At 38.7% G+C, this 461,373-nt stretch carries 462 protein-coding genes, 9 tRNA genes, 1 other RNA gene, 4 riboswitches and 9 other annotated features (1 of these 485 only partly in view); of the genes, 397 read left to right on the forward strand and 75 right to left on the reverse strand.

Features of this window, described 5'->3' with window-relative positions; genetic code table 11:
• Positions 1-71 precede the first annotated feature (71 nt).
• The 8 genes from AC1DEF_RS00005 (at position 72) to AC1DEF_RS00040 (ending at position 8,589) form a co-directional block, all read left to right on the forward strand.
• Positions 72-146: transfer RNA gene (locus tag AC1DEF_RS00005), tRNA-Asn, on the forward strand.
• 3 nt (positions 147-149) lie between these two features.
• A tRNA-Ser gene (locus AC1DEF_RS00010) sits at positions 150-240 on the forward strand.
• Positions 241-260: 20 nt separating this feature from the next.
• Positions 261-332, forward strand: a tRNA-Glu gene (locus tag AC1DEF_RS00015).
• Positions 333-625: 293 nt separating this feature from the next.
• Complete coding sequence (glgB, locus tag AC1DEF_RS00020) at positions 626-2,587, forward strand: 1,4-alpha-glucan branching protein GlgB (RefSeq protein WP_043975848.1); 1,962 nt, start codon at positions 626-628, stop codon at positions 2,585-2,587.
• Complete coding sequence (locus AC1DEF_RS00025) at positions 2,538-3,689, forward strand: glucose-1-phosphate adenylyltransferase (RefSeq protein WP_016765788.1); 1,152 nt, start codon at positions 2,538-2,540, stop codon at positions 3,687-3,689. Before glgB ends, AC1DEF_RS00025 begins: the two co-directional genes overlap by 50 nt.
• 22 nt (positions 3,690-3,711) lie before the next feature.
• Positions 3,712-4,737 carry a glucose-1-phosphate adenylyltransferase family protein gene (locus AC1DEF_RS00030; RefSeq protein ID WP_025750736.1) on the forward strand — a complete coding sequence of 342 codons (1,026 nt, stop codon included), beginning with the start codon at positions 3,712-3,714 and terminating at the stop codon, positions 4,735-4,737.
• The gene (glgA, locus tag AC1DEF_RS00035; RefSeq protein ID WP_097824723.1) at positions 4,734-6,164 is read left to right on the forward strand and encodes a glycogen synthase GlgA; all 1,431 of its coding nucleotides are present in this window, start codon (positions 4,734-4,736) and stop codon (positions 6,162-6,164) included. Before AC1DEF_RS00030 ends, glgA begins: the two co-directional genes overlap by 4 nt.
• Before the next feature lie 13 nt (positions 6,165-6,177).
• Positions 6,178-8,589 carry a glycogen/starch/alpha-glucan phosphorylase gene (locus tag AC1DEF_RS00040; RefSeq protein ID WP_016765785.1) on the forward strand — a complete coding sequence of 804 codons (2,412 nt, stop codon included), beginning with the start codon at positions 6,178-6,180 and terminating at the stop codon, positions 8,587-8,589.
• Between the two features lie 38 nt (positions 8,590-8,627).
• Here the strand turns inward: AC1DEF_RS00040 and AC1DEF_RS00045 are convergent, their stop codons facing one another.
• Positions 8,628-9,425, reverse strand: a complete 798-nt coding sequence (locus tag AC1DEF_RS00045) for a TIGR00266 family protein (protein WP_013059569.1) — start codon at positions 9,423-9,425, stop codon at positions 8,628-8,630.
• Positions 9,426-9,519: 94 nt separating this feature from the next.
• Positions 9,520-10,272: a TraR/DksA C4-type zinc finger protein gene (locus AC1DEF_RS00050; RefSeq protein WP_097824722.1), complete on the reverse strand. Its 753-nt coding sequence runs from the start codon at positions 10,270-10,272 to the stop codon at positions 9,520-9,522.
• Between the two features lie 352 nt (positions 10,273-10,624).
• Here AC1DEF_RS00050 and AC1DEF_RS00055 point away from each other — a divergent pair, with 352 nt between their 5' ends.
• From AC1DEF_RS00055 to AC1DEF_RS00090, 8 genes are all read left to right on the forward strand, one after another.
• Entirely contained in the window at positions 10,625-12,046 is a 1,422-nt protein-coding gene (locus AC1DEF_RS00055; RefSeq protein WP_097824721.1) for an isochorismate synthase, read from the forward strand.
• Positions 12,033-13,787 (forward strand): 2-succinyl-5-enolpyruvyl-6-hydroxy-3-cyclohexene-1-carboxylic-acid synthase, encoded by a 1,755-nt coding sequence (gene menD / locus AC1DEF_RS00060; protein ID WP_097824720.1) that lies wholly within the window; start codon positions 12,033-12,035, stop codon positions 13,785-13,787. Before AC1DEF_RS00055 ends, menD begins: the two co-directional genes overlap by 14 nt.
• A 3-nt stretch (positions 13,788-13,790) precedes the next feature.
• A complete protein-coding gene (gene menH / locus AC1DEF_RS00065) occupies positions 13,791-14,600 on the forward strand; it encodes a 2-succinyl-6-hydroxy-2,4-cyclohexadiene-1-carboxylate synthase (RefSeq protein WP_097824719.1) in 810 nt (269 codons plus the stop codon).
• 16 nt (positions 14,601-14,616) lie between these two features.
• On the forward strand, positions 14,617-15,435 hold the full coding sequence (gene menB / locus AC1DEF_RS00070) for a 1,4-dihydroxy-2-naphthoyl-CoA synthase (protein WP_013059564.1): 819 nt from the start codon (positions 14,617-14,619) through the stop codon (positions 15,433-15,435).
• Between the two features lie 82 nt (positions 15,436-15,517).
• Entirely contained in the window at positions 15,518-16,981 is a 1,464-nt protein-coding gene (locus AC1DEF_RS00075) for an o-succinylbenzoate--CoA ligase (RefSeq protein WP_097824718.1), read from the forward strand.
• A 3-nt stretch (positions 16,982-16,984) separates the two neighbouring features.
• The gene (gene menC / locus AC1DEF_RS00080) at positions 16,985-18,088 is read left to right on the forward strand and encodes an o-succinylbenzoate synthase (RefSeq protein ID WP_097824717.1); all 1,104 of its coding nucleotides are present in this window, start codon (positions 16,985-16,987) and stop codon (positions 18,086-18,088) included.
• Positions 18,089-18,368: 280 nt separating this feature from the next.
• Positions 18,369-18,554, forward strand: a riboswitch (cobalamin riboswitch).
• 133 nt (positions 18,555-18,687) lie between these two features.
• A complete protein-coding gene (locus AC1DEF_RS00085) occupies positions 18,688-20,931 on the forward strand; it encodes a ribonucleoside-diphosphate reductase subunit alpha (RefSeq protein WP_097824716.1) in 2,244 nt (747 codons plus the stop codon).
• A 16-nt stretch (positions 20,932-20,947) separates the two neighbouring features.
• Positions 20,948-21,991, forward strand: a complete 1,044-nt coding sequence (locus AC1DEF_RS00090; RefSeq protein ID WP_013059560.1) for a ribonucleotide-diphosphate reductase subunit beta — start codon at positions 20,948-20,950, stop codon at positions 21,989-21,991.
• Positions 21,992-22,020: 29 nt separating this feature from the next.
• On the opposite strand, the gene AC1DEF_RS00095 is transcribed toward AC1DEF_RS00090, so the two are convergent.
• A complete protein-coding gene (locus AC1DEF_RS00095; protein ID WP_013059559.1) occupies positions 22,021-22,224 on the reverse strand; it encodes a hypothetical protein in 204 nt (67 codons plus the stop codon).
• 66 nt (positions 22,225-22,290) lie between these two features.
• Positions 22,291-22,449 (reverse strand): DUF1540 domain-containing protein, encoded by a 159-nt coding sequence (locus AC1DEF_RS00100; RefSeq protein ID WP_013059558.1) that lies wholly within the window; start codon positions 22,447-22,449, stop codon positions 22,291-22,293.
• A gap of 207 nt (positions 22,450-22,656) precedes the next feature.
• On the opposite strand from AC1DEF_RS00100, the gene AC1DEF_RS00105 reads away from it, so the two are divergent.
• The 3 genes from AC1DEF_RS00105 to AC1DEF_RS00115 all read left to right on the forward strand — a co-directional run bounded on the left by AC1DEF_RS00105 (position 22,657) and on the right by AC1DEF_RS00115 (position 24,222).
• Positions 22,657-22,938 carry a DUF2325 domain-containing protein gene (locus AC1DEF_RS00105; RefSeq protein ID WP_043975879.1) on the forward strand — a complete coding sequence of 94 codons (282 nt, stop codon included), beginning with the start codon at positions 22,657-22,659 and terminating at the stop codon, positions 22,936-22,938.
• 69 nt (positions 22,939-23,007) lie between these two features.
• Positions 23,008-23,748: a hypothetical protein gene (locus tag AC1DEF_RS00110; protein WP_097824715.1), complete on the forward strand. Its 741-nt coding sequence runs from the start codon at positions 23,008-23,010 to the stop codon at positions 23,746-23,748.
• A gap of 15 nt (positions 23,749-23,763) precedes the next feature.
• On the forward strand, positions 23,764-24,222 hold the full coding sequence (locus AC1DEF_RS00115; protein ID WP_097824714.1) for a flavodoxin: 459 nt from the start codon (positions 23,764-23,766) through the stop codon (positions 24,220-24,222).
• A gap of 30 nt (positions 24,223-24,252) precedes the next feature.
• Here the strand turns inward: AC1DEF_RS00115 and AC1DEF_RS00120 are convergent, their stop codons facing one another.
• Positions 24,253-25,290: a cytochrome d ubiquinol oxidase subunit II gene (locus AC1DEF_RS00120; RefSeq protein ID WP_016765774.1), complete on the reverse strand. Its 1,038-nt coding sequence runs from the start codon at positions 25,288-25,290 to the stop codon at positions 24,253-24,255.
• Positions 25,291-25,305: 15 nt separating this feature from the next.
• The gene (locus tag AC1DEF_RS00125) at positions 25,306-26,640 is read right to left on the reverse strand and encodes a cytochrome ubiquinol oxidase subunit I (RefSeq protein WP_013059553.1); all 1,335 of its coding nucleotides are present in this window, start codon (positions 26,638-26,640) and stop codon (positions 25,306-25,308) included.
• A gap of 152 nt (positions 26,641-26,792) precedes the next feature.
• Here AC1DEF_RS00125 and AC1DEF_RS00130 point away from each other — a divergent pair, with 152 nt between their 5' ends.
• Complete coding sequence (locus AC1DEF_RS00130; protein WP_013059552.1) at positions 26,793-27,038, forward strand: type B 50S ribosomal protein L31; 246 nt, start codon at positions 26,793-26,795, stop codon at positions 27,036-27,038.
• 29 nt (positions 27,039-27,067) lie between these two features.
• On the opposite strand, the gene AC1DEF_RS00135 is transcribed toward AC1DEF_RS00130, so the two are convergent.
• Both AC1DEF_RS00135 and AC1DEF_RS00140 read right to left on the reverse strand, forming a co-directional pair.
• Positions 27,068-28,027, reverse strand: a complete 960-nt coding sequence (locus AC1DEF_RS00135) for a metal ABC transporter substrate-binding protein (RefSeq protein WP_097824713.1) — start codon at positions 28,025-28,027, stop codon at positions 27,068-27,070.
• Between the two features lie 83 nt (positions 28,028-28,110).
• Entirely contained in the window at positions 28,111-29,298 is a 1,188-nt protein-coding gene (locus AC1DEF_RS00140; RefSeq protein WP_097824712.1) for a GTP-binding protein, read from the reverse strand.
• A 119-nt stretch (positions 29,299-29,417) separates the two neighbouring features.
• On the opposite strand from AC1DEF_RS00140, the gene AC1DEF_RS00145 reads away from it, so the two are divergent.
• Complete coding sequence (locus AC1DEF_RS00145; RefSeq protein WP_013085269.1) at positions 29,418-29,990, forward strand: beta-class carbonic anhydrase; 573 nt, start codon at positions 29,418-29,420, stop codon at positions 29,988-29,990.
• 3 nt (positions 29,991-29,993) lie between these two features.
• Here AC1DEF_RS00145 and yidD read toward each other — a convergent pair whose 3' ends face one another.
• Positions 29,994-30,221 carry a membrane protein insertion efficiency factor YidD gene (gene yidD / locus AC1DEF_RS00150; protein ID WP_013059548.1) on the reverse strand — a complete coding sequence of 76 codons (228 nt, stop codon included), beginning with the start codon at positions 30,219-30,221 and terminating at the stop codon, positions 29,994-29,996.
• A gap of 150 nt (positions 30,222-30,371) precedes the next feature.
• On the opposite strand from yidD, the gene AC1DEF_RS00155 reads away from it, so the two are divergent.
• From AC1DEF_RS00155 to ytkD, 5 genes are all read left to right on the forward strand, one after another.
• A complete protein-coding gene (locus AC1DEF_RS00155; RefSeq protein ID WP_013059547.1) occupies positions 30,372-30,845 on the forward strand; it encodes an S-ribosylhomocysteine lyase in 474 nt (157 codons plus the stop codon).
• Positions 30,846-31,008: 163 nt separating this feature from the next.
• On the forward strand, positions 31,009-31,449 hold the full coding sequence (locus tag AC1DEF_RS00160; RefSeq protein WP_013085268.1) for a Dps family protein: 441 nt from the start codon (positions 31,009-31,011) through the stop codon (positions 31,447-31,449).
• 81 nt (positions 31,450-31,530) lie between these two features.
• On the forward strand, positions 31,531-31,956 hold the full coding sequence (locus AC1DEF_RS00165) for a phage holin family protein (protein WP_057233116.1): 426 nt from the start codon (positions 31,531-31,533) through the stop codon (positions 31,954-31,956).
• 74 nt (positions 31,957-32,030) lie between these two features.
• Positions 32,031-32,351: a hypothetical protein gene (locus AC1DEF_RS00170; RefSeq protein WP_043975886.1), complete on the forward strand. Its 321-nt coding sequence runs from the start codon at positions 32,031-32,033 to the stop codon at positions 32,349-32,351.
• A 104-nt stretch (positions 32,352-32,455) separates the two neighbouring features.
• On the forward strand, positions 32,456-32,926 hold the full coding sequence (gene ytkD / locus AC1DEF_RS00175; RefSeq protein ID WP_013059543.1) for an RNA deprotection pyrophosphohydrolase: 471 nt from the start codon (positions 32,456-32,458) through the stop codon (positions 32,924-32,926).
• A gap of 46 nt (positions 32,927-32,972) precedes the next feature.
• Here the strand turns inward: ytkD and AC1DEF_RS00180 are convergent, their stop codons facing one another.
• Genes AC1DEF_RS00180 through AC1DEF_RS00190 form a run of 3 tightly spaced genes read right to left on the reverse strand, consistent with a single transcriptional unit; the run spans position 32,973 to position 35,536 of the window.
• Positions 32,973-33,779: an ABC transporter permease gene (locus tag AC1DEF_RS00180; RefSeq protein ID WP_097824711.1), complete on the reverse strand. Its 807-nt coding sequence runs from the start codon at positions 33,777-33,779 to the stop codon at positions 32,973-32,975.
• Entirely contained in the window at positions 33,766-34,536 is a 771-nt protein-coding gene (locus AC1DEF_RS00185; RefSeq protein ID WP_075419758.1) for an ABC transporter ATP-binding protein, read from the reverse strand. Before AC1DEF_RS00185 ends, AC1DEF_RS00180 begins: the two co-directional genes overlap by 14 nt.
• Before the next feature lies 1 nt (position 34,537).
• Positions 34,538-35,536 (reverse strand): ABC transporter substrate-binding protein, encoded by a 999-nt coding sequence (locus tag AC1DEF_RS00190; protein ID WP_043975892.1) that lies wholly within the window; start codon positions 35,534-35,536, stop codon positions 34,538-34,540.
• Between the two features lie 172 nt (positions 35,537-35,708).
• On the opposite strand from AC1DEF_RS00190, the gene AC1DEF_RS00195 reads away from it, so the two are divergent.
• The gene (locus tag AC1DEF_RS00195) at positions 35,709-36,491 is read left to right on the forward strand and encodes an alpha/beta hydrolase family protein (RefSeq protein WP_097824710.1); all 783 of its coding nucleotides are present in this window, start codon (positions 35,709-35,711) and stop codon (positions 36,489-36,491) included.
• A gap of 54 nt (positions 36,492-36,545) precedes the next feature.
• The gene (locus AC1DEF_RS00200) at positions 36,546-36,788 is read left to right on the forward strand and encodes a DUF2584 domain-containing protein (protein WP_043975895.1); all 243 of its coding nucleotides are present in this window, start codon (positions 36,546-36,548) and stop codon (positions 36,786-36,788) included.
• 34 nt (positions 36,789-36,822) lie between these two features.
• Here the strand turns inward: AC1DEF_RS00200 and pckA are convergent, their stop codons facing one another.
• A complete protein-coding gene (gene pckA / locus AC1DEF_RS00205; protein ID WP_028411848.1) occupies positions 36,823-38,412 on the reverse strand; it encodes a phosphoenolpyruvate carboxykinase (ATP) in 1,590 nt (529 codons plus the stop codon).
• 374 nt (positions 38,413-38,786) lie between these two features.
• Positions 38,787-38,904, forward strand: a riboswitch (SAM riboswitch).
• 132 nt (positions 38,905-39,036) lie between these two features.
• Here pckA and metK point away from each other — a divergent pair.
• Positions 39,037-40,239, forward strand: coding sequence for a methionine adenosyltransferase (metK, locus tag AC1DEF_RS00210; protein ID WP_097824709.1), 1,203 nt, complete (start codon positions 39,037-39,039; stop codon positions 40,237-40,239).
• Positions 40,240-40,271: 32 nt separating this feature from the next.
• On the opposite strand, the gene AC1DEF_RS00215 is transcribed toward metK, so the two are convergent.
• The 3 genes from AC1DEF_RS00215 to AC1DEF_RS00225 all read right to left on the reverse strand — a co-directional run bounded on the left by AC1DEF_RS00215 (position 40,272) and on the right by AC1DEF_RS00225 (position 42,679).
• Complete coding sequence (locus tag AC1DEF_RS00215) at positions 40,272-41,417, reverse strand: glycosyltransferase family 4 protein (RefSeq protein ID WP_097824708.1); 1,146 nt, start codon at positions 41,415-41,417, stop codon at positions 40,272-40,274.
• A gap of 18 nt (positions 41,418-41,435) precedes the next feature.
• Positions 41,436-41,960, reverse strand: a complete 525-nt coding sequence (locus tag AC1DEF_RS00220) for a phosphatase PAP2 family protein (RefSeq protein WP_043975902.1) — start codon at positions 41,958-41,960, stop codon at positions 41,436-41,438.
• Positions 41,961-42,151: 191 nt separating this feature from the next.
• Positions 42,152-42,679, reverse strand: a complete 528-nt coding sequence (locus AC1DEF_RS00225) for a gamma carbonic anhydrase (protein WP_097824707.1) — start codon at positions 42,677-42,679, stop codon at positions 42,152-42,154.
• 107 nt (positions 42,680-42,786) lie between these two features.
• On the opposite strand from AC1DEF_RS00225, the gene AC1DEF_RS00230 reads away from it, so the two are divergent.
• Both AC1DEF_RS00230 and AC1DEF_RS00235 read left to right on the forward strand, forming a co-directional pair.
• Positions 42,787-43,563 (forward strand): alpha/beta fold hydrolase, encoded by a 777-nt coding sequence (locus tag AC1DEF_RS00230; RefSeq protein WP_013059532.1) that lies wholly within the window; start codon positions 42,787-42,789, stop codon positions 43,561-43,563.
• 31 nt (positions 43,564-43,594) lie between these two features.
• Positions 43,595-44,653, forward strand: coding sequence for a tetraprenyl-beta-curcumene synthase family protein (locus AC1DEF_RS00235; protein WP_013059531.1), 1,059 nt, complete (start codon positions 43,595-43,597; stop codon positions 44,651-44,653).
• Between the two features lie 12 nt (positions 44,654-44,665).
• Here the strand turns inward: AC1DEF_RS00235 and mnmM are convergent, their stop codons facing one another.
• Positions 44,666-45,235 carry a tRNA 5-(aminomethyl)-2-thiouridylate-methyltransferase MnmM gene (gene mnmM / locus AC1DEF_RS00240; protein ID WP_043975906.1) on the reverse strand — a complete coding sequence of 190 codons (570 nt, stop codon included), beginning with the start codon at positions 45,233-45,235 and terminating at the stop codon, positions 44,666-44,668.
• Entirely contained in the window at positions 45,232-46,194 is a 963-nt protein-coding gene (gene mnmL / locus AC1DEF_RS00245; protein ID WP_097824706.1) for a tRNA modification radical SAM protein MnmL/YtqA, read from the reverse strand. The genes mnmM and mnmL overlap by 4 nt, the downstream gene beginning before the upstream one ends.
• A 169-nt stretch (positions 46,195-46,363) precedes the next feature.
• On the opposite strand from mnmL, the gene AC1DEF_RS00250 reads away from it, so the two are divergent.
• From AC1DEF_RS00250 to AC1DEF_RS00290, 9 genes are all read left to right on the forward strand, one after another.
• The gene (locus AC1DEF_RS00250) at positions 46,364-46,627 is read left to right on the forward strand and encodes a YtzC family protein (RefSeq protein ID WP_013059528.1); all 264 of its coding nucleotides are present in this window, start codon (positions 46,364-46,366) and stop codon (positions 46,625-46,627) included.
• A gap of 12 nt (positions 46,628-46,639) precedes the next feature.
• Positions 46,640-46,795, forward strand: a complete 156-nt coding sequence (locus AC1DEF_RS00255; protein WP_013059527.1) for a hypothetical protein — start codon at positions 46,640-46,642, stop codon at positions 46,793-46,795.
• Positions 46,796-46,953: 158 nt separating this feature from the next.
• Entirely contained in the window at positions 46,954-48,141 is a 1,188-nt protein-coding gene (locus AC1DEF_RS00260; protein ID WP_029319939.1) for an MDR family MFS transporter, read from the forward strand.
• Between the two features lie 156 nt (positions 48,142-48,297).
• On the forward strand, positions 48,298-49,620 hold the full coding sequence (locus AC1DEF_RS00265) for a GntP family permease (RefSeq protein ID WP_097824705.1): 1,323 nt from the start codon (positions 48,298-48,300) through the stop codon (positions 49,618-49,620).
• Positions 49,621-49,684: 64 nt separating this feature from the next.
• Positions 49,685-49,876: a hypothetical protein gene (locus AC1DEF_RS00270; RefSeq protein WP_097824704.1), complete on the forward strand. Its 192-nt coding sequence runs from the start codon at positions 49,685-49,687 to the stop codon at positions 49,874-49,876.
• A gap of 243 nt (positions 49,877-50,119) precedes the next feature.
• Positions 50,120-50,338 (forward strand) — a binding site (T-box leader).
• A 64-nt stretch (positions 50,339-50,402) separates the two neighbouring features.
• Positions 50,403-52,817: a leucine--tRNA ligase gene (gene leuS / locus AC1DEF_RS00275; protein WP_097824703.1), complete on the forward strand. Its 2,415-nt coding sequence runs from the start codon at positions 50,403-50,405 to the stop codon at positions 52,815-52,817.
• Positions 52,818-53,001: 184 nt separating this feature from the next.
• Complete coding sequence (locus AC1DEF_RS00280; protein ID WP_013085250.1) at positions 53,002-53,313, forward strand: rhodanese-like domain-containing protein; 312 nt, start codon at positions 53,002-53,004, stop codon at positions 53,311-53,313.
• Between the two features lie 103 nt (positions 53,314-53,416).
• On the forward strand, positions 53,417-53,596 hold the full coding sequence (locus AC1DEF_RS00285) for a hypothetical protein (protein ID WP_318330902.1): 180 nt from the start codon (positions 53,417-53,419) through the stop codon (positions 53,594-53,596).
• Positions 53,597-53,806: 210 nt separating this feature from the next.
• Positions 53,807-53,986 (forward strand): sporulation protein Cse60, encoded by a 180-nt coding sequence (locus tag AC1DEF_RS00290; RefSeq protein ID WP_013059521.1) that lies wholly within the window; start codon positions 53,807-53,809, stop codon positions 53,984-53,986.
• 4 nt (positions 53,987-53,990) lie between these two features.
• On the opposite strand, the gene AC1DEF_RS00295 is transcribed toward AC1DEF_RS00290, so the two are convergent.
• Positions 53,991-55,262: a BaiN/RdsA family NAD(P)/FAD-dependent oxidoreductase gene (locus AC1DEF_RS00295; RefSeq protein ID WP_097824701.1), complete on the reverse strand. Its 1,272-nt coding sequence runs from the start codon at positions 55,260-55,262 to the stop codon at positions 53,991-53,993.
• A gap of 211 nt (positions 55,263-55,473) precedes the next feature.
• Here AC1DEF_RS00295 and AC1DEF_RS00300 point away from each other — a divergent pair, with 211 nt between their 5' ends.
• Both AC1DEF_RS00300 and AC1DEF_RS00305 read left to right on the forward strand, forming a co-directional pair.
• Positions 55,474-57,117, forward strand: a complete 1,644-nt coding sequence (locus AC1DEF_RS00300; protein ID WP_097824700.1) for a putative polysaccharide biosynthesis protein — start codon at positions 55,474-55,476, stop codon at positions 57,115-57,117.
• A gap of 51 nt (positions 57,118-57,168) precedes the next feature.
• Positions 57,169-57,885: a pseudouridine synthase gene (locus tag AC1DEF_RS00305; protein WP_097824699.1), complete on the forward strand. Its 717-nt coding sequence runs from the start codon at positions 57,169-57,171 to the stop codon at positions 57,883-57,885.
• Between the two features lie 223 nt (positions 57,886-58,108).
• Here AC1DEF_RS00305 and AC1DEF_RS00310 read toward each other — a convergent pair whose 3' ends face one another.
• Positions 58,109-58,330, reverse strand: coding sequence for a DeoR family transcriptional regulator (locus tag AC1DEF_RS00310; RefSeq protein ID WP_013059517.1), 222 nt, complete (start codon positions 58,328-58,330; stop codon positions 58,109-58,111).
• A gap of 408 nt (positions 58,331-58,738) precedes the next feature.
• Here AC1DEF_RS00310 and pepV point away from each other — a divergent pair, with 408 nt between their 5' ends.
• A complete protein-coding gene (gene pepV / locus AC1DEF_RS00315; protein WP_097824698.1) occupies positions 58,739-60,142 on the forward strand; it encodes a dipeptidase PepV in 1,404 nt (467 codons plus the stop codon).
• A 32-nt stretch (positions 60,143-60,174) separates the two neighbouring features.
• Here the strand turns inward: pepV and cysK are convergent, their stop codons facing one another.
• The gene (gene cysK / locus AC1DEF_RS00320; RefSeq protein WP_097824697.1) at positions 60,175-61,107 is read right to left on the reverse strand and encodes a cysteine synthase A; all 933 of its coding nucleotides are present in this window, start codon (positions 61,105-61,107) and stop codon (positions 60,175-60,177) included.
• A gap of 190 nt (positions 61,108-61,297) precedes the next feature.
• Here cysK and thpR point away from each other — a divergent pair, with 190 nt between their 5' ends.
• The 4 genes from thpR to AC1DEF_RS00340 all read left to right on the forward strand — a co-directional run bounded on the left by thpR (position 61,298) and on the right by AC1DEF_RS00340 (position 66,134).
• Positions 61,298-61,852: an RNA 2',3'-cyclic phosphodiesterase gene (gene thpR / locus AC1DEF_RS00325; RefSeq protein WP_097824696.1), complete on the forward strand. Its 555-nt coding sequence runs from the start codon at positions 61,298-61,300 to the stop codon at positions 61,850-61,852.
• A gap of 135 nt (positions 61,853-61,987) precedes the next feature.
• Complete coding sequence (locus tag AC1DEF_RS00330; protein ID WP_097824695.1) at positions 61,988-62,914, forward strand: hypothetical protein; 927 nt, start codon at positions 61,988-61,990, stop codon at positions 62,912-62,914.
• Between the two features lie 92 nt (positions 62,915-63,006).
• The gene (gene pulA / locus AC1DEF_RS00335) at positions 63,007-65,148 is read left to right on the forward strand and encodes a type I pullulanase (RefSeq protein WP_097824694.1); all 2,142 of its coding nucleotides are present in this window, start codon (positions 63,007-63,009) and stop codon (positions 65,146-65,148) included.
• 191 nt (positions 65,149-65,339) lie between these two features.
• Positions 65,340-66,134, forward strand: coding sequence for a phosphotransferase family protein (locus AC1DEF_RS00340; protein WP_028410490.1), 795 nt, complete (start codon positions 65,340-65,342; stop codon positions 66,132-66,134).
• 6 nt (positions 66,135-66,140) lie between these two features.
• Here AC1DEF_RS00340 and AC1DEF_RS00345 read toward each other — a convergent pair whose 3' ends face one another.
• A complete protein-coding gene (locus AC1DEF_RS00345) occupies positions 66,141-66,419 on the reverse strand; it encodes a YtzH-like family protein (RefSeq protein WP_013059510.1) in 279 nt (92 codons plus the stop codon).
• 127 nt (positions 66,420-66,546) lie between these two features.
• Between AC1DEF_RS00345 and trmB the strand changes: the two genes are divergently transcribed.
• Together trmB and AC1DEF_RS00355 are read left to right on the forward strand one after the other, a co-directional pair.
• The gene (trmB, locus tag AC1DEF_RS00350; RefSeq protein ID WP_013059509.1) at positions 66,547-67,197 is read left to right on the forward strand and encodes a tRNA (guanosine(46)-N7)-methyltransferase TrmB; all 651 of its coding nucleotides are present in this window, start codon (positions 66,547-66,549) and stop codon (positions 67,195-67,197) included.
• Between the two features lie 75 nt (positions 67,198-67,272).
• A complete protein-coding gene (locus AC1DEF_RS00355) occupies positions 67,273-68,130 on the forward strand; it encodes a YtnP family quorum-quenching lactonase (RefSeq protein ID WP_097824693.1) in 858 nt (285 codons plus the stop codon).
• Here AC1DEF_RS00355 and AC1DEF_RS00360 read toward each other — a convergent pair.
• Positions 68,099-68,410 (reverse strand): PepSY domain-containing protein, encoded by a 312-nt coding sequence (locus tag AC1DEF_RS00360; protein WP_025750689.1) that lies wholly within the window; start codon positions 68,408-68,410, stop codon positions 68,099-68,101. The genes AC1DEF_RS00355 and AC1DEF_RS00360 overlap by 32 nt on opposite strands.
• Before the next feature lie 152 nt (positions 68,411-68,562).
• On the opposite strand from AC1DEF_RS00360, the gene AC1DEF_RS00365 reads away from it, so the two are divergent.
• The 8 genes from AC1DEF_RS00365 (at position 68,563) to murC (ending at position 78,191) form a co-directional block, all read left to right on the forward strand.
• Positions 68,563-69,636, forward strand: coding sequence for a M42 family metallopeptidase (locus AC1DEF_RS00365; protein WP_097824692.1), 1,074 nt, complete (start codon positions 68,563-68,565; stop codon positions 69,634-69,636).
• A gap of 58 nt (positions 69,637-69,694) precedes the next feature.
• Complete coding sequence (locus AC1DEF_RS00370) at positions 69,695-70,219, forward strand: DUF84 family protein (protein ID WP_016765749.1); 525 nt, start codon at positions 69,695-69,697, stop codon at positions 70,217-70,219.
• A 153-nt stretch (positions 70,220-70,372) separates the two neighbouring features.
• Positions 70,373-70,690 carry a thioredoxin family protein gene (locus tag AC1DEF_RS00375; RefSeq protein WP_013059504.1) on the forward strand — a complete coding sequence of 106 codons (318 nt, stop codon included), beginning with the start codon at positions 70,373-70,375 and terminating at the stop codon, positions 70,688-70,690.
• A 72-nt stretch (positions 70,691-70,762) separates the two neighbouring features.
• The gene (locus AC1DEF_RS00380; protein ID WP_097824691.1) at positions 70,763-71,575 is read left to right on the forward strand and encodes a DUF1444 domain-containing protein; all 813 of its coding nucleotides are present in this window, start codon (positions 70,763-70,765) and stop codon (positions 71,573-71,575) included.
• A gap of 2 nt (positions 71,576-71,577) precedes the next feature.
• Positions 71,578-72,183, forward strand: a complete 606-nt coding sequence (ytpR, locus tag AC1DEF_RS00385; RefSeq protein WP_097824690.1) for a YtpR family tRNA-binding protein — start codon at positions 71,578-71,580, stop codon at positions 72,181-72,183.
• A gap of 429 nt (positions 72,184-72,612) precedes the next feature.
• Positions 72,613-75,711: a DNA translocase FtsK gene (locus AC1DEF_RS00390; protein ID WP_097824689.1), complete on the forward strand. Its 3,099-nt coding sequence runs from the start codon at positions 72,613-72,615 to the stop codon at positions 75,709-75,711.
• A gap of 339 nt (positions 75,712-76,050) precedes the next feature.
• Positions 76,051-76,704 carry a hypothetical protein gene (locus tag AC1DEF_RS00395; protein WP_043975948.1) on the forward strand — a complete coding sequence of 218 codons (654 nt, stop codon included), beginning with the start codon at positions 76,051-76,053 and terminating at the stop codon, positions 76,702-76,704.
• A 185-nt stretch (positions 76,705-76,889) separates the two neighbouring features.
• Positions 76,890-78,191 carry a UDP-N-acetylmuramate--L-alanine ligase gene (murC, locus tag AC1DEF_RS00400; RefSeq protein ID WP_013059499.1) on the forward strand — a complete coding sequence of 434 codons (1,302 nt, stop codon included), beginning with the start codon at positions 76,890-76,892 and terminating at the stop codon, positions 78,189-78,191.
• Positions 78,192-78,231: 40 nt separating this feature from the next.
• Here murC and AC1DEF_RS00405 read toward each other — a convergent pair whose 3' ends face one another.
• On the reverse strand, positions 78,232-79,347 hold the full coding sequence (locus AC1DEF_RS00405) for an aminopeptidase (protein ID WP_097824688.1): 1,116 nt from the start codon (positions 79,345-79,347) through the stop codon (positions 78,232-78,234).
• A gap of 281 nt (positions 79,348-79,628) precedes the next feature.
• Between AC1DEF_RS00405 and AC1DEF_RS00410 the strand changes: the two genes are divergently transcribed.
• The 7 genes from AC1DEF_RS00410 to motS all read left to right on the forward strand — a co-directional run bounded on the left by AC1DEF_RS00410 (position 79,629) and on the right by motS (position 85,599).
• Complete coding sequence (locus AC1DEF_RS00410) at positions 79,629-80,114, forward strand: DUF948 domain-containing protein (RefSeq protein ID WP_013085231.1); 486 nt, start codon at positions 79,629-79,631, stop codon at positions 80,112-80,114.
• Between the two features lie 27 nt (positions 80,115-80,141).
• Entirely contained in the window at positions 80,142-80,597 is a 456-nt protein-coding gene (locus AC1DEF_RS00415; RefSeq protein ID WP_097824687.1) for a YtxH domain-containing protein, read from the forward strand.
• Positions 80,598-80,810: 213 nt separating this feature from the next.
• Positions 80,811-81,134, forward strand: a complete 324-nt coding sequence (gene ytxJ, locus AC1DEF_RS00420) for a bacillithiol system redox-active protein YtxJ (RefSeq protein ID WP_013059495.1) — start codon at positions 80,811-80,813, stop codon at positions 81,132-81,134.
• Positions 81,135-81,462: 328 nt separating this feature from the next.
• The gene (locus AC1DEF_RS00425) at positions 81,463-82,539 is read left to right on the forward strand and encodes a bifunctional 3-deoxy-7-phosphoheptulonate synthase/chorismate mutase (protein WP_043975954.1); all 1,077 of its coding nucleotides are present in this window, start codon (positions 81,463-81,465) and stop codon (positions 82,537-82,539) included.
• Positions 82,540-83,097: 558 nt separating this feature from the next.
• Entirely contained in the window at positions 83,098-84,096 is a 999-nt protein-coding gene (gene ccpA, locus AC1DEF_RS00430) for a catabolite control protein A (protein WP_025750682.1), read from the forward strand.
• A 53-nt stretch (positions 84,097-84,149) separates the two neighbouring features.
• Positions 84,150-84,953: a flagellar motor protein MotP gene (gene motP, locus AC1DEF_RS00435; RefSeq protein WP_014458004.1), complete on the forward strand. Its 804-nt coding sequence runs from the start codon at positions 84,150-84,152 to the stop codon at positions 84,951-84,953.
• Positions 84,943-85,599 (forward strand): flagellar motor protein MotS, encoded by a 657-nt coding sequence (gene motS, locus AC1DEF_RS00440; protein WP_080781548.1) that lies wholly within the window; start codon positions 84,943-84,945, stop codon positions 85,597-85,599. The genes motP and motS overlap by 11 nt, the downstream gene beginning before the upstream one ends.
• A gap of 29 nt (positions 85,600-85,628) precedes the next feature.
• Here the strand turns inward: motS and AC1DEF_RS00445 are convergent, their stop codons facing one another.
• Genes AC1DEF_RS00445 through AC1DEF_RS00455 form a run of 3 tightly spaced genes read right to left on the reverse strand, consistent with a single transcriptional unit; the run spans position 85,629 to position 88,096 of the window.
• Entirely contained in the window at positions 85,629-86,792 is a 1,164-nt protein-coding gene (locus tag AC1DEF_RS00445; RefSeq protein ID WP_097824686.1) for an acetoin utilization protein AcuC, read from the reverse strand.
• Positions 86,792-87,433, reverse strand: a complete 642-nt coding sequence (locus tag AC1DEF_RS00450) for an acetoin utilization AcuB family protein (RefSeq protein ID WP_043975958.1) — start codon at positions 87,431-87,433, stop codon at positions 86,792-86,794. Before AC1DEF_RS00450 ends, AC1DEF_RS00445 begins: the two co-directional genes overlap by 1 nt.
• Positions 87,434-87,463: 30 nt before the next feature.
• Complete coding sequence (locus tag AC1DEF_RS00455) at positions 87,464-88,096, reverse strand: hypothetical protein (RefSeq protein ID WP_028411810.1); 633 nt, start codon at positions 88,094-88,096, stop codon at positions 87,464-87,466.
• A gap of 284 nt (positions 88,097-88,380) precedes the next feature.
• On the opposite strand from AC1DEF_RS00455, the gene acsA reads away from it, so the two are divergent.
• Both acsA and tyrS read left to right on the forward strand, forming a co-directional pair.
• On the forward strand, positions 88,381-90,096 hold the full coding sequence (gene acsA / locus AC1DEF_RS00460; protein WP_097824685.1) for an acetate--CoA ligase: 1,716 nt from the start codon (positions 88,381-88,383) through the stop codon (positions 90,094-90,096).
• Between the two features lie 139 nt (positions 90,097-90,235).
• Positions 90,236-90,446, forward strand: a binding site (T-box leader).
• Positions 90,447-90,521: 75 nt separating this feature from the next.
• Entirely contained in the window at positions 90,522-91,781 is a 1,260-nt protein-coding gene (tyrS, locus tag AC1DEF_RS00465) for a tyrosine--tRNA ligase (protein ID WP_097824684.1), read from the forward strand.
• 72 nt (positions 91,782-91,853) lie between these two features.
• On the opposite strand, the gene rpsD is transcribed toward tyrS, so the two are convergent.
• Together rpsD and AC1DEF_RS00475 are read right to left on the reverse strand one after the other, a co-directional pair.
• Positions 91,854-92,456 (reverse strand): 30S ribosomal protein S4, encoded by a 603-nt coding sequence (rpsD, locus tag AC1DEF_RS00470; RefSeq protein WP_013059485.1) that lies wholly within the window; start codon positions 92,454-92,456, stop codon positions 91,854-91,856.
• Between the two features lie 416 nt (positions 92,457-92,872).
• The gene (locus tag AC1DEF_RS00475) at positions 92,873-93,352 is read right to left on the reverse strand and encodes a GAF domain-containing protein (RefSeq protein ID WP_013085220.1); all 480 of its coding nucleotides are present in this window, start codon (positions 93,350-93,352) and stop codon (positions 92,873-92,875) included.
• Positions 93,353-93,569: 217 nt separating this feature from the next.
• On the opposite strand from AC1DEF_RS00475, the gene refZ reads away from it, so the two are divergent.
• The gene (refZ, locus tag AC1DEF_RS00480; RefSeq protein ID WP_097824683.1) at positions 93,570-94,217 is read left to right on the forward strand and encodes a forespore capture DNA-binding protein RefZ; all 648 of its coding nucleotides are present in this window, start codon (positions 93,570-93,572) and stop codon (positions 94,215-94,217) included.
• On the opposite strand, the gene hisJ is transcribed toward refZ, so the two are convergent.
• Entirely contained in the window at positions 94,209-95,003 is a 795-nt protein-coding gene (gene hisJ, locus AC1DEF_RS00485; protein ID WP_097824682.1) for a histidinol-phosphatase HisJ, read from the reverse strand. The two genes, refZ and hisJ, sit on opposite strands and share 9 nt — an antisense overlap.
• A gap of 213 nt (positions 95,004-95,216) precedes the next feature.
• On the opposite strand from hisJ, the gene ezrA reads away from it, so the two are divergent.
• The 5 genes from ezrA (at position 95,217) to AC1DEF_RS00510 (ending at position 101,533) form a co-directional block, all read left to right on the forward strand.
• Positions 95,217-96,908 carry a septation ring formation regulator EzrA gene (ezrA, locus tag AC1DEF_RS00490; RefSeq protein ID WP_097824681.1) on the forward strand — a complete coding sequence of 564 codons (1,692 nt, stop codon included), beginning with the start codon at positions 95,217-95,219 and terminating at the stop codon, positions 96,906-96,908.
• 271 nt (positions 96,909-97,179) lie between these two features.
• A complete protein-coding gene (locus AC1DEF_RS00495; protein ID WP_097824680.1) occupies positions 97,180-98,322 on the forward strand; it encodes a cysteine desulfurase family protein in 1,143 nt (380 codons plus the stop codon).
• Positions 98,323-98,328: 6 nt separating this feature from the next.
• A complete protein-coding gene (gene thiI, locus AC1DEF_RS00500; protein ID WP_097824729.1) occupies positions 98,329-99,540 on the forward strand; it encodes a tRNA uracil 4-sulfurtransferase ThiI in 1,212 nt (403 codons plus the stop codon).
• An 88-nt stretch (positions 99,541-99,628) separates the two neighbouring features.
• The gene (locus AC1DEF_RS00505) at positions 99,629-99,817 is read left to right on the forward strand and encodes an alpha/beta-type small acid-soluble spore protein (RefSeq protein WP_013059477.1); all 189 of its coding nucleotides are present in this window, start codon (positions 99,629-99,631) and stop codon (positions 99,815-99,817) included.
• A 123-nt stretch (positions 99,818-99,940) separates the two neighbouring features.
• A complete protein-coding gene (locus AC1DEF_RS00510) occupies positions 99,941-101,533 on the forward strand; it encodes an amidohydrolase (protein WP_097824679.1) in 1,593 nt (530 codons plus the stop codon).
• A gap of 23 nt (positions 101,534-101,556) precedes the next feature.
• Here AC1DEF_RS00510 and AC1DEF_RS00515 read toward each other — a convergent pair whose 3' ends face one another.
• Positions 101,557-102,357 carry an NAD kinase gene (locus AC1DEF_RS00515; protein ID WP_013059475.1) on the reverse strand — a complete coding sequence of 267 codons (801 nt, stop codon included), beginning with the start codon at positions 102,355-102,357 and terminating at the stop codon, positions 101,557-101,559.
• Between the two features lie 149 nt (positions 102,358-102,506).
• Between AC1DEF_RS00515 and sppA the strand changes: the two genes are divergently transcribed.
• From sppA to AC1DEF_RS00555, 8 genes are all read left to right on the forward strand, one after another.
• Positions 102,507-103,517, forward strand: a complete 1,011-nt coding sequence (gene sppA, locus AC1DEF_RS00520; RefSeq protein ID WP_097824678.1) for a signal peptide peptidase SppA — start codon at positions 102,507-102,509, stop codon at positions 103,515-103,517.
• Between the two features lie 10 nt (positions 103,518-103,527).
• Positions 103,528-104,031 carry an RDD family protein gene (locus tag AC1DEF_RS00525; protein WP_097824677.1) on the forward strand — a complete coding sequence of 168 codons (504 nt, stop codon included), beginning with the start codon at positions 103,528-103,530 and terminating at the stop codon, positions 104,029-104,031.
• A 341-nt stretch (positions 104,032-104,372) separates the two neighbouring features.
• On the forward strand, positions 104,373-105,071 hold the full coding sequence (locus tag AC1DEF_RS00530; protein WP_097824676.1) for a DUF2953 domain-containing protein: 699 nt from the start codon (positions 104,373-104,375) through the stop codon (positions 105,069-105,071).
• A 13-nt stretch (positions 105,072-105,084) separates the two neighbouring features.
• Complete coding sequence (ytfJ, locus tag AC1DEF_RS00535; protein WP_097824675.1) at positions 105,085-105,552, forward strand: GerW family sporulation protein; 468 nt, start codon at positions 105,085-105,087, stop codon at positions 105,550-105,552.
• Positions 105,553-105,689: 137 nt separating this feature from the next.
• Entirely contained in the window at positions 105,690-106,223 is a 534-nt protein-coding gene (gene tpx / locus AC1DEF_RS00540) for a thiol peroxidase (RefSeq protein WP_042452765.1), read from the forward strand.
• 147 nt (positions 106,224-106,370) lie between these two features.
• Complete coding sequence (locus tag AC1DEF_RS00545) at positions 106,371-107,363, forward strand: class I SAM-dependent methyltransferase (RefSeq protein WP_097824674.1); 993 nt, start codon at positions 106,371-106,373, stop codon at positions 107,361-107,363.
• 196 nt (positions 107,364-107,559) lie between these two features.
• Positions 107,560-108,750: an acetate kinase gene (locus AC1DEF_RS00550; protein ID WP_013059468.1), complete on the forward strand. Its 1,191-nt coding sequence runs from the start codon at positions 107,560-107,562 to the stop codon at positions 108,748-108,750.
• Between the two features lie 228 nt (positions 108,751-108,978).
• A complete protein-coding gene (locus AC1DEF_RS00555) occupies positions 108,979-109,824 on the forward strand; it encodes an EcsC family protein (protein ID WP_255255776.1) in 846 nt (281 codons plus the stop codon).
• Positions 109,825-109,849: 25 nt separating this feature from the next.
• Here the strand turns inward: AC1DEF_RS00555 and AC1DEF_RS00560 are convergent, their stop codons facing one another.
• Positions 109,850-110,164 (reverse strand): hypothetical protein, encoded by a 315-nt coding sequence (locus tag AC1DEF_RS00560; RefSeq protein ID WP_029319996.1) that lies wholly within the window; start codon positions 110,162-110,164, stop codon positions 109,850-109,852.
• A 314-nt stretch (positions 110,165-110,478) separates the two neighbouring features.
• On the opposite strand from AC1DEF_RS00560, the gene AC1DEF_RS00565 reads away from it, so the two are divergent.
• From AC1DEF_RS00565 to AC1DEF_RS00595, 7 genes are all read left to right on the forward strand, one after another.
• Complete coding sequence (locus AC1DEF_RS00565; protein ID WP_013059465.1) at positions 110,479-111,687, forward strand: argininosuccinate synthase; 1,209 nt, start codon at positions 110,479-110,481, stop codon at positions 111,685-111,687.
• Positions 111,684-113,072 (forward strand): argininosuccinate lyase, encoded by a 1,389-nt coding sequence (gene argH / locus AC1DEF_RS00570; protein WP_013059464.1) that lies wholly within the window; start codon positions 111,684-111,686, stop codon positions 113,070-113,072. Before AC1DEF_RS00565 ends, argH begins: the two co-directional genes overlap by 4 nt.
• 164 nt (positions 113,073-113,236) lie before the next feature.
• Positions 113,237-113,404, forward strand: coding sequence for a hypothetical protein (locus AC1DEF_RS00575; RefSeq protein WP_013059463.1), 168 nt, complete (start codon positions 113,237-113,239; stop codon positions 113,402-113,404).
• 150 nt (positions 113,405-113,554) lie between these two features.
• Complete coding sequence (ald, locus tag AC1DEF_RS00580; RefSeq protein WP_014458028.1) at positions 113,555-114,676, forward strand: alanine dehydrogenase; 1,122 nt, start codon at positions 113,555-113,557, stop codon at positions 114,674-114,676.
• A 113-nt stretch (positions 114,677-114,789) separates the two neighbouring features.
• The gene (locus tag AC1DEF_RS00585) at positions 114,790-115,467 is read left to right on the forward strand and encodes a metal-dependent hydrolase (RefSeq protein ID WP_176521328.1); all 678 of its coding nucleotides are present in this window, start codon (positions 114,790-114,792) and stop codon (positions 115,465-115,467) included.
• A gap of 232 nt (positions 115,468-115,699) precedes the next feature.
• Positions 115,700-115,936, forward strand: coding sequence for a hypothetical protein (locus AC1DEF_RS00590; RefSeq protein ID WP_013085204.1), 237 nt, complete (start codon positions 115,700-115,702; stop codon positions 115,934-115,936).
• A gap of 81 nt (positions 115,937-116,017) precedes the next feature.
• Positions 116,018-117,334: a CBS domain-containing protein gene (locus tag AC1DEF_RS00595; RefSeq protein WP_013059459.1), complete on the forward strand. Its 1,317-nt coding sequence runs from the start codon at positions 116,018-116,020 to the stop codon at positions 117,332-117,334.
• A gap of 26 nt (positions 117,335-117,360) precedes the next feature.
• Here the strand turns inward: AC1DEF_RS00595 and AC1DEF_RS00600 are convergent, their stop codons facing one another.
• Positions 117,361-117,657 (reverse strand): YtpI family protein, encoded by a 297-nt coding sequence (locus AC1DEF_RS00600; protein WP_013085203.1) that lies wholly within the window; start codon positions 117,655-117,657, stop codon positions 117,361-117,363.
• 251 nt (positions 117,658-117,908) lie between these two features.
• On the opposite strand from AC1DEF_RS00600, the gene AC1DEF_RS00605 reads away from it, so the two are divergent.
• Complete coding sequence (locus AC1DEF_RS00605) at positions 117,909-118,847, forward strand: DHH family phosphoesterase (RefSeq protein ID WP_097824671.1); 939 nt, start codon at positions 117,909-117,911, stop codon at positions 118,845-118,847.
• A gap of 38 nt (positions 118,848-118,885) precedes the next feature.
• Here the strand turns inward: AC1DEF_RS00605 and ytrI are convergent, their stop codons facing one another.
• Positions 118,886-119,404, reverse strand: a complete 519-nt coding sequence (gene ytrI / locus AC1DEF_RS00610) for a sporulation membrane protein YtrI (RefSeq protein WP_016765717.1) — start codon at positions 119,402-119,404, stop codon at positions 118,886-118,888.
• Positions 119,401-119,736, reverse strand: a complete 336-nt coding sequence (gene ytrH, locus AC1DEF_RS00615; RefSeq protein WP_013059455.1) for a sporulation membrane protein YtrH — start codon at positions 119,734-119,736, stop codon at positions 119,401-119,403. The genes ytrI and ytrH overlap by 4 nt, the downstream gene beginning before the upstream one ends.
• Positions 119,737-119,877: 141 nt before the next feature.
• Here ytrH and dnaE point away from each other — a divergent pair, with 141 nt between their 5' ends.
• The 7 genes from dnaE (at position 119,878) to AC1DEF_RS00650 (ending at position 130,138) form a co-directional block, all read left to right on the forward strand.
• Entirely contained in the window at positions 119,878-123,228 is a 3,351-nt protein-coding gene (gene dnaE / locus AC1DEF_RS00620; protein ID WP_318330909.1) for a DNA polymerase III subunit alpha, read from the forward strand.
• Positions 123,229-123,428: 200 nt separating this feature from the next.
• A complete protein-coding gene (gene ystJ, locus AC1DEF_RS00625) occupies positions 123,429-124,658 on the forward strand; it encodes an NADP-dependent malic enzyme (RefSeq protein ID WP_013059453.1) in 1,230 nt (409 codons plus the stop codon).
• 67 nt (positions 124,659-124,725) lie between these two features.
• The gene (locus AC1DEF_RS00630) at positions 124,726-125,340 is read left to right on the forward strand and encodes a FadR/GntR family transcriptional regulator (RefSeq protein WP_236691083.1); all 615 of its coding nucleotides are present in this window, start codon (positions 124,726-124,728) and stop codon (positions 125,338-125,340) included.
• A 227-nt stretch (positions 125,341-125,567) separates the two neighbouring features.
• Positions 125,568-126,449: an acetyl-CoA carboxylase, carboxyltransferase subunit beta gene (accD, locus tag AC1DEF_RS00635; RefSeq protein ID WP_043976000.1), complete on the forward strand. Its 882-nt coding sequence runs from the start codon at positions 125,568-125,570 to the stop codon at positions 126,447-126,449.
• Positions 126,443-127,420 carry an acetyl-CoA carboxylase carboxyl transferase subunit alpha gene (accA, locus tag AC1DEF_RS00640; protein ID WP_013059450.1) on the forward strand — a complete coding sequence of 326 codons (978 nt, stop codon included), beginning with the start codon at positions 126,443-126,445 and terminating at the stop codon, positions 127,418-127,420. Before accD ends, accA begins: the two co-directional genes overlap by 7 nt.
• Positions 127,421-127,905: 485 nt before the next feature.
• Positions 127,906-129,666, forward strand: a complete 1,761-nt coding sequence (gene pyk, locus AC1DEF_RS00645) for a pyruvate kinase (protein ID WP_013059449.1) — start codon at positions 127,906-127,908, stop codon at positions 129,664-129,666.
• A gap of 79 nt (positions 129,667-129,745) precedes the next feature.
• Positions 129,746-130,138: an FxsA family protein gene (locus AC1DEF_RS00650; protein ID WP_025750656.1), complete on the forward strand. Its 393-nt coding sequence runs from the start codon at positions 129,746-129,748 to the stop codon at positions 130,136-130,138.
• A gap of 39 nt (positions 130,139-130,177) precedes the next feature.
• Here AC1DEF_RS00650 and ytvI read toward each other — a convergent pair whose 3' ends face one another.
• Entirely contained in the window at positions 130,178-131,287 is a 1,110-nt protein-coding gene (gene ytvI, locus AC1DEF_RS00655; protein ID WP_097824669.1) for a sporulation integral membrane protein YtvI, read from the reverse strand.
• 113 nt (positions 131,288-131,400) lie between these two features.
• Here ytvI and AC1DEF_RS00660 point away from each other — a divergent pair, with 113 nt between their 5' ends.
• The 23 genes from AC1DEF_RS00660 (at position 131,401) to AC1DEF_RS00770 (ending at position 154,847) form a co-directional block, all read left to right on the forward strand.
• Positions 131,401-131,862 (forward strand): DUF441 domain-containing protein, encoded by a 462-nt coding sequence (locus AC1DEF_RS00660; RefSeq protein WP_013059446.1) that lies wholly within the window; start codon positions 131,401-131,403, stop codon positions 131,860-131,862.
• Positions 131,863-132,222: 360 nt separating this feature from the next.
• Positions 132,223-133,341, forward strand: coding sequence for a citrate synthase (citZ, locus tag AC1DEF_RS00665; protein WP_013059445.1), 1,119 nt, complete (start codon positions 132,223-132,225; stop codon positions 133,339-133,341).
• A 75-nt stretch (positions 133,342-133,416) separates the two neighbouring features.
• Positions 133,417-134,709: an NADP-dependent isocitrate dehydrogenase gene (gene icd / locus AC1DEF_RS00670; protein WP_255255780.1), complete on the forward strand. Its 1,293-nt coding sequence runs from the start codon at positions 133,417-133,419 to the stop codon at positions 134,707-134,709.
• 28 nt (positions 134,710-134,737) lie between these two features.
• Positions 134,738-135,676, forward strand: coding sequence for a malate dehydrogenase (gene mdh / locus AC1DEF_RS00675; protein ID WP_013085194.1), 939 nt, complete (start codon positions 134,738-134,740; stop codon positions 135,674-135,676).
• Between the two features lie 133 nt (positions 135,677-135,809).
• On the forward strand, positions 135,810-136,286 hold the full coding sequence (locus AC1DEF_RS00680) for a MaoC family dehydratase (protein WP_016765707.1): 477 nt from the start codon (positions 135,810-135,812) through the stop codon (positions 136,284-136,286).
• 178 nt (positions 136,287-136,464) lie between these two features.
• Entirely contained in the window at positions 136,465-137,181 is a 717-nt protein-coding gene (locus AC1DEF_RS00685) for a response regulator transcription factor (RefSeq protein WP_013085192.1), read from the forward strand.
• Entirely contained in the window at positions 137,174-138,946 is a 1,773-nt protein-coding gene (gene pnpS, locus AC1DEF_RS00690) for a two-component system histidine kinase PnpS (RefSeq protein WP_097824668.1), read from the forward strand. Before AC1DEF_RS00685 ends, pnpS begins: the two co-directional genes overlap by 8 nt.
• A gap of 328 nt (positions 138,947-139,274) precedes the next feature.
• Positions 139,275-141,902 (forward strand): DNA polymerase I, encoded by a 2,628-nt coding sequence (gene polA / locus AC1DEF_RS00695; protein ID WP_097824667.1) that lies wholly within the window; start codon positions 139,275-139,277, stop codon positions 141,900-141,902.
• A 21-nt stretch (positions 141,903-141,923) separates the two neighbouring features.
• Positions 141,924-142,757, forward strand: a complete 834-nt coding sequence (gene mutM, locus AC1DEF_RS00700; protein WP_013059438.1) for a DNA-formamidopyrimidine glycosylase — start codon at positions 141,924-141,926, stop codon at positions 142,755-142,757.
• A gap of 60 nt (positions 142,758-142,817) precedes the next feature.
• Positions 142,818-143,447 carry a sporulation membrane protein YtaF gene (gene ytaF / locus AC1DEF_RS00705; protein WP_016765704.1) on the forward strand — a complete coding sequence of 210 codons (630 nt, stop codon included), beginning with the start codon at positions 142,818-142,820 and terminating at the stop codon, positions 143,445-143,447.
• Between the two features lie 23 nt (positions 143,448-143,470).
• Positions 143,471-144,067, forward strand: coding sequence for a dephospho-CoA kinase (gene coaE / locus AC1DEF_RS00710; protein WP_016765703.1), 597 nt, complete (start codon positions 143,471-143,473; stop codon positions 144,065-144,067).
• A gap of 218 nt (positions 144,068-144,285) precedes the next feature.
• Positions 144,286-145,317 (forward strand): glyceraldehyde-3-phosphate dehydrogenase, encoded by a 1,032-nt coding sequence (locus AC1DEF_RS00715; RefSeq protein WP_016765702.1) that lies wholly within the window; start codon positions 144,286-144,288, stop codon positions 145,315-145,317.
• Between the two features lie 422 nt (positions 145,318-145,739).
• The gene (gene speD / locus AC1DEF_RS00720) at positions 145,740-146,120 is read left to right on the forward strand and encodes an adenosylmethionine decarboxylase (protein ID WP_013059434.1); all 381 of its coding nucleotides are present in this window, start codon (positions 145,740-145,742) and stop codon (positions 146,118-146,120) included.
• A 93-nt stretch (positions 146,121-146,213) separates the two neighbouring features.
• On the forward strand, positions 146,214-146,600 hold the full coding sequence (locus AC1DEF_RS00725) for a cytosolic protein (protein ID WP_078082192.1): 387 nt from the start codon (positions 146,214-146,216) through the stop codon (positions 146,598-146,600).
• Positions 146,601-146,843: 243 nt separating this feature from the next.
• On the forward strand, positions 146,844-147,305 hold the full coding sequence (nrdR, locus tag AC1DEF_RS00730; protein ID WP_013059432.1) for a transcriptional regulator NrdR: 462 nt from the start codon (positions 146,844-146,846) through the stop codon (positions 147,303-147,305).
• 71 nt (positions 147,306-147,376) lie between these two features.
• Positions 147,377-148,804 carry a replication initiation and membrane attachment family protein gene (locus tag AC1DEF_RS00735; RefSeq protein ID WP_097824666.1) on the forward strand — a complete coding sequence of 476 codons (1,428 nt, stop codon included), beginning with the start codon at positions 147,377-147,379 and terminating at the stop codon, positions 148,802-148,804.
• Between the two features lie 32 nt (positions 148,805-148,836).
• On the forward strand, positions 148,837-149,769 hold the full coding sequence (gene dnaI, locus AC1DEF_RS00740) for a primosomal protein DnaI (RefSeq protein ID WP_013059430.1): 933 nt from the start codon (positions 148,837-148,839) through the stop codon (positions 149,767-149,769).
• A gap of 96 nt (positions 149,770-149,865) precedes the next feature.
• Positions 149,866-150,726, forward strand: a complete 861-nt coding sequence (ytxC, locus tag AC1DEF_RS00745; RefSeq protein WP_016765699.1) for a sporulation protein YtxC — start codon at positions 149,866-149,868, stop codon at positions 150,724-150,726.
• Between the two features lie 60 nt (positions 150,727-150,786).
• Positions 150,787-151,035 (forward strand) — a binding site (T-box leader).
• Between the two features lie 44 nt (positions 151,036-151,079).
• The gene (gene thrS, locus AC1DEF_RS00750) at positions 151,080-153,038 is read left to right on the forward strand and encodes a threonine--tRNA ligase (RefSeq protein WP_211186090.1); all 1,959 of its coding nucleotides are present in this window, start codon (positions 151,080-151,082) and stop codon (positions 153,036-153,038) included.
• 171 nt (positions 153,039-153,209) lie between these two features.
• Positions 153,210-153,332: a sequence feature (ribosomal protein L20 leader region), on the forward strand.
• Between the two features lie 69 nt (positions 153,333-153,401).
• On the forward strand, positions 153,402-153,905 hold the full coding sequence (gene infC / locus AC1DEF_RS00755) for a translation initiation factor IF-3 (RefSeq protein ID WP_013059427.1): 504 nt from the start codon (positions 153,402-153,404) through the stop codon (positions 153,903-153,905).
• Positions 153,906-153,926: 21 nt separating this feature from the next.
• Entirely contained in the window at positions 153,927-154,127 is a 201-nt protein-coding gene (gene rpmI, locus AC1DEF_RS00760) for a 50S ribosomal protein L35 (RefSeq protein WP_013059426.1), read from the forward strand.
• 39 nt (positions 154,128-154,166) lie between these two features.
• Positions 154,167-154,526: a 50S ribosomal protein L20 gene (gene rplT / locus AC1DEF_RS00765; RefSeq protein ID WP_013059425.1), complete on the forward strand. Its 360-nt coding sequence runs from the start codon at positions 154,167-154,169 to the stop codon at positions 154,524-154,526.
• Positions 154,527-154,586: 60 nt separating this feature from the next.
• Positions 154,587-154,847: a DUF1294 domain-containing protein gene (locus AC1DEF_RS00770; protein WP_013059424.1), complete on the forward strand. Its 261-nt coding sequence runs from the start codon at positions 154,587-154,589 to the stop codon at positions 154,845-154,847.
• A gap of 18 nt (positions 154,848-154,865) precedes the next feature.
• Here AC1DEF_RS00770 and AC1DEF_RS00775 read toward each other — a convergent pair whose 3' ends face one another.
• A complete protein-coding gene (locus AC1DEF_RS00775; RefSeq protein ID WP_016765696.1) occupies positions 154,866-155,243 on the reverse strand; it encodes a hypothetical protein in 378 nt (125 codons plus the stop codon).
• A gap of 132 nt (positions 155,244-155,375) precedes the next feature.
• Between AC1DEF_RS00775 and AC1DEF_RS00780 the strand changes: the two genes are divergently transcribed.
• A complete protein-coding gene (locus AC1DEF_RS00780; RefSeq protein WP_097824665.1) occupies positions 155,376-155,864 on the forward strand; it encodes a dUTP diphosphatase in 489 nt (162 codons plus the stop codon).
• A gap of 77 nt (positions 155,865-155,941) precedes the next feature.
• Positions 155,942-157,027, forward strand: a complete 1,086-nt coding sequence (locus tag AC1DEF_RS00785) for a M42 family metallopeptidase (RefSeq protein ID WP_016765694.1) — start codon at positions 155,942-155,944, stop codon at positions 157,025-157,027.
• A 56-nt stretch (positions 157,028-157,083) separates the two neighbouring features.
• Here AC1DEF_RS00785 and sspI read toward each other — a convergent pair whose 3' ends face one another.
• The gene (gene sspI / locus AC1DEF_RS00790; protein WP_013059420.1) at positions 157,084-157,290 is read right to left on the reverse strand and encodes a small acid-soluble spore protein SspI; all 207 of its coding nucleotides are present in this window, start codon (positions 157,288-157,290) and stop codon (positions 157,084-157,086) included.
• Between the two features lie 140 nt (positions 157,291-157,430).
• Between sspI and AC1DEF_RS00795 the strand changes: the two genes are divergently transcribed.
• The 3 genes from AC1DEF_RS00795 to pheT all read left to right on the forward strand — a co-directional run bounded on the left by AC1DEF_RS00795 (position 157,431) and on the right by pheT (position 161,996).
• Positions 157,431-158,195, forward strand: coding sequence for a TrmH family RNA methyltransferase (locus AC1DEF_RS00795; RefSeq protein WP_176521319.1), 765 nt, complete (start codon positions 157,431-157,433; stop codon positions 158,193-158,195).
• A 48-nt stretch (positions 158,196-158,243) separates the two neighbouring features.
• Positions 158,244-158,479 (forward strand) — a binding site (T-box leader).
• A gap of 54 nt (positions 158,480-158,533) precedes the next feature.
• Positions 158,534-159,568 carry a phenylalanine--tRNA ligase subunit alpha gene (gene pheS, locus AC1DEF_RS00800; protein ID WP_014458064.1) on the forward strand — a complete coding sequence of 345 codons (1,035 nt, stop codon included), beginning with the start codon at positions 158,534-158,536 and terminating at the stop codon, positions 159,566-159,568.
• Positions 159,569-159,581: 13 nt separating this feature from the next.
• Entirely contained in the window at positions 159,582-161,996 is a 2,415-nt protein-coding gene (gene pheT / locus AC1DEF_RS00805) for a phenylalanine--tRNA ligase subunit beta (RefSeq protein WP_097824663.1), read from the forward strand.
• A 33-nt stretch (positions 161,997-162,029) separates the two neighbouring features.
• On the opposite strand, the gene rnhC is transcribed toward pheT, so the two are convergent.
• Positions 162,030-162,944: a ribonuclease HIII gene (rnhC, locus tag AC1DEF_RS00810; RefSeq protein ID WP_016765691.1), complete on the reverse strand. Its 915-nt coding sequence runs from the start codon at positions 162,942-162,944 to the stop codon at positions 162,030-162,032.
• Between the two features lie 143 nt (positions 162,945-163,087).
• Here rnhC and zapA point away from each other — a divergent pair, with 143 nt between their 5' ends.
• The 5 genes from zapA (at position 163,088) to AC1DEF_RS00835 (ending at position 168,785) form a co-directional block, all read left to right on the forward strand.
• Positions 163,088-163,348, forward strand: coding sequence for a cell division protein ZapA (gene zapA / locus AC1DEF_RS00815; protein ID WP_097824662.1), 261 nt, complete (start codon positions 163,088-163,090; stop codon positions 163,346-163,348).
• Positions 163,345-163,902, forward strand: a complete 558-nt coding sequence (locus AC1DEF_RS00820) for a CvpA family protein (RefSeq protein ID WP_014458067.1) — start codon at positions 163,345-163,347, stop codon at positions 163,900-163,902. Before zapA ends, AC1DEF_RS00820 begins: the two co-directional genes overlap by 4 nt.
• A gap of 198 nt (positions 163,903-164,100) precedes the next feature.
• On the forward strand, positions 164,101-165,813 hold the full coding sequence (gene polX / locus AC1DEF_RS00825; protein WP_097824661.1) for a DNA polymerase/3'-5' exonuclease PolX: 1,713 nt from the start codon (positions 164,101-164,103) through the stop codon (positions 165,811-165,813).
• A 19-nt stretch (positions 165,814-165,832) separates the two neighbouring features.
• On the forward strand, positions 165,833-168,196 hold the full coding sequence (locus AC1DEF_RS00830; RefSeq protein ID WP_013085170.1) for an endonuclease MutS2: 2,364 nt from the start codon (positions 165,833-165,835) through the stop codon (positions 168,194-168,196).
• Between the two features lie 181 nt (positions 168,197-168,377).
• Positions 168,378-168,785, forward strand: a complete 408-nt coding sequence (locus AC1DEF_RS00835; RefSeq protein WP_013059411.1) for a DUF350 domain-containing protein — start codon at positions 168,378-168,380, stop codon at positions 168,783-168,785.
• Positions 168,786-168,936: 151 nt separating this feature from the next.
• Here the strand turns inward: AC1DEF_RS00835 and AC1DEF_RS00840 are convergent, their stop codons facing one another.
• Positions 168,937-170,043: a 5-methyltetrahydropteroyltriglutamate--homocysteine S-methyltransferase gene (locus tag AC1DEF_RS00840; protein ID WP_097824660.1), complete on the reverse strand. Its 1,107-nt coding sequence runs from the start codon at positions 170,041-170,043 to the stop codon at positions 168,937-168,939.
• Between the two features lie 213 nt (positions 170,044-170,256).
• On the opposite strand from AC1DEF_RS00840, the gene AC1DEF_RS00845 reads away from it, so the two are divergent.
• From AC1DEF_RS00845 to AC1DEF_RS00880, 8 genes are all read left to right on the forward strand, one after another.
• On the forward strand, positions 170,257-171,954 hold the full coding sequence (locus AC1DEF_RS00845; RefSeq protein WP_176521316.1) for an AMP-binding protein: 1,698 nt from the start codon (positions 170,257-170,259) through the stop codon (positions 171,952-171,954).
• A gap of 112 nt (positions 171,955-172,066) precedes the next feature.
• The gene (locus AC1DEF_RS00850) at positions 172,067-172,651 is read left to right on the forward strand and encodes a TetR/AcrR family transcriptional regulator (RefSeq protein ID WP_013059408.1); all 585 of its coding nucleotides are present in this window, start codon (positions 172,067-172,069) and stop codon (positions 172,649-172,651) included.
• Positions 172,652-172,730: 79 nt separating this feature from the next.
• Positions 172,731-173,504 carry an enoyl-CoA hydratase gene (locus AC1DEF_RS00855; RefSeq protein WP_013059407.1) on the forward strand — a complete coding sequence of 258 codons (774 nt, stop codon included), beginning with the start codon at positions 172,731-172,733 and terminating at the stop codon, positions 173,502-173,504.
• 18 nt (positions 173,505-173,522) lie between these two features.
• On the forward strand, positions 173,523-174,296 hold the full coding sequence (locus AC1DEF_RS00860) for an electron transfer flavoprotein subunit beta/FixA family protein (RefSeq protein ID WP_097824658.1): 774 nt from the start codon (positions 173,523-173,525) through the stop codon (positions 174,294-174,296).
• 33 nt (positions 174,297-174,329) lie between these two features.
• Complete coding sequence (locus AC1DEF_RS00865; protein ID WP_013085165.1) at positions 174,330-175,310, forward strand: electron transfer flavoprotein subunit alpha/FixB family protein; 981 nt, start codon at positions 174,330-174,332, stop codon at positions 175,308-175,310.
• Between the two features lie 421 nt (positions 175,311-175,731).
• Complete coding sequence (gene trxA, locus AC1DEF_RS00870) at positions 175,732-176,046, forward strand: thioredoxin (RefSeq protein WP_013059404.1); 315 nt, start codon at positions 175,732-175,734, stop codon at positions 176,044-176,046.
• Positions 176,047-176,270: 224 nt separating this feature from the next.
• A complete protein-coding gene (gene uvrC / locus AC1DEF_RS00875) occupies positions 176,271-178,037 on the forward strand; it encodes an excinuclease ABC subunit UvrC (RefSeq protein ID WP_097824656.1) in 1,767 nt (588 codons plus the stop codon).
• Between the two features lie 65 nt (positions 178,038-178,102).
• A riboswitch (Lysine riboswitch) is annotated at positions 178,103-178,280 on the forward strand.
• A 141-nt stretch (positions 178,281-178,421) separates the two neighbouring features.
• A complete protein-coding gene (locus AC1DEF_RS00880) occupies positions 178,422-179,654 on the forward strand; it encodes an aspartate kinase (protein ID WP_477727316.1) in 1,233 nt (410 codons plus the stop codon).
• A gap of 51 nt (positions 179,655-179,705) precedes the next feature.
• Here the strand turns inward: AC1DEF_RS00880 and AC1DEF_RS00885 are convergent, their stop codons facing one another.
• Positions 179,706-180,233 carry a YslB family protein gene (locus AC1DEF_RS00885; protein ID WP_013059401.1) on the reverse strand — a complete coding sequence of 176 codons (528 nt, stop codon included), beginning with the start codon at positions 180,231-180,233 and terminating at the stop codon, positions 179,706-179,708.
• A gap of 489 nt (positions 180,234-180,722) precedes the next feature.
• Here AC1DEF_RS00885 and AC1DEF_RS00890 point away from each other — a divergent pair, with 489 nt between their 5' ends.
• The 13 genes from AC1DEF_RS00890 (at position 180,723) to ssuD (ending at position 191,792) form a co-directional block, all read left to right on the forward strand.
• Positions 180,723-181,331, forward strand: coding sequence for a succinate dehydrogenase cytochrome b558 subunit (locus AC1DEF_RS00890; protein ID WP_013059400.1), 609 nt, complete (start codon positions 180,723-180,725; stop codon positions 181,329-181,331).
• A 29-nt stretch (positions 181,332-181,360) separates the two neighbouring features.
• The gene (gene sdhA / locus AC1DEF_RS00895; protein WP_013059399.1) at positions 181,361-183,148 is read left to right on the forward strand and encodes a succinate dehydrogenase flavoprotein subunit; all 1,788 of its coding nucleotides are present in this window, start codon (positions 181,361-181,363) and stop codon (positions 183,146-183,148) included.
• 3 nt (positions 183,149-183,151) lie between these two features.
• The gene (sdhB, locus tag AC1DEF_RS00900) at positions 183,152-183,925 is read left to right on the forward strand and encodes a succinate dehydrogenase iron-sulfur subunit (protein WP_013059398.1); all 774 of its coding nucleotides are present in this window, start codon (positions 183,152-183,154) and stop codon (positions 183,923-183,925) included.
• A 63-nt stretch (positions 183,926-183,988) separates the two neighbouring features.
• Entirely contained in the window at positions 183,989-184,438 is a 450-nt protein-coding gene (locus tag AC1DEF_RS00905) for an acyl-CoA thioesterase (RefSeq protein ID WP_097824655.1), read from the forward strand.
• A 174-nt stretch (positions 184,439-184,612) separates the two neighbouring features.
• Positions 184,613-184,837, forward strand: coding sequence for a spore germination transcription factor GerE (gerE, locus tag AC1DEF_RS00910; protein WP_013059396.1), 225 nt, complete (start codon positions 184,613-184,615; stop codon positions 184,835-184,837).
• A gap of 263 nt (positions 184,838-185,100) precedes the next feature.
• A complete protein-coding gene (locus AC1DEF_RS00915) occupies positions 185,101-185,367 on the forward strand; it encodes a hypothetical protein (protein WP_477727286.1) in 267 nt (88 codons plus the stop codon).
• Positions 185,368-185,515: 148 nt separating this feature from the next.
• Entirely contained in the window at positions 185,516-186,016 is a 501-nt protein-coding gene (locus tag AC1DEF_RS00920) for a cation:proton antiporter regulatory subunit (RefSeq protein WP_013085158.1), read from the forward strand.
• Positions 186,017-187,228, forward strand: coding sequence for a cation:proton antiporter (locus AC1DEF_RS00925; protein ID WP_025750630.1), 1,212 nt, complete (start codon positions 186,017-186,019; stop codon positions 187,226-187,228).
• A 190-nt stretch (positions 187,229-187,418) separates the two neighbouring features.
• The gene (locus AC1DEF_RS00930) at positions 187,419-188,162 is read left to right on the forward strand and encodes an ABC transporter ATP-binding protein (protein ID WP_176521314.1); all 744 of its coding nucleotides are present in this window, start codon (positions 187,419-187,421) and stop codon (positions 188,160-188,162) included.
• 33 nt (positions 188,163-188,195) lie between these two features.
• Positions 188,196-189,182 carry an aliphatic sulfonate ABC transporter substrate-binding protein gene (locus tag AC1DEF_RS00935; protein ID WP_097824653.1) on the forward strand — a complete coding sequence of 329 codons (987 nt, stop codon included), beginning with the start codon at positions 188,196-188,198 and terminating at the stop codon, positions 189,180-189,182.
• Between the two features lie 10 nt (positions 189,183-189,192).
• The gene (locus AC1DEF_RS00940; protein WP_477727287.1) at positions 189,193-190,047 is read left to right on the forward strand and encodes an ABC transporter permease; all 855 of its coding nucleotides are present in this window, start codon (positions 189,193-189,195) and stop codon (positions 190,045-190,047) included.
• A gap of 69 nt (positions 190,048-190,116) precedes the next feature.
• On the forward strand, positions 190,117-190,671 hold the full coding sequence (ssuE, locus tag AC1DEF_RS00945) for an NADPH-dependent FMN reductase (protein ID WP_097824651.1): 555 nt from the start codon (positions 190,117-190,119) through the stop codon (positions 190,669-190,671).
• Complete coding sequence (gene ssuD / locus AC1DEF_RS00950; RefSeq protein WP_016765674.1) at positions 190,668-191,792, forward strand: FMNH2-dependent alkanesulfonate monooxygenase; 1,125 nt, start codon at positions 190,668-190,670, stop codon at positions 191,790-191,792. Before ssuE ends, ssuD begins: the two co-directional genes overlap by 4 nt.
• A gap of 66 nt (positions 191,793-191,858) precedes the next feature.
• On the opposite strand, the gene AC1DEF_RS00955 is transcribed toward ssuD, so the two are convergent.
• Positions 191,859-191,993 carry a hypothetical protein gene (locus AC1DEF_RS00955; RefSeq protein ID WP_013085151.1) on the reverse strand — a complete coding sequence of 45 codons (135 nt, stop codon included), beginning with the start codon at positions 191,991-191,993 and terminating at the stop codon, positions 191,859-191,861.
• Between the two features lie 312 nt (positions 191,994-192,305).
• Here AC1DEF_RS00955 and AC1DEF_RS00960 point away from each other — a divergent pair, with 312 nt between their 5' ends.
• The 24 genes from AC1DEF_RS00960 (at position 192,306) to yihA (ending at position 219,963) form a co-directional block, all read left to right on the forward strand.
• Positions 192,306-194,324 (forward strand): penicillin-binding transpeptidase domain-containing protein, encoded by a 2,019-nt coding sequence (locus AC1DEF_RS00960; RefSeq protein ID WP_097824650.1) that lies wholly within the window; start codon positions 192,306-192,308, stop codon positions 194,322-194,324.
• A 442-nt stretch (positions 194,325-194,766) separates the two neighbouring features.
• The gene (locus AC1DEF_RS00965; protein ID WP_218039679.1) at positions 194,767-195,399 is read left to right on the forward strand and encodes a DUF47 domain-containing protein; all 633 of its coding nucleotides are present in this window, start codon (positions 194,767-194,769) and stop codon (positions 195,397-195,399) included.
• 15 nt (positions 195,400-195,414) lie between these two features.
• On the forward strand, positions 195,415-196,413 hold the full coding sequence (locus AC1DEF_RS00970; protein WP_025750624.1) for an inorganic phosphate transporter: 999 nt from the start codon (positions 195,415-195,417) through the stop codon (positions 196,411-196,413).
• A 113-nt stretch (positions 196,414-196,526) separates the two neighbouring features.
• Positions 196,527-197,141: a PH domain-containing protein gene (locus tag AC1DEF_RS00975; protein WP_097824649.1), complete on the forward strand. Its 615-nt coding sequence runs from the start codon at positions 196,527-196,529 to the stop codon at positions 197,139-197,141.
• A gap of 211 nt (positions 197,142-197,352) precedes the next feature.
• Complete coding sequence (locus AC1DEF_RS00980) at positions 197,353-197,796, forward strand: MarR family winged helix-turn-helix transcriptional regulator (RefSeq protein WP_097824648.1); 444 nt, start codon at positions 197,353-197,355, stop codon at positions 197,794-197,796.
• Between the two features lie 10 nt (positions 197,797-197,806).
• Entirely contained in the window at positions 197,807-198,601 is a 795-nt protein-coding gene (gene racE, locus AC1DEF_RS00985) for a glutamate racemase (RefSeq protein WP_025601441.1), read from the forward strand.
• 113 nt (positions 198,602-198,714) lie between these two features.
• Positions 198,715-199,800 (forward strand): GerMN domain-containing protein, encoded by a 1,086-nt coding sequence (locus tag AC1DEF_RS00990; RefSeq protein ID WP_025601439.1) that lies wholly within the window; start codon positions 198,715-198,717, stop codon positions 199,798-199,800.
• Positions 199,801-199,934: 134 nt separating this feature from the next.
• Positions 199,935-200,681, forward strand: coding sequence for a ribonuclease PH (rph, locus tag AC1DEF_RS00995; protein ID WP_043976065.1), 747 nt, complete (start codon positions 199,935-199,937; stop codon positions 200,679-200,681).
• Positions 200,682-200,690: 9 nt separating this feature from the next.
• Positions 200,691-201,284 (forward strand): XTP/dITP diphosphatase, encoded by a 594-nt coding sequence (locus tag AC1DEF_RS01000; protein ID WP_013085142.1) that lies wholly within the window; start codon positions 200,691-200,693, stop codon positions 201,282-201,284.
• A gap of 15 nt (positions 201,285-201,299) precedes the next feature.
• The gene (locus tag AC1DEF_RS01005; protein ID WP_013059377.1) at positions 201,300-201,812 is read left to right on the forward strand and encodes a metallophosphoesterase; all 513 of its coding nucleotides are present in this window, start codon (positions 201,300-201,302) and stop codon (positions 201,810-201,812) included.
• A gap of 125 nt (positions 201,813-201,937) precedes the next feature.
• A tRNA-Arg gene (locus AC1DEF_RS01010) sits at positions 201,938-202,011 on the forward strand.
• Between the two features lie 324 nt (positions 202,012-202,335).
• Positions 202,336-202,589: a binding site (T-box leader), on the forward strand.
• Between the two features lie 68 nt (positions 202,590-202,657).
• Positions 202,658-204,385 carry an acetolactate synthase large subunit gene (ilvB, locus tag AC1DEF_RS01015; RefSeq protein ID WP_155660677.1) on the forward strand — a complete coding sequence of 576 codons (1,728 nt, stop codon included), beginning with the start codon at positions 202,658-202,660 and terminating at the stop codon, positions 204,383-204,385.
• Positions 204,382-204,894 carry an acetolactate synthase small subunit gene (ilvN, locus tag AC1DEF_RS01020; protein ID WP_013059375.1) on the forward strand — a complete coding sequence of 171 codons (513 nt, stop codon included), beginning with the start codon at positions 204,382-204,384 and terminating at the stop codon, positions 204,892-204,894. The genes ilvB and ilvN overlap by 4 nt, the downstream gene beginning before the upstream one ends.
• 64 nt (positions 204,895-204,958) lie before the next feature.
• Complete coding sequence (gene ilvC, locus AC1DEF_RS01025) at positions 204,959-205,984, forward strand: ketol-acid reductoisomerase (protein WP_013085141.1); 1,026 nt, start codon at positions 204,959-204,961, stop codon at positions 205,982-205,984.
• Complete coding sequence (locus AC1DEF_RS01030) at positions 205,971-207,506, forward strand: 2-isopropylmalate synthase (protein ID WP_013085140.1); 1,536 nt, start codon at positions 205,971-205,973, stop codon at positions 207,504-207,506. Before ilvC ends, AC1DEF_RS01030 begins: the two co-directional genes overlap by 14 nt.
• Positions 207,507-207,525: 19 nt before the next feature.
• A complete protein-coding gene (leuB, locus tag AC1DEF_RS01035) occupies positions 207,526-208,635 on the forward strand; it encodes a 3-isopropylmalate dehydrogenase (protein ID WP_013059372.1) in 1,110 nt (369 codons plus the stop codon).
• Between the two features lie 58 nt (positions 208,636-208,693).
• Entirely contained in the window at positions 208,694-210,109 is a 1,416-nt protein-coding gene (leuC, locus tag AC1DEF_RS01040) for a 3-isopropylmalate dehydratase large subunit (RefSeq protein ID WP_013059371.1), read from the forward strand.
• Between the two features lie 14 nt (positions 210,110-210,123).
• On the forward strand, positions 210,124-210,714 hold the full coding sequence (gene leuD, locus AC1DEF_RS01045) for a 3-isopropylmalate dehydratase small subunit (protein WP_013059370.1): 591 nt from the start codon (positions 210,124-210,126) through the stop codon (positions 210,712-210,714).
• A gap of 101 nt (positions 210,715-210,815) precedes the next feature.
• Positions 210,816-211,817: a tetratricopeptide repeat protein gene (locus tag AC1DEF_RS01050; RefSeq protein ID WP_097824646.1), complete on the forward strand. Its 1,002-nt coding sequence runs from the start codon at positions 210,816-210,818 to the stop codon at positions 211,815-211,817.
• 221 nt (positions 211,818-212,038) lie between these two features.
• Positions 212,039-213,325 (forward strand): trigger factor, encoded by a 1,287-nt coding sequence (gene tig, locus AC1DEF_RS01055; RefSeq protein WP_016765666.1) that lies wholly within the window; start codon positions 212,039-212,041, stop codon positions 213,323-213,325.
• Positions 213,326-213,709: 384 nt separating this feature from the next.
• Positions 213,710-214,975: an ATP-dependent protease ATP-binding subunit ClpX gene (gene clpX / locus AC1DEF_RS01060; RefSeq protein ID WP_013059367.1), complete on the forward strand. Its 1,266-nt coding sequence runs from the start codon at positions 213,710-213,712 to the stop codon at positions 214,973-214,975.
• A 152-nt stretch (positions 214,976-215,127) separates the two neighbouring features.
• Entirely contained in the window at positions 215,128-216,795 is a 1,668-nt protein-coding gene (gene lonB / locus AC1DEF_RS01065) for an ATP-dependent protease LonB (protein WP_029320070.1), read from the forward strand.
• Positions 216,796-217,054: 259 nt separating this feature from the next.
• Complete coding sequence (gene lon / locus AC1DEF_RS01070) at positions 217,055-219,379, forward strand: endopeptidase La (RefSeq protein WP_016765665.1); 2,325 nt, start codon at positions 217,055-217,057, stop codon at positions 219,377-219,379.
• Entirely contained in the window at positions 219,376-219,963 is a 588-nt protein-coding gene (gene yihA, locus AC1DEF_RS01075; protein ID WP_013059364.1) for a ribosome biogenesis GTP-binding protein YihA/YsxC, read from the forward strand. The genes lon and yihA overlap by 4 nt, the downstream gene beginning before the upstream one ends.
• 93 nt (positions 219,964-220,056) lie before the next feature.
• Here the strand turns inward: yihA and AC1DEF_RS01080 are convergent, their stop codons facing one another.
• Positions 220,057-220,542, reverse strand: coding sequence for a LiaF transmembrane domain-containing protein (locus AC1DEF_RS01080; RefSeq protein WP_013059363.1), 486 nt, complete (start codon positions 220,540-220,542; stop codon positions 220,057-220,059).
• A gap of 329 nt (positions 220,543-220,871) precedes the next feature.
• Between AC1DEF_RS01080 and hemA the strand changes: the two genes are divergently transcribed.
• The 8 genes from hemA to ysxE all read left to right on the forward strand — a co-directional run bounded on the left by hemA (position 220,872) and on the right by ysxE (position 229,509).
• The gene (hemA, locus tag AC1DEF_RS01085; RefSeq protein ID WP_013085134.1) at positions 220,872-222,212 is read left to right on the forward strand and encodes a glutamyl-tRNA reductase; all 1,341 of its coding nucleotides are present in this window, start codon (positions 220,872-220,874) and stop codon (positions 222,210-222,212) included.
• A gap of 14 nt (positions 222,213-222,226) precedes the next feature.
• Complete coding sequence (locus AC1DEF_RS01090) at positions 222,227-223,060, forward strand: cytochrome C assembly family protein (RefSeq protein WP_013059361.1); 834 nt, start codon at positions 222,227-222,229, stop codon at positions 223,058-223,060.
• A gap of 13 nt (positions 223,061-223,073) precedes the next feature.
• A complete protein-coding gene (gene hemC, locus AC1DEF_RS01095) occupies positions 223,074-224,006 on the forward strand; it encodes a hydroxymethylbilane synthase (RefSeq protein ID WP_053487758.1) in 933 nt (310 codons plus the stop codon).
• Positions 224,006-224,779, forward strand: coding sequence for a uroporphyrinogen-III synthase (locus tag AC1DEF_RS01100; RefSeq protein ID WP_477727288.1), 774 nt, complete (start codon positions 224,006-224,008; stop codon positions 224,777-224,779). Before hemC ends, AC1DEF_RS01100 begins: the two co-directional genes overlap by 1 nt.
• A gap of 17 nt (positions 224,780-224,796) precedes the next feature.
• Complete coding sequence (gene hemB, locus AC1DEF_RS01105; RefSeq protein ID WP_097824642.1) at positions 224,797-225,777, forward strand: porphobilinogen synthase; 981 nt, start codon at positions 224,797-224,799, stop codon at positions 225,775-225,777.
• 16 nt (positions 225,778-225,793) lie between these two features.
• Positions 225,794-227,083, forward strand: a complete 1,290-nt coding sequence (hemL, locus tag AC1DEF_RS01110; RefSeq protein ID WP_097824641.1) for a glutamate-1-semialdehyde 2,1-aminomutase — start codon at positions 225,794-225,796, stop codon at positions 227,081-227,083.
• Positions 227,084-227,230: 147 nt separating this feature from the next.
• Complete coding sequence (spoVID, locus tag AC1DEF_RS01115) at positions 227,231-228,382, forward strand: stage VI sporulation protein D (protein WP_097824640.1); 1,152 nt, start codon at positions 227,231-227,233, stop codon at positions 228,380-228,382.
• 77 nt (positions 228,383-228,459) lie between these two features.
• Positions 228,460-229,509 carry a spore coat protein YsxE gene (gene ysxE / locus AC1DEF_RS01120; RefSeq protein ID WP_477727289.1) on the forward strand — a complete coding sequence of 350 codons (1,050 nt, stop codon included), beginning with the start codon at positions 228,460-228,462 and terminating at the stop codon, positions 229,507-229,509.
• A gap of 11 nt (positions 229,510-229,520) precedes the next feature.
• On the opposite strand, the gene AC1DEF_RS01125 is transcribed toward ysxE, so the two are convergent.
• A complete protein-coding gene (locus AC1DEF_RS01125) occupies positions 229,521-229,718 on the reverse strand; it encodes a hypothetical protein (RefSeq protein ID WP_013059354.1) in 198 nt (65 codons plus the stop codon).
• 230 nt (positions 229,719-229,948) lie between these two features.
• Positions 229,949-230,193, forward strand: a binding site (T-box leader).
• An 82-nt stretch (positions 230,194-230,275) separates the two neighbouring features.
• Between AC1DEF_RS01125 and AC1DEF_RS01130 the strand changes: the two genes are divergently transcribed.
• The 23 genes from AC1DEF_RS01130 to pheA all read left to right on the forward strand — a co-directional run bounded on the left by AC1DEF_RS01130 (position 230,276) and on the right by pheA (position 250,875).
• Positions 230,276-232,918, forward strand: coding sequence for a valine--tRNA ligase (locus AC1DEF_RS01130; RefSeq protein WP_097824638.1), 2,643 nt, complete (start codon positions 230,276-230,278; stop codon positions 232,916-232,918).
• A 96-nt stretch (positions 232,919-233,014) separates the two neighbouring features.
• Positions 233,015-234,313: a bifunctional folylpolyglutamate synthase/dihydrofolate synthase gene (locus AC1DEF_RS01135; protein WP_477727290.1), complete on the forward strand. Its 1,299-nt coding sequence runs from the start codon at positions 233,015-233,017 to the stop codon at positions 234,311-234,313.
• 156 nt (positions 234,314-234,469) lie between these two features.
• Positions 234,470-235,027: a DUF420 domain-containing protein gene (locus tag AC1DEF_RS01140; protein ID WP_013059351.1), complete on the forward strand. Its 558-nt coding sequence runs from the start codon at positions 234,470-234,472 to the stop codon at positions 235,025-235,027.
• Positions 235,028-235,212: 185 nt separating this feature from the next.
• On the forward strand, positions 235,213-235,404 hold the full coding sequence (locus tag AC1DEF_RS01145) for a hypothetical protein (protein WP_097824636.1): 192 nt from the start codon (positions 235,213-235,215) through the stop codon (positions 235,402-235,404).
• Positions 235,401-236,156 carry a prepilin peptidase gene (locus tag AC1DEF_RS01150; RefSeq protein WP_097824635.1) on the forward strand — a complete coding sequence of 252 codons (756 nt, stop codon included), beginning with the start codon at positions 235,401-235,403 and terminating at the stop codon, positions 236,154-236,156. Before AC1DEF_RS01145 ends, AC1DEF_RS01150 begins: the two co-directional genes overlap by 4 nt.
• A gap of 118 nt (positions 236,157-236,274) precedes the next feature.
• Positions 236,275-237,348 carry an SPOR domain-containing protein gene (locus tag AC1DEF_RS01155; protein WP_097824634.1) on the forward strand — a complete coding sequence of 358 codons (1,074 nt, stop codon included), beginning with the start codon at positions 236,275-236,277 and terminating at the stop codon, positions 237,346-237,348.
• A gap of 110 nt (positions 237,349-237,458) precedes the next feature.
• Positions 237,459-238,028 carry a Maf family protein gene (locus tag AC1DEF_RS01160; protein ID WP_097824633.1) on the forward strand — a complete coding sequence of 190 codons (570 nt, stop codon included), beginning with the start codon at positions 237,459-237,461 and terminating at the stop codon, positions 238,026-238,028.
• Between the two features lie 15 nt (positions 238,029-238,043).
• Positions 238,044-238,730: a RadC family protein gene (gene radC, locus AC1DEF_RS01165; protein WP_013059346.1), complete on the forward strand. Its 687-nt coding sequence runs from the start codon at positions 238,044-238,046 to the stop codon at positions 238,728-238,730.
• Positions 238,731-238,959: 229 nt separating this feature from the next.
• Positions 238,960-239,985, forward strand: coding sequence for a rod shape-determining protein (locus tag AC1DEF_RS01170; RefSeq protein WP_013059345.1), 1,026 nt, complete (start codon positions 238,960-238,962; stop codon positions 239,983-239,985).
• A 19-nt stretch (positions 239,986-240,004) separates the two neighbouring features.
• Positions 240,005-240,886: a rod shape-determining protein MreC gene (gene mreC / locus AC1DEF_RS01175; RefSeq protein ID WP_013059344.1), complete on the forward strand. Its 882-nt coding sequence runs from the start codon at positions 240,005-240,007 to the stop codon at positions 240,884-240,886.
• Entirely contained in the window at positions 240,886-241,404 is a 519-nt protein-coding gene (gene mreD / locus AC1DEF_RS01180) for a rod shape-determining protein MreD (protein ID WP_013059343.1), read from the forward strand. The genes mreC and mreD overlap by 1 nt, the downstream gene beginning before the upstream one ends.
• A 116-nt stretch (positions 241,405-241,520) precedes the next feature.
• The gene (gene minC, locus AC1DEF_RS01185) at positions 241,521-242,204 is read left to right on the forward strand and encodes a septum site-determining protein MinC (protein ID WP_013059342.1); all 684 of its coding nucleotides are present in this window, start codon (positions 241,521-241,523) and stop codon (positions 242,202-242,204) included.
• 2 nt (positions 242,205-242,206) lie between these two features.
• Positions 242,207-243,007, forward strand: coding sequence for a septum site-determining protein MinD (gene minD, locus AC1DEF_RS01190; protein WP_013059341.1), 801 nt, complete (start codon positions 242,207-242,209; stop codon positions 243,005-243,007).
• 120 nt (positions 243,008-243,127) lie between these two features.
• Positions 243,128-243,910 carry a M23 family metallopeptidase gene (locus AC1DEF_RS01195; RefSeq protein WP_043976110.1) on the forward strand — a complete coding sequence of 261 codons (783 nt, stop codon included), beginning with the start codon at positions 243,128-243,130 and terminating at the stop codon, positions 243,908-243,910.
• Positions 243,903-244,769 carry a M50 family metallopeptidase gene (locus AC1DEF_RS01200; protein WP_052500270.1) on the forward strand — a complete coding sequence of 289 codons (867 nt, stop codon included), beginning with the start codon at positions 243,903-243,905 and terminating at the stop codon, positions 244,767-244,769. The genes AC1DEF_RS01195 and AC1DEF_RS01200 overlap by 8 nt, the downstream gene beginning before the upstream one ends.
• 81 nt (positions 244,770-244,850) lie before the next feature.
• Positions 244,851-246,320, forward strand: coding sequence for an Rne/Rng family ribonuclease (locus tag AC1DEF_RS01205; RefSeq protein ID WP_097824632.1), 1,470 nt, complete (start codon positions 244,851-244,853; stop codon positions 246,318-246,320).
• 78 nt (positions 246,321-246,398) lie between these two features.
• Positions 246,399-246,470: a sequence feature (ribosomal protein L21 leader region), on the forward strand.
• A gap of 14 nt (positions 246,471-246,484) precedes the next feature.
• Positions 246,485-246,793, forward strand: a complete 309-nt coding sequence (gene rplU / locus AC1DEF_RS01210; protein WP_013059337.1) for a 50S ribosomal protein L21 — start codon at positions 246,485-246,487, stop codon at positions 246,791-246,793.
• 9 nt (positions 246,794-246,802) lie between these two features.
• Positions 246,803-247,135, forward strand: coding sequence for a ribosomal-processing cysteine protease Prp (locus AC1DEF_RS01215; RefSeq protein WP_013059336.1), 333 nt, complete (start codon positions 246,803-246,805; stop codon positions 247,133-247,135).
• A gap of 16 nt (positions 247,136-247,151) precedes the next feature.
• The gene (gene rpmA, locus AC1DEF_RS01220) at positions 247,152-247,445 is read left to right on the forward strand and encodes a 50S ribosomal protein L27 (protein ID WP_013059335.1); all 294 of its coding nucleotides are present in this window, start codon (positions 247,152-247,154) and stop codon (positions 247,443-247,445) included.
• 171 nt (positions 247,446-247,616) lie between these two features.
• Entirely contained in the window at positions 247,617-248,153 is a 537-nt protein-coding gene (locus tag AC1DEF_RS01225) for a Spo0B C-terminal domain-containing protein (RefSeq protein ID WP_013085118.1), read from the forward strand.
• Positions 248,154-248,204: 51 nt separating this feature from the next.
• Positions 248,205-249,491 carry a GTPase ObgE gene (gene obgE, locus AC1DEF_RS01230; protein WP_013085117.1) on the forward strand — a complete coding sequence of 429 codons (1,287 nt, stop codon included), beginning with the start codon at positions 248,205-248,207 and terminating at the stop codon, positions 249,489-249,491.
• Between the two features lie 33 nt (positions 249,492-249,524).
• Entirely contained in the window at positions 249,525-249,974 is a 450-nt protein-coding gene (locus tag AC1DEF_RS01235; protein WP_013059332.1) for an ACT domain-containing protein, read from the forward strand.
• A gap of 28 nt (positions 249,975-250,002) precedes the next feature.
• The gene (gene pheA, locus AC1DEF_RS01240) at positions 250,003-250,875 is read left to right on the forward strand and encodes a prephenate dehydratase (RefSeq protein WP_028410569.1); all 873 of its coding nucleotides are present in this window, start codon (positions 250,003-250,005) and stop codon (positions 250,873-250,875) included.
• 28 nt (positions 250,876-250,903) lie between these two features.
• Here pheA and AC1DEF_RS01245 read toward each other — a convergent pair whose 3' ends face one another.
• Together AC1DEF_RS01245 and AC1DEF_RS01250 are read right to left on the reverse strand one after the other, a co-directional pair.
• Positions 250,904-251,449: a transcription repressor NadR gene (locus AC1DEF_RS01245; RefSeq protein ID WP_047932161.1), complete on the reverse strand. Its 546-nt coding sequence runs from the start codon at positions 251,447-251,449 to the stop codon at positions 250,904-250,906.
• 15 nt (positions 251,450-251,464) lie between these two features.
• Entirely contained in the window at positions 251,465-252,601 is a 1,137-nt protein-coding gene (locus AC1DEF_RS01250) for an IscS subfamily cysteine desulfurase (RefSeq protein WP_097824631.1), read from the reverse strand.
• 89 nt (positions 252,602-252,690) lie between these two features.
• Between AC1DEF_RS01250 and nadB the strand changes: the two genes are divergently transcribed.
• From nadB to AC1DEF_RS01280, 6 genes are all read left to right on the forward strand, one after another.
• Positions 252,691-254,235 (forward strand): L-aspartate oxidase, encoded by a 1,545-nt coding sequence (gene nadB / locus AC1DEF_RS01255; protein ID WP_097824630.1) that lies wholly within the window; start codon positions 252,691-252,693, stop codon positions 254,233-254,235.
• 36 nt (positions 254,236-254,271) lie between these two features.
• On the forward strand, positions 254,272-255,165 hold the full coding sequence (gene nadC / locus AC1DEF_RS01260; RefSeq protein ID WP_025750594.1) for a carboxylating nicotinate-nucleotide diphosphorylase: 894 nt from the start codon (positions 254,272-254,274) through the stop codon (positions 255,163-255,165).
• The gene (nadA, locus tag AC1DEF_RS01265; protein ID WP_026106706.1) at positions 255,122-256,222 is read left to right on the forward strand and encodes a quinolinate synthase NadA; all 1,101 of its coding nucleotides are present in this window, start codon (positions 255,122-255,124) and stop codon (positions 256,220-256,222) included. The genes nadC and nadA overlap by 44 nt, the downstream gene beginning before the upstream one ends.
• Positions 256,223-256,436: 214 nt before the next feature.
• The gene (safA, locus tag AC1DEF_RS01270; RefSeq protein WP_043976124.1) at positions 256,437-257,717 is read left to right on the forward strand and encodes a SafA/ExsA family spore coat assembly protein; all 1,281 of its coding nucleotides are present in this window, start codon (positions 256,437-256,439) and stop codon (positions 257,715-257,717) included.
• On the forward strand, positions 257,692-258,672 hold the full coding sequence (locus AC1DEF_RS01275; protein ID WP_477727291.1) for a phosphotransferase: 981 nt from the start codon (positions 257,692-257,694) through the stop codon (positions 258,670-258,672). The genes safA and AC1DEF_RS01275 overlap by 26 nt, the downstream gene beginning before the upstream one ends.
• Positions 258,673-258,766: 94 nt before the next feature.
• Positions 258,767-259,426 carry a YhcN/YlaJ family sporulation lipoprotein gene (locus AC1DEF_RS01280; protein WP_028410577.1) on the forward strand — a complete coding sequence of 220 codons (660 nt, stop codon included), beginning with the start codon at positions 258,767-258,769 and terminating at the stop codon, positions 259,424-259,426.
• Positions 259,427-259,529: 103 nt separating this feature from the next.
• Here the strand turns inward: AC1DEF_RS01280 and AC1DEF_RS01285 are convergent, their stop codons facing one another.
• Complete coding sequence (locus AC1DEF_RS01285) at positions 259,530-260,609, reverse strand: YsnF/AvaK domain-containing protein (protein WP_097824629.1); 1,080 nt, start codon at positions 260,607-260,609, stop codon at positions 259,530-259,532.
• Between the two features lie 291 nt (positions 260,610-260,900).
• On the opposite strand from AC1DEF_RS01285, the gene AC1DEF_RS01290 reads away from it, so the two are divergent.
• From AC1DEF_RS01290 to yajC, 7 genes are all read left to right on the forward strand, one after another.
• Positions 260,901-261,413, forward strand: a complete 513-nt coding sequence (locus tag AC1DEF_RS01290; protein WP_051390548.1) for a BofC C-terminal domain-containing protein — start codon at positions 260,901-260,903, stop codon at positions 261,411-261,413.
• Positions 261,414-261,734: 321 nt separating this feature from the next.
• Entirely contained in the window at positions 261,735-262,346 is a 612-nt protein-coding gene (gene ruvA / locus AC1DEF_RS01295) for a Holliday junction branch migration protein RuvA (RefSeq protein ID WP_013059321.1), read from the forward strand.
• Between the two features lie 16 nt (positions 262,347-262,362).
• A complete protein-coding gene (gene ruvB, locus AC1DEF_RS01300; protein ID WP_013059320.1) occupies positions 262,363-263,364 on the forward strand; it encodes a Holliday junction branch migration DNA helicase RuvB in 1,002 nt (333 codons plus the stop codon).
• Positions 263,361-263,561: a DUF2905 domain-containing protein gene (locus AC1DEF_RS01305; RefSeq protein WP_013059319.1), complete on the forward strand. Its 201-nt coding sequence runs from the start codon at positions 263,361-263,363 to the stop codon at positions 263,559-263,561. The genes ruvB and AC1DEF_RS01305 overlap by 4 nt, the downstream gene beginning before the upstream one ends.
• Before the next feature lie 23 nt (positions 263,562-263,584).
• The gene (queA, locus tag AC1DEF_RS01310; protein WP_013059318.1) at positions 263,585-264,613 is read left to right on the forward strand and encodes a tRNA preQ1(34) S-adenosylmethionine ribosyltransferase-isomerase QueA; all 1,029 of its coding nucleotides are present in this window, start codon (positions 263,585-263,587) and stop codon (positions 264,611-264,613) included.
• Positions 264,614-264,636: 23 nt separating this feature from the next.
• Positions 264,637-265,776: a tRNA guanosine(34) transglycosylase Tgt gene (gene tgt, locus AC1DEF_RS01315; protein WP_013059317.1), complete on the forward strand. Its 1,140-nt coding sequence runs from the start codon at positions 264,637-264,639 to the stop codon at positions 265,774-265,776.
• A 72-nt stretch (positions 265,777-265,848) separates the two neighbouring features.
• Positions 265,849-266,112, forward strand: coding sequence for a preprotein translocase subunit YajC (gene yajC / locus AC1DEF_RS01320; RefSeq protein WP_013059316.1), 264 nt, complete (start codon positions 265,849-265,851; stop codon positions 266,110-266,112).
• A gap of 36 nt (positions 266,113-266,148) precedes the next feature.
• On the opposite strand, the gene AC1DEF_RS01325 is transcribed toward yajC, so the two are convergent.
• The gene (locus AC1DEF_RS01325) at positions 266,149-266,532 is read right to left on the reverse strand and encodes a TIGR04086 family membrane protein (RefSeq protein WP_340447106.1); all 384 of its coding nucleotides are present in this window, start codon (positions 266,530-266,532) and stop codon (positions 266,149-266,151) included.
• A 146-nt stretch (positions 266,533-266,678) separates the two neighbouring features.
• Here AC1DEF_RS01325 and AC1DEF_RS01330 point away from each other — a divergent pair, with 146 nt between their 5' ends.
• Positions 266,679-267,332 (forward strand): DUF421 domain-containing protein, encoded by a 654-nt coding sequence (locus tag AC1DEF_RS01330; RefSeq protein ID WP_411970477.1) that lies wholly within the window; start codon positions 266,679-266,681, stop codon positions 267,330-267,332.
• Positions 267,333-267,352: 20 nt separating this feature from the next.
• Here AC1DEF_RS01330 and spoVB read toward each other — a convergent pair whose 3' ends face one another.
• Entirely contained in the window at positions 267,353-268,963 is a 1,611-nt protein-coding gene (gene spoVB / locus AC1DEF_RS01335) for a stage V sporulation protein B (protein WP_097824628.1), read from the reverse strand.
• A gap of 64 nt (positions 268,964-269,027) precedes the next feature.
• Between spoVB and AC1DEF_RS01340 the strand changes: the two genes are divergently transcribed.
• The 6 genes from AC1DEF_RS01340 to dtd all read left to right on the forward strand — a co-directional run bounded on the left by AC1DEF_RS01340 (position 269,028) and on the right by dtd (position 277,569).
• Positions 269,028-269,321 carry a post-transcriptional regulator gene (locus tag AC1DEF_RS01340; protein ID WP_025750585.1) on the forward strand — a complete coding sequence of 98 codons (294 nt, stop codon included), beginning with the start codon at positions 269,028-269,030 and terminating at the stop codon, positions 269,319-269,321.
• 137 nt (positions 269,322-269,458) lie between these two features.
• The gene (gene secDF, locus AC1DEF_RS01345) at positions 269,459-271,696 is read left to right on the forward strand and encodes a protein translocase subunit SecDF (RefSeq protein ID WP_097824627.1); all 2,238 of its coding nucleotides are present in this window, start codon (positions 269,459-269,461) and stop codon (positions 271,694-271,696) included.
• Between the two features lie 141 nt (positions 271,697-271,837).
• Entirely contained in the window at positions 271,838-274,180 is a 2,343-nt protein-coding gene (gene recJ, locus AC1DEF_RS01350; protein WP_097824626.1) for a single-stranded-DNA-specific exonuclease RecJ, read from the forward strand.
• A gap of 15 nt (positions 274,181-274,195) precedes the next feature.
• Entirely contained in the window at positions 274,196-274,708 is a 513-nt protein-coding gene (locus tag AC1DEF_RS01355; RefSeq protein WP_013059309.1) for an adenine phosphoribosyltransferase, read from the forward strand.
• A 185-nt stretch (positions 274,709-274,893) separates the two neighbouring features.
• On the forward strand, positions 274,894-277,092 hold the full coding sequence (locus AC1DEF_RS01360) for a RelA/SpoT family protein (protein ID WP_013059308.1): 2,199 nt from the start codon (positions 274,894-274,896) through the stop codon (positions 277,090-277,092).
• A gap of 15 nt (positions 277,093-277,107) precedes the next feature.
• Positions 277,108-277,569, forward strand: coding sequence for a D-aminoacyl-tRNA deacylase (dtd, locus tag AC1DEF_RS01365; protein ID WP_043976137.1), 462 nt, complete (start codon positions 277,108-277,110; stop codon positions 277,567-277,569).
• Here the strand turns inward: dtd and AC1DEF_RS01370 are convergent.
• On the reverse strand, positions 277,560-278,462 hold the full coding sequence (locus tag AC1DEF_RS01370; RefSeq protein ID WP_477727292.1) for an N-acetylmuramoyl-L-alanine amidase: 903 nt from the start codon (positions 278,460-278,462) through the stop codon (positions 277,560-277,562). The two genes, dtd and AC1DEF_RS01370, sit on opposite strands and share 10 nt — an antisense overlap.
• A gap of 148 nt (positions 278,463-278,610) precedes the next feature.
• On the opposite strand from AC1DEF_RS01370, the gene AC1DEF_RS01375 reads away from it, so the two are divergent.
• From AC1DEF_RS01375 to pstA, 8 genes are all read left to right on the forward strand, one after another.
• Positions 278,611-278,787: a hypothetical protein gene (locus tag AC1DEF_RS01375; RefSeq protein ID WP_013059305.1), complete on the forward strand. Its 177-nt coding sequence runs from the start codon at positions 278,611-278,613 to the stop codon at positions 278,785-278,787.
• 87 nt (positions 278,788-278,874) lie between these two features.
• Positions 278,875-279,107, forward strand: a binding site (T-box leader).
• 68 nt (positions 279,108-279,175) lie between these two features.
• Positions 279,176-280,444 carry a histidine--tRNA ligase gene (hisS, locus tag AC1DEF_RS01380; RefSeq protein ID WP_016765628.1) on the forward strand — a complete coding sequence of 423 codons (1,269 nt, stop codon included), beginning with the start codon at positions 279,176-279,178 and terminating at the stop codon, positions 280,442-280,444.
• A 12-nt stretch (positions 280,445-280,456) separates the two neighbouring features.
• Positions 280,457-282,235: an aspartate--tRNA ligase gene (aspS, locus tag AC1DEF_RS01385; protein ID WP_043976143.1), complete on the forward strand. Its 1,779-nt coding sequence runs from the start codon at positions 280,457-280,459 to the stop codon at positions 282,233-282,235.
• A gap of 118 nt (positions 282,236-282,353) precedes the next feature.
• A non-coding RNA gene (gene ssrS / locus AC1DEF_RS01390) (6S RNA) lies at positions 282,354-282,535 on the forward strand.
• 162 nt (positions 282,536-282,697) lie between these two features.
• Positions 282,698-283,462 carry a tRNA threonylcarbamoyladenosine dehydratase gene (locus tag AC1DEF_RS01395; protein ID WP_025750578.1) on the forward strand — a complete coding sequence of 255 codons (765 nt, stop codon included), beginning with the start codon at positions 282,698-282,700 and terminating at the stop codon, positions 283,460-283,462.
• A gap of 422 nt (positions 283,463-283,884) precedes the next feature.
• Positions 283,885-284,769: a phosphate ABC transporter substrate-binding protein PstS family protein gene (locus AC1DEF_RS01400; protein ID WP_043976147.1), complete on the forward strand. Its 885-nt coding sequence runs from the start codon at positions 283,885-283,887 to the stop codon at positions 284,767-284,769.
• 124 nt (positions 284,770-284,893) lie between these two features.
• A complete protein-coding gene (pstC, locus tag AC1DEF_RS01405) occupies positions 284,894-285,781 on the forward strand; it encodes a phosphate ABC transporter permease subunit PstC (RefSeq protein ID WP_013059300.1) in 888 nt (295 codons plus the stop codon).
• The gene (gene pstA, locus AC1DEF_RS01410) at positions 285,778-286,707 is read left to right on the forward strand and encodes a phosphate ABC transporter permease PstA (protein WP_043976149.1); all 930 of its coding nucleotides are present in this window, start codon (positions 285,778-285,780) and stop codon (positions 286,705-286,707) included. Before pstC ends, pstA begins: the two co-directional genes overlap by 4 nt.
• A 46-nt stretch (positions 286,708-286,753) precedes the next feature.
• On the opposite strand, the gene AC1DEF_RS01415 is transcribed toward pstA, so the two are convergent.
• Positions 286,754-288,031 carry a replication-associated recombination protein A gene (locus tag AC1DEF_RS01415; protein WP_097824624.1) on the reverse strand — a complete coding sequence of 426 codons (1,278 nt, stop codon included), beginning with the start codon at positions 288,029-288,031 and terminating at the stop codon, positions 286,754-286,756.
• A 226-nt stretch (positions 288,032-288,257) separates the two neighbouring features.
• Between AC1DEF_RS01415 and cymR the strand changes: the two genes are divergently transcribed.
• The 22 genes from cymR (at position 288,258) to AC1DEF_RS01525 (ending at position 309,410) form a co-directional block, all read left to right on the forward strand.
• Positions 288,258-288,674, forward strand: a complete 417-nt coding sequence (gene cymR, locus AC1DEF_RS01420; protein WP_013059297.1) for a cysteine metabolism transcriptional regulator CymR — start codon at positions 288,258-288,260, stop codon at positions 288,672-288,674.
• Positions 288,675-288,697: 23 nt separating this feature from the next.
• Complete coding sequence (locus tag AC1DEF_RS01425; RefSeq protein WP_025750574.1) at positions 288,698-289,840, forward strand: cysteine desulfurase family protein; 1,143 nt, start codon at positions 288,698-288,700, stop codon at positions 289,838-289,840.
• 106 nt (positions 289,841-289,946) lie between these two features.
• Complete coding sequence (gene mnmA, locus AC1DEF_RS01430) at positions 289,947-291,059, forward strand: tRNA 2-thiouridine(34) synthase MnmA (RefSeq protein ID WP_097824623.1); 1,113 nt, start codon at positions 289,947-289,949, stop codon at positions 291,057-291,059.
• A 157-nt stretch (positions 291,060-291,216) separates the two neighbouring features.
• Positions 291,217-291,876 carry a tetratricopeptide repeat protein gene (locus AC1DEF_RS01435; RefSeq protein ID WP_013085089.1) on the forward strand — a complete coding sequence of 220 codons (660 nt, stop codon included), beginning with the start codon at positions 291,217-291,219 and terminating at the stop codon, positions 291,874-291,876.
• Positions 291,877-291,900: 24 nt separating this feature from the next.
• Positions 291,901-294,258, forward strand: coding sequence for an SF1B family DNA helicase RecD2 (recD2, locus tag AC1DEF_RS01440; protein WP_013059293.1), 2,358 nt, complete (start codon positions 291,901-291,903; stop codon positions 294,256-294,258).
• Positions 294,259-294,399: 141 nt separating this feature from the next.
• Positions 294,400-294,591 carry a hypothetical protein gene (locus tag AC1DEF_RS01445; protein WP_013059292.1) on the forward strand — a complete coding sequence of 64 codons (192 nt, stop codon included), beginning with the start codon at positions 294,400-294,402 and terminating at the stop codon, positions 294,589-294,591.
• Between the two features lie 25 nt (positions 294,592-294,616).
• Positions 294,617-294,751, forward strand: a complete 135-nt coding sequence (locus AC1DEF_RS01450) for a YrzQ family protein (protein ID WP_013059291.1) — start codon at positions 294,617-294,619, stop codon at positions 294,749-294,751.
• A gap of 114 nt (positions 294,752-294,865) precedes the next feature.
• Complete coding sequence (locus tag AC1DEF_RS01455; RefSeq protein WP_013059290.1) at positions 294,866-295,927, forward strand: AI-2E family transporter; 1,062 nt, start codon at positions 294,866-294,868, stop codon at positions 295,925-295,927.
• A gap of 60 nt (positions 295,928-295,987) precedes the next feature.
• The gene (locus AC1DEF_RS01460; protein WP_013059289.1) at positions 295,988-296,125 is read left to right on the forward strand and encodes a hypothetical protein; all 138 of its coding nucleotides are present in this window, start codon (positions 295,988-295,990) and stop codon (positions 296,123-296,125) included.
• Positions 296,126-296,315: 190 nt separating this feature from the next.
• Positions 296,316-298,949 (forward strand): alanine--tRNA ligase, encoded by a 2,634-nt coding sequence (alaS, locus tag AC1DEF_RS01465; protein ID WP_097824621.1) that lies wholly within the window; start codon positions 296,316-296,318, stop codon positions 298,947-298,949.
• A gap of 84 nt (positions 298,950-299,033) precedes the next feature.
• Positions 299,034-299,303, forward strand: coding sequence for an IreB family regulatory phosphoprotein (locus AC1DEF_RS01470; RefSeq protein WP_013059287.1), 270 nt, complete (start codon positions 299,034-299,036; stop codon positions 299,301-299,303).
• The gene (gene ruvX, locus AC1DEF_RS01475; RefSeq protein WP_013059286.1) at positions 299,304-299,720 is read left to right on the forward strand and encodes a Holliday junction resolvase RuvX; all 417 of its coding nucleotides are present in this window, start codon (positions 299,304-299,306) and stop codon (positions 299,718-299,720) included.
• Between the two features lie 154 nt (positions 299,721-299,874).
• Positions 299,875-300,159 carry a DUF1292 domain-containing protein gene (locus AC1DEF_RS01480; protein WP_013059285.1) on the forward strand — a complete coding sequence of 95 codons (285 nt, stop codon included), beginning with the start codon at positions 299,875-299,877 and terminating at the stop codon, positions 300,157-300,159.
• A gap of 412 nt (positions 300,160-300,571) precedes the next feature.
• Positions 300,572-301,675, forward strand: coding sequence for an endolytic transglycosylase MltG (gene mltG, locus AC1DEF_RS01485; RefSeq protein ID WP_097824620.1), 1,104 nt, complete (start codon positions 300,572-300,574; stop codon positions 301,673-301,675).
• Positions 301,676-301,856: 181 nt separating this feature from the next.
• A complete protein-coding gene (locus AC1DEF_RS01490) occupies positions 301,857-302,513 on the forward strand; it encodes an O-methyltransferase (RefSeq protein WP_013059283.1) in 657 nt (218 codons plus the stop codon).
• Entirely contained in the window at positions 302,510-303,439 is a 930-nt protein-coding gene (locus AC1DEF_RS01495) for a peptidase U32 family protein (protein ID WP_477727293.1), read from the forward strand. Before AC1DEF_RS01490 ends, AC1DEF_RS01495 begins: the two co-directional genes overlap by 4 nt.
• A 39-nt stretch (positions 303,440-303,478) precedes the next feature.
• On the forward strand, positions 303,479-304,741 hold the full coding sequence (locus AC1DEF_RS01500) for a peptidase U32 family protein (RefSeq protein ID WP_013059281.1): 1,263 nt from the start codon (positions 303,479-303,481) through the stop codon (positions 304,739-304,741).
• Positions 304,742-304,748: 7 nt separating this feature from the next.
• Entirely contained in the window at positions 304,749-305,384 is a 636-nt protein-coding gene (udk, locus tag AC1DEF_RS01505; protein ID WP_013059280.1) for a uridine kinase, read from the forward strand.
• A 218-nt stretch (positions 305,385-305,602) separates the two neighbouring features.
• Complete coding sequence (gene greA, locus AC1DEF_RS01510; RefSeq protein WP_013059279.1) at positions 305,603-306,079, forward strand: transcription elongation factor GreA; 477 nt, start codon at positions 305,603-305,605, stop codon at positions 306,077-306,079.
• A gap of 119 nt (positions 306,080-306,198) precedes the next feature.
• Positions 306,199-306,756: an isochorismatase family protein gene (locus AC1DEF_RS01515; protein ID WP_026106703.1), complete on the forward strand. Its 558-nt coding sequence runs from the start codon at positions 306,199-306,201 to the stop codon at positions 306,754-306,756.
• 122 nt (positions 306,757-306,878) lie between these two features.
• Positions 306,879-308,645: a peptidoglycan D,D-transpeptidase FtsI family protein gene (locus tag AC1DEF_RS01520; protein ID WP_097824619.1), complete on the forward strand. Its 1,767-nt coding sequence runs from the start codon at positions 306,879-306,881 to the stop codon at positions 308,643-308,645.
• 117 nt (positions 308,646-308,762) lie between these two features.
• Positions 308,763-309,410: a YrrS family protein gene (locus AC1DEF_RS01525; protein WP_328257671.1), complete on the forward strand. Its 648-nt coding sequence runs from the start codon at positions 308,763-308,765 to the stop codon at positions 309,408-309,410.
• Between the two features lie 13 nt (positions 309,411-309,423).
• Here AC1DEF_RS01525 and AC1DEF_RS01530 read toward each other — a convergent pair whose 3' ends face one another.
• Positions 309,424-309,639 (reverse strand): DUF2536 family protein, encoded by a 216-nt coding sequence (locus AC1DEF_RS01530; RefSeq protein WP_013085082.1) that lies wholly within the window; start codon positions 309,637-309,639, stop codon positions 309,424-309,426.
• Positions 309,640-309,777: 138 nt separating this feature from the next.
• Here AC1DEF_RS01530 and AC1DEF_RS01535 point away from each other — a divergent pair, with 138 nt between their 5' ends.
• From AC1DEF_RS01535 to AC1DEF_RS01560, 6 genes are all read left to right on the forward strand, one after another.
• Positions 309,778-310,419, forward strand: coding sequence for a class I SAM-dependent methyltransferase (locus AC1DEF_RS01535; RefSeq protein WP_097824618.1), 642 nt, complete (start codon positions 309,778-309,780; stop codon positions 310,417-310,419).
• A gap of 17 nt (positions 310,420-310,436) precedes the next feature.
• On the forward strand, positions 310,437-311,132 hold the full coding sequence (mtnN, locus tag AC1DEF_RS01540) for a 5'-methylthioadenosine/S-adenosylhomocysteine nucleosidase (RefSeq protein ID WP_028411671.1): 696 nt from the start codon (positions 310,437-310,439) through the stop codon (positions 311,130-311,132).
• A gap of 142 nt (positions 311,133-311,274) precedes the next feature.
• Positions 311,275-312,198 (forward strand): PLP-dependent cysteine synthase family protein, encoded by a 924-nt coding sequence (locus AC1DEF_RS01545; RefSeq protein ID WP_043976161.1) that lies wholly within the window; start codon positions 311,275-311,277, stop codon positions 312,196-312,198.
• Position 312,199: 1 nt separating this feature from the next.
• Positions 312,200-313,333, forward strand: a complete 1,134-nt coding sequence (locus AC1DEF_RS01550; protein ID WP_097824617.1) for a bifunctional cystathionine gamma-lyase/homocysteine desulfhydrase — start codon at positions 312,200-312,202, stop codon at positions 313,331-313,333.
• A gap of 81 nt (positions 313,334-313,414) precedes the next feature.
• Positions 313,415-313,645, forward strand: a complete 231-nt coding sequence (locus tag AC1DEF_RS01555) for a YrhC family protein (protein ID WP_013085078.1) — start codon at positions 313,415-313,417, stop codon at positions 313,643-313,645.
• Between the two features lie 390 nt (positions 313,646-314,035).
• Positions 314,036-314,176 (forward strand): YrzI family small protein, encoded by a 141-nt coding sequence (locus AC1DEF_RS01560; protein ID WP_013059269.1) that lies wholly within the window; start codon positions 314,036-314,038, stop codon positions 314,174-314,176.
• 170 nt (positions 314,177-314,346) lie between these two features.
• On the opposite strand, the gene sigK is transcribed toward AC1DEF_RS01560, so the two are convergent.
• Positions 314,347-315,075 carry an RNA polymerase sporulation sigma factor SigK gene (sigK, locus tag AC1DEF_RS01565; RefSeq protein ID WP_013059268.1) on the reverse strand — a complete coding sequence of 243 codons (729 nt, stop codon included), beginning with the start codon at positions 315,073-315,075 and terminating at the stop codon, positions 314,347-314,349.
• Positions 315,076-315,292: 217 nt separating this feature from the next.
• Here sigK and AC1DEF_RS01570 point away from each other — a divergent pair, with 217 nt between their 5' ends.
• Positions 315,293-315,442, forward strand: coding sequence for a hypothetical protein (locus tag AC1DEF_RS01570; protein WP_014458166.1), 150 nt, complete (start codon positions 315,293-315,295; stop codon positions 315,440-315,442).
• A 175-nt stretch (positions 315,443-315,617) separates the two neighbouring features.
• On the opposite strand, the gene pssA is transcribed toward AC1DEF_RS01570, so the two are convergent.
• A complete protein-coding gene (gene pssA, locus AC1DEF_RS01575) occupies positions 315,618-316,157 on the reverse strand; it encodes a CDP-diacylglycerol--serine O-phosphatidyltransferase (RefSeq protein ID WP_013059266.1) in 540 nt (179 codons plus the stop codon).
• A 114-nt stretch (positions 316,158-316,271) separates the two neighbouring features.
• Here pssA and AC1DEF_RS01580 point away from each other — a divergent pair, with 114 nt between their 5' ends.
• Entirely contained in the window at positions 316,272-317,054 is a 783-nt protein-coding gene (locus AC1DEF_RS01580) for a phosphatidylserine decarboxylase (protein ID WP_013085076.1), read from the forward strand.
• A 73-nt stretch (positions 317,055-317,127) separates the two neighbouring features.
• Here AC1DEF_RS01580 and AC1DEF_RS01585 read toward each other — a convergent pair whose 3' ends face one another.
• Positions 317,128-317,268, reverse strand: a complete 141-nt coding sequence (locus AC1DEF_RS01585; RefSeq protein ID WP_013059264.1) for a sporulation histidine kinase inhibitor Sda — start codon at positions 317,266-317,268, stop codon at positions 317,128-317,130.
• A 549-nt stretch (positions 317,269-317,817) separates the two neighbouring features.
• On the opposite strand from AC1DEF_RS01585, the gene AC1DEF_RS01590 reads away from it, so the two are divergent.
• The 8 genes from AC1DEF_RS01590 to AC1DEF_RS01625 are packed head-to-tail and all read left to right on the forward strand — an operon-like array spanning position 317,818 to position 322,910.
• Positions 317,818-318,330, forward strand: coding sequence for a YqeG family HAD IIIA-type phosphatase (locus AC1DEF_RS01590; RefSeq protein WP_013059263.1), 513 nt, complete (start codon positions 317,818-317,820; stop codon positions 318,328-318,330).
• Between the two features lie 3 nt (positions 318,331-318,333).
• The gene (gene yqeH / locus AC1DEF_RS01595) at positions 318,334-319,440 is read left to right on the forward strand and encodes a ribosome biogenesis GTPase YqeH (RefSeq protein WP_043976164.1); all 1,107 of its coding nucleotides are present in this window, start codon (positions 318,334-318,336) and stop codon (positions 319,438-319,440) included.
• A gap of 19 nt (positions 319,441-319,459) precedes the next feature.
• Positions 319,460-320,299, forward strand: coding sequence for a shikimate dehydrogenase (gene aroE, locus AC1DEF_RS01600; RefSeq protein WP_080781554.1), 840 nt, complete (start codon positions 319,460-319,462; stop codon positions 320,297-320,299).
• An 18-nt stretch (positions 320,300-320,317) separates the two neighbouring features.
• Entirely contained in the window at positions 320,318-320,617 is a 300-nt protein-coding gene (gene yhbY / locus AC1DEF_RS01605) for a ribosome assembly RNA-binding protein YhbY (protein ID WP_043976166.1), read from the forward strand.
• 60 nt (positions 320,618-320,677) lie between these two features.
• Positions 320,678-321,250, forward strand: coding sequence for a nicotinate-nucleotide adenylyltransferase (locus AC1DEF_RS01610; protein WP_013085073.1), 573 nt, complete (start codon positions 320,678-320,680; stop codon positions 321,248-321,250).
• The gene (yqeK, locus tag AC1DEF_RS01615; RefSeq protein ID WP_034648849.1) at positions 321,237-321,809 is read left to right on the forward strand and encodes a bis(5'-nucleosyl)-tetraphosphatase (symmetrical) YqeK; all 573 of its coding nucleotides are present in this window, start codon (positions 321,237-321,239) and stop codon (positions 321,807-321,809) included. The genes AC1DEF_RS01610 and yqeK overlap by 14 nt, the downstream gene beginning before the upstream one ends.
• Positions 321,802-322,155 (forward strand): ribosome silencing factor, encoded by a 354-nt coding sequence (rsfS, locus tag AC1DEF_RS01620; RefSeq protein WP_013085071.1) that lies wholly within the window; start codon positions 321,802-321,804, stop codon positions 322,153-322,155. The genes yqeK and rsfS overlap by 8 nt, the downstream gene beginning before the upstream one ends.
• Positions 322,152-322,910, forward strand: a complete 759-nt coding sequence (locus tag AC1DEF_RS01625) for a class I SAM-dependent DNA methyltransferase (RefSeq protein ID WP_043976170.1) — start codon at positions 322,152-322,154, stop codon at positions 322,908-322,910. The genes rsfS and AC1DEF_RS01625 overlap by 4 nt, the downstream gene beginning before the upstream one ends.
• A gap of 40 nt (positions 322,911-322,950) precedes the next feature.
• On the opposite strand, the gene comER is transcribed toward AC1DEF_RS01625, so the two are convergent.
• Positions 322,951-323,781, reverse strand: a complete 831-nt coding sequence (gene comER, locus AC1DEF_RS01630; RefSeq protein WP_097824616.1) for a late competence protein ComER — start codon at positions 323,779-323,781, stop codon at positions 322,951-322,953.
• A 96-nt stretch (positions 323,782-323,877) separates the two neighbouring features.
• Here comER and AC1DEF_RS01635 point away from each other — a divergent pair, with 96 nt between their 5' ends.
• The 3 genes from AC1DEF_RS01635 (at position 323,878) to AC1DEF_RS01645 (ending at position 327,536) form a co-directional block, all read left to right on the forward strand.
• On the forward strand, positions 323,878-324,513 hold the full coding sequence (locus AC1DEF_RS01635; RefSeq protein ID WP_043976171.1) for a helix-hairpin-helix domain-containing protein: 636 nt from the start codon (positions 323,878-323,880) through the stop codon (positions 324,511-324,513).
• Between the two features lie 96 nt (positions 324,514-324,609).
• Positions 324,610-325,176, forward strand: coding sequence for a ComE operon protein 2 (locus AC1DEF_RS01640; RefSeq protein WP_025750557.1), 567 nt, complete (start codon positions 324,610-324,612; stop codon positions 325,174-325,176).
• Between the two features lie 101 nt (positions 325,177-325,277).
• Complete coding sequence (locus tag AC1DEF_RS01645; RefSeq protein WP_477727294.1) at positions 325,278-327,536, forward strand: DNA internalization-related competence protein ComEC/Rec2; 2,259 nt, start codon at positions 325,278-325,280, stop codon at positions 327,534-327,536.
• A 57-nt stretch (positions 327,537-327,593) separates the two neighbouring features.
• Here AC1DEF_RS01645 and AC1DEF_RS01650 read toward each other — a convergent pair whose 3' ends face one another.
• Positions 327,594-327,728 (reverse strand): YqzM family protein, encoded by a 135-nt coding sequence (locus AC1DEF_RS01650; protein ID WP_013059251.1) that lies wholly within the window; start codon positions 327,726-327,728, stop codon positions 327,594-327,596.
• A 326-nt stretch (positions 327,729-328,054) separates the two neighbouring features.
• Here AC1DEF_RS01650 and holA point away from each other — a divergent pair, with 326 nt between their 5' ends.
• The gene (gene holA / locus AC1DEF_RS01655; protein ID WP_013059250.1) at positions 328,055-329,071 is read left to right on the forward strand and encodes a DNA polymerase III subunit delta; all 1,017 of its coding nucleotides are present in this window, start codon (positions 328,055-328,057) and stop codon (positions 329,069-329,071) included.
• Positions 329,072-329,105: 34 nt separating this feature from the next.
• Here the strand turns inward: holA and rpsT are convergent, their stop codons facing one another.
• The gene (gene rpsT, locus AC1DEF_RS01660; RefSeq protein ID WP_013059249.1) at positions 329,106-329,372 is read right to left on the reverse strand and encodes a 30S ribosomal protein S20; all 267 of its coding nucleotides are present in this window, start codon (positions 329,370-329,372) and stop codon (positions 329,106-329,108) included.
• A 256-nt stretch (positions 329,373-329,628) separates the two neighbouring features.
• On the opposite strand from rpsT, the gene gpr reads away from it, so the two are divergent.
• From gpr to AC1DEF_RS01835, 35 genes are all read left to right on the forward strand, one after another.
• Positions 329,629-330,741, forward strand: coding sequence for a GPR endopeptidase (gpr, locus tag AC1DEF_RS01665; RefSeq protein ID WP_043976177.1), 1,113 nt, complete (start codon positions 329,629-329,631; stop codon positions 330,739-330,741).
• Positions 330,742-330,825: 84 nt separating this feature from the next.
• The gene (locus AC1DEF_RS01670) at positions 330,826-331,161 is read left to right on the forward strand and encodes a DUF3679 domain-containing protein (RefSeq protein WP_097824614.1); all 336 of its coding nucleotides are present in this window, start codon (positions 330,826-330,828) and stop codon (positions 331,159-331,161) included.
• 128 nt (positions 331,162-331,289) lie between these two features.
• Positions 331,290-333,113, forward strand: a complete 1,824-nt coding sequence (gene lepA / locus AC1DEF_RS01675) for a translation elongation factor 4 (RefSeq protein WP_013059246.1) — start codon at positions 331,290-331,292, stop codon at positions 333,111-333,113.
• A 175-nt stretch (positions 333,114-333,288) separates the two neighbouring features.
• Entirely contained in the window at positions 333,289-334,428 is a 1,140-nt protein-coding gene (gene hemW / locus AC1DEF_RS01680; RefSeq protein WP_097824613.1) for a radical SAM family heme chaperone HemW, read from the forward strand.
• Between the two features lie 91 nt (positions 334,429-334,519).
• Entirely contained in the window at positions 334,520-335,548 is a 1,029-nt protein-coding gene (gene hrcA / locus AC1DEF_RS01685) for a heat-inducible transcriptional repressor HrcA (protein ID WP_013059244.1), read from the forward strand.
• Between the two features lie 105 nt (positions 335,549-335,653).
• Positions 335,654-336,214 (forward strand): nucleotide exchange factor GrpE, encoded by a 561-nt coding sequence (gene grpE, locus AC1DEF_RS01690; protein WP_013059243.1) that lies wholly within the window; start codon positions 335,654-335,656, stop codon positions 336,212-336,214.
• Between the two features lie 30 nt (positions 336,215-336,244).
• Positions 336,245-338,062 (forward strand): molecular chaperone DnaK, encoded by a 1,818-nt coding sequence (gene dnaK / locus AC1DEF_RS01695; RefSeq protein WP_013059242.1) that lies wholly within the window; start codon positions 336,245-336,247, stop codon positions 338,060-338,062.
• Between the two features lie 235 nt (positions 338,063-338,297).
• The gene (dnaJ, locus tag AC1DEF_RS01700; protein ID WP_013059241.1) at positions 338,298-339,428 is read left to right on the forward strand and encodes a molecular chaperone DnaJ; all 1,131 of its coding nucleotides are present in this window, start codon (positions 338,298-338,300) and stop codon (positions 339,426-339,428) included.
• Positions 339,429-339,545: 117 nt separating this feature from the next.
• Positions 339,546-340,487: a 50S ribosomal protein L11 methyltransferase gene (gene prmA, locus AC1DEF_RS01705; RefSeq protein ID WP_043976702.1), complete on the forward strand. Its 942-nt coding sequence runs from the start codon at positions 339,546-339,548 to the stop codon at positions 340,485-340,487.
• A gap of 19 nt (positions 340,488-340,506) precedes the next feature.
• Entirely contained in the window at positions 340,507-341,259 is a 753-nt protein-coding gene (locus AC1DEF_RS01710; protein ID WP_043976188.1) for a 16S rRNA (uracil(1498)-N(3))-methyltransferase, read from the forward strand.
• Positions 341,260-341,264: 5 nt separating this feature from the next.
• Positions 341,265-342,623 carry a tRNA (N(6)-L-threonylcarbamoyladenosine(37)-C(2))-methylthiotransferase MtaB gene (gene mtaB, locus AC1DEF_RS01715; RefSeq protein ID WP_097824612.1) on the forward strand — a complete coding sequence of 453 codons (1,359 nt, stop codon included), beginning with the start codon at positions 341,265-341,267 and terminating at the stop codon, positions 342,621-342,623.
• Positions 342,624-342,849: 226 nt separating this feature from the next.
• Positions 342,850-343,023, forward strand: a complete 174-nt coding sequence (gene rpsU / locus AC1DEF_RS01720; protein WP_013059237.1) for a 30S ribosomal protein S21 — start codon at positions 342,850-342,852, stop codon at positions 343,021-343,023.
• A 15-nt stretch (positions 343,024-343,038) separates the two neighbouring features.
• Positions 343,039-343,482 (forward strand): GatB/YqeY domain-containing protein, encoded by a 444-nt coding sequence (locus tag AC1DEF_RS01725; RefSeq protein ID WP_013059236.1) that lies wholly within the window; start codon positions 343,039-343,041, stop codon positions 343,480-343,482.
• Between the two features lie 178 nt (positions 343,483-343,660).
• Positions 343,661-344,992, forward strand: a complete 1,332-nt coding sequence (locus AC1DEF_RS01730; protein ID WP_097824611.1) for an NfeD family protein — start codon at positions 343,661-343,663, stop codon at positions 344,990-344,992.
• Complete coding sequence (gene floA / locus AC1DEF_RS01735; protein WP_013059234.1) at positions 344,992-345,975, forward strand: flotillin-like protein FloA; 984 nt, start codon at positions 344,992-344,994, stop codon at positions 345,973-345,975. Before AC1DEF_RS01730 ends, floA begins: the two co-directional genes overlap by 1 nt.
• A 31-nt stretch (positions 345,976-346,006) precedes the next feature.
• On the forward strand, positions 346,007-346,468 hold the full coding sequence (locus AC1DEF_RS01740; protein WP_043976190.1) for a hypothetical protein: 462 nt from the start codon (positions 346,007-346,009) through the stop codon (positions 346,466-346,468).
• A gap of 59 nt (positions 346,469-346,527) precedes the next feature.
• A complete protein-coding gene (yqfC, locus tag AC1DEF_RS01745) occupies positions 346,528-346,812 on the forward strand; it encodes a sporulation protein YqfC (RefSeq protein WP_013059232.1) in 285 nt (94 codons plus the stop codon).
• A gap of 16 nt (positions 346,813-346,828) precedes the next feature.
• Entirely contained in the window at positions 346,829-348,016 is a 1,188-nt protein-coding gene (yqfD, locus tag AC1DEF_RS01750) for a sporulation protein YqfD (RefSeq protein ID WP_016765592.1), read from the forward strand.
• A gap of 3 nt (positions 348,017-348,019) precedes the next feature.
• Positions 348,020-348,994, forward strand: a complete 975-nt coding sequence (locus AC1DEF_RS01755; RefSeq protein ID WP_043976192.1) for a PhoH family protein — start codon at positions 348,020-348,022, stop codon at positions 348,992-348,994.
• 63 nt (positions 348,995-349,057) lie between these two features.
• The gene (locus tag AC1DEF_RS01760; RefSeq protein WP_043976703.1) at positions 349,058-351,166 is read left to right on the forward strand and encodes an HD family phosphohydrolase; all 2,109 of its coding nucleotides are present in this window, start codon (positions 349,058-349,060) and stop codon (positions 351,164-351,166) included.
• Positions 351,163-351,633, forward strand: a complete 471-nt coding sequence (ybeY, locus tag AC1DEF_RS01765) for an rRNA maturation RNase YbeY (RefSeq protein ID WP_025750544.1) — start codon at positions 351,163-351,165, stop codon at positions 351,631-351,633. Before AC1DEF_RS01760 ends, ybeY begins: the two co-directional genes overlap by 4 nt.
• Entirely contained in the window at positions 351,617-351,988 is a 372-nt protein-coding gene (locus AC1DEF_RS01770) for a diacylglycerol kinase family protein (protein ID WP_097824610.1), read from the forward strand. The genes ybeY and AC1DEF_RS01770 overlap by 17 nt, the downstream gene beginning before the upstream one ends.
• Before the next feature lie 91 nt (positions 351,989-352,079).
• Positions 352,080-352,478, forward strand: coding sequence for a cytidine deaminase (locus tag AC1DEF_RS01775; RefSeq protein WP_013059226.1), 399 nt, complete (start codon positions 352,080-352,082; stop codon positions 352,476-352,478).
• Positions 352,471-353,376, forward strand: a complete 906-nt coding sequence (gene era / locus AC1DEF_RS01780) for a GTPase Era (RefSeq protein WP_013059225.1) — start codon at positions 352,471-352,473, stop codon at positions 353,374-353,376. Before AC1DEF_RS01775 ends, era begins: the two co-directional genes overlap by 8 nt.
• Before the next feature lie 155 nt (positions 353,377-353,531).
• Positions 353,532-353,675, forward strand: a complete 144-nt coding sequence (locus AC1DEF_RS01785) for a YqzL family protein (protein WP_014458193.1) — start codon at positions 353,532-353,534, stop codon at positions 353,673-353,675.
• A 27-nt stretch (positions 353,676-353,702) separates the two neighbouring features.
• A complete protein-coding gene (gene recO / locus AC1DEF_RS01790) occupies positions 353,703-354,467 on the forward strand; it encodes a DNA repair protein RecO (RefSeq protein ID WP_013059224.1) in 765 nt (254 codons plus the stop codon).
• Between the two features lie 258 nt (positions 354,468-354,725).
• Positions 354,726-355,364: a transcriptional regulator CcpN gene (gene ccpN / locus AC1DEF_RS01795; RefSeq protein WP_025750542.1), complete on the forward strand. Its 639-nt coding sequence runs from the start codon at positions 354,726-354,728 to the stop codon at positions 355,362-355,364.
• 33 nt (positions 355,365-355,397) lie between these two features.
• Positions 355,398-356,201 carry a pyruvate, water dikinase regulatory protein gene (locus tag AC1DEF_RS01800; protein WP_013059222.1) on the forward strand — a complete coding sequence of 268 codons (804 nt, stop codon included), beginning with the start codon at positions 355,398-355,400 and terminating at the stop codon, positions 356,199-356,201.
• A gap of 311 nt (positions 356,202-356,512) precedes the next feature.
• The gene (locus tag AC1DEF_RS01805; protein WP_026106699.1) at positions 356,513-356,983 is read left to right on the forward strand and encodes a YaiI/YqxD family protein; all 471 of its coding nucleotides are present in this window, start codon (positions 356,513-356,515) and stop codon (positions 356,981-356,983) included.
• A gap of 41 nt (positions 356,984-357,024) precedes the next feature.
• Positions 357,025-358,833 (forward strand): DNA primase, encoded by a 1,809-nt coding sequence (gene dnaG, locus AC1DEF_RS01810; RefSeq protein ID WP_013085046.1) that lies wholly within the window; start codon positions 357,025-357,027, stop codon positions 358,831-358,833.
• A gap of 65 nt (positions 358,834-358,898) precedes the next feature.
• Positions 358,899-360,032, forward strand: a complete 1,134-nt coding sequence (gene rpoD, locus AC1DEF_RS01815) for an RNA polymerase sigma factor RpoD (protein ID WP_013059219.1) — start codon at positions 358,899-358,901, stop codon at positions 360,030-360,032.
• 382 nt (positions 360,033-360,414) lie between these two features.
• Positions 360,415-361,554 carry an acyl-CoA dehydrogenase family protein gene (locus AC1DEF_RS01820; RefSeq protein WP_043976200.1) on the forward strand — a complete coding sequence of 380 codons (1,140 nt, stop codon included), beginning with the start codon at positions 360,415-360,417 and terminating at the stop codon, positions 361,552-361,554.
• Positions 361,555-361,685: 131 nt separating this feature from the next.
• Positions 361,686-362,045, forward strand: coding sequence for a cytochrome c550 (gene cccA, locus AC1DEF_RS01825; protein ID WP_013059217.1), 360 nt, complete (start codon positions 361,686-361,688; stop codon positions 362,043-362,045).
• 168 nt (positions 362,046-362,213) lie between these two features.
• On the forward strand, positions 362,214-362,918 hold the full coding sequence (locus tag AC1DEF_RS01830; protein ID WP_097824609.1) for a tRNA (adenine(22)-N(1))-methyltransferase: 705 nt from the start codon (positions 362,214-362,216) through the stop codon (positions 362,916-362,918).
• Entirely contained in the window at positions 362,915-364,036 is a 1,122-nt protein-coding gene (locus AC1DEF_RS01835) for a Nif3-like dinuclear metal center hexameric protein (protein WP_318330925.1), read from the forward strand. Before AC1DEF_RS01830 ends, AC1DEF_RS01835 begins: the two co-directional genes overlap by 4 nt.
• Positions 364,037-364,083: 47 nt before the next feature.
• On the opposite strand, the gene AC1DEF_RS01840 is transcribed toward AC1DEF_RS01835, so the two are convergent.
• Together AC1DEF_RS01840 and AC1DEF_RS01845 are read right to left on the reverse strand one after the other, a co-directional pair.
• Positions 364,084-365,034 carry a 4-hydroxy-3-methylbut-2-enyl diphosphate reductase gene (locus AC1DEF_RS01840; RefSeq protein ID WP_013059214.1) on the reverse strand — a complete coding sequence of 317 codons (951 nt, stop codon included), beginning with the start codon at positions 365,032-365,034 and terminating at the stop codon, positions 364,084-364,086.
• Between the two features lie 128 nt (positions 365,035-365,162).
• Entirely contained in the window at positions 365,163-365,867 is a 705-nt protein-coding gene (locus tag AC1DEF_RS01845; RefSeq protein WP_064472138.1) for a YqfQ family protein, read from the reverse strand.
• A gap of 185 nt (positions 365,868-366,052) precedes the next feature.
• Here AC1DEF_RS01845 and AC1DEF_RS01850 point away from each other — a divergent pair, with 185 nt between their 5' ends.
• On the forward strand, positions 366,053-367,372 hold the full coding sequence (locus AC1DEF_RS01850) for a DEAD/DEAH box helicase (protein WP_013059212.1): 1,320 nt from the start codon (positions 366,053-366,055) through the stop codon (positions 367,370-367,372).
• Between the two features lie 28 nt (positions 367,373-367,400).
• Positions 367,401-368,288, forward strand: a complete 888-nt coding sequence (locus AC1DEF_RS01855; RefSeq protein ID WP_097824606.1) for a deoxyribonuclease IV — start codon at positions 367,401-367,403, stop codon at positions 368,286-368,288.
• A gap of 49 nt (positions 368,289-368,337) precedes the next feature.
• Here the strand turns inward: AC1DEF_RS01855 and AC1DEF_RS01860 are convergent, their stop codons facing one another.
• The gene (locus AC1DEF_RS01860; protein WP_013059210.1) at positions 368,338-368,589 is read right to left on the reverse strand and encodes a DUF2624 domain-containing protein; all 252 of its coding nucleotides are present in this window, start codon (positions 368,587-368,589) and stop codon (positions 368,338-368,340) included.
• A gap of 273 nt (positions 368,590-368,862) precedes the next feature.
• Between AC1DEF_RS01860 and AC1DEF_RS01865 the strand changes: the two genes are divergently transcribed.
• Genes AC1DEF_RS01865 through AC1DEF_RS01875 form a run of 3 tightly spaced genes read left to right on the forward strand, consistent with a single transcriptional unit; the run spans position 368,863 to position 370,891 of the window.
• Positions 368,863-369,642 (forward strand): metal ABC transporter ATP-binding protein, encoded by a 780-nt coding sequence (locus AC1DEF_RS01865; RefSeq protein ID WP_013059209.1) that lies wholly within the window; start codon positions 368,863-368,865, stop codon positions 369,640-369,642.
• Positions 369,639-370,481, forward strand: coding sequence for a metal ABC transporter permease (locus AC1DEF_RS01870; RefSeq protein WP_013059208.1), 843 nt, complete (start codon positions 369,639-369,641; stop codon positions 370,479-370,481). Before AC1DEF_RS01865 ends, AC1DEF_RS01870 begins: the two co-directional genes overlap by 4 nt.
• Positions 370,478-370,891 carry a Fur family transcriptional regulator gene (locus AC1DEF_RS01875; RefSeq protein WP_013059207.1) on the forward strand — a complete coding sequence of 138 codons (414 nt, stop codon included), beginning with the start codon at positions 370,478-370,480 and terminating at the stop codon, positions 370,889-370,891. The genes AC1DEF_RS01870 and AC1DEF_RS01875 overlap by 4 nt, the downstream gene beginning before the upstream one ends.
• A 30-nt stretch (positions 370,892-370,921) precedes the next feature.
• On the opposite strand, the gene AC1DEF_RS01880 is transcribed toward AC1DEF_RS01875, so the two are convergent.
• Entirely contained in the window at positions 370,922-371,497 is a 576-nt protein-coding gene (locus AC1DEF_RS01880; protein ID WP_013085038.1) for a 5' nucleotidase, NT5C type, read from the reverse strand.
• Positions 371,498-371,756: 259 nt separating this feature from the next.
• Between AC1DEF_RS01880 and AC1DEF_RS01885 the strand changes: the two genes are divergently transcribed.
• Positions 371,757-372,122, forward strand: a complete 366-nt coding sequence (locus tag AC1DEF_RS01885; protein WP_013059205.1) for a G protein-coupled receptor family protein — start codon at positions 371,757-371,759, stop codon at positions 372,120-372,122.
• 37 nt (positions 372,123-372,159) lie between these two features.
• On the opposite strand, the gene ispG is transcribed toward AC1DEF_RS01885, so the two are convergent.
• Positions 372,160-373,263: a flavodoxin-dependent (E)-4-hydroxy-3-methylbut-2-enyl-diphosphate synthase gene (ispG, locus tag AC1DEF_RS01890; protein ID WP_201763664.1), complete on the reverse strand. Its 1,104-nt coding sequence runs from the start codon at positions 373,261-373,263 to the stop codon at positions 372,160-372,162.
• Positions 373,264-373,414: 151 nt separating this feature from the next.
• Positions 373,415-373,747, reverse strand: a complete 333-nt coding sequence (locus AC1DEF_RS01895) for a hypothetical protein (RefSeq protein ID WP_013059203.1) — start codon at positions 373,745-373,747, stop codon at positions 373,415-373,417.
• Between the two features lie 76 nt (positions 373,748-373,823).
• Between AC1DEF_RS01895 and AC1DEF_RS01900 the strand changes: the two genes are divergently transcribed.
• Complete coding sequence (locus AC1DEF_RS01900) at positions 373,824-375,035, forward strand: MFS transporter (RefSeq protein ID WP_477727295.1); 1,212 nt, start codon at positions 373,824-373,826, stop codon at positions 375,033-375,035.
• 147 nt (positions 375,036-375,182) lie between these two features.
• On the opposite strand, the gene AC1DEF_RS01905 is transcribed toward AC1DEF_RS01900, so the two are convergent.
• A complete protein-coding gene (locus AC1DEF_RS01905) occupies positions 375,183-375,974 on the reverse strand; it encodes a DUF1189 domain-containing protein (protein ID WP_097824604.1) in 792 nt (263 codons plus the stop codon).
• Positions 375,975-376,194: 220 nt separating this feature from the next.
• Here AC1DEF_RS01905 and AC1DEF_RS01910 point away from each other — a divergent pair, with 220 nt between their 5' ends.
• The 23 genes from AC1DEF_RS01910 to AC1DEF_RS02020 all read left to right on the forward strand — a co-directional run bounded on the left by AC1DEF_RS01910 (position 376,195) and on the right by AC1DEF_RS02020 (position 396,903).
• On the forward strand, positions 376,195-377,850 hold the full coding sequence (locus AC1DEF_RS01910) for a Na/Pi cotransporter family protein (RefSeq protein WP_097824603.1): 1,656 nt from the start codon (positions 376,195-376,197) through the stop codon (positions 377,848-377,850).
• A gap of 86 nt (positions 377,851-377,936) precedes the next feature.
• Positions 377,937-378,422 carry a DUF456 domain-containing protein gene (locus AC1DEF_RS01915; RefSeq protein ID WP_097824602.1) on the forward strand — a complete coding sequence of 162 codons (486 nt, stop codon included), beginning with the start codon at positions 377,937-377,939 and terminating at the stop codon, positions 378,420-378,422.
• Between the two features lie 62 nt (positions 378,423-378,484).
• Positions 378,485-378,559, forward strand: a tRNA-Asn gene (locus tag AC1DEF_RS01920).
• A gap of 1 nt (position 378,560) precedes the next feature.
• Positions 378,561-378,634: transfer RNA gene (locus AC1DEF_RS01925), tRNA-Met, on the forward strand.
• 40 nt (positions 378,635-378,674) lie between these two features.
• Positions 378,675-378,749, forward strand: a tRNA-Asn gene (locus AC1DEF_RS01930).
• A gap of 3 nt (positions 378,750-378,752) precedes the next feature.
• Positions 378,753-378,829 (forward strand) — tRNA-Ile (locus AC1DEF_RS01935).
• Between the two features lie 11 nt (positions 378,830-378,840).
• A tRNA-Ser gene (locus AC1DEF_RS01940) sits at positions 378,841-378,933 on the forward strand.
• Positions 378,934-379,130: 197 nt separating this feature from the next.
• Positions 379,131-379,739, forward strand: coding sequence for a superoxide dismutase SodA (gene sodA, locus AC1DEF_RS01945; RefSeq protein ID WP_013059198.1), 609 nt, complete (start codon positions 379,131-379,133; stop codon positions 379,737-379,739).
• A 129-nt stretch (positions 379,740-379,868) separates the two neighbouring features.
• Positions 379,869-381,146 carry an MFS transporter gene (locus AC1DEF_RS01950; RefSeq protein ID WP_097824601.1) on the forward strand — a complete coding sequence of 426 codons (1,278 nt, stop codon included), beginning with the start codon at positions 379,869-379,871 and terminating at the stop codon, positions 381,144-381,146.
• A gap of 161 nt (positions 381,147-381,307) precedes the next feature.
• Positions 381,308-383,485 (forward strand): peptidoglycan D,D-transpeptidase FtsI family protein, encoded by a 2,178-nt coding sequence (locus tag AC1DEF_RS01955; protein WP_057245395.1) that lies wholly within the window; start codon positions 381,308-381,310, stop codon positions 383,483-383,485.
• 617 nt (positions 383,486-384,102) lie between these two features.
• On the forward strand, positions 384,103-384,900 hold the full coding sequence (gene pstB / locus AC1DEF_RS01960) for a phosphate ABC transporter ATP-binding protein PstB (protein ID WP_371264484.1): 798 nt from the start codon (positions 384,103-384,105) through the stop codon (positions 384,898-384,900).
• Between the two features lie 22 nt (positions 384,901-384,922).
• Positions 384,923-385,582, forward strand: coding sequence for a phosphate signaling complex protein PhoU (gene phoU / locus AC1DEF_RS01965; protein ID WP_013059193.1), 660 nt, complete (start codon positions 384,923-384,925; stop codon positions 385,580-385,582).
• A gap of 193 nt (positions 385,583-385,775) precedes the next feature.
• Positions 385,776-386,270, forward strand: a complete 495-nt coding sequence (locus AC1DEF_RS01970) for a DUF4912 domain-containing protein (protein WP_013085028.1) — start codon at positions 385,776-385,778, stop codon at positions 386,268-386,270.
• Entirely contained in the window at positions 386,263-388,581 is a 2,319-nt protein-coding gene (locus AC1DEF_RS01975) for a glycosyltransferase (RefSeq protein WP_097824600.1), read from the forward strand. Before AC1DEF_RS01970 ends, AC1DEF_RS01975 begins: the two co-directional genes overlap by 8 nt.
• On the forward strand, positions 388,578-390,857 hold the full coding sequence (locus tag AC1DEF_RS01980) for a sugar phosphate nucleotidyltransferase (RefSeq protein ID WP_097824599.1): 2,280 nt from the start codon (positions 388,578-388,580) through the stop codon (positions 390,855-390,857). The genes AC1DEF_RS01975 and AC1DEF_RS01980 overlap by 4 nt, the downstream gene beginning before the upstream one ends.
• Before the next feature lie 242 nt (positions 390,858-391,099).
• The gene (rpmG, locus tag AC1DEF_RS01985; RefSeq protein ID WP_013059189.1) at positions 391,100-391,249 is read left to right on the forward strand and encodes a 50S ribosomal protein L33; all 150 of its coding nucleotides are present in this window, start codon (positions 391,100-391,102) and stop codon (positions 391,247-391,249) included.
• Between the two features lie 46 nt (positions 391,250-391,295).
• Positions 391,296-391,862 carry a 5-formyltetrahydrofolate cyclo-ligase gene (locus tag AC1DEF_RS01990; protein ID WP_025750520.1) on the forward strand — a complete coding sequence of 189 codons (567 nt, stop codon included), beginning with the start codon at positions 391,296-391,298 and terminating at the stop codon, positions 391,860-391,862.
• Between the two features lie 7 nt (positions 391,863-391,869).
• Positions 391,870-392,646 (forward strand): DUF92 domain-containing protein, encoded by a 777-nt coding sequence (locus AC1DEF_RS01995; RefSeq protein WP_285843242.1) that lies wholly within the window; start codon positions 391,870-391,872, stop codon positions 392,644-392,646.
• A gap of 51 nt (positions 392,647-392,697) precedes the next feature.
• A complete protein-coding gene (locus AC1DEF_RS02000) occupies positions 392,698-392,874 on the forward strand; it encodes a hypothetical protein (RefSeq protein ID WP_176521310.1) in 177 nt (58 codons plus the stop codon).
• A gap of 135 nt (positions 392,875-393,009) precedes the next feature.
• The gene (locus tag AC1DEF_RS02005; RefSeq protein WP_097824597.1) at positions 393,010-394,530 is read left to right on the forward strand and encodes a rhomboid family protein; all 1,521 of its coding nucleotides are present in this window, start codon (positions 393,010-393,012) and stop codon (positions 394,528-394,530) included.
• Positions 394,531-394,711: 181 nt separating this feature from the next.
• Positions 394,712-394,918, forward strand: coding sequence for a YqgQ family protein (locus AC1DEF_RS02010; RefSeq protein WP_013059184.1), 207 nt, complete (start codon positions 394,712-394,714; stop codon positions 394,916-394,918).
• A gap of 2 nt (positions 394,919-394,920) precedes the next feature.
• Positions 394,921-395,889: an ROK family glucokinase gene (locus AC1DEF_RS02015; RefSeq protein ID WP_013059183.1), complete on the forward strand. Its 969-nt coding sequence runs from the start codon at positions 394,921-394,923 to the stop codon at positions 395,887-395,889.
• Positions 395,890-396,000: 111 nt separating this feature from the next.
• Positions 396,001-396,903 (forward strand): M14 family metallopeptidase, encoded by a 903-nt coding sequence (locus AC1DEF_RS02020; RefSeq protein WP_043976229.1) that lies wholly within the window; start codon positions 396,001-396,003, stop codon positions 396,901-396,903.
• Between the two features lie 35 nt (positions 396,904-396,938).
• Here AC1DEF_RS02020 and AC1DEF_RS02025 read toward each other — a convergent pair whose 3' ends face one another.
• The gene (locus AC1DEF_RS02025) at positions 396,939-397,115 is read right to left on the reverse strand and encodes a DUF2759 domain-containing protein (RefSeq protein ID WP_013059181.1); all 177 of its coding nucleotides are present in this window, start codon (positions 397,113-397,115) and stop codon (positions 396,939-396,941) included.
• A gap of 208 nt (positions 397,116-397,323) precedes the next feature.
• On the opposite strand from AC1DEF_RS02025, the gene AC1DEF_RS02030 reads away from it, so the two are divergent.
• Positions 397,324-397,956 carry an MBL fold metallo-hydrolase gene (locus AC1DEF_RS02030; RefSeq protein WP_097824596.1) on the forward strand — a complete coding sequence of 211 codons (633 nt, stop codon included), beginning with the start codon at positions 397,324-397,326 and terminating at the stop codon, positions 397,954-397,956.
• 37 nt (positions 397,957-397,993) lie between these two features.
• Here AC1DEF_RS02030 and AC1DEF_RS02035 read toward each other — a convergent pair whose 3' ends face one another.
• Complete coding sequence (locus AC1DEF_RS02035; protein WP_013059179.1) at positions 397,994-398,230, reverse strand: DUF2626 domain-containing protein; 237 nt, start codon at positions 398,228-398,230, stop codon at positions 397,994-397,996.
• 262 nt (positions 398,231-398,492) lie between these two features.
• Here AC1DEF_RS02035 and AC1DEF_RS02040 point away from each other — a divergent pair, with 262 nt between their 5' ends.
• The 9 genes from AC1DEF_RS02040 (at position 398,493) to AC1DEF_RS02080 (ending at position 403,334) form a co-directional block, all read left to right on the forward strand.
• Positions 398,493-398,876 carry a Spx/MgsR family RNA polymerase-binding regulatory protein gene (locus AC1DEF_RS02040; protein WP_013059178.1) on the forward strand — a complete coding sequence of 128 codons (384 nt, stop codon included), beginning with the start codon at positions 398,493-398,495 and terminating at the stop codon, positions 398,874-398,876.
• A gap of 269 nt (positions 398,877-399,145) precedes the next feature.
• On the forward strand, positions 399,146-400,198 hold the full coding sequence (gene comGA, locus AC1DEF_RS02045; protein WP_097824595.1) for a competence type IV pilus ATPase ComGA: 1,053 nt from the start codon (positions 399,146-399,148) through the stop codon (positions 400,196-400,198).
• On the forward strand, positions 400,189-401,235 hold the full coding sequence (gene comGB, locus AC1DEF_RS02050; protein WP_097824594.1) for a competence type IV pilus assembly protein ComGB: 1,047 nt from the start codon (positions 400,189-400,191) through the stop codon (positions 401,233-401,235). The genes comGA and comGB overlap by 10 nt, the downstream gene beginning before the upstream one ends.
• A gap of 14 nt (positions 401,236-401,249) precedes the next feature.
• Entirely contained in the window at positions 401,250-401,561 is a 312-nt protein-coding gene (gene comGC / locus AC1DEF_RS02055) for a competence type IV pilus major pilin ComGC (protein ID WP_013059175.1), read from the forward strand.
• Positions 401,548-401,985 carry a competence type IV pilus minor pilin ComGD gene (gene comGD / locus AC1DEF_RS02060; RefSeq protein WP_097824593.1) on the forward strand — a complete coding sequence of 146 codons (438 nt, stop codon included), beginning with the start codon at positions 401,548-401,550 and terminating at the stop codon, positions 401,983-401,985. The genes comGC and comGD overlap by 14 nt, the downstream gene beginning before the upstream one ends.
• On the forward strand, positions 401,969-402,307 hold the full coding sequence (locus AC1DEF_RS02065; RefSeq protein ID WP_028410645.1) for a type II secretion system protein: 339 nt from the start codon (positions 401,969-401,971) through the stop codon (positions 402,305-402,307). The genes comGD and AC1DEF_RS02065 overlap by 17 nt, the downstream gene beginning before the upstream one ends.
• The gene (comGF, locus tag AC1DEF_RS02070) at positions 402,304-402,741 is read left to right on the forward strand and encodes a competence type IV pilus minor pilin ComGF (protein WP_013059172.1); all 438 of its coding nucleotides are present in this window, start codon (positions 402,304-402,306) and stop codon (positions 402,739-402,741) included. The genes AC1DEF_RS02065 and comGF overlap by 4 nt, the downstream gene beginning before the upstream one ends.
• On the forward strand, positions 402,731-403,105 hold the full coding sequence (gene comGG / locus AC1DEF_RS02075; RefSeq protein WP_043976241.1) for a competence type IV pilus minor pilin ComGG: 375 nt from the start codon (positions 402,731-402,733) through the stop codon (positions 403,103-403,105). The genes comGF and comGG overlap by 11 nt, the downstream gene beginning before the upstream one ends.
• A 43-nt stretch (positions 403,106-403,148) precedes the next feature.
• Complete coding sequence (locus tag AC1DEF_RS02080) at positions 403,149-403,334, forward strand: YqzE family protein (RefSeq protein WP_013059170.1); 186 nt, start codon at positions 403,149-403,151, stop codon at positions 403,332-403,334.
• Positions 403,335-403,358: 24 nt separating this feature from the next.
• On the opposite strand, the gene AC1DEF_RS02085 is transcribed toward AC1DEF_RS02080, so the two are convergent.
• Together AC1DEF_RS02085 and AC1DEF_RS02090 are read right to left on the reverse strand one after the other, a co-directional pair.
• A complete protein-coding gene (locus tag AC1DEF_RS02085; RefSeq protein ID WP_013059169.1) occupies positions 403,359-404,183 on the reverse strand; it encodes a YqhG family protein in 825 nt (274 codons plus the stop codon).
• Positions 404,170-405,843 (reverse strand): DEAD/DEAH box helicase, encoded by a 1,674-nt coding sequence (locus tag AC1DEF_RS02090; RefSeq protein ID WP_013085010.1) that lies wholly within the window; start codon positions 405,841-405,843, stop codon positions 404,170-404,172. Before AC1DEF_RS02090 ends, AC1DEF_RS02085 begins: the two co-directional genes overlap by 14 nt.
• A 180-nt stretch (positions 405,844-406,023) precedes the next feature.
• Positions 406,024-406,116: riboswitch (glycine riboswitch) on the forward strand.
• A 211-nt stretch (positions 406,117-406,327) separates the two neighbouring features.
• Between AC1DEF_RS02090 and gcvT the strand changes: the two genes are divergently transcribed.
• The 3 genes from gcvT to gcvPB are packed head-to-tail and all read left to right on the forward strand — an operon-like array spanning position 406,328 to position 410,266.
• Complete coding sequence (gene gcvT, locus AC1DEF_RS02095; protein WP_097824592.1) at positions 406,328-407,428, forward strand: glycine cleavage system aminomethyltransferase GcvT; 1,101 nt, start codon at positions 406,328-406,330, stop codon at positions 407,426-407,428.
• A gap of 20 nt (positions 407,429-407,448) precedes the next feature.
• Positions 407,449-408,795: an aminomethyl-transferring glycine dehydrogenase subunit GcvPA gene (gene gcvPA / locus AC1DEF_RS02100; protein ID WP_043976247.1), complete on the forward strand. Its 1,347-nt coding sequence runs from the start codon at positions 407,449-407,451 to the stop codon at positions 408,793-408,795.
• Complete coding sequence (gene gcvPB / locus AC1DEF_RS02105; protein WP_097824591.1) at positions 408,788-410,266, forward strand: aminomethyl-transferring glycine dehydrogenase subunit GcvPB; 1,479 nt, start codon at positions 408,788-408,790, stop codon at positions 410,264-410,266. The genes gcvPA and gcvPB overlap by 8 nt, the downstream gene beginning before the upstream one ends.
• 44 nt (positions 410,267-410,310) lie before the next feature.
• Here the strand turns inward: gcvPB and AC1DEF_RS02110 are convergent, their stop codons facing one another.
• A complete protein-coding gene (locus AC1DEF_RS02110) occupies positions 410,311-410,694 on the reverse strand; it encodes a rhodanese-like domain-containing protein (protein ID WP_013085006.1) in 384 nt (127 codons plus the stop codon).
• Positions 410,695-410,924: 230 nt separating this feature from the next.
• Here AC1DEF_RS02110 and AC1DEF_RS02115 point away from each other — a divergent pair, with 230 nt between their 5' ends.
• The 4 genes from AC1DEF_RS02115 to AC1DEF_RS02130 all read left to right on the forward strand — a co-directional run bounded on the left by AC1DEF_RS02115 (position 410,925) and on the right by AC1DEF_RS02130 (position 416,329).
• Positions 410,925-411,758 (forward strand): lipoate--protein ligase family protein, encoded by an 834-nt coding sequence (locus AC1DEF_RS02115; protein WP_013085005.1) that lies wholly within the window; start codon positions 410,925-410,927, stop codon positions 411,756-411,758.
• A 312-nt stretch (positions 411,759-412,070) separates the two neighbouring features.
• Complete coding sequence (locus tag AC1DEF_RS02120; RefSeq protein WP_057243225.1) at positions 412,071-414,629, forward strand: vitamin B12-dependent ribonucleotide reductase; 2,559 nt, start codon at positions 412,071-412,073, stop codon at positions 414,627-414,629.
• Positions 414,630-414,913: 284 nt separating this feature from the next.
• Positions 414,914-415,345 carry a transcriptional regulator MntR gene (gene mntR / locus AC1DEF_RS02125; RefSeq protein ID WP_013085004.1) on the forward strand — a complete coding sequence of 144 codons (432 nt, stop codon included), beginning with the start codon at positions 414,914-414,916 and terminating at the stop codon, positions 415,343-415,345.
• Between the two features lie 102 nt (positions 415,346-415,447).
• A complete protein-coding gene (locus AC1DEF_RS02130) occupies positions 415,448-416,329 on the forward strand; it encodes a patatin-like phospholipase family protein (protein WP_016765549.1) in 882 nt (293 codons plus the stop codon).
• 30 nt (positions 416,330-416,359) lie between these two features.
• On the opposite strand, the gene AC1DEF_RS02135 is transcribed toward AC1DEF_RS02130, so the two are convergent.
• Together AC1DEF_RS02135 and AC1DEF_RS02140 are read right to left on the reverse strand one after the other, a co-directional pair.
• Positions 416,360-416,758, reverse strand: a complete 399-nt coding sequence (locus tag AC1DEF_RS02135; protein ID WP_013059160.1) for an SA1362 family protein — start codon at positions 416,756-416,758, stop codon at positions 416,360-416,362.
• A gap of 48 nt (positions 416,759-416,806) precedes the next feature.
• Positions 416,807-417,763 (reverse strand): DUF1385 domain-containing protein, encoded by a 957-nt coding sequence (locus AC1DEF_RS02140; RefSeq protein ID WP_013085002.1) that lies wholly within the window; start codon positions 417,761-417,763, stop codon positions 416,807-416,809.
• A gap of 313 nt (positions 417,764-418,076) precedes the next feature.
• On the opposite strand from AC1DEF_RS02140, the gene AC1DEF_RS02145 reads away from it, so the two are divergent.
• The 26 genes from AC1DEF_RS02145 (at position 418,077) to spo0A (ending at position 440,250) form a co-directional block, all read left to right on the forward strand.
• A complete protein-coding gene (locus tag AC1DEF_RS02145; RefSeq protein ID WP_016765547.1) occupies positions 418,077-418,613 on the forward strand; it encodes a YqhR family membrane protein in 537 nt (178 codons plus the stop codon).
• Between the two features lie 121 nt (positions 418,614-418,734).
• Entirely contained in the window at positions 418,735-419,172 is a 438-nt protein-coding gene (aroQ, locus tag AC1DEF_RS02150) for a type II 3-dehydroquinate dehydratase (protein ID WP_097824590.1), read from the forward strand.
• Position 419,173: 1 nt separating this feature from the next.
• Positions 419,174-420,232 carry a M24 family metallopeptidase gene (locus AC1DEF_RS02155; RefSeq protein ID WP_097824589.1) on the forward strand — a complete coding sequence of 353 codons (1,059 nt, stop codon included), beginning with the start codon at positions 419,174-419,176 and terminating at the stop codon, positions 420,230-420,232.
• Between the two features lie 19 nt (positions 420,233-420,251).
• On the forward strand, positions 420,252-420,809 hold the full coding sequence (efp, locus tag AC1DEF_RS02160; RefSeq protein WP_013059155.1) for an elongation factor P: 558 nt from the start codon (positions 420,252-420,254) through the stop codon (positions 420,807-420,809).
• 138 nt (positions 420,810-420,947) lie between these two features.
• Positions 420,948-421,229, forward strand: coding sequence for a YqhV family protein (locus tag AC1DEF_RS02165; protein WP_013059154.1), 282 nt, complete (start codon positions 420,948-420,950; stop codon positions 421,227-421,229).
• 65 nt (positions 421,230-421,294) lie between these two features.
• The gene (gene spoIIIAA, locus AC1DEF_RS02170; protein ID WP_097824588.1) at positions 421,295-422,242 is read left to right on the forward strand and encodes a stage III sporulation protein AA; all 948 of its coding nucleotides are present in this window, start codon (positions 421,295-421,297) and stop codon (positions 422,240-422,242) included.
• Positions 422,243-422,248: 6 nt separating this feature from the next.
• Entirely contained in the window at positions 422,249-422,761 is a 513-nt protein-coding gene (spoIIIAB, locus tag AC1DEF_RS02175) for a stage III sporulation protein SpoIIIAB (RefSeq protein WP_013059152.1), read from the forward strand.
• A 19-nt stretch (positions 422,762-422,780) separates the two neighbouring features.
• Positions 422,781-422,987, forward strand: a complete 207-nt coding sequence (gene spoIIIAC / locus AC1DEF_RS02180; RefSeq protein WP_013059151.1) for a stage III sporulation protein AC — start codon at positions 422,781-422,783, stop codon at positions 422,985-422,987.
• 20 nt (positions 422,988-423,007) lie between these two features.
• Positions 423,008-423,391 carry a stage III sporulation protein AD gene (gene spoIIIAD / locus AC1DEF_RS02185; protein ID WP_013059150.1) on the forward strand — a complete coding sequence of 128 codons (384 nt, stop codon included), beginning with the start codon at positions 423,008-423,010 and terminating at the stop codon, positions 423,389-423,391.
• Between the two features lie 24 nt (positions 423,392-423,415).
• Positions 423,416-424,600, forward strand: a complete 1,185-nt coding sequence (gene spoIIIAE, locus AC1DEF_RS02190; RefSeq protein WP_013059149.1) for a stage III sporulation protein AE — start codon at positions 423,416-423,418, stop codon at positions 424,598-424,600.
• 5 nt (positions 424,601-424,605) lie between these two features.
• Positions 424,606-425,226, forward strand: coding sequence for a stage III sporulation protein AF (spoIIIAF, locus tag AC1DEF_RS02195; RefSeq protein WP_013059148.1), 621 nt, complete (start codon positions 424,606-424,608; stop codon positions 425,224-425,226).
• The gene (spoIIIAG, locus tag AC1DEF_RS02200; protein WP_013084996.1) at positions 425,223-425,885 is read left to right on the forward strand and encodes a stage III sporulation protein AG; all 663 of its coding nucleotides are present in this window, start codon (positions 425,223-425,225) and stop codon (positions 425,883-425,885) included. Before spoIIIAF ends, spoIIIAG begins: the two co-directional genes overlap by 4 nt.
• Before the next feature lie 7 nt (positions 425,886-425,892).
• Positions 425,893-426,543, forward strand: a complete 651-nt coding sequence (locus tag AC1DEF_RS02205) for a SpoIIIAH-like family protein (protein WP_272801048.1) — start codon at positions 425,893-425,895, stop codon at positions 426,541-426,543.
• A gap of 352 nt (positions 426,544-426,895) precedes the next feature.
• The gene (accB, locus tag AC1DEF_RS02210) at positions 426,896-427,402 is read left to right on the forward strand and encodes an acetyl-CoA carboxylase biotin carboxyl carrier protein (protein WP_043976256.1); all 507 of its coding nucleotides are present in this window, start codon (positions 426,896-426,898) and stop codon (positions 427,400-427,402) included.
• A gap of 12 nt (positions 427,403-427,414) precedes the next feature.
• Complete coding sequence (accC, locus tag AC1DEF_RS02215) at positions 427,415-428,767, forward strand: acetyl-CoA carboxylase biotin carboxylase subunit (RefSeq protein ID WP_013084993.1); 1,353 nt, start codon at positions 427,415-427,417, stop codon at positions 428,765-428,767.
• 29 nt (positions 428,768-428,796) lie between these two features.
• Positions 428,797-429,198 carry an Asp23/Gls24 family envelope stress response protein gene (locus AC1DEF_RS02220; protein WP_013059143.1) on the forward strand — a complete coding sequence of 134 codons (402 nt, stop codon included), beginning with the start codon at positions 428,797-428,799 and terminating at the stop codon, positions 429,196-429,198.
• A gap of 221 nt (positions 429,199-429,419) precedes the next feature.
• A complete protein-coding gene (gene nusB, locus AC1DEF_RS02225) occupies positions 429,420-429,812 on the forward strand; it encodes a transcription antitermination factor NusB (RefSeq protein WP_013059142.1) in 393 nt (130 codons plus the stop codon).
• Between the two features lie 84 nt (positions 429,813-429,896).
• Positions 429,897-431,237, forward strand: a complete 1,341-nt coding sequence (gene xseA / locus AC1DEF_RS02230) for an exodeoxyribonuclease VII large subunit (RefSeq protein WP_318330931.1) — start codon at positions 429,897-429,899, stop codon at positions 431,235-431,237.
• 3 nt (positions 431,238-431,240) lie between these two features.
• Positions 431,241-431,474 (forward strand): exodeoxyribonuclease VII small subunit, encoded by a 234-nt coding sequence (locus AC1DEF_RS02235; RefSeq protein ID WP_013059140.1) that lies wholly within the window; start codon positions 431,241-431,243, stop codon positions 431,472-431,474.
• On the forward strand, positions 431,474-432,370 hold the full coding sequence (locus AC1DEF_RS02240) for a polyprenyl synthetase family protein (protein WP_013059139.1): 897 nt from the start codon (positions 431,474-431,476) through the stop codon (positions 432,368-432,370). Before AC1DEF_RS02235 ends, AC1DEF_RS02240 begins: the two co-directional genes overlap by 1 nt.
• Before the next feature lie 320 nt (positions 432,371-432,690).
• Complete coding sequence (gene dxs / locus AC1DEF_RS02245; protein ID WP_013059138.1) at positions 432,691-434,592, forward strand: 1-deoxy-D-xylulose-5-phosphate synthase; 1,902 nt, start codon at positions 432,691-432,693, stop codon at positions 434,590-434,592.
• Positions 434,589-435,416 carry a TlyA family RNA methyltransferase gene (locus tag AC1DEF_RS02250; RefSeq protein WP_013084988.1) on the forward strand — a complete coding sequence of 276 codons (828 nt, stop codon included), beginning with the start codon at positions 434,589-434,591 and terminating at the stop codon, positions 435,414-435,416. The genes dxs and AC1DEF_RS02250 overlap by 4 nt, the downstream gene beginning before the upstream one ends.
• 161 nt (positions 435,417-435,577) lie before the next feature.
• Positions 435,578-436,027: a transcriptional regulator AhrC/ArgR gene (gene ahrC, locus AC1DEF_RS02255; RefSeq protein WP_013059136.1), complete on the forward strand. Its 450-nt coding sequence runs from the start codon at positions 435,578-435,580 to the stop codon at positions 436,025-436,027.
• A 16-nt stretch (positions 436,028-436,043) separates the two neighbouring features.
• Positions 436,044-437,771, forward strand: coding sequence for a DNA repair protein RecN (gene recN / locus AC1DEF_RS02260; RefSeq protein ID WP_028410663.1), 1,728 nt, complete (start codon positions 436,044-436,046; stop codon positions 437,769-437,771).
• Between the two features lie 182 nt (positions 437,772-437,953).
• The gene (gene spoIVB / locus AC1DEF_RS02265) at positions 437,954-439,234 is read left to right on the forward strand and encodes a SpoIVB peptidase (protein ID WP_097824585.1); all 1,281 of its coding nucleotides are present in this window, start codon (positions 437,954-437,956) and stop codon (positions 439,232-439,234) included.
• 227 nt (positions 439,235-439,461) lie between these two features.
• Positions 439,462-440,250, forward strand: a complete 789-nt coding sequence (gene spo0A, locus AC1DEF_RS02270) for a sporulation transcription factor Spo0A (protein WP_013084985.1) — start codon at positions 439,462-439,464, stop codon at positions 440,248-440,250.
• 390 nt (positions 440,251-440,640) lie between these two features.
• Here spo0A and AC1DEF_RS02275 read toward each other — a convergent pair whose 3' ends face one another.
• Entirely contained in the window at positions 440,641-441,972 is a 1,332-nt protein-coding gene (locus AC1DEF_RS02275; protein ID WP_013084983.1) for a peptide MFS transporter, read from the reverse strand.
• 312 nt (positions 441,973-442,284) lie between these two features.
• Complete coding sequence (locus tag AC1DEF_RS02280; protein WP_013059130.1) at positions 442,285-442,437, reverse strand: YycC family protein; 153 nt, start codon at positions 442,435-442,437, stop codon at positions 442,285-442,287.
• A gap of 125 nt (positions 442,438-442,562) precedes the next feature.
• Here AC1DEF_RS02280 and AC1DEF_RS02285 point away from each other — a divergent pair, with 125 nt between their 5' ends.
• Positions 442,563-443,291: a glycerophosphodiester phosphodiesterase gene (locus AC1DEF_RS02285; protein ID WP_477727296.1), complete on the forward strand. Its 729-nt coding sequence runs from the start codon at positions 442,563-442,565 to the stop codon at positions 443,289-443,291.
• A 12-nt stretch (positions 443,292-443,303) separates the two neighbouring features.
• On the opposite strand, the gene AC1DEF_RS02290 is transcribed toward AC1DEF_RS02285, so the two are convergent.
• A complete protein-coding gene (locus AC1DEF_RS02290) occupies positions 443,304-443,555 on the reverse strand; it encodes a DUF2627 domain-containing protein (protein ID WP_013059128.1) in 252 nt (83 codons plus the stop codon).
• A 175-nt stretch (positions 443,556-443,730) separates the two neighbouring features.
• On the opposite strand from AC1DEF_RS02290, the gene AC1DEF_RS02295 reads away from it, so the two are divergent.
• The 14 genes from AC1DEF_RS02295 to AC1DEF_RS02360 all read left to right on the forward strand — a co-directional run.
• Positions 443,731-445,800 carry a sigma-54 interaction domain-containing protein gene (locus tag AC1DEF_RS02295; protein WP_043976261.1) on the forward strand — a complete coding sequence of 690 codons (2,070 nt, stop codon included), beginning with the start codon at positions 443,731-443,733 and terminating at the stop codon, positions 445,798-445,800.
• 238 nt (positions 445,801-446,038) lie between these two features.
• On the forward strand, positions 446,039-446,950 hold the full coding sequence (gene yqiS / locus AC1DEF_RS02300; protein ID WP_097824584.1) for a phosphate butyryltransferase: 912 nt from the start codon (positions 446,039-446,041) through the stop codon (positions 446,948-446,950).
• 12 nt (positions 446,951-446,962) lie between these two features.
• Positions 446,963-448,066 (forward strand): branched-chain amino acid dehydrogenase, encoded by a 1,104-nt coding sequence (gene bcd, locus AC1DEF_RS02305; protein WP_097824583.1) that lies wholly within the window; start codon positions 446,963-446,965, stop codon positions 448,064-448,066.
• Positions 448,067-448,162: 96 nt separating this feature from the next.
• Positions 448,163-449,242, forward strand: coding sequence for a butyrate kinase (gene buk, locus AC1DEF_RS02310; RefSeq protein ID WP_370511583.1), 1,080 nt, complete (start codon positions 448,163-448,165; stop codon positions 449,240-449,242).
• A 28-nt stretch (positions 449,243-449,270) separates the two neighbouring features.
• The gene (gene lpdA / locus AC1DEF_RS02315) at positions 449,271-450,692 is read left to right on the forward strand and encodes a dihydrolipoyl dehydrogenase (RefSeq protein ID WP_034648963.1); all 1,422 of its coding nucleotides are present in this window, start codon (positions 449,271-449,273) and stop codon (positions 450,690-450,692) included.
• A 20-nt stretch (positions 450,693-450,712) separates the two neighbouring features.
• The gene (locus AC1DEF_RS02320) at positions 450,713-451,705 is read left to right on the forward strand and encodes a thiamine pyrophosphate-dependent dehydrogenase E1 component subunit alpha (protein WP_013084976.1); all 993 of its coding nucleotides are present in this window, start codon (positions 450,713-450,715) and stop codon (positions 451,703-451,705) included.
• Positions 451,706-451,717: 12 nt separating this feature from the next.
• Positions 451,718-452,701, forward strand: a complete 984-nt coding sequence (locus AC1DEF_RS02325; protein ID WP_097824582.1) for an alpha-ketoacid dehydrogenase subunit beta — start codon at positions 451,718-451,720, stop codon at positions 452,699-452,701.
• Positions 452,702-452,716: 15 nt separating this feature from the next.
• Positions 452,717-453,976, forward strand: a complete 1,260-nt coding sequence (locus AC1DEF_RS02330) for a dihydrolipoamide acetyltransferase family protein (protein WP_097824581.1) — start codon at positions 452,717-452,719, stop codon at positions 453,974-453,976.
• 260 nt (positions 453,977-454,236) lie between these two features.
• A complete protein-coding gene (locus tag AC1DEF_RS02335) occupies positions 454,237-456,273 on the forward strand; it encodes an acyl-CoA mutase large subunit family protein (protein ID WP_097824580.1) in 2,037 nt (678 codons plus the stop codon).
• The gene (gene scpA, locus AC1DEF_RS02340; protein ID WP_097824579.1) at positions 456,266-458,416 is read left to right on the forward strand and encodes a methylmalonyl-CoA mutase; all 2,151 of its coding nucleotides are present in this window, start codon (positions 456,266-456,268) and stop codon (positions 458,414-458,416) included. Before AC1DEF_RS02335 ends, scpA begins: the two co-directional genes overlap by 8 nt.
• Before the next feature lie 16 nt (positions 458,417-458,432).
• The gene (meaB, locus tag AC1DEF_RS02345; RefSeq protein WP_097824578.1) at positions 458,433-459,428 is read left to right on the forward strand and encodes a methylmalonyl Co-A mutase-associated GTPase MeaB; all 996 of its coding nucleotides are present in this window, start codon (positions 458,433-458,435) and stop codon (positions 459,426-459,428) included.
• A 193-nt stretch (positions 459,429-459,621) separates the two neighbouring features.
• The gene (locus AC1DEF_RS02350) at positions 459,622-460,059 is read left to right on the forward strand and encodes a BrxA/BrxB family bacilliredoxin (RefSeq protein WP_013059116.1); all 438 of its coding nucleotides are present in this window, start codon (positions 459,622-459,624) and stop codon (positions 460,057-460,059) included.
• Positions 460,060-460,340: 281 nt separating this feature from the next.
• Positions 460,341-461,144 carry a transporter substrate-binding domain-containing protein gene (locus AC1DEF_RS02355; protein ID WP_370506066.1) on the forward strand — a complete coding sequence of 268 codons (804 nt, stop codon included), beginning with the start codon at positions 460,341-460,343 and terminating at the stop codon, positions 461,142-461,144.
• A gap of 31 nt (positions 461,145-461,175) precedes the next feature.
• Positions 461,176-461,373, forward strand: partial view of an amino acid ABC transporter permease gene (locus AC1DEF_RS02360; protein ID WP_013059114.1) — the 5' end (the start) only. It continues 462 nt past the right edge of the window; 198 of the gene's 660 nt are visible here — the first part of the coding sequence; its start codon is at positions 461,176-461,178; its stop codon lies beyond the right edge, outside the window.

Here is a 461,373-nt window from a genome sequence, read left to right on the forward strand (position 1 = left end):
GCTCAGCTGGTTAGAGCGCACGCCTGATAAGCGTGAGGTCGGTGGTTCGAGTCCACTTAGGCCCACCATATTCCACAGTAGCTCAGTGGTAGAGCTATCGGCTGTTAACCGATCGGTCGTAGGTTCGAGTCCTACCTGTGGAGCCATACGGAGAAGTACTCAAGTGGCTGAAGAGGCGCCCCTGCTAAGGGTGTAGGTCGTGTAAGCGGCGCGAGGGTTCAAATCCCTCCTTCTCCGCCAGTCGTTTTAAATTCAAATATGGCCCGTTGGTCAAGCGGTTAAGACACCGCCCTTTCACGGCGGTAACACGGGTTCGAATCCCGTACGGGTCATCTCAAAAAGGTTTGCATATATGCAAACCTTTTTTATTTGCGCTTTTTTAAAGATTAAGTAAACAGAAATAATAGTTAGGAATAATTACCATGAATTTTCAGAATAAAAAGTAAGTTTTAAGCAGGATTTTCCCTATGTCATATAGAATTATTCATAAAGTAATAAAGTATGAAGAGTATGGGATAAAGAGCAATTTAAAAGAACATTTATTCTATTATATTTGTAGAAAAGGTTTATGTTTTTACTGTAAAAGGGAATGAGTGGTAAGAAGCGTATATTATGTGCGTATATTATGTTTGAAGTTAAAGGGGTGGCAAAAGTGAATCTAGCGGTTCAGCCTACTGAATTTGATGTTCATTTGTATCACGAAGGAAACTTATTTCGCAGTTACTCTATTTTCGGTGCGCATCAGGTAACGGTAGAAGGAATTGAAGGCGTACGATTTTGCGTGTGGGCACCTCATGCAAAGAGTGTAAGCGTTGTAGGTGATTTTAATAAATGGAACGGTTTTCAACATTCAATGGTTAAAGTTAATGAACAAGGTATTTGGATGACATTTATCCCTGAGTTAGAACAAGGGACTATTTATAAATATGAAATCATCACACAAAGCAATCAAAAAAAATTAAAAGCAGATCCATACGCTTTCTTCAGTGAAGTGCGTCCGAACACTGCGTCTATTGTTTACTCATTAGATGGGTACAAATGGAACGATCAATATTGGCGTAGAAAGAAAAAACAGCAAAATATATATGAAAGACCACTGTGTATTTACGAGCTGCATGCAGGGTCTTGGAGGACTCATGAAGATGGCAGCCTTTATACATATAGTGAATTAGCACAGGAGCTTATTCCTTATATTGCTGAACAAGGTTTTACACATATTGAGTTATTACCAGTCATTGAGCATCCGCTCGACCGATCCTGGGGATATCAAGGCATTGGATACTATTCTGCTACCAGTCGATACGGTACACCTAAAGAGTTGATGAACTTTATAGATGAGTGTCATCAAAACAATATAGGGGTTCTTTTAGACTGGGTACCCGGGCATTTTTGTAAGGATGAACATGGTCTGTATATGTTCGATGGAGAACCTACTTATGAATACAAACAAGAGCCCGATCGTGAAAATTACGTTTGGGGAACAGCTAATTTCGATTTAGGAAAGCCTGAAGTCCAAAGTTTTCTGATTTCGAACGCTTTGTTTTGGTTGGAGTACTTCCATATAGATGGATTTAGAGTAGATGCTGTAGCCAATATGCTTTATTGGCAAAATTCTTCTGGAAAAGCAGTGAATGATGGAGCTGTCAGCTTTTTGAAAAAGTTGAATGAAGCTGTTTTTGAATCTGATGAAACGATATTAATGATGGCAGAAGATTCAACGGACTGGCCGCTTGTTACAGCACCTACGTATGAGGGTGGTTTAGGCTTTAATTATAAGTGGAACATGGGATGGATGAATGACGTTTTAACATACATGGAAGCTGGCGTGGAAAGACGTCCCTATCTTCACGATAAAATGACCTTTTCACTAATGTATGCGTTTAACGAAAACTTTATTTTGCCGCTTTCTCATGATGAAGTCGTACATGGGAAAAAATCATTACTTAATAAAATGCCAGGTGATTACTGGCGCAAGTTTGCACAGCTTCGACTGCTATATGGATATTTCTTTGCACACCCTGGGAAAAAGCTTTTATTTATGGGCGGAGAGTTTGGCCAATTTGATGAGTGGAAAGATTTAGAGGAGTTGGATTGGATGCTTTATGATTTTGATATGCATCGCAATCTTAACGGATATATGAAGGATCTCATCAAGATTTATAAGAGAAGCAAGCCTTTATATGAATTAGACCATAATCCAGATGGATTTGAATGGATTGATGTTAACAACCATCATCAACAAATTTTCTCTTTTATTCGTAAGTCGAAAGAAAATCAGGAGATTTTTATAGTTGTTAGCAATTTTTCTGAGCATCCATATCATTCTTACAAAGTTGGAGTTCCAGTTGAGACAGAGTACATTGAAGTTATTAACAGTGATGACGAAGTGTACGGCGGTTCAGGTATTGTAAATAAAAAGGCATTAAAATCAGTGGATGAATCGTTTCACGGCCAACCTTTTTGCATTGAAATGAATATTCCGCCGTTTGGCATTAGTATACTACGAGCAAAGAGAAAACGAGGGGAGAGAAAACAACATGTTAAAAAAGAAATGCGTAGCGATGTTATTGGCAGGAGGAAAAGGTAGTCGGCTAAGTTCACTTACAAAAAATCTAGCAAAGCCAGCTGTACCATTTGGTGGTAAGTATCGAATTATTGATTTTGCTTTAAGTAATTGTACAAATTCAGGTATTGAAACAGTAGGTGTGTTAACACAATACCAACCGCTAGTTCTCAATTCATACATTGGAATTGGAAGCGCTTGGGACTTGGATCGACGGAATGGTGGCGTTACGGTATTGCCTCCATACGCGGAGTCAGATGGAGTAAAGTGGTATAAAGGGACGGCTAGTGCTATTTATGAAAATTTAAACTATTTAACACAGTATGATCCTGAGTACGTACTGATTCTATCAGGTGATCACATTTATAAAATGAACTATGAAAATATGCTTGATTATCATATAAACAAAGAAGCAGACGTAACGATTTCTGTTATTGAAGTACCTTGGGAGGAAGCGAGCCGTTTTGGTATTTTAAATACAAATAGTGACCTAGACGTAATGGAGTTCGATGAAAAGCCTCAGCGTCCTAAAAACAATCTAGCTTCCATGGGGATTTATATTTTTAAATGGAGTATTTTAAAAGAATATTTAGAAATGGATGCACGCAATCCATATTCAAGCCATGATTTTGGTAAAGATGTTATTCCGCTTTTACTAGACGAAAAGAAAAAGCTAATTGCATACCCATTCCAAGGTTATTGGAAAGATGTAGGAACTGTAAAAAGCTTGTGGGAAGCGAATATGGATTTGTTATGTGATAAAGACGAGCTTAATTTATTTGACTCTTCATGGAAAGTATACTCTGTTAACCCTAATCAGCCTCCTCAATATATCGCGCCAAACGCCTGCGTGGTGGAGTCATTAGTAAATGAAGGGTGCGTTGTTGAAGGAAACGTAGAGCAGTCCGTGTTATTTCCAGGTGTACAAATCGGCTCAGGTTCTGAAGTCAAGAAAACGGTTGTCATGCCTACTGCAAAGATAGGTTCTAACGTATATATTGAAAACGCTATTGTCCCATCGGATATTGAAGTTCCAGACGGTACTATTATTCGACCGACCAAAGGAAGCGAAGAAGTAATTCTTGTTACTCAAGAATTGATTGAATCAGTTGCTAAATGCATTTAACGAACAGAGAGGATGAACGACATTGAATAATCAAATGCTTGGTATTATTGATGCTTGTACAAACACAACAGCGCTACAGCCTTTAACCTTTTATAGATCGATTGCTGCCATTCCTTTTGCAGGACGCTATCGATTAATCGATTTTACGCTTTCTAATATGGTGAACTCTGGAATTTCGAGCGTTGCCATTTTTCCTCGTGATCGCTATCGCGCATTGATGGATCATATAGGTTCAGGAAAAGAGTGGGATTTGGATCGGAAGCGAGATGGATTGTTTATCTTCCCTCCTATGACAAGTGATTTACACTTAGAAAGTCCATCACTATTCACGCAGTTCCGTTATCATATTGATTATTTCTTAAGAAGTAAGCAGGAATACGTATTAATTGCGAATAGTTATACGATATGTACAGTTGACTTTGAGCACGTGTTGCAACGTCATATTGCTTCAAATGCAGATATTACTGAAATGAAGCAGGGTGATAAATCGCTTAATATGTATATTATTAATAAATCTATTCTAGTTAATATTTTGCAAAATGAATCCCATGATTTTTATACGATTAAAGAAATGGTTCGATATATGGCACAATCTCATCGTGTAGAAAAGTATGAGCACCATGGATATACGGCTGAGATTTCTAGCTTAGATGCCTACTATAAAACAAGTATGGAAATTTTATCTCCAGATGTTTGGAAGCAGCTATTTATTAACGAACGTCCTGTTTTCACTAAAGTAAAAGATGAACCGCCTACTCGTTACGCAAAAAAAGCGGTTGTGAAAAATTCAATGATCGCAAACGGGTGCGTGATTGAAGGGCATGTGGAAAATAGTATTATCTTCCGAGGCGTTAAAATTGGAAAAGGTACGGTCGTTAAGAATAGCATTGTGATGCAAAAAGGCGTTATTTTAGAAAATAGTGTATTAGAAAATGTTGTTTTAGACAAAGATGTGAAAATAGGAAGTAATGAAACGTTGCTAGGTGAGTCAGGATTACCTAGAGTCATTGCTAAAGGAACAACTCAAGGAGCGTTGATGAAGTCGTGAATGTATTATTTGCTGTATCAGAATGTGTACCTTTTATTAAAACAGGAGGATTAGCAGACGTAGCTGGTGCCCTGCCTAAAGAATTAAAAAAGTTAGGAACGAACGTATGTGTAGTCATGCCAAAGTACGGAACGATTCCTCAACATTATCAAGATGAAATGGTGCTTGAAAAAGTTATTCATGTGCAGGTTGGGTGGAGAAGACAGTACTGCGGAATTGAATCGTTAACGATGGATGGCGTTAAATATATTTTCATTGATAATGAATATTATTTTAAAAGAGATAGCTTATATGGACACTATGATGACGCTGAACGATTTGCTTTTTTCAGCAGAGCTGTGCTTGAAGCTATCCCATTTTTAGAGAATGAGCCTGATATTATTCATTGTCACGACTGGCATACGGCTATGATTCCATTTTTACTTCGTGCTAATTATGATATGTATGATCATATTCAGACGGTCTTTACGATTCATAACTTACAATTCCAAGGAATCTTCCCTAAGAGCAATTTATATGAGTTATTAAATTTAAATGAATATTATTTTACTACAAGCCAGCTCGAGTTTTATGGGAATATTAATTTTATGAAAGCTGCGCTTGTATCAGCTGATAAAATTACCACGGTAAGTCCTACATATCGAGATGAAATTCAAATGCCATATTACGGAGAAAGTTTAGATGGATTATTGCGTCAGCGAAATCAAGATTTAATTGGGATTGTAAATGGAATCGATGAAGAAGCTTATAGCCCAGACGCAGATCAGCTTATATCTTATCCTTATTCGGTAGAAAAGATTGAAGGAAAATATAAAAATAAAAAAGAGCTCCAGCGCTATCTTGAATTAGAAGAAAATAAGGATGTTCCAATTATTTCGATGGTTACAAGGTTAACTCAGCAGAAGGGATTGGATTTAGTTAAGCACGTTTTCCATGAGACGGTTAACTTAGGAGCCCAAATTGTTATTTTAGGAACTGGAGAATACGAGTTTGAGCAGTTTTTCCGTGAGATGGAAGATACGTACCCGCAACAAGTAAAAGCTATTATTGGTTTTAATGAGGAACTTGCTCATAAAGTCTATGCTGGTACGGATTTATTTTTAATGCCTTCCCGTTTTGAGCCTTGCGGACTCGGACAATTAATAGCCTTAAAATATGGAACCATTCCAGTCGTGCGTGAAACGGGCGGCCTGAATGACACGGTCAAAGCTTATAATGAATATAGCGGAGAGGGAAATGGCTTCTCTTTTAAGAATTATAATGCTCATGACATGCTTCATACGTTAGAAAGAGCTGTTTCATTTTATCACCAGAAAGATGTATGGAAAAAATTAATGATGGATGCTATGAGTCAGGATTATAGCTGGGGGCAATCGGCATTTAAATATAATCAATTGTATTCAAATTTGACATCTACTCCATCGTGAAAGGGTGAGCAGATTGTTCTCTGATAAAAAAAGCTTTCAAGAGGCTTTTTTGAAAAAGCTGGAAATGACATATGGAAAGAGCTTTAAAGAATCTACTGTTCAAGATCACTATCATACATTAGGAAATATGGTGCGAGAGTATATTAGCAGCGATTGGATTTCAACCAATGAAATTCATAGGTCTTCACATACAAAGCAAGTGTATTATCTTTCTATCGAATTTTTACTAGGCAGACTATTGGGTCAAAATCTGTTGAACTTAGGAATTCGGGAAGTTGTAAAAGAAGGATTAAGTGATCTGAATATTTCACTTGAAAATATTGAAGAGATAGAAGTAGACGCAGGATTAGGAAACGGCGGATTAGGCAGGCTTGCTGCTTGTTTTTTAGATTCTCTTGCTTCACTTAATCTTCCTGGCCACGGTTATGGGATTCGCTATAAACACGGTTTGTTTGATCAAAAGATTGTAAACGGCTTTCAAATTGAGCTCCCAGAACAGTGGTTAAGGCATGGGAATTCATGGGAAGTACGTAAATTAGATCAAGCCATAGAAGTGAACTTTTGGGGCGAAGTTGAAATGGTACAGGAAGACGAAAAATTCTCTTTTCGTCATGTAAAAGGAGAACCCGTCTCTGCTGTTCCTTATGACATCCCGGTTATCGGGTATAAAACAGATACAGTGAATACACTTCGCCTGTGGAATGCGGAGCCTTCATCATTTCCAGTACATAAAGATGTGATGGAGTATAAGCGTCAAACAGAGGCTGTATCAGAATTTTTATATCCAGATGATACACATGAAGATGGTAAAATATTAAGATTGAAACAGCAATATTTTCTTGTATCAGCTAGCTTACAAAGTATTATCAGAGCACATCGAAATACCTATCAAACACTTACAAACTTTCACGAAAAAGTAGCCATTCATATTAACGATACTCATCCTGTACTTGCGATTCCTGAGCTAATGAGAATTTTACTGGATGAAGAAAAAATGGAATGGGAAGATGCATGGCATATTACGTCCAATACCATATCATACACAAATCATACGACTCTTTCTGAAGCCCTTGAGAAATGGCCGATTGATTTATTTCAACCCTTGCTTCCACGCGTGTATATGATTATTGAAGAAATTAATGAGCGCTTTTGTAAAGAATTATGGGAATCATATCCAGGGGACTGGCAGCGGATTGAAAATATGGCTATTTTAGCGCACGGGTTAGTAAAGATGGCTCATTTAGCAATTGTGGGAAGTTATAAAGTAAACGGTGTGGCAAAGATTCATACTGATATTTTAAAAGAACGAGAAATGAAAGATTTTTATCAGTTTTATCCTGCTAAATTTAACAATAAAACGAACGGAATTACCCACCGGCGCTGGTTGTTAAAAGCTAACCCACAGCTTTCCTCCCTTATTACCGAGGTGATAGGAGATAAATGGATTAAACAGCCGCATTCTCTTATAAAGCTCCAAGAATACGTGGAAGATCCAAGTTTTTTACAAGGACTAAAAACAGTAAAACAACAGCGTAAAAAGCTGCTTGCGGATATTATTCAAGAGCAAACGGGAATTAAAATAGATTCTAATTCTATTTTTGATGTACAGGTTAAAAGGCTTCATGCTTACAAAAGGCAGCTTTTAAATGTGCTGCACATTATGTATTTGTACAATCGATTAAAAGAAGACCCTAATTTTCAAATCGTTCCTCGTACATTTATTTTTGGTGCGAAAGCTTCTCCCGGCTATTATTATGCAAAAAAAGTCATCAAGCTAATTAACTCTGTAGCTGATGTTGTCAATAATGATCCACAAACATCACCGTTTTTAAAAGTCGTTTTTTTAGAAAACTATCGTGTGTCACTTGCTGAGTATATCTTTCCTGCAGCGGATGTCAGTGAACAGATTTCAACCGCCAGCAAAGAAGCTTCGGGAACGGGAAATATGAAATTCATGATGAACGGAGCGTTAACTCTTGGCACGATGGACGGAGCGAACGTCGAAATTAGCGAGGCAGTAGGAAAAGATAATGTCTTTATTTTTGGATTAAAAGCCGAAGAAGTGTTGAGCTATCAGCAAAATGGAGGATACCGTGCCTATGATTACTACCATCATGATAAGCGGATTCGACAAGTGCTCGAGCAGCTTACCAACGGCTTCCTGCCTGACACATATGACTTATTCGAGCCTATATATGATTCATTATTAATGCAAAATGATGAATACTATGTACTCCGTGACTTTGACTCATACGTTACGGCACAGCAAAAAGTAAACGAAGCTTATAGAAATGAAAATAAATGGCTTCAAATGAGTGCGACGAACATTGCACACTCCGGCTTTTTTTCTAGTGATCGAACGATTGAGGAATATGCATCTGATATTTGGGGAATTCATTCCACTAAAAATTTATTAAATCAATAAATAGAAAAGGTGTAGTCAAAGACTACACCTTTTCTATTTTATCTGTTGTCACCGTTTAAGAAATCACCTAAAGAACCAAGGATACTGCCTTCACCTTTACCTCCCGTTGGGGAAACTGCACTTGATAAAACGCGATCGGCTAGTCTGCTAAAAGGAAGAGATTGAATCCAAACTGTTCCCGGTCCTGACAGAGTAGCAAAAAACATGCCTTCCCCTCCAAACAGAGCTGTTTTAATTTTCCCTACATATTCGATGTTGTAGTTTACATCACGGGTCATGGCTACTAAACATCCAGTATCCACACGAAGGCGTTCACCCGGCTGCAGCTGTCTTTTATGAATGGTTCCGCCTGCATGCAAAAATGCCAAGCCATTACCTTCTAATTTTTGCATAATAAAACCTTCACCGCCAAAGAAGCCCGTTCCTAGTTTTTTTTGAAAATCAATGCCAACGGATACGCCTTTGGCAGCGCATAAAAAGGAGCTCTTTTGACAAATGATTTTATGATCGAGCTGCTCTAAATCGACAGGAATAATCTTGCCTGGAAAAGGTGAAGCGAAAGATACTTTTCGTTTGTGATATCCGTTATTTGTATATACCGTCATAAATAAACTTTCACCAGTTAATACGCGTTTCCCAGCTCCTTTGAGTTTATTAAACAGCCCGCTGCTGTTGGAAGAAGAACCGTCACCAAAAATGGTTTCCATCTCAATATCATCTTCCATCATCATCATTCCTCCAGCTTCTGCTATAACACTTTCTGAAGGATCTAATTCAATTTCAACAAACTGCATGTCATCTCCATACAATTTGTAATCAATTTCATGTGCATTCATCATTTTCACCTCATTATTAATTCTAATCTCCTATTCATTCGATGTCATCTCCTATAGCTCCTACTAAAAATAGAAAAAAGAGTAGTATGAAGAACTACTCCTTTTCAGTGTATGGATCTTTCTCATAGGCTGGTAAATCTCCAAATATGGTCATCGTACCTTCTTCATCCAGTGCATTTTCATATCGCTCATGCTCTTTTGAAGGGTAAATAGGAAGAGGCTGTCCATATAAATCGGTAGCGGCAAAGTTTTCATAATCTTCAACGTACCCAATAGCTTCATCTGCCTCAATATAGGTTTCACTATAGTTAGACGTATCTTCTATAAAATCAGAAGGAGATTCAGACGTCCCGTAACGCGCAACGTCTTGCCAAGAATCTTCTGCGTCATATCCTGTTGTTTCGGTATCGTCATAGTCGTATTGACCAAATGGGTGATGGAGAACATTTTCTTCTACAGGTCTGTGCTTTGGAATATCCTGTGATGGGCTATGTTCTCTACAGTATAAAGTAGTTGGTACAGCCTGAAGTCTTTCAAACGAGATATCTTCTCCACATACTTTGCACGTTCCATACGTGCTGTGAGCGATTGCCTGAAGTGCTTCTTCTATTTCATGTAGCTCTTGTTTTGCATGTTCATTTAGTGCAAGGTCTTTTTCACGCTCGTATGTTTCCGTGGCTGTGTCACCAGGGTGGTTATCGTAGCTTGAAAGTTCTCCTACAGCATCGTGAGCGTCGCTTCGAGTTAGACCAAAATGATCATTTTGATCAAAGTGCGATTGAATATCAGCCTGCTGCTGCTGTAAATTTTGTTTTAACTGACTGATTTCTTGTTTTGAAAGTGTCATGAAGCTCCCCCTTAAAAATTTATTGTGCTTTTGTAGTATGTGTTAAAAATTCAAAAAAACACGATTCATGTTAGGAGTATTTGGGATATTCATGAAGCTAAGAGAGAAAAGGAGTGGAAAATTAAAGAAAGTTAAAGGTTATAGAAAAGGGTATGATAAAAATAACGTTCTCGAGGTCTAAAGAGTACTGAATAGATCATAAAGATTTTTGATTCATTTAATGAAAAGGCATAATTTAGACAAGCGAAATTAATTTTTTCTCGTGAATCGCGATGCTAGATTTTTTTGAACTGAAAGTTTATAATAAGTTAGTTACAGACTTAAGAAAAAAAGATGAACGGGGGGACGTAGTGTGATTGCAACGACCGAACAGTTAGTACAAGAATACATTAAAGATGCGATTGAGTGTGCAAAAAATGAAAATCAGCCAAAATTGGTCAGTTTAGTGAAAAAAGTAAGACCTATTGACCCCCTTATTTTTTATGCGAACGGACATGACCAGTTTTATAAAGAACGCTTTTTTTGGAAAGATCCCAACAGTTATTATACATTTGTTGGATTAGGATATGCGCATACTATTTGCACCAATGCGGCAAAAGAACGTTATTTCCACATTGAAAATGAATGGAAGCGCTTTATAAAAGAAGACTTTTATAAAAATAACCAAATTTCCCCTGATGGGACAGGTCCTCTTTTATTTGGAGGATTTTCATTTGACCCAAATCAGTATCGAGAAAACTATTGGAGTGATTTCCCGAGTTCAAAATTTATGATTCCAACTGTGTTATATACTCAGGCAGACAAAGAAGGATACCTTACCGTTAATATGATGGTTAAAGGACAAGATTCTGTTAAAAAGCACATCAATTATTTCGAAGAGGTCCAAAAACTTGTTCTTTGTGAAGAGTACGACGGGGAATCCCATATTTCCCCTTTGCTGTTGGAAAAAGAGGAAATTGGGGTAGAGAAATTTAAAGGAAATATTGAAAGAGCTACTACTTTAATTAAGCAACAGGCTATAGAGAAAGTAGTTCTTGCTCGTCAATTAAAAGTAAAATTTAATGAAGATATTTCTACTGAATACGTGCTTCAGCGTCTGTTAAAGGAACAGCCAACTAGCTACACATATATTTTAGAGGGAGAGCATCAGCATTTTATCGGCGCTTCCCCAGAAAGGCTAGTGCAAAAACAAGGAGATTATGTGTTTTCCACATGTTTAGCGGGTTCGATTCCAAGAGGAAAGACAAGGCAGGAAGATCACGAACTAGGTGAGGAATTGCTTCAAGATCCCAAGAACTTAATTGAACACGATGTTGTTGTTCATATGATTAAAGAAGCGATGAATTCTTATTGTTATGAAGTAGAAATTCCAAGTACGCCAAGTTTATATAAAACAAAGCATATTCAACATTTGTATACACCTGTTAAAGGGCGTATAAAGGAAGATGTAACGCTATTTTCATTTATTCAAAAGCTCCATCCAACACCAGCGCTAGGAGGATATCCTCAACAGGAGGCCTTGCCTATTATTCGACAGCTAGAATCCTTTGACCGAGGGTGGTATGCAGCTCCTTTAGGATGGATGGATATCAACGGAAACGGTGAATTTATAGTAGGAATCCGCTCCGCTGTTATTCAGCAGCAAGAAGCCGTTTTATTTGCGGGCTGTGGAATTGTAGCAGATTCTAAGCCTGAAAGTGAATATGAAGAAACAAGAATTAAATTCAACCCGATGCTTTCAGCTTTAGGAGGGATTATGCGTGGAACACATTAAATCATTAACAACGTATATTGCGTCATTCGTGGATGAATTAGTAGAAGCAAATGTTGAAGAAGTAGTGGTCAGTCCAGGGTCACGTTCAACGCCTATTGCGATGCTTATGGCTGAGCACCCTGATATTCATGTGCACTTAAATATTGATGAGCGTTCCGCCGGCTTTTTTGCTCTAGGAATAGCAAAAGCAAAGAAAAAACCAGTGGCGCTTGTATGTACATCTGGAACAGCTGCAGCGAATTATTATCCTGCAGTAATTGAAGCTCACTATTCACGCATTCCTTTAGTAGTTATCACAGCCGATCGGCCGCATGAGTTAAGGGATATAGGTGCCCCGCAGGCCATTAATCAGAATCATCTTTTCGGTCAATATGCGAAGTGGTTTGTAGATACAGCTTTACCAGAAGAAAGTGCAGATATGAATCGTTATATTCGAACAGTAGCTTCAAGGGCTGTTCATACAGCTCAAGCTATACCGAGCGGTCCTGTACACATTAACGTACCTTTACGTGAACCGATTGTACCAGATTTATCTATTGAAGATTTATGGAGTCAAGGGAAACGCGGTAAATCATATGTGTCTGCTATTCATGGAGAAGCATCTCTATCTGAAAAAGGTTTCGAAGAAATTGCGAAGCGCTTAGAGGGAACAACAAAAGGACTTATTATATGCGGAGATCAAATGTCTTTAAAAGCAGCAGACAGCGTATGCCGTTTAGCTGAATCTTTAAGCTTTCCAGTGATCGCAGATCCGTTATCACAATTAAGAAGCGGCAAGCATTCAAAAGAAAATGTAATAGAGACATATGATACATTTTTAAAAAGTGATAAGGTTGATGAGCGTTTTTATCCGGAAGTTGTCATTCGTTTTGGCGCGATGCCGGTATCGAAACCGCTATTGCAATTTTTGAAAGCCCACGAGCCGACAGAAATGTTTGTAGTTGACCAAGGTAAAGGCTGGAGAGACCCTACTTTACGTTCGACAGTGATGATTGAAGCTGATGAGACATTATTTTGTGAAGAACTGATCAAGCGTCTTTCAGCGAATCAAGAGGAGTCTACTTCATGGCTGAGTCTGTGGAAAAAGATTAATGCTCAAACTGCACAGGCTCTGAGAACATTAACTTCCGGCCAGGAATGGTTCGAAGGACAAGTAGTTCAAGAAATTGTTGATGTAGTACCTGAAGGCACGGCTTTGTTTGCTGGAAATTCAATGCCTGTTCGAGATATTGATTCTTTCTTCTTAAATACGGAAAAAGATATTCCACTCTTTGTAAATCGGGGCGCAAATGGAATTGATGGTGTAGTTTCGTCTGCTCTAGGCGTAAGCACGGCTTACGATCACACCGTTTTATTTATTGGTGACTTATCGTTTTATCACGATTTAAATGGTCTGCTGGCAGCTAAAATGCATAATTTAAATTTAACCGTTGTGCTAGTTAACAATGACGGCGGAGGAATTTTTTCATTTTTACCGCAGTCAAAACAAGAAAAGCACTTTGAATTTCTATTCGGTACGCCAACTGGATTAAACTTTGAGCATGCCACTCGTCTGTATGATGGCACATTTTCTTCAGCAAGCAGCTGGGAAGAATTTCGACATGCAATGAACCATGCTTTCACAAAAGGCGGATTGCATGTTGTAGAGATTCGTACAACTCGTACAGAAAATGTAGAGACTCATCGCAGTTTGTGGAAACTTGTTTCCGAGGAAATAAATTTGTCAAACGGTGAGGAATAGGCAATGATGTATCAATTAAGTGGTGTATCTTACTATGTGCACACCGAGGGAAAAGGAGAGCCGCTGCTTCTGCTTCACGGCTTTACCGGCTCTTCTCAAACTTGGCGTACCTTTATGAAGAAATTCGCTAAAGACTATCAGGTAATTGCTGTTGATATTATTGGTCATGGCCAATCAGCAGCTCCGAAAGAAATCAAACCATATTCAATGGAAGCAGTTGTTGAAGCACTGCATGAGCTTCTTCAACAGCTATCTTTATCACAGGTGAATGTAGTTGGATATTCGATGGGAGGAAGGCTTGCTCTTTCATTTGCTCAGCGATATCCACAGCATGTGAAAAAGTTGGTATTAGAAAGCGCATCGCCTGGTTTAAAAACGCGAGAAGAACAAAAGCTAAGAAAAGAAAAAGATGAACAGCTGGCGAGCCGCATTATGAAAAATGGAATTGAAGAGTTTGTGAACTTTTGGGAGGGAATTCCTCTTTTTAGTTCTCAAAAGCAATTGCCTAGCCATGTTCAAGAAGCGGTGCGTAAAGAAAGACTTTCGCATACAGCAATCGGCCTTTCCAACAGTTTGAAAGGAATGGGAACAGGAGTCCAGCCGTCTCTTTGGGAGAAGCTGGACGATCTGTTGATGCCGGTTTTGCTTATTACAGGAGAAGTAGATCAAAAGTTTTGTTTAATTTCCAAAGAAATGCAAACATTAATACCAAATGCTACTTCTAGAATTATTTTAGGGACAGGCCATGCAATTCACGTGGAACAACCCGAGATTTTTGGTAGAATAGTAAGTGAGTTCTTAGCTACTACATAATTAGGAGGAAATAAAGATGACAGTTGAATGGACATCAGCACGTCAATATGAAGACATTTTATACGAAACATATAACGGAATCGCTAAAATTACGATTAACCGTCCGGAAGTGCACAATGCATTCCGTCCAAAAACGGTAATGGAATTGATCGATGCATTTGCTTATGCTCGTGACGATGCAAGTATTGGAGTAATTGTATTAGCAGGTGCTGGAGATAAAGCATTTTGCTCAGGCGGAGACCAAAAAGTTCGCGGCCACGGCGGCTATGTAGGAGAAGATGAAATTCCACGTCTAAACGTTCTGGATTTACAGCGTTTAATTCGCGTAATTCCAAAGCCGGTTGTTGCGATGGTATCAGGCTATGCAATTGGCGGAGGCCACGTTCTTCATGTTGTATGTGACTTAACAATTGCAGCGGATAACGCAGTCTTTGGACAAACAGGTCCTAAAGTGGGAAGCTTCGATGCAGGATATGGCTCTGGTTACTTAGCTCGCATCGTAGGTCATAAGAAAGCGCGTGAGATCTGGTTCTTATGCCGTCAGTACAACGCTCAAGAAGCACTAGACATGGGATTAGTAAACACGGTCGTTCCATTAGAACAGCTTGAAGCTGAAACAATTCAATGGTGTGAAGAGATGTTAGAAAAAAGTCCAACCGCTCTTCGTTTCTTAAAAGCAGCATTTAATGCTGATACGGATGGCTTAGCTGGTATCCAGCAATTTGCGGGTGACGCAACGCTTCTTTATTACACAACCGATGAGGCAAAAGAAGGTCGCGATGCATTTAAGGAAAAACGCAATCCAGACTTCCAACAGTTCCCACGTTTCCCTTAAACAGCTGAAACAGCTTGGTGATTATCATCAGGCTGTTTTTTCAATTTAATTTAGTTAATCAGTATAAAAAGGAGAGAAATTCATGAGTAGCCAAACGATTCCTAATGGGCTTATGCAAAGAGCATATTTGACGCCAAATCGAGTGGCGGTAGAAACACCGCAAACGTCTCTTACGTTTCAAGAGCTTCATAAACGTGTTCAAAAAGTAGCACAGCAGCTTTCGTTTAACGGTGTAAAGCAAGGCGATACCATTGCTTTATACATGAAAAATAGAGTGGAGTTTATTGAGATTTTACATGCGGTTTCTTATATTGGCGCCCGGTTGCTGCTCGTCAACACGCGTTTGACAAACGAAGAAATTAATTATCAGCTAACAGATGCAAACGTATCGTTGCTTATTGCGGATGAAACATTTTTAATGAGAGAATTCCAAAGTTCCATTACTCAGCTTACTTTACCTGCTTTAAAAAGTTCTCCAGAAGCAGAAACGGGTTTTCAAAAAACGTGGAATCTCGAGGACACATTCACCATTATGTATACGTCTGGAACAACAGGTCATCCAAAAGGAGTGCTGCAGACATATGGAAATCACTGGTGGAGTTCCGTTGGCTCAGCGCTTAATTTAGGATTAAATGAAAAAGACTGCTGGCTTATAGCGGTTCCTTTGTTTCATATTAGCGGCTTATCTATTTTAATGCGGAGCGTCTTTTACGGAATGAAAATCATTTTAGAAGAACGGTTTGAAGCAAGAGCAGTAAATGAAGCGATTGAAAACAAAGAGGTAACGATTATTTCGGTTGTCACGTCCATGCTGTCCAACATGCTCGATGAGTTAGGGGAACGGAAATATCCGCATACGTTTCGATGCATGCTTTTAGGAGGAGGACCTGCACCGCTTACTATTTTAGAGGCTTGTGTGAATAAAGAAATTCCTGTTTATCAAACGTATGGAATGACAGAAACATCTTCACAGTTCGTTACGCTTTCACCTGAAGATAGTTTGCGAAAACTGGGATCAGCAGGTAAACCATTATTTCCATGTGCAATGAAAATTGTAGATGAAAAAGGAAATGAGACCAGCGAAGCAGGAGAAATCATTGTTAAAGGTCCAAATGTTACAAAAGGATATTTAAATAAACCAGAAGCTACTGAAAAAGCAATTCAACAAGGCTGGTTCTATACAGGAGATATCGGGAAAGTGGATGAAGAAGGCTTTCTATATGTGTTAGACAGACGTTCAGACCTTATTATTTCAGGTGGAGAAAATGTATATCCAGCTGAAATTGAAAATGTTTTGTTGAAGCATCCCGCTGTTAAAGAGGCCGGTGTAACGGGAGTAGCTGATGAAAAATGGGGACAAGTGCCAGCTGCATGTGTTGTTGTAAACGAAGACGTTTCAGATGAAGAATTATCTTTACACATTCAACAATTTTTAGCAAAGTACAAACTTCCAAAGTATTTCGTTCGAGTAGAGGAGTTGCCGCGAACGGCTTCTAATAAAATCATACGCCGGAAGCTATCATCGTTCATACAGAAAGGGAGCTAATTGATGATTATAAAAAAAGTACATCTTTATAAAATTGACATGAAGCTTCTTTCTCCTTTTTCAACAAGCTATGGTACAGTGCAGGATCGAGAATTTATTTTGCTTGAAGTAGAAGATGAAAAAGGATTTACGGGGTGGGGAGAAGTCGTTGCTTTTTCATCTCCTTGGTATACGGAAGAAACGATTCAGACGTGTTTTCATATGTTAGACGATTTTTTAATTCCCTCGCTTCTTCATCAGCAGCTTCAAAAACCAGAGGATGTTCAAAAGCTATTCAAACCTCTAAAGCGAAATAACATGGCTAAAGCAGCTTTGGACTGTGCTGTATGGGATTTGTATGCAAAGCGGCAAAATAAGCCGTTATCTGAAGTAATTGGCGGAGTAAGGCCTGCTGTAGAAGCTGGAGTGGTAGTTGGCTTAAATGACATTTCTGTAATGAAAGAACAAATAAAGACTTACATGAAAGATGGCTATAAGCGCTTTAAAGTGAAAATTAAGCCGGGTGCTGACTATGAGCTACTGAAACAAATTCGAGATGAATTTCCAAGCATTCCTCTTATGGCTGATGCCAATTCGGCCTATACGTTAAGCGATAGTGATTCATTGAAGAAACTAGATGAATTGAATTTAATGATGATCGAACAGCCGTTAAGTTCTGATGATATCCTTGATCATCGATTGTTACAAAAGCAAATAAAGACGCCAATTTGCTTAGATGAAAGTATTGTGAGCTATGAAGATGCACGTCATGCAATCGAACAAGAAAGCTGTAAGATTATCAATGTGAAAATCGGGCGAGTTGGCGGAATGTCCGTAGCAAAGCAAATTCATAATTTATGCGCCCAGCATGGTGTAAAACTTTGGGTTGGAGGAATGTTAGAAGCAGGGATTTCACGAGCTCATAACCTTGCCCTTGCCACACTGCCTTCTTTCACGATACCAGGTGATATTTCTGCGTCGTCTCGCTATTGGGAAAAAGATATTATTAAGCCCGAAGTAGAGGTAGAAGCCGGAGTAATAAAGGTGAAGGGAAAACCGGGGATAGGATACGATATTGATAAAAAGTTTATCAAAACAATCACAGCATTTGAAAAAGAATACAAATAATTAACAACCGTTTTTTGATGAAAAACGGTTTTTTTTATTGAGGTTGTCAATGTTTAGTAGAAAAATAGGACAAATTTTTTAAAAAGAGCACATTGTTCCATCAAGCGTGTCAAAACATGTTATGATGGAATAGTTTGATGAAAAAAGTCGAAGAGTTTTATCGTAAAAAACAAAATTATTTTTGAAAATAGGTTGATAGTTTTCTAAGTTGTCCTATATAATGTGTTTATAACATAACACAATATGTTGTTTTGAAATCCATAATAAAATACTATATTTTGTGTTTTCCAGTGAAAAAGGTGTCTGATAAAAAGACTTAAAAGGGAATTTGGTGAAAATCCAAAGCTGTCCCCGCAACTGTGAATGCTGATGAAATAAGGAAATCCACTGTGAGTAAACATCATGGGAAGGCCTTAAAGTAAAAAGAAGCATAAGTCAGGAGACCTGCCTTTTTTATGTCGTTTTATCTTCTTCGGGAGGTGAGAGGGTAGAGCGAGGATTGAGAAAAGACTTAGTGTCTTCTTCTATCTTCGTTCTATTCGCTCACCGAGGTACGGTGAGCGATTTTTTATTTTGAAGTGAAGAGAGGAGCCATATTTATGGTGAATACATTAAAGCCTACAATTCTACATGAATTAACTGCATATATTGAACGTTTAAAAAAAGAATTTACGCAGCTTGATTTTTCTTTTTATGAGGAAAAGGTTATTCAAACTGTTACAGTAAAGGAAAATATGACGGACGAAAAGGTTGCAAACGTCCTAATTTTGGCAGCCTTAGAGCGTATTTCAATGGAAGAACCCGATTGGACGTACGTAGCGGCAGACGTCTACTTAAACGAACTATATCGAAAAGCAGCGGACAACCGAGGTTACGATAAAAAAGAGAAGTACGGTTCGTTTTATCAGCTTATTCAAGAACTAACAAAAATCGGCATTTATAATAAGCAGCTATTAAAAACATATACAGAAGAAGAAATTAATGAAATTGCTTCAGTCATTATTCCTGAACGCGATCGTTTATTTACATACATTGGATTGTTGACATTAGCAGATCGCTACTTAGCGACATCACATGATAAGCGCGTATACGAATTACCGCAAGAACGTTTTCTTATCATTGCTATGACGCTGATGTCTCAAGAAAAGAAAGAAAATCGAACAGCATTAGTAAAAGAAGCGTATTGGGCGCTTTCTAGTCTATATATGACGGTTGCCACACCAACACTTTCAAACGCAGGAAAGAGCTACGGACAGCTATCTAGCTGCTTTATTGATACGATTGATGACAGCTTACGCGGTATTTATGATAGCAATACAGATTTGGCCACGCTTAGTAAAAATGGAGGCGGAATTGGTGTCTACCTTGGTCATATTAGAAGCCGAGGAAGTGATATAAAAGGCTTTAAAGGCGTATCATCAGGAACAATTCCATGGATGAAACAGCTAAATAATACGGCTGTAAGTGTCGATCAGCTAGGTCAACGACAAGGAGCTATTGCCGTATATTTAGACGTATGGCACAAAGACATCTTTTCATTCTTAGACGCGCGTTTGAACAATGGTGACGAACGTCAGCGCACGCATGATTTATTCACTGGCGTATGTTTGCCAGATTTGTTTATGGAAAAAGTAGAGGCACGTGAAGACTGGCACTTATTCGATCCTCACGAAGTTCGTACGCTGATGGGCTACTCGTTAGAAGATTTTTATGATGAAGAAGAAGGCAGCGGTTCGTTCCGCACTCGTTACGCTGAGTGTGTAAATAATGAACAGCTTTCAAGAGAAACAGTACCTGCTATTGAAATCTTCAAGCGCATTATGCTTTCCCAGCTTGAAACCGGAACGCCTTATATGTTTTATCGTGATACGGTTAACCGAGCTAATCAAAACCGCCACGAGGGCATGATCTACTGCAGCAACTTATGTACAGAAATTACGCAAAACCAAAGCACAACGGTCGTAACAGAGGAAATTACGGAAGACGGAAAAATTATTATTACAAAGAATCCGGGCGATTTTGTTGTATGTAATCTTTCTTCTATCAACTTAGCGAGAGCCGTAACTGAAGATGTGCTTGAACGTTTAATTCCAATTCAAGTACGCATGCTTGATAACGTTATTGAGTTAAATGATTTGCCAGTACTTCAAGCAAAACTAACAAACCAAAAGTACCGCGCAGTAGGACTTGGCACATTTGGTTGGAACCATCTGCTTGCCTTAAAGAAAATAGCATGGGAAACAGATGAAGCGGTAGCATATTGCGATGAATTGTACGAGCAAATTGCTTACTTAACCGTACAGGCAAGCATGAACTTAGCTAAAGAAAAAGGTGCATATCCATTATTTAAAGGCTCAGATTTTGAGTCAGGCGCTTATTTTGAAACACGTAAATACACAAGCGAAGCGTGGAGTGAACTGCGTAACGATGTTCAAAGCAATGGGATAAGAAATGGCTACTTAATGGCTGTAGCACCTAATTCATCAACATCTATTATCGCGGGTTCTACTGCAAGTATTGATCCGATTTTCCGTAAGTTTTATTCAGAGGAAAAGAAAAACTATAAAATCCCGGTGACGGCACCAGATTTATCACCAGCAACAAACTGGTATTATAAGTCCGTTTATTTAATTGATCAGCACTGGAGCATTAAGCAAAACGCCAAGCGCCAGCGTCATATTGATCAATCCATTTCATTCAACTTATATGTGCAAAATGATATCCGAGCAAAAGAGCTGCTGGATCTTCATATGACGGCATGGAAAGAAAAGTTAAAAACGACCTACTACGTACGTTCAACATCAAGTGAAGTCATTGAAGAATGTGAAAGCTGTCATAGTTAAAAGGAGTGAATAATTGATGACAAGCATGTTAAAACGAGAATTAATGAACGAAACAGCTCCGAACCGTTCGACAGGAATCATTAACGGCAAGAGCTCAAATATTCTAAACTGGGATGACGTCCGATTTTCATGGGCGTTCCCTAAATACAAACGTATGCTAGCTAACTTCTGGACGCCGTTTGAAATTAATATGGGTCAAGATATTAAGCAGTTCCCTCAGTTAACGGCTGACGAACAAGAGAGCTTTTTGAAAATTATTGGCTTGCTGGCGCTACTGGACAGTATTCAATCAGATTATGCTAGCAAAGTAGCTGACTATGTAACCGATTCTTCGATTAATGCTCTAATGATTATTTTAGCGCAGCAAGAAGTGGTTCATAATCATTCGTATTCATATGTTTTATCAAGTCTTGTACCAAAAGGAAAACAAGATGAAGTATTTGAATACTGGCGCACAGACGAAAAGCTTCGCGCTCGAAATGACTTTATTACAAACGGATATAAAGCATTTAGCGAAGAAGCAACGGTTGAAAACTTTTTGAAGTCTATGGTATATGATGTTATTTTAGAAGGCCTTTTCTTCTATAGCGGATTTGCTTTCTTCTATAATCTTGCGAGAAATCAAAAGATGGTGGCGACATCTACGATGATTAACTATATCAATCGTGATGAACAGCTTCACGTTGGGTTATTTGAAAAGATTTTCAAGGAAGTACTAAATGAAAATCCAGCTTATCGTACGGAGGAGCTAGAAACGTTTGTAGTTGAAACGTTCCAAGAGGCAGCTCGTCTTGAAATTGAATGGGCGGAATCTGTTATTGGAGAAAAATTCGACGGCATCACGATGAAAGAACTGCAGCAGTATATTGAATACATGGCTAATAAACGCTGTAATCAATTAGGCTTCGGCCGAGCTGCTTTCCCAGAAGCACCGATTGAAAATCCTCTTCGTTGGATTATTGCTTATCAAGAGGTAGATTTAGGGAAAACGGATTTCTTTGAACAGAAATCAAGACAATATACAAAAGCATCAGATGCGAATGGATTTGATGATCTATAAATACAAAAGCTGACTAATTTCCTTATTGATTAGTCAGCTTTTTTTAAGTGAATAAGTCCAAGTTCTAACGCACGTGTGGTAATTAAGTCATCAATTTCTTCTGGAATGTTTTCAAGTGTTCCCCATTTATATGTCCATAAATGAGTAAACGATTGTACATAGATTGGAAAGGTTTGTTCATTTGCTTTTATTGCTTCTTCTTTAAAAAAATGAATCAGTTGTTCAGTTTTCATAGTAGTCTCCTTTTTTATGATCTTGAAGAGAGAAAAAAGACAACCCAGAGGCTGTCCTTTTGCGGGTTACGCTTCAGTTGGCTTGAACGTTTTACAGTCTGTTTCATAACTGCTTGCTGCATGTTTTCCACTATGACTTACCACGTAAATTTCTTCTGCGCTGCAGTGATTTCCATTTTTCCAAAAGTGACAGTTATTTACTTCACAAAGAATGTTTTGTTCCAACGTTAACCCTCCTTTGTATGTGATAGCTATAGTATGGTCAAAATTCAACTAAATTATAAGAAAGGTGGTAGACTTTCATTTTAATTGAGAATTTTTATCAATTAAACATTGACAAAGAGAATCATTCTCAATTAAACTGTGTATATAGTAAAGAATACAAGTTGTTGGCAAATCATTAAATGAATAATTAATTGGGAGGGAACAAATATGTCATCAGTTATGGTTGTAGGAGGAGACAGGTTAAAGCATATTACAGATCGTTTAGCGGGAGAAGGATTTAATGAAGTAATTCATTTAGATGGCCGTAAAAGCAACATGGTGAAGCGAGAAATACCTGAACATATTGGGTTTGTATTAGTTATTACGGATTTTATTAATCACAATATGGCAAAAGTCATTAAAGAGAAAGCAAAAAAACAAAAAAAACCGATTTATTTCGTCAAACATTCATGGAGTGCTATTCGTCAAGTGATTGAGCAAATTTCATGATTTAATTTTTACTTATTATTGAGAATGAATTTCAATTAGGGTGATGAGACATAGGTGGAACCGATAAAAGTGAATATAAAGACACTCTCTAACGACCACATCGAACAATTTATTCGATGTCCATACAAATTTTATCAGCAGCAGCTTCTTTTGAAAAAAACATCTATAGATTGGAAACAGCTCGTTCAAGTAACTGTCCATCAAATCATTAAAACATACTATAGCAAGCCAGTTGAGTATCGCTCAAACCTCTATGTTTTACAGCTCATTGAAAAATATTGGCGCCTAAAGCCAAATATGTTTTCATCACCCGTTCACTATTACGATGTGTTAGCTAAAGTAAGCGATTATTTACTAAGGTTTTTAGGAAAGAAAGCACATGTAGAATTACCGCTTTTTGTGTTTGAGAAATACAGCGTTTATGTAGAAGAAATTCAAAGCAACCTTTCTCTAACCATTGATTTTGCTGCATGGACAGAGAAGTCTTATACGGTAACAAAATTCATTCTAGATGACCATGAAGAAGTGAAAAACGCCATGAAAGACTTTATTATCGTTTTTTCGAAACAAGCTTTTAAAAAGGTTCCTGAACAAATTCGTTTTTATTCATTATTAACTGGAGAAACAACAACTTATCATATTGCACCAGACGATTATCAAAAAGCCATACTTCAACTACATATTGTCAAAAGTGTGTTAATGGAACCAAAACATTTTCAAAAGAATTATGCATCCAGTGAGTGTGAAAATTGTCCTCTTCAACAAGAATGCGCTGGAGAAGGGGATGTGCGGCCAACACTGCTGGTGTAAAGGAGCGTCATTTACATGAAGGAAATCTTACTAGCTTATGCGAGTATGTCAGGTAACACAGAAGCGATAGCCGATTTAATCGAAGAAGAATTAGTCAAGCATGGATTGCATGTGAAACGAGCAGAAGTATATGACATTGATGCTTCTGACCTTGTATCTGCAGAATCTATTATCTTTGGAGCTTATACGTGGGGAGATGGAGAGCTACCAGATGATTTTTTAGATCTTTATGATGAAATGGATGATATAGATCTCAGTCAAAAGCAGATGGCTGTATTTGGCTCAGGTGATTCATCATATGATGTTTTTTGCGGAGCAGTTGATTTAATTGAAGAAAAAATAAAGAAACGTAACGGAAATATAGCCGTTCCCGGTTTGAAAATCCAGCTCTCCCCCTTTGGAGAAGATGTAGAAAAATGTAAGGTATTTGCTAAAGGTTTTGCTGAAATAGTAGCAAAATCTGCTGCTTCATAAGAAAACCCGGTCAAGTGCTGACCGGGTTTTTTAATATGGTTTCTTTTTGCTGTATTCTTTATTGTCTTTCATAAATAGACGCCAGAAATAAAAGAATCCAGGAAATAAAATAGCAAAACCAACAATATACACAATAAATAAAGAATGAAATGCATCGGGATGTGTAAATCCATTCTCAATCGTTACGTTTGGATAGACAACATAAGGTAAATGACTTCGTCCGTATACGTAACTTGCTAAGAAATATTGAAGGATAATGGATACCACGGCTAAACGAGGCATGCCTTTTCCTTTTTGAGAAGGTAGCAGCAGAGCAATACCAGCTACTACAAATAGACCTACAGATCCGTAAAGAAGGGGCTTAAACTGCATCATTTTATCATATAACCAGCTTGCTTCTGATTGCATTGTAATCATAATAAAGATAGCCATTAGCAGGGAAAGAGGTCCTGTAATGAGCGCATCACGCCGATAGACCGCATAAGCTTCCATTTCGTCAGATGACTTCGAGTAATCTGCTAATAACAGAGACGATAGAAACAGCGAAGAGCTTATGGCAAATCCGATAAATGAATAGACGTGCGGACTTGAAAATACTTTTGCTAAGTTTAATTGCTGCGTGCCATCAATTATATCAATAAACCCACCTTGACTTACTGGCAGTACAGCGATTAAAAAAGCAGGAATTAACACGCCGGATATACCGGATATATAAACCAACGCTCTCCGATATTTGAAGCTGCTAGCATAGTGTGAAAACACTAAAAATCCGCTTCGAATAGATAAGAGAAGTAAAATGATACTTCCGGGTATTAGTAACACTGTGCCAAGCGTAAATGTAGCTCGAGGAAAAAAACTAAACAGCGCAACAACAATCGCAACGATAAATACATTGGTTACTTCCCAAGTAGGTGATAGATATCTGTTTGCTACATCTGTAGCATTTGTTTTCGTACGATTAATATATACCATCGACCAAAAGCCAGCTCCAAAGTCCATCGTTCCCATTACGGCATAGATAAAAATGAAGCCCCATATTACAGTAATTGCTAGTAATGAATCACCCATATTCTCACATCCTTTTTAATCTGCTTGCGCAGCAAGCTCTTTAGAAAGTGGATTTCTTCTGAAATAAAACACCAGTACAAGGGCGACTGCGGCCACGAGTACGATATAAACAAGCAAAAATAAAAAAAATAAAATATGCAAATTAGCAGAAGTGGTAACTGCTTCTGATGTACGCATGATGCGGTAAATGACCCAGGGCTGTCTTCCGGTACATGCGAAAATCCATCCGAATTCAATGCCCATGATCGCGAGAGGGCCCGTTGCGACAAATGCCCACATGAAAATTTTAGGGAAGCTTTTCTTCTTTAAAAACTTGTACCAAACAACGCCCACTAGCGCCACTAAAATTAAAATCGATCCGATAATGACCATACCGTTAAACAAGGTATGCACAAAAAGCGGCGGCCAATAATCCCTAGGGAAGTCATTAAGTCCAGTAATCACTGTATTAAAGCTATTACCCGACAAGAAGCTGAGCATCCATGGAAACTCAATTCCATACTTGACTCGCTGTTCTTTTTCATCTGTGAATCCACCTAAAGCTAATGGCGCATGATCTTGCGTTTCAAATAGACCTTCAGCTGCTGCAAGTTTTTCGGGTTGATATTCGTATACTTTTTGCATAGATTCATGTCCATTCAAAGCTGTTACAAAAGAAAAAATCCCGCCGATTACTAATCCCATCATCAGCGCTTTATGATGAAATTTATATTCTCTTGGATTATGTTTTCGCGCACGAAGCATTTTAAAGGCAGCGACTGAAGCAATGACAAAGCCTCCGGTTGTATAAGCAGAAACGGCTACGTGACCGGACGTTACAAAGAAACTCGGATTAAAGAAAGCTGCCCAAGGATCTACGCTTACAATTTCGCCATTTAAAATTCGAAAGCCAGCAGGTGTTCCTTCAAATGCGTGCACGTTTGTAATTAAAACGGCAGAGGCAAGAGCGCCTATTGCTACTAAAATTAGACTGATAATCCTCATTTTTCGAGAAATACGGTCCGCTGCGTATACGTAAATAGAGAGAAACAGAGCCTCAATAAAGAAAGCATAAATTTCAATTTGAAAGGGAAGAGCCATCACTTTTCCTACGATTTCCATAAAACCCGGCCAAAGCAACGCTAATTGTACACCAGCAATCGTTCCCGTAGGAATGGCGACTCCAAGCAGGACAGCAGCTCCTTTTGTCCAACGCTGTGCCATAAGTTCATAATCTTTATCTTTTGTTTTGTAGTAAAGAATTTCAGCCAATAAAATCATGAGAGGAATGCCGACGCCAAGAGTGGCAAAAATGATATGTACTCCCATGTTCAGACCAAACATTGAACGTGCAGTAACTAAATGATCCATTCATTTTTCAACCTTTCCAGTAAAGTATTGATAAACCTTATTGTCCACTTTTTACCACGCTTTATGCATCAGAATTGGTAAAACATATAACTTGAAAATAGTAATCATTACGATTATAATGAGTATATATTGTTTTAAAGGAGAGATATTTAATGAAAACAAATATTCATCCAGACTATCGTAAAGTTGTATTTATGGATACAAATAGCGGAACATCATTTTTATCAGGATCTACAAAACAATCAAATGAGACCGTTCAATGGGAAGATGGCAACACATATCCGCTTTTAAAAGTTGAAATCAGTTCGGATACACATCCATTTTATACAGGAAAACAAAAATTTGCTGATAAAGGCGGCCGTGTAGAACGCTTTAAGCAAAAATATAAATTACAATAAAAAAACTAGCCGGGAGGCTAGTTTTTTTATTAATATAATGCTTTTTTCAACGTATCAATATTGTGTTGCATAATGGAGAAATAATCTTCTTTATTTTTAACATCGTTTTTTGTTAATGACTCTAAGTTATGAAGTGTTAAAGCTTGAGCTCCTACTTCATTTTTTACAAGCGTAGACACTTTAGGCTTTAAATTTTGGTCAAAGATAAAGTATTTGATATGGTCTTTTTTTGCTTGTTTTACGATGTTTTCTAATTGTTTCTGAGACGGCTCATTTGTAGGAGATAAACCCGCTACGCTAATTTGCTTTAAGCCGTATCGTTTTTCCCAGTAGCCATAGGCTGCATGTGATACTAAAATTTCTTTATGAGGTGCGTCGCCAATCGTTGTTTTTAACTCTTGGTCCACATCTTCAAGCTGAGTTTTTAACGATTGGAAGTTCTTTTCAAACTCTGCTTTTTTATCTGGTTTTAATTCAATAAGTTCGTCTTTAATATTTTCTGCTAATTGAATAGCTAAAACAGGATCAAGCCAAACGTGAGGGTCTGTATCTCCGTGGTTATGCTCTTCTTCATGGGCATGTTCGTTTTCGTGGGCATGCTCATCTTCAGAACTCTTTGCTAATTTAATTCCTTTTGCAGCTTCTACTAAAGCTACATCTTCATTTTTAAGTGTAGACTGTGCTTTATCTGCAAAACCTTCAAGCCCAATTCCTGAGTAAACAAATGCGTCCGCGTTGGCGATTTTGACCATTGTTTTTGTTGTAGGCTCAAATGAGTGCGCATCTACACCGGTTGGTAAAATGCTTTTAGCTTCTACATATTTTCCACCGATTTTTTCAGTAAAGTCCTGTAAAGGGTAGATTGTTGTATAAACTTCTAATTTTTTGTTTTTATTATCAGATGCGTTATTTGCACTGCTTGAACTGCACCCCGCAAGAGCTGTTCCAATTCCTAATGCAAGCACCATTAAAAGTGGTTTGAATTTCATTATGTTGCTCCTTCCGTTCGTATCGTAACCATTTATGACCTATGTTATTATATCGTAATTATTACGATTTGAAAACTAAAAATTTACGCACCTACTGTAAATTTAGGAAGGGGATCTTTGAGAGCAGCCCAATCTTGATTCATTTCCTCATTTGTCAGCAAACAGCGGTCTAAAGTTTCAATTATTTCAGCTTTGTTCATATCAATACCAATGAACACAAGCTCGTTAATACGATCTCCAAATTGTTCATCCCATTTTGCTCGTAATTCAGGCTCTTCTTTTAAGGTTTGTTCTCTTTCTTCCGGGGCGTAAGCTGCTATCCATTCACCCGCTGCTTGAATCATAATGGACGTACCGGCTTGAGAAAGAAGTCCTGCCATATTATTACGTGAAGCAAGCCAGAAAAATCCCTTTGCACGTACAATATCAACCGGCCAGTTCTCTAACCATTTCATAAAGCGTTCAGGATGAAGGGGACGGTTCCTTCTGTATACAAAAGAAGAAATACCGAACTCTTCCGTTTCAGGCGTATGGTGCTCCTCATTTAATTCTTTAATCCATCCGGCTCCTTGACTAGCTTTTTCAAAGTCGAATAAGTCGGTATGAAGTATGGCTTCAAGGCTTACTTCACTATTAATTGTTTGGATAACAGTGGCTTCTGAGTTTAATTTGTGAAGAACAGCCTCCAGCTCATCTGCATCATCTTTTGTTAACAAATCAACTTTGTTTAACAAAATGACGTTTGCAAATTCAATTTGATCGATTAACAAATCAATCACTTCTCTTGTATCGTTTTCATCTGTTCCTTCTTTGCGGTCTAATAAGCTTTCGCCGGATGAAAAGTCTTCCCAAAAGCGATTGGCATCTACTACAGTGACCATCGTATCTAACGAACATTTCTGAGTTAAATCAATGCCCAGCTCTTCATCAATATAAGTAAATGTTTGAGCAACAGGGATAGGTTCGCTGATTCCGGAAGATTCAATGACAATATAATCAATATCACCATTGTCTGCTAGGCGTTCTACCTCTTTCATTAGATCGTCTCGAAGCGTACAGCAAATACAGCCATTTTGCATTTCAACAAGTTTTTCTTCTGTTCGAGAGAATCCGCCTTGTTTAACTAAGTCTGCATCAATATTTACTTCGCTCATGTCATTGACAATGACCGCGACTTTTAAACCTTCTTTATTTTTTAAAATATGGTTCAAAAGAGTTGTTTTACCTGAACCAAGGTATCCGCTTAAAACGGTAACGGGAATTTTTTTCACTGTTATAACCTACTTTCTTGTTTGTAAATAATAACGATTACGATTTAACACTTTTCATCTTATAGGAAAAAGTATTATAATACAAGAAAGAATTTTTTTTATGAAGGAGAAGACAGCAGATGAGCTTATTACAAGATGTTTTAGAATTCAACCAAAAATTTGTAGAAGAAAAGAAGTATGAACTTTACGAAACAAGCAAATTCCCTGATAAAAAAATGGTTATTTTATCGTGTATGGACACAAGATTGGTAGAATTACTTCCACACGCTTTGAATTTGCGCAACGGAGACGTGAAAATTGTTAAAAACGCAGGAGCGCTTGTTTCACATCCATTTGGAAGTATTATGCGAAGCATTTTAGTAGCTGTGTACGAGCTTCAAGCAGATGAGGTATGTGTAATTGGTCACCACGACTGTGGAGCAGGTAAACTTCAGGCGGAACCTTTTTTAGAGAAAGTAAGAGCAAAAGGCATCTCAGATGAAGTGATTAATACCATTGAATATTCTATGGACTTGAAACAATGGTTAACGGGTTTTGATTCAGTAGAAGAGACTGTTCAGCATAGTGTAGAGACAATCCGTAATCATCCTCTATTTTCAAAAGATACTCCTGTACATGGACTAGTTATTGATCCAAATACAGGAAAGCTAGATGTTGTTGTAAATGGGTATGAAGCAATCGAAAACAACTAAAGCTTAGTGTGATTTTTTCTCAGGTACTTCATCGATGCCACCCGGATGGAACGGGTGGCATTTTAAAATTCGTTTTACAGTCAAATAAGATCCCTTTACGGCACCAAAGCGTTTAATGGATTCAACTCCGTACTGGGAGCAAGTAGGGTAAAACCGGCACCTTGCCGGAAGAAAAGGTGAAATTCCTTTTTGATATCCTTTTATAAGTAAAAGCAAAAGCTTTGCAATCATTTATTATCACGTTCTTTCTTTCGTGTTTGCTCATACTATAAGGGATAGAAGGAATAAAAAGCAACTAAAAGAAATAAAGGTTATTAAATGGATGAAATATATCGGAATTGCATGTTATGATAGGTGAAAGAAGAAAAAAGGAGTGGTATTATGCCATCAGTAGAAAGTTTTGAGCTAGATCATAATGCGGTTAAAGCACCTTACGTAAGACACTGCGGTGTTCACAAAGTGGGAAGCGACGGCGTTGTAAATAAATTTGATATTCGTTTTTGCCAGCCAAACAAACAAGCAATGAAGCCGGACGTTATTCATACGCTAGAGCATTTATTAGCTTTTAATATTCGTACTCATGTAGAAAAATACGATCACTTTGATATTATTGATATTTCGCCTATGGGATGTCAAACAGGGTACTACTTAGTAGTGAGCGGTGAGCCGACTGTACGTGAAATTATTGATTTGTTAGACGATACGTTAAAAGATGCAATTAACATTACTGAAATTCCAGCAGCAAACGAAAAGCAGTGCGGTCAAGCGAAACTTCACGATTTAGAAGGAGCAAAACGCTTGATGAAGTTCTGGCTAGAACAGGACAAAGAAGATTTAGAAAAAGTATTTGGCTAAAAATAAGCAGTCCGCTGGGCTGCTTATTTTATTTGAAAAAAGATGAAGAAGTTTCTCTAAGTCTAAAGAAAGGGAAATGTCTCTTTTTATGAAAAAAATGTTTTAATCAACTAAAAAAGGGTACAACTATATTATACAAAGAGTTCACAAAGGAGCGAAAAACATGGCAGTAAATGTAAATGAAATCGTTAATAAACAAGTAGCGAATTTTAGTGTAATGTACATAAAACTTCATAACTTTCACTGGTACGTAAAAGGTGAACAATTCTTCACTCTTCATGAAAAGTTTGAAGAGCTGTATACGGAAACAGCTACAATTATTGATGACCTTGCAGAACGCCTTTTAGCATTAGAAGGAAAACCTGTAGCGACAATGAAAGAATCGTTAGAACTTTCTTCTATTAAAGAAGCGGATGGAAGCGAAACGGCTAAAGATATGGTTGCTTCTTTAGTAAGCGATTTTGATACGCTAACTGCTGAATTAAAAGAAGGAATGGACGCAGCCGGTGAAGCGGGCGACGAAACAACAGGAGACATGCTGTTAGCCATTCATCAAAGCTTAGAAAAGCATACGTGGATGTTAAAATCATTCCTAGGCAAGTAATTAAAACCTGCGAGTAATCGCAGGTTTTTTTATGATAAGATGGACGAACACTTTTTTTTCACCGGCATATACTGTAGGGATATGACTGCTGAAAGGGTGAAAAAAGTGGATATGCAGAAGCTTTCTGTCTTGATAATTTCAAGTTTAGGTTCACTGGCTTTTTTTTTATTTGGAGAGTGGGACTATTTACTAATGGCTTTAGTAGCATTAGTGACAATGGATTATTTGACAGGCACGATTGCAGCTTTTATAAATAAACGTTTATCTAGCAAAGTAGGTTTTAAAGGAATTGCGAAAAAGATTTTTATTTTTGCCATGATTGCTGTAGCAAACTTTATCGATTCCGTATTCTGGGAAAACGGTCATATTATTCGAGATGGAGCTATTTTGTTCTATATTTTAAATGAAATGATTTCAATTACAGAAAATGCAGGAATTGTAGGAATTCCAATTCCAGAGCCGCTAAAAAAAGCAATAGCGATTTTAAAAGACCGCTTTAAATCGTAGAGTGTATAAAAAAAGAATAAGATACAAATAAGAAAGATAAGTTGGCACTAGAAAGAAGGAGCTGAATATCTTTCATGACAAAAAAATATTATGTATCTCTGAGTTCAGGAGAAATCAATCAGTCAAATACTGCTTCAGATTGGAATTATGCGATTGAAGCAACAGATGAAGAAGTGGAGAAGCTGAGAACGTATTTAGATCAGCGTGCTTCAAGCGATTGGTCAAGCTTTTGGCGATCACATATTCCGTATCTGGAATATCATCATGATTCTCAAAATGATATGTACGATAAAACGACAGTTGAAATATATGCCATGCTTTATCAGCTAGGAGACGATGAAACAAAATCACATATCAAACAGATGAATATTTTATCTTCAGATAGAATGGAATAAGGGGTAAAAAGCAAAGAAAAAAAGTACGAGCATACTTTTCTTATCAGGTATGGCCGTAATGTATGATAAAATAAGGGAAAAATCAAATGGAGTTTGAGTCGACCATGTACACATTTAAGGATGCATATCATAATCAAGTATTTTTATCATTTGAAAAAAATCCATTCTCGAAAACTCCACGTCATGTTTGGGTCGTATGCAGGTATGAAAATCAATGGTTGCTAACGAATCACTCAAAACGAGGTTTAGAATTTCCCGGAGGAAAACTAGAAGGGAATGAAGTACCAGAAGAAGCAGCGGTTCGAGAAGTATTTGAAGAAACAGGCGGAGAAGTCTCTTCTTTAACTTATATTGGGCAATATAAAGTAGTAAGTAAAGGAAAGACCATTATTAAAAACATTTATTTTGCTACTATTGGAAATGTAATTAAAAAAGAAGACTACATGGAAACGGATGGTCCCGTAATGATTGATGAACTACCTTCGGGCATTCAACAAGATGATGCATACAGCTTCATCATGAAAGATAATGTTTTACAATATGTAATGAAATATGTAAAGCGAACATTTTTGTAAAAGTATCCTATCAATGAAAATCCCCCCGTTTGTACGGGGGGATTTTTTATGAGCGTCGGATCAATTTCTTTTCTAAATAAGCAACGCCTTGATACATAATCGTAGCGAAAATGGCAATTAATAATAAGCTGAGAAGAACAAGAGTAAAGTTGAAGACTTGGAAACCATAAATAATCATATATCCAAGCCCTTTCGAAGAAACTAAAAATTCTCCTACGATGACTCCTACCCAAGATAAGCCGACATTTACTTTAAATGTGGAAATAATAGCAGGCATGGAAGCTGGCAAAATGGCTTCTTTAAAACAACGGGTTTTCGTTGCCCCAAAGCTTTTTAGTAATTTAATATAGTTCGGATCAACTTCTTTAAATGCTGTGTAAACGACGATGGATGTAATAATAACGGATATAATCGCCCCCATCGTTAAGATTGAGAAAAAACCTGGACCGATCGCTACAATTAAAATAGGGCCCAGCGCTACTTTTGGCATGGCGTTTAAAATAACGAGGTAAGGGTCTAATATATGTGCAAGCCTAGTTGAATACCAAAGAGCCGTTGCAAGTAAAATACCTAGCACTGTGCCTAAAATGAAGCCAAGAACTGTTTCAAATAACGTAAAACCAATATGTTCTGCCAGCGAGCCGTCGGCAAGTTTAATTAAAAATAAATGCCATACTTTAGTAGGAGAACTGAAGATTAAAGGGTCAATCCACTTTAAACGAGAAGCCAGTTCCCATAAGCTAAAAAAGGCTAAGAAAATTATCAGCTGCACGCTCAGTACTAATCGTTTTTCGACCAAAACCTTGCGAAGGTAGCTTTCATGAAGAGTATCTAGGGAGCTAGTAGGTTTCAAGTTGATCAAGCTCCTTCCATATATCCATAAATAAGTCGTTATAGACAGGGTGCTGTCGCGCTTCAAACGGAGAGAGGGTTCGTAAAATAGAAGGAACCGTAAATGTTTTTGCGATTTTTCCCGGCTTTGCTGAGAATAAAAAGATTCGGCTGCTCATGGCAATAGCTTCGCCGATATCGTGAGTGACCAAAACGGCTGTTTTTTGATAGGTCATCAGCGTTTTGGAGACAAGTTCTTCAAGCTTGAGTTTTGTTTGAAAATCAAGTGCTGAAAAAGGTTCATCTAAGAGTAAAATAGCGGGGTCAATGGCAAGTGTTCGGACTAAAGCGACACGTTGTCTCATGCCTCCGGATAACTGATGCGGATATAGGTCATCTACGCCCTGTAAACCAATTTCTTTTAGGAGTAACAGTGCGTTACTCTCTGTTTTATCTGTTAGCTGTCCGCGAATTTCAAGCCCAAGTAAAATATTTTCTTTAATAGTTTTCCACGGAAACAAATAATCTTGTTGAAGCATATAACCGATGTTTGGGACTGATGTTCCGATATTTTCACCGTCTATTGTGACAGAGCCGGACGTTGGTTCAATCAAGCCTGCAATAATCGATAGAAGCGTCGTTTTTCCACATCCGCTTGGGCCGAGAAAGGAAACAAATTCTCCTTCTTCAATAGACAAATTAATATGTTCAAGTGCAGTGGTAGCAGACTTTGTCGTAAGATACATATGCTGAACATCTTGAATGTGAAGTTTTGTCATATTACTCACTCATTGCATCTTTTGCGAATTTTGTGTTGACTAGCTTGTTGTGATCGATGTGTCTTGGGAGTTCTCCAGATTCATCCATTATTTTTTGCAAATGATCCCACTCTTTTTGATCTAATAAAGGGTTAGTTGCAAAAGATTTTTGGGATTTATAGCGGTCAATAACAGTTTTCAGCGTTTCTTTAGGAGTATCTTCGAAATACGGTGCAACCACTTCAGCAATTTCATCTGTGCTATGTGTATTCACCCATTTTTGTGCTTTGTAAATAGCTCGAGTAAATTTAGCTGCTGCTTCAGGGTTATCTTTTAAATAGCTTTCTTTGGCCATAAATGTTGTATAAGGAACTGTTCCTGATTCTTTTCCGAAGGAAGCAACGATATGTCCTTTTCCTTGTTTCTCTAAAATACTAGCCGTTGGCTCAAATAATTGAACGTAATCTCCAGTACCAGAAGCAAAAGCATTCGCAACGTTAGCAAAATCAATGTTTTGAACAAGTTTTACATCTTTTTTAGGATCAATATTATGCTGTTTCAACACATATTCCCCTACCATTTGCGGCATGCCGCCTTTACGTTGACCAAGAAACGTTTTGCCTTTAAGCTGATCCCATGAGAAGTGATCGACTTTTTTACGTGCTACTAGAAATGTTCCGTCGGTTTGGGTTAGTTGTGCAAAGTTGATGACGGGATCACTAGACCCCTGTGCATATACGTAGATTGAAGTTTCCGAGCCGACTAAGGCGACGTCGATGCCGTCAGATAAAAGTGACGTCATTGTCTTATCTCCGCCCCACGTTGTTTTTAAATCTACCTTTAGTCCTTCTTCTTCAAAAAAGCCTTTTGAAATAGCGACGTACTGGGGAGCATAAAAGATAGAACGAGTTACTTCGCCAACACGAACCGTTTGTACAGATGTTGTTTTGCCGCAGCTAATTAGTGGAATGAGTAAAATCATAATAGCAAGCAAAGAAAAAAGCCATTTGATTGGTTTCATAAAGCAAACCCCCTTAAAATAATAAAATATTTTATGATAATGTATGTAAAGAAGTGGAAGAAGGTGAGTGCCTATATAACTATGTGGAAAATCAAAGAACTATTAGTCAACAATTGAAAGTACACCTTAGCGGGAGAAAGCAGGCTAGTTATATAAAGAATGGAGGAAAAAAATGAAAGATGGAACAATTCTTCATAAACAGCGTTTCCCATCATCAAACCCTCGCGTGGCGCTGTGGGTGATTACATATGCATGTCAAGGACTTAAGATTAAAGGAATGCTCGCAGAGCCAAAAGAAAAAGGAATGTATGACGGCTTTTTATACTTAAGGGGAGGTATCAAGAACGTAGGAACGGTTCGTCCTGCTCGACTCATTCAATTTGCTTCTCAAGGTTTTATTGTGATGGCTCCGTTCTACAGGGGAAATCAAGGAGGAGAAGGAAACGAAGATTTTGCAGGAGATGATCGTTACGATGCTTTTGCTGCTTACGATTTACTGAAACAGCTCCCTAACGTCCACCATGACCGCATTCATATTTTTGGGTTTTCAAGAGGGGGAGTGATGGCTTTACTCACAGCTATTGAAAAAAACGACAGCCGCTCTCTTGTGTTATGGGGAGGCGTCACGGATATGGTGCTGACATATGAAGAAAGAGAAGATTTAAGAAGAATGATGAAGCGGGTGATTGGAGGAACTCCTTCTAAATATCCTGAAAGATACGAATGGAGGACCCCTTTGCATCGTGCTCATCTCGTCGAGCCGCCGGTCTTGCTTATTCATGGTTTAGAAGATAAAAACGTGTCGATTGATCATTCCTATCAGCTAGAATCTAAACTAAAGAAGGCCAATAAAAAAGTTACCAGCTGGTACTTCGAAAACTTTCCACATGCTTTTCCCCCAAAAGAAAACCGAGAAACGGTGAAGAAGTTAACGAAGTGGATGAAAGCGCAATAAAAGATATGCTACGATAGAGAAAACAAGTAGAATAACAGTGAGGAGTGAGAAAAAATGGGGATGCCGCTAGAATTAAATACAATGATTGTGACAAAAGGCAACGAAAAGCGTGTAACGGATAACATTTTTCAAATTGAGAAAAAAGGATATCGCTTGTATCCGTTAGATATTCCATTAAACGTTCACAAAACGAAAAATGGAGAATGTATTGGAACTGCTGTTGTGCGTAAGGTAGAAATGGAGCAGGAAAAAACCATTATCACATATGAACTGACAAAATTACATTCGACTAACTAAAAAAACGATCGTCTATAAGACGATCGTTTTTTTATTAGACTCTAGGTCCGCCTAATGTTGAAATGTCAGATGCTACATCGTTAAAACGCTTGAAATTAGCTTTGAATTTAGCAGCAAGCTCAGTTGCCTTTTGGTTATAAGCTGTTGCATCGTTCCATGCTTTAGAAGGCTGAAGCACTTCATCAGGAACGCCCGGAACATGAGTTGGAATCGATAAACCAAAAATAGCATCTGTTACTGTTTCGGTATTAGCGAGTTCTCCTTCAAGGGCTGCTTGAACCATAGCTCGAGTGTAACTTAACTTCATTCGTTCGCCCACCCCGTATTCACCGCCGGTCCATCCAGTATTTACAAGGTAGACATTTACATTATGTTCATCGATTTTCTTTCCTAGCATTTCTGCATAAGTTGTTGGAGCAAGAGGTAAGAAAGGCTCACCAAAGCATGTAGAGAAAGTAGCCTGTGGCGATGTTACGCCGCGCTCTGTTCCAGCTAACTTACTAGTGTATCCGCTCAGAAAATGGTACATTGCTTGTTCTTTTGTAAGCTTGCTGATTGGAGGTAAGACACCGAAAGCATCAGCAGTTAAAAAGACAATAGCTGTAGGGTGCCCGGCAACGCTTGGCAATACCGTATTATCAATAGAGTCAATTGAATAAGCGGCACGAGTATTCTCTGTTAAACTATTATCATTGTAATCTGCTACTTTCGTATTTTGATTTAACACTACATTTTCCAGTACGGCGCCGAAGCGAATTGCATTGAAGATTTGCGGTTCTTTTTCTTCGGAAAGCTGAATGCACTTCGCGTAGCATCCTCCTTCAATATTAAATACACCAGAGCTTGACCAACCGTGCTCGTCATCTCCGATTAAACGACGGTTTGCATCAGCAGAAAGCGTTGTTTTACCCGTTCCAGATAAACCAAAGAATAATGCAACGTCACCTTCTTCTCCTACGTTAGCAGAACAGTGCATGGATAGAATATTGTTTTGAGGAAGTAAGAAGTTCATCACTGAGAAAATAGATTTTTTCATTTCACCAGCGTATTCAGTTCCTCCAATTAGCACAATGCGTCGCTCTAACGAAAGAATAATGAAGGTTTCAGAATTCGTCCCGTCTGTTTCAGGATCAGCTTTGAACGTTGGAGCTGCTACAATTGTAAACGGCTTCACATCATCATTTGTTTTTTGTTCGGCTGAAGGGCGAATGAATAACTGCTGAGCGAATAGGTTGTGCCATGCAAATTCATTAACTACTTGAATTGGTAACTGATACTTTTTATCAGCTCCAGCATATCCATTAAAAACAAAAAGTTCATCCTGCTTCTTTAAGTGGGTTAAGACTTTTTTGTATAGCGCATCGAATCGCTGAGCAGAAATTGGCTGATTGACAGGTCCCCATTCAACCGTTTTTGAAGACACAGCATCGCTTACAATAAATTTATCTAAAGGAGAGCGACCTGTATATTTTCCGGTTTCGACTGACACAGCACCTGTAGAAGTCAGCGTTCCTTCGCGTCGAGCTAGAATTTTTTCAACAAGTTGTGGAACAGATAATTGGTGTTTTGTTGTTTTTAATTGAAGCAAACCATTTAATTCGATAGACATATCAACAGTACTCATGTGCACTACCTTCCTTTTTTAGCTATTATTTATTCATTAATGTTTGAAATTTATAATTAGTATAACACATTTATTTAATTATTCTATACTATTTAACTAAAAATGTTTGTGTATTATAAAAAAATGTACGTTATACCTATTTTAGACACATGTATATGTGCTAGGAGCGAAAAAAGTGAAGCTATTTTAAGTGAAAGCCTCATTTTGATCTGTCTTATTAACTAAACTTAGTGATGATTCTTAATAAGGTGTACTATTTCGGAATTTGAGTATGTTACATTAAAACAGATTCAAACATAAAGAGATGATTTCCATTTGAATGTTGTTGACAGTGGAGCGCTTTTTCATGTATTATATGTCCTTGAACGGATACTCTCTTATCCCGAGCTGGTGGAGGGACAGGCCCTATGAAACCCAGCAACCATCGTCATTTTTTTGTGTAGACGATAAGGTGCTAACCTGATGCAAGGGCACAACCTTGATCGATAAGAGTGAAAGGCTTATGTAGAATTTGATACCTTTCCTCGATACAAGGAAAGGTTTTTTTATATTTTTTAACGTGTAATGAAAATAAGGGAATGAGTACCGTATCACAATGTATCGTATTTATAAGGAGGAAAACTGATGTCAACACAACGTCGTCTGTTCACGTCAGAATCTGTTACAGAGGGACATCCCGATAAAATTTGTGACCAAATTTCTGACTCAATTCTTGATGCTATCCTAGCAAAGGATCCAAATGCTCGTGTTGCTTGTGAAACAAGCGTAACAACTGGTTTAGTTTTAGTAAGTGGTGAAATTACAACTTCTACTTACGTGGATATTCCTAAAACAGTTCGTGAAACAATTAAAGGAATTGGCTATACTCGTGCAAAATACGGATTTGATGCTGAAACTTGTGCAGTATTAACATCTATCGACGAGCAGTCAGCTGATATCGCTGCTGGTGTAGACCAAGCGTTAGAAGCACGTGAAGGTCAAATGTCAGATGAAGAAATCGAAGCAATCGGAGCTGGAGACCAAGGCTTAATGTTTGGTTATGCATGTAACGAAACAAAAGAATTAATGCCTCTTCCAATTTCATTAGCTCATAAACTTGCTCGCCGTCTAACAGAAGTACGTAAAGAAGAAATTCTTCCTTACCTTCGCCCGGATGGTAAAACACAAGTAACAGTTGAATATGATGAAAACAACAAACCTGTTCGCATCGATACAATTGTTATTTCAACTCAGCATCATCCAGAAGTAACGTTAGATCAAATTCAACGTAACTTAAAAGAATATGTTATTAATCCAGTTGTTCCAAACGAGTTAATTGATGAAAATACAAAGTATTTCATTAACCCAACAGGACGTTTCGTAATCGGCGGTCCTCAAGGAGATGCTGGTTTAACTGGTCGTAAAATTATCGTTGATACTTACGGCGGATATGCTCGTCACGGCGGCGGTGCATTCTCTGGTAAGGACGCAACAAAAGTAGACCGTTCAGCAGCTTATGCAGCTCGTTATGTTGCGAAAAACATTGTAGCAGCTGATCTTGCTGATAAATGTGAAGTACAACTAGCATATGCAATTGGTGTTGCACAACCAGTATCTATTTCAATTGATACATTCGGTACAGGAAAAGTTTCTGAAGAAGTACTAGTAGACGTAGTACGCAAAAACTTTGACCTACGTCCAGCGGGCATCATTAAAATGCTTGATTTACGTCGCCCAATTTATAAGCAAACAGCAGCTTACGGCCACTTTGGTCGTACGGACGTGGAGCTTCCTTGGGAGTTCACAGACAAAGCGGAAGCATTAAAAACTCAAGCTTTAGCTAAATAATAAAAAAATCTCCGTGAAAACGGAGATTTTTTTTATGCCCATTGAATATCTGCAGCAGATTTTTCTACGACACCTTCATATTCTGAAAGCAAATGCTGAAAAATGGCGTCCCATGATTGAGTAAGAGCATAGTGTCTCGCTGCATGGCCAAAGTGAAGCCGCTGGTGCAAATCATCGAGTAAACCTGTAATAGCCGAACTGAATTCTTCTAAGGAGTGAGGTTTGCAAAGGTAGCCGTTTCGCCCGTGCTGAATCATCTGTTTAACTCCTCCTGCATTTGCTGCCACTACAGGAGTTCCAGAAGCAAGAGACTCCAGTACAACATTTCCGAAGGTTTCTGTTTCTGAAGGAAAAACAAACAAATCAGATGATGAATAGATATGAGCAAGTTGCTTACCTTCAAGGAAGCCTGTAAATGTCATATGCTCAGATGCTTGCTGCTGCATTTGTTCTTTTAAAGAGCCGTCTCCCACAATAACCCAGTGAATTTGATGGCGGATATGATCCGGTAGAGATCGTGCGATTTTCATTAAAAAATCAGCGTTCTTTTCTTTAGCTAATCTTCCTACATACGTTAAAATGTAGGGCTTTTTAATATTATATTTAATACGAATATCAAAGCGGTCATAGTGGGGGTGAAATAATTTATGATTTACTCCTCGCGACCAAATAGATACGTTGTGAAACCCTTGTTCTTCTAGCTGCTGTTTGGTCACTTCAGAGGGAGCGAATATTTTTTGTACAGGTTTATAAAACCATTTCATATATTTTTGCAGTGGTACACGCATTTTTTCAAGTTCATAGTGAGATAAATAATCAGCAAAATTGGTATGATAAGAGCCGACAAGAGGAACACCTAATCTTTTCCCGTAATAGGAGCCGCAAAGCCCCATTGTAAAAGGAGTGGCCAAATGAATAATAGAAGGATTGAATTCCTGCAGCTGCTTTTTAATTTTTAGAACGTTTGGCAATGAAAAGCGGCTGTTTGGATAAAGGAAAAACGGCATGCTGGGCGAACGGTGAACATACGTTGAAAATGACTGATCATGAGCAAATTCAGGAGCAAATACCTGGATGGGAATTTGCTTTGATTTGACATACTGGGTAAACTGATAAAGTGTTTTAGCAGCTCCGTTAACTTCTGGAGCAAATGTATCCGTAAATAAAGCAATTCTCATTAGTACTCCTCCTATCAATTAAGTTAAAAATATGTTCAGTGACACAGCACCTGAAAAGATGCCCAGTATCAGGCCTACCATGACATCCGTCGGATAGTGCAGACCGAGATAAATTCTTGAAATTCCTACCGTTACTGCAAGAGGCAAAAGAACGGCAGTGAAGGCTGGATAAACAATCATAAGAGGGGTAACCAACGAAAAAATAGCTGTTGTATGCCCAGACGGAAATGAATGATCTTTTAAGGGATTTTCTAATACTTTTGTATATTTTAATTGAATATAAGGTCGTTTTCTCGGATATAGTTTTTTAGCAATGGCGACAGGAATATGACTAACGGCTAGAGAAAACGCACAAGCGTAAGCGACGGATGAAGGATGCAGAAATAGCAGCAAGCACGCTATCACAATGGTAAACGTGGCTCCGCCAGTGTGAGTTAGTAAACGTAAAAATCTATTTAAGTGCTTTCGATCAAAATGTTGGTTTACGCTTTTGAATAATCGGCATTCGGCATCATATACATACTGAATTAACTTGGCTTTCATAGAGTCGCTCCCTTTTCAATAAATACGTCTTTATTATTCAGTTTAATCTTTAATTGTGTAGGCAGTACTAAAACGATGTAAATTAATATGGGAATTTCTTTACAATTGTGGAGAGAATAGAACATGATTGGAGAGTTTGTGGAGATACTAAAAAAATTCCCTCAGTATGACTTTCTGAGGGAACGTTTCCTTTATAATGAAGAATCAGATTTCTTAATAGATTTATAATACTGCCCTTTTTCTACATATTCTGTACGAATGCGCTGCATATCTTTTAAATCCTCTTCTGTCAGAGTGCGGATCACTTTAGCAGGTCGGCCGAGTGCGAGAGTATTGGGGGGTATTTTTTTACCGGGAGGCACTAAGCTTCCAGCACCGATAAAAGCACCTTCACCAATTTCCGCACCGTCTAAAATAATAGAACCCATGCCAATGAGCGCGCGTTTGCGGATGATGGAGCTATGTAAAATAACTTGATGTCCTACTGTTGCATCATCCTCAATAAGCAAAGGAGCATTTGGGCTTTGATGGAGTGTTGATTGATCTTGTATGTTTACTCGTTTACCAATAATCGTAGGTGAAACATCTCCTCTAATAACAGTGTTAAACCAAATGCTGCTTTCTTCACCAATGGTGACATCTCCAGTAATCGTGACATAGTCTGCGATGAAGCAGCTGGGTGCAATGGTAGGCATTTTTTCTTTATACGGATAAATCATCAAATCATCTCCCTTTATTAGTTGAAAAAAAGTAGTAAATCTTCTAATGTAAGTGTACAAAGGTTTTTTAAGCAGGTAAACAAAAAAAGGAAGAAGGAGTAACTCAAATGCATAAATGGGAAGCAGTAAATCCAAAAGGCGTTATTGTCATGGTCCATGGAGCAGCGGAGCATCACGGACGCTATCGCTGGCTGATTGAGATGTGGCGTTCGGTTGGAATGCACGTAATTATGGGAGACCTTCCTGGCCAAGGCTTAACAACAAGAAGAAGAGGACATATCCTATCCTTTGATGAATATGTGTATGAAGTGGAAGAATGGGTACGTGAAGCGCAAAAATATGATTTGCCTATTTTCCTGTTAGGTCACAGTATGGGAGGACTGGCGGTTATTCGTACGCTCCAGACAAAAAACCTCCCTATATGGGGTGCGATTCTTTCCTCTCCTTGTCTAGGATTAAAAGAGCAAGTACCGGCTTATTTAGATATGCTATCTAAAGGGTTAAATAAAGTCATGCCGAACAAACTTTTCGATTTAGGTCTCACTGTTGAAAAAGCAACAAGAAACCAAGAAGTTCGAGATGAAGATGAAAATGACTCACTGTATGTTACAAAAGTTTCTGTAAGATGGTACCGGGAATTGATCCAAGCTGTCAACTTAGCTTTTAAAGATATCGATCGTTTGCCTGATGTCCCGCTTCTTGTGATGCAGGCAGGAGAAGATAAAATTATTGAAAAGCTGATTGTTAGGCAGTGGTTTGATGAAATAGAGCTAAGTGAAAAAATCTACAAAGAATGGTCTCAGCTGTATCACGAAATCTTTAATGAGCCTGAAAGAGAATACGTTTTTACATATGCGAAAAGTTTTGTGGATCTTCACATTTAATAAGTGCGGTAAGAAATTGAGGTGAAAATAAATGAAGATTCCGTCTCATCCTATTTCATTAATGAGAAAAATTTATCGAGAAGTGTTTCCTGTCGTTCATCATGAGCTTAATCATTGGCGCGAACGAGCAAAAGAGATTCCTAATAAAGAATTGCGTACTCAAGCATTGGCAAGTATCGATACAAAAACTTTTCATTGTGAAGGAGGCGGTATCCTATCGATTTTAGCGAAAGAAAACATGATTGAATGCGTGAAATTTATTGTTGCCTACCAAACAATCAGCGATTACTTAGATAACTTATGTGACCGCAGCAATTCGCTAGACCCTAAAGATTTTGCCGCCTTACATGAATCGATGCCAGATGCGTTGACTCCTCATGCACCTCTTGGGGATTACTATCGTTTTCGAGCGGATAAAGACGACGGAGGATACTTAGCTGGACTTGTCCAGACTTGTCAGCAGTCCTTGCGAAAAGCTTGTAATTACCATATAGTCTCTTCACATTTATTAGAACTAGCTAATTATTATTGTGATTTGCAAATACATAAGCATGTTGAAATCAAGGAAAGAGTTCCACGATTAGAGAATTGGTTCGATGCTCACCGGCACAGTGTTCCTGAAATGGAGTGGTATGAATTTTCAGCGTGCTCTGGTTCAACGTTAGGAATTTTTTGTTTAGTTGCTTATAGCTTTCAAGAAGAGATGACCGAAGAAATGACGCAGAAAATAAAAGCAGGATATTTTCCTTATATTCAAGGCTTACATATTTTACTCGATTATTTAATTGACCAAGAAGAAGATAAAGCAGGAGGAGATTTGAACTTTTGTTTTTATTATCCTCATTATCAGCAAATGATGGATCGCTTTTTGCATTTTGTCGTAAAAGCGGACGAATATGCTAAAAAACTGCCAGATTATCACTTTCACTGCTTTATCTATAAAGGACTCTTGGGCGTTTATTTGTCGGATCAAAAAGTGCGGGCACAAAAACATGTTCATGTGAATGCACGTAGGTTAATAAAAGCGGGGGGAGCCCTCAGCTACTTTTTCTATATCAACGGACGCTTGTACCGAATGTTAAAAAGATAAGCCATATGCGGCTTATCTTTTTTCAATAGCAATGATGAAGGGAGGGTTGTTTTGCTGATTCATGAAACGATATTGTAAAACGTGAACGTCTTTTTGATCAAGATTTTGGACATGCGTTAGTAAATCGTCTCTTTCTTGTTTCCCTTGTTCGTGTCCATGATAAATAACGAGCACAATCACTCCTTCAGGTGCTAGCAAATCAAGTAACTGCTCAATTGCAGAGATTGTTGTTTCAGAAGTGGTGACAATGTCTTTATCTCCACCTGGTAAATAACCTAAATTAAAGACAGCGCCCGTGACTCGTCCTTTAATAGAACGAGGAAGCATGTTTATATTGCTGTGGCTTTCTTGGATAAGTGTTACTCTGTTTTCTACATGGTATTCTGTCAATCGCTGTTGAGTTGCTTGAATGGCTTGAGGTTGAATATCAAATCCATATACATGACCTGTATCTCCGACTAAGTTAGCTAAGAACAATGTATCATGTCCATTTCCTGCTGTGGCATCAATCGCGACATCTCCTTGGGCCACAGCATTAGTGAGCAATGTGCGGGCAAAAGGCAGGATACGTTCTATTTTCATCTTTCCATCAACTCTTTTTCGTAATATTTTCCTTGATAGCTTTGACGATGTTGGAGCTCTTGATCAATGGCATTTAATACGCTCCACTTATTTACGCTCCACATCGGTCCAACCATGAGGTCTATCGGTCCATCGCCTGTAATACGATGAACAATCATCTCAGGAGGGAGTACTTCGAGCTGATCGCATACAAGCTTTACGTATTCTTCAAATGAAAGAAATTCAACAAGGCCCTTTTCATACTGTTTGACCATAGGAGTTCCTTTTAGTAAATGAAGCAGATGAATCTTGATTCCTTGAACGTCTAATTTTGCTACTTCACGTACGGTTTCCATCATCATATCAGGTGTTTCTAAAGGCAAACCATTAATGATGTGAGAACAAACGCGAATACCGTGTTTTCGAAGCTTTGCTACCCCATCTACATAGCATTGATGATCGTGTGCCCGATTAATAAGCAGTGAAGTTCGTTCATGAACAGTTTGCAGTCCAAGTTCTACCCATAGATAAGTTCGTTCATTTAATTCAGCCAAGTATTCCACCACATCGTCGGGGAGACAGTCAGGGCGCGTGGCGATAGAAAGCCCAACAACTCCGGGAAGCTTTAAGACGGCTTCATATTTTTCACGAAGCTCCTCGACAGGAGCATGAGTATTAGTAAATGCTTGAAAGTAAGCAACGTATTTTCCGTCTTTCCACTTATGATGCATTTTTTCACGGATTTCATTAAATTGTGTCACGAGGTCATCCGCTCTGTTTCCGGCAAAATCCCCTGAGCCGGCAGCACTGCAAAACGTACAGCCGCCGTGAGCTACCGTGCCGTCTCTGTTTGGACAATCAAATCCTCCATCTAAGGCTACTTTAAATACCTTATGGCCAAAGTGGTTACGTAAGTGGTAATTCCAGGTGTGATAACGTTTGTTTTCAGATTTATACGGAAATGGGTTTGTCTGACTCAAATCAGCAACCTCCTTTTTACATGCAATATACATCAACAAATTGTATCAAAAACGTGAAAAAGTGCCAAACAAATTTAAGGATGCTTATATTTAACAGGTTCTTCTTGTCGTAAAGGGAAGTAAAGTTGCGCAAAATAAGACAGAAATGAACGAATAGGAGGAATAGAGAATGACAACTCGTCAAGCAGTGGATCAACTTATGCAACAGTGTGAAGATGCTATTCGCTTTGGACAAGGCCAGTTGCAGGAAGGCATGAAGCAAGAACATTATAACGACACTGAGTATACAAAAGCACAGGAAAAATTAGAAAATGCTTATAAAGAAATTGAAGAGTTTTCTCACAGTGCAAATGCACAGCAAAGAGAGCAGCTATATCGCATGCGCCTTCAAGTTCAGCAGCTGCAAAATAAATTGATCACAACTCAGCATTAAGGAGAGGATTTTATGGCAACGCGTTCAAATCAAAATAATCCGGAACAAAAAACAAAAAACGGGATCAACAGCAATGACATTGAGCTAGGAAAAGATTTTGATCCGGTAAAAGAATTAAAAGCACGAAACAGCAAGCGTGCACAGCCGGTTCGTTCGAAGCAAAAGTAAGCGATAAAAAGGTGGTTTTGCATGATATTGTCATGTGAAATCACCTTTTTAAATAGTCAGCGAATTTTAAATAAATTGTCTATATGTAAAAGCATTGCGAACCCTTTAAGAAAAGACTAGAATGTACGTTGGCATTCGAATAGATAGGGGGGAGATCAATGCCTAAATCACTTTGGTTTTTGATTATTGGTATGCTTGTAAACGTAACGGGAGCTTCATTTTTATGGCCTCTCAATACAATTTATATAAATGAACATTTAGGAAAGTCGTTGTCCGTCGCAGGAGTGGTTCTTATGCTGAATTCTGCTGCAAGCGTAGTAGGAAATTTGCTTGGAGGAACGCTTTTTGACAAAATCGGAGGATATAAATCCATTTTATCAGGAATTATTATTACTCTTATTGCATTAGTGGGACTCGTGTTTTTCCATGGTTGGCCTACATACGTTGTTCTCTTGGTTGTTGTAGGGTTTGGATCTGGTATTGTGTTTCCATCTATGTATGCAATGGCAGGGTCCGTTTGGCCACAGGGCGGAAGAAAAGCATTTAATGCGATGTACGTTGCTCAAAATGCAGGAGTAGCTATTGGCGCCGCGGTAGGAGGCATTGTAGCGTCTTATTCATTTACGTATATTTTCTTAGCTAATACAATTTTATACGTTATTTTTCTGCTTATTGCTATTTTTTCATATCGCCATATTTCGGTTACAGTTGGGCAAACGAATGTCCTTAATGAAGCTGGGAGCATTGGGCATAAAACGAAGCTGACTGCTCTTCTTATTTTATGTACGGGGTATGTCTTATGCTGGGTGGCGTATGTTCAGTGGCAAACAACGATTGCTACGCATACGCGTGAGCTGAATATACCTCTTTCTAGCTACAGTTTGCTTTGGACGATTAACGGGATTTTAATTGTAGTCGGTCAGCCTTTGATTGTACCCATCATTCAAAAAGTAGCAAAAACATTAAAAGTACAAGTCCTAATTGGAACGGTTATTTTTGTGGCTTCTTTTGTTATCGTGGTGAATGCTACAACATTTCCGCAGTTCTTAACAGCCATGGTTGTGTTGACAATTGGAGAAATGTTCGTTTGGCCAGCCATTCCAGCTGTTGCAAGTCAGTTGGCACCATCTGGAAAAGAAGGATTTTATCAAGGTGTAGTTAACAGCATGGCTACTGCAGGTAAAATGATTGGTCCTCTCTTTGGAGGCGTTATTTTCGATGCGTTTAATATGTCTACGCTGTGCTATTTATTAATTGGGCTATTGCTATTCAGCATGTGTACAACATGGATATACGATTATAAATTAAAAGAAAAACGTCAGCGTTCGTTAACCATCTCTAAATAAATAGAGATGGTTTTATTTTTGACTGCTTAATAAACGTAGGAATGTCTTCAGTATTCCTTTAATAATATAGTAAGGGTCGTGACAAGCAAAGGAAGGAGTATATACCTGTAAATATGTAAGCGTTTTCTAATTGTATGACTTCATGGGGGGCTAAATATGCTTAGTATGATTGGATTAATTGGAGGATTATTGCTGCTCATTGTATTAACGATGAGAGGCATGAATTTATTTATAGCAGGTCCGCTCAGTGCTTTAGTTGTTGCGTTAACAAGCGGAATGCCTTTATTTCCACAGCTGGTGAAAGAAGGGGAAGCAAATTTTATTGGAAATTACATGTCTGGTTTCACAGGATTTATTGCTTCTTGGTATTTAATGTTTCTATTGGGAGCCGTCTTTGGAAAAGTGATGGAAGACAGCGGGGCTGCTGATAGTGTTTCTCGCTGGATTGTCAGTAAACTAGGAATGAAAAGAGCAGTGTTGGCGATTGTACTTGCCTGTGCGGTCTTGACATACGGAGGAGTCAGTTTGTTTGTAGTAGCATTCTCTGTCTATCCAATGGCTTTGAGCTTATTCAAACAAGCCGATTTGCCGAGGCGGTTTATTCCTGCTGCTTTAGCATTTGGTTCCGTTACGTTTACGATGACCTCGGCTGGGTCGCCTGAAATCCAAAACTGGATTCCAATTGAATATTTGAAGACTAGTCCGTATGCAGGATGGGAAGTTAGTTTAGTTGTAGCAGTAGTGATGGCTGTATTCGGCTACTGGTGGTTAAAGCGCTTGATTTCAAAAGCAGTTAAAAATGGAGAGCGTTTTATATCACGCGAGAAAGATCCAGTAGTAATGGAAAATCAGTCTCTTCCTAATCCTTTATTAAGTTTGCTTCCGCTTGTGGTCGTGCTCACTATTTCTTTTGCACTTCATAAGCCACTTCAGCAATCTGCGCTGATTGTCGCACTTTTAAGCGGGATCATTGTCACTTATATTGTGAACCGAAAGCATTTTAAAGGATTTTGGAATGCAGCTTCAGAAGGAACGCTGGGTGCGTTAATTGCTATTGGGAATACAGCCGCTGTCGTAGGTTTTGGAGGAGTTGCTAAGGCTGTTCCCGCGTTTGGAGTGGCTGTAGATGCCATGACGCATATTCCAGGAAGTCCGTTGATCGGAGGAGCTATTGCCGTGAGTGTTATCGCGGGGATGACAGGTTCGGCTTCAGGAGGTCAGGCGATTGCTTTGCCAATTTTAGCACCTCACTATCTAGATGCTGGTGTAAATCCAGAAGCTCTCCATCGCGTAGTAGCTATTTCCTCTGGAGTACTAGATTCCTTGCCTCATAATGGTTATGTCGTAACAACCATTAATTCTATTTGCGGAGAAACTCATAAAGATGCGTATGGATCAGTTGCAGCAATGACGGTGATTGTGCCGCTTGTTGGTCTTGTACTTGCGATCATCCTGTTTTCTTTTGGATTTGGCATTTAATAATAGCAGCTAAAGAAAGCAGGGGCTGGGATAAAAGTATTTTAGTTGAAGGAAGATCCGAACGATGAATCGTTCGGATCTTTTCATGCTTATGGTGAACGTAGATTTCATTTGTTTAGGTGCTTCTAGCTGCGGAGTGGAGGGCAAGACAAAGACTCCTGAAATAGGTGAGACCCCGCATGAGTGTAAGCAACGAGGAGGCTCATCGGCTGCCAGCGGAAAGAGAAGTCTTGCACGGAAATCAACAGCGTTGTAACCAAGAGATTCATACTAGCGCATTTATCCTATTTGTTCGTCTTTAAATTGGATTGATTTAATTATGTCTCAATCCCTTTTTTGTTTGGCCGTCGATGTATGTTTTTGGGAGAAGTTGTTCATATATAAGAATGAAAGAGAGGATTTAGCAACAAAGCAGTGCTGCATTGCAGAAACTTTTACAAAATCCCTTGAACAACTTGCAGTTTACGAACATATTATTTACAATACAAGGTAGTATGATGTAAAAACTATGATAAGGAATAGTAGTGAACGAAGCGAGCTAAGAGAGCTGACGGGTGGTGCGAGTCAGCAAACGAGCGTTCATGAACTCACCTTGGAGTTGTAAATGTGAAGTAAAGTAACATTTGCCGTCTATCCGCGTTAAGGAAAATGAGTGAGTACATAATTGTGCTAATTTGGGTGGTACCGCGGGAAGTTTATTCAACCTCTCGTCCCTTTGTTTGAGGGATGAGGGGTTTTTTAGTTTAATTAAATACAGCTGGAGCGTACAAGGAGGATTATGTATGGCTTTTAATCATGAAAAGATCGAACAAAAATGGCAAAAAGTTTGGGAAGAAAATAAAACATTTAGAACAACAGAAGATGAAGGAAAGCGTAAATTTTACGCATTAGATATGTTCCCTTATCCATCTGGCGCTGGTTTACACGTTGGGCATCCAGAAGGTTATACAGCAACGGATATTTTATCTCGTATGAAGCGTATGCAAGGATACAATGTACTTCATCCGATGGGATGGGATGCATTCGGACTACCTGCTGAACAGTATGCATTAGATACAGGAAACGACCCGGCTGAATTCACCGAACTTAACATTAATAATTTCCGTCGTCAAATCAAATCGTTAGGTTTCTCTTACGATTGGGAGCGAGAAATTAATACAACTGATCCAAACTACTACAAATGGACGCAGTGGATTTTCTTACAGCTATATAAAAACGGCTTAGCTTATGTGGATGAAGTAGCTGTTAACTGGTGTCCTGCTCTAGGAACAGTACTTGCGAACGAAGAAGTTATTGACGGCAAAAGTGAGCGTGGGGGACATCCAGTTGAGCGTCGTCCAATGAAGCAGTGGATGCTTAAAATCACAGCTTATGCAGATCGTTTACTAGAAGATTTAGATGAGCTTGATTGGCCAGAAAGTATTAAAGAAATGCAGCGCAACTGGATTGGCCGCTCTGAAGGAGCTCACGTGCACTTCACAATCGATGGATACGAGGACACATTTACTGTGTTCACAACGCGTCCTGACACGCTATTTGGGGCAACGTATGCCGTTTTAGCACCTGAACATCCGTTTGTAGAAAAAATTACAACAGCCGAACAAAAAGAAGCGGTAGAAGCGTATTTAGATCAAATTAAAAGCAAAAGCGATTTAGAACGTACAGACTTAGCTAAAGACAAAACTGGCGTATTCACTGGTGCTTATGCAATTAACCCTGTAAACGGCGAGAGAATGCCAATTTGGATTGCTGACTATGTTCTAATGAGCTATGGCACAGGTGCAATTATGGCTGTTCCGGCTCATGATGAGCGTGATTATGAATTTGCTGTTAAATTTGAACTGCCGATTAAAGAAGTAGTAGCGGGCGGAGACGTTTCAAAAGAAGCTTATACAGGCGACGGCGAGCACGTTAATTCAGACTTCTTAAATGGTTTAGATAAAGAAGAAGCAATTTCAAATATGATTCAGTGGCTTCAAACAAATGAAAAAGGTGAAAAACAAGTAACATACCGTCTGCGTGACTGGTTATTCAGCCGTCAGCGCTACTGGGGTGAACCAATTCCTGTTATTCACTGGGAAGACGGCACAACGACTGCAGTTCCTGAAGATCAACTTCCGCTTGTGTTACCAAAAACGACTGAAATCAAACCGTCAGGCACAGGTGAATCTCCGTTAGCAAACATTGATGACTGGGTGAACGTTGTAGATCCGGAAACAGGCAAAAAAGGGCGCCGTGAAACAAATACAATGCCTCAATGGGCAGGCAGCTGCTGGTATTACTTACGCTACATTGATCCAACAAACAGTGAAGCGTTAGCAGATGCAGATAAATTAAAAGAATGGTTGCCGGTAGATATTTATATCGGTGGAGCTGAACACGCTGTTCTTCACTTATTATATGCTCGTTTCTGGCATAAGTTTTTATATGATATCGGCGTAGTTCCAACAAAAGAGCCGTTCCAAAAACTGTTTAACCAAGGTATGATTCTTGGAGAAAATAACGAAAAAATGAGTAAGTCAAAAGGTAACGTTGTAAACCCAGACGAGATCGTAGAAAGCCACGGTGCAGATACGCTTCGCCTTTATGAAATGTTCATGGGGCCTTTAGATGCGTCAATCGCCTGGTCAACAAAAGGGCTTGATGGTGCACGCCGTTTCTTAGATCGTGTATGGCGCTTACTTGTTGACGATAACGGTGAATTAAGCAGCAAGGTTCAAGAAAGCAATGACACTATGCTTGAACGCGTGTATCACCAAACGGTGAAAAAAGTAACGGAAGATTACGAAGGCCTCCGTTTTAATACAGGTATCTCTCAGCTTATGGTATTCATCAATGATGCATACAAAGTTGACGTGCTGCCAAAGCAATACGTAGAAGGATTTGTGAAGCTATTAGCACCAATTTGTCCTCATACGACTGAGGAATTATGGAGCAAACTAGGTCACGAAGATACAATTTCGTATGAGGCTTGGCCTGCGTTTGACGAAGCAAAACTTGTAGATGATGAAGTGGAAATTGTCGTTCAAATTAACGGTAAAGTACGTGCGAAAGTAAACGTACCTGCTGAGGCATCTCGTGAAGAGCTTCAAGATATTGCAATGGCTAATCAAGATGTTCAAGAGTTCATTGAAGGTAAGACAGTGCGCAAAGTGATTGCTGTGCCTGGTAAATTAGTAAACATCGTAGCTAATTAAGTATTGATGTAGAACAGAACCCCTGACAGTTCTTTAGTCAGGCGCTTAGTCAACCTTTAACTACGATTGGAAAAGCTTAGGCAGGCTGCTGCTTAAGCTTTTCTTATTTAGTGGCATAAAGGTATTTGAATTTGCTACAATAGCGATAGCAAGCTGAATGAAAGAATAGAGAGGAATGACGAAGATGGAAGAAGTAAAAGTAATTACGCCTGAAGAACTTCAAAAACGAGTTGAAAATGGAGAAGAACTTCATTTAGTTGATGTGCGCGAAGATGAAGAAGTAGCAGAAGGAATGATTCCAACTGCTAAACACATTCGTATGAATGATATTCCAGGTAATGTGGATTATTTCGATAAAGACAAAGAATATATTTTCATTTGCCGTTCGGGCCGCCGCAGTGAAAACGTATGTTACTACCTTCAAGAACAAGGATATAAAGTAACAAATATGGTTGGCGGTATGTTAGAGTGGGAAGGAAAAACGGTTAATAAATAAAAAGAGGCTGGGACAAAAGTATCTTAGCTGAAGTGAAAAATGAACCATTGATCAACATGTTTGATTAGTGGTTCATTTTTTTTTGTTTCGTTTCTTCTAGCAGTTGATTGGAAGGCAAGGCGAAGACTCCTGCGAGAAAAGCGGAACAGGTGAGACCCCCCAGGAGCGCAAGGGAGGAGGAGGATCACTGGCCGCCCGCGGAAAGCGAAGTCTTGCAAGGAAATCAACTGCCGTGTTACAAGCGGTTCAGCTCATGTATCCCATTTGTTCGTCTTTAGATTGAATTCATTTCGTTATGTCTTAACCTCTTTTTTGAATGAAACTTCTGCCAACCGACTAAAATGATAGCAGGAAAACAAATGATGACTAAATCTATAAAAGCCCTCATAAAAATAGAGGTAGTAAGAGATTGAAAATCCGTACAAAAACCATCATCAAGAGAAACAGTCCATTCTGATTGAAACAAATTTGATAGGACAAGGTGGTAGAAGCTGTGATACAAGTAAAAATGTTTGATAAAGAGCATGAAAAAGATTTAGAATTTGCGGTGAACCGATTTTTACGGAAATTAGAGGATGAAGACGTCGTTGATATTAAATACCAAGTGACAGTGGATGTTGATCGTGATGAGCAGGTGTACTGTTTTTCAGCCATGGTTATGTATAAAGCCTAGCATATTATGCTAGGCTTGTTGCAAATTCTCCTGCATTACTTCCAGCCAAACGGCCTGTTACAAGAGCAGAAGTGATATTGTATCCTCCAGTGTATCCATGGATATCAAGAATTTCCCCGCAGAAGTAAAGGCCTTGCATAAATTTCGAAGACATTTCTTTTGGGTGAATTTCTTTAACAGATACGCCGCCTCCTGTGACGAATGCTTTTTCTAAAGAAAGCGTGCCGTTTACAGCAAATTCAAATCGTTTGCACAGTCTTGCAAATTCTCTCAGTTTCTCATGCTGAAGCTGTCCTGCTAGCGCTTGGCTATCAATGCCTGCCTGCTCGAGTAAAAACAATAGATAACGTTCAGATACAAAACCTTTTAAGACATTTTTAATTGCTTTTTTCGGTTCTTCTTTTGTTGTTTTGACTAATTGTTGAAAAATATCTTCTTCGTTTTGGCTAGGAAATAAATCAAGAGACATTTGAACAGTGTTGCTTTTTTGTTTCTTTAACTCTTTAACAACATATTGGCTGCAGCGAAGAGCGGCAGGGCCAGAGATGCCAAAGTGAGTGAAAATCATATCCATTTGATGAGTAATGACAGGCTTGCCTTTTTTATTAAGCACGCTTAGTCCTACATTGCGAAGCGATAGACCTTGAAGCGTTTTGGTTTTAATAAAGTGTTCGCTAGATGTAATAGGAACTTCTGTTGGGTAAAGCTCAGTAATTTTATGCCCCGCATCTTTTGCCCATTGATAACCGTCTCCTGTCGAACCTGTATGAGGTACTGATTTTCCACCTACTGCAATCACAACGCTTTTCGTTTGGATTGCTTCCCCGTTTTGAAGCACAACTTCTTTCACGGTGTTGTTCTCATAGTTTACGCGTTTAACGGCTGTGTTTGTGCGAATTGTCACGCGAAGACGGTGAAGTTCGCTAATTAATGCGTCAACAACAGATTGCGCTTTATTGCTGACCGGAAACATACGGCCGTGATCTTCTTCTTTTAATTTAATTCCAAGGCCTTCAAAATAAGAGATGATATCTTCGTTATTAAAAACAGAAAACGCACTGTATAAAAAGCGTCCGTTTCCTGGAATGTGTTTAATAAGTTCATCAATGGGAAGACGGTTTGTCACATTACAGCGTCCGCCTCCAGAAATGGCAAGCTTTCGTCCAAGTTTATTGCCTTTATCAATTAATAATACGTTTGCACCTGACTCACCAGCTGCAATCGATGCCATCAAACCAGAAGGTCCTCCTCCGATTACGACTACATCATATATCATACTTTCACCAACCTGTCTATTCTTAAAAAATTTTAGTTTGTTCACTGACAAATCTCTCAACATTGGATAAAATGGGCTATAGTCTTTGTTTTTTTAGTTTGTTGACGAGTGCGAGTGAGTATAAGACCTTTCTTAGTGTATACTGTCACTTGCTTCTTTTCAATTCTATCATTATTATCAGTATGTAACATTAAGTATCGGAGGCAAACGTATGTCTGATTCAAAATTGTTAAGAGGGACCTTTGTGCTGACGCTTGGCACCTATGTATCCCGAATCTTGGGAATGATTTATTTATTTCCATTTGCGATCCTTGTTGGAACCGTAGGGGGAGCACTGTTTGGTTACGGATATAACCAATATGCTATTTATTTAAGTATTGCTACAGCCGGTATGCCAATGGCCGTATCGAAATTTGTATCAAAATATAATGCACTCGGTGATTACTATACGAGTAGAAGAATGTACCGGGCCGGCATGAAATTAATGCTTGTCACAGGAATACTTGCATTTTTACTTTTATATTCGTTAGCTCCTGTTATGTCTAGAATTACACTGGGAGGTTCTGATTTAAATAACTCCTTAGAAGATGTAGTAATGGTTATGCGAATGGTTAGTGTTGCGTTAATTGTAGTACCGATGATGAGTTTAATGCGAGGATTTTTCCAAGGTCACCAGTCTATGGGACCAACAGCTGTTTCACAAGTAGTTGAACAGCTTGTGCGGGTTGTCTTTTTATTGGCATCTACCTATATCGTCATCAAAGTTGTCCACGGGAGTCTTGCATTAGCCGTTGGATTTGCTACGATGGGGGCTTTTGTAGGAGCTCTTGCTGGACTGGCTGTATTGATTTGGTACTGGAAAAAACGAAAGCCTTATCTTGATAAAATGGTGAACGAGCAGACGGTAACGCCTACGCGTATTTCTACCGTATCCATTTTTAAAGAGCTGCTTACGTATTCATTGCCATATGTCTTTGTCAGCTTGGCTATTCCGCTTTATCAGTATGTGGACCAATTCACATTTAACCGTGCAATGGTAGCGGCTGGACAAAAAGAAATAGCAGAGTCAATGAACGGAATTGTTCAGTCTTATGTTCCAAAGCTTGTGATGATTCCCGTTTCATTAGCTACTGCGTTCGGTTTGACTCTTGTACCAACGATTACACGTTCCTTTGTGAATAAAGATTATAACGTGCTGCAAAAGCAAATTGACCAAACATATCAAACGATTATGTTTCTTGTGCTGCCAGCATCTGTAGGATTAATGGCTTTAGCTGGCCCAGCCTATACGTTTTTCTTTGGAACAGATGCATCGGATGCGGGTGGGAATGTCTTGCTTTACTATGCACCGGTAGCTTTATTGTTCTCATTTTTTACGGTGAATGGAGCTATTTTACAAGGAATCAACAAACAAAAATATGCTGTTTTAAGTCTATTATTTGGATTGATTGTGAAAATTGTCTTGAACGTTCCATTTATTCTTATGTTCCACGAGATTGGTTCAGTTTTAGCGACTGCACTAGGCTATATCGTATCTCTTGTTTATATGTTTGCGCTTATTCAAAAACACGCAAAATATAACTACAGTGAGTTTATAAAACGCTCTGTGCTTATTCTCATTTTTGTTGCGATTATGGGAATCAGCGTAAAAATTGTCGCAGCAGTGATTGGCCTGTTTACAACGCCAGGACGATTCTCTGCCACTGTTATTACGATTATAGGAGCAGCAGTAGGCGGCCTTATTTACTTTATTATTACCTATCGTACAAGCCTGCTTGAAAAAGTAATGGGAGCGAGGGTAACAGGTGCAATTGAACGAAAGATACTGCGCCGAAATAAACAGCGCAGTGCCTAAGAAGATGACTCGTTAGAGTCATCTTCTTTTCAAAAAAGAGGAGGATATTACATGCGTTTGGATAAATTGCTTTCTACCATTGGGTACGGAAGCCGAAAAGAAGTTAAAGGTCTTTTAAAGACTGGGGCTGTTAAGGTAGACGGTACAGCAGTTAAAGATGCTAAGGTCCACGTTAATCCAGATGAACAAGAAATAACTGTGCATGGCGAAGCCGTTTCTTACCGAGAATTTGTTTACTTTATGCTTCATAAGCCGCAAGGCGTCATATCAGCGACAGAAGATTCTCTTCATGAAACAGTTTTGGACTTGCTTGAACTTGATGATGCTGTGTATAACCCATTTCCGGTAGGGCGTTTAGATAAAGATACAGAAGGGCTCTTGCTGCTGACGAATGACGGTCAGCTTGCACATCAGCTGCTATCTCCTAAAAAGCACGTTCCTAAAACGTATTTTGCAAAAATTAATGCACCGGTGACTGAAGAAGATGCTGAAGCATTTAGGCAAGGTGTCACTCTTGATGATGGATATGTAACAAAATCAGCAGAGTTAAAGATACTAACAAGCGGTGTGGAATCAGAAATTGAATTAACGATCGTTGAAGGAAAATTTCATCAAGTGAAGCGTATGTTTGAAGCAAGAGGAAAAAAAGTAACGTATTTAAAACGTTTATCTATGGGAGCTTTGCTATTAGACGAGTCGTTAGATTTAGGAGAGTATAGGGAGTTAACGGAAGAAGAACTAGCTTTATTGCAAAACTCAAATGCCTAAGAAGAGGCGAAAGAAAAAGGAACCTAAGTCTAAAATGGTTCCTTTTTTTTGTCCACTTTGTTAGACAAGTGAAACATTTCACGTTAAAGCACTTAAACGAGTACCAACTCTGCTTGACGTGCAAATGGAGCGGGGGACTATGCACTCGTCCAAGTCTTGACTTTCTACTGCGTAGAATTTTATCTCTATATATAAATCACTTACTACCCTTGAAATAAACTTACTAGGATGACATCTTGACCTTCTTTTGCGTAGTCGTCCATGTACCGCGACTTGGGCTGCGAACTAAATCATTATATGCTAACACATTCAAGTCACGCTGAATGGTTCTTGGTGTAATACCAAATTCGTCTACGAGCTCTTGCGTTGTAACTGTTCCATTTTTACAAATGAACATATAGACCGATTTGATACGAGTTAGCATTCGATTAGTTGAAGGTTTCAAAAAACCACTTCCTTATTCGTTTTTCGTAAGGCACAACTTCTTTATAACTCTGAGATGTCAAGCACTATTTCAGTCCTTATCCTTATTGTACACAAAATCGACAGAAAAATAAAAGAGAAAACGCAAATTAACACAATATTTACAAAAAATGATATAAATATGTAATCCTTTCGTAACATCTCCTTCCTCTATTTGCACATTTTTTATAGTATATGTAAACAATAAACAAATAGAATCCGTTTTTATCGATTGTGCCTACAATTTATTTCCCGGAATTTTGCCTCTGTAAACCTTTGATATGAAAGGAAAGAGACAATTATTTCTTTCTATATAAAGGTATGATAAAGTTAAATTTACCAATAGTAATGATAGATACAATCTGTAAAAGCAGGAAAAGGAGACAAACAGATGACGGCAATTAATTGGAAAGAGGAAGTTCAAAAAAGAGAAGCTGAAATTCTAGCTGAGACGCAGCGTTTTCTACAAATTAAAAGTGTTTTGACAAGCACAGAAAAACAAGAAGAGCCATTTGGACCTGGAATTGCTCAAGCGCTTGACTTTCTTTTAAATAAAGGAAAAAATGACGGGTTTTCCGTCAAGAACGTAGACGGATATGCTGGTCATATTGAAGCAGGAGAAGGGAAAGAACTTCTTGGCATTCTTTGTCACGTAGACGTTGTTCCTGAAGGAGACGGGTGGTCGGTTGATCCATACGGCGGTGAAATAAAAGACGGGAAAATTTTTGCTAGAGGAGCAATCGATGACAAAGGCCCGACGATGGCTGCTTATTATGCGATGAAAATTGTGAAAGATTTAGGGCTTCCTCTATCTAAACGGGTTCGAATGATCATTGGAACGGATGAAGAAAGTGACTGGAGATGTGTGGACCACTACTTCAATCATGAAGAGATGCCAACTATGGGGTTTGCGCCCGATGCGGATTTTCCTATCATTTTTGCTGAAAAAGGCATTACAGACGTAGAAATTCGCCAGCAGCCAATTGAAGGAACAAAGGGAAGCGTTCAGCTTACATCATTTGTCTCTGGGCGACGCTACAATATGGTTCCTGATCTTGCAACAGCTGTTCTTGAATTCCATAGTGAAACGGATATTAAAAATAAATATGATCAATTTTTAAAGGATCAGTCTTTAAAAGGTTCAATAACAGAAAAGAGCGGTGTATACACACTTACTTTAGAAGGCGTTTCAGCACATGGCAGTGTGCCTGATAAAGGGAGAAATGCTGGACTTACGCTTCTTCGCTTTTTACACACATTAGAACTTGATGAACAAGCTAATCAGTTTGTAGGTTATGCAAATGCGTATTTAGTTCAAGATGCACTAGGAGAAAAAATGGGCTTAAATCGCAAAGATGAGGTCACGGGTGATTTAACGATAAATGTTGGAATCATGTCTTACAATCAAGAAGAAGCGGGGCACTTTGGTTTAAACATTCGCTATCCTGTATCAGCTCATATTGACGACATTATTGATACGATTACAGAAAAAAGTGAATCTTATCAAATGACCATCAAACATTTTACAGATTCTAAACCACATCATGTCGATCAAAAACATGAGCTTATTCAAACGCTTCAAAAGGTTTACCAAGAACAAACAAATGAAGAACCTACACTTATTTCAATTGGAGGAGGAACGTATGCCAGAGCATTGGAAGCGGGGGTGGCATTTGGACCTCTTTTCCCAGGCCGTGAAGAAGTAGCGCACGAAAAAGACGAGTACATGGTAATTGAAGATTTACTTCGTGCAACAGCTATTTATGCACAGGCTATTTACGAATTAGCTAAATAAAAAAAGCGAACGCCTTTGCGTTCGCTTTTTTATTATTCAAATGAGAATAGGTCGCTTGATAAATAACGTTCACCTGTATCGCAAGCAATACATACGACCACTTGATCAGGAGATAATTTTTTGGCTACCTCGATAGCAGCATAGCACGCAGCGCCAGATGAAGGACCGACTAAAATTCCTTCTTCAGAAGCCAAGCGTCGCGTAATATCGTAGGCTTGTTCATCTTTAATTTTTAAAATTTCGTCGTAAACATCTACATTAAGCGTATCAGGAATAAATCCAGGGCTTGTTCCTACAAGCTTGTGCTTCCCAGGTCTTCCTCCAGATAATACAGGAGACCCAGCTGGTTCCACAACATGAACGGTCATATTTGGGTAGTTTTCTCTTAGTACTTCACCAGTTCCTGTAATCGTTCCGCCTGTTCCAGCAGTAGCAACAAAAGCAGATAAGTCTTTGCCTAACTCGTTCATTGCCTCGATAATTTCTTTAGCAGTCGTTTTTCGATGAGCGTCAGGGTTTGCATTATTTTCAAACTGCATGGGCATAAATGCATTTGGAATTTCTTTTGTAAGCTCTTCTGCCTTGCGAATTGCTCCAGGCATTTTCTCATCGCCCGGTGTTAGAACAACTTCAGCACCATATGCTTTTAACAAGTTAATTCGTTCTTGAGTCATGGTATCTGGCATAACTAAAATAGAACGATAACCTCTTGCCGCTGCATTCATTGCTAAGCCAATACCTGTATTTCCGCTCGTTGGTTCAATAATAGTAGAATTTTCATTGAGGAAGCCTGCTTTTTCAGCTTCCACGATCATATTAAAAGCAGCACGGTCTTTTACACTACGGCTTGGATTAAAAAATTCTAGTTTTAAGTAAACGGATGCTCCATCTGCAGGTTGAAGACGATTCAACTTAACAAGAGGTGTTTCGCCAATCAAATCAGCCATATTGTTAACAACTTTCATTATTCTCATCCTTTTCTTATAAAAATTCTCTGTATTGTTTCTATGATAACACAAATTCTTATTTTTTAAGCACATGACAAATTTTCAGAAAAACCTCTCTATTTCATCCGAAAAAACCTTTAAAATAGATCTAGCTCTTTTTGAACATAACCAATTGGGGAAAGATAATAAAAAGAAAAGGAGCGATTTGATGAAAGGCGATAAACATTATTTTATTGGAATCAACGTGCCTGTATCCATTGCACATCAGGCAGAAAATTGGGCAAAGGAATTAATACCTTTTCCTTTCAAACAATGGACATACCCTGACGATTATCATATAACGCTACAATTTTTAGGGTTTTTAGATGACAAAAAGGAAAAGCTGATTACGCGCTTAAAAGAAGTAGCCTCCCGTCATTCAAGTTTTTCGCTGCAGACAGGTCAGTACGATGTGTTCGGTGCGTATAACAAGCCTAGAGTGCTTTATGTAAGCCTTAGGCCAAATGATAAGCTTATGAATCTGCAAAGGGATATACAGGCCGTATGGGAAGATCTAAGCGGCTTATACGAAAAACGTCCTTATCGTCCTCATATTACGATTGCAAAGAAGTGGGGAGGGGAAGCCGGACTTTTGGAAGAACAGTTAAAGCAAACGTCGATTGAAGAACAGTTTCAAGTAAGTTCATTTGCCCTTTTTGAAGTTCATCCTGCTAGCAAACCTAAATATAAAAAAATACTATCTTTTTCCTTGCAGTCACAGTAGCATATGAACATACAAGCATGGAGAGAGGTTATTTAAAAATCGCTCTTATCAAAGGAAAGAAAACGCCGATGATAATAGAGAAATCATCGGCGAACAAAGTTTTAGAGGAATTTTAATTAGGGGATTGATGTAAACGTGGCGCAGCTACTTAAGGTGCAAGATTATATTTCCCGTTATGAAAAAGACGTTTATCACTATACGTCTCAGTTTAATCACTTAAAAAAGCATAATTGGAAGAAAGCAAAGCAATTATTTGAAGAAGGGCTATTACATGAGCCGCCTGTACAAGAAGAAACAAAAGCTCAACGTTCATTTTTGCAAAAAGCAAAAGAGCGGTTTACAAGAAAAAAAGAAACGTGTGAAGTGGAAGAAGCGTTCTCTAGCGATAGCGTGGAAAATCAAGAGCTATTGAGGTTTACAACTCTTCCACAAACAGCGGAAGACTTGAAAATATTGTTTTTAGAAAATGTATTTGATCTTCAAATGAAATGGGCTACATCCACTTTATTTGAGTTCTCACAAGCAGATCGTAAATATTACCATGATGAAGCTCTCCGTTATTTTATTCAGCGCCTTCCTGATACATGTCTCGTGATGTACAAGCCTGTTTTCCTGATTAATAAAGCTCCGGTAGAAGGAGATATTATTATTGTTACTCCAACGGAAACCCTCTGTATTTGTTTAATAGAAACATATAAAAGTGCTGTTTTTCAGTATTCAAAAGAAAATTTTTGGACAGAGTTAAGAGGAAGAGATCAAAAAAAGATATTAAATCCTTTAATTGGGTTAAATCGAACGGAGCAAATTGTCCGAAGCATCTATCGTATTCACGATATTGAACATAACGTAAAGAAAATATTACTGAGCAGAAATGGATACATTGATTACGCTGCGGAGCCTTATCAGGTTGAATTTGTAGATGCTAGAAAGTATGAAGAATGGTTTTATGAACTTAGGAAATCTAAAGCACCTTTAAAGTTTAAGCAGATGAAAGCAGCTCAAGTATTGCTCGAACACAGCCAGAGTATTTATTTTGACCGGGAATTCGAAGCAGGTGAATAATACGAACATTAACGCTATGAAAGTGCTTTCGTTTTTGCGTTTACTACATATAATGCTACTAAAGAGGTAATTGGCATAAGGAGGAGAAAAGGATGACTGGTGATAATAAGTTTCAAGCTTATTTAGATCAAATAGATCGTATTACTCTTTTAGTTCCAACTTCTTATCATGAAGGTCAAATTGATTTTTTTGTGATTAAAAGTACACAAATGCATGAGACCATCTCTATTGAAAACGTACATGAATTAGAAGGTTTTATCAAATATGAAGGCAAGGTTGAAGGTAGCATAGAAATTGGACAGTCGTACGTTATCTGTGATAATTACGGAGAGAAAGTTCCGCTGCAGGTAGGGGCCGTTATACGAACCAAAGAGTTTGATGAGAGATTTTATTATAATCAAAATGATTTGGGTGCAGCCTTTTATTCAGATCATATTATGATAAAAATTTGGGCCCCGACTGCATCAGCAGTGATTTTAAAATTAATACATGCAAACAGCGGCAAAGAAGAACTGTACGTCATGGCTCGTCAAAGAAAAGGCGTATGGGAAAAGAAACTTCCCTTAGATAAAGAAGGGTATTATTATCGATTTTTAATAGATGTAAACGGCCGGACAAATGAAGCGGTGGATCCTTATACCGTTGCAGCTACAGCAAATAGTGAATACGGAGTTCTGATAAATCTTCATACAGCCTATGTTTATCCCCATGAAAAGCCACCTTTCCTTCAGTCAACGGATGCCGTTATTTACGAAATGCACGTTCGCGACTTTTCTATTCATCCTTCAAGCGGGATAGAAAAAAAGGGCACGTACCTAGCTGTTACTGAATCAAGCGGGCAGCCAGGCAAAACAACAGGTCTTCATTATTTAAAAGAGCTAGGAGTGACCCACCTTGAATTTCTTCCTATTAACGATTTTGGCGGAGTAGATGAATTAAACCCTCATGCTTCTTATAATTGGGGGTATAATCCATTGTTGTTTAATGTACCAGAAGGAAGCTACTCCACTGACCCTTCAAATCCTGCCACTCGTATTGCTGAAGTGAAACAATTAATATCAACACTTCATCAACAGGGATTCCGTGTTATTATAGATGTAGTTTATAATCACGTATTTGTACGAGAGGAATCACCTTTTGAAAAAATTGTTCCGGGCTATTATTTTCGACATGATGAGTTTGGGATGCCTTCGAACGGGACGGGAGTAGGAAATGATTTTGCTTCTGAACGGAAAATGGCGCAAAAGTTTATTATCGATTCAGTATTGTTTTGGATAAAAGAGTACGACGTTGATGGGCTTCGCTTTGACCTCATGGGGATTTTAGATATAGAAACGATGAACATCATTCGGGACAAAATAAATGAAATTGATTCTACTATTTTGGTGTTTGGCGAAGGCTGGGATTTAAATACTCCTCTCCCCTATAATCAAAAAGCAATTATGGCGAATGCCCGCCAAACGCCTCAAATCGGCTATTTTAATGATCGCTTTCGAGATTCTGTAAAAGGAAGCACGTTTGATGTATATGAAAAAGGTTTTATCAGCGGAAATATTTATCAAAAAGAGACCGTGCAATCTGTGATAGCGGGGAGCATTCTGGATAAAGAAGACAGCCGGGCTTTATTTATAAATCCAGCACAATCAGTTAATTACGTTGAATCACATGATAATCATACGCTGTGGGATAAGTTAACGAATTCAAATGGAGAAGAAGACGAAGACATTCGTAGAAGTCGTCACCGCCTTGCTACTGCTATTGTACTTCTTTCGCAAGGCATACCGTTTCTTCATAGTGGTCAAGAGTTTTACCGCACTAAACAAGGCGTAGAGAACAGCTATAATTCACCCGATGATATTAATGCACTTGATTGGAATCGACGGATCAAATTTTCTCCTGATGTGAATTGGGTTCAAGAGCTGATTCGTATTCGCAAACAGCACGGTGCATTTCGCTTGGGAGATGCTTCAGCGATTAGGCAGCATGTTTCTTTCCTAAATACGCCGCAATCCGTTATTGGCTATTGCTTATCAAACGTATTGGCTTACGGTCCGTGGAAGAATATTATTGTGTTTTTTAATCAAGGCCTAATGGAAGAAAAAGTAGTTTTGCCAGAAGGACCATGGAAAATAGCACTTGATCATTGTAAAGTATATAAAAATGGGTATCCTACTATAGAGGATAATGCTATAAACGTTTCAAAGCTTAGCGTTCTTATTTTATTTCAAACGTAATTATTGTCTTCAACCACTTGACGAAAAAAGTATGATGGAGATAATATTTATAAAGGATGGCTATTGATACATATCCTCAATAGCCGTCTTTTTTATTTACTAAGAAAATAACGTCATGATGTCTTAATAGATTGCTTTATTGAGTGAAATTTTTAAACGAAATGTGTGTGTTGAAATTGAAGGTGAATTGGTTGGAAGATATATTAGGAAGCGAATGGGAAATTACTCCTGCTGGCGGAGCGACAGGAGAAGCTTATTTTGCAAAATTTCAAGACCGAAAGCTTTTTTTAAAGCGTAATTCATCACCTTTTTTAGCAGTATTGTCAGCTGAAGGAATCGTACCGAAGCTCGTGTGGACAAGACGAATGGAAAATGGAGATGTGATCACAGCTCAGCACTGGCTAGATGGTCGAGAATTAAAACCAAAAGATATGAATTCGAGTCGAGTGACAGAATTGCTTAGTAAAATTCATCATTCAAACGAGTTATTAGATATGTTGAAAAGGTTGGGGAAAACACCGCTTCTTCCCGAAGACGTGCTAGCCGATATTGTAGAGAATGTGGACGAGCGACTTCAAAAAGAAAGTATTGTAGAGCAGGGAATCAGTTATTTACAAGCAGAGCTTCCGTCCGTTCAGACAGATAAATATGTTGTGTGTCACTGTGATGTGAACCACAATAACTGGATGCTTGGAGAGAATACGCAGCTATATTTAATCGACTGGGACGGAGCGATGATTGCAGATCCTGCTATTGATTTAGGTTTATTGCTTTATTGGTACATCAATCCATCTCAGTGGGAAGAATGGCTTGAGCATTATGGAGTTGAACTAACCGAGAACTTGAAAAAGAGAATGAAGTGGTATGTGATAAGTCAAACCATTTTATTCATTGAATGGCATCGTTCGAAAAATGAACATTCTGAAATGAACTACTGGCTTGAATATCTTCGGATGTTGCTCGTCAACGACATTCAAGCACAGTAGCAAAGATTATGACAAGGTAGATAGTTCTTGGACCCATTGTGATAAATTTTGTTGATTGGTTTGAATATGTTCGTCTAAATGAGCAGCACTTTTTGCATCTTGCGTGTATTTATACACGTTTTGTAGTGTTGCTTGTACGTCTGTGCTAGCGTATCCTTTTGCTAACATTGATTGAATTAAACGTTCAACCTGTTCACATTCCGCAACCGTTCCGCAGCAATCACTTTGATGATTAGATAAAATATCTTTTAATATATTCATTTGGTGTTCGGCATTTAAAGGCATTAAGCATCATCCTTTCCTGTATGATGCTCTTATTTTTTTCTATCTAAACACAATTATGCATGAGAATGTCGGTTGTTTCGAATAACCGACATTTTCAATGCGTCAAAATACATTAAAGAGGTGCAACATGAGATTACGAAACAAACCTTGGGCAAAAGATAAAATTGCTGAAAATCCCCAATACGTGGTTCCAAACCCAGCAGAGTATAAAGGGAACTGGAAAGAGGTTTTTGGAAACGAAAATCCTCTTCATATTGAAGTAGGAACAGGAAAAGGCCAATTTTTAGTAGGGATGGCTAAACAAAATCCGCATATCAACTATATTGGAATTGAAATGTATGAAAGTGTCATCTTAAGTGCTCTAGAACGATTGATTGAAGAAGAGCTTCCAAATTTAAAGCTGTTGAATGTAGATGCTAACCACCTTAGTGAGTTTTTTGCAAAAAATGACGTGGATCGCGTTTATCTCAATTTCTCTGATCCATGGCCAAAAAAGAGACATGCCAAACGCCGTTTAACATACAAAACGTTCTTAAGCATGTACGAAAACCTGCTGGTTGATGGTGGAGAAATTCACTTTAAAACAGATAATCAAGGTCTATTTGAATATTCATTGACAAGCTTTTCAGAATATGGGCTTCTTCTCAAATACATTAGCTTAGATTTGCATAAAAGCGATTTTGAAGGCAATGTTATGACGGAATATGAAGAGAAATTTTCACAAAAAGGCAGCCGTATTTACCGCTGTGAAGTAAAATACCTGAACGAAAAAGACTGAGTTCCTCAGTCTTTTTTTGTTCAAAAAGAGAAGGAGATAGTGATAAAATAAAAAGGAATATAATGGAGGTGTAAAATGGAAACGTTAACAATAGGCGAATTAAAAGTGACATGGCTTCGTGGAGGGAATAATCATTTAGACGGAGGAGCAATGTTTGGTGTTGTTCCAAAAGAGCTTTGGACAAAAAAATATCCTATCTCAGAAGGAAATCGAATTCCAATGAGGACTGATCCTTTGCTCGTTCAAACTGAAAAACACCTCATGTTAATTGATGGGGGTATAGGGAATGGTATGTTGGATGAGAAAAAAAAGCGTCATTTTGGTGTAACAGAAGAATCATTTATTGCTGAAGATTTACAAAAGTTAGGGTTTACGTGCGAAGATATTACTCATGTCATTATGACGCATCTTCACTTTGATCATGTGTCAGGCTTAACAAAATGCAGCAACGGACATTTTTCCTCTGCTTTTCCAAATGCAGAAGTCTTTGTTAGTGAGATCGAGTGGAATGAAATGAGAAATCCTAATATACGTTCTAAAAATACGTATTGGAAACAAAATTGGGAATTTATTCAGCATCAAGTAACAACATTTAGCGATAAAGATGAAATTGTGCCTGGAGTAACGGTTCATCATACCGGCGGTCACAGCGATGGTCATGCTGTAGTTGTATTAAAAGGAAACAATGACATCTTAGTGCACATGGGCGATCTTTTGCCAACACATGCACATCAAAATGTCTTATGGGTAATGGCATATGATGATTATCCAATGACTTCGATTGAACAAAAGCAGCAGTGGCTAGCTTATGCCTATGAGAATCAAGCTTGGCTAAGTTTTTATCATGATGCTTTTTATCGAGCTGTAAAATGGGATAACAAAGGAGAAATAGTTGACGAAATTAAACGGGTGCATTCAGCGTCAATTCAATAATAGAACCGCTTTTTTTATCAATGAAAAACTCGTAATGTTCCTGTTTTGCATCACGTGTTCTGATAATTCCACCTGTATAACCATAAAAAGAGAGACCATGTTTTTGAATGACTTTAGTCGTTGTTTCAATCCATGAGCCATCGATTGCCCCATTTTGTTTAAAAGCGCTTTTAACAATCGTAAGGGCTTCCGATGAGGAAATCGACGACTTTCTTTTTTGAAGAATATAAGCGCTTGCAAATCCGACTGCAGCTCCTGCTATTAGTTGAGTCCATTTCACATTATTCACCTGCTTTTTAAGGATATGTTTTCATCATTATATCAAATTGTCGAATGCTTTGTTAAGTTGAGTTATAGAAGAGAAGGACGGAACTAGCAACTATTTCCGGTTTTCGATACAATAAAGAAAATGATACATAAAGGAGAGTATATATGAACAATGAAACGCTATCTCTATTTAAAACATTAACGGAGTTACCAGGTGCCGCTGGAAACGAACATCAAGTACGTTCATTTATGCGCTCGCAAATTGAACCCCTTGTAGATGAAGTCATTCAAGATGGGTTAGGAAGTTTATTCGGCGTTCGCTATAATGAAGAAAAAGGTCCTAAAGTAATGGTAGCGGGACATATGGACGAAGTAGGATTTATGGTTACGTCTGTAACAGATAAAGGAATGCTTCGTTTTCAAACTCTAGGAGGATGGTGGAGTCAAGTACTGCTAGCTCAACGCGTCCATGTTGTTACACAAAAAGGTCCTATCACCGGCGTAATTGCTTCTATCCCTCCTCATTTATTAGACGAATCACAGCGCAACAAGCCAATGGCCATTAAAAATATGATGATTGATGTGGGCGCAGATAGTAAGCAGGAAGTAGCAGAAATGGGCATTCGTCCTGGCGACCAAATTGTACCGATTTGTCCGTTTACGCCAATGGCAAATGAAAAGAAAATACTGGCGAAAGCATGGGATAACCGCTATGGGTGCGGACTTGCGATTGAATTATTAAAAGAAGTAAAAAATGAAAAATTGCCAAATATCTTATATTCTGGAGCTACTGTGCAAGAAGAAGTAGGACTTCGCGGTGCTCAATCAGCTGCGAATATGATTAAACCGGATTTGTTTTATGCACTAGATGCTAGTCCAGCTAACGATACATCAGGCGATAAAAATGCATTTGGACAATTAGGAAAAGGCGTATTACTTCGTATCTTTGACCGTACGATGGTCACACATAGAGGAATGAGAGAATTTATTTTAGATACAGCTGAGACAAACAGCATCCCTTATCAATACTTTGTTTCTCCAGGAGGTACGGATGCAGGGCGCGTTCATACTTCTAATAATGGAGTTCCTTCTGCGGTCATCGGCGTATGTTCACGTTATATTCATACTCATGCTTCTATGATTCATGTAGATGACTATGCAGCTGCAAAAGAATTACTAGTCAAACTTGTACGTTCTACAGACCAAACCACGCTCGATACGATTAAGCAAAACGGATAAAAAAGAACAAAGCAGCTGCTTTTGCGGTTGCTTTGTTTCATAATGACAGGAGAAAAAAATGAAAATTGCAATCGGAACGAAAAATCCAACAAAAGTAAATGCAGTAAAAAAAGTATTTGGAGATACTTTTACATATGTAGAGGTAGCCGTGCAGTCCGGGGTGTCGCCACAGCCTTTTTCTGACGAAGAAACCATCCAAGGAGCGGTTAATCGCGCGCGTGCTGCTGTGAAAGAGACAGGTGCTGATATTGGTATTGGGCTTGAAGGAGGGGTGCAGGAAACGCCTCATGGCTTATTCCTTTGCAATTGGGGAAGCCTTGTTACCTCTAAGGACCTTGAACCGATTTTAGGTGGAGGGGCTCGTATTCGGCTTCCTGAAGCGGTAGCCGGTATGCTTCGTCATGATAAAAAAGAATTAGCCGAAGCTATGGAAGTGTATACAAACCAAAAGAATATCCGAAAAAAAGAAGGAGCAATCGGTATTTTCACCAATGGAAATTTAGATCGGACCGCTATGTTTTATCAGGTTGTTTTAATGCTAAAAGGACAGCTTGATTTTAGGACAAATCAAGCTGTTCAATAGGAAATTTCTTTGTAACCCTTTATAATAGAAAAGCATCAGTGTATGATAGTTGCAACAACTCATATACTATGTTTTGATGTAGAAGGATTAAATAATGTATAGGGCTTTAGCCGTTTAAATACGAAAGTAAAAGAAAAAGTGGAGGAAAGAAAAATGGAAAAAATGCAAACAATTGAACAATACAAAGAAATCATTAAAGAAGGAAAGCATATCATGATGTTTTCAGCAGACTGGTGCCCAGATTGCCGAGTAATCGAGCCTGTGCTTCCAGAAATTGAGGCGAATCATAGTGAGTATACATTTCACTATGTCGACCGCGATGACTTTATCGATCTTTGTGCAGAATTAAGCATCTTTGGAATTCCAAGCTTTGTTGGTTACAGCAACGGAGAAGAAACAGGGCGTTTTGTCAGCAAAGACCGTAAAACAAAAGAAGAAATTGAAGAGTTTATTAACGGCTTAAATGCATAAATCAAGTGAAGACTGATAGCGATTTACAGCTATCAGTCTTCATACATAAAAATGAGAAAAGGAGGCGTAAATATGGCGAAAATGAATAGTCAAAAGATGAGAAAACTACTAGAAGAGCGATTAACGGGTGCAGATTGGTCATTTTTATTTGATCGTGAAAAAGATACGCTGCGCGTTGAACATCAGGAAACGAAAAAAGGTGTAACCATTTCTTTACCTGGGCTAATTGCAAAATGGGAAGAAAAAAAGGAAGCGGCTCTAGATGAAATGGTATATTATATAAAAGAAGCTCTTCGTGTTATGAACGATGAACAGCAGGTAACGGGAAAAGAAAAGCGCATTTATCCAGTTATTCGCTCAACGTCTTTTCCAGATAAATCGAATGAAGACGTGCCGTTGATTTATGATGAACATACAGCTGAAACACGCATTTATTATGCGCTTGATTTAGGCAATACATATCGTCTATTAGATGAGAAACTAATTCGTAAGGAAAATTTAGATCTATCCGCAGTGCGGGAAATGGCTAAATTTAATCTTCGCTCTTTGCCCATTTCACATAAAAAAGATACGGTAGCAGGCAATGACTTTTATTTTGTAAATCAGAACGATGGATACGATGCAAGTCGAATTCTTAACGAGGTATTTTTGCAAGATTTTGCTTCTAGTGTTTCGGGCACAATGGCTGTAGCAGTACCTCATCAAGATGTGCTGATTCTAGCTGATATTCAAAACGAAACGGGTTATGATATTCTTGCGCAAATGACCATGAGCTTTTTTGCAAGTGGACGTGTACCCATCACAGCTCTTTCATTTTTATACGAAAACGGTGAGCTAGAACCTATTTTTATTCTAGGAAAAAATCGCAGTAAAGGACGGGACTAATTATGAATCTTTTTTATAATAAAGAAGGTATCGGCGATACATTAATCGTCAAGCTAGAAGATATCGCAATTGAAAATCGCACGTTTGAAACAAAAGGCGACGTTGTGCGTATCTTTGATCAAAAATCAAATACAACAGCTGGCTATAACATCTTTCATGCTTCTTCTAAGTTAAAAGTAGAGGGAAATGGTTCTCTTGAATTAACAGAAGAAATGGTCGAAGAAGTAAATCGTGTACTTAGCGAAAGCGGTTTTGAAGGTAAACTTGAAGTGGATTTATCTCCTAAATTTGTAGTGGGATACGTTCAAGAAAAAGAAAAGCATCCAAATGCAGATAAGCTGAACATCTGTAAAGTAGATGTTGGCACAGAAACACTTCAAATTGTGTGTGGAGCACCAAATGTAGACGCAGGTCAAAAAGTCGTGGTAGCAAAAGTAGGAGCGGTTATGCCAAGTGGCATGATCATTAAAGATGCAGAGCTGCGCGGTGTGCCTTCTTCAGGTATGATTTGCTCTGCTAAAGAGCTGGCGCTTCCGGACGCTCCTCAAGAAAAAGGAATTCTAGTACTTGAAGACAAATATGAAGTAGGTCAACCTTTTCAAGCATAAAAGCAGAGTGCGATACTGATTTATAGGGCAAAAGCATGATGTTTTTTTACACGTATATTTCAAAGCGTTACAGTTGCTGAAAAGCAATTGTCAATTCTTAAAAAGGTTTGATAAAATTAAAAGCCACTAGTATATACTAGTGGCTTTTTTCGCGTTTAATTATGAGTGCTAACTAGACGCAAAAAAATATTTTTGCAAAGAGGAATTTTACTGTATAAATAAGGGAAGCAAAATAGTAGATTTTATAGTAAGAGTTCAAGCATACGTGATAGAATGATAAATGAAAAGATAGTATATATATCCATCTCAGAGAATACTTTGAGGCCAAAGGTAAATAAAGGATGCATGGATAGCTTTTTGTAGATATCGCAGCACTGCGGTATAAGAGGCTAAACGAAGTAAGATAGTCTGATAGAAAGAGTGATAAAAATGGGTTTTGTACGAAAAGTAATGGATTATTTACTAGGATACGAAGTGAAAGAAATTGTTGTAGACGAACATGGAAATACAACGGAAGAATACCCTTTAAATAGAGAAAAAACAATTCCTAAAAAGAAGGCTCCTAACCCTAAACAAATGCAGTCAGTTCATCAAAAGCCAGTGATGAAAGCAGCGCCAAAACCTTCTGTTCCACACTCGGCCAGAACGCAAAAGCGGAGTTACACTGAAGAACAGCAAGATGTTCATACAAAAGTAGCTTATCAATATCCAAAAGGAACGTTTCGTTTTCCTTTAATTGATGATACGGGAGAAGCAAAAAAGGCAGCAGCGCCTAAAAATGAACCAAGGCCTGTAACAAAAAAGGCACCGGCTCCGTTTTATCAAGAGCCTGTTCGCAAGTCGGCGCTAACGCAGCCTAAGTCAGTATCTCAGCCGTTAAAAACGGTATCTGAAAAGAAAGAAGCGGTTCCGCAAGTAAGAAAACGTCCGTTTCGTCCGACTGAAATTCCTTCACCTGTCTATGGGTTTAATAAGCGGCCTTCTAATGTTGTACAAAACGGAAATGAGGAAGTAGTAGAATATGAGCTTCCGAGTACACAGTTATCAAAAGCGGCGTTTGAAGATGAAATTTACCGACGAGCGATGAATACAGCTGTTGTAGAGCCGTTAAGAAAACCAGTTTCTAAGCCTATAGCCGAAGAAGCACCGATTCAAGAAACAGAAGAAATGATGCAACTGTCTTCTCAGCGTTTTGCTCAGTGGAAGCAATATGAGGGAAATCAAAAAGAGAAGCTATCATTTCCTGAAGAAAAGCCAAGTTCTTCAGTAGCCGTAAAAGAACAGGAAGAGGTGCCAACTTTTGAAGAATCACACGCGGTCGAACCGTTAGTGGGACAAGAGAGCACTCTTGACTGGGATTTAGCGAAAGGTATGACAGCGCCCGAAGAAGTTCCAACTTCAGAGGAAAGGAGCCCGTCTGAACCATCAGTTTCTCTCCAACAAGAGATAGGAAATGAGACTGAAGAAGTAGAAACGTTGATGGACGGAAGCGAAGTGTTTTTACAAGCAGCAGAAGAAGTAGAAGCACTAAAGCCTAGAAAGAAAGAAGAAGCTCCAGCTGCTGAGAAAGAAAGTGACGTCATTCTAGAAGAGCCTGCAAACAGTGTTCATATGGAAGCAGAACATGAGCTGAATTCTGAAAGTTTAAATTCATCGCAACCCGCAGCTGATGAATGGCAACCAGAAGCGGCATCGGCTGTTGTTCACCAAGAGCTTGAAAATTCGGTGATAAAAGAGGAAGAAAGCAGTATGCAGGAAAGTCAAGAGTTACAAGAACAAGTACAGCAAGAGTCAGCTGTAGAACCTCTTGTACCTGCAGAACAGCCAGGAAATGCTGAACGAGGTCGCGGTAAGCGATTAGTACCTTTTAACGTGATGATGCTGAAAAAAGACCGCACAAAGATGAATAACAGCGATCGAGAAAAAAGTCAGCCGTCTCAAGGTTCATACCAAAGGCAGGAGACAGAAGCTCTGCAAAAAAAAACGGAAGTAAGTAGGCAAGAAGAAGTTCACGGTGAAAAAACCAAAGAAGCAATTCCGCAGGCTTCGTTAAAAGCTGAAGAACCTGTAAATGTAAAGGCTTCTTCTCCTTATGCATTTCCTGGAATGAACTTGCTTAACATTCCTCCAGCTGCTATTGAAGAAGATAATCAATGGGCGGATGAGCAGCGTGAGCTTTTGGATATGACATTAAAAAACTTTAACGTTCGAGCTAAGGTCGTAAACGTCACACAAGGTCCTACCGTGACCAGATTTGAAGTACATCCTGAACCCGGTGTGAAAGTGAACAAAATTACGAATTTAACAGATGATATTAAACTGAGCCTAGCCGCGCGTGATATCCGAATTGAAGCGCCAATTCCAGGGAAAAATACGATTGGAATTGAAGTGCCAAATCGTCAAAGTAAGCCGGTGTTAATTCGTGAAATTTTGAGGCATCCTTCTTTTAGAAAAGATAACTCTCCTTTAACGGTGGCTTTAGGGTTAGATATTTCAGGAACGCCGGTTGTGACTGACTTGAATAAAATGCCTCATGGTTTGATTGCCGGAGCGACAGGGTCTGGTAAAAGCGTGTGTATTAATACTATTATCGTCAGCTTGCTTTATAAAGCTGCGCCGCACGAAGTCAAGCTTATGTTAATTGACCCTAAAATGGTTGAGCTAGCTCCTTACAACGGTATTCCGCATTTAGTCAGCCCGGTTATCACGGATGCTAAAGCAGCTACTACAGCTTTAAAATGGGCAGTAGAGGAAATGGAGCGCCGTTATGAATTGTTTGCACATGCGGGCGTACGTGATATTACAAAATACAACGAACGTGTAAAAGAACATAATGAAAAAAGCGGGGAGCTCCCATATCTAGTTATTATTATTGATGAACTTGCCGACTTAATGATGGTATCTCCTGGGGAAGTAGAGGAAGCTATTTGCCGTATTGCACAAAAGGCAAGAGCATGTGGCATTCACTTATTGCTTGCAACTCAGCGTCCTTCCGTAGATGTGATTACAGGCTTAATTAAAGCGAATGTGCCAACGCGTATTGCATTTTCTGTTTCTTCGCAAGTTGATTCACGTACAATTATCGACACAGGGGGAGCAGAGAAGCTACTAGGTAAAGGTGATATGCTGCTTCTTGAAAACGGCTCTTCTAAAAGCGTTCGAATTCAAGGGAACTTTGTTTCAGATGAAGAAATTGACCGCGTTGTAGATCATGTCAAAAAGCAAATGAAGCCAACATACCTATTTGATCAAGAAGATTTGTTGAAAAAGCAGCAAAGCTTTGCTTCAAATGAAGAAGATGAGCTTTTCTATGAAGCATGCGAGTTTGTGCTAGACCAAGGCGGTGCATCTACTTCCAGTCTGCAAAGACGCTTCAGAATGGGGTACAATCGCGCTGCGCGCCTCATTGATATGATGGAACAGCAAGGCATTATTTCAGAAGCAAGAGGAAGCAAGCCGAGAGATGTGCTCATTACCGAAAACGAGCTTCAGGAAATGGAAAGTCAAACAGCCACTTCTACATTTTAAGCTGTTTTTCTACATGTAGGTTAAAAAAGAGGCTATGCAAGATCAGCAGGATACAGCATTGTGTGAGCTAACGCTCTGTCTCTGTATCCGTCGCCTCTTTTTTTCCTGCTTTAAGTTCGTTTATACAGAATTTGAGTAGAGATTTTGGAAGAAATCCATGAAGAAAAAAAGGAAAAGGTTTGTCAGAACTAGTAAAATGATTTACTATATGTAAGGATAATGTGTGTGTTGCTTTTTTAGCATGTGGTAGTTTGCTATCATTTCTCACCAGCAGAAACATATGAGCTGAAGGCGTATAAAGAGGACAAACTAAAATAATTAGAGTACGAGTGAAGAGTAATGAGAGAAGAAAATCATGAACTGATTAACTTTAATGAAATTCGTGAACAAAAGCAGCTTCAGTCTGATAATGCTATTTGCGACTTTTACAATCAATATTTCTTTTTTGTGAACCGCTATACGAATATACGAGAAAAAGTGCGGGCTTCACATTTATTTAAAGAGTTAGTAAACTTGCCTCATGAGGCGCCTCTGTCTGATTCCCATGAACAATTATTTTTTCAGTGGTTTGCATTTGAATATGTAACCATTCAGGGGAAAACCCTGCTGCAGCTTTTTTTAGCTGATCAGGCAAAGCAGAAAACAGAGTCGTTTTTGATTCAAGGAGCCTTTTTTTTGACGAGTGTACTAGAGCCAATTATTGTGTCTAAAGTACCTAATTCGTTTTTCTTAAAAGGATATACCCCATTGACAAATGAGCAGGTTATCATCAAAGATGTAAGAGGAAGATTTGCAAATTTAGAGGAACAACAAGTAATTTGGATTCGAAAAATAAAATCAATCGGATATGACGTGTTAATTGACTCTTTCTTTTTAGGACATAAACAACGCATTGAACAGTTAGTAACGCAATATAATGACAAAAAAAATGCAATGACATGGCGCTCGTTTTTAAAACAGCAGGCTATATACTATGTGATGAAGCCAAAATAAAAGGCCGTTTCGCAAGGGAAGAGAGTAGAAATGGAGTCATGGAGTTATGTTATAAGAAGTGATATAATGTACGGATGTTATCGTGAAATCAGCAATCAAACGACATTTATATACGTTTGTAAGAGCAATTCTAGATAACCGTCATATACTGTCTTACAGATAGACGAATGTTGGAGGTTCTTTATATGACAGTTTACCATTTTGTAGGTATTAAAGGAACAGGAATGAGTGCGCTTGCGCAAATCCTAAACGATATGGGCTTTCAAGTTCAAGGATCGGATATTGAAAAAGAAATTTTTACGCAAAAAGCACTAGAACAGCAGGGAATTCCTGTTTTACCATTTGATAAAAATAATATTAAAGACGGCATGACTGTAATCGCAGGAAATGCTTTTCCTGATACGCATGAAGAAATTGCAGAAGCAGCTTCAAAAGAAGGAGTCAAGCTTGTACGCTATCACCGTTTCTTAGGTGACTTTATGAAACAGTATACGAGTGTAGCCGTAACAGGAGCACACGGAAAAACATCCACAACGGGTATGTTAGCGCATGTGATTCAAGGAGCTGAACCTACTTCATATTTAATTGGAGACGGTACGGGTAAAGGTGTAAAAGACAGCAAGTATTTTGCGTTTGAGGCATGTGAGTATCGCCGCCACTTCTTATCTTATACGCCAGACTATGCAATTATGACGAATATTGATTTTGATCACCCTGATTATTTTGCCAATATCGACGATGTATTCAGCGCGTTCCAAGAGATGGCACTTCAAGTCAAAAAAGGAATTATTGCCTGTGGTGACGATGAACATCTGCAGCAAATTCAAGCGAAGGTACCTGTTCTTTATTACGGCTTAGGCGAAGAAAATGATTTCCAAGCACGTAATATCGTAAAAAGCACAACAGGCACAACATTTGATGTGTTCGTTCGTAATACATTCCACGCATCATTTGAAATTCCAGGGTATGGCGACCATAACATCTTAAATGCACTTTCTGTTATTGCACTTTGTCATTATGAAGAAATTGACGTTGCTGTGCTGCAAGAGCGTTTTAAAACATATCAAGGTGTAAAACGTCGTTTCAGTGAAAAGAACGTTGGCAAACAAGTGCTAATCGATGATTATGCACACCATCCAACGGAAATTAATGCAACGATTTCAGCTGCTCGTCAAAAGTATCCAAACCGTGAAGTTGTGGCTGTTTTCCAACCGCATACTTTTACGCGTACACAAACGTTCTTAGAGGACTTTGCAGCAAGCTTACAGCACGCTGATAAAGTATATCTATGTGATATTTTTGGATCAGCTCGTGAGCATCAAGGTAAATTATCAATTGAAGATTTACGAAGCAAAATCAGCGGAGCTGAATTAATTAATGAAGAAACAATTGAATCGTTAAAAGACCATAATGAAGCTGTATTAGTATTTATGGGTGCTGGAGACATTCAAAAGTTTGAAAAACTATATCAGCAAACCGTATCATAAAAAAAAGGCACTCAGGAGAGTGCCTTTTTTCTTTCAAAACTCATTTTAAATTTTCAGGATTTAACGCTTTTAATTCCTCAATGACAAATAACCCGTCTTTACGAATTAACACGTCATCGAAATAAATCTCACCGCCGCCGTATTCTGGGCGCTGAATCATCACCATATCCCAGTGAATATTTGACTTGTTTCCATTATACGCATCTTCGTAGCACTCGCCAGGAGTGAAGTGGAAACTTCCGTCAATTTTTTCATCAAATAAGATGTCTTGCATTGGATGTTGAATATATGGATTTACGCCAATCGCAAATTCGCCAACAAAACGTGCGCCTTCATCCGTATCAAAAATGCCGTTGATGCGTTCTGTATCATTAGCGGTTGCTTCAACAATCTTACCGTTTTTAAATGTTAAGGATACATTCTCAAACGTAAAGCCTTGATAGTTAGAAGGAGTGTTGTAAGAAATTGTTCCGTTTACAGAATCACGTACAGGAGCCGTGTATACTTCACCGTCCGGAATATTCATTTCCCCGGCACACTTCACTGCAGGAATATCTTTAATAGAGAACGTTAAGTCTGTATTCTCACCTGTTAAACGCACTTTGTCCGTACGGTTCATAAGCTCAACCAAAGCATCCATCGATTTGCTCATTTTGCCATAGTCTAAGTTACATACATCAAAATAAAAATCTTCAAATGCTTCTGTACTCATTTTAGCAAGCTGCGCCATTGAATCGTTTGGATAGCGAAGAACAACCCATTTTGTTTTTGGAACGCGAATTTCTCTATGTACTTTTTTACCGATCGTATTCCCTTGGATTTTCATTTTATCTGCCGGAACATCTGATTGTTCAAAAATGTTTGAGCCAGAACGCAAGCCAATATAAGCATTCATTTCCTTCATCACATTTGCTTCGAAGTCTGCCATCATATTGAACTGCTCTTCTCGTGCACCGTTTAAAAGAGCGCGGTCTACCGAATGATCTTTTAGCAGTACAAATGGATAACCACCCGCCTTGTACGCTTCATCTACAAGTGCTGTCACAAGTTCACGCTGAAGTCCAAAGTTTTCGATTAATACTTTTTCTCCTTTTTGAAGGCGAACAGAATAATTAATTAAATTTTTAGCTAATGTCGCAATTCTAGGGTCTTTCATAAATAGTGCCTCCTTAAAATAGCAATGATTGGTGATTCACTTTCTATTGTACCCCACTGAGCTTATTTTGTTTGTTTTTATGCTTTAAAATCCTTTTTTTCTTTAGGAAGGGAAATAACTCATATATCGCGAAATAATGTACAATCTTCCCTTTTTCTGAATAAAAGCAGAGAGAATATGGTAAAGTTAAAGAGTCTGTAGGGAATAGAAGGTTTAATTGTTTATAAAATTGGGAAAGTAGTTATAACAAGAGAGAAGAAAATAGGAGGTGCCTTGCACAGATGGTTATTATTCTTTATTTAAGCGCTGCTATTGTTGCCATTGCGATTTTTTACCTGGTGGTTTCCGTGTCCAAAACATTGAAATCCGTTCAGCACACATTAAATTCAGTGGCAGGTACTTTAGACGGTGTAGAAAAGCAAATGACAGGAATCACAGCTGAAACAACTGCACTTTTACATAAGACTAATCTGTTAGCTGAAGATATTCAGCGTAAATCCGAAGCGCTGAACACAGTGGTGGATTCTGTTAAAGGCGTAGGTGACTCAATCCAAGACCTAAATAAGTCTATTAAAAGCGTATCATCAAGCGTTTCAGAGAAAGTAGAAGAAAATAAAGAAACTGTTGCTCAAGTTGTTCAATGGAGCAATGTTGCATTAGACGTATGGGAACGTATAAAATTAAGAAAACAGAAAAAAGTTGAAGCAGAGCCTGTACCTGTTGAAGTAAAAGAAAAAGCGGTTCAACGCTCACGCTCATTTTCATAAGGATGAACTTTAAAGGAGGAGACGCATATGTCAAACAAACCAAATAAACCAAACAACACTTCAAATAAAGGCTTTTTAGTAGGAACAGTGATTGGAGGAGTTGTAGGAGCTGCAACGGCATTACTACTTGCTCCAAAATCAGGTAAAGAGTTCCGTTCTGATTTAAATGAGCAGGCAGCTTACGTTCGTTTAAAAACAGAGCAAGCGAAAAACAGCGCTGTTGAAAAAGGACAAGGGTTTGCTCAAACGGCTAAAGAAAAATCGGCTGGTTTATCACAAACACTGTCTGAGCAATCTTCACAAGTAGTGGACAAGGTGAAAAACTTCCGTAAAGTAGATCCTGAACACGAAGCATTACCGCCAACAAGCTTAGAAGTGCTTGCTGATGAAGTTGAGTCTCAAAGCAACGAAGACGTTCAGCAAAAGCTAACAGAAGCTCAAAAAGCACTAGATGAAGTGGAAAGCACAGTGCCACGACCATAATAAAGAATCAAAAGCGTTTACCCTATAGGGTGAACGCTTTTTTTGTATGTAATTTAGGTTGGATAACAACAAGTAAATAATCGTTTCATTGCAGAAAAAAACTCCACCTTATAAATGAATTTATGAGCATCATACATAAAGCTGAGCACTCTTTTTGTATGGAAACGCTCAAACCATGTAAACTTAAGAGTAAGTACAGAAAGGGTGAAAAAAATGAAAAAAATTTCAACAGTTGAAGAGTTCGAACAAGTTGTAAAGGAAAACAATCGCTTTTTATTTTTAAAACACAGTACAACGTGTCCAATTAGTGCAGCTGGTCATGAGGCATTTTCAGCATTTGCTTCTAGTCATGAAGACATTCCTTCTTATTATCTTCATGTTCAAGATTCACGTGATGTATCTAACTATATCGCTGAGACGTATGAAGTGAAGCATGAATCACCTCAAGCGCTTCTGTTTGAAGATGGAAAAGTGAAGTGGCATGCTTCTCACTGGAACATTAACGAAGACGAATTAGCGAAAAACGTAGCTCACTAATCGAAAAAGTATTTTAGTAAAAGAAAAATCCGAACATTAATCGTTCGGATTTTTTCATTGGAAGGGTGAACGTAGGTTTACTGTATGATAAGCAATCCATAATAGAGTGTTTATCCCATTTTTTCGCCTTTAGGTTGGAGCGATTTAGCTATGCCTCAACCTCTTTTTTTTATAAGCTGATTGCGGTTTCATCCGCTTTTTCGTACAATAGATGTAGTTTAGCACATAAAAGCAGAGAAGCCCCTTACATATATCCTCCATCATCTATCATCTTATGTAGTAACCCTGCTAAACGGATTTTTTAAAATCAGTGAAAGGGTGGACGTACATGACGAATTCAAATCTTCAGCATTTGCGATCTCAAATTGACGAAGTAAATATGAAACTGTTAAAGCTTATTAATGAGCGAGGCGAGCTCGTTCAAGAAATAGGAAAGTTAAAAGGCATGCAGTCAACCAAACGGTTTGATCCCGTTCGTGAACGAGCAATGCTTGATGCGATTTTAAGCAAGAATGAAGGACCGTTTCAAACTTCTACGCTTCAACATATTTTCAAAGAGATTTTCAAAGCTCATTTAGAGCTTCAAGAAGACGATCATCGTAAAGCACTTCTTGTATCCCGTAAAAAGAAGCCGGAAAATACAATTGTTACGGTAAAAGGAGAAACAATTGGTGACGGACTTCAGCGTTTTGTAGCAGGACCTTGTTCCGTTGAAAGCTATGAGCAAGTAGCAGCCGTAGCAAAAGCCGTGAAGCAGCAGGGCGTGCGGATGCTTAGAGGCGGAGCCTACAAGCCAAGAACATCTCCTTATGATTTTCAAGGCCTTGGCTTAGAAGGATTGCAAATTTTAAAAAGAGTAGCTGACGAATACGATTTAGCCGTTATTAGTGAAATTGTCGATCCCGCTGATATTGAAACAGCTGTAGAATACGTAGATGTGATTCAAATTGGCGCTCGTAATATGCAAAATTTTGAGCTGTTAAAAGAAGCGGGTGCGGTGAAGAAGCCTGTCTTATTAAAGCGAGGCTTAGCCGCTACGATTGATGAGTTTATTAATGCTGCTGAATACATTGTTTCAAAAGGAAATGATCAGCTGATTTTGTGTGAACGAGGAATTCGTACGTATGAGCGAGCAACGCGAAATACGCTGGATATTTCAGCTGTTCCCATTTTAAAACAAGAAACTCATTTACCTGTTTTAGTCGACGTCACCCATTCAACGGGAAGACGAGATTTACTTGTTCCAACGGCTAAAGCAGCTCTTGCCATCGGTGCAGATGGAATTATGGCAGAAGTTCATCCAGATCCTGCGGTAGCACTTTCTGATTCAGCTCAGCAAATGGATATCCCGCAATTTACAGAATTTATGAAGCAGCTAAAACCTATATGTAACTTAAATTTATAAAAAAACATAAAAATGAAAAATTCGTATACTTTTATGACAAGTTTGAGGCACTTAATGGTTTCAAGCTTGTTTGCCTTTCGTTATAATAAAGATAAGCGAAATTGTCACGTATTTTGAAAACAGTCGATAACTTTTGTCAAAATAGGAAAGAATAAGTGCAAATCCAAAAAACAAGAATTTATGAAATTCTCGTGAAACTTGTCGGAAAAAGGCGGTAAATACGTTGCGATGAAGCACATAGTATCGTATAGTAGTTACAGATATTCGCTATCATTCTGTGATTGCATATGATATAAATTCGCGATTCACTTTTTTTATTTACTTAATATACACCGTCTTTTACATTGTTACATATAAACTGGTAAAATTGTCTTTGCCACGTAATAATAAGGGCATAACAGGAATGATTTAGATGCATACAGGGTATCTAAGCTGTATGTAAGAGTGAAGGAGCTAGAAATAGCCATTCTATAAAGGAAGATGGATTTATATACGTAAATACAAGAAATGAAATAAGGATAAAATAAACGAAATGTTTTTCGATAAGGAGTGTTTGTTGTGAACGTAACAATTTATGATGTAGCAAGGGAAGCAAGCGTGTCGATGGCAACGGTTTCTCGTGTGGTAAACGGAAATCCAAATGTAAAACCATCAACTAGAAAAAAAGTATTAGAAACAATTGAAAGACTAGGCTATCGTCCGAACGCAGTAGCGCGTGGATTAGCAAGTAAAAAAACAACGACAGTAGGAGTTATCATTCCTGATATTTCAAATATTTTCTATGCAGAATTAGCGCGTGGAATCGAAGATATTGCAACAATGTACAAATATAATATCATCTTAAGTAACTCCGATCAAAATCAAGATAAAGAACTTCACCTTTTAAATAACATGCTTGGTAAACAAGTAGACGGAATCATCTTCATGAGTGGGAATGTAACGGAAGAACACGTAGAAGAGCTAAAAAAATCACCGGTTCCAGTTGTACTTGCAGCATCAATCGAATCAACTAACCAAATCCCATCTGTAACTATTGATTATGAACAAGCAGCTTTTGATGCAGTGCAATCACTAATTGACAGCGGTCATAAAAATATTGCATTCGTTTCAGGTACGTTAGAAGAACCAATCAATCATGCGAAAAAAGTAAAAGGGTACAAGCGTGCTCTTACTGAAAGCGGATTGCCTGTACGTGATTCTTATATTGTAGAAGGAGACTACACGTACGATTCAGGTATTGAAGCGGTTGAAAAACTATTAGAAGAAGCTGAAAAGCCAACTGCTATTTTCGTTGGAACGGATGAAATGGCATTAGGCGTTATTCACGGGGCACAAGATCGCGGGTTGAATGTACCAAACGATCTAGAAGTTATCGGTTTTGATAACACAAGACTTTCAACAATGGTTCGTCCTCAGTTAACATCTGTTGTACAGCCAATGTATGATATTGGTGCAGTAGCGATGCGTCTCTTAACAAAATACATGAACAAAGAAACGGTAGACAGCAGCATTGTACAGCTTCCTCACCGCATCGAGTTCAGACAGTCAACAAAATAATACCTGTGAATGAATAAGAACGAATCCAAAGTTCAGACACGGGGAGATAGAATATGAAAAAAATTGATATGCTCACACCTATAGGGATACTAATTGGTATCTCTATGGTTGTGTTTGGGGTTATTTCAAGTGGGGGAATGAGCGGTTTTTTAGCTTTTATTGATGTACCATCGATTTTAATTGTACTGGGAGGCGTTTTTGGTACGCTGTGCGTGAGCTTTCCTTTAAAACAATTAAAAAATATGGGAAGAGTAGGGAAACAAGCGTTTCAATCTAAAGAAATAAACGTAGAAGAAATTGTAGGAACATTTGTACATTTATCGGAGAAAGCGCGTCGAGAAGGACTTCTATCGTTAGAAGCAGAGCTTGAACAAATCGATGATTCATTTGTGAAAAAAGGTATTTTGCTAGCCATTGATGGAGTAGAACCGGAAATGATTCGAGAGTTGCTTGAAGCTGAAATAGCTGCAGTGGAAGAAAGACATGCGAGAGGTCGAAGTATGTTTGAAAAAGCAGGCGATTATGCCCCCGCTTGGGGAATGATTGGGACGCTCGTTGGGCTAGTGCTAATGCTTAAAAGCCTTAATACCCCTTCATCGCTTGGGCCTAACATGGCAATTGCTCTTTTAACGACTTTCTACGGGGCGCTGCTTTCAAACTTGTTTTTTCAGCCAATCGCAGCTAAATTAGCTGGTAAAACGGAGCATGAGCTTTTTGTTAAAGAAGTGATTATTGAAGGTGTCATCGGCTTGCAGGCGGGTCAAAATTCTCGCTTTGTGCAAGCAAAGCTAAAAGTATTTGCCCCTGTTGAAAAACGAAAGCTGGAAGAAAAGAGAGAACACGTTCGTGAAGCGTAGAAGAAAAAGGTATTCGGCACAGTCGCCAAAATGGATGGTAACATTTGCTGATTTGGTGACGTTAATATTAGTTTTTTTTATTTTACTATTTTCAATGTCTAGCGTGGATAATCAAAAGTTTCAGACCGTTGTCAATTCGCTTACAAGCGGTGGCTCATTAGCTTCTGTAGAAAAGAGCCAGCAGTCTCAAAAGCTGGATAACATTTTAGCGAAAGTGCAGGATTACCTGAAGGGAAATAAGCTTCAGAATGTCATTACTGCTAAGCGAGATGAACGCGGAGTTGTGCTTATTTTACAAGAACAGGTGTTGTTTGAAACAGGACAAGCGGACATTTTGAAAAAAGGCACCCCTTTTCTGGATGAATTAGGAAGGTTATTCAGTACTATTCCAAATGATATTAAAGTAGAAGGTCATACCGACAATCGACCCATTCACACCTATCGTTATCCATCTAATTGGGAACTATCGGCAGCGCGTGCTAGCGGCGTCATACGTTATTTAACGAACCATTTTTCTCTTTCTGCTAACCGCTTTGAAGCACTTGGATACGGAGATACAAAGCCGCTTGTTCCGAACACGTCTAATGACAATCTACAAAAAAATAGACGCGTCGAAATTATTATTTCAGATCCCGAAGCACAGTGAAAAAGGCCATACGCTTGTATAGCCTTTTTTTAAGAATGAGATGTATGAGAACGAATAGGATAAAGAGCGCGCTTAAGAGTTTGAGCGTTTTTTTCTGTTATTTCTGGTTTTCTTGGAATTGGCTGATAGATATTAGGTTCATCATCCCACTGCGTGCAAACGGGGTTAGGCGATACTTTTGTCCATTTTTCAAGCCATGACAGAGGAAGCATGCCTTCTGCCTTTCGTTCAATCATTTCAAGCCAAATGAATGACCAAGCCCGAGGAACAACCCGCCAAATATCATAACCTCCTCCGCCAACCGCAATCCATCTTCCCTGACAGTATTCATGAGCAATTTCATGAGCAATTTTAGGAATCTCACGGTATATTTTCGTGGTGCCGCATAAATGAGTGAGCGGATCGTAATAATGAGAATCGGCTCCATTTTGTGTCAAGATAACATCTGGTTTAAAAAAAGCAGCTACTTCTTTTAAAGAGGTCTTATAAACGTCGAGCCAAGACTCATCTTCCGTATAAGCATCAACAGGCACATTAAATGAATAACCATAGCCTTCACTGTGCCCGCGTTCGTTAACGTTTCCCGTGCCTGGAAACAAGTAGCGTCCCGTTTCATGAATGGAAAGAGTACAAACGGAAGGGTCGTCATAAAATGTCCATTGCACGCCGTCACCGTGGTGAGCATCTGTATCGACATAGAGAACACGCGCGTTGTACTTTTGCTGCATATATTTGATGGCTACCGCGCTATCGTTATAAATACAGAAGCCGGAAGCTTTTCCTCGAAAGCCGTGGTGCAATCCTCCTCCTAAATTTAGAGCATGCTGAGCTTTTCCAGTCATCACATAATCTACAGCAGTAAGTGTACCACCAACTAAAAATGCACTGGCTTCATGCATGTTGGGAAACATAGGTGTATCTTCTGTTCCAAGACCAAAATCTGCTGCTTTTTCAACAGAAAGCTCGCCGCTTCCTGCTAATTTTACCGCTTGAATATAGCTAGTATCATGGACAAGCTGAAGTTCTTCATCAGATGCCATCCGCGGTAATACAATATCTTGATTGCCTAAAGCGCCAAATTCCCGTAACAGTTCATATGTTAGTTGAACACGAAGCTGGTTAAACGGATGATTATTGCTGAATTTGTACGAAAGAATATCATCTGAATAAATAAATACAGCGTTACTAGTCATTACGTCATCTCCGGTAATTTAGGCCACAACACCTCATAGCCGTTTTCTTTTAATGTATTTATACTAATCAATGGATTAATAGCTTGAATGCGAAGCACAAGTATTTTATATCGTTCATCTACGTCAGGGTAGACAAGTACGCTTAAGATGTTTGTTCTCGTTGAACCAAAGAGGGATGTAACTTCAGCGAGCACGCCAGCCTTATTTTCTACTTTTATTTCAATTTGTGAACCTGGCTTATTGGTGCCGGTAAGCTGAATAAACGTATGTAATAGATCTCTTTCGGTAACAACGCCTACTAACCGCTTGTTTTTTGTGACGGGAATACAACCGATTTGATGTTCATAAAAAATACTTGCAATTTCTTCAACAAAATCAAGAGGGTGAGCTGTAATGACTTCTGTTTGCATAATCATCCGCACGGGTTCGGATAGAAGAGCAGATGTATAAGTATTATCTAAAATAGATGGACTTGCATCTCTTACGTCACGATCAGAAATGATGCCAACTACGTGATGAAGGTCATTAATGATAGGAATATGTCTAATCTTATGTGTATCTAAAAGTTTCATAGCTTCAGCAATCGTATGGTCGGGGGTTAAGGTAACGAGATCAGTTTTCATCATCTCTTCAACAATCATCAGACACAGCTCCTTTTCTTAAAGGTCAGCTTAATACATAAAGCGATTTCGAAAGCGCAGGCTATCAAATTCTTGTATGCTTTCTTGAGGTACTCTGCTCCCGATTCTTACCATCAAACAATTAGCAGGGTGGGAGCTAATCTCCGGATCATCTGTGGCAAACCACGTCAGTCCGCCTTTATTCATCATTTTCTCCATAATTTTGCGGTAATCCCACACATTTAGCCCTGTTCCTTTTAAATCCCAATGCCAGTAGTATTCTGTCGTAATGACAATATAATCTTCCATTGCATCATCCATCATAGATACGATAAGCAAGTTTTTACCAACAGCGTAGCTGCGAAATGGAGCGGCTACCTCTATAGCTCCTAATTCGATTAAATTCTCCATATTTCCTTCCGACCATCGTTCTAGAGGATCCGGATATAAAAAGGTTACATAACCAATGATTGTATGATGATGGCGAGCAATAATGATTCTACCTTCAGGCAAGTTGGCAATCTCGATCAATGCTTCTTTTTGCTGTTCAGGTGGACGAAAGGCTGTTAGTTGCTCATGAAAATCAAGTTGTTGCAAGGTCTGGGAGGAAACAGGTCCTTCAATAACAATTGCTCCAACAGCGGTTTTTAGTTCTTTCATATTGTATGTTTGGGAATGTTTCACATGAATCACCACCTTCAAGCAGTCTTATCTGTATTATAATACAAAAAAAACTTTATATTAAAGCGTTTTCAAAAAATTAAATAAAAGAAAAGGAGTTTTTTAGAATACATAGAATAAAAAATTAAAAGAGATTCTTGTTCATTCGACACTTCTATAACAGAGGTTGTCATATAACAAGGGAGACTATTATCCCAATTCCGACAAATAATTTTTATAAAATTGTGAAAAGTCTATTTTTGTTATATAATAGGTTTGTAAATTTTATACATAAGGGGGAGTTTGTGATGAAGGTGGAAGCGCTTCCTGTAATTGAAGGGGTATACAACTTACAGGACTATGATAAAACGTATCAAACCTTTGACTGGTCACAAGTGGAGAAGGAATTTTCATGGCATGAAACAGGTAAACTAAATGCAGCTTATGAAGCAATTGATAAGCACGCAAACTCTACGCGTAAAAATAAAGTTGCGCTTTATTATCGAGACGCGCAGCGCAATGAAAAATACACATTCAAAGAAATGAAAGAATGGTCAAACAAAGCCGCAAACGTGCTAAAACAAGCAGACGTAGAAAAAGGAGATCGCGTGTTTATCTTTATGCCTCGCTCTCCGGAACTTTATTTTGCATTGTTAGGAGCGGTGAAGCTTGGTGCTATTGTTGGGCCTTTATTTGAAGCGTTCATGGAAGGTGCAGTAAAAGATCGTTTGCAAGACAGTGATGCAAAAGTGTTAATTACGACGCCTGAACTGCTGAGCCGCGTTCCGGTGAAAGATTTGCCAGCTTTAAAACACATTCTCCTGGTAGGGGAAAATGTAGAAGAAGAAGGCATTCAACTAGATTTTCTGAAGCGATTAGAAGCGGCGAATAAAGAGGTGGAAATTGAGTGGGTAGATAGAACAGATGGTATGCTGCTTCATTATACATCAGGTTCAACTGGCAAACCAAAAGGGGTGCTTCATGTTCACAACGCAATGCTTCAGCACTATCAAACTGCAAAGTGGGTACTCGACTTAAAAGATGACGATGTGTATTGGTGTACAGCAGATCCCGGTTGGGTAACGGGGACTTCCTATGGGATTTTTGGTCCTTGGCTTGCTGGAGCAACCAATGTGATTGTAGGAGGACGATTTAGTCCAGATGCATGGTATCAAGCACTTGAAGATTTTGGCGTAACGGTTTGGTACAGTGCACCTACAGCTTTTCGTATGCTAATGGGTGCTGGTGATGACTTAGTTAAACGTTATGATTTAAGCAATCTCAGACATGTATTAAGTGTGGGAGAACCGTTAAATCCTGAAGTGGTACGCTGGGGAATGAAGGTGTTCCAAAAACGTATTCATGATACGTGGTGGATGACTGAAACTGGCGGTCAGACGATTTGTAATTATCCGTCTATGAAAATTAAGCCAGGATCTATGGGGAAACCAATTCCAGGTGTACAAGCAGCAATCGTTGACGATCAAGGACAAGAGCTTCCACCTTATCGAATGGGTAACTTAGCAATTAAAAAAGGCTGGCCATCTATGATGCATACGATTTGGAACAACAAAGAAAAGTATGAGTCATATTTTATTCCAGGTGATTGGTACGTATCAGGTGATTCGGCGTATATGGATGAAGACGGTTATTTTTGGTTCCAAGGCCGAATCGATGATGTTATTATGACGGCAGGAGAACGCGTGGGTCCATTTGAAGTAGAAAGTAAGCTTGTTGAACACCCTGCTGTAGCAGAAGCGGGTGTTATTGGTAAGCCTGACCCTGTGCGCGGGGAAATTATTAAAGCATTTATCGCACTTAGAGATGGGTATGAATCTTCAGATGAACTGATTGAAGATATTCGTCAATTTGTGAAAAAAGGGTTAGCTGCTCATGCAGCCCCGCGTGAAATCGAGTTTAAAGATAAGCTACCTAAAACACGAAGTGGTAAAATTATGCGTCGCGTTTTAAAAGCGTGGGAATTAGATTTGCCAACGGGCGATTTGTCAACGATGGAAGACTAAGGAGTAAATGTTTCAATCTTTGTAGGGAAAATAAGTGATTTTTATAAAGTTCAAACAGCCAGCTGTTTGAACTTTTTTTTGGACTTGAATTTTAAAATGAAATCATTCATAATTGTGGGGTGTAAACTTTTAAATAAAATAAACTGCAGTGATAGGAAGAAGTAATACTTGTCTCCCTGTTTAAGAGAGCTGATGGTTGCTGAAAATCAGTACATAGACAAATATGAAATACGTCCTTGAGCATCTTTTGTGAACTTACAGTAGCAAAAGACGGGTAGACCGTTACATCATTTAAGTGGGAAATAATTTATTTCCAAATAGGGTGGTACCGCGATATTTTCGTCCCTTCTTTTTTAAGAAGGGGCGTTTTTTATGTTGTTCAACAACTTGTAACGAGCAATTAGATAAAGGAGAGAATATATAACATGGATATTTTACAAGATCTTGAGTTTCGAGGGCTCATTAACCAACAAACGGATGAAAAAGGTTTAAGTGAACTTTTGAGTAAAGAGTCTGTTCGTTTGTACTGTGGATTCGATCCGACAGCCGACAGCCTTCACATCGGCCACATGCTTCCTGTTTTAATTTTACGTCGCTTTCAACAAGCTGGACACCAACCAATTGCATTAGTTGGTGGAGGTACGGGTCTTATTGGAGATCCAAGCGGTAAAAAAGCAGAGCGTACATTAAATGAAAAAGAAACGGTTGCCATGTTTAGTGAGCGTATTAAAGGTCAGCTTTCACGCTTCTTAGATTTCGAAGAAGGTGAAAATGCAGCAGTTATTGCAAATAACTATGACTGGATTGGCTCATTAGATGTTATTACATTCCTACGAGATATCGGTAAAAACTTTGGTATTAACTATATGATGGCAAAGGATTCTGTTCAATCTCGTATCGAATCAGGCATTTCATTTACGGAATTTAGCTACATGATTTTACAATCATACGATTTCTTGAATTTATACCAAACATATAACTGTAAGCTTCAAATTGGCGGCAGCGACCAATGGGGAAATATTACAGCTGGCTTAGAATTAATTCGTAAATCAGAAGAAGATGCAAAAGCATTTGGATTAACAGTTCCGCTTGTAACAAAAGCGGACGGGACGAAGTTCGGTAAAACAGAAGGCGGAGCAATTTGGTTAGACCCTGAAAAAACAAGTCCGTATGAATTCTACCAATTCTGGATTAATACAGATGATCGTGATGTTATAAAATATTTAAAATACTTTACATTCTTATCACACGAGGAAATTAATGAATTAGCAGCTTCTGCAAAAGAAGCTCCTGAAAAACGCGAAGCACAAAAAGCACTAGCGGCAGCGATGACTACGCTTGTACACGGTGAAGAAGCTCTTGAGCAAGCAATTCGTATTTCGCAAGCTTTATTTAGCGGAAGTATTTCAGAGTTAACAGCAGAAGAAATTAAGCAGGGATTCAAGGATGTTCCTTCTTACACGCATACAGGTCAAGATATTGGTTTAATTGATTTACTTGTAGAAAGTAAAATTTCTCCTTCTAAACGTCAAGCACGTGAAGATATTTCAAACGGTGCGATTTACTTAAACGGTGAGCGTGAACAAGATTTACAAAAAACAGTAGGTGCAGAAGACCGTATTGAAGGTCAATTCACAGTGATTCGTCGAGGCAAGAAAAAATATACGCTTATTCAATACGCATAAAAAAAGGCCGAAAGGCCTTTTTTTATATATAGACAGTAAAAAAGCCGCTCCATAAGGAACGGCTTTTTACTATTAACGAGAGTAGAACTCTACGATTAGTGCTTCGTTGATTTCAGCAGATAATTCAGAACGCTCTGGTAAGCGAGTGAATGTACCTTCTAATTTCTCAGCGTCTACTGTTAAGTAGTCTGGTACGAAGTTGTTAACTTCAAGCGCTTCTTTCACGATTGAAAGGTTGCGAGATTTTTCGCGAACACCGATCACTTGACCAGGTTGTACACGGTAAGATGGGATGTCAACGCGTTTACCGTCAACTAAAACGTGACCGTGGTTAACTAATTGACGAGCTTGACGACGAGTGCGTGCAAGACCCATACGGTATACTAAGTTATCAAGACGAGCTTCTAAAAGAATCATGAAGTTCTCACCGTGCTTACCAGTTAATTTACCAGCAGCAACGAATAAGTTACGGAATTGACGCTCAGTTACACCATACATGTGGCGTAATTTTTGCTTTTCTTGTAATTGTAAACCGTACTCAGAAATTTTCTTACGTTGACCTGGGCCGTGTGGACCTGGAGCGTAAGGGCGTTTTTCTAATTCTTTACCTGTACCACTTAGAGAAAGACCTAAGCGACGAGAGATTTTCCAACTTGGACCTGTATAACGAGCCATGATGACTCCTCCTTGTTTGTGTTTTTATTTTATGCAAAACAAAAACAGACACATTCTAGCGATATGCTCATTTTGTTTTCATGTACCATCGCTCTAGCAGCAGAGAGTTACACGATACACCATCTTGTTAAAAGGATTGCTACTTCTGTAAAACAATCTTTTAATGAGGAACAAAATGAAAAAACATAAAGAAGATTGTATAAGCTGCAATATTTCACACAACGAGTATTATAGGTGTTTCCTCGTATAAAGTCAAGGAAGATTGAAGATTAAAAGAATGTAAAAGAAAGGATATATTCATTTGAAGTATGAAAGGAGAAGAAAGAACGTAAGAAAACGGTGGTGATGGGCTAATCAAACGTTTGTTTAATAAGCAAAAACCGCTGATTTGCAGCGGTTTTTTTGCTTATTCATATTCAAAGAAAAGAAGTGAGTTCTTTCACGAATTCTTCAAGATACTGTTGATCGATTTCATCAAAGCGATTCTTGATTGGACTGTCAATATCAAGAACACCTAAAAGTTTACCGTCTTTTACCATTGGCACAACGATTTCAGATTGAGAAGCAGCATCACATGCAATGTGGCCAGGGAATGCATGAACATCTTCAATTCGCTCTGTTCTTTGATTTTGAGCTGCTGTACCGCATACGCCTTTTCCAAGTGGAATTCGAACACAAGCCGGCAGCCCCTGGAAAGGACCGAGTACTAACTCGCCGTCTTCCATTAAATAAAAACCTACCCAGTTTACTTCATTTAAAAATTGATTTAGTAAAGCTGAAGCATTTGCTAGATTAGCAATGGTATTGCTTTCTCCTTCTAATAGGGCGCGTAATTGCTTAATTACTAATTCATAATCCTTTTGTTTTGAGCCGCTGTAGTTTTCGACATTAAACAATGTATTCTCCTCCATTCAACATAAGATTTAATGAATTTTTATCAGGAAACGTCAGTTTTAACGCTACTTTGTCGATAAAAGATTACAGGAACTAAAAAGCCTATCACGAATTATGTAGAGAGGCTACTAAAATCCTTTTTAAATACTGTAACGATTTCTACACAATTTTGCAATCATATGTGTTTTGTAAAAATAAATCGAAATGAGGTGTAGATAGATGGCTGTACAGTCAAAAACGAAAGAGAAAATTATTGATGCGGCTGTTTCTCTTTTTAACGTAAAAGGTTTTGATGGTACGTCGGTGCGCGAGATTGCAGGAAAAGCGAAAGTGAACGTAGCGAATATTTCATATTATTTTCATAGCAAAGAAGGATTGCTTGAAAGTTTAGTGATTTCTTATTTTGAAGGTTATATTGGGGTGCTGGAGCAAGCATTCGAAGAAATGAAAAAGCTGTCTTCAACAGAAAGTATGATCGTGATGATTCGAGCTATCTTACATTACCAGCACGAAAATAGGCATATTGCCCGGCTTGTATATAGAGAAATCTCTCTTGACACGATTTTAATTCGAGAAGTTATGACTACGTATTTAACCAAGGAAAAATACTACTTAAAAACAATCCTTGAAAGAGGGATGAAAGAAAAGGAATTTCGAAAGCTGCACGTTTCCTTTACAATCATTGAGCTTAAGGGCATGCTGTCTATGCCTTATCTTCATCCTCAGTACCTAAGTGAAGTTCTTCATATATTGCCTCACGAACCGTATTTTGTTCAGCAATATGCGATTGAGCTTGAGCAATGGGTGCACACAACGGTATGTTTACCATATGAACGGACAAACAAACTGCGCGTTCAATTATCCTGAATGGAGCTCTCCATAGCCTTGGCCTAAATCCTTCGCACAGTGGGCGTCTGACCCATATACGAGAGGGATTTTTTTCTGTTGGGCTGCTTTTACGACAAAGGGAGCTGGATACGCTTCCTTGCACAAAGGCTTAAACAACCCTGCACCATTATAATCCAAAGCCAGATCTTTCATTTTTATTTCATCGAGTATTGCTAAAATAATAGGGGAAAGTGTGTCTTCATATGGAAAGCGAGTTTGAAATTTATGTACGAGTGTCATATGACCAATGCGCTTAGGCTTATAAACGCCTAAACTGGCCTGTACAGAGCGTAATACCGTGTTGTAATACTTATCATATACTTTGCTTACGCTGCCAAACTTCTGTACAATATGTGCAAATACGTCAGCGCTAAAATCTAGGCAGTCATATCCTTCTTCATGTTTTAAGAAGTGGACAGAAAGTATGCTGTCATCGAGATAAGGACCATACTCGTTTAAGAAATCTGTTGTTTCGTGTTCAAATCCTTCAATAAAGTCAACTTCCAATCCGATATTGATACGAATATCGCGCTCAAATTCTTTTTTAACTTGCTGTACGTTTTGAATGTAGCGATCAAGTTTGTCAGGATCCATTCCGCTGTCGCGATCAGGCGTCGGATCACTGAAGCTTTTTGGTAATGGAGCATGCTCTGTAAACGAAATCTCGCCAAAGTTCAGGGAAATCGCCTGTTCAACATATTGTTGCAATGAATCAGGTGAACCGTGTGGGCAAAATGGAGTATGAATATGTTTGTCAACTTTCATAAAAAATGCCTCCTTTTTTCTTCTTTTTCCATTGTAACGACACAAAGTGACTCCATGCCAATATTTTGTATAAAAAAATTTAATTTTTTGCTCAAAAGTTGGACTTTACATGGTATCATAAAAACATTGACGCAAAAAAATTTAAAGGATTAAATTCACCCTTTTTATAAATAAGAAACTTGTCATGTAGAACACACTGTAAGGGGGCTTAGTATGGAATTCATTATAGCACTAATCATACTTATTATCGGATTAGTTGTGTACGGAATGTTTTCACGTAAAAAGATTTATCAAGAAATTGATCGCCTGGAAACGATCAAAGTCGAATTAGCAAATACGCCAGTTGCAGAGGAAATTTCAAAAGTAAAAGAATTGAACATGACAGGTCAAACTGAAGAGCTATTTGAACGTTGGCGTGAGCAGTGGGATGAAATTATATCAACTAATCTCCCGAAAATTGATAAAGAACTGTTTGAAACGGAAGAAGCAGCGGATAAATACCGATTTAAAAAAGCGAAGCAGTTATCTATACATATTGATCAAGCCTTAGAACAAACCAAGATAGATATTGAAAACATACTTACTGAACTTCAAAATTTAATTGGTAGCGAACAAGATAATCGATATGATATTGAGGAATTAAATCAGCTTCACCGCCATGTGAAGAAAAAATTGCTCGCACATCGGTATTCCTATGGAAATGCTGAAAAAACGTTAGAATACGCAATTAATACCTCTAAAGAGCAGTTTAAAAAATACGAGGAAGAGACGATTAACGGAAACTATCTTCAAGCACGTGAGATTGTTCTTCAATTAAAAACTGATTTAACAGCTATTGATTCGTATTTAGAACAAATTCCAAAAGTGTTAGTTGAGTGTCAGACCACTCTTCCTGTTCAGTTCAATGAACTGCTTGAAGGGTTCCGCGAAATGAGTGAGCAGGGATATGTGTTAGATCATCTGCAAGTAGAAGAAACGGTAGAGCTTTTAAAACAAGAAACTGCTGAAATTATTGCAGATATTGAAGAATTATATGTGGAAGAAGCGATTACAAAACTAGATGATGTGAACGAACGCTTAGAGCAGTTGTATGACTCACTTGAGCATGAGGTTTTCTCCTATCATAAAATGAACCGTGAATCTCATACGGTATCTAACTTCCTTCGTATGCTTCAAGAACGAAACCGTGAGCTTCGTGAAGAAACGCTATTTGTACAGCAAAGCTATCATTTTAAAGAGCGCGATTTAGACGTATATTATAAAATGGACCGCGAACTAAAACGATTGACTAACTTGTACTATAATATTTCGGACAAGGTGGCGGAGCACAATTTAGCCTACAGTGTGATCCAAGAAGAACTCGAAGACGTTTCCAAACAGCTTAACCAATTAAAAGAATCTCAGGAATCCTATAGCGATATGCTACAAGCTCTTCGCAAAGATGAGCTCTCAGCTAAGGACAAAATAGAAGAACTGAAATCTCAGTTGATTGAAGCACGACGCCTTATTCAAAAAAGCAACCTTCCTGGTGTTCCTGAAGAATATAAAGTGCAGCTTGAAAAAACGGTTCATATCTTAAATGAAGTAACCGCTAAGCTGAAAGAAAAACCGCTTAATATTCAAGCTGTTCAATCTTTACTTGAAGATGCTGTTGGTTTTGTTCAGGATACATTTGATGAAACAGAGGCAATGTTAGAAGAAGCGCGACTCGTTGAAAGAGTGATTCAATACGGTAACCGTTATAGAAGTACTCATCACTCAATTGCACAGTCTTTAGAAGAAGCAGAAGAAGCATTTCGTCATTATGAATACAAAGAAGCATTAAAACAGGCATCTGCAGCTATTGAGCAAGTAGATCCTGGTGCGTTGGATCGTATACAGCGTATTGTATCTTCACAGAGTTAAAAAGCTCGTGTCCAAAGGACGCGAGCTTTTTTATGACGCTTTTCTTTGCATACTATCTCGTATCTCTTTCAATGCTAATGGTATAGTCTATACATACGGTAGCAACTGTTAGGATAAGCAAGGGGAGGCCTTGCTTATAAAGTGGCAAATAGCTTTGAAAAGATCGTCTATCCTTGTTATGATTACTAAGGCAAAACCTAATTTAAAAAAGCATCAAGGTATGTTATGATAATACGTTGTTCCGAAAAAATGAAGAAGGGGGCGCGCATCCTTGATTTATTTAGATAATAGCGCTACAACAAAACCCTATAATGAAGTCATACAATCTTTTACTAAAGTAGCTACAACTTATTATGGCAATCCATCCTCCCTCCATCAGTTTGGCGTACAGGCGGAGAATTTGTTGAGCCGTTCGCGTGAGCAAGTAGCAGAATTGCTGCACGTATCGTCAAATGAAATTATCTTTACATCTGGAGGAACGGAAGGGAATAATTTGGCTATTAAAGGCGTAGCGATGCAATATAAAAGCCGAGGTCAGCATATCATTACGACAAATATTGAACATGATTCTGTTCATGAACCATTCAAGCAGTTAGAAGCCCTAGGATTTAACGTTACGTATGTTCCGGTAAATTCCAGTGGATTTGTATCACCTGCGGCTATTGAATCAGCTATTACGGATGAAACCATTTTAGTATCTGTTATGCATGTAAATAATGAGATTGGCACCATTCAGCCAATTGAAGAAATTGGACAGATGCTGACGAACTATTCAAAGGTGCTTTTTCACGTCGATCATGTGCAGGGGATTGGAAAAGTTCCGCTTTCTTTAGCGGATCATAAAATTGATTTATGCACATTATCAGGACACAAAATTCACGGCTTAAAAGGGACGGGAATTTTATATAAACGAAATGGAGTTCAGCTTCATCCGCTGCTTAGCGGAGGCTCTCAGGAAATGCAGCATCGATCAGGCACGGAAAATGTGCCAGGAATCGTAGCATTTGCTAAAGCACTTCGTTTAACACTTGAACATGCTGCTCAAAATCAGCAAAAAATGCGGAAAATAAAAGCAGAACTGATGGACAACCTTTCTGCTCACGAAAGAATCACAATTAATACGCCGAATGAGCATTCGGCACCTCATATTATAAATTTTACAGCACAAGGTATTAAAGGTGAGGTTTTTGTTCACGCTCTTGAAGAAAAAGGAGTGTTTGTCTCCACTACATCTGCTTGCTCATCAAAGCGAAAAAAGCCAAGCAAAACGCTTTTAGCTATCGGTAAAAATTACGAAGAAGCCGATCAGTCCATTCGATTAAGCTTGTCAGGCTTAAATGATTATAATGAAGTAACGCCCATTGTAAATGCTATTTTCACAGTAATTGAAGATCTAAAGAAAGTAATGAGGTAAATGATTATGATATATAACCATATTTTAATTCGGTACGGAGAAATCTCAACCAAAGGACAAAATAGAAAAAAATTTGTTGCCCAGCTAAGAAAAAATATCGTAACGGCTCTTAGTGCATTCCAAAATATTCACGTGAAATACACAAGAGACCGCATGTATATTCACTTAAACGGTGAAAATCATGAGCCTATCATCGAACGTCTTCAGCAAATCTTTGGTATTCAAAGCTTTAGTTTAGCATTAAAAGTTGAAAATGAGCTTGAAGCGATTCAAGAAGCAGCGTTAGAAGCAATGAAAGAATTTGATATAGAAGGAAAAACATTCAAAGTATCTACTCGGAGAGCGTATAAACAATTTCCTCTTGATACAAACGAATTAAATTATTCAGTAGGAAGTCATATTCTACGAAATACAGAGCATCTACAGGTAAACGTAAAAGAACCAAGCGTAAATGTACGAGTAGAAGTGAGAAGTGAAGCAACGTATATTACATGTTTTGATTATCGCGGAGCAGGAGGTCTTCCAGTTGGTACGAGTGGAAAAGCGATGCTGATGCTTTCTGGAGGAATCGACAGCCCGGTTGCAGGATACTTAGCCATGAAGCGCGGTTTAGAAATAGAGGCGGTTCATTTTTACAGTCCGCCTTTTACAAGTGAACGTTCTAAGCAAAAAGTCATCGATTTAACGCAAAAATTAACGGCTTATCACGAAAAAGTAAAGCTTCACATTGTACCGTTTACAGCTGTACAGCAAGCGATTCAAAAGCAAATTCCAGAGAATTATACCATGACCTCTACACGCCGTATGATGCTTCGAATTACGGACCTTATTCGTGAAAAAAATGAATCGTTAGCTATCGTAACTGGCGACAGCTTAGGGCAGGTAGCTAGTCAAACGGTTGAGAGCATGTATGCGATTAATGAAGTGACTAATACGCCAATTTTGCGTCCGCTTGTAACAATGGATAAAACGGAGATTGTTGAAATTGCCCGCAAAATTGATACACATGAAATTTCGAATCGACCGTATGAAGACTGCTGTACAATTTTTACGCCAAGCTCACCAAAAACGAAGCCAAAGCGTGAAAAAATAAATCGATACGAACAATTTTATGACTTTGAAACATTAATTCAAGAAGCGGTAAATAATGTAGAAACGCTTGAGATGACAGCTTCTTCGGCTACAAATACCGCAGACAGCGTAGAAGATTTGTTTTAAAAGTTAAATTTCATAAAATTACCAAAAAAATAATGTATGATGCCATGTGTTTTGACACAATCTATATTCAACAAGGAGGTGAAAACACATGGCAAACACAAACAAATTAGTAGCTCCTGGTTCAGCAGCTGCTATCGACCAAATGAAGTACGAAATCGCTTCTGAATTCGGTGTAAATCTTGGACCAGAAGCAACAGCTCGCGCTAACGGATCTGTTGGTGGAGAAATCACTAAACGCTTAGTTCAAATGGCTGAGCAACAACTTGGTGGTAAATAAGTCATATTAACTAAATAATGATGGCTAAAAAGAGTGGGGGAAACCTCACTCTTTTGTCTTGTTTGTTTTGTCACGTATAATAGAGACAAGATCAAGCTTTATAAAGTAAAGGAGATGTTGGCGATGGGGACTTTATTTTACGGCGGCAAAATATATACGATGCTAAAAGAAGATGAGCATGTAGAAAGCGTATATGTTGAAAAAGGATTCATTGAAGATATAGGCGCAGAAGAAGATCTAAGAATCAAATGGGGTCCTGAGATTAACAAAGAAGTACACCTCAAAGGATATCCAATGTATCCGGGCTTTGTAGATAGCCATCTTCACTTAATTGGTCACGGTGAAAAGCTCCTTAGGCTTGATTTGTCTCAAGCTACTTCTAGGGAAGACGTGCTGATGCGCGTTCGGCAAAAAGTAGAGAGTACACCAAAAGGAGAATGGGTAATTGGAGAAGGTTGGGATGAAAATCAGTGGGAAGATTCCTCTTTGATTCAGTATCAAGATCTTGATCAACTTTCAATTGAACATCCTATTATGTTGAAGCGAGTCTGTCGTCACGGATTAGTAGTAAACGGGACTGCTCTTAAAATAGCCGGGATTACAGCTGAAACACGCGACCCGGAGGGAGGTATTATCCAGAGGGATGAAGCGGGAAATCCTACCGGTTTTTTGGCTGATCAAGCGCAAGAATTAGTAACGGCTCATATTCCTCAAGTATCAGAAGCATACATTCGACAAGCTCTTTCAGTAGCCATTAAAGATTGTGTTCAGCACGGATTGACGGGTGGACATACGGAAGATTTAAATTATTATGGAGGCTTTTTGCGTGCATATCAAGCATTTCAAGACGTTATTCATAAAGAAAAGCAGCTGTTTCGTGCTCATTTACTTGTTCATCATGAAGCTGTAGATGATATGTATACATACGTTGAAGAAAAGAAAGACACATCCGCTTTTATTGAAATAGGGCCAATGAAGATTTTTGCTGATGGTTCGCTCGGCAGTCAATCTGCTCTTTTAAGCTTTCCATACAAAAGCGACCCATCTACAAGAGGTGTAGCTATTCAATCACTCGATGAATTAAAACAGCTAGTGAGAAAAGCCAGAGAATTGGGCATGACGGTTGCAATTCATGCGATTGGTGATTTAGCGTTTCAATATGTAGTAGAAAGCATCGAACAATATCCTCCTCAAACAGGGCAAAGAGATCGTATTATTCATGCGCAAATTCTACGAAAAGATTTAGTTGAGCGTGTAAAAAAGCTCCCGGTTGTATTGGATATCCAGCCTCGGTTTTTAGCCAGTGATTTTCCATGGGTCATTGAAAAAATTGGAGAAGAGCATTTGGACTATTGCTATGCGTGGAAAACGTTATTGGACGAGGGCGTTATGTGTGCAGGCGGATCGGATGCGCCTATTGAACCTATCAATCCCATGTTAACAATTCATGCAGCAGTTTCTAGAAAAACTTCTCCGAACAGCTCGGTCGTTTACATACCGTCTGAGCGACTTACAGTATTTGAAGCTGTTCAGCTGTTTACTTTAGGAAGCGCGCAGGCCATTCATCAAGAGCATAAAAAAGGATATATTCAAAAGGACTATGTAGCTGATTTTACCGTATTAGAAAGAGATCTGTTTGAGATACCTGCAGATGATATTCCAGGGGTACAGGTGCAGATGACTGCTATTAATGGAGAAATTGTATATCAAAAATAAAAAGCGCCTTTGGGCGCTTTTTATTATAGAAATGTACGCTTAACTCGTTGCCAGAAAGAGTTATCTTTCAGCTTGACCGTTTTAATTTGACGGTCGCTTAAACGAATTTGAACTTGATCAACTTGACGTGCATTTAATGCTTCGTTATCTATTCCAATAATTGGACTGTGGTTGTTGTCATTGGATAGTTTTAAAGTGAGCGTATGCTCAGCGCTTAGGATGAATGAAGATCCTAATGTACGATAGTTATTATTATTTAGCGATGCCAATTCGCTGACTTGCATACAAGGAATTAACGGATCAACTACGGCTCCACTTACCGATTTATTATAAGCCGTACTGCCTGTTGGTGTTGAAATAATCATCCCATCCCCACGGAATGTTTCAAAGTGATTTTCATTAATAAAAACATCTAGACTGAGTGTTTTTATAACACCTGATCGAATCGAACATTCATTTAAGCAATAAAAAGAAGTTCCTTGATCAATTTGAGTTTGTAAAACGGGAAATCGACGTACTTCTATATTTTCTGTCGTAATAGCTTCAATCATTTTATCCGTTTCATCGATATGAAAATCGCAGTAAAAGCTTAGTTGATCTGAAGTTGTGACACCAGCATATAAGCAGTCATCTCGAAAGCCAGATTGACGGACAGCCTGTAAGAAAGCTCCGTCACCGCCAATACTTACAATGATGTTAGCGCTGTCGAAATGATCTACTACTTGAAAGTCATATTGTTTTGCAAGTTCAATAAGTGGACTTACAAGCGCCTTTGTTTCCTGGTTTTTTGGATGAAAGAAATAAACGTTGCGACGATTTGGCATAGATAGTTCCCCCTTGTTTGTCTGATATGTAAAATATTAGCGATAAAGTAAACTTTTTAAAAAAAGTTTGTTACAATAATTATAGCATTATTGCTTTAGAAATTAAAAGAATAATCTTTTAATTCTGACACCTAAAAAGGAGGATTTTCATGAACAAAAAAAGGTGGATTGCTCTTTTAATTGCGGCCTGCTTATTCATTTTTTCTGCGATTGTTAATATTGGTTTTTCAGTCAAAGAAGAAAAAGATGACGGTCTGGCAGGCATCTTTGGAGGAGACGACAGCGAACTATCAGAAACAGTTATTGAAAAAGGGAATACAGCTAAGAAAATTGCAGTGCTAGAGGTCAATGGAACGATTCAAGATACAGGAAGCGGTTCCTCTCCGCTTATGTCCCAAAATGGTTATAACCACCAAGCATTTTTAAAGCAGCTAGAGGCTGCAAAAAATGATAAGGCAGTTAAAGGAGTCATTATTAAGGTGAATTCACCGGGCGGCGGCGTCGTTGAAAGTGCTGAAATACATAAAAAAATTGAAGAGCTGAAGAAAGAAACGAAAAAGCCAGTGTATATTTCAATGGGATCAATGGCTGCTTCAGGAGGCTATTACATTTCAACAGCGGCTAACAAAATCTATGCAATCCCGGACACTTTAACAGGTTCACTAGGTGTAATTATGCAAAGCGTTAACTACGGCAAGCTGGCTGATAAACTAGGAGTAGAATCTGTCGTGATTAAAAGCGGGGCTCATAAAGATATTATGTCTCCAACAAGAGAAATGACCGGAGAAGAAAAAGAAATTATGCAAACACTTGTAGACAACTCGTACGATGGTTTCGTCAATGTTATCTCTGAGGGACGTCACTTGTCTAAAGAAAAAGTGCGTTCTATAGCAGATGGACGAGTGTACGATGGACGTCAGGCTAAAGAGCTGAAGCTGGTCGATCAACTAGGCTATTTTGAAGATGCGGTAACAGGAATGGAGAAAGATTATAAGTTAAAAGGGGCTCAAGTAATTCAATACAATCAAGGATTCGGACTGCCTTCTTGGCTTTCAATGAGCATGCAAAAAGTAATAGGTGGAGATGAACAAGTCACTGCAATGTTAAAAACATTTGCGCAGCCAAGCTCTCCGCGTCTGATGTATTTATATGCAGAATAGAGGTGGGAACATGGAAAATCAGTCTCATTCAACCGAATCAAACGACAATATAAAACATGAGCCAGCGGTAAGTACGCCAATAGGTAGTGAATTCCATTATGCAGGCTTTTGGATGCGCTTTTGGGCATATCTTTTAGATCTAGCTGTGGTAGCTAGCTTGAACTCTCTGCTGATCAAGCCCATTTTCCATTTAGCAGGTATTTCTCGAGAAGATGGATTTTTTTCTCCTTATACGATTGTAACGGTTATTATCTTCTATGGTTATTTTGTTTTAATGACCAAGTATTTTGGACAAACGCTTGGAAAAATGGTGTTTGGGCTTAAAGTAGTATCGCTGAAAGACTCCACGTTAACTTGGCCTGTTGTGCTGTTTCGTGAAGGAGTTGGACGCTATATTTCTAAAACGGTTTTTTTACTAGGCTATTTATTAGTTGCGTTTTTACCTAAGAAGCAAGGAGCACACGATTACTACGCAGATACAACCGTCATACACGAAGGTACAATCAGCAGATAATAAAAACGGGCTGGAATAAAAGGATTTTAGACGAAGTAAAAAACGAACCACTGATCAAGACTTTTGATTAGTGGTTCGTTTTTTTTGTTATGGTAAACGCAGGTTTCATTTGTTTAGATTCTTCTAGCAGTTGATTTCCGTGCAAGACTTCGCTTTCCGCGGGAGTCTTCGCCTTGTCCTCCAATCAACTGCGGTGTCACAAGCGGTTCAGCCCATGTATCCCATTTGTTCATCTTGAGATTGGATTCATTTCGTTATATCTCAACCTCTTTTTATTGTTTCCATAAGGTTTAATATTCTGTGTTTTGGAGATAATGTGAAGCTAAGAAGGAGTGAAGGATGTGCTATGGCTTTTATGGATATTGCTAGCACTTTTAATTGTTATTGTACTTATTGTATGGACAAAAATTACGCTGTTTGTAGATCTTCACCATGTCCGAGATAACGATTATTACAGAGTGAGACTCAGGGCTTGGTTTGGTCTTATTCGCTATACATATGAAATTCCGGTAGTGAAAGTAAGAAAAGATTCACCGCGTTTGCTTGTTGAAAAGAAGAAAGGAACGGGTGATCAAGGAAAAGAAGATGAGAATTCATGGAGTGATTATTCTGTAGAAGACGGGCTAAGCATGTTAGAAAATGCGAAGCAATTTCTTGAACAGGTAGTCGGTTTTCATAAAATTTTCCGTCGTTTCTTACAGAAAGTAACGGTAAGTGATATTAGATGGCACAGCCGTTTCGGCTTAGGTGACGCTGCGTTAACAGGCGTACTTACCGGGGCTGTATGGTCTGCAAAGGGGAGCATAGTTGGTATAATCAGCCGTTATATGAAATTAAAAGATATGCCTGTCATGAGCGTTACTCCTGTATTTCAACATCTTTGGTCAGAAACGGTATTTGAGTGCATAATTTCTTTTCGAGTTGGTCAAGCTATTCTAGTAGGTTTACGGACCTTGAGATACTGGCGGCATACGTCCAAAAAGCGTCGTAAAAGATGGAAGTCGTCAAATAAGAACAAGACACACTCTGTGAAAACATAAGGAGGTTATCTTAATGGCAGAACATCCAATTAAAAGTTTAATGTCGACAGCTATGGAAAATTTAAAGGAAATGATTGATGTTAATACAATCATTGGTGATCCTGTAGAAACACCTGATGGCAGTGTTATTTTAACTGTCTCAAAAGTAGGGTTTGGTTTTGCAGCGGGCGGAAGTGAATTTGGAGTAGAAGGGCATGCACCATCTTCTCCGGGACAGCATCAGCAAGAATCAGGTCATCCATTTGGCGGAGGTAGCGGTGGCGGTGTATCAATTACGCCAATTGCCTTTTTAATTGTGAGTGGAAGCGGAATTAAAATGCTTCACCTTAACGAAAGTACACATTTATATGAAAAGATTTTAGATACAGCACCTCAAGCAATTGAACGCTTGCAACAAATGTTTAAACGAAACAATCATCAGCAGGATCAGCATAATCAACAAAATCAGCATCATGATAGTGCAAACGATTTTAATTTGTAAGTATAAAATAAAGCTTTGCTTGCTTCTTTGAATAGTAAAAGAAGCAAGCAAAGCTTATTTTGTTTGGTTTGTTTTCTAGCTTGGAGTGCCATGTTTTGTATGTCATTTAATTGCAATATAGAGACAGACAAGCTAATATGAACAGTGTACATACTTATTTAAAGGAGGAATTATTCGTGACTAAATTTAAAGGTAACGATGTAACATTATTAGGAAATCAAGTGAAGGTTGGAGACAAGGCTCCAAACTTTACTGTTTTAGCAAATGATTTATCAGAAGTAACGCTTGACAGTACAAAGGGTTCTGTTCGCCTAATCAGTGTAGTTCCTTCTATTGATACTGGAGTTTGTGATGCGCAAACTCGCCGCTTCAACGAAGAAGCAGCTAAATTAGATAACGTAAAAGTATTAACAGTAAGCGTAGATTTACCGTTTGCTCAAAAGCGCTGGTGTGGTGCTAATGGCATTGATAATGTTCAAACTTTATCTGACCACCGCGACTTATCTTTCGGAGAAGCATATGGTGTAGCTATTCAAGAATTACGCTTATTAGCTCGTTCAATCTTTGTGGTAGACTCAAATGACAACGTAACGTATGTTGAGTACTTACCAGAAGTAACTGAGCATCCGAACTACGAAGCAGCAATCGAAGCAGCTAAAACAGCTAAGTAAGATTGTCAGTGGCGTTCGGCAGAAGGCGGAAAACAATGTTTTTCGCCTTCTTTGTGTTTTAAGAAGTTTTTATGATAAAATATGATGTTCCAAATAGGACGTTTACTCATTTATATAGATATTATTTCATTACACAGGAGGCAGAATATGAGTCAGTTAGCTAGTATGGAAAAGCTATTTGGTGTAATTGATCAAACAGCTATTATTTTAAGAAAAGAACTAAACTGCGTATATTTAGAAGCAGTAGCTGAAACGGGAGAAAATTTGTTTCAAGGAACTATTTTACAAAAAGAGCTAGATGAGGTAACTAAAAAACGTTTAAAAAAAGAATACGATTCAATCACGCTTGATCATTTTGAAAAAGAAACGATTCGAAAAGCGTATCAGCTGGCTATTTTAAAAGGCATGAAAGAAGCAGTTCAGCCTAACCACCAAATGACGCCTGATGCTGTAGGACTATTTGTCAGCTATCTAGTTGGAAAGTTCATGGCAGGAAAAGATAAATATACGCTTTTAGATCCCGCAGTAGGAGCAGGGAATTTATTAACAACCATTTTAAACACACACGCTGCGTCAATTGAACACGTATACGGTGTAGACGTGGATGATTTATTACTTCAATTAACATATGTAAATGCAAATTTACAGAAGCACGGCGTTCAATTATTCAATCAAGACAGCTTACAGCCGCTTTTTATTGATCCTGTGGATTTAGTTGTCTGTGACCTGCCGGTTGGTTATTATCCAAACGACGAAGGGGCAAAAGAGTATAAGGTAAGAGCTGAAGAAGGTCACACTTATGCTCATCACTTATTTATTGAACAAAGCTTGCGTCATGTAAAAGACGGAGGATACGTAGTGGCTCTTATTCCAAATAACTTGTTTGAATCGGAACAGTCTTATTTATTACAGCCGCTCTTAAAAGAGGAAGCAATCGTGCAAGGGATTATTCAGCTGCCACTTTCAATGTTCAAACAAGAGCAGGCTGCTAAAAGTATTATGGTTCTTCAAAAGCAGGGAGAAGGAGTAACAGCACCTGAAAACGCGCTGCTTGTGAATTTGCCGAAGTTCAGCAATCGGGAAGCAATGAGTGATATTATGGCTCAAATGGACCAATGGTTCCGAGTGAATAAAAAGTAAGTCTTTTTCGAAAATAATGAATATTTTTCGGTAGCGTTTTCATGATGTATAGCTCTTGAAATCTATTGTCGTGAATGATTAAATGAATAAGGATAGAAATCGTGTCGAAATGCATAGAATATTGTAGAGATTACACTTTTATGTTCTGTTCGTTATGTTTATGATGCACGTATAATAAAGAAGGAGCTGTTTTTTTATGTCAAAAATCATGGCAATCAACGCCGGCAGTTCTTCACTTAAGTTTCAATTATTTGAAATGCCAAGTGAGACGGTATTAACAAAAGGTTTAGTAGAACGAATTGGTTTAGATAACGCTGTTTTCACGATCTCGGTAAATGGTGAAAAACAAACGGATATTACAGAAATCCCTGACCATGCTGTTGCAGTTAAAATTTTAGTTGAAAAGTTACTTTCTCAAAACATCATTCAATCATACGATGAAATCACTGGTGTAGGTCACCGTGTAGTACACGGCGGAGAGAAATTTGCTGATTCTGTTTTAATCACAGATGAAACACTAGCGGAAATTGAAGCTTTATCTGATTTAGCACCGCTTCACAACCCAGCAAACATTGTGGGAATTAAAGCGTTCCAAGATATTCTTCCAAATGTTCCAGCTGTAGCAGTTTTCGATACAGCATTCCATCAAACAATGCCAGAAAAATCATTCTTGTACAGCTTACCGTACGAGTACTATGAAAAGTATGGCGTTCGTAAATACGGTTTCCACGGCACATCTCATAAATATGTTTCTGAGCGTGCAGCTGAGCTTCTTGGCCGTCCGATCGAACAATTGCGCTTAATTTCTTGTCACTTAGGTAACGGTGCAAGTATCGCTGCAATTGAAGGCGGCAAGTCAATTGATACATCAATGGGCTTCACACCATTAGCTGGTGTAGCAATGGGAACTCGTTCAGGTAACATTGACCCTGCATTAATTCCATTTATTATGGAGAAAACAGGAAAAACTGCTGACGAAGTATTAAATGTATTAAATAAAGAAAGTGGTCTTTTAGGTGTATCTGGTATTTCTAGTGACCTACGCGATCTAATCAAAGCAAGCGCTGAAGGCAATGAACGCGCTGAAACAGCACTTGAAGTATTTGCTAGCCGTATTCATAAATATATCGGTTCTTATGCTGCTCGTATGTCTGGTGTAGATGCAATCATCTTCACAGCAGGTATTGGAGAAAACAGTGATGTTGTACGTGCTCGCGTTCTGCGCGGTTTAGAGTTCATGGGCGTTTATTGGGATCCAGCTTTAAATAGTGTACAAGGAGAAGAAGCATTTATTAGCTACCCTCATTCTCCAGTTAAAGTTATGGTTATTCCTACAGACGAAGAAGTTATGATTGCACGTGACGTTACTCGTTTAGCGAATATTTAAGTTCATAAAGTGCCTCTTCAATGCATGAATTCTCATAAATTGTCAGGCAAACTAACGAAAAGCTGATTTCCTTGTTTGGAAATCAGCTTTTTTATATAGCGTAAGTAGCTGACGGTTGAAAGAAGGTTTACAACGTATAGAAGAAAGAAATAATATAGGAAGCAAAATGTAACGGATGCATTATTTGTTATAATAAAAATAAAACTACTTATTTCTTGAAAGGGTGACATGATGATACTAACGAATCGCGAAGAACAGCTTTTAGAAGAAATCTATAAATGGGAAGAGAGCTTACAGAGTGTAGAAGCAACTGAGATGGAGTTATTGTACGAAGAGTGGTTAGAAAAAGGGCTTAACTTAATTCCAGCTTCTGTTCGTGAGACCTATTTACATAAAATTGATGAGGGACTCTTTCAGTTAACTGCATTAATTCAAGGTACGGAAATGCAAACTCAAGCGACAAAACGAATTATTGAAACCTCTCGTGTATTCAAAGAGGATATCACAGATCTGTCAGAAATGAATTCCCTTCAAGTAGATCAGCTTTCTTATATATGCGAACAGCAAATGGCCAAGCTTCGGTTGTATGCGCTGAGTCAAGGAGCACTTTCAGGAACCGGACAATCGCTGCTAGTCGGTATTGATATACCTGCTGTTTTATGCATGAATATTCAAGCGGTGCAACAGGCAGCAATGAGCTACGGTTATCATATCCAGACTCCTTCAGAGCTTATGCTAACGCTAAAAGTGTTCCATGCAGCAACCTTACCTAGACACCTTCAGGCTGAGGGGTGGCATCAATTAAAGGGTGAGTTAAGCCAAGAATTTGACCCGTATTTTTATGAAGGTGTTGATCAAATTGTAGATAAAACGTGGCTGCAAAAAATCGTTGTGCAAATTGGGAAAACGCTAGCTATATTCGCTGCGAAGCGAAAAGTTTATAATCGTTTGCCGATTGTAAGCATGATGGTTGGCGGAGGGATGAATTATCGAATGGCCAAACAAGTGACAGATTATGCGAAGCGCTTTTACCAATACCGCTATTTGCTGGATAAGAAAAACGAGTCTCATTAATTTTTCATGAGACTCGTTTTTTTGTCTATCCGTGAACTTTTTTTGATATTTCCTCATTTGTTCGATACCAAATCCACAAATCATTAATAATAGAAGCAAGTTCTCCTATCTCGCTATTTAATTCACAGGAGCGGATAAAATTAGTCTCATCTTCTAACGCCGCTTGTTTTTGATTAATACTCTTTTCTAAAGATTGAATTTTGTCTGGAATCTGCCCCCGAATGGATTCCCATGTTAGGAGGATATCCTGCTGAACTTTTTCAGAATAGAATGTCCATTCTCTTTCGAGAGCAGGAATTTTTATACCGAGTCTGTTGTCATAAGTAAAAAAGCGCTCCATTTTTTCACCTCTTCCCTTCCATTTTATACAATGACAAAAGCCAGAGCTACTGTAAGTGAAAAATAAATCATGTATACTTGATTTATGCATATAAATATACAAAGTATGTAAGGGAGGAATATTCATCCATATCTATTTTTACAGTATTTTAAGAGATTTCACCCTATTAAATTAAAATAAATGTGAATTTATATACTTTTTTTTGAATAACTATTGAAAATAGATTAAAAAGTTGTTAAAGTAATAGTAGATTAAATGAATAAAAATTAAAACGGTTGTATTAATATATATATAATTTGTAGGAGGAATAGATAATGAGTAATCCAAAAGTTGTTTTAGCATATTCCGGAGGTTTAGATACATCAGTTGCAATTAAATGGTTACAGGAAAAAGGGTACGATGTGGTAGCTTGCTGTTTAGATGTAGGCGAAGGAAAAGATTTGAAATTCGTTAAAGAAAAAGCCTTAACAGTTGGAGCGGTATCATCATATGTGATTGATGCAAAAGAAGAATATGCCAATACATTTGCGTTAGCAGCACTTCAAGCACACACATTATATGAAGGAAAATATCCATTAGTATCTGCACTATCTAGACCGCTAATCGCTAAAAAGCTTGTAGAAGTAGCAGAACAAGAAAATGCAGTAGCTGTCGCACATGGATGTACGGGAAAAGGAAATGACCAAGTGCGTTTCGAAGTATCAATTAAAGCATTAAATCCACACTTAGAAGTTTTAGCTCCTGTTCGTGACTGGAAATGGTCTCGTGAAGAAGAAATCGAGTATGCAAAAGAAAAGAATATTCCAATTCCAATTAATTTAGACAGCCCATTTTCAATTGACCAAAACTTGTGGGGAAGAAGTAACGAGTGTGGCGTTCTTGAAGATCCTTGGGCAGCTCCACCTGAAGAAGCATATGACCTAACGGCTTCTCTTGAAAACACTCCGGACACAGCGGATGTAGTAGAAATTGAATTCGTTGAAGGTGTTCCAGTATCATTAAACGGTCAATCTTACACGCTAGCTCAGTTAATTCTAGAATTGAATGAAATTGCAGGTAAGCACGGAGTCGGACGTATTGATCATGTAGAAAACCGTCTTGTGGGAATTAAATCACGTGAAGTATATGAGTGTCCAGCTGCTATGACATTAATTAAAGCACACAAAGAGCTTGAAGATTTAACATTAGTGAAAGAAGTAGCGCACTTCAAACCAGTGATTGAGAAAAAATTAACAGAAGTTATCTATGAAGGTTTATGGTTCTCTCCATTAACAAATTCACTGCTTGCATTCTTGAAAGATACGCAGCAATATGTGAACGGAACAGTGAGAGTAAAACTATTTAAAGGGCATGCTATCGTAGAGGGACGTAAATCTCCTAATTCTTTATACAATGAAAAACTTGCAACATATACAAAAGAAGATGAGTTTGATCACAATGCAGCAGTTGGTTTCATCTCATTATGGGGACTTCCAACACAAGTGAGCAGCATGGTAAATCAAAAGAAGGTGACAACGGTATGACCAAACTTTGGGGAGGGCGTTTTACGAAACGCCCTGAACAATGGATTGACGAGTTCGGTGCGTCGATTTCATTTGATCAGCATCTTGTAGAAGAAGATATTGAAGGAAGTTTAGCACATGTAACAATGCTTGAGAAATGCAGTATTCTTTCTGGAGATGAAGCGTCACAAATTAAAAAAGGCCTTCAAACACTGCTTGAAAAAGCTAAGAAGAAAGAATTAACATTTTCTGCTCAATATGAAGATATTCATTTGAATTTAGAAAAGTTATTAATTGATGAAATTGGTCCGGTTGGAGGGAAGCTTCATACGGGTCGAAGCCGTAATGATCAAGTTGCTACAGATATGCACTTATATTTAAAAAAGCATGTTCAGCAAATTGTAGGTCTGATTGAAAATCTAGAAGATGTATTGCTTACAAAAGCAGATCAGCATGTTGAAACCATTTTTCCAGGCTACACACATTTGCAGCGCGCGCAGCCGGTTTCTTTTGCTCATCATTTAATGGCTTATGTTTCAATGTTCAAGCGCGATGCTGAACGTTATGCGGAATCGCTGAAGCGTATTGATTTATCTCCTTTAGGAGCAGGAGCTTTAGCTGGTACAACATTCCCAATTGATCGTCACTATAGCGCTGAGCTTCTAGGCTTTAATGGGATTTATCAAAACAGTATGGATGCTGTCAGCGATCGTGACTTTATTTTAGAGTTTTTAAGCAACAGTTCTATTTTAATGATGCATTTATCTCGTTTTTGTGAAGAGTTAATTTTATGGTCTAGTCAAGAATTTCAATTTATTGAAATGGATGATACGTACGCAACGGGCAGCAGTATTATGCCTCAAAAGAAAAATCCTGATATGGCGGAGTTAATTCGTGGTAAAACAGGACGAGTATATGGTCATTTATTTAGCCTATTGACTGTGTTAAAAGGTACCCCTTTAACATACAACAAAGACTTGCAAGAAGATAAAGAAGGCATGTTCGATACGGTTACAACGATTGAAGGATGTTTGACCATTTTTGCTGGCATGATCGAAACAATGACAGTAAAAACAAATGTTATGGAAAAAGCTACGAAACAAGATTTTTCAAATGCAACGGAGTTAGCTGACTATCTTGCTTCAAAAGGTATGCCGTTTCGTGAAGCACATGAAGTGGTTGGGAAACTGGTTCTCGTTTGTATTCAGAAAAATATCTACCTAATGGATTTGCCGCTTGAACAATATAAGGAAGCGTCAGATTTATTCGAGGAAGACATCTATCATGTATTAAGTCCAAAAACAGCTGTTAATCGCCGCAATAGCGCGGGAGGAACAGGATTTGAACAAGTAAAAAAAGCAATTCAGCTAGCTAAAGATGAATTGCATGAAAAAACATCGATATAAAAAAGTTATCAAAACGTCCGCAGAAAAATCTGCGGGCGTTTTTTGATGTGAGATAAATGGTATAACTAGAGCATTTAAGAAGAAAATAGAAAAGATCATGTAAGGGATTATGAAGTAAAGTTTACATTCGTAAAGAAAATAAAGTGAAAAAGGAGAAGTGACATATGAAAGACAAAAAACATCCGCAGCATGTATATGAATATGATTTTGAAGGAGAAAAAGAGACATCAAGACAGCTAATGGATTCTTATTCAAGCGGCGTCATTGGCGATGCTATGGCTTCTGTAGTGGAAAATCCAGAAGCACAGAGTGATAACGAACTATATGAATAACTAGATGCATATACTGTATATAGACTAAGAAAAGCAGGATTATGCTGAGCTCTATCGAAAGGTAACGTCATAGTAAATCCGGTTTTCTAAAGGATTTGGTGTGGCGTTCTTTTTTCAGTTAATCACTGATATAAGAAAAGAGGGATAAAGGTGAAAATTGGAGTGCCGAAAGAAGTAAAAAACAATGAAAATCGCGTGGCTATTACTCCAGCTGGTGTTACAGCTTTAGTTAACGGTGGGCATGATGTATATATTGAAACACAGGCAGGAGAAGGCTCTGGATTCCATGATGAAGATTACACAAATGCAGGAGCTTCTATCGTAAATACTGCAAAAGAAGCATGGGATGCTGAAATGGTTATGAAAGTAAAAGAACCGATTTCAGAAGAATACGGATATTTTCGTGAAGGACTTATTTTGTTTACCTATTTACATTTGGCAGCTGAAGAAGCATTAACGAAAGCATTGATTGATAAAAAGGTGGTAGGCATCGCTTATGAAACTGTACAGCTTCCAAACAAAAGCTTGCCTCTGTTAACTCCGATGAGCGAAGTTGCAGGAAGAATGTCTTCTCAGATTGGAGCTCAATTTTTGGAGAAAACCAAAGGTGGCAAAGGGATTTTATTAAGTGGAGTTCCAGGCGTGCAAAGAGGAAAAGTAACAATTATTGGAGGAGGAGTAGCGGGAACCAACGCTGCTAAAATTGCGGTCGGATTAGGGGCTGATGTTACAATAATTGATTTAAACGCTGATCGCCTTCGCCAGCTTGATGATTTATTTGGTAAAGAAGTGACGACATTAATGTCAAATCACTACAATATCGCACAATCTGTAAAAGAGTCAGATTTAGTGATAGGAGCGGTTCTCATACCGGGAGCTAAAGCGCCAAAGCTTGTCACAGAGGAAATGGTTCAAACGATGTCAAAAGGGTCCGTTGTAGTTGATATTGCTATTGATCAAGGGGGGATTTTTGAAACAACTGATCGCATTACCACTCACGATAACCCGACTTATTCGAAGCATGAGGTCTTGCATTATGCTGTTGCTAATATGCCTGGAGCTGTTCCACGCACGTCGACCTTAGCGCTGACCAACGTAACGGTTCCTTATGCTCTGCAAATAGCAAATCAGGGATATAAAAAAGCGTGCTTAAAAAACCCTTCCCTTCTTCAAGGCATCAACACCCTAAATGGGTTTGTCACTTACGCGGCTGTTGCAGATGCACACGGTCTAACTTACGCTGATGCAACAACTTTATTAGAGCAAGCATAATAAGGCATGTTTTTGCGCAGTTTGTGATATGATAGCCGCGTATTCACTTGTTTTGTAACCAAAACAGACGGGTAGAATATAGAAAAGGTTAGTGTAAAAGGAGAGAATATATGATGCGCGTTTCTTATCATGGACATTCTGTTGTTAAAATTGAAATAAAAGGAAAAACAATTTTAATTGACCCGTTTATCACTGGAAATGAATTAACAGATTTAAATGCTGAAGATGTAAAAGCAGATGTGATTTTACTGACTCATGGCCATAATGATCATGTAGGCGACACGGTGGAAATTGCTAAGCGCAGCGGTGCACTTGTTGTGGCAGTAGCAGAATTAGCTACATATCTTAGCTGGCAAGGCTTAAACGTACATCCAATGAGCATAGGCGGAGCCTATACATTTGATTTTGGTACGGTAAAATTGACACAAGCTTTCCACGGTTCAAGTTATACAGAAAATAATGAGAAAATTATTTATACAGGAATGCCGGCTGGTTTGCTTTTAACGATTGAAGGAAAGACAATTTATCATGCTGGAGATACGGCTTTATTTTCTGATTTAAAGTTAATTGGTCGCCATGAGCCTGACGTAGCATTTCTTCCAATTGGAGATAACTTTACAATGGGACCTGAAGATGCGGCTATCGCAGCGGAATGGGTGCAGGCAAAGCTTGTTGTGCCAATTCACTACAATACATTTCCTGTAATTAAGCAAGATCCTCATCAATTTGTTGAGTCTTTATCTGGTATTGAAGGAAAAGTATTAAAAGTTGGAGAAGGATTGGATCTTTAATCATAAATAAAGGCTGGGACAAAACGATTTCAGTTAAAGTTAAAAAAGAACGAGTAATCGATATTATCGATCACTCGTTCTTTTTTTATTGTTAAGGTGAACGTAGGTTTCACATTTGTTCATCTTTAGCTTGAATCGATGAAGTTATGTCTTAATCTCTTTTTATTTGTAAAGAAACGTTCTGCTTTTTTTACTTCCCTGCATACGATAGTAATAATAAGGAGGGAGAGCTATGGAAAAAAATCGAGTTATTTTATCGCTTTTATTATGCGGAGTGATGCTTTACTATGCAATGCCGCACTTAGTGTTAACAACTTCGAGTTTGCAAGGGGTTTTTAGCATAAGCTGGCTTACCTTTGCTCTTTTTGTAGCCGGAGGCAATTTGTCATCACTGCTTTATGCACCGCGCCGCAAGAAGGCAGGTATTCAAAAAAATAGTGCGAGAAAGCCTTTGCGTCAAAGAGGTTAGATTGAATCCATTTCACTTCCCCCGTATAATAAAAGAAAAGACATATGAAACGTAAAAACGTTTTAGAAGGGTGAAGTACACGTGGCGACAAAACATGAGCAAATTTTACAGTATATCGATTCGCTTCCAATTGGTGAAAAAATTTCAGTGCGCCAAATTGCCAAAGAACTGAATGTCAGTGAAGGCACGGCGTACCGAGCAATAAAAGACGCGGAAAATAAAGGATATGTTTCAACGATTGAACGAGTTGGGACCATTCGAATTGAACGAAAGAAGAAAGAAAACATTGAAAAGCTCACGTTTGCTGAAGTAGTAAACATCGTGGATGGACAAGTGCTGGGCGGACGTGAAGGTTTGCATAAAACGTTAAACAAGTTTGTTATTGGAGCGATGAAGCTTGATGCTATGATGAGATATACCGAGGCCGGAAACCTTCTTATCGTGGGGAATCGAGTAAACGCTCATGAATTAGCTCTTGAAGCAGGAGCAGCCGTGTTAATTACGGGCGGCTTTGATACGGAAGAATGGGTTAAGAAGCTTGCGGATGATCTTAAACTTCCTATTATTTCAACGAGCTATGATACGTTTACAGTTGCAACGATGATTAATCGTGCTATTTATGATCAGCTGATAAAAAAAGAAATTGTGCTTGTAGAGGATATTTTAACACCTATCTCTGAAGCGGTTAGCTTGCAGTTAACCGATACGATTGAAAAATGGCATGAATGTAACGATAAGACTCACCACAGTCGTTTTCCTGTAGTGGATCAGCATATGAAAGTTCACGGTATGGTCACCTCAAAAGATGTTATTGGATATGACCTTTCTACTTCAATTGAAAAAGTAATGACGAAAAATCCGATGACGGTTCACGGGAAAACATCGGTTGCTTCTTCTGCGCATATGATGGTATGGGAAGGGATTGAAGTGCTGCCTGTAGTGGATGATTACCACCGGCTAGAGGGCATTATCAGCCGTCAAGATGTTTTAAAGGCGCTGCAAATGATTCAGCGTCAACCGCAGGTAGGAGAAACTATTGACGACATTGTAACCAATCAATTTATGGATGTACAAGAGACAAAAGAAGCACCGGTGTATCGCTGTGAAGTAACGCCGCAAATGACGAATTATATGGGGACTATTTCATACGGAGTTTTCACTACTATTGTAACGGAAGCCGCCAATCGTGTTCTTCGCTTATATAAAAAAGGTGATTTGGTTATTGAAAACATCACCGTTTATTTTATTAAGCCAGTTCAAATTGAAAGCGTAATTGAAATTCGCCCTAAGCTATTAGAACTTGGTCGGAAGTTTGCTAAATTAGATGTAGAAGTCTACAATGCCGGGGTTGTAGTAGGGAAAGCGATGATGATGGCTCAGTTATTGGAAAGAGTATAAAAAAAGAAGCTGCTCTGCAGCTTCTTTTACATTTGACCAGCTTCTTTTATTGCATAAGGCTGATAGTACTTGTAAGCTTTGATACCTGCTAATATGCTGCCTGAACCGAATAATACAAATAGTATGCCGATGATAAGCGAAAGGCTTGTTTCGTAAATAAACCATTGATTGATTCCAAAAAATAATACAAAAGAGCCAAGACAAATACTCGACTTAGCGGAAATCCACTTTCGTTCCATTGGGCGTTTCGAACGTACGTATTTTACTTTTAAATACATGTAGAAAACAAAGGACACAACGATTAAAATCATGAAAAATGGCACAGACGCCCCTCCAGTCCGGTGTATTTCTATCCATAATGTTTCTAGATGTTAGTAATGCGTAGTTTTGAAAGTGCTTACAGTATTATCTATTATTTTACAGGTAGATGACAGAAAATTCTACTATTGATTGATTCTTCTTTCAAAAAAGAGAAGAGATATGATTTAATAAATAATATGGATACAGCGCTGCGGAAATGTAAGTGCATGCGGTACGTACATAAAATAAGAACAGTATTGACAGGAGAGAGAAAATGAAAGCACAAATATTAGAAGCTATTAAGCAGTTTGACACCATCATTATTCACCGGCACATTCGTCCAGATCCAGATGCATACGGATCTCAGTGCGGATTAGCGGAATTGTTAAAAACATCTTTTCCGGAGAAGAAGGTATACGTAACGGGAGAAGAAGCGGAGTCATTAAAATTTTTATACCGGATGGATGACATCGCTGATGACACCTATGAGGATGCGCTTGTCATCGTTTGTGATACGGCTAATGAAGCCCGAGTGTCAGATCAGCGCTACGTAAATGGAAAAATGGTCATTAAAATTGATCACCATCCAAACCAAACTCCTTACGGTGATTTGCTTTGGGTTGAGACGTCTGCTTCTTCAACAAGCGAAATGATTTATGAATTTTACTTGGAAGGAAAAGAAAAGGGATTATCTCTGAATGATGAAGGAGCAAAGCTGATCTTCAGCGGTATCGTCGGAGATACGGGTCGATTTTTATTTCCAAATACAAAGCCGAAAACGTTTTGCTATGCAAGTGAATTGATTCAATATGGTTTCAATTTTAAAGACGTATATGATCAGTTATACAAAACAAAAGAAAACGTCGCTCACTTACACGGATATGTGCTGCAAAACTTTACGATGTCTCCAACAGGAGTTGCTCATATGAAAATTCCGAATGAAATTCTTCGAAAATATGATGTGACACCAGCCGATGCCTCTCAGCTAGTCGGTTCGTTAGGGCAAATTGATGGAGTAAAAACGTGGGTATTTTTTGTGGAGGAAGAAAATCAAATTCGTGTTCGCCTTCGTTCAAAAGAGCTTGTCATTAATACAATTGCTAGAAAATACAACGGAGGAGGCCATCCTCTTGCGTCCGGCGCTTCCATTTATTCATGGGAAGAAGTAGAGCCTTTACTGCTGGATTTAGAAGAGCTCTGCAGTCAGGAGTAATCTGTAAAATAAGCCGTTGATTTTAAATCAGCGGCTTTTTATAGTACTTTTTCCATCTTTTTAATTCGAACTTCAATCGAAAGTGTTGTATAAAAATAAATTTGATGAACTTCAACTTCATAAATTGTTTTATCGAATTCGTATTTTTTATTTTCAATTGCTTTTTTTAAGATATCCCTGCTTCGATATGCACTTTCAATATCTTGGGCAATTAAGTGCTGTGCTTCTTTGTCCACGCTTTTTTGAATATTGTATTCAACCACAGAGTTTACTTTATAACGATTGCCGTTTACTAATTTTACTTTCACATTCTGAATAATTAAATGCTGCTTCATTTCCTTGTTTAATGCTTTTACATCTTCTTGCCATGCGCTAATTTGCAAATTTGCTTTTTCTAGCTTATCATTAGCAATTCGAATTTCTTCTAGCTCTCTATCTCTTGAAACGCCATAAATCGTTAAAAACACCCCCCAGCTAACAATTGCTCCAATGACTATACCGGCAAAAAAACGCTGCCAGTCGGAGCGCTTGAACATTCGCTCGCTGGGTACCCTCATACAAAATGCTCCTGAGTTAACCACTTGATGATAAGAGCCCCGGTCTGAGCTCCTCCCATAGCGGATAGAATTAAAAGGATTTGTTTGAATACATCTTTTGTGGCTCCTTCAAAGAGTCCTCGCTCAAAGCTGTAAAACGTATCAAATGTTCCTCCAATTGCTCCGACAATTGCCCAGATTTTCAAACTATTGCTGAGGGTATGCATGACGTATAAAGGAGATTTGCCAATTAAAAACCCTGCAAATGCTCCAATTAATGAACCGCCTAAAATAATACCTAATGAAGTGAAGTAACTCCAAATGAAAAGAGACATAAAAGGCTCTTTTGTCATGACGTGTCCTCCTTTACTATTTTATCAATGAATCACGCTTCCTACATATATATGGACAAACGCTCAGAGTTATGTAATTTGTCTACGCCGGCAACAAAATTTATAATAAGAATAAAGAATTAAAGAAAGGTGGGAAGTCCTGTGCCTTTTGTTCACTTGCAGCTTCAAAGTTCTTATAGCTTATTAAGCAGTTCCGTTCGTATTCATGAACTTGTAGAAACAGCTAAGAAAATGAACTATGAAGCGATTGCTTTGACTGATGAAAACGTGATGTACGGAGTCATTCCTTTTTATAAAGCCTGCGTGAAAGCGGGGATCAAGCCAATTATTGGGCTGACATTATCAATTCTAGAACATGAAGAAAGCGAGCGAGCGTACCCTTTAGTTTTGTTAGCGGAAAATGATAAGGGATATGAAAATCTATTAAAACTAAGCAGTTTAGTTCAAACCAAGGAAAAACACGGTGTAAATAAAAAATGGCTCCATCATTACAGCAGCGGGTTGATTGCTATTACACCCGGTTTAACTGGAGAAGTTGAAAATCTGTTAGCAGAAAACAAACTTCAAGATGCTAAGCGAGTGCTTCAATTCTTTAAAAAAGTATATTCGCAGTCTTTGTATATATCGATACAGCGCCACGGACAGGATGAAGCTTTTATAAATCAGCAGTTAACGGAACTTGCTGCTGAAGAAAATATCCCGCTTGTTGCGACGAATCAAGTGAAATATTTAAAAAAAGAAGATCGGGATGCGTATGAGTGTTTAGCAGCTATTCGAGACGGAGAGAAATTACATAGCGATGAAGAGGTAAAAAGTAAGAGCAGCGAGTACTATTTCAAATCACCTGATGAAATGGAAGATCTCTTTCATGACCAGCATTTTTTAATAGAAGAAAGTATAAAAATCGCAAGACGATGCGAGCTCGAAATTTCTCTAGGCGTAATGTCCATTCCAAAATATCCTGTTCCCTCGTCTGTTACATCATCAACCTACTTGCGCACTCTCTGCGAAAAAGGATTGCAAGAAAGAGTTCAAGTGATCACGGAACAATATGAGGAACGCTTGGATTATGAGCTAAACGTTATTGAAAATATGCGCTTTAGTGATTACTTTCTTATCGTATGGGATTTTATGAATTATGCTCATGAACACGGTGTTTTAACGGGCCCAGGCCGGGGTTCAGCGGCAGGCTCACTGGTCTCATACGCCTTGCGAATTACAAATGTTGATCCAATTCAGCATCAGCTTTTATTTGAGCGCTTTTTAAACCCTGAACGTATTTCGATGCCTGATATTGATATTGATTTTCCTGATAACAAACGAGATCAAGTCATTCAGTATGTGGCGCAAAAATATGGAGCGCTGCACGTAGCTCAAATCATTACATTTGGAACACTAGCAGCTAAAGCAGCCGTACGTGATGTAGGGAGAGTGATGGGATTTGATCAAGAAGCGCTAAACAAAATGTCCAAAGCGATTCCAACTAAACCAGGTACAACGTTGAAAAGCGCTCTTCGTGATTCAAGAGTTCTTCAAGACTATTTATCTGAAAATGAAGCCAGAAAACAATGGTACAACATTGCCATGAAGATAGAAGGACTTCCAAGGCATACTTCTACGCATGCAGCAGGCGTTGTGATTAGTGAGAAGCCGCTGACGCAATCTGTAGCTGTACAAGAAGGACATGATGATGTATATCTGACTCAATATCCAATGGAAGCTCTGCAAGACATTGGGCTTTTGAAAATGGACTTTTTAGGTTTGCGCAACTTAACCATTTTAGATCATATTTTAAAGAAAATTGAGCGGGACATGAATCGAAAGCTGTCACTGTCTCATATACCGTTTAACGATCAAAAAACTTTTGAACTGCTGAGTAAAGGGGATACGACCGGTATTTTTCAGCTAGAGTCAGATGGAATGAGAAGAGTGCTTCAGCAATTAAAACCTACAGAGCTAGAAGATATTGTAGCAGTTAACGCGCTGTATAGACCTGGTCCGATGGAAAATATTCCAACCTATATTAAGCGCAAGCATGGAGTGGAGAAGGTAATATATGATCATCCTACGCTTAAAGACATTTTACAATCCACGCACGGCGTTATCGTGTATCAAGAGCAAATTATGCAGATTGCTTCAAAAATGGCCGGTTTTTCTCTTGGAGAAGCAGATTTGTTGAGAAGAGCAGTTAGTAAAAAAGAACGGGCAGTGCTGGATCGTGAACGAGCTCATTTTATCCAAGGAAGCAAGAAGAAAGGGTATGACCTATCCGTTGCTAATCGAGTGTATGACCTTATTGTGCGTTTTGCTGATTATGGCTTCAACCGAAGTCATGCTGTTGCTTACAGTATGGTAGCCTATCAGTTAGCTTATTTGAAAGCAAATTACCCGCTGCAGTTCTTTTCAGCTTTACTAACGAGCGTTATTGGAAATGAAGGGAAAATTGCTCAATATATTAATGAACTAAAAAGAAAAAAAATACAAGTTCTCCCACCTTCTATTAACAAGAGCATGTATTCGTTTAACGTAGAAGGTGAAAGTATAAGGTATAGCCTTGCAGCGATTAAACATATTGGTGCAGCAGCTATGCAGGAAATAACAGAAGAGCGAAAGAAAAAAAGATTTGAAGACTTATTTGATTTTTGTGCCCGTGTTTCACAAAAAGCCGTGAATAAAAAGGGGCTTGAAGCTTTGATTCTATCTGGAGGCTTTGATGAGTTCGGAGAAAATCGAGCTACTTTATTAGCAACGATTGATGTAGCGTTTGAACATGCAAGCTTGGTACTCCCAGATGATGATTTTGGATTTGGAGATGAATTTTCGTTAAAACCTAAATATATGGAAAAAGAGGAACTGAAAATAGAAGATCGGCTTCAGTATGAAAAAGATATGCTAGGTTTTTATTTATCAAGCCACCCTGCTTCTCAGTATGAAGCACTGAATTCCTTTTATTCTGTTGTTTCTCTTCACGATATGAAAGAATACGCTTCAGGAAAAGCGGTCTCTCTTTTAGTATTTGTGTTGGAAATTCGTGTCATTCGAACGAAAAAAGGAGAGCAAATGGCCTTTTTACGCATCACGGATGAAAGTGGAGAAGGAGAAGTTGTTGCGTTTCCCCGCGTATTTGAGCAGAATCGTTTGCTGTTTGAACAAGGTACGGTTTTACTGATACAAGGAAAGATAGATGAAAGAAATGGGCAGCAGCAAATTGTTTGTCAACGTGCTGAAGCTGCTAGCGAGGCGGTTCAAAAACTACCGTCAGAAGAATTATACTTACGTATAGAAACAAAGCAAGGTACAGAAAAGCTGCTTCATACTATTTACCAGCACTTTCAGTCTCATAGAGGGAAAATTCCCGTGAAAATTTATTATGAGGCAGAACGTCAATTGGTCAAGCTTCCCGTTCACTATTCTATTGAACGAAGCGACGAGTTAATAAAAACTTTAAAAGCAATGCTAGGAGAGAACCACGTTGTGTTCAAGAAGATATAGTCTTTACAGATTTCATGTGATGTTATATGGTAAAATAGTTAAAAAAGTGGTCTGACCACCGTTTTTTATGAAATATACGAATTAGATGCGTTTTTCTTGAAATGAAATGCAATTGGATTTATAACATCATATGAGTGTGGGAAAGAACATGGTTCAGGCGCAGTATTTGTTATCATTTTGTTTATTGGGAGTGAAATTCATTGTCTTTACGTGAAGAAGCATTGCATATGCACCGCATTAACAAAGGTAAACTAGAATCAAAGTCCAAAATTCCTGTTCGAAACGCAGAGGATTTAAGCCTTGCTTATTCCCCTGGTGTAGCAGAACCTTGCAAAGAAATATATGATGATGTAAACAATGTATATGAATATACGATGAAAGGAAATATGGTAGCTGTTGTATCTGATGGCACTGCCGTATTGGGCTTAGGCAATATAGGTCCTGAAGCTGCTCTGCCAGTAATGGAAGGGAAAGCTGTCCTTTTTAAAAGTTTTGCCGGCGTAGATGCATTCCCAATTTGTTTAAACACGACAGATGTGGACAAAATTATAGAAACTGTTAAATTGCTAGAACCTACTTTTGGAGGCGTTAATTTAGAAGATATTGCGGCTCCTAACTGTTTTGAAATTGAAGAGCGGTTGAAAAAGGAAACAAATATCCCGGTTTTTCATGATGATCAGCATGGGACGGCTATTGTTACGGTAGCGGGCCTTCTTAATGCCCTGAAGCTGACGGGAAGAAAAATGTCACAAATCAAAGTGGTAGCGAATGGAGCAGGAGCTGCTGGCATTGCTATTATTAAATTATTATACAGCTATGGAGTGCGCGATATCATTATGTGTGATTCCAAAGGAACGATTTATGACAAGCGTCCTCACGGCATGAACCGTATAAAAGATGAAGTTGCAGCCTATACAAATCGAAGCAAAGTAGAAGGTACGTTAGCTGATGCCTTAGAAGAAGCTGACGTATTTATTGGAGTTTCGGTTGAAGGAGCACTCACACCGGAGATGATTGGAAAGATGAATCCAGACCCAATCATTTTTGCAATGGCAAATCCGGTGCCTGAAATTATGCCAGAAGAAGCTAAAAAAGCTGGCGCGAAAGTAATCGGCACCGGACGTTCTGATTTTCCTAATCAAGTGAACAATGTCTTAGCGTTTCCAGGGATATTCAGAGGTGCACTAGATGTACGTGCTACTCATATTAATGAAAAAATGAAAATGGCTGCAGTTGAGGCCATTGCTAATTTGATTACGGAAGAGGACTTGAATACAGACTATGTGATTCCAGGTCCATTTGATGCACGAGTGGCTCCGGCAGTAGCCGCCGCTGTTGCAAAAGCAGCTATGGAAACAGGCGTTGCCCGAATAAAGGTAAAGCCAGAAGCCGTAGCTGAAAACACACGTCGCTTAGCGATTATTGAATAAGGTTACATCAACTGTTCTTTGACAGGCATGATGCTTCAAGCATGCCTGTTAAAGTAATGTAAAGTGAGTGGTAGTAAACTTGAAGAATGAACGTTCAAAAGTATATGTAGAAATTCTAAAACAAATTCGCCAGCTAATGGAAGACGATCGTTTAACTACGGGGGATAAAATCCCGTCAGAACGAGAGCTTTCTGAACGGTTAGGCGCAGGACGTTCTTCCGTTCGAGAAGCGCTCAGAGCGTTAGAGCTAATTGGGTTGATTGAAACTAGAAGAGGTGAAGGTACGTTTATTAAAGAAGTAGGGGATCATCAATTTATTGATTTATTAGCTACTTTTTTAGTACAAGACGGTAAAACAAAATCAGACTTAATTCAGACTAGATATATTCTTGAAAAGAGCTGTTTGTATTTTGTTTTAGCGGAACAGGACGAAATCAATGTTTCGAAAGCAATTCAAAAGCAGAATGACGATTGTTTGAAGAACTTGTTTGACTATTTGTTTTCTTTGCAGCCTAATCGGCTATTACACCGAATCTGGCTGATTATTTGCCGTTTTTCTCAAACTTTTCAACAAAACTCAGCGCCAAGCGACATTCTGATAAGTGAATTAGTAGAGGCGTTAGCTAAAAAAGATGAAGCAGCTGTATTAAATCTTCACCATCAGTGCTACAAACAAGTGTGAAAGAAGGAATTTGTCGAAAGAGACATGCCATCTTTCTACACAAAATCAAACAGTCATCTAGTAAAGTAAATAGCAACTAATAAAGTGAAGCGAACAATTCGTCCAATTTTTGTCTATCCGTCACTTGATTTGTATTTGAGGCGGATTTTCACAACTTGTAAATAGTAGAAGAAGAGGAAGAATAAAGGTTCTTATGATAAAGAGAAGAACCAAAAGGAGGTTACACCTTGTTACGAGATTTATTTACAAAAAACACAAAAACTCCAAAAAAACGAAAATATGCTACGATTCCTTCTGAGCATATGAGACAAGATGTACCTGAAGGAATTATGACCAAGTGTAAAAAGTGTAAAAAAATAATGTATACGAAAGAGTTAAATAAAAACTTAAAAGTATGCTTAAACTGTGGATATCATCACCAAATGACAGCACCAGAGCGTATCGAAAGCTTAATCGATAGCGGAACGTTTGTTGAATACGACAAAGATATGACGTCAGAAAATCCTCTTGGGTTCCCTGATTATCTTGAAAAGCTCGAAAAAGATCGTGAGAAAACTAATTTAAGTGAAGCGATTGTTACGGGTGAAGGAGATATTGAGGGCATTAAAGTAGTAGTTGCTGTTATGGATTCACACTTCCGTATGGGAAGCATGGGTTCTGTAGTCGGCGAGAAAATTACTCGCGCCATTGAAAAAGCGAAGGAAATGCATGTTCCATTCCTTATTTTCACAGCTTCAGGCGGTGCACGTATGCAAGAAGGTGTTCTGAGCTTGATGCAAATGGCTAAAACTAGCGCAGCTCTTAAAATGTTCAGTGATGAAGGCGGCTTAATCATTTCGATTATGACACATCCTACTACAGGAGGCGTGTCAGCAAGCTTTGCTTCGTTAGGTGATTATAATTTAGCCGAGCCGGGCGCGTTAATTGGCTTTGCTGGAAGACGTATTATTGAACAAACAATTAGAGAAGAGCTTCCAGAAGATTTTCAGACGTCGGAATTTCTGTTGAAGCATGGTCAGCTAGACGGAGTTATTAACCGTCATGATTTAAAAGAAACGTTAACAACTATTTTAGATATACACGTAGCAGGAGGTGACATCGAGTGGTAAGCGAATTAGAATTTGAACGTCCAATTGTTGAGTTGCGAAACAAGATTGCAGAGCTTAAAGAGTTTGCTAAAAATACAGAAGTGGATTTATCTAGCGAAATTGATAAGTTAGAAAATCGCTTAGAAAAAGTAGAAAACGATATTTACAATCATCTAAGCCCATGGAACCGTGTTCAAATTGCTCGTCATCCTGAGCGTCCTACAACACTCGATTATATTTCTCGCTTGTTTACAAACTTTTTAGAGTGTCATGGAGATCGCTTTTATGGAGATGATGAAGCAATCGTAGGAGGAATTGCCAAGTTTAATGGCGTGCCTGTTACCGTGATTGGACATCAGAGAGGTAAAGATACGAAAGAAAATATTCGCCGTAATTTTGGTATGCCTCATCCTGAAGGCTACCGTAAAGCACTGCGTCTAATGAAGCAAGCGGAGAAATTTAACCGCCCAATTATTTGCTTTATTGATACAAAAGGAGCTTATCCAGGAAAAGCGGCAGAAGAGCGCGGACAAAGCGAAGCTATTGCGAAAAACCTTTTCGAAATGGCTGGCTTAACTGTACCTGTTATTTGCATTGTAATTGGAGAAGGAGGAAGCGGGGGAGCCTTGGCATTAGGTTTAGGAAATCACCTTCATATGCTTGAGAACTCGACGTATTCAGTTATTTCTCCAGAAGGAGCGGCAGCCATTCTTTGGAAAGATTCTTCTCTTGCGAAAAAAGCTGCTGAAACGATGAAGATTACAGCACCAGATTTGAAAGAACTGGGCATTGTAGATGAAATGGTTTCAGAGGTAAAAGGCGGAGCTCACCGAGATATCGATGCACAAGCTGGATACATGGAGGGCATTATCAAGAAATCATTAAAAGAGCTGATGAATTTATCAAAAGAAGAGCTAGTGGAAGAGCGTTATTTAAAATACAAAAAAATCGGACAATTTGCAGCTGAAAACGATGCCATTACTATAAAATAAAGAAACGTGCACTCTTGAAAAATAAGGGTGCGCGTTTTTGTGCGGTTTGTATAGCCCTTCTCTATTGTGTTTACAAGTTCTTCGTGGTATTTTATAGACAGCAAAAACCTTTAAGTAAAAGTAGAAAAAGAGTGTTTTTAAAAAATTTCCTATGGTTATTAGCAGCTGTGCTAGCGTTTGTCTTTTCTCTAAAACGTGAGATATATAAGACAAATCAGGCAGCAAGTATTGCTGTATGAATTGCAGGGAATAGTAAAACAAGAAGCAAACGATGAAGAAATTCATCGTTAAAGTGCTGTGTATGTGTTTGTGTTTGCTATTTGATTCAGCGCTACATAGGTATTTCATAAGTTACACGTAAAGCAAGGTGAACAAGTCAGGGCAACAAAATATTTGTTCACAGCCTGCTAGTACAAGGTTAGTAAAAGAAATAGCTATTTGCCCTATCTAAGGAGTAAATAGTAAATATATAGGAGGAAATTTGAATGCGTAAAACTAAAATTGTATGTACTATTGGACCAGCGAGTGAAAGTGTAGAAAAATTAGTTGAACTAATTAACTCAGGCTTAAACGTTTGTCGTCTAAACTTCTCTCACGGTGACTTTGAAGAGCACGGTGCACGTATTGTTAACATTCGTGAAGCTGCGAAACAAACAGGTAAAACAGTAGGTATCTTACTTGATACAAAAGGACCTGAAATTCGTACAAACACAATGGAAAATGGTGCAATTGAGTTAGAAGAAGGCTCTGAAATCATTGTTTCTATGACAGAAGTAGTGGGAACAACTGAAAAATTCTCAATTACATATCCAGGTCTAATCGATGACGTACACGTAGGATCAAAAATCCTTTTAGATGACGGTTTAATCGGTCTTGAAGTACTAGACATCAATAAAACTGATGGTGAAATTAAAACAAAAGTACTTAACCCTGGTACATTAAAAAATAAAAAAGGTGTAAACGTGCCAAACGTAAGTGTAAACCTTCCTGGTATCACTGAAAAAGATGCAAGCGATATTGTATTTGGTATCGAACAAGGCATTGATTTTATTGCTGCTTCTTTTGTGCGTCGCGCATCTGATGTATTAGAAATTCGTGAACTACTAGAAAAACACAATGCAGCTCACATTCAAATCATCTCAAAAATCGAAAACCAAGAAGGCGTAGATAACATCAAGGAAATTCTTGAAGTTTCAGACGGTTTAATGGTTGCTCGTGGTGACTTAGGGGTAGAAATTCCTGCTGAAGAAGTACCATTAGTACAAAAAGATCTAATCAAACAATGTAATGCGCTTGGCAAACCAGTTATTACAGCTACACAAATGCTTGATTCAATGCAACGCAACCCGCGCCCGACTCGTGCGGAAGCAAGTGACGTTGCCAATGCTATCTTTGATGGTACAGATGCAATTATGTTATCTGGTGAAACAGCTGCAGGTTCTTACCCAGTTGAAGCTGTACAAACAATGCATTCAATCGCTTCTCGTGCTGAGCAAGCTCTAAACTACTCTGAGATTTTACAACAGCGCAGCAAGCAAGTTGGCCCATCTATTACAGATGCAATTGGACAATCTGTTGTACACACAGCGCTTAACTTAAACGCTAGTGCAATCGTAGCGCCAACAGAAAGTGGTTATACAGCGAAAATCGTTTCTAAATATCGTCCGCAATCTCCAATCGTAGCTGTTGCAGCAAACGATTCTGTTGCACGTCGTCTGTCTCTAGTATGGGGTGTTACACCAGTTGTTGGTGAGCGCGTAAATACGATTGACGATATGTTAGATCACGCTGTAAATGACGCAGTAAAAACAGGCGTTGTAGCACACGGCGACTTAGTGGTTATTACAGCTGGTGTTCCAGTTGGAGAATCAGGTGCAACGAACTTAATGAAAGTTCAAGTTGTAGGTGACGTTCTTGCTAAAGGACAAGGAATTGGTCGTAAAGCAGCAGTTGGTAAAGTAGTTATTGCTAAAACTGCTGAAGAAGCAAATGCAAAAATGACTGAAGGTGCTATCCTTGTTACAAACAGCACAGATCGCGATATGATCAGTGCAATCGAAAAAGCAGGAGCCCTTATTACAGAAGAAGGCGGTCTAACAAGCCATGCAGCTGTAGTAGGGTTAAACTTAAGCATTCCTGTCATTGTAGGCGTAGAAAATGCAACAAGCGTATTCTCAGAAGATCAAGATATTACAGTTGATGCTTCACGTGGTGTCGTATACAACGGACACGCAAGCGTACTGTAAGAATACGTAGATGATAGAAAAAAGAGAAGGGGAATCCTTCTCTTTTTGTTTAGGCAATTCAATAAGCGAAGAGGTGATGATGGTGAGGAAGCTCCTTCCGCTCCTTCTTATTGTACCTGCTGTTGAGGTAATGATTTTGATTTATTCAAGTCATCTCATTGGTGTAATGTCAACATTTTTACTGATTATTGCTACCAGTTTTATTGGTGCGTTTCTAGCGAAAAAACAAGGAACATCTCTTTTTCAAAAGGCACAGCGTCAGATGAGCCAGGGACATGTTCCAAGCGGTGAAATCCTTGACGGCATGTGTGTACTATTTGGCGGACTGTTTCTGCTGTTTCCAGGCTTCTTGACAGATGTTGTGGGCTTTATCTTTTTACTGCCGTTTACACGCAGAATCGTTAAGCCTTTTCTTTTAACGTGGCTAAGAAGATTTTTTCAAGGACGTAATCGAATGACGATTATTCGTTAACTAGAAAGTGTGTGAAAGAAGCTTCTTTCACACACTTTTTCATTTTCCTATAATAAATTGCCACGTTTCTTTAAAAACTCCCGTTGTATGAAGTGTTTTTAGAATAACAAGAATCACAGGGCCAACTATTAATCCGAAAAACCCAATCAATTGATATCCTACAAATAAAGAAATTAATGTAGCGAGAGGATCAAGACCAATGCTTGATGACAAAATTTTTGGTTCCATAATTTGTCGCTGCACAAGTACTACAGCATATAGTACCGAAAGCCCTACAGCAAATGACACGTTATGTGTGGCAAAGGCATAAATCATCCAAGGAACAAAAACCAGTCCTGTTCCGAGGTAAGGAAGAATATCTACTAAGCCAATCAATAAAGCGACTGTAATAGCATAATCAACCCTAAGAACAAGTAAACCAAAAAGAACGATAATTGTGGTAATCGAAATAAGCGTAAGCTGAGCTTTAATAAAACCAAACAGTGCATTTTTAAGCTCCACACCCACTGTCTGTCCATTTTCCCTTACTTTTTTAGGAATAAACACGCTGCTTTTAGCCATCAGCTTGTACCAATCTTTACTAATAAAAAAAGTAGCCAATAATGAAAAAATAATCACAGTAGCTGCATTAGGCAGTACGGATAAAAGTACTGGGATGCTTTGCAATACATTTTGGAGAAAATCGCCCACCGTTTGAGCGATATGGTTGCCTACCCCTTTAATGTTCGATAAAATAGTTGCTTGCTGACCGGTATTTAAGTTATTAAACATAGAAGTAATGCGTTCATAAAAAGGAAGTATTTGTTCTGTAGCAATATTTTCAATAAATATGACCACTTCTTTGAAATTTGTGGGAACAACTTTCGCTAAATACGTACTTCCTGCAATGATTTCTGTGATAAGTAACGTAATAAGTCCAGCCAAAAGAGAGAAGATCAGAACCATTGACAGTAAAACAGCTAAGTAGCGGGGTAAGCGCAGCTTCAATTCAAATAGATTAACCATAGGATTTATAAAAAAAGCGATGCAGCAGGCGATAATAAATGGATATATGAGAGAAGAGACATAATAACTAAGAAATATAGATGCTGCAATAATTGCCAACACACAAGCTAAGCGAAATAGTCGATGTAAATGAAGCTTGTACACAATAAATAGAGGCCTCCTTGTAAACGATAGTCAACAAAAGAAAAAGCTACTCATAAAATATTTACGTAATACGCTTTAGATTTATCACAATAAAAAAAGAAAGGATGAGTAAAATGTTCTCACAACCCATGCTTTTTTTAGCTGTTTTACTCGTAATTGGATTAGTGGCTAAAAATCAATCATTAATTATTGCAGTTGCATTTTTACTTATTTTAAAATTAATTGGGTTAGACGGTAAGGTTTTTCCGTTTCTACAATCAAAAGGAATTAATATTGGAGTAACGGTTATTACAATTGCCGTTCTTGTGCCAATTGCAACAGGAGACATAGGATTCAAACAATTAGGAGAGGCCGTGAAATCTTCTTATGCCTGGATTGCTCTAGGTGCCGGAATTGCTGTAGCAATTATTGCCAAATATGGACTTACACTCTTGGAAGATGATCCGCATATTACGACCGCTTTAGTTTTTGGCACAATTCTTGCTGTGGCGCTGTTTCAAGGGGTAGCAGTAGGTCCGTTAATCGGTGCTGGAATCGCTTATTTATTTATGAAATTAACTGAACTTTTTTCGTAGAAATTTTTGTATAATAATAATTTTTTTAAAATTTCTTCTCTCTTTTGATTCACAAAAGTCAGATAATTGTTTATAATATATTTTGAGGCCGCATCTTTTTACATACAATTGTATGTTTTACCTATAGGGCTGTAACAAAGCAATGACACATGCAGATGTTTTGATTTTGTGTGTTATTGAAACAAATGGAAATGTAAGCATTTTCTTTACGTGGGGTGAAGGAATGTTCTTCCAAGATATATATTCAAAAGAGGCGCTTCGTATATCATTTAATGTCTAGTTGAGCAGGGGCTCAATTTTGTTTTTCACGTTTTACACAGAAAGGTATGGGGAATTTTTTCTGTAAAGGAGTGGAGATTTATGACAGCAACTCGAGGTCTAGAAGGGGTAGTCGCTACAACGTCAGCAGTAAGTTCAATTATTGATGACACTTTAACATATCAAGGCTACAATATTGATGATTTAGCGAATTATGCAACATTTGAAGAAGTGGTGTATTTACTATGGCACGGAAAATTACCTAACAAAGAAGAATTATCTGTGTTTTCTAGATTACTAGCAGAAAACGCTAAATTACCCCAAGAAGTCTTAGAGCATTTCAAAACTTATCCAATTAAAGATGTTCATCCAATGGCAGCTTTAAGAACAGTCGTATCACTATTGGGGTTGTACGATCCTGAAGCTGATTTAATGGATGAAGAAGCAAATTATCGCAAAGCTGTTCGTTTGCAAGCACAATTACCAACGGTGGTAACGGCTTTTTCAAGAGTCCGTAACGGATTAGAGCCAATTGAACCAAACGAAAACTATAGCATTGCCGCTAACTTTTTATATATGTTAACTGGCGAAGAGCCAACTGATATCCAAGTAGAGGCATTTGATAAAGCACTTGTCTTACATGCTGATCATGAGCTAAATGCTTCAACTTTTACAGCTCGTGTCTGTGTGGCAACGTTATCCGATATTTATTCAGGAATTACAGCCGCTATTGGAGCGTTAAAGGGTCCTCTTCACGGAGGAGCGAATGAAGCTGTTATGAAAATGTTGTCTGACATTCAAACAGTTGAAAACGCGGAACCTTATATTCGCGAAAAGCTCGCGAAAAAAGAAAAGATTATGGGGTTTGGACATCGTGTGTATCAGCAGGGTGATCCTCGTGCCAAGCACTTGAAAGAAATGTCTGAAAAACTTACCAAACAAGCAGGAGATACAACGCTATACGATATGTCAGTGAAAATTGAAGAGATCGTAACAGGCGAGAAAAAGCTTCCGCCAAACGTTGATTTCTATTCAGCTTCTGTATACCACAGCTTAGGGATTGATCACGATCTATTTACTCCGATCTTTGCCGTAAGCCGCGTATCAGGATGGATTGCTCACATTTTAGAGCAGTATTCAAACAATCGTTTGATTCGTCCAAGAGCTGATTATATCGGTCCTGGAAAACAAACGTACATTCCGCTTGAAGAGCGCAGCTAAACAATGTGACGAAGGTGCTCACGTTCGTTGAGCACTTTTCCATAAGTGAAAGTAGACAAATTTTTTAAGGAGGTCATTCTCATGACAAAAGGTGAACAAATTTCTGTAGCAAACGGCGTGTTAAACGTACCAAATAACCCAATTATTCCATTTATCGAAGGTGACGGAATTGGTCCGGATATCTGGGCAGCAGCTTCTCGCGTATTAGAAGCAGCGGTTGCAAAAGCATACAATGGTGAAAAAGAAATCGTTTGGAAAGAAGTATTAGCAGGTGAAAAAGCATTTAATCAAACTGGCGAATGGTTACCGGAAGAAACGTTAGATGCAATTCGCGAATACATAATTGCAATCAAAGGACCATTAACAACACCAGTAGGCGGTGGAATTCGTTCTCTAAACGTGGCATTGCGTCAAGAATTAGACTTATTCACATGCTTACGTCCTGTTCGCTACTTTGACGGCGTACCTTCTCCAATTAAGCGCCCTGAAGATACAGATATGGTTATCTTCCGTGAAAATACTGAAGATATTTATGCTGGTATTGAATATGCGAAGGGTTCTGAAGAAGTACAAAAGCTTGTTTCATTCCTACAAACGGAATTAGGCGTAAATAAAATCCGTTTCCCTGAAACTTCTGGATTAGGTATTAAGCCTATTTCTTCTGAAGGAACAGAGCGTCTTGTGCGTGCAGCAATCAACTATGCAATTGAACAAGGCCGCAAGTCTGTTACGCTTGTACACAAAGGTAACATTATGAAATATACAGAAGGCGCATTTAAAAATTGGGGCTATGAGCTAGCTGAAAAAGAATTCGGCGATAAAGTATTTACTTGGGCTCAATATGACCGCATCGTTGAAAAAGAAGGTGCACAGGCTGCAAACAAAGCTCAAGCAGAAGCGGAAGCAGCAGGAAAAATTATTGTAAAAGATTCAATTGCAGATATCTTCTTACAACAAATTTTAACTCGTCCACGTGAATTCGATGTAGTAGCAACAATGAATTTAAATGGAGATTACATTTCAGATGCATTAGCAGCACAAGTTGGCGGTATCGGAATTGCTCCAGGGGCAAATATCAACTACGAAACTGGACATGCTATCTTTGAAGCAACTCACGGTACAGCACCTAAATATGCTGGTTTAGATAAAGTAAACCCATCTTCTGTATTATTATCAGGTGTGTTAATGCTTGAACACCTTGGCTGGAATGAAGCAGCGGATTTAATCATGAAATCAATGGAAAAAACAATTGCTTCAAAAGTAGTAACATATGATTTCGCACGTTTAATGGACGGCGCAACAGAAGTGAAGTGTTCAGAGTTTGCTGATGAATTAATTAGCAATCTAGGAAAACAAGTAACAGTTTAATAGCTATTCATTTAGGGGAGGAATTATAATGGCAAATATGCGTAAAAAAGTATCTGTTATCGGAGCGGGCTTTACAGGAGCTACAACTGCTTTTTTAATTGGTCAAAAAGAATTAGCTGATGTTGTATTAGTTGATATTCCGCAATTAGAAAATCCAGCTAAAGGTAAAGCGCTGGATATGTTAGAAGCAAGTCCTGTACAAGGCTTTGACGCTAACATTACAGGAACAGCCAACTACGAAGACACAGCTGATTCTGACATTGTCATTATTACAGCTGGTATCGCGCGCAAGCCAGGTATGAGTCGCGATGATTTAGTAACAACGAACCAAAAAATCATGAAGTCTGTTACTCAAGAAGTTGTTAAATACTCGCCAAACTGTCACATCATCGTGTTGACAAACCCGGTAGATGCTATGACGTATACAGTATTTAAAGAATCTGGTTTTCCTAAAAACCGCGTAATCGGTCAATCAGGCGTATTAGATTCTGCACGTTTCCGTACGTTCGTAGCGCAGGAGTTAAACATTTCAGTAAAAGATATTACAGGTTTTGTACTTGGTGGACATGGCGACGATATGGTACCTCTTGTACGCTACTCATATGCTGGCGGTATTCCTCTTGAAACGCTTATTCCAAAAGCGCGTCTTGAAGCAATTGTTGAAAGAACACGCAAAGGCGGCGGCGAGATCGTTAACTTATTAGGTAACGGAAGTGCATACTACGCGCCTGCTGCTTCTTTAGTGGAAATGACAGAAGCGATCTTAAAAGATCAGCGTCGTATTTTACCAGCGATTGCTTACCTGGAGGGTGAATATGGTTATAATGGCATCTACTTAGGTGTTCCAACCGTATTAGGAGCTGCAGGAATTGAGCAGGTAATTGAATTAGAACTGACTGATTCTGAAAAAGCTTCTTTAGACCAATCAGCAAAATCAGTTAAAACTGTCATGGGTGTATTAGCTTAATACAATAAAATGGGTTTGAGTATAGGTTTTTATCAATATTCAAACAATAGTCACAAGGAAAATTCGAGGGAAACCTCGAATTTTTCTTGTATATAAAGAAAAGCTATTACTTTATACAAAAGGTGGAATGATGATGGTATTAGGTAAAAAACAAAAAATAGGCCGAAGTATTGAAGATATAAAAGTTGGAGAAAAATTAACGCTAACGGAACGAATTGAAGATAAAGATATCTTATTGTACTTAGGGCTGACAAACGATTCTAACCCTTTATACATTCAGCATGATTACGCATCTCAGACCCCTTTTAAAAAACCTATTGTGCCAAGTATTATGATTACCGGTATTATGACAGCAGCCATTTCAAAGTATTTGCCCGGACCTGGAAGCCACGTTGCAGAACATACGGTAGCCTTCCCTAAAAAGATTCATCATTATAGCACGATTGAATTTTTATTTGAAGTGACAGAGGTAGATGTTTCTTCTAGAACTGTTACGATTGAGGTGGAAGCGGTCAATGAGCAAAAAGAGAAAGTAGTAACGGCGCGGTTTCTTGTGTATCCGCCGTTTAGACTTCCATCGGTAGAGACACACGACTTTGAAAATTTTTAAAACGCCTTAAATATTTATAAATATAGAAGAAACTGTTTGGTCATATTTTCTGAAAATGTTGAAATGTATTGGAGAACGAGGCTAAAACATTGTATGATAAGAGAAGATAAATAGAAAATAATATCATTTGGATGAAGCTGCGGTTTAATTTAACTAGATGGAGGCTTATATCGTTAATATGAGTAAGAAATTATTAGTCGTAGATGATGAACAATCAATTTCAACATTATTACAATATAATTTACAGCAAGCTGGCTTTACAGTAGAAACAGCTGAAGACGGGGAAGAAGGATACAACAAGGCACTAGAAGGAAAACCGGATTTAATTGTGTTAGACTTGATGCTTCCTAAGATGGATGGAATTGAAGTTTGTAAAAAGCTTCGTCAGCAAAAAGTGATGACGCCTATTTTAATGTTAACTGCAAAAGACGATGAGTTCGACAAAGTATTAGGGCTAGAGCTTGGCGCAGATGACTACATGACGAAACCATTTAGCCCTCGAGAAGTAGTAGCGCGTGTAAAAGCCATTTTACGCAGAACACAAATTATTGCTCAGGAAAATGAACAAGAGGAAGATGGCGAGCGCATCATGATCGGTGATTTAAAAATTCTTCCAGATCATTATGAGGCCTACTTTAATCAAGAGCAGCTTGAGCTTACTCCGAAAGAATTTGAGTTATTATTATATTTGGCAAAATACAAAGGACGGGTATTAACTCGTGATCAGCTGCTAAGTGCAGTGTGGAATTATGATTTTGCCGGAGATACGCGAATTGTAGATGTGCACATCAGCCATTTGCGTGAGAAAATTGAACACAATACGCGAAAACCTGTTTATATAAAAACGATTAGAGGATTAGGATATAAGCTGGAGGAACCAAAGGTAGATGAATAAATTTCGTTCAAGGCTACTTTTGGCTCTATTAGTACTTATTATTATTGTATTAGTAGGTCTTGGCCTGCTGCTGGGACAGTTGTTTAAAAACTTTTATTTTCAGACGTTTCAAGAGCGAATGGAAAAAGAGGCAAAGCTTGTAGAAATGTACATTAGCGAAGAAGGTATCACAAGTCCTGCTTTAAAATCTAAAGTTGATCAAATCAGCCATTCGTTAAGTGTACGAACGACTATCGTTCAAAAAGACGGAAAAATATTAGTTGACTCAAATCCAGGCAGCAAGCAGCAAAGAATCGAAAAAAGTATCGTAATCCAACAAGTATTAAAAAAGCAGTTAAACAGTAAAAAAAGCTTTGATCAAATTAAAGAAGATTACGACTTATATTACTATGGCATCCCGCTTATTATAGAAGGTAAGCAAGAGGGATTTGTTGTGCTGAGTACATCGTTTGATTCATTAAAACAAGTAAATCAGCAAATTTGGGGCCTTCTTATTGGAAGCTTAGGTCTAGCTTTGATTGTGATTTTACTCTTAGGTGTAAAGATTATGGGACGCTATACTCGTCCTATTGAATCGGCAACCAAAGTGGCTATGGAACTTGCAAAAGGGAATTATAAAGCTCGTACATATGAAGATTATGTAGATGAAACAGGGATGCTGAGTCAGTCTATTAACGCACTTGCTCGTAATCTGCAAGAGTCTATCACTAATCAAGAAATGCAGCAGGACAGGCTGCGCACGCTAATTGAAAATATGGGAAGCGGCATGCTTCTTATCGATAGTAGAGGCTATATAAACTTAGTGAATCGAGCTTATAAAGAGCAGTTTCATATACATCCGGATGACTTCCTTTATCATTTGTATTACGAGGTATTTGAGCATAAAGAAATCATTAAGCTTGTGGAAAAAATATTTATGACGGAAGTAAAGGTTCGAAAACAAGTGGTTCTCCCTTTAAATATTGAACGAAGATATTTTGATGTTTACGGAGCGCCGATTATTGGCTTAAACGATGAATGGAAAGGGATTGTGCTTGTTTTCCATGATATTACCGAGCTGAAAAAGCTAGAACAAGTTCGCCGTGACTTTGTAGCAAATGTGTCTCATGAACTAAAAACTCCTATTACGTCTATAAAAGGGTTTAGTGAGACATTGTTAGACGGTGCCATGGAAGATCCACAGCTGCGCCAGCAGTTTCTATCGATCATTTTAACGGAAAGTCAGCGCATGGAGAGTTTGATTCAAGATCTTTTAGATTTGTCTAAAGTTGAACAGCAAGGGTTTAAGCTAAGCATCCATCCAGTAGATTTGAATACCCTTCTCTATGAGGTCATAACAGTGCTATCAAACCGAGCGACTGAAAAAGAAATCACGCTAACGTTAGATACGCTTCCTGAAGAAGCGTGGATTGATGGTGACAGTCAGCGCCTTATGCAAGTGTTTGTTAACTTAATCGGCAATGCGCTCATGTATACAATGCCTGGAGGAACTGTTCACGTTTCGCTTGAAGAGGAAGAAGAAACGATTACGGTTCATGTTCAAGATACAGGTATCGGTATTGATTCTGATGAAATTTCACGTATTTTTGAGCGCTTTTACCGAGTAGATAAAGCAAGAAGCCGTAATTCCGGAGGAACAGGTCTTGGATTAGCAATTGTTAAACATCTCGTTGAAGCTCATAAAGGGGAAATTGAAGTGAAAAGTGAAGTCAATAAAGGGACAACTTTTTCGGTCAAGCTGCACAAGTATTTGCCGCAGATGTAAAATGTTTACGTTCCTTTTACAATTTATTTAATGTAGCTTAATAATTAATTGATACAATTTTTCATGGAAACCCCTTCATCCAAGGAGCCAATGTGTAAGGCGAAAATAGCTTTAACCGTGCTATTTTCGCCGATTCTTTTTGACAATTTCTATCCATTCACATGTTACACCGCCTAAAATAACTAGGCGGTGTTTTTATTTTATGATGTACAGATCTTATCACCGCATGAAAATAAAACGTTGAACTCAAGATTACTTTTTGTCCTTAAAGCTTATTGTTTGCTAAAATAAAGGTAAGATAAGAAGAGAGCGAAATGGAGGAACATGAATGACACAAAAACTAGTATTAATTGACGGGAATAGTATTGCCTACCGTGCATTTTTTGCTTTGCCGCTTTTAAACAATGATAAAGGAATACATACAAATGCCATATATGGCTTTACTACAATGCTGACACGTATCTTAGAGGAAGAGAAGCCGACACATTTACTTGTGGCATTTGATGCAGGGAAAACAACGTTTCGCCACAAAACATTTACAGAATACAAAGGAGGAAGACAAAAGACGCCTCCTGAACTTTCAGAGCAGTTTCCCTTTATTCGTGAGTTATTAGATGCATATGGGATTAAGCGCTATGAACTGCCTGATTATGAAGCAGATGATATTATCGGTACGCTTTCAAAACAAGCTGAACAAAAAGGAATGGCCGTAAAAGTCATTTCTGGTGATAAAGATTTACTTCAGCTTGTGTCAGAACATGTAACGGTAGATATTACGAGAAAAGGAATTACGGATGTCGATTCCTATACGCCTGCAGCCATTGATGAAAAGTATGGTATTACGGCTGCACAAATTATTGATATGAAAGGCCTTATGGGGGACAGCTCGGATAATATCCCAGGCGTGCCCGGAGTCGGCGAAAAAACAGCCTTAAAGTTATTAAAAGAGTTCGAAACGGTTGAAAATGTATTGAAATCTATCGATCAAGTCAGCGGTAAAAAATTAAAAGAAAAGCTAGAAGATAATCGTGAATCAGCTATCATGAGTAAAAAGCTTGCAACTATTTATTGCGAAGCGCCTCTTGAAGTATCTGTAGAAGATGCAAAGTATGACGGGTTTGAATCTTCAAAGGTCATCTCATTATTTAAAGAGCTTGGGTTTAATTCTTTGCTTGCTAAATTTGGTGAATCAGCAGAAGAGGAAGCAGATTTTGAAGAACTAACGTTTGAAATAGCGCAGGAAGTTCACGATGATATGTTAACAAGCGAAGCAGCTCTGATCGTAGAAGGGTATGAAGAAAACTACCATCACAATCAGCTGCTCGGTTTTGGAATCAGCAACAAAAATGGTCACTATTTTATTGATAAAGATACAGCTCTTTCATCTTCTAAATTTAAAGCATGGTTAGAAGATGGACGTGTAAAAAAGACGGTGTTTAATGGGAAACGTACGATTGTATCGTTAAAATGGGCGGGGCATGAAATTAAAGGAATTGAACATGATGTAATGATTGCTTCTTACATCTTGAATCCTGCTGAGGCAAATGATGACCTAGCGACAATTGCAAAATTAAAAGGATACCATCAAGTGCAATCAGATGAAGCTGTGTATGGAAAAGGAGCTAAGCGAAGCATTGCAGAAGCTGATCAGCTAGCTGATCATGTTGTAAGAAAAGCAGCCGCCGTAGCTTATTTAAAAGAAGTGTTAGAAAAAGAATTGGTGGAAAATGAACAGTTTGAGCTGTTTGAGAAGCTTGAAATGCCTCTTGCCATTGTCCTTGCTGATATGGAATATCAAGGGGTGAAAATTGACCGCGCGCGTTTGGATGAAATGGGCGAAGATCTTCGAGAGCAGCTTGAAAAAATTGAAGCGAAAATCTACGAATACGCTGGACAAGAATTCAATATTAATTCGCCAAAGCAGCTAGGAGTTGTTCTTTTTGAAAAAATGCAGCTTCCAGTCATAAAGAAAACAAAAACAGGCTATTCCACATCAGCTGATGTATTAGAGCAATTAGCTAGTACCCATGATATTATCCCAGAGATTTTACAATACCGTCAGCTAGGAAAATTACAGTCTACGTATATTGAAGGATTAAAAAAGGTTATTCATGAAAGCGATGGAAAAGTTCATACCCGCTTTAATCAAACATTAACTCAAACGGGAAGATTAAGCTCAGTAGATCCTAACTTGCAAAACATCCCGATTCGTCTTGAAGAAGGTAAAAAAATAAGAGGTGCGTTTGTGCCTTCACAGCCTGATTGGTTGATATTTGCAGCGGATTATTCACAAATTGAGCTGCGCGTACTGGCTCATATTGCAGATGATGAAAAGCTAATTGATGCGTTTAAGCATGACTTAGATATTCATACGAAAACAGCGATGGATGTGTTCCACGTCGAAAGAGAAGAAGTAACGTCCAATATGCGCCGCCAGGCTAAAGCAGTTAACTTTGGAATCGTCTATGGCATCAGTGATTACGGTTTATCGCAAAGTTTAGGAATTACAAGAAAAGCAGCGGCTACTTTTATTGAACGCTATTTAAAAAGCTTCCCTGGTGTACAGGAGTATATGGATACGATTGTACGCGATGCAAAAGAAAAGGGATATGTAACAACGCTCTTGCACCGCCGACGTTACTTGCCTGAAATCACGAGCCGAAATTTTAACCTCCGCAGCTTCGCTGAGCGTACGGCTATGAATACGCCTATCCAAGGGACGGCAGCTGATATTATTAAAAAAGCAATGATTGAAATGGATAAGCGCTTAAAAGATGAAAATCTTCAGGCTAAGCTGCTGCTTCAAGTACACGATGAGCTGATTTTTGAAGCCCCAGAAGAAGAAATTAAAATTTTAGAGAAAATCGTACCAGAAGTAATGGAGAACGCTTTAGAGTTAGAAGTTCCGTTGAAAGTAGATTATTCTTACGGAAAGACTTGGTACGAAGCAAAGTAGTGGAAAAAGGATGTGACAAACGTGCCAGAATTACCAGAAGTTGAAACCGTCAGACGTACGTTAATTGAATTAGCCAGTGGAAAGACCATTGAGCGTGTAACAGTTAAATGGCCTAATATTATCAAACGTCCTGAACAAGTTGAACAGTTTTGTGATGCGCTTGTTGGACAAACCATTCGAGATGTTGAACGCAGAGGTAAATTTTTGAAAATTGTGCTCGATGATTATACGATGGTTTCTCATTTGCGTATGGAAGGGAAATATGCTCTCCATGAGAATGCAGAAGAACCAGATAAGCATGTACACGTCTTTTTTCACTTCACGGATGGAACGGAATTGCGATACCGGGATGTAAGGAAGTTTGGTACTATGCACTTATTTAAAAAGGGAGAGGAAGATCTGTTTCCTCCTCTTATTGGCCTTGGACCTGAACCGTTTGACGAAACATTTAATCCTAGTCAATTAAAAATGAGAATCGGCAAAACCTCTCGAAAAATCAAGCCGGTTTTACTCGATCAAAATGTCGTGGTTGGGCTTGGAAATATTTATGTAGATGAAGCACTGTTTCGCGCAGGGATTCATCCTGAACGAGTGGCCAGCCAATTAACAGACGAAGAGTATGAAAAATTGTACGAAGAAATTGTAGCGACTCTTCAAGAAGCTGTGAAACAAGGAGGCAGCACCATTCGCACGTATGTAAACACACAGGGACAAATAGGCATGTTTCAGCAGCAGCTTTATGTGTACGGAAGAAAAGGCGAATCCTGTAAAATGTGCGGTACCCCAATTGAAAAATTTGTTGTAGGCGGTAGAGGAACACATATCTGCCCAAATTGTCAGCCGGCTAAAAAATAACAATGGATGGGCTCCTTTCATATACTACGTATAGACAGAAAGGAAAGGAGTCCTCTCATCATGATAACATTTTCTTTACTTATTCTTGCTTTTGCCGTAAGTCTTGACAGCTTTAGTGTTGGCCTGACATACGGACTTCGAAAGGTAAAAATCCCGCTGAAATCCATTTTTATTATTTCATGTTGCTCAGCATTTTCTTTAATGTTTTCTATGTTTTTAGGAAAAGTACTTACGCATCTATTTTCAGTGGATGTACTAAATAAAGTAGGCGGAGGTATTCTTGTTCTGCTTGGGATGTGGATTTTATACCAGTTTTTTTGTCCGGCAGATTCACCTCGAGTAAAAGAAGAAAAAACATTAGTAAAAATTGAAATTAAGTCAATTGGCCTAGTCATTAACGTATTAAAAAAGCCAATTGCAGCAGATTTAGATAATTCAGGTTCCATCAATGGTATTGAAGCATTTATACTTGGAATTGCATTATCTCTTGATGCATTTGGAGCGGGGTTTGGAGCGGCTTTATTAGGTTATTCGCCGTATGCTCTAGCAATTGCTGTAGCTCTTATGAGTTCTCTTTTTTTAAGTGCGGGCATACAATTTGGCAAGGTTTTTTCACGTTTATCATGGATGAAAATGTTCTCATTTGTACCAGGAGTTCTGCTCATTATTTTAGGTATTTTTAGATTTTAAATAAAGAGATAAAGGAGAGGCCAATGTCAATTGTAATTGGATTAACAGGCGGAATTGCAAGCGGGAAAAGCACGGTAACCGGAATGCTACGAGATATCAATATTCCAGTAATCGACGCTGATCACATTGCAAAAGAAGTCGTAGAACCAGGAAAAGAAGCATACAAACAAATTGTCGAGACGTTCGGCCGTTCTATTCTTCACGAGAACGCGGAGATCAATCGAGCGGCTTTAGGGGAAATTGTGTTTTATCAAGAGGAAGAACGTAAAAAGTTGAATGCAATTGTACATCCTGCCGTAAGAAAAGAAATGCTTTCTCAAAAGGAAAGCTATATAGAGGAAGGTTACGAAGCCGTTGTATTAGATATTCCGCTGCTGTTTGAAAGCGATTTGACACATTTAGTCGATAAAGTAGTAGTTGTATATGTCGATGAGTCTGTGCAGCTAGAAAGGTTAAAGTCGCGTAATAACCTCTCGGCGGAGGATGCCTATGCGCGTATCCATGCACAGCTGCCTTTAATTCAAAAAGTAGCCTTAGCCGATGCGGTGATCAATAACAACGGTCCTGTGGAAGAAACAAAACAACAGCTTTTAAGTATATTAGCCCTATGGCTAGATTAAAGAGTGAATGATTGCATTCACTCTTTTTTTATTGGGAATATTTAAGGGCTTCTAAAAAAGAATGTGTTAAATATCTGTTCTTGCTATATACATATAGTAAAACTTAATTAAAATAATTTATTAAAAAAAATTAATATTATTCACTTTTTAAATATTTATGTTATACTATTCAATATAAAAAGTTAAATAGTATAACACATATAGAGAGGGGTATAGCCATGAAAGCACGTATTGCCATTAATGGTTTTGGGAGAATAGGAAGAATGGTGTTTCGCACAGCGATTATAGAGGAAAATTTGGATATTATTGCAATAAATGCATCTTATCCAGCAGAAACGTTAGCACATTTAATCAAATATGACTCTATACACGGAGCATTTAATGGAGATGTCAAATGTGATGATGATGCGCTAATTGTTAACGGTAAAAGAATTCAGCTATTAAATTCACGTGATCCGCTGAATTTGCCTTGGAAAGAGCTTGGGATTGATCTAGTTGTTGAAGCAACGGGAAAATTTAATTCAAGAGAAAAAGCGCAGTTACATATTGAAGCAGGTGCGAAAAAAGTTGTCTTAACGGCACCGGGTAAACAAGAAGATATCACCATTGTGATGGGCGTAAACGAACGAGAGTTTGATGTGAATCAGCATAACATTATTTCCAATGCCTCTTGTACGACAAATTGTCTAGCTCCAGTTGTCAAGGTACTAGACGAAGCGTTCACAATTGAAAACGGTTTAATGACGACCGTTCATGCATATACAAATGATCAAAAGAATATCGATAATCCGCATAAAGATTTGCGAAGAGCCCGTGCGTGTGCTCAATCAATTATTCCTACAACCACTGGAGCAGCCAAGGCACTTTCATTAGTTCTTCCTCATTTAAAAGGAAAACTTCATGGGATGGCGCTTCGTGTGCCAACGCCGAACGTATCGCTTGTCGATTTAGTTGTGGATGTAAGGAAACCTGTGACGATGGAAGATGTTAATTTAGCGTTTATTAAAGCTGCTGAAGGACCATTAAAGAATATTTTAAATTTAACAATGGAACCACTCGTATCAATTGACTTTAATACAAATCCTCATTCAGCTATTGTAGATGGACTATCCACAATCGTAATGGAAGATCATAAAATTAAAGTGTTAGCTTGGTACGATAACGAGTGGGGCTACTCTCAGCGCGTAGTCGATTTGGTAAGATATATTGCTGCAGAAATGCGTAATGGATCAAAAATAAGAGTAAGCTAAGAAAGCTATTGATTGCTTTTAAAAAAACAGGGAGCTGTCGCCCTGTTTTTTTTGTTTTTATCCAAAAGAATAGGGAAAAGCAATAAGATAAGCATGCAAAGGGGTGTTTATTTTCCTCAATTTTAATAAAAAATTAATAATCGTTTAGCAGCTTTTACACACTGTCTCACGAGAATACAGGGGTAATTTGTATAGTTCTATCTGCAAGAACAATCTTTAATAAAATCAAAACACGTATTGCAAAATAAATGTAAACAAAGTATACTATGTTTCGTGAACTTCTTGTGTACCTTTCGGTGATGTGGCTACTTAAAGGGTTAGGACCTCTTTGGACTAACTTTCCCCCGTGGTAGTTAACATGCTATATGGCGAAAGAACTTCATGTTTAACGATTAAAAATTGTTAAAGGGGGAAATATCATTATGGAAACAATGGGTCGTCATGTCATCTCAGAATTATGGGGATGCGATTTCGATAAGTTAAATGATATTGATTATATTGAAAAAACGTTTGTTGATGCAGCTTTAAAATCTGGTGCGGAAGTTCGCGAAGTAGCGTTCCATAAATTTGCACCTCAAGGTGTAAGTGGCGTTGTTATTATTTCAGAATCACATTTAACGATTCACAGCTTCCCAGAGCATGGTTATGCAAGTATCGATGTTTATACTTGTGGTCATTTAGATCCTACAATCGCAGCAGATTATATTGCAGATGCTCTAAGTGCACAGACACGTGAAACAATTGAATTACCACGTGGAATGGGTCCTGTTCAGGTAAAACAAACTAAAGCGAATGCACTTTAATAGTGTCGATTGATTACGTAAGTTAAGAGGTGTATTACACACCTCTTTTTAGTATATAAATTTTTAATACGCAAAAACAAAGGGGATAACAACATGGGGGTAGTACAAGCAGTTAAATCTTTATTTTCTAATCATGTAGAAACAAACGATCACCATTCAGATCCAACTCTAAAAACGCATTATTACAAAACAACAGCCGGGAATGCATTTAAGCAAGTTCATGAAATGTTGAAGCACATGCAAGGGATAGAGATACTTGCTGCATATGAAGAGCGAGGAGAGATTAGCTTAAACGTTGTAAAAGGAAGAAAAGCTTTTGTTGTGATTACCATTATTAACGTACGTCCTCTTGAAACCGCTATCGATTTTTCTGCTACAACAGAATCAAAAGTGGTGCCGGTTGATTTTGGTTTTAGTAAAGAACTTGTACGTACGCTTTATAAGAGCTTTGATCAAAAACTCATTCCTCTTTCTTCGTAAGTTCCTTATCATTTTTGAATTTCAGGAAATAAAATGGGGAAATTCCTTTTCCTTTACTTGTATTCAAGCCTTGTTTTCTATAAGATGGAATAAAGCAAATCCTTTAATACAGCATCGTGTTTGTTAAAGGAAATGATGATAAAAATCATAATAAATGGCGAATAGCCGGCTAACATAGATGGAAATTAACTTATATAAGAGAAAATAAAAAGAAAAACAAGGTTTATTATTGGAGCTGAGAATATGAAGTGCCCATCCTGTCATTACAATGGAACGAGAGTGCTGGACTCGCGCCCTGTAGAAGAAGGCCGCTCTATTCGTAGAAGACGTGAATGCGAAGAGTGTCACTATCGTTTTACAACTTTTGAGAAAGTAGAAGAACTTCCGTTAATTGTTGTAAAAAAAGATGGAGCGAGAGAAGAGTTCAGCAAAGACAAAATCCTTCGAGGGTTAATTAAGGCGTGTGAAAAACGCCAAGTAAGCTTAAAACAATTAGAAGATACGGTACACGATATTGAAACAGAGCTGCGCAGTCAGGGTACATCAGAGGTGCAGTCAGATGTTGTAGGAGAAATGGTGATGGAGCGATTAGCTGCTATCGATGAAGTCTCTTATGTTCGATTTGCTTCTGTATACCGACAATTTAAAGACATCAATGTATTTATTGATGAATTAAAAGATTTAATTAAGAAGGAACGACTGTAAAAGAGCTATTGAAGTATTCTTTAGGCTCTTTTTTGTCATTTCTATTACTTTAAAAGTAGGTAGGGAACGACATGAAAGAACAACATTGGAAAGAAATGATACCGGTCGATCGTTATGTTGTTCGTTCGAACGGCATACTGCAGGAATACGACCGAAAGATTTTAACCATGCTCTATCAGCCGTTGGTGGGTACAACGTGCTTTGGTCTGTATATGACGTTATGGAGCGAGCTGGAACAAGATCGTTTATGGGGGAAAGAGTCTACGCATCATCATCTAATGTCAATGATGCAAATTAATTTGAAAGCTATTTACCATGAGCGGTTAAAATTAGAAGGCATTGGTTTGTTAAAAACATATATTAAGGAAGAAGATGATGTTCGTGTGTTCATTTATGAGCTCATTCCTCCTCTGACGCCCCATCAGTTTTTTAACGATGGCGTGTTAAATGTATATTTATATAACCGACTCGGAAAATCTATCTTTCAAAAAGTAAAAAATTATTTTTCTGATTCACTCGTCGATGAGCAATCGTTCAAAGATGTGACGCATTCATTTAACGATGTATTTAAATCAGTTAAAGCAACAGAGCTGGCTCCAAGTTTTCAGTCTGAAAGCAAGGATGTATTTTCTCCTGATGCTCAAACGGACTTTGTGGATTCCTCCAAACGCGCTTCTATTGAGATGAGCCCGGATTCCTTTGATTTTGATTTATTTTTAGCAGGTCTAACAGATTCAATGATTTCGAAAAGGTCTATTACATCTAAAGTAAAACAAGCGATTGAAAAGCTAGCCTTTTTATACGGTATCGATCCTCTTCAAATGAAAAATGTGGTGCTCGATTCGCTAAATGAGAACGATCAAGTTGATATTGAATTGCTTAGAAAAGCAGCACAGTCCTTTTACCAATTTGAAAATGGAGAAGCACTTCCAAATCTAAGCGAACAAATTCAGCCGCCTATGCTTCGTACCATGCAGGAAAAGCAGCCGCAGACAAAGGAAGAGCAGCTCATTCAACAGCTTGAAGTGACTTCTCCTCGACAGCTTTTGATCGAGTTTTCCGGGGGAGCAGAGCCTTCAAAAGCAGACTTGCAAATGATCGAAGAAGTGATGTTTAACCAAAAGCTTTCACCAGGGGTAGTAAATGTTCTAATTTACTACGTGATGCTAAGATCCGATATGAAATTATCTAAGAGCTATGTAGAGAAAATTGCTGGACACTGGGCGCGCAAAAAGGTACAAACTGTTCAAGATGCCATGAATTTAGCTAAAAATGAACAGAAAGAATATCAGAATTGGACCGAAGCAAAGCAAAATAAAAAAACAGCTGGACGAAAAATTGTGCGTAAAGAAATGGTGCCAGAGTGGCTGAGCGATGAAGAAAAAGAAGAGAAAAAGCAGCCTTCAAAAGAAGTGGACGGATTTGAAGAAGAAAAACGAAAGCTACAAGAAGAGCTCAAGCAGTTAGATCAAGAGCTAAAACAAAAGCATAAAGAATAAAAAGCAGGTATGATAGAGATGAGGTGAAAAAGATGAAGCCTATCAATGATTCACTAAATCAGTTAGTGAACAAAAAGGATTTTAAAGCACGCTTAGAAGCATTAAGAAACAGTATCCTGTCTAATCCCGAAGTTAAAACATTTTTGCAAGAGCATCGCCATGAGTTAGATGAGCAAATGGTTGACCGAGGTCTGATGAAGATGCATGAATTTATCGATCAAAGCAAATGCTGTGACAAGTGTCCTTCTCTGCAAAGCTGTGTCAACATGGTGAAAGGATACCACCCTCAGCTGGTTGTAAAAGGCCGTAATATTGATTTACAGTATGAACGCTGTCCTAGAAAAGTACAAGAAGATGAGCGAAAAGAACAAGAATCTTTTATTCAGTGTATGTACGTGCCTAAAGAAATTTTACAGGCAACAATGTCTGATATTGAAATTGAGCAGGGAAGATTTGAAGCCATTAAACTAGTAAGAGATTTTGTGCGAGAATATGAGCCGAATAAGAAAATGAAAGCTTTATATTTACATGGTTCGTTTGGTGTGGGGAAAACGTATTTTCTTGGAGCAATTGCCAATGCGTTAGCCGAAAAGAAAGTGAAATCTACCATTCTGTATGTCCCTGAGTTTTTGCGTGAGTTAAAAGGTTCGTTTCAAGATCAAAGTTTCAATGAGAAAATAGAGTATGTCAAAAAAGTACCGGTTCTTATGCTTGATGATCTCGGAGCAGAATCCGTAACGAGCTGGATGCGAGACGATGTGCTCGGAACCATTTTACAATTCCGTATGCTCGAAAATTTGCCGACATTTTTCAGCTCGAATTTAAATTTTAAAGAGCTACAACATCATTTGACTTATACCCAAAGAGGCGAGCAGGAAGAGCTCAAAGCCGCTCGTGTCATGGAACGAATTAAGTCTCTAGCCATTCCTGTTGAAATGAATGGAGAGAATAAACGAAATAGATGAGCAGGTCGTTTTACATTTCTTGTAACGACTTGCTCATTTTTTTGCATGTTGCCCCATATACATTAATAAAGCGTGTCCAAAGGGGGGCTATGAGGAATGAAAATATTCTTTAAATATGTAGAAGACGCAGTCGTTGTATATGAGTCTTTATGCGCGAAGCGAAGCGCTTTATCATATGGTTCACAGTGCTTGAAGCTGGTGAATAATCAGCTTTTAGTCATTGATGAGACATACAATAGAGAGGCCATTTTACAAGACATGGTGATACCGGTATTAACCCACGTAATTTTAAAAAAGAAAGAAAAAAAGATGATGGTAAACATATTAAAAGAACAATTTTTCTATTCAGAAGAGGAAGAGCAAGATTTGCTGCTTCAAATTATGGGGGGGATTATGGAAGGAGAGAGAGGCGAAATTCCGCAAAAAACATTTTCTCTTCCAAGAGAATTACTTATCCGCCAGGCTCTTCAAGACTTCTTCATTCATAATGTAACATTCACCTTTGAGTCTTTTCTCCAATTCCGTTTAAAAGAATATCAAGAGCGGCTGCGCTATTATGCCGAGCTGGCGATTGATGAATATAAGCTTGAACAAGACTATCAAATTCTTATTCATCAGCTGCGTCAAGCAGCTAATGAAAGACAGTCATCTACAGGTAACGTGTATGTAATGCACTTGAACAAAAACAAGTTTGTACTGTACGACCACAACAGTAGATATGTTCCTGAACGTGAATGTGCAGCTCTAGCAGAGGCCTTTTTATCTGAACAAGAATCATTATACATAGACTCAACTATTATCGCGCCTTTGCTAAGTTTATCTCCAGCTGCTATTCATCTGTATAGCGACCAGCATGATCATGATTTTGTTTATACCATTCAAAATATCTTCCAAGAAAAAGTTATGTTATACGAGAAAAATGAATTTCCGTTTGATCAAAAGCAAAATATAACGTGAAAGGTTGATTTCTATTTTGAAAATGAATATAATAAATGCATATTGAAAAACAGCTATATGTTACAAGTTATGATGAGGACATGAGTGTATATTTACGGTTTGTAGAGAGGGAGATCCAGGCTGAAAATCTCCTAACACGGAATATATTCTTACCACCTCTAAACTTCAGTAGTAAACGAGCAGAGCCTCTAGTAATTACTGACGGAATTTCCGTTATAAAACCTCGAGCCGCTTCGGGTTCTTTGGGTTATCCAGAATACGAAGAGGAAACAAGGGTGGTACCGCGTGTATACACAACTCGTCCCTTTTGATAGGGGACGAGTTTTTTGTTTTTACAAAAAGTTTATTCAGTTATGTTAAAGGAGTGGAAAGTTGTGTCAGAAGTAATCAAAATGACATTCCCTGATGGAGCTGTTAAAGAGTATCCAAAAGGATCATCAACAGAAGATATTGCGGCTTCTATTAGCCCGGGATTAAAGAAAAAAGCATTAGCAGGCAAAGTAAACGGCGAGCTGCTGGATTTACGTACGCCAATCGAAGAAGATGGCAGTCTTGAAATCATTACACAAGATGCTCCTGAAGCGCTTGAAATTATGCGTCACAGTACAGCGCATTTAATGGCTCAAGCAATCAAACGTTTATACAAAGATACAAAAGTACAGCTAGGTGTAGGGCCGGTTATCGAAAACGGTTTTTACTATGACATCGATATGGAAGAATCAATTACTCCTGAAGATTTAGGTAAAATTGAAAAAGAAATGAAAAAAATCGTTAATTCAAATATTGAAATTGAACGAAAAGAAGTTTCTCGTGAAGAAGCCATTCAACTTTTTAAAGAAGTTGGCGATGAACTGAAGCTTGAATTGATCGATGCGATTCCAGCAGGTGAAAAGGTTACGATTTACCAACAAGGCGAATTCTTTGACCTTTGCCGAGGCGTGCACGTGCCGTCAACAGGCAAAATTAAAGAATTTAAACTATTAAGCGTGGCGGGTGCTTATTGGCGCGGAGACAGCGATAATCAAATGCTGCAGCGTATTTACGGTACAGCATTCTTTACAAAAGCAGATTTAGACGAGCATCTTCGTCTTCTTGAAGAAGCAAAAGAACGTGATCACCGTAAACTTGGTAAAGAGCTAAACTTATTTACAAATTCTCAAAAAGTAGGACAAGGTCTGCCTTTATGGCTTCCAAAAGGTGCGACGATCCGCCGTATTATCGAGCGTTATATCGTAGATAAAGAAGTAAGCCTTGGTTATCAGCACGTTTACACTCCAGTGCTCGGAAGTGTAGAACTTTACAAAACGTCTGGTCACTGGGAGCACTACCAAGATGACATGTTCCCTGCAATGGAAATGGATAACGAAGACCTGGTTCTTCGTCCGATGAACTGTCCTCATCACATGATGGTTTACAAACAAGGTATTCACAGCTATCGTGAGCTTCCAATCCGTATTGCTGAGCTTGGAACGATGCACCGCTACGAAATGTCAGGAGCATTATCAGGACTTCAGCGTGTTCGAGGCATGACGCTAAATGATGCGCATATCTTTGTACGTCCCGACCAAATCAAAGAAGAATTTATTCGTGTAGTTCGCTTAGTTGAAGCGGTTTATAAAGATTTTGGATTTGAAAATTATTCATTCCGTCTATCTTACCGTGACCCTGCAGATACAGAAAAATACTTTGATGATGATGCAATGTGGGAAAAAGCACAAAGCATGTTAAAAGACGCAATGGATGAACTTGACCTTGATTATTATGAAGCTGAAGGCGAAGCGGCATTCTACGGTCCAAAACTAGACGTTCAAGTTAAAACAGCCCTTGGGAAAGAAGAGACGCTATCTACGGTTCAATTGGATTTCTTACTTCCTGAACGATTTGATTTAACGTATGTAGGAGAAGACGGAAAACAACATCGACCGGTTGTTATTCACCGCGGCGTGGTGTCAACAATGGAACGTTTTGTAGCTTTCTTAATCGAAGAATACAAAGGAGCTTTCCCAACGTGGTTAGCACCTGTACAAGTTCAAGTGATTCCGGTGTCACCTACCGTTCACCTTGAGTATGCAAAAGAAGTGCAAGAACAGCTTCAGCTGGCGGGTATTCGTGTGGAACTTGATTCTCGCGATGAGAAAATCGGCTATAAAATCCGTGAGGCTCAAATGCAAAAAATTCCTTATATGCTTGTTGTAGGGGATAAAGAAGTAGAAGATAAAGCAGTAAACGTACGTAAATACGGTGAGCAGAATTCAGAAACAGTGGACTTCCAAGCCTTTTTACAAAATGTAAAAGCAGAAGCATCTCGCTAATGAAAAAAGCAGAGAATTGAAATTCTCTGCTTTTTTATCTAACATTTATAAAAAACTGTTGCATAAATGTTTTTCCTTTGATACAATAATTTTTGTTGTGAAAAAAGAACGAAATCATTGACTTTTGTCTTTGTTGATACTATAATAGCTTAAGTAATTGAATACTTGTTTATACAGAAGAAGAAGCACCCGCTTCTCACCTGAGTGACGCATAGAGCAGTTAGCAGGTACATCGTATCTTAATTAAAACGATAGAAGTGTGGGTGCAGTATGTACTCACACTTTTTTGTGTGAGTTAATAATCGGTCTAAGCAAGCGTATTCGCTCATTAAACCTTGGAGGTGGCTACTTATTAGCAAGGACATGATGGTAAACGAGGGCATTCGAGCTCGCGAAGTTCGTCTAATTGATCAAAATGGTGAACAATTAGGAATTAAATCAAAAAATGAAGCATTAGAAATTGCTTCACGAGTAAATCTTGACTTAGTAATGGTTGCTGCAAATGCGAAACCGCCGGTATGTCGTATTATGGACTACGGTAAATTCCGCTATGAGCAACAACGTAAAGAAAGAGAAGCTCGTAAAAACCAAAAAGTTGTAAACTTAAAAGAAGTTCGTTTAAGTCCAACAATTGATGAACATGATTTTAACACTAAACTTCGTAACGCACGCAAGTTCCTTGAAAAAGGTGACAAAGTGAAAGCGTCTATTCGCTTTAAAGGTCGTGCCATTACTCATAAAGGGATTGGCCAAAAAGTACTTGAACGTTTTTCACAAGCTTGCGAAGATGTAAGTTCAGTTGAATCGGCTCCTAAAATGGAAGGCCGCAGCATGTTCTTAGTCTTGGCACCTAAAAACGAAAAGTAATAGAACGAGGAGGAACACCCCATGCCAAAAATGAAAACACATCGTGGCGCTGCAAAGCGTTTCAAAAAGACTGGAAGCGGTAAATTAAAACGTGCTCGTGCTTACACAAGCCATTTATTCGCTAACAAATCTACAAAACAAAAGCGTAAATTACGTAAAGGTTCTTTAGTAAGCAAAGGTGACTTCAAACGTATCCGTCACTTATTAGATAACATTAAGTAATTTGGGTTGAGATAGAAACAATACAGGAGGTAAACAATTATGCCACGCGTAAAAGGCGGTACAGTAACACGCAAACGTCGTAAAAAAGTTTTAAAATTAGCTAAAGGTTTCTTCGGTTCGAAGCATAGATTATATAAAGTTGCTAATCAGCAAGTTATGAAATCTCACATGTATGCTTATCGTGACCGTCGTCAGAAAAAACGTGACTTCCGTAAATTATGGATCACACGTATTAATGCAGCTGCTCGTATGAACGGTCTTTCTTACAGCCGTTTAATGCACGGTTTAAAATTAGCAGGTATTGAAGTTAACCGCAAAATGCTTGCTGACTTAGCTGTAGCTGATGAAAAAGCATTTGCTGAATTAGCAACTGCTGCTAAAAAAGGCTTAGATAAGTAATGAATATAAAGTCTCGTCATCTTTAGATGATGAGGCTTTTTTACTATCGGAGGACATATCATGAATGAACTGCTGCTTACCTATTTTATTGTTATTAATATAGTAGGGGTAGGAATGATGTATAGAGATAAACAAAAAGCGAAAAGACATGAGTGGAGAATTGCCGAAAGCACACTGTGGACGGTAGCTGCTATCGGAGGAGCTCTTGGAGGACTAATTGGGATGTATTGCTATCGTCATAAAACGAAGCACACATCGTTTACAGTAGGTTTTCCTATTCTTGCTGCTCTTGATTTACTTTTCTTTTTTGTTATCAGCTGAGCACAAATGATGTTGTGCTCAGTGTAAAAATTCTCGAACGGGGCTTTTCCAGCGAATAGGAGCATTTGGATACATGTCGTGTACGTGGCTTTCCAGCAGCTTGAAATCTTGCTTTTGCAGTTCATGTAATCGAGATGGATCTGTTAACACCATTGTAATTGACAAAGATTCTGGTTCATTGGGATTGCTGTATTTTTCTCCTTCAAATAAAATACCTTTATACGTTAGTAGAAAATTTTTGCGGATATTCGTTTTTTCGTCAACGACAAAAAATTGCTGATGTTCCTGAGCTGCTACAAGCTTCCGCTTTGGACTGCGAAAATGCTGAACCAGCTTTAATAGTGTGTAAGCAACAAGCGCGAAAATGAACACGCGAACGATAACAATAACAAACATAACGCTCCCTCCTTTACAAGGCACAGTTTTCTTACTTTACGTTCGAGTTTCTAAAAAGTTTCATGATTTTTGATATAATTTCTTTATTGGTTTAAAAAGAAGAAGATATACATAATTACAGGAGTGATTACATTGAATTTACAACAGCTATTTACCATGCAGCGCCAGCTGGATCAGCATATAGAGGATAAGCATGAGCTTCATAAGGAAGATTTGATTCCGAGAAAGCTTTTAGCACTGCTTGTCGAAATGGGAGAGCTGGCAAACGAAACGCGCTGCTTCAAATTTTGGAGCGTCAAACCTCCGGCTGAAGACGCTGTTATTTTAGAAGAATTTGTGGACGGTGTACATTTTATCCTTTCTTTAGGGATTGAAAAAGGATACGATGATTTAACTGAGTTACCAGATGCAAAAGCAAGTGATTCAAAAACAGCACAATTTTTACAGGTATTTGCACAAGTTGCTGCTTTCGAACAGGATCAGTCGAAAGAAAACTATGTGGACATGTTTGTATCTTACATGACGCTTGGCGATATGTTTGGTTTTTTCGCTGAACATATTGAAAAGGCGTACATCTCAAAAAATGAAGTGAATTTTAAACGCCAAGAACAAGGATACTAGAAATAAAGGGATGGGAAATTTTACTTCAACCTCTTTTTAGCTATAATAGAGGTATACATATGAAAGGGGTAATCCATATGACAAAGTTAGATGAAACATTGACGATGCTTAAAGCACTAACAGATGCAAAAGGAATTCCTGGCAATGAGCGTGAACCGCGTGAGGTTATGAAGAAATATATTGCACCTTATGCAGATGAAGTAACGACGGATGGGCTAGGCAGTTTGATTGCAAAAAAAGTGGGCAACGAACAAGGGCCTAAAATTATGGTAGCCGGTCACTTAGATGAAGTAGGCTTTATGGTGACTCAAATTGATGAACGCGGCTTTATTCGTTTTCAAACGGTAGGCGGATGGTGGTCTCAAGTGATGCTTGCTCAACGCGTAACCATCGTTACATCTAAAGGAGAGGTAACGGGGATTATTGGCTCAAAGCCTCCTCATATCCTGCCTCCAGAAGTGCGTAAAAAGCCAGTTGACATTAAAGATATGTTCATCGATATTGGTGCCTCTAGCAGAGAAGAAGTAGCGGAGTGGGGAGTGAAACCTGGTGATCAGGTTGTGCCTTATTTCGAATTTACGGTTATGAACAACGAAAAGATGCTGCTAGCGAAAGCCTGGGATAACCGTATCGGCTGTGCAATCGCTATCGATGTATTAAAAGCTTTAAAAAATGAAACACATGAAAATGTTGTGTATGGTGTAGGAACGGTGCAAGAAGAAGTTGGACTTCGAGGTGCAAAAACATCCGCTAACTTTATTGAACCGGATATTGCATTTGCTGTTGATGTCGGCATCGCTGGAGATACACCTGGTGTTTCTGATAAAGAAGCATCTTCTAAAATGGGAGAGGGTCCGCAAATCATTTTATATGATGCTTCCATGGTTTCTCATAAAGGACTTCGAGATACAGTGGTAGATGTGGCAGATGAATTAAATATTCCATATCAATTTGATGCAATCGCTGGAGGCGGTACGGACTCAGGTTCTATCCATATTTCAGCTAACGGGGTGCCAGCACTTTCAATTACGATCGCAACTCGTTATATCCATTCTCATGCAGCGATGCTTCATCGTGATGATTATGAAAATGCAGTTAAATTAATTGCGGAAGTAATTAAACGCTTAGACCGAAATACGGTAAACGCAATTACGTATAATTAAAAAAAGCTCATTCTCCTAGGAGAATGAGCTTTTTGCTGTACATAGGACAAGGCTATTTATTTTAAACCGTTTTCAAGCGTTGTCAGAATTTCTTCTTTTTCTGATTCTGGAGACTTTTCCCAAAGCACCTCAAATAAAACACCAAGTCCAGGGAGCATTTTTTCCTCGCCGCTTTGAATAGCGTCAGAAATTGTAGCTTCAAGCTCTTCTTTTGAGTTTCCTGAAACGTTTGCAATAACAGCATTTCGTAAATTAAGATCCATCATTTTCACCTCAGCTATCGTAAAGTTACCAATAGTTTTTGTTTTCTTTGCGATTTCTATGTACAATAAAGTGAAACTTATCTAATGATTATTGAGCAAAATGTAATCGAACTATTTATTTTTATATAGATAAAGGAGTTATGTTTGTGAAACAAATTGATTCAGTTAAAAATCCGCAGGTAAAAGCGTGGAAAAAGCTGCATAATAAAAAAGACCGTGATAAGCAGGGCCTTTTTATGGTAGAAGGCTTTCATTTAGTCGAAGAAGCTATCAAAAATCAGGATTGCGTAAAGGAACTAATTATACGCGAATCGATCGAAGTGCCAGCACAGTGGAACATAGACGGTATTGAAATAACCGTTGTCAACGAAGCAATAATCAAATTATTATCTGACACCGAAACACCTCAAGGAATTATCGCTGTGTGTTTTCAAACGAAGCATGCAGAAATCATTCATACAGCACAGAAAGTATTGCTTTTAGATGCGGTGCAAGATCCAGGTAACCTAGGTACGATTATTCGAACCGCTGATGCTGCCGGAGTGGACGCTATTATCGTTGGAGAGGGCAGCGTGGATGTGTACAACCCAAAAGTCGTTCGTTCAACGCAAGGAGCTATTTTTCATCTTCCAATTGTAAAAAGCGATTTACTCGAAATGATTTCACTGTTAAAAGAAAGAGGAATAGCAGTTTACGGCACGTCCCTACAAAATGGAAAGGTCTACTCATGCGTAAAACCTTCAAACGAATTTGCGCTGATTGTGGGAAATGAAGGAAACGGCGTAAGCGAGAAAGTGCTGGAACAAACGGATCAGAATCTGTACCTTCCCATCTATGGAAAGAGCGAGTCGCTAAATGTTGCCATCGCTTCTGGAATCTTACTTTATTATTTACGCGGAATGTAGTTGCATCGAGAACGTGTTTTCACTATAATAATACAATAGTTACATATGTAAAAAACGATGAAAGAGAGCAGTAGCTTATGTCCGTTTATGCAGGGAGAAAATGCCGCGACTGAAAGCATTTTTATAAATGTAATAAGTGAATTCACCTCTTGAGTTGACACTTAGACCATCTTACATAGATGTAAAGGTGTTCCGGAGATTCCGTTAACTTGAATGAAGTGAACTGTATACGTCTGTGTATATAGTTAACAAGGGTGGTAACGCGACTAATCCTCGTCCCTTTTTTGGGAGGAGGTTTTTTTATTTGTCATTTTTTACGTTAAAAGGAGGAATAAGTGATGAAAGAACGTTTACAAGAACTTCAACAAGAAGCAATTGCAAAAGTCGAAGCAGCAAGTGCTTTAAAAGAATTAAACGACGTACGCGTAGCTTATTTAGGAAAGAAAGGCCCTATCACAGAAGTGCTTCGCGGTATGGGAAAACTTTCAGCTGAAGAGCGTCCTGTAATGGGAGCACTTGCAAATGAAGTGCGTGAAGCTATTGCATCTAAAATTGAAGAAAAACAAACGGCGTTAGAAGCAGCTGAGGTAGAGCGTAAACTTGCTTCAGAAACAATCGACGTAACGCTGCCAGGACGCCCTGTTAAAGCAGGTACGCATCACCCGCTAACAAGCGTGGTTGAAGAAGTAGAAGATTTATTCTTAGGAATGGGCTATGAAGTAGCAGAAGGACCGGAAGTAGAGCAGGACTACTATAATTTCGAAGCGCTGAACTTGCCAAAAGGTCACCCAGCACGTGATATGCAAGATACGTTTTATATTACGGAAGAAACGCTTCTTCGCACGCATACATCAACTGTTCAAGCTCGTGTTATGAATAAGAATGAAGGCAAAGGACCTGTTAAAATTATTTGCCCGGGTAAAGTGTACCGCCGCGATGACGATGATGCTACACATTCTCATCAATTCATGCAAATTGAAGGTCTTGTAGTAGACGAAAACATTCGTATGAGCGATTTAAAAGGCACGCTTGAAGTATTTGTGAAAAAGATGTTCGGTGCAGACCGTGAAATTCGTCTTCGTCCAAGTTTCTTCCCGTTCACTGAGCCGTCTGTAGAAGTAGACGTATCGTGTGCAAAATGTGGAGGTAAAGGCTGTAATGTATGTAAACAAACAGGCTGGATTGAAATTTTAGGAGCTGGCATGGTTCATCCAAATGTCCTTGAAATGGCTGGATACGATTCAACTAAATATCGTGGTTTTGCTTTTGGAATCGGTGTAGAGCGTATTGCTATGTTAAAACACGGCGTGGATGATATTCGTCATTTCTATACAAATGATGTTCGTTTCTTAGATCAATTTAAACAAGTATAAAGGAGGGGCTACGATGTTTGTATCTTATCGTTGGTTACAAGAGTATGTTGACTTATCAGGCGTAACGGCAGAAGAGTTAGCAGATAAAATCACAAAAAGTGGAATTGAAGTTGAAGGTGTAGAAAACTTAAATAAAGGCATCAGCGGAGTGGTAATTGGTCACGTTGTAGAACGTGAACAGCATCCGAATGCTGATAAATTAAGCCGCTGTCAAGTAGATCTTGGCGGAGGAGAAATCGTTCAAATCGTGTGCGGAGCACCAAACGTGGCACAAGGTCAAAAAGTAGCGGTTGCAAAAGTGGGAGCTGTACTTCCAGGTAACTTTAAAATCAAGCGTGCTAAGCTTCGCGGTGAAGAATCGAACGGTATGATTTGTTCTCTTCAAGAGCTTGGCATTGAAAGCAAGCTTGTGGCAAAAAATTATCAAGAAGGCATCTTCGTGTTCCCAAGCGATGCTGAAGTAGGAGCGGATGCACTAGATGCATTAAACTTAAACGATGAAGTATTAGAACTAGGGCTAACACCAAACCGTTCAGACTGCTTAAGTATGTTAGGCGTAGCACATGAAGTGGCTGCTATTTTACGTCGTGAAGTGAAGTATCCGTCAGTAAACGTGCAAACGTCTGATGAGCAAGCAGCTGATTATATTTCCGTTAAAGTAGAGGCAAAAGAAGACAATCCGCTTTACGTAGCGCGCGTTGTGAAAAACGTAAAAATTGCTCCGTCACCATTATGGATGCAAACGCGTTTAATGGCAGCTGGTATTCGACCTCATAACAACGTTGTTGATATTACCAACTATATTTTGCTTGAATACGGCCAGCCGCTGCATGCTTTTGACTATGATCGTCTTGGTTCAAAAGAAATTGTTGTACGTCACGCGTCAGAAGGCGAAAAGTTTGTAACACTTGATGATCAAGAGCGCGTATTAAAAGGCAATCAGCTTGTCATTACAAACGGCAGTGAGCCGGTAGCTCTTGCAGGTGTAATGGGCGGAGCGAACTCCGAAGTAAAAGACGATACGGTAAATGTTCTCATTGAATCAGCTTACTTCAAAGGCTTAACGGTTCGCCAAGCTTCAAAAGACCACGGTCTTCGCAGTGAGGCAAGCGCTCGTTTTGAAAAAGGAATTGATCCTAACCGTACGCGTGTAGCTGCTGACCGCGCAGCAGAATTAATGGCTGAATACGCTTCAGGTGAAGTGGTAAGCGGTACTGTAGAAGTAGATACACTAACTGTGGAACCTGCTGTTGTAGCTGTGTCACTTGGCCGTATTAACGATGTGCTTGGTACAGAGCTATCAATGGAAGAAGTACAAGACATTATGAACCGTCTTCAATTTGAAAACAAAGTGGAAGACGAAACCATTGTTGTAACAGTGCCAACTCGTAGAGGCGATATTACAATTGAAGAAGATATCGTCGAGGAAGTAGCACGTATGTATGGCTATGACAACCTTCCTACAACGCTTCCTGTAACAGTGGCAACTCCAGGAAAACTAACAGAGTATCAGCTTGGACGCCGTAAAGTTCGCCGTTTCTTAGAAGGTGCGGGACTAGCACAAACAACAACATATTCGCTAACGAGCGCTGAAAAAGCTACTCAGTTTGCACTAAATGCAACAAGTACGATTGGTCTAGCAATGCCGATGAGTGAAGATCGCAGTATCCTTCGTCAAAGCTTAGTGCCTCATTTGCTAGAAGCAGTGAAGCATAATAATGCTCGCCAGTCGGATTCTATTGCGCTATACGAAACAGGCTCAGTGTTCTTATCTAAAGGTGAAGGAGAATTACCGGATGAGCAGGAGCGCGTAGCAGGTGCAATCACGGGTCTATGGCATGCTCACGGCTGGCAAGGTGAAAAGAAAGTCGTTGATTTCTATGTGATTAAAGGTGTACTAGAAGGGTTATTTGCACAGCTTGGTTTGGAGAAACGAATCTCATATGCTCCTGTTAAAAAAGACGGTATGCACCCTGGACGTACAGCGGCTGTATGGTTAGATGAAAAAGAAATTGGATACGTAGGTCAAGTTCATCCTGTTGCTCAGAAACAGTATGGTCTTCGTGAAACATACGTATTTGAATTACACCTTCAAGAGCTATTAGCTGCAGATGTCGAAGAAGTTCGTTATTCAGCTATTCCAAGATTCCCATCTATTACACGTGATATTGCACTTGTGGTAGATAAAAACGTTCTTGCAGGAGAAGTTCAGCGCGTCATCTATACGACGGGCGGAGAACTTTTAAAAGACGTGACGGTATTTGATCTATATGAAGGCGAGCGTATGGAAGAAGGCAAGAAATCTGTAGCTTTCTCTTTACGATACTTAGATCCTGAACGTACATTAACTGATGAAGAAGTAGCAAAAGCACATGGTGCAGTGTTAGAGGCTGTAGAAAAAGAATTTGGTGCAACGCTTCGTTCATAAGAATAAGAAAAGAGATGTGGATTTCCACATCTCTTATTTTTTAGCTAATTTTAAAGCTTTTTCCGTATTAGCAAAATGAATTTTAGCTAAAGAGTTCAGCGCATTCACGCCATGTTTCTTAATGATTTTAGCAGCGGCAATATCAACTTGTGCGCCAGCTCCGCGAGGAATAACCATCCCGGTCTTTTCCGTCAGCAAATCCATTTGTTTTAAAAATGCGTATCTGGCAATAATGGAAGCAGCAGCTACAGATAAATGAACGCTTTCTCCTTTTGTGCTGAAAAAGACATTTTCTTTGATAATTTCTTTTTCCTTTACCACGTGTTTATAATAGGTGTTTTTTTCGACAAACTGGTCAATTAAAATGGCATCGGGTTTTTCAGGATCCAATTTTTTTAACACGTTGGATAAAGCTTTGTTGTGCAACAGAGCTTTCATTTTACCTTGTGACATGCCTTTTTCTTGAAATGCATTATACTTTTCGTTATGTAAAACAAGCAAACTATAGGGAATAAATGAAACAAGCTGCTTGGCAATTTCAATAATTTTAGCATCTGTTAACTCTTTTGAATCTCGTACTCCTAATTCTTTTAACAAAGGAAGCTGCTCTTTTTGAACATAGGCAGCAACTACGGTCATAGGACCAAAATAATCTCCTGTCCCTACTTCGTCAGAACCGATGACTGATAGTGAGCTGAAGTTTGATGGGAGGTGTGAGACAGGAGCCTTTTTCGCAGCATCTAAAGAGCCTCCCCACTTAGCCGCTTCTGTTTCAGCTTCTTTTCCTTGAAAAAGTACTTTTCCAGAGCGGTACGCAGTGATAGAACAGCCGGGAGTTTTAGCCGAAAAAATACTTCCCTGCGGCAGTTTGGGCTGCAGATAGGATGTGTAATGAAGCTTCATTTTAGCTATTCGATCAGCTGATACCTTAATAACAGCATGTGACATAATGCTTCACTCCTTTCGGGGTATTTTAGTTTACTTTATAAGCACTATCCCTTATGATAGCTTAAATATAGATATGTTTCCATTGAAGTCTTCTTCGTGGTATGATAGGGATTAGGATTTTTCGTGGAACGGAGGATTTTCTCGTGTCAAGACAAGAAAAAACACGTGCGACAGTTGACATCTTTGGTCAGCAGTACAGCATCGTCGGTAGCGAAAGTACAAGCCATATTCGACTTGTCGCCTCTATAGTGGATGAAAAAATGCGTGAAATCAGTACTAAAAACCCTTCTTTAGATATCAATAAATTAGCAGTATTAACAGCTGTGAATGCTGTACACGAATATATAAAACTGAAAGAAGACTATGAGAGACTTGAACAAAAACTTTATGGAAAAGAGGAATGACTGAGTCAATGCTTAATATCATTTTAATTATATTGCTTCTTTTAGGCTTTGTAACAGGTCTTAAAAGAGGATTTATTTTGCAGCTCATTCATATTGTCAGTTTTGCGGTTTCGTTTATCGTCGCTTATATGTTTAGTGGAGATTTGGCAAGCCGACTTCGCTTGCTGATTCCGTTTCCGGACAATATTCAGCAGCAAAGTGTCGCATCGTTTGTATTTGATTCTGGAACGATAGAAGACGCTTTTTATCGAATGATTGCATTTGCGATTTTATTTTTTGCTACTCACATTGTACTTCGCCTTGCAGGCTCTGTTTTAACGGCTTTAACCGAACTGCCAATTCTGCGCCAGTTAAATAAATGGGGCGGAGGTGCACTTGGATTCGTTGAAGTGTATATCATCGTTTTTATTTTGTTATACATTGGAGCCGTGATTCCTGTAAGTGAAATTCAAACGCCAATTCAACAGTCTTCAATTGCAATCAATATCGTACAAAATACTCCATACTTATCGTCTGCGATTCAAGATTTGTGGACTCAGTATGGTGTAATGTAATGAAATTACAATAGCTTGTTGAGAGGGTGTGTCGAAAGTGTCATAATACTTTTGAGATACCCTCTTTTTTTATCGCAGTCTGATCTGCGGTTTTCATGAGGATAAAAGTATGTCTAGATGAAAACTTGAGAGAGTAAATATGTCACTCATCATGTTTTTGAAAGTTTCGTTATTATGATAATAGGCTGGTGAAAAGAGATGAATAAAAAGGATATTATTAAATTGTTAGAAACAATTGCTACATATATGGAATTAAAGGGAGATAACCCTTTTAAAATTTCCGCTTTTCGAAAAGCAGCTGCAGCGCTAGAAACGGACGAAAGAACGCTGACAGAGATTGAGGATTTTACCAAGCTCCAAGGGATTGGAAAAGGAACGGCTGCAGTCATTACAGAGTATATGGAAACAAATGAGTCAAGCGTATTAGAAGAACTAAAGCAAGAAGTTCCTGAAGGACTTATTCCTTTGCTTAAGCTGCCGGGGCTTGGAGGTAAAAAAATCGCTAAATTATATAAAGAGCTAGATATTCGAGATATGGAATCACTGCATCAGGCCTGTATGGAAAATCGAGTGCAGGGACTAAGCGGTTTTGGTAAAAAGACAGAAGAAAAAATTATCGCTGCCATTGAAGAGTTTGGGAAGCGTCCTGATCGTTTGCCTCTTGCTTTTATGCTTCCAATAGCGGAAGAAATTTTAGAAGCCCTTAAACAGATGCATAGCATTGAGCGTTTTTCTCAAGCAGGGAGCATTCGCCGCATGAGGGAAACCGTAAAAGATCTTGATTTTATTATTTCAACAGCTGAGCCTCATGCTGTCCGTGAACAGCTAGTATCGCTGCCAAATGTGAAGGATATCATTGCAAATGGAGATACAAAAGTATCGGTAACGTTAGCCTATGAGTACGATGTGTCTGTGGATTTTCGTCTTGTAGAAGATAAAGCGTTTGCCACAACGCTTCACCATTTTACAGGATCAAAAGATCATAATGTGCGTATGCGTCAATTAGCAAAAGAACGCGGTGAAAAAATTAGCGAGTATGGCGTTGAAAATGCGGAGACAGGCGAAGTGATGACTTTTGAGTCTGAACAAGCATTCTATGAACATTTTGGGCTGTCTTTTATTCCGCCGGAACTTCGTGAAGATGGAACGGAAGTAGATGCATTTGTAAAGCCTCAAACCCTTGTGACCTACGGTGCCGTAAAAGGTGATTTGCATATGCACTCCACGTGGAGCGACGGGGCGTATTCGATTGAAGAAATGGCGGAAGCATGTCGCGCACGAGGCTATGAGTACATGGCGATTACAGACCATTCTCAGTATTTAAAAGTAGCTAACGGTCTAACGCCTGAACGCATTCGTAAACAGCGTGAAGAAATTAATCGTTTAAACGCACAGTTCGATGATTTTACAATACTAGCAGGAATTGAAATGGATATTTTGCCTGATACAACACTTGATTATGATGATGAACTGCTAGCTGAGCTAGATTTTGTTATTGCGTCCATTCACTCTAGTTTTTCGCAATCACGCGAAGAAATTATGAATCGCTTAAAGCAAGCGTTAAACAATGTTCATGTAGATTTAATCGCTCATCCGACCGGTCGTTTGATTGGTCGCCGCAACGGATATGATGTAGATATTGATATGTTGATTGAATTAGCTAAAGAAACAAAAACGGCTCTTGAACTAAACGCGAATCCAAACCGTTTAGATTTAGCCGCTGAACACATAAAAAAGGCCCAAGAGGCAGGAGTTAAAATTGCTATTAATACAGATGCTCACAATCTAGACATGCTAGAGCATATGGAAATTGGAATATCTACTGGAATTAAAGGCTGGCTTAAACCAGAAACGGTATTAAATACGTATAGTCTCAAAGAATTAACCGCCTTTTTAAATCGACATAAATAAGCAACAGGAGGAATCAGTTTTGCAATCACGTATTTTTCATGTACTAGAGTTTAATAAAGTTAAGGAACAGCTTCAGAAAAAAGTAGCTTCTTCTTTAGGCCGAGAAAAAGTAGCGAATTTGATTCCCTCGACTCAGTATGAAGAAGTAGTCAAATGGCAGGAAGCAACAGATGAAGCTACAACTGTGCTGCGATTGCGTGGCAACGTACCGCTAGGGGGCATTTTTGACGTTCGACCTAGCGTGAAGCGCGCTGAAATTGGGGGAACGCTAAGCTCTAATGAACTTCTTGATGTAGCAAGCACTATTTATGCTGCAAGACAAGTCAAGCAATTTATCGAGCAAGTAGTGGAAGACGAAGATTTACAGCTTCCAATTATAACTGAACATATCGAAAAACTAATGCCTCTTCCTGAGGTAGAACAAACAATTAAAATGAGTATTGATGAGAATGGTACAGTGCTAGACGGTGCAAGCGACCAGCTAAGAGGCATTCGTCAAAAACTTCGCTCAACGGAGTCTCGTATTCGAGAAAAGCTAGAGAGCCTTATTCGCTCCTCGTCTGCTCAAAAAATGTTGTCAGATGCAATTGTTACCATTCGAAACGAACGTTTTGTTATTCCTGTTAAGCAAGAATATCGCAGTGCGTATGGAGGCATTGTGCACGATCAGTCTTCATCCGGAGCAACTTTATTTATTGAGCCTCAGGCGATTGTGACGTTAAACAATGAGCTTCAAGAAGCAAAAGTAAAAGAAAAACAAGAAATTGAGCGTATTCTCATTGCTTTAACCGTTCAGGTAGCGGAAGTGGCAAATGAACTCCGTCAAAACGTTTATCTGTTAGGTGAGCTGGACTTCATGTTTGCTAAAGGGCGCTATAGCCATGAGCTAAAAGCTTCAAAACCTAAAATGAACGATCGAGGCTATATTAAGTTAGTGAAGGCAAAACATCCTCTTATTGCACAGGAAGATGTCGTTGCCAATGATATTGAGCTAGGTGATCAATATACGTCTATCGTTATTACAGGGCCAAATACCGGCGGTAAAACCGTAACGTTAAAAACACTTGGATTATTTACGTTAATGGCTCAAGCAGGTTTGCAGATTCCTGCGCTGGATGGATCGGAAATGGCTGTGTTTAAACACGTATTTGCTGATATTGGAGATGAGCAGTCGATTGAACAAAGTTTGAGTACCTTTTCATCTCATATGGTCAACATTGTAGATATTTTACAAAAAGTAGATCACGAAAGTCTGGTCTTGTTCGATGAATTGGGAGCAGGAACGGATCCTCAAGAAGGTGCAGCGCTTGCGATTTCCATTTTAGATCAAGTATATGAAAGAGGCGCTCGCGTAGTTGCGACTACTCACTATCCTGAATTAAAAGCGTACGGCTATAACCGTGAAGGAGTGGTCAATGCTAGCGTAGAGTTCGATATTGAAACATTGAGCCCTACTTACAAGCTGCTGATTGGTGTACCGGGCCGAAGCAATGCTTTTGAGATTTCAAAACGTTTAGGTTTAAGTGCTGAAGTAATTGAACGTGCCAAAGGCTATATTGGCTCAGAAACAAATAAAGTAGAAAATATGATTGCCTCTCTTGAAGATAGCCGTCGTCAATCTGAACACGAGCTAGAAGAAGCTGAAGAGCTAAGAAAAGAGGCTCAGAAGCTTCATAAAGAATTACAGAGTCAGATTATTGAGTTTAATGAAAAACGAGATAAGCTGTACGAAAAAGCTGAAGAAAAAGCTCAAGCCACAGTTAAAGCAGCATCTGAAGAAGCAGAGAAAATCATTAGCGATTTGCGTAAAATGAGTCAAAAAAATCATGCGCTTGTAAAAGAGCATGAATTGATTGAGGCGCGTAAGCGTCTAGAAGATGCAGTTCCAACTCTTGAAAAAAGTAAAAAGAAACCGGCTGTGCCGAAAAAACAAGAGCGCACTCTTCAAGCTGGAGATGAAGTGAAAGTCTTAAGCTGGGGACAAAAAGGAACGCTTGTGGAACGAGTAAGCAATAATGAATGGCAAGTACAAATGGGAATTATGAAAATGAAGGTGAAAGAAAAAGACCTCGAATATATCAGTTCTCCAAAACCTGTAGAAACGAAGCCGCTTGCTACGGTAAAAGGAAAAGATTATCATGTAAATCTAGAACTGGATTTAAGAGGAGAGCGCTATGAAAATGCGCTGATTCGAGTTGAAAAATATATTGATGATGCTTTATTAGCCAACTATCCGCGCGTTTCGATTATCCACGGTAAAGGAACTGGAGCTCTTCGTAAAGGTGTACAGGAATATTTGAAAAATCATCGTTCTGTCAAAAATATTCGTTTCGGAGAAGCTTCTGAAGGAGGTTCTGGCGTTACGGTTGTGGAATTTAAATAAAAGAGTGCTGAAATAAAGGTGTCAGTCGATGCGCTGAACAAGCATATATGAAGATAGAAAATCCGACATGGCTCATGGACTATGCTGGGTTTTCTATCTCTTTTAAGAACGATACAAGTAAAGGAAAGAGACCTGTCAGTTCATTACGTGGAGCGTAATATAAATTAGGAGTGATGCAAAAATGAGGGATTTTTGGAAAGACCCGTATATTGAATCCGCCGCTTATTACAGCGTGGTTGTCTTGAGCATTGTCGTCTTTCTTGTTGTGTTTGAGCTCGTTACTAAGTATAAGAATTGGGAAGAGATTCAAAAAGGAAATATGGCTGTTGCGATGGCAACAGGTGGAAAAATATTTGGATTAGCTAATATTTTTCGCTATTCGATTGAGCATAACGACAACTTGTTAAGAATGCTAGGGTGGGGAATATATGGATTCGTTCTTTTACTAGTCAGCTATTTTATTTTCGAATTTTTGACGCCAAAATTTCGAATCGATGACGAAATTGAACAAGATAACAGAGCCGTTGGATTTATTTCACTTGTTATTTCAATCGGTATGTCCTATGTAATAGGAGCAGGGATAGGATAGGAGAGAGTCATGGAGAAGTTAGCGAAAATTTTACTCGTTTTATGCGGAGTGTTTATGCTTATTGGTCTTATCTATTTATCTATATAGCTTTTCCTAACATCATGATGACACCAAAAAAGCTGACCTTAAAGCAGGTCAGCTTTTTTAATGACTACTTCCATACGTCTTCAGCAATTGAAATCACGTGCTTTACTTTATCCCACTGCTGTTCTTCAGTTAGTAAATTTCCTTCTTCTGTAGAAGCAAATCCGCACTGGGGACTTAAACAAATTTGATCAAGAGAAACAAATTCTGCCGCTTCAGCAATTCGTTTTTTCACTGCTTCAGGATCTTCTAAATCTCCAAATTTTGATGTGATAAGACCAAGGACAATCTGAAGATCATCTCGCTTTACATGTCGAAGAGGTTCGAATCCTCCTGAGCGTTCATCATCAAATTCTAAAAATAGTCCATCTACGTTTAACTGACTGAAAATAGCTTTGGACGCATTTTCATATCCGCCGCTTGCTGTATAAGTGGACTGGAAATTCCCTCTGCAAATATGCATTGTAATGACCATATCATCTGGCTTATGCACAATGGATTCATTGATCGCATCTGTAAAACGTTTCAGTAATTCTTGGGGCGTAAAACCTTTTGACGCGATTTGTTCTTGTCCTTTTTCTGAGAAAAAGACTGCCCACGCAGTATCATCTAACTGTAAATAGCGGCATCCGGCATCATAAAATGCTTGAATGGCTTTTTGATATGTTTTAACTAAATCAGCAAAAAATACATCCGTATCCGAGTAAGAAGACTCTTCAATATGACCTCTGAAAAATAGCATATTAGGACTTGGAATGGTGAACTTAGCTACGTGTTCTTTTCCAGCAGCTTGATGAAGAAATTTATAATCTTCAATCATAGGGTGGTGATTAAAATCTAGTTTTCCAGTCACTTTTATACCGTGAGCTTTTGTTTGGACTCCGTGAAACTGAATTCCCGACTCTGCTTCGTAAAGTTCTACGCCAACAAGCTCTGACAGAAAATCAAAGTGCCACCACGCGCGGCGAAACTCACCGTCTGTGACGGCTTTTAATCCAATTTCTTTTTGCTTTTCTACGAGTTTACGAATTTCTTCATCTTCAATTGCTCGAAGCTGTTTCTTTGTCATTTCCCCGTTTTCCACTTGTAATCGTGCTTGTTTGATACGCTCGGGACGCAAAAAGCTTCCAACGTGATCTGCTTTGAACGGTCCTTTAGTCAATGTTGTTGTCAATTCATACAGCTCCTTAAAAAAATCTAATTTTTATTATATACAAAAAATTCGGATAATGTACAGGGGTAAATCCAATTTTTATTTATTACGCTGCAGGATGAAAGAGTGATTAGGTAGGAAAGAGAACATTCAATAACGATTGCATCTAAAAAAAGAATGAACTATAATTTTAATTAGAAAATTCTAATTTTTTATTTTTTTTTGAGGGAGAGGATGCGTGTGGAATCCACCGAAAAGATATGGCTTTCTCAATATCCGGATGAAATACCTGCTAGGCTTCATTATGAACAAAAAAATTTAGCACAGCTTTTTGAAGAAGCAGTTCAAAAGGATCCTAAAAAAAGCGCAATCTATTTTCTAGGGAAAAAAATGACGTTTTCCCAGCTGCATCAAGATTCTCTGAAGCTGTCATCTTACCTTATTGAACTGGGATTAAAAAGAGGGGATAGAGTAGCCATTATGCTTCCAAATTGCCCTCAAGCTGTCATTTCCTTCTATGCGGTTCTGCTTGCCGGAGGAGTAGTCGTTCAAACAAACCCTTTGTATACGGAAAGAGAGTTAGAGTATCAGCTTAATGATTCAGAAGCGACCATGATTATTGCACTCGATTTGCTATATCCGCGTGTAGTAAAAATGAAAGCGTTAACAAAAATAAAGCACGTAGTCATCACCTCTATTCAAGATTATCTCCCATTTCCCAAAAACATAATGTATCCATTTATTCAGCGCAAACAGCAGAAGATAAGCGTGGATGTGAGTCATACGGAGACTACTCATTTATTTAAACGTATTATAGATGAATCCTCTCCCGCAGTATGTAACGCTGAGGGAATTTCAGACGAAGATATCGCGATTTTACAATACACCGGGGGAACAACAGGTTTTCCAAAAGGAGTCATGCTTACTCATAAAAACTTGGTAGCCAATGCAACGATGTGTTCACATTGGTTATACCGCTGCAGGCATGGAGAAGAAAAAGTGCTTGGAATTATCCCATTTTTTCATGTGTATGGTTTAACAACGGTTCTTGTTTTATCGGTTTTGCAAAACTATGAGATGGTTCTTCTGCCTAAATTTGATGCAAAAACGACGCTCAAAACCATTCATAAGCAGCAGCCTACTTTATTTCCAGGTGCGCCGACGATTTACATTGCATTATTAAACCATCCTGATTTAGCAAAATACAACTTATCTTCTATTGATTCATGTATGAGCGGTTCGGCTCCACTTCCTGTGGAAGTGCAGGAGCAGTTTGAAAAGCTCACCGGAGGTAAATTAGTGGAAGGATATGGATTAACGGAAACCTCTCCTGTTACTCATGCTAATTTTCTTTGGAAAGAGAGAATACCAGGAAGCATTGGAGTGCCTTGGCCAGACACAGATGCCAAAATTCTCTCGTTTGAAACAGGTAAAGAAGCTGCTGTAAGCGAAGTAGGAGAAATTGCGGTTAAAGGTCCTCAGGTAATGAAAGGATATTGGAAGCAGCCTGAAGAAACGGAGGCTGTTATGCGAGACGGATGGTTGCTAACAGGTGATGTTGGCTATATGGATGATAAAGGTTATTTTTATGTAGTAGATCGGAAGAAAGATATTATTATTGCCGGGGGATATAATATCTATCCTCGAGAAGTTGAAGAAGTATTATATGAGCATGAAAAAATTCAAGAAGCTGTAGTGGTGGGTGTTCCTGACCCATATAGAGGAGAAACGGTGAAGGCTTACATTGTATTAAAAAATGGTGTAAGATGTACTGAAGAAGAGTTAAATGAGTTTTCTAGAAAGTATTTAGCTGCTTATAAAGTTCCGCGCCTTTATGAATTTCGAAATGAGCTTCCCAAAACAGCGGTCGGTAAGATTCTGCGACGAGCGCTGATTGATGAAGAAAATGAAAAGCATAAAAAGGCGACGTAATCGATCGTCGCCTTTGATTTTTTTACTGAAACATAATTGACAGATACTTGCGGTTTCTTTATTATAAAGATATGAATGAATAATCATTCATATTTTAAAGGAGCGTATAAGATTGAGAAGAAATAAGCCAAAGTATAAACAGATTATCGATGCAGCTGTAGTAGTAATAGCAGAAAACGGATACCACAATGCTCAGGTTTCTAAAATTGCTAAGCAGGCTGGAGTTGCAGACGGTACGATATATTTATATTTTAAAAACAAAGAAGATGTCTTGATTTCCTTGTTTCAAGAGAAGATGGGGCAATTTGTAGAAAAAATTTATGAAGAACTGGCGGGAATTGAAACCGCGGCAGAAAAACTTCATGTGTTAATTGACAAACATTTTTCGTTTCTAGCGGAGGATCATCATTTAGCTACAGTGACCCAGCTCGAACTGCGTCAATCGAACAAAGATTTAAGATTGAAAATTAACGATGTATTAAAAGATTATCTGACTCTCATTGATTCTATTTTGCAGACAGGAATCGAAACGGGTGAGTTTTCTGAAAATATAGATATTCGTCTTGCGCGACAGATGATTTTTGGAACGATTGATGAAACTGTCACAACATGGGTAATGAACGATCATCGATATGGTCTAATAGAATCGGTAGATAAAGTCCATTCCCTGCTGTTAAACGGCTGCAGCGGCTCATAATCGTAAGTGAGCCTGCTGCTCCCCTGCGAGGGGAAAAGCGCAAGGTAATGAAAATAGAAAGAAAGGGTGGCGTAAACAAATGGAGATTATCCAGGTTGAAACTGTTGATGCAATAAGCTTCATTACGTTGAATAGACAACCTGCTAACGCTTTGTCTCAAGACTTATTAAAAGATCTTTCAAGTGTTTTAAAACATTTAGAAGATAGTAAAGAGACAAGGGTTATCGTCATTAAAGGTGAAGGGAAATTCTTTTGTGCCGGGGCTGATATAAAAGAATTCACATCACTTCAGCAGGAAAAAGAATACGAGAAGCTTGCTGTTAACGGTCAAGAGCTCTTTGAGTATATTGAAAATTACCCAAAACCAGTGATTGCAGCTATTCATGGAGCTGCTTTAGGCGGAGGGTTGGAGCTTGCTATGAGCTGCCATATCCGTTTGGTAACAGAAAATGCTAAGCTGGGCTTGCCTGAGCTTCAGTTAGGGATTATACCAGGATTTGGAGGAACTCAGCGATTACCTCGTTATGTAGGAGTTCATAAGGCTTGTGAGATGATGCTGACAAGTGATCCAATATCCGGAAGCGAGGCAGTGGAGTTAGGATTGGCAAATGCAGCTTTTGAAGAAAGTCAGCTTATCAATGAAACATTTTTACTTGCTAGAAAAATTGCCAAAAAAAGCCCAATCTCTGTTAAAGCCACCTTGCAGCTGCTTCAGCATGTAAAAACAGATGCTTATTACAGCGGCATCAAAAAAGAAGCGCAGTTTTTTGGAAGCGTATTCAAAAGCAGGGATGCTCAAGAAGGCGTAGCCGCTTTTATTGAAAAGCGCCAGCCTAAATTTTTAGGAAAATAAGCTTAGGAGGGGAATTGAATGAATATTTACGTGTTAGTAAAAAGAACATTCGATACAGAGGAGAAACTTTCATTAAAAAATGGTCAAATTGTTGAAGATGGGGCTGAATTTATTATTAATCCTTACGATGAGTATGCAGTTGAAGAAGCTATTCAGCTAAAGGAAAAGCATGGCGGGGAGATTACGGTCGTGAGTGTAGGAGGGGAAGAATCAGAAAAAGAACTCCGAACAGCTTTGGCTATGGGAGCAGATAAAGCGGTTTTAATCAATACGGAAGATGACATAGAAGATGGCGATCAGTACACGACTTCTAGGCTGCTGGCACAGTACTTAAAAGAACAATCTCCTGACTTAATTTTGGCAGGAAACGTAGCGATTGACGGAGGTTCGGGCCAAGTGGGACCGCGCGTAGCAGAACAGTTAGAAATCCCTTATATTACGACGATTACAAAATTGGATATCGAAGGTGAAAAAGTGACTGTTGTACGCGATGTGGAAGGTGATTCCGAGGTTATCGAAACGTCGCTTCCTCTTTTAGTAACAGCTCAGCAGGGACTTAACGAACCTCGCTATCCATCTCTTCCAGGGATTATGAAAGCGAAGAAGAAACCGTTGGTTGAAGTGGAATTGGATGATTTAGATTTAGATGAAGATGATGTAGAAGCAAAAACAAAGACAATTGAAATTTATTTGCCTCCGAAAAAAGACGCAGGACGCGTACTACAAGGAGATATAAAAGATCAAGTGATAGAACTGGTCAATTTACTGCATAAAGAAGCAAAAGTCATTTAATAAGTCAAAAGTTAAAACAATGGGGGTATTGCAATGGGACGCAAAGTGTTAGTTCTAGGAGAAGCACGTGATGGGGGATTACGAAACGTATCGTTTGAAGCGATTTCCGCAGCGTCTACTGTAGCTGACGGTGGGGAAATTGTTGCAGCGTTAGTAGGAAAGGACGTAAAAGCTTTAAGTGAAGAGCTTATTGCATACGGAGCGAATAAAGTTGTTGTGACGGAGCATGAAGATTTAGCTGCTTACACATCGGATGGTTATGCTCAGGCGTTATTAGCCATCATTGAAAGTGAACAACCTGAAGCTATCGTATTTGGCCATACGGCTCTTGGCAAAGACCTAGCGCCAAAACTGGCAGCTCGCTTAGACAAAGGACTTATCTCAGATGTGACGGATGTAGAAGTTGGAGGGGATCAAGTAGTCTTCACCCGCCCAATTTATTCTGGTAAAGCATTTGAAAAGAAAATCATGACCGATGCTTTTACGTTTGTCACGATTCGTCCAAATAATATTTCACCGCTTGCAAAAGATGAGGGACGTACAGGCGATGTAGAGGATTTAAATGTTGAAATCAAAAACCTGCGTACAGTTGTAAAAGAAGTTGTACGGAAAGCAACGCAAGGGGTTGATTTATCCGAAGCAAAAGTCGTGATTGCAGGTGGTCGAGGTGTAAAAAGCACGGAAGGTTTTGGACCTCTCCAAGAACTAGCGGACGTGTTAAATGGAGCTGTTGGGGCGTCTCGGGGAGCGTGCGATGCAGATTACTGCGACTATTCTCTTCAGATCGGTCAGACGGGCAAAGTAGTCACACCAGATTTATACATTGCCTGCGGAATCTCGGGAGCCATTCAGCATTTGGCCGGCATGTCAAATTCAAAAATTATTGTTGCCATTAACAAAGATCCTGAGGCGAATATTTTTAAAGTAGCTGATTACGGAATCGTTGGAGATTTATTTGAAGTGGTGCCTCTGCTAACGGAAGAATTCAAAAAGCTGAAAGTACAGTCTGCGTAAGAGGCTGAGACAAAAGGATTTTAGACGAAGTGAAAAATGAACCATTGATCAAGATGTTTGATTAGTGGTTCGTTTTTTTGTTAGGGTAAACGCAGGTTTCATGTGTGTGGGTCTTTCTAGCAGTTGATTGGAGGGCAAGGCGAAGACTCCTGTAGAAAGCGAAGTCTTACACAGAAATCATCTGCGGTGTCGCAAGCGGTTCAGCCCTTGTATACTATTCGTTCGTCTTTAGATAGGATTCATTTCGTTATGTCTCAGCCTCATGGAAAACGAAATTTTCTACGTATGTTTTTATGTGAATTGTACAAACTAGAGCGGAGAATAAACAGTATAAATGTAAGCAAAAAGTTAGCAAACCTTATTTGAAGGTGATATACTGTGAGTAGAATTTGGATATTGCATATATTTAGGAGGAATTAAAATGGCTATTGCACATGCTACAGATAAAAACTTTACAGATGAAATTAAATCAGGCCTAGTGCTTGTTGACTTTTGGGCACCATGGTGTGGCCCTTGTAAAATGATTGCTCCAGTTCTTGAAGAAATCGATGGCGAACTTAACGATAAAGTTAAAATCGTGAAAGTAGACGTTGATGAAAACCAAGAAACGGCTGGAAAATTTGGTGTTATGAGTATCCCAACTTTAGTATTATTTAAAGATGGAGAGAAAGTTGATCAAGTAGTTGGTTTCCAACCAAAAGAAGCATTAACAGAATTAATTAATAAACACGCGTAAGTCAAAACCTAGCTCAGGCTAGGTTTTTTCTTTTTCTCCACTTTTTCTCTTTTGGGAATACTTTTATTTAGCGAATATGCGTTCGTTTGTTTTATACTAGATGTAAGGAACACCGCCATAAATCCGGCTTATGTGCATGTATTGTAGGGCAGGAAAGAATGTAGGTTACGCTTCATAAGCGAATGTATAGATGGACAGAGTAAGAGAAGAGGAAGGAGAAAAATATGAACGATTATTTAAAAGAAAAGCTGGCTATTTTACCGGATCAGCCCGGCTGTTACTTGATGAAAGATAAATATGGAACGGTCATTTACGTAGGAAAAGCAAAAGTATTAAAAAATCGAGTGCGCTCCTACTTTACCGGATCTCATGACGGAAAGACGCTTCGACTTGTAAACGACATTGTCGATTTTGAATATATCGTCACATCTTCTAATTTAGAAGCACTTATTTTAGAAATGAATTTAATTAAAAAGCATGATCCAAAATACAATATCATGCTTAAAGATGATAAGGGTTATCCCTTTATTAAGATTACAGCTGAAAAGCAGCCCCGACTTGTTATTACAAGAAAAATAAAAAAAGATAAAGGGAAATACTTCGGGCCTTATCCTAACGTTCAAGCTGCAAATGAAACAAAGCGGCTTCTTGATCGCATTTATCCATTAAGAAAGTGCTCTACCATGCCAGACAGACCTTGTTTGTATTACCATATCGGGCAATGCCTAGCTCCTTGCGTAAAAGAAGTAAAAGAAGAGCAAAACAAACAAATTATTGAAAATATCACGCGGTTTTTAAATGGTGGATATGAGCATGTCAAAACAGAATTAACTGAAAAAATGTTAAAAGCTTCAGAAGAACTTGACTTTGAACGGGCTAAAGAATATCGAGATCAAATTGCTCATATCGAAGCGACAATGGAAAAGCAAAAAGTAACGTTTAATGATTTTGTTAATCGAGATGTGTTTGGCTATTCTTATGATAAAGGCTGGATGTGTGTTCAAGTTTTCTTTATTCGCCAAGGGAAATTAATTGAGCGAGAAGTTTCTATGTTTCCTTTTTATAAAGAGCCAGAAGAAGATTTCTTAACTTTTATCGGTCAGTTTTATGCCAAAAATATTAAGCCAAAAGAAGTAATGGTTCCAGCAACGATTGATGCAGAGTTGGCTGAGAAATTAGTAGGAGTAGAGGTTCAGCATCCAAAGCGAGGCAAAAAGAAAGAGTTAGTAGAACTTGCGTGTAAAAATGCAAAAATTGCGCTCGGTGAAAAATTCTATTTAATTGAACGAGATGAAGAGCGCACGGTTGGCGCAGTTGAACGGTTAGGAGAAGAGCTTGGAATTGCCGCTCCTTATCGGATTGAAGCATTTGATAATTCAAATATTCAAGGAACAGATCCCGTTTCTGCGATGATTGTTTTTGTTGATGGGAAACCGGAAAAGAAAGAATATCGCAAATATAAAATTAAGACCGTAAAGGGACCAGATGATTACAGTTCCATGAGAGAAGTCGTTCGCAGACGGTATTCCAGAGCGTTAAAAGAGGGTCTTCCGCTTCCAGATTTAATTGTTGTAGATGGAGGCAAAGGGCATTTAGCTGCAGTACAGGACGTTCTCGAAAATGAATTGGGACTTTTAGTGCCTACAGCAGGTCTTGTCAAAGATGATAAGCACAGAACCTCCAACCTGATGATTGGTGAGCCTCCTCAAATCATACCGCTTGAACGCAATAGTCAAGAATTTTATTTGCTTCAGCGAATTCAAGATGAAGTTCACCGTTTTGCGATTACCTTCCACCGTCAAGTGCGCTCTAAGTCCGCTTTTCAGTCTGTTCTGGACGATATTCCGGGAGTGGGCGAAAAGCGTAAAAAAGCTTTGTTAAAGTATTTTGGTTCGGTGAAAAAATTGAAAGAAGCAACGGTTGATGATATTCGAAATTCAGGTGTTCCTCAAAACATCGCTGAAAAAATTTATGAAACATTGCAAAAATAGTCTTGAAATAATAGAAAATATTTGATAAGCTATTAACTAATTTCATACGACACTTCATCAAATGAAGTGAAGATAGAGGTGCAAATTTAATCAGTACGTATCAGGAAGGGTATGAGCTCTTATGAATGATGCGGAAAGGGAAATTTGCCGAAGTGAACATTACCTCATAGTAATGATTGCTGGTTCTGCGTTGAATAAACGTAGGATTGTCAAGATGTAGATTCTTGGAGAGCTATCTCACGGCAGTGGACGGTTATGTTTTATAATTTTCGTTCGTTAAGCAATGAGAGCTCATCTCATTGCTTTTTTTATTGTCTGAGTAAAAAAATTTAGCTTCTCATCATTCTGCATATGCAAATTTATTGAAAAGGAATGAACAAAATTATGGCATTAATCGTTCAAAAATTTGGTGGAACATCTGTTGGTTCTGTTGAACGTATCCAACATGTAGCAAACCGTGTTATTCAAGAAGCAGAGCGCGGTAACCAAGTAGTTGTTGTTGTATCGGCAATGGGCAAAACTACAGATGCACTGGTGAAATTAGCAAGTGATATTACGGACAGTCCAAGCAAACGCGAAATGGATATGCTTCTTACAACTGGAGAACAAGTAACGATTTCCCTGTTAACAATGGCCCTTCAATATAAAGGGTATGAAGCAACTTCGCTAACAGGTTGGCAAGCTGGTATCCAGACGGAAGCAGTTCACAGCAATGCACGAATCCAGCACATTGACACGACTCGTATTCAAAGCCAATTAGATAGAGGCCGAATCGTAGTAGTAGCTGGATTCCAAGGCTGTTCAGGAGATGGTAGCATTACAACATTAGGTCGAGGCGGCTCTGACACGACGGCAGTAGCTCTTGCCGCAGCATTAAAAGCTGCAAAATGTGATATTTATACAGATGTAACAGGAGTGTTTACGACAGATCCGCGCTATGTAGAAGATGCTCGTAAGCTTCACTCTATTTCATATGACGAAATGTTAGAATTAGCTAATTTGGGAGCAGGGGTGCTGCATCCGCGCGCTGTTGAGTTTGCAAAAAATTATCAGGTACCGCTAGAAGTGCGTTCAAGCTTAGAAAACGAGAATGGAACGATTGTTGAGGAGGAAGTTTCAATGGAACAAAACTTAGTCGTAAGAGGAATTGCGTTTGAAGATAATATTTCACGAGTGACAATTGAAGGGTTAAACAACGAGTTGCAAACTCTTTCTACTATTTTTACAGCATTAGCAAAAGAACAGTTAAATGTGGACATTATTATTCAAAACGTAACGGCTAATAATCGTCTCTCTATCTCATTTTCTATTAAAACCGTAGACGTAGACGCCGCTCTTGCCGTCTTAAAAGAGTATAAATCTACTTTGGGATATGCGCGTATTGAACATGAAAGCGGTTTGGCTAAAGTATCAATTGTCGGCTCTGGCATGATTTCTAATCCAGGCGTTGCAGCCGAAATGTTTGAAGTGCTGGCAGGAGAGAAAATTGAAGTGAAGATGGTCAGCACGTCTGAAATTAAAGTATCTACAGTTGTACCGCATGCTGATATGGTAAAAGCTGTTGAGACGCTTCACGTAGCATTTGAATTAGAAGAGCAGCAAGCAGTGCAAGTATAAAGAAGAGAAAAAAGACGTGGTATCTCCACGTCTTTTATATATACGTATTTCCTACTTTTTATAACGCTCCGCGCGTGTTTCGGTAGGTAAGATATCTTTTCGGTCCCACTGCACGGAAATCAGCACTTTTCCGTTCTTTTCTTTATGTGTTAAGTAGGCTTCTGTTAGGCAGTTGTTTTGACGCTGAATCTGTTCAGCCACAAATCCTGACTCAAGATGAAACGAACAAGTTTCCTGCTGAAATCTTTTGCTGACCACATCACCTGATAACTCAAGCTCGAGTGAATATTTATCTTTTTTTGCAAGCGTCAGTGTTCCCCAGGAAGCTGCTTTAAAAAAAGCGACGATTTCATCCATTGTATTTAATGGGTATTTCCGCGCAAGGTGTTTTCCTGCCCAGTATGAAATGGTGTTTGTTTCGTCTCCAAGAAGCTCTGGAATTAACACGTCACGCAAAAGGCTGTATCCGAAATATGAAACGTGATCAAGAGTTCTCTCTGTTTCAGCTGTGACATTAGGTTCTGATGTTTCCATCGTCTCTTCAAGTTCTTGCTGTGATTCTGTTTGTAAATTGCTCATGCTTTCCCCTCTTTCTTTACTACTATTATATACAAATCTAAAAAACCTCTCACGCATTTTTTTAATAAAATGTAAGAGGATCTTTATTATGGTAAAAAGAGTTAGATGTAAAGATGAAAAATCCATAATATACCTTTTAAAAGGGTACTTTTACCTGTGTAAATGTTTTGTGAACTTGTTTACAATAAAAGCATAAAGTAAACGCTTACTTATTTGTGGCAAGCAATATTATAATAGAAAGAAAAAATCTGTAACATCAATACAGTAAGCGTTAACAAATATAAAATTTTATAAATTTATATTTTATAGAAGATTTAAACATCTTGCCTTGACGCTCTTAATCGATGGGAGTAAAATTAACCTGTCACATACTTTATTAGGAAATGCAAAGGTTTTCATTTCCTGTATTCACGATTAATCTATTTGTCTAGTGGGAGTAAGAAAGTTCTTCACAAACTATGTTCATTTAACTAAGGGGGGTCTACGCAGATGGCGGCAAACAGAGAGTTTCAATATCGGAGAATCCATTCATTACTTGGGGTAATACCAATCGGGATTTTCTTAACACAGCATTTAGTTGTGAATCATTTCGCGACAAAGGGAGAAGAATCATTTAATCAAGCAGCTCACTTCATGGAGAGCTTACCTTTCCGCTATGCTCTAGAAATTTTCATTATTTTCTTACCAATCGTTTTTCACGCAATATACGGTCTTTACATCGCATTCACTGCTAAAACAAACGTTAACAACTACGGTTTTTTCCGTAACTGGATGTTTATCCTTCAGCGTGTTTCAGGTGTAATCACACTTATCTTCATCACATGGCACGTATGGGAAACCAGAATACAAGCTGCGCTTGGAAAAGAAGTAGATTTTCAAATGATGGAACGAATTTTAAGCAACCCGGCAATGCTTGCATTCTACATAGTTGGTGTTGTATCTACGATCTTCCACTTTGCAAACGGTCTATGGTCATTTGGAGTTAGCTGGGGGTTAACTGTAACACCACGTTCTCAAAGAATTTCAACTTATGTGACATTAGCAATCTTCTTAGCACTTACATTTGTAGGTGTTCGTACATTATTCGCATTTGCATAAAATTAAGGTTTTGAAGGAGTGGGGTTCCGATGAGTAACGGAAAAATCATCGTAGTCGGTGGCGGTTTAGCTGGCTTGATGGCAACAATAAAAATTGCTGAGTCTGGCAAGCAAGTAGATTTATTTTCACTAGTTCCGGTAAAAAGATCTCACTCAGTTTGCGCGCAAGGTGGAATCAACGGAGCCGTAAATACGAAAGGTGAAGGGGATTCACCATGGGAACACTTTGATGACACAGTGTACGGCGGAGACTTTTTAGCCAACCAGCCACCTGTAAAAGCAATGTGTGAAGCAGCTCCTGGTATTATTCACTTACTTGACCGCATGGGTGTTATGTTTAACCGTACTCCTGAGGGTTTGTTAGACTTCAGACGATTTGGCGGGACGCAGCATCACCGTACGGCTTTTGCTGGAGCAACAACGGGTCAACAATTATTGTACGCATTAGATGAGCAGGTTCGTCGTTATGAAGTTGCCGGACTTGTGACAAAGTACGAAGGATGGGAATTCTTAGGTGCTGTTCTTGACGATGAGCGCAGCTGTCGCGGAATTTCTGCACAGAATTTAAAATCAATGGAAATTAAAACGTTCCCAGCTGACGCGGTTATTATGGCTACAGGTGGACCTGGAATTGTTTTTGGAAAATCGACGAACTCAGTTATTAATACAGGTTCAGCGGCATCTATCGTGTATCAGCAAGGTGCATACTATTCAAACGGAGAGTTTATTCAAATTCATCCAACTGCTATCCCAGGAGATGATAAGCTTCGTCTTATGAGTGAATCTGCTCGTGGAGAAGGCGGACGCGTTTGGACATATAAAGACGGTAAACCTTGGTATTTCTTAGAGGAAAAATATCCTGCATACGGTAACTTAGTACCTCGTGATATTGCAACTCGTGAAATTTTTGACGTCTGCGTAGCGCAGAAGTTAGGAATCAACGGAGAGAACATGGTTTATCTGGACCTTTCACATAAAGATCCAAAAGAGCTAGACATTAAACTTGGAGGTATCATCGAAATCTATGAAAAATTCATGGGCGATGATCCGCGCAAGGTACCAATGAAAATTTTCCCAGCCGTACACTATTCAATGGGCGGTTTATGGGTGGATTACGATCAAATGACAAATATTCCTGGCTTATTCGCAGCTGGTGAGTGTGATTATTCACAGCACGGAGCGAACCGTTTAGGAGCAAACTCATTATTATCAGCTATTTATGGTGGTATGGTTGCCGGTCCTAAAGCGGTTGAATACATCAATGGTTTAGAAAAGAGCGCAGATGCTATTTCTTCAAGCGTATATGATCGTCATGTGAAAGAAGAAGAAGAGAAATGGAACAATATCATGAATCTTCAAGGTACAGAAAATGCATACGTTCTTCATAAAGAGCTAGGGGAATGGATGACTGACAACGTGACAGTCGTACGATACAATGACAAACTGTTAAAAACAGATGAAAAGATTCAAGAATTAATTGAACGCTATGATCGTATTAACATTAATGATACAGCTAAATGGAGTAATCAAGCGGCAACATTTACTCGTCAGTTGCAAAACATGCTTCAGCTTTCACGTGTTGTAACGCTAGGAGCTTACAACCGTAACGAAAGTCGCGGTGCTCATTATAAGCCAGATTTCCCAGATCGTAACGATGAAGAATTCTTAAAAACAACAATGGCATCTTTTGTGGATAAGAAAACGGCTCCTTCTTTCCATTATGAAGAGGTAGACGTATCGTTAATTAAACCGCGTAAACGCGACTACACAAAGAAAAAAGATGAAAAACCAAAAAAACAACAAGAGGGGGTTCGTTAATCAATGAGTGAACAACAAACAGTCCAAAAGACAGTGCGCTTCATTATTACACGTCAAGATTCAGCTGAATCTGCTCCTTACAATCAGGAGTTTGAAATTCCGTATCGTCCGAATATGAACGTTATTTCAGCACTGATGGAAATCAGACGTAACCCTGTTGATGCTTCAGGTAAAGAGGTTGCTCCGATAAACTGGGAAATGAACTGTTTAGAGGAAGTATGCGGAGCCTGTTCAATGGTCATCAACGGTAAACCTCGTCAGTCATGTACAGCTCTTGTTGATAAACTAGAACAACCAATTCGCTTACAGCCAATGAAAACATTTCCTGTGGTTCGTGATTTGCAAGTAGACCGCAGCCGTATGTTTGATTCACTAAAAAAAGTAAAAGCATGGGTTCCAATCGATGGCACATACGATTTAGGTCCAGGACCGCGTATGCCTGAAAAGAAACGTCAGTGGGCGTATGAGTTATCTAAATGTATGACATGTGGAGTTTGCTTAGAAGCTTGTCCAAATGTAAACGACAAGTCAAACTTCATCGGTCCAGCACCGCTTTCTCAAGTTCGCCTGTTTAATGCCCATCCAACCGGTGCGTTAAATAAAGGAGAACGTTTAGAGACGATTATGGGTGATGGAGGACTAGCGAACTGCGGGAATTCTCAAAACTGCGTTCAATCATGCCCAAAAGGAATTCCATTGACTACTTCAATCGCAGCTTTGAACCGCGATACAACAATTCAAGCATTCAGAAGTTTCTTTGGTAGCGATCAAGTATAATCACTCAAAACCTCTCCACGCGGAGAGGTTTTATTTTGTCTATGACGAACGGAGGAAATACAGATGAATAATATTTCGTATATTGAAGACATGGATCATTGGAAAGAGTCATTTTCGTTTAAGCAGGAGATCAAGGTAAGATTTTCGGAAACAGATATGTTTGGGCATTTAAATAATACGGTTCCTTTTGTTTATTTCGAACAAATACGTACGGAATTCTTTCACCATATTGGCTTTATGCAAAAGTGGACGAGTGAGCATGAGGGAACGATACCGGTGGTGGCTGATTTGCAGTGCGATTATGTCAAACAAGTGTATTTTGGCAACATGCTATCTGTTTTTGTAAAAGCTCATAGAATTGGACGTTCGTCGGTTGATTTACACTATATGATTCAAAATGAGCAAAAAGAGGTTGTACTCACCGGGAGAGGAACAATGGTGCAAATTTCTAAAGAAACAGGAAAAAGCGTCCCTTGGAATGAAGAGATGAAAACGTGTTTATCAAATATATGAAAATGGCTTGAAGGCTCTTTCTTCAGGCTTTTTTTCTTTTTTAAAGGTGAAAAAGAGTTTTTTGCATATTTTTTCTAAAACTAGTAACCGCGTAGGCATACCGCACATAAGATATGTTGACTAAATTTACACCCATCCGATAGTTCAACTCAGGATCAGGCAAGGAGGGTTACATTGAAAGAAAAAGAGTTTCAACCTAAACCGCTACTTACAAAGCGTGAACGAGAAGTATTCGAGCTTTTAGTACAGGACAAAACAACAAAAGAAATCGCGAGTGAACTATTCATTAGCGAAAAAACAGTTCGAAATCATATTTCTAATGCGATGCAAAAGCTTGGAGTCAAGGGGCGTTCTCAAGCAGTCGTAGAACTCCTTCGAATGGGAGAACTTGAATTATAACATGAGCTGGCTTTCTTCTTAGAAAGCCAGCTTTTTGTATATTTTTTTCAGTGTCGCATACATATCTAAAAAGAATAACGTTAAGAAAAAATTATAAAAAAGGTAAATCTTTATAAAAAAAACTTATTGCTTGAAATTGAATTTCAGAGTACGTATACTTTTAAGTAAGGAGATACTAGTTCAGAAGAAAGAGAGGTGAGATGATGAAAAATATATGGATGAGCTTATTGTTATGCATGATATTCTGTTTGCCTTTTGCGAGTTTGCCAGATAAATTTATTGATAACGACTTTGAAAAAGTGAAGGTCACAAAAAGTTCGATTCAGCATTACACGGATATCGTGCACATGTCTCCAGGAGCTAAGCACAGCGTTAAACAAATAGGATCTCTCATACAAAGTGTGATAGTAACTTTTGCTTTAGTATGGGTGAGTGCCAAACTCATCATTCCGACGCATCAAATTGCGTATTTTATCCTCAAGAAAACACTTTTTTATCCAAAAATCTTTCAATCAAGTTACCTCAATTAAATAAAAAAGGTTGAAATTTCAACAGCCTTTTCTTCAAACCTAAAATTACCAACTATTCTTAGGCTTATTTGCTATGCGGATTTTCTAGGCAAATAACGCGGCAAAATTAAAAAATTCTTTTTAAAAACTTTATAGGAGTGATCATTCAATGATGATTAAAGAAACGGAGTTACCAGGAATCGGCCGTAAATTTGAAATTGAGACAAGCGGAGGAAACCGCGTAGTCGTTATCATTCATGATGATGGAAGACGTGAAATCTATCACTTCGATCAAAAAGATTTAGAAGAAAGCATTTTTGACATTACGTTAACAGATACGGAATCAAGACAGCTAGCTGCAATTTTAGGCGGCATGATTTACAAGCCAAAAGCAATGGAAACCATTGAAGTGGCATTCAATGACTTAGTTATTGAATGGTACAAAGTTGAAAAACAAGCGAAAGCTCACAGTAAAACAATTGGTGAAATTGACGTTCGCAGCAATTATGATGTCACTATCATCGCCGTCATTAAAAACACGCAAAAAAAATTATCAACTCCAGGACCAGATACGTTAATTGAAGAAGGAGATACGCTTGTTATCTCTGGAGAACGAGGAAATTTAAAAACGCTCATTAAAGAATTGCTTTCACAAGGAGGTAGTTCATAATTGGATCATTTAGTATTTGAAGTTGGGACAGCTTTGTTACTAGTAGCTTTAGCGGCTATACTAGCACATAAATTTAAATTTACGATTATTCCATTCCTCATTCTGCTGGGCATGGCGGTCGGTCCCCATGCTCCTGAGTTTGGCTCATTCAGTTTAAAGTTTATTGAAAGCCAAGAGATTATTGAATTCATGGGGAGAATTGGAGTTCTCTTTTTACTCTTTTATTTAGGATTAGAATTTTCAGTTGGAAAGCTAATTAAATCAGGCAGGTCCATCGCGGTGGGAGGATCTATTTATATTTTAATTAACTTCACTTTAGGATTATTGTATGGATACCTGACAGGAAATCCTCTTCTTGAAGTGCTGATTATCGCTGGAATTATTACGATTTCGTCCAGCGCAATTGTCGCAAAAGTATTGGTTGATTTAAAACGAACAGCGAATCCAGAAACGGAACTGATATTAGGGATCATCATGTTTGAAGATATTTTCTTAGCCGTTTATCTTTCTGTCGTTTCAGGGTTGGTGCTTGGAGACCACGGATCGCTTGCTGGATCTTTAACATCTATTTTAATTGCGTTTGGCTATATGATGCTGTTCTTTATCATTGCTCGAAAAGCCACGCCGCTGCTAAATAAACTTTTAAATATTTCATCAAACGAAATCTTTATAATCGTCGTTTTTGCGGTATTGTTTTTTGTGGCAGGCTTCTCAGAAACAATTCACGTGGCAGAAGCAATTGGTGCGTTATTGCTTGGACTTGTATTTTCTGAAACGGAACATCGCGATCGGATTGAACATCTTGTCGTACCGTTTCGTGATTTCTTTGGAGCTATCTTTTTCTTCAGCTTCGGGTTAAGTATTGATCCTCTTACGCTGTGGGATGCAGGATGGCTTGCGCTTGGCGCAGTTGCGCTTACGATCATTGGTAACTTTACAGCCGGTATGATTTCAGGAAGAAAAAGCGGGCTGTCACACAAGGCCTCTACCAACATTGGGTTAACGATTATGTCACGAGGCGAGTTTTCGATCATTATGGCTAACATTGGAATTGAAGGAGGATTATCCGCAATTCTTCAGCCATTCGCCGCGCTTTATGTATTGATTTTAGCTATTATTGGCCCTTTGTTAACGAAGGAGTCTAAGCATATATACGGATTTTTAAACTCAGTATTTAAATGGAAAAAGCCAAATCCTCAAGAATCAAAGTGATAAAATATATAAAACACAGTTGACAAATCGGATTAATATGATAAAATTCAAAATAATCCAATAACAAATCAGTTAAATATAGCAACGGGCTGATCGGTCAACCGAAAGCTCCTACCTTTTTCAGGTAGGAGCTTTTGTGTTTTTAGATGCACGAGCTTTTGATTTAAAAATTCAAGGAGGAGGAACTGCTGTGAGTGTTGTCATTCAATCTGTTAACCGCTCATTTCAAAAAGGAGAACAAGTAACTCAAGCATTGCGAAATGTAAATCTTACGATTAATAAAGGTGAATTTATCACCGTTATTGGTCCGAGCGGGTGCGGAAAAAGTACACTGCTTAAAATGATTGCAGGACTTGATATGGATTATGAAGGGCGCATTGAAATCAACGGGAAGTACATAGCCGGACCTAGCATTAAACAAGGAATGATCTTTCAAGAACACCGCTTGTTCCCTTGGCTTAATGTAGAGCAAAATATAGCGGCTGACTTATCGCTGAAAGATTCGAACGTTCGGCGCCGCGTAGATGAGTTAATTGATATTGTCAGGCTGAAAGGATTTGAAAAAGCTTATCCTCGAGAACTATCTGGGGGGATGTCTCAACGAGTTGCTATTGCGCGTGCTCTTTTAAGAAATCCAGAGGTTTTATTGTTAGATGAACCGTTTGGTGCGTTAGATGCTTTTACGCGCACTCATTTGCAAGATGTGCTGCTAGACATATGGAAAAAAGAAAAAACAACCATGATTTTTGTTACCCATGATTTAGATGAATCCATTTACTTGGGGACTAAAATTGTGATTATGAGTGCCAGACCAGGAGAAATTAGCCGGGTCGTTCCAGTAGAAATTAGTCATCCGCGAAAAAAGACAGAGTTACCGTTTCAGCGCCTAAGGCAGCAAGTACTGAAAGAATTTGAAGAAGCAGGAGAACATTAAAGATTCAATAAGACAGAGAAGGGGACAGAACAGATGAAAAAGCTACTTTTAACTGCAGCTATTGTACTTGTTCTCGCATTGGCTGGGTGCGGGACGAAAGAAAAAGCGAGCGGAGAAGATTCAAAAAACGTTACAATTAATATTGGTATCCAACAAAGCTTAGGTCCTTTAATGCTGGCACAAAACCAAAAATGGTTTGAAAAAGAATTTAAAAAAATAGGTGTAAATGTTAAATGGACAGAGTTTCAAAGCGGACCTCCGCAATTTGAAGGTTTAGCATCTGGACATTTGGATTTCGGCCAAGTTGGAAATTCACCGGTTATTTCTGGTCAAGGCGCAGACATTCCGTTTTTAGAAATTGCTAATTCCAGCGACGGGTTGAAAGGAAATGCCATTTTAGTAGGGAAAAACAGCAAGATTAAAAGCGTAAAAGATTTAAAAGGTAAAAAGATCGCGGTTGCGAAAGGAAGCAGCGGTTTTAATTTATTGTACAGAGCTCTTGACCAAAATGGGTTGAAGCCAAGTGATGTAAAGATTATTCAGCTTCAGCCAGACGAAGCTCAGCCAGCATTTGAAAATGGATCAGTGGATGCATGGTCAATCTGGGAACCGTTTATCTCACTGCAAAACTTAAAAAATGAAGCTCGCATTTTAGCAGACGGCGATTCATTAAAGGTTGCTTCACCAGGTTTTACTATTGTAAGAGAAGGCTTTGCAAAAGATCATCCAGAGTTAGTCGTTAAGTTTTTACAAGTTTATCAAAAAGCGCTTGAATGGCAAAACGAACATTTTGAACAATCTGTGGATATTTTAGCAAAACAAAAAAATCTAGATAAAGACGTAGTAAGACAAGTGTTAAAAAATAATCCTGCCTATAATCGCCCAACCTCTAAAGAAATTATTGCAGAACAACAGCGGACAGCTGATTTTCAACAATCTTTAGGCGTTATTAAAAAGAAAATTGATACTGGAGATGTCGTTGATAATTCATTTATTGAGAAAGCATTAAAAGAAAAATGAGGTGATGAAAATGAGTAAAACATCTGTGGTTTCAGGACACGTCCAGTCTTCAGCAGCTCACTTGCAAAAAATGAAAAAAAGAAAGGAAGAAGCGAAAAATAAGCAGGGGATTTTTCTTCGTTCTCTTGTTGTGCCACTTCTGCTTATTGTCGTGTGGCAAATCATTGCTTCTGCGGGCTATGTATCCAAAACTGTACTTCCTACACCTCTTGATATCATACTTTCTTTTAAACAGCTCATCGTATCTGGAGAACTTGGAGCTAACCTTCAAATCAGTATTTTGCGTGCTGCCATAGGTTTTGCCGTTGGAGCTGGACTAGGGTTACTATTTGGTGTAATTGTCGGTTTCTCAAAGAAAACGGAGCACTATATGGATCCATCTATTCAAATGCTTAGAACTGTTCCTCACCTTGCGTTGGCGCCTTTATTTATCTTATGGTTTGGCTTTGGTGAAATTTCAAAGATATTGCTAATTGCAAACGGTGCATTTTTCCCAATCTATGTTAATACGTATCTAGGCATTCGCGGCGTTGATTCGAAATTATTTGATGTTGCTCGTGTTCTTCAATTTAGTAAATGGAAACAAATCACAAAACTCATTTTACCAGCTGCTCTTCCTAATATTTTACTTGGTGTCCGATTGTCTTTAGGTATTGCATGGCTCGGACTGGTAGTTGCTGAATTAATGGGAGCAAGTGAAGGTGTAGGATACATGATTATGGATGCTAGACAGTTTTCTCAAACGGACGTAGTTTTTGTCGGAATTATTATTTTTGCTGTTGTAGGTAAATTAACCGATTCATTTGTCCGAGTGTTAGAAAAGCGTCTTCTTAAATGGAGAGACAGCTACGCAGGTGAAAAATAAAAGAAGGATTTATATACGTATTAATCCTTGTAAATCTATCAGTTTTATAAGTTAAAAGGAGAGATGATAATGAGCCAGGTTACAATTATTACAGGAAGCCCTTCAAAGCAATCAAGGTCAGCTGCTTTAAGCAAGTATATTGCAGCATATCTACAAGATGAAAAATATGAAGTGAAAACCGTGCATGTTCGTGACTTGCCCGCTGAAGACTTAGTATATGCTAACTTTTCTAGCCCTGCGATTCAAGAAGCTCAAAAGAAAGTGGCAGATGCTGATGCCGTTATTATTGTCAGCCCAATTTATAAAGCTAGCTACACAGGGATTTTAAAAACATTTTTAGATTTAATACCTGAAAAAGGTTTACACAACAAAACCGTACTGCCGATAGCCACAGGTGGAACCATTGCTCACCTACTGGCTCTTGATTATGTATTTAAGCCGACTTTATCCGTTTTAGGAGCTACTGCTCTTATTCATGGAGTTTATATTGTTGATTCTGAAGTGGCCTATACGAAAGAAAATGAAATTGAGTTTATTGCGGAAGAAGCAGAAGTGAGAATTAAACGTTCATTAAAAGAGCTGGGATATCGTCTAGAACAAACGAAAAGGAGTGTTGAATCATGAAAATGTTATGGTTTATTCCTTCCCATGGAGATGGAAGATATTTAGGGACAAATCGAGGAGGGCGTTCAGCAGACTATTCATATTTTCGGCAAGTTGCTCAAGCAGCTGACCGGTTAGGGTTTGAAGGAGTTTTGATTCCAACGGGGAAATCATGCGAAGACCCGTGGCTATTGGCTGCTTCACTTATACCTGAAACAGAGCGTTTGAAATTTTTAGTAGCGGTACGTCCCGGCATTATGGCTCCTTCTGTGGCAGCACGCATGACCTCGACTCTTGATCGAATTTCAAACGGTCGTTTACTAGTTAACGTAGTAGCAGGAGGAGATCCAGCAGAATTAGCCGGAGACGGCCTTTTCTTATCACATGATGAACGTTATGAAGCTGCGGATGAATTTTTAGATGTGTGGAAAGGGTTATTGGCTGGAGATACGGTCAATTATGAAGGAAAACATATTCATGTAGAGAACAGCGAGCTGTTGTATCCACCTGTTCAAAAACCTTCTCCACCTATTTATTTTGGCGGATCTTCACCCGCAGGACAAAAAGTTGCAGCAAAACATTCTGACGTGTATTTAACGTGGGGCGAACCTCCTGAACAAGTAAGAGAAAAAATAACGGCTGTGAGAAAGCAGGCAGAAGCAGAAGGCAGAACCGTTAAGTTTGGGATTCGTTTGCATATTATTGTACGCGAAACGGAAGAAGAAGCTTGGCAAGCAGCCGATCGATTAATTCAGCATTTGGACGATGACACGATTCAAGCTGCACAGCGTACTTTTGCTAGGTATGACTCAGTCGGGCAGCAGCGAATGGCGAGCCTTCACAGAGGAACCCGAGAGGAACTTACGATTAGCCCTAACTTATGGGCAGGTGTAGGGCTCGTCCGGGGAGGTGCAGGAACTGCACTAGTAGGCAGTGCTGAAAATGTAGCGAAACGAATAAAAGAATATGAAGCTTTAGGAATTGAATCTTTTATTTTATCAGGCTATCCGCATTTAGAAGAGGCTTATCACGTAGGAGAGTTATTGTTCCCGCTTTTAAATATTGATGACGGTGAAGGAAAGAGTGAAAGCATCGGTGAGATTATTGCAAATGATAGGTTTCCAAAAGCTTCAACGTCGTAAAAGAAGAACCGGTGAAAAATTCACCGGTTCTTCTTTTACATTCATCTCAGCCGAGAGACGAGTTCGTTAAATTGTTGGTTTAGGTTTTTCAGGTGCAGCTTGTTTATCTTTTCGACTTTCTTGAATATATACTTTAAAGAGAAAAATATTTAAACAGCCCAGTGTGAGGAATAACGGTGCAAAATAATATTCTTGAGACATAAGTAGGACGAAAACGCTTCCAAAACAGAACAGAGAACTAAACATAAAGTAAAACTGTAAGAATCTTCTCATTTTAGTCGCCTCCTATTCTTTTTCTTCTTACAATTATTATATCAAATACTTTCCAAAAAAGACACAAAATATTCACAAAATGTTCAATTTTTTTCTTATTTACCTATTGATTTTTTTGTCGATATGTAAATTTAGTGGGTTGTAATACCAATTAATTCCTGATCTTAACTTTCCGATGGAAAGTTTATGTAAAATTTTATATGATAGAGAAATGGTATTGAAAAAAGGGGGAAAATCATCATGAGACGAATTGGGTGGCTATTTTTTACTATGGCAATTCTCTTATTAATAACTGCCGGTTGCTCAAATGATCAACAGAAAGCACAGGATCGATTTGATAAATATGTAGCTATGTGGAATAAAGAAGATTTTAAAGGCATGTATGGATACTTGTCTAAAGATGCTAAAAAGACGATTTCAGAAAAAGATTTTGTAAATCGATATAAAAATATCTATGATGCAATTGAAGCGGACAAGCTTAAAGTGAAGGCAAGTAAAATAGAAGACTTAGAAATAAAAGACCATAAAGCTGTTTTACCTTTTGAAGTAAACATGAACTCTGTAGCCGGTGAAATCTCATTTAAAGAAAATGCTGCTGTGGTTCAAGAAAAACAAGGGGATACAGAGAATTGGTATATTAATTGGAAGCCTAATATGATTTTTAAAGGACTTAAGCAAGGAGAGCAAGTAAGAGTAGCTACTCAGTCAGCTGTGCGTGGAGAAATTATGGATCGTTCAGGGAAATATTTAGCTCAAAACGGAGAAGCGATTCAAGTTGGAGTTGTTCCCCAGCAGTTTTCTAAAGGCGGCGAGCAAGCGATACAACAATTAAGCAAGACTCTTGCTCTTTCAGAAAAAAGTATTAATCAAGCACTGAGTGCTTCTTGGGTGAAAGAGAATCAATTTGTTCCTATTAAAACAGTTAGTCAAAAAGACGCCTCTAATTTAGAGAATTCTTTGAAAAAAGTAGAAGGCATTCAACAAAAAAAGGTAAATGCGCGCGTATATCCTTGTGAAGAAGCGTGTGCCCATTTAGTTGGATACGTTGCGCCTGTCACAGCGGAATATTTAAAAGAGCATAAAGATGAAGGCTATAATGCTCAGTCTAAAACTGGAATGATTGGCTTAGAGTCTTTATATGAAGATAAGCTTCGTGCTCGAGACGGCGTCACAATTTATACTGTAGATAAAGATGGTAATAAAAAGAATGAAATTGCAAAAATGAATCCAAAAGACGGGGAAAGCATTCAAGTTACGGTAGACACGAATGTTCAAAAATCCCTTTATGAACAGTTAAAAGCTGAAAAAGGAGTAGCTACTGCTCTTCAACCTAAAACGGGAGAAATATTAGGTCTTGTAAGCACGCCGGCTTTTGATCCGAATTCTTTTTCTTTTGGAATCGATGCTAATACGTACCAATCCCTTTCAACGAATCCCGATAAGCCGTTAATGAATCGCTTTACCAAAACGTATTCCCCGGGATCTACATTTAAATTAGTCACGGGAGCTTTAGCGGTTGATGAAGGTGCGGTAAATCCAAACGAAAGTATATCAATCAGCGGGAAGAAATGGCAAAAAGATAAAAGCTGGGGGAATTTCTACGTAACACGAGTGGGAAGCAAGCCGAATGTTAATTTACGTGATGCTTATGTTACATCTGATAATATTTATTTTGCGCAGACTGCTTTGAAGCTAGGTTTAGACAAATTTAACAGTGGTTTAAAACAGTTTGGGTTCAATCAAAAAATGCCTGTTAATTATCCTTTTGAAACGTCTAAAATTGCAGGTGATCAAGATATTAAAGATGAGGGAGTATTAGCAAACTCTGGCTATGGCCAGGGGAAACTGCAAGTGAATCCTCTCCACTTGGCATTGATGTATACATCGATTGTAAACGATGGAAACATAGTAAAGCCTATTCTTATGAACGGTAATGAGAGTGGAATATGGAAAAAACAAGTAATATCTAAAGAAACGGCGCAATTAATTCAAAATGATTTAGTTGATGTCATTGAAGATAAAAACGGTACGGGTCATGCTGCAAAGATAGATGGGTTAACCCTAGCTGGAAAAACTGGAACGGCAGAATTAAAGAAAACTCAAGGTGAAAAAGGGCAGGAAAACGGCTGGTTTGTAGCTGTGGATACAAAACAGAAAAACCTACTCGTTTCAATGATGGTTGAAGGAGTAGAAGATAAAGGCGGAAGTCATTACGTCGTGCCGAAAGTAAAAAATGTATTTCAGCAATATAATAAGTAAATAATAAAAGCCAGTTCTAAAGGAGCTGGCTTTTATTATTTACACAAGGGGAGTAATGTTAAGTTTTTGTAAATCCCAGTTTTATACAAACTCTGAAAACCCTTATTTTAAAAGGAATGAACGTATTATTGTTAATGTATTGTAAAGAGACCTAAAAAAATGTGTTTGAAAAGTTATTGACAATTAACAATAATAGGAGTAATTTTTGACTTGGCGTAAAAAAATGAATCGCATAACCTATAAGTAAAAGAACCACCTTTTGGGACTTTTGCTCTGGTAAACGTTTGTTTTTTTAGAATTTTTTGATACACAAGAGAGGTGGTTTCTCTCGTTATAGTAATGAACAGCTAAGTTTTATCCATTACTTTAAATGAAAAAAGAAACTAGAACACATATAAAAAGATAGAGAGAAAAAACGAGTGGTAAAGTTTCGATAAATTGGATGGAGGATTGCAACGTGATCAAAAGAAAAAAAGACAAGTTTTCTGAAATGTTAATGGACATTGCCCAAAATATTAAGGACTCAGCAGATTTTTTAGGCAGCTTTGAACTTCAAAATGTATCTGACCTAAAGGAATTTGCCAATGTTTTAAAAGCGTATGAATCAAAAGGTGATAAATACGTGCATACAGTGATTACTGAGTTGAACAAAGCATTTATTACTCCAATTGAGCGTGAAGATATTTTACAGCTAGCAATGAGCATGGATGATGTACTTGATGGCATCGATAGCTTTGCTGCTTTAATGGAAATTCATTCAATTACGACATTTGATGAATATGTAGCTGAATTTGTTAAAAATATTCAAGGCTGTGCTGAAGAGATTTTAATTACTATTAATTTGTTGTCTGAGAAAAAGCTTCTTCAAATTAGTGAACATGCAATTAAAATTAAAGAGTATGAGTCACATTGTGATACATTATATCGTCGTGCACTAAAACAATTATTTGCAACATGTAAAGATCCAATTAAAGTTATTCAATATAAAGAAATTTATGAAACGCTAGAAGAAATCGCGGATTATTGTCAAACGGTTGCGAACAACTTAGAATCAGTTATTATGAAGAATGCGTAACGGGGCTATATTATAATGGATTCGATGCTAATATTAACCATTCTAATTGTAGTTGGTGCACTTGGTTTTGACTTTATCAACGGATTTCACGATACAGCTAATGCCATTGCGACTTCTGTTTCAACCAAAGCTTTAAAACCGCGACATGCAATTCTTTTAGCCGCAACCATGAACTTTGTCGGTGCTATGACGTTTACGGGCGTAGCCAAAACGATTACAAAGGATATCGTTGATCCTTATACGCTTCAAAATGGTTCTGTCGTTATTTTAGCAGCATTAATTTCTGCTATCGCGTGGAACCTAATCACATGGTATTTCGGTATCCCGAGTAGTTCTTCTCATGCAATTATTGGATCGATTGCAGGAGCAGCTATTGCAGCTGCTGGATTTGGTGCTTTAAATTACAAAGGTTTCATCAAAATCATTGAAGCCCTTCTAATTTCACCAGTTCTAGCCTTTGTAGTAGGTTATATCGTCTATACGATTATCAAACTAACGTTTAAAAACCATAACTTGACGAAAACGAATAAGCGTTTTCGACGCGTTCAAATCCTGACTGCAGCCCTACAATCTTACACACACGGTACGAATGATGCGCAAAAAGCAATGGGTATCATTACGCTAGCGCTTATTGCTAACAATATGCAAAGCGGTACTGAGATTCAGTGGTGGGTACAGCTGGCTTGTGCGGTGGCAATGGGACTTGGAACGTCAATTGGTGGATGGAAAATCATTAAAACCGTTGGCGGTAAAATTATGAAAATTCGTCCTGTTAATGGAGTAGCTGCGGACTTAACAGGTGCTGCCATTATCTTTGGAGCAACGTTTGTTCATCTACCTGTCAGTACTACTCATGTTATTTCATCTTCTATCTTAGGTGTAGGTTCTGCTCACCGAGTGAAAGGTGTAAAATGGGGAACTGCACAGCGCATGGTGATTACATGGGTTATCACATTGCCAATTTCAGCTTCATTAGCTGCACTTATCTATATGATTTTAAATTTGTTATTTTAATAAATGTGGAGCTTCTTTTTAAGAAGCTCCTTTTTTTATTTACATCCCCTCATTTGCACAGTACACTTAAAACATGAAAATAACACAATTGTTTTTAAAAGGGAGATGGGGAAATGTTTGGAAAAGTGGCTGCTGATGTATTAGGGCTCAGTGATATTGGTTCTGTTATTAAGCCAGTTGATTATGACAAGGTAGATGCAGACGATTACGTTATGCATGAAGAACAAGAAAAAATTTATTTTCTAATCAAATCAAAGTCAGATGAATATTGCTTTACCAATAAAGCGCTCATTCATCTTGATGGAACAAGTGCTACAAGCAAAAAGCGAATGCTTCGCCGCTATAACTACAGCATAAATCACATTTCAAACGTGATGCTAGAAACGGCTGGAACTGTCGATTTAGATGTGGAAATTAAATTTAAAATTGGCTCGGAGACGTTTTCTATCGATGTACACAAAAAGCATATAGAAGAGGTAAAAGATTTATATAAAGCGCTGTTTAAAATATCTGAAATAACGCGTGAAAATGAAATTGCGCTCGATTTTGCTAAACAAAGCATTCAGCTAGCTTCTTCTACGCTAAGCAGTACAAGAAATACAAGTGGAAGTGTTGCTGGTGAATTTAAAGAAATTAACGAAGCTGCGTTTTCTTGGTTATTAGATAAAAAAACAGCCTACACAACAAAAGATTTCAGCTCAGTTTTCGAGCTGTATATCAATAATTAATAGAAACAGCTGCTCCTTTTATGGAGCAGCTGTTTTTTAATGCTGAATGAGAGTATGTAGACTTATGATGAACGTTGTAGAATCCTCATGTTAACCTTGAAAAATCACTGAAAAAAGAGCACAATATAAAATAGAAAAGAGAAACAATAGAGACGGGTTTAACTGAAAGAAATAATAGAAAATAAGACTTATAGGTGGAAAGGATTACGGTATGACAGCAAAAAATAATGAGGATACAGTGGCAGAATTAGAGAAGTCACTTCGACATATTGCAGCGATTGTGAAACAAAAAGGAAGAGAAATTTTAGAAGACTATACGATTACGCCACCTCAGTTTATTGCTTTGCAGTGGCTGTTTGAACGTGGAGATATGACGATTGGTGATTTATCAAATCGTATTTTTCTTGCTTGTAGTACAACGACAGATTTAGTAGATCGTATGGAAAAAAATAAGTTGGTGGTTCGGGTGAAAGATCCAAAAGACCGCCGCGTAGTGCGTATTCATTTGCTTCCTGAAGGAGCACGTGTTATCGAAGAAGTAATTAAAAAGCGACAAACGTATTTAAATGGCGTACTGGCAAACTTCTCTCCGAGTGAAACGGAAGTTTTACGAGTAACGTTACGAAAATTGCATGATGAAATGAAAGAAAAATGAGGCGATTGTTTTGAGTAGACCAATTGGTGTTATAGATTCAGGTGTGGGCGGATTAACGGTAGCAAAGGAAATTATGAGACAGCTTCCGAAAGAACAAATTATGTACATTGGAGATACAGCCCGCTGCCCATACGGTCCTCGCCCTAGTGAAGAAGTACGAGCTTTCACGTGGGAGATGACTAATTATTTAGTAGATAAAGATATTAAAATGCTTGTTATTGCGTGTAATACGGCTACGGCAGTTGTGCTGGATGAAATTCAAGAACAGCTCGATATTCCGGTTATAGGCGTCATTGAACCAGGATCACGCGCTGCGCTTAAAGTAACTAAAAATCATAAAATAGGCGTAATCGGCACAAACGGAACCGTGAAAAGTCAAGCCTATACACATGCACTCCGCGCTCTTCATACGAGAGTGGAAGTGGAAAATTTAGCATGCCCTTTGTTTGTACCTCTTGTAGAGAGCGGTAATTATGAAGGACCGGAAGCACAGCGAATTGTAAAAGAAACATTAAAACCTTTTTATCATACAGATATGGATACCCTTATTTTAGGATGTACGCATTATCCGTTATTAAAGCCAGTTATTCAAGAAGCAATTGGGCCTAGAGTTCAGTTAATCAGTTCTGGCGAAGAAACGGCAATAGAGGTAAGTGCCATTCTTTCTTATAGCAATTTACTAGCTCCTAGAAACATGGAGCCTGAACACTACTTCTTTACAACAGGATCAACAGAACTGTTTCAATCTATTGCATCTAAATGGTTTGAGCACCCTGTATATAATGTTGAACATATCAAGCTTTAAAACCGTGCATATCATGCTCGGTTTTTTTTGTGGACAAAAACTTTTTTGAGCTGGTCTAAAATGCAAAAAAGCTCGTATACATAGTAGTACAAACAGTCTGAGGAGGGAAAGGAATGTCCAAAAAGACCCAACTTGTTCTCATATCCGCCGTGGTGACCACATCTGTATTGTTATCCGGCTGTGGACTTTTCGGAGGGGATAACGCAGCAAAGGAAATTGATCCGCCAAAGGATGTCACCTATGTGAAAGATGAAAAATCATTAGCGACTGAAGCGAAAGTAACGGAAGCTAATAAAAAACAAAGTAAAGCCGCAGAAACATCTGCGCCTACCAAAAGAGAACTCTACTTAATTGATAAAAACGGGTACGTTGTTCCCCAGACGCTTGAAATTCCTAAATCAAAAGGTGTCGCTAAACAGTCTCTTGAATATTTAGTAGAGGGTGGACCGGTCACAAACTTATTGCCAAATAATTTCCGAGCGGTTCTTCCTGCTGATACAAGAGTTTTAGGGACAAAGCTGGAAAGTGACGGCACGATGGTAGCAGATTTTTCACCTGAATTTGCTGAGTATAAAAAAGAAGATGAACTCCGTATTCTGCAGGCCGTCACTTGGACGCTGACGCAGTTTGAAGGCGTAAATAAAGTTAAAATTCGCATTAACGGCTATGATAAAGATGAGATGCCTGTAAATCATACGCCAATCAGTAAAGGGTTGAGCAGAGCAGATGGCATTAACTTTGATAATACTGGAGTAGTTGACGTAACTCAAACGAAGCCAGTTACGATTTATTACTTAGCTCAAGAGGGCAAACAAACTTACTATGTTCCTGTCACAAAACGAATTGCTTCTGATGACAAAGATATGTACACTGCAATTGTGAACGAGCTTGTAGAAGGACCTGCGCCTGCATCAGGTTTAGTGACAGACTTTAATCCCGATGCAAAGCTCGTAGCAGCTCCAAAGTATGCGGACGGTGAGTTAACGCTGAACTTTAATAAAAACATCTTTGGGAATTTGAAAGGAACGGAAATTTCTCAGCATGTTCTCGACTCCTTAGTGTTATCTCTGACGGAACAAAAAGCCGTAGACAGCGTTGCCATTAAAGTGAATGGCAAAAAAACGCTAAAAGATGAAAAAGGGAAAAAATTAACGGAACCAGTTTCAAGACCGAAAAATGTGAACACAGGTAGTTTTTAAAAACAAATTTTTGTTATACTAGTAAAGGACTAAGTAGAAAGAGGTCTGCTGAAATAGCGACCTCTTTCCGCTGTTTTATAGTTAAAATGGAAGAGACTATTACATATAAATGAATGAATAGGAGGACATGCTTAATGCGTTTGGACGGTAGGGAATTTAATGAATTGAGATCTGTATCTCTTCATACTTCATACTTAAAGCATCCAGAAGGATCTGTATTAATCTCGGTGGGAGACACAAAGGTTATTTGTACCGCAAGCATAGACGACAGAGTGCCTCCTTTTATGCGTGGGCAAGGAAAAGGATGGATTACAGCCGAATATTCTATGCTGCCTCGAGCTACGGCACAAAGAAATATACGTGAATCATCAAAAGGTAAAGTCACAGGACGAACAATGGAAATTCAGCGTCTAATCGGACGAGCTCTTCGTTCTGTAGTCGATCTGGAAAAGGTCGGAGAAAAGACAATTTGGATTGATTGTGATGTTATTCAAGCAGATGGCGGCACAAGAACAGCATCGATTACAGGTGCTTTTGTGGCTATGGTTTTAGCGTTTGGAAAGCTGGTTGAAGAGAACAAGCTCACAGAAATTCCTATTCGTGACTACTTAGCTGCGACTTCAGTAGGTATTCATGGAGAAAATTCGATTTTAGATTTAAATTATGAAGAAGATTCGACAGCGGAAGTTGACATGAATATTGTGATGACAGGAAGCGGACAGTTTGTAGAATTACAGGGAACGGGAGAGGAATCGACGTTTTCGAGAGAACAGTTAAACCATCTTCTAGATTTAGGGGAAAAGGGTGTTTATCAATTGATTGAACAGCAAAAGGGAGTTCTTGATCACCTGGCTGCCTACATTCCGGTTAAAGAAAGGTAAGGGATTAACGTGCGTGAAATCATTATTGCAACTAAAAACGCAGGCAAAGTAAAAGATTTTGAAACACTTTTCTCACCGAAGGGATTTAAAGTAAAATCGCTTCTTGATTTTCCTGAGATTGAAGACGTGGAAGAAACGGGCGTTACATTTGCAGAGAATGCCACGCTAAAAGCAGAGGCCATTTCATCCGCATTAAATAAGCCAGTCATTGCCGATGATTCGGGGCTTGCTATTGATGCCTTAAACGGGGAGCCAGGCGTTTATTCCGCGCGTTATGCTGGTGAAAATAAAGATGATAATGCTAATATAGAGAAGGTACTTCAAAAATTAAATGACGTGCCGTTTGAAAAGCGCACCGCACGCTTTCATTGCGCTCTTGCTATTGCAGTGCCCGGAAAGAGAACCGAAATTGTAGAAGGCACGTGTGAAGGGCACATCTTGGAGGAAAAAAGAGGGGAAAACGGTTTTGGGTACGATCCCATTTTCTTTGTAGAAAAATGGAGATGCTCCATGGCAGAATTGACCAAAGAGCAAAAAAATCAGATTAGTCACCGAGCAAATGCGTTAAAAAGACTAGCACCGCTAATTGATGCGCAATTTTAGAAGGAGTGATGACGTGTGAAACTATTAATTGTAAGCGATAGCCACGGGTTACAAGAAGAGCTGCTCACTATCAGAGAGAGACATGCTGATGTAGATAAGATGATCCATTGTGGGGACTCTGAGTTGCCGCAAGACAGCAAAGAAATGTCTGCATTTTTAGGCGTTCGAGGAAATTGTGACTACGATGCATCTTACGTTAATGATCGAGTAGAGTCGCTTGGAGAAGCTACGTGTCTGGTTACACACGGTCACTTATATAATGTTAAAATGTCTATGATGAATCTGCATTACAAAGCGAGAGAAGTCGGGGCAAACGTTGTTTGTTTTGGGCATTCTCACATAGCAGGAGCTGAGCTCATGGACGGAGTTTTATTTATCAATCCAGGAAGTATGTTACTTCCTCGTATGAGAAAAGAACGTACGTATGCTATACTAGTAATGGATGGTACAGAAGCTACCGTGCAGTTTTACGATATAAGCGGTAAACATATTCCTAGCATGCAGTTAACCTGTACACTTTCAGCATAATATAGCCAAATATAGGGAGAAGAGAAGGTTTTTTACCTCTCTTCTCATAAAATTTCAAAAAAACGTTGACTTTTAAATTATATTTGAATATAATAAGTATTGTCTTTGATACACTTTAACATTATGTCCCAGTAGCTCAGCAGGATAGAGCAACGGCCTTCTAAGCCGTCGGTCGGGAGTTCGAATCTCTCCTGGGACGTCCAGAAAAACCTGGCTTTTACTAAAAAGTAAAAGCCAGGTTTTTTATTTATCCTAAAAATGAATGTTTGTTCATTCAGTGTGTACAAATGAGCGTTTCAGAAAAACTTTTTGAACTGCTGTAAACCCTTATTGCATCAATAATGAAAACGCATTCAAATATTCTGTTTAGTCTAAATTGTCTAAAAAAATCTTGAAAAGTGGTTGACTATGCATAGAAATGGGCGTAAGATAGTCCTCAAATATAAGTTTTCTAAAAATTTTAATTAATTGTAATTAATTTAAAATATGATGTGTAAAGCATTGTTCAAAAAACATATAGCGTTTTAAAACGTTGAAGAGGATAAGTAGTTTTGATGTTTAGGTATCAACAGAGAGTCGGGTTGCTGGAAGCCGATGTTACCAACTCAAAATGAACTCACCTCAGAGTGTCACCCTGAAATTTAGTAAGGGCGACCGAGTGTACTTCCAAAGCACTCGTTATCAAAAAGAATGTACAGTATACATTCATAAGGTAATCATTACGATTACAAACGAGGGTGGTACCGCGTAAAGTACAAAAGACTTTTCGCCCCTTGACCTATATCATTTGATAGGGTCTATTTAGGGGTGAGAAGTCTTTTTTCTTTTATCTAGAAAACGAAAGGATGAGAAAAGTGGGAGCCAATATGCAAACGAAAGAACCTGTAAGCACTGGGGCACAAATGAATGGAGCTGACATGTTGATTGAATCTCTAAGAAGAGAAAATGTTGACGTCATCTTCGGTTACCCAGGGGGAGCCGTTTTACCGATTTACGATAAGCTATATGGTTCAGGAATGTTTCACGTACTTGCTCGTCACGAACAAGGTGGAATTCACGCAGCAGAAGGGTACGCAAGAATTTCAGGCAAACCCGGTGTAGTTATCGCAACAAGTGGTCCTGGTGCAACAAATATCGTAACAGGTTTGGCAGATGCGATGATTGACTCACTTCCTTTAGTTGTTTTTACTGGTCAAGTAGCTTCAAGTGTAATTGGTTCTGACGCGTTCCAAGAAGCAGATGTATTAGGGATCACAATGCCAATTACAAAACATAGCTATCAAGTACGCAATATCAGCGATATGCCGAGAATCATCAAAGAGGCATTTCATATTGCGACAACAGGAAGACCTGGTCCAGTCTTAATCGACATTCCAAAAGATATGGCACAGGGTGATGGAACATTTAATTACGAAGGAGAAATTGATTTACCTGGCTATCAGCCAACTTATTTTCCAAATCAGCTGCAGGTTAAAAAATTAACAGACGCAGTAGCAGCTGCAAAACAACCTGTTATCCTAGCAGGTGCGGGAGTGCTATTGAGTAAAGGTTCAGAAGAATTAAAAAATTATGCTGAGCGTCAAAATATTCCCGTTATTAATACGCTTTTAGGATTGGGCTGTTTTCCTGCAGATCATCCGCTTCATTTAGGAATGGCTGGCATGCACGGAACGTACACAGCAAACATGGCAATTTATGAGAGTGATCTTCTCATTAGTATCGGTGCACGCTTTGATGACCGAGTAACAGGTAACTTAAAGCATTTTGCACCAAATGCAAAAATTGCGCACATTGACATCGACCCTGCGGAAATTGGAAAGAATGTTCCAACCAAGATTCCAATTGTTGGAGATGCAAAAGAAGTATTGAAGCAATTGCTTCTGCAAGAAGGAGAAGTTGGAGATTATACGAAATGGCATGAGAAATTAGCGGCGTGGAAGCAAGAATATCCATTATGGTATCAGAACTCAGCGGACGTGTTAAAACCACAAAAAGTAGTTGAGTTGCTTCACAAGTATACAAATGGAGATGCCGTTGTTACAACGGACGTTGGGCAACATCAAATGTGGGTAGCTCAATACTACACATTTAATAATCCAGATCGATGGGTAACTTCAGGTGGTCTTGGCACTATGGGCTTTGGATTACCTTCTGCAATCGGCGCTCAGCTGGCAAACAAAGATAAAACAGTGGTAGCAGTCGTTGGTGACGGTGGATTTCAAATGACGCTTCAAGAATTAGGAGTTATTAGAGAATTAAATTTACCTGTAAAAGTGGTTGTACTTAACAATCAGTCGCTTGGTATGGTTCGTCAGTGGCAGGAAATCTTCTATGAAGAACGCTACTCACACTCTTTAATTCCGAATCAGCCTAATTTAATGAAGCTTGCAGAAGCTTATGATATCAAAGGTTTACAAGCTTCTACTGAAGAAGAAGCGCATGCGGCTTTGAAAGAAGCAATGGAAACAGATGGACCTGTTCTACTAAATTTCTTTGTCGCACCTAAAGAAAACGTATATCCAATGGTTGCACCTGGAAAAGGATTACATGAAATGGTAGGGGTGAAACCATGAAGCGAATTATTACAGCAACTGTATTAAACCGTGCGGGCGTATTAAATCGCGTGACGGGGTTATTTACAAAAAGAAATTTCAATATTGAGAGTATTTCGGTAGGTCACACTGAATCTGAAGATGTATCACGCATGACGTTTGTTGTGAACGTAGAGCATGATAACGCTGCTGAACAAGTGATTAAGCAGTTAAATAAGCAGATTGACGTGTTGAAGGTTCAAGATATTACGGATCAAGCGGTGGTATCAAGAGAGCTTGCTTTAATGAAAGTAGCCTCTACCCCAGCGAGCCGTAACGAACTTTATGCAGTAATTGAACCTTTCCGTGCAACCATCATTGATGTAAGCCGCGACAGCTTAATTATTCAAGTAACAGGTGAATCCAGCAAGATTGAAGCGATGATTGATCTGCTTCAGCCTTATGGATTAAAAGAAGTAACGCGCACGGGAACAGTAGCTGTTCCGCGCGGTACGCAAAAAGCGGCAGCCAAACTTTCATCAATCATTTAATTCTAGCTAGTTACTAACCAAGTAAACTATATAAAACTATATAAACTAAGAGGAGAGATTTATTATGACAAAGGTATATTATAACGGAGATGCAAAGGATCAATTATTACAAGGTAAAACAGTAGCAATCGTAGGCTATGGTTCACAAGGTCATGCCCATGCACAAAACTTACGCGACAGCGGAGTAAACGTGGTAGTAGGATTACGTAAAGGTAAATCATGGGACCAAGCAGAGCAAGACGGTTTCACTGTATTATCTGTAAAAGATGCAGTTCAACAAGCAGAAGTAGTAATGGTATTACTTCCAGATGAGTATCAGCCAAAAGTTTATAACGAAGAAATTCTTCCAGGACTAAAACCAGGAAAATCTTTAGTATTTGCTCACGGTTTCAACATTCACTTTAACCAAATCGTAGCACCTGAATTCGTTGACGTATTCTTAGTAGCTCCAAAAGGCCCTGGTCACCTTGTAAGAAGAACGTATGAAGAAGGAGCTGGCGTACCGGCGTTATTCGCAGTATTCCAAGATGTAACTGGAGAAGCAAAAGACGTAGCGTTAGCTTATGCTAAAGCAATCGGTTCAGCTCGTGCGGGTGTGTTAGAAACAACATTTAAAGAAGAAACAGAAACAGATCTTTTCGGTGAGCAAGCAGTACTTTGCGGTGGTTTAACTTCATTAGTTAAAGCTGGTTTTGAAACGCTTGTAGAAGCTGGCTACCAACCGGAAGTTGCATATTTTGAGTGTTTACACGAATTAAAATTAATTGTTGACCTTATGTATGAAGGCGGAATGGAAGGCATGCGTTATTCAATCTCTGATACAGCTCAATGGGGTGACTTCGTTTCAGGACCACGCGTTGTAGATGAGCGTTCAAAAGAACAAATGAAAAAAGTGCTTGAAGATATCCAAACAGGTAAATTTGCAAAAGGCTGGATCCTAGAAAACCAAGCAAATCGTCCGGAATTTACAGCTATCAATAACCGTGAAAACGAACATTTAATTGAAAAAGTTGGCGCTCAATTACGTGAAATGATGCCATTTGTTAAAAAACAAAAGAAAGAAGCGGTGATCGCTAGTGCAAAAAATTAAACTATTTGACACGACGCTACGCGATGGTGAACAGTCACCTGGAGTCAATTTGAACCTACAAGAAAAGCTTGAAATTGCTAAGCAGTTAGAGCGATTAGGTATCGACATCATTGAAGCCGGATTTCCCGCTTCTTCAAAAGGTGATTTTCAATCCGTAAAAGAAATTGCGTCTATTGTCAAAAATTCTTCTGTAACAGGCCTTGCAAGGTCTGTTACAAAAGATATTGACATTGCATGGGAAGCGTTAAAAGAAAGTGCAGAACCAAGACTGCATGTTTTTATCGCTACTTCCGAAATTCATATGCAGCATAAATTGAAAAAAACACCTGATGAAGTACTTGAAACAGCAGTGGAAATGGTGAAGTACGCAAGTGAAAAATTCCCGGTTGTTCAATGGTCTGCTGAAGATGCATGTCGAACAGATTTACCGTTTTTAGCTAGAATTGTAGAAGCCGTTATTGATGCTGGTGCAAAAGTCGTTAATATTCCAGATACAGTAGGATTTATCACTCCTGGTGACTATCAATCAGTATTTAATTACTTAAAAGAACATGTGTCAAATATTCATAAAGTTGATTTGTCAGCTCACTGTCACGATGACTTAGGGCTAGCTGTGGCCAATTCAATGGCTGCGATTGAAGCAGGAGCTACTCAAATTGAAGGAACGATTAACGGAATCGGAGAACGTGCGGGTAACGCAGCTCTTGAAGAAGTAGCACTTGCGCTTCATGTCCGTCAAGATTTCTATCAAGCGAGCACAGGTCTTATCTTGCCTGAAATTAAGCGTACGAGTGACATTATCAGTAAGCTTACCGGAATGAATATTGCACCAAATAAAGCAATTGTCGGAAAAAATGCTTTTGCTCATGAATCAGGTATTCACCAAGATGGCGTCTTAAAAAATCCGTTAACATATGAGATTATTTCCCCAGAACTTGTGGGTGTTAAACAAAATCCAATTGTGCTTGGTAAACACTCAGGCCGTCATGCGTTCCGTACACGCTTAGTAGAGCTTGGATTTACATTGGAAGATACAGAAGCAAACGTGCTTTTTGAGAAGTTTAAAGACTTAGCAGATAAGAAAAAAGACATTACCGATGATGATTTATTGGCATTAGTCATTCAAAAGCAAGTTAGCAAAGACAGTGAATATAAGCTTGAAAGTCTGCAAGTTCAGTATGGTACGAACAATATTCCAACGGCTACGATTACCCTTCGCAAAGAAAACGGCGAAGAGATTCAAGAAGCAGCTACGGGATCTGGAAGCGTGGAAGCTATCTATAATACGCTGCAGCGCTGTGTTGAACAAGATGTAAAACTATTAGACTATCGTATTCAGTCTATTAACGGTGGGCCGGACGCACTGGCTGAAGTATTTGTGAAGGTTGAAAGCGAAGGAACTGAAGCAAGCGGACGCGGAGTAGCATTTGACGTATTAGAATCGTCAGCAAAAGCATATCTGAACGCCATTAATCGTTTAATTGCTATTCAGCAGCATCGTACAAAGCAAGAAGTAATGTGAACTGAAGGGAGAGACCACCATGACAAAAAAAGTCGCTGTATTACCGGGTGACGGCGTAGGAACAGAAGTAACAAAAGGCGCTGTTGCCGTTTTAAAAGCAATTGGAGAGCGCTTTGATCATCAATTTGAGTTTACGTATGGACTAATTGGCGGAGCTGCAATTGATGAGGCGGGCACACCTCTTCCAGAAAGTACAATTGAGACTTGTAAGCAGGCGGATGCTGTATTACTTGGATCGGTTGGAGGGCCAAAATGGGATCGTAACCCTTCACATTTGCGACCGGAAAAAGGTTTGCTAGCTATTCGAAAAGAACTGGATTTATATGCTAATCTTCGTCCGGTGACGTTTTATGATAGCTTAGCGGATGCCTCTCCTCTGAAAAAAGAATACATTGAAGGTGTTGACTTCATTATCGTCCGTGAGCTAACAGGAGGCTTATATTTTGGTAAGCCTAGCGAGCGCCGAACAGAAGGAAATGAAGAAACAGTTGTCGACACATTATTTTATAAGCGTACAGAAATAGAAAGAATTATTCGCCAAGCATTTGATACGGCTGTAAATCGACGTAAAAAAGTAACGTCTGTTGATAAAGCGAATGTGCTTGAGTCTAGTAGAGTGTGGCGTGAAGTAGCTGAAGAAGTAGCAAAAGACTACCCGGATGTAGAGCTTGAGCATATGCTTGTAGATTCAGCTGCTATGCAGTTAATTCGTAATCCGAAGTATTTTGATGTAGTGGTAACTGAAAATATGTTTGGTGATATTTTGAGTGATGAGGCTTCTATGCTGACAGGATCGTTAGGAATGTTGCCATCTGCGAGCTTAACGGCTGATGGTCCGTCTCTATACGAACCGGTTCACGGTTCTGCACCAGATATTGCTGGTCAAAACAAAGCTAATCCGATTGCTGCTATTTTATCTGCAGCAATGTTGCTTAGACATTCGTTTGGATTAGAAAAAGAAGCAGCAGTGATTGAACAAGCAGTTGAAAGTGTATTACATGCAGGTCATCGAACAGCTGACTTAGCAGACGGTAATCATTATTTAGGTACCGATAAAATGGTGGAGGCGATAACTGCGGTAATTGCCAATGATTCTGCCATTTCAAGCATTATGACAGCTTACAGTTAATCATGCGTTTCTCACGTTTTGTGAGAAACGTTTTTCATAATCAGAAAGGAGGAGCAGTATGAAACCAAAAACAATTATTGATAAGCTTTGGGAACAACATGTTGTACGTCGAGAAGAGGGGAAGCCGGACTTATTATATATCGATCTTCATCTTATTCATGAAGTAACGTCTCCTCAAGCATTTGAAGGTCTTCGCGTGGCAAATCGCCAAGTGAAGCGTCCAGACTTAACGTTTGCTACAATGGATCACAACATTCCAACGGTTGACCGTTTTAATATTAAAGATCCAATTGCAAAGAAACAAGTAGACAAACTATCTGAAAACTGTCATGAGTTTGGTGTGAAGCTTTTAGATTTAACAAGTGAAGAGCAAGGAATTGTGCATATCATTGGACCGGAATTAGGATTAACTCAGCCTGGAAAAACCATTGTGTGCGGAGATAGTCATACATCTACTCACGGTGCATTTGGAGCGCTTGCTTTTGGGATAGGAACGAGTGAGGTAGAGCATGTTTTAGCAACACAAACGCTATGGCAAGCGAAACCAAAAACGCTACAAGTGAAAGTGAATGGCAAAAAGCAGCCTGGCGTTTATGCCAAGGACATTGTGTTAGCAATAATTCAAAAATTCGGCGTGAATTTTGGAACGGGTTCAATCGTGGAATTTACGGGCGAATGTATTCGCGATCTTTCAATGGAAGAGCGCATGACCATTTGTAATATGTCTATTGAAGCCGGTGCAAAAGCTGGTTTAATCAGTCCAGACGATGTCACGTTCTCTTATATTAAAGGACGTCAGTATGCTCCTAAAGGAGAACAGTTTGAAAAAGCAGTGGAAGCTTGGGCAGCTTTAGCAACAGATGAAGGTGCAACGTACGATGAAACGCTGGAAATTGATGCAGATACAATTGAACCTGTTGTAACATGGGGAACAAACCCGGCGATGAGTTCTTATGTTAGCAAGCAAGTTCCTACATTAGAAGAGTGTAAAACAGAAGCTGAGAGAAAGTCTTTGTCACGAGCACTTGAGTATATGGGCTTACAGCCTGGCATGGCAATAGAAGAGATTCCAGTTCAGCATGTATTTATCGGTTCATGTACGAATGCTCGTTTGTCTGATCTTCGTGACGTGGCAGCCTTTATTAAAGGAAAGAAAGTGTCACCAGATGTGCGAGCGATCATTGTACCAGGTTCTCAAAAAGTAAAGCGAGTGGCTGAAGAAGAAGGGTTATCTGCTATTTTTATTGAAGCAGGTTTTGATTGGAGAGACTCAGGCTGCAGCATGTGTCTAGGTATGAACTCTGACTTAGTTCCACAAGGCGAACACTGTGCGTCCACTTCTAACCGCAATTTTGAAGGACGTCAAGGAAAAGGCGCCAGAACGCATTTAGTAAGCCCGGTAATGGCAGCAGCGGCAGCGGTATATGGACATTTTGTTGATGTGCGCAAACTACAAGAACAAGCGGTGCGATAAGGAGGAGAACACAGATGAATGCTTTTACAATCCACACAGGGAAAGTAGCAGGTCTCGACCGAGCAAACGTAGATACTGATCAAATTATCCCAAAGCAATTTTTGAAAAGAATTGAGCGTACTGGGTTTGGCCAATTTCTATTTTTTGATTGGCGATATAATGAAGATGAAACGTTAAATGAAACGTTTGAATTAAATCAGCCTCAAAATCAAGGAGCAACAATTCTTGTAGCTGACGAGAACTTCGGATGTGGTTCGTCACGTGAACACGCGCCATGGGCGCTTTTAGACTATGGGTTTCGTGCCATTATCGCACCTTCATTTGCGGATATTTTTAAACAAAACTGTCTAAAAAATGGTATTTTACCTATTGTTTTACCAAAAGAAGATGTTTCCTATTTAATGAAAGAGTCTCAAAGTGCTTCTTACGCCTGTACAATCGATCTTCATCAGCAAAAAATTACCGATGAAGCAGGCTTTGAACGTACGTTTGATATCAATGGCCATTGGAAATATATGCTTGTTAACGGATATGATGAAATTGGCTATACGCTTTCTTTTGAAGACGACATTTCTGCTTATGAAGCAAAAACGGTAAGATATTAACCAAAAATCGAGCAAAATGATGATTTTGCTCGATTTTTTTGCGTTCCGTTAACCGAATTGCTAAACTGTAAAGCAAATGGACCGCGAAGTGGGGAGAAAACATGTCGAATGAACAACAAAACAAAATTGTAGCTTTTCCTCTATTAAAAGAACGGTTGGTTGAAAAAGCTACAGATCATATGCAGCACAAGCAGTTTCAAGAAGCACTTCCTTTATTTGAGCAGGCCTATGAACTTGATAATAAGCATCATGAAATTTTACTTGGTCTTGTTATTTGTCACGTGGAGCTCGGTGATGCAGGCATAGCTAAAGAATTGTGTGAGCAAATGCTGAAAGAAGATATTGGCGATTATTATCATAATTTGCAAATGTACCTCATGGTGTTAATTCAGCTTGGTCACTATCATGAAGGATATGTCACTCTACAAGCAGTTATTCAAGAACACAAACTCCCTTCTGAACATGCTGAACAGCTTTATCAGCTATTGGAGTTCTGCAAGAATAGAATGAATCAAGAACAAGTCATAGAAGAACAAACAGAAGAAGAACAGCTAGAGCAGTTTAAATCATTCACAGCTCTAGACAATATTCAAGATCAGCTTGAATGGGTTCATTCATTAAAAACAAAGAGAATTGAAAAGCAGCGCTTCTTTCTGGAACAGCTATTTTCATCTGAAGCTGTTCACCCTATCGTAAAAACAGTCGCTTTAAAAACAGTCATGGAAGAAGAAGTAGACATTGATTTTATGATTAGTAAGTTTGGAGAGACGAAAAAAGTAAATGCGCTTCAACTTCAACGAACAACACCGTATTTGTTTGCCGAGCAAGTAGAAGCGCAGCTGACGGAAAAGCTGGAGCATGAAAATCCTACATTGCTGCAGGTTGCCGTTGAAATATGGCAGCGTCATTTATTTATTACATTTCCGTTTTTACCGGGTGATAATGTAAAACTTTGGACAGAAGCGGTGTATGCTGTTAGTCTGATGATGCAAGGAGAAGAGTCAGATGCAGCTGTAGCAGAGGAAGATGGAAGTTTCTCCGCAGCTGAATTAAGAAAGGCAATTAAAGAGCTAAAAGAAATTGAAGAAATTTCTTTTATATAAAATGTGGTGTTTAGTTGAAACGTCATTGTTGTATGTTATAATATAATGGTTGTAAAATGCACTTAAATACGTATAGTAGAATTTCATCTTTACATTACATTCCTACGTACTTTAAAGTAATAGGGAGTTAAATAGATAATGATTGAGGGTTGAACTGATAGGCTATCTGCATTATCTAGTTTAGAAATCACTACTTAAAATGATTTTGGAGGGAAACATTCATGTCTGCAAAATGGGAAAAACAAGAAGGAAATCAAGGCGTTTTAACAGTAGAAGTTGAAGCTGCTGAGTTTGATAAAGCCTTAGATAAAGCATTCACAAAAGTTGTAAAACAAGTAAACGTACCAGGGTTCCGTAAAGGTAAAATGCCTCGTCCACTTTTCGAAAAACGTTTTGGCGTAGAATCTTTATACCAAGATGCACTAGATATCTTATTACCTGAAGCTTACAGCAATGCAATTGTTGAAGCTGGTATCGAGCCGGTTGATCGTCCAGAAATCGATGTTGAAACAATCGAAAAAGGACAACCTCTAGTTTTCACTGCTAAAGTAACTGTTAAGCCTGAAGTTAAATTAGGCGAATACAAAAACTTAGAAGTAGAAAAAGTAGATACAACTGTAACAGACGAAGACGTTGAAGCTGAATTAAAAACACTTCAAGAGCGTCACGCTGAACTAGTTGTTAAAGAAGAAGGAACTGTAGCTGAAGGTGATACAGCTGTAATCGACTTTGAAGGTTTCGTTGATGGCGAAGCATTCGAAGGCGGAAAAGGCGAAAACTATTCTTTAGAAATCGGTTCTAACACATTCATCCCTGGCTTTGAAGAGCAACTAGTTGGTCTTGAAGTAGGCGCTGAAAAAGAAGTGGAAGTAACATTCCCTGAAGAGTATCACGCTGAAGAGCTAGCTGGTAAAGCTGCTAAATTCAAAGTGAAATTACACGAAATCAAATCTAAAGAGCTTCCAGCTTTAGACGATGAGTTTGCAAAAGACGTAGATGAAGAAGTAGAAACTTTAGAAGCGTTAAAAGCAAAAACAAAAGAAAAATTACAAAGCGATAAAGAGAATCAAGCGGAATCAGCTCTTCGCGACACTTTAGTAGAAAAAGCTGCTGAAAACGCTGAAGTAGAAATTCCAGAAGCAATGTTCAATACTGAAATGGATCGTATGATGCAAGAGTTTGAACAACGTTTACAAATGCAAGGTCTTAACCTTGAACTTTACTTCCAATTCTCAGGTCAAGATGAAAAAGCTCTTCGCGACCAAATGCGTCCGGATGCTGAAAAGCGTGTGAAAATCAACTTAACGCTAGAAGCTATTTCAAAAGCTGAAAATCTTGAAGTAAGCGAAGAAGAAGTAGAAAAAGAATTAGAAAACATGGCAGGAATGTACAACATGCCTGTCGAAGAAATTAAGAAAGTGCTTGGCAGTCTTGATAGCATTAAAGAAGACATGAAAGTACGTAAAGCAGTTGAATTTCTTGTAGAAAACAGCAAAGCTGTTGCATAATAGTAAGTAAGAAACAAGGCGCGACTTGATCGTGCCTTGTTTTATAAACTTCAATAGTTTTTTTATATCATAACCAACACCGTAGAAGCAGCTTTAACCCATTGTTTGAAATCCGTGGTTATGAAATAGGCCCAATAAGAGGACACTATATAATAGCAGATCTCCATTCTGTTATGCTCATCAACAACATATACATAAAACGTTTTAGTATCTATTCAAGAAAATGTATGGTAAAATGCAATACAAATCTTTTCATAGCGCTTTTACTATGTAATAAAGAGGGGCATTTACCTACAAATAGATGAGTTGTTCATGTTGTTGGGCTATAGCGCGGATAGAAATCAGCTTCGAGCACTTTAGTAAATACTACAAGGGGTGAAAATTATGTTTAAATTTAACGATGAAAAAGGGCAGTTAAAATGCTCATTTTGTGGTAAAACACAAGAACAAGTACGCAAGTTAGTTGCGGGTCCAGGTGTTTACATATGCGATGAATGTATTGAACTTTGCACGGAAATCGTAGAAGAAGAGTTAGGTACAGAAGAAGAAGTAGAATTTAAAGATGTACCAAAACCAAAAGAAATTCGTGACATTTTAGATGAGTATGTAATTGGTCAAGAGGATGCGAAAAAATCGTTATCCGTTGCGGTATACAACCATTACAAACGAATCAATTCAAACAGTAAAATTGATGACGTTGAGTTATCAAAAAGTAATATTGCATTAATTGGACCTACAGGAAGCGGTAAAACTTTACTAGCTCAAACATTGGCTCGTATTTTAAACGTACCGTTTGCGATTGCAGATGCAACATCTCTAACAGAAGCGGGTTATGTAGGAGAAGATGTTGAAAACATCTTATTAAAATTAATTCAATCAGCTGATTACGATGTGGAGAAAGCTGAAAAAGGCATCATCTACATCGATGAAATTGATAAAGTAGCGCGTAAGTCTGAAAATCCATCTATTACACGTGATGTATCAGGTGAAGGTGTGCAGCAGGCTCTTCTTAAAATCTTAGAAGGTACTGTAGCAAGCGTTCCTCCTCAAGGTGGACGCAAACACCCTCATCAAGAATTTATTCAAATTGATACAACAAATATCTTATTTATTTGCGGTGGTGCATTTGACGGAATCGAACCTATTATTAAGCGTCGTCTAGGTAAAAAAGTAATTGGTTTCGGTTCAGAAACAAAACAACAAGACTTTACAGAAAAAGAGTTACTAGCAAAAGTATTACCGGAAGATTTATTGAAATTTGGTTTAATTCCAGAGTTTATTGGTCGTTTACCGGTTACTGCTAGCTTAGTGCCTCTTGATGAAGAAGCGCTAGTTGAGATTTTAACAAAACCGAAAAATGCACTAGTGAAACAATATCAAAAAATGCTTGAACTTGATGACGTTGAACTTGAGTTCGAAGACGAGGCTTTAGTAGAAATTTCTAAAAAAGCAATCGAGCGTAAAACAGGTGCTCGTGGTCTACGTTCAATCATTGAAGGTATTATGTTAGATGTAATGTTTGATCTTCCTTCACGTGATGATATTACAAAATGTATTATCACAGGTGAAACTGTTCGTGATCAAGCGGCTCCTAAGTTCGTATTAGAAGACGGATCTACTATTCAAGAAGGCAGCAAAACATCAGCATAAAAAAAGCCGGGTACTCAATTTGAGTACCCGGCTTTTTTCTGTTGATGAAGCACAACTAAATTTTACTTTTTACTAGAATCTTGTTTATTCCTACTGCTGCAGGGAGATAATAACTGATAATTATCTTACTAAACTGCGCAGGAGGTTTATCTATGAACTGGACGAATATTGCCTTAATGGTCCAACTCTTTTTTGGTATCATCATTGGCTTATATTTTTGGAATTTATTACGCAATCAGCGTACGCAAAAAGTCTCAATTGACCGGGATTCAAAGAAAGAAATGGAGCAATTGCAGAAAATGAGAGCCATCTCTTTAACTGAGCCGCTTGCCGAACGTGTGAGGCCGTCTAGCTTCTCCGATATTGTCGGACAAGAGGATGGAATTCGGTCACTAAAGGCGGCCCTTTGCGGCCCTAATCCACAGCACGTGATTGTATATGGGCCGCCTGGAGTAGGAAAAACGGCAGCAGCACGTCTAGTGTTAGAAGAAGCAAAAAAAAATAAAAAATCACCTTTCAAACAATCGGCTGTATTCGTAGAGTTAGATGCAACTACGGCGCGTTTTGATGAGCGAGGCATTGCTGATCCTTTGATTGGGTCTGTTCATGATCCTATTTACCAAGGAGCAGGTGCCATGGGCCAAGCTGGAATTCCGCAGCCAAAACAAGGAGCGGTTACAGATGCACACGGGGGAATTTTATTTATTGATGAAATTGGAGAGCTCCATCCTATTCAGATGAATAAGCTGTTAAAGGTTCTAGAAGATCGAAAAGTGTTTATGGAAAGCGCCTATTACAGCGAAGAAAACACACAAATCCCAACACATATTCACGATATTTTTCAAAATGGGTTGCCAGCAGACTTTCGTTTGATTGGTGCGACGACTAGAACGCCTAATGAAATTCCGCCTGCCATTCGTTCCAGATGCGTAGAGGTATTTTTCCGTGAGCTTGATCGCGACGAAATTATTACAGTTGCAAAAAAAGCAGCAAATAAAGTAAGAATGGATATATCAGAAGAAGGTTTATCTCTGTTTTCTACATATGCACGCAATGGACGTGAAACGGTTAATATGATGCAAATTGCGGCTGGATTAGCGATATCAGAGGAACGAACGGACATTAAAAATGAAGATATTGAATGGATTGTTCATTCTAGTCAACTGTCTCCAAGGCACGATCCGAAAATTGCAGATGAGGAAAAAGTGGGACTTATTAATGGATTAGCAGTGTACGGGCCCAACTCTGGAGCACTTTTAGAAATTGAAGTCAAAGCGATTCCTGCAAAAGAGAAAGGGAACATTATTATTACAGGTATCGTTGAAGAGGAAAGTATAGGGACTCAAGGGAAGTCTATTCGCCGTAAAAGTATGGCTAAAAGCTCAATTGAAAATGTCATAACGGTTCTTCGTTCAATGGATGTTCCAGCCGATGAGTATGATATTCATGTAAACTTTCCGGGAGGCGTGCCAATTGATGGACCTTCTGCTGGTATTGCGATGGCAACAGGGATCTACTCAGCGATTTATGAAGTGCCAATTAAACATACGGTAGCAATGACAGGAGAAATTGGTCTGCACGGTAACGTAAAGCCAATTGGCGGTGTGATTCCAAAAATCAAGGCAGCAAAACAAGCAGGCGTTCAGACGGTGATTGTGCCAAAGGAAAATATGAATGCAATGGTAGAAAAGGTAAAAGGTATCGATATTATTCCTGTCCATCATTTAACAGAGGTGTTTGAACAAGCGCTATTGTCTGTACATGAGCATGTTGCACATTTGTCGGTAGATCCAGCTATTTCAAATAGAGAATCTAGCTAATTCTATCATGATAATTAAAAATTAATGGTCAGATGAATATTCATCGCCTTTTTCGCGTATAAAACCTTTATACACAGCCAACGAAAAAGGCGTTTTTTTATGAAAAGAGCTTAAAAAGATATGTTTTGCCTTTTAATTCTTTCTCATGGTACAATTAGTAATTACTATTGTTAGACATGTGTATACAAATGAGATAAAATTGTTAAAAGAATTCACACTTTACATACTTTAATTGACGAGCATTGGAGGTGTTCATTGCATGGCAGAAAAAGAAAAATTGACAATGCCGCTATTGCCTTTACGAGGTTTGATCGTCTATCCGACAATGGTGCTTCATTTAGATGTTGGGCGAGATAAATCTGTGCAAGCATTAGAAAAAGCAATGATGGATGATCACTTAGTTTGTTTAGTATCACAAAAAGATATGGGTATCGATGAGCCAACAAAAGAGGATTTATATAGAACCGGTACGTTAGCAAAAATTAAACAAATGCTAAAGCTGCCGAATGGAACGATGCGCGTCTTAGTAGAAGGACTAAATCGCGTAACCGTTACAGAATTTGAAGACAGCGAAGAATATTTTGTTGTGCACGTGGAAAAGCAAAACGAAGAACATCAGGTTGATGTAGAAGATAAAGCGCTGATGCGCACGCTTTTAGACTATTTCGAACAATACATAAAACTTTCCAAAAAGGTGTCCGTTGAAACTCTTTCAACCGTAAGCGACATTGAAGAACCAGGAAGATTAGCGGATATTGTAGCCTCTCATTTACCAATAAAAATTCAGCTTAAACAAGAAATTTTAGAAATAACTGATGTGAAAGAAAGATTAAATACGATCATTTCTCATATTCAAGACGAGCAAGAAGTTTTGCAGCTGGAGAAAAAAATTGGACAGCGTGTAAAGAAATCAATGGAACGCACTCAGAAAGAATATTATCTTCGTGAGCAAATGAAGGCGATTCAAAAAGAGCTTGGAGACAAAGAAGGAAAGACGGGAGAAGTAGCAACACTTCGCGAAAAAATTGAAGCAAGTGGGATGACGGACCATGTCAAACAAGTGGCGTTTAAAGAATTGGATCGCTATGAAAAAATTCCTGCTACCTCCGCTGAAAGCTCAGTCATTCGAAATTATATCGAGTGGTTGATTGCGCTACCTTGGACAAATGAAACGGAAGATACGCTCAATATTCATAATGCTGAACAAGTGCTGAACGATGAGCACTATGGCCTTGAAAAAGTGAAGGAACGCGTATTAGAATATCTAGCTGTGCAGCAGTTGACAAAATCTCTTAAAGGCCCTATTTTATGTTTAGCAGGACCTCCTGGCGTAGGGAAAACATCCCTAGCCCGTTCAATTGCTACGTCTCTAGATCGTCATTTTGTACGAGTGTCTCTAGGCGGCGTGAGAGATGAGTCAGAAATCCGCGGTCATCGTCGCACGTACGTGGGAGCTATGCCTGGACGCATTATTCAAGGAATGAAAAAAGCAGGAACGATTAATCCGGTATTTCTGCTTGATGAAATCGATAAAATGTCAAATGATTTCCGTGGAGACCCGTCTTCTGCTTTGTTAGAAGTATTGGATCCTGAACAAAACCATAATTTCAGCGATCACTATATAGAAGAAACGTATGATTTATCAAAAGTGATGTTCGTGGCTACAGCTAATAACTTAGCTACGATTCCGGGGCCGCTGCGCGATCGAATGGAAATTATTCAAATTGCTGGTTACACGGAGCTGGAAAAGCTTGAAATCGCGAAGCGTCACCTATTGCTGCGCCAGCTAGAAAATCACGGATTGCAAAAGGGCAATTTGCAGATTCGCGATGACGCGTTAACAGCAATCATCCGTTTATATACGAGAGAAGCTGGTGTTCGTAACCTTGAACGCGAAATTGCTTCCATTTGCCGAAAAGCAGCTCGTATCGTAGTCTCTGGCGAGAAAAAGCGCGTGGTGGTGACGGCCAAAACGCTTGAAGAATTCCTTGGTAAGCCTAGGTTCCGTTACGGACAGGCTGAGACGGAAGATCAAGTCGGCGTTGCTACAGGTCTTGCTTACACAACTGTAGGAGGAGACACGCTAGCCATTGAAGTAAGCTTGTCCCCTGGTAAAGGAAGACTAGTGCTAACCGGAAAGCTTGGAGACGTAATGAAAGAATCAGCTCAGGCAGCATTTAGCTACGTGCGTTCAAATGCAGAGAAACTAGGAATTGATGAAAAGTTTTATGAAAAACATGATATTCATATCCATGTTCCAGAAGGAGCTGTACCAAAGGATGGACCTTCTGCAGGAATTACCATTGCCACTGCTCTAGTATCAGCACTAACGGGTAAACCAGTGCGCAGAGAAGTAGGAATGACAGGAGAAATTACACTAAGAGGTCGCGTATTACCAATCGGCGGTTTAAAAGAAAAGTCACTTAGTGCACATCGTGCCGGATTAACTAAAATATTAATCCCTCATGATAATGAACGTGATATTGAAGATATCCCTGACAGTGTACAAGAGGAATTAGACATCGTTCTTGTGTCACATGTGGACCAAGTATTGGAACATGCGCTAGTAGGAGAGGTAAAATGAAAGTAACTCAAGCCGATATTGTCATCAGTGCCGTACGCCCTGAACAATATCCTAAAGAAAACCTGCCAGAGTTTGCGTTAGCAGGCCGTTCAAATGTAGGGAAATCATCTTTTATTAACAAGATGCTCAATCGCAAAAGCTTAGCGCGTACGTCGTCTAAGCCCGGAAAAACTCAAACGCTTAACTTCTTTTTAATTAATGAAATCCTTCACTTTGTAGACGTACCTGGCTACGGATTTGCAAAAGTGTCTAAAAAAGAGCGTGAAGCATGGGGGAAAATGATTGAAACGTATTTAACAAATCGTGAGCAGCTTAAAGCTGTGTTAATGATTGTTGATCTACGCCATGCCCCTTCAAAGGATGACGTTATGATGTATGAGTTTTTGAAGCACCATGACCTTCCCGTTATGGTTATTGCGACGAAAGCTGATAAAATTCCTAAAGGAAAATGGCAAAAGCACTTAAAAGTAGTGAGAGAAACGCTGGACTTAGATCCAAATGATGAATTAATTCATTTCTCATCTGAAACAGGTGAAGGAAAAGATAAAGCGTGGAAATCTTTGCAGTATCGCATGACTCACTAAACAAAGGAATAGAATCTAAAAAAATGGAACGTTTATCATCACTCTAACAGGAAGTGAGTCAAACGTTCCATTTTTTTAACTTATTTACATAGATTACTTTCGTTTGAAAAATAATAAATATAGCCCAACTAGTAACAATAAAATAGGCCAGAAGGTTGTTAAATAATTTACGCCGTCTTCAACTTTTGGCAAAAATAGTTTAAGACGGTCTGAAAACATCATTAAAATGGCAATAATTAAAAGGGTGCCGCCTTGGAAAAAGCCTGATTTGGCTTTTCTAGCACTGAGTAAAAAGCTAATGGCCACCATAAAAACGACCATGCTAATATTCGTAGGCCAAAAGGGAATTTGTTCACTTACATAGAAATGAATACCTAAAGTGATTAATATGTAGCTTGCAAGCAAGTTTGAATGATCTTGAGATAAAGCAGACTCAGTTAACAGGGCTGCTCCTATTAAAATTAACAGTACAGGCCACGTGTATACCTTTGCTGCAATGCTCATATGTAGTTCATTCAGTAAGAAAAAGATTCCAAATCCAACTAGTAAGACACCAAAAAACATTGATTGCTTTTTCATAGTAACCTCCAGGTGTTTCAAAACAGAAAACGTGATAAAACGCTGCTTTTTTGATACAATTTATTACGGAATAACAGTTAATATCTTAACACATGTTTTCAAAGACTGTTCACATTTTTTTTTCGAATGACTTATAGAACATGTTATAATAGTTAGAGATAAGGCGAAGCTTACACCTGTGTAATGTCCGCCGCTTTTTACGAATAGTAGAATGAAGAACGCCGGATTTTACGGGCAGTTATCTCACTGTAGCTCTTTGGAAATTTAGGGGTTACTGCCCGTCAAATTCGGATAAATAAGCACATTTCAATTATAGGGGGTATGTACAAATGCATATTATAGCAGTCGGCTTAAACTTTCGAACAGCCCCTGTTGAAATAAGAGAAAAGCTTAGTTTTAATGAGCAAGAACTAGCATCTGCCATGAAAACGTTAAGCGGCCAAAAAAGTATTTTGGAAAACATCATTGTTTCAACATGCAATCGTACGGAAATTTATGCTGTTGTTGATCAATTACACACGGGCCGTTATTATGTAAAAGCATTTTTAGCTGAATGGTTCGGAATAGATAAAGAAGAGTTTTCGCCTTATTTAACTATCTATGAAAATGATGGAGCCATCGAACATTTATACCGAGTAGCATGTGGATTAGATTCAATGGTGATTGGTGAAACACAAATTCTTGGACAAGTGCGTTCAAGCTTTTTGCTTGCTCAAGAAGAAGAAACAATTGGAACGGTTTTTAATCAGCTGTTTAAACAAGCTGTGACATTAGCCAAAAAAGCTCATCATGAAACAGAAATTGGTGCGAATGCAGTTTCTGTCAGCTATGCAGCTGTAGAGCTTGCTAAAAAGATTTTTGGAGACTTATCATCCAAACATGTGTTGATTCTTGGTGCGGGAAAAATGGGTCAGCTTGCCGTACAGAATTTATATGGCAGCGGAGCTAAAAAAGTAACGGTAGTGAATCGAACATTTGAAAAGGCACAAGAGCTAGCAAACCGTTTTTCTGGAGAAGCCAAACCATTTGCTGATCTTCAACATGCTTTAAGCGAAGCAGATATCTTAATTAGTTCAACAGGGGCTAATGACTATGTAGTAACGAAACAAATGATGAGTGAAGCCGAGCGTACGCGTAAAGGTCGTCCATTGTTTATGGTAGACATCGCCGTTCCGCGTGACTTAGATCCAGAACTAGATGAGCTAGAGACGGTCTTTTTATATGATATCGACGATTTAAACGGGATTGTAGAATCCAATTTGCAAGAGCGTCAAAAAGCTGCGGATGAAATTGAAATTATGCTTGAAGCTGAAATTGTTGCTTTCAAGTCTTGGCTTGGTACATTAGGCGTTGTGCCTGTTATTTCTGCACTTCGTCAAAAAGCACTTACCATTCAAGCTGAAACGATGAAAAGCATTGATCGTAAGCTCCCAGATTTATCTGAGCGTGAGCGCAAAGTTTTAAATAAACATACAAAAAGTATAATTAATCAACTTCTTCGCGATCCAATTTTACACGCGAAAGAATTGGCTGGAGAGAAACATGCTGAAGAGTCTTTAGAGCTGTTCATGAAAATTTTTAATATTGAACAGGAAGTTGCTTTACAAAAAGAAAAAGAAGAGCAGCTTCATACATCGATTACGTCTCATTCAGTAGCTTATCAGTCTTAAGTGAGGATTGAATAATGGTTGATATGGAATTAACCAGAATCTATGAATTGATTGTGATTTTATACGCGGTGAGCGTTTTATTATATTTTATTGATTTTGTACAAAATAACCGGAAGGCAAACTCGATAGCCTTCTGGTTACTTTCTATTGTTTGGGTTTTGCAAACAGCCTTTTTAATTTTACGAATGTTTGAGACGGGAAGGTTTCCTATTCTTACCGTTTCTGAAGGGCTGTATTTTTACGCGTGGGTCTTAATTACTCTTTCACTTGTGATTAATCGCCTGTTCCGCGTTGATTTTATGGTGTTTTTTACAAATGTGATTGGTTTCTTAATTATGGCTATTCATACGTTTGCTCCACTTGAAACATACACTGCTGTCCAGTCGGAGCGCCTTGTGTCAGAATTATTAATCATTCATATTACTATGGCTATTTTATCTTACGGCGCTTTTTCAGTCTCTTTTGTTTTTTCCGCTCTGTATCTTGTTCAGTATAATTTATTGAAAAAGAAGAAGTGGGGCAAGCGCTTGCTAAGAATTGAAGATTTAACAAAGCTAGATTACATGTCCTATGTATTAATTTTAATTGGTGTACCGCTGTTATTGCTTTCGTTAATCTTAGGAATCATATGGGCTTATATTAAATACGTAGATTTTCATTGGTACGATACAAAAGTGTTAGGTTCATTTTTAATGTTTGTTGCATACAGCGCTTACTTGTATGCTAGACTGCGTAGAGGTATTCAAGGAAAGGCAATCGCAATGTGGAATATTGGATTGTTCTTAGTCTTACTTATTAATTTCTTTTTATTTGGCAGTTTATCGAATTTTCACTTTTGGGGTTCGTAATTAGGAGGACAACATGCGAAAAATTATTGTCGGCTCTCGTCGAAGCAAACTTGCGTTAACACAGACCAAGTGGGTCATTGAACAGTTAAAAAAACAAGGTCTTCCTTTTGAGTTTGAAATTAAAGAAATGGTTACAAAAGGGGACCAAATTTTAAATGTAACGCTGTCCAAAGTAGGCGGTAAAGGTCTTTTTGTAAAAGAAATTGAACAAGCCATGTTAGATAAAGAAATTGATATGGCCGTTCATAGTATGAAAGATATGCCGGCTGTTTTGCCAGAAGGATTAACGATTGGATGTATTCCTTTACGAGAAGATCATCGTGATGCGCTTATTTCAAAAAATGGTGAGCGATTTGAGGAGCTACCAAGTGGTGCTGTGATTGGGACAAGCAGCTTGCGTCGAGGGGCACAGCTTCTATCTATGCGTTCAGATATCGAAATTAAATGGATTCGAGGAAATATCGACACACGCCTAGAGAAATTAAAAAATGAAGATTACGATGCGATTATCTTGGCAGCTGCAGGGTTATCTCGTATGGGCTGGTCGAAAGATACGGTCACTCAGTACCTAGAGCCGGAAATAAGCGTTCCCGCTGTGGGACAAGGAGCTTTAGCTATCGAATGCCGAGAAAATGACCATGAATTATTATCGCTTCTTCAAGCTCTAAATCATGATGAAACCGCTCGTGCTGTTAGAGCTGAACGCGTATTTTTAAAAGAGATGGAAGGCGGATGCCAAGTGCCGATTGCGGGTTATGGGCGTATATTGGACGGCGGAAACATTGAGCTAACGTCGCTAGTTGCGTCTCCTGATGGCAAAACGATTTACAAAGAGCACATTACGGGAAAAGACCCCGTTGCTATCGGTTCAGAAGCTGCTGAGCGCTTAACATCTCAAGGAGCTAAGCTTTTAATTGACCGTGTAAAAGAGGAGCTGGACAAATAATGAGTCATGAGGCTCCTCTTTTTTTGAAAAAAGTTTTGATTACAAGAGAAGCGAAGCAGGCTCATTCATTTGCAGCACGGGTTAAAAAGCTTGGAGGCATACCTTTAAGCTTACCAGTCCTCACGTTCGTACGTTCTAACAATGAAAAAGAAGTGGAAGATGTCCTGCTGTCGATTGACTGTTTTGATTGGATTGTTTTTACAAGTCAAAACGGCATTTCTTTTTTCTTTGAATGGCTAAAAGAGTTAAATATCAGTTGGAGTGTTTTAAAAAGATTAAAAGTGGCTGCGGTTGGAGAAAAAACCGCAAAATTGCTAGAAAAACACGATATTAATGTGCAACTTGTTCCAAAAGAATACGTTGCGGAATCACTTCTTGAGTCGTTAAAAGCAAATGTGTCACATCACGAGCGAGTTCTCCTTGTACGAGGACAATTAGCCCGCTCTGTTTTAAAAGATGGGTTAAAAGAGTGTGAGGTAACGGATCTAGTTGTATATCAGACCATTCGAAATCAAGACTCTGAACGCTTGGTTAAGCAACATTTAGAAACAGGAATTGATGCCATTACTTTTACAAGTTCTTCTACAGTGAGATTTTTTGTCGAGTCAGTTAAAGATATTCCGAATTGGCTTGAGCTTATAAATAGAACCAAAGTTGTTTGCATCGGTCCTATTACGAGTCAGACAGCGAGCGAATATGGAATTAAGCATCTTGTTCCTAACACATACACAATAAATGGTATGATAGATATGTTGGTTAGTTGTTTTGAATAATAAAGGAGGATTTTAACATGAAAGATTTACAATTTACACGTCATCGTCGTCTTCGTAATTCTGTAAATATGCGTGCGCTTGTACGTGAAACACATTTACATGCTGAAGACTTTATATATCCTATTTTTATTGTAGAAGGTGAACAAAAAAGAAATGCTGTAAAATCAATGCCAGGTGTGGATCAAATTTCTTTAGACTACTTGAATGATGAAATCCAAGAGTTAGTCGATTTAGGAATCAAGTCAGCTATGGTATTTGGTGTTCCCGCTGAAAAAGATGCGGTCGGCTCACAGGCATACCATGACCACGGAATTGTCCAAAAAGGTATTCGTCAAATTAAAGAAAATTTTCCAGACTTTGTTGTTATCGCAGATACATGCTTATGTCAATACACAGATCATGGCCACTGTGGTGTAATTGAAGACGGAAAAATCTTAAACGATCCTAGCCTTGACTTATTAGCGCGTACAGCGGTCAGTCAAGCTAAAGCAGGAGCGGATATTATTGCGCCTTCAAACATGATGGACGGTTTCGTGGCAGCTATTCGCCACGGTCTAGACGAAGCTGGATTTGAAGATGTGCCCGTGATGTCTTATGCTGTTAAATATGCATCTGCTTTTTACGGACCATTCCGCGATGCAGCGCATTCTTCTCCTCAATTTGGAGACCGTAAAACATATCAAATGGACCCAGCCAATCGCTTAGAAGCACTTCGAGAAGCGGAATCTGATGTCGAAGAAGGAGCAGATTTCTTAATTGTAAAACCGGCTCTATCATATTTAGATATTATGCGCGATGTAAAAAATACGTTTAATTTACCGGTAGTAGCTTATAATGTGAGCGGTGAATATTCAATGATTAAAGCGGCAGCTCAAAACGGCTGGGTAAATGAAAAAGAGATTGTTCTTGAAAAATTAATTAGCATGAAGCGTGCAGGAGCGGATTTAATTGTAACGTATCATGCTAAAGACGCAGCACGCTGGTTATCTGACAAGTAATTAAGGAGGCTTACACATGAGAAGTTATGAAAAGTCAAAAGCAGCTTTTTTAGAAGCGCAGCAATTAATGCCGGGTGGAGTAAACAGTCCTGTTCGTGCATTTAAATCAGTAGATATGGATCCTATTTTTATGGAACGAGGAAAAGGCGCTACGATTTACGATATTGACGGCAACAAATATATTGACTACGTCTTATCATGGGGACCTTTAATTCACGGACATTCCAACGATCAAGTAGTTGAAGCAGTAAAAAAAGTAACGGAATCTGGTACAAGCTTTGGTGCACCAACATTAATTGAAAATGAGCTTGCTAAGGTTGTTATTGAGCGCGTTCCTTCAATTGAAATCGTCCGTATGGTGAGTTCAGGTACGGAAGCAACGATGAGCGCACTGCGTTTAGCACGTGGCTATACGGGCCGCAACAAAATTTTAAAATTTGAAGGCTGTTACCATGGACATGGTGACTCTCTTCTAATTAAAGCTGGCTCAGGCGTTGCAACGTTAGGCCTACCAGATAGCCCGGGAGTGCCTGAAGGAATCGCTAAAAACACGATTACAGTGCCGTACAATGATCTAGAAAGCGTACAATATGCTTTTAAAGAATTCGGAGATGACATTGCTGGAGTAATCGTTGAACCGGTAGCAGGAAATATGGGTGTGGTACCGCCTCAGCCAGGTTTCTTACAAGGGCTTCGTGATATCACATCAGAATATGGCTCACTGCTAATTTTTGATGAAGTAATGACAGGGTTCCGCGTAGCGTACAACTGTGCACAGGGATACTACAACATTATGCCTGACTTAACTTGCTTAGGAAAAGTAATCGGTGGCGGTTTACCAGTAGGTGCTTACGGTGGTAAAGCTGAAATTATGGAGCGAGTTGCACCAAGCGGCCCGATTTATCAAGCAGGTACATTATCAGGTAATCCGCTTGCGATGACAGCTGGATACGAGACGTTAACGCAGCTGACACCTCAATCCTACGATGAGTTCATTCGTAAAGCAGATCGCTTAGAAGAAGGATTGATGGCAGCAGCTGAAAAATATGATGTGCCGTTTACGGTAAACCGAGCTGGTTCAATGATCGGTTTCTTCTTTACAAACGAACAGGTAATAAATTACGAAACAGCGAAAACATCGAATTTAGATTATTTTGCAGCTTACTATCGTGAAATGGCTAATGAAGGCGTGTTTTTACCTCCTTCTCAATTCGAAGGAATGTTTTTATCAACTTCTCATACAGATGCAGACATTGAACATACAATTGCAGCAGCTGAAAAAGCCTTTTCGAAGTTACGTGGATAAACAGATAAATAAGATTGAATTTTATATCAAAGCTTACGGAGTATTCCGTAAGCTTTTTTAGTTTTAAAGACATATTTTAATTTATTTGTTCATACATCTTTAATGACCGCGCTATTACCTGGCGGGTGTTGGAAGGGGGAGAACAATTTGTCGCAGGATAATTTATCATGTCTGCGTTTTTCCGTAGAAGAATCAGTATGGTTTCAAAAAGGACAGGAAGTCTCACAACTTTTGTCTATCTCCTTAGAGCCTCAAGTATCTATTCAAGAATATGACCAATACGTGTCTATTCGAGGAGCATTACAATTAACAGGTGAATACGAAACGTACGAGGGAGAGCACTCGTTACGCGAATATACAAATGAGAATCAAGTGCAATCTATCTCTGTCCGTGAAGACGGAACGGCTGAATTATCACATCAATTTCCTGTTGATATTACCATTCCTAAAAATCGTATTCAAAGTATTGAAGACGTATATGTATCTATTGATTTATTTGATTATGAATTGCCAGACACAAATCAGCTGCAGCTAATGGCTGACTTGTCCATCACAGGATTGTACGGAGAACAGCATGAGGAACGAGAAGAAGAGGAAGAGTTTTCGGAGGAACAGCACATCGTCTCTTATGAAGAAGTGGACGATGGTGAAGAGGTATATACTGAAAACGTTGCTCAAGAAGAAGAAGAACAAGAGTTTGACGTAAGCTATCGTGAAGCTCCCGCACTTTTAGAGGCAGAGGCTATTGAAGAAGAGCATTCAGAAGAGCATTCAGAAGAGACCCCTAGTTATTTTTCATCTGTATTTAAAAAAGAATCTCGTGCTGAGCCGGTTGTGGAATATGAAGAGGAAGCATATGAACCATTTGAAGTCGAAGTGAAAAAAGAGGCCCAAATCGAGGAAGAAAGAGAAGACAATGTGATTGAACTGTTTCAGCTTCGTCAAGAGCAAGAAAGCTTCGAAGAATCGCAAGCTAGTGAATTGAATACGTATGCTGACGTTCAACAAGAGGCTAGGCAAGAAGAAGCTGAACAAGAAGAGGAAAAGATTATTGTTGAATTTCGGAAAGAAGAAAATGAAAGCGGCCGAAATGAAAACGCCCTTTATTTAACAAAGCTCTTTTCGCGGGAAGAAGAAGCTTTTTCAACGTGGAAGCTTTGTATTGTTCAAGACGGAGATTCGCTTGATACGATAGCAAACCGCTATAATACGAATGTACAAAACATTTTACGAGTGAATAATTTAGAAGATGAATATGAGCTGGAAGAAGGAAGCATCTTAAATATTCCCGTTCGTTAAAGTCGGAAAGAAAACAGTTTTGACGCATATAATGTCTTAACTGTTTTCTTTATTTTTTACGAGGAAGGAGAATATAGATGCAGCGGACAGTAGTAGACTACAAAGTATTGTTAAAAGAATATGACTTAGATGTTGACTTTATCGAAGACTACGGAAAAGTAAAAAAAGTCTATACGAAAACCGGCGTATTTGCGCTTAAAGAAATGGCGAATCATCAAGAACGAAATCAAAACTTCATTCAAAAGCTGCAGAACGTGTATCAAAAAGGATGGATGGGATTTGTCCCTATTTATCAAACAAAGCGTTCTCAACCCATTGTTTCAGATGAAAGCGGCTCGTATTACTTAATGCCGTGGCTCCCAAATAATCCGACCGAAGAGCGTGATATTCGATATCATAAATTATTTCAAGAGCTTGCTAAGCTTCACGGCGCTTCGGCGCAGGAAGTAGAAGTGAAAAAAGAAGATATAGAAAATCATTATACATCGATGAAAGAAACGTGGGAAAAACGTCAGGAAGAGCTGAAGCAGTATGTAGCAGAATGCGAGAAAAAAATCTATATGTCCCCGTTTGAATTGCATTACTGTACGTTTTATTATGAAATGACAAGAGCGCTTGAATTTGGTTTTGGAAAGCTCGATCAGTGGAACGATGAAATGGAAGAAAAGGAAAAGATCCGGCTGGTTACGTCTCATGGAAAGCTATCGGCTAAACATTTTATCTATGACGAACGGGGAAATGGTTTTTTTATTAATTTTGAACATGCAAAAGATGCTTCACCGATTTATGATTTGGTCTCATTTTATTTCCGTACTCTTCGCACATACCCAGTAACTACCTATGACAGCTATGAGTGGTTTAGTACGTATGAAAAACATTTTGCTCTCAGAGAAGAGGAACGGCTGCTTTTACACAGTTATTTGGCGTTTCCAGAACCCTTGTATCAGTGTATCGTTCAATATAGGCAGCATAAAGAAAGTAAAACAGAGCTTGAACATATGCAGTCATTTATTCGAGCATACTGGCTGACGAAAAACATTGAACAGCTCAATATTAAAATATTTGAAGTAGATCAGCAAAAAAAAATGGCAGCGGAAGCAGCTGCACAAGCCCAAGCGAACGAATAGCGCTTGGGTTTTTAAATCCAGTCCGAATATAAAGCAACCGCTAGTATGGCAAGCAGTGCCAACAACAGTACATCAAAGGTTGTAGGGAAAAATAGTGTACGTATACCTTGAAAAATTGTTAAAGGAACAATAAACTGTCCACAAGCCGCTCCTGCTGTTTTGAGCCACCGCTGCAGCTGATACGAATTTACATTTATTCGTTTCTTCATTTGTACATGCCCCTTTCAATCCACGTGCCCAGGTTAAAGTAAGTATATGAAAAAAGAAAGAAATGGTGTCATTTTTTTGAGCGGACTCTTCATTTTATTTCCAAAATTAGCGAGTGAATGAAAAAATAAAGAGCAGAACAAAAAAATTATGAATATAATCGTAAAAAAGTGGAGAAGATTATTGACGATTCAACATTTTTTCATATAGTATAATTAAGAGAAATTCATACATAAATACAGTGAATAGGAAGAGTACGGGATGTTCGTCTTTCAGAGAGAGAAATCAGCTGCTGTGAGATTTCTTAAGAATGTGCACTCGGAATGTCGCCTATGAGTAGCTTTTTTGAACAGCTGCATAGCTCAGTAGAAAAAGCCGGTTAATCAACCGTTATGAAATGAAGTGTATAGGCTTATCAAACGGGATACGTCTATAAAAAAAGGTGGTACCGCGAAATCAACTCCTTTCGTCCTTTTATTAGGAAAGGAGTTTTTTTATGTTTATAAAAGCTTTACACAGTTTCTAAAGACTGAAACTTTATATTATGGAGGTATACATTATGTCTGAAAAAGAAGTGACTCTTCCAACGAAGTATGATCCAAAAGCCGTTGAAGAAAATCGTTATCAGTATTGGTTAGACGGGAAGTTTTTTGAAGCAACAAATGACCCTGAAAAAGAGCCATATACAATTGTAATTCCACCCCCAAACGTAACGGGCAAGCTACATTTAGGCCACGCTTGGGATACAACGTTACAAGACATCTTAACGCGTATGAAGCGCATGCAAGGCTATGACGTTTTATGGCTTCCTGGCATGGACCATGCGGGGATTGCAACGCAGGCAAAAGTAGAAGAAAAGCTTCGCAGCGAAGGGAAAAGCCGCTACGATCTAGGCCGCGAAAATTTTGTAGCCGAAACATGGAAATGGAAAGAAGAATATGCAAGCTTTATTCGCCAGCAGTGGTCGAAGCTAGGACTTGGCTTAGACTATTCACGCGAGCGCTTCACGCTTGATGAAGGCCTTTCTAAAGCAGTGCGCGAAGTATTCGTAACGCTTTACAAAAAAGGGTTAATCTATCGCGGAGAATATATTATTAACTGGGATCCAGCTACAAAAACAGCTCTTTCAGACATCGAGGTTATTTACAAAGATGTACAAGGTGCGTTTTATCATATGCGCTATCCGTTGGCAGATGGTTCTGGACATATTGAAATCGCAACAACTCGTCCTGAAACAATGCTAGGAGATACGGCTGTAGCTGTTCACCCTGAAGATGATCGTTATAAGCACTTAATCGGCAAAAAGGTTGTCCTTCCGATTGTAGGTCGTGAAATTCCAATCGTAGGCGATGATTATGTAGATATGGAATTCGGTTCTGGTGCGGTGAAAATTACGCCTGCTCATGACCCGAACGATTTTGAAATTGGAAACCGCCATAATTTAGAGCGTATTTTAGTGATGAATCAGGACGGTACGATGAATGACAAAGCAGGTAAATATGAAGGAATGGATCGTTTTGCTTGCCGTAAGCAAATTGTTAAAGACCTTCAAGAAGACGGTGTATTGTTCAACATTGAAGACCACATGCATTCAGTAGGTCACAGTGAACGAAGCGGTGCCGTTGTTGAACCTTATTTATCAACTCAATGGTTTGTAAAAATGCAGCCGTTAGCAGATAAAGCAGTAGATCTTCAAAAGCAAGAAGAAAAAGTAAACTTCGTGCCTGATCGTTTTGAAAAGACATACTTACACTGGATGGAAAATATTCGCGACTGGTGTATTTCGCGTCAGCTTTGGTGGGGACATCGCATTCCAGCTTGGTATCATAAAGAAACTGGAGAAGTATACGTAGATCATGAGGCTCCAGCAGATATCGAAAACTGGGAACAAGATTCAGATGTATTAGATACATGGTTCAGTTCAGCGCTATGGCCATTCTCAACAATGGGCTGGCCCGATGTGGATGCAGCTGATTTCAAACGCTACTACCCAACAAACGTGCTTGTAACAGGCTACGATATTATTTTCTTCTGGGTATCTCGTATGATTTTCCAAGGTCTTGAATTTACGGGTAAACGTCCGTTTGACGATGTACTCATTCACGGTCTTGTACGAGATGCTGAAGGTCGTAAAATGAGTAAATCACTTGGTAACGGTGTAGACCCAATGGAAGTAATCGAGAAATACGGTGCAGATTCTCTTCGCTACTTCTTATCTACAGGAAGCTCACCAGGACAAGATTTACGCTTCAGCTTTGAAAAAGTCGAAGCGACGTGGAACTTTGCAAATAAAATTTGGAATGCTTCTCGTTTTGCATTAATGAACATGGACGGCATCACATTTGAAGAGCTTGATTTATCAGGCGAAAAGTCAGTTGCTGATAAATGGATTTTAACGCGCTTAAATGAAACGATTGAGCACGTAACAAAATTAGCTGACAAATATGAATTCGGTGAAGTTGGACGCATTCTCTATAACTTTATTTGGGATGATTTCTGCGATTGGTACATTGAAATGGCTAAACTTCCTCTTTACGGAGAAGATGAAGCAGCTAAAAAGACAACTCGCTCAATTTTAGCTTATGTACTTGATAATACAATGCGACTTTTACATCCATTCATGCCGTTTATTACCGAAGAAATTTGGCAAAGCTTGCCGCATGAAGGCGAATCGATTACAGTAGCTAAATGGCCGGAAGTACGCCCTGAGCTTTCTGATAAAGAAGCTGCTAACGATATGCGTTTACTTGTAGATATTATCCGTGCTGTTCGTAACATTCGTGCTGAAGTGAACACGCCGATGAGCAAACAAGTAAAATTATTTATCAAAGCTAAAGATGAAAATATTCAAAACCAGCTTGAAAAGAACCGTGCGTATGTAGAACGTTTCTGTAATCCAAGTGAGCTTGTGATTTCAACAGATGTTTCATTAGATGAAAAAGCAATGACTGCTGTTGTAACAGGCGCAGAATTAATTTTACCTCTTGAAGGTTTAATTAATATTGAAGAAGAAATCGCGCGTTTAGAAAAAGAATACGACAAGTTAAACAAAGAAGTAGAACGTGTACAAAAGAAATTAAACAACCAAGGCTTTATTGCAAAAGCGCCTGCTAAAGTAGTAGAAGAAGAGCGTGCAAAAGAGCAGGATTATGTTGAAAAACGCGAAGCTGTTCAGTCTCGTATTGCTGAATTACGCGGATAATCGACGGGTTAATGAACCAACAGAAAAAGCGTGGCTTGTATAGCGACGCTTTTTCTCTACATAATAATAGCGATGGAAAAGAAAGGTGAATAAAAGATGATAACGACATATGAAGAAGCGCTTGATTGGATTCATAACAGACTTCGCTTTGGAATCAAGCCGGGGTTAGAACGAATGGAATGGATGCTAGAGCAGCTTGATTTTCCGCAGCAAAATCTAAATGCTATTCATGTTGCTGGGACGAATGGTAAAGGTTCTACCGTTTCTTATTTGCGAAACATGTTAGAAGAAGCAGGGTATAAAGTTGGAACGTTTACTTCTCCTTATATCGAAACATTTAATGAGCGGATCAGCGTGAATGGACAGCCTATTTCAAATGAAGCAATGACCGCTCTTGTTCAGGAAATAAAGCCTGTTGTGGAGCGACTAGAACATACAAGCTTAGGATCAGCAACGGAATTTGAAGTGATTACAGTCATGGCTTTTCTTTATTTCGGCTATCATGAGTCAGTTGACTATGCTGTGTTTGAAACAGGTCTTGGAGGACGATATGACTCAACAAACGTTGTGAATCCTATGGTGAGTATTATTACAAACATTGGATTTGATCACATGGCAATACTAGGTGATACGGTAGAAGAAATTGCAGCAGAAAAAGCGGGGATTATTAAAAAAGAAGTCCCTATTATTACCGGTGCAGAGCAAGTGAAGGCGCTTGATGTCATTACTGAAGAAGCAAAGTCAAAGCATGCTTCGTTATTTGTGTTAGGAAAAGATTTTGACATTAAAAACTATGAGCCATTAGCAAATGGAGAAGGCTTTGCGTTAAAAACGCCGTATGGCACATTTGAACATTTAGAATTAAATATGCTTGGCTATCATCAAGTGAAAAATGCAGCTTTGGCTCTCATGGCCGTTTGTTATTTAAAAGAAAAGAAAAAGCTTTCTATCTCCAATGAGCAAATGATAAAAGGGATTCAGCATACAAAGTGGAACGGCCGCTTTGAGATAGTAAATGAGCATCCTTTAACGATTATTGATGGGGCTCATAATGCAGAAGGCATTGATAGCTTGTTATCTACTTTACGCCTTCATTATGAAAATCGAAACATTCATTTAATTTTCAGCTGCTTAAATGATAAAAGTGCTGATCGAATGGTTCAAGAACTTGAAACAATCGCTACAAGTATTACATTTACGTCGTTTGACTTTCCTCGTGCTCGCGCAGCTGGGGAGCTTTATGAGATGAGTACTCATCATAATAAACATATGGATGAAGAGTGGAAAAAAGCAATTGCTTACGTAAAGGAAAAGGCGACAGGTGAACAAGACATGGTCGTGATTACAGGGTCTCTGTATTTTATATCAGAAGTAAGGGCTTTTCTTCTAAAATGAGCAAAAGCAGCAAGTGAAATCTTGCTGCTTTTAACATAATGTGAGGAAGGGATACGGATAATAAGGAAGCACTAAGTTCAAAGTATTGTCACTTTCACCCCCTAGGTAAGTGATATATAATAAACATGTACATCACTAAATAAGGAGATTGTTAACATGAGTAAGAATAATGAAAAAATTGTACCAAAAAGTAATAAAAACTTTACCGGTATTATTCTTACCTTTTCAGTGATAGCGAATGTTATTATTTTACTGCTATTCTTTTCGAATATTGGCTATCAAGGAAAAGTAAGTTTTGATTTGACTATCTTTCCACGGTTAAATGCTATTTTGAATAGTTTTACGTTTATTTTTTTAGTTGCAGCGTTGATTTCAATTTTTAGGAAAAATATTAATGCTCATAAAGGTTTTATTTTAGCAGCATTCACTTCCACACTGCTCTTTTTAGTTTCATATTTAACATTCCATTACATTTCCACAGAAACAGCTACGTTCGGTGGAGAAGGAATCGTTCGTCCCATTTACTTCTTCATTTTGATCACACACAGTTTCCTAGCAGCGATTATTGTTCCGCTGGCACTGTTTGCACTTGTGTGGGGCTGGACAATGCAAGTTGAAAAACACAAAAAAATTGTGCGATGGACAATGCCAATCTGGCTTTATGTAAGTCTTACAGGTGTAATTGTCTACTTATTTATGGCTCCTTACTATTAAAAGACGTCTGCTTTTGCAGACGTTTTTTTATGCTGTTTTTGTTTTTTAGTGGTATAATCCTTATTACCTATAAAAAGTGTGTTTTAAGGAAGGAGGCATACAGAATATTACTTTTATGGGTATTATGATTCAGTTTATTAACCAAGGAGCTGTTTGATACTAATCAATAAAGGAGAGATATTGAAATGGATAAACTGTCAACGAGGAATAAAGGAATTTCTCTAATGAAAGTGATCGTACTGGTTATCGTAATAGGTCTTCTTGCAGCTTTTCTCATTCCGTTTCTTGGCAGCTATTTAAGGGAACGAGATACATTCCTTCACTCAAAAGAAAACCTACAATTAAGCAGCAGGCCTGAGATGGAAGAAATAGTATGAGTTTAATTTACCTCTATGCCTTTGTTTCAGGTATCACGTTAGGTTCATTTTATAACGTAGCAGGACTTAGAATACCTCAGAAAAAATCTATTTTATCTCCAAGATCCCATTGTCCACACTGTTTATACGTTCTTTCTCCACAACAATTAATTCCCATAGTCTCCTACATTAAAAATGCAGGAAAATGTAGTATGTGTCACAAAAAAATCTCCTTCATCTACCCATTCATAGAATTTTCGACAGGAAGTTTATTTGTATATGCTTTTTTTAGATTGAATATGACGTTAGAACTGATTGTCATATTAACCTTTGTTTCTTTTTTAACAATTATAGTTGTCTCAGACATAGCCTATATGATTGTCCCAAATAAGGTGCTGCTTTTCTTTTTGCCTATCTTTCTACTTGAGCGTCTTTTCATTCCATTAAATTCGTGGAGTGATTCCTTAATGGGAGGAGGAATCGCATTTTTTCTCCTCTTTCTAATCGCATTTCTCAGCAGAGGAGGGCTTGGAGAAGGAGATATTAAACTGTATGCTTTGATTGGTATTGTGCTTGGAGTAAAGCTTGTTTTGCTATCGCTTTTTTTAGCTATATTAATAGGCGGAATCGTTAGTATAGGAGCGTTATTAATGAAAAAGGCAAAGGTAGGTGTACCAATTCCTTTCGTTCCATTTATTTTTATAGGCACAATCGCTGCTTATTTTCATGGAAACGAATTGATAGATTGGTATGTTAGCAACTATTTTTATTGAGCTTCAAGTCTTCGACAAATTTAAAATTTCTGTAACTAAATAGCGAAAACCTTTTGTAACAAGACGACAAATGTCTTGTTATTTTTTTTTTCTTCTATGATAGCATGGAAAAAAGTGTATGTTTTATGTCGGTTTACCTCAGCTTGCAACCGGTACTAAGACTACGTTAACTAAAGGCGGTGGGGCAGTGGACAAGCAGGAACGAAAAGTTTCAATTAAAATCAACGGTCAATCCAAGGAAGAACAAGTGCCAGAAAAAGACGAGTTTACGTGGGTTCTTCCGGAACCGGGATCCACAGATTCTCATGTGGAAGAAAATAAAGTGGTGTTTATTGAAGATGTAAGAAATGAAAAAAAGAAAAAGCCGCGATTACATCCTAAAAATGTTTCGATTAAAACGGTAAGCGGCGGTGTGATCAAACGAACAGCTGTGATTGTACTGCTAGCAGTTGGAATAGGCAGCGGCATCGGTATGGTTGGTGTGAAAATGATGACAGGAAGCGAACAGCCTGTAAGTAAAGCACAAACAAGTGAGCAAACGAAAGAAGAAAAAACTTCTCAAACAGCGTCTACCACTGAAAGTGTTGGTAAAGCTGAAAAGAAAAGCGAACAGGAATCGAAGGGGACATCAGCTGCTGTTTCTACTTTAGAACCTTTTTCCTTTTACATTGTTCAAGCAGGTGCTTTTTCATCAAAAACTGCTGCAAATAAAGCAATGGATAAATGGAAAGAAGAGAACGAAGCAGGCGAGATCTTTTCACCTAAAACCTATTCTCTTGTCGTTGGTGCTGCCACTGGAGAAGAAAAAGCGAACGCACTTAGTAAAACTTATAAACAACAAGGTAAAGATGTATATGTAAAGTCTTATGAAATTAAGCCCACTAGCGAATTAGGGAAAAAAGATCAAACGGTTATAACAACAGCGCAGCCGTTTATGGCTAATCTCTTAGATCAATCTGTTAAAGCGATTGAAGGACAGCGGGTAGCCGATATCAAATCTCTGAAAAAAGAGCTGACAAAAGTTCAGAAAGAAGCGTCAAATGAAGACATTAAAACCATGGTGAGCACCCTTCAAAAAGCTGCTGCTTCTCTTTCTTCATATGAAGACAATAAAAGCAGTAAAGATGCTTGGCTTGCTCAGCGATACGTGTTAAAAGCTCTTCAGCAGTATGAAAGCCTTGTAACGTCTTAACAAGTGAGGTAGTGTAATGCTGCCTCACTTGTTTATTGTCATTTGGAGATGAAATTGCTAAAATAACGGTGTGTCCTTCTTTTTTAAATCAAAATGCAAAGGTGAGATGTATGAAACAAACATTAATTTTAGCCTCAGGCTCTCCTCGTCGAAAAGAATTACTTCAGCAGCTTCACATTCCCTTTACGGTTCACGTTAGTACAATTGAAGAAATCGTCAATCCATTATACACTCCGTCCGAGGTAGTAATGGATTTAGCTAGGCAAAAAGCAGTGGACGTCGCTTCGCATCATAAAGAGGATATTGTCCTAGGTGCCGATACAGTTGTCGTATATGGCAATCGTATTTTAGGAAAGCCAAAAACGAACCAAGAAGCGATTAAAACACTTACGATGCTGTCAGGTCAAAAACATCAGGTATTAACTGGAGTAGCGTTCGTATCAAATGCAAAAGTTCATACGTTTTATGAACAAACAGATGTAGAGTTTTGGCCGATTGAACAAGATGAAATCGTACAGTACGTAGAGTCAGGAGAGCCTATGGATAAGGCTGGTTCTTATGGAATTCAAGGTCTCGGTGCTGCGCTAGTTAAAAAAATTGAAGGAGACTATTTCTCCGTGGTGGGCTTGCCGCTCTCCCGAACAATACGTGAGCTAAAACAATACGGTTTCGTTTACTAAAAAGGAGTGGCGAAATTGGATCAATCATTGTTAATTAAAGATTTTCCTCAAGATGAAAGACCTCGAGAGCGCCTGGTGTCAATGGGTGCTTCTAGTCTTTCTAACCACGAGCTTATTGCTATTTTGCTGCGCACTGGAACCAAAGATGAATCTGTTCTTCAGCTGTCCAATCGCATATTAACGCATTTTGAAGGTCTTCAACTTTTGCAGCATGCATCGCTTGATGAAATGATGAATATTAAAGGTATCGGACCTGCAAAAGCAATTCAAATTATAGCGGCTATTGAAATAGGTAAGAGGATTGTACAGCGGAAATCTAGTCAGCGATATACCATTCATGGCCCTGAAGACGGAGCTAATTATGTGATGGAAGAAATGCGCGTGCTGTCTCAAGAGCATTTCGTCTGTTTATACCTCAACACGAAAAATCAAGTTCTCCACAAGCAAACCATTTTTATCGGAAGCCTCAATTCATCTATTGTCCATCCAAGAGAAGTATTTAAAGAAGCCTTTCGTCGTTCAGCTGCATCCCTTATTTGTATTCATAATCATCCCTCCGGCGACCCTACTCCCAGCAGAGAAGATATAGAGGTAACGAAGCGCTTAAAAGAGTGCGGATTTATCATAGGAATTGAATTGTTAGATCATTTAATTATCGGAGATCGAAAATATATTAGTTTAAAAGAAAAAGGATACATGTAAGGCTATGCTTTTTAAAATCCTTGGGTTATAATAGTAGTCATGATTTTAAATGACAAGTTCTTTACAATCATTCGTTATTAATAGACAAAGTATGACTTTTTATCATACAATATTTGGCGTTGACATCTATGAAAAAAGTATAGAAAATAAAAAATGTTACTTATGAAATGAAGAAATTGAATTATGGAATTTTTACCTTTGCATTTTGGTAAGAGAAAGGAAGAGACACATGTTTGGAATCGGTACTAGAGACCTTGGAATAGATTTGGGTACTGCAAATACGCTCGTTTATGTAAAAGGAAAAGGAATTGTTGTGCGTGAGCCGTCTGTTGTGGCTTTGCAAACTGATACAAAACAAATCGTTGCGGTAGGTAACGATGCAAAAAATATGATTGGTCGTACCCCTGGGAACGTAGTAGCCCTTCGTCCAATGAAAGATGGAGTTATTGCAGATTACGAAACAACTGCGACGATGATGAAATATTACATCAATCAAGCTCAAAAAACAAAAAGTTTGTTTGCGGGTAAGCCGTATGTAATGGTTTGTGTACCTTCTGGCATTACAGCTGTTGAGAAACGTGCCGTTATTGATGCGACTCGTCAGGCTGGCGCGCGTGATGCGTATACAATTGAAGAACCGTTTGCTGCAGCAATCGGCGCCAATCTACCGGTTTGGGAGCCAACGGGAAGTATGGTAGTAGATATTGGCGGAGGAACAACAGAAGTTGCGATTATTTCTTTAGGAGGAATCGTAACATGTCAGTCAATCCGTATCGCTGGGGACGAGATGGATGAAGCGATTATTCAATATATTCGCAAGAATTACAATTTAATGATCGGTGAGCGTACGTCAGAAGCATTAAAAGTAGAAGTCGGTTCTGCCGGAATTCCTGAAGGTATTGAAAACATGGAAATTCGCGGACGTGACTTACTAACAGGTCTACCGAAAACAATCGAAATTTCAGCAGAAGAAATTGCAGAAGCGCTAAAAGATACAGTGGCTTCTATTGTAGATTCAGTAAAAAGTACATTAGAAAAAACACCACCTGAACTTGCGGCAGATATTATGGATCGCGGTATTGTATTAACAGGCGGTGGCGCATTGCTACGTAATTTAGATAAAGTTATTAGTGAAGAAACAAATATGCCGGTTGTCATCGCAGAAGATCCGCTTGACTGTGTTGCAATTGGAACTGGTAAAGCGTTAGAACACATTGATTTATTTAAAAATCGTACAAGCGATTCATATCGCTAAATATTAAGAGGTGTAGATCGTGCCACAATTTTTCTTAAATAAACGTTTAGTTATTTTATTAGTCAGTATTATTGTATTAGTGGCATTGATTGGTTTTTCGTTAAATGGTCGTAAAAATGTAACGTGGCCTGAACAGTTTGTCAAAGATACGGTTGGTCTTGTTCAGGCTACCTTTAATGAACCCGCACAATTTGTAGCGGGTTTCTTTCAGAATGTAGGTGACTTAAAGCGTACATACGAAGAAAACGAGGTATTAAAAGCCCGTTTAGACGAACGCATGCAATTAGAAACGAAAGCCAACGCTTTGCAGCAAGAAAATAAAAAATTAAGAGCACAGCTCGACAAAAAAACGGATTTAAGTCAATACAACCCAATCGAAGCAACAGTTATTGCTCGTAATCCAGACCGTTGGCATGAGGTAATTGCCATTGATAAAGGGACGGTTCATAATGTGCAGGAAAATATGGCTGTTATGACTCCTGAAGGGCTGATTGGTAAAGTGAAGCATGCATCTAAGTTCACATCTACTGTGCAGTTAATTAGTTCATCAGATCGTACAAACCGTGTATCTGCTAAAATTCAGGCTAAAAAAGAAGTGTTTGGTTTAATTGAAGGCTATGATGATAAAGAACAGGCGCTTGTTATGCGTCGTATTCCATTTGATGCTGATATTAAAGAAAAGCAAAAAGTAGTAACGTCTGGTTTAGGACAAGAAGACGGCATTTTCCCTAGCAATCTTCCAATTGGCGTTATCACAAAAATTGAGCCTGATGAATATGGATTAACGAAAAAAGCTTATATCAAACCTGCTGCTGACTTGTATGACTTAGATAACGTAGTTGTAGCTAAAAGAAGTGCCCCCGCTGCTGAAGACGATTTAGGGGCGGAGGAGGCTAACTGATGAAGCGGTTTGTCCTTCCTATTCTCGTGCTTGTCGTTTTTATGTTTGAAAGTATCTTTGTTAATTTTGTCGCCATGGCATCACCATGGCGAGACTGGATTCTATCGCCTCACTTTGTTGTAGTGGTACTGGCTTTTATGTCAGTGTATTATCACCCAAAGCAAGCGATGCTATATGGGGTAATCCTTGGATTCATGTATGATATTGCCTTTACGGATGTCTTAGGAGTATACGCGCTTGGATTGCCGGCCGTATGCTATATCGTATCAAAACTAATGAAGATTTTTCAGCAAAATACGCTTATCGTAATCTGCATGTCGCTATTAGCTGTAGCCATTATTGAGTTTTATGTATATGGAATTAATAGCATTATTAATATATCCGATATGACCATTGGTCGCTTCTTGCAAGAGCGATTTTACGCAACCATCATTTTAAATGCCATATTTGCACTCATTTTTGCATTTCCGCTTCAAAGATGTTTTCAATATTTTGCTAAATTTATCGATGAACGCTGATCGGAACATACATTACGCTTCTCGTTCATGATAGGATAAAAATGCTGATTGAAGAAACGAAAAAAAGGAATTGAGTAAGTCTCTGTCGAAATTATATATTCGTTGAGGTGAGCGTCTTGAATAAACAAAAGCAACAAAATGTGACAATTAAAGGAACAAAAGATGGATTAACGTTGCATCTCAATGATACATGTTCATTTGCAGAGCTTTTGACGGAACTTAAGACGAAGCTTTTGACAAATAAGCATGGCGATGCCGATCAGATCGTCACAGTGTATGTCAAAATCGGAAATCGTTATTTAACTACAGAGCAGGAAACCGAATTGAAGGCGCTCATAGAAGAAAATCAGTATTTAGTAGTTAAACAAATTGATAGTAACGTTATTTTAAAGCAAGATGCAGTCCGCGTAAGAGAAGAAAGTGAATTAGTATCTGTTACAAAGGTAGTTCGTTCAGGACAGGTTCTCCATGTAGAAGGCGATTTGCTTCTAGTCGGAGACGTAAATCCCGGAGGAACCGTTGTAGCTGGAGGAAATTTATTTGTATTAGGTGCTTTAAAAGGGATTGCTCATGCAGGATATCGCGGCAATAAAAACGCCGTTATTGCTGCATCGTTAATGAAACCTTCACAGCTGCGCATTGCTGATATTATTACCCGATCAGAAGAAGAGCGCAGTGAGAAGGAAGAGAATATAATGGAATGTGCATACTTAGATGATAATGATCAAATGGTAATAGATCGCGTGCAAACTTTACCGCATCTAAGACCGAATTTGACCAGGGTAGAAAGGAGAATTTGACAGTGGGAGAGGCTATTGTTGTTACGTCTGGTAAAGGTGGAGTTGGAAAAACAACGACATCAGCCAATTTAGGTACTGCTCTAGCATTAGCTGGAAAGCGGGTGTGTCTAGTAGACACTGATATCGGCTTACGCAACTTGGATGTTGTAATGGGGCTTGAAAATCGTATTATTTATGATCTTGTAGACGTGGTAGAAGGTCGATGCCAACCGCAAAAAGCCTTGATTAAGGACAAGCGTTTTGAATGTTTGTACTTACTTCCTGCTGCTCAAACGAGTGACAAAACAGCTGTTCAACCAGAACAAATGCGAGAGTTAGTTCTTCAGTTAAAGCAAGACTATGACTATGTGGTTATTGATTGCCCAGCTGGTATTGAACAAGGCTATAAGAACGCCGTAGCTGGCGCTGATAAGGCACTCGTTGTGACAACACCGGAAGTTTCAGCTGTTCGTGATGCTGACCGTATTATTGGATTATTGGAGCAAGAGGATATCGAGTCTCCAAAACTGGTTATTAACCGAATCCGTAGTCATATGATGAAAAATGGAGACATGCTGGACGTGGAAGAAATTTCTCAGCTTCTAGCTGTTGATTTAATTGGAATCGTTGCTGACGATGAAAATGTTATTCGTGCTTCTAACAACGGTGAACCAATTGTCATGGACCCATCAAGCAAAGCATCAATTGCATATCGTAATATTGCAAGACGTATTCTAGGTGAAACGGTTCCTCTTCAATCGTTAGATGAAGAAGATAAGGGAATGTTTGCACGTATTAAACGATTCTTTGGTGTTCGTTCTTAAAAAGCTTCCGATAGAGGAAGCTTTTTTTATTTGTTTGATTTTGTAGAGTCAAGCTGTCATAAGCTCCACGGACAAGTCATATAGTTGATTATACGATAAGAACAAGGAGAATGATGAATCATGAATCGACGTGCTGATGAAATCCGTAAACGAATTGCTGAGCGTAAGCGAAAACAATTAAATACAACAAAGCGTCTTCCTCAAGAACCTCTTCATACGTCCTTAATGAGTGAAGAAGAAAAATATGGATCGATGGATTATTCTGCGGTTGAATACACACCATCAGCAAAGGAATATCACCCGTTATTTCGAAAAGAACGCTTTTTATTTAAAATTTTAGCTTCAGCCTGCTTAGTGTTAATTGTAGGGATTATGTTCAAGAACGCTTCTCCTACTTTTGAACATGCCAGAGTGGTGGTTCAACAAACAATGGATAAAGAATTTCAGTTTGCAGCTGTTTCCTCCTGGTACGAAGATAAGTTTGGGAAGCCGTTAACGCTATTGCCGAATAAACAGTCTAGCAAAACGGAGCAAAGTGTAAGCGGAGAATATGCTACTCCAGCTTCAGGGAAAGTAACGGAAACATTTGCTCAAAGTAAGCAAGGCGTGACGGTTCAAACGGGAGTGGATTCGGTTGTAGAAGCAATGAGTGAAGGTATCGTAAGGTATGTAGGGAAACGTGATGATACTGGGAATACCGTTATTATTCAACATGCCGATGGAACCGAAACTTGGTATGGACAGCTCAAAAAAATCAATGTTAGTATGTATGATTTTGTGAATAAAGGCAAAGAAGTAGGAATTGTGGAAAACAGTAAAAAAGGCGATGCTGGAACATTCTATTTTGCTATTAAAAAAGGCGATAAGTTTGTTGATCCTAGTCAGGTGATTCAATTTGAATAGTGCTTTTTCGTTATTGATGAAAATTCACATTCATCCATTGTTTTGGGGGATTTTCGTAATTGGTATCTTAACGGCTACGGTAAAGCAGCTTTTTTTGTTATTTATTATTGTAATTATTCATGAACTGGGCCACGCCGTAGCGGCTCAGTGTTTTTCTTGGCGGATTCGCAGAATTATGCTCTTACCTTTTGGGGGAGTAGCAGAAGTAGATGAACATGGGAATCGTCCATTTCGAGAAGAGTTTATTGTGATAATAAGTGGACCTCTTCAGCATCTCTGGATGTTTGGAGCTGCTTTCTTATTAATGAAAATAAATGTGTTGTCTTTGGAAACGTATGAGCAATTTATGTTTCAATGCACGGTGATTTTACTGTTTAATCTTTTGCCCATTTGGCCATTGGACGGAGGGAAGCTGCTTTTTTTAATTTGCAGTCGGTCTTTACCATTTTTAGAAGCGCATAAGCTTGCGCTCCGGTTATCAACGTTTTTTTTAGCTGTCGGTATTATTTATGCCGTCATTATGCATCCTTTTCAGCTGCACTTATGGATTGTTATTTCATTTTTAATTATATCCGGATATTTAGAATGGAAGAGCAGGCAATTTGTCTACATGCGCTTTTTGTTGGAGAGATATCATGGCAAAGAGCATCCAATTGGAGCTTTAAAAACACTAAGTGTATCAACCAGTGAGACGCTCCATCAAGTTCTGCAAAAATTCCAAAGAGGTTGTAAGCATATGATTATTGCTACATCTCAAACAGGCGAGCATGTACAAATTGATGAAAATGAACTTTTACACGCTTACTTTGTAGAAAAAAGAACAAATAGCCAACTAGACGAACTTGTAACAGTTTATTGATTTCTAGTAACATAGAATAGAATGAAAAAGTTCGGTGCACTGACCGAACTTTTTCCTATGAATTTAGATTAAAGTGAGGCAATGTATGTGAAGGCATGTATTATTAACGCGGCTACTTCTTCAAAACGTATAGCCGTGATAAACGATAAAGCACTAGAAAAAATCTATTTACAAGAACAAAGCGAGAATCAGATTATTGGTGATATATATTGGGGTAAAGTAGTAAAAGTACTACCGCATATGCAAGCAGCCTTTATCGATATCGGTTTATCAATGAACGGATTTATTCATCGAAATGAACTTGTATCCTATCAGCAGTCAGAGAATCCTCACAAAGATCAGCAGCCGATGTCTGCTTTTATCCGTGAAGGAGAAAAAGTATTGGTTCAAGTTGTAAAAGAAGGCATTGGGACAAAAGGGCCCAAGCTGACGGGTATCATTGAATTTTCTTCTGATGAGCTTGTATATTTACCGCACGGAAACTATGTCGCTGTATCCAAAAAAATAGCTGAGCCAAAACGACAACAGTGGAAACAGCTTGGTGAGCGGTTAAAACAAGGGATGGAAGGCTTTTTATTTCGAACAGCGATTGCAGAAAAATCAGAAGCCGCGGTCCAACATAAAATAAAAGAGCTACAGAAAAAATATGAGCGCCTTGAACGACAGACACAGGGAATGAAAGCTCCTGCCCTAGTCAGCAAAGGACAAGATTTTCTCGAAACAAGAGTGGAAGCTGCACTTCAACAAGGAATTGATGGGATAGTAGTAGATGACTTCGACCTATATCAGCATCTTCAAACTACCTACCCTAACTCGTCAATAGAGTACTATAAAGGAAATGAAAATATTTTCTCTTTTTACGATGTGGAACGGCAAATAGAGAAGCTTTTAAAGCGAATCGTGTGGCTCAAAAGCGGAGGCTATATCGTTATTGACGAAACGGAAGCGATGACGGTCGTGGATGTGAACACGGGGAAGTTTTCAGGAAAAGATAATATTCGAAAGACAATGCTTCAAACAAATATGGAAGCTGCGTATGAACTGTCCAAACAGATGCAATTACGTCACTTAGGCGGCATGATCTTAATTGATTTTATAAATATGCCTCATAAAGAAGATCGGACAGAAGTAGAAAGATACATGAAAAAGCTATGTGAACAAGATGAAGTGCGGACGAATGTAGTTGGCTTTACAGAGCTTGGCATATTGCAATTAACGCGGAAGAAAGTGCGCAATAGTATTGGATCAACATTAACTATGCCTTGTGAAGTATGTGAAGGAACCGGTAAAATGATTGATTCCAAAACGGCTGCTTTTCAAATTGAACGTGTAATTTGGGAACATCGCGGCGCGGAAGAAGAGGCTATTTGGATTGAGGCGCGAAGTGATGTTATAAATGAAATGAAGGCTCAAGGATTTCTCAACGCTTTAGAGAAAATGGTAAAAAAAACCGTATATCTTACGCCAAGCGATGATTATACAAACGCATTTGTTTTGCGTCAATTGGGGTCGAATGAGCAGATCCAAAAAAGGGTCTCTGCTTCTATATAAAATTTTAGAAGAAAACATGAATTCCAATTGACACTAACCTTTGATTTGTAGTAAGATTTAATATGTTGGTTTGTAGCACCCGTGCTACAACCGCTCAGAACAGGTTTTAAGTTCACTTGAACACCTGTGATGGCGAGTCTTAGTTTTTAGAGGAGGTGCAGAGAATGTACGCAATTATTGAAACTGGTGGTAAGCAAATTAAAGTAGAGGCTGGTCAAGCAATCTACGTTGAAAAACTTGCTGGTGAACAAGGCGAAACAGTTACTTTTGACAAAGTATTATTTGTAGGTGGCGACAGCGTGAAAGTTGGTGTTCCTTTCGTAGAAGGTGCAACAGTTACGGCTAAAGTTGAAAAACAAGGTCGCGCTAAAAAGATCACTGTATTTAAATACAAAGCAAAGAAAAACTATCGTCGTAAGCAAGGTCACCGTCAACCTTACACAAAAGTTGTAATCGACGCTATCAACGCGTAATTATAACAAATGATTAAGGTGACGATTTCTCGTGATGCAAATAAGAAAGTTGACGGGTTCACGATGAGTGGACATGCTGACTTTTCCGAACACGGAAAAGATCTTGTTTGTGCGGGAGCATCTGCAGTTTCATTTGGGACAATTAATGCTATCTTTTCAATAAGTGGGGTTGAACCGCACTTAGAGCAAGGTGGAGATGGTGGGTATCTCCGTTGTGAGATTCCAAAAGATGTGGATTCGTTCACATTGGAACAGATTCAATTGCTATTAGAAGGTATGGTTGTTTCACTGAAAACGATCGAATTAGATTACAGTAATTATATAAAAATTAACGACAACTAAACAGGAGGTGGATGTCATGTTAGTAAGATTAGACCTTCAATTCTTCGCTTCTAAAAAAGGAGTAGGTAGTACTAAAAACGGTCGTGATTCAATCTCGAAACGTCTTGGTGCTAAACGTGCTGATGGCCAATTCGTATCTGGTGGTTCAATTTTATACCGTCAACGCGGTACTAAAATTTACCCAGGTGCAAACGTAGGTCGTGGTGGAGATGATACTTTATTCGCTCAAATCGACGGTATCGTTAAATTTGAACGTTTCGGTCGTGACCGTAAAAAAGTATCTGTATACCCTGTTGCTCAAGAAGCATAAGATACAAAAAGAAAACTCTAACCCAAGTAGGTTAGAGTTTTCTTTTTGTAGAATATTTCACCTATTACCCATTGGAATTTGTTATAATCGAACATATCTAAGAAGATTGATACGAGATGTTTGTCAGCGTTGTGAAATACTTATGCTCGAGTCAAAGTTAGGAGTGCTAAGATGGAAAAAGAATGGGATGTCGTAGAGGTATTAAGATACGCGCGGCATGATTGGTTAAATAAGCTGCAATTAATCAAAGGCAATCTAGCGTTGAATCGGCTTGATCGAGCGAATGAAATCATTGAAGAAATTGTAAATGAATCCAAACATGAATCCAAGTTAACAAACATCAATATGCGACTGTTTGCGGGCTTTGTTATGACCTATCATTGGAATAACCATGCTGTTCGCTTAGATGTGGAAGTGCTCGGAGAATTGAAGGATTTATCACAATACGATGAGTTCGTATACAACTGGTGTTGCTATTTGACAGAAGCACTCGAAAAATATGTTGATTATCATGCAGAAAACTATTTGAGTATTTCAGTATGCATTGAAGAACAGGGAATTCGTTTCTTTTTTGACTTTAGTGGAATACTAACAGATATACAGAAGCTACAAAACAAGCTACAATGTTATGAGTGCGCTCAAGGAGTTGCATTGGTTGAACAGCATATGTCTGAAGATGAATTTAGCCTTATGCTCACAATAAGTTAACAGCGCTTTTGCTATTGCAGGAGCTAAGATATAGAACGGAGTGAAAAAGAAATGTTTGTAGATCAGGTCAAGGTATATGTAAAAGGTGGCGACGGAGGAAATGGAATGGTTGCCTTTCGTCGCGAAAAGTACGTACCAAAAGGAGGTCCTGCAGGTGGTGACGGTGGTCACGGTGCAGATGTCATCTTTGAAGTAGAAGAAGGATTGCGTACGCTGATGGATTTCCGCTATAAGCGTCACTTTAAAGCAAGCCGCGGTGAACATGGAATGTCAAAAGGACAGCACGGACGTAACGCTGAGCCGATGGTTGTAAAAGTTCCACCAGGTACGGTTGTGTTAGATGAAGATACGAACGAAACGATTGCTGATTTAGTTGAGCACGGCCAGCGCGCAGTGATTGCTAAAGGTGGACGCGGAGGGCGTGGGAATACGCGTTTTGCTACACCTGCAAATCCAGCACCGGAGCTTTCAGAAAATGGAGAGCCAGGTAAAGAGAGAAATGTAATTCTTGAATTAAAAGTATTAGCCGATGTAGGATTAGTTGGTTTTCCAAGTGTTGGAAAGTCAACGTTATTATCCGTAACGTCTGCTGCAAAGCCAAAAATTGCTGAATATCATTTTACAACAATTAATCCGAATTTAGGAGTAGTCGAAACAGAAGATAATCGCAGTTTTGTGATGGCAGATTTACCAGGGCTAATCGAAGGTGCACATGAAGGTGTAGGATTAGGTCATCAGTTTTTACGTCACATTGAACGTACCCGCGTTATTGTCCATGTAATCGATATGTCAGGTTTAGAAGGCCGCGATCCGTATGAAGATTACTTAACTATTAATGAAGAGCTGCGTCAATATAATATGCGTTTGACTGAACGTCCGCAAGTAGTGGTAGCAAATAAAATGGATATCCCGCAAGCTGAAGAGAATCTAGCTGCATTCAAAGAAAAAGTAGGAGACGAAGTGAAAGTCTTTCCAATTTCTGCAGCAACGCGTAATGGAATCCGCGAACTGTTATTTACAGTAGCTGATCTTGTAGAAACTACGCCGGAATTCCCAATGCAAGAAGAGGAAGATCTATCTATGCACCGCGTATTGTACAAGCATGAAAAGAAAGAAGTGGAATTTGTTATTACGCGTGATAGCGATGGCTCATACGTATTAAGCGGTGAAAAAATCGAAAAATTATTCAAGATGACCGACTTCTCACGTGAAGAATCAGTTCGTCGATTTGCGCGTCAGCTTCGAGGCATGGGCGTCGATGAAGCCCTTCGTGAACGAGGAGCAAAAGATGGCGATATTGTAAAGCTGTTTGAATATGAATTTGAATTTATTGACTAATTGTTGTTCATAGGATAAGGGGAGGGGCTTTACTTGCATAAGAGCGATAAGCAGTTTTATTTAGTTCGCGAAGATGTATTACCAGAAGCGATGAAAAAAACATTGGATGCGAAGCTGTTAATTGAACGGGGAAAAGCTGAATCGGTAGCAGATGCTGTACAAGCCGTAGACTTGAGTCGCAGTGCTTTTTATAAGTACCGCGACACGGTCTTTCCGTTTCAGACGGTTGTCAAACAGCGAATTATTTCACTATTTTTTCATATTGAAGATCGATCAGGAACTTTATCACATTTATTGAGCACCGTTGCATCATCGGGATGCAATGTGTTAACGATTCACCAAACCATCCCTTTACAAGGGCGTGCCAACGTAACTCTTTCATTAGATACAGCAAGCATGAATGTTGAATTAAATGAAATGCTGCGAAGACTGAAAAGCTTAGAGTTTGTAGATAAAGTGGACGTGCTTGGTTCAGGGGCATAATGGCAAACAGATATAGATAAGGAGAGGCATGATTGTGGGGAAAGTAGGATATTTAGGACCAAAGGCAACATTTACACATGTAGCCGTCCAAGGCGTATTTAAACAGCACGACCATATTCCATACAAAACAATTCCAGCATGCATTGATGCAGTGGATAACGGAGAAATTGAGTATGGAATTGTACCGTTAGAAAATGCACTTGAAGGATCTGTAAATTTAACACTTGATTATCTTATTCATGAACGTCGTCTGCCGATTGTTGGGGAAATTGTGCTTCCGATTCGTCAGCATTTAATGGTTCATCCATCTCGTGCAGAACAGTGGAAAAACATTGAAACGATTTATTCTCATCCTCATGCAATTGCGCAGTGTCATAAATTTTTACACGGAGAATGTACGTCAACTGCAGTAGAAGAGATGACATCAACGGCGTTTGCTGCTAAGTATGTAAGCGAACACCCTGAGCTTAATATTGGAGCTATTGCGAATGGGTTAGCAGCCCATGAATATGGATTACATATTGCCTGCCCGAACATTCATGATTATGATCATAATACAACAAGGTTTGTTATTTTGCATAAAGATGGAGCGCAAGAGGTGCCATTTTTAGCTGGAAACGGGTGCAAGACAACGTTAATGATTACACTTCCATCTGATCAGGCAGGAGCGCTTCATCAAGTGCTTTCAGCCTTCTCCTGGCGTAAGCTAAATCTGTCTAAAATTGAATCCCGTCCTATGAAAACAGGGCTTGGAAACTATTTCTTTATCGTTGATATTGAACAAAAAATGGATGAAGTATTAATCCCTGGGGCTATGGCTGAACTTGAGGCACTAGGCTGTAGCGTAGAGCTTTTAGGAAGCTATCCCCATACACTACTTGAAACAGAAATCCCGCTTTAAAGCGGGATTTTTTTGTTATAACACCTTTTTATTCATTCGAAACTAAATAGCCTTCCGCTTCAAGAGCTAAGCAGGCAGCATTCAGTTTTTCAATTGTATCTGCTTCAATCGTATGAAGGTGAATCCCATCTGTTAGCTGAGATAAATAAGTTGCGTTTGTTTCTTGAATTTTTTCTATAAACGTTTCTACTTCTTTTCGGGTTTGAATCATAACGGAAGCGGTTAATTCACCATACACAGGGTGTTCAACGGTTACATCTTTTACGAGAACGCCGTGGTCAACAAGCAGGAGAAGCTCCTTTTCAGCATCTTCTGGCGTATGCTGACAGGCAATAATTCGCTGATGCACGGTAGTTTGAGATGGATTTTGAATGTAAATATATCCTTGGCTTGTTGCGATAATGGGCTCATTTTTAGCTTTAAGCAGCGAAATATCTTGTACAATGACTTGGCGGCTAACGTTCGTTCGTTTCGAAAGCTCACTGCCTGTCATTGGTTTATTCTCTGTTTTTAACCATTGTAGAATAAGTTCTCTTCTTTCTTCTCCAAGAATTTTCTTTTGAGTTCCTGGCACCTTTAATCCCTCCTTTTACACTGTCATAAATTCTTGCTGTAATAAATGAAAAACGGATATGAGTCGATCAATATGCTTAAACGTTGAATGTTGACTGAATGAAATACGGACAAAATTCTTAGCATTCGCAGTCGATTTGCCAATCGCAAGCAGAGAAGCTAATGGTTCCTGCTGATTTACATGACAGGCACTTCCCGTAGAGATAGCAATTCCGTGACGATTACATTGTAACATAACATATTGACCCTGTATGTTTGAAAACGTCAGTCCCATAATTCCAGGAAAATGAGAGTTCCCAAGGCCTTCTACTTCTATAAAAGGAGCAAGAGGCTCTAGGTTTTCCAGTAAGTACGATTTTAAGCGCTCATAATGGCTTCGGGCGGTCTTCATTTCTGCATATGCGCATTCAGCTGCTGCAGTAAAGGCAGCAATGCCCGCTGTATTTACAGTCCCAGGGCGAAAGCCTTTTTCATGAGTTGCTTTATGGTAAATAGGCTTCCAAGAAGAACTTGAATTCATGTATACCATTCCTACACCTTTTGGTCCGTAAATTTTATGACTAGAGACTGAGATGCTATCAGCTTTCAGCTTTTTAACATCAATAGGAAGCTTACCAAAAGATTGAACACAATCACAGTGAAAGAGAATTTCTTTTTTAGATAAAAAATGGCCAATATCCTCAACTGGCTGAATTGTACCGAGCTCATGATTGATATGCTGAATGGCTACTAGCACAGTGTCAGGTCGAATCGTCTTCTTTAAGTCGTCTACAGACACAACTCCGTTTTGATCTACAGGTACGTAAGATAGGGAAAATCCTTCTTTTTCAAGCTGCTGCAACGTATGAAGCACCGAAGAATGTTCAAGCTTCGTTGTCACTATATGTTTTCTTTCATCATTTTTTCCTTTTAAAAGAGAATGAATAGCTAAGTAATTAGCTTCTGTTCCCCCGCTTGTAAAAAAAAGATCATCCTCTCGACAATTCACTAACAGGCTTAATTTTTTTCTGCATAGCGTAAGTAAATTTTCTGCTTGTGTTCCAAGTGTGTGAAGACTGCTGGAGTTTCCATAATAGCTTGTTGCCGCTTCAGTATATACTTCAATTGCTTCTTGTCTCATTGGCGTTGTTGCTGCATAGTCCAGATAAATCATTTTCTCCCTCCGATAAAAAAACTTCTTGTCTTTCATTTAATAATATGTAAATATAGGTGTCAAGACACATGTAAATAAAGAGGTGTAAAATGTTAGAGACGGATGTTTTAATTATTGGAAGCGGATTAGCAGCGTTTTCTGCAGCTTATGAACTGTGTCGTCATAACAGAGTTGTAATGGTAACGAAAGGGAAAATTGACCGCAATAACTCAGTTCTTGCTCAAGGCGGAGTAGCAGCTGCTATTGGAAGCAGCGATCACTGGAGTGAACATCTCTATGATACGTTGGTTGCGGGCAATAAGCATTGCAATGAACAAGCAGTACGCACTTTAGTGGAAGAAGGTGCGGCTGTAGTAAATGAATTGATTCATAAAGGAATGAAGTTTGATAAAAATCCAGATGGTACGCTGCATTTTGGAAAAGAAGGAGCCCATCGTACGAATCGTATTCTGCATGCAGGTGGGGATGCAACAGGACAAGCGCTGTTCGCTTTTTTGAAAAAAGAAGTACTGCCATATATTACAGTCATTGAAAACGAAATGATTCAGCATTTAATAACTGTAGATGGAACGTGCAGAGGTGCTATCGGACAAGGTGAAAACAACAAAATTACTATATATCATGCTCGTCAAACGGTTATTGCTACCGGAGGAATCGGCGCTTTGTACAAGCATACATCCAACCAGCCGCTTGCGACGGGAGATGGGCTAGCGCTTGCGTACAGGGCTGGAGCAAAATTAGCGGACTTAGAATTTGTTCAGTTTCATCCGACGCTTTTGTATCAAAATGAAGCGAAAGGTCTAGTATCCGAAGCGGTTCGAGGTGAAGGTGGCGTACTGGTAAATGAATGGAATGAACGCATAATGGAAGGCGTTCATCCCTTTAAGGATTTAGCACCGCGAGATGTTGTAGCAAGGACAATTTTTAATGAAATGAAAAAAGGAAGATCCGTATTTTTAGACATTGAAAAAGTGGCTCATTTCCAACAAAAATTTCCTACGATTACGGCACTGTGTCGGAAGTATAAAATTCAACTGGATAAAAAACGAATACCTGTTACTCCCGGCGCACATTTTTTAATGGGTGGAATTGAAGTAGATGGTTACGGACAAACAAGCGTTGAAGGATTGTATGCCGTGGGGGAAGCTTCTTCTACAGGCGTTCATGGAGCAAATCGTCTAGCAAGCAATTCATTGTTAGAGTGTCTTGTATTTGGAAAACGGACAGGGCGTCATATTTTACATAAAGCGAGAACGATATCTCGTTATCCCCCCGTCCGTTACGTCTATAAAGACATGCCTAAAACACTGCCTGCCACAAGACAAATTCAGCATAAAATGATGGATTGTGTAGGAATCATTCGTCATGAAAACGAATTGTCTACTATTGTGCATGAATTCACAAATTATCTAGATGGAATACCTCTTGACCAAGAAGTTATATATTCGAGGAAAGCTGCGACCATCTGCAATATGCTAGCTGCAGGTCTGCTTATTGCCGAGTCCTCTCTTGCTAGAAAAGAAAGTAGAGGAGGTCATTACCGAAGTGACTTTCCGCATGAAAACCAAGAATGGGAGCATAAGCGAATTATTAAGCAGTCTGCTGCTTCAACAAAACAATCATTGATTTTATAAGCAAGAAAATCTAAAAAGAAAGGTGAAGGTAGCACAATGAACACGTTGAAATTACAAAAACTATTGCAGTCTTTTTTTATAGAAGACATTGGAGATGGAGATATAACCTGTGAAGCTATTTTTTCTCCGTCTGACCAAGGGGAAGCTGTGTTCACGGCAAAGCAATCAGGTATTATCGCAGGTGTGGAATTGATTAAAGAAGGATTTCATTTAATAGACCCTGACGTGAAAGTGAATTTGGAGAAAAAAGATGGAGATGTTCTTAATCCTGGAGATAAAATAGCTACCGTTTCAGGACCCGTGCGATCTATTTTGACCGGTGAACGGGTAATCTTAAACTTACTTCAAAGAATGAGTGGCATTGCCACGATGACGCACAAAGCCGTAGCGCTGCTTGGCAGCTCACATACGCGTATATGTGACACGCGAAAAACAACGCCTGGTATGCGAATGTTAGAGAAGTATGCCGTTCGTGCTGGAGGAGGTTATAATCATCGTTTTGGATTGTACGATGGCGTCATGTTAAAAGATAACCATATTGCACATGCAGGATCTATTCTAGACGCTGTTGTGAAAGTAAGAGAGCAGGTTGGACATATGGTTAAGGTGGAAGTAGAAATTGAAAACAAAAGTCAGTTGCTAGAAGCAATAGAGGCAGGAGCAGATGTTATTATGTTCGATAACTGTTCTCCAGAAGTCATTAAAGATTGGATACCACTGGTTCCCGCTCATATTGTCACAGAAGCATCCGGTGGAATTACGCTTGGCACGCTCCATTCTTTTAGGGACAGCGGAGTGGACTATATTTCACTTGGAGCTTTAACGCATTCAGCAGGGGCTATCGATATCAGCTTGGACTTATTAACAGAAAGGGGAACAGGAAATCATGAGTTTATTACAAACGCTTCAGCAGCAAACGCTGCCCGCTAAATATACGGAGCTCACAGAAAATGAAATGAAAAGAAGAGTACTAGAAATCAAGAAAAAGCTCGGAAGCAAATTGTTTCTGCTCGGCCATCATTATCAAAAAGATGAAGTGTACGAATTTGCAGATGCGGTAGGAGACTCCTTACAGCTGGCTCAAATAGCAGCTGAAAATAGAGAAGCTGAGCATATTGTGTTTTGCGGCGTTCACTTCATGGCAGAAACAGCTGATATTTTAACAGCTGAAAATCAAAAAGTCATTTTACCCGATATGCGAGCTGGCTGTTCAATGGCTGATATGGCTACTATTCAGCAAACAGAAAAGGCATGGCCTGTCTTACAGGATCTTTTCGGAGATACGATTATTCCGCTTACGTATGTGAACTCTACAGCTGCAATTAAATCTTTTGTAGGTGAACATGATGGGGCAACAGTAACATCTTCAAATGCAAAAAATATGGTGGAGTGGGCATTTTCTAAAAAAGAGCGCATTCTCTTTTTGCCAGATCAGCATTTAGGCAGAAACACTGCTTATGATTTAGGTGTTGGACTAGATGAAATGGCCATTTGGAATCCTATTGAAGAAATACTTGAATATGAAGGGGATATAAACAACATCAAGGTGATTCTGTGGAAAGGTCACTGTTCTGTGCACGAAAATTTCACGGTTAAAAATATTGATTATTTACGCGAGAAGCAGCCTGAGATGAATATTATTGTTCATCCGGAGTGTTCTTATGAAGTGGTGCAAAAATCAGATTATGCAGGTTCTACAAAATATATTATTGATACAATTGAAAAAGCTCCTTCAGGCTCTAAATGGGCCATTGGCACGGAAATGAACTTAGTGAAACGGATTATCAACAGTCATCCGGATAAAGAAATTGTTTCGCTTAATCCCTATATGTGTCCTTGTTTGACGATGAACCGAATTGATTTGCCTCACTTGCTGTGGGCTTTAGAAAGCATTGAAGAAGGAACAGAAGTGAATCAAATCAAGGTGGATAAACATACAGCACAAGGGGCGATCAAAGCGCTAACGAATATGTTAGAACGAGCATAAAGATTTTTAAGACAATTAAAAAGAGAAGGTCTAAAAGAAGACTTATTGACATATTGTTTGTGTTGATAAGTCTTTTTTTCTTTATCATAAAAACTTGAACCAAACTGTGGGCAAAATGAATAAAAAAATGGTTCAAGGCATATCTTGTGATGAACAAACAGAACTTACTTTGATTTTGCACATATAGATGGCAGAGACTCTACTCGGGAGGGGAATGACGTTGAAAATCCATATCGTTCAAAAAGGGGATACCCTTTGGAAAATCGCTGAAAAGTATGGGGTTAATTTTGAAGAGTTAAAAAAAGCGAATTCTCAATTAAGCAATCCAGACATGATCATGCCTGGAATGAAAATTAAAGTGCCGACAAGCGGAGTGCCTGTTCAAAAAGAAGGAGCTCCTTCACCTGGTATAAAAGAAATGCCTAAAGTTCAACACCCTTATAGTGACCAATCCACAAAAGCTTATCCAGTAACGGAAATTGATGAAAGTCCGGATGAGAAAAAGTCAGCTAATCAGCCTGCTCAAACACCGTTTATGCAACCGATAAAAGAAGCACCAATTGCGCAGCCAAAGAAAGAAGCACCGATTGCTCAACCGAAAAAGGAAGCGCCGATTGCGCAGCCAAAGAAAGAAGCACCGGTCGCACAGCCTAAAAAAGAAGCACCAATTGCGCAGCCTAAAAAAGAAATGCCAGTTGCGCCAAAGCTTCCTAAATTAAAGCCAATTGCACCTGAGATTGATATTAACAATTATTACACCGTTAATATGGCGATGCAGGCTCCAAAAAAAGAAGCACCAAAAGAACTGCCTAAGCATGAATCGCCAGAAAGTCCTGAGATGGAGAGTATAGAAATGCCTCCTCAAATGCCATGTTACCCAATCATGCCGATATCGCCTGTGATGCCAGGCTGCGGATTTAATTATATGCCGTGTCATCCGCCAATGTATGCACCGCAGCCATATCCAATGCCAATGTATCAACAGGCTCCAATGTATCATCACGGTTATGAAAACGAATCGTTTGAAGAACATGCGATGGGCGCTCACATGGCACCGATGCCAATGTATCCAATGATGCCACACAGCTGCTATGGACCGGTACAATGTTCTCCTTGTCCGCCTCCATGGGGATATCAGCAGCCCGTTTATCCGGCCTATCATCAAGCACCGATGTATCCACAAGTGCAAGGAGCTATGACGGGTGGCCATTATGAAAGTTCTTCCGATGGTTATGGAAACGCGCCTTACCATTATGGGCAGCACTATGCGCCACAGCAGCAAGGAGACTGCGGCTGCGGTGAACCAAGACCTGAAGACTATGCACCACAGCAGCCTTATCCACAGTACCAACAGCAGGTACCTTATGGCTTTCAGGACCCAAGGGCACCCTATCCAGCCCCATATGGCATGATTGGTGTACCTCCGTATCCTGCGTTTGATCCAAATGCATTTAGTATTCCAGAATACGATGAGTACGACGAAGATGAAGATTGATTATTATACACGAGACGATTTTAATTTAAATCGTCTCTTTCTCTATTTGAAAAAAAGAGATATTCACGTTGAGACCTATCGTATGAAAAAGCCTCATGTTATCATAGCGGATACGAATAAAGGAAAAAAAGTAATAAAAGCATACAGAGACAAAGGTAAAATTGAACATGTTTATCATTTTTTATCTCAGATTCAACAAGGGTATGCTGTTAATTTCGAAGCTTACCCAGAAGGTGAACTTTATATAAAGGACCGTCATTTGTACTGGGCGATGATGCCTTTTGTTAAGCAAGTAAAAGAGGTAACGTATGAAAGTTTTCAGGATCGGGAAGAAGTATTACAAACATTGATTCGTTATCATGGAGAAGTTCATAAAAAGAAACTAGCCGCGTATACAAAGCTTTCTGAGTATGACCTTATTTTAAAATGGAAAAAGCGGCTTTCCTCTTTTCGAGAAACATCACATGTATTTAGGGAATTTAATCAATTTCATGTATATAAAGACATTGCGACTTGGGGAGAAAAAGCTTTAGTCTTAATGGAACGTTTCAAAGATAGTGAGTTAAACTGTTCCATTATTCACGGTGACGTTGCTTCACATAATTTCTTGAAAACAAACCACTTGGGTATTGTTATGATTGATTTTGACTTATCGGCTAAAGCTCCTGCTCTTTATGACTATGTCCAGCTTGCCCAGCGCTTTTTGCCTTACGTCCAGTGGTCGATGAAAGAACTACTTCAACACTCGAAAATAAAAGAATTAAGCAAGCAGCGTTTTTTTCTTGCTTCTTTGCTATTTCCATCGATGCTGATGAGAAACTGGAATATAAATGCCTCTGCTTTATCATGGGCAAACCGTCAAAGATTAATGCAGCAATCGGTTGAAGAATGGTCCCAGCGTACACGTTTTTATCGAGTGATTTACCAGTACTTACAAAACCTACATGACATGTAAAGAGTTTATAAACACTTCATCGAATAAGAAACGGCTCGTCTTTTAATCCTAATAGTAAGCTCAGAGTAAGTAGAGCTTAAATTAGGGGGCGATTATGTTGAATAGGTATGTAGCAACTTCTTTAGCTTTTGCATGTATGATGGGACTTGGCGCTTGTAATAACAAAGACCAAGGTATGGAACAGCGCTATACAGATACGACACAGCCTGTTGGCTATCATACAAATGAAAAAGCGAATGAACATCGCGTAGATAATCCGAAAGGTCCAATGACTGAAGTTTTAGATGGGAATGGAACACCTAATTATCCTTTAAATGTAAGTGATGGACGTTTTGACAATCCGACAAACCCTTATGGAAACATCAATAATACAAATGATCGTACAAATGGCGTTGCTAATATGTATTATGGTGAAGATTATCCAAAAGACTTTACGGAAAAAGTGGCTGATCGAGCTGCAAGCGTTAAAGGTGTAGAAAATAGCCGCGCCGTTGTCCGTGGAGATCAGCTATTAGTTGCTGTAGATCCGGCCAAAGACATAAATAACGGCCGTTTAAAACAAAACGTGCTCGATAAAGTAAAGCCTATTGCAAAGGACTACAATGTTCAAGTAAAAGTAGATCATGATGTATTTATGAACGCTCGTTCTCTTGATGACGATATTCGAAATGGAAAAGACCGAAATACGATTCAAACTAATTTCAATGGTCTATTTGAATCAGTTGATGAGAATGTCAATCATAAACATCGTTAAATGAAGAAGCAGCTGTCTGTGAAGGACGGCTGTTTTTTTGATGAGAAGACATATAAAAAAGCTGCCATTGAAGCCAGGCAGCTATTCCTCGAACATGTAACTATTAATTTTTCTTGTTAGAAGCAGATTTGTTTGTTGTTTTGGATTCAGCTTCTTCCTTTTGAGCGTTAGTTTCATTTTGTTTGAGGCGACCTTCTCTTTTTTTCATATCTGCTGGTGCCGTAGCGACACTCTTTGTATTTTTTACATTTTTTGCAGAAGAGCTTGTCTCATTAGCTTGTGTGTTTGGCTTCTCGTTGTTAGTTGTCTGACTATTTTCGTATTCAGCTTCCACGTCGCTTGCTAGAGCTGCAGAAACTTGAGCGTAAGTATGGTCTGTATAGTTCATCATATTTTCGTATACTTCAGGGCTCGCGAGTCCATCAGGTTCTACGCTTGCTTCTTCTTTCTTAATCGTTTCAGTCCATTCTTTTGTTTCTTGAATAAGTTTTTTTCCTATAATTACTTCTTCAACAATAACTGGTCTTTTGGTTATTTCTACTCGTTCTTCCATGATTGGAACACGAATAATTTCATCTTCTGTAAGTGGCCCAGCGTTATAGTCTCCGTCAACTACAGGGCGACGTTCAATATAAAACTCTTCTCTCGTAACAGGAACGTGTACAGTTCTTTCTTCCTCTATTACTTTTTTGTGGAGTTTTACTTCACCGACTTGGACGCGTTCTTTTAAGACATCTAATTTTTCTTCACGTAGTTGGACGGCTCTATGCTCGTTGTGTTCCGTATAGGTTCCGTACGCTGGAGTTTGTTCAGAGCTTACGGCATCTATCAAGATTAGAATTTTACCAGCAGCTACATCTGTTTCGCACTGCACGGCTGAGAAGTCTGGTATGCCCATGCGGATTAATTTTGATTTCAAGCCGTTTCCTTGTTTGAGCCCCATGCCGCCTGTCATCATGGTAAAAAAGTTATCCATCATGACGCCAGCTAATGAACTTACGGCAGGTGAACCAGCTTCAATAATTACATTTGTATCGTGACCTATTTGAAATGTATTGCTTTTACTGTTAGAAATAACCATAATGTCTGTTTCTCGATAACCTTGATGCTTTAAATTATGGATAACATCTAAAGCTTCTTTCTCTGAAAAAAAAGTTCCGACTACACGTTTATTCATTCTCATTACTTCAGCTCCCTTTTTTATGAAAATAGATAATAGAAGTCCTTACAATTACTTCCACTATGTACATACCCTGCGAAAATTTAATTAAAACGTTCAAGAGAAAATTTTACAAATAGTGTGCAAATGTAACAAATACGTCATGTTTTCTTAACATAATATCGTAAAAGGGATTTGCTTCATAAAATAAGAGGATAAAAGAAAATAAGTAGGTCAAACTATTAGTGTAGATTTTCACAAAACCTTTTTAGATAATACTAAAAAGAGTATGATTAACGTGTGAGGTGAAGGTGAGTGAAGAAAGTCATTCATCAAGCAGCTTTTTTAATGCTAGTAAGTATTGTGCTTTGTATAATGCCATACCGTGCAGATGCGAATGAAAAGGAGCCGATGACATTATTTCTTGAGCGCGTGTATGTGGATGGAGTTGTAAGTCAAGAGATGATCAAAAGCCCTTCTATGACGAAAAAACAATTAATGAAAAAATATAAAAATTGGCGACTGCTTAAAGAAACGGATCAAGAGCTAGTTTTTAGAACAAGCATAGACGATATTTCACCTATTTTAAAAGAGAACGGTTATGTAGGGCTTTCTGTTAACGGTATTCTCTCAGCATTTGAAGGCAAACCAGCTTCGTCGCAGCACATTATACAATCGTTTTTTCAAATTGACATCAAAAGGCTTGAGAGCTATCAGCATGAACAATTAAAGAAAGGTATTCGCGTTCAATCAAAAGATGAATATCTTTCCCTCATTAATTTCTATAAAATCTATCAGCTCCAGCAGCGGCCGCTTTCAATCAAGTAGCCGTTTTTTAGTATGGTAAAATAATTATTGAATGCAACATTCTAAATTGCTTCTATTTGCTTTTGGCGATATGTTAAAATGGTATTCAGCAGTCTAGTATTGTATATATTTTAAAAGGTCATTCATCAATAAAAGTGTGCGGTTCTATTTTTTATAGCTATTGTAAAAATAGGTTGGCAAAGATGAAAAGAGGCAAACGTTCTCTTGAACGTCTTTTTAAAAAGCAGCTTTAAAGGAAAATAGAGAACGATGCGGGCAGGATTCTTCGTAGGCAAAGTGGAAGGTCACTGCCCGTGCGTACGTGATTAAGGAGAGAGCTTATTGTTTGATTATATCAAAGGTACTGTTACATATATAAATCCTGAGTATGTAGTAATCGAAAACAATGGGATAGGCTATCAAGTCTTTACGCCGAATCCATATGTATTTTCAATTGATGAACAACCAAAGACGGTTTACACCTATCAATATGTAAGAGAAGACGTAATTGCACTTTACGGGTTTGCTTCCCGAGAACAAAAGGATTTATTTATGAAGTTAATTAGCGTGTCAGGAATCGGCCCAAAAGGCGGTTTAGCTATTTTAGCGTCAGGTAATCCAGCGCAGGTTGTCCAAGCTGTGGAAGAGGAAGACGAGAAGTTTTTAGTTAAGTTTCCAGGAGTAGGTAAAAAAACAGCTCGACAGATGATTTTAGATTTAAAAGGAAAGCTGCATGATATTGTACCAGATGCCGTTCCTTCTTTATTTGCAGATTTGGACGCACAAGAAGTCAAATCTCAAAGTTCAGAAGCACTCGATGAAGCGATTGAAGCACTTAAAGTATTAGGTTATGCAGAAAGAGAAATCAAAAAAATTGTTCCGGCTTTAATGAAGGAAACGATGACAACGGATCAGTATATTAAAGAAGCGCTAAAACGATTATTGAAACAATAAGTAAGGGAGGAGTAAAATGGACGATCGTATTGTAACGGGAGATGTTCTTGGTGAAGAAGAAATCATCGAGCAAAGTTTGCGGCCGCAAACCTTACAGCAGTATATTGGACAGCATAAGGTAAAATCCCATCTGGACATTTTTATTAAAGCTGCCAAAATGCGAAGCGAAACGTTAGATCACGTGCTTTTATATGGTCCTCCAGGATTGGGGAAAACAACTCTTGCTACTATTATCGCTAATGAAATGGGCGTGCAAATCCGAACGACCTCAGGGCCAGCCATTGAGCGTCCAGGCGACTTAGCCGCAGTTTTAACCAGCTTAGAGCCTGGAGATGTGCTTTTTATTGATGAAATTCATCGATTAAATCGTTCGGTTGAAGAAGTACTATACCCAGCAATGGAAGATTTCTGTTTGGATATTGTTATTGGAAAAGGACCGAGTGCACGTTCCGTCCGTCTGGATTTGCCTCCGTTTACGCTAGTAGGTGCCACGACAAGAGCAGGGCTTTTATCTTCTCCTTTGCGTGATCGCTTCGGCGTTTTAAGCCGTTTAGAATATTACCAAGAAGAAGATCTTGCTTCGATAGTGGAAAGGACAGCCGCTATTTTAGATGTAGAGATTGATGAGAAAGCTACGTTTGAGATGGCTAGGCGTGCTAGGGGAACCCCGCGTATTGCGAATCGCTTGCTTCGAAGAGTCAGAGATTTTGCTCAGGTCAAAGGAGACGGAGCCATAACCGAAAGGCTTGCCAACGAAGCATTAGAAATGTTGCAGGTGGACCGTTTAGGTCTTGATCATATTGACCATAAATTATTAAGAGGGATTATCGAAAAATTTAGAGGCGGACCTGTAGGGTTAGACACCATATCGGCTACTATTGGTGAAGAGTCTCACACAATTGAAGACGTATACGAGCCGTATCTATTGCAAATCGGCTTTTTGCAGCGAACGCCGCGAGGACGAATTGTGACGCCTTTGGTTTATGATCATTTTCAGCTGGAGGTGCCTGATCAGTGAATGATATGCCTAAGATGCTTATCACATTAGGGGGCATTTTAGTCGTCATTGGGCTGTTATGGCAGTTCGTTGGCAAGCTTCCTGGCGATATTTTTATCAAAAAAGGAAATACAACCTTTTATTTCCCGATTGTGACATGTATTCTAGTAAGCGTTGTGTTATCACTTATTTTTTATGTAATTGGCAAATTTAAATAATTAAGTAGAAACAGGTGAACATTTTGAAAGTAGATTTATTTGATTTTCATTTACCAGAAGAATTGATTGCCCAAACGCCGCTTGAGCAGCGAGATGCGTCAAGACTCATGGTATTAAACAAGGAAACAGGAAGTGTGAAGCATCATATGTTTCATGACCTTCTTGATTATGTGCAAGAAGGAGATTGTTTAGTGTTAAACGACACGCGTGTTCTTCCTGCACGATTATTTGGGACAAAAGAAGATACAGGTGCTAATATTGAAGTATTGCTTTTAAAACAAACACAAGGCGATACGTGGGAGACGCTTGTAAAACCGGCTAAGCGAGTAAAAGAAGGCACGGTTATTTCGTTTGGTGACGGACGTCTGACAGCTGTATGTAAAGAAACGAGCGACCAAGGCGGACGTTTGTTGGAATTCAACTATGAAGGCATCTTTTATGAGGTTCTGGAACAACTGGGAGAAATGCCGCTGCCGCCTTATATTAAAGAACGCTTGGATGATCAAGAGCGCTACCAAACGGTTTTTGCTCGCGAACAAGGTTCTGCAGCAGCGCCAACAGCAGGTCTTCACTTTACAGAAGAGATGCTTGAACAGTTAAAAGAAAAAGGTGTGCATATTGCATTTTTAACGCTTCATGTCGGATTGGGTACATTCCGTCCAGTCAGCGTTGACGACTTAGAAGAGCACGATATGCACTCAGAGTTTTATCAAGTGAGTGAAGGAACCGCTGCTTTACTAAACAGCGTACGCGAAAAAGGCGGTCGCATTATTTCAGTAGGCACAACTTCTACCCGTACCCTTGAAACGATTGCAACTGAGCATAACGGCAAATTTGTTGCTTCTTCAGGCTGGACCAACATTTTTATCTTCCCAGGGTATGAATTTAAAGCAATTGATGGAATGATTACAAATTTCCACCTTCCAAAATCTACGCTCATTATGCTTGTAAGTGCCTTAGCAGGAAGAGAAAACGTCATTTCTGCCTATGAACAAGCTGTAGCAGAGAAGTATCGCTTTTTCAGCTTCGGCGACGCGATGCTAATTTTGTAATTTAACATGAAAGGAATACATCAATGACAGCAATTCGTTACGAACATATAAAAACTTGTAAACAAACAGGAGCGCGTTTAGGGATTGTCCATACGCCTCACGGCTCATTTGAAACGCCTATTTTTATGCCAGTAGGCACATTAGCTACAGTAAAAACAATGTCTCCGGAAGATTTAAAAGCAATGGGAGCAGGCATTATTTTAAGTAATACGTATCATTTATGGCTTCGTCCTGGTCATGAAATTGTTAAAAAAGCGGGAGGCCTTCATAAATTTATGAACTGGGATCGTCCCATCTTAACGGATTCAGGCGGCTTCCAAGTTTTTAGCTTAAGTGATTTGCGCCGTATTGAAGAAGAAGGCGTCCATTTCCGCAACCATTTGAATGGAGACAAGCTTTTCTTATCTCCAGAAAAAGCGATGGACATTCAAAATGCGCTTGGGTCTGATATTATGATGGCATTTGATGAATGCCCACCTTATCCAGCAGAATATGACTACTTAAAACGTTCAGTTGAACGCACAAGCCGCTGGGCAGAGCGATGCCTTGAGGCTCACAGCCGCCCTCAAGACCAAGGTCTTTTTGGGATTGTTCAAGGCGGAGAATTTGAAGATTTACGCCGTCAAAGTGCAGCTGATTTAGTTTCAATGGACTTCCCAGGTTATGCTGTTGGAGGCCTGTCAGTTGGAGAACCAAAAGATGTGATGAATCGTGTGCTTGAGTTTACGACGCCATATTTACCAACCGACAAACCACGTTATTTAATGGGAGTAGGATCACCTGACTCGTTAATTGATGGAGCGATTCGCGGGATCGATATGTTTGATTGCGTATTACCAACGCGTATTGCACGTAACGGAACGCTTATGACAAGCGAAGGTCGTCTTGTTGTTAAAAATGCAAAATATGCAGAAGACTTCGGTCCGATTGATCCAAACTGTGACTGCTACACATGTCAAAATTATTCAAGAGCGTATATTCGCCACTTAATTCGTTGTAATGAAACGTTTGGAATTCGTTTAACATCTTACCATAACTTATATTTTCTGCTAAACTTAATGGAGCAAGTCCGTGAAGCCATTCGCGAAGACCGACTTGGCGATTTCCGCGATGAGTTCTTTGAAAAATATGGGTTTAACGGCCCGGACGCAAAGAATTTCTAGGTCACTACAGGAATTTTCATCAAATTTATGAATGAGTACCTGTTGATAATATAAATAAAAGGAGGAGTTTTCATGGGTGTTTTACAAAATATTTGGCCATTACTTTTAATGTTTGTCATTTTCTATTTCTTGTTAATCCGTCCACAGCAAAAACGTCAAAAAAACGTACAGCAAATGCAATCAGCACTTAAAAAAGGTGATAAGGTTGTTACAATTGGCGGTATGCACGGTTTGGTAGACGCAATCGATGAGTCACAAGTTGTGGTTCGCAGCACTGACGGTTCAAAATTAACGTTTGACCGCAATGCTATTCGTGAAGTAAGAAGCGTAGATTAATAAAAAAAACGTCACGTACATGTACGTGACGTTTTTTTATGCTTCTCGTGAACCGGCAATGTTTACGCCAACAATTCCCCCCAGAATAGCGACTCCAATAAATCCAGCGTGAAATAGAAGCTGCTGTGCAGAAAACAGGTGACTATAGCCGAGAAATTGTAGTGAAAACATTAAAAAAGAATAAGAAATACCAGTGGCTCCTCCAACGAGAAGTCCTTTTGAACCGTTTCGTCCTCCCGCGATAAATCCTCCGATAAACAGTGTAATAAATGAGAGAATAAGTAAAAATAAACGGACCGACTGTTCTTCAAGCGATGTAAACTTTAAAATAAGCGAAAAGATAATGCTAATCGCTAAAGCCATCACTAAGATTGTTGCTACTCCTGCAAATACAGCGTTGCTCATTCGTTTTGCACCCAACTTGTTTCCCCCTTATGAAATAAAAAGATAGGTGAACCCTTAGTACGAGCATATTCGGGATGACTTCAAAATAGACGCATAAAAGTAAGGCTATTTTAAAATAAATGGTACAAACTACAAGGGAATACATAAAGGAGGTCTTTGCAGTGGAACTATTGATTATGGTTGCGCGAACCGTGCTTTTATACGTAGTAGTTTTAATTATTTTTCGCGTCATGGGTAAAAGGGAAATAGGAGAGCTGAGCATTTTGGATTTAGTTGTCTTTATTATGATTGCTGAAATGGCAGTAATGGCTATTGAAAACCCAAAAGATCCTTTGCTGTATTCAATTCTTCCGATGTTAACGCTTCTTATTATTCAAATCGGCTTAGCTATATGGTCTCTTAAAAGCAATCGAATGCGAAACTTTATTGATGGCAAACCTAGTATTATCATTGAAAATGGAAAAATAAACGAACATGAAATGAAAAGGCAGCGATATAACTTCAATGACTTGCTCGTGCAGCTGCGTGATAAAAATATAAAAAATGTAGCTGATGTTGAATTTGCTATTTTAGAATCTTCAGGAAGGCTATCCGTGTTTGAGAAAGATCAGCAATCAGGTGAAAAAGGCAATTTGAATTTGCCTTTTATCATTGACGGCATTATTCAAGAAGAGCATCTGCTGCATGAACATAAAACGACGGAATGGTTAAGGACAGAGCTGGAAAAGCGAGGGTATTCAAACTTAGATAAGATTTCATATTGCAGCTACGACAACGGAAAATTTTTTATAGATTTGGTAGATGTGAAAAAATAAAACGCGGATTGCTCCGCGTTTTATTTTCGTTTAAAATAGCGTAAAACAGAAAAACGGTTTAATTCTTCTTTTGTTATCAGTCTAAAAAGCAGCAAAAACAGTACGTATACAACGCTTGTAAGTGCAATCGATAAAACGGTTCGTAAGCTCAAAGGGATGGAAGTGAAAAGGTTCATATAAGCGAAGTGTCCGGTAAAACCTGATATTCCCATTACAGAAAAACTGCGAAGATACTCAAACACATGAATCTTATACGTGATTTTTTTCATGACGGTAGACAGGTGTAAAAGAGTGACAAGCATCATTCCCACAACAATTGCAAGACCAGCTCCCATAATGCCTAGGTTTGGCTGAGTTGCGAGTAAGAAGATAAGAGATGTTTTGACCGCTGCTCCTATAAAACTGTTAATCATGGCGGCTTTTGCAAGGTCTAGCGCCTGCAGAACAGCTTGAAGCGGCCCTTGAAAGTAATAAAAGATAAAAAAAGGCGCCATGACTTTGACAAAAATAGCAGCTTTGTCAGAACCATACATCAATTCCATTACCGGATTAGCAAATACATAAAGAACAACAACGGCTAGCCCGCCTGTTACAAACGACAAGCGGAGAGCTTGATGAAGCCGATATTCGATTTGCTTCATTTGATTCTGTGCAAGAGATTCACTGATTGCGGGAACCAAAGACGTGGATAGAGACACCGTTACAAAAGAAGGCAGCATCAGGAGAGGGAGTGCAAAGCCTGTTAATTCTCCGTACTGCTTCGTTGCTACAGCTGTCGCTACTCCTGCAATTGCTAAACTTTGAGCTACTACAATCGGTTCTAAAAACCAAGAAATTGACCCAATCATGCGGCTTCCTGTCGTGGGAAGAGCAATTCGCATTAAGTCAAAGAACGTATCTTTGCCCGCATGTAAAGAAGCAAAAAATTTTCGTCTTACCGTTATTTTCTTCTTTCGCTTGAACATAAACATCATATAAAACAGTGAAGCTAGTTCTCCAAATACGGAAGATAGCATAGCACCAGCCGCAGCGTACTCAATTCCATAGGGCAAAAATGCTTTTGTACATACGGCAATTAACGTAATGCGCACCACTTGTTCGATAATTTGAGAATAAGCAGCAGGCTTCATTTGCTGCTTTCCTTGAAAATATCCGCGGATGACAGACGAGACGGCGATGATTGGAATAACTGGAATAATCGCAAGCAGCGGATAGATCGTACGTGAATCTGTAAAGAAGGTTTTTGCTACAACGGGAGCGAATAATATTAGTCCGAGCGTAAATAAAACGCTCAGCGTACACGTAATACTTAAAGAGACGACAAGTATTTTTTTTATTTTATGCCTGTCACCTAAAGCTTCTGCTTCTGCCACTAACTTGGATATGGCAACCGGTAGCCCAAGCTGTGTTAAGGTGATTACTAATACCAGCGTGGGGACCGCCATCATATAAAGTCCCACACCTTCGTCTCCAATCATTCGAGCCACCACAATTCGATTGACAAACCCGAGTACACGTGTAATTAAGCCAGCAATTATTAAAATAATAGTTCCCTGTAAAAATTTAGACATATACTCACTGCTTTCTTGAGGTTTATACAGTGAATATATGCGTCCCCGGTGTCCAAGCATGACAAGTATTCCTCATACGAGAAAGAAATTTTACGCGAAATGTCAAACAGAAAGGAGGATCGATATGACACATCCATTTATTTCAGCTTCGAAAGAACTTATACAGCCTGTCTTATCCAGCAAAATGGAAGAATTTCATATGCTTGGATATGAAGAAGTAACGGAGAACGATTTATTGAGTTATTTAGAAATGAAAAAATGGAAAAAAGAAAAGGAGCTATCTCTCCATCAAGTGGTAAATGATATTTTATCTGTTAAGATCACGCAGGTGATGAGCTATGTAACAATTGAATCTTATAAATCTGATATGTTCTCAAGTGTTAATAATGGAGAAGACTGGAAAGAATTATTAAAGTAGAGTTTGTAAAATACATGTATTAAAATTTGATAAGGTCTTTATTTGACAGACATTAGGTTATGAATGATAATTAGATTGGTCATTTATCTATTGTTATCATTTCATGTTTTTTACATAAGAAGGAGGATTTTCTGTCGATGGTTAAAAGAGGACGTATCGTTGCCTTTTTCCTCTTAGTACTGCTTGTGTTTAGTACAATCGGAACAACGATGACTGGAATTACAAAAGATATTAAACTTGGCCTCGACCTTCAAGGTGGATTTGAAATTTTATATAAAGTCAGTCCAGCTAAAAAAGGCGATGTCATTGACAAAAAGGCACTTAACAGCACGGTTGAAGCGCTGCGTCAACGTGTCGATGTACTGGGAGTTAGTGAGCCTAGCATTCAAATTGAAGGAAATGACCGTATCCGCGTTCAGCTAGCTGGTGTCACGAATCAAAAGCAAGCCAGGGATCTGTTATCAACTCAAGCAAACTTAACGTTCCGTGACGTGAACGATAAGGTGCTGATGGATGGTACAGACTTAGCGCAAGGCGGAGCAAAGCAATCGTTTGACCAAAGTAATCAGCCTAGCGTCTCACTAAAGTTAAAAAATGCGAAAAAATTTGAAAAGATCACGCGAGAGCTTTCTCAAAAACCAGCACCTAACAATTTAATTGTCATTTGGCTGGACTATGAAGAAGGAAAAGACTCGTACCAAAAAGAAGCGACAAAACAAAATCCGAAGTATCTATCTGCAGCCTCTGTTAGCAGCGTGTTAACACAGCCAGATGTTGAGATTTCAGGTGGAAACTTCACAGTGAAAAGTGCAACACAGCTGGCGGAATTACTAAACGCCGGGTCGCTGCCGGTTAAATTGGATGAGCTATACTCTACATCCGTTGGAGCACAGTTTGGAGAAGAAGCTCTTCACACGACTATATTAGCGGGTATTATCGGCATCGGAATTATCTTCCTTTACATGCTGTTTTTCTACCGTTTACCGGGGCTTATTGCTATTATTACACTCAGTTTCTATATCTACTTGAACTTAGTTGTATTTGACTTGATGCACGTGGTTATGACGCTTCCAGGTATCGCGGCTCTTATTCTCGGCGTAGGTATGGCAGTAGACGCGAATATCATTACCTACGAGCGGATTAAAGATGAACTCAAAACAGGAAGGTCTGTTATATCGGCATACCGGGCAGGAAATCGTCGCTCTCTTGCGACCATTTTTGATGCCAATATTACAACGATGCTAGCGGCTCTTGTATTGTTCTTTTATGGTCAAAGTTCAGTAAAAGGATTTGCTACAACGTTAATGATCGGGATTGTACTAAGCTTTATTACGGCCGTATACGGTACGCGGTTATTAATGAGTCTTTTAGTAAATAGCCGCTGGTTTGATAAAAAACCAGGCTACTTTGGCGTAAAGAAAGAACAAATTCACGACCTAAGTAAAGACGACGGCACAACCGTTTTGCCTACAGCATGGGATAAACTTGATTTTGTTAAATACCGTAAAGCATTCTTCACGTTCTCAAGCGTCCTTGTTATTATCGGTATTATCTCGGTTGTTGTGTTCAGATTGAACCTTGGTATTGACTTTACGAGCGGAACTCGTATAGAGATTCCAGCAAATCATACCGTGACACAGTCTGAGATACAGCGTGAAATGAAGTACATTAATATCAAAACGGATGACGTAGTCATTACAGGAAAAGGTAATGACACGGGTGTCGTACGTGTAGTTGGGGTCTTGAATAAAAAAGAAATTGCCAATTTAAAAGATCATTTTAAAGATAAATATGGTTCTGAACCAAATGTAAGCACCGTTTCGCCGACGGTTGGAAAAGAACTGGCGAAAAATGCAATGATGGCAATTGCCATTGCTTCAATTGGAATTATTATCTATGTAACGATACGGTTTGAGTTTTACATGGCACTTGCAGCCGTGCTTGCCCTGTTGCATGATGCGTTCTTTATCGTTACGGTCTTCAGCTTAACGAAGTTAGAGGTTGATTTAACGTTTATTGCTGCTGTCTTGACGATTGTTGGTTACTCAATTAACGATACGATCGTTACGTTTGACCGCATTCGTGAAAATATGCAGAAATTTAAATCCAAAACGTTTGACGACTTAGCGTTTATCGTAAATCTAAGTTTGCGTGAAACGTTTACTCGTTCGATGAATACCGTGTTAACAGTTGTGATTGCAGTTGTAGCACTTCTTCTATTCGGAAGTGAATCGATTCAAAACTTCTCAATTGCTCTGTTAGTAGGTTTAATCCTTGGTGCATATTCATCTGTGTTTATTGCTGCTCAGCTATGGCTTGTGTGGAAAGGAAAACAGTTGAAGCGTGAGGAACAAAAAGAAGTAGAAAGCAAGTAATTCAAAAACGTGCGAAGTATTCGCACGTTTTTTTTGTGCGTGAAAATTCAAGACGTACTGTCAGAAAAATGTGCTTATTTTCTTTCGTTGCTCCATTTCATCCACTCTAGTATAATAATGTGGGTTAAGGGGTGAAGAGACATGTTACAGTCAAAAAAACGTTGGAATGTTCAAGAATGTGATGAACAACTTGTTAATGAATTTGTAGAAAACCTCAATATTACACCTCTAGTAGCTTCGTTATTACTTAATAGAGGCATGACAACAGTAGAAGCGGCGCGTGAGTTTTTACACGTTGATGCACAAACGTTCCACGATCCGTTTTTGTTGCACGATATGGACAAAGCAGTAGCTCGTATTCAGCAAGCAATTGATCATAATGAAAAAATTATGATCTATGGAGATTACGATGCTGACGGCGTCAGCAGCACTTCTGTTATGTTAACTGCTTTACAGCAGCTTGGAGCTGATGTTGATTTTTATATTCCTAATCGCTTTACAGAAGGTTATGGGCCGAATAAGGCGGCATTTGATAAAATAAACGCGGGCGGCTATCAGCTGGTGATTACGGTAGACACAGGTATTTCGGCAGTCGAAGAAACTGCGTATGCACGTGAATTAAATTTTGATTTAATTATTACCGATCACCACGAGCCGGGGCCAGTTTTACCGGATGCTTATGCAATTATTCATCCAAAGCTGCCGGGAAGTACATATCCATTTAAAGAACTGGCAGGTGTAGGGGTGGCTTTTAAACTCGCTCATGCGCTGTTAGGGGAGCTTCCGGAACATTTGTTAGAACTAGCAGTAATTGGGACAATTGCTGACTTAGTTCCTTTAGTCGACGAAAACCGCTTAATTGCTCGCAAAGGTCTTGATTATCTCAAGCTCACGAAGCGCACCGGAATTGAAGCGCTGCTGAGCGTATGTGGAGTAAAACGTGAAGAAATTAATGAGGATACAATTGGATTTGCGATGGCTCCTCGCATTAATGCAGTAGGACGTCTTCAAGATGCCGATCCAGCTGTTCATTTGCTTATGACGACAAATGCTGAAGAGGCAAAAGGTTTAGCTAAAGAAATTGATGCGTTAAACAAGGAAAGGCAGCAAATCGTAAACGATATTACAGAAGAAGCCGTTGAATTTGTTGAGAGTATGTATCCTCCGGGTGAAAACAGCGTTCTTATTGTAGAGGGAGAAGGATGGAATGCAGGCGTTGTTGGAATTGTCGCTTCTAGGCTCGTAGAAAAATTCTACAGACCAACAATTGTACTAAGTATTGACTCTGAAAACCGTATTGCCAAGGGTTCAGCAAGAAGTATCGAAGGTTTTGACTTATTCGCGAACTTATCTAAGTGCCGTGACATTTTGCCACATTTTGGAGGGCACCCAATGGCAGCCGGCCTGACATTAAACAGCGATGATGTAGAAGAGCTGCGCAGACGTCTTAATGAACAAGCAAGCAACGTGTTAACCAAACAGGATTTTATTCCAATTACATCAGTTGATACAGTATGCACAACAGAGGAAATTACGATGGAAAACATTGAACAAATGAGTGCGCTTGCTCCATTTGGTATGCATAACCCGAAGCCAAAAGTTCTCATTAAAGATGTTCATACAACATCTATGCGGAAAATTGGTGCTAATAAAAATCATTTAAAACTCGTATTTGAAGACAGCGGTGTATCGGTTGATGCAGTAGGATTTGGGTTAGGCTATATATTAGATGAAGTATCTCCTATAGCTAAAGTATCATTAGTAGGTGAACTATCTATTAATGAGTGGAATAATATGCGCAAGCCGCAGCTGATGGTGGAAGATATTTCTGTAGATGAATGGCAGATGTTTGATTATCGCAGTGCAGTTGATGTCAAACGTTTCTTTCAGCAGGTATTTACGGATCAAATGAAAGTTGTTGCTTTCCACGCTTCAACAATTGATAAATACAAGTCGTTGCTGCCGATGGAGCATGTTGTTCTTATTCAAGATGAAGAACAGGCAAAAGCATGTATGTTTGCAGGGGAACAAATCGTTTTATTAGATTTGCCTCCTTCACAGAAATGGCTTGAATGTTTGTTTGTCCAAGGTATCCCTTCTAGACTATACGCTATTTTCTTAACGGAAGAAGACCATTATTTTGATACAATCCCAACTCGCGATCATTTTAAATGGTTTTACGGCTTTTTAGCGAAAAAGGGTCCATTTGATTTAAAACGCTACAAAGAAGATTTAGCGATTCATAAGGGCTGGTCAAAAGAAACGATTGATTTTATGGCAAAGGTGTTTTTTGAGTTAGAATTTGTTACAATAAACAATGGCTTAATTTCGTTAGTGAAAAATTCTGCGAAACGTGATTTAATAGAATCTGCGACTTATCGCCAAAAGCAGCAGCAGATTGAAATAGAAAAAAACTTTATTTATACGTCATATGTACAGCTTAAAAATCAATTTCAAGATATTTTTAAGCGTTCGATGGAATGAGGAGGCAACATTAGAATGAATTTTAAAGATTATATTACAATTGTACCTGACTGGCCAAAACCAGGTATTACATTTAAAGATATCTCAACATTAATGGACAATGGTGATGCATACCGTGCCGCAACGGATGAGATTGTAAAATATGCGAATGATAAACAAGTTGATATTATCGTAGGACCGGAAGCTCGCGGATTTATCGTTGGTTGTCCAGTAGCATATGCGTTAGGTATCGGTTTTGCACCTGTTCGTAAAGAAGGAAAATTACCGCGTGAAGTAATCAAAGTAGATTACGGTTTAGAATACGGTAAAGACGTATTAACGATTCACAAAGATGCAATTAAGCCAGGTCAGCGCGTGTTGATTACAGATGATTTATTAGCAACAGGCGGTACAATTGAAGCGACAATTAAGCTTGTCGAAGAATTAGGCGGAATTGTTGTTGGAGCTGCGTTCTTAATTGAACTTTCTTACCTTGATGGCCGTGACAAACTAGACGGTTATGATGTATTCACATTAATGACGTATTAAGAAGAACGATCACATAAAGAAGAGTACCTGATACAGGTGCTCTTTTTTCGTTAAAAAACGTTAATACGTAAAATGGAAATGATGTAAATTTGATAAATTAAACGCAAAGGCTTTACATCCTTGGATTTTTTCAAGATAATAGTTACAATATGAATTAAAAATGCTAGTTGATAAAAGGTGATTTCATGGCAAATGAGCAAGTCCTAACAGCGGAACAGGTCATTGACAATACGAAGCGATATTTAAATGAAGAAGATGTGGCTTTTGTACAAAAAGCATATGATTTTGCAAAAGAAGCTCACAAAGAACAATATCGCAAGTCGGGTGAACCATATATTATCCACCCGATTCAAGTCGCAGGAATTTTAGTTGATCTAGATATGGATCCAGCAACAATTGCAGCTGGATTTCTACATGATGTGGTTGAAGATACAGAGATAACACTAAAAGATTTAGAAAAAGCTTTTAATGAAGAAGTAGCAATGTTAGTAGACGGCGTAACAAAACTGGGAAAAATTAAATATAAGTCTAAAGAAGAGCAGCAGGCTGAAAATCACCGCAAGATGTTTGTAGCAATGGCTCAAGATATTCGAGTCATACTGATCAAACTTGCGGATCGTCTTCATAACATGCGTACGCTAAAGCATTTACCGCAGGAAAAACAGCGACGCATTTCAAATGAAACGCTTGAAATTTTTGCTCCTCTTGCTCATCGTCTTGGTATTTCAAAAATTAAGTGGGAGCTTGAAGATACAGCTTTACGTTACTTAAATCCTCAGCAATATTATCGCATTGTAAATTTGATGAAGAAAAAGCGTGCGGAACGCGAGCAGTATTTGGCTGAAGTTATTGATGAAGTTCGAGAGCAAGTAGATGAAGTGTCGATTAAAGTTGAAATTTCAGGACGTCCAAAACATATTTATTCCATCTATCGTAAAATGGCACTGCAAAACAAGCAGTTTAATGAAATTTACGATTTACTAGCTGTGCGCATTATTGTAAATAGCATTAAAGACTGCTATGCGGTGTTAGGAATTATTCACACTTGCTGGAAGCCAATGCCGGGACGTTTCAAAGATTATATTGCAATGCCAAAACAAAATATGTACCAGTCTCTTCATACGACGGTTATCGGACCAAAAGGTGATCCGTTAGAAGTTCAAATTCGAACGTTTGACATGCACCAAATTGCTGAGTATGGAATTGCTGCTCACTGGGCTTACAAAGAAGGAAAAACAGCTGAGCATGCTTCATTTGAAGAAAAGTTGACGTGGTTCAGAGAAATTTTAGAATTTCAAAATGACGCAAACGATGCAGAAGAATTTATGGAATCTCTAAAAGTTGATTTGTTTTCTGACATGGTTTACATTTTTACGCCAAAAGGCGACGTCATTGAGCTTCCTTCGGGTTCTGTTCCAATTGATTTTTCCTATCGTATTCATTCTGAAATCGGAAATAAAACCATTGGAGCAAAAGTCAACGGCAAGATGGTTACGCTTGATTACCGTTTGAAAACGGGGGACATTATCGAAATTTTGACGTCTAAGCATTCGTATGGTCCAAGCAAGGACTGGTTAAAGCTTGCTCAAACGTCTCAAGCCAAAAATAAAATTCGCCAATTCTTTAAAAAGCAAAGCCGCGATGAAAATATTGAAAAAGGCAAAGAGCTGGTTGAAAAAGAAATTCGTCAAATGGAGTTTGACTTAAAAGAAGTATTAACAGCTGATAATATCAAACGAGTAGCGGAGAAGTTTAATTTCTCAAACGAAGATGATATGTATGCAGCTATTGGATATAACGGATTAACTGCGGCTCAAGTAGCTAATCGTTTAACCGAGAAGTGGAGAAAGCAGCGTGATCAAGAACAAGAGATCCAAATTGATGATATTGCACGCGACACTGCAGCCAAGCGTGTTCGCCAGCATAAACGAAAAGATTCCGGGGTTATCGTACCGGGTGTAGAGAACATGCTGATTCGCTTGTCTAAATGCTGTAATCCAGTTCCTGGAGATGAGATTGTTGGTTTTATTACAAAGGGGCGAGGAGTATCTGTTCATAGAGCAGATTGTTTAAACGTTCACACAGATGATGCTGAAAGCCGCCTTATTCCTGTAGAGTGGGAAACACATATTAAAGAAGGCAAAGAGTTTAACGTGGAAATTGAAATTTCCGGATACGACCGCAGAGGCTTACTAAATGAAGTTCTGCAGGTTGTAAACGAGACTAAAACGAATATTTCAGCCGTTTCAGGAAAATCGGACCGAAACAAAATGGCTACGATTCATATGTCAATTTCTATTCATAACATCAGTCACCTTCATAAAGTGGTTGAGCGCATTAAGCAGCTTCGAGACATTTATTCAGTTCGCCGAATTATGCATTAAGAAAGGTAGTTATACATGAGAGTAGTCGTACAAAGAGCAAAGAATGCAAAAGTAACTGTTGCAGGAGAGACGGTCGGTGAGATTAAGCACGGATATATGCTTTTAGTGGGCATTACCCATGACGATACTGAAGCTGATGCAGAGTATGTAGCAGATAAAATTGTGAATTTGCGAGTGTTTGATGATGAGTCTGGCAAAATGAATTTGTCGCTTCTAGATGTAGAAGGAGAAATTTTATCGGTATCTCAATTTACGCTGTACGGAGATTGCCGAAAAGGCAGAAGACCAAACTTTATGGGAGCTGCTAGGCCAGATCATGCTGTAACGCTTTACAACTATTTTAATAAAGTATTATCAGAAAAAAATGTTCGAGTAGAGACCGGCGCATTTGGTGAAATGATGGACGTATCATTTACAAATGACGGACCGGTCACACTTATTGTAGAAAGCAAAGAAAAAACGCAGACTCACAGATGAGCCTGCGTTTTTTCTTTGCTTTGAAAGTAGTGATTTAATCCTTCAGCGATAGCGGACGTAATCATTTGCTGATAACTGATGGAATTAATATACGTTTCTTCCCTTTCGTTGCTTAAAAAGCCCAGTTCAATTAATGTACTCGGACGTGTATTTTCGCGAAGAACATAATAGTTTCCAAAACGTTCTCCTTTGTCTTTCAATTTTGCATGATTAATAAGGGACTGATGAATAGAATGTGTGAGTGGACTGTCCTGATGCTGATGGTAATAATACGTCATAAGGCCAGTTAGCTGTGAGCTGTTCGTACTGTTGTAGTGAATGCTTATAAAAGCATCTGCTTTAGTCGATTGCAGCGTGCGCTGTGAAAGTAGAAGGTACTCATCATGGGTGCGGGTTAAAATGACGTGTGCGCCTTCTTTTTGAAGTTTGTTTTGTAAAATAAGTGCTGTTCGGAGAGTGAGGTCTTTTTCATATGTGCCCTGTGTGCCGATGGCTCCTTTGTCTTTTCCACCATGGCCTGCATCAATAATAATTGTTTTGCCCTTTAGGTGCCGCAAGCTTTTACTCAGCGTATAGACAGGCTGACGCTGTGCTACCTGCATGCTAGGCTGAACTCTGCGAAGCGCTACGGTTTTCGTGAATTTTTTAAACACCCAGCCTTGAATACCCGAACTTTCTACATAATACCAATCTCCTTGACGGTCTGAAACGGATAGTCTTGTATTCTTCGTCAATTTATTTGTAATTGAAAATGAACGTCCTGGACCGCTCCGTACATGAAGAGAGTCAGCTGTTACAATAATGGGTTGATGCACCGGTACATTTGGGCGCTCAAATGAGGAAGAGCACAGTAATAAAAGGATACTTGCAGCCAAAACAGATACAGACTTCATGTTTAGATGGCGAATAGATAGACCTCCTTTTTATAACAAAATAGAGTATTCGATGAAAATAAAAAAAATCCTTTCTCTTATGTAAAAACATCTTTTTTGGGCAATGCTAATAAAAGGATAAGTAAGTGTAGGCAGGGAGGAAGAAACGATGAAGTTTAGTGAAAAAGGTGAACAATCATTTCAGCAGGTAAATCCGGTATTTGGCATTCATTTTCATGATTTTATTGACAGAGAAAGTGAAGCTTCATCCCTTGAGTTGGCTTCTGAATTTGGTTTAACGCTTCGAGATATTCAGAAACTAAGAAAACAATTAGACCGCTCTTAACATGAAAGGTGCTTGACAACTGCTCATTTCATTCGTAATATAGAAAGCAATTGCTAAATTAAAATGAATGTATAACATTTTTATATTGATAAGCCAAAGATCGAGAAAAGTAGTAAAGATGACACATGGCTAGAGAGGAAATGTCTTAGGCTGAAAGCATTTCTACATGATGACTTTATGAAAGAACACTCAGGAGGCTTCACTCTGAAAAGGGAAACTTAGTAGGAGATGAACGTGTTCGTGCGTTAACGAAATGAGTGGAAACATGTCATATGTTTCAATTAGGGTGGTACCACGTGAGATTAACTCTCGTCCCTACTATGGAAAAATAGTAGAGGCGAGAGTTTTTTTGTATTGTAAATTTTAAAAATAGGAGGCATATCACGTTATGTCAGTTCAAATACCTAGAGGCACACAAGATATTTTACCGGGCAAAGTAGAATATTGGCAGTTTGTTGAACAGCGAGCAAGAGAGATCTGCCGTGCGTTCAACTACCAAGAAATTCGTACACCAATGTTTGAACACACTGAATTATTTTTGCGCGGAGTGGGAGAAACAACAGATATCGTGCAAAAAGAAATGTACACATTTAAAGATCGAGGTGACCGCAGCTTAACGCTTCGCCCAGAAGGAACAGCTGCAGTTGGACGATCATTTGTTTCAAATAAAATGTTTGGAAATCCAACGCAGCCAACCAAGCTGTTTTATATTGGCCCTATGTTTCGCTATGAACGACCTCAAGCGGGACGTTTCCGTCAATTCGTTCAGTTTGGCGTAGAAGCATTAGGAGTAAATGATCCAGCTATTGATGCTGAAGTTCTTGCCCTGTTAATGAGCTTTTACCAATCGCTTGGATTAAAAAAATTAAAGTTGGTTGTTAACAGTTTAGGAGATACAGAAAGTCGTCAAGCTCACCGTCAAGCGCTTATCGACCACTTTGCACCTCGCATTGGAGAGTTTTGCAGCGACTGCCAAAGCAGATTGGAGAAAAATCCTCTTCGTATTTTAGACTGTAAAAAAGATCGTGACCATGAACTGATGGCTACAGCGCCGTCTATTCTTGATTATTTAAACGACTATTCAAAAGAATATTTTGAAAAAGTACAGCAGTACTTAACTGATTTAGACATTGACTATGTTGTAGATCCGACGCTGGTACGCGGGTTAGATTATTATAATCACACAGCATTTGAACTAATGAGTGAAGCAGAAGGATTTGGCGCCATTACAACTCTTTGTGGCGGAGGCCGTTATAATGGGCTGATTCAAGAAATCGGCGGACCTGAAACACCGGGTATCGGATTCGCTTTAAGTATCGAACGCTTATTATCTGCCTTGGAAGCAGAAGGAATTGAGCTTCCGGTAGAAACAGGCGTAGATTGCTATGTAGTAACCATGGGTGATGAAGCAAAAGAAAAATCCGTTTCAATTGTAAATACGCTTCGACGCGCAGGCTTTGTAGCCGATAAAGATTATCAAGATAAAAAAATGAAAGCTCAGTTCAAAGCAGCTGATCGTGTACAAGCAAAATTTGTTGTTGTTCTAGGTGAAGATGAGCTAGCAAAACAAGTTGTAAATGTAAAGAATATGGAATCTGGCGAACAGCAAGAAGTATCAATTGATCAATTGGTCAGCTATTTGCAAAAACAAGTATAAGGGGGAACCATGATGACAAAACGTTCATACTACTGTGGAGATGTAACAGAACAAGCAACTGGCGAAACAGTTCTATTAAAAGGATGGGTTCAAAAACGCCGTGATTTAGGGGGATTAATCTTTATTGATTTACGCGACCGCGGCGGAGTTGTACAGGTTGTATTTAATCCTGAAAAATCTGCTGAAGCGCTAAAAATTGCTGAAGATGTACGTAATGAATTCGTACTGGAAGTGCAAGGAACTGTTGTAGCTCGTGAAGAGGGAACCGTTAACTCGAACTTAAAAACAGGTAAAATTGAAGTTCACGCTGAGCAGATTACGGTATTAAACAAAGCCAAAACACCTCCTTTTGCCATTGCAGATCAAACGGAAGTATCAGAAGATGTTCGATTAAAATATCGTTATTTAGACCTTCGACGTTCTGAGATGTTTAACACGCTTAAAATGCGCAATGACATTACAAAAACAATTCGTGACTTCTTGGATCAAAATGACTTTTTAGATGTTGAAACACCTATTTTAACGAAAAGTACGCCAGAAGGCGCACGTGATTATCTTGTGCCAAGCCGCGTGCACGAAGGGGAGTTTTATGCTCTTCCTCAATCACCGCAAATCTTTAAGCAGCTGCTAATGGTAAGCGGAGTTGAGCGTTATTATCAAATCGCTCGCTGCTTCCGCGATGAAGACTTGCGTGCAGATCGTCAGCCTGAATTTACTCAAATCGATATTGAAACATCATTTTTATCTCAAGAGGACATCATGACAATGACGGAAGAAATGATGTCTAAAGTAATGAAGCGAGTAAAAGATTTAGATATAACGACGCCTTTCCCGCGCATGTCATATGATGAAGCGATGAGTCGCTACGGTTCAGATAAGCCGGATACACGTTTTGAAATGGAGCTAGTCAACTTATCAGAGCTTGTGAAAGACTGCGGGTTCAAAGTATTTAGCGCAGCAGTTGAAAACGGCGGAGAAGTAAAAGCAATTAACGTGAAAGGTGGCGCTTCTAGCTATTCACGTAAAGATATCGATGCTCTAACAGAGTTCGTGAAAATTTACGGTGCTAAAGGGTTAGCATGGTTGAAAGTTGAAGCTGACGGCTTAAAAGGACCGATTGCAAAATTCTTCAATGAAGATGAGCAAAAGCAATTTGCTGAAGCTCTTCAAACGGAAGAAGGAGATTTACTTTTATTTGTAGCTGATAAAAAGTCAGTTGTAGCAGATGCACTTGGCGCTCTTCGTCTAAAGCTTGCAAAAGAACAAGGAATTATTGATGAAACGAAATTTAACTTCCTATGGGTAACAGATTGGCCTCTTCTTGAGCATGATGAAGAAGACAACCGTTACTACGCGGCTCATCATCCATTCACAATGCCAGTTCGTGAAGATTTACCAATGTTAGAAAGCGATCCTGGACAAGTCCGTGCACAAGCATATGACTTAGTATTGAATGGTTACGAACTTGGCGGAGGATCTTTACGTATTTACGAGCGTGATATTCAAGAAAAAATGTTTAAAACGCTTGGATTTACATTAGAAGAAGCATATGAGCAGTTCGGTTTCTTACTTGAAGCATTTGAATACGGTACTCCTCCTCACGGCGGAATTGCATTAGGTCTTGACCGTTTGGTTATGCTTCTAGCAGGACGCACAAACTTGCGTGATACAATTGCCTTCCCTAAAACAGCAAGTGCAAGCTGTCTATTAACAAACGCACCTGGTGAAGTAAGTGAAGCGCAATTAGACGAGCTGCATTTGCAGGTGAAAAAGCAAAAAACAGAAGCGTAATCGATTGAACCGTCTGTTAAATCGAGCCTGTCACTGGAACGTGACAGGCTCGATTTTTTTGTTTTACTTATTAATTGCAAAGTGATTTTTTCTGTGATAAGATACTTTCAAGAACTAAATAGTCCTGATGTGTTCGTCCTTAATCCAGTTTTGACCGAACAATTTTTTGCTTGGGAGCTCGGAGTTTTTAACGAGCGTACATGCCTCATCTCGAGGACTTACAATGGTTAAAGCAGAGCACCCACCTGCCGAGAGCGGGTTCAAAACGAAGGCACTCGAGACGGCACGATCGGGACTAGCATACATATAAAAAATCCTCTATGTAATTATTTGCATAGAGTTTTTTTATGGATAAATAACGAATGCTCATGTTCGTTTTGCTAAAAATATGATATAGTCAATTTCGTTGTTTATTTGAATTAATCATACACGTTGGTGTATTTAATAGAGGAGTGTTTTAACATGTTGCATCAGTTTTCGCGTAATGAACTGGCGATAGGAAAAGAAGGGCTAGCTACTTTAAAAGGCAGCACAGTTGCTATTTTAGGGATAGGAGGAGTAGGGTCGTTTTCTGCTGAGGCTTTGGCTCGGTCAGGAGTAGGGCGTTTAATTCTTGTAGATAAAGACGATGTTGATATTACAAACGTAAATCGTCAAATTCACGCGCTGCTTTCTACGGTAGGTCAGCCCAAGACAGAATTAATGAAACAGCGTATTTTGGATATTAACCCAGACTGTGACGTCGTTTCTCTTCAAATGTTTTATACGGAAGAAACGTATGAAGAGTTCTTTAGTTACAAACCGGACTTCGTAGTGGATGCATCCGATACGATTTCGTATAAAATTCATTTAATGAAAGAATGTTTAAAACGTGATATTCCGATTATTTCAAGTATGGGTGCTGCGAATAAAATGGATCCAACACGTTTTAAAATTGCAGACATTTCAAAGACACATACAGATCCGATTGCAAAAGTGGTTCGTACTCGTCTGCGTAAAGAAGGAATTCGCAAAGGAATTAACGTCGTTTTTTCTGATGAACGTCCAATCGTTATTCGCGAAGAAGTTCGCAAAGAAGTAGGAAACGATCAAGCGCAAATTCGCAAAGCGAAAATGCCCCCATCTTCTAATGCTTTTGTTCCATCTGTAGCAGGATTAATTATGGGCGGCCATGTTATCAATGAATTATTAAGTGATATTAAGATTCGCCGCGTAGGTGATGAATAAAAAGAAGGCTATCGCAGCCTTCTTTTTTTTATGGAAATATCTGTTCTATTTATGCTTTGGATGGAATCTTCTGTTTGATATGTATAAAAAGTACTAATAAATTGAAAAATATGGCTTGATGGTGAATTTACACTGTATTAAAAAAAGAGATTTATGTAAATTTATTTAACGCTTTATTTACATAAAATTTACGTTTTGGCTTTCTTTCTTTTATATCTTCTACAGAAATATTCAGAAAGTCTTATGTATCAAGGGTTTTGATAGAAATAAGAAAAAATAAACCCCAAATAAGTAAGTTTACAGTAACTTAAAATTCACTTCATATAAAGACAACAATCTACTCGTATAATGTGTCTTGTACCTGTTGTTCGAGTACAAAGGACTAGTACTAATTACACATATATTTATTGGAGGGTAATGTAATGAAAACAAAGGGTTTTAAAGTAACATTAGCAGCTTTTTTAATGGTAGGAGCACTAGCAGCATGTGGTAAAGACGGAGCAAGCAACGACAGTGGTTCGGGCAGCAAAGAAGAAGTTTCAGGTACGTTAACAGCGGCGGGATCTACAGCTTTACAACCACTTGCAGAAGAAGCAGCCAATGGAATTACTGAAAAATATCCAAACCTTTCAGTAACGGTACAAGGTGGAGGTAGTGGAACGGGTGTTAACCAAGTAGCATCAGGAGCAGTTGACATTGGAAACTCTGACGTTCCAGCAGCTGATAAAATCGAAGATAAATCAAAAGCAGATAAACTTGTCGATACGAAAGTAGCGGGCATTGGGTTCGCACTTGTTGTAAATAAAGATGTAAAAGTAGAATCGTTAACAAAAGAGCAAATTCAAAAGATTTTCTCTGGTGAAATTAAAAACTGGAAAGAAGTTGGCGGAAACGACGAGAAAATTAACGTAATCAACCGTCCAGCATCATCTGGTACACGTGCTACATTCGAGAAAACATTAATGGGTGACGCAAAAGTAAATGACAGCGTTGGTACAGCTCAAGATTCAAACGGAGCGGTTGAGCAATCAGTAAACTCAACGCCAGGAGCAGTAAGTTACCTTGCTATGTCGTATTTAATTGGCGATAAAAAAGAAAGTTTAAAAATGCTTAATATTGATGGTGTAGAGCCAACAACAGAAAACATTGTTTCTAAAAAATATCCGTTTTGGTCTTATGAGTACATGATTACAAACGGTGAGCCAAAAGATGGTGCAAAAGAGTACATTGACTACGTAGCCGGTAAAGACTTTGCTAAGCAAGTAAAAGATATGGGATATATCCCAATGACTGAGTTCAAAAAATAAGAGTGTTTTTAAAAAGAATAGGGCTGACTAACACAGTCAGTCTTATTCTATTTGAATGTTAATAAAGTATATAGCGAATAAAAAGAAAAGCGAATATATACTGAATATGTAAGGAGACAGAGCGATGAAGGGGAAAAAATCCATTAATTATGTAAAAAGCGAATACATTGGCCGTACGCTTTCTACATTTTGCGGTATTTTAATTGTACTTGTTACGTTAGCTATTATCGTATTTATTTGTGAAAAAGGCATACAGTCATTTTTACAAAGTAATATATCAATCGGTGAAATGTTGACTTCAACAAAATGGAGTCCAAACAATAAAGAATACGGTGCACTTGTGTTTATTCTAGGTTCCATGCTTGTATCAATCGGAGCCGTTATTATAAGTGCTCCAATTGGAATTGCTATCGCCATTTTTAACAACTATATTTCGCCTAAATTTGGTTCAACGGTTTTACGACCCGTTTTAGAACTTTTAGTAGGAGTTCCTTCAGTGGTATACGGTCTTTTAGGGGTTACAATTTTAGTGCCGCTTCTTCGCGATAACTTCGGCGGAGTGGGCTTTAGTTTGATTGCCGGAATTATTGTCTTAAGCGTCATGATTCTTCCGACAATTGCAAGTATTGCTGACGATGCAATTCGAAGCGTAGCACCTGAATATTTAGAAGCTTCTTATGGACTAGGTTCAACAAGATGGCAGGCAATTAGCCGAGTCATTATTCCATCTGCTAAAACAGGTATTTTAACAGGTATTGTGTTAGGGCTTGCCCGCGCATTCGGAGAAGCGCTAGCTGTTCAAATGGTTATCGGAAACACGGTTAAGCTTCCTGAAAGCTTATATAGCCCAACGGCAACATTAACAGGTATTTTAACAATGGATATGTCTAATACGTTAAACGGAACGGCATGGAATAACGCACTGTGGACGTTAGCCATGATTTTACTGCTTATTTCTTTCGTGTTCATTTTAATTATCCGAGCAATTGGGAAACGAGGTGCTCATCAATGAGAAACAAAAATGCACGCACAGTAAATAATATATGGACAGGTATTTTTTATGGCATTGCCGCTCTAGTTGTGTTGCTATTAGTGTATTTAGTTGTTGAAATTATCGCTAAAGGTTGGGGATTTTGGGATCCGAACTTTTTATTTGGAAAGCCAAGCAATACGATGGCAGGAGGCGGTATCGGACCCCAACTGTTTAACTCGTTCTACATGCTTGTTTTAACGCTGATCATTTCTATTCCTCTTGGTTTAGGAGCCGGAATTTACTTAGCGGAGTACGCGAAGCAAGGTCGTTTCTTAAATTTCGTCCGCTTATGTATCGAAACAATGGCGTCATTACCGTCCATTGTAGTTGGTTTATTTGGATTATTAATTTTTGTCACATTTTCAGGCTGGGGCTATACGCTTATCGGCGGAGCACTTGTGATTACAATTTTAAATTTACCGGGTTTAACGCGCGTATGTGAAAGTGCGATTGCATCTGTTCCTGCGAGTGTAAAAGAAGCGAGTTTAGGGTTGGGTGCGACTAAATGGCAAACAATTGTCAAAGTCGTCATTCCATCAGCGATTCAACAAATTATCACAGGCGTTATTTTAACAGCGGGACGAATCTTTGGAGAGGCAGCTGCGTTGATTTATACGGCTGGCTTAACGACGCCGATGTTAAATTCAAATGCTGACTTAACGAGTCCTGTAAACCCGTTTAATATTTTTCGACCGGCAGAGACGCTTGCCGTTCACATTTGGAAATTAAACTCTGAAGGAATCGTACCTGATGCAAGATTGATTGCAACAAAGTCAGCTGCTATTTTAATCATTATGGTTCTGTTGTTTAACATAATCGCTCGTTTAGTCGCTAAACTTTTAGACAGCTACTTTAAAGGTTCAACAAAAACGAAAAAACGCAAAGACGTTAAAAGTGCAGCTTAATAGATAAAGACAAAAAAGAAAATGGCTTTGAAACTGAGCAACAGTTTCAGCCATTTTCTTTTTTTAATGTCTCTAAACGATTGAAAACTTTTGAAAAGTATTTTTCTTGTCCATTTTGTTTAGGATGAAAATATTGTTTGTTTTTGATGCGATCCGGTAAATACTGTTGAAGGACCCATCCGTTATCAAAATCATGCGGGTATTGATATGCAACGCCTCGGCCAAGGTTCTCTGCTCCTTTGTAATGAGCATCCTTCAAATGAGGGGGAACGTCGCCGGAAAGCCCTTTTTTAATATCGTTTATCGCTTCATCTAATGCTTTGTAAGCAGCGTTGGACTTCGGTGATAGACAAAGCTCAATAACGGCGTTTGCAAGCGGGATACGTGCTTCTGGGAGTCCTAATCGCTCAGTTGCTTGAATAGCTGCGAGAGTTCTCATGCCGGCATCCGGATCAGCTAGTCCAATGTCTTCATAGGCAATGACTAAAAGGCGACGATTGATGCTGATCAAGTCTCCTGCTTCAATTAGCCGTCCCAAATAATGAAGAGCGGCATTTACGTCGCTGCCGCGAATCGATTTTTGAAAAGCCGATAATACATCATAGTGAGCGTCACCATTTTTATCATGTGAAAAATATTTTTGCTGCAGACATTCTTCTGCCGTTTGTAAGGTAATAACGATTTTACCATCGCTTTCACCTGTTGATAAAACAGCCAGTTCCAGAGCATTCAAAGCCGAGCGCACGTCACCGTTACAGCTGTTGGCAAAGTGGTTCATGGCGTCATCTTCTACGATAATTTTTCTATCCCCAAATCCGTTTGATGAGTCGTTGAGCGCCCTTGTTAGCGCCATTTTGATATCATCTGGCGTAAGAGATTTTAATTCGAAGATTTGGCATCTGCTTCGAATAGCAGGATTAATTGCGTGATAAGGATTGCTTGTTGTCGCTCCGATTAGAATGATCATGCCGTTTTCTAAGTAAGGAAGCAAAAAGTCTTGCTTAGCTTTGTCAAGGCGATGAACTTCATCTAACAGGAGAATTACTTTGCCTGACATTTTGGCTTCTTCGGCGACAATTTCCATATCCTTTTTATTGTTTACAACAGCATTCAACTGACGAAACGCCGTGTTGGTTGTTTTTGCAATAGCCGTGGCAATTGTTGTTTTTCCAACGCCTGGAGGTCCATATAAAATCATCGAGCTTAAGTGATTTGCTTTTACCATTCGATAAATCATTTTATCTTTGCCAACTAAATGCTGCTGTCCGATAACGTCATCTAAATGAGTCGGACGCATTCGAAATGCGAGAGGTTTTGTAGCCATGTTTTTCTCCTTTCTTTTCTTTCACTGTATCACAAGCGGTGAATAGGTGGTGGAAATTTATCTTATAGGCATAGTATGTTATAATATCAACAGTTACATTTGCAAGAAATGGATATAGAGAAGTTCATATAGCTTAGTAAAAAACGACTCATCACAGCATTCAGTGACAACGTGAGGGTCTTATTTTTTTCATAAATAAAAAAAGTGTATTGAAGGAGTGTATCGTATGAAAATTTCAACAAAAGGACGCTACGGTTTAACGATTATGATTGAGCTTGCGAAGCGCTTTGGCGAAGGTCCTATCTCGCTTAAAACTATTGCTCAAACGCATGACTTATCTGAACATTATTTAGAGCAGCTTATTTCACCGCTGCGTAACGCTGGGCTTGTAAAAAGCGTGCGCGGAGCTTATGGAGGTTACATCTTAGCACATGAACCTGCTAACATTACTTCTGGTGATATTATTTCTGTTTTAGAAGGTCCTATTAGTCCTGTAGAAGGAATTGAAGATGAAGAGCCTGCAAAACGCGAGCTGTGGATTCGTATTCGAGATGCGGTTAAAGAAGTGCTAGATAGTACAACGCTTGAAGATTTAGCAAATCATTCTGATGATGATCAAGCGTCTTATATGTTTTATATTTAATAATGAGCTAGGAGGCGTTTATTTTGGAACGTATTTATGTTGATCATGCAGCAACGTCTCCAATACATCCAGCAGTCGTTGAGAAAATGACGACTTTTATGCATGAGTACTTTGGAAATCCGTCCAGTATTCATCACTACGGGCGGGAAAGTCGACGCTATTTAGACGAAGCTCGCCAAACGATTGCAGCAAGTATTGGAGCACACGAAAATGAACTGATTTTTACAAGTGGTGGGACAGAAGCAGATAATATGGCACTGATCGGAGTAGCTCTTGCAAACCGCCATAAAGGAAATCATATTATTACCACGCAAATTGAACACCACGCTGTGCTTCATACGTGTGAATATTTAGAAACACAGGGCTTTGAAGTGACTTACTTACCAGTTAATGAGTACGGACAAGTATCTGTGGATGAAATAAAATCAGCCCTAACCGATCAAACAATTCTTGTGTCGGTGATGTTTGGAAATAATGAAGTAGGTGCTATTCAGCCAATTGGAGAAATTGGAGTTCTATTAAAAGAGCATGGAGCATATTTCCACACGGATGCAGTGCAAGCTTATGGATTAATTCCGTTAAATGTGCAACAATTAGGTGTCGATCTTTTATCCGTTTCTGCTCATAAAATTAACGGACCAAAAGGGATGGGCTTTTTATATGCAGCTGCTCATGTTTCACTGTCTCCTTTGCTATTTGGAGGAGAACAAGAGCGCAAACGACGAGCTGGAACTGAGAACATGACAAGTATTGTCGGGTTTGAAGAAGCTGTGAAAATTTCGCAACAAACGCTGCAAACACGTGCAGATGAATATAGAAGATACAAAGAAATAATGGTAGCTGTGTTGAAAGAAGAAGGTATTTCATTTGAAATTAACGGACATCTTGAAAATTCTCTGCCACATGTGTTAAATTTATCATTTCCAAAAACAAATGTTGAATCGATGCTCGTGAATTTAGACTTAGCAGGAATTGCGGCATCGAGCGGTTCAGCTTGCACAGCGGGAGCAATCGATCCTTCTCATGTGCTTGTTGCTATGTTTGGAAAAGGTTCTGAACGTTTAACAACTTCTATTCGATTTAGCTTTGGCTTAGGAAACTCAGCTGAGCAAATTGAAAAAACCGCACGTCAAACAGCAAACATCGTTAAGCGACTAACGATGTAAATAGCAGCCATCAGTAGGGTCTTCATCCCTCACTGATGGTTTGTGTCGTTTCTTTCGCTTTTTAGCGAACAATTTAATTAAAATGAAGAAAACGGAGGTGGCGAAGTTGACAAAATCACCTAAAGATACACGTGTAGTAGTCGGAATGAGCGGAGGCGTTGATTCATCCGTAGCAGCTCTTTTATTAAAACAACAAGGATACGATGTGATCGGAATCTTTATGAAGAACTGGGACGATACGGATGAAAACGGCGTTTGTACTGCGACTGAAGATTATAACGATGTTATTCGTGTATGTAATCAAATTGGTATTCCCTACTATGCAGTCAACTTTGAAAAACAATATTGGGATAAAGTATTTACCTACTTTTTAGAGGAATATAAAGCAGGTCGTACACCGAATCCTGATGTAATGTGTAATAAAGAAATTAAATTCAAAGCCTTTTTAGAGCATGCAATGACGCTAGGAGCAGATTATCTAGCGACAGGACATTATGCACGCGTTGCGTACCGCGACGGGGAGTATAAAATGCTTAGAGGCGTAGATGGAAATAAAGATCAAACGTATTTCTTAAATCAATTAGGACAAGATCAGCTTTCAAAAGTAATGTTCCCGATTGGTGAAATTGAGAAATCAAAAGTGCGTGAAATTGCGAAAGAAGCAGGCCTTGCTACAGCAACGAAAAAAGACAGCACAGGTATTTGCTTTATCGGTGAACGCAACTTCAAAGAATTTTTAAGTCAGTATCTTCCTGCTCAGCCAGGTGTAATGCAAACGCTTGACGGCGAAGTAAAAGGCAAGCACGACGGTCTTATGTACTACACGATTGGTCAACGCCACGGTTTAGGTATTGGAGGCAGCGGTGAACCTTGGTTTGTAGTCGGAAAAGATTTAGAAAAAAATGTTTTATACGTCGATCAAGGCTTTCACAATGAGCTTCTTTATTCTACATCTCTTACAGCAACCAATGTCAGCTGGGTAAGCGAACGTGACTGGTCGTCACCAATGACGTGCACAGCAAAATTCCGCTATCGTCAAACTGATTCAGCAGTAACCGTTGAAAAAGTCGATGATGGTACAATTAAGGTTATTTTTGCTGAACCTGTTCGCGCAATTACGCCAGGTCAAGCAGTTGTGTTTTACAAAGACGATGAATGTCTTGGCGGAGCAACAATTGACAAAGTATTTCAAGAAGAAGAGCAAATCTGGTACGTATAATTCATATAAGCAAGAACGAAAAACCTCGGCCGTATATAGCTGAGGTTTTTCTATGATATACTTTACTTATTGGGTAAACTAATAACTTACATATTGTAGATTTTCATGATGTGAAAATCTTTTAAATCATAACTAAAACAGTGGAGTGAACGAAAAAATGACAGATAAAAATCAGCTAGGAATTCAGTATATGCAGGAAGGGAAATTTGAAGAGGCTGCTAAAACATTTTCAGAAGCAATTGAAGATAATCCAAAAGATCCAATTGTGTATGTGAATTTTGGCAATTTGTTAGCGGCTGTTAGTGAGATGGATCGTGCTTTGAAATTTTATGAACGTGCGATTGAATTAGATGAAGAAACGGCAACAGCGTATTACGGAGCAGGAAATATTTATTTTAATGCAGAGCAGCTTGAGCAGGCAAAGCACTACTTTGATTTAGCAATCAAAAAAGGCTTAGATTCATCCGATGCGTACTTTATGCTTGGTTTAACGCTGTTTCATATGGAAGAAATTCGTTTTGCGATGCCTTATCTTCAGCGGGCGGTAGAACTAAACGAACATGATGTAGAAGCAAAATTTCAGTACGGTCTTTGTTTAGCACAGCTCGAAATGGTAGATGAAGCGATTGCTGAATTTCTTAAGGTAGTCAATCAAGAGCCAGAACACGCCGATGCTTTTTATAATTTAGGCGTAGCGTATGCTATGAAAGACGACAAAGACAAGGCGATTGAGATGCTAGATGAAGCTTTAAACGTGCAGCCAGATCACGTAATGGCAGCAAATGCCAAACAAGTTCTGTCTACATTAGAACATTAAGAAAGCGGGTAAAGGAAGGATAACATGAACGAAGAACAAGTGAACCCTTCACAGCCAGAACGTCATTATATAAGCGGCACGTCGATTGTAACGGTCTTTCATAACGAAGAAAACTTATATAACGTTACGCGGATACGGATCAAAAAAACAAATTTAGAGATTGAAGATAAAGAAACGGTCGTTACAGGCTATTTTCCTAAGCTGAATGAAGATGAAGTATACACGTTTTACGGAGACTTCAAAGAGCATCCAAAGTTTGGTCTGCAGTTTCATGTTGAACAGTTTAAAAAAGAACTTCCGCAATCAAGGCAAGGGGTTGTTCAGTACCTGTCTAGCGATTTATTTCACGGAATCGGTAAAAAAACTGCTGAAAACATTGTGGACGCTCTAGGAGAACGCGCTATTTTTCGTATTTTGCAAAATGAGTCTGTGCTAAAAGAGGTTCCGAGGCTTTCAGCCGACAAGGCAGAAGCTTTAGTCACGCAGCTTCGTGAACATCAAGGGTTAGAAGAAGTAATGGTAAAGCTGACAGACCTTGGGTTTGGACCGCAGCTTTCGATGAAGATTTTCCAAGCGTACAAACAAGAAGCGCTTGAAATTGTTCAAAATAATCCTTATCAGCTCGTAGAAGATATTCAAGGTATTGGCTTTAGCAGGGCCGATGAACTTGGAAAGAGGCTTGGTATGGCAACCAATCATCCTGATCGTTTGCGTGCAGGTATTTTATATGTCATTGAGCAAGAATGCAATCAAATGGGACATGTATACGTCACGGCAGATCAGCTGTATGGAAAAACAGCAGAGCTTCTTCGAAAAAGCAGGCATGAGAACCTGTCTGAAATGGATCTTACAAGAGAAGTGGACGCATTAAAAGCAGACAAAAAGCTTATCATTCAAGACGAAAAAATTTATTTTCCTCCCCTTTTCTATGCTGAAAAAGGGCTGGTTAAAGCTATTCAAAAAATTATGGCTCAAACACAGTACGAAGAGCAGTTTCCAGAATCAGAATTCTTATTGGCACTGGGTGAACTAGAAGAGCGATTAGACGTGCAATATGCACCTTCTCAGCGCAAGGGCATACAAACCGCTTTAATGTCTCCGATGCTTCTCTTAACGGGTGGACCAGGTACAGGGAAAACAACGGTTATTAAAGGAATAGTCGAACTCTATGCAGAACTTCACGGATGTTCGTTAAATCCAGGGGATTATAAAAAAGATGAAGCTTTTCCTGTTTTACTTGTGGCACCTACTGGACGCGCTGCTAAACGAATGAGCGAAGCGACGGGACTTCCGGCAGTTACCATTCACAGATTATTAAAATGGAACGGACAAGAAGGATTTGATCATAATGAGGAAAATCCAATTGACGGAAAATTACTGATTGTGGATGAAGTATCAATGGTAGATTTGTGGCTTGCTCATCAGCTTTTTAAATCTCTTCCTGCTAATTTACAGGTTATTTTAGTTGGAGACGAAGACCAGCTTCCTTCAGTAGGTCCGGGACAGGTGTTAAAAGATTTACTGAGTTCAGAAGTAGTTCCTACCGTCCGTCTGACAGATGTATACCGGCAAGCGGAAGGATCGTCAATTATTGATTTGGCTCATGAAATAAAAAAAGGAAAGCTTCCGGAAGACTTATCAAGGCAGCAAGGAGATCGTTCTTTTATTCGTTGTCAAGGACAGCACATCACGAACGTCGTGCAACAAGTTTGCGGGAATGCGTTAAAAAAAGGCTATACGGCTAAAGATATTCAAGTTTTAGCTCCTATGTATAAAGGTCCTGCAGGTATTGATAAGCTGAATGAAGTTCTTCAGGAATTATTCAACCCGGCTTCTGAACAAAGAAGAGAGCTTAAGCACGGAGATATTACGTACCGAGTCGGAGATAAAGTGCTGCAGCTTGTAAATCAGCCGGATAGCAACGTATTTAACGGAGATATGGGAGAAATCGTTTCGGTTTTCTTTGCCAAAGAAAATACGGAAAAACAGGATATGCTGGTTATTTCATATGAAGGAAATGAAGTAACTTACACAAAGCAAGACTTTAATCAAATAACTCATGCATACTGCTGTTCCATTCATAAATCACAGGGAAGTGAATTTCCAATTGTTGTGCTTCCAATTGTTAAAAGCTATTACCGGATGCTGCGACGTAATTTACTTTATACCGCCGTTACGCGAAGCAAACAGTTTTTAATTTTATGCGGAGAAGACGAAGCGTTTCAGCTGGGAGTTAGCCGAAATGAAGACAGCGTTCGCCAAACGAATTTACAGCCGTTGCTTCGAGAAAGCTTGGATAACGACATAGAAGATCCCGAAATTCCATTTATGAAAGATGCAAATATTGGGATGGAAAACGTTACGCCGTATGATTTCATGTAACCTTTCGTATGCTAACAAAGAGTTAAATAAACTCCTTTGTTGCCATCCTTCTTTGCTAATTGTCAGAAAATAAAGTATGGACATGGAAAGAAGTGGACATAATGCGTTTATATAAGTAGAACGTATAAAGAGGTGTCGACTTTGTTTAAATGTCCAAACTGTAAAAGTATTGACGTTGGCAAAATTGGTGTAAATCAGTATTACTGTTGGAATTGTTTTATTGAAATGACTATTTCAAAAGGACAAATTAATACTCACCAAGTAGAAGAAGATGGAACATTGAGCTCGCTTGATGATTTGTTCTCAGACGACGAGCGCACAATTAATTTCTAATTCTTTTTTACCGGGAGGAAGAGCAATGGGCAGAATTATTCCGTCAGTAGTCGCTTTCGGTCTTGGAGCTTATGCATTTAAAATGGCAGATGATCGAGAGATGTTTACAAAAAGAAATATGAAAAAAATGCGTAAACGTATGATGAAAGCTATTCACTAATAAAAAAAGCACTATTGCACTGAGCTGCAATAGTGCTTTTTTGCAGGCAGAAGAGACAACAGCATGTATAAACTCCTTTCTTTATCAAAAAATAGAAGAGAGGAGGAGTTTACGTTGAAAGATAGTTCATTCAAATGGTTCTATAGATTCGGACTGCTGTTATTAGCGCTGCTGTGCATATTAGTCTTTTTTAAAGTCCAGTTTTTATGGCTTCCTGTTATTTACATGTTTTTAAAAGCACTGTTGCCTTTTTTTATTGCAGCATTCATTACATATTTACTTCATCCGCTTATTGAAAAAACGCATGATAAAGGCGTGCCTCGTCCTCTAGCTATTTTACTGATCTACATCATCTTTTTTGGAGGAATTGGGTTTGGAGCCTATAAGTCGTATCCTATTTTTGTGGAACAAGTAAAAGATTTAAATGAACAGCTGCCTCATTTTACGAATACATATAGACATTGGGTAGAATCGATTCATGATCGTACAACTTCACTTCCAAACGGTGTACATGAGAAAATTGAAGGCAGCATTGATGATGTAGAGGCTACGCTCAACGTGTGGCTTACAAAAGTGGCCGAAGGATTAAAGTCATTGATTACCTCTTTTTTAATTTTAATCATTATTCCATTTATTGTTTTTTATATGCTGAAGGATTTTTCCTCTATTAAGAAAGCAACGGCTTATGTCACGCCTAAAAAGTGGCACAAACCAGGCGAACGTTTTTTATCGGATGTGAATGAATCGCTCGGCAATTATATTAGAGGGCAGTTTTTTGTTTGTCTCATTATTGGTGTGATTGCCACGGCAGCACTGTGGTTCTTTCATGTACCTTATGCACTTCTTTTAGGCTTCATTATTGGTGTAACGAATATCATTCCTTATTTTGGCCCGATTATTGGTGCAGTTCCAGCGGCTATTATTGCAGCCACAATCTCGATAAAGTTGGTTATTACCATTGTCATTATAATCTTTGTGCTGCAGTTTCTAGAGGGAAATGTGCTGTCTCCGCTTATCGTAGGAAAGAGTCTTCATATTCATCCTTTGTTTATCATGCTTGCACTCCTTTTAGGAGGAGAATTTGGAGGAGTATTGGGTCTCATTTTGGCTGTGCCAATTTTAGCAGTCATTAAAATATCTATTTTGCATATCCGCTCTTATACGCTCAAACATTGACAAAGAGCGGTTAATTTGTCATAATATCGCCATAAGAAAACGCTACATATTTTAAACACAATGATGGATCGAGTACGTTGCACACTGGTTTTTAGAGAAGGGCTTCCTTGGCTGAAAGAAGCGCTAAACAAAGAGCAGCTGAACGCTAGTCCAGAGTGCAGGCTAAAACCTGCCGTGTCAGCAACGTTAACGCTATGAAGGTGATAAATGCTTTTGGCATTTATAATCAGGGTGGTACCGCGAGTTCAACTCTCGTCCCTGCTACAGGGATGAGAGTTTTTTTGTGTGCAAATAACTAGCAATTGCTTTTGTACACGGAGAAAATAGATGCTTTTATGTCATCATTTTTTTGTCTATAAATAAGAAGAGTATTAAAGGAGGACCAATCATGAAAAAACTGACGTCAGCACAAGTTCGTCAAATGTATTTAGATTTCTTTAAAGAAAAAGGCCATGATGTAGAACCAAGCGCATCTTTAGTTCCGCATGAAGATCCATCTTTATTATGGATTAACAGTGGAGTAGCTACATTAAAAAAATATTTTGATGGTCGTGTTATTCCTCAAAATCCGCGTATTTGTAACGCACAAAAATCCATTCGTACAAACGATATCGAAAACGTAGGTAAAACGGCTCGCCATCATACGTTTTTTGAAATGCTTGGCAATTTCTCTATCGGTGATTATTTCAAAGAAGAAGCCATCCAATGGGCATGGGAATTCTTAACGAGCGATAAATGGATTGGATTCGACGCAGATAAGCTATCTGTAACAGTTCACCCTGAAGATGAAGAAGCATTTAAGATTTGGAATGAAAAAATGGGCGTGCCTAAAGAGCGCATCATTCGTTTAGAAGGTAATTTCTGGGATATCGGAGAAGGTCCGAGTGGTCCAAATACAGAGATCTTTTATGATCGCGGAGAAGCATATGGAAATGACCTAACTGATCCCGAATTATATCCAGGTGGAGAAAATGAGCGCTATTTAGAAATTTGGAACCTTGTATTTTCTCAATTTAATCACAATCCTGATGGCACGTACACGCCGCTTCCAAAGAAAAACATCGATACGGGAATGGGCTTAGAGCGTATGGTTTCTGTTATTCAAGACGTGCAAACAAACTTTGATACAGATTTGTTTATGCCAATTATTGAAGCAACAGAAAACATTTCAGGCGCTAAATATCGTACAAATGATGAGCAAGATACGGCATTTAAAGTCATTGCTGACCATATTCGTACGGTAACATTTGCTGTAGGTGATGGTGCGCTTCCTTCAAATGAAGGCCGTGGGTATGTGCTGCGCCGTTTGTTACGCCGAGCAGTTCGCTATGCTAAAAAGTTAAACATTAATCGTCCGTTCATGTACGAGCTAGTGCCGGTAGTAGGTGAAATCATGGTTGATTTCTATCCGGAAGTAAAGGAAAAAACGGATTTTATCCAGCGCGTAGTAAAAAATGAAGAAGAGCGTTTTCACGAAACGTTAAATGACGGACTAGCTATTTTGGCAACCGTTATTAAAAAAGAAAAAGCGCAAAACAGTGATACGGTACAAGGCGAAGATGTTTTCCGTTTATATGACACGTATGGATTCCCTGTTGAATTAACGGAAGAATATGCAGAAGATGAGAACATGAAAATTGATCATGCAGGTTTTGAACGTGAAATGGAAGCACAGCGTGAGCGTGCGCGTGCTGCTCGTCAAGATTCTAGTTCTATGCAAGTTCAAGGCGGCGTACTTGGTGAAGTAACCGTTGCAAGTGAGTTTGTTGGCTATGATAAAAATGAAGTAGAAACAGTTGTTGAAGCAATTATTGTAGACGGTGAGCTTGTTGACCGCGCTGAAGCTGGAACAGAAGCGCAAGTCATCTTAAGCCACACGCCATTCTATGCAGAAAGCGGCGGTCAAATTGCGGACCAAGGTACGATCCAAAGTGCTGCAGGAACAGCGCAAGTAAAAGACGTTCAAAAAGCGCCAAACGGCCAAAATGTCCAAACGGTAGCTGTAACAAACGGTGAGCTTGTAAAAGGTGAAACATATACGGCGACGCTTGATGAAGAAAACCGCAGTGCGATTGTGAAAAACCATACGGCAACGCATTTATTGCATCAAGCATTAAAAGATACGTTAGGAACGCATGTTAATCAAGCGGGTTCTTTAGTAACAGCGGATCGCTTGCGCTTTGACTTCTCTCACTTTGGTCAAGTGACACAAGAAGAGCTCGAAAAAATTGAACAAATCGTTAATGAAAAGATTTGGGACAGCATCTCTGTACAAATTGAAAACAAAGCAATTGACGAAGCAAAAGCGATGGGTGCAATGGCGCTATTTGGTGAGAAATACGGAGATATCGTGCGCGTAGTACAAGTAGGCGACTACAGCTTAGAATTATGTGGTGGATGTCACGTGCCAAATACGTCTGTTATCGGTTTATTTAAAATTGTATCAGAATCGGGAATCGGTGCAGGTACTCGACGCATTGAAGCTGTAACTGGAAAAGCTGCCTATCAGTTAATGAACGATCAAGTAGGCTTACTAAAAGAAGCTGCGGCAAAAGTAAAATCCAACCCGCGTGATTTAGTAGGGCGAGTTGAAGGATTACTAGAAGAAATTCGTAACCTTCAGCGTGAAAATGATTCACTATCTACAAAGCTTGGCAATATTGAAGCTGGCAATCTCGTTGACCGCGTGCAAAACATTAATGGTGTGAATGTACTAGCAGCGAAAGTGAATGCAACGGATATGAATAACCTTCGCGCAATGGTTGACGATTTAAAACAAAAATTAGAATCCGCTGTGATCGTATTAGCTTCTCCACAAGGTGAAAAGGTAAATATTATTGCAGGTGTAACAAAAGATTTAATTGCTAAGGGCCATCATGCAGGCAAACTTGTTAAAGAAGTAGCGACGATTTGCGGCGGAGGCGGAGGCGGACGCCCTGACATGGCGCAAGCTGGAGGAAAAGACGCTAGCCAAATTGAAAAAGCACTTGGCACTGTAGAAGAATGGGTTAAATCCGTTTAATTCTCCTCTTTCTTGGTGTACAATATAAATAAGACTTAGCATAGTGCACAATGTGTTCACAAATTAAGAGAGTGAGGTGGGACCGTGAGTTCATTTGATAAAACCATGCAATTTAATTTTCAAGATGAGCCAGCTGAAACAAACGTACATGAAGTATTGTTTACGGTTTATGACGCACTGCAAGAAAAAGGCTACAACCCGATCAACCAAATCGTTGGGTATTTGTTATCAGGAGACCCTGCTTACATTCCTCGTCATAACGATGCGAGAAACACAATTCGCCAGTTAGAGCGAGACGAGCTCATTGAAGAACTTGTTAAATCTTATTTACAACAGCATCGAAAGGATTCATAAATGCGCGTATTAGGATTAGATGTAGGAACCAAAACAATTGGTGTGGCAGTTAGTGATGAAATGGGATGGACAGCGCAAGGAATTGAAACAATTAAAATTGCAGATGAGCAGATGGAGCAATCATATCCTCGTTTACAGCAACTAATTGACGAATATTCCGTAGAGAAAATCGTAGTGGGTCTTCCTAAAAATATGAATGGTACGATTGGCCCTCGAGGCGAAGCGTGCATTGAGTTTGCTGACAACGTCAAAGAAAAACTTAACATTGAAACGATGATGTGGGACGAGCGCTTGTCGACGATGGCAGCAGAGCGAGTACTGCTGTCTGCCGATGTAAGCCGCAAGAAACGCAAAAAAGTAATCGATAAAATGGCAGCTGTTATGATTCTTCAAGGATACTTAGACAGCAAGCAGTAAGAAAAGCAGCAGGCTTTGCCTCAGCTGAAAAGTTATGAATTTCCCTTTTGCATATTCTTTTGTACGTAAAAGGGAAGTGAAATAACTGAACGGCTTGCTTTTCGCTGAAGAAAAAGTTAAGCTAAGAGCTTACAATATAAAATGAGGTGCAAACATGAGCGTAGAAGAAAATAAAATTACAATCGTCGATGAGAATGGAAATGAGCAGCTATGCGAAATTTTATTCACATTTGATTCTGATCAATATAACAAATCATATGTAATTTACTATCCAATCGGAGCAGACCAAGATGATGAAGAGGAAATTGAAATTCATGCATCTGCTTTCACACCAAGTGAAGATGGTCAAGACGGTGAGCTTCAACCGATTGAAACAGAAGAAGAGTGGGACATGGTTGAGGAAATGGTTAATACATTCCTTGACGAAGAAGGCGAATAATTATAGTGAAAAAGCTGATGACAATCGTTATCAGCTTTTTTTTACATAGCGGCTGTTCTTTTTAGATATAAAAAGGTTTTTCCTTGCATTCTTAGGGCAGATTGTATGATAATGACGAAAAATAAGATAAATTGTAGTATAATAATTCCTGCGTGTGAGAGTGCATTTTAATAAAAGAATTCATTGTTTGAACGGATGAAACTAGACTTTGGGCAGACAATAACATAAATCATGGAAAAATTTTAGAAGAGGCGAGAGTTTAAGGAAGCGATACCATCTCACACCTATAGGCGATACGAATGAATCGCAATCTCATGTCTCCTCTCTGTTCATACTTATAAAAAATCAAGAAGAAAAGAGGTGAAACTGGTTGTATCTTCTTTTACAGAAGTAGATTTAACCAGGAAGCTGCTTGTCGCAACAAACATTTTTACCACCTAATCGTTCAAGAAAAAAACGAGTTATTTTTATTACAATTATCGTACTTCTTTTACTAGTTGGCGGTGCATTTTTCTATGCTCAATCCCGCTTAACGCCCGTGGATCGAAACAGCAGTAAAAAAGTAAATGTGACCATTCCACAAGGTTCTTCCGTCCAATCGATTGGTACGGTATTGCAAAAAGAAGATTTAATTAAAAGTAAAAGTGCATTTCGCTATTACGTAAAATTAACCCATGTGTCTGGATTTCAAGCTGGAACGTATTTATTTTCTCCTTCCATGAGCTTAGGGGAAATGGTTGAAAAAATGGAAAAAGGCGAGGTTTCAAAACAACCGGATATTCGTGTCACCATTCCAGAAGGACGTCAGCTTGTCGAAATTGCTGATATCATTGCTAAAAATACAAAGTTTACAAAAGATGAAGTCATGAAAAAGCTAGACGATAAGGCATTCGTCAATAAAATGAAAGAAAAATATCCAGATTTAGTAACGGATGAAGTGATGCAAAAAGATATTAAACATCCGCTAGAAGGTTATTTATATCCCGTTACGTATGATTTTTATGATAAAAATGTGTCGTTAGATGAAATATTGGATAAAATGGTAGGGAAAACAAATAATGTATTAGGTCAGTACAGTGGGCAAATGGAGAAGAAAAAATTCAGTGCACATAAATTGTTAACCATGTCTTCTCTGATTGAAGAGGAAGCAACTGCAAAAGTCGACCGAGAAAAAATTGCCAGCGTCTTTTATAATCGCCTTGAAAAAAATATGCCTCTTCAAACGGATCCAACCGTCTTATATGCCTTAGGAGAGCATAAAGACCGCGTGTTCTATAAGCATTTAGAAGTGGACTCCCCTTACAATACTTATAAAGTGAAAGGGTTGCCTCCAGGACCAATTGCCAGCTCTGGTTTGATGTCAATCAAAGCTGCGTTACATCCAGCCAATACAGATTATTTATACTTCTTGGCCACACCTGAAGGAAAAGTTATTTTTACCAAAACGTTAGAAGAACATAACAAAGAAAAAGCCAAGCATATTACAGGTAAAGAAAAGCAAAATACCGAAAAATAAGTGGAAATTTAAAATTGGGGAATCGCGATACTTCGCATTCCCCATCTTTTATGTTAAAATATATCGGGTTTACGTAAAAACGAAAAAAACTTATAATAGACTAGTTGTCTTACTATTTTGCAGTAATAAAACGTTATGAAAACATAATGTAAAATGTACTTCTGAGAACGGAGGAAGTGTTTTGCTTTTACAAAACGTAGAGCAGTATGTGGAAAAGCTTATTCCTAAGCGCCAGGAGCTTATTGAAGAAATGGAAGCTTATGCAAAAGAACATCACGTTCCGATTATGGAATTGATTGGTGTTGAAACGCTATTGCAAATTCTTCGTCTTCATCAGCCAAAACATATATTAGAAATTGGAACAGCGATTGCATATTCGTCTATTCGAATGACCCATGCGCTTCCAGAGGCACGAGTGGTTACGGTAGAACGAAATGAAGAGCGTTACCAAAAAGCGCAAGAATTTATTGAACGGGCGGGAAAACAAGATAAAATTGTGTCGTTGTTTGGAGATGCACTAGAGCTTAGAGATGAGATTGAACGTCATGGTCCTTATGATGCAGTGTTTATTGATGCAGCTAAAGGTCAGTATCAGCGTTTTTTTGAACATTATGAGCCGATGCTGTCTTCTAAAGGAATGATTATTTCGGATAACGTACTATTTAAAGGTCACGTAGCGACCGATTTGGCCGAAGTAGAAACACGTCGACGCCGCAGCTTAATTAAAAAAATTCAGGCATACAATACGTGGCTGATGAATCATCCCGATTATTATACAACTATTCTCCCTATTGGAGACGGAATCGCGATTAGTATTAAAAGAGGTGACCAAGAATGAAAAAACCAGAACTATTAGTGACACCAACTGCAGTTTCAGAAATCGAATCATTACTACAAGCTGGAGCAACAGCTATTATGGTTGGTGAACAGCGCTACGGTTTGCGTTTAGCAGGTGAATTCAAACGTGAAGATATCGTAGAAGCTGTAAATATTTCTCATCAGCATAATGCAAAAGTCTACGTAGCGATGAACGGATTATTTCACAATGATAAAATCGCCGAACTAAATGAATATATTTTATTCTTAAAAGAAGCAAGCGTGGATGCGATTGTATTTGGAGATCCTGCTGTATTGATGGCAGTGCGTGAAACAGCTCCAGAAATGAAGATGCACTGGAGTACTGAAACAACGGGCACAAACTGGTATTCATGTAACTACTGGGGGCGTAAAGGAGCTAAGCGCGCAGTTCTTGCTCGTGAGCTAAGCATGGATAGCATCATTGATATCAAAGAAAAAGCCGAAGTAGAAATTGAAGTTCAGGTGCATGGCATGACGTGCATGTTCCAATCAAAACGTTCACTTCTTGGCAACTACTTTGAGTATCAAGGAAAAGTCATGGAAATTGAAAATCGTAAAGTGGAAAAAGATATGTTTTTACTTGATAATGAGCGAAACAATAAGTATCCAATTTTCGAAGATGAAAATGGAACGCACATTATGAGTCCAAATGATATGTGCATTATCGATGAGCTTTCCGAAATGATTGATGCTGAAGTAGATGTATTCAAAATTGACGGCGTATTAAAGTCACCGCAATATATTTTAGAAGTAACAAAAAAATATCGTCAAGCGATTGATTTATGTGTAGATGACCGTGAAGAATACGAAAACGTTAAAGTCGATTTGTTAGAAGAAATTGAAAGCTTGCAGCCGATTAACCGTCCGTTAGACACAGGGTTTTTCTTTAAAGAAACGGTATATTAAAAAGCATGCAAAAAAAGATAAACAAAGGAGGTACAAACGATGGCTGTTCAAATCGATACTGTAGTAGAAGGTAAACGAGTTATTACTAAGAAGCCTGAGTTGTTAGCTCCAGCCGGTAACCTTGAAAAATTAAAAGTTGCCGTACACTATGGAGCAGATGCTGTGTTTATCGGAGGAAAAGAGTTTGGCCTTCGTTCAAATGCAGATAACTTTACATTTGAAGAAATGGCAGAAGGTGTTCAGTTTGCAAACAAATACGGCGCACGTATTTATGTTACAACAAACATTTTTGCTCATAATGAAAATATGGACGGACTTGAAGATTATTTAATGGGATTAGAGCGCGCTGGTGTTTCTGGAATCATCGTAGCTGATCCGTTAATTATCGAAACCTGTCGACGCGTTGCACCTAAGCTTGAAGTACATTTAAGTACGCAGCAATCACTTTCAAACTGGAAAGCCGTTCAGTTCTGGAAAGAAGAAGGATTAGAACGTGTTGTACTTGCTCGTGAAACGGGTGCTGAAGAAATGCGCGAAATGAAAGAAAAAGTGGATATTGAAATTGAAGCTTTTATTCACGGAGCGATGTGTATTGCCTATTCAGGCCGCTGCGTGCTAAGTAACCATATGACAGCGCGTGATTCAAACCGCGGAGGCTGCTGTCAATCATGCCGTTGGGACTATGATTTATTTAAAGTAGAAGACGGTAAAACGGAAACGGCTTTATTTGATGAGCAAGACGATCCGTTTGCAATGAGTCCAAAAGACTTAAATTTAATTCAATCTATCCCTCAAATGATTGAGCTGGGTATTGATAGCTTAAAAATTGAAGGACGTATGAAGTCGATTCACTATATCGCAACAGTGGTGAGCGTGTATCGCAAGGTGATTGACGCATACTGTGCAGATCCTGAGAATTTTGTGATTCAAAAAGAATGGCTTGATGAGCTAGACAAATGTGCAAACCGCGATACGGCTCCTGCCTTTTTTGAAGGAGTTCCTGGAGTAGATGAGCAAATGTTTGGCGTACACGGCAAGAAAACAAAATTTGATTTTGCTGGTTTAGTATTGAATTATGATGAAGAAACAAGCATCGTGACACTGCAACAGCGTAACTATTTTAAACCGGGAGAAGAAGTGGAATTTTTCGGTCCGGAAATTAAAAACTTTACGCAAAAAATAGATAAAATTTGGGACGAAGATGGCAATGAACTAGATGCTGCGCGTCATCCGCTGCAAATTGTGAAATTTAAAGTGGACCAACCTCTATTTTCATATAACATGATGCGAAAGGGGATTTAAATATAAAATGGGGAAAAAGCCCGTTGTAATCGGTATCGCTGGTGGATCCGGTTCTGGTAAAACAACTGTAACCAAAGCTATTTATGAATATTTTAAAGGGCATTCTATTATGCTTCTTGAGCAAGACTATTATTATAAAGATCAAAGCGATGTGCCGTTTGAACAGCGTTTGCAAACAAACTACGATCATCCTTTAGCATTTGATAATGATTTGCTGATTGAACACTTGCAAAACTTATTAAATTATGAGAGCATTGACAAACCGGTATATGATTACGCAATTCATACGCGCTCTGAAAAGGTAATTAGAGAAGAACCAAAAGATGTTATTATCTTAGAAGGTATTCTTGTACTAGAAGATCAGCGCTTGCGTAATTTAATGGATATCAAGCTATACGTAGATACAGATGCGGATCTTCGTATCATTCGTCGTATGCTTCGTGATATTAAAGAACGAGAGCGTACGCTTGAGTCAGTTGTTGATCAATACGTATCTGTCGTTCGCCCGATGCATAATCAGTTTGTTGAACCAACAAAACGTTATGCAGATATTATCATTCCTGAAGGCGGTCAAAACCACGTAGCGATTGATTTGATGGTCACTAAAATTCAAACAATTCTTGAACAAAATGCCATTTTATAATAACATAGCATAGATGCAGGAATTTTTTTGAAGACAATGCAGACATATTCTGCTAACTAAACACAAACATTATAAAGAATAGAGAAACGAGCAGCTTCTGTTTTGAAGCTGTCATTTCTCTATTAACTGATTTTTCCACAGAGTGGAAAATTTTTTGTACATACAGAAATGGACTGTATACACTAGAGATTTTGAGTTCAAGAAGGAGTGAAGGGATTATGGCACAAGAAAAAGTATTTCCAATGACAGAAGAAGGAAAGCTAAAGCTAGAGCAAGAGCTAGAATATTTAAAAACAGTAAAACGTAAAGAAGTTGTAGAGCGTATCAAAATCGCCCGCAGTTTTGGAGATTTATCGGAGAACTCTGAGTACGATTCTGCAAAAGACGAGCAGGCTTTCGTAGAAGGCCGTATTACAACGCTTGAAAATATGATTCGCAATGCGAAAATTATTGAAGAAGATGTAGAAAACTCTTCTATTGTATCATTAGGTAAATCTGTAACATTTGTAGAGCTGCCAGATGGTGACGAAGAAACGTATACAATTGTAGGTAGTGCAGAAGCAGATCCGTTTGAAGGGAAAATTTCAAATGATTCGCCAATTGCTAAAAGTCTAATGGGCAAACAAATTGGAGATCAAGTAACTGTTCAAACTCCTGGTGGAGATATGTCAGTGAAAATTGTATCTGTTAAGTAAAACATTTGGTTGGAAGCGTTCTACTGAATGCTCGTAAGTAAAAAAGCTGACACGCGTCAGCTTTTTTTATATGATTTTAAAAAGCGGAGAGAATAGAAAAGATATGTAAGAAAGGAAAGATGAAAATGAAAGATATCGATTTTGCTAAAACAGCGCTTGTTTTAATTGATTTACAAAAAGGGATTGTTCCAATTGGAGGAGACGAAATTGTGGAGAAATCTGTTCAGCTTGTGAATCGTTTCCGCGAACAAAATGGATTTATTAGTTTTGTACGAGTAGATTTTCAAGATGGAAAAGATGCGTTGACGCCAGAAACGGATCAAAAGCCATCTGCTCCTCAAGAAAGACCTGCAGACTGGGCGGAATTCGATCCAAGACTTAATGTTCAAGAGAATGATTATATTGTGACAAAACGTCAGTGGGGAGCCTTTTTTGGGACAGATTTAGACCTTCAGCTTCGCCGAAGAGGAATTGATACAATTGTCCTTTGCGGAATTGCAACAAATATTGGTGTGGAAAGCACAGCTCGTGAAGCATTTCAGTATGGGTATAACCAAATTTTTATCACGGATGCCATGGCGACATTTACAAAAGAAGAGCATGAAGCAACTCTTTCTTACATCTTTCCGAAAATAGGAAAGCTAAGAACAACTCAACAATTTTTAACAGAAAATTAATAATAAAAACTTGCTGAATCAGCAAGTTTTTTTGTGAAACGAAAAAAAGAATGAATATTTCTTAAGATAATGGTTTTAAAAGTAATGGCAACGTCGACACTTGTAAAGAGTGAGGTGTAGTCATGAAAATAATTCACAAGCGAATTTATATTACTCTTATTTTTATTTTATTATTAATTAGTGGACTGGGAGCACGGCTTGTTCAACTTCAGCTTGTCAGCACAGAATCTTTTACTGACAAAAAGATTAACTTAATTGAAGGAAGCGTAAAACAGCGTACGCAGGAAATGGTGGTAGATGACGGGCGAGGAAAATTTGAAGATAAAAATGGACAGTCTTTAACATCTATCACCCATAATCGCTTAGTCCTGTTTCCATTTTTAGAAAAAATGAAGTGGCCTGTTCAGCAAGTAAGTGAAATCGTGGGAATGCAACCAAAGGAACTAACGAACAGACTAGCGAATGCTAAAACACCGGTTGTTATTACAAAAGAATTATCCCATGCACAAGTCGAAAAAATAAATGCATTAAAGGTACCTGGCGTATTTGGAATTCCTCTAAAAGATGAGCGTCCAGTTCCTCTTGCTGAACATTTAATCGGACTAGAGGCACAAAGCAAACAAATAATTGAAGAGAAGTATAGTGACAAATTAAAAAATGGAGCAATTAAATCAACTACGCCTGTAGGTATCTCAGGGATGCAGAGGGCTTTTGACGAGTTTTTGCTGCCAGAACAGGAGTCTAAGCTCCTTTATCATGTTGATCGCCTAGGTGGGCCTATGTTTGGCATCGATGTAAAATACACGGGCACAGCTAACCCGTATTATCCAGTCAGTGTGCGTACGACGCTTGATTTGTCTGCTCAGGAGCTAGTAGAGAATACATTAAATCATTATAAGTTAAAAGACGGAGGAGCCGTCTTAATTGATATAAAAAACAATAAAGTAATTGCGATGGCCAGCAGGCCTTCGATTAATAAGAAAGATCCATTTAAAAAGCAAAATGGTTCAGACAGCGTAGAAAATCGTTTGCTGACGCCACAAACTCCTGGATCTATATTTAAAACCGTAACAGCAGCTGCAGCGCTTGAACAAAATAAAATTCAGCCTTCTTTTACCTATAACTGCGATAAAAGTATTTATGGCAATAATGTAGAAGAAGATCATCAAAAAGGGCAGCTGACGTTTGAAGAAAGCTTCGCGCAAAGTTGTAATGCAACGTTTGCACAGCTAGCAAAAGAAATGATAATATCTAATCCGAATATCCTTGAACAATATGCCGATAAGTTAGGGCTTATTCAGCCTGTAGGATGGACGGGTGATGTGTTTCACTTTGAACATTTTAAGCAGTTTTTAGGAGAAAAATCGGGAAGAGTTTGGACAAATGAAAGAGAAAAGAAAGTACCAAATGCTGTAGCTCAAACGGCAATTGGACAGCTTGATGTAAAAGTGACTCCGCTTGCAGTAGCAAATATGATGGCGACAATTGCACGCGGAGGAGAAAAGAAACAGGTAAAAGCTGTAGATGCGCTAGAGTATAAAAACAACACGTCATTGTATACGTTTAAAGAGCACGGGTTAAAAGGAGATACCATTAATAAAGCCACAGCTGCTTCTATGCAACAGCTTTTAAAAGGTGTCGTACAGAGCGAAAAAGGAACAGGAAGAAGATTTCAAACGCTTCCTTATGAAGTGGCAGGAAAGTCAGGAACTGCTGAAATCAATGTGAAAGAAGATATCGTCAATAAATGGTTTGCGGGTTACTTTCCTGCAGATGATCCAAAATATGCAATGGTAGTAGTGGATTTAAATACAAAAAGTGCGATATCTCCCACAAACAGCGTATTTTATGATATTGTTAAAGGGATGTATGACTTAAATACACGTTAAAACAAGAAGAATTTGTAAAAAATATTACAAATATACTTCAAATAAATTTTGATGCTTCATGTATAAGAAAACACATGTTAGAATAAAGCATTATAAAAGTTGGAGGAAATTGTAGCAATGAATAACAATCGTTCTTCAAGACACGAAAACAAAGAAAAAAAAGTAAACCGATTATATAATCTGTTAATTGCTGTCGTAGCAGTTTTAATTGTATTTGTCGGTGGTACGATGATTCTTGGAAACAAGGATAAATCGGATAACCAAGCGGAAACAACTCAAAACAATCCGCAAACAAATGACCAAAAAACGGACAAGACGGCTAAAAAAGACGATGATTCTTCGAAAGATGATCAAGCAACAGATGATCAAGCAACGGACGATCAAAGTTCTGAAGATGACCAAGCAACAGATGAAGAATCAAATGATTCAGATTCACAGGCTGAAGTAGAGAAAAATCCAGAGCCTGGCGTGGCAGAACGCAAGGTAGATCCTTCATGGGATTCAGTAGGTACGTCACAAGATGCACCTGCAGCAACTTATAAAAAAGGGTCAACGGATTGGAACGAAATGCTAAAAGCTGTAGGCGAAGGGTCAGGCATTAGCCCAAGCAATATGACCGTATGGCGTTTAGGGAATAACGGTGGCGTAGGTAAAGCGGTAGCTACGGTTAGTCCTAAAGGCAACTCATCAACAAAATACCGCGTTCAAATTGAATGGGTAGATGGAGAAGGCTGGAAGCCCGCAGTAGTGGATAAGCTTCAATAAGAAAAGCAGCGCGCTAGCGCTGCTTTTTTAATTTGAAATGAACAACCGCAGAGTACAGTTTTTTACCTTGTTCATAGTCCACAGACATTTGATGAGATACGCTATGAACCTCAAGCAAAATCGCTTTATTTTGATCAATTTTTTCCGCAATTTGTTTCTCAAGCATTTTAACATCAGGCGCTTCAAAAAATTCTATTTTATCTTCAATCATTTCAAATTCAAAATTCATCTTACGACCTCCTTACCTCATTACTATAGTATAGCAAATAGAAAGTTAAAAGCTTAAAATATTTGTAAATGAAGAACAAACGATAGCTAAAAACATACTATATCCATAAGAATTATTAGTTATAAGGAGGCGTTTTTTATGGGTCTAGAGTTTTTAGATATCTTTGAAAAGTGGGCGAATGAATATGATGCATCGGTAAGCGGGAAAGATGAACAGTATAGAGAAGTGTTTCGCAATTATAATGAAATCTTAGAGCATGTAGCAGACCGTTCAATAGGGCATGTGATAGAATTTGGAACAGGGACTGGAAACTTAACAAAAAAACTGTTAGAAAAAGAACTGACTGTAGTAGGAATTGAACCTTCAGTACCAATGAGACAATTGGCACACCAGAAATTAGGGGAAGATGTTTTAGTCACACCAGGAGACTTTTTACAATTTGATACATCATTGTTTCCAGCAGAGAGCTTAGTTAGTACGTATGCTTTTCATCATTTAACAGATAAAGAAAAAGAAGAAGCTGTGATAAACTATGGAAAGTTACTTCAAACCGGTGGTAAAATAGTGTTTGCTGATACAATGTTTGAAACAGCGGATTCATTTGCTGATACCATTGTTCAGGCAAAACACAAAGGGTATACGCAACTAGCAGAAGATCTAGAGAGGGAATACTATACAACGATTCCCGTCTTAAAGCAAATCTTTGAAAGCAATGGTTTTCACATAACCTTTACACAATTTAATCACTTTGTGTGGGTATTGGAGGCAACGAAACAATAGTAGAAAGAGGTTTTAAAATGAAAGTAGCAATCATTGGAGCAATGGAAGAAGAAGTGACGATTTTACGCGATAAAATTGAAAATCGTCAAGAAACAGTAATCGCAGGATGTGAATACTCGACAGGAACAATCAGCGGTGTGGAGGTTGTATTATTAAAATCAGGTATTGGAAAAGTAAATGCTGCGTTATCTACAGCCATCTTACTAGAGAAGTTCAAACCTGATTACGTTATTAATACAGGATCAGCAGGCGGCTTCCATCCGGAGTTAAACGTAGGAGATGCGGTTATTTCAACAGAAGTTCGTCATCATGATGTAGATGTAACGGTATTCAACTATGAATACGGTCAAGTACCAAACTTGCCTGCAGCTTTTAAAGCAGATGAAAAACTAGTTCGTCTTGCTGAAGAAAGCGCTCTTGAAGTAACGGATATGAAAATTGTAAAAGGGCTAATTGCTACAGGTGATTCGTTCATGAACGATCCTGTGCGCGTAGAGTTTGTTCGCTCTAAGTTTCCAGACCTGTATGCAGCTGAAATGGAAGCGGCGGCTGTTGCTCAAGTATGCTATCAATTTGGCGTACCGTTTGTTATTCTTCGTGCTCTTTCTGACATCGCCGGCAAAGAATCAAATGTTTCTTTTGAGCAATTTTTAGAAAAAGCAGCTGTTAATTCAACGAAATTAGTATTGAATTTTATTACAAAATTAAAATAAGCTGTTCGTAAAATATAGAGTTTGTTTTCGTCTACACTCTGCATCGTTTATCATAACATGGGGTGTAGACTATATTTTTACCTTAATTCCGACTTTATTTATAGGTTAAGTTATATTATTCGATAGCGAGGTGTTCAAGCTTATGAAGGTAGCCAAAAACGTTCATGAATTGATTGGAAACACACCTATGATTGAGATTACACAATTTGATTTACCCAGAGAAATCAGGATATTTGCTAAACTGGAATATGTTAATCCAGGAGGAAGTGTAAAAGATCGTTTAGGAAAAGAACTGCTGAAAGAAGCTCTTAGCTCTGGAAGACTGAATCGAGGCGGAACGGTGGTTGAGCCTACTGCTGGAAATACGGGGATTGGGCTGGCTTTAGCTGCTCTTCAGCACGAAATAAACGTTATACTATGTGTTCCAGAAAAATTCAGTATTGAAAAACAGCAGCTTATGAAGGCTTTGGGGGCAACGGTGGTTCAAACACCTACTGAAGCTGGTATGAAAGGTGCTATAAACAAGGCTCAAGAGCTGCTGCGTGAAATACCTGGTTCTTATTGTCCTCAGCAGTTTGCTAATCCGGCCAATCCTATGACTTATTACAAAACCTTAGGGCCAGAAATATATGAACAGCTTGATGGAAAAATCGACGTGTTTGTAGCTGGAGCAGGTACAGGTGGAACATTTATGGGTACAGCAAAATTTTTGAAAGAAAAAAATCCTTCTCTAAAAACAGTCATTGTTGAGCCAGAAGGTTCGATTTTAAACGGAGGGAAATCCGGCCCTCACTTAACTGAAGGAATTGGAATGGAGTTCATCCCTGATTATATGGAGCGGTCTTATTTTAATGCTATTCATACTGTTGAAGATGTTTATGCTTTTCAAAGAGTGAAAGAGCTGGCTTTAAAAGAAGGGTTACTAGTAGGGAGCTCTTCAGGAGCAGCCTTCGAAGCAGCCCTGCTCGAAGCAAAAAATGCAGAAAAAGGCGCTCATATTGTCACTATTTTTCCTGATAGCAGCGAACGGTACTTAAGTAAAAATATTTACAGTGGAGGAAGATAAGATGAAACGTAAAACACAGTTAATTCATGGTGGAATTGTTGGCGATGAACAGACGGGTGCTGTCTCTGTTCCTATTTATCAAGTGAGCACTTATAAACAAGAGGGAGCTGGGAAACATACGGGATACGAATATTCTAGAACCGGTAACCCTACACGACACGCCTTAGAAGAACTTATCAAAGAAATTGAAGGAGGATATGCTGGGTTTGCGTTTGGATCTGGTATGGCAGCTACTACTGCTGTATTCATGCTGTTTAACAGCGGAGATCATGTGCTAATTACAGATGACGTTTACGGAGGAACGTACCGAGTGATTACAAAAGTGCTGAGCCGTATTGGCATTGAAGCTACTTTTATTGATACAAGCGACATCGAAAATATTAAGAAAGAAATTCGCCCCAACACAAAAGCTATTTATATCGAGACTCCCACGAATCCTCTCCTAAAAATTACTGATTTGCAGCAGGCTTCTTCAGTAGCTAAACAGCATCATTTACTTACCATCGTTGATAACACATTCAGTACCCCGTATTGGCAAAACCCTATCGAAAAAGGTGCGGATATCGTTCTGCACAGTGCAACTAAGTATCTAGGCGGCCACAGTGACGTTGTAGCAGGGCTAGCCGTTGTGAATTCATCTAAATTGGCAGAAGACCTTCATTTTATTCAAAATGCGACTGGAGGCATTTTGGGACCTCAAGATTCTTGGCTTTTGATGAGAGGGATTAAAACATTAGGAATACGAATGGAAGAACATGAATTCAACACTGGGAAAATAGTAGAATTTCTACTTGCTCATCCTGCTGTTACAAAAGTATATTATCCAGGATTAAAAACCCATCCAAACCACCTCATTGCTAAAAAGCAGGCAAGAGGTTTTGGAGGAATGGTTTCTTTTGATGTGGGAAGCGAAGAGAAAGCGAAACAAGTACTGAGCAAAGTGAAGTATTTTACATTAGCAGAAAGTTTAGGAGCCATTGAAAGCCTTATTTCCATTCCTTCTAAAATGACTCATGCTTCTATACCGAGCGACCGACGTAAAGAGCTAGGAATTACAGATGGATTAATTCGTATTTCTGTAGGCCTTGAAGATGTAGAAGATTTAATTGAAGACTTAGAAGAGGCATTGAAATAAGGGTGGTAAAAATAGGATTTTTATAGACCTATAGATCTATGATAGAGTAGAGTTATAACATTCTACTGAGAAGGTGATTGTATGAAAGCTCAACGCATCAAAGCAAAAATTGAAGATTACAGCCGCTTTATTTACGTCCTTCTAGCCGTAAGTACATTCTTGTACATTGGTGTTATGATTGGCCAAGGTGAAAAAAGTGATATGCAGCTTGGAATAATGGAAGCCATCGTTATTCTTTTTGCCGCTCTTGCCTTTTATTTTAGTTATCAAACTAAAAAACTGAAAAAAGAACTAATGAAAGAAAAAGAATAATAGATATAAAAAGACGATCATACATCGTCTTTTTTTTATGAGGGTTGAAAAAATAAAAAAATTCCCTATTTTTCAAAAAAACAGTTTACTTTTTATGAGTCTGTGGATATAATTACCATTGTAAGGAAAATACTTTATTAAAAGGAGGTCGAGTCATATGTTAAGACGTTTATCAGTTATGGGTCATCCAGTTTCAACTATGTTCAAAAATCGTCTATATACGTATACTATTCGGCCGTGTTCCTGTATCAAGTAACTTTCTTACTTTGATCATTAAAACACGTTAATTCACCACAGGTGCGAATAGTAGCCCTGTGGTTTTTATTATTTTTCAGCCACAGGATGCTTATGCATTACTGTGGCTTTTTTGTGTATAAGGAGGTGATTGTAATGACACTGAACATTTTCTTTTTAACTATTACCATAAAGTCTCGTCAATACTCTGAGGCAGAAATTAAGCATGAACAGTATGTAAGACAATTAGAAGAAGAAATAAAAGACCGCAAGTATGAGTTTTACCGTCATTTCTAATTTGAACAGTGGAAAGGAGTGGATGAATGATGATTAATCAAAAAGGATATATCGTTGTATGGCTGCTTGTGGAGAAAGATTCCACCTAAATGATTAGTAGGGGGAGTAATGATGTGTTTGCTACGGATTATTATTTGGAAATTATTTTAAAAAAAGAGCGGAAAGAAGGATTAATTCTCCTTCTTTCCGCTCTTTTTTTTCTCTTTTTCGGCTCTGTAAAATTCGTGAAACATTTTCATCAGCGCTCGCTTTTCAATTCGCGAAACATAACTTCTTGAAATATTTAATTCTTTTGCAATTTCTCGCTGGGTTTTTTCATCCTGCAGATCCAAACCGAAGCGACCAACAATTACTTCCTTTTCCCGATCATCGAGAATATCGATGTATTCTTTTATTTTTTCTAATTCCATATTTAGTTGAATCATATCAATTACATCGTCTGATTCTGATTTTAATACATCAATTAAACTGATTTCATTTCCTTCTTTATCCTGGCCAATTGGATCATGGAGAGACACATCTTTTTTTGTTTTTTTGAGCGCTCGCAAGTGCATCAATATTTCATTTTCAATACATCGTGCGGCATAAGTAGCTAATTTTGTTCCTTTTCCTTGCGAATAACTTTCGATTGCTTTAATTAAACCGATTGTCCCAATTGAAATTAAATCTTCCGCATCCTCTCCCGTGTTTTCAAACTTTTTAACAATATGCGCAACGAGCCGGAGATTGTGTTCGATAAGAAGGTTTCGCGCTTCTTGATCTCCTTGTTCCATTAAAGATAAATATCTCTTTTCTTCAGCAGCAGACAAGGGTTGGGGAAAGGCATTGTTTTTTACGTAGGAAACAAGGAAAACCAATTCTTTAAAGAAATAGCCTAGTGCGGTAAATAATGCAGACATCTCTTCACCTCCATAAGGGGATATCAACTTGTGAGAGACTAACATTACACTATATGTAAAAAGAAGGATGTCTTTGCCTGTACGTTTAAAATTCCCCCCGGGGACAAGAGAGTTTGAAAAAGTCCACAGATTTTTCTTTATAGATAGTTACCAGCCTATACAGAGAAAAAAGTATGTACATACGCTAGTAGTAGTTCATAGTGTAAGGAGGGAAAGTATGTACGGTTACGGAGGCTGCTGTTATCCTAATTATCCAGCTTACCCATGTGGAGGAGGCTTCGGCTGGGGACTTGGATTGTTGATTGTTCTGTTTGTTCTGTTATTAATTTTCGGAAGCTTCTATTGGTTTTTTAGCTGCTGGTGTTAAAAAAAACTCATGCATGTGCATGAGTTTTTTTAGATGACATATCCTACCGAATAGAACCATTCATTCTTAAGAATTCTTAAGGAATTTTCGCTTTGTTTCTTAAAGAAGATGATTTATTCTATAATTAAGAAAAGAAGCAAGACGATAATATTCCTCTGCAAAAGTAAATGGAGCTCTACACTTTTTTTAGCTTGAAAGTACTAATCATCAAGCAAGCGAGTACGATAATTAAAAACATATAAAAGTGTGAAGGCAAATAAGGGACGCCCAAGTAGCTAAGAGTTAATAAACAACCTGCTGCGGTAATAGGGAGCCCTGTAAAATACCCAGTATTTTCTGTGATGTTAAAGCGAGCAAGACGAAGTGCTCCGCAAGCAATGTAACAGATGGTAACAATTGAACCTGCAGCACCAAAGTGAGACAAAATACTTTGATAAAGTAGTAGAGCTGGAGCGATGCCAAATGATATAATATCGCACATGGAGTCCAGTTGTTTTCCAAGTTCAGATTCAATTTGCAGCTTTCTGGCTACCATGCCGTCGAATCGGTCTGCTAACGCTGCTAAAAAAATCAGTAATAAACTTAAGTTCAATTCATTTTTCATGACAAATAAAATAGCAAAGCTTCCTAAACTTAAATTAACAATCGTTAAGGAGTTTGCCGCTTGGGATCTCAGCTTTTTAATTGTATGATCTAGATAGTCTAATAAAAACAATTTCCTCACTCCTTTAAAGGATGGAATGAACTAAAGGTAAAAATAATGGTAATTTCATTGTAGACGCAAACCTTATTCTAGTAAAGAACTATTCAGTATGTGGAGGTAAAATTATTGTTGCAGCACCTGTATCGAACGTTTATTGAGCTTACGAATCATCAAGGATCATCGAAGCTCATTCGGAAATTCACTTTCTCTAAATGGAGTCGGTTTGTTATACCCTCCTATACAAAAGTTTTTAAAGTAAATAAAGAAGAAATGGACAAGCCTCTGCATCACTATCAAACCTTACACGAGCTATTTATTCGCCGTTTGAACCCTTCTGCCCGTCCGGTCGATCAGCAGAAAGACAGCGTTGTCAGTCCTGTAGATGCAAAGATAGAAGCATATGGAGTCATTACGCCTCAAAAAGAAATGATTGTAAAAAACAAACCTTATTCTATACAGGAAATGGTTTCAAATGATCTCATTCTTGAAAAATATATAGAGGGACAGTTTATTATTCTCTATCTTAGTCCGAAAGACTATCATCGTATTCACAGTCCTCTCAAAGCCCAAGTGGGGAATACGTGGACCGTTGGACAAAAGTCTTATCCAGTAAATTCATTAGGAATCAAGTACGGAAAAGAACCGCTGGTGAAAAATTTCCGGAAGCTCACGGAGTTAACATTTGAAAATGGTCACATGCTGATGGTAAAAGTAGGAGCCATGTTTATCAACAGCATTGAAGCGGTTTCTAAAAAAGAAGTAGTCGAAAAAGGGGAAGAAATGGCTTACTTCACGTTTGGTTCGACTGTCATTTTATTATTTGAGAAGAACTCAATCACTTTTGATTCTAACGTTCACTCAGGTTCTTATGTAAAGTATGGAGAACCAATTGCTCATTTGAAAAAATAGAGCCTATATAATAAAAGAGTAGATAGATAAATGAAGATGCAGCTTTCTTTTATTAAGAAGGCTCTTTTATTCGTTAAGAAGGAATTTGTATGCTAATCTTTAATGATCTTCTTTCAATTTCCTCTTCAATTAATTTTATAAAATCAGGGCTTAATTGCAGTTCGGTTGCTTTGCTGTATGATTCAATAAGCAGCTCATCTGATAATTTTCTCATAAGATTGCCGCCACCTCCTACTAAAATAAATATCCTAAAAAGTTATATTTAAATGCTAATAAATTCCTTATTTATAATCTAACATGAATCAAATAAAGGAACAATCGTTCTGTTATCCACAGCTTTCGGTGGATAAAATGTGGGTATGTTGTTTATAATTACCATTAATTGCTGAACTATAACAGAGGATAATGTGTATAAACTTATCCACATAATTGGGCTTATCATTTTTTGTCGAAAACTTTTAACAGAATTTGTTTACCACTTACCCTATTTGATCAGTAATAAACGTTTTCTGCACTATTTTTTATTTTAAGTTTGCAGAGAGTGAACATATCGTAAGTCTACGAACAAATAGAGGTTTGCTACCTTTTGTCAATAACTTTCTGTATAAAGTTAAAGCATTCACAAGGCATATCCTTTATACTAAGAAAAGACCTGTTTTTGAAGAGAATAAAATTTTAGGTTGGAAAATAACAAGAAGTCGTTATAATGATAGACGGCGTTAATTTTAGTATGTAACTATATATTCGAGGTGCATGATACGTGTTGAAACTTTTTTTACCAAATGAACATGTGAAAAACGTGTTTCAAATTAAGCCAGACGATTTGAAAGAGCGCGGAATAAAAGGAATTATTACCGACTTAGATAACACGTTGGTGGAATGGGATCGCCCTGATGCCACTCCGGAATTAATTGAGTGGTTTCAGTTAATGAAAGATAGTGGAATTAAAATTACGATTGTATCGAATAATGTGGAGAAACGAGTCAAGCTGTTTTCAGATCCAGTTGGACTTCCATTTGTATATAAAGCACGCAAACCGATGCGTAAAGCATTTAGAAGAGCTCTTCGTGATATGGAGCTGCAAAAAGATGAGGTTGTAGTGATTGGTGACCAGCTTTTAACGGATGTATTAGGAGGAAATCGTCTCGGCGTATATACGGTTTTGGTTGTACCAGTTGCGCAAACAGATGGATTTGTAACGAAATTTAACCGTAAAATGGAACGAAGAATTCTAGGTTGGATGAAACGAAAAGGTATGATTAACTGGGAGGATTAAAACGTGAGTGAAGAAAAATTACAGTGCGTAGGATGCGGAGTGGAGATTCAAACAGAACGACCAAATGAACTTGGTTATGCTCCAAAATCAGCACTAGAAAAAGAAGCTATTATTTGCCAGCGATGCTTTCGCTTGAAGCATTATAATGAAGTACAAGATGTTTCCTTAACAGATGATGATTTTTTAAAAATCTTAAATGGAATCGGTCAAACGGATGGTTTAGTTGTAAAAGTTGTAGATATCTTTGACTTTAACGGCAGCTGGTTACCTGGTTTGCATCGATTTGTTGGAAATAACAAGGTCCTTTTAGTGGGAAATAAGGCAGATTTACTGCCAAAGTCTATAAAGAAAAATAAACTAATTCATTGGATGAAGCGAGAAGCGAAAGAGCTTGGGCTAAAATCAGTGGATGTGTTCCTCATGAGTGCGCAAAAAGGACAAGGAATTCGAGAAATTGCCGAAGCCATTGAACATTATCGCGAAGGTAAAGATGTATATGTTGTGGGATGTACAAACGTTGGTAAATCAACATTTATTAATGCCATTATTAAAGAAGTAACGGGAGAAAAAGATATTATTACTACATCTCAATATCCGGGCACAACGCTGGATATGATTGATATCCCGCTTGATAACGGCGCATCTCTATATGATACGCCTGGTATTATTAATCACCATCAAATGGCTCACTATGTAGATAAACGAGACTTAAAGCTGATTTCTCCTAAAAAAGAAATAAAGCCGAAGGTTTATCAGCTAAATGAAGGGCAAACGTTATACTTCGGAGGACTGGCGCGCTTAGATTATGTACAGGGGGGCCGCAAGTCATTAACATGTTATGTATCGAACGATTTGCATATCCATCGTACGAAGCTTGAAAAAGCAGATGAGTTGTATGAAAAGCAAGCAGGTGAACTGCTTCAGCCGCCGCGCCCAGAGCAAATGGATGAGTTTCCTGAACTGGTTGCACATGAATTTACAATAAAAAATGAAAAAACGGATATTGTTTTTTCAGGGCTGGGCTGGGTGACGGTTAATGAGTCAGGTTCAAAAGTTGTGGCGCATGCACCAAAAGGAGTCGGCGTATTTGTGCGCGATTCTTTAATTTAAACAAAAAGGGGAAAAAATCTTGAGTACATTATATGGGCTAGTTGGTTATCCGCTTGGGCATTCACTATCGCCATTGATGCAAAATGATGCCTTTAAACGTCTGAATATGGATGCTCATTATGAAGCTTTTCCAATTGAACCTGTTCATTTTGAGTCAGCCATTGGAGAGCTAAAAGATAAAAACATTCAAGGATTTAATGTCACGATTCCTTATAAAGTTGATATTATGAAGCATTTGGATGAAGTCGATCCATTAGCAAAGGCAATTGGCGCTGTAAATACAGTTGTTAATCAAGATGGCCGTTATATTGGATACAATACCGACGGCGAGGGGTATGTGACGTCTTTGCTCAAAGCAGTAGAAGGAAGCTTATCCCAAAAAAGAATTTTAATTATTGGAGCTGGAGGAGCTGCAAAAGCTATTTTTTATACAATTGCAGCTCAGCATGCTCCTGAGGTAATTGCGATATGCAATCGTACCGCCGAAAAAGCAGCTGTATTAGCTAACGAGCTGCCTTTTTCGACGAAAACAGCGGCGATGTCTATTTCTGATGCAGAAAAACAATTAGATACATTCGATATTATTATTAATACCACTTCAGTGGGAATGTACCCTAACGTGGATGAGCTGCCATTAGCACTTACTTTATTGCAAAAAGAAGCCGTAGTCAGCGATATTATTTACAACCCTTTAAAAACAAAGCTTTTAAAAGAGGCTGAAGCAAAAGGGGCAGGCACTCATAACGGTGTCGGTATGTTTGTACTGCAAGGTGCACTTGCATTTGAAAAGTGGACGAACGTCCGTCCTGACGAAGAGGCAATGGAACACATTGTTCTTTCAACACTAACTAAGAGATAAGATACAACGGAGGTTTTTATGTTAACAGGTAAACAAAAACGTTTTTTACGTTCAAAAGCACATCATTTAAATCCAATTTTCCAAGTAGGAAAAGGTGGAGTCAATGAAAATATGATTGGTCAAATTGCTGATGCATTAGAAGCAAGAGAATTATTAAAAGTAAGCATTCTGCAAAACTGTGACGAAGATCGTGACACGGTTGCTGCTCGATTAACAAAAGGAGCGAAAGCAGAGCTTGTACAAGTGATTGGAAATACAATTGTATTATATAAAGAATCACGCGAAAATAAGCAGTTAATGCTTCCAAAAGTGAAATGAAATAGAGCGGGGAAACCCGCTCTATTTAAAAATGAAGTAAATTAAAGGAGTCGGGGATTGTTGAAGAGTATTGGAATTTTAGGTGGAACATTCAATCCGCCTCATTTGGGGCATTTAATGATGGCAAATGAGGTTTTGCATGCCTTGAAATTAGATGAGATATGGTTCATGCCGTCGTATATTCCACCTCATAAAACAATCAAAGAGCCTATTGAGCCATATCATCGTTTACACATGCTAAAGCTAGCTATTGAAGAACATGATCAATTTACCCTGCAGCCCATCGAATTTGAGCGCAAAGAGCCTTCATATACATATGATACGATGAGAATACTAACGGAGAAATATCCAACATATCAGTTTCATTTCATCGTTGGTGCTGATATGGTAGAATATTTGCCGAAGTGGTATGAAATTGATGAATTAGTCAATTTGGTTACATTTGTAGGTGTAAAACGCCCGGGGTATACCATTACGTCCCCTTACCCGATAAAAGAAGTAGAAGTTCCGCAGTTTGATGTCTCCTCTTCCTTTATTCGCGAACGAGTAGTAAAGAAAGAAACCATTCGTTATTTTATACCTGCTGGTGTTAAACAATATATCGAGGAGAATCAATTATATGAATCGAACTGAGGCATTAGAAATCGTAAAGAAACAGTTAACAGAACGCCGTTATATTCATACTGTCGGGGTAATGGAAACAGCAATTGAATTAGCTAAGCGTTTTGAAGCAGACGAAAAAAAAGCAGAATTGGCTGCTATTTTTCATGACTACGCCAAGTTTCGTCCAAAGGAAGAGATGAAGCAAATTATTATTGATCAAAACATGAGCCCTTCTTTATTGGAATACAATACAGAATTATGGCATGCTCCAGTAGGCGCGTTTTTAGTGAGAAATGAAGTAGGGATTACGGATAAGGAAGTATTGGATGCGATTGCTTACCATACATCTGGAAGACCTGGCATGACGTTACTTGAAAAAATTGTGTACGTTGCTGATTACATTGAACCCGGAAGGAGATTTCCAGGTGTTGATGAAGTGCGGGAGTTAGCTAAAACGGACTTAAATGCAGCACTTATTCAATCACTGAAAAACACCATTTCTTTTTTAATGACTAAACATCAGGCCGTTTATCCCGATACGATGATGACATATAATGATTTAATCTTAGGAGGTCAAACACATGACTGAACGTGAATTGCTATCTCTTGTTGTAGAAGCAGCAGACGATAAAAAAGCAATCGATATCGTAGCGTTAAATATGGAAGGAATCTCACTTGTGGCAGATTATTTTGTTATTTGTCACGGTAACTCAGATAAACAAGTGCAGGCAATCGCTCGTGAAATTAAAGAAAAAGCACACGAACAAGGCATTTCTGTGAAGCGTTTAGAAGGATTTGAGCAGGCTAAGTGGGTTCTTGTTGATCTTGGAGATGTTGTGGTTCACATTTTCCATAAAGATGAGCGCGGATATTATAACTTAGAACGCTTATGGGGAGATGCACCATTTGTAAGTTCAGAAGAGCTACAGCTATGAGCAGGTACGGAGAATTTGCCTACGTATATGATCAGCTAATGGCAGACGTTCCGTATGACGATTGGGCTGAATTTTTTAATCAGCAGGTGGCAAAAGCGAAAACAAAGCCTGACAGTATATTAGACCTTGCCTGCGGCACGGGAGAACTCTCCGTTCGATTTGCACAAGAAGGTTTCTCCGTAGTAGGCGTTGATTTGTCTGATGATATGCTTATGGTAGCCCAGGAAAAGGCGGCAGAAGCAGGGTTAACGCTATCTCTTTTTCAGCAAAACATGGCGGAACTTGAGTTATTGAAAGAGTTCGACTGTGTAGTAATCTTTTGTGATTCTTTGAACTATTTGCAAAGTGATAAAGAAGTTCAAGAAACCATTCAACGTGTATATAAGCACTTAAAACCAGGTGGGCTCTTTATATTTGATGTTCATTCAGTGCACAAGATGAAAGACGTATTTGGAAATCAATCTTTTTCTTACGTAGATGAAGACGTGTCATATATTTGGAACTGCACCTATGACGATACAGACACGCGCGTAGAGCATGATATTACGTTTTTTGCTTATGATGAAGAAATGGATGCATATCATCGCTTTGATGAGGTGCATGCTCAGCGCACTTGGTCGATTGACCATTATCAATCATGGCTGAGCGAAGCTGGTTTTATAAATATAGAAGTAAGTGCAGATTTCAAAATGAGTGAGCCTACTTCAAACAGTGAGCGCATCTTTTTCTCTGCGCAAAAAAAAGAAGCCGAGTAGAGGCTTCTTTTTTTGTTTCAAAGCAGGATTTCTACAGAAATTATGGAATAAGACTATCAAACTGCTTGTGAACAAGCTCAATGTCTTCGTCAAATTTTTCATGTGTTTTTTGAAATACGTGCACAAACATCTCTCCGAGTTCAGCTTCTAAAACTTTAATACCTTCTCCGGTTACACCGCCTTTTACGCATACTTTATCCTGCAAGGTAGGAAGCGTAAATATTTCTTTTTCCAACAGTTTTCCCATTCCAATAATCATATCACTGGCCATGACGGTAGCTTCTTCTTCAGAAATATTTGTTTCTTGAACTGCTGCATCAATAAAGCGTTGAAGCAAAAAGCTGAAGAATGCAGGACCGCAGCTTACGATATCGGATGATACGCGCGTAATCGTTTGATCAATAGCCACAGGCTTTGACATAGATGAAAATAATTCATGTAAATAATTTTGGTAAAAAGGCGTACACCTTTCTCCAAACGTGAAAAGAGAAACACCTGCTAATGCCCGATTGGTAATGCTGGGGATAATTCTAGCTGCTTGACTCGGAATGAGGCGTTCGATTTGTTCTACGCTAATTGGACTGGTAATGGATACAATGCAATGATCTTTCGTCAGCAGTGGTTCTAATTTTATTAAAAGGGGGTGAATATCCAATGGCTTAACACAAATAAAAATGACTTTGGATGCGTGAACAACTTCTTCAGCTGTATCAGCAACATGAATTTTTTTATGCTGCTGTTGAATCTCTTTGGCTCTTTTTTTTGTGCGATTCATAATAGTAATTTTAGAAGGACGTACGGCTTTTGATTCAATAAACGCATCAATTAATATTTTCCCCATGTTTCCTGTTCCGATAAACCCTATGTTCACTGATTCATTCCCTCCTTCAAAAGCCTTTTCTTCTAAACACTATGAAGACGTAATGGAATTTATGACGTTACTTCAAAATTCAAAGGAGTGTACAATTTGACTTTTTCAAAAAAACAATGGCTAATTGGGTGTATTTGCTTAGCAGTTGGCTTGGCTTTTTATATCTATCGCACAGGCGGAGAGAAACCGGAAAGTTCTCTTCAAACCTCAGATATGATAAAGGCAGAATCTTCTGCTGTAAAAAAAGAAGGAGAGTCGTCTGATCAAGTAATTTCGAGCCAAGATTCTCCGTTTGTTATGGTGGATATTAAAGGAGCTGTTCAGAAGCCCGGTGTATACCAGCTTCCGAAAGATGCAAGGGTAAAAGATGCTCTAGCACAAGCCGGAGGCGCTACAAAAGAAGCAGACTTAAGACAGCTCAACTTAGCTAGCAAGCTACAAGATGAAATGGCTGTTTACATCCCAGCTGCTGGAGAAGAAATCCCGCCTTCATCTCCAGTTTCTTCAATCTCTTCCTCAGGAACTTCAAATGATCAGCCCCTTGTTAATATCAATACAGCGAACACTGATGAACTGCAAACGCTAAATGGCATTGGACCTTCAAAAGCGAGTGCCATCGTTTCATATCGAGAGGAAAATGGCTTGTTTCAAACAGTAGAGGATTTGGGGCAAGTATCAGGTATTGGCGAGAAGTCGCTAGAAAAAATCAAAGCTCAAATTACGGTACAGTAGAGACTTATTGACGAAGAAGGAAAAGAAACGCTACACTATGAAAGAGACAAGTATAATTATAATTATTCAGTTTTAAATAAAAAGGTAGGGAATGAGATGAACCGGATTTCATGGGATCAATATTTTATGGCACAAAGCCATTTGCTAGCCTTAAGAAGCACTTGTGAACGTCTGGCTGTTGGGGCTACAGTGGTGCGTGATAAACGTATTATAGCTGGAGGATACAACGGCTCGATCAGCGGAGGCGTGCATTGTGCTGACGAAGGCTGTTATGTGATTGATGGACACTGTGTAAGAACTGTTCATGCAGAAGTGAATGCACTCTTGCAGTGTGCTAAGTTTGGTGTGAAAACAGAAGATGCGGAAGTATACGTCACGCATTTTCCGTGTTTAAACTGCTGTAAAGCCCTTATTCAAGCGGGAATTAAAACAGTATATTACGCTAATGATTACAAAAATCATCCGTATGCTGTTGAGTTATTTCAACAGGCGGGAGTGAAAACAGCAAAAGTTGAACTTGATGAAGCAATCATTGACTTAAAAAGTAAAGAGAAGCTTCAATTTGTGACGGATGTTCTCGCTCGTTTAGAAAAAAGCGGAGCGGACGAAGCAGAAGTGATGAATTTACAGCGTGAAGCTCTCGCTTTGTTTACTGCAAATTAAAGGTAAAAGAGGTTTTTTACTTAGTAACAGTAAGAAGCCTCTTTCTTTTAAGAAGAAAGGAGCTAAAAGTGAAAGGATATTATATTTACTGTGCTTTTAGCATGATGATAGCTTTATATGTATATGATAATCATTCCGCTGTAAGCCTGTTTTTGCTAATCGTGCTTTTCATTTTTCAATGGCTACAATGTCCGAGGAAAGTGGTTATTACTTCTGCACTGTTGAGTGTTTTGTGCGTCTGCCTATTAGCTGAAACAAATAAGCATAACAAAACGGTTCTTTTAACTGAATCTTCTTCTTTTACAGGCGAAATTTCATCTGTGCCGCATAGTGACGGCGACAAGCTTACTTTTAAGTTTACGGTTCAAAATGAAGAGGTCATGGCTTTTTATAAACTAAAAACGTTGGAAGAGAAACAGCAGCTCGAAAAGCTAACGATTCATCAAGTTTGTCAACTAGCGGGGCAATTAACTTCTCCTTCACCTGCTCGCAACCTTCATGCATTTGATTATCAGCAATATTTGTACCATCAGTCTATTCATTGGCAGCTTAACGTCAAGAGACTTGATTTGGTAAAATGCCAGCTCCCCACTCTAACTCCACTTACGTACCTTACCTTTATTCGTCAAAAAGGAATTAATTATATTCAACAAAATATGTCGGATCCAGGTGCTGGGTTTATGCAGGCACTAATTTACGGCGAGCGCACCGGCATCGAAGAAGAGAGTATCAAGCGCTATCAGCAATTTGGTTTAATACACTTGCTTGCCATATCAGGTCTTCATGTTGGACTGCTGACAGCAATGTGTTTTTATTTGCTCATTCGGATTGGAATAACGCGCGAGCGAGCCATTACGCTTTTACTTGTGCTTCTTCCTGTATACATGGTTTTGGCTGGTGGCAGCGCTTCAGTTGTCCGAGCTGTTTTTATGAGTATGCTGATGCTTATATCGATAAAGATACAAAGAAAAATTCTTTTGGTTGATAGCATCAGCCTTGCTTTTATAGCCATGCTGCTTTTTAAGCCGTACTATTTATTTGATGTAGGATTTCAGCTTTCTTTTGCCGTTAGTTTTGCATTGATTTTATCGAGTCAGACGATTTTACCTCGTTTTCATTCTTCTTTCAGCCAGCTCATGGTTGTTTCAGTAATTGCACAAGTCAGTTCACTTCCTTTATTGTTGTACTATTTTTATGGAGTATCTCTCCTCAGTTTGCCATTAAATATGGTTTTTGTACCGCTGTTTTCTCTTGTTATATTACCTCTTTGTTTGTTCATTCTTTTTGTTCGTATCCTCTTGCCGGGAGTGAGTGAACTGCTGGAGCAGATTCTTCATGTTCTTTTACTTTTTTGTGAAAAATTGCTTGGCTTTTTTGAGTGGATTCCCGCTGATTTTGTAACGGGAAAACCCCACATTGTGCTGTTTTTGGGCATGTACTTATGCATTTATGCTTTATTTGTGGCGGTCGAAGAAGGAGAATTTTTCGTTCGCTATATGTTTCTTCTCGTGGCATTGTTAGCCGCACAATGTATGTATCCTTATTTGAATCCAAAAGGAACGGTCATAATGGTCGATGTAGGACAAGGAGACTGCTTTATCATTGAGCTTCCTTATCGAAAAGGTGTGTATATGATCGATACCGGAGGAACCGTTTCATTTCCAAAAGAACCATGGCAAAAACGTCGTTCTTCTTTTGACGTGGGAGAAGATGTACTTGTTCCCTTTTTGCATTCAAAAGGAATAACAAGGGTAGATAAAATGATTATTACACACGGCGATTATGATCACGCAGGGGCGGCACAGCATTTATTTTCACAAGTGGCTGTCGGAGAGCTGGTGCTTGGGAAAAAAGCTGAATTAAATGATGTAGAGACTGGCTTGGTGATCGCTGCTCAAAAACAAAGCGTGCCTGTTCAAATTGTTCAACAAGGAGATAGCTGGCAAGAAGGAGGTGTGTTATTTCAGATTATTTCTCCGACAGGTTTCGAAGAAACGAGCAACAACGGCTCAATTGTAATAGACGCTAAGTTAGGAAATTTAAGATGGCTATTCACCGGAGATTTAGAAAGGGAAGGAGAACAAAGAATATTGAAAGACTTTCCAAACCTTAAAGCAGATGTATTAAAAGTTGGGCATCATGGCAGTAAAACTTCAACTTCAGAAGAGTTTGTTCAACATTTAAATCCTAAAGTAGCGCTTGTTTCAGCGGGACAAAAAAATCGTTATGGTCATCCTCATCAAGAAATATTAGAGCTTCTGAAAAGCTACGGAGTGTATATTTATCGAACGGATGAAGATGGTGGGGTAATGTATGAATTTACAAAAAAGTCAGGAACGTTTTCGCAGCAACTTCCATAGTCTATAGTAAGAAAAACGAACTAAAAAAGACTGCTAAGAAGCAGCCTTGAAGCAATTTTACGAACCCAAGTAGTGAATCACAGTTGCAATAACAAATAAGGCAGTGAAAAAGCCAAATGAAACACCAAATCCTACGGCAGAATCGACAGCGTCGTTGCGTTTACTTTGGACACTTTCTTCAAATTGGTTCATTAACACCCCTCCTGTTTACAGTATAATCTAACTTTTTTTAAAAATCTAGACAATTTAAAAGCGTTTTCACAAACTGACAACAGTTAACAACTATACTTTATGGACATGAGGAGAAAATAGAGATAAGGGTTTAATCATTAACAAATAAGTAACCTAGGGCTTATATTGTTAATGTTTATCATAAACTGAGGAATTGTCGTTTTAAGGCAATTCCTTTTGTATTGTTGCCAAAAACTCATAACACCTTTACGATAGAAATTGTATTTTGTTTATCAGTAACTATACATAATCAATATAGATGAATAAAAAAGAGGAGCGTATATACGTTGGCAGTTGATAGCTTAAAAAGTATTACCAAAAATAATATAGCCCCCGTTTACTTAATACACGGGGTCAATGCATTTATGAGTAAAAAGATTAGAGATAAAATCGTCGACTATACGTTAAATGAAGAAGATAAAGAATTTAACTTGTCACTATACGATTTAGAAGAAACATCGATTGATCAAGTTCTAGAAGATGCTGAAACGCTTCCTTTTTTAGGAGACAAGCGTGTAGTGGTTGCGAAAAATGCAGCATTTTTAACGGCTGAAAAATCGAAAGATAAAGTAGAGCATGATCTAGCAAAACTGCAGCAATATGTGGAACAGCCCCCGTCTTTTTCAACGTTAATTCTACTAGCCCCTTATGAAAAGCTGGATGAAAGAAAAAAAATAACAAAATTATTAAAAAAACAAGCAGCTTACATTGAAGCGAACGAATTTGGTGAAAAAGAAATGAAGCAGTGGATTCATAATTTACTTTCAAAAGATGGAGTGAATATGGATGAAGATGCTGTGACGCTGCTTATTCAGCTTGTGGGTCTTAATGTAACGCTTGTGACAAATGAAATTGAAAAAATGGTGTTATACGTTGGACAAGACGGAGTCATTACAAAAGAAGTTGTGCTTAAGCTTGTGGCAAAAACGCTTGAACAAAATGTATTTACACTTATTGACGCTGTTATTCAGCGAAAGGTTTCTACTGCTTTAAATATGTATCAGGATTTACTGCGTAATAACGAAGAGCCTATTAAAATTTTATCTTTGTTAGCGACGCAGTTTCGTTTGATTTATCATACGAAGCAGCTGTCTAGTCAAGGGTACGGTCAGCAGCAAATTGCTCAAACGATTAAGGTTCATCCGTTTCGTGTGAAAATTGCTTTGCAGCAGAGCAGAAGTTTTGAGGAACAGCAGCTTAAAGAAATTTTAAAGGATTTAGCAGAGGCAGATTATGAAATGAAGACGGGGAAAATGGATAAAGCGCTTATTTTACAGCTGTTTTTATTAAAAAGAGCGCAATAAAAAAACGATCCTAATGGGATCGTTTTTGTCTCAATTATGCAGATAAACCGTTAAGTTTTACTGCTAAGCGAGATTTTTGACGAGCTGCAGCATTTTTGTGGATAATACCAGATTGTGCAGCTTTGTCTAATTTTTTAGAAGCAACAGCAAATGCTGCTTTTGCGTTATCTACATCGTTGTTTTCAACTAAAGCTTCAAAGTTTTTGATTGCAGTACGCATAGCTGATTTAGCTTGAATGTTATGAGCACGGCGAGCTTCAGTAGTTTTTACACGTTTGATAGCTGATTTAATGTTTGGCATCCGTTTCACCTCCCGAAATGATAACAATCGAGATTATATAGAACTCGACATTCTTCACAATAAGAACAAAAGATATTTTATCAAACACAAGGACAGAATGCAATAGCCTTGACAAGGAATTTTATATGACAGAGCTCTCTTTAAAAGCTTGTAGCTGATATTGCGCCCTTCCTTCCACTTTTCATTTCTTAAATGCATGAATCTGCCAGTCCTCGGTGACAATAATTTCAACAAAGATTGTCTAGGAGGTTAAGAAATGGAAAAAGAACTTGATTTAAGTCAATATAGCGTGCGCACGGATTTAGCTGTCGAAGCAAAAGACATAGCGTTAGAAAATCAGCCTAAACCGAATAATCAGTCAGAAATCAAAGGCGTAATTGTAAAAGAAAAAGAAGAACAAGGTGTCAAAATTTCAATGGTAGAAATTACGGAAGAAGGCGCAGAAGCAATCGGTAAGAAAAAAGGCCGATATGTAACCCTTGAATCGGTAGGCATTCGCGAGCAGGATACTGAAAAGCAAGAGGCCATGGAAGAAGTATTTGCTAAAGAGCTGAATTTTTTTATTAAAAGCCTCAACATTCCAGATGATGCTAGCTGTCTTGTAGTGGGTCTTGGAAACTTAAGTGTTACACCAGATGCGCTTGGACCAAAGGCAGTAGATAATTTGTTGATTACAAGACATCTGTTTGAGCTACAGCCTGAAAGCGTGCAAGATGGCTTTAGACCCGTTAGCGCCATTGTCCCGGGAGTAATGGGAATGACGGGTATTGAGACAAGTGATATTATCTTTGGCGTTGTAAAGAAAGTGAATCCAAATTTTATCATTGCAATCGACGCGCTGGCCGCTCGTTCGATTGAACGGGTAAATGCGACCATTCAAATTTCAGATTCAGGTATTCATCCGGGGTCTGGGGTTGGAAACAAACGCAAAGAAATCAGTTATGAAACACTTGGCATTCCAGTTATTGCAATAGGTATTCCAACGGTGGTGGATGCTGTTTCCATTACAAGCGATACAATTGACTTTATCTTAAAACATTTTGGCCGAGAAATGAAAGAGCAGGGAAAGCCGTCTAAGTCGCTGCTTCCGTCTGGTATGACGTTTGGAGAAAAAAAGAAGCTCACGGAGGATGATTTACCTAATGAAGAGCAGCGTCAAACGTATCTCGGTATGATTGGCACCCTTCCCGATGAAGAAAAAAGACGTCTTATTCATGAAGTGCTTGCACCTTTAGGCCATAATTTGATGGTTACGCCAAAAGAAGTGGATATGTTTATTGAAGATATGGCTAATGTAGTTGCAGGAGGACTTAACGCTGCTTTGCATCATGAAGTGGATCAAGAGAACTTTGGAGCATATACTCATTAATACGCTTTTAGATGAATGAGTTCTTCACAATATAGTCATAATGGTTAGTACTACAGAAGATAAAGAAGTAAGGGGCCTAATAATATGATTAAATTTACTTTAAAATCAGTAGTGCTAGCCATTTTTTTACTGTGCATTGTATTTTTAGGGATGCAGACGGCTCAGCAAGGGTTGATTAAAATGAAGGGATATAATGATCCTTCGATTGAACATGTTATTAATGTTTCTAAAACGTCAGATGGTCAGGTGGAAGCGGCTGTTTTAGGTTCAAAAAAAGTCGTGAATATTGACGAAAAACAGCAGTTTCTAGAAAAACGAAAGGCTTTTAACTTTTTCTCCTCGCTAGGTCAAAGTTTAGCGGAAGGCGTGAAAAGTACAATAGGAAAAGCTTTTAAGGCTATCCATCATCTCCTTAATTAAAAGCAGAATCTCTTTCTGCTTTTTTGTATGGAAAAATCCCCAATGGAATGCTTATTGAATGTTGACGAATGTGTTGTTATAATTTAATTTAGTGTATTTTGCCGATTTTCAGTAGGAGTGAAAAAAATATGGATAGAGAAGCAAGATTGAAACGACAATCGAAAATCAGAAACTTTTCGATTATTGCTCATATAGACCACGGTAAGTCAACATTAGCAGACCGTATTTTAGAAAAAACAAATGCGTTAACACAGCGAGAAATGAAAGCTCAGCTTTTAGATTCGATGGATTTGGAACGTGAACGTGGAATTACCATTAAATTAAATGCTGTGCAGCTTCAATACAAAGCAAAAGATGGAGAAGAGTATACTTTTCATCTAATTGATACACCGGGACACGTCGATTTTACATATGAAGTGTCGCGAAGTTTAGCCGCGTGTGAAGGTGCAATTCTAGTAGTAGATGCAGCTCAAGGTATTGAAGCTCAAACACTAGCAAACGTGTATTTAGCACTTGATAACAACCTTGAAATTTTACCTGTTATTAATAAGATTGACTTGCCGAGTGCAGAGCCAGAGCGAGTGCGTCAAGAAGTTGAAGACGTAATTGGATTAGATGCGTCGGAAGCTGTATTAGCTTCAGCTAAAGCAGGAATTGGTATCGAAGAAATTTTAGAACAAATTGTTGAAAAAGTTCCTGCTCCTGAAGGGGATCCAGATGCACCGCTTCAAGCGCTGATCTTTGATTCATTTTATGATGCATACAGAGGTGTAGTTGCATCTATTCGTATCGTACAGGGACGAGTAAAAGTAGGCGACAAAATTAAAATGATGGCAACAGGAAAAGAGTTTGAGGTAACGGAGCTAGGTGTGTTAACGCCAAAAGCCGTTGCTAAAGATGAACTTTCTGTTGGCGACGTAGGGTTTTTAACAGCAGCTATTAAAAACGTTGGAGATACGCGAGTAGGGGACACGATTACACTTGCTAAAAATGGAGCAAGTGAACCTCTTCCTGGTTATCGTCGTCTGAATCCAATGGTATACTGCGGACTGTATCCAATTGATACAGCAAAGTATAACGATCTTCGTGAAGCACTAGAAAAGTTAGAGCTAAATGACTCTGCACTTCAGTTTGAACCAGAGACGTCTCAGGCCTTAGGGTTTGGTTTCCGCTGTGGATTCTTAGGGTTGCTTCACATGGAAATTATCCAAGAGCGTATTGAACGCGAATTTAAAATTGATTTAATTACAACAGCTCCAAGCGTTATTTATGACGTGTATTTAACAGACGAGACTCATCTGTCTGTAGATAATCCGTCTAATATGCCGGACCCACAAAAGATTGAACGTGTGGAAGAACCGTATGTAAAGGCAACGATGATGGTACCAAACGATTATGTAGGTGCTGTGATGGAGCTTTGTCAGAAGAAGCGAGGCAACTTTATCGATATGCAGTACTTGGATGCTAATCGCGTGAGTATTGTATATGAAATTCCACTGGCTGAAATTGTATATGATTTCTTTGATCAATTAAAATCAAATACAAAAGGCTATGCTTCGTTTGATTACGAGCTTATTGGATATCAGCCTTCGAAGCTTGTGAAGATGGATATTCTCTTAAACGGTGAAACGGTCGATGCACTGTCCTTTATCGTACACAGAGATTCGGCGTACGATCGTGGTAAAGTCATTGTAGAAAAGCTTAAAGAGCTTATTCCACGTCAACAGTTCGAAGTGCCTATTCAAGCGGCAATCGGTCAAAAAATCGTCGCGCGCTCAACAATTAAAGCCATTCGTAAAAACGTTTTAGCAAAATGTTACGGAGGAGATATCTCTCGTAAACGTAAACTTCTTGAAAAACAAAAAGAAGGTAAAAAACGTATGAAGCAGGTCGGTTCTGTTGAAGTACCGCAGGAAGCATTCATGGCTGTGCTTCGCATGGACGAAGATTAATAGCTGAAATTCTATTATTTAACATGTCAAATTAGTTTTGAAAATCAAGCTAATCTGATACGATAGTAAAGAGTTTTGAGCGCTGTAAATAAGTGTGAACAAACATAGATAAAAATACCGCAGAGAGACTCTGCGGTATTTTTATCATTTATAAATGTGATTGAGGTGGAAGTCCATGGTGAAGGCAGCATATCTGCATATCCCGTTTTGTCATCATATTTGTCACTATTGTGACTTTAATAAAGTGTTTTTCAAAAATCAGCCCGTTATGCCGTATTTGGAAAGCATGCGAGAAGAAATGAAACAAACAGTCGAACGTTATCCAACGACCAATTTAAACACGATATTCGTTGGGGGTGGAACGCCCACAGCCTTAGATGAACAGCAGCTGGAGTATTTTTTAGAATCGATTCGTATGTACCTCCCTTATGACGAAAAAGGTGAGTTTACATTTGAAGCGAATCCGAATGAATTGACAAAAGAAAAGCTTCAGCTTCTCCATGATTATGGCGTGAATCGTTTAAGCATTGGTGTACAAACGTTTAATGAAAGATTATTGGAGAAAATTGGACGTGTGCATTCAAACAGACAGGTATTTGATTGTGTTGAGCAAGCGAGAAAGATTGGAATGTCGAATATAAGCTTAGACTTAATTTATAGCCTGCCGGAGCAAACGGTAGCTGATTTCTCTTCGACGCTTCAAACGGCTTTTTCATTAGAGGTAGAGCATATGTCTGCCTATTCGTTGATTATTGAACCTAAAACGGTATTTTATAATTTAATGAACAAAGGGAAGCTGCCTCTGCCTGCTCAAGAAGAAGAAGCAGCTATGTATGAGCTGCTCATGAAAGAAATGGACAAACAAGGTTTTCATCAATATGAAATCAGTAATTTCGCAAAGCCAGGCTACGAGAGTATTCATAATTTAACATATTGGAACAACGACGATTATTACGGAATTGGCGCAGGCGCACATAGCTATATAGACGGAATAAGACGAGCAAATATTGGACCATTAAAAAAGTACATTGATTCGGTCAAGCAAAACGGAAATGCATATCTCAATGAAGTGAGCGTGACCGAGGCTGAAAAAATGGAAGAAGAAATGTTTTTGGGCCTTCGTAAAACGAAGGGAGTCTCAAAAGAGGAGTTTAAGAAAAAATTCAATCGAGAATTAAAAGATGTATTTGGAGAACCTATTCAAGAATACAAAGAGAAAGGACTTTTGGGTGAAGACAATAGCTCAGTCTTTTTAACACACAATGGTCGATTTTTGGGGAATGAAGTTTTTCAAGCCTTTATTGGGATAATCTAATATCAAATCGTTGACATCGCTATAGTGATTTGGTAATTTATTATTAGATTTAGCACTCAGAGTTTTAGAGTGCTAACAGAGGTGATGAAGCGTGCTTACTGATCGACAGTTATTAATTTTACAAGTCATTATTGATGATTTCATTCGATCTGCGCAGCCGGTAGGCTCTCGAACATTATCTAAGAAAGAAGAGTTTAATTTTAGTTCGGCTACGATTCGTAATGAGATGTCAGACCTAGAAGAACTTGGATTTATTGAAAAAACTCATACTTCTTCAGGGCGCGTTCCGTCTGAGAAAGGTTATCGTTATTATGTTGATCATCTAGTGTCCCCGCAGCACTTGAAAGCAAGCGACGTTTCCACGGTACGTTCGGTATTCGCTGAACGCATTGTAGAACTGGAGCAGCTCGTTCAAAAGTCAGCGCAAATTTTATCTGATTTAACGAGTTTAACGTCTATTGTGCTAGGACCAAAAGCGGTCAGCCATAAGTTAAAACAGCTGCAGATTTTACCTTTAACGGCTCAGTCAGCTGTTGCCATTATTGTGACCGATACAGGACACGTTGAAAGTCGGACGATTACGCTGCCGAGCAGTATTCAACCTTCCGATATTGAAAAAATGGTTAACATTTTAAACGAAAAGCTCATCGGCGTTCGCATTACTGATTTACATGATAAAATGTACAAAGAAGTAGCGACGCTCTTAAAAAGCCACATTCAAGGATATGAGCAGACGATGGATATACTCAATGATGCATTAAAGCTCAACATGAATGGCAAATTAGTAGTTGGCGGCAAAACGAATATGTTTGCTCAGCCGGAATTTCATGATCTTAATAAAATTCGCGGGCTGTTTAACATTATTGAACATGAACAGCAGTTTTATAAGCTGTTAAGCCCAAATGAGGCTGGCATACATGTGAAAATCGGTCATGAAAATAAATTGAATGAAATGGTAGGGTGCAGCTTAATTACAGCTAGTTATTCCTTTGGTCACGAACAGCTTGGTACAATTGCTATACTGGGACCGACCCGCATGGAATATGCGCGTGTGATTAGTTTGCTTACGCTGCTGTCATCAGATATGTCTCAAGTGTTAACAAACTTGTATAAAGAATAAAGGAATCGGGTGGAATATATTACTTCCATCCTTTCCCTGTGATAAAATAAAAAACGTTGTTTAAAATGTGAAAATGTGTGTAAACATTTAAGGGAGGTGAATGAATTGTCAAACGAAAAGCAAGTAGAAGAACAAAACGAAGAAGTGGTTGAAGAAGTTCAAACAGACTCTGCTGAAGCAACTGAAGCTGAAGTGTCTGAGGAAGTAAACCCTCTTCAACAAGAAAATGATCAATTAAAGCAACAGCTTGAAGAAGAAGAGAATCGCTACTTACGTCTACAAGCTGATTTCGATAATTTCCGTCGTCGTTCACGTCTCGATGCAGAAGCTGCTCAAAAATACCGTGCTCAATCATTAGTTTCGGATATTTTACCAGCACTTGATAACTTTGAACGTGCATTACAAGTTAACACAGCGGATGAACAAACTAAATCCGTGCTGCAAGGTGTAGAAATGGTATACCGTCAATTAGTAGAGGCACTTCAAAAAGAAGGTGTTGAAGCAATTGAATCAGTCGGGAAAACATTCGATCCATACGAGCATCAAGCAGTGATGCAAGTAGAAGACGATGAATACGAACCGAACACAGTAGTAGAAGAGCTTCAAAAAGGTTACAAATTAAAAGATAAAATCATCCGCCCTGCGATGGTTAAAGTGAATCAATAACACTACATATTATGAAGGAGGTCATTGTCAATGAGTAAGATCATTGGTATCGATTTAGGTACAACTAACTCTTGTGTCGCTGTATTAGAAGGCGGCGAACCAAAAGTAATTCCAAATCCAGAAGGAAACCGTACAACGCCATCAGTTGTGGCATTCAAAAACGGTGAGCGTCAAGTTGGGGAAGTAGCGAAACGTCAAGCTATTACAAACCCTAACACAATTATTTCAGTTAAACGTCATATGGGTACAGACCATAAGGTTGAAGCAGAAGGCAAGCAATACACGCCTCAAGAAATGTCAGCTATCATTCTTCAACATTTAAAAGGGTATGCTGAAGAGTATTTAGGTGAGCCTGTAACAAAAGCTGTTATCACAGTTCCTGCTTACTTTAATGATGCTGAGCGTCAAGCAACAAAAGATGCTGGTAAAATTGCTGGTTTAGAAGTAGAGCGTATTATTAACGAGCCTACTGCAGCAGCACTTGCATATGGATTAGAAAAAACAGATGAAGATCAAACAGTTTTAGTTTATGACCTTGGTGGTGGTACGTTTGACGTATCTATTCTAGAACTTGGCGACGGCGTATTTGAAGTTCGCGCAACTGCAGGTGACAACCGCCTTGGTGGTGACGACTTTGACCAAGTAATCATCGACTATTTAGTCGCTGAATTCAAAAAAGAAAACGGCGTTGATTTAAGCAAAGATAAAATGGCGCTTCAACGTTTAAAAGATGCGGCTGAAAAAGCGAAAAAAGATTTATCAGGCGTAACATCTACACAAATTTCTTTACCATTTATCACTGCTGGAGAAGCTGGCCCTCTTCACTTAGAGGTATCTTTATCACGTGCTAAATTTGACGAGTTATCAGCAGGCCTTGTAGAGCGTACAATGGCTCCTGTGCGTCAAGCTTTAAAAGATGCAGGCCTTTCTGCAAGTGAACTTGATAAAGTAATCTTAGTTGGTGGTTCAACTCGTATCCCAGCGGTACAAGATGCAATCAAAAAAGAAACTGGTCAAGATCCTCACAAAGGTGTAAACCCTGATGAAGTAGTTGCACTTGGTGCAGCAATTCAAGGTGGCGTATTAACTGGTGATGTAAAAGACGTTGTATTACTAGACGTAACGCCTTTATCACTAGGTATCGAAACAATGGGTGGCGTATTTACAAAGCTAATTGAGCGTAATACGACGATTCCAACAAGTAAATCACAAGTATTCTCAACGGCTGCAGATAGCCAAACGGCTGTAGATATTCATGTTCTTCAAGGTGAGCGTCCAATGTCTGCAGACAACAAAACGCTAGGTCGTTTCCAGTTAACTGATATTCCACCTGCACCACGCGGAGTACCTCAAATCGAAGTATCATTCGATATTGACAAAAACGGTATCGTAAACGTTCGTGCAAAAGATTTAGGTACAAACAAAGAGCAAGCTATTACAATTAAATCTTCAACAGGTTTATCAGATGACGAAATCGACCGCATGGTAAAAGAAGCGGAAGAAAACGCAGATGCTGATAAGCAACGTAAAGAAGAAGTGGAACTACGCAATGAAGCAGATCAATTAGTGTTTACAACTGAAAAAACACTAAAAGATCTTGAAGGAAAAGTAGAAGAAGCTGAAGTAACAAAAGCTAACGAAGCAAAAGATGCTTTAAAAGCAGCGATTGAAAAGAATGACCTTGAAGAAATCAAAGCGAAAAAAGATGAACTTCAAGAAATCGTTCAAGCGTTAACTGTAAAATTGTATGAGCAAGCTCAACAAGCTCAGCAAGCAGGTGAACAAGGCGCTCAAAATGATGATGTTGTAGATGCAGAGTTTGAAGAAGTAAACGACGACAAAAAATAATGCATCTTGACGACTAACGTGAATGACGCCATGGTGCGATTCACATCTTTTTAAAAAGTCAAAGTCAAGCTTATTTCTTGGCTTTGACTTTTTTAACGTGGAAAAGCGAAAGGGAAAGTTTTTCACTTGGCTCTCTGCGCGTACGGGAGCAATAGAAAGTAACTTTTATGTTGCTATGGAATTATTAATAATGATACAATTACGTTTATGTGAAACGATTCGGGAGTGAGTATTGATGAGTAAGCGAGATTACTATGAAGTACTCGGTATCAGTAAGAGCGCTACAAAAGATGAAATAAAAAAAGCATACCGCAAGCTTTCTAAACAATATCATCCAGATATTAACAAAGCGGAAGATGCTGCTGACAAATTTAAAGAAGTAAAAGAAGCATATGAAGTATTGAGTGATGACCAAAAAAAAGCACAATACGATCAATTTGGTCATACTGATCCAAATCAAGGCTTTGGCGGCTTTGGTGGAGGCGGCTCAGACTTTGGCGGCTTCGGCTTTGAAGATATTTTCAGCTCGATCTTTGGTGGTGGTGGTCGCAGACGTGACCCTAATGCTCCGAGACAAGGTGCCGATTTACAATACACGATGACACTTTCTTTTGAAGAAGCTGTTTTCGGAAAAGAAACAACAATTGAAATTCCACGTGAAGAAACGTGTGAAACATGTCACGGTTCAGGTGCAAAACCTGGAACAAAAGTCGATACATGTTCGCACTGTAATGGTTCAGGTCAGTTAAACGTTGAACAAAACACGCCGTTTGGCCGCGTGGTAAATCGACGTGCGTGTCATCATTGTAATGGTACGGGAAAAATCATTAAAGACAAATGTGCAACGTGCCACGGTGACGGTAAAGTAACAAAACGACGTAAAATTAATGTTAAAATTCCAGCTGGTGTAGATGATGGTCAACAGCTGCGCGTAAGTGCTCAAGGAGAACCAGGGGTAAATGGTGGTCCTCCGGGAGATTTATACGTAGTGTTCCACGTGCGCACTCATGAATTCTTTGAACGTGATGGAGACGATATCTACTGCGAAATGCCTTTAACGTTTGCTCAGGCAGCGCTAGGTGATGAAGTAGAAGTACCAACTCTACACGGCAAGGTGAAGTTGAAGATTCCTGCTGGTACACAAACGGGGACGAAATTCCGTTTAAAAGGAAAAGGTGTGGCAAACGTACGAGGATATGGTCAAGGAGATCAGCATATTCACGTTCGAGTTGTAACTCCCACAAAAATATCAGAAAAACAAAAACAATTATTGCGTGAGTTCGCTGAACTGAGCGGTCAAGAAGCCGTTGATGAGCAGCATGATTCCTTTTTTGCAAAAGTAAAACGAGCAATTAAAGGAGAATAATTGTCTTTCATAGTAAACAGAGACAGGTTGGTAAAGGTACTTTGCCAACCTGTCATCTGTCATGTTCATATTTAAAATCCTATATTACTGAAGGCAGAAAGGATGAAGTTGGTAGCAATGAAATGGTCTGAAATTTGTATTCATACAGCGCAAGAAGCAATTGAACCCATCTCTCATATTTTACATGAATCAGGAGCTAGCGGGGTAGTCATTGAAGATCCTGCTGATTTAGTGAAAGAAAGAGATACAACTTTTGGTGAAATCTACGATTTAAACGTAGAAGACTACCCAGAAGAAGGTGTAGTGATTAAAGCATATCTTCCAGTTAACAGCTTTTTAGCAGAAACTGTGGATGGTATCAAAAAAGAAATTAATGGACTGCTTGTTTACGACTTTGATTTAGGAGCTAACAAAGTTACGATCAGTGAAGTGAACGAGGAAGAGTGGGCCACTGCTTGGAAAAAATATTACCATCCCGTGAAAATTTCAGAGCGTTTTACGATTGTACCAACTTGGGAAAACTATGAAAAAGTCAGCACAGATGAATTGATTATCGAGCTTGATCCCGGAATGGCTTTTGGGACAGGTACGCATCCAACAACGGTTATGTCTCTTCAAGCATTGGAAAGAACAGTGAAAGCAGGAGATACTGTTATTGACGTGGGTACAGGTTCAGGAGTGCTAAGCATTGGCGCAGCTCTGTTAGGAGCAAGTAATGTACAAGCTCTAGACCTTGATGAAGTAGCCGTCCGTTCTGCTCGCGAAAATATTGAACTGAATCAAGTTGGGAACGTCGTAACAGTAGGTCAAAACAACTTATTGCAAGGTATAGAAGGACCGGTTGACATTGTTGTGGCGAATATTCTAGCTGAAGTAATCGTTCGTTTTGTAGACGATGCTGCAAAGGTATTAAAGCCAGGAGGCATGTTCATTACATCAGGTATTATTAGTGCGAAAAAAGAAGATGTCAAAAAAGCGTTAACGGGAGCGGGCTTTGTTATTCAAGAAGTAACGCTTATGGAAGACTGGGTAGCAATTATTGCGCAAAAACAAGCTTAACAAGTGAGAAGGTGTCAAGATGCAACGTTATTTTCTGCCAAATGATCAATTTCAAGAGCAAAGTGTCATAGTGACACAGGATGATGCCCATCATATCTCACGCGTCATGAGAATGAATGAAGGATCACAGTTTATTGCCTGTAATGAACAGGGGCAAGCTGCTTTGTGTGAAATTGAAAATATTTCCGCTAACGAAGTGAAAGCATCTATTATAGAATGGATAAGCGAAGAAAAAGAGCTTCCAGTCCATGTTACAATTGTGAACGGTCTGCCTAAAGGGGATAAGCTCGAGCTTATTATCCAAAAAGGGACAGAACTTGGGGCGTATAAGTTTATCCCTTTTATTGCGGCTCGTTCAGTTGTTAAATGGGATGATAAAAAGAGTCAAAAAAAAGTAGATCGCTGGAACAAGATTGCTAAAGAGGCTGCAGAACAATCTCATCGTACGATTGTACCAGCAGTAGAAGCCCCAATTTCTTTTAAAAAGCTAGTAGAAATTAGCGGTGACTATACTCATAAAGTTGTAGCCTATGAAGAAAGAGCAAAGCAAGGAGAAACATCTCATCTGCACGCTGTTCTTTCGGCTTTAAAACCGGGCCATTCCGTGCTTGTGGTTGTAGGCCCCGAGGGTGGTTTGACCGAGCAGGAAGTAGAAGTATTAGAAGAAAATGAATTTACAATAAGCGGATTTGGTCCGCGGATTTTACGAGCAGAAACAGCTCCTTTATATGCGCTGTCTGCTATATCTTATCAAACTGAGTTAATGAGGTGACGATTATGTCAACAGTTGCTTTTCACACGCTAGGGTGTAAAGTAAATCACTATGAAACAGAAGCAATTTGGCAATTGTTCAAAGGCCAAGGCTATGAGCGTGTTGAATATGAACAAACTGCCGATGTATATGTAATTAATACATGTACGGTAACAAATACAGGAGATAAAAAAAGCCGTCAAGTTATTCGCAGAGCTGTGCGGAAAAATCCAGATGCGGTTATTTGTGTAACTGGGTGTTATGCTCAAACTTCGCCAGCTGAAATTATGGCCATTCCTGGTGTTGATATCGTAGTAGGTACACAAGATCGCGTTAAGATGCTTGATTATATTGAACAATTTAAAAAAGAGCGTCAGCCGATTAACGGCGTAGGAAACATTATGAAAACACGCGTATATGAAGAGCTAGATGTACCGGCTTTTACAGACCGTACGCGTGCTTCGTTAAAGATTCAAGAAGGCTGTAACAACTTCTGTACATTCTGTATTATTCCATGGGCGCGCGGTTTAATGCGATCTCGTGATCCTAAAGAAGTAGTAGCACAAGCACAGCAGCTAGTGGATGCGGGCTATAAAGAAATCGTGTTAACAGGTATTCACACTGGCGGATACGGAGAAGACATGAAAGATTACAATCTTGCCCAGCTTCTTCGTGATTTAGAGTCTCAAGTAAAAGGATTAAAACGCATTCGTATTTCGTCAATTGAAGCAAGTCAAATTACGGACGAAGTGATTGAGGTACTAGATCAATCAGAAATGGTTGTACGTCATTTGCATATTCCTCTTCAATCAGGTTCAAATACGGTATTGAAGCGCATGCGTCGTAAGTATACAATGGAGTTCTTTGGTGAGCGCTTAAACCGTCTGAAAGAAGCTCTTCCTGGATTAGCGATTACATCAGATGTTATTGTTGGCTTCCCAGGTGAAACAGAAGAAGAGTTTATGGAGACGTATAACTTTATTAAAGAGCACGGTTTTTCAGAGCTTCATGTATTCCCGTATTCTAAACGTACAGGTACGCCAGCAGCTCGTATGACCGACCAAATTGATGAAGAAGTAAAAAATCAACGTGTGCATCATTTAATCGAACTTTCAAATCAATTGGCAAAAGAATATGCTTCAACGTTTGAAGGAGAAGTACTAGAAGTAATTCCGGAAGAAAAATATAAAGAAGATCCTGAAAGTGGTTTATATGTAGGATATACTGATAACTACTTAAAGGTTGTGTTTAAAGCGTCTGAAGAAATGGTTGGAAAGCTTGTGAAAGTGAAAATCTCAAAAGCTGGATATCCTTATAATGAAGGTGAGTTTGTTCGCGTGCTAGATGAGGTTCATCTTCAAGATCAGGTGAAAATGAGCTCATAACACTTATTGGAAAGCTGCGTGTATACGCAGCTTTTTTCATACGTGTAAAAAAGCTGAACGAGTAATGTTTTATCAAGAAAGTTCATAAAATAAAGGGGGAATAACTGCATTACTTTATGTAAAGCGGTTGACCTTAAGGAATCATTATATTATAATTGCAAAAGACATGTCTAACATGTCATTTCATTATGATGTTAGTGGTTTTGTTCGGAGGGAGGGAATTAGAATGTCAAGAACAGTTGTTCGTAAAAACGAATCGCTTGAAGATGCTCTTCGTCGCTTCAAACGTTCAGTTTCAAAAACTGGTACGTTACAAGAAGCAAGAAAGCGCGAATTCTATGAAAAGCCTAGCGTAAAGCGTAAGAAGAAATCTGAAGCTGCTAGAAAACGCAAGTTCTAATAAGAGGGTGGATTTATGAGTCTTCTCGAGCGTTTAAATAGTGATATGAAACAAGCGATGAAAAACAAAGAGAAAGAGAAGCTTGGGGTCATTCGTATGGTCAAAGCATCTCTTCAAAACGAAGCCATTAAGTTAGGAACCGACCTAACTGAAGCAGACGAGTTGACGGTTATTTCTCGCGAATTCAAACAACGTAAAGACTCCCTCCATGAATTTGAGAAAGCAGGTCGTCAAGATCTTGTTGATAAAATTCATTCTGAATTAGCGGTTTTAGAAGTTTACGCTCCTAAACAGCTAACTGAAGAAGAGTTATCTGAAATTATTAAAACGACGATTGAAGAAACGCAGTCTTCCTCTAAAGCTGATATGGGGAAAGTTATGGGAGCGCTTATGCCGAAAGTAAAAGGCAAAGCGGATGGCTCTCTTGTTAATAAGCTTGTCCTTCAACACTTATCATAAAAAACACCTTACCTTGTGTAAGGTGTTTTTTATATGGATAATAATCGAACGTATGTTTTATTTTTCTTGTGCAAAGAATAAAATAGATAAATTTTAAAAAATTTGAAACTATTGTTAAAGTTATTCGTATATACAGATACATGCTCATACTATCTATGGAAGGAGGGAAGTGTATTCGGTGAAAACCTTATTTTCTTTCGTGTGCTTTCTTATCTTAGCCACTGGGTTATTCCCCACTATTAGCACCGCTGACGTGAAGCGTGTACACGTTATTCCTGTAAATAAAACGGTAGAAAATGGACTGCTTTCTTTTCTAAACAGATCCATTAAAGATGCGGAAAATGACGGTGCAGATTTGATTATATTGGACATAGATACTCCTGGAGGAGCTGTAGATGCAGCTTCTGAAATAGCTAAAAGCTTAACCTCAACACCTATTCCTACCGCTGCTTTTGTCGATAAAAAAGCATTATCAGCCGGAGCGTATATTGCACTTAACGCCGATCAAATTTATATGACACCCGGTTCTACAATGGGATCGGCAGCAGTGATTGACCAACAGGGAAATGCCGCAGGAAAAAAAGCTCAGTCCTACTGGTTATCGGCTATGAAGAGCGCAGCAGAACAAAATAACCGAAACCCTAAATATGCAGAAGCGATGGCAAATACCAAGATGGTAATACCTGAGCTCAACTTAAAAGGAAACGAATTGCTGACGCTCACTCCGAAGCAAGCCGAGCAAGTTGGTTATTCAGAAGGGACTGTAAAAAATTTAGACGGTCTCCTAAGCGTACTTGGCTATGAAGATGCTAAACTGAAGTATGCGAAAATGAGTGTAAGTGAACAAATTGCTCGTTTTCTTACCCATCCGCTTGTTGTTCCCATTTTATTATCCATTGGTGCTTTAGGAATTGTAATTGAATTGTTTACGCCTTCATTTGGTATTGCGGGCTCTATTGGAATAGCTTCACTTCTTTTATTTTTCTATGGTCATATGGTAGCAGGATTAGCTGGCATGGAAGCGCTCGTTTTATTTATAGCAGGAATTATATTGCTTCTGTTAGAGATTGTAGTACCAGGCGGAGTTTTAGGACTACTAGGACTTGGAGCTATCATTTTAAGTTTTTTTATGTCAACAGATAATAATGTCGAAATGGGAATTTCTCTTGTAATTGCAATAGTGGTGGCACTGGGAGGTGCGTTGGTGATGATGAAATTTTTTAAAAGGAAGCTTACACCTTTCAAAAAAATGGTGCTTAATGATTCACTTAATACTGAATCTGGCTACGTGTCGAATCAAAATCGTTATGAATTAATAGGAAAACAAGGTAAAACAACAACACCGCTTCGTCCTTCAGGTACCGTGCTCATCGATGAAGAGTATGTGGATGTAGTCACTGAAGGCGGATATTTAGACAAAGATGTGTTAGTAAATATTATAAAAGTAGAGGGATCAAGGGTTGTGGTGCGGAAGCTTACAGAGCCTTTGAAAAAGGAGGACCTTAATTAATGGAAGTAGGTAGCGTATTGTTTTTTGTAGTTATTGGTCTAGCAATTATTGCTTTAGCTGTTTTTTTCACTTTTGTACCGATTATGCTATGGATTTCAGCATTAGCAGCAGGTGTTCGTATTAGTATTTTCACACTGGTCGGAATGAGACTTCGTCGAGTGATACCATCTCGCGTTGTGAACCCGTTAATTAAAGCAAGTAAAGCAGGTTTAGGTATTACCATTAATCAATTAGAAAGCCACTATTTAGCAGGCGGTAACGTTGACCGTGTGGTAAATGCGCTGATTGCAGCGCACCGAGCAAATATTGAGTTAACATTTGAGCGCGGAGCAGCTATCGACTTAGCGGGCCGTGATGTGCTAGAAGCTGTACAAATGAGCGTTAATCCAAAAGTTATTGAAACACCTTTTATTGCAGGGGTGGCTATGGATGGAATCGAAGTCAAAGCAAAAGCTCGAATTACTGTTCGTGCAAACATTGATCGACTAGTAGGGGGAGCTGGAGAAGAAACGATTATTGCCCGTGTTGGCGAGGGGATTGTTTCTACAATCGGTTCGCAAAAAGATCACAAAAAAGTATTGGAAAATCCCGATATGATTTCTCAAACGGTGTTAGGAAAAGGACTGGATTCAGGAACAGCGTTTGAAATCTTATCCATTGATATTGCTGACATCGATATTGGTAAAAATATTGGGGCAGTTCTTCAAACAGACCAAGCGGAAGCAGATAAAAATATTGCACAAGCAAAAGCCGAAGAACGTCGTGCTATGGCCGTTGCTCAAGAACAAGAAATGCGTGCAAAAGTAGAAGAAATGCGTGCAAAAGTAGTAGAAGCAGAAGCAGAAGTACCGTTAGCGATGGCAGAAGCACTGCGCTCTGGCAATATTGGCGTCATGGATTATATGAATATTCAAAACTTGACTGCTGATACGGATATGCGTGATTCAATCGGGAAAATGTCTAAAGAAGACGATGAGAAATAATGAATCAGCTTAACAAGGAGGTTTTCTCCTAATGAATATCGTTGAAACGCTTATTAAACTAATTATTAATAATGCTTTCATTTTTGTCATCATTGGAGGAATTATTTTTAACGTTGTGCAGCGTTTTATGGCTCAGTCAAAAGAGGAAGAACAGCAGCGTTCTAAAAGAGCTCCTATGCCTCCTGTAAACAATCCTTCAAGGCGGGAAAGACCTAGATATCGACCTGTCAAAGAAGAGCCAAAAACAGCTCGTATGGAGCCGGAAACTGTTTCTTCAGCAGAAACAAATCCTTTGCAAGAAAAATTGGAAGAGCTAAAAAATCGTCCGTATCATGAACCATCTATTCAAAAGAAAATCACAGTTGACAAACCAAAAATCACGGGTGAGAAAAACGTTTTTAAGCCCATTTCTCGTAAAGAAGCTGTTCAAGGAGTGATATGGTCCGAAATTCTAGGGCCGCCAAAATCGAAACAACGTAAATATAAACGATAAATAGATGTGATACATTAACCCCCTTTCTCATAAACATGAGATGAAAGGGGGTTCTTTTTATGAGCAAAAAGTGGAGACACCAAATGAAAAGATGGATGACAAAAACAATGGAACTACCCGCTGATGTATTAATGGATCTTCCCCGTATTACGTTAGTTGGACAAATACACATTTATATTGAAAATCATAAAGGTTTATTAGCCTTTTCTGATACTGAAATACGCGTGTTACTAAAACAGGGACAAATGTTAATTCGAGGTGAAGGACTGGTCATTAAAGTAATACTGCCAGAAGAACTGGTTTTAGAAGGTAAAATCAATCAAGTTCTTTATTTAGAACAATAACACAAGGAGGAAAAAAATGAAGAATGGATGGACAAACTTTGTTATTGGTACCGTACGTATTCGAATTGTTGGAAAAGGAATTGAACGTTTTTTAAATAATTGTGTGAGACAACAGATTATGATTTCGAATGTCCATAAAGTTGACGGTCAGCTAGCGACAGCAACGATATTATTGAAAGATGTAAAAAAAATTCGTATACTAATTCGCAACGCAGATTGTAAAATTTATTTTATAAGAGGCAGAGGTTTTCCTTTTTTAACAAAACGAGTGATCAAAAATAGTGGATTTGCTTTAGGTTTTCTTTCTTTTTTTATTATTCTTGGTTTGCTTTCCAACATGGTGTGGAAAGTGGAAATTAGCGGTGCAGAACCACAAACAGAACATCAAATGACTAAGCAGCTTGCCAAAATAGGTGTAAAAAGAGGAGAGTTTCAATTTCTGTTAGAGAGTCCTGAAAAAATTCAGCGCTATTTAACAGATAATATGAACAATATTACCTGGGTGGGAGTAGAAGTGCGCGGCACTTCTTATCACTTCCAAGTGGTTGAAAAAAATGAGCCCAAGCCTCAGCAAAAAACACCTTACCAACATTTAATTGCTAAAAAGAAAGCCATTATTACGAATTTGTTTGTCGAAAAAGGACAACCTTTAGTCAAGGTTAATGATTTTGTCAACGAAGGCGAGGTCCTAGTTTCCGGTATTATTGGAAACGAAAAAAATAAAAAAGTAGTAGCTGCTAAAGGGAAAGTCTACGGTGAAACATGGTATAAGTCTGAGGTGGAAGTGCCTTTAAAAACTGATTTTCAGGTATTAACGGGTAATGGATATACGAAGCACTATTTAGATTTTCAAGCTTTTAAAATGCCTCTTTGGGCTTTTAACAAAGAAAAATACGCCTCAAAGGTGACAGAAAAAGTGGAGCATCCACTCTATTTTTTTAAATGGAAATTACCTCTGTCGTATGAGAAAGTTGCTGTACGAGAAGAACAGAACTCGCAGCGCGTCTATTCTAAACAAGAGGCGGTGGAAAAAGCTTTGGAAATCGGTCGAAAAAAATTACTATCAACTTTAGGTGAGGATGCTAAAATAAAAGGTGAAAAAGTTTTGCACCAAGAACAGGACAATGGTAAAGTTAGATTATCAATACATTACCAAGTTATAGAAAATATTGCGAACACTCAACCAATTATTCAAGGAGATTGATGAATGTCAGAACAGCTAGTAACAATTAACGTACAACTTGATGATTCAAATGAAGCCATTTCATTATTTGGCGTACAAGATGCGAATTTAAAGCGAATTGAAGAAGAAATGCAGGTCTCTATCATATCAAGAGGTGAGACTGTTGTAGTCTCCGGAAGTACAGAAAATGTTCAGCTAGTGGAAGAAATGCTTAAAAAGTTACTGAACATTATCCGAAAAAATATTTCCATATCTGAACGAGATGTTGTGTATGCGATTCAATTAGCTAAGAAAAATTCTCTCGAGTTTTTTGAAGATGTATATGAAGAAGAGATTGGTAAAAATGTAAAAGGTAAGACTATTCGTGTTAAGACATTAGGACAAAGTCAATACATTTCGGCTATTAAGAAAAATGATTTGGTATTTGGAATTGGGCCTGCTGGTACTGGTAAAACGTATTTAGCCGTTGTCATGGCCGTTAATGCTCTTAAAAATGGTCACGTGCAGCGTATTATTTTAACACGTCCTGCTGTTGAAGCAGGTGAAAGTCTTGGCTTCTTGCCAGGAGATTTGAAAGAAAAAGTAGATCCGTACTTGCGGCCTCTGTATGATGCATTACATGATGTATTAGGAACAGAACATACGCAACGCCTAATCGAACGCGGAGTTATTGAAATAGCACCTCTTGCTTATATGCGAGGTCGTACACTAGATGATGCGTTTGTTATCTTAGACGAAGCGCAAAACACCACGATGGCGCAAATGAAGATGTTTTTAACACGACTAGGATTTGGGTCTAAAATGGTGATTACAGGAGATATTTCACAAATTGATTTACCAAAAGGAGCTCAGTCTGGTCTAGCGGCTGTCTCGAAAATCCTGACCAATGTTAAAGGTATTTCGTTTGTTCATCTAGAACAGTCAGATGTTGTGCGCCATCCACTTGTGGGACGCATCGTTCAAGCGTACGAACAAGCTGACCAAAAGACCCTTTCTTAATAGGGTCTATTTTTTGTAAAAGGGGGTACGTTTGTGTCAACGTTTCGGATAATCAAGCAAACAATGGCACAGATCGAGCGATTACGGTTAATTCAAATTGGGTTATATGCCTTGTTAGGTGTAATGATGTTTGCGTCTATGTATAGCAATGTAAAGCCGCAGGAATTAGATCTCAGATTACTATCTATTTCTCCGCAAACCATTTACTCACCCGTTACCATTGAAGATAAAGAGAGCACAGAGAAAAAACGGGCAGAGGCAGAACAAGCCGTTGAAGATGTGTATACACAAAAAACAGAATACGCACAGAACCAAGTCGATCTTGTTGCATCTATTTTTGATGCGATGATGGAAGTTAATACAGAATATGAAAAAGAAGATCATGAAGATGACAGTATCGATGCCGTATTAAAAACCAAACAAAAAATGCTAGAGGACAAGCTTCCTGAAGACATTCAAAAAAACTTGCCAAAGGATACCATTAAGCAGCTGCTTCAGTCTTCTAACAGTGATTTATCGATTGCGAAAGATGCTGTAGTCACGGCCGTTCATCATGTGATGAAAGATCAAGTGAAGATTAGCGATGTAGAAGAGAAAAAAGATCAAGTAGAAAGTCAGCTTGTTTACACCAATGTCAGCAATTCTCTAAAGGATTCAATGAATGCAATCGCTAAATTCGCTATCATTCCAAACGTGATTTATGATCCACAAAAAACAGCTGAAAACCGTCAAGCAGCTGTGGAAAAAGTGGAGCCTGTCCGAATCAAACAAGGCCAGATTATCGTAGAAGAAAATCAGCTTATTAATCCTGATATATATCGTCAGCTCCAGCTCGCGGGATTGTTGAATAATAAAGGATCTATTCAGCCTTTTGCGGGGTTAGCTTTGCTGATTGTAATGATGATAGCGGGCCTCATTTACTATTTGCGTGAATTTCACACCAAGACATATCAGCCCTTGCTGTTGTATGTATTAGTAGCAACCATTACGATTGGCCTCATGAAAATCTTAAGCTTGTTTCAGCAAATTGATTTATCAGAAATTGGTTTCTTAGCTCCTGTTGCGGTGGGAGGTTTGCTGATTCGAATTTTAATGGATGAACGCATTGCTATTTTATCAAGCATTGTATTTGCTATTTGTGGAAGCATTATTTTTAATGGTGAATTAACAACCTCGTTTAATATGAACATTGGGATCTACTTTTTAATTAGCAATATTGCTGCTATTTTATTTTTAAGCAGGCAGCACAGACGTTCACGGATTTTGCAGGCAGGTCTATTTGTGGCTATGGTAAACGTAATTATCAGCTTTGCGATTATTTTTATTAAAAATGGTCATATCGGCACTGTAGAGCTTGGCTATTACAGCATGATGTCAATTGCATCTGGTGTTATCGCTTCCGTTTTAGCTATAGGTTTGCTACCGTTTTTTGAAAGTGGATTTGGCATTTTATCTACGATGAAGCTGATTGAATTATCGAGTCCTACTCATCCGCTATTACGCAAAATCTTAACCGAAACACCTGGAACATACCATCACAGCGTAATGGTGGCAAACTTATCTGAAGCGGCGTGCGAAACGATAGGAGCTAACGGTTTATTAGCGAGAGTCGGGGCTTATTACCACGATATTGGTAAAACGAAGCGACCGCAGTATTTTATTGAAAATCAAATGAATATTACTAATCCGCATGATAAACTAAGTCCTAAGACTAGTAAAAATATTATAATCGCACATGCTACAGATGGAGCGACCATTTTGCGGAATCACAAGTTTCCAAAAGAGATTGTAGATATTGCAGAGCAGCATCACGGAACCACTCTGCTTAAGTTTTTCTATCATAAGGCACTCGAACAAACAGAAGAAAAAATTGATGAAAAAGAATATCGCTATCCTGGACCAAAGCCTCAGTCGAAAGAAGCAGCGGTTATTTGCATAGCTGATAGTGTAGAAGCAGCCGTAAGGTCAATGTCCAATCCGACTCCGGAAAAAATTGAGAACTTGGTGCGAAATATTATTAAAGATCGCTTGCAGGATGAGCAGCTTAGCGAGTGTAACGTAACGCTCAAAGAGCTAGAGTTAATTCGCCAAGCACTATGTGAAACTTTAAATGGGATTTTTCATTCCCGAATCGAATATCCAGAGATAAAAAAAGAGAAGGTGAAGGTATGAGTTTAGTTATTGATTTTATTGATGAAACAAACGAAGTAAGTGAAGAACAGCAAAAAGAGCTTGAAAAGCTGCTTGAAGCCGCTGCTATATATGAAAATCTGCAAGAGGATGCAGAAGTATCCGTTACATTTGTGGATAATGATCGAATTCAAGAAATCAATCATCAATACCGCCATAAAAATCAGCCAACGGATGTAATATCGTTTGCGCTAGAAGAAATGGGCGAAGATGAAATGCAAATTATCGGAGATGAGATGCCAAGAGTCCTAGGGGACATTGTCATTTCGATTCCAAAAGCTCATGAGCAAGCAGAAGAATACAATCACTCGTTTATGAGGGAGCTAGGATTCTTAACGGTTCACGGTTTCTTGCACTTGCTTGGATATGACCATGAAACATCAGAAGATGAAAAAGAGATGTTTACACGTCAAAAAGATATTTTAGAACAATATGGACTCTCGCGATAAAAAGGGGATAGCTAAAGTTGTCAGTAGCTTTGGTTATGCAATAGAAGGGTTTCTCTATGTTTGTAAAACACAGAGAAATATGCAAATTCACGTAGCAGCTTCTTTCATCGTCCTTTTCTTAGGAGCCGTGCTGTCAATTACAGCTGGTGAATGGGTGGTTGTGCTGCTTCTGATTGCAGGCATGTTCAGCTTGGAGTTAATGAATACAGCGGTTGAAAAAGTTGTCGATTTAGTTTCTCCTGAATATCACATACTAGCAAAACACGCAAAAGATGCAGCCGCAGCCGCGGTGTTGGTCTATGCGTGTTTTGCTGTCCTTATAGGAGGAATTATTTTCTTAAAGTATTTGTTTTAAAAAGGATTCTTTTTGGTTCTTTACACCCCCGTGGTATAATAAAAAAGGACAAGTTAAAAGACATGTAGAAGCGCAAAAGGAGAGCGGATAAATGGATAAGACCGGACTGATTGATGAGGCGAAAAAAGCTCGTGAAATGGCTTATGTACCGTATTCAAAATTTAAAGTTGGTGCAGCTTTATTGACGAAAGATGGAAAGGTTTATCGCGGCTGCAATATTGAAAATGCAGCTTATAGCATGTGCAATTGCGCTGAGCGTACGGCTTTATTTAAAGCCTATTCAGAAGGTGATAAAGAGTATGCAGCACTTGCTGTAGTAGCTGATACTGATCGTCCTGTTTCTCCGTGTGGAGCATGCAGACAAGTAATCTCTGAGCTTTGTCCAAAAGAAATGAAAGTTATATTAACCAATTTAAAAAATGACATACAAGAATTAACTGTGGAAGAATTACTTCCAGGAGCATTTTCATCGGAGGATTTACATGAGTAATAATGAATTTAAGTCAGGTTTTGTTTCAATTATTGGAAGACCAAACGTAGGGAAATCAACTTTTTTGAACCGAGTAATTGGTCAAAAGATTGCGATTATGAGTGACAAACCGCAAACAACTAGAAATAAAATTCAGGGTGTGTACACGGAAGATCAGGCGCAGATTGTGTTTATTGATACACCAGGAATTCATAAACCAAAGCATAAATTAGGCGACTTTATGATGAAGGTAGCGCAAAATACGCTTAAAGAAGTAGATTTAATTTTATTTATGATTAACGCAACAGAAGGCTTAGGTCGAGGCGATGAATTTATTATCGAGCGTTTAAAGGACACAAAAACGCCTGTTTTCCTTGTGATTAATAAAATTGATGAAATTCATCCAGACGAATTGTTTTCAATTATCACGAATTATAAAGACTTATATCCTTTTGCTGAAATTGTGCCAATTTCAGCTTTACAAGGAAATAACGTGGAGCGTTTGCTTGATCAAATTAAGCAGCGATTGCCGGAAGGTCCGCAATATTATCCGGCAGATCAAGTAACTGATCACCCAGAGCGCTTTATTATTACGGAATTAATTCGTGAAAAAGTACTGCATGCAACGAGGGAAGAAATACCTCATTCTATTGCCGTTGTGATGGATTCTATGCAAAGACGAGATAATGGTGCTGTTTACGTGGGCGCTACAATTATCGTCGAAAGAGATTCACAAAAAGGCATCGTAATTGGAAAGCAAGGAAAGATGTTAAAAGAGGTAGGAAGAAAAGCAAGAGCAGACATTGAAGCCCTTTTAGGTTCAAAAGTATTTTTAGAACTATGGGTAAAAGTGCAAAAAGATTGGCGAAACCGAGCGTCGCATCTCCGTGACTTTGGATTTAGAGAAGACGAATATTAATCATTTGAGTTCTTGTTTGCATTGATTTATATCCCTTCATAAAAGAAGGTAATTTGTAAAAAATTGTGTTACATGATTTTACGTCGGAAGGCTATTCTAAACATAAGGAATTGAAATATGTATCTGATCTTTATGGTTAGAAAGGTGGGAGTTCTATGTTGAATTTTACTTGGAACATTTTTTCACAAACAGGTAGCATTGATACTTATCTCATTTTTAAGGAACTTGAAAATGAAGTGAAAGAAAGACCCGAAACATATGAGGACAACAGCGAAAGTCTCAATTCTCCCTTGTCTTAGCCTTCTGTAAGATGGCGGTGATGATGATTGTTTAAAAAGTGTGAAGGAATTGTCATTCGAACGAATGATTACGGTGAATCAAATAAAATTGTCACCATTTATTCACGTGAACTCGGAAAAGTGGGTCTCATGGCAAGAGGGGCAAAAAAGCCTAGTAGTCGCTTGGCTTCTGTCACACAATTATTTACGTATGGATACTTTTTTATACAAGCAGGTTCAGGAATGGGCACTCTCCATCAAGGAGAAGTTATCTCATCTATGAGAAGCATACGCGAAGATATCTTCACAACAGCGTATGCTTCTTATATTCTTGAATTAACGGATAAAGCTACTGAGAACAATAAACCAAATCCATTTCTTTTTGAGCTGCTGCACCAAACCATTCATTATATGAACGAAGAGTATGATGCAGAGATCTTAACTTTTATTTATGAAATGAAAATGTTAAACGTTCTAGGTCTTCATCCTACATTAAATGAATGTGCAGTCTGCCACCAAGGTGAAGGAACATTTCATTTTTCCATTCGAGAAGGCGGGTTTATTTGTCATCGATGCTTAGAAAAAGATCCTTATCATTTGAAAATTAGTCCGATGACGGTTAAACTATTAAGGCTATTTTATTATATTGATTTAAAGCGGTTAGGTTCTATTTCTGTTAAGCCTGAAACAAAAAAACAATTAAAGTTTGTAATTGATCAATATTACGAAGAATATTCAGGATTGTTTTTAAAAACAAAGCGTTTTTTGAATCAGATGGAGTCTTTAAAACAATCGCTCTCTGATGAGAAATAGAAAAGATAATCAGTGATATGCAAGGAATTGCTGTCGCTAGGGTGCCTCGTAGTGTGTAGAGGACACCCTTTTTACTGTGGAGCGAAGAGGTAGCTTCACTTATTATAAGCGTAATGCCTGCTTTTTTTGAGAAGCCGTGGTAAAATAAACGGCATTCTAAAAAGATAAAATGCTAAAATTAATAAGTTATAGCTTTTACTTTTGCTTAAAAAGTATATAATGTTTTATAAATAGTATGTCACATTTAATGATTAGGTGGTGAGTACAATCGAACTGAACAAACGACAAGAACAAATTTTGCAAATTGTCAAAGACGAAGGCCCTATTACAGGCGAGCATATTGCAGATCAGCTTAGCCTTACGCGGGCAACGCTAAGACCGGACTTGGCTATTTTAACAATGGCTGGTTATTTAGAAGCGCGACCGCGCGTAGGTTACTTTTACACAGGTAAAACAGGAGCACAGCTTCTTACAGATAAAATAAAAAAAATACAGGTGCAAGAATATCAGTCTATCCCGGTGGTTGTGAACGAAAATGTGTCGGTATATGATGCTATTTGTACAATGTTTCTAGAAGACGTGGGGACCCTTTTTGTAGTGGATGAGAAATCCCAGCTGGTGGGAGTACTGTCGCGTAAAGATTTATTGCGCGCGAGTATCGGAAAGCAAGAGCTCACATCTATTCCTGTTCATATTATCATGACGAGAATGCCCAACATTACATATTGCTATCGCGAAGATTTGTTAATTGATATTGCTAAGATCTTAATTGAAAAACAGATTGATGCTATGCCCGTTATTAAAGAGGGAGACGGCAATTTTGAAGTGGTGGGACGCATTACCAAAACAAATATTACAAAATTACTAGTAGCATTAGCAAATGATGAAGTATTATAAGTGAAAAAGGATTAAAAAGGGGATGCACAAAATATGAACAACCCATGTCTTTATGTCATTTCGGATTCTGTAGGTGAGACAGCTGAACTAGTTGTAAAGGCTGCATCAAGTCAGTTCAATATGACGGACTTTGTAATTAAAAGAGTACCTTACGTAGAGGACATCGCAACACTTTCAGAAGTGGTTTCAGTAGCGAAGATGAACAACGCTATTATTGGCTTTACGCTAGTAAAGCCCGAAATGAGAGAATTTTTAATTCAAGAAGCGTCCAAGAACGGGGTAGAGGTATTTGATATTATTGGACCTTTAATTGATAAAATTCAATCTTCTTATCAACTTTCTCCTCGCTATGAGCCTGGAATGGCTAGAAAATTAGACGAAGATTATTTTAAGAAAGTAGAAGCAATTGAATTTGCAGTGAAATATGATGATGGGCGTGACCCGAGAGGCATTCTTAGAGCGGATATTGTATTAATCGGTGTATCAAGAACATCTAAAACACCTCTTTCTCAATTTTTAGCACACAAGCGTTTGAAAGTAGCCAATGTTCCGATTGTACCTGAGGTAGATCCACCAGAAGAGCTGTTTCACGTATCACCTGAGAAATGTATAGGACTTACTATTAGTCCTGAAAAGTTAAACGATATTCGTAAAGAGCGTTTAAAGTCTCTTGGGCTAAACGATAAAGCAATTTATGCTAATATTGGCCGTATTAAAGAAGAACTTGAATTTTTCCAAGGGATTGTAGATAAGATTGGCTGTGAAGTGGTGGACGTATCCAACAGAGCCGTAGAAGAAACAGCTGGTATCATTCTTAATACCATCAAAAAGAAATAAACGATAGATCTCCTCTGTGCGTGACATAAAGGAGATTGCTTTCTTATGTTTGTGTGCTGTAAGCCTAAGAAAATATCCCAAAGATGAATATGACAGAACTTTTAAAAACAAGTGACTTTGGTATAGAAAATATAGGTTGTTTATATTATAATAAAAAATTGTGATAAAAAAGAATAGTTTTAGGTTTAGACTTTGTTAAGAACGAATAAACTATTTATATAAAAGTCAAGTCAAAATCGAAAAAAGTATTCGACAAATGCCATCTACAGGAAATAACAAATTGTTAGAAGGAATCTCTGGAGGGATGTAGAATACAGAGTTATAGCAAAAGAAAAAGTAAAGTTTTTGTCGATGCTGATGCATGCCCTGTTAAAGCAGAAATCGTTGAACTTACACATACATATGACATCGATCTTGTGTTTGTTGCTTCCTATGCTCACATGCAAACAAATCCTACACCAGGAAAATGGGTCTATGTGGATGCAGAAAAGGAAGCCGCAGATTTATATATTTTAAATCACGCAGTCAAGCAGGATATTGTGGTAACTCAAGATACTGGCTTAGCAAGCATGTTAGTAAGTCGAGGGGTTTACGCACTGTCTCCTCGTGGAAAGTACTATAATGACGACGAAATGAATACGGTGCTTTTCTTTCGTTATGTTTCTGCAAAAGAGCGACGGTCAGGCCGTCATACTAAAGGCCCAAAGGCATTTAGTGAAGAAGATCGCCAGCATTTCATTCAAGCTTTTGAAAAAATGTTGTCGAAACTTGCAGGAATTTAGCACTTAGTGAAGAATATTATATGAAATACGGAGCTGTTACTATGGCAAATCGAATTCCTGATGAAGTAATCGACCGTATTCGGCATTCAGTAGATATTGTCGACGTCATAAGCGATTATGTACAACTAAAAAAACAAGGGCGCAATTATTTTGGACTCTGTCCGTTTCATGGGGAAAGCACACCGTCTTTTTCAGTATCGCCTGATAAACAAATTTATCATTGCTTTGGATGTGGTGCAGGAGGGAATTCATTTTCATTCATAATGGAATTAGAAGGACTGTCCTTCACGGAAGCAGCTCAGCAGCTTGCTGAAAAAGGAGATATTCCTTTCGAACATGAGATACATCCTCATGAAGAAGATAATCAAAAGCCTAGCAATAAAATGATTGAAGCACACGAGCTTTTAAAGAAATTTTACCATCATTTATTGGTAAATACAAAAGAAGGCCAAGATGCTTATGATTATTTAATAAATCGAGGGTTTTCACGAGAAATTATCGATGAATTTGAGATAGGTTTTGCTTTAGATTCGTGGGAATTTGTAAGTAAGTTCTTAACAAAACGTGGGTTTAATCCGCAAGAGATGGAACATGCAGGTTTAATCATTAAACGCAACCAAGATGAAACGTACTTTGATCGTTTTCGTGATCGAATTATGTTTCCTATTGCTGACTTGCAAGGCAAAACAATTGCATTTTCAGGGCGCCTGCTAAAAGAGATAAAAGGGCAGCCTAAATATTTAAATAGTCCCGAAACTTCTATTTTTAACAAAAGTCGCACACTCTACAACTTTCACCGCGCTAAAAAACATATACGCAAAAATCAGCAGGTTATTTTATTTGAAGGATTTGCAGATGTTATTTCGGCTGTTAAAGCGGGGTGCCCGAACGCAATCGCAACAATGGGAACTGCCTTAACAGAAGAACAAGCCAAGATTATTCGCCGAAATGTAGAGTCCGTTATCATTTGCTATGATGCAGATTCTGCCGGAATTGAAGCAGCGCACAAAGCAACTGCAATCTTAACAAATGTAGGTTGTACCGTTAAGATTGCTGTGATGCCGGATGGTTATGATCCGGATGATTATATTAAAGAATACGGGGCAGAGAAGTTTCAAAATGATGTTATTAATAGCAGCTTGACCTTTATGGCATTTCAAATGAGGTATCTCCGCCGAAAACGAAATCTACAAAATGAATCTGAACGTATGCAATACATTGAAGACGTTTTGAAAGAAATAAGCCTCCTTACGAAAGCTGTAGAGCGAGATCATTATTTACGCCAATTGGCACAAGAGTTTTCCATTTCATTAGATGCGCTTAAAGAACAGCAGTATCAAGTGTATCGAACTGAAAAAAAGAAAAAGGATAATGATTCTCCAAATCGAAATAATATAAATAGACAACCAGTCGTAAAGAGAAGCTTATTACCGGCTTATCAAAATGCAGAACGTTTTTTGATCGCTCATATGTTGAAAGATAAGGATGTAGCATTTAGAATTCAAGACCGACTTCAAGGTCAGTTCAATGTTGAGGAACATCGTGCGCTTGTTCTATATTTGTATGCTTATTACGAGGAAGGACACGAGCCTAATCCGAGCGGATTTATCGAACGGTTGCCCGAGTCTTCGTTGTCTAGTCTAGCTTCAGAATTGGCGATGATGTCAATCAATGATGAATTGTCGGAGCAAGCTTTGAATGATTATGTCCAAACGATATTGATTTACCCACAAAGGTTAGCGATAGAAAAAAAAGAGGCAGAAAAGCAAGAAGCAGAGCGTCAAAAAGATTATTTAAAAGCTGCGACAATAGCAATGGAAATTTTACAGTTAAAAAAAACGTTAAAATAAACGATATTGCGTATTAGTCCCACTTTTAGAAGGTTTTCCTTAAAATTTTGGAAGGAGGGGATCTGATGGCTGAAAAATCAGCTCAATCAAAACAACTTGATTCAGATTTAACAATTGAACAAGTAAAAGATCAATTGACCGAAATCGGAAAAAAACGTGGTGTGCTCACATACGAAGAAATTGCAGAGCGTATGGCAAACTTCGAAATTGAATCCGATCAAATGGATGAATATTATGAATACCTTGGAGAACAAGGTGTTGAAGTAATGAGTGAATCTGAAGCAAATGATGACGATGCCGATCCCGATATTCAAGAACTGTCAAAAGAAGAAGAGTTTGATTTAAATGATTTAAGTGTACCTCCTGGTGTAAAAATTAATGATCCAGTTCGTATGTACTTAAAAGAAATCGGACGCGTTGACCTATTGTCGGCAGAGGAAGAAATCAATTTAGCAAAACGTATTGAAGAAGGGGATGAAGAAGCGAAACGTCGTCTTGCTGAAGCAAACTTACGTCTTGTTGTAAGTATCGCTAAACGCTATGTTGGGCGCGGTATGCTGTTTCTTGATTTAATTCAAGAAGGAAACATGGGTCTTATTAAAGCGGTAGAAAAATTTGATTATCGTAAAGGTTATAAATTCAGTACGTATGCGACATGGTGGATTCGTCAAGCTATTACTCGTGCAATTGCTGACCAAGCAAGAACGATTCGTATTCCCGTTCATATGGTTGAAACGATTAACAAGCTAATTCGTGTTCAACGTCAGCTTTTACAAGATTTAGGTCGCGAACCATCTCCTGAAGAAATTGCAGAAGATATGGACTTAACACCAGAAAAAGTTCGTGAAATCTTAAAAATTGCTCAAGAACCGGTTTCCCTTGAAACACCAATTGGTGAGGAAGATGATTCGCATTTAGGTGACTTTATTGAAGACCAGGATGCAACATCACCTTCTGAACATGCTGCATATGAATTATTAAAAGAGCAGTTAGAAGACGTCCTTGATACGTTAACAGATCGCGAAGAAAATGTTCTTAGACTCCGCTTTGGTCTGGACGATGGACGTACGCGTACGCTTGAAGAAGTAGGAAAAGTATTTGGCGTAACGCGTGAGCGTATTCGTCAAATTGAAGCTAAAGCGCTTCGTAAGCTTCGTCACCCTAGCCGAAGCAAACGTTTAAAAGATTTCTTAGAATAGATAAAAGCGTAAATAACGCTTATGAGATAGCTTCTTTCCTAGAGGAAAGGGGCTATCTATTTTTTATGGAATAAATTTCATAAAAACGCATTTTGAAGAAGTATATTGATTTTTTTACCAACTTTTCTTCTTTTATATATTTTACTGAATTGTCCTTCGTTTTGCAAATGCTCCTTTATATTCTTTTGTTACAGAGCATAAGCTGTTCAAATTCCTTTTAAACATCCGAAAAATGGAATCGCTATCATTTTATTCTTGCTTTGATTGGTACTTCTCTATTATAACATGAAAAAATTAAAACGTTTTAAAAGTTGAGAAAATTTACAAAAATGAATTATAATTAAATAATGTAAGCGTATACATTTTTTTAGGGGGAATAAAAATGAATTTTGAATTAACCAATGAACAAAAGATGATTCAACGGACGCTGAGAGAGTTTTCAGAGGCGGAAGTAGCACCGAATGCATTAGAGCGCGATCGAAGTAAGCAATTTCCGCTTGATGTTTTTAAAAAGTTAAGTGAGCTTGGGATAATGGGTCTTCCTTTTCCTGAAGAGTATGGAGGCGGAGGAGCAGATACGGTTAGTTTTGCTATCGTCGTAGAGGAATTAAGTAAAGCTTGTGGCTCTACAGGAATTACATACTCAGCTCATGTTTCGCTCGGGGGCGCACCTATTTATTTATTCGGAACAAAGGAGCAAAAAGAACAGTACCTACCTGCTTTATGCTCCGGGGAATCTTTTGGAGCGTTTGGTTTAACCGAACCGAACGCAGGAAGTGACGCGGGGGGAACAGAGACAGAAGCAGTGTTGAAGGATGGAACATTTAGGATTAATGGAAGTAAATGCTATATTACGAATGCTAGCTATGCAAAGTTTTTAGCTTTAACAGCTGTTACAAATCGTACAGAAGGTAAAAAAGAAATTTCAGCTATTATCGTGCCTACAGAAGCTCGAGGTTTTACTGTAATAGACAATTACGAAAAAATGGGTCTACATGCTTCAAATACAACTGAACTCGTTTTAGAGGATGTTGAAGTGCCTGAAGAGAATTTACTCGGTGTAAGAGGAGAAGGCTTTAAACAATTTCTAATGACGCTTGACGGGGGAAGAATTGGAATTGGCGCAATGGCCGTTGGAATCGCTCAAGCGGCTTATGAAAAAGCACTGTCATATGCGCAGGAAAGAAAGCAATTTGGAAAAGCTATTTCATCGTTTCAAGCGATTCAGTTTAAATTAGCTGATATGGCGATGAAAATTGAGTTAGCAAGAAATATGGTGTATAAAGCAGCGTGGTTAAAAGACCAAGGAAAGCCATTTACGAAAGAAGCTGCTATGTGTAAACTGTATGCTTCTGAAATTTGTATGGAAGTAGCCAGTCAAGCTGTTCAAATTCATGGAGGATATGGCTACATGAAAGAGTATCACGTGGAGCGGTATTTACGAGATGCCAAGCTTTTAGAAATTGGAGAAGGAACTTCAGAAATTCAGCGCTCGGTTATTGCAAGGCAAATTGGCTGTTAAGATACGCAATAAGAAATTAGTTAATTATGTAAATAAAACCCTTTCACTTATGAGCATTTTCAAGTAAAATAAAAGTGCTTATACTATTTTGTTATTTCTAGGGATGGGAATACATAAAGGGGGTATAGTGAGTGAAGCGAAATCCGCTAATACCATTTTTATTAATTGCGGTAATTGGGATTGCTTTAATGTTAACGCTTTCGTTCAACGGATTGAATAATGCAAAAGAAATCGCGGCTGAAAAAGAAGGCGGTGGCGCGGAACAGCAGGCTTCAGCTAAACCAGAAGAAATTTATCAAAAAACTTGTATTGGTTGTCACGGTGATCAGTATCAAGGTGGAGTAGGTCCTTCGTTAAAAGGAATTGGGAAAAAAGTTTCTCAAGACGAAATTGCAGATATTGTTGTAAACGGTAAAGGAAACATGCCGCCTGGGCTGGTTCCTCCGGAAAAAGCGAAGGAAATGGCTAAATGGGTATCAGAAATTAAATAGAGTTCAGAAACATGATTTTCTGGAAAGCCGCTCATTTATAAAGCAGGCTTTTTTTTTGTGATTTTTTATAAGCATTCAGCTAAAAGGAAAACATGAAGAGAAATAGGAATCATGCAGCTATCTATGTTAAAATAATGAACAGTAATCACATAGAGAATAGGTGACAAAATGAATGAATTAAACTTATCAACAAGACTTGAAGAAGTAGTAAAGTCGATTCCTTTGGGAGCAAAGATAGCAGACATTGGCTCAGATCATGCATACTTGCCGTGTTTTGCTTATTTAAATGGATATATTAGCGGTGCCGTAGCAGGAGAAATTACAGAAGGGCCTCTTCAATCTGCTATTCAGCAGGTGAAAAAAACAAGCTTAACGGACGTTATTGACGTTCGAAAAGGAAACGGCCTAGAAGTAATATCACCGAATGAAGTAGACTGTATTACAATCTGCGGAATGGGCGGAACGCTTATTACGATGATTTTAGAAGAAGGAAAAGCAAAGTTAGAAGGAGTAAAAAGGCTTGTACTTCAGCCGAATATTGGTTCACATCATATTCGCAGCTGGCTGATTGAACACAACTGGGAAATCATTGATGAAAAAATCATCGAAGAAGACGGTCGTATGTATGAAGTCATCGTCGCTGAACCTGGAAACGCCTTAGCTCCTTATAACGGTGAAGTGAAAGCCGGTGTGTTAATGGGCCCTATTTTAAAAGAAAAGCGCTCTTCTGCTTTTATGACAAAGTGGACGCATGAACTGAATCATCTTAAACAAATTGTCAGCCAAATGGAGCAGGCTCAATCCGAGGAAAGCAAAGCAAAATTTCAAAAACTTACCCAAGACATCTCATTAATTGAGGAGGCGTTAAAATGAGTAAAATCCCTAACGGATTTCAAGTAATTGAAGCATTTGAATCATTTTCTCCCAAGCATTTAGCGGTTGAAGGAGATAAAATTGGTTTACAGATTGGAACGTTAAACAAGCCTGTAAAAAAAGTAATGGTAACGTTAGATGTTCTTGAAACGGTCGTAGACGAAGCGATTGAAAAACAAGTGGATTTGATTATTGCTCATCATCCTCCTATTTTTAGACCTCTAAAACAAGTGGTTACAGATCGTCCTGAAGGGCGTATTTTAGAGAAATGCATCAAACATGATATTGCTGTATATGCTGCTCATACAAACTTAGATATAGCTAAAGGCGGAGTAAATGACTTGTTGGCCGAAGCATTGGGGCTACAAGAGACAAAAGTGCTGGTTCCAACAACGTCTATTCAGCTGAAAAAGCTTGCTGTATTTGTTCCTTCAAATCATGCTGAAGCAGTGCGCACAGCTATTTGTGATGCGGGAGCTGGACATGTGGGTCTTTACAGCGACTGTACGTTTTCAACTGAAGGGGAAGGCACGTTTAAACCTTCTTCAGAAGCCAATCCATACATTGGCTCAAAAGAAGAGTTAGAATGTGTCAATGAAACAAAAGTTGAAACTATTTTTGAAGCGGTTCAGCAAAATAAAATTATTCGCGCCATGCTCAGTGCTCATCCTTACGAAGAAGTGGCCTATGACATTTATCCAGTGGAACAAACGGGCGAGACGCTTGGACTTGGACGAATTGGTAAGTTAAAAGAAGAGATGACGTTAAAACAGTTTGCCGCTCATGTTAAACAAGCATTGGATGTGGATGGTGTTAGAGTAGTAGGGTCTATGGATGCCACGGTGAAAAAAGTAGCTGTTCTTGGCGGAGATGGAAACAAATATATTACAAACGCAAAATTTAGCGGAGCAGATGCCTATGTAACAGGGGATTTGTATTTCCACGTGGCGCATGATGCAATGGCAATGGGATTAAACGTTGTAGATCCTGGTCATCATGTTGAAAAAGTCATGAGACAAGGTGTAACGCGTTTATTAAACAGTCTTTTTGATGCAAAAAACTTTGAGTGTGAAGTATTTGATTCAAAAGTAGACACAAACCCATTTACGTTTATGTAACAAAGAAAGAAGGTGTTGAAAAATGTCAACACCTTCTTTTGTGTCTATTAAGACGATTTTTTTGTTCGAACTTTTGGTAAAATCTTTGAAAGAGGCACGCTTTTTTCACGTGTCCACGTTGTTTCATCTTCTGGATCGAACTGATCTAGAAAATTGATGACCTCTTTTGTGATTGGAGTAGGGGTAGATGCGCCTGCCGTAACAGCTACGGTTTTCGCATTCATCAACCATTCAATCTGCAGCTCTGAGATGTCACCGATACGATATGCCTCAGTGCCGGCAATCTCCATTGATACTTGAGCTAAACGGTTTGAATTGTTACTTTTAGGATCTCCTACAACAATTGTAACATCTGCTTCACCTGCTTGCTCGGCTACAGCTTCTTGGCGAACTTGTGTAGCTAAACAAATTTCCTTGTGAACTTCAGCGTGCGGATATTTTTCTTTTACCTTTTCCATTACTTCTGCAACGTCCCACTGACTCATTGTTGTTTGATTTGTTACAATGATTTTCTCACGTTGAATATTTAAATGGGCTACGTCTTCTGCTTTTTCAATTAAATGAACGATATCTGGCGCGATACCAAGTGCACCTTCTGGCTCAGGATGATTTCGTTTTCCGATATAAATAACGTCATAACCTTCTTTTTCTTTTTGGCGAATAAGGTCATGGGTTTTTGTAACATCCGGACATGTAGCATCGATTGTTGTTAAGCCTTTTTCTTTTGCTCGTTCTTTTACTTCTGGAGATACTCCGTGCGCAGTAAAAATAACGGTTCCTTCATTTATTTGGTCTAAGATTTCTAGGCGATTAGCACCGTCCAGTGTGATAATGCCGTCCTCTTCAAACGCATCTGTAACGTGTTTATTATGAACAATCATTCCTAAGATATAGATTGGTCGAGGCAATGATTTATCTAAAGCGGCGTTTCGTGCAATGACCATTGCGTCTACTACACCATAACAATAGCCGCGCGGTGCAATTTTAATAACTTTCATTTCAATTTCCTCCTCATCATAATCCTGACGAGCAATTCAACTCGCTTCTATTATATAAAAGAGGAAGGAAGAATACAAAGATATTCTTTTTTTGCTCACGGTATTTCCTTAAGGAATCAGCAGATTTATCAAATATAAAGTTTTGGTTTAGACACCCGATCTCTGGATGAATGTTCAATTTCTTCTTCAAAGAAATCCAGCTCATCATCGGATGAATCCGTGCTTTCTGCGCCTGCTGATAAAACCTTACTGTCTTTGCTTTCATCAGTTTCAGAAACCTCTGTTCCTTCTGCTTCGAGTATTTCATCTGTGTCATCACTTGAGCGCAAGGCCTGATAGATTTTCCACAGAGAAGGAGCATTTTTGACAAGAGGTCCGTATTGTTGAATCATAGGTCCCATCGTTTCCGCTGCTTTTAGTACTCGCTGAACATTCCCCATCATGGAGCTCAAGTTAGCAGGGTTCGTTAATCCTTGCAAACCTCCAAGCAGGGAAGAAGAGTTAGTCGCTCCTGCAGCACCTTGGGCTCCTGAAAGTCCAGAAAACAAAGAACCTCGAGGAGCAGCTGCAGCCGCTTGTTGAAATGGTATGTTTCTATTTCCGCCTCTTCGGAATAGGCGAGTTAAGAAGTTACCTCCTCCACGGTTCAGGCCTTGCTGATTCGGGTAAAATGATTGTTGAGCATTTGTTTGCTGGGCAAAGTTACGAAACTGCTGTAATGGATTAAATTGGCCAAAGTTACCAGGTTGTTGCCCAAAGCCGTTTTGTGGTGGCATTCCTGGCATCATTCTTCTTTGCATACCGGGTGGAAATGGTGGTCTTCGCTGTAGCAAAGGACGCACCTCCTTTAGTAAAGTAGATTTTCTTTTACTATCGTATGCAACTCGCGATAAAATGTTTTTGAAACAGGTAATAAGTTTTAGTAATATGAATGAGAAGTAGTCACAGAAGGAAAAATCGATTATAATCATATATTGTGCCTTAAAAGATGAACGTGAATGTAAAAAAGGAGACTATTATGGAAAAAACAAACTTTGAACGTTTTGAGTTTCAACCATTTTTAATAGAAGCAATTAAACAATTAGGTTTTTATCAGCCTACAGAGATTCAGGAGCGCTTAATTCCTTCCGTTTTAAAAGGGGAAAGCGTAATTGGTCAGTCGCAAACAGGGACCGGCAAAACACACGCTTATTTATTGCCTTTACTTGAAAAGGTAGACCCTAAAAAAGAAGAAGTACAAGTTGTAATCACCGCTCCAACTCGTGAGCTTGCTTCTCAAATTTATCAAGAAGTATTAAAGCTAACAAAACACAGTGCTGAAGGAGAAGAAATTTCAGCAAAATGTTTTATCGGCGGTACAGATAAGCAGCGTACAATCGACAAATTAAAGAAGCAGCCTCAAGTTGTTGTAGGAACACCGGCTCGTTTGTTTGATTTAGTAAATGAAAAAGCGTTAGTTGTGTATACAACAAAGGCGTTAGTAGTAGACGAAGCTGATTTAATGCTTGATATGGGATTTTTAGAAGATGTGGACCGTTTGGCAAGCAATATGCCTGAAAAATTACAGATGCTTGTTTTTTCAGCAACTATTCCTGAAAAATTAAAGCCATTCTTAAAAAAATACATGGAAAATCCAAAATTTACGCATGTTTCGCCGAAGCAAGCAGCAGCAGCTAAATTAGAGCATGTATTAGTTCCACTGCGTCATCGTAACAAGTTTAAGCTGCTGCATGATATGCTTATTTCGTATAATCCTTATTTAGCTATCGTCTTTACAAATACAAAGAAAATGGCGGACGAAGTAGCAGATGATCTACTGTCTAAAGGATTAAAAGTAGGAAGAATTCACGGAGACTTATCTCCTCGTGACCGTAAGAAAATGATGAAGCAAATTAATAATTTAGAATTTCAATACGTAGTAGCGACAGATTTAGCAGCTCGCGGTATTGATATTGAAGGAATTTCACACGTTATTAACTTTGAGCTTCCTTCAGATCTAGATTTCTACATTCACCGCGTAGGACGTACAGCTCGTGCCGGTCATTCTGGAATTGCTGCTACAATCTTCGATGTGGAAGATGAAGATGCAGTAAATAAGCTAGAGAAAATGGGAATCGAGTTTGTAAACAAAGATCTTCAAAAGCAAGAATGGGTTTCCATCGATGACCGTAACCGCCGTAAAAAGCGTGTGAAGAAAGCGGATGAAGTGGGAGAAGAGGCACATCGCTTTATTCAAAAGCCGAAGAAAGTAAAGCCTGGCTACAAGAAAAAACGTGCTCGTGAAATTACAAAGTATGTGCAAAAGAAAAAGCGTAGTGAAAGACGCAACAATCGTTAATCGCAATAGGTTAGAGGTGTAAAAAGTAATGTTGAAAATTGGTTCTCACGTATCAATGAGCGGCAAAAAGATGCTTTTAGGAGCAAGTGAAGAGGCAGCTTCTTACGGAGCAAATACGTTTATGATCTATACAGGCGCTCCACAAAATACTCGTCGCAAAAAGATTGAAGAGCTTAATATTGAAGCTGGTCTTTTGCATATGAAAGAGCATGGAATGACAGATATTGTTGTACATGCTCCCTATATCATTAATCTAGGAAATACAACAAAGCCCGAAACATTTGAGCTTGGAGTAGATTTCTTAACGTCTGAAATTCAGCGCACCCATGCTCTTGGCGCAAAGCAAATTGTTCTTCACCCAGGAGCTCACGTGGGCGCTGGAGCAGATGCCGGTATTCAGCAAATTATCAAAGGTCTAAACGAAGTGTTGACAGCTGATCAAGAAGTTCAAATTGCGCTTGAGACAATGGCTGGAAAAGGAACAGAGTGTGGAAGAAGCTTTGAAGAAATTGCCCAAATTATTGATGGCGTGACGCACAATGAAAAGCTCTCTGTTTGTTTTGACACATGTCACGTTCATGACGCTGGTTATGATCTCGTTCAAGACTTTGACGGTGTATTAAATGAATTTGACAAAACCGTAGGAATACAGCGAATTAAAGTGCTTCACATCAATGATAGTAAAAATGTACGCGGTGCTCGAAAAGACCGCCATGAAAACATTGGGTTTGGTGAAATTGGATTTGGTGCACTGAATTATATTGTTCATCACCCAGCGTTTAAAGAAGTTCCTAAAATTCTAGAAACTCCTTATGTAGGAGAAGATAAGAAGAATAAAAAAGCACCATATCAGTTGGAAATTGATATGATTCGTGCACAAAGCTTTGATTCAGAGCTAAAACAAAAGCTTATGTAATTTTATATGTGATTGAAAGAGGTCATGTCTGTAGACATGACCTCTTCTTTTACATCAACTGCTGAAATAATTCGTTCACTCGTCTGGCAGTTTCACGATCTGTTACTTGAGCAATTTGTTTGATTAAATTTCGGCGCTCTTCAAGGTTATAAATATTTACGGGCTGCTGTCTAATGACGGATACAAGTGTGTGTGCCTGCTGATCTGTAATGGGGATGTTGTATTGTTTGCTATACTTTAAAAGCTCTTTCGGGGTAATGTTGTTTACTTTCTTATTGACAATCTGTTGTACAATTTTCATATGATTACCTCCTCGTCATATACAGTTTATGAATAAAAAAGAAAGATGTGACTATATTGTGTAATAAAACAACATTTCGAGCCGGATGAACTTACGGAGGCAAGAAAGCGAAGGAGTGAAACGGCTTAGTTTACAAATAAAAGACAATCCTGTATACTACATTAATGACTAAATCGTAATGATTCTGAGAAAGTAAATGGGTAACGGAGTATACGATAGAAACCGTGCCCTCTTTTGTATGGAGAAATATAAAAAAAGAATGGTGAGGCGCATATGAATACACCTGATATCATTGAAATTGATCATTTATCATTTCAATATGATGGAGTGAATGTATTAGAAGATATAAGTTTTTCAATTCCAAAAGGAGCTTTTTTGGGTCTCGTTGGTCCAAATGGCTCTGGGAAATCAACGCTAATCAAATGTTTGCTTGGTTTGCAAAAACCATCTCAAGGTGCAATTCGTTTATTTGGAAAAGATCAGAGAAGGTTTAAAGAACGAAGTAAAATTGGATATGTATCGCAAAAAGCGAATAGTTTCAACAGCGGCTTTCCTGCTACCGTTTTTGAAGTGGTTTCCACGGGTCTTACTTCAAAATTAGGTTTGTTTCGCTTTATGAATGCTTCTCATAAACAAAAAGTGAAAGAAGCGGTAGAAGCAGTGGGGATGAGCGAATTTTTAAATCGAAACATAGGAGAACTATCCGGTGGCCAGCAGCAGCGAATTTTTATTGCGCGCGCGCTTGTAAGCGAACCCGAGCTGTTAATTTTAGATGAGCCAACAGTCGGAGTGGATGCACAAAATGTGTACACTTTTTATGAGCTTCTTGAAAAGTTAAATAAAGAAAAAGGCATTACGCTTGTGCTTGTTACTCACGATATTGGCACTGTCTCAGAAAAAGTAACCCACGTTGCTTGTTTAAATAAATTTCTACACTTTCATGGGAATGCCAAAGAATTCGAACAGCTTTGTGAACATGACGTATCTATGTTTTATGGTCATAATGTTCATGTGTTAACCCATGATCATCATCATGGAGGGCAGCACGTATGATAAGCAGTTTATTTCAATTTGAGTTTTTACGAAATGCATTTTTAACCGGTATGATTATTGGCGTCTTAGCTCCTTTATTGGGCACGTTCATCGTAGTAAGACGTCTTTCTTTAATTGCAGACGCGTTAAGTCACGTGACGCTAGCGGGGATTTCTGCGAGCTTGCTTCTTAGTCAGAAAATAGGGTTTATGCAAGGAGTGAACCCCGTCTATTTAGGGATGGTATCTTCCGTTACAGGCGCTCTTTTTATTGAAAAACTTCGAAGCGTCTACAAGCATTACCAAGAGCTGGCCATTCCGATTATTTTATCGGGCGGAATTGGTATTAGTGCAATTTGTATCTCGCTAGCGGACGGTTTTAATAATGATTTAATGAATTATTTGTTTGGAAGCGTAAGTGCGGTGAGTCGTTCGGATCTTTGGACAGTTGTTGTCATAGCCGTATTTGTTATAGCTATTGTCTTTTTCTTATATAAAGAATTGTTTATTTTATCTTTTGACGAGGAGCACGCTTCTGCTTCTGGGATTAAATCGAAGTGGATGCACTTTTTATTTATTGTGATGGTTGCTCTTGTCATTGCTGTATCGATGCGTATCGTCGGTATCTTATTAGTGTCATCTCTTATGACTCTTCCTGTAGCAGCAAGCATTCGCTTAGCTAGAGGCTTTAAACAAACGATTCTGCTTTCGGTGATTTTTGGTGAAATATCTGTTTTAGGCGGATTATTTTCAGCGTACTACTTGGATTTAGCACCAGGCGGTACAATTGTTGTCATTGCTGTTGTTATTTTAATCATATCTATTATGATTAATAAAGGACGGAAGGGGAAACAAAAATGAATTTAACTGAAGCCATTCATTTGTTAAAAGATCAAGGATATAAACATACAGGAAAGCGTGAAGAAATGCTTGCCTTGTTTTCAAAATCAAATAAGTACTTAACGGCAAAAGATGTATTAGAGTACATGAAGCCCGATTATCCTGGTCTGAGTTTTGATACCATTTACCGTAATTTATCATTGTTTGTGGAGTTAGGTGTACTTGAAATGACGGAGCTTTCGAGCGAAAAGCACTTTCGATTTAAATGTGCGACCGCCCATCATCATCACCACTTCATTTGTTTAGATTGTGGAAAAACAAAAGAAATTGAAGCTTGTCCGATGGAGTATGTAGACGAGGATTTGCGAGGGTACAATATTACAGGCCATAAATTTGAAATTTACGGTCAATGTATAGAATGTAATCAATAAAAAAGAGAGGGCGTTATGCACCTCTCTTTTTTATTTTTGCTGTTCTTTTAACCAGCTGGCTACCCACTGATCTGCTTCTAGCCAATTGTATACGCGAACCACTCCTTTTGGAACAGGTAAGCGATTATAAGGAGTATCAAATAAGATAACGGGGATATTGCATTCTTCACTGATTTCACAAGCATTATCATGTTTGTCTTCAAAAAAGATATCAACATCATATCGTTTTGCTGTCTCAACTTTAAAATGAGAACCGACTAACTCAATGTGATGAAACGATAGTTCATTTTTTTGAAACCATTCTTCCGTGACGTCCAATAGCTTATCGTGCCTTGCACTAATAAAGAATAATTCGTGCTTTTGATGCCATTTTTGCAAAACAGCTTTTGCATCGTCTGCAAGTGGAGAGGTTTCGTAAATAGAGCGTTCATTTGCTTTAAACCATTTCCCGAGTTCAGCAGGTGATACATTTACAAAAGGGCTGAAATCATATTCTGTAATGTCTTCAAGTGTTAAATTTAAGTTAAAGGCTTTATTTAAATGAGGAACAAAAGTTTCAGGAGAAGTAACAGTTCCATCAATGTCAATTCCAAACTTTTTCGTCAACTACGTGCACTCCTTTAATACGTTTATTCTACTTAGGTGCTTGATTATTCTTGTCTAGTGTAACATAAAGCCCAAAGAGAAACAGTAATACTTTTTATACGCCTTTGGCAAAACGTAATGATCACTGCACGGCCTGGTGATTGCGTTTGTACCTATTTCTTGTAAGAGAGTGAGCGGCTGTATAAGATTAACACTTATAATTTTTCCTCGCATTCAGATACTATAAATGCTCCTTATTTACGAAAGCGAGGGATTAAGCATGGAGAATGAAGAACAAAGGCGTAGAAAAGATGTATATGAAGCTGATTTCATGGAAGAAACTGCAGCTGAAGTGGGCGTTCCTTACCGAGTAGGAGAGCCTCATGCAGAGCGTGAAGTTATAGATATTGATCGCAATCGCAATCATGAAGTCGCTGGACGAGGAGAAGGAACGGGATACGGTCGTTTCGCACTCGTGCTTTCGATTCTTTCACTATTCTTTTTACCAATTATTCTTGGTGCCGCTGGGATTATTCTAGGGTTTATCGCACGCAGAAAAGGAGCACTTACGCTAGGAGCATGGGCAATAGGGATCGGAGTTGTATCGATTATTGTCGGTACGTTTATATTACCGTTCTTTTCATAAAAAAAAGCGAGGCGCATATGCGCCTCGCTTTTTTTAGTTATGATTTAGCTGCAGCTTTTTCAGCTTCTTGCTTTGCGTGATATTCAGCAGCAATTTTATCAATTTCTTTTTTTAGTTCCTCAACCATTGTTTCTTCAGGAACTTTGCGTACGATTTCGCCTTTGCGGAATAGTAGACCTTCACCGCGTGCTCCCGCAATCCCGATATCAGCTTCACGAGCTTCACCAGGACCGTTTACAGCGCAGCCAAGTACCGCTACTTTAATCGGTGCTTTTACAGTTGAAATATACTCTTCAACTTCATTAGCAATGCTAATTAAATCAATTTCAATACGTCCGCAAGTTGGGCAAGAAATAAGCGTTGCGGCATTGGAAGCTAAACCGAATGATTTTAGCAATTCGCGCGCAACTTTTACTTCTTCTACAGGATCCGCACTTAAAGAAATACGTAATGTATTTCCGATTCCTTTAGATAAAATAGCGCCAAGACCTGCTGCACTTTTTACAGTTCCTGCAAATAATGTACCCGATTCTGTAATTCCTAAGTGAAGAGGGTAGTCAAATGCTTGAGCAGCTTTTTCATAAGCTTCAATTGCCAAGTTAACATCCGATGCTTTCATTGAAACGATGATGTCATGGAAATCAAGGTCTTCTAAAATTTTAATGTGATGAAGTGCACTTTCTACCATGCCATCTGCTGTCGGATAGCCGTATTTGTCTAAAATACGTTTTTCAAGTGAACCAGCGTTAACTCCAATACGAATTGGAATATTTTTAGCTTTTGCAGCATTTACAACAGCTTCCACTTTTTCACGGCGACCGATATTACCAGGGTTGATACGGATTTTATCCGCTCCACCTTCAATTGCTTTTAATGCTAAGCGGTAGTCAAAATGAATATCCACGACTAATGGAATGTTAATGCGTTTTTTAATTTCAGGGATTGCATCTGCTGCGCGCTCGTCTGGACAAGCAACACGAACAACTTGGCATCCTGCTTCTTCTAAACGTTTAATTTCTGCAACCGTTGCTTCAACATCATGTGTCTTAGTGGTTGTCATACTTTGAATAACTAACTCGTTGCTGCCTCCGATTGTTAAATCTCCAACTTTAACCGGGCGTGTTTTTGTACGATGTATAATTTCACTCACGTGATAATCTCTCCTTCAAAATGAAATCAAGAATTTGAATTCATTAATAGAATAACTCTTTATGAACAAAATAACTAGTAGAAAGTACTACCTTAGCTATTTTAACAATGACTATCCCATCTTGACAAGAAGAATGCTGTCATTACTTGTAAATAGGGAACTTATACGTTTTTCCAATTTGAATATCCTCAGGCGCTGTACCGTTATTTAACTTTTTGAAGTCTGTAATCATTTGGTTCATAGAAACCGGTATCGATTTTTTTGTAAGCTCCTCAATGACGGACAAAACTGTATCGCCTGGCTTAATTTTTATTTTTGTATAGGTGGAAGAAGAGCTGGCGGCTTTTGTTTCTGCAGGCTGCGCTTTGCTGACTTGAACTGCTTCAGTAGCAGTGGGAATGGTCCCGTATTTAATGTCGTAGTGACAAATATATCCGATAAAAGCGAAAGCGGCTAATGCACATAGCTTTTTCATTATGCTCCTCCTTCATTCTTTTGCTTATGTGTAAAGCCTATGCTTGTCTTACTTAAATATGATTGGAGAACGAAAATTGAAAGAAAAATTAATGATTGTTTCATTAGGCTTATTGCCTTTAATCATGGTGCTGGGAAATTCCATGCTCATTCCTCTGCTGTCAAGCATTCAAAAGTCACTTCACTTAAGCGGAGTTCAAACCAGTTTGATACTGAGTGCATTTTCAATTCCAGCCGCATTGTGTATTCCTGCTGTAGGGATTTTATCAGACCGGTATGGGCGTAAAAAGTTAATCATATATTCACTCGTCATGATGATAATAGGTAGTGTCATTGCTGCTAGTAGTGCTTCATTCTCTTCTGGAAACTTTGCTGTGTTGATAGCAGGCAGAGTCATTCAAGGGATTGGAGCTGCAGGTACTACAACGTTGGCAATGGCATTAACTGGAGATGTATTTGCAGGGGAAAAAAGAGCAAAAGTCCTCGGGATTTTAGAAGTGTATAACGGAGTTGGAAAAGTGGTTGCACCGATAATTGGAGCATCGGCAGCACTCGTCGTATGGTATGCCGCGTTTTTTGTCTATCCTTTAGCTGCAGGTGCTGCTTTAGTAGGTATAGTGATGTATGTGAGAGAAGGGAAAACAGGTTCGGATTCAGTATCTGTTCAAGAATATTTAAAGAGAGCCATTGGGATTGTCTATGATAAAAGAAAATCGCTTTTTCCTTTATTCTTTGTCGGGGGATTGGGGTTGTTTTTATTATTTGGCATTTTATATTATTTATCTTTTCTAATAGAGGAAACGTATCATATAGACGGTTTTTTTAAAGGAACCGCTTTTTTATTTCCTCTTGGTGCGATGACGCTCGTTTCTTATTGGACCGGTCAACGCATCAAAACAGATGTAGAGCTCATGAAAAAATTAATGATAGTAGGGATAATTTTTTTATTGCTGATGTTTGGAGTATTAACGATTATTTATACGCTTCCTGTGCTGATGTTTTGTTTGACAGTCGCCTTTGGCGGCTTAGGATTTGTTCTTCCGTGTATTAATATGATGATTACTTCAGCGGCTTCAGACGAAGAAAGAGGGTTTATTGTATCCATTTATGGAACGGTGAGATTTTTAGGAGTAGCGTTGGGACCTGTTGTTTTTGAAGTGTGGATGCATACTGAAAGGCTGATGTTTGTTTACAGCTTTATTCTGCTCACAGCAGGAGGTTTGTGGGTTTTGTATCAGTTGAAAATTCTTTCTTCTGCAATGGGAAGAAGAAAAGTTGTACCGAAATAAAGAGGCTGAGACTTAACTAAATCACTCCAATCACCAGCTAGAAGCAGCCGCATACATGAAACCTGCGTTCACCATATCAATAAAAAAATCCAAAAGAGGTGGATTCTCTATCAAGAATCTAGATTCCTCGTTTGGATTCTCCTTCAACTAAAATACGTTTGTCCCAGCACCTTTATTAGGTTTTACCTTTTTTCTTATAGGAACCCTTGTGACGAGCAACAAGTAAATGAAGAATGTTCCTATCCAGTAAAGAGAGCTATGTAATGCTAGAGACAAAGAAAAAGCTTCAAAAAGCGTATAAAGCAGCGTGAAGGCTACCGTACTATAAGCACTCAGTGCCCATAGCTGCTTGAAAGGAAGCTGCTTTTTAGCAATGAGTCCAATCAGCTTTCCAAGATAAGCAAGGCAGGTAATAGAAAGGAAGTTTAGTCCAGATGTTAATACGTACAGTAAAAGCATAGCGATAGGGACAAGTATGTATAAAGAAAATTTTTGTTCGTGCAGCAAGTTTAACAGTTCATTTTTATCTTTATGGTGCCAGTTTAGCAACTCATATGAATACGTTTGTGTTTGTGAATTAGTCGTGATGTAAATTCCATCCTTTAAAAAACCAATGGCATGAGCAGGGGAATGAAATCGTTCAATAGACTGTGAGGGGTTTAAGATAAAAGCGGTACCGTTTACTTTTTTTGTGAAAGGTTGACTTGACGTAAGCTGTGAGTTTGAAATAGAAAAAGAAGAAACAGATTTCGGAAGATCTGTAGTAGCGATATGATAGCCGTTTACAATCGTCAAAGTCATAAAGAAAAATGTAGGCAGCAAAGAAATAAATGTTAAAAACAGCACAAAGCCAATTGTTTTATTCGTATGCTCAAAGCGAAGCGACCTTATTTTTTTGAAGGAAGTAAAACTCCATGCCATCTTTTTCAGCATGCTCATTGTAAAGCCTCCTTATATTAAAAATTCTAACTATCTCTTATTTTATAGCGAGAATTCAAGGTTTACAATAGGTTCTAGAAATCGTTTCCAATTACAATGTAAATATACTGTTAAGTTATTGTAAACATTAAGGGAAAGCCGTTTACAGTACTTTCAAACTTCATTAATAATAGTAGGGACTTATTTATGTCGTTAGAAAAAAATCAAGGAGCTGAGATATTTGGAACTAGATGTTCAAAAAATGATTTTTGAATTTATCGGCGGACTGGGAATCTTTTTATTTGGAATTAAGTTCATGGGAGATGGATTGCAAAAGTCAGCAGGAGATAAATTACGTGATATTTTAGACAGATTTACTACTAATCCGTTTATGGGAGTTCTAGCAGGTATCCTAGTTACTGTTCTTATTCAGAGCAGCTCAGGAACTACTGTTATTACGGTAGGCTTAGTAAGTGCTGGTTTTATGACTTTGCGCCAAGCTATAGGCGTTATTATGGGAGCAAATATCGGTACGACAGTTACAGCTTTTATAATCGGAATTGACATTTCGAGCTACGCTCTTCCTATTCTCGCAGTGGGAGCTATTTTACTCTTTTTCTTTAAAAGTAAGGCAGTTCAAAACTTTGGCCAGATCGCTTTTGGTTTTGGCATGCTCTTCTTTGGTTTAGAGCTTATGGGAAGTGGAATGAAGCCGCTTAGGTCCCTTCAACAATTTCAAGATTTAACTGTAAGCATGAGCGATAATCCTATTTTAGGAGTCGTAATTGGCACTTTATTTACGGTAATTGTTCAAAGTTCTAGCGCTACTATTGGCATTCTACAAGAACTTTTTGGACAGGGCGCTATTGATATACAGGCAGCGCTGCCTGTACTGTTTGGAGATAATATTGGCACAACTATTACTGCCATTTTAGCTTCAATCGGGGCAAGTGTAGCTGCAAGAAGGGCTGCTTTAACGCATGTCATGTTTAACTTAATTGGTACAACAATCTTTTTGATTATCTTGCCTCTATTTACTCGTTTTGTGGAATATTTGAAAGTAGCAATGGATTTGAATCCTGAAATGACGATTGCGTTTGCTCATGGTATTTTTAACACAACCAATACAATTATCCAGTTCCCGTTGATCGGTCTGCTTGCTTTAATTGTGACAAAACTAATTCCTGGAGAAGATGCTGTTATAGACTTTAAGCCTAAGCATCTTGATCCGATTTTTATTGAGCAGTCCTCTTCAATTGCTCTTGGTCAGGCAAAGGCAGAGCTGATTCGTATGGGAGAGTTTGCGACGCTTGGGTTGGAAGAGGCAAACGGCTATTTAAAAACACGTCAGCCTCAACATGCTGATGCTACTATGCAAATTGAAAATGCGATTAATAATCTGGATAAAAAAATTACTGATTATTTAGTGCTGTTATCCCGCTCTTCAATGTCAGAAGCAGAAAGTGAGGAACATTCGGTTCTTCTAGATACAGCACGAGATATTGAGCGTATTGGCGATCATTTTGAGAACATTATTGAGCTTGTTGATTATCAAATTACGAACAAAGTAAAGATGACCAAAGAAGCTAATAACGATTTAGCTGATATGTTCGAATTGACTATTCTAACAGTTAAAGAAGCTGTCTCTTCTTTAGAAAAAGTGGATAGAGAAAAAGCAGTACAAGTCATTCAAAAAGAAGAACAGATTGATGCGATGGAGCGTCTACTTCGTAAGAAGCACATTTTACGTCTAAATGAAAACATTTGTACAGGATCTGCTGCTATTGTTTTTGTGGATATTATTAGCAACTTAGAACGGGTCGGGGATCATGCGGTTAATATTGCGGAAGCGGTACTGGGCGATCGTTATGCAAAGACCTATTCACAGGTAAAATAAAGAAAGACCTTGCTTAAGCAAGGTCTTTCTTTATAGGTGTAGTTATTGTATGATAAATAGTAATACTAAAAAGGATAGGTGCGAACGTGGCTATTTTATGTTGGGCATTAATTATCGTTAGCTTTGTTGTATCGTTTGTTGGGTTGGTTTATCCCATCATCCCAAGCGTGCTATTTGTAGCTCTAGGATTTGTTATATACGGTTTATTTTATGATTTCAGCTCCTATAGCTGGTTATTTTGGGTGATACAAGGATTGTTAGTTGTGGCACTTTTTTTAGCAGACTATATAGCTAATATTATTGGTGTGAAAAAATTCGGAGGCACTAGAGCAGGTGTTTGGGGAAGTACAGTTGGGCTGCTTGTAGGTCCGTTTGTCATTCCGGGATTTGGAATTATTTTAGGGCCGTTTATCGGAGCGATTGTAGGAGAACTGCTTGTTCATCGGACCACAATTAGCAACGCAGTAAAAATTGGAGTAGGTTCGGTTATTGGCTTTTTTAGTGGCGCTATTTCAAAAGGATTTATTCAACTGCTGATGATTGCCTATTTTTTATACGCTGTTTTAAAATAATATATTGACTTTAGGCTAGAAACATGTTAAATTTTTAATGTCGCTAGTAAATGTTATATTGTTCCACAGTAGCTCAGTGGTAGAGCTATCGGCTGTTAACCGATCGGTCGTAGGTTCGAGTCCTACCTGTGGAGCCATGGCGGTGTAGCTCAGCTGGCTAGAGCGTACGGTTCATACCCGTGAGGTCGGGGGTTCGATCCCCTCCGCCGCTATTTTCCAATTTACGTTTGTGGCATACATAATTCATATTGTTCCACAGTAGCTCAGTGGTAGAGCTATCGGCTGTTAACCGATCGGTCGTAGGTTCGAGTCCTACCTGTGGAGCCATGTGGACCCTTAGCTCAGCTGGTTAGAGCAGACGGCTCATAACCGTCCGGTCGCAGGTTCGAGTCCTGCAGGGTCCACCATTTATAGGGTTGGAGGAATACCCAAGTCCGGCTGAAGGGATCGGTCTTGAAAACCGACAGGGGTGTTAAAGCCCGCGGGGGTTCGAATCCCTCTTCCTCCGCCATACTATTGTCTATTCAAAGCTTCTTTTGAGAAAAAGAAGCTTTTTTTATGTTTAAAAGAATAGCGAATGGGAATTAGGTAAATATAAATCATGGATTAGGAACTTTTTATTTGAAACAGTAGGGTAAATTTGCTAATCTAAACGTATATGGTGCTTTTGCGCCAAAATGCTTACATATTTTGAAGGAGGAATTATTCATGGCTTACAAATTACCAGAACTACCTTATGCATACGATGCACTGGAACCACATATCGACAAAGAAACAATGAATATTCACCACACAAAACATCACAACACATATGTTACAAATCTAAACGCTGCTGTTGAAGGCAAAGCGGATTTAGAAAGCAAAAGTATTGAAGAGTTAATTTCAAACTTAGATGCTGTTCCTGAAGATATCCGTACAGCAGTACGCAATAACGGTGGCGGTCATGCGAACCACTCATTATTTTGGACAATCCTTTGCCCTAACGGTGGCGGTGCTCCAACTGGTGAATTAGCAGACGCTATCGCTAGCAAATTCGGCAGCTTTGATCAATTCAAAGAAGAATTTGCAAATGCAGCTAAAACTCGCTTCGGTTCTGGCTGGGCTTGGTTAGTTGTAAACAACGGCGAATTAGAAGTAACAAGCACACCAAACCAAGATAGCCCATTAATGGAAGGCAAAACGCCAATTCTTGGTCTAGACGTTTGGGAGCACGCTTACTACTTAAATTACCAAAACCGCCGTCCAGATTACATTTCAGCATTCTTTAATGTTGTAAAATGGGACGAAGTTGCTAAGCGTTACGACGCTGCAAAATAAGCTAAAGACGTATTTAAGAGCCAGTAAAGTAATTATTACCTTTACTGGCTTTTTTGTTTTCCAATTCTTTTACATATCTCCTTTTCTTTTTCACACACTAGGTGTAGAAGAGAAAAGGAGTTTTTTGATATGCCTTTATTAAAAAAAGTAGTTGGAGATGTAGAAGTTAGTAAAGATTTACTTTTGCTTTTAATTATAGGCGGTCTTTATGCCTTGGCTATTTCAATTTCCAATTCGTTTGTTAACATTTATCTGTGGAAACAATCAGGCGAATTTTCGGATCTCGCTATTTATAATTTAGCGGTAGTGGTGCTTCAGCCGCTTACGTTTATTTTAGCAGGTAAATGGGCCAAACGAATTGACCGGGTTGTGGTTTTAAGGTTAGGTGTATCTTTTTTAGCTGTTTTTTATATCGCTGTATTAGTCAGTGGAGCTAACGCAGCCGAGTATTTAGTATTGCTTGGTGGACTGCTGGGTATAGGATACGGCTTTTATTGGCTAGCTTTTAATGTGCTAACTTTTGAAATTACAGAACCTGATACAAGAGACTTTTTTAACGGATTTTTAGGGATCTTAAACTCTTTTGCAGGGATGATTGGTCCTTTAGGAGCGGGCTTTGTTATTTCCGCTTTGTATGAATCACTTGGGTATAAAATTGTGTTTGGTGTATCGCTGCTATTGTTTATCGGTGCCGTTGTACTTAGTTTTTTTATTACAAGACGCGCAGCGGAAGGAGTATACAAATTTAAAGAAGTATGGGCTGAACGAAAAGTCAATAAAGACTGGAATCGAATATTGCAGGCTCATTTCTTTCAAGGGTTGCGTGAAGGTACGTTCATTTTTGTTGTATCCGTCATGGTATTTATTACGACGGGAAGTGAATTAGCTTTAGGAACATATGGACTGGTGAATTCAGCGGTTGCATTTGTAGGATACTATGTTGCCTCAAGGTTTATTAAGCAAAAAAATCGCCTTCGGTTTATCTTCACAGGGGGCCTCCTTCTCTATGGAGCAGTCTTTTTGCTTATCTTTAACTTATCGTATCCAAAGTTAATTATATATGCTGTTTGTATTGCCGTTGCCTATCCTATTTTATTGGTTCCATTCATTTCTCTAACGTACGATGTGATTGGACGAGCAAAAGACGTTGTTTCAAAAAGAATTGAATACATTGTTGTCAGAGAAGTATTTCTGAATATCGGGCGCGTCGTTTCCATATCTTTATTTTTAATAGCTGTACTGTTTTTTGATGAAGCAAAAAGTATTCCCATTTTATTAGCTATTGTTGGAGCAGGGCATACGATCATTTATTTTTGTGTGAGACATATCTCACAGCCTCTGCACAAAAAAGAAACGACTGTTACTCCTCCGGTATTAAATGAAGGAGACGGAGAGTCTCCAGCTTAGAGTGTTGTCAGCTCCTTCATTTGCACTATGGAAAATGCTTCGCTTTTCTTTTAAAATAAATACGTTGTGTAAATAGGCACCTGCCAGGTGTCTATTTATTTGCTAAATGGCTGATTTTATGGTGTTATGGTATATATGTTTTATAAAGTGTAGGTGTTGGTATGAAAAAGAAAAAAAGAAGAAAAAGTCACGTGCCTTTTCGTGTGAACTTACTTTTCTTGACCGTATTTGCCCTATTTTCCGTATTAATTTTGCGGTTGGGACTTGTTCAAATTGTATACGGTGAGAATTACGAACGAGAAGTGGAAAAAACACAGGACGTTACGGTCAGTACGCCTGTTCCTCGAGGGAAAATGTATGATCGTTATAACCGCGTAATTGTAGATAATACCTCTTTAAATACGATTACATATACTCGTTTTCAAGGAAATACAGCTGAAGAAAGGCTGCGTATCGCTAAAAAGTTAGCCACTATGATCGATGTTCCTTACACCACAAATGTGATTGATATTCCGGAAAATAAAAAGAATAAAGACGCTAAAAATGTGGTAAAAATTACAGAACGCGATATGAAGGATTATTGGATTATGCTTCACCCTAAAGAAGCGGAACAGAAAATTACGCAAGCTGATCGCAAAAAAGTTCAAGATGGTGAAATGACTGATGACGAACTGTATCAACGTCAGTTAGACCGCATCTCTAAAAAAGATTTAGAAAGTCTAAAGAGTGATTTAGAAGTTCTCGCTATTAAGCGCCAAATGGAGGCAGGTTACTCTAACACCCCGCAAATTGTTAAGAGCGGTGTGACAAATGAAGAGTATGCCGTTGTAAGTGAGCACTTAGATGAACTTCCAGGTGTTGATACAACAACGTATTGGGATCGCTCATACCCAGAAAACAGTACTCTTCGTACCTTGCTTGGAAATGTATCATCTGCCAACGAAGGACTGCCTAAAGATAAAGTACAGTATTACTTGTCAAGAGGCTATAGCCGAAATGACCAAGTTGGGACGAGCTATTTAGAGAAGCAATACGAAGCCCAGCTCAGCGGTCAAAAAGAAAAAGTCCAATATGTAACAGATAAAAAAGGAAATCTCCTTGATACAATTCAAGTGTCTAAAGGTGAACGCGGCAGTGATTTGGTTTTAACTATTGATATGGAGCTTCAAAAAGCGGTAGAAAAACAAATTACGGACCAGCTTTTAGCCAAAAAGCAAATGAAAGGAACGCAATTTTTAGACCGTGCTTTTGTTATTATGATGGATCCTCACACAGGAGAAATTTTAACAATGGCAGGTAAAAAATACACCATTGATAAGAAGACTGGAGCGCCTAAAATAGAAGATTTTGCATTGGGGAATATTTCAACATCTTATACAATGGGCTCTGTTGTAAAAGGAGCAACGGTTTTAGCCGGCTTAGATTCAGGAGCTATTAAGCCAAACACAGTGTTCGTTGATGAACCGTTAAAAATTAAAGGAACACCGGTTAAAAAATCAGCTGAGGCTGAAGGGTTAGGACCCTTAACGTATTCATCTGCGTTAAAATATTCATCCAACGTATTTATGTTTAAAACGGTAATGGCTATGGCTGGGTTACAGTATCATAAAAACATGACTTTACCGATTAAACCTGATACATTCAGCGAACTGCGTTCTTACTACAGTCAGTTCGGCTTAGGCGTATCAACAGGTATAGACCTTGATAACGAATCAACAGGTGTCCAAGGTGGAAGCGATGTTCCAGGAACGGCGCTTGATTTAGGCATTGGTCAGTATGATACGTACACGCCGCTGCAGCTTGTTCAATATACTTCTGCAATAGCTAATGGAGGGTATCGCATTAAGCCGCAGCTAGTAAAAGAAATCCGAAAACCAACGATTAAAACCGATGAAATTGGCGGTACGCAGCATTCATTTGAGCCTGATGTGTTAAATCGTATCACGATGAAAGAAGAATACATTAAAGATGTTCAAAGTGGCTTTAAGCGCGTTACGCAAGAACAAGGCGGTACAGGGTATGCAGCTTTCCATACAGCGAACTATAATCCTGCTGGTAAATCAGGAACGGCACAAGCCTATGAGAAAAACCCTAGCGGAGGGGACCCTATTAAAGTTAATAATTCAAACTTTGTGGCCTTTGCTCCGGCAAATAATCCTGAAATTGCAGTAGCTGTGGTGGTACCATCGGCATTTGTGCCAAGTGCACCAAATACCATTACAAAAGAGCTTGCTCGTTCTGCGCTCGATACGTATTTTGATTTAAAGAAAAAAGGTGAACAAGAAGTAAAAGATCAAGAAGAGAACCAACAGGCTGTCATTGCAAACGACGCCAATTAAAGAGGCTGGGACAAAAGCATATTAGTTGAAGTAAGATCCGAACAAAGTTGATTAAGAATCAACTTTGTTCGGATTTTTTATTTATAGGATGAAAATAGATTTCGTGTATGTAGGTGCTTTTAGCGGTTGATTGGAGGGCAAGGTGAAGACTTCTGCAGGAAAAGCGAAGCGATGAGGAGACTCACCGGCCGCCCGTGAAACGAAAATCAACAGCGGTATCGGAAGTAATTCATACTGGCTTATTAATCCAATCCACCCATCTTTAGATTGAATTAATTTAGTTATGTCTCTACCTCTTCTTTTTTGTTAGAAATCTTTACATATATGGTTTTTTATTGAATTTAAGGGTCGTAAGAACTAGTTTTTTACCTAAAAAACACGCAGATAGACCTTCGTTTACAAAAGCTTTACATTGAGTTAAAACACAATTAATAGTCGGCTATTATTCTGTAAGTGTAAGGGTTAATAGAAATGATCAAAATAAGGGGAAGCGTTTCGGCTTCTCGTATTTATTTACACTGATAGTAAACAATAGATATTAAATAGACATAGAGAGACTTTTATTGTGCTCAAAACGGTTAAAGACGATGAAGGAGGATTATCCAATGGCAATAACAATGGAATTGACTAACAAAGAAAAAGTAGATACTCCGCAAACAAAAGAAATTGTATATAAAACAAAAGGTTTGAATTTATGGTATGGCAACACACATGCCTTAAAAAATATTGATTTAGACATTCATGCTAACGAAGTTACCGCGATTATCGGTCCATCAGGCTGTGGAAAATCAACATATATTAAAACGTTAAATCGTATGGTAGAAATGACTCCAATTGTCCGTACATCAGGTGAGATTGAGTATAGAGGGAAAAATATTTTTGATAAATCGTACCACGTGGAAGAGCTGCGCACGCAAGTAGGAATGGTTTTCCAAAAGCCAAATCCGTTCCCGAAATCTATTTATGATAATATTGCGTACGGTCCAAGAATTCATGGTGTTCGCAACAAGAAAAAACTAGATGAAATTGTTGAAAAAAGTTTACGAGGAGCAGCTATTTGGGACGAAGTTAAAGATCGTTTGAATCAAAATGCAAATGGGTTGTCAGGTGGACAACAGCAGCGTATCTGTATTGCGCGATGCTTGGCAATTGAACCTGACGTTATTTTAATGGATGAGCCTACTTCTGCGCTTGATCCAATTTCAACATTAAAAGTAGAAGAGTTAGTACAAGAATTAAAGAAAGACTTCAGCATTATTATTGTTACCCATAATATGCAGCAAGCGGCACGTATTTCAGATAAAACAGCATTTTTCTTAAATGGAGAAGTGGTAGAGTACGCAGAAACAGATAAAATCTTCTCAATGCCATCTGATAAACGCACAGAAGATTATATTACAGGTCGTTTTGGTTAAGACATACAAGGAGATGGGATGAGTGGTTGTACGCGAAAAGTTTCATGGTGATTTAAAGATATTACGTGAAAAATTATTAGAAATAGGGCGCTTAACGCATGAGGCGCTATCAAAATCAATTGAAGCGCTGCAAACAAGCAACGTTGAGCTGGCGCTAGAAATTATCGACGGCGATTCATACGTGGATGACTTAGAAGAAGAAATTAATGACCTAGCTATCTTACTGATCGCAAAGCAGCAGCCGGTGGCTATCGATTTAAGACGTATCATTGTGGCAATTAAAATTGCTTCGGATGTTGAGCGTATGGCAGATTTTGCGGTTAACGTAGCAAAATCAGCTATACGAATTGGAAACGAAGAATTAATTAAGCCGTTAGAACACGTAAAGAAAATGCACGATATTTCGATTGAAATGTTGAGCCTTTCGTTAAAAGCTTATCACGAGGAAGATCTTGTGCTGGCTAAAAAAGTAGCGGAAATGGACGATCAAGTGGATGAGCTCTACGGAATAACAATCAAAGAACTTTTAAGTCTTGCTAAAGAAAAGCAGGAGGCTATGAACCAAATTACGCAGCTTTTATTTGTAGCCCGCTATTTAGAGCGTATGGCTGATCATACCACTAACGTAGCAGAAAGCGTATTTTACCTTGTAAAAGGCAAACGCTACGACTTAAACGAATAGTAGAAAAACCTCTTCTAATAAGCGAAGAGGTTTTTTTGTTAGTAAATTATAATTACTATGTTAACCTGAATTTTTAACACAAATCGACAAATTGCGTTTATTGTGGCAACTTTTTCTGAATGGTAAGATGTTAATAAGTTTATACGGCATTTATATGTAGAAAAAACATTCTAAGAAACGAAGTGATAAAACAGTGGCTGCTAATCTTATTCAAAACTTAAATGTGTGTATAGCTACTCAGCTTGACTCATCTCGTATTTATGTTCACTGGTCGTTTTCTGAGCATATTCGAGAGATGGTAGAAAGTATGTTTTCGACACGGTGGGAAGAATTGAATCTAGCTATGTGTACGTATGATATAACAGGTCTTCATTTTAACGGCCATGAATCAAACCGCTATTATATGAAGGGTCTTACTCCTAAGCAAGACTTCATGTTTATGAACAGCTTGGAAAGTGAGCGCACGTATGTAATAGATATTGGTATTCAAGATAAAGAAGGAAGTTTTTTTTCCCTTCTTCGTTCGAATCCAGTTTATTTGATGAAAGAAAAATATGAACAAGTGAATGTAACTTCGTTAGGCTGGATGTACGAACCTGTAAAAGTTCACCAGGGTGTTCAAAATGAATTTAGCACATATTCCTTATATTCAAATGACTTGGAGCAGGTGAAGAAGCAATATGAATAGTGATGACTGTATTCTTTTAACTTATATGCATTGTCCGTTGCTACATGTACTTCAAACAGAGAGTGAGTATCTGCTGTTTGAACAAGTAACGAACGAGTGCATCCCTTTTTTAGATCAAATTGAGTCTAAGAAATTGATAGGTGCAACAGCTGTGATGTCTTGTGTGTTTTTGAACGCATTAAACAACGAGGAGTTTAATACTCGTTACGCTCAATATTTACACCAGTTTTCAAGCCGGCAGCATCAGAGCGCACTCACCTTTTTAAAAAAGTGGAACGGGAGCTTGTTCTCAGCCTGCAAATATTTTTTTCAGCATGACATGATGGAGTGTATTCCTACTACCGTAACGAACGCGTTCGTTTCCACCCTTAAAACCGAACAAACATTAAATCTCCAAATTACAGAAGCAATACGTGTTTTTCAACAGTTTTTTGAAAAAAAGCCCGTCGGTTTTTTTATACAGCAAGGAGAGTATACTCATCAAGTAGATATGCTCCTAAAATCTCATGAAATATGCTATACCTTTGTGAAGTCATCAACAGATGAACTAAAAAAGTCGCCTGCTGGCATTATCTTGTTTCCATATCCTAAGCAAGGAAAACAAGTTGAGGAAGGAACAATCAATAAAGCGAGCGTTTTTTTGGATTTGAAGGCTAAGGACACGCTTGGCTTTCAGCGAATGCAAGCAGCAAGCGGTATATTTCAATATCCTTTAGATTACGCGAGGGATATAGAATTTCATCAAAACGAAACTCTTGCACTCTACGGTGCAACAAAAAGCGCTGAATTTGTCAGTGAGAACAATCAATTGTTTATTTCAACCGTACAGAAGTCAGAGGCGATGCTAGATGTTATCGATTCTAAACATCCTAGCGTGGTGAATGCTATCTACCGACAGTGGCTCCTTTTAAGTAGCAGCGATTGGCTTTATAATTTTGAAAAAGTCAAAGGTGAATACGAAAGGCAAGTAAAACTATTTGATTTTCTTTGTCACGAAGAGAACCCAAGGATGGATAGCGAAAACAGTTTTCTTTCAGGAAGTTCTTTTTTATCCCCTGCAAAAGAGATAGAGCCGGCGGCTTTATCAGTAAATCAATATAAAGGCGGTCTCTCCATTTTAATGCTTGCATGGGAATTCCCTCCTCTAGTTATCGGAGGACTTGCACGACATGTATTTGATTTATCCAGAGCGTTAGCAAAGGAGGGCCATCACGTTAGTGTATTAACAACTTATGTAGAGGGGCTGCCGGAATATGAGCGTTTATACGGTGTTCACGTTTACCGAGTTAAAAGCCTGCAGCCTCATCACCCGGATTTTTTGACATGGGTAAACAGTTTGAACGTGGCTATGGCTCTTAGAGGACTGCAGTTAGGCTACAAGCTGTCTTTTGACGTTATTCATGCTCATGACTGGCTTGTTGCCTCCGCTGCAAAATGTTTAGCAGATAAAACGGATAGACCGCTAATTACGACCATTCATGCGACAGAACATGGGCGCAATAATGGTATTCATAATGACATGCAGCAAAAAATTCACTTGCAAGAAGAGGAGCTGATTCGACAATCAAGCTCAATCATTGTCTGCAGCGACTATATGAAGAAGGAATTAATCACTTTATTTCAAGTAGAGCAAGATAAAATTGCTATATTTCCAAATGGAATTGACAAGCAGCTGGTAGTCGACGCAGTAAATGAGCGGTTAAAAGAAAGTTTACAAAAGAAATATAATTTTAGAAAGGCCCCTATTATTTTTTCAATTGGACGAATTGTATATGAAAAAGGCTTTCAGCTATTTATTGAAGCAGCGGAACTATTTAAGAAAAAACAAATAGATGTTCAATTCGTTGTAGCAGGAAAAGGGCCTTTACTTCATGAGTTTCGAACACAAGTAAGTGAAAAGCAACTAGAAAAATACGTGTATTTTATTGGATACATTACCGATAACGAACGAAATCAGCTTCTTCAAGCTTGCAAAATGGTTGTTTTTCCAAGTTTATATGAACCTTTTGGAATTGTGGCTTTAGAGGGGATGGTAGCCAAGAAGCCAACTATCGTTGCCGATACAGGAGGTCTAAGCGATATTGTTTCACATTTCGACACGGGCCTGACGTTTGCCCGAGGAGATACGCTCGAATTAATCAACTGTATTGAATTTTTGTTAAAAAATGAAAAAACGGCTGCAAAAATCAGCGAAAATGGGTATAGAAAAGCAACAACTATGTTTAGCTGGGAAAAAATCGCTATTGATACAAGTAAGCTGTTTCAACATCAGATTTGCCAGGATAAAAAAAGAAGGGAGGCAAAAAATTGAAAGCCATTATACTTGCTGGCGGTAAAGGAACAAGACTGCAGCCCTTGACCTATACGATTCCAAAGCCTATGCTGCCGCTTTACGATAAACCTGTGATGGAATATAGCATTGAACTGCTTAAGAAACATGGAATTACAGAGATTGGGATTACGCTGCAGTATAGGCATGAACAAACTATTGAATACTTCGGGGATGGCTCTCAGTGGGGAGTGACGCTTACTTATTTTATCGAAAAAGAGCCTCTTGGAACAGCGGGCGGAATTAAGCGAGCAGAGGCCTTTATTGAGGAAGACTGTATTATTATTAGTGGAGATGCCTTAACAGAAATTAATCTTCAAGACGTTATTCATTTTCATTATGAACAAAAAAGCGAAATGACCATTGTTACAAAAGAAGTAAACGACGTGCGGGGTTATGGAGTGGTGACGATAGATGAAGGGCATCGAGTCACGGGATTTGTAGAGAAACCGACCTACGAACAGGCCAATAGCCGATTGATTAATACGGGAGTGTATGTGATCAAAAAATCCGTTCTTGATTACGTGAATTCTTATGGTCCTACAGATTTTAGCTTTGACATTATCCCGCTTCTTTTGGAATATAATCATACTGTGTGCAGTTTTGTAACGGAAGATTATTGGATTGATATTGGGCAAATCCACCATTATCGTCAAGCACACTATGATTTGTGGAGGAAGTGGTTTGGCAATAGACAGGAAAGTATTGTCTCAGATGACGCGCTTATAGAAGAAGGGGTGACTATTTACGATCCGGTTTACGTAGGAGAAAATGTGGTGATTAGAAAAGGTGCTTCAATTGGTCCTTACACGATTATCGGAACCAATAGTATCATAGAAGCACATGCTGCAATCGATAAAACAATTTTGCTCCAAAACGTAACGGTGGGGGCAGAATCGTTTTTATACAACGCTACGATAGGTCCCTATGTAAATGTTCAAGCAATGACTACGTATGTCCAAGATACAGTAGCTGAAAATCAAGTACTACCTCAACTTTCTGTAAAACCAGATGTTTCTATCTTCAAAAACGGTCGCCTGTATGTACATTCATCTGTTGATCGAGCAAGACTGTACAATGCGTTATTGCTTGTATGCAAACACCAAGGGTCGTTCTGTCTAGCAAGCGATGATGAAGGAGAAGCCATTCAACTTCGCAAAGAATGCTTTTCTTTTTTACGGAGTAATCATTCAGCTGTGTATGATATTAAAAAAGAAGCTCTTCCGGTATTTCGATATTACATGATGACTTCACAAGCGAGCATTGGTATTTATATTGGTGTGGATAGCAAAAACAGCGGCCTCTTTTTAGAAATATATGACAAGAAAGGGCAATTAGTTAATCAGCTTATTGAAAAAAAGATTGAGCGGATGTACCTTCAAGCTAAACAAGCAAACATAACAACTTCTGTTTCACTTAGAGAAACAAGCATAGGAAATATCAGGGAAGAATATTGTGATGCTTTAGTAAAATCAATTAATCAGCATGTTTTATTGGAAGACAGTACGCGGATTGGCGTGATTTGTTCGCCGTTTATACAGGAAGTTATCGAACTATTATGTAAGCGTCTTCGTGTCCGTGTTTTATTTTTAAACAAATGGGAGAAAACAGAAGAAATCAAACGAATAATTAAACGAAATAAGCTGTCTTTTTGTATTCAGATTAAAGAAGATGGAGAAACATTTGCTCTATATGATGAAAAAGGCTGCAGCGTAAATGACTCAGAAATTATGTCGCTTTATATTTATAGCGTATACATGACAAAAAAAGTAGCATTCGTTCCTATTCCTATACACTATTCATCCACACTAGAAACATTTGCTCAATCTCTCAATCAATCATTTATGAGGACAAAAGCAAAAAAACGTGATTTACTTAGTCTTTTGGGGCCCGTTCAATTTCAGTTAGATGCCATGTACGCTTTATGTCAGCTGATCGAATTAATTATGGTGCAACAGCGGAAAATTTCTGAAATGATTCAATATGTCCCCCACGCTTATATGAACTGGCGGTATATTTCATGTCCGCTAGAAATTCAAGAACAAGTGATGAAGAAACTATTAGAAGAAGCAATCGGTAAACAAGTGTATGTCATTGATGGCTTAAAGATTTACCATGATCCCCATGAATGGACGCTTATTTTGCCCGATGGTCACTTGCCTGTATTAAATATTTATTCAGAGGCGTTAAACACTCAGACTGCCAAGAAGCTGTCGGCATATTTTGTAGAAAAAATACAAGAGTATCAAAGAGTGTAAATAATGGCTTTTATTTAAAAGAAAGGAAGTACGCCTCTCATAAAAAGAGTTCCGCTTATTTCAAGAAACTTCATCTATATGTAAGGCGTAGCAGAGAAGGAGCTCAGGGATCTAAGAGGAAAGAAAAAGTGAAGAAATGAAATTAAATGACTTTCTTCAAAAAAACAGACTGGCATTTCCTTTCGAAAAATGATATTATATTAAAGTCTGATTTATGTTTATAATGTTTGGAGGGAAAATAGATGCGCGTAAACGTTACATTAGCTTGCACTGAAACTGGTGACCGTAATTACATTACAACTAAAAACAAGCGTAATAACCCAGATCGTCTTGAGTTAAAAAAATACAGCCCAAGACTTAAAAAAGTTACACTTCATCGTGAAACAAAGTAAGCAGTAGGAGTACAATCCTGCTGTTTTTTTTATAGGGGGAATTAGAATGAAATCTCATCTGCGCAAAGAGATGAAGCGGGTTCTTAATTTAATTTCTGAAGAGCAGCACGAGGCACATTCAACAAGCATAGCAAATGCACTGTATGAAACTTGTTTATGGAAAGAAGCTAGAGTCATTGCAGCTACGGTTTCAAGAAATAAAGAAGTTAATACGAAAGCCATCATTGAACGTGCTTGGAAAGATGGGAAGAAAGTAGCTGTTCCAAAATGCAACCCCACAACATCTCAAATGGTTTTCTACGAGATTACGAATTTTTCACAGCTTGAAACAGTATACTACGGGTTAGCGGAGCCAATTGTTGAAGAAACTGTTCCCGTTTCAAAATCTTCAATTGATTTACTCCTTGTGCCTGGCGTGGTATATAGTAAAAATGGATATCGTATCGGCTATGGAGGCGGCTATTACGATCGTTATCTAACAGATTATAGCGGACAGAAGCTAAGCCTTGCGTTTGATTGTCAAGTCGTTTCAGAGGTTCCATATGAATCTCATGATATTCCCGTGGAATATATTTTGACAGAGAAGGAGCTTATTTGCTGTGAATCTGTTTGATGCTGTCATGATAATTGTAATATTACTCATGGCAGGAGCAGGCTACATAGCAAAAGCACTGACAGTATCGGGAGCCTGCATGTCTTTTATCGTAGGAGCGAGCGTTTATATCGGTTTTTCGCTTCAAGGTTTTTTACTCTTACTCTTATTTTTTAGCACTTCTACGTTGTGTAGTAAGTACAAAAAAGAAAAAAAACGTGCATTAGAAGAAAAGCTAGAGAAGCACGACAGGCGAGATTATATTCAAGTCCTTGCTAATGGAGGTGTAGCTGCTGCTTGCGGTTTGTTATATGCTGCAACAGCTTTTCCTGTTTACATGTGGATGTTTATGATCAGTATCTCAGCTGCTAATGCGGATACGTGGGCATCTGAAATAGGGTCTCTTAGTAAGAAGCCGCCGTTTTACCTTTGGACGTTAAAGAGAGTAGAAGCGGGTACCTCAGGAGCCGTTTCACTTTTAGGTACAGCAGCCGGAGCAGCCGGAGCTTTTCTTATTGCTGCCGCTTGTTATTTTGCTTTTCCATCCGTATCGCTAAGTAGTATATTGCTAGTCGGGTGCTTTGGTTTTATTGGAAACGCTATAGACACTCTTCTTGGAGCAAGTGTGCAAGTTCGCTTTCGCTGTCAAAGCTGCGGTATTGAAACGGAACGGAAAGATCATTGCCGTAAGCCAACGATAAAAGAGAAAGGAATAACTTTCTTTAACAATGATGTTGTAAATCTTGCCGCTATTTTGCTTGCTGCTTTTACAGGCGGAATCCTTATCCTGCTTTTACCTATATAAGAGCATAAAATGTTCGTCATAGGAGCAAAGTAAACGTAAGGAGGCTTGAAAATGAAACATATTGTATTAGTACTTACGCTTTTAGTTGTTGGAACGCTGGGCTATCAAATGAGATACCGTGTTTTAAATTCGCTGTTTGGAAATTCATTTATCCGTAGTCTAGCTGTTCGTTCATTTTTTAATTTGCCGTTTGTTCGGGATCGTTTAATGAAGCAGGTCTTCCGCTAAGAGCGAAAGATACATAAAAAAACACCTTACAGACCTGTAAGGTGTTTTTTTGTAGAAAAAGAAAAAGGGAAAATCGTTGCTTTTTTCCTGGCTTTCTGCCATCTTTACATATAGAGAGTATGAGGAGGTGACTATTTGTCTAGGCAAGATTTTTATTATTGGCAGCTGGCACAGCAATTGCTTGGCCATTCTTCATATGAGTTGATTTCGATGAAAGCTGATGCTTCAGAGCTATGGTTTCAATCTTCGCATCGCAAAGATAAGTCAATTGTCCGCATAGTCCGCCGGAATTTTAAATCAGCCGTTGAGCAGCAAAAAGATGTATTGTATGCATTACAAAGAGCTGAGAATGTGCGAAAGCAAAGAGGTAAATCAACGCTTACTCTTAACACGATTTACTTTGCTGATTTTGATCCTTTTTATACAGAGCAGTCCTTAGAAAGTGCGCCAAGTCCCTCTAAAGTGAATAGTTATGTTGAACAATTAACGGCAGAGAAAGCAAGCGCTTATGAACCTCTATTCGAACGGCTGGGTCTTACATTAGAAAGCGCAGACAATTTCTCCTCCGAAGAAGAAGAACAGCAAATAGAGCAGTGGAAACATAAAATTGTGCTTTTTGTACAGAAAAAGCAAAGCGAAGAACAGCAAATAGCTGGATACGGGAAGCCTATTTTTACATATATATTTTTAGCGCTGCAAATCTTAATGTTTCTATTTCTGGAGTGGAAGAGCAGTACACAAAATACGCTCACTCTGATTCAATACGGAGCTAAATACAACCCCTTAATTATGGAAGGCGAATGGTGGCGTTTTTTTACACCTATAATTTTGCATATAGGACTTCTGCATTTGCTTATGAATAGTGTAGCCCTGTATTATTTAGGAACGCTTGTAGAGAGGATATATGGCAGCGGGCGTTTTGTCTTTATTTATATATTTGCCGGGTTTGCAGGATCTCTAGGAAGTTTTATATGGAATACGTCCATTTCCGCAGGAGCCTCAGGGGCCATTTTCGGTTGCTTTGGAGCTTTACTGTTTTTAGCAAGAACAAATCCACGCTTCTTTTTTCGAACAATGGGATCGAGTTTCATTGTCATCATTGTGATTAACTTGATTTTTGGATTTGTTGCGCCGAACGTCGATAATGCAGGGCATATTGGCGGTTTGGTTGGCGGATTTTTAGCTGCGAGCATCGTCAGTTTACCGAAACAAAAAAAGCTGTATATTCAGATTCCGGCTTTCATTTGCACGCTTTTATTAGTAGGAAGTCTGCTTTTTTATGGATATCATGAGCGTTCTGTTTATCAAGATGAGCCCTATGCACTTAGCGTAGCGGCTACGTATCTTCAGCAGAAGCAGTATGAAGAAGCAAAAGATGCCATTAAGCTTTTTGTTGAAAAAGGAACAGGAAATAGTAACGTGTATTTCGTCAGTGCTAACGCAGAATTTTATCTTGAAAATTATAAAGAAGCTAAACAGCAATTGAATCAGGCTGTAAAGTATGATCCAACTTTTCATGAGGCGTATTACAATTTAGCTCTGGTGAATATGAAACTGAATGATATTCCAGCGGCCACACAAAATATCGATAAAGCAATTGCGCTTGAACCGCAAAATGAAAAATACGAAAAGCTGAAGCAAGAGATAGGAAATTAAAATTGTTGAATGACGAATTTAATATTTTATACTTTACTATTGTGAGAACGTTTACTAGAATATTAATATGTAGACCTAGCAGTGGGCGTTAAATACGGCCGCTGTTTATGACTGAATGACTGTTGAGTTATCTCAAAATAAATGAATCATATCACCTAGAAAATAGGATAAAGGTGACAGAATGAATACGTTATATGATGTACAACAATTATTAAAGTCCTTCGGCATTTTTATATACGTGGGCGATCGTATTGCTGATTTAGAGCTGATGGAAGCGGAAGTAAAAGAGTTATATCAGTCTAACTTGATTGATGTACGTGATTACCAAATGGCAATTCTTTTGCTTCGTCGAGAGTTAAAACAACAAAAAGAGAAAAAGGATGAATGAACATGGATGACAAATGGTTAGTTGGAGTTGATTTAGGCGGTACAACAATAAAAATGGCCTTTATTAATCATTATGGAGAAATCATTCACAAGTGGGAAATTAATACGGATGTGAGCGAGCAAGGCCGTAAAATTCCAACGGATATTGCAAAAGCAATTGATAAAAAGTTAAACGATCTTGGAGAAGTAAAATCAAGGTTAGTAGGAATTGGTATTGGTGCACCGGGGCCTGTTAACTTTGCAAACGGTTCGATTGAAGTAGCTGTAAATTTAGGTTGGGAAAAATTCCCTATCAAAGATATCTTGGAAGTAGAAACTTCTCTTCCTGTTGTAGTAGACAATGATGCAAACATTGCAGCGATTGGAGAAATGTGGAAGGGTGCTGGAGACGGAGCAAAAGATTTACTTTGCGTTACGCTTGGCACAGGCGTTGGCGGTGGCGTCATTGCAAACGGTGAAATTGTACAAGGCGTAAATGGAGCCGCTGGTGAGATCGGGCACATTACTTCTATTCCTGAAGGCGGGGCACCGTGTAACTGCGGCAAAACCGGCTGTTTAGAAACCATTGCTTCAGCAACTGGAATTGTACGTTTAACAATGGAAGAATTAACGGAAACGGACAAACCAAGTGAGCTTCGCACGGTGTTAGAACAAAATGGACAAGTTACATCTAAAGATGTATTTGATGCAGCTCGTTCAAAAGACGAGTTAGCTATGCATGTTGTAGATAAAGTTGCTTTTCATTTAGGTCTGGCACTAGCAAACTCTGCTAATGCATTAAACCCTGAGAAGATCGTTCTAGGCGGCGGTGTGTCTCGTGCAGGCGAGGTATTACTTGCACCGGTAAGAGATTATTTCAAACGTTTTGCATTTCCTCGCGTAGCGCAAGGTGCTGAACTAGCAATCGCTACTTTAGGAAACGATGCGGGAATTATTGGAGGAGCTTGGTTAGTTAAATCTTATTTTGAATAATAAGCAAGAATCTAACTGAGATAAAAAAGCGCTTTGACATTTAGTCAAAGCGCTTTTTTATCATGCATCTTTTCAATCTTTACATATACATAGTGTAAAGGAGTGAAGATTATGCAAATTGTAGATATCCAAAAGCCCTACGATTACATGCGAACAATACAAGATATCCAAACACTTTTGACGTACTACCCCTATGGTTCTCTTGAATGGATAGGGTGCAGCGTGCTTGGAAAGCCGATTCCTCATATTTTAATTGGAAACGGAGAAAGAAAGGTTCATATTAATGCGTCTTTTCATGCCAATGAATGGATTACGACAAATGTTCTTCTACAGTTTGTTGAAGATTATTTAGCTGCTCTTCATTACGACAAGGCGTTGAACGGGCAGGAAGCAAGAGCTCTTTTTAATCAAATTACGCTTTCTGCGGTTCCGATTGTTAATCCAGACGGAGTAGATTTGGTCTTAAAAGGTCCTGCTGTAAGTGAACCTTATGCGTCTTTTCTTTCTAAAATAGGAAGAGATTTTCCTGATTTTCAAAGCTGGAAAGCAAATATCCGAGGGGTAGACTTAAACAATCAGTTTCCGGCTTATTGGGAAATTGAAAAAAAGCGCAAAGAACCTAAAGCTCCGCATTATCGGGACTTTCCAGGCTATGAATCTCTGTCTGAACCTGAAGCGCAGGCAATGGTAAAACTCGTTGAGCGTCATGATTTTGATTGTGTGATCGCTTTACATACCCAAGGAGAAGAATTTTACTGGGGGTATATGAATGAAGAGCCGAAGGAAGCGGAGGAAATAGCCAGTTATTTTGAAAGGGTAAGCGGTTATAAAGCAGTCAAAACGATTGATAGTCACGCTGGATTTAAGGATTGGTTTATTTTAGAAAAGAAAAAGCTAGGGTTCACTTTAGAACTGGGGAAAGGAATTAATCCGCTGCCTCTATCTCAAATGTCGCGCGTATATAATCCGACTAAAGCTATTTTAGTTGCGGCAATGGAATATCTATCTATTTGAAAAGCCACGCAAAGCATATGCTTTGCGTGGCTTTTTTAATGATGTACCGCCGGATAACCGTGATGTATAATGGTCATCACGGTAAACCATCCGAACACACCGAATGTTAGTACCGAAAAACCAATGCCTAATATGTTTTTATTTCTAAAAGATGAAATAGCTGCAAATACGCCTAGCAATGTTGTTAGTGCAAAAATAATCATAAGACCCACTCGAAGAAACCTCCTTTAGGCAACTTAAAATTAAAGCGCTATCATTAGCTTATCCCTTTAATTGTAAAACTTTTCTAACCGTTTGTCGAGATGAAAACCAATCTTTCTTTCGCCTTATTAGCTTAGAAAGGTCCTTACTTTCATTTATAAGATGATGTGTGTATGATAATGCATATAACGGAAATAAATTTTACAAGGAGGATACATTATGAACTATCATCGTATACCGCTAGGACCTATTCAAACGAATTGTTATGTCGTTGCTAACGAAAAAAAAGAGTGTTTAGTTTTTGACCCGGGAGCTCAGGGGAAACAGCTCGTTGAATTTCTAGAAAAACAAACGTATAAACCGTTGGCTATTTTGCTGACACACTCTCATTTTGATCACATTGGAGGAGTAGATGAAGTGATGAATCACTACTCTATCCCGCTTTATGTACATAAAAATGAAAAAGAATGGCTTCATAATAGTGATTTAAACGGTTCGAAATTTTTTGATTTAGGAGAAATTACGGCTCCAGATGCAACTGATATTATTTCAATCGAAGGCAATTTAACAATTGGCTCATTCCAATTTGAGGTGTACGAAACGCCTGGCCATTCTCCTGGCAGCGTTTCATATTATTTTAAACCGGGTAACTTTGTAGTATCTGGTGACGCGCTTTTTGCAGGCGGCATTGGACGCACAGATTTACCTGGAGGCAATCAAGCTCAGCTGTTAGAAAGCATCGAATTGAAATTGCTGTCCCTTCCAGAAGATACGCTTGTACTAAGCGGTCACGGACCTGAAACAACTGTGGGGCACGAAATGGATCAAAATCCTTTCCTAAATGGTTTTTAAGAATACAAAAAGCGATGGAAGCCCATCGCTTTTCTCTTTACTGTCCTGGTGTCATCATAAAAGTTGACCAGTACGTGAACCCCACAAAAAAGACGGTCAAATATGCTCCGAAAACGTAAATGTACATTCTTTCAGACAGCTTTAAATAACTAAGAATTACAAAAAAGCCTGTTTGAGCTAAAAAGAGTAAAGAAGTCTTATGCATGTGACCGAGGTAAAACATTACAGTGAAAATTGCTGTCCAGAACCCCATTACACGGTACATTCGTTCCACGTCCATTTCCTCCTTTATCAAACTTAGTTAGTGTCATGATGAATGTCATCGCTGTGTAAGCACTAGAAAGCACTTATGAAACTATATCGATACTTTTCCATTATAATACATCCTTTCTTTCCTGAAAACGCTATCTTTTCCTTGAAATACGACAGAAGAAAAAAAGTTATACAAAACATGTGCAAAATACTATACAAAAGTTATACAAAACGTGTACAATGTATATAAACAATCTATAACTAAAAAAACGGGAGGGTTTCATATGGAAGAAATTAAATTTTATACGTACCCGAGCTGTACATCTTGTCGTAAAACGAAAAAGTGGCTAGTGAAGGAAGATGTAAATTTTAAAGAGCGTCATTTATTTAGAGAAACACCTACTCATAAAGAAATGCTTGAACTTCTTTCTATGACAACAGAAGGGATGGATGAACTTCTTGCTAAAAGAAGTCAAGAATATAAAAAGTTAAATGTTGATGTGGATAGCATGACGCTATCAGAAGTGGTCAATCTATTAATTGAACATCCTCGTTTGCTTCGCCGACCAATTTTAACAGATGGTAAAAAGCTTGTAGTAGGCTATAACGAATCTGCTCTTAAAAATTTAGTCAAGAAAAAAACAAGTCTTGCTTCTCTAGTTGTGTAAGCGTACATGATGAAGAAGCTCAATTCAGTAAATAATGAATAAAACGACAGCGTAGAGTTTTACATCACGTTGTCTTTTTTTATGTAGTCGTTTAGAGCTGTACAGAAGTTGTACATCGTGTACAAGGACTGAAGGGAAGAAAAGAAGCGTATACTAAAAAAATTATAAAAAATGAAAAAAGAAGGAGGAAAATCTCGAAAAAGGTCGAAATTACTGTTTCTAGATGTTTTACCAATCATCTTGATTACAAATAAAGGAGTGATGATCGTTTGACCGAAATTGAACAGTTTGCTACTTACGTTATACGAGATGCATATGAGTGCCGAAGTTCTGATGTGCATATTGTGCCCCGAAAGAAAGATGCTTTGATTCAGCTGCGAATTGACCAGGAGCTTATTTTAAAGAGGGTTATTTCAAAGGAAATGTCTGAACGGCTCATTTCGCATTTTAAATTTTTAGGGGGAATGGATATTGGTGAGCGCAGAAAACCTCAAAATGGTGCATTGACCACTTCCATTGATCACTATCAAGTAAATTTGCGTTTATCAACTCTTCCTACTTCTCATGATGAAAGTCTTGTTATTCGGCTTTTGCCTCATCAACAATCTACATCTCTCAAACATTTATCTCTTTTTCCTGAACATACTAAAAAGCTTATTTCTCTCTTGAAATTCTCTCATGGATTAATTATTTTTACCGGTCCTACAGGATCAGGTAAAACCACTACTCTATATACTCTTTTACACGAAGTAAAGCACCTTTTTAATCGAAATGTTATTACACTAGAAGATCCTATTGAAAAACCGAGTGAAACTGTGCTTCAAGTACAGGTAAATGAACGGGCGGGAATTACGTACACGACTGGTTTAAAAGCTATATTGCGCCATGACCCAGACATTATCATGGTGGGAGAAATAAGAGATAGTGAGACTGCCAAAATTGCTGTGAGAGCAGCGCTTACCGGACACTTGGTTTTGACAACGATGCATACTAAAGATACAAAAGGATCTTTGTACAGGCTGCTTGAGTTTGGCGTTAGCTTTCAAGAAATGGAACAGACTCTTGTAGCAGTAGCTGCACAGCGCCTTGTAGAAATTCGCTGTCCGCTGTGTTCCGGAAAATGCCACCCCGCTTGTAAAAAAATGAGGAAGCATCGTCAGTCCAGCATATACGAATTGCTTTATGGAAAGGAGCTTAGCGCAGTGATGAGAGAAGTGAAAGGAGAAAATGCGGATTATGATTATAAGACGCTCCGAGATGTGATTCTAAAAGGAATCGCGCTAGGCTATTTATATCCGCATTCGCTAGACGGATGGGGATAAAGACAAATAGACAAAAAAGGTGGTCTCTTGCTCAGCAAGCGAAAATTCTTAAGCAGGTCTCTAAGCTCTTGGAAAAAGGCTATACTCTTTCTCAAGCTCTTTCGTTTTTGACGTTTCAAGTATCTAACAAAGAAAAAACGGATATTGAAAAATGTCTTGAGCAGTTAAAACGAGGAGAATCTTTGCACGATGCTTTTGTTAAACTTCAGTTTCACCGTGATATTTTAAGCTATTTATATTTTGCGGAACAGCATGGAAACCTTCAATTTGCTTTAAAAGAAAGCAGCTCAATGATTGAAGAAAAAGTAAGGCATCGTAAAAAATTTCAAAAGCTTGTTCAATATCCCGTATTGCTACTGCTGTTTATTCTTTCCATTTTATTTGTTTTAAGTACGGTTTTACTTCCACAGTTTGAAGCTCTGTACTTATCCTTTGGAAACAAGCAGTCTTCGTTTATCCTCTTATTTATGCAGGCGATGTCGTTCTTTCCTTTTGTATTGCCTGCAGTCATCAGTATGCCAATCATCCTGTATTTGTTTTATGTGATGTACATTAAAAAATTGCCTCCAGTAGTTCAAATGCAGCTCTTTATGAGAGTTCCCGTTATCCGAACGTTCACACGGCTATTTAACTCGTACTTTTTTTCTGTTCATATGAGCAATTTACTAAATGGTGGTTTATCTATTTATGAATGCTTTGCTCTTTTTCAAAAGCAAGAGCATCATCCGTTTTTTCAAGTGGAAGCTTTTGCTTTTACAGATCAACTTTCCTCAGGAATGCGATTAGATCATATCGTTTCAGGTAAATCTCATTATGAAAAAGACTTGGCACACGTTATTGTGCATGGCCAGCAGAACGGTGAGCTTTCTCAAGAACTGTATGATTACAGTCTATTTATGATGGAAAGAATGGAACAGTTTATTTTTCGTATTTTAAAATATGTACAGCCGCTTACATTCTTATTCATCGGAATTGTCATTCTGCTTATGTATATGTCCGTTATGCTTCCGATGTTAGAAGTGATGTCGAGCTTGTAGAAAGGGGAAAGAATATGATTCTAAAAGGTGATAAAGGATTTACCCTTATTGAAATGCTCATTGTTATGCTCGTTATTACCGTGCTTTTGCTCATTATGATTCCAAATGTATTAAAGCATAATACGGTTATTAACAACAAAGGCTGCTCAGCTCTTGTCAAAACCGTAGAGGCTGAGGTACAAGTATACGAACTTGAAAATGGCGAAAAACCAAGTCTAGAAGAGCTTGAAGCAGGAGGCTACTTAAAAGAAGGCACCGTGTGTCCAAATGGTCAAGCCATTCAAATTGACGGTACCGGAAAGGTTACAGCTAGTGGTTCTTCTTAAGCAAAAAGGATTTACCCTCATTGAGATGCTGATGGTTTTATTTATTGTGCAAGTGATGATGTTTTCCATTATTGTAGCTATTCGTCCGCTTGTGGAATATTACAAAATCACATTATTTTTGCGACAGCTGCAAAGCGACACGTTTTATGTGCAGCAGACAGCCATGAACCGAGAATCTCCAATTAAAATTAACTTCGCACCGAAGGGAACAGAATATATTGTTTCTGATTCTCGTGCCGTTCTTTATAAGCGCGCCTATGACTCCACCATTCATATCACGTTTGGAAGCGGAAATTCCACGATACAATACAACAAAAACGGCAATATTTCTCAAGCGAAGACCATTTTTATCAGCAATCAAAAATTTAAATATAAAGTTATTTTTCAAATAGGCAGAGGGCGTTTTTATGTGGACAAGATGTAAGGGTCAGCAGGGCTACACTTTGTTAGAAATGCTTGTTTCATTTAGTATGCTTTTACTCCTAACCGGTACAATTATTCCTTTGTATGTTCAGATGAAGGAAGCAGAAAAGAAGCAATATGTTTCGTATCAAGCCGATGCTATCTTGCACGAAGAGCTATTGAAATATAAATATGAAGCAGGATATAAACGGCGAGAAAAAATCGTAAAAGAAAACGTTGCGTTTTATCTGAAGTGGGACGGAGAAAGTGCTCAAAAGCTTTGTGTAGAATGGACAGATTCCGCTGAGAAAATGAAAAAGAAGTGTGATGTGATGTTGAAGTGAAAAGGGAAAAAGGTTTTACGCTTGTAGAGATGTTAGTCAGTTTTACTCTTTTTTTGATCATTGTTTCATTTTTCCCCATTATCATTCCGCTAGCGAAGCAAACATATAATCCGGACTTTAGTATGAATGAAATGGAGTGGGAAATCTTTGTAAATCAACTTGCTATGGAATATCGAGAAGCAAAAGAAGTAGGAATTCATGCGACTACGCTTACGTTGAAAATGGAAAATAATCAGATCATCACTTATGAACGCTATGAAGACAAGATAAGAAGACGAGTGGATGAAAGCGGTCATGAAGTTGTGCTGCAGCACATTAAGAATATTATGTATGAACAGCAAAAAGAAAGGCTGTTAATTCGTTCAACAGACGGTGTTAACAAAGTTAGAGAAGAAACCATTACGACGTTTTTGATGCTTGCTCATGAAACATAATGAGCAAGGATTTATTCTCCCCGTTGTTTTGGCATTTTGTGCGCTTTTTCTTCTGTTAGTAGCTCAGCAAACCACTTATTTTGTGACGAAAAGTTCATTTTATCAAGAAGTAGAGCAGAAAAATCGCCTGCAGCATCTTTTAGAAAACGCGGTTGTACATGTAAAAAAAGAAATAAAAGAACATAATAAATCTCCATTTGCATCTTTAGTATTAGAAACTGGTACGGTTTCATACGAAGTAGTAAGTGAAGATGAACAGATGATTATCCTAAAAATAAAATGTCAAACATTGCAAGGAAGAGCATTGACGGAAACGGCATATATTCAAAAAAAGGATCAGCACATTGTGAAGTGGACGGATTAAGTCTCTTTCTCTCCGGATATAATAGTGCTGAGGAGTTGATTATATGAAAACGAATGATTATGTAAAATATATGACTCAGCAATTTGTACAATATATGGATCAGCCAAAAGAAGAGAGGAAAACGAAAAAAATTCAAAAAAAAGAAGAGCGAGCACCTTTTGCAAACAGATGGTTTGGAATGATTCCGCTGTCGTTTATGCTGTGGTATCGAAAGAAAAAAGAAAGATGAGCATATTATATGCTCATCTTTTTTTTAACCGGCTTGTGTTTTGTTAAATTGACGAGACATCGTTTCAGGCGATATGTAAAATAAGCCACCGTTTATAAACTTAAACAAGATAGTCGGCTCGTACAGTTCTTGAAGCGCTGTTTTTTCGGTCATATATATTTCTGGCAGCTCTTCTGCTGTTTCGTAAAAATGATCAAGAAGCGCTAAGTCTTCATACCATCTCTCCTGCGCTTTTTCAGCCCATTCAGTTGGCTGAGCTTTAACATAGTCAGTCACATATGATGTGAGTCGTGCGATGGCACTTTTAGGTTTAATAAAAGGTGAGAGAGTAAAGCAATAGTCTGAGATTTTAGATGACAAATTTTGATTAATGATTAATTCATGAAATGATTCAATAATCTGTCCATTGATTAAATTAATGCCAAGCGACAAGAGCTCATCTTTTTTACGATCGCATTTGTATGAGACTTTAATATTTAATGCAAGCCAAGGGTGTAAAGGCTGATTTGTTGGCTGAGCTGAGGCAACTTGTTCATACAAGTGAATAAACCCGCCTAGTTTTTGAGTAGAAGCGAAAATTTGGTGCAGCCTAGGTGAACCGAAATGAATTCGTTCTCCTTGAACGGAATCGTCTTCAAATGCTGGGTCTGTAATGAAAGTGAGCGAAGCAGGAGTTGCTTCTCCTCCCGTCTTTTCAATATAGTGCCAATAAAATGGGCGATTCATCAATTCTTTATCGAGTTCAATCGTTAATTGAACCGTCAGGTAAGAAGATGTTTCTGTGACAATAGAACAATTATTAGCTAGAAAATAACGCTTTAAAAATTGGTGAATATCAGTTTGCTGCATGCTGATCCTCCTCGCTGTCTTCGTATTGAATAATAGACGTCAAGTTCTCCATTTTGATTTTTATTTCTCCTTCACTCCGTGAATGAAATAAAATATCCTGAATATGCTCTTCGATATTTTTTAAATCAAGCTTTGTTAAAATATCATCTAGCTCTCCAACAACTCGTTCAAAAAGGTTTATTTTTTCGTATAACAATTTTAAAATATGTTCTTCGACCGTATGTTGAATGGCTAAATTGTAAATGTGAACATCATGTTTTTGACCTAAACGATGGACCCTTCCAATTCGCTGTTCTAGACGCATTGGATTCCACGGCAGATCATAGTTAATGATATGATGACAAAACTGAAGATTGATTCCTTCTCCACCTGCTTCAGTGGCAATAAATACTTGCGCGTGGCTTTCAAAAAGCTGCTTCATCCAGTCTTTTTTACCTCGCTTAAATCCGCCTCTAAAAGGTACAGAGGTAATTCCATGCTGTTTTAAATACCACTGTAAATACAGTTGAGTTGCTCTGTACTCAGTAAAAATAATGACTTTATCATCAATTTTCTGAACGAGTTCTAGCACTTTTTCTGCTTTTGCATTTTGCGGAACTTGCTGAAGTAGTTCCATTAACGGAGTAATCATATGTTCCGTTAATGCGCTGTTTGGATCTTCCTGACGTTCCAGCATGTTTTTTAATGTCATATACACCGCTTCACGGCTGCTGCAGGCCTCTCGCTGCAGGGTTAAAATTGAAAAAGCGCTTGAAGGGTGGAGTCCGTTTCCTTTAAAAGATGTAATCGCATCGTATAGCTCCCGTTCTTTCGGCGAGAATTCAACAGGAATGGTTTGAACAATTCGCTTCGTCCATTCGATACCCGTATCGTGGCGGCGATTTCGAATCATAACTTTGTTAACAAGCTCTTTTAAGTGTTCATCGTTTTGCAAAGAGCGTTTTTTAGCGGAAAATAATTCTTCGAAATAGTCTTTATTGCCGAGATGACCAGGCTTTAAAAGAGAGACTAAGTTAAAAATTTCTTCAATTCGATTTTGAATCGGTGTTGCGGTTAGCAACAGACAAAATTTCTTTTTTAGACTTTGCACAAATTCATAGTTTTTTGTTTTGTTGTTTTTAAGTTTATGAGCTTCATCAATGATGATGAGGTCGTAGTCTTGTTCTAGCACAATTTCTCGATGAGGAGAACGTTTTGCTGTATCAATTGAAGACACAACGATGTCACACTGATCCCACACATATGATTTTCTTTGAGGGACTGCGGGAATATAAAATTTTTGGTTCAATTCCATAGCCCACTGTGAAACAAGGGAAGCTGGAACTAAAATGAGAACTTTTTTAACAAGTCCGCGAATCATATATTCCTTCAAAATTAACCCTGCTTCAATCGTTTTGCCCAGTCCTACTTCATCTGCTAAAATGGCTTTCCCATTCATTGTTTCAACTACTTGTTTGGCTACTTCGAGCTGATGAGGAAGCGGCGTTAAATCGGCTAGATGTTTTGGGCTTTGTAGTCCTTCAAATTCTGAGATAAGCGTTTGGTCTTCTATTTCATAGGCAAGTTTATACAAATCCCATGCAGACCAAGGGCCGTCTTGCTCCAATTTAGTTGAGAAGGCTGCTTCCCATGTTTCATCGATGTTTAATTTCACTTTCATGATAAAAATGCTCCTTTGTGAAAAATTTTTATTGAACAAATGATAAGAATCAGGTAGGATAAAAATATATTTAGAAAATTTGAAAAAGAAAATAGATTAGCACTTTACAAATGATTGTGTGAATAAAGATAGATACATCTTTCAGTAGTATGCCCAACTTTACCAACTTTATAGAAGCGAATGACGACACGGGGAGAGACTACTTGAATGTAGCGCCGAAGGAGCAAGCAATAAAATTGTGAATCTCTCAGGCAAAAAGACTCTTGTTTGACGCAGCTCTGGAGAGCGTCTATGCGTTTATAGACCACCCACGAGGCAAACCTATTCATTTATAGGTAAACTTTCAGGTGAAAAGGACAGAGACTTCCTACTAAATACAGTAGGGGTTTTCTGTCCTTTTTTGTTTGGATAAATAGTGATCCCCACACTATTTGAAAACTCCCCGTTATGAAAAGTTTCACGTGAAAAAGAGGAGGACATAAATATGACAACAGAATTACACAAAACGCCGCTTTATGATACCTATCAAAAATATGGTGCCAAAACAATTGATTTTGGAGGATGGGCTCTTCCCGTTCAATTTTCTTCTATTAAAGAAGAGCATGAAGCTGTACGTACAAAGGCAGGCCTTTTTGATGTCTCTCATATGGGAGAAATTCTTGTAACAGGAGCTGATAGCTTAGTTTTTCTTCAGCACACGATGACAAATGACGTTTCTACCCTCGTAGATGGAAAAGCGCAGTATACGGCTATGTGTTATGAAGACGGAGGCACGGTAGATGATTTGCTGATTTATAAAAAAGCAGATCAAGAGTATTTGCTAGTCGTAAACGCTGCTAATATTCAAAAAGACTATGAGTGGCTGGTGTCTCACAAACAAGGAGATGTAACGCTCGTTAATCAGTCTGATGAAACTGCGCAGCTAGCTTTGCAAGGTCCTGTAGCAGAAAAAGTTTTACAAACGTTAACGAACGAAAATTTAGCTTTGTTAAAGCCATTTACATTTGCTGATGATGTAGAAGTAGCGAATGTAAAAGCTCTCGTTTCACGTACTGGGTACACCGGGGAAGATGGCTTTGAAATTTATTGTTCTTCAGCTGACGCAGCTCACTTGTGGACGGCTATTTTAGAAGCAGGCAGTGATGAAGGTGTGCTGCCTTGCGGATTAGGAGCTCGCGATACGCTTCGTTTTGAAGCTACTTTGGCTTTATATGGCCAAGAGCTTTCAAAAGATATTACGCCCATTGAAGCTCGAATTGGATTTGCAGTAAAGACGAACAAAGACAGCTTTATTGGAAAAGAAGTGTTAAAAGAACAGCGTGAAAGCGGGGCACCTCGTAAGCTGGTAGGAATTGAAATGATTGATAAAGGTATACCAAGACACGGTTACGAAGTACTTGCAGATGAAGAACAAATTGGATTTGTGACAACAGGTACACAGTCACCGACATTAAAGAAAAACATCGGTCTAGCACTATTGTCAGCAGAGTATACAGAGCTTGGTCAAGAAGTGGAAGTGCAGGTTCGGAAAAAGCGCTTAAAAGCAAAAGTGGTTTCAACACCTTTTTATAAACGTTCAAAGTAAGCTTTGGGGAGGAATTTAACATGTTACATCGCTATTTACCAATGACAGAACAAGATCAGCAGCAAATGTTAGCAGCAATTGGTGTTTCATCTGTTGATGATTTATTTTCAGATATTCCGCAGCGCGTTCGTTTTCAAGGAGAATACAATATTAAAAAAGCGGCTTCAGAGCCTCAGCTGTTAAAAGAATTAAATAGTATGGCTGCTAAAAATGCTCATTTAAAAGACTATGCTTCTTTTTTAGGAGCAGGAGTTTACGATCATTACATGCCGGTTATTGTTGATCATGTTATTTCTCGTTCGGAATTTTATACGGCCTATACTCCGTATCAACCGGAAATTTCTCAAGGAGAACTTCAGGCCATCTTTGAATTTCAAACAATGATTTGTGAGTTAACGGGGATGGACGTGGCTAATTCTTCTATGTATGACGGAGGAACTGCTTTAGCAGAAGCCGCTATGCTCAGTGCGGGTCAAACAAAAAAGAAAAAAGTACTTGTCTCTGCGGCTGTTCACCCTGAGTCAAAAGATGTGTTAAAAACGTATGCGAAGGGTCAATACATTGAAGTGGTAGAAATCCCTTCAGCAGACGGCGTAACAGATATGATTGCATTAGAAAAAGAGATGGGGAGTGACGTGGCAGCTGTTATTGTCCAGTATCCAAATTTCTACGGACAAATCGAGCCGTTAAAAGAAATTGAAGAAATTACCCATCAAGAAAAATGCATGTTTGTGGTTTCAAGCAATCCTTTATCATTAGGTTTACTTACGCCTCCTGGAGAATTCGGAGCTGATATTGTCATTGGAGATGCACAGCCATTTGGTATTCCAAGTCAATTTGGAGGCCCGCACTGCGGATACTTTGCAACTACGTCTAAGCTTATGCGAAAAATCCCAGGACGATTAGTAGGGCAAACGGTCGATGAAAACGGTAAGCGAGGGTTTGTTTTAACCCTTCAAGCGCGTGAACAGCATATACGCCGCGATAAAGCGACGTCTAACATTTGTTCAAATCAAGCGTTAAATGCTTTAGCAGCATCAGTTGCAATGACAGCTTTAGGCAAGCAAGGTGTAAAAGAAATGGCGCTGCAAAACTTATCAAAAACGCATTATGCATATGAAGCGTTAAAGGCAAAAGGGGTAAATGTAGCATTTGAAGGACCGTTTTTTAACGAATTAGTCGTGAAGCTTCCGGTTTCGGTAACAGAAGCAAACAATCATTTATTAGCATCAAAAATAATTGGCGGTTATGATCTTAGCCGTGATAACCAAGCGCTTGAAAATCACATGCTGCTTGCTTTTACAGAGCTCCGTACAAAAGAGGAAATTGACCAACTTGTAAATGAATTGGGGGATCTTCATGCTTAATCAAAATCAATCACTTATTTTTGAAAGCAGTAAAGAAGGGCGAATCGGCTATTCATTGCCAGAGTTAGATGTGCCGCAAGTAAATGCTGAAGAACTGCTTGGGAAAGCGTATGTGCGTACCAAAGCTCCTGAGCTTCCTGAAGTATCAGAACTCGATATTATGCGTCATTACACCGCGCTTTCAAAACGAAATCACGGGGTAGACTCAGGGTTTTATCCGCTTGGTTCATGTACGATGAAATATAATCCAAAAGTGAATGAACAAGCAGCACGCATTGCTGGGTTTGCGCATATTCATCCGCTTCAAGATGAGCAAACGGTTCAAGGTGCTCTCGAACTTTTATATGATTTACAAGAGCATTTAACAGAAATTACAGGAATGGATGAAGTAACACTTCAGCCAGCAGCAGGTGCTCACGGCGAGTGGACCGGGCTTATGATGATTCGTGCCTATCATGAAGCAAATGGTGAGACGCAGCGAACAAAAGTCATTGTTCCAGACTCAGCTCACGGAACGAACCCGGCTTCGGCAACAGTTGCGGGATTTGAAACGGTAACGGTAAAATCAAACGAACATGGTTTAGTGGACTTAGAGGATTTACGCCGCGTAGTAGGAGAAGATACAGCCGCTTTAATGTTAACAAACCCAAATACGCTGGGATTATTTGAAGAAGATATTTTAGAAATGGCTGAAATTGTTCACGCAGCAGGTGGAAAGCTTTATTATGATGGTGCAAATTTAAACGCAGTATTAAGTAAAGCCCGTCCTGGAGATATGGGGTTTGACGTTGTTCATTTAAACCTTCATAAAACGTTTACAGGCCCTCATGGAGGAGGCGGTCCTGGCTCTGGTCCGGTAGGGGTAAAAGCAGATTTAATTCCGTATTTGCCTAAACCAGTGCTTGTGAAAACAGAAGAAGGCTATCACTTTGACTATAACCGTCCTAAGTCAATTGGACGTGTAAAGCCGTTTTACGGCAACTTCGGTATCAACGTTCGCGCTTATACGTATATTCGTTCAATGGGTCCAGACGGCTTAAAAGCGGTGACGGAAAACGCTGTGCTAAATGCCAACTATATGATGCGTCGTTTAGCAGAACACTATGAGCTGCCGTTTGACCGTCACTGTAAGCACGAATTTGTTTTATCTGGAAAACGTCAGAAAAAGCTTGGCGTGCGCACATTGGATATTGCGAAACGACTGCTTGATTTTGGCTATCATCCACCGACTATCTACTTCCCGCTTATCGTAGAAGAGTGCATGATGATCGAACCAACGGAAACGGAGTCGAAAGAAACGCTAGATGCGTTTATCGATGCGATGATTCAAATTGCAAAAGAAGCAGAAGAAACGCCTGAAGTCGTACAGGAAGCTCCGCATACAACGGTTGTGAAACGCCTTGATGAAACGCTGGCAGCCAGAAAGCCAGTTCTTCGCTATCAGAAAGAACAGGCTGTTCAAAACGTCTAACAAAAAACCTCGCCCAAAGGCGAGGTTTTTTTATATACATACCATTATTTTTTCTTTTTTACTTTACCGTTCCACATTTTGAAGCCGCCTTTTAAATCATAGATTTCTTGAACACCGTGGCGACGAAGCATTTGTGCTGCGCGTCCTGTGCGCATTCCGCTTTGACAATAGATGTAGACAGGTTGATCTGGACGAAATTCTTTAATGCGCATACGGAACTGTGAAAGAGGAATATTTCGTGCGCCTAAAATATGTCCGTTTTCGAATTCATTCGGTTCACGAATATCAACTAGCTGTGCCTTGCGGTAGCCGCTGCGGAATTCTTCTTCAGTTAACGTTTTCATAATGCGACGTTGGACAAAGAACATAACGACAGAGTATATGATGATTACTCCAAGTAAAATGAGTACTGCTGTAATTGCTGACATGCTGATTCTTCCTTTCTTCGACAAAATCCATACTCTTATTATATAAGTGAATGAAATTAGAAGTAAAGCGATTTTGCCTTGAATCTAGCGGATTTCTTCCCGAAAATGAAAAAACTACCACATTTGAATTCACAGTTTTATGTTGCTCTTTGCTTTTCCTTAGCTCAATCTTTTGGTAGACTAAAAAACGGATTTATTTTTTATATTACATATAGCTGAGGATGAGGTAGATGAAAGCAAAGTGGAGATTTATTGATTCCAACAACCGTTCGCCTTATTACAATATGGCGTTAGATGAAGCGTTATTAGAATGGCATAGTAAAGGAGAAATTCCACCTACGATTCGTTTTTACGGATGGAACCCTCCAACGCTGTCAATCGGTTATTTTCAAAAAGCTGAAAAAGAAATTAACTTTGATAAAGTAAAAGAATTAGGGCTAGGCTTTGTAAGACGTCCAACGGGCGGCAGGGGCGTGCTTCACGATGAAGAGCTTACTTACAGCGTAATTGTATCTGAAGAGTATCCTAACATGCCCAAGACAGTTACAGAGGCATATCGCGTAATCTCTGAAGGTTTACTGGAAGGATTTCGTTCGTTAGGGCTCGAGGCTTATTTTGCTATTCCTCGTTCAGAAGAAGAAAAAAATAGCTTAAAAAACCCTCGTTCGTCCGTGTGCTTTGATGCTCCTTCTTGGTATGAACTAGTTGTAGAGGGCCGCAAGATTGCTGGAAGTGCCCAAACTAGACAAAAAGGAGTTATTCTACAGCACGGCTCTATTCTGTTAGAGATTGATGAAGATAAATTATTCAGCGTGTTTAATTATCCAAATGATCGCGTGAAAGAAAGAATGCAGCGCGCATTTCGTTCTAAAGCGGTAGCCATTAATGCAATTGCGGGCCGCAAAATCTCTATTGAAGAAGCAAAAGAAGCGTTTTATAAAGGATTTGCTTCTGCTCTTGATATCGATTTAGAACCGTATACACTGTCTGAAGAAGAGGAAGCATATGTAGAAGAACTAGCGCGCACAAAGTACGGATCGGATGAATGGAACTTTAAGCGCTAAACGGATGCCCATGGGAAATAGATAAAAGTGCAACTTCTTATAAGTTGCACTTTTTAGTGGGATTTTTAGAAACAATGCTTGGCTAATAGAATACATAGGGAAGAAAAGTCAAACACTTTTTTTACGAAAAAAAAAATATTTCACTTGACACCCTTCTATATGTAGATGTTTGGAGAAGTGTCAAATACTATATATTGAATTCGTCCAAGCCGTGTGGTAAGTTATTGATAGTTGATTGAAAAACTCTATTTCCTTTAAAAGGAAATAGAGTTAATAAATTTATAGATGTTCGATAGGTAAGGAGTTGTGAGAATGACTGTTTTGTTAAATCAAAAAGTGAATATGAATGTTGAAAAGCTCAATTCAGATATTGAACGCTTTCCGCAAGTACATCCGATTACACCGGATATGAAGTTGACTCATAAAGGTGTTTCAAGATTGGTAATGTTAGACCGTTATGCGTTTAAAGATACGGAAAAATTAACGTTATCAGAAGGAGATTTTGTTGTTCTAACTGTAAAGGAAGATCCAAAATTTCCAGCACGAGGACTTGGCTATGTGGAAAGCATTAATTTTGAGCAAAAAACCGCTGTTGTCAAGGTAGAAGATGAGTTTAGAGGAGCTTTATCGCCTGAAGAAGCAGAAAACGGATTAATCACTCGTTCTTTAGATGTCATTGAAAAACCTCTAGAAGTCTTCTACGAGCAAATTGCAAAACGTAATGCAACAGGCTTAGCTTCTGTGGAAAAAACAGAAGAAAAGCGCAAAGAGTGGTTTGAAAAGTTCTATCAAGAGCTTGTTCAGCTAAACTTTGTACCAGCTGGCCGCGTTCTTTACGGTGCAGGTGCTGATACGGACGTAACGTACTTCAACTGTTATGTAATGCCTTATGTAAAAGATTCACGTGAAGGTATTTCAGAACACCGCAAACAAGTAATGGAAATCATGAGCCGTGGAGGCGGTGTTGGAACGAATGGTTCAACTCTTCGTCCGCGCAACACGCTGGCTCGCGGTGTAAACGGTAAATCATCTGGTTCGGTTTCATGGTTAGATGATATTGCTAAACTGACGCATCTTGTTGAGCAAGGTGGGTCACGTCGTGGGGCCCAAATGATCATGCTTGCCGACTGGCATCCTGACATTGTAGAATTTATTATTTCTAAAATGCAAAACCCTCGCATTTTACGTTTCTTAATTGAAAACACAAATGACGAAATGATTAAAAAACATGCGCAAGATAAATTGAAGTTCACGCCGCTAACAGAGTCTGAAGAAGCGATGTACCAAGGAATCATTAACTATAAACAAATTCCTGGTCTTGGTGGGTTCAGTGAAAAAATCATCAAAGATGCAGAAGAAAAGCTGCAAACAGGCGGAACGTACAGCGTTCATAACTCAGAGTTTTTAACAGGAGCAAACATTTCTGTATGCTTAACAAAAGATTTTATGGATGCTGTTGAAAACGACGGAGAATACGAACTTCGCTTCCCAGACGTAGAAAGCTATTCAAAAGAAGAAATGGCTAACTACAATGAAAACTGGCACGAAGTAGGCGACGTGCGCGAATGGGCAAAACAAGGAAACAAAGTTCGTACGTATCGTACTATCCGTGCAAAAGAGCTATGGAACTTAATTAATATTTGTGCAACGTACTCAGCTGAACCAGGCATTTTCTTCTTTGACAATGCTAATGACATGACAAATGCTCAAGCATATGGTCAGCACGTTGTTGCAACAAATCCATGTGGTGAACAACCACTTGCACCATTCTCTGTCTGCAACTTAGCTGCTGTTAACCTAGCGCAAATGGCAGATAAAGAAACGAAAACTGTTAACTTTGAAAAGTTACGTCAAACGGTTGAAACAGGCGTTAGAATGCAAGATAACGTTATTGATGCAACTCCTTATTTCTTAGAAGAAAACCAAAAGCAAGCGCTTGGCGAACGCCGCGTTGGCCTTGGTGTAATGGGTCTTCACGATCTTCTTATTTATTGTGAAACAGAGTACGGCTCTGACAAAGGCAATGAGTTAGTAGATAAAGTGTTTGAAACAATTGCAACGACGGCTTACCGCGCGTCTGTAGAGCTTGGAAAAGAAAAAGGAAGCTTCCCGTTCTTAGTGGGCGAAACAGATGCTGAAACGGCTTCTTTACGTGAAGCATTCACAAATACAGGCTTCATGAAAAAAATGCCTGAAGATATTCGTGAAAACATTAAAGAGAACGGTATCCGAAACTCTCATTTATTAACAGTAGCGCCAACAGGCAGTACTGGAACAATGGTTGGAGTATCAACGGGTCTTGAACCTTATTTCTCATTCTCATACTTCCGAAGCGGCCGTTTAGGTAAATTTATTGAAGTAAAAGCTGATATCGTTCAAGAGTATTTAGATCAGCATCCAGAAGCAGATCCAAACAACCTTCCTGAATGGTTCATTTCAGCTATGGAACTTGCACCACAAGCTCACGCGGATGTGCAATGTGTGATTCAGCGCTGGATTGACAGTTCAATTAGTAAAACAGTAAACGCTCCTCGCGGTTACACGGTAGAGCAAGTTCAAAAAGTGTACGAGCGTCTGTATAAAGGCGGAGCAAAAGGCGGTACGGTGTACGTAGACGGCAGCCGTGATGCACAAGTCTTAACGCTAAAAGCAGAAGAAAATACGTTTGATGAAGAAATTGAAGCGCCAAAAGAAGAAACGAAACCGCACGTTGTGTTAGTTGATACAATTAATGAAATTCGTTCAACTGATGTAACAATCGGTTCTGAAGTAGGTAATACGTGTCCGGTTTGCCGTCAAGGAACGGTAGAAGAAATGGGCGGATGCAACACATGTACAAACTGTGGTGCACAGCTAAAATGCGGCCTTTAATTTTGAATATGATTGACTAGTAAAAGCTGACTCAAACGAGTCAGCTTTTATTATGTATAAAAATGGGGCATAAATAAGAAGCGAAATCGAACGGTTCTTGTATTTGAATAAGCATTGTAGTATGATTTTAATTGAATGTCTTTTATCCAGTTTTATCTTATGACATCGCTTTATTTACACGTTTTTTTCACATAGATTATCAAACATGAACACGATATCACTATAAGAAACAGACATTTATGACTTATTATTAGCAATACATAATATTAATTGGGGGAGATTTCATGCCTACACCGAGTATGGAAGATTATATTGAACAAATATATATGCTAATTGAAGATAAAGGATACGCTCGAGTGTCTGATATTGCTGATGCATTGGCGGTTCACCCCTCATCTGTAACGAAGATGGTTCAAAAGCTAGACAAAGATGAGTACTTAATTTATGAAAAATATCGAGGCCTTGTTTTAACAGCTAAGGGGCAGAAGATTGGAAAACGTCTTGTTTATCGCCACGAGCTTTTAGAGCAGCTGCTGCGCATCATTGGCGTAGATGAGAAAAATATTTATGATGACGTAGAAGGAATTGAACATCATTTAAGCTGGAATTCCATTGATCGAATTGGAGATTTGGTTCAATACTTTGAAGAAAATCATAACCGTATTCAAGATCTTCGCAATGTACAAAAACGAAATGAAGAAGAGCAAAAATTATAAGAAAAAAGCAGCGGCCAATAGCGTCACTGCTTTTTTTCTTTTTATCATAACTTGTTGCTGAGTCGACTACAAATGTAGAGTGGGTAGTTTGGAGGAGAGGCTGTGTACGTCGACGGAGTGTTTTCAGGTGGCGGTATTAAAGGGCTTGCACTGATTGGCGCGTTACAAGCTCTAGAAGAAAAAGGCTTGATCTTTCGGCGGTTAGCCGGAACGAGTGCGGGTTCCATTATTTGTGCATTTGTAGCAGCCGGTTATACAAGTGAAGAAATTGTTGAAATGATGAATGAAATTGAGTTATCGTCTTTTTTAGATCAAAGAATGTCTTTTTTACCATCAAGCTTGACAAAGTGGCTGTTTTTATATTGGAAAATGGGATTATATAAAGGAGAAAGGCTTGAAAAGTGGATTGCTGAAAAATTGCGGAGCAGAGGAATTCGTACATTTGCTGATTTGCCTGACCAGTCGCTGCGTATTATTGCTTCAGATTTGACCAACAGTACAATGCTTGTTCTTCCAGATGATTTGCCTAAATATCAAATCGACCCGAATCGCTTTTCTGTAGCAAGAGCCGTTCGAATGAGCTGCAGCATTCCATATTTTTTTGAGCCGGTTAAATTAAAATCTACCCCAAGCAGTTTAATAGTCGACGGGGGCGTGTTAAGCAACTTTCCAATTTTTCTGTTTGATGATGATAAAAGTCTTAAGAAACGACCGGTAATTGGGGTGAAGCTGAGCCCGAAGGACGAAGAAAGGGAACGGAATAAAATTAAGAATGCCGTTGGTTTATTCAGTGCGCTTTTTGAGACGATGAAAGATGCGCACGATGCAAGACATATTTCAAAACGTCACGAAAAAAATATTATCTTTTTACCTGTTAATCAAGTTTTTGCGACAGAATTTACCCTCACAGAAGAACGGAAGGAAGAGCTGATTGCGTTTGGCAAAAAGCGTACAAGGGCATTTTTAAAAAAATGGTGCTATTAAAAAAACAAGGAGGTTTTTCTCCTTGTTTTTTTAAAAGAATGCTCTATTTTTCTTTTTTCCTTTTTTACCTTCGATGACGGTCAAGTGTGAGTTGTTTTTCTTTTTCTTTAGCGGTTTCGTTGATTTGGATACCGGGCGCTTATTTGAGCTTCGGTACGTATGCATATCAACTTTGTTGCTTCCTCGCTCTTTTTCTTTTTGACGCAGTTTTGATTGTTTTACTGCGCGCACATAGCCTCTATCTTGACCTTTTGTCTGAGAAGGGCGGAGAATAAACCGATAAACTAAGTAAAACAAAATGATAAACAGAAAAATATAACCTGCTTGACGTAATAAAACAGCTGGATCTGTAATCAACGTAAATGCAAAGCCAATGACTCCTAACCCGATTAGACCATATACAAGTGGTTTCACGAATGGACGTCTCATTTTGTTCACCTCCTAAAATAGTAAAAAAAGAAAGCAAAACGGTGTGGATTAGACAACTTGTTCGTCAGTGGTAGAAGAAAGTTCATTTTCAACGCGTAAAAGTTCTTTAAATGAAGCAATCGCAACTTCAACTTGATCATCTTTTGGTTCTTTGGTTGTTAAAAGCTGAAGCCATAAACCGGGATAACCTAAAAAGCGAAGAAGAGGGACATGACGAACTTTATTGGTTAACTGTAACACTTCAAATGATAAACCAAGGACAACTGGGATTAATGCAAGGCGATCCACAATTCGTAACCAAAGAGGATCCGTTGGAACGAGTAGGTAGACAAACATTCCTACAACTACGGTAAAGAGGATAAAGCTACTTCCGCAGCGATAATGAAGTCGAGATTGTGCTTGCACGGCTTCTACCGTAAGTTCAGCATTGTTTTCATATGCATTAATGACCTTGTGTTCTGCTCCATGATATTGAAACACCCGTTTAATAAGTGGCGTTTGTGAAATCACATAAATATAGCCAAGGAGCAATAATAGTTTAAATACTCCTTCAATAAAAACCTGAGCTACACTTGAAGTGAAAACAGGACGTGTCAATTGTGCTAAAAACACAGGAATCAATGTAAATAGTACTTTCCCGAAAAGAAAGGATATTACACCAATAGTTGCAACGCCAAATATTAAAGATAGTTTTGATTCTTTTTTCTCTTTTTGTTGTTCTTCTGCTACTTGAGCATCATCTTCTGGATTCACGTCATAGCGTTCAGAGGAAAAGTTCAAGTGCTGCGTACCGTTTGCACTGGCTTCAACAATAGCAGCAATTCCTCGTAAAAAAGGAATTTTTTTTAAAGCAGTGAGTACGGAATTTGATTTTCTTTTTGAATGAAAATAATCAATAGATTGATCTTTGCGACGAATAGCCGTCACCATCATACGTTTGCCACCGAACATGACGCCTTCTATAACGGCTTGACCACCATACGCAGGTTTTTGCAATTTAGACATTTCAGGCACCAACCTAACTTAACTAGACTAGACTTCTTAGTATTTTATATTCTACAGCAAAATCAAATAAACCTCTAGGCGGATGCATGTTATCTAGTTTAGCCAATATTTTTCATCTCCACACCCTTGTTATGAATTTTTTTCCTTTCACTTATAAAATTTGTTTATGAAACTCTGTACGAAGTAGTTTAACAATGTCTCTTTGATATCAGGCTCCCTTCTTGCGTATAGGAAGAGTAATAAACGTAAAAACTTAGAAATGAGTCAGTAGGAAATGAGAAAAAAGTTCATACTACATCAAGAGGTGATTAATATGTCAGAACCTAAAGAACAGCATGAAAAAAAACAGGATAACCACCCTACGCATAAACAGGAAATGTCTTTTTTATTTAAAGCCATCTTTATTTCCTTTTTTGGAGGGATTTTCTGGAGCTTTATTGGCTATTTAAATTATCTGTTCAGCTTTAGTGTTATCAATCCAAATATGCTTTTAGATCCATGGGCATTAGGTGATTGGAAGGATAAAGGAATAGGTGTTATCGTCAGTATTTTTCTTATAGGGGTATTATCTATTGTTGTCGGGTTGTTATACTACGTCCTATTAAAGAAGTTTAAAACAATTTGGATAGGTTTTGCTTACGGCTTATTATGGTGGGCAATTGTATTCGTTGTTTTGAATCCGCTCTTTCCCAACTTAAAAACAATTGGAGAGCTTCCAGCTAACACGATTATTTCATCCCTCTGTATTTATATTTTATATGGTGTATTCATCGGATATTCCATTTCTTTTGAAGCTGCAGAGCTTCAAACAAAAGATGAATCTACAGATTTTCAAACGGCGAATAAGTAGTGTGAATGTTCCAACGTATGCTAATATATTCTATATAATGATTTAAAAAGAAAAATAAAGTGCAAATTCACATGAGTGAGCTGCATAAAGGGTTCGTAGTAGGGGAGAGTGTTGAATTAAGATGAATAAGATTTTAGTAATAAACGGTCCTAATTTAAATCGTTTAGGCGTACGCGAACCAGAGGTATATGGGACAGATAATCTTCAAAATCTTGAAGAGAAACTTCAGCGAGCAGGCAGAGACCATGGGATAGAAGTTGAGTGCGTACAGTCTAATCACGAAGGTGTAATTATCGACTGGATTCATGAAGCGGATGAGAAATTTGATGGGATTATGATCAATCCTGGTGCTTTTACTCACTACAGTTATGCCATTCGAGATGCGATTGCTAGTATATCTGTTCCTGTTATTGAAGTGCATATTTCGAACGTACATAAGCGTGAAGAGTTTCGCCACCATTCGGTGACGGCACCTGTTACACATGGTCAAATTGTCGGGTTAGGTTTATATGGATATGAACTTGCCCTGCAGGCACTTTTACAATTAAGGGGGAAATAAAATGAAAATCGAAAAACTACGCGAACAGTTTTCAAAGTTGAATGTGGACGGTGTTGTAATTACAAGTGAATATAACAGGCGCTATATGACCAATTTCACAGGATCTGCTGGTGTCGTTATTATTTCTGAAGACAAAGCGGCATTTGTAACAGATTTTCGTTATGTTGAACAAGCAACTAGTCAAACAGAAGGTTTTGATATCGTTCAGCACAAGGGTCCTATTGTAGAAGAAGTAGCGAATGTAGTGAAACAATTTGGAATTAAAAAGCTTGGTTTTGAACAGAATTATGTTACATATGGACAGCATCAATTATTTGATAAGCATATCGGCGCGGAACTTGTTCCAATCTCGCACGCAATCGAAAACTTACGCTTGATAAAGAGTGACTCAGAGATTAAGATATTAAAGGAAGCTGCAAAAATAGCAGATGCAGCATATGAACATATTTTAACCTTTGTTCGTCCTGGTTTAACAGAGCTTCAAGTATCTAATGAACTGGAGTTCTTTATGAGAAAACAAGGCGCAACATCTTCATCTTTTGATACAATTGTTGCTTCAGGGCATCGCGGGGCTTTACCCCATGGTGTTGCTTCTGACAAAGTCATTGAAAAAGGCGAACTTGTAACGCTTGATTTTGGCGCATACTATAATGGTTACTGTTCAGATATCACACGAACATTTGCCGTCGGTGAAGTAAGTGATAAGCTAAAAGAAATTTATAATGTCGTACTGCAAGCGCAGGTTAACGGAATGAGCGGCATCAAAGCAGGTATGACGGGTAAAGAAGCAGATGCGCTAACGCGTGATTATATTACAGAACACGGATACGGCCAGTATTTTGGACATTCGACCGGTCACGGCGTAGGGTTAGAAGTACATGAAGGCCCATCACTTTCTGTGAAATCTACAGATGTACTGCAGCCAGGTATGATTGTAACCGTTGAACCAGGTATTTACATACCAGACTTAGGGGGCGTTCGTATTGAAGATGATACGATCGTCACAGCAGAAGGTAATGAGGCATTATCGCACTCATCAAAAGAGTTCATTATTTTATAAAATGTAGGAGGATTTCTTCATGATTTCAGTAAATGATTTTCGTACAGGTTTGACAGTAGAAGTAGACGGAGGTATTTGGCGTGTAATGGATTTCCAACACGTAAAGCCTGGTAAAGGCGCTGCATTCGTTCGCTCAAAACTACGTAACCTTCGTACAGGAGCTGTGCAAGAAAAAACGTTCCGTGCAGGTGAAAAAGTAGGGAAAGCCCAAATTGATAACCGTAAAATGCAATATCTATATGCAAGCGGCGATCAGCACGTATTCATGGACAACCAGTCTTATGAGCAATTAGAGCTTCCGGCAAGTGCAATTGAATATGAGCTAAAATTCTTAAAAGAGAATATGGAAGTAGCAATTATGATGTACCAAGGTGAGACATTAGGTGTTGAACTTCCAAACACAGTTGAGCTTAAAGTAACAGAAACTGAACCTGGTATTAAAGGTGACACAGCTTCTGGCGGTACAAAACCGGCAACTGTAGAAACTGGCTTAACAGTAAACGTTCCGTTCTTCGTAAACGAAGGCGACGTATTAATTATCAACACAACAGACAGCAGCTACGTATCACGCGCGTAATTGGATCGTGTAAGCAAGCTGCAAACATACAAAAAAGGCAGAGAATCATTCTCTGCCTTTTTTGTATGTTTTTTTGTGCTAACTCTTCCTTATTTTGCATAGGTTGTACTAAACAACGCAGAGGTATAGGAGGGGCTTATGAAGCAGTGGTTGGATCATTTAAACGGTACGGTATTAACGATGGCGTGCCTTCGATTTATTTCTTCATTTATTGAGTTTATTGCCGCTATTTTAATTGTCACAAACAATGATGTGAAAAAGGCGTTAATGATTAATGGAATGTTAGCGCTTGTTGGTCCGATTGTAATGGTGAGTTCTTTTACCATAGGTTTAGTGTCCGTAGCCGATCAATTATCTTTTGGGAAATTAATCATGATTGTAGTAGGAGTGCTCTTCATTTTAATCGGTGTTTTTAAATAAAAGGTAGGCATAAAATGGTCAAGCTTATAATACATTGAAGTGAGTTCAAATATGAGGGGATGAATATGTTAAACGAAATACTTGCAATCTTTCCGCCTAATTTAAAAAAGACTGTTGAATTTTATGTCACAAACCATTCTCATGTACTAGAAGAAATTCGAGTGCGCATAGGAAGACCTGTCGAATTTACAATCAACAATCAGCCATATTTCGAATCGTATCTTCCAAGTGCAGAAGATGCTTTATTTATCTTAAATAAATTAAGCCAGTTTTCGATTTATATGATTGAAGAAGAATTGAAAAAAGGATATGTCACCATTGAAGGCGGGCACCGGGTTGGGCTAGCGGGAAAAGTTGTAACGGAAAATGGACAGGTTCGTGTGATTCGAGATGTATCATCCTTTAATATCCGGATTGCTAAACAAAAGATTGGTATTTCGAATCAGCTTATTCCTTTTTTATACAATCGCTATTGGCAAAGTACGGTCATTATAGGACCTCCTCAAACAGGAAAAACAACCATGATTCGCGATTTAGCTAGAGTAATAAGTACTGGCATAGAGCGCTCTAAGATTCCTCCGTTTAAAGTGGGAATTGTAGATGAACGATCAGAAATTGCTGGGGCTGTTAAAGGGGTTCCTCAGCATACATTCGGATCTAGAATGGATTTATTAGATAGCTGTCCGAAAGCTGAAGGCATGATGATGATGATTCGCTCCATGAGCCCCGATGTGCTGATCGTGGATGAAGTGGGAAGTGAAGAAGATTGTAAGGCCGTACTTGAAGCGGTTAATGCTGGCGTTCGTGTCATTATGACTGTTCATGGCTATGACATTGACGATTTAATGAAGCGTCCCACTTTGCAAGCTTTAATGAAACTTCATGTATTCAAAAGGTATGTTGTGCTATCGAACAGCCGAGGTCCTGGAACACTTCAGGCTATCTACGATGAGCACTATAATTTCATGAAAACGTCCGCTGAAAAGTCGCTTATTGAAAATAGTAAAGGGTGATGGTGTATGAAACTGTTTGGTGCCATCTTTATCTTATTTGCTTCCACTTACACAGGATTTGAGTTTGCAAAGCAGCTTAGTGCAAGACCTAGGCAGCTCAGGCAATTAAAAACGGCTCTGAGGTCGTTAGAAGCAGAAATTATGTACAGCAATCGGCCTCTTCAAGAAGTTGCTCATTTGTTATCTCTACAGCTTCCTAATCCTTTGGCTTCTTTATTTAATGAGTTTTCAATGAAATTAAAAGAAGGTACTGAAAGTGTCAAGGAAGCTTGGGAAAAGACGTTGGACCAATTTTGGAAACAAACCGCACTTAAAACGGGAGAACTAGAAATCTTAAAACAATTTGGTGAAACGCTTGGTCAGCATGATCGTTATTCGCAGCAAAAGCATATCTTACTGACGCTGAATCATCTTGAACGCGAAGAACAAGATGCAGTTGATAAGCAGAATCGCTATGAAAAAATGGTTAAAAGTTTAGGCTTTCTATCTGGATTGCTACTGGTCATTCTATTGATGTAGCGATAGAGGAGGATTGAATGTGGGAATTGATATGAACACCATTTTTCAGATTGCTGGGATTGGTATCGTCGTAGCTTTTTTAGTCACCGTACTCGAACAGATGGGAAAAAAAGATTACGCGAACTGGGTTACCCTCATCGGTTTTATTTATATTTTATTTATGGTTGCTTCGATTGTAGAGGACTTATTTCAAAAAATCAAATCGGTTTTTTTATTTCAAGGGTAGAGGGGTGAGTTGCCATTGAAATGCTTCAAATTGTGGGCTTAGGGTTAGTAGCTACGTTTTTGGCTCTTATTTTAAAAGAACATAAATCACCTATTGCTTTTTTACTTGTTGTATTCGTGGGATCCGTGATCTTTCTTTTTTTAATTGATCAAATCTACGAAATTATTAAGATGGTCGAGCGGCTGTCGATTAATGCCCACGTTAACATGATTTATGTGGAAACCATTTTGAAAATTATTGGTATCGCCTATATCGCCGAATTTGGTGCTCAAATTACGAAAGATGCAGGGCAAGGTGCCATTGCTTCTAAAATTGAATTAGGTGGAAAAGTGCTGATTCTCTCCATGGCAATTCCTATTTTAACGGTCATTATTGAAACGATTATTTCAATGCTGCCCAATTAATTTTACTTAATATGAGGTGACGAAATGAAGCGGTGGACGTTTAAAGTGAATATACTCGCTCTTCTTTTGTTCCTCTTTTTTTTCTTTCCAGAAAATGTACAAGCTTCCGAACCCCCGAAGCAGCAAGAACTTGTCAATGAACAAATTGATAAGCTCGGTATTGATGAAGTCAAACAGTTTTGGGACGATATTATTACCCAATACGGCGGCTTTTTACCGGAGAGTCAGAAGGGAAGTTTAGTCGATTTTTTAAAAGGAGAAAAAGAGTTCTCTCTTAAAGAATGGCTAGGAGGTCTTGTAAAGTTTTTATTTCATGAAGTATTAGCGAATGGAAAACTCCTCGGTACACTCATTATGCTAACGGTTTTTAGCGTGTTTTTACAAACACTCCAAAGTGCGTTTAATCAGCAAACCGTAAGTAAAGTAGCGTATGCGCTTGTATATATGGTTTTGATCATCATTGCTCTTAATAGTTTTCAAATTGCTATCTCTTATGCAACGGGAGCGATTGAGACCATGACCAAATTCATTTTAGCTCTGGTGCCGCTGCTGCTTGCCTTAATGGCATCATCAGGAGGAGTTGTATCGGCAGCCTTTTTTCATCCGATGATTTTGTTTTTAATGAACACAAGCGGTTTGCTTATTCAATACGTAGTGATGCCGCTGCTTTTTCTTTCAGCACTGCTTAGCATTGTGAGTACGATTTCAGATGAACATAAGGTTACACAGCTTGCTCAGCTGTTGAGAAATATAAGCATTGGCGTGCTCGGAATATTCCTAACTGTTTTTTTAGGAGTGCTGTCCGTTCAAGGGGCTACCTCAGCTGTTGCCGACGGTATTACAATTCGAACGGCAAAGTTTGTCACAGGGAACTTTATACCTGTTGTAGGGCGTGTGTTCACAGATGCGGCTGATACAGTCATCAGTGCCTCGCTTTTATTAAAGAATTCAGTAGGGATTGCTGGAGTAGCAGTCTTACTGTTAATCGTCGCGTTTCCGGCTATTAAAGTGTTAACGCTTGCTTTTATCTATAAGCTAGCAGCAGCTCTTCTTCAACCCATTGGAGGAGGACCGGTTATTTCCTGCTTGAGCATTATCAGTAAAAGCGTCATCTATATTTTTGCGGCGCTTGCGGTTGTCTCGCTTATGTTTTTCTTATGTTTAACGGTCATCATTACAGCGAGCAACGTCACAATGATGGTGAGGTGAAGAAATTGCAGGCCTTAACGACGTGGATTACTAATATCGTTCTTTTTATCTTATTAGCTACCATTATTAATTTACTATTGCCCAATTCTAGTTTTCAAAAATATACAAAGCTGGTGGTTGGACTTCTTTTAATGCTGATTATTATTACACCCGTTTTTCAAATTTTCAAAGTGGATGTTAATCAAATGCTGAAATCACTTAGCTTATCATCTATTCGATCCGATCAGCAGGTAGAAAATTCAATAGAAAATCAGAAAAAAGAAATACAAGCTTCACAACGTGCATATATTTTAGAACAAATGGCTGTCCAAATGGAGGCAGATGTAAAAGAGGAGTTGATGGATCAGTATGGTGTAGCAATTGATCGAATTCACATTGAAACAAAAAAGCCGAACGACGAACCTACCGCTGATAATATTAAATCCATTTCAGTTGCCGTAAGTAAAAAAGCATCGGATGATTCCGAGGTTGTTTCAGCTGTGAAAGTTATTTCTATTGATACCTCCACACCGATCGAAACAAACAAACCAACAGAATCCAAGAAATTATCCAACTATTTAGCAGCAAAATGGGATGTAAAACAAGGCCAAGTTGTTGTGAATATGGAGGAGGGAGACACGAAATGAGTCAAAAGCCAGAAAAAGGTGACCCATCATTTTTTCAGCGGTTCTTTTCACTTAAACAGTCATCAACTACGAAGAAACCTTCAAAGTTAATGTATATAGGCATTTTACTAGCTGCAGGCGTTATCTTTATGGTATTTAGCAACTCACTCACAACATCTATGAATTCAGGCGGATTACTAAAGAGTGCAAGCAAAGAAACCAGCGCACCACCGGTATCACAGGATGTTCCCGCTTTTAGCTCTAAAAAGACAACAACAATGACAGGCTATGAAGAGCGGTATGAGGAAGAATTGAAAGATATTTTGGATCAAGTTAGAGGCGTAAGTAAGGTAAAAGTAATTGTGAACCTAGATGCAACAGAATCCAAAATATATGAAAAAAACAGCGTCACAAAATCGCAAACGACCAACGAAACAGACCGTGAAGGAGGGACTCGTAAAGTTGAAGATTCCTCAACAGACGAACAGCTGGTCATTGTAAGAAGTGGAGAACAAGAAAAGCCTGTTGTAGTTAAAACCGAAAAGCCAAAAGTAAGAGGCGTGTTAGTTGTCGCTAAAGGAGCTGATAATATCGAGGTAAAGAAATCTATTATTGAAGCCGTGACAAGAGCGCTCGATATACCAAGTCATAGAGTAGCAGTATTAGCGAAAAAAGGATGAGGGGGAAATGAATATGTTATTAAAAAAGCAAACGGTTTGGTTATTAACAATGTTAAGTTTAGTTGTTGTGTTATCGGTGTATTATATGACAACGCCAGAAAATCCTCAGAGTAATGTTGCGCTAGTAGACAATGAAAAACAGAGCGAAAAGCAGGCTGATGACAAGGCTCCTGCAGAAGATACAAAACAACAGACAGATGAGAAATCAGGAACAAAAGAAGATTCAAAAACTGAAGGTTCAGCAGGAAATGTAAAGAAGGAAACGGCTAAAAATGCAAAAGAATCAGCGGTTGTATCAAGCACAGATAGCGACGAGCTATTTACGGCTCTTCGTTTGGAATTAAATGATGAAAGAAGTCAATTAAAAGAAGAGTATCAAGAAGTAGCTGCATCAAAAAATGTGACGCCTGCGGAAGTAAGCAAGGCGATGGATAAAATTGATGAATTATCAAAGCTTGGGGAAAAAGAAGCCACGCTGGAAACATTAATTAAAGCAAAAGGATACAGTGACGCGCTAGTAAGAGCAGACGGAAAGCAAGTACAAATTACGGTTAAGACAGAAAAACACTCAAAAACAAAAGCAAATCAAATCATTCAGCTAGTCAAAAAAGAAATGGGTCCAAAAGAAGTAGCGGTAGAGTTTCAACCAACTAAATAAAGGGAATAAAAGAAGTGTGAAACAGCCGTAAATTGGGGTTGTTTACACTTCTTTTTTTATGAAATGACTAAAATCTAAGCGAGACGGTAAAAATTTTAACATGGCTTTCTTTTTTTACTTCGGTTATAATAGGTTTCATAATCTTATATTAGTACTAGGTGACAAACGTTTTCATAAGTGTTGTCATCTGTAAAGCTATGTTTCCATTTATAAAACGATAACGCTAAAAAGTTATTATAGAGTAAGTGGAACTTCTTTTTAATGTTTGCCAAACGAATTGAATGGCTGTAGCCATCTGTCGTATTATTAACATTGTAGAGAATTCTATTTTCATGAGGTAGGAGTGTTCAATATGTTAAAAATTCAAGAGATCCGTGAGATCATTAAACTAGTTGATCAATCATCAATCGAGGAGTTCACCTATGAGCACGAAGGCTCCAAAATCAAGATGAAGAAAAAAGACGCAATTGTTTCCAAACAAGCACAGCAAGTAGTGGTTTCGGCACCTGAACAAGCGGCAGTACCTGCACCGCAGGCAGCAGCGGCTCCAGCGCCAGCCCCAGCAGCACAGTCTGCTCAACCAAAAGAAGAACAAGCGGCCCCAGCGGTTGATGAAAGCTTACATAAAATTACATCTCCGATGGTAGGGACTTTCTATGCGTCATCATCGCCAGAATCAGATGTATACGTGACTCCTGGAGATAAAGTACAAAAAGATTCGGTTGTATGTATCGTAGAAGCAATGAAATTATTTAATGAAATCGAAGCAGAAGTTAAAGGTGAAATCGTTGACGTATTAGTTGAAAGTGGACAACTTGTAGAATACGGTCAACCTCTTTTCTTAGTAAAGCCTGAATAAGGAGCGGTAAATATGATTAAAAAGCTATTAATTGCGAATCGAGGAGAAATTGCGGTTCGAATTATTCGAGCGTGTAAAGAGTTAGGTGTAGAATCAGTAGCTGTTCATTCTCAAGCTGATCGCGATTCTTTGCATGTACAATTAGCAGACGAAGCGTATTGTATTGGACCAACGTCATCTAAAGACAGCTATTTAAACTTTACAAACATTATGAGTGTTGCGATGCTAACGGGCTGTGACGCTATTCACCCTGGATACGGCTTTTTAGCTGAAAACGCTGATTTTGCAGAGCTATGCAGAGAGTGTAACGTTACATTTGTAGGACCAAGTCCTGAAGCCATTAACAAAATGGGAACAAAAGACGTAGCGAGAGAAACGATGCGTGAAGCGGGTGTTCCAATTGTTCCTGGTTCAACTGGAATTGTAGAGTCAGTGGAAGACGGTATGTCAATCGCTAATGATATTGGCTATCCTGTTATTATTAAAGCAACGGCAGGAGGCGGAGGAAAAGGAATCCGCGTTGCGAAAAATGAACAAGAGCTTATTAAAGGTATTACAATTACACAGCAAGAAGCTGCTACAGCTTTCGGTAACCCTGGTGTGTACATTGAAAAGTTCATTGAGGATTTCCGTCACGTTGAGATCCAAGTGTTGGCTGATTCTCATGGGAATACTGTACATTTAGGAGAGCGTGATTGCTCGATTCAACGCCGTCTTCAAAAGTTAATTGAAGAAACGCCTTCTCCAGCGTTAGACGAAAAAACACGTGAATTAATGGGCGACGCTGCTGTTAAAGCTGCTCAAGCCGTTAATTACACAGGAGCCGGAACAGTGGAATTCATTTATGATTACCGTGAAAACAAATTTTACTTCATGGAAATGAATACGCGTATCCAAGTAGAACACCCTGTTACAGAGATGGTGACAGGAGTTGACTTAATTAAAGAACAAATCAAAGTGGCAAATGGTGAAACTTTACCGTTTACGCAAGAAGAAGTGACATTTAACGGATGGGCAATTGAGTGCCGAATCAACGCGGAAAACCCAGAGAAAAACTTTATGCCATCACCAGGTACGATTCAAATGTACTTGCCGCCAGGTGGCTACGGAGTGCGCGTAGACTCTGCTGCATACCCGGGCTATGCAATCCCGCCTTACTATGATTCAATGGTGGCTAAATTGATTGTTCATGCGCCAACTCGTGAGGAAGCTATTGAACGAATGAAGCGGGCGTTAGATGAATTTGTTATCGACGGCGTTGCAACCACTATTCCTTTTCACCAAAAACTATTAAATCATGAAAAATTTGTTAGCGGTGAATTCAACACGAAGTTTCTTGAGCTATATGACGTAATGAATTCTTAGTATAATATAAACTATAGGAGGTGCTGTACATGAATGAAAATCATGTATTAGAAATGGAAGAACACCCAAATTCTCTTGGCAAAGTAGAAATTGCTCCTGAGGTTATTGAAGTCATTGCGGGTATTGCTGCTTCTGAAGTAGAAGGCGTTTCTGCAATGAGAGGAAATTTTGCAGCTGGCGTTGTGGAGAAACTAGGAAAGAAAAACCACGGTAAAGGTGTAAAAGTGGACTTAACAGAAAACGGGATAAAAGTAGACGTATTTTGTATGATGAAGTTTGGAGTGTCTATTCCAAACGTAGCGCAACAAGTACAAGATAACATTCGTCAAGCCCTTAAAAATATGACAGCTATTGATCTCGATGAAGTAAACATTCATATCGTAGGGATTCAGTTTGATACGCAAAAAACTGATATTGAAGAAGTTGAATAAAACAAACGTTGACCTAACGGCTGTTGCTAAAATGGAATAACGTATGATTACTTGTTCCTTTTCAACACAAGCTATGGTAAAGTGAAAAAGACTGTCTCGTCATAAAGACGGTCTTTTTCGTGTTCTACAAACTTCGTCTAAGAACAATGAAGTATCGTATCATAAACTATGCTATTATCTAGGTATACTAGTTGAAGAAGATAAATAAAGGAGCAAAAATAATGAAAAGACATACAGCACGCCAAAAAGCATTACAAGCACTATTTCAGCATGATTTAGGGCAGACCGAGCCAATGGAGGCAATCGGAAATGTTGTACAAAATGAAAAGTCTGATCAATTTTTAGAAAGTCTCGTGCTAGGTGTGGTTGAACATCAGCAAGAAATTGATGAACTTTTACGCAATCATTTAGAAAAATGGACGTTAGATCGTGTAGCTACTGTAGACCGCGTTATCCTACGTATTGCCGTATACGAAATGAAGTATGAAGAAGAAATTCCTACGAGCGTTACGTTAAATGAAGCGATTGAATTAGCGAAAACGTTTGGCGATGATCAATCAAGCAAGTTTATCAATGGCGTATTGTCTAAAGTGTTAACAACTTTATCTAAATAAAGGTTCATCTTGCCAAATCAAGTGACCAAAATGCTTCTCTCCTTTATACAAAGGGGAGAGGGTGACTGCAAAGGAGGCAAAACGATGAGTGAAGTGCGTTATCTAACCGTTACGGCTCTTACACGATACATTAAGCGCAAGTTTGATGTAGACCCTCACATGCAAGATGTATGGATTAAAGGAGAAATTTCTAACTTTAAACGTCATAGTCGGGGACATATGTATTTCACCTTGAAAGATCAAAATGCTCGTATCGCAGCCGTTATGTTTGCTGGGCATAACCGGCAGCTTAATTTTCAGCCTGAAGAAGGAATGAATGTACTCATTCGAGCTGAAATTTCGGTTTATGAACCAAGCGGAAATTATCAAATGTACGTAAAAGAAATGCAGCCTGATGGCGTTGGAAACTTATACTTGGCCTACGAACAGCTGAAAAAAAAGCTGGAAAAAGAAGGCTTATTTGATCCTGCTAGGAAACGAAAACTGCCGAAGTATCCAACAACAATAGGTGTTATTACATCTCCAACTGGAGCAGCCGTACGTGATATTATTACGACATTAAAGCGCAGATATAACGCGAACATTATTGTTATGCCCGCTCTTGTTCAAGGAGTGAATGCGGCACCGTCTATCATTAAGGCAATTGAAGAAGCAAACCGTCGTAAAGAAGCAGACGTATTGATTGTTGGCCGCGGTGGTGGGTCAATTGAAGAGCTTTGGGCTTTTAACGAAGAAAGCGTTGCTCGTGCAATTTTCACTTCTACTATTCCTGTTATTTCAGCGGTTGGACATGAAACCGATTTTACAATTGCAGATTTTGTAGCAGATCTTCGCGCTCCTACTCCAACGGGTGCTGCGGAATTGGCTGTGCCTCATATCAGTGAAATTACAGAAAGATTGACTCAGCGAAATATCCGTCTTCTTCGTTCGATGAAAGAAATGCTTCAGTCTAGTAGCCGCAGGCTTGAACGATCCCAGAAATCATATGCTTTTCGTTATCCTCAAAAGTTGGTCGAGCAAAAAGAGCAGCAGTTAGATCAGTTGATGGAGCGTTTTTATCGTGAAGGCAGAAGGTACATTGAAGATAAACGGACGAACTACGAGCAGCTAACAGCCGCTTTGTTGCGCAATCACCCCGAGCATCAGTTAATGAAAGCAGCGGAGCGTCAACAGCAGCTGACGAAAATGCTGACAAAAGAGATGCAGCAGCTGCTAAAGCAAAAACAGCTTTTATTTGCAACGGCAACGTCAAAATTACATACGCTTAGTCCATTAAAAACAATGGAAAGAGGCTACAGCTTAGTATACGATAAAGAAAAAGAGTTAATTAAATCAACCAAACAAGTATCCAAAGGCGATATGGTAAGCGTTCGTTTGACCGATGGACAGTTGCAGTGTGAAGTTTCGAAAATAGAGGAGCGATGAAAAATGGCGACAAATAAAGAGTATACGTTTGAAGAGGCGATGGAGCAGTTAGAAACCATCGTAAACAAGCTAGAAGAAGGCGACGTGCCTTTAGAAGAAGCAATTCAACAATTCCAAGAAGGAATGACTCTTTCAAAATTCTGTCACGATCGTCTTCAGCATATTGAAAAGCAAATGGAAACTATTTTACGTGAAGACGGAACGCTTGAGCCATTCTCGGTGCAGGAGGAAGAGTGATGGTGAATGAAATGAATTTAAAAGAGTATATTTCTTTTACAAAAGATCGAGTAGAAACACGCTTGCCTGAAGTGGTAAAAGCATTACATGCTCCGGTTAACTTAAAGGAATCCATGCTTTACTCGCTTACGGCAGGAGGAAAGCGACTTCGCCCAGTGCTGTTGTTTGCCACGCTACATGCGTTTGGAAAAGACGAGAGCATGGGATTAGAAACAGCATGTGCAGTGGAAATGATTCATACATATTCTCTCATTCACGATGATTTACCTAGCATGGATGATGACGACTTAAGAAGAGGTAAACCAACGAATCACAAGGTGTACGGCGAAGCAACCGCTATATTAGCTGGAGATGCTCTTTTAACAAATAGCTTTCAGCTCATTTCTGAAGCGGCACATCCTGAGATTACATCACATATGAAGCTTCAGCTCATTACAGAACTGGTAAAAGCAAGCGGAACAGAAGGTATGATCAGCGGACAGGTTGCGGATATGGAAGGCGAAAAAAAGCAGCTCACGCTAGATGAGCTTGAATATATTCACCTTCACAAAACGGGGAAGCTGCTAGGGTTTTGTGTAAAAGCAGGAGCTATTCTTGCAAAAGCTACGCCTTTACAGCAAGAATTATTAGAAGAATTCAGTAAGCATGTAGGGTTAGCGTTTCAAATTCAAGATGATATCTTGGATGTGGAAGGGTCTGAAGAAAAATTAGGAAAGCCAATTGGCAGTGATACAGAAAATGAAAAAACGACATATCCTTCTTTATTAGGTATGGAAGCGGCCAAAGAAAAGTTACAGTATCATGTTGAACAAGCACTTCTCTCGTTACGTCAAGCTCAAATTAAGCACGGATTACTAGAAGAAATTTGTTTATATATAGCAAAACGTGATAGTTAATGACGATCTCTGTCAGGTTTTTTGAGTGATACAGTAAAATAAGATTGAGTCCCAATAGGGGCTATGCTATAATGATTTTACTACTGTATAAAAGCGTAGTGCATAGGTTTGAAAGACATATACAATATCTTGGTGGCCGTTATCACATTTGTGTTAGCGGCTATTTTTTCACTGTTTTCCTTTGAATATCGCTGGTTTACTGATAGAATATCAAAGGTATTGTAAGTAATAAGGAAATACTAAAAATTGACTATACGTATAAAACAATAGACAATGTATTAAGGTAACTTTATAACAAGTACGAAAGTGAGTGATCCACCTTGGATCTTACAACGATAAAAAATCCTGAGTTTTTAAAGAAAATGTCAGTAACACAATTAGAAGAACTAAGTGAAGAGATTCGTCGTTTTTTAATTACAAAGCTTTCTGCAACTGGCGGTCATATAGGGCCGAATTTGGGGGTTGTTGAGTTAACGCTTGCACTCCATAAAGTATTTGACAGCCCAAAAGATAAATTTTTATGGGACGTGGGGCATCAGTCGTATGTCCATAAAATTTTAACAGGACGAGCGGGAGAGTTTGATACAATCCGTCAATATAAAGGATTATGCGGTTTTCCAAAGCGTGACGAAAGTGAACATGATGTATGGGAAACGGGACATAGTTCTACATCTCTTTCAGCCGCAATGGGAATGGCTGCTGCAAGAGATTTGCAAAAAACAAAAGCTCATATTGTTCCCATCATTGGTGACGGAGCTTTAACAGGTGGTATGGCTCTTGAAGCGCTTAACCACATCGGGCACGAGCAAACGGATATGACCGTTATTTTAAATGACAATGAAATGTCTATCGCTCCTAACGTGGGAGCTGTACACAGTATTCTAGGACGTTTGCGCACGGCAGGCAAATACAACTGGGTAAAAGATGAGCTTGAAGTCTTGCTGAAAAAAGTGCCTGCAGTAGGCGGTAAGCTTGCGGCAACGGCAGAACGTGTAAAAGATGGTCTAAAGTATATGGTCGTGTCAGGCATGTTCTTTGAAGACCTTGGCTTTACGTATTTAGGCCCAGTTGATGGCCATAGCTATGATGATTTATTGGAAACGTTACAATATGCAAAGAAAACAAAAGGTCCCGTGCTGATTCACGTTATTACGAAAAAAGGGAAAGGCTACTTGCCGGCGGAAAGCGATAAAAGCGGAGCATGGCATGGTACAGGCCCTTACAAAATTGAATCCGGTGACTTTATTAAAGACAAAAATGTTCCGATTGCTTGGAGTAAACTAGTAAGTGATACGGTATTGAAGATGGCTAGGGAAGATGATCGCATTGTAGCCGTAACACCAGCAATGCCTGTGGGTTCAAAACTCGAAGCATTTCAAAAAGAGTTTCCGCATCGCATGTTTGATGTTGGGATTGCAGAGCAGCATGCAACAACAATGGCAGCAGGTCTTGCAACTCAAAATATGAAGCCCTTTTTAGCTATTTATTCTACGTTTTTACAGCGTGCATACGATCAAGTGGTTCATGATATTTGCCGTCAGAAGCTAAATGTATTTATTGGGATTGATCGCGCTGGGCTAGTAGGTGCTGATGGTGAAACGCATCAAGGCGTGTTTGATATTGCATTCTTACGTCATTTGCCTAACCTTGTTATTATGATGCCAAAAGATGAGAATGAAGGCCAGCACATGGTTCACACTGCTTTGACTTATGAAGAAGGTCCGATTGCTATGCGCTATGCTAGAGGAAACGGATTAGGTGTTGAACTAGATTCAGAATTGAAAAACATTCCGATCGGTACATGGGACGTATTAAAAGAAGGTTCAGATACAACCATTTTAACGTTTGGTACAACGATTTCAATGGCGATGGATGCAGCAGCAGAACTTGAGAAGCAAGGAATCAGCGTCAAAGTGGTAAATGCTCGTTTTATTAAACCGTTGGATGAAAAAATGCTTCATGAGATTTTCCAAACTAGTAAGCCTGTAATTACGGTAGAAGAAGCCGTACTTCAAGGCGGTTTTGGAAGCGCGGTGTTAGAGTTTGCATCAGAGCACGGCTATTATGATACGCGCGTTGAACGTATGGGGATTCCAGATCGCTTTATCGAGCACGGCAGCGTAACAAAACTTTTAGAAGAAATTGGCTTAACCAAAGAAGAGATTATAAATCGAGTTAAAAAACTCGTAACACCAACACAAAAGAGGCTTGAAGTTAAGTGACAAAAAAAGAACGAGTAGATGTATTATTAGTAGAACGAGGTTTGATTGAAACAAGAGAAAAAGCAAAGCGTACAGTGATGGCAGGACTCGTTTATGCGAATGAAGTCCGTTTGGATAAGCCGGGAGAGAAAATTGAACGCGATACGCCGCTGACAATTAAAGGTGCAGTGATGCCTTACGTCAGCAGAGGCGGCTTTAAGCTTGAAAAAGCGATTAAAGAATTTAATGTCCATGTAGCGGATAAAATCATGATTGATATTGGTTCTTCTACTGGAGGCTTTACCGATTGTGCGCTTCAAAATGGAGCGAAGATGTCCTATGCGCTAGACGTAGGCTATAATCAGCTAGCTTGGAAGCTTCGTCAAGATGAACGAGTAGAAGTAATGGAACGAACCAATTTCCGTTATGTGACGCCAGCTGATTTATCAAGAGGCTTGCCTGAATTCGCTTCTATTGATGTATCATTTATTTCCTTAAGACTCATTCTTCCTGTGTTAAAAACACTTCTTGTTCCACACAGCGATGTTGTTGCGCTCGTTAAGCCACAGTTTGAGGCTGGAAGAGAGCAAGTTGGGAAAAAAGGAATCGTGCGTGATTCAAAAGTGCATGAAGAAGTTCTTCAAGGCATGGTGGATTTCTCCCTTCGTCAAGGATACGATGTATATAACATGTCGTATTCACCGATAACGGGAGGAGATGGAAATATCGAATTTCTTCTCCACCTGCGCTGGAAAGGCGAGCGTGAACTTGGTGAAAATCAAGCTCCGCTTACTGTGAGCGAAGTAGTCGAAGAAGCACATAAGACGTTAAAAGAGAAAAAGTAATAATGGCCAATGTTAAGCAAAGACTTAGCATTGGCGATTTGATTATGACTCTTTATACAAAAGGTGCATAATCAAGTTGAACACATTATGATACTTAATTAGTGAAAGACTTATAAACAACAAAACAAAAAGAAGATTACATATTAATGTGAGGTGCCAACATGAATAAAGGGCAAAGACATATTAAAATTCGTGATATTATCACGAATAATGATATTGAAACACAGGATGAATTGGTAGATATTTTAAAAAACCAAGGTTTTAATGTAACACAGGCAACAATCTCTCGTGATATTAAAGAACTGCACTTAGTCAAAGTGCCTTTGATGGACGGTCGATACAAATACAGCTTGCCTGCAGATCAGCGTTTTAATCCCTTACAAAAGTTAAAGCGCTCTCTTATGGACGCATTTGTAAAAATTGATTCAGCGGGGCATATGTTGGTGATGAAAACATTACCGGGAAATGCAAATGCGATTGGCGCATTAATTGATCATTTGGATTGGGATGAAATATTAGGAACAATTTGTGGAGACGATACATGTTTGATTATTTGCCGTACTCCTGAAGATACGCAAATTATATCAGACCGATTCTTAGAAATGTTATAAAGGTGAGTGAAGCAGGTTGTTAGCTGAATTATCCATTAAAAACTTTGCGATTATTGATGAACTTTCTGTTTCATTTGAAAAAGGCTTAACGGTATTAACAGGCGAAACAGGAGCGGGGAAATCGATTATTATTGATGCCATTTCATTGTTAGTAGGTGGAAGAGGCTCTTCGGAGTTTGTACGCCACGGAACAGACAGAGCCGAAATTGAAGGACTTTTCTTATTTGATGAAGAACAGCATCCGAGTCACGAAAAAGCCAAACAAGTCGGTTTGGAAGTGGAAGATGGAATGATTGTGCTTCGCCGAGATATCACTACAAATGGGAAAAGTATTTGCCGCATCAACGGTAAGCTCGTAACGTTAGCTATCCTACGTGAAGTTGGACAGACGTTAATTGATATACATGGACAGCACGAGCACCAAGATTTAATGAATCAAGATCGTCACTTAACTCTTCTTGATCAATATGGAGGAGAAAAAGTAGAAGAGGCTTTGACGGAGTATCGAGAGGTATTTTCTAGGTATACATCGCTAAAAAAGCAGCTTGATCAATTAACTGAAAATGAACAGCAGATGGCACATCGCCTCGATCTTATTCAATTTCAATTAGATGAAATCAAAGCGGCAAATTTGCAGCTGAACGAAGACGAGGAACTAAATGAAGAGCGTTTGAAGATTTCTAACTTTGAAAAGATCTATACGTCGCTAAACGATGCGTACAATGCCCTGCACGGTGAACACCAAGGTTTAGATTGGGTCGGTGTAGCAATGAATCATACGGAGGATATTTCGTCACTGGAAAAAAACTATGCCGAAATTTCTGAGATCATTTCATCGAGCTTCTATCAGCTAGAAGACGCATCTTATAAAATTCGTCAGCAGCTTGATTTATTAGAATTTGATCCCAAACGCTTAGACTTTATTGAAGCGCGTTTAAATGAAATTAATCACTTAAAGCGTAAATACGGTCAAAGTGTAGATGAAATTCTAGAATATGCAGCGCAAATTGAAGATGAAATTGATCGTATTGAAAATCGAGATACGCATGTGAGCAAGATCAAAGAAGAGTTAAACAGTGTAGCACAGGATTTATTAGTAGAAGCTAATAACGTTTCAGCTATTCGAAAAAAACTTGCTCAGGAGTTAACGGACAGCATCCATCATGAGCTTCAAGAACTGTATATGGCTAAGACCGTATTTCAAATTAAATTCTCTGTTGTAAATGCAGGTAAAAATGACGTTGAAGTAAATGGAGAAAGAATAAAATTCACCAAAGACGGTATTGACAACGTAGAATTTTATATTTCTACCAATCCTGGTGAACCTTTAAAGCCTCTTGCAAAAGTAGCATCAGGAGGAGAACTGTCAAGAATTATGCTGGCGTTAAAAAGCATCTTCTCTAAGCATCAAGGCGTGACGTCCATTATCTTTGACGAAGTTGATACAGGCGTAAGTGGAAGAGTAGCTCAATCGATCGGTGAAAAAATACATGCTATTTCTGTTGATTCACAAGTTCTCTGTATATCTCATCTGCCTCAGGTAGCAGCGATGGCAGATACTCATCTCTTTATTGCTAAAGAGATAAAAGGTGATCGTACAACGACGTCTGTTCTTCCGTTAACTGTTGATGAAAAAGTAAAAGAAATTGGTCGAATGATTGCAGGAGCTGAAATTACAAGCTTAACGAAGGAACATGCCAAAGAGCTTTTAGATTTAGCGGATAAGATGAAGCACACCATTTAAAAAAACACCTTTTAACACGTAACAGTATGTGTTAAAGGTGTTTTTTTATACAAAATGGAGGAACTGAAAATGTTTCCTTGCACTTCTTTTCATTTTTCTCTGAACTTCTGTTATAAATGCGCTCTAAGAAGGCTAAATTAAATGTGTAGCCATTTAGGCGAGGAAGCGAGGAGAGTGAAAACATGCAAAATCGATACAGACATATAATTGGTGCGATTCTCCTTGTTTCGTTCATTTTTGTAGGATTTATTCCAGTTGTGCAACAATATATATACATTCCAAAACAAATCGTCTTATTTGAACAGCAAAAAGAAAAAATTAATACGACATTACCGCTTAGCGTAGAAGCTTCATCACCTGTTTACGATGTAACAAGTAACAAGGCGAAGCTGACCGTAGCAGGCAAACAAGTAGGCAAGGAAGAGTTGATGCTTCATTTGGCCGGTATTCCTGTAAAGCGTGTAGACGTGCAGGTATTATCTGATTTTAAAGTCATTCCAGGTGGACAATCAATCGGTGTGAAATTAAATTCAAAAGGTGTTCTTGTTGTAGGCTATCATCAAGTAGATACAGCAAAAGGTAAAAGATCTCCTGGCGAAATTGCGGGTATTCAAGTTGGAGATATGATTACGAAGATTAATGGTAAAACCATTGAAAAAATGAGTGATATTACACCGTTTATTCAGCAGGCAGGAAAAACGGGTGAACCATTAAATCTGCATATTTTAAGAGAAAAAAAGCAGTTTGACACTAAGCTATATCCGTTAAAAGATAAGCAAGATTATGCTTACAGAATCGGTTTATATATCCGTGATTCAGCTGCAGGAATTGGCACAATGACTTTTTATGATCCAAAATCTAAAAAATACGGCGCTTTAGGTCATGTTATTTCGGATATGGATACAAAAAAGCCAATCGTAGTAGAAGATGGACAAATTGTCCGTTCGACCGTTACATCAATTGAAAAAGGTTCTAACGGCGTTCCGGGCGAAAAGCTAGCAAGGTTTTCTGAAGATAGACAAATCATTGGAAATATTACACGAAATAGTCCTTTTGGTATTTTTGGAAAATTGTCTTCAACGATGGAAAATGGAATAATGGATAAAGCAATGCCAATTGCCCTATCTCATCAAGTAAAAGAAGGACCGGCTAAAATTCTAACGGTAGTAGATGATGATCAAGTAGAAGAATTTGATATTGAAATTATGAGTACTATACCTCAAAAGTTTCCGGCTACTAAAGGAATGGTTATTAAAATTACAGATCCTAAATTGCTAAAGAAAACAGGTGGAATTGTTCAAGGAATGAGCGGGAGCCCGATTATTCAAAACGGTAAAGTCGTTGGAGCGGTTACCCATGTTTTTGTAAATGATCCTACCTCGGGTTACGGTGTCCATATTGAATGGATGCTTAACGAAGCAGGAATCGATATTTATAAAAATAATCGAAAAAAAGCGAGCTAATGTTGTCATTAGTTCGCTTTTTTTGATAAAAATTATTGTCGTAAATGTAAGAGAAAAACGTCGAAAAACAAAGAAAATAAGAGAAAATCGAATAAATTCCATTTAAAAGACTTTTTTCTAAAAAAATAAAGGAAATAATGTTGCATTGTCGAATTTGTCCTTTAGAATAAAGAATAGAGACACGTAGGAAACGACGTATAACATAAAGGACTGAGGAGGAAGCTGCATTGAAAAAAATTAAAGTATGCTTGGTTGATGATAATCGGGAACTAATTGGTTTGCTTGAAGATTATATTTCAGAGCAAGAAGACATGGAAGTAATCGGAGTAGCTTACAATGGACAAGAGTGTTTATCCATTTTAAAAGATAAAGATCCGGATGTTCTTGTATTAGACATTATTATGCCGCATCTAGATGGATTAGCAGTTTTAGGTCAGTTAAAAGAAATGAAAAAAGAAAATTATCCAAATGTCATTATGCTAACAGCATTTGGGCAAGAAGACGTAACGAAAAAAGCGGTTGATTTAGGAGCTGCTTATTTTATTCTAAAGCCGTTTGATATGGAAAACTTAGTGAATCATATTCGTCAAGTTAGCGGACAAACATCTTCATTTATGCAACGTTCATCTTCTTCCATGCGTTCACATCGCGACAGCAAACCAGCAAATTTAGATGCAAGCATTACGAGCATCATTCACGAAATTGGTGTACCTGCTCATATCAAAGGCTATTTGTATTTGAGAGAAGCCATTTCAATGGTATATAAGGATATTGAGCTGCTTGGGTCGATTACAAAAGTACTGTATCCTGATATTGCAAAAAAATATAATACAACAGCAAGCCGCGTTGAGCGCGCCATTCGTCATGCCATTGAAGTAGCATGGAGCCGAGGAAACATTGATTCCATTTCTTCATTATTCGGGTATACTGTCAGCATGTCAAAAGCGAAGCCGACAAACAGTGAATTTATCGCCATGGTTGCGGATAAATTACGCCTTGAACATAAAGCGAGTTGAAAGGGATAGGACTGCTGGAATTACGAGGTTTTGAGTGAGCTGATACCTTTTGTAATACAGAGTACATGCCGATAAATCTTTGGAATTTACACTAGATAGTAAACTAAAAACCAATAAACTTTTTACTGCAGGGCCGATGAATTTTACTCATTCATTGGTCTTTTTATTTTGTTTTAAGAGGTGAAAATATTGAGGTTAATGGAACGTGCATCTTGTTTTTCTTCATATCCATAGTGGAGTATTTTATTGAAATAATTTATTTAATTGTTATGAGGGTTTTGTGTTTGAAAGAGGATTTAGAAGATGTATTGAAAAATTCATGTCCATATTTTAAATGGGATATAGATAAGTAAATTATAAAAAAGCAGCCTTCAGAAAAGGCTGCTTTTTTTAATCCATTAATTTAGCAATCGGTTTTGAAAGGAACAGAACAATAATTCCAAGTACAATTGTTACAGCTCCGATTAAGCTGAAGATATCGAAATAACCTAAAGACTGTGTATAAGATGCAAGAACACCCGCTAGCTTATTAGCGACAGCAGAGCTTGCCATCCATACGCCCATTAAAAGAGAAGCAAGCTTTAATGGAGCCAGTCTACTTACCATAGACAGCCCTACTGGCGAAATCATAAGCTCAGCTAGCGTGTGTAGGAAGTAAGTGAAAATCATGAACAGGATATTTACTTTTAAAGCTGGGTCATTACCAGTATACATAACGGCTGGAATTAAAATTAAGAATCCTAATCCCACTGTCACAAGTCCCATACCCATTTTTGTTGGCGTTTTGAAATCACCGCGTTTTGAATTTCCGAGCTTGTACCAAACTAGTGACATAATTGGTGCTAAAATCATGATAAACAGCGGATTCAATGATTGGAACCACTCTGTTGGAACCGTGAAACTACCTATTTGACGATTAATTTGATCTTGAGCATATAGCGTTAAAGAACTTCCGGCCTGTTCAAAAGCTGTCCAGAAAGCAATAACAACGAAGGCTAGAATAACGATAGCAACCGTTCTTTTCTTTTCTCGTGCTGACAGCGGAGCAGTTGATGTTTGAGATGCCGCTGCGTGAACTTTTCCTGTAGGCTCTTTCCCAATATCACCTAAGTAGCGATTAGCCAGTAGGTTAAATAAAATTTGTCCAACAACCATTCCGATAGCTGCTGTTAAAAATCCGTATTTGTAACTCATTAATCCAACAACTAACGGTGCGAAAAATGCACCAAAGTTAATACCCATATAAAAAATGGTAAAAGCACCGTCACGGCGAGGATCATTTTCTTCATAGAGATCTCCGACCAATGTGGAGATATTTGGTTTGAAAAATCCGTTTCCGATAATTAATAAAGCAAGTCCGATATACAAAGCGGCTACACTTTGATGAATGAAGATGGAAAAATTCCCGAGTGCCATAATCACACCACCGATAGTGATGGCTAGCCTTCTTCCGAGGAAGCGGTCTGTTAAATATCCGCCAATCATCGGCGTAATGTAAACAGCACTAGTGAATGTTCCATATAAGCTCAGTGCAGTTGCTTTATCTACCCCTAGTCCACCTTGAGCAGCGGTAGCAGTTAAATAAAGAACCAGAATGGCTCTCATTCCATAATAACTAAATCTTTCCCATGCCTCAGTAGCGAATAATAAGTACAGTCCAGGAGGGTGTTTTTTCCTAGACCCATTTGGCTGCTGATTTTCGTGTTGTACAGCTGCTTGCATAATGAAGTCCCCCTAAATTTTTCTCATACTATTTAATTCTTTTGTTTGAATTAATCAAAAAATCAGAATATAAGTACTGGAATAAATATAATGTCTTTTTATTTTAGTAGAAAAACAATAATTTCGTCAATGAAATTATATGGAAAAATCAAAAAATAATTAAATATACACAAAAAAGTATTAAATTACTTATTTAAAAGCATTTTTAAAAATACATTTATATTATTAAATATTCTAATATATGTTATGGGGAATGAAATGAGAAGGTAATACTATTTTTGGAAATGAAAATTTAAAAGAAAAAAGGATCTGTTATTCAGATCCTTTTTTATCTTCGCTCGCATTTAATTCAGCAAGTTTCTGCAGCAAAATATGCTGAGGCATATGCATTAATTGCTCGAGGGGGATATTTAATTGTTCCGCTAATTTTACGGCTGTATCCGGTGAAATTTGCAGTGGTCTCATACACAACAACCTCCTTTTGCATATAAAGTAATGAAAGTAAAAAAAGTATAAACAGTAAATTCGTGCTTTCACTATTAAGTAATGCTAAAGTTAATAATAAGTGATAATAGAGGAGTTGAGCAAGTATGTTTGTAATAGGTCATCGCGGCGCAGCTGGAACGTTTCCTGAAAATACGATGATTTCCTTCAAAGAAGCAGCGAGAGTTGGAGCACACGGAATTGAACTTGATGTGCATATGACAAAGGATGGAGAACTTGCTGTAATTCATGATGAAAAAGTAGATCGAACGACGAATGGAAAAGGGTATGTAAAAGATTTTACGTATCAAGATTTAAAAAAATTAGATGCGAGCTATAAGTTCAAAAAAAAGTATGGAGTATGTAAAATCCCCACGTTAAATGAAGTAATGGAGTGGGCTTCAAGTGAAGGAATTAGCGTAAATATTGAGTTGAAAAACAATATATTTGACTATCCATACTTGGAAATGAAAGTCTTGGATTTAATTTATTTATACAAGATGAAGGATCGAACGATGATTTCATCTTTTAATCATAACAGCTTAGCCCGAATTGGTTCTCTGGATTCTAAGATTGAAACAGCTATTTTATATTCTTATCCGATGTATGAGCCTTGGGTATATGCGCAGCATCTTGGCGCAAAAGCTCTTCACCCTAATCAGCGTACCGTTAATGAAGTAAATGTAGCGGCTTCAAAAGATTGTCAAATTCCAGTGCGACCTTACACAGTAAATGATGTAAAAGTAGCTGAGCAGCTTCGAAAATATGGATGTGAATCCGTTATTACCGATTATCCAGAAAAAATGGTGAAGCAATTTGGAGGACGCTTTTCGTAAAAAAACATCGCATTAATGCGATGTTTTTTTATCTTTTTGAAATCTGTTTTGAACTTTGTTTCGCTTGCGGTCTCTGTGCAGAATAAAGCCAGCAACAAATCCAAGGCCGATTAAAAATAATAGAAGGCCGACTGAAAATTGCAAAAATAAAGAAGGGAACGGGGATTGCAGGATGCCAAAAATCATATCTCTCATAAGTTTAATGCCATAGCCAGCGAGTATACCGGGAATAAGTAAGATTAGCAGTGCGATAATTCGAACCATAACTGCTCCTTTCGCTTCTCTTTTTTAAAATGAATGCGTTTACATTGTGAAACCGTTATACTTGAATCATAAAAGAACTAAATAAATTGTCAAGAGCGTTTCTTTTTTTATATGATAGGTATATGCAATATTTTGCACGGGATATGTACATATTAAGTAGAAAAGGTGAAAAAATATGCAAAATGTGTTGATCGTTGGAGGAGGAAAAGGCGGATTAGCTATTCTGAAAATCTTGTTGGAAACAGAATTTATGAAAGTGATTGGTGTAGTAGACGTACGAGCTAACGCACCGGCTGTTTTGCATGCGCAAGAACAAGATATTTCAACCGGAATGAATTGGGAGCCTTATATGACAAAGCAGCTCGATGTCATTGTTGAAACAACAGGTAAACAAGGTGTCTTTCAACAATTGCAAAGAAGCAAACCCGCTGATGCACTGGTAGTGCCGGGATTGGTTGCTGAAATTATGGCAAATCTGATGGAGGAAAAAGAAGAGTTAATTCAGAGGTTAAAGCAAGAATCGTATAAATATGATCTTATTTTTAACGCAGCTCATGATGCGATGGTAGTGATTGATAGGAATGGATATATTACGCTATTTAATCAAAGTGCTGAGCGTTTGACGAACTTTTCACACAGAGATGTAATTGGTAAGCATCTTCATGAAGTCATTCCAAATAGTAAACTTGTTGATGTTCTTCATACAAAAACGATTGATCAAAATAGTGAATTTGTGTTAGATAGCGGACGGAAGGTAATTACGACTAGAATACCAATACTCGACGAGAATGGAGAGCTGTTTGGGGCCTTTTCGATTTTTAAAGATATTACGGACGTTGTCGGATTGGCAGAAGAAGTTACGAACTTAAAAGAAGTACAAACTATGCTTCAAGCTATTATTCAATCTTCTGAAGAAGCTATTTCGGTTGTCGATGAAGAAGGAAGAGGAATTTTAATTAATCCTGCTTATACAAGAATTACGGGTTTAAAAAAGACGGATATTATTGGTCAGCCCGCGACTGCCGATATCTCTGAAGGAGACAGTATGCACATGAAGGTACTGCAAACAAGGCGTCCTGTCCGAGGTGTAAGAATGAGGCTCGGTCCGAGTAAAAGAGACGTGGTTGTCAATGTTGCCCCCGTTATTGTTGATGGAAAATTAAAAGGCAGCGTTGGTGTTATTCATGATATGTCTGAAATTCAAGAGCTTACAAATGAACTCAAAAGAGCGCGTCAAATTATCAGAACGCTTGAAGCGAAATATTCATTTGCTGATATCATTGGTCAATCTGAAGAGTTTCAGTTAGCAATTGAGCAGGCTAGACTTGCTGCTAAAACACCAGCTACTGTTTTGCTTAGAGGTGAATCTGGGACGGGTAAAGAGCTGTTTGCACATGCGATTCATAATGCGAGCAGCCGAAAGTTTAACAAATTTGTCCGGATTAACTGTGCTGCGCTTTCTGAGTCCTTGCTTGAAAGTGAACTTTTTGGGTACGAAGAAGGAGCTTTTTCCGGGGCAAAAAGAGGGGGGAAACGCGGCGTTTTTGAAGAAGCCAATAACGGTAGCATCTTTTTAGATGAAATCGGGGAGCTCTCAGCTCATATGCAGGCTAAGCTGCTTCGGGTGCTTCAAGAAAAAGAGCTTATTCGCGTTGGAGGAACGACTCCTATTCCGGTGAATGTTCGCGTTATTGCAGCTACGAATGTGAATTTAGAAAAAGGAATGGCTGATGGAAGCATCAGACAGGACTTGTATTATCGGCTAAACAAAATTCCGATTCACATACCTCCTCTTCGGAAGAGAAAAGAGGATATTGGTGCGCTTGTTACACACTTAATTACAAAAATTAATCAAGATTACGGCCGGCATGTTGAAGGAGTAACAGAGCGGGCTTTACAGTCATTAAGATCATACGACTGGCCAGGAAACGTCAGAGAGCTTGAAAACATATTAGGCAGAGCGATTATTTATATGCACTATACAGAAACAATGATTGATTCTGTTCATCTCCCTTCGCTTGAAGGCAAGGGCAAAAAAGAAAAAAATCAGGTGAATGAAGAGGTAATGTTCGAAGGGAAGACTTTGGCGCACATGATGGAAAATTACGAAGCGGAACTTATTCAAAAAGTGCTGCTTGCAAACGAGTATAACCGAACGAAAACAGCAAAACAGCTCAATATTTCCCTGCGTTCTTTGTATTATAAGTTGGAAAAATACAATCTTGCAAATAACAGCATGCAATAAAATGCATGGTGTGCAATTTATTGCATATAAATAGAGAGGTATTCTTTTTTTCTATTTGGTGTTAGAATCAATAAAAAAATTTTTTTGTGCGTAAGAACGGATATAAGCAGCTATATTATGTAATATATGCAGTGGATGGCACAAATCTTGCATGTATTTTAGGTGACTGCATAAACGCGCAGTATGCTCTTTAAAACGGAGCAAAAGAAAGAATGAAAAAGGAGAGGTCGAATATTCCATGACTCTTGCTACCATCTTATCTCGGGTTACTAAGCAGTCTTCTTTGACTGTTGCTGTTGCAGCAGCTGAAGACTTAGAAACAATTGAGGCAGTGTATGAAGCTGTGTCAAGGGAAGTTTCTGAATTTATTTTGTTTGGCAACGAAACGACAATTAATGAATTATTCAGGCAGTACCGCCCATCCTTACTCACTCATAAGGCTGTGACGGTCGTACATACGGAGTCCGTTTTAGAAGCGGCTCAATTGGCTGTGCGTTCAGTTCAGCAAGGTCAAGCTCATATCGTAATGAAAGGGAATTTATCCACATCGCTTATCTTAAAAGCTGTGTTAAATAAAGAGCATGGTTTGCGTACGGGAAATGTTTTATCACATGTAGCTGTATTTGACGTTCCCCACTATGACCGTCCGATTCTTGTAACAGATGCGGCTATGAATATTACGCCGTCTCTGGAAGAGAAAGTTCAAATCATTCAAAATGCGGTGAACGTTGCCCACTCGATTGGGATCGAGATGCCAAAGGTAGCTCCTATTGCAGCGGTTGAAGTTGTGAACTCTTTGATGCCTGCAACAGTAGAGGCTGCCCTTCTTACACAGATGAACCGCAGAGGACAAATTAAAGGCTGCGTGATTGATGGACCTTTAGCACTCGACAATGCCATTAACATAGAAGCAGCCAAGCAAAAAGGCATTCAAAGTGAAGTTGCCGGTCAAGCAGATATATTACTCGTTCCAGCAATTGAAACAGGGAACGTCTTATATAAATCCCTTATTTATTTTGCTAAAGCAAAAGTTGGAGCTATTCTAGCAGGAGCAAAAGCTCCGGTCGTCTTAACATCCAGAGCAGATTCATCAGAAAGTAAATTATACTCACTGGCGCTTGCTATCAGCGTCGCTCAACAGAATTCTTAGGAGGCACTAACAATGAAAATTTTTGATTATATGGAAACATACGATTACGAGCAGTTATTATTTTGCCAAGATAAAGATTCAGGCTTAAAAGCCATTATTGCCATTCACGATACAACAATTGGACCAGCTCTAGGCGGTACAAGAATGTGGACATATGAATCAGAAGAGGCTGCAATTGAAGATGCGCTTCGTCTATCACGCGGAATGACTTATAAAAATGCAGCAGCAGGCTTGAATTTAGGAGGAGGGAAAACGGTTATTATCGGAGATCCTCGCAAAGATAAAAATGAAGCAATGTTCCGTGCATTTGGTCGCTTTATTCAAGGGTTAAATGGTCGATATATCACAGCAGAAGATGTGGGCACAACGGTAGAGGATATGGATATTGTATATGAGGAAACGGATTATGTAACGGGTGTATCTCCTGCTTTTGGTTCATCAGGCAATCCATCACCAGTCACAGCCTACGGCGTATACCGAGGAATTAAAGCAGCAGTAAAAGAAGCATTTGGAACAGATATGCTTGAAGGAAAAGTAGTAGCTGTCCAAGGTGTAGGAAACGTAGCGTATAATTTATGCCGCCACCTTCACGAAGAAGGAGCAAAACTTATTGTAACGGATATTAATAAAGAAGCTGTTCAGCGTGCGGTAGAAGAATTTGGTGCGCAAGCAGTAGACCCGAATGATATTTATGGTGTAGAATGTGATATCTATGCTCCTTGTGCACTCGGAGCAACGATTAACGATGAAACGATCCCTCAAATAAAAGCAAAAGTTATTGCAGGGGCAGCTAATAATCAATTGAAAGAAACGCGTCATGGTGATTTAATTCATGAATTAGGCATTGTATATGCACCCGACTATGTTATTAACGCAGGAGGCGTTATTAACGTAGCTGATGAGCTAGTCGGATATAACCGTGAGCGTGCCCTGAAAAAAGTTGAAGGTATTTATGATAATATTGAAAAGGTAGTTGAAATCTCAAAGCGAGATGGCATTCCAACCTATCTAGCAGCAGATCGCTTAGCTGAAGAAAGAATTGAAAAGCTGCGTCGTTCACGCAGTCAATTTTTACAAAATGGACAGCATATTTTAAGTAGACGTCATACGCGCTAATGTTTGAGCTGAAGGCTAGGCAAAAGGAATAAATGAAATCCTTTCGACCTAGCCTTCGTTTATGAGAATGATAAGGTAGGAGGACATGTGTTGGATATGCACGAATATCGAATGCTGATAATAAATCCGGGTTCAACGTCCACAAAAATTGGCGTATTTCACAACGATAAACCAATTTTTGATCGAACAATCCGCTACGATTCACAGCAAATGAATCAGTTTGAGACGATATATGCACAGTATGAGTTCCGTAAAAACTCGATTTTAGAGGCACTTGATGAAGAAGGGATTAATTTATCTAAATTAAGTGCAGTATGTGGAAGAGGAGGGCTTTTACGCCCGATTGAAGGCGGCACATACGAAGTAAATCAAGCCATGCTCAAAGATTTAAAAGACGGTTATGCCGGCCATCATGCTTCAAATTTAGGCGGGATTTTAGCTTTTGAGATTGCATCTGGATTAAATATACCAGCGTACATTGTTGATCCAGTGGTGGTAGATGAGCTAAGTGACATCGCTCGTATCTCAGGAACTCCTTTTATGGAAAGGAAAAGCATCTTTCACGCGCTGAATCAAAAATCGGTTGCTCGAAAAGTGGCTAAAGAAATGAATAGCACATATGAACAAATGAACGTTATTGTTACCCATATGGGTGGAGGCATTACAGTCGGAGTTCACCAACGCGGAAAAGTAATTGATGTGAACAATGGCCTGCACGGTGACGGTCCTTTTAGTCCAGAGCGCGCTGGCGGTGTACCGGTTGGTGAATTAGTTCGTCTTTGCTTTTCAGGTCAGTATTACCGCGAGGAGATTATGAAAATGCTTGTAGGGAAAGGCGGGCTTGTCGGTTATTTGGGCACATCTGACGTGCAGAAAGTCGAAGCGCTAGTGAAAAATGGAAACGAAAAAGCTAAGCTTATCTACGAAGCAATGGCTTATCAAATTTCGAAGGAAATTGGAGCTGCCAGTACGGTATTGCATGGAAAAGTAGATGCCATTATTTTAACGGGAGGCATTGCTTATTCAAAAGCGTTTGTTGAGCTGATTATTAATCATGTAAAGTGGATTGCAGATGTCATTGTTTATCCTGGAGAAAATGAGCTTCAAGCGCTAGCTGAAGGGGCTCTCCGAGTGCTTACAGGTGAAGAAGAAGTGAAGGAATATAAAGGCGCTTAATAGCGTTTGCAGAAAGGTGTGAAGCAGTGTGGCAAAAGAATATGATTTGGTCATTCTCGGCGGTGGAACCGGAGGGTACGTAGCAGCTATTCGTGCCTCTCAGTTAGGTCTATCGGTAGCGGTTGTAGAAAAAAATAAGTTAGGCGGCACATGCCTGCACGCAGGGTGTATCCCAAGCAAAGCTTTACTAAGAAGTGCAGAAGTCTACCAAACGGCTAAGAAAAGCAGTGAATTTGGCGTAGAAACGTCCAATGTGCTATTGAACTATGCACGTGTACAAGAACGAAAGTCAGAAATTGTTTCACAGTTACATAATGGTGTTAAACAGCTAATGAAAAAAGGTAAAATTGACGTATATGAAGGAATTGGACGTATTTTAGGACCTTCTATTTTTTCTCCTATGCCAGGAACTATCTCTGTCGAATTAAAAAGCGGTGAAGAAAACGAAATGCTTATTCCAAAGAATGTAATTGTCGCAACCGGGTCTCGTCCTAGAACATTACCTGGTCTAACGATTGACGGAGAGAAAGTAATTACTTCAGATGAAGCATTAAAGATGGAAACACTTCCTGCTTCTATTATTATTGTGGGAGGCGGTGTCATTGGAATTGAATGGGCGTCAATGCTCACAGATTTTGATGTTGATGTAACGGTTGTGGAATACAGCGATCGAATTTTACCAACAGAAGATCAAGATATCTCCCGTGAAATGACGAAGCTTTTAAAAGCAAAAGGAGTTAACATTATTACTTCTGCTAAAGTAATGGCTGATACACTGTCTATTGATGGTCAGGTGAAAATTTCCGCTCAAGTAGGAGACGATATGCAAGAATATGAAGCAGAAAAGCTGCTTGTATCTGTAGGGCGTCAAGCGAATGTCGAAGGAATTGGTCTCGAGAATACCGATATTGTAGTAGAAAACGGTGTGATTGCCACAAATGATTTTTATCAAACGAAAGAATCTCATATCTACGCAATTGGAGATGTGATTGGCGGACTGCAGCTTGCACATGTAGCTTCTCACGAAGGAATTGTAGCTGTGGAGCATTTACATGGTGAAAAGCCTTTGAAGATTGATTATACAACAATCTCTAAATGCGTATACAGCAGCCCGGAGGCAGCGAGTGTAGGATTAACAGAACAAGAAGCAAAACAGCAAGGGTTTCAGCTGAAGGTTGGAAAGTTTCCGTTTAAGGCCGTTGGAAAAGCTCTTGTATATGGAGAGGCAGAGGGGTTTGTTAAAATTATTGCTGATGCCGACACAAATGATGTCCTTGGTGTGCATATGATTGGACCTCACGTGACGGATATGATCTCTGAAGCAGGTCTTGCAAAGGTATTGGATGCTACACCATGGGAAATTGCTCATACCATTCATCCTCACCCTAGCCTTTCAGAAGCGATGGGAGAAGCTTCATTAGCTGTAGATGGAAAAGCGATTCATTTTTGATGATTAAAGGAGGTTTAAACATGACAAAAAACCGTCATGAATCATTAGGATTAACTGATGAACAAGTACTTGAAATGTACCGCACTATGCTGCTTGCACGAAAAATTGATGAGCGTATGTGGCTATTAAATCGTGCAGGGAAGGTGCCTTTTGTTATTTCATGTCAAGGTCAGGAAGCCGCTCAAGTTGGCGCAGCTTTTGCCTTAAATAGAGAGAATGATTACATATTACCTTATTACCGCGATCTGGGTGTTGTGCTAGCATTTGGAATGACTGCGCGCGATTTAATGCTTTCTGGGTTTGCTAAAGCAGAAGATCCAAACTCAGGAGGTCGTCAAATGCCAGGTCACTTTGGCCATAAGGAAAAGCGAATTGTAACAGGATCTTCTCCAGTTACAACACAGGTGCCTCATGCAGTAGGAATCGCTTTAGCAGGACGACTGGAGAAAAAAGACTTAGTAACGTTTGTGACGTTTGGAGAAGGATCTTCTAACCAAGGAGATTTCCATGAAGGCGCGAACTTTGCAGGTGTTCATAAGCTTCCTGTTATCTTTATGTGTGAAAATAACAAGTATGCGATTTCTGTTCCGGTTGAAAAGCAGCTAGGATGCGCAAAAGTATCTGATCGTGCAATTGGATATGGTATGCCAGGCTACACAATTGATGGAAACGATGTCCTTGAAGTATACCGAGTGGTAAAAGAAGCAAGAGATCGTGCATCCAGAGGAGAAGGACCTACTCTTATTGAAACTGTTTCAGAGCGTTTGACTGCCCATTCAAGTGATGACGATGATCGTGCATATCGCGGAGCAGAAGAATTGTCTGAAGCTAAAAAGAGCGATCCGCTTGCGTACTTTGCGACTTATTTAAAAGAGGTTAACGTGTTAACCGATGAACGAGAAAAACAAATGCTTGATGATATTATGAACATCGTTAATGATGCAACAGATTATGCTGAAAACGCTCCTTATGCAGAAGCGGAATCGGCTTTAAAATACGTGTACGGTGAGTAAGGAGGAGAACATATGCCGGTTATTTCATATATTGATGCAGTAACAATGGCCATTCGTGAAGAAATGGAAAGAGATTCCCGCGTGTTTGTATTAGGAGAAGACGTAGGGAAAAAAGGCGGCGTATTTAAAGCAACCAACGGACTATACGAACAGTTCGGGGAAGAAAGAGTCATTGACACGCCTCTTGCAGAGTCTGCTATTGCAGGGGTAGGAATCGGAGCGGCAATGTACGGCATGCGTCCGATTGCTGAAATGCAATTTGCTGATTTTATTATGCCCGCAGTCAATCAAATTGTGTCAGAAGCAGCGAAAATTCGCTATCGTTCTAATAATGATTGGAGTTGTCCAATTACAATTCGAGCTCCTTACGGCGGCGGAGTTCACGGTGCTCTTTATCATTCTCAATCTGTTGAAGCACTATTTGCCAATACGCCAGGGTTAAAGATTGTGATGCCTTCTACGCCTTATGACGTAAAGGGATTATTAAAAGCAGCTATTCGTGATGATGATCCAGTTCTTTTCTTTGAGCATAAGCGTGCGTATCGTTTGATTAAAGGAGAAGTCCCTGAAGATGATTATGTACTTCCGATTGGCAAAGCAGATGTAAAGAGAGAAGGAGACGACATCACGGTTATTACATATGGTCTTTGTGTACACTTTGCTCTTCAAGCTGCTGAAAAACTGGAAGCAGACGGTATTTCAGCACACATCTTAGATTTAAGAACGGTCTATCCGCTTGATAAAGAAGCTATTATTGAAGCAGCATCTAAAACAGGTAAAGTACTGCTTTTAACGGAAGACAACAAAGAAGGCAGCATCATGAGCGAAGTAGCAGCTATTATTGCTGAACACTGCTTATTCGATTTAGATGCGCCAATTAAGCGCCTTGCTGGCCCTGATGTTCCAGCTATGCCGTATGCACCAACAATGGAAAAATATTTTATGGTCAATCCAGATAAAGTAGAAAAAGCAATGAGAGAATTAGCTCAATTTTAAAAGGAGTTGTATCAATTGGCTATTGAAAAAATTACGATGCCGCAGCTCGGTGAAAGTGTAACAGAAGGTACAATTAGCAAATGGCTCGTTTCTGTTGGAGATCACGTAAATAAGTACGACCCGTTAGCTGAAGTCATGACGGATAAAGTAAATGCTGAAGTGCCTTCTTCTTTTAGTGGAACAATTAAAGAGTTAATTGTAGCTGAAGATGATACTTTGCCTGTAGGAGAAGTGATTTGTTTAATTGAAGTAGAAGGAACTGTACCTCAAAAAGAACAGAAAACGTCTGATAAGACTGTAGAAGAATCAGCGTCAAAAACAGCGGACAGTCAATCCAATAAAAGTCGATACTCTCCAGCTGTTATGCGTCTGTCACAAGAGCATAATATTAATTTAGATACCGTGACAGGAACAGGGGCGGGCGGCCGCATTACGAGAAAAGATATTTTAGCTGTTATTGAAAAAGGCGGAGCTGCTGAAGTGAAAGAAACACCTGCATCAACAGTTCAGCCAGAAGCACCTGTAGCGGCAGCTGCTCCAAAAACGCAGCAGCCCGCGCCGGTTGTGTCTGCAGCAGGAGATCAAGAAATCCCTGTTACAGGCGTGCGTAAAGCTATTGCAGCAAATATGCTTCGCAGCAAGCACGAAATTCCGCATGCATGGACAATGGTTGAAGTTGATGTAACGAACTTAGTTTCTTATCGTGATGCATTAAAGACGGACTTCAAACAAAAAGAAGGTTTTAACTTAACGTATTTTGCGTTCTTCGTAAAAGCAGTGGCTCAAGCTTTAAAAGAATTCCCTCAAATGAATTCAATGTGGGCAGGAGACCGTATTGTTCAGAAAAAGGACATTAATGTATCGATTGCTGTTGCAACAGACGATGCTTTATTTGTGCCGGTTATTAAACAAGCCGATGAAAAGACAATCAAAGGCATTGCGCGTGAAATTACAGAGCTCGCGCAAAAAGTTCGTACGGGTTCATTGAAGTCTGAAGACATGCAGGGCGGAACGTTTACTGTTAACAACACTGGATCATTTGGTTCCGTTCAATCAATGGGGATTATTAATTACCCGCAAGCGGCTATTTTACAAGTAGAATCTATTGTAAAACGTCCGGTTATTATTGATAACATGATTGCTGTTCGAGATATGGTTAACTTATGTTTATCACTTGATCACCGCGTGTTAGACGGCTTGGTGTGCGGCAGATTCTTGGCAAGAGTTAAAGAGATTTTAGAATCTACTTCTAAAGAGAATACGTCCGTCTATTAAAACAGAGGCTGACACAAAAATATTTTAGCTGAAGGAAGATCCGAACGATGAATTGAGATTCTTGAAAGAGAATCCAACTCGTTCGGATTTTTTTATGGTGATGGTAAACGTAGGTTAATTATGTCCCGGTCCCTTTTTATTTTGAAGCAATGATTGAACAATTTGTAAAAGATGTATTAAAATAAAAGAAGAATCATCAAACTTCAAAGTGTAATCATCTCGGTTTAGCAGGCAGCTATTAACTGTAAAGGGGCATGGAAATGAAAACAAATACATTATCATTTCATGAATTTACACGTACACCTAAAGAAGATTGGGCACAGGAAGTTAGCAAAAATACCGCGACCTCTTCAAAAGAAACGTTGGAAAACATCTTTTTGAAACCGCTTTATTTCGAAAGTGATACGGCACATTTAGACTACTTACAGCAGAGTCCGGCGGGAATAGATTGTTTAAGAGGAGCCGGTAAAGAATCATACATACTAGGGGAATGGGAAATCACCCAAAAAATCGACTTATCTTCTATTAAAGAAAGCAATAAACTTCTTTTACACAGTTTGAGAAATGGACAAAATACGGCCGCTTTTACGTGCAGTGAAGCAATGAGGCAAGGGAAAGACGTTGATGAAGCAACTGAAGCTGAAGTAGCATCAGGCGCTACAATTTCTACTTTAGAGGATGTTGCTCATTTGTTTCAGCATGTAGCTCTTGAAGCGGTGCCTTTATTTTTAAATACGGGATGTACTTCCGTTCCGCTTCTTTCGTTTCTAAAAGCATACTGTGCTGATCATAACTTTAATATGAGACAGCTAAAAGGAACGGTTGGAATGGATCCGCTCGGCACCCTTGCTGAATATGGAAGAGTTCCACTTTCTACTCGAGATTTATACGATCATTTAGCTTACGCAACGCGTTTGGCTCACAGTAATGTTCCAGAGCTCAAAACGATCATTGTATCAAGCATTCCTTACCATAACAGCGGTGCAAACGCTGTTCAAGAACTAGCTTATATGCTTGCTACAGGGGTGCAGTATATTGATGAATGCATAAAACGCGGTTTGTCCTTACATCAAGTTTTACCTCACATGACCTTTTCTTTTTCAGTTAGCTCACATTTATTTATGGAAATATCCAAACTTCGTGCTTTTCGCATGCTTTGGGCAAATGTGGTTCGTGCTTTTGATGACACGGCCGTTTCAGTGCCGTTTATCCATACAGAAACGTCACATCTTACACAGTCTAAAGAAGACATGTATACAAATGCATTAAGGAGCACGGTTCAAGCATTTGCTTCTATTGTAGGAGGAGCGGATAGTCTGCATATTGAGCCATATGATTCCGTCACATCTTCATCTTCTCAGTTCGCTCATCGCCTTGCCCGTAACACTCACTTAATTTTGCAGCACGAAACACATATATCAAAAGTAATGGATCCTGCCGGAGGCTCTTGGTACGTTGAAGCCTACACACATGAATTAATGACAAAAGCTTGGGAGTTATTTGGAAACATTGAAGACCACGGCGGAATGGAAGAAGCTTTAAAACAAGGGCGAATTCAAGATGAAGTTGAACAAATGAAAGTAAAAAGACAAGAGAATATAGAGTGCCGAATTGAGCGCTTGATCGGAGTCACACACTATGCTCCTAAGCAACAGGATGTATCTCAAGGGATAAAAAGCACGCCGTTTAGAAAAGAAGAAATAAAAATGGATAAATACAGTGATCAGAACACTTCGGAATTTTCATCAAATCTTTCCCTAGAGGATTATACAAAGCTAGCATCTAAAGGGGTAACAGCAGGGTGGATGCTAAAACAAATGGCGAAGCAGACACAGCCTGACAGTGTTGTGCCGCTCACTAAGTGGAGAGCAGCAGAGAAGTTTGAAAAAATACGGGTTTATACAAAGGGAATGAGCATTGGCATTATGGAGCTCACCGATCCTAACAGCCGTAAAAAAGCTGAGATTGCCCGGTCTTTATTTGAAAGTGCAGGCTTTGCGTGTGAAACAATTAAAAACATAGATTCCTATGTCGAGATAGCAGATTGGATGAATGAACAAAAGCACGAAGCATATGTGATCTGTGGAAGTGATGAACTTGTGGAAAAGCTCTTAACAAAAGCGATGACGTATTTTGAGGAAGATTCCGTTTATGTGTACGTAGTAGGGGAAGAACATGTATCACGCAAAACGCAGTGGCAGCAAAAAGGTGTAATGAGCGTCATACATCCTAAGACGAATGTTATTCAATGCGTTAAGAAGTTATTATGTGCTTTGGAGGTAGAAGTTCATGTATAAAAAGCCTTCTTTTTCTAATATTCCATTATCATTTTCAAAGCAGCAAAGGGAAGATGACGTGACTCAAAGTTCATTCACTGCTTTTCAAACAAATGAACAAATTGAATTAAAATCAGTATATACAAAAAAAGACAGAGATAGCCTCGATTTTATTCACTTTGCACCTGGTGTCCCACCGTTTGTGAGAGGACCGTATGCAACGATGTATGTGAATCGGCCTTGGACTATTAGGCAGTATGCAGGATACTCAACGGCGGAGGAAAGCAATGCCTTTTACCGCCGAAACCTAGCTGCTGGACAGAAAGGGCTGTCTGTTGCTTTTGATCTTGCTACCCACCGCGGCTACGACTCTGATCATCCAAGAGTTGTTGGAGATGTAGGGAAAGCAGGTGTGGCAATTGATTCAATGATAGATATGAAGCAGCTGTTTGAAGGGATTCCGCTTGATCAAATGTCCGTGTCGATGACAATGAACGGGGCGGTGCTTCCTATTTTAGCTTTCTACATCGTAACAGCTGAAGAACAAGGCGTAAAAAAAGAAAAGCTGGCTGGAACGATTCAAAATGATATTTTAAAAGAATATATGGTGCGCAATACGTATATTTATCCTCCTGAGATGTCAATGCGAATCATTGCGGATATTTTTAAATATACAGCGGAGTACATGCCGAAATTTAACAGTATCAGTATATCAGGCTATCATATGCAAGAAGCAGGTGCTCCAGCAGACTTAGAGCTTGCTTATACGCTTGCAGATGGACTTGAATATGTACGAACCGGCTTGAAAGCGGGAATTACAATTGACGCATTTGCTCCGAGGCTATCCTTTTTCTGGGCAATTGGAATGAACTATTTTATGGAAGTAGCGAAAATGAGAGCAGGGAGGCTGCTGTGGGCAAAATTAATGAAGCAGTTTGAGCCGGATAACCCTAAATCTCTAGCTCTTAGAACGCATTCTCAAACGTCCGGATGGAGCTTAACGGAGCAGGATCCATTTAATAATGTTATTAGAACATGCGTCGAAGCTCTGGCTGCAGTATCAGGACATACGCAGTCGCTTCATACAAACGCACTGGATGAAGCGATTGCTCTTCCAACTGATTTTTCAGCTAGAATTGCCCGAAATACGCAGCTTTATTTACAAAATGAAACGGAGATTTGTTCCGTTATTGATCCTTGGGGAGGCTCTTATTATGTGGAATCATTAACGAATGAATTAATGATAAAAGCGTGGAAGCACCTTGAAGAAATAGAGCAGCTCGGCGGAATGACAAAAGCAATAGAAGCAGGCGTACCTAAAATGAAGATAGAAGAAGCCGCTGCGCGCAGACAAGCAAGAATAGACTCGCAGGCAGAAATTATTGTAGGTGTGAATCAGTTTCAGCCGGAGCAAGAAGAACCGCTTGATATTCTTGATATTGATAACACAGCAGTTCGAATGAAGCAGCTGGAAAAGTTAAAGAAAATACGCAGTGAACGTAACGAACAAGCGGTAATCGAAGCGCTTAATCGACTGACCAATTGTGCCAAAACAGGTGAAGGGAATCTCCTTGCTTTTGCGGTTGAAGCTGCGAGAGCTAGAGCTACACTAGGTGAAATTTCAGAAGCTATTGAGAAAGTGGCTGGAAGACATCAGGCTACTTCTAAGTCAGTCAGCGGGATATACAGTGCGGAGTTTGTACATCGAGATCAAATCGAAGAAGTTCGAAAGCTCACGGCTGAATTTTTAGAGGAAGAAGGAAGACGCCCAAGAATTTTAGTCGCAAAAATGGGGCAAGACGGGCATGACAGAGGATCGAAAGTCATTTCAACAGCCTTTGCTGATCTTGGATTTGATGTTGATATCGGTCCTTTATTTCAAACGCCTCAAGAAACAGCAAGGCAAGCTGTAGAAAACGACGTACATGTGATTGGCATAAGTTCTTTGGCAGCCGGGCATAAAACGTTACTGCCGCAGCTTGTTGATGAGTTAAAGAAATTAGAGCGCGACGATATCGTTGTTATTGTCGGAGGCGTTATTCCTAAACAAGACTACTCATTTCTTTTAGAACACGGGGCTTCTGCAATCTTTGGACCTGGAACAGTAATCCCAAAAGCGGCCGTTTCCGTTTTATATGAAATAAAGAAACGGTTAGAAGAATAGTTGGTGAAGACAATTGGTGAAATTAAAAACGGTACAAGATTATAAACAAGGGCTGCTTGAAGGAAAAAGAACAGCGTTAGCTCAAGCTATTACTTTAATTGAAAGTAAAGCGCCCAAGCATAAAGTAATAGCACAACAGCTGATTAAAGAAATCTATCCTCATACGGGGCATTCAGTGCGCATCGGTTTTACAGGCGTACCCGGAGCAGGAAAAAGTACGCTGATTGACAAATTTGGGTCGTACCTATGCAAAAATGGCCATTCCGTTGCAGTTTTGGCAGTCGATCCAAGCAGTACCTTGTCTGGAGGAAGTATTTTAGGAGATAAAACGAGAATGGAGCTTCTTACCAAACAAGAGAACGCTTTTGTCCGTCCTTCACCTTCTCAAGGAACGCTTGGAGGTGTTCATCTTAAAACGAGAGAAGCCATTTTTCTTTGTGAAGCGGCTGGGTATAACATCATATTTGTCGAAACGATGGGCGTTGGCCAAGGTGAAATGATTGTAAAAGAGATGGTAGACTTCTTTGTTCTGCTTGCTTTAACCGGAGCAGGAGATGATTTGCAAGGAATTAAAAAAGGGCTGCTTGAATGGGTTAATTTGATTTGTGTAAATAAAGCAGACGGGGATAACCGGCTAAAAGCAGAAGTGACTGCAAAAGAATACGAAAGCGTCATCGGTTTCCTTCACGGTCATTCTGAAGGGTGGAACCCACAGGTCATCACAACTTCTGCTTATGAAGAAGCATCATTTCAAGACTTGTGGAAAATAATTTGTAACTATAAGGAATGGATGAATAAAAATGATCTGTTTTATACAGTAAGACAAAAGCAAATGAAGGCATGGTTACAAGCAAGTGTTAATGAATATTTACAAGAATCATTTTATGAACATCCTTTAGTTAAGCAAACGTTAGGGGATGTTGAAAAACAAATGATGACGGGAGATGTCACAATGGCTGAAGCTCTCGAACACTTAATTAAAACCTACCAGCAGGCGATGAAGGAAATATAAAAAAGGATCCTGCATTTTATGCGGATCCTTCTACACTAGGGAGTTAAGAGTATGGTTTTCTAGCTGTGAAAATAGTATCACCATTTCTTTTCTTGTTTAATCTTGATTACCAAGAAAAAATGAGTCAAAGCAATCGCCTTTTTAGTTTTCGTTTGCTATGATAAAGAATAGATAGCAAAAGGGAGGTATGAAAATGAATATCGATTTTAACTTGTTTATGAACGACGTTGTTCGTCAAGCCCGTAAAGAAATTACAGCTGCTGGTTATACAGAATTAACGACGGCTGAAGCGGTAGATGAAACGTTTAAAAAGCCTGGTACAACGCTTGTAATGGTGAATTCAGTCTGTGGTTGTGCAGGAGGTATTGCAAGACCTGCTGCAGCGCACGCTGTACATTATGATAAACGTCCAACAAACTTGGTTACAGTATTTGCTGGGCAAGATAAAGAAGCAACTGCACGTGCACGCGAATACTTTGAAGGTTATCCGCCTTCATCTCCATCTTTCGCCTTATTAAAAGACGGAAAAATTATCACAATGGTAGAGCGTCACGAAATTGAAGGCCATGAGCCAATGTCAGTTGTGATGAAGCTGCAAGAAGCATTCGAACAGCACTGTGAAGAAGTGTAAGAGAGAAGCCGTTTTGAACGGCTTCTTTTTTTATGCGTTTTTTTACCTATCTGTATGCAGGCTTTCTAACGAGTGGAAAATGTTGAGAAAAGGTATTTTCAAATAGTGAAACTTATATTTAAAAAAGATATTGCATATTTATAATGTTGTGTTAAAATACATTTATATGAATATATATTTAAATTTCGACATTTACTTGCAATAGCAAAAAACTTATTTCATAATATTATTAATTTTTAAAAAATAATGTAAGGAATAAACTAGGGGGAACGAAGATGAAATTGAAGAAGTGGTTATCGGTAACGGCAATTGGTCTTTTAACAGCAGGCGTTTTAGCTGCATGCGGAGCAGGAGAAGGAACGTCTAATGGCGGAGCAAGCAGCGACGACAAAGATAAAAAAGTACTAGTAATGGGAACATCAGCAGATTACCCACCATTTGAATATATTGATACGGCAAAAGGTGATAGTGAAGCAATCGGATTTGACGTAGATTTAGCAAAAACAATCGGTAAAAAGTTAGGCTATGACGTACAGGTGAAGGATATGGAATTTGGCGGATTAATTCCAGCTTTACAATCTAATAAAGTCGATTTAGTTTTAGCTGGTATGACGCCAACTGAAAAGCGTAAAAAGAACGTGGACTTCTCAGACGTATATTATGAAGCAAAAAACATGATTGTATCGAAGAAAGATGCGCCAATTAAAAATGCAGAAGAACTAAAAGGAAAAACAGTCGGTGTACAAACTTCTTCTATTCAAGCAGACGAAGCAAAAGAAATTGCAAAAGAAGTTGACGGAGTAAATGTAACAACGCGTGACCGTATTCCAGAACTAATTCAAGAAATGAAATCAAATCGTATCGATGCAGCGATTATTGAAGATACAGTAGCTAAAGGATATGTGAATAAAGACAAAAGCTTGCAAATGTCTGATACAGGGCGTCCAGATTCAAGTAAAGGATCAGCAATCGCATTTCCTAAAGACAGCAAGCTAACGAATGACTTTAACCGTGAATTAAAGAAAATGAAAGAAAACGGTGAATTAGATAAATTAATCGTTAAGTGGTTTGACAACCAAAAATAAGAATGATAGTTAGAGAGGAATGGAACTAGGCATGAATTTGGATTTTTCGCAAATCGTGCCTTCTATGCCTTATATTTTAAAAGGGATAGGGGTAACGATACAGATAGTCCTAGCTTCAGCAATTTTAGGGTTTGTGCTGGGAGTTATTTTATCTTTATGTAAAATCAGCCGCAATAAACCTCTTCAATGGTTTGCGGATGCATATACGTCCGTGTTTCGCGGAACACCG

It is taken from the genome of Priestia sp. 10L35 (genome assembly GCF_056395685.1).

Excerpts from the sequence above, each read along its gene's own strand:
- AC1DEF_RS02110 (WP_013085006.1), bottom strand. The coding sequence starts at position 410,694 with ATGTCAGCAATTACAGCAGTACTCATTTTACTTGGAGTAATCATCATA.
- rpmI (WP_013059426.1), top strand. The coding sequence starts at position 153,927 with ATGCCAAAAATGAAAACACATCGTGGCGCTGCAAAGCGTTTCAAAAAG.
- rpsU (WP_013059237.1), top strand. The coding sequence starts at position 342,850 with ATGTCAAGAACAGTTGTTCGTAAAAACGAATCGCTTGAAGATGCTCTT.
- pnpS (WP_097824668.1), top strand. The coding sequence starts at position 137,174 with ATGAATAAATTTCGTTCAAGGCTACTTTTGGCTCTATTAGTACTTATT.
- AC1DEF_RS00855 (WP_013059407.1), top strand. The coding sequence starts at position 172,731 with ATGGAGATTATCCAGGTTGAAACTGTTGATGCAATAAGCTTCATTACG.
- mtaB (WP_097824612.1), top strand. The coding sequence starts at position 341,265 with ATGTCAACAGTTGCTTTTCACACGCTAGGGTGTAAAGTAAATCACTAT.
- AC1DEF_RS00860 (WP_097824658.1), top strand. The coding sequence starts at position 173,523 with ATGAATATTTACGTGTTAGTAAAAAGAACATTCGATACAGAGGAGAAA.
- murC (WP_013059499.1), top strand. The coding sequence starts at position 76,890 with ATGACAGTTTACCATTTTGTAGGTATTAAAGGAACAGGAATGAGTGCG.
- AC1DEF_RS01480 (WP_013059285.1), top strand. The coding sequence starts at position 299,875 with ATGAGCGTAGAAGAAAATAAAATTACAATCGTCGATGAGAATGGAAAT.
- rnhC (WP_016765691.1), bottom strand. The coding sequence starts at position 162,944 with ATGTCACATGCTGTTATTAAGGTATCAGCTGATCGAATAGCTAAAATG.
- hisS (WP_016765628.1), top strand. The coding sequence starts at position 279,176 with ATGTCAGTTCAAATACCTAGAGGCACACAAGATATTTTACCGGGCAAA.
- AC1DEF_RS01785 (WP_014458193.1), top strand. The coding sequence starts at position 353,532 with ATGTTGAATTTTACTTGGAACATTTTTTCACAAACAGGTAGCATTGAT.
- AC1DEF_RS02285 (WP_477727296.1), top strand. The coding sequence starts at position 442,563 with ATGTTTGTAATAGGTCATCGCGGCGCAGCTGGAACGTTTCCTGAAAAT.
- AC1DEF_RS00590 (WP_013085204.1), top strand. The coding sequence starts at position 115,700 with ATGGAAAAAAATCGAGTTATTTTATCGCTTTTATTATGCGGAGTGATG.
- pepV (WP_097824698.1), top strand. The coding sequence starts at position 58,739 with ATGACGGCAATTAATTGGAAAGAGGAAGTTCAAAAAAGAGAAGCTGAA.
- AC1DEF_RS00955 (WP_013085151.1), bottom strand. The coding sequence starts at position 191,993 with ATGTCTCAAGAATATTATTTTGCACCGTTATTCCTCACACTGGGCTGT.
- lepA (WP_013059246.1), top strand. The coding sequence starts at position 331,290 with ATGGATAGAGAAGCAAGATTGAAACGACAATCGAAAATCAGAAACTTT.
- dnaG (WP_013085046.1), top strand. The coding sequence starts at position 357,025 with ATGGCAAATCGAATTCCTGATGAAGTAATCGACCGTATTCGGCATTCA.
- yqfD (WP_016765592.1), top strand. The coding sequence starts at position 346,829 with ATGAAGAATGGATGGACAAACTTTGTTATTGGTACCGTACGTATTCGA.
- AC1DEF_RS01835 (WP_318330925.1), top strand. The coding sequence starts at position 362,915 with ATGAGTAAAATCCCTAACGGATTTCAAGTAATTGAAGCATTTGAATCA.
- leuB (WP_013059372.1), top strand. The coding sequence starts at position 207,526 with ATGACAAAAAAAGTCGCTGTATTACCGGGTGACGGCGTAGGAACAGAA.
- AC1DEF_RS01775 (WP_013059226.1), top strand. The coding sequence starts at position 352,080 with ATGGATAAGACCGGACTGATTGATGAGGCGAAAAAAGCTCGTGAAATG.
- nadC (WP_025750594.1), top strand. The coding sequence starts at position 254,272 with ATGAACACGTTGAAATTACAAAAACTATTGCAGTCTTTTTTTATAGAA.
- AC1DEF_RS00715 (WP_016765702.1), top strand. The coding sequence starts at position 144,286 with ATGAAAGCACGTATTGCCATTAATGGTTTTGGGAGAATAGGAAGAATG.
- AC1DEF_RS01140 (WP_013059351.1), top strand. The coding sequence starts at position 234,470 with ATGAGTAAGAATAATGAAAAAATTGTACCAAAAAGTAATAAAAACTTT.
- rpsD (WP_013059485.1), bottom strand. The coding sequence starts at position 92,456 with ATGGCTCGTTATACAGGTCCAAGTTGGAAAATCTCTCGTCGCTTAGGT.
- secDF (WP_097824627.1), top strand. The coding sequence starts at position 269,459 with ATGGTTAAAAGAGGACGTATCGTTGCCTTTTTCCTCTTAGTACTGCTT.
- AC1DEF_RS00305 (WP_097824699.1), top strand. The coding sequence starts at position 57,169 with ATGCGTTTGGATAAATTGCTTTCTACCATTGGGTACGGAAGCCGAAAA.
- AC1DEF_RS00355 (WP_097824693.1), top strand. The coding sequence starts at position 67,273 with ATGGAAACGTTAACAATAGGCGAATTAAAAGTGACATGGCTTCGTGGA.
- dnaJ (WP_013059241.1), top strand. The coding sequence starts at position 338,298 with ATGAGTAAGCGAGATTACTATGAAGTACTCGGTATCAGTAAGAGCGCT.
- accC (WP_013084993.1), top strand. The coding sequence starts at position 427,415 with ATGATTAAAAAGCTATTAATTGCGAATCGAGGAGAAATTGCGGTTCGA.
- AC1DEF_RS00280 (WP_013085250.1), top strand. The coding sequence starts at position 53,002 with ATGGAAGAAGTAAAAGTAATTACGCCTGAAGAACTTCAAAAACGAGTT.
- yhbY (WP_043976166.1), top strand. The coding sequence starts at position 320,318 with ATGTTAACAGGTAAACAAAAACGTTTTTTACGTTCAAAAGCACATCAT.
- AC1DEF_RS02140 (WP_013085002.1), bottom strand. The coding sequence starts at position 417,763 with ATGTCTAAATTGCAAAAACCTGCGTATGGTGGTCAAGCCGTTATAGAA.
- nadA (WP_026106706.1), top strand. The coding sequence starts at position 255,122 with ATGAGTTTATTACAAACGCTTCAGCAGCAAACGCTGCCCGCTAAATAT.
- AC1DEF_RS00725 (WP_078082192.1), top strand. The coding sequence starts at position 146,214 with ATGGGGGTAGTACAAGCAGTTAAATCTTTATTTTCTAATCATGTAGAA.
- AC1DEF_RS00215 (WP_097824708.1), bottom strand. The coding sequence starts at position 41,417 with ATGAGAATTGCTTTATTTACGGATACATTTGCTCCAGAAGTTAACGGA.
- ytxC (WP_016765699.1), top strand. The coding sequence starts at position 149,866 with ATGAAAATATTCTTTAAATATGTAGAAGACGCAGTCGTTGTATATGAG.
- AC1DEF_RS02350 (WP_013059116.1), top strand. The coding sequence starts at position 459,622 with ATGAATATCGATTTTAACTTGTTTATGAACGACGTTGTTCGTCAAGCC.
- AC1DEF_RS01770 (WP_097824610.1), top strand. The coding sequence starts at position 351,617 with ATGGACTCTCGCGATAAAAAGGGGATAGCTAAAGTTGTCAGTAGCTTT.
- AC1DEF_RS00450 (WP_043975958.1), bottom strand. The coding sequence starts at position 87,433 with ATGATTGTTGAAGAGATGATGAAAACTGATCTCGTTACCTTAACCCCC.
- AC1DEF_RS01050 (WP_097824646.1), top strand. The coding sequence starts at position 210,816 with ATGTCGAATGAACAACAAAACAAAATTGTAGCTTTTCCTCTATTAAAA.
- AC1DEF_RS01355 (WP_013059309.1), top strand. The coding sequence starts at position 274,196 with ATGAATTTTAAAGATTATATTACAATTGTACCTGACTGGCCAAAACCA.
- AC1DEF_RS02015 (WP_013059183.1), top strand. The coding sequence starts at position 394,921 with ATGGATGACAAATGGTTAGTTGGAGTTGATTTAGGCGGTACAACAATA.
- AC1DEF_RS00935 (WP_097824653.1), top strand. The coding sequence starts at position 188,196 with ATGAAAAAGCTACTTTTAACTGCAGCTATTGTACTTGTTCTCGCATTG.
- AC1DEF_RS00125 (WP_013059553.1), bottom strand. The coding sequence starts at position 26,640 with ATGGATCATTTAGTTACTGCACGTTCAATGTTTGGTCTGAACATGGGA.
- AC1DEF_RS00770 (WP_013059424.1), top strand. The coding sequence starts at position 154,587 with ATGAATGAACTGCTGCTTACCTATTTTATTGTTATTAATATAGTAGGG.
- AC1DEF_RS02240 (WP_013059139.1), top strand. The coding sequence starts at position 431,474 with ATGGTGAATGAAATGAATTTAAAAGAGTATATTTCTTTTACAAAAGAT.
- AC1DEF_RS00970 (WP_025750624.1), top strand. The coding sequence starts at position 195,415 with ATGGATTCGATGCTAATATTAACCATTCTAATTGTAGTTGGTGCACTT.
- AC1DEF_RS00295 (WP_097824701.1), bottom strand. The coding sequence starts at position 55,262 with ATGATATATGATGTAGTCGTAATCGGAGGAGGACCTTCTGGTTTGATG.
- AC1DEF_RS00155 (WP_013059547.1), top strand. The coding sequence starts at position 30,372 with ATGCCATCAGTAGAAAGTTTTGAGCTAGATCATAATGCGGTTAAAGCA.
- ytrH (WP_013059455.1), bottom strand. The coding sequence starts at position 119,736 with ATGACAAAAGAGCCTTTTATGTCTCTTTTCATTTGGAGTTACTTCACT.
- pheT (WP_097824663.1), top strand. The coding sequence starts at position 159,582 with ATGTTTGTATCTTATCGTTGGTTACAAGAGTATGTTGACTTATCAGGC.
- pheS (WP_014458064.1), top strand. The coding sequence starts at position 158,534 with ATGAAAGAACGTTTACAAGAACTTCAACAAGAAGCAATTGCAAAAGTC.
- AC1DEF_RS00525 (WP_097824677.1), top strand. The coding sequence starts at position 103,528 with ATGGAAAATCAGTCTCATTCAACCGAATCAAACGACAATATAAAACAT.
- AC1DEF_RS00265 (WP_097824705.1), top strand. The coding sequence starts at position 48,298 with ATGCTTAGTATGATTGGATTAATTGGAGGATTATTGCTGCTCATTGTA.
- comGC (WP_013059175.1), top strand. The coding sequence starts at position 401,250 with ATGATTCTAAAAGGTGATAAAGGATTTACCCTTATTGAAATGCTCATT.
- AC1DEF_RS02220 (WP_013059143.1), top strand. The coding sequence starts at position 428,797 with ATGAATGAAAATCATGTATTAGAAATGGAAGAACACCCAAATTCTCTT.
- AC1DEF_RS00575 (WP_013059463.1), top strand. The coding sequence starts at position 113,237 with ATGAAAGACAAAAAACATCCGCAGCATGTATATGAATATGATTTTGAA.
- AC1DEF_RS01990 (WP_025750520.1), top strand. The coding sequence starts at position 391,296 with ATGAAATCTCATCTGCGCAAAGAGATGAAGCGGGTTCTTAATTTAATT.
- AC1DEF_RS01740 (WP_043976190.1), top strand. The coding sequence starts at position 346,007 with ATGAATATCGTTGAAACGCTTATTAAACTAATTATTAATAATGCTTTC.
- spoVB (WP_097824628.1), bottom strand. The coding sequence starts at position 268,963 with ATGCTTGGACACCGGGGACGCATATATTCACTGTATAAACCTCAAGAA.
- polA (WP_097824667.1), top strand. The coding sequence starts at position 139,275 with ATGACACAAAAACTAGTATTAATTGACGGGAATAGTATTGCCTACCGT.
- menC (WP_097824717.1), top strand. The coding sequence starts at position 16,985 with ATGATTATAAAAAAAGTACATCTTTATAAAATTGACATGAAGCTTCTT.
- AC1DEF_RS02205 (WP_272801048.1), top strand. The coding sequence starts at position 425,893 with ATGAATATGTTATTAAAAAAGCAAACGGTTTGGTTATTAACAATGTTA.
- AC1DEF_RS00345 (WP_013059510.1), bottom strand. The coding sequence starts at position 66,419 with ATGCCTTTAAATGCCGAACACCAAATGAATATATTAAAAGATATTTTA.
- AC1DEF_RS00170 (WP_043975886.1), top strand. The coding sequence starts at position 32,031 with ATGACAAAAAAATATTATGTATCTCTGAGTTCAGGAGAAATCAATCAG.
- spoIVB (WP_097824585.1), top strand. The coding sequence starts at position 437,954 with ATGCAAAATCGATACAGACATATAATTGGTGCGATTCTCCTTGTTTCG.
- AC1DEF_RS00395 (WP_043975948.1), top strand. The coding sequence starts at position 76,051 with ATGAGAGAAGAAAATCATGAACTGATTAACTTTAATGAAATTCGTGAA.
- mtnN (WP_028411671.1), top strand. The coding sequence starts at position 310,437 with ATGAAAGTAGCAATCATTGGAGCAATGGAAGAAGAAGTGACGATTTTA.
- gcvPB (WP_097824591.1), top strand. The coding sequence starts at position 408,788 with ATGCTTAATCAAAATCAATCACTTATTTTTGAAAGCAGTAAAGAAGGG.
- AC1DEF_RS00225 (WP_097824707.1), bottom strand. The coding sequence starts at position 42,679 with ATGATTTATCCGTATAAAGAAAAAATGCCTACCATTGCACCCAGCTGC.
- AC1DEF_RS01450 (WP_013059291.1), top strand. The coding sequence starts at position 294,617 with ATGGGCAGAATTATTCCGTCAGTAGTCGCTTTCGGTCTTGGAGCTTAT.
- AC1DEF_RS01275 (WP_477727291.1), top strand. The coding sequence starts at position 257,692 with ATGAGTACGACGAAGATGAAGATTGATTATTATACACGAGACGATTTT.
- ytaF (WP_016765704.1), top strand. The coding sequence starts at position 142,818 with ATGATAACATTTTCTTTACTTATTCTTGCTTTTGCCGTAAGTCTTGAC.
- AC1DEF_RS01550 (WP_097824617.1), top strand. The coding sequence starts at position 312,200 with ATGAAACGTAAAACACAGTTAATTCATGGTGGAATTGTTGGCGATGAA.
- nusB (WP_013059142.1), top strand. The coding sequence starts at position 429,420 with ATGAAAAGACATACAGCACGCCAAAAAGCATTACAAGCACTATTTCAG.
- sdhB (WP_013059398.1), top strand. The coding sequence starts at position 183,152 with ATGAGTGAACAACAAACAGTCCAAAAGACAGTGCGCTTCATTATTACA.
- AC1DEF_RS01895 (WP_013059203.1), bottom strand. The coding sequence starts at position 373,747 with ATGAAAAAGCTATGTGCATTAGCCGCTTTCGCTTTTATCGGATATATT.
- AC1DEF_RS00250 (WP_013059528.1), top strand. The coding sequence starts at position 46,364 with ATGACAACTCGTCAAGCAGTGGATCAACTTATGCAACAGTGTGAAGAT.
- lonB (WP_029320070.1), top strand. The coding sequence starts at position 215,128 with ATGAACTGGACGAATATTGCCTTAATGGTCCAACTCTTTTTTGGTATC.
- AC1DEF_RS00650 (WP_025750656.1), top strand. The coding sequence starts at position 129,746 with ATGGTGAGGAAGCTCCTTCCGCTCCTTCTTATTGTACCTGCTGTTGAG.
- AC1DEF_RS01130 (WP_097824638.1), top strand. The coding sequence starts at position 230,276 with ATGTCTGAAAAAGAAGTGACTCTTCCAACGAAGTATGATCCAAAAGCC.
- clpX (WP_013059367.1), top strand. The coding sequence starts at position 213,710 with ATGTTTAAATTTAACGATGAAAAAGGGCAGTTAAAATGCTCATTTTGT.
- citZ (WP_013059445.1), top strand. The coding sequence starts at position 132,223 with ATGACAGCAACTCGAGGTCTAGAAGGGGTAGTCGCTACAACGTCAGCA.
- spoIIIAE (WP_013059149.1), top strand. The coding sequence starts at position 423,416 with ATGAAGCGGTGGACGTTTAAAGTGAATATACTCGCTCTTCTTTTGTTC.
- gcvPA (WP_043976247.1), top strand. The coding sequence starts at position 407,449 with ATGTTACATCGCTATTTACCAATGACAGAACAAGATCAGCAGCAAATG.
- yihA (WP_013059364.1), top strand. The coding sequence starts at position 219,376 with ATGAAAGTAACTCAAGCCGATATTGTCATCAGTGCCGTACGCCCTGAA.
- AC1DEF_RS00940 (WP_477727287.1), top strand. The coding sequence starts at position 189,193 with ATGAGTAAAACATCTGTGGTTTCAGGACACGTCCAGTCTTCAGCAGCT.
- AC1DEF_RS01850 (WP_013059212.1), top strand. The coding sequence starts at position 366,053 with ATGGAAAAAACAAACTTTGAACGTTTTGAGTTTCAACCATTTTTAATA.
- ytpR (WP_097824690.1), top strand. The coding sequence starts at position 71,578 with ATGAATCTTTTTTATAATAAAGAAGGTATCGGCGATACATTAATCGTC.
- AC1DEF_RS00260 (WP_029319939.1), top strand. The coding sequence starts at position 46,954 with ATGCCTAAATCACTTTGGTTTTTGATTATTGGTATGCTTGTAAACGTA.
- rsfS (WP_013085071.1), top strand. The coding sequence starts at position 321,802 with ATGACTGAACGTGAATTGCTATCTCTTGTTGTAGAAGCAGCAGACGAT.
- AC1DEF_RS00505 (WP_013059477.1), top strand. The coding sequence starts at position 99,629 with ATGGCAAACACAAACAAATTAGTAGCTCCTGGTTCAGCAGCTGCTATC.
- udk (WP_013059280.1), top strand. The coding sequence starts at position 304,749 with ATGGGGAAAAAGCCCGTTGTAATCGGTATCGCTGGTGGATCCGGTTCT.
- AC1DEF_RS01950 (WP_097824601.1), top strand. The coding sequence starts at position 379,869 with ATGCCTTTATTAAAAAAAGTAGTTGGAGATGTAGAAGTTAGTAAAGAT.
- AC1DEF_RS00445 (WP_097824686.1), bottom strand. The coding sequence starts at position 86,792 with ATGACTAGTAACGCTGTATTTATTTATTCAGATGATATTCTTTCGTAC.
- AC1DEF_RS00905 (WP_097824655.1), top strand. The coding sequence starts at position 183,989 with ATGAATAATATTTCGTATATTGAAGACATGGATCATTGGAAAGAGTCA.
- dnaK (WP_013059242.1), top strand. The coding sequence starts at position 336,245 with ATGAGTAAGATCATTGGTATCGATTTAGGTACAACTAACTCTTGTGTC.
- AC1DEF_RS00510 (WP_097824679.1), top strand. The coding sequence starts at position 99,941 with ATGGGGACTTTATTTTACGGCGGCAAAATATATACGATGCTAAAAGAA.
- AC1DEF_RS01500 (WP_013059281.1), top strand. The coding sequence starts at position 303,479 with ATGGCTGTTCAAATCGATACTGTAGTAGAAGGTAAACGAGTTATTACT.
- rplT (WP_013059425.1), top strand. The coding sequence starts at position 154,167 with ATGCCACGCGTAAAAGGCGGTACAGTAACACGCAAACGTCGTAAAAAA.
- sspI (WP_013059420.1), bottom strand. The coding sequence starts at position 157,290 with ATGGATCTTAATTTACGAAATGCTGTTATTGCAAACGTTTCAGGAAAC.
- AC1DEF_RS00145 (WP_013085269.1), top strand. The coding sequence starts at position 29,418 with ATGAGCTTATTACAAGATGTTTTAGAATTCAACCAAAAATTTGTAGAA.
- AC1DEF_RS00160 (WP_013085268.1), top strand. The coding sequence starts at position 31,009 with ATGGCAGTAAATGTAAATGAAATCGTTAATAAACAAGTAGCGAATTTT.
- AC1DEF_RS00820 (WP_014458067.1), top strand. The coding sequence starts at position 163,345 with ATGACTGAGTCAATGCTTAATATCATTTTAATTATATTGCTTCTTTTA.
- AC1DEF_RS00965 (WP_218039679.1), top strand. The coding sequence starts at position 194,767 with ATGGAGGATTGCAACGTGATCAAAAGAAAAAAAGACAAGTTTTCTGAA.
- coaE (WP_016765703.1), top strand. The coding sequence starts at position 143,471 with ATGTCAATTGTAATTGGATTAACAGGCGGAATTGCAAGCGGGAAAAGC.
- rph (WP_043976065.1), top strand. The coding sequence starts at position 199,935 with ATGCGTTTGGACGGTAGGGAATTTAATGAATTGAGATCTGTATCTCTT.
- AC1DEF_RS01535 (WP_097824618.1), top strand. The coding sequence starts at position 309,778 with ATGGGTCTAGAGTTTTTAGATATCTTTGAAAAGTGGGCGAATGAATAT.
- AC1DEF_RS00795 (WP_176521319.1), top strand. The coding sequence starts at position 157,431 with ATGTTTGTGAAACAAATTGATTCAGTTAAAAATCCGCAGGTAAAAGCG.
- yidD (WP_013059548.1), bottom strand. The coding sequence starts at position 30,221 with ATGATTGCAAAGCTTTTGCTTTTACTTATAAAAGGATATCAAAAAGGA.
- spoIIIAA (WP_097824588.1), top strand. The coding sequence starts at position 421,295 with ATGTTAAACGAAATACTTGCAATCTTTCCGCCTAATTTAAAAAAGACT.
- AC1DEF_RS01250 (WP_097824631.1), bottom strand. The coding sequence starts at position 252,601 with ATGATTTATCTGGACTATGCAGCAACAACGCCAATGAGACAAGAAGCA.
- ytxJ (WP_013059495.1), top strand. The coding sequence starts at position 80,811 with ATGAAAAAAATTTCAACAGTTGAAGAGTTCGAACAAGTTGTAAAGGAA.
- ezrA (WP_097824681.1), top strand. The coding sequence starts at position 95,217 with ATGGAATTCATTATAGCACTAATCATACTTATTATCGGATTAGTTGTG.
- AC1DEF_RS00195 (WP_097824710.1), top strand. The coding sequence starts at position 35,709 with ATGAAAGATGGAACAATTCTTCATAAACAGCGTTTCCCATCATCAAAC.
- alaS (WP_097824621.1), top strand. The coding sequence starts at position 296,316 with ATGAAAAAACTGACGTCAGCACAAGTTCGTCAAATGTATTTAGATTTC.
- yqeK (WP_034648849.1), top strand. The coding sequence starts at position 321,237 with ATGAATCGAACTGAGGCATTAGAAATCGTAAAGAAACAGTTAACAGAA.
- AC1DEF_RS01395 (WP_025750578.1), top strand. The coding sequence starts at position 282,698 with ATGTTGCATCAGTTTTCGCGTAATGAACTGGCGATAGGAAAAGAAGGG.
- pckA (WP_028411848.1), bottom strand. The coding sequence starts at position 38,412 with ATGAGTACTGTTGATATGTCTATCGAATTAAATGGTTTGCTTCAATTA.
- aspS (WP_043976143.1), top strand. The coding sequence starts at position 280,457 with ATGACAAAACGTTCATACTACTGTGGAGATGTAACAGAACAAGCAACT.
- AC1DEF_RS00025 (WP_016765788.1), top strand. The coding sequence starts at position 2,538 with ATGTTAAAAAAGAAATGCGTAGCGATGTTATTGGCAGGAGGAAAAGGT.
- trmB (WP_013059509.1), top strand. The coding sequence starts at position 66,547 with ATGAGATTACGAAACAAACCTTGGGCAAAAGATAAAATTGCTGAAAAT.
- rpsT (WP_013059249.1), bottom strand. The coding sequence starts at position 329,372 with ATGCCAAACATTAAATCAGCTATCAAACGTGTAAAAACTACTGAAGCT.
- glgB (WP_043975848.1), top strand. The coding sequence starts at position 626 with ATGTTTGAAGTTAAAGGGGTGGCAAAAGTGAATCTAGCGGTTCAGCCT.
- AC1DEF_RS00560 (WP_029319996.1), bottom strand. The coding sequence starts at position 110,164 with ATGGAGCGCTTTTTTACTTATGACAACAGACTCGGTATAAAAATTCCT.
- xseA (WP_318330931.1), top strand. The coding sequence starts at position 429,897 with ATGAGTGAAGTGCGTTATCTAACCGTTACGGCTCTTACACGATACATT.
- pyk (WP_013059449.1), top strand. The coding sequence starts at position 127,906 with ATGCGTAAAACTAAAATTGTATGTACTATTGGACCAGCGAGTGAAAGT.
- gpr (WP_043976177.1), top strand. The coding sequence starts at position 329,629 with ATGGAAAAAGAACTTGATTTAAGTCAATATAGCGTGCGCACGGATTTA.
- AC1DEF_RS00200 (WP_043975895.1), top strand. The coding sequence starts at position 36,546 with ATGGGGATGCCGCTAGAATTAAATACAATGATTGTGACAAAAGGCAAC.
- ilvC (WP_013085141.1), top strand. The coding sequence starts at position 204,959 with ATGACAAAGGTATATTATAACGGAGATGCAAAGGATCAATTATTACAA.
- AC1DEF_RS01755 (WP_043976192.1), top strand. The coding sequence starts at position 348,020 with ATGTCAGAACAGCTAGTAACAATTAACGTACAACTTGATGATTCAAAT.
- AC1DEF_RS00130 (WP_013059552.1), top strand. The coding sequence starts at position 26,793 with ATGAAAACAAATATTCATCCAGACTATCGTAAAGTTGTATTTATGGAT.
- thrS (WP_211186090.1), top strand. The coding sequence starts at position 151,080 with ATGTTAAAGGAGTGGAAAGTTGTGTCAGAAGTAATCAAAATGACATTC.
- AC1DEF_RS01080 (WP_013059363.1), bottom strand. The coding sequence starts at position 220,542 with ATGAAAAAGCAATCAATGTTTTTTGGTGTCTTACTAGTTGGATTTGGA.
- AC1DEF_RS00085 (WP_097824716.1), top strand. The coding sequence starts at position 18,688 with ATGGTGAATACATTAAAGCCTACAATTCTACATGAATTAACTGCATAT.
- AC1DEF_RS01955 (WP_057245395.1), top strand. The coding sequence starts at position 381,308 with ATGAAAAAGAAAAAAAGAAGAAAAAGTCACGTGCCTTTTCGTGTGAAC.
- AC1DEF_RS01640 (WP_025750557.1), top strand. The coding sequence starts at position 324,610 with ATGAACCGGATTTCATGGGATCAATATTTTATGGCACAAAGCCATTTG.
- acsA (WP_097824685.1), top strand. The coding sequence starts at position 88,381 with ATGAAGGTGGAAGCGCTTCCTGTAATTGAAGGGGTATACAACTTACAG.
- hemL (WP_097824641.1), top strand. The coding sequence starts at position 225,794 with ATGAGAAGTTATGAAAAGTCAAAAGCAGCTTTTTTAGAAGCGCAGCAA.
- pulA (WP_097824694.1), top strand. The coding sequence starts at position 63,007 with ATGACTGGTGATAATAAGTTTCAAGCTTATTTAGATCAAATAGATCGT.
- cysK (WP_097824697.1), bottom strand. The coding sequence starts at position 61,107 with ATGAAAGTTGTTAACAATATGGCTGATTTGATTGGCGAAACACCTCTT.
- AC1DEF_RS00960 (WP_097824650.1), top strand. The coding sequence starts at position 192,306 with ATGAGACGAATTGGGTGGCTATTTTTTACTATGGCAATTCTCTTATTA.
- AC1DEF_RS02040 (WP_013059178.1), top strand. The coding sequence starts at position 398,493 with ATGGAAGAAATTAAATTTTATACGTACCCGAGCTGTACATCTTGTCGT.
- AC1DEF_RS00105 (WP_043975879.1), top strand. The coding sequence starts at position 22,657 with ATGTCATCAGTTATGGTTGTAGGAGGAGACAGGTTAAAGCATATTACA.
- AC1DEF_RS01885 (WP_013059205.1), top strand. The coding sequence starts at position 371,757 with ATGGAGAATGAAGAACAAAGGCGTAGAAAAGATGTATATGAAGCTGAT.
- AC1DEF_RS00370 (WP_016765749.1), top strand. The coding sequence starts at position 69,695 with ATGAAAATTGCAATCGGAACGAAAAATCCAACAAAAGTAAATGCAGTA.
- pstA (WP_043976149.1), top strand. The coding sequence starts at position 285,778 with ATGAGAAACAAAAATGCACGCACAGTAAATAATATATGGACAGGTATT.
- AC1DEF_RS01125 (WP_013059354.1), bottom strand. The coding sequence starts at position 229,718 with ATGAAGAAACGAATAAATGTAAATTCGTATCAGCTGCAGCGGTGGCTC.
- AC1DEF_RS00920 (WP_013085158.1), top strand. The coding sequence starts at position 185,516 with ATGATGATTAAAGAAACGGAGTTACCAGGAATCGGCCGTAAATTTGAA.
- AC1DEF_RS01820 (WP_043976200.1), top strand. The coding sequence starts at position 360,415 with ATGAATTTTGAATTAACCAATGAACAAAAGATGATTCAACGGACGCTG.
- AC1DEF_RS01090 (WP_013059361.1), top strand. The coding sequence starts at position 222,227 with ATGGTTGATATGGAATTAACCAGAATCTATGAATTGATTGTGATTTTA.
- mdh (WP_013085194.1), top strand. The coding sequence starts at position 134,738 with ATGGCAAATATGCGTAAAAAAGTATCTGTTATCGGAGCGGGCTTTACA.
- AC1DEF_RS00990 (WP_025601439.1), top strand. The coding sequence starts at position 198,715 with ATGTCCAAAAAGACCCAACTTGTTCTCATATCCGCCGTGGTGACCACA.
- AC1DEF_RS01515 (WP_026106703.1), top strand. The coding sequence starts at position 306,199 with ATGAAAATGAAAGATATCGATTTTGCTAAAACAGCGCTTGTTTTAATT.
- leuD (WP_013059370.1), top strand. The coding sequence starts at position 210,124 with ATGAATGCTTTTACAATCCACACAGGGAAAGTAGCAGGTCTCGACCGA.
- AC1DEF_RS01375 (WP_013059305.1), top strand. The coding sequence starts at position 278,611 with ATGAAGTTTAGTGAAAAAGGTGAACAATCATTTCAGCAGGTAAATCCG.
- infC (WP_013059427.1), top strand. The coding sequence starts at position 153,402 with ATGATGGTAAACGAGGGCATTCGAGCTCGCGAAGTTCGTCTAATTGAT.
- AC1DEF_RS02030 (WP_097824596.1), top strand. The coding sequence starts at position 397,324 with ATGAACTATCATCGTATACCGCTAGGACCTATTCAAACGAATTGTTAT.
- AC1DEF_RS02290 (WP_013059128.1), bottom strand. The coding sequence starts at position 443,555 with ATGGTTCGAATTATCGCACTGCTAATCTTACTTATTCCCGGTATACTC.
- AC1DEF_RS00230 (WP_013059532.1), top strand. The coding sequence starts at position 42,787 with ATGCATAAATGGGAAGCAGTAAATCCAAAAGGCGTTATTGTCATGGTC.
- sppA (WP_097824678.1), top strand. The coding sequence starts at position 102,507 with ATGAACAAAAAAAGGTGGATTGCTCTTTTAATTGCGGCCTGCTTATTC.
- hisJ (WP_097824682.1), bottom strand. The coding sequence starts at position 95,003 with ATGAAAGTTGACAAACATATTCATACTCCATTTTGCCCACACGGTTCA.
- AC1DEF_RS01555 (WP_013085078.1), top strand. The coding sequence starts at position 313,415 with ATGAAAGCTCAACGCATCAAAGCAAAAATTGAAGATTACAGCCGCTTT.
- AC1DEF_RS01155 (WP_097824634.1), top strand. The coding sequence starts at position 236,275 with ATGTTTTATGTCGGTTTACCTCAGCTTGCAACCGGTACTAAGACTACG.
- yqfC (WP_013059232.1), top strand. The coding sequence starts at position 346,528 with ATGAGCAAAAAGTGGAGACACCAAATGAAAAGATGGATGACAAAAACA.
- AC1DEF_RS00545 (WP_097824674.1), top strand. The coding sequence starts at position 106,371 with ATGAGTCAGTTAGCTAGTATGGAAAAGCTATTTGGTGTAATTGATCAA.
- AC1DEF_RS01725 (WP_013059236.1), top strand. The coding sequence starts at position 343,039 with ATGAGTCTTCTCGAGCGTTTAAATAGTGATATGAAACAAGCGATGAAA.
- tyrS (WP_097824684.1), top strand. The coding sequence starts at position 90,522 with ATGGATATTTTACAAGATCTTGAGTTTCGAGGGCTCATTAACCAACAA.
- AC1DEF_RS02335 (WP_097824580.1), top strand. The coding sequence starts at position 454,237 with ATGAAAACAAATACATTATCATTTCATGAATTTACACGTACACCTAAA.
- ahrC (WP_013059136.1), top strand. The coding sequence starts at position 435,578 with ATGAATAAAGGGCAAAGACATATTAAAATTCGTGATATTATCACGAAT.
- AC1DEF_RS02275 (WP_013084983.1), bottom strand. The coding sequence starts at position 441,972 with ATGCAAGCAGCTGTACAACACGAAAATCAGCAGCCAAATGGGTCTAGG.
- AC1DEF_RS01170 (WP_013059345.1), top strand. The coding sequence starts at position 238,960 with ATGTTTGGAATCGGTACTAGAGACCTTGGAATAGATTTGGGTACTGCA.
- AC1DEF_RS00115 (WP_097824714.1), top strand. The coding sequence starts at position 23,764 with ATGAAGGAAATCTTACTAGCTTATGCGAGTATGTCAGGTAACACAGAA.
- AC1DEF_RS01415 (WP_097824624.1), bottom strand. The coding sequence starts at position 288,031 with ATGGCTACAAAACCTCTCGCATTTCGAATGCGTCCGACTCATTTAGAT.
- motP (WP_014458004.1), top strand. The coding sequence starts at position 84,150 with ATGAAAAAAATTGATATGCTCACACCTATAGGGATACTAATTGGTATC.
- pstC (WP_013059300.1), top strand. The coding sequence starts at position 284,894 with ATGAAGGGGAAAAAATCCATTAATTATGTAAAAAGCGAATACATTGGC.
- AC1DEF_RS01195 (WP_043976110.1), top strand. The coding sequence starts at position 243,128 with ATGAATCGACGTGCTGATGAAATCCGTAAACGAATTGCTGAGCGTAAG.
- AC1DEF_RS00380 (WP_097824691.1), top strand. The coding sequence starts at position 70,763 with ATGGCGAAAATGAATAGTCAAAAGATGAGAAAACTACTAGAAGAGCGA.
- AC1DEF_RS02000 (WP_176521310.1), top strand. The coding sequence starts at position 392,698 with ATGAAACATATTGTATTAGTACTTACGCTTTTAGTTGTTGGAACGCTG.
- AC1DEF_RS00235 (WP_013059531.1), top strand. The coding sequence starts at position 43,595 with ATGAAGATTCCGTCTCATCCTATTTCATTAATGAGAAAAATTTATCGA.
- leuS (WP_097824703.1), top strand. The coding sequence starts at position 50,403 with ATGGCTTTTAATCATGAAAAGATCGAACAAAAATGGCAAAAAGTTTGG.
- tig (WP_016765666.1), top strand. The coding sequence starts at position 212,039 with ATGTCTGCAAAATGGGAAAAACAAGAAGGAAATCAAGGCGTTTTAACA.
- AC1DEF_RS01800 (WP_013059222.1), top strand. The coding sequence starts at position 355,398 with ATGAACAACCCATGTCTTTATGTCATTTCGGATTCTGTAGGTGAGACA.
- AC1DEF_RS00300 (WP_097824700.1), top strand. The coding sequence starts at position 55,474 with ATGTCTGATTCAAAATTGTTAAGAGGGACCTTTGTGCTGACGCTTGGC.
- ssuD (WP_016765674.1), top strand. The coding sequence starts at position 190,668 with ATGAAAATGTTATGGTTTATTCCTTCCCATGGAGATGGAAGATATTTA.
- ruvB (WP_013059320.1), top strand. The coding sequence starts at position 262,363 with ATGGACGATCGTATTGTAACGGGAGATGTTCTTGGTGAAGAAGAAATC.
- AC1DEF_RS00555 (WP_255255776.1), top strand. The coding sequence starts at position 108,979 with ATGATGATACTAACGAATCGCGAAGAACAGCTTTTAGAAGAAATCTAT.
- uvrC (WP_097824656.1), top strand. The coding sequence starts at position 176,271 with ATGAACGATTATTTAAAAGAAAAGCTGGCTATTTTACCGGATCAGCCC.
- AC1DEF_RS00680 (WP_016765707.1), top strand. The coding sequence starts at position 135,810 with ATGGTATTAGGTAAAAAACAAAAAATAGGCCGAAGTATTGAAGATATA.
- AC1DEF_RS01520 (WP_097824619.1), top strand. The coding sequence starts at position 306,879 with ATGAAAATAATTCACAAGCGAATTTATATTACTCTTATTTTTATTTTA.
- ruvX (WP_013059286.1), top strand. The coding sequence starts at position 299,304 with ATGCGCGTATTAGGATTAGATGTAGGAACCAAAACAATTGGTGTGGCA.
- AC1DEF_RS02010 (WP_013059184.1), top strand. The coding sequence starts at position 394,712 with ATGAATACGTTATATGATGTACAACAATTATTAAAGTCCTTCGGCATT.
- AC1DEF_RS00410 (WP_013085231.1), top strand. The coding sequence starts at position 79,629 with ATGGTTATTATTCTTTATTTAAGCGCTGCTATTGTTGCCATTGCGATT.
- AC1DEF_RS02065 (WP_028410645.1), top strand. The coding sequence starts at position 401,969 with ATGTGGACAAGATGTAAGGGTCAGCAGGGCTACACTTTGTTAGAAATG.
- AC1DEF_RS02280 (WP_013059130.1), bottom strand. The coding sequence starts at position 442,437 with ATGAGACCACTGCAAATTTCACCGGATACAGCCGTAAAATTAGCGGAA.
- AC1DEF_RS00165 (WP_057233116.1), top strand. The coding sequence starts at position 31,531 with ATGACTGCTGAAAGGGTGAAAAAAGTGGATATGCAGAAGCTTTCTGTC.
- spoIIIAD (WP_013059150.1), top strand. The coding sequence starts at position 423,008 with ATGCTTCAAATTGTGGGCTTAGGGTTAGTAGCTACGTTTTTGGCTCTT.
- sodA (WP_013059198.1), top strand. The coding sequence starts at position 379,131 with ATGGCTTACAAATTACCAGAACTACCTTATGCATACGATGCACTGGAA.
- AC1DEF_RS00785 (WP_016765694.1), top strand. The coding sequence starts at position 155,942 with ATGACAAAGTTAGATGAAACATTGACGATGCTTAAAGCACTAACAGAT.
- AC1DEF_RS02235 (WP_013059140.1), top strand. The coding sequence starts at position 431,241 with ATGGCGACAAATAAAGAGTATACGTTTGAAGAGGCGATGGAGCAGTTA.
- AC1DEF_RS00735 (WP_097824666.1), top strand. The coding sequence starts at position 147,377 with ATGAAAGAACAACATTGGAAAGAAATGATACCGGTCGATCGTTATGTT.
- ytrI (WP_016765717.1), bottom strand. The coding sequence starts at position 119,404 with ATGAGGGTACCCAGCGAGCGAATGTTCAAGCGCTCCGACTGGCAGCGT.
- recJ (WP_097824626.1), top strand. The coding sequence starts at position 271,838 with ATGTTACAGTCAAAAAAACGTTGGAATGTTCAAGAATGTGATGAACAA.
- AC1DEF_RS01710 (WP_043976188.1), top strand. The coding sequence starts at position 340,507 with ATGCAACGTTATTTTCTGCCAAATGATCAATTTCAAGAGCAAAGTGTC.
- AC1DEF_RS00425 (WP_043975954.1), top strand. The coding sequence starts at position 81,463 with ATGACGAATTCAAATCTTCAGCATTTGCGATCTCAAATTGACGAAGTA.
- AC1DEF_RS01400 (WP_043976147.1), top strand. The coding sequence starts at position 283,885 with ATGAAAACAAAGGGTTTTAAAGTAACATTAGCAGCTTTTTTAATGGTA.
- AC1DEF_RS01560 (WP_013059269.1), top strand. The coding sequence starts at position 314,036 with ATGACACTGAACATTTTCTTTTTAACTATTACCATAAAGTCTCGTCAA.
- cymR (WP_013059297.1), top strand. The coding sequence starts at position 288,258 with ATGAAAATTTCAACAAAAGGACGCTACGGTTTAACGATTATGATTGAG.
- AC1DEF_RS01670 (WP_097824614.1), top strand. The coding sequence starts at position 330,826 with ATGATTAAATTTACTTTAAAATCAGTAGTGCTAGCCATTTTTTTACTG.
- AC1DEF_RS02080 (WP_013059170.1), top strand. The coding sequence starts at position 403,149 with ATGAAAACGAATGATTATGTAAAATATATGACTCAGCAATTTGTACAA.
- AC1DEF_RS02325 (WP_097824582.1), top strand. The coding sequence starts at position 451,718 with ATGCCGGTTATTTCATATATTGATGCAGTAACAATGGCCATTCGTGAA.
- sdhA (WP_013059399.1), top strand. The coding sequence starts at position 181,361 with ATGAGTAACGGAAAAATCATCGTAGTCGGTGGCGGTTTAGCTGGCTTG.
- bcd (WP_097824583.1), top strand. The coding sequence starts at position 446,963 with ATGAAAATTTTTGATTATATGGAAACATACGATTACGAGCAGTTATTA.
- argH (WP_013059464.1), top strand. The coding sequence starts at position 111,684 with ATGACCAAACTTTGGGGAGGGCGTTTTACGAAACGCCCTGAACAATGG.
- AC1DEF_RS02320 (WP_013084976.1), top strand. The coding sequence starts at position 450,713 with ATGACAAAAAACCGTCATGAATCATTAGGATTAACTGATGAACAAGTA.
- polX (WP_097824661.1), top strand. The coding sequence starts at position 164,101 with ATGAATAAAAAGGATATTATTAAATTGTTAGAAACAATTGCTACATAT.
- pheA (WP_028410569.1), top strand. The coding sequence starts at position 250,003 with ATGATTGTGGGGAAAGTAGGATATTTAGGACCAAAGGCAACATTTACA.
- dtd (WP_043976137.1), top strand. The coding sequence starts at position 277,108 with ATGAGAGTAGTCGTACAAAGAGCAAAGAATGCAAAAGTAACTGTTGCA.
- AC1DEF_RS01100 (WP_477727288.1), top strand. The coding sequence starts at position 224,006 with ATGAGTCATGAGGCTCCTCTTTTTTTGAAAAAAGTTTTGATTACAAGA.
- AC1DEF_RS00050 (WP_097824722.1), bottom strand. The coding sequence starts at position 10,272 with ATGACACTTTCAAAACAAGAAATCAGTCAGTTAAAACAAAATTTACAG.
- greA (WP_013059279.1), top strand. The coding sequence starts at position 305,603 with ATGGCACAAGAAAAAGTATTTCCAATGACAGAAGAAGGAAAGCTAAAG.
- AC1DEF_RS01545 (WP_043976161.1), top strand. The coding sequence starts at position 311,275 with ATGAAGGTAGCCAAAAACGTTCATGAATTGATTGGAAACACACCTATG.
- yqiS (WP_097824584.1), top strand. The coding sequence starts at position 446,039 with ATGACTCTTGCTACCATCTTATCTCGGGTTACTAAGCAGTCTTCTTTG.
- AC1DEF_RS00255 (WP_013059527.1), top strand. The coding sequence starts at position 46,640 with ATGGCAACGCGTTCAAATCAAAATAATCCGGAACAAAAAACAAAAAAC.
- AC1DEF_RS01135 (WP_477727290.1), top strand. The coding sequence starts at position 233,015 with ATGATAACGACATATGAAGAAGCGCTTGATTGGATTCATAACAGACTT.
- AC1DEF_RS01280 (WP_028410577.1), top strand. The coding sequence starts at position 258,767 with ATGTTGAATAGGTATGTAGCAACTTCTTTAGCTTTTGCATGTATGATG.
- AC1DEF_RS02020 (WP_043976229.1), top strand. The coding sequence starts at position 396,001 with ATGCAAATTGTAGATATCCAAAAGCCCTACGATTACATGCGAACAATA.
- nadB (WP_097824630.1), top strand. The coding sequence starts at position 252,691 with ATGTTAGAGACGGATGTTTTAATTATTGGAAGCGGATTAGCAGCGTTT.
- AC1DEF_RS00585 (WP_176521328.1), top strand. The coding sequence starts at position 114,790 with ATGCGCGTTTCTTATCATGGACATTCTGTTGTTAAAATTGAAATAAAA.
- AC1DEF_RS01995 (WP_285843242.1), top strand. The coding sequence starts at position 391,870 with ATGATAATTGTAATATTACTCATGGCAGGAGCAGGCTACATAGCAAAA.
- AC1DEF_RS02135 (WP_013059160.1), bottom strand. The coding sequence starts at position 416,758 with ATGAGACGTCCATTCGTGAAACCACTTGTATATGGTCTAATCGGGTTA.
- AC1DEF_RS01285 (WP_097824629.1), bottom strand. The coding sequence starts at position 260,609 with ATGAGAATGAATAAACGTGTAGTCGGAACTTTTTTTTCAGAGAAAGAA.
- AC1DEF_RS01760 (WP_043976703.1), top strand. The coding sequence starts at position 349,058 with ATGGCACAGATCGAGCGATTACGGTTAATTCAAATTGGGTTATATGCC.
- AC1DEF_RS00550 (WP_013059468.1), top strand. The coding sequence starts at position 107,560 with ATGTCAAAAATCATGGCAATCAACGCCGGCAGTTCTTCACTTAAGTTT.
- gcvT (WP_097824592.1), top strand. The coding sequence starts at position 406,328 with ATGACAACAGAATTACACAAAACGCCGCTTTATGATACCTATCAAAAA.
- AC1DEF_RS01205 (WP_097824632.1), top strand. The coding sequence starts at position 244,851 with ATGTATGTGAAGGCATGTATTATTAACGCGGCTACTTCTTCAAAACGT.
- yajC (WP_013059316.1), top strand. The coding sequence starts at position 265,849 with ATGGGTGTTTTACAAAATATTTGGCCATTACTTTTAATGTTTGTCATT.
- AC1DEF_RS02115 (WP_013085005.1), top strand. The coding sequence starts at position 410,925 with ATGAAAGCAAAGTGGAGATTTATTGATTCCAACAACCGTTCGCCTTAT.
- AC1DEF_RS00185 (WP_075419758.1), bottom strand. The coding sequence starts at position 34,536 with ATGACAAAACTTCACATTCAAGATGTTCAGCATATGTATCTTACGACA.
- AC1DEF_RS01870 (WP_013059208.1), top strand. The coding sequence starts at position 369,639 with ATGATAAGCAGTTTATTTCAATTTGAGTTTTTACGAAATGCATTTTTA.
- AC1DEF_RS02090 (WP_013085010.1), bottom strand. The coding sequence starts at position 405,843 with ATGAAAGTGAAATTAAACATCGATGAAACATGGGAAGCAGCCTTCTCA.
- AC1DEF_RS01875 (WP_013059207.1), top strand. The coding sequence starts at position 370,478 with ATGAATTTAACTGAAGCCATTCATTTGTTAAAAGATCAAGGATATAAA.
- mreD (WP_013059343.1), top strand. The coding sequence starts at position 240,886 with ATGAAGCGGTTTGTCCTTCCTATTCTCGTGCTTGTCGTTTTTATGTTT.
- AC1DEF_RS01975 (WP_097824600.1), top strand. The coding sequence starts at position 386,263 with ATGAATAGTGATGACTGTATTCTTTTAACTTATATGCATTGTCCGTTG.
- AC1DEF_RS01530 (WP_013085082.1), bottom strand. The coding sequence starts at position 309,639 with ATGAATTTTGAATTTGAAATGATTGAAGATAAAATAGAATTTTTTGAA.
- efp (WP_013059155.1), top strand. The coding sequence starts at position 420,252 with ATGATTTCAGTAAATGATTTTCGTACAGGTTTGACAGTAGAAGTAGAC.
- AC1DEF_RS00365 (WP_097824692.1), top strand. The coding sequence starts at position 68,563 with ATGAACAATGAAACGCTATCTCTATTTAAAACATTAACGGAGTTACCA.
- AC1DEF_RS00095 (WP_013059559.1), bottom strand. The coding sequence starts at position 22,224 with ATGAAAACTGAACAACTGATTCATTTTTTTAAAGAAGAAGCAATAAAA.
- AC1DEF_RS01360 (WP_013059308.1), top strand. The coding sequence starts at position 274,894 with ATGGCAAATGAGCAAGTCCTAACAGCGGAACAGGTCATTGACAATACG.
- AC1DEF_RS00565 (WP_013059465.1), top strand. The coding sequence starts at position 110,479 with ATGAGTAATCCAAAAGTTGTTTTAGCATATTCCGGAGGTTTAGATACA.
- ilvN (WP_013059375.1), top strand. The coding sequence starts at position 204,382 with ATGAAGCGAATTATTACAGCAACTGTATTAAACCGTGCGGGCGTATTA.
- rpmG (WP_013059189.1), top strand. The coding sequence starts at position 391,100 with ATGCGCGTAAACGTTACATTAGCTTGCACTGAAACTGGTGACCGTAAT.
- ybeY (WP_025750544.1), top strand. The coding sequence starts at position 351,163 with ATGAGTTTAGTTATTGATTTTATTGATGAAACAAACGAAGTAAGTGAA.
- AC1DEF_RS01860 (WP_013059210.1), bottom strand. The coding sequence starts at position 368,589 with ATGAAAATTGTACAACAGATTGTCAATAAGAAAGTAAACAACATTACC.
- AC1DEF_RS01225 (WP_013085118.1), top strand. The coding sequence starts at position 247,617 with ATGGAAAAAGAATGGGATGTCGTAGAGGTATTAAGATACGCGCGGCAT.
- tpx (WP_042452765.1), top strand. The coding sequence starts at position 105,690 with ATGAACAGTGTACATACTTATTTAAAGGAGGAATTATTCGTGACTAAA.
- AC1DEF_RS01570 (WP_014458166.1), top strand. The coding sequence starts at position 315,293 with ATGTACGGTTACGGAGGCTGCTGTTATCCTAATTATCCAGCTTACCCA.
- AC1DEF_RS01840 (WP_013059214.1), bottom strand. The coding sequence starts at position 365,034 with ATGAAAGTTATTAAAATTGCACCGCGCGGCTATTGTTATGGTGTAGTA.
- AC1DEF_RS00090 (WP_013059560.1), top strand. The coding sequence starts at position 20,948 with ATGACAAGCATGTTAAAACGAGAATTAATGAACGAAACAGCTCCGAAC.
- scpA (WP_097824579.1), top strand. The coding sequence starts at position 456,266 with ATGTATAAAAAGCCTTCTTTTTCTAATATTCCATTATCATTTTCAAAG.
- safA (WP_043976124.1), top strand. The coding sequence starts at position 256,437 with ATGACGTTGAAAATCCATATCGTTCAAAAAGGGGATACCCTTTGGAAA.
- AC1DEF_RS00880 (WP_477727316.1), top strand. The coding sequence starts at position 178,422 with ATGGCATTAATCGTTCAAAAATTTGGTGGAACATCTGTTGGTTCTGTT.
- mntR (WP_013085004.1), top strand. The coding sequence starts at position 414,914 with ATGCCTACACCGAGTATGGAAGATTATATTGAACAAATATATATGCTA.
- AC1DEF_RS00515 (WP_013059475.1), bottom strand. The coding sequence starts at position 102,357 with ATGCCAAATCGTCGCAACGTTTATTTCTTTCATCCAAAAAACCAGGAA.
- sigK (WP_013059268.1), bottom strand. The coding sequence starts at position 315,075 with ATGTCTGCATTATTTACCGCACTAGGCTATTTCTTTAAAGAATTGGTT.
- spoIIIAG (WP_013084996.1), top strand. The coding sequence starts at position 425,223 with ATGAGTCAAAAGCCAGAAAAAGGTGACCCATCATTTTTTCAGCGGTTC.
- AC1DEF_RS01525 (WP_328257671.1), top strand. The coding sequence starts at position 308,763 with ATGAATAACAATCGTTCTTCAAGACACGAAAACAAAGAAAAAAAAGTA.
- hemC (WP_053487758.1), top strand. The coding sequence starts at position 223,074 with ATGCGAAAAATTATTGTCGGCTCTCGTCGAAGCAAACTTGCGTTAACA.
- AC1DEF_RS01160 (WP_097824633.1), top strand. The coding sequence starts at position 237,459 with ATGAAACAAACATTAATTTTAGCCTCAGGCTCTCCTCGTCGAAAAGAA.
- recD2 (WP_013059293.1), top strand. The coding sequence starts at position 291,901 with ATGAACGAAGAACAAGTGAACCCTTCACAGCCAGAACGTCATTATATA.
- AC1DEF_RS00220 (WP_043975902.1), bottom strand. The coding sequence starts at position 41,960 with ATGAAAGCCAAGTTAATTCAGTATGTATATGATGCCGAATGCCGATTA.
- accB (WP_043976256.1), top strand. The coding sequence starts at position 426,896 with ATGTTAAAAATTCAAGAGATCCGTGAGATCATTAAACTAGTTGATCAA.
- AC1DEF_RS01905 (WP_097824604.1), bottom strand. The coding sequence starts at position 375,974 with ATGAGCATGCTGAAAAAGATGGCATGGAGTTTTACTTCCTTCAAAAAA.
- AC1DEF_RS01650 (WP_013059251.1), bottom strand. The coding sequence starts at position 327,728 with ATGAACCAATTTGAAGAAAGTGTCCAAAGTAAACGCAACGACGCTGTC.
- AC1DEF_RS00075 (WP_097824718.1), top strand. The coding sequence starts at position 15,518 with ATGAGTAGCCAAACGATTCCTAATGGGCTTATGCAAAGAGCATATTTG.
- menB (WP_013059564.1), top strand. The coding sequence starts at position 14,617 with ATGACAGTTGAATGGACATCAGCACGTCAATATGAAGACATTTTATAC.
- AC1DEF_RS00120 (WP_016765774.1), bottom strand. The coding sequence starts at position 25,290 with ATGGGTGATTCATTACTAGCAATTACTGTAATATGGGGCTTCATTTTT.
- ssuE (WP_097824651.1), top strand. The coding sequence starts at position 190,117 with ATGAGCCAGGTTACAATTATTACAGGAAGCCCTTCAAAGCAATCAAGG.
- rpmA (WP_013059335.1), top strand. The coding sequence starts at position 247,152 with ATGTTAGTAAGATTAGACCTTCAATTCTTCGCTTCTAAAAAAGGAGTA.
- obgE (WP_013085117.1), top strand. The coding sequence starts at position 248,205 with ATGTTTGTAGATCAGGTCAAGGTATATGTAAAAGGTGGCGACGGAGGA.
- AC1DEF_RS00390 (WP_097824689.1), top strand. The coding sequence starts at position 72,613 with ATGGGTTTTGTACGAAAAGTAATGGATTATTTACTAGGATACGAAGTG.
- prmA (WP_043976702.1), top strand. The coding sequence starts at position 339,546 with ATGAAATGGTCTGAAATTTGTATTCATACAGCGCAAGAAGCAATTGAA.
- AC1DEF_RS00270 (WP_097824704.1), top strand. The coding sequence starts at position 49,685 with ATGAATCGTTCGGATCTTTTCATGCTTATGGTGAACGTAGATTTCATT.
- AC1DEF_RS01340 (WP_025750585.1), top strand. The coding sequence starts at position 269,028 with ATGACACATCCATTTATTTCAGCTTCGAAAGAACTTATACAGCCTGTC.
- AC1DEF_RS00865 (WP_013085165.1), top strand. The coding sequence starts at position 174,330 with ATGGGACGCAAAGTGTTAGTTCTAGGAGAAGCACGTGATGGGGGATTA.
- AC1DEF_RS02165 (WP_013059154.1), top strand. The coding sequence starts at position 420,948 with ATGAAGCAGTGGTTGGATCATTTAAACGGTACGGTATTAACGATGGCG.
- AC1DEF_RS00980 (WP_097824648.1), top strand. The coding sequence starts at position 197,353 with ATGACAGCAAAAAATAATGAGGATACAGTGGCAGAATTAGAGAAGTCA.
- era (WP_013059225.1), top strand. The coding sequence starts at position 352,471 with ATGAGTAATAATGAATTTAAGTCAGGTTTTGTTTCAATTATTGGAAGA.
- AC1DEF_RS02145 (WP_016765547.1), top strand. The coding sequence starts at position 418,077 with ATGTCAGAACCTAAAGAACAGCATGAAAAAAAACAGGATAACCACCCT.
- thpR (WP_097824696.1), top strand. The coding sequence starts at position 61,298 with ATGAAAGGCGATAAACATTATTTTATTGGAATCAACGTGCCTGTATCC.
- ytfJ (WP_097824675.1), top strand. The coding sequence starts at position 105,085 with ATGGCAGAACATCCAATTAAAAGTTTAATGTCGACAGCTATGGAAAAT.
- nrdR (WP_013059432.1), top strand. The coding sequence starts at position 146,844 with ATGAAGTGCCCATCCTGTCATTACAATGGAACGAGAGTGCTGGACTCG.
- AC1DEF_RS00845 (WP_176521316.1), top strand. The coding sequence starts at position 170,257 with ATGCGTGTGGAATCCACCGAAAAGATATGGCTTTCTCAATATCCGGAT.
- hemB (WP_097824642.1), top strand. The coding sequence starts at position 224,797 with ATGAAAGATTTACAATTTACACGTCATCGTCGTCTTCGTAATTCTGTA.
- AC1DEF_RS02120 (WP_057243225.1), top strand. The coding sequence starts at position 412,071 with ATGACTGTTTTGTTAAATCAAAAAGTGAATATGAATGTTGAAAAGCTC.
- AC1DEF_RS00975 (WP_097824649.1), top strand. The coding sequence starts at position 196,527 with ATGTTTGGAAAAGTGGCTGCTGATGTATTAGGGCTCAGTGATATTGGT.
- AC1DEF_RS01830 (WP_097824609.1), top strand. The coding sequence starts at position 362,214 with ATGAATGAATTAAACTTATCAACAAGACTTGAAGAAGTAGTAAAGTCG.
- hemA (WP_013085134.1), top strand. The coding sequence starts at position 220,872 with ATGCATATTATAGCAGTCGGCTTAAACTTTCGAACAGCCCCTGTTGAA.
- AC1DEF_RS00660 (WP_013059446.1), top strand. The coding sequence starts at position 131,401 with ATGTTCTCACAACCCATGCTTTTTTTAGCTGTTTTACTCGTAATTGGA.
- rpoD (WP_013059219.1), top strand. The coding sequence starts at position 358,899 with ATGGCTGAAAAATCAGCTCAATCAAAACAACTTGATTCAGATTTAACA.
- leuC (WP_013059371.1), top strand. The coding sequence starts at position 208,694 with ATGAAACCAAAAACAATTATTGATAAGCTTTGGGAACAACATGTTGTA.
- AC1DEF_RS01645 (WP_477727294.1), top strand. The coding sequence starts at position 325,278 with ATGATGATAGCTTTATATGTATATGATAATCATTCCGCTGTAAGCCTG.
- comGB (WP_097824594.1), top strand. The coding sequence starts at position 400,189 with ATGGGGATAAAGACAAATAGACAAAAAAGGTGGTCTCTTGCTCAGCAA.
- AC1DEF_RS02295 (WP_043976261.1), top strand. The coding sequence starts at position 443,731 with ATGCAAAATGTGTTGATCGTTGGAGGAGGAAAAGGCGGATTAGCTATT.
- AC1DEF_RS01435 (WP_013085089.1), top strand. The coding sequence starts at position 291,217 with ATGACAGATAAAAATCAGCTAGGAATTCAGTATATGCAGGAAGGGAAA.
- ilvB (WP_155660677.1), top strand. The coding sequence starts at position 202,658 with ATGAGAAAAGTGGGAGCCAATATGCAAACGAAAGAACCTGTAAGCACT.
- aroQ (WP_097824590.1), top strand. The coding sequence starts at position 418,735 with ATGAATAAGATTTTAGTAATAAACGGTCCTAATTTAAATCGTTTAGGC.
- metK (WP_097824709.1), top strand. The coding sequence starts at position 39,037 with ATGTCAACACAACGTCGTCTGTTCACGTCAGAATCTGTTACAGAGGGA.
- AC1DEF_RS01215 (WP_013059336.1), top strand. The coding sequence starts at position 246,803 with ATGATTAAGGTGACGATTTCTCGTGATGCAAATAAGAAAGTTGACGGG.
- AC1DEF_RS02085 (WP_013059169.1), bottom strand. The coding sequence starts at position 404,183 with ATGCAGCAAACTGATATTCACCAATTTTTAAAGCGTTATTTTCTAGCT.
- AC1DEF_RS01460 (WP_013059289.1), top strand. The coding sequence starts at position 295,988 with ATGATGGATCGAGTACGTTGCACACTGGTTTTTAGAGAAGGGCTTCCT.
- buk (WP_370511583.1), top strand. The coding sequence starts at position 448,163 with ATGCACGAATATCGAATGCTGATAATAAATCCGGGTTCAACGTCCACA.
- mnmM (WP_043975906.1), bottom strand. The coding sequence starts at position 45,235 with ATGAAAATAGAACGTATCCTGCCTTTTGCCCGCACATTGCTCACTAAT.
- rplU (WP_013059337.1), top strand. The coding sequence starts at position 246,485 with ATGTACGCAATTATTGAAACTGGTGGTAAGCAAATTAAAGTAGAGGCT.
- comGG (WP_043976241.1), top strand. The coding sequence starts at position 402,731 with ATGAAACATAATGAGCAAGGATTTATTCTCCCCGTTGTTTTGGCATTT.
- speD (WP_013059434.1), top strand. The coding sequence starts at position 145,740 with ATGGAAACAATGGGTCGTCATGTCATCTCAGAATTATGGGGATGCGAT.
- dnaI (WP_013059430.1), top strand. The coding sequence starts at position 148,837 with ATGAAGCCTATCAATGATTCACTAAATCAGTTAGTGAACAAAAAGGAT.
- refZ (WP_097824683.1), top strand. The coding sequence starts at position 93,570 with ATGGCTGTACAGTCAAAAACGAAAGAGAAAATTATTGATGCGGCTGTT.
- AC1DEF_RS01865 (WP_013059209.1), top strand. The coding sequence starts at position 368,863 with ATGAATACACCTGATATCATTGAAATTGATCATTTATCATTTCAATAT.
- ysxE (WP_477727289.1), top strand. The coding sequence starts at position 228,460 with ATGCAGCGGACAGTAGTAGACTACAAAGTATTGTTAAAAGAATATGAC.
- lon (WP_016765665.1), top strand. The coding sequence starts at position 217,055 with ATGGCAGAAAAAGAAAAATTGACAATGCCGCTATTGCCTTTACGAGGT.
- AC1DEF_RS01625 (WP_043976170.1), top strand. The coding sequence starts at position 322,152 with ATGAGCAGGTACGGAGAATTTGCCTACGTATATGATCAGCTAATGGCA.
- AC1DEF_RS00890 (WP_013059400.1), top strand. The coding sequence starts at position 180,723 with ATGGCGGCAAACAGAGAGTTTCAATATCGGAGAATCCATTCATTACTT.
- AC1DEF_RS00135 (WP_097824713.1), bottom strand. The coding sequence starts at position 28,027 with ATGAAATTCAAACCACTTTTAATGGTGCTTGCATTAGGAATTGGAACA.
- AC1DEF_RS01495 (WP_477727293.1), top strand. The coding sequence starts at position 302,510 with ATGAAAAAACCAGAACTATTAGTGACACCAACTGCAGTTTCAGAAATC.
- AC1DEF_RS00415 (WP_097824687.1), top strand. The coding sequence starts at position 80,142 with ATGTCAAACAAACCAAATAAACCAAACAACACTTCAAATAAAGGCTTT.
- AC1DEF_RS00605 (WP_097824671.1), top strand. The coding sequence starts at position 117,909 with ATGAAAGCACAAATATTAGAAGCTATTAAGCAGTTTGACACCATCATT.
- AC1DEF_RS01370 (WP_477727292.1), bottom strand. The coding sequence starts at position 278,462 with ATGAAGTCTGTATCTGTTTTGGCTGCAAGTATCCTTTTATTACTGTGC.
- AC1DEF_RS00375 (WP_013059504.1), top strand. The coding sequence starts at position 70,373 with ATGGAAAAAATGCAAACAATTGAACAATACAAAGAAATCATTAAAGAA.
- menH (WP_097824719.1), top strand. The coding sequence starts at position 13,791 with ATGATGTATCAATTAAGTGGTGTATCTTACTATGTGCACACCGAGGGA.
- hemW (WP_097824613.1), top strand. The coding sequence starts at position 333,289 with ATGGTGAAGGCAGCATATCTGCATATCCCGTTTTGTCATCATATTTGT.
- AC1DEF_RS00190 (WP_043975892.1), bottom strand. The coding sequence starts at position 35,536 with ATGAAACCAATCAAATGGCTTTTTTCTTTGCTTGCTATTATGATTTTA.
- AC1DEF_RS01585 (WP_013059264.1), bottom strand. The coding sequence starts at position 317,268 with ATGAGAAAATTATCAGATGAGCTGCTTATTGAATCATACAGCAAAGCA.
- AC1DEF_RS00885 (WP_013059401.1), bottom strand. The coding sequence starts at position 180,233 with ATGAGCAATTTACAAACAGAATCACAGCAAGAACTTGAAGAGACGATG.
- AC1DEF_RS02155 (WP_097824589.1), top strand. The coding sequence starts at position 419,174 with ATGAAAATCGAAAAACTACGCGAACAGTTTTCAAAGTTGAATGTGGAC.
- thiI (WP_097824729.1), top strand. The coding sequence starts at position 98,329 with ATGATATATAACCATATTTTAATTCGGTACGGAGAAATCTCAACCAAA.
- AC1DEF_RS01855 (WP_097824606.1), top strand. The coding sequence starts at position 367,401 with ATGTTGAAAATTGGTTCTCACGTATCAATGAGCGGCAAAAAGATGCTT.
- floA (WP_013059234.1), top strand. The coding sequence starts at position 344,992 with ATGGAAGTAGGTAGCGTATTGTTTTTTGTAGTTATTGGTCTAGCAATT.
- AC1DEF_RS00775 (WP_016765696.1), bottom strand. The coding sequence starts at position 155,243 with ATGTTTGTTATTGTTATCGTTCGCGTGTTCATTTTCGCGCTTGTTGCT.
- AC1DEF_RS00045 (WP_013059569.1), bottom strand. The coding sequence starts at position 9,425 with ATGAATGCACATGAAATTGATTACAAATTGTATGGAGATGACATGCAG.
- tgt (WP_013059317.1), top strand. The coding sequence starts at position 264,637 with ATGACAGCAATTCGTTACGAACATATAAAAACTTGTAAACAAACAGGA.
- AC1DEF_RS00685 (WP_013085192.1), top strand. The coding sequence starts at position 136,465 with ATGAGTAAGAAATTATTAGTCGTAGATGATGAACAATCAATTTCAACA.
- AC1DEF_RS00405 (WP_097824688.1), bottom strand. The coding sequence starts at position 79,347 with ATGAAAGACCCTAGAATTGCGACATTAGCTAAAAATTTAATTAATTAT.
- ytkD (WP_013059543.1), top strand. The coding sequence starts at position 32,456 with ATGTACACATTTAAGGATGCATATCATAATCAAGTATTTTTATCATTT.
- AC1DEF_RS01145 (WP_097824636.1), top strand. The coding sequence starts at position 235,213 with ATGGATAAACTGTCAACGAGGAATAAAGGAATTTCTCTAATGAAAGTG.
- AC1DEF_RS01150 (WP_097824635.1), top strand. The coding sequence starts at position 235,401 with ATGAGTTTAATTTACCTCTATGCCTTTGTTTCAGGTATCACGTTAGGT.
- pstB (WP_371264484.1), top strand. The coding sequence starts at position 384,103 with ATGGAATTGACTAACAAAGAAAAAGTAGATACTCCGCAAACAAAAGAA.
- trxA (WP_013059404.1), top strand. The coding sequence starts at position 175,732 with ATGGCTATTGCACATGCTACAGATAAAAACTTTACAGATGAAATTAAA.
- spoIIIAB (WP_013059152.1), top strand. The coding sequence starts at position 422,249 with ATGAAACTGTTTGGTGCCATCTTTATCTTATTTGCTTCCACTTACACA.
- AC1DEF_RS00835 (WP_013059411.1), top strand. The coding sequence starts at position 168,378 with ATGAGGGATTTTTGGAAAGACCCGTATATTGAATCCGCCGCTTATTAC.